The organism is Maridesulfovibrio sp., from assembly GCF_963678865.1.
GTDB lineage: Bacteria > Desulfobacterota > Desulfovibrionia > Desulfovibrionales > Desulfovibrionaceae > Maridesulfovibrio.
On sequence record NZ_OY787459.1, the window covers coordinates 2517031 to 2978403 of the forward strand.

Consider the following 461373-nt stretch of genomic DNA (forward strand, 5'->3'; position numbering starts at 1 on the left):
TGGCTGATCACAGCAGGCGGAGTAACCTTTGCGGCATTTCCCAAGGCATATGCTGTCATGTTCAGCGGGCTTTACACCGCACTCATGCTGCTGCTCATCGCCTTGATTATCCGCGGAGTAGCCTTTGAATTCCGTGGACTCATGGAAAGTGACCGCGGACGCAAGTTCTGGGATGCATGTATGGTTCTGGGCAGTTTTCTGCCGGCCCTGCTGCTTGGTGTTGCATTTGCTAACATTTTCATGGGTATCCCCATTGACGGAGAAGGTGTATTCCAGGGCAACCTGTTCACCCTGCTCAATCCTTACGGACTCGGCGGCGGTATTCTTTTCGTGCTCCTGTTTGCACAGCACGGACTGCTCTGGCTGGCAGCACGCACAGAAGAAGGAGAACTCAACCAGCGAGCCGCTAATCTTGCATCCACCCTTTGGCCGATAATGGCTACAGTTTATATTGCCTTTCTGGCCCTTACCGGGGTATATACCAAGCTACTCAGCAACTATCTGACCTACCCGGCCCTGTTGCTGATCGTACTGGTTCCGGTCTTTGCAATCGTCAAGGTCCGTACCCTCATTGCAGCGGGCAGATGGTGGAAAGCATGGACCTGCTCTGCAGTACTCATAGTTTCCACTACCCTGTTCGGCGTGATCGGACTGTTCCCGGCTCTGCTGCCCTCCAGCATCAACCCGGCATACTCCGTCACCATCCACAATGCTGCCTCTAGCCAGCTGACTCTCAAGATCATGCTGACGGTTGCACTGATCATGGTCCCCATCGTCATCGGGTACCAGTTCTGGATGCATAAGATGTTTGCAACCAAGATAACCGATGAAGATCTGGGATATTAATAAACTGAATCCAATTACGGAGAATATCAACAATGTCTAACAAGGTTATTGAAAAAGCTCTGAATGAACATCTCAATGCTGAAATGTACTCTGCCTACCTTTACCTCGCCATGTCCGCCTACTTCAGCGAAATCGGACTGGACGGCTTTGCCACCTGGATGCGGGTACAGGCTCAGGAAGAACAGTTCCACGCCATGAAGTTCTACGATTACATCAATGAACGTGGAGGTCGTGTACTGCTAACCGCCATCGAAGCTCCCAAAACCGAATGGGATTCACCGCTGGCCTGCATTGAAGCAGTTCTTGAGCACGAGAAGCATGTCACTTCCCTGATCAACAACCTCGTAGACCTCGCAATTCAGGAAAAGGACCACGCCACCAATATCTTCCTGCAGTGGTTTGTCTCCGAGCAGGTCGAAGAAGAAGACAACGTGAATGCAGTTCTGAACAAGCTCCGCCTGCTCAACGGCGAAGGCAACGGCATGTTCATCCTTGATAAGGAACTGAGTACCCGCGTATTCACCGCACCTGCTGAATAATTCCTGTAAGCGTACAGAATTGAGAAGCCCCCTGAAGCATTGCTTCAGGGGGCTTTATATTACAAAGAAATTTTAATCTCAGTATTCAAAACTCATTGTGGACTGCGCTACGCCTGCAAAAAAATCTGCAGCCTGATTCTGATACGCCCGGACTCCGGCAATGTGCTTTGCAGAAAGCCCCTGCTTCTGCCCGTCATTGGCAGACTCTTCAGTTTTTTCGGCCTTAATACCGGTAACTTTTGCGGTCTGCTCACGTTCATCATCTGAAATAAACCCGTCCTTATTTAAATCTTCTTCCTCTTCATCATCCTTTTTATTACTGAAAAAACTCTTTTCAAACTCGGACAGGGCTTCAGAAAAATCGCTGCTCCCTTCCTGCCCCTTTTCCTCTTCAGTCCTTGCGGCATTAATATCAGTTTGGGAAACTTTACCGTCCCCGTCTGAATCAAGCATGTCGAATGTTTCTTTATCCAATCCGCTGTCTTCAAAACTGACCATTTTTTGGGCGGACGGCTGCACACCCTTAGCGGAAAAATCTTCCGCCTGCTGCATCTCCACATCAAGTTTGCCAATTGCACTTTTCTGTTGCTGCAGCCGATCAAGTTGAGCCTGAACTTCCGCAACTGTAATCTTGCCGTTTGCATCAATATCATACTTGGCAAACTCTTTTTTACGCAGGCCGGATTCATCAAGATCAAGGATGCCATCGCCATCCTTATCCTTTGATATCATTAATGAATCTACAAAATCAGATTCCTGTTGTTTTGCCAATATCGTTGATTCGTCAGGAGAAAATTCTGCATGTGCATATGCTTGTGCTTGTGTATTTTCAGATCCGTTAATCCCTGAAACAGCCATCATCATACTCCTGTTTTTGTCGCACTAGAAGAATGGAAAAAATTGCCCGAATTAAATACATCAAGGAATGTAAAGCAATTATCATTCCAATACTTATAAAGATTAACATTACGTAACCGGTCAATTTTCGGGACAAAACAGCAGAACTGCAGGCTTTAGAATTACCGGGAAGAGATACCCATTCCCCTTAATCTGTAGTAGATGAATGTTACCACCCGGATAATATTTTTTGCTAACCTTCTTAAATCAACTATTCAAAAGGAGATAGACAATGGCTAAAAAAATTCTGATGATTGTCGGCGACTTTGTGGAAGACTATGAAGTTATGGTTCCTTTTCAGGCTCTTCAGGCCATGGGATTTGAGGTGGAAGCAATCTGCCCGGACAAAAAAGCAGGAGAGCAGGTAGCCACTGCCGTTCATGATTTTGAATCCCAGCAGACCTATCTGGAACGGCCCGGACACAACTTTACTCTCAATGCCGACTTTGACAGCGTAAAAACAGGGGATTATGCTGCGCTGGTGGTTCCCGGAGGCAGAGCACCAGAATACCTGCGCCTGAACGAAAAAGTGCTTGATATTGTCCGTGAATTTTCCGACCGCCCCATTGCCGCCATCTGCCACGGACCGCAACTCCTTGCAGCTGCAGGAGCTCTTGAAGGTAAAAAAGTTTCTGCCTATCCGGCCTGCGCCCCGGAAGTAAAACTGGCCGGAGGGGAATATGTTGAAATCGAACTTGATGATGCCATTAGCGATGGCAATCTCATAACAGCTCCCGCATGGCCGGCCCATCCCAAATGGTTGCGCCTGCTGGTAGACCGGATCGGCTAATCAGGATTAACCGGACCGTAATGGCAGGCGGGAGACAAGCATGCGAGGAAATCCCATGTGTGAAATTTACGCTTCCACCCCGCCGCCGGAGTACGAGCAGATAACACGTTCCATCAGGATCAGCGGTTCTGTTACCAGCATTCGTCTGGAGCAGCGTTTCTGGAATATCCTTGACGAACTGGCAGCTGAAGAAAAAACAAGCACAGGCAAATTCATTTCCACACTTCACAGCGAGGCTTACAGCTTGAATGGTGAAATCTCGAATTTTGCTTCCCTGCTGCGTGTGGTCTGCACTACCTATCTGGTCAGCAAATCAGCCTGAGACACAATCATAAAAATAAAGCCCGCCTGATTAATTTTCAGGCGGGCTTTATTTTGGCGCTCATTGACACGATTTTTTCTTTCGTATACCCCAAAAGAGTATTGATAAAAACTATATCACCCTCAACTGTTAACGATAAATAAAAACTGAGGTAGCAATGAACAAACTCTTTTCCGCTATACTGTCGCTGCTCATATCCATGTGTATCGCCTTACCTGCATTTGGAGAAAACAGAACCATCACCGATATGGCAGGCCGCAAGGTGGAAATTCCCGAAAAAGTGGAGCGGGTGATCTGTTCCGGTCCGGGCTGCCTCAGATACCTGACCTATCTTCAGGGGCAGAACATGATTGTCGGCGTAGATTCCATCGAGCACCGCAAAACCAGATTCGATGCCCGCCCCTACGCCATCGCCAATCCTCAGTTCAAAGATATGCCGCTCATCGGCGAATTCCGGGGACACGACAACCCGGAACTGATACTCGGGCTTGAGCCGCAGCCGCAGGTAATCTTCAAAACATACAAAGATATGGGCTACGACCCGGACGAACTTCAGGCCAAGACCGGGATTCCGGTAGTCTGCCTTTCCTATGCAAGTCTCGCAGCCAAACGGGATACCATCTACAAATCACTGCAACTCATGGCGGAAGTCATCGGAAAACAGGAACGAGCCAAGGCTTTATGCGACTTCATTGAAGGCCACATTACCGACCTGAAAAATCGAACCGCAACTATTCCCAAAGACAAACGTAAAACCTGCTACGTAGGTGGCATTGCACAAAAAGGTCCCCACGGATTTCAATCAACAGAGCCGGCCTATCCGCCCTTCCGGTTTATAAATGCCATTAACGTAGCCTGTCCGCCGGAAGAAAAAGGCAAACCCCTGCAGCACGCCAATGTATCCAAAGAGCAGATTGTAGCATGGAACCCTGAAATCATCTTTGTGGATATCTCGACCTCTCAGATGGGTGAAAATGCCGGGGCCATTTATGAAATCAAGACCGATCCGGCCTATCAGTCCCTCGACGCAGTTGCCTCCGGAAAGGTGTACACCGTACTGCCCTACAACTGGTATTCCCGAAACTACGGCTCCATAATTGCCGACGCCTATTACGCAGGCAAGGTCCTCTATCCTGAAAAGTTCAAGGATATTGACCCAACAGCAAAAGCTGAGGCCATTTATTCATTCATGGTCGGCACACCTGTACTTGATACCATGACCCAAGCCTTCAGCGTAAAGGGTTTTGAAAAACTGGAGCTGAATTAGGCCATGCATTTTGATGACGGGCAGATACCTGCAGAATATTCGCGCCATATCAGGCAGAAAACAGTCTTCATAGCGGCCGGGCTGCTACTGGCCGGAACCATGCTGATCATCTCCATCGGCATGGGACCGGTATCCATCTCCGCCCCGGAAGCCCTGCTGACCCTGCTCGGAAATACGGTTTCCAAAAGATTCGACCTGATAATCTGGAACATCAGGCTTCCGCAGGCCCTGACCGCCCTTGCTGCAGGAGCAGGACTATCCGTGTCCGGGGCAGTCATGCAGGCAATCCTGCGTAACCCTCTGGGCTCGCCGTTCACGCTGGGCATATCCCATGCCGCCGCTTTCGGTGCTGCGGTCTCGGTCATGCTGCTGGACCTCGGCACCATGTCCAGCTCCAATATCGGCGCCGTAACCATCAACTCCCCTTACCTGACTACCATGGTTGCTTTCGGGTTCAGCCTCATTGCGACCTTTGCCATCATCGCCATTTCCCGGACACGAAGGACCACACCTGAAGTAATGGTCCTGACCGGAGTTGCCCTCGGCGCTCTTTTCACTGCCGGGACCATGTTTCTGCAGTATTTTGCTGATGACGTACAGTTGGCGGCCATGGTCTTCTGGACCTTCGGGGATGTGGCCCGAGCCACATGGACTGAACTGGGAATAATCAGCACGGTAACCGTCATCGCCTACATCTGGTTCACGGCCAACCGATGGAATTTCAATGCAATTGAAGCTGGAGATGAAACAGCCAAAGGACTGGGTGTAAAAGTGGAACAGGTCCGCTTGACCGGGATGCTGATCGCATCGCTGATCACTGCGGTCATTGTTTCTTTTCTGGGCATTATCGGATTCGTGGGACTGGTCTGCCCGCACATGGTTCGGCGTATAATCGGGGACGACTACCGTTTTCTGCTTCCGGCCTCCTGCATCTTAGGCGCTGTTCTGCTGCTGGCAGCGGACACTGCTGCACGACTCATGCTGGCCCCCAACGTGCTCCCGGTATCAGTCCTGACCGCCTTTCTCGGCGCTCCGGCATTCATCTGGCTGATCATCAGGGGAAACAAATGAACATCAAGGTAAACGGCATTAATTTCAGTTACAACGGCACGCCGGTACTTGAAGGCGTCGATTTTCATGTAGAACAGAGCGAGCTGCTGGCTATTCTGGGCCCCAACGGCGCCGGTAAAACAACCCTGCTCAAATGTATGAATGCCATCCACAGGCCCGGAAAAGGATCGGTACTGGTTAAGGAGAAGGACGTTTTCAAGCTGGCATCAGACGACATCGCCCGCCTGATCGGTTATGTCCCGCAACGGGTGGAACCGGCCCGGCTGACTGTGTTTGACGCCGTGCTCATGGGCCGCAAGCCGCATATTAAATGGCGGGTCCGCGACCATGACATCCGCATTGTGGATGCAGCGCTCAAACGACTCTCCCTGAACCATCTTTCCTTGCGTTACATAGATCTGCTCAGCGGCGGAGAACTGCAAAAAGTCAGCATTGCCCGTGCTCTGGTGCAGGAACCGGATGTGCTGCTGCTTGACGAACCTACCAGTTCCCTTGATCTCAAGAACCAGTTGGAAATCCTGCGCACCGTCCGGGCGGTAGTTAAAGGACACAAAGTCTCGGCCATCATGACCATGCATGATTTGAACACGGCCCTGCGCTATGCGGACAAGTTCATTTTCCTAAAAAACGGCACAGTCTGTGGGTACGGGGGCAAAGATTGCGTCAGCCCGGAAATCATCAAACAGGTTTACGGTGTGGAAGTGGAAATCGAAATCCGCAAGGGCTGCCCGGTCATCCATCCGGTGGAAGACCTCGAAGCTCTTGATTACGAACCTGAACACTCTCATAGACATACCCATGAGATGAGGCAGTAAGATTGCCTCCGGAGACATATTATGAATACATACTTTTCAGAAGACCTGATAAAAAATACCATTGGATTTCACGGCCACCAGTGCCCCGGCCTCGCTATTGGAGTCCGGGCGGCAGAGCTCTGTCTGCGCGAACTGGGACATCATGATGAGTCATCCATAGTTGCCATATGCGAAACCGACATGTGCGGAGTGGATGCCATTCAGGCACTGACCGGATGCACGGTGGGTAAAGGCAATCTCATCTTCAAAGACCACGGCAAGATGGCTTTCACCTTCTATCGCAGGAAAGACGGTAAAGGCTTCCGGGCCTTGCTTAATCCTGACTTTATTTCCGAATTGCGTAAGGAAATGAGCAGACTCATGGCTATAGAAGCACCCTCTGCCGAAGAACAGGAAAAATGCACGCAGGTCCGCACGGAATGCGAAAGACAATACTACGAAGCCGACCTTGCAGAAATTTTTATCAAACAAGAGCCACAGATTCGCATGCCCCGCCCGGCAGCAATACTGCAATCGCTGGTCTGCGAAGAATGCGGAGAAGCCCACATGGAGTCACGGTCCCGGCAATTTGCGGGACGCACTTTGTGTTTAACCTGCTTCGAAAGAGTTGAACAAAAAATTTAACTTTGTCCGGACCGGGACGAAGAATGCATATTAATTTGTTACGCGCGGTTATCCATTGATTAACCGGCGTCAATCCATCGATTCTTTTTGCGGAAAACAAACGTCTCTACCAGATGTTCTTGGTGTCCAGCTCCTGATAATCCTTGGGGACATCAGCTTTTTTGCTGATATTGATGACTTCAACCCTGCGGTTTCTGGCGCGGCCCTGTGCGGTTTCATTGGAGGCAATGGGCTGGTCTTCGCCCATGCCCTGCACTTCTATGCGGGCTGGATCAATATTGAAATGAACTGCGAGATAATTTTTAACAGCTTCAGCGCGCTTGAGGCTCAGGGAACGGTTGTATTCGCTCTTCCCTGCGGAATCAGTATGCCCCACCAGCCTGACCTGCATGGTCGATCCGGGACCGGAGGTAAGTGCTGTACCAAGTGAATCCACCACAGGATAAGCTGTTTTACTGATCTTGGAAGAATTGACTTTGAACTCAATCTTCAGAAAGGCCCGGCCTCCCGGATTGGTAATCATGCGTAGAATCTCGTCAGAATTAGCGGCAAAACCGTCCTGGCCGGCATACGCAAAAGGGATACAGGTAAAAATAAATATAATCAGGATAACAATTCTTTTCATGGCAGCCTCCGTTCAATGTTTCGGGGATACTTTTAAATAACTTGTCCCCAGCCTTGGGGCAAGGACTTCCGAAAGGCTGCCAGCTTAATAATCCGGTTTTGAACGCCCTTTCTTAACCTCAGACCTTTTCTTCTTGCTATCAAGCCGCTTACGCTTTGTAGCGTATGGGACTTTTGTTTTCTTCCTTTTACGTACCGGTTTCAAAGCATCGGCGAGCAATTTTGCAAAACGGGAAACAACCTCCTCCTTGTTGCGAAACTGACTGCGATGTTCTTCGCTGGAAAGCTGCAGTTCCCCGTTGGAGTTGATTCGTTTTGCAAGCCTGGTGCTGATCAGTTGCTTCTGGTAATCGCTCAGGCTGGGTGAATCCTGTACACAGAATACAAGAGTCACTCTGGATGAAGTCTTATTCACATGCTGACCGCCGGGGCCGGAACTGCGGCTGGTCAGAAAACTAATTTCATTATCGGGTATGGACAATACGGAAGTGATACTTATCATAGCTATCGGCTGGATATTCTGTCTTTTGTATGCGTAAATGGCGTACGCAGTCTTTAAGTTCGATGCTTTGGGTCTTGCATCGTTCTTACTTTTTTTCAAGGAGAATTTATTATGAAAATTGCACTTCCCTCCAGAGATGGTATGGTTGACGGTCATTTCGGACATTGTGAAGCTTTTACCATCTTTACTCTGGATGAATCCAAAAATATCATCGACGAAGAAAAACTAACCCCTCCCCCCGGATGCGGATGCAAATCCAACATCGTGCCCACTCTCGCTGAAAAGGGTGTGTCCGTATTGCTGGCCGGTAACATGGGTCAGGGAGCAGTCAATCTCTTGCAGAACAGCGGCATTCAGGTTATCCGCGGTTGTGGTGGCGAACTCAAAGAAGCGGTTACCCAGTGGGTGGCAGGAAATCTGACCGACTCCGCAACCGTCTGCGACGACCACGAATCCTGCGGCAACCATTAAGATAGTCCCAAGGCCGCAAATAAATATTTGGAGATAGAAACATGAATGAATGTCCCTGCGGTTCCGGCATTGCTTACGAAAGCTGCTGCGAACCATACATCACAGGAAAAGAGCCTGCACCTACTGCCGAAGCACTCATGCGTTCCCGCTACAGTGCGTTTGTTGTAAAGCAGATCGACTACCTCGGCGACACCCTCGCCCCGGAAAGCAAGCATGATTACGACGAACATCAGGTCAAGAACTGGGCGGAAACATCCACATGGCTCGGCCTTGAAATTGTTTCTACCTCCAAGGGCCTTGAAGATGATGAAACCGGAAAGGTGGAATTCATCGCCAAATTCAGGCAGCAGGGAGCGATCCACACCCATCACGAAGACAGCAGTTTCGAAAAAAGAAACGGACGCTGGCTCTACATTGATGGCGACATCGTACCTCCGCAGCCGATCAAGAAAGACAAGAAAGTAGGACGCAACGAACCCTGCCCCTGCGGCAGCGGCAAGAAATACAAGAAGTGCTGCGGTTAAACGCAGGCTTCGATAAGTCCTGAAAAAACAAAACCCCCGTTCTTAGGAGCGGGGGTTTTTATTATTTTTAAATGCAGCCCGGCACATACGCACCGGGGGCAGCAAGCAAATATTTCAGATAATCTATGAAGTCAGCCCGTGAACCGAATCGCGGACCCAGTAAAGCAGGTTGAACTTTTCGGCAAGACCTTCCTTGATCTTGTTCAGGGTAGCCTTGTCCATGTCATGGATACGGATAAACACATGGCGCATATTTTCCTGCTCCGGCTCGTAGGAAGTCAGGATGGACATGACCCGGCCACCGTTCTCCTTGAGATAGTCAAGTACACCGTTCAGTGATCCCGGCTCATTGGAAAGAGCAAGACCGACCTGAACTCCGCCGTCCATAACACCGGTGATGCTGATCAGGACCTTGAAAACATCAGTATTGGTAATGATGCCTACGCACTTTCCTGCGGCGTCAACAACCGGGATACCCCCGATTTTGTTTTCTTCCATAATAACCGCGGCCTTTTCCACAGTATCTTCAGCAGAAACAGTGAGCACCTTACGGGACATTATGTCCTTAACCTTGATTTCCGAGAGCAGATAGTACAGCTCATGCATATCAAGGGTAGTGGCTTTGGAGGGTGATGCTTCCTTGATGTCTCTGTCCGAAATTATACCAACCAGAATTCCGTCGTCGTCAACAATAGGCAACCTGCTGATATTACTGTCTTTCAACAATTTGGCTGCTTTCATCATGGAACGGTCATGGGTCAGGGTGATTACGTCCTTGGACATCCAGTTTTTAACTAGCATAGGGAACCTCCTTGAGGCCGTCGGCCTATAATGTTTCTATGATATGATCAGCTGAAGAATGCAGTTCAATTCCGCTTGATACTAAACTTATCCATTTTCCTACTTATATGATTATATAAACAAATGTCTGGGGTCAATCATCATAGCCTTAAAAAGCAGGTCCCATACATTTTTGTAGCAGAATTATATTCATACCTATGCCTGTAGAGGCAAAAAATCATAATTTACGAAAAAACAATCCCGGAGCAATGGCAGGATTATCGCAACGTAGAACAGCCTGTGTGCCGGAATGGACCACATCACGAGGTTCGCCATTAGTAGCTTCAAAAGAATAGTCACCGGCTTTAATAAAGGGACGCTCCAATCCGGGAACAAGGACATGCATATCACAATCATTTTCCCAACGGGCTTTCACAGAAAGCAGCCAGCTGCCGTCATCTCGCTGTTCCAGAACACGGGCTACGACAGGCCTGCGTTCTTCCTTGGATGGAGGCATGGCAATGGTGCTGGGACCGCTTTTCTTGAAAAAAGCTGTGGTCAGAGGCCGTGTGGCGGCATTGGTAAGCTCGGCCAAAGCTATGCCGGGAAGCGGACCGCCCTCCTTGGCCTTATCAATTACCGTGCGGTAGACATCAACAACCTGCGCCAGATAAGATGAACTTTTGGTCCGCCCCTCAATCTTCAGGGAAGCAATGCCCAGCTTGGCCAGCATCCGAACATGATGAACCAGACAAAGATCCTCGGCTGCAAAAAATTCTGTATACCCGTCATGCTCCACCGCTTCCCAGACATCCTGACCGGGGCGGGTCTTTTCTTCAACACGCAGACCGGTTGCCTTGTATTCAAAACGGCAGGGGTGGGTACAGCGGCCCATGTTTGCGGAACGGTCATTGAGCCACGCACTGAGAAAACAACGCCCGGAAATAGCCATGCACATTGCTCCATGGACAAACATTTCCAGCTCAATACCCGGACACTTTCCGGCAATATCTGCAACATCTGCTGCGGAAAGCTCACGCGCGAGATTGACCCTTGAAGCACCGAATTTCTGCCAGAACCTGGCCGCCTCGCTGTTTCCGGTATTAGCTTGTGTGCTGATATGGACCGGAATATCCGGTAAAATTTCCGCTGCGAGCATGAGTACGCCGGGATCAGCAATAATCAGCCCATCCGGCGGGCATTCTTTCAATTTCGCGAGATCAGCCCGAACTTTGGAGAGATCTTTTTCCTTGGGATAGGCATTGACGCAAAAATAAGCCTGAACATTATTAGCACGACAAAGTTCAAAGGCTGCAGGGAGATCTTCCCAGTTGAATCCGGCCCCGGCGGAACGCAGGTTCAGGTCACCTGCTCCGAGATAGACCGCATCAGCACCATAGGTGACTGCGGTTTCCAGTTTTTCCATATTCCCGGCTGGGCAAAGCAGCTCCGGCATATCATTGAGAATGGGCCGGGTAATCCCCGGATTATCAGGTGTATCTTCTGTGTAGGTCATCTTGGTAAATTCGAAAAATGGTTATTAAATTTTAAGTCCTCTGGACTGTCTGAAGGACTTAATCCCGTCAAGCACACTATGATGGACAAAAAGGTTTCCGGTCCCCTTTCCAAGTTGGATATCCGGCTTCACATAACCGTGAAAATCAGAACCGCCGCTGGGCAGCAATTCGTATTTACGGGCCAGACGCTTGATGCGATCAGTCATATTATTGGTATGGGAACTGTAATAGACTTCAATCCCATGCAACCCCATTTCTTTTAACCTGGCCACTTCCTGCTCCAGCACATCTTCGTCTGAACTGAGCAGAAACGGATGCGCAAGAATCGGGGTGGCTTCGGTTGAATGCAACAAATCAAAGGCATATTCAGCGGAAATATTATCCTTGGGGCTGTATGCTTTACCCTTCTTGCCCAGATAGCCGTCGAAAGCCTCGTCAAAACTCTTAACATACCCCTTCTGGAGCATGACCCGAGCCATATGCGGCCTGCCGATGGTCCCGGCGGCCTGACCCTGCACTTCTTCCATGGTTATGTCAAAGCCCAGTTTCTGGAGATTAGAGACTACAATTTCATTACGCTCAACCCGTCTGTTACGTACCTGCTCAAAAACACGCTTCAGCCGTTCCGAATAAGGATCCACCCAGAGGCCGACAATATGCAGCACCCCAACCCTGCTCTCTACACTCAACTCACAACCGGGTATGACCTCCACCCCGGCTTTAACCCCGGTCTCAAGGGCTTCAGGCAAACCTTCCATGGTATCATGATCCGTAAGGGCAATGGCTGTAAGTCCGGCCTTCTTGGCGGCCCGGACCAGTTCCGCGGGGGTGAAAGTTCCATCCGAAGCGGTGGAATGAGTATGCAGGTCAATGGCAGACATAACGATCTCCGATAGCAGCACTGAGAAATGCGGGGTTGAGGAATTTGTTTTCTATAGTTATAGGGTAGCGAGCAAACAATATGCAAGGAGTACCTTTATGACTCTTAATAAAGAACTGGTCGACATACTCGTCTGCCCCAAATGCAAGGGCGAACTGAAACTTCTTTCCGGTGAAAAAGGACTTGAATGCGAAAGCTGCAAAGTAGTCTATCCCGTAAAAGATGAAATCCCGATCATGCTTGTTGACGAAGCTGTTCCCGCTGACAAGTGGGAAAACAAATAATCAATAACACAAACAATGCGGGAATCAGCCATGCAGGCTCCCCGCGAACAACAAGGAGATTCCATGTCCCAAGCCAAAGACGGCGACAAAATCCGCGTCCACTATGCCGGTTCCCTTGAAGACGGAACAGAATTCGACTCCTCTTACAAAAGAGGCGAACCTCTTGAGATTGTTCTCGGTCAGGGCATGCTGATCAAGGGTTTTGAAGATGCTGTCAAAGGCCTCGCGGTCGGTGAAAAGGTAAAAGCCACCATCAGCCCTGAAGAAGGCTACGGCCCGTATCACGAAGAACATACCTTCGAAGTGGACCGCAACCAGATTCCGCCTGAAATCAACCCCGAAGTGGGCATGATGCTCCAGGTCAACACCGATCAGGGTGTTACCAATGTAACCATCAAATCCGTATCCGATGAAACCGTTATCCTCGATGGCAACCATCCCCTCGCCGGACAGACCATGGTCTTTGAGATTGAACTGCTCGAAATCATGTCCTAATTTTCAGGGGCTTTGCGCCCTGAACACACAAAAATCCCCCGTACGATTTCCGCACGGGGGATTTTTATTTATATCAGCAGGTTAAGCGTAAAGAAAAACTTTTTATGTAAAATATCAAATTTACAATGTTGACAACTGAAACTGAATGTATATTTGTAATTCAGACGAACAGAACAGGAGGTTATTTATGGTTATCGACTTTGGTTCATTCTATAACTTTCCGTATGAGTTTGATAAAATATTCAATGACGTCTTTAATCCACACCATCACAACAGGAGAAAAGCGTCATATCCTCCACTGAACATCAGTGAGAGCAGCAACAACATATATATTCGTGCGGAAGTACCTGGTGTTTCCATTGAAGATATGGAAATCACCATTACTGCAAAAAATCTTGTACTAAAGGGAGAACGCAAACTTCCAGAAGGCAGATACTTCAGACAGGAAAGACCTTCAGGAGTATTTCAAAGAATCATTTCCATCAACACTACTGTTGATGTAGATAATGTTTCAGCATCAGTAAAAGACGGAATACTGAATATCATTCTTCCGAAAACGGAATCATCCGTACCCAGAAAGGTTGACATTGCTATCGAATAAAGGGGGACTAACATGAATAATGAAAAGAAAATTGAAAAATTCAGCCCCGCAACCGATATTGTAGAGAGCGAGCAGGGCTTTTACATGTACGTGGACCTTCCCGGAGTAAGCAAAGAGGCTCTTGCTATCGACCTCGATGAAAATAATCTGATAATTGCCGGCAAAGCTGCCGCAACTCTCGGCGAAGACGAAAAATTCATTGATCAGGAATTCTGCGAAGGTGAATATACCCGCAGGTTCACCATTGCCGATGTCGTGGACCGGGAAAACATCAAGGCAAACCTGAAAAACGGAGTACTGGAACTCTTCCTGCCCAAAATGCCGGAAGTCCAACCCCGAAAAATACAAATTACTAACGAATAAAAAACACCACTCCTTCACACCCCTCGAAAAAAGGCTCCCTCTACCACAGGGAGCCTTTTGCTGTTTCTTGCGTAAACCATCTGAACAATCTGTAAAATCAGTACACACCTTGTTCATTTAAAAATTTGCCCAAAACCTTGTCCGTCTTTAAAATATGATCTCTCAACCAATCGGCCAGGAATTTAAATACCTTGACCGGCTCAACCTGAGTTTCGTTTTTTACCAGCAGCCCCAGTGTTTCAGCCTTCATAGAAAAAACATGATGCATCTTATTATGCTCCTCAGCAGCGGGGAATCCGTACTTCTCCATCAATTTTTCTTCTGTGGAAAAATGGCTTATGGCATAGTCAAACATATCCTTCACCAGCTCTCTAAGAACCTTATCCTCTTCCATATCTTTCACTGAATCATAAGCCTTGTTAATCATATCAATCAATTGCCGATGCTCTTTGTCGATAATATTAACACCTACAGAATAACGCTCATCCCACTTCAGAATAGACATATCCGCTCCTTTTTTAAAATCTATTATCCTTCATATGTAATCAGTTCAAGCGCATTTCATTTTCCTGCATAGTTAAACATAATTACGATTTCGCAGCGGCTTTGGTTTGCCCGTGAGGGGTGTTTCTGGTAAACCGCAATAAACCCTTCCAAGGAGGAAAACAAAACATGAAACTCTTCAAGATATTACTGGTAAGTGCTCTTTTCTGCGTTGCCCTCATGGCCGGAACCGCAAACGCGGCAGACCACACGGTTTTTGTAAAACTGCAGACCAGCATGGGCAACATAGTGCTCGAACTGAACAAGGACAAAGCTCCGGTCACCGTAGCCAACTTTCTGCGTTACGTTAACGAAGGACACTACAGTGGAACCATTTTTCACCGCGTAATTGACGGCTTCATGATTCAGGGCGGTAACTTCGATAAAAATATGAAACAACGCCCCACTCATGCAGCAATTGAAAACGAAGCCCGCAACGGCCTGTACAACGACAAATACACCGTTGCCATGGCCCGGACCAATGATCCACATTCCGCAACCGACCAGTTCTTTATCAATGTTAATGACAACGCATTCCTCAACTTCAAGTCTGAATCAGGCTCTGGGTGGGGCTATGCCGTATTCGGTAAAGTTATCGGCGGTAAAAAAGTTGTCGATAAAATTGCAAAGACTGTAACCTTCCGCAAAGGCCGTTACGACGACGTTCCTGTTAAGCCCATCACGATTATCAAGGCTGAAGAGCTTAAACAGTAAGGGGTAATTTACATGCACCTGATGAACAAGATAGCCACTTCCCTCATCATAATCATGGCGCTGGGGCTTGCCGGATGTCAGTCCGCTTATTACAAAACAATGGAAAGCTTCGGTTACCATAAACGTGACCTTCTTGTTTCCAATGTGGAAAAAGCCCGTGAATCTCAGGAAGAAGCCAGTGAACAGTTTAAAAGCGCACTCGATAAATTCAGCGCCCTGACCGGATTTCACGGTGGCGACCTTCAGGAGACTTATGAACGGCTCAATGATGAGTACGAAAACAGCGAAGCTGCAGCAGCAGAAGTCCGCAAAAGAATTGATGCCGTGCAGCAGGTCGGTGAAGACCTTTTTGACGAGTGGAATGCTGAACTTGACCAGTATACAAGCAGAAAGCTTCGCAACGAGAGCCGGATTAAACTTTCCAAAACCAAAAGTAATTTCAAACGGTTACTCTCGGCAATGCGCAAGGCGGAGAAAAAAATCGATCCCGTACTCAATGTATTCCGGGATCAGGTTCTGTACCTGAAGCACAACCTGAACGCACAGGCCATTTCTTCCCTCAAATCCGAACTGAACTCGCTTGAAGGTGACATCGGCAGGCTGATCAAGGAAATGCAGCGTTCCATCGATGAAGCCGACGCCTTTATCAAAGAATTGAAGAAGAACTAAAAACTCAATAATTTTAGTCTATTTTAATCCTTATCAGGATGAATTAGTCTGATACGAAAAAATCCCCGGAGTGGAACCACTCCGGGGATTTTTTTCACGCTTGCTAATCGAATGCAGCGGGAAACGGACTAACCGTTAACCACGTGCAGCTGTTTTTTTACAAATTCAAGTTCGTCTTCAGATTTACTTTCAGCCAGTTCTGCCAAAGCCTGTGCGCAGAATGTAAGCATAACGTCCGTGTCCAGTCCCAACAGGATTGAACCGTTGGAGACTATGCATGTCTCACCCTGATCTTCCATCAGATATGCTCTTCTGTCGCGCTCCTGACCGTTTCTGGTTGCAATGGAATAGCCTGTACGCCCCTTCTCGGTACTGAAAATTTTTTCAGATACCAGCTCCCCGCTGTCCTCATTATAATTGAGGGATTCATTTTCAAGCTTTCCGATAAAGGAAATCTGGCCGCCGAAATCATTTTCCAGAGTCACCCGTTTCAGGGCAGCTGACTTTTTCATGATCCTTGTCCACCGCTGTTTGTCAAATGGGCAGTTTCAGTTGTTCAGGGCCGTCCTTGCCGTCCTTTTTCTCCTTTTTAGGAGCCGCCTGCAAACCGTACTCAATGTATTCCAGCAGGGAACTTTCCGGCACACGCCACTGACTACCGACCTTTATGCCCCGAATCTTACCCTCCTGAACAAGCCTGTAGGCCGTCCGTGGATGGATTCTCAAAATGTCGGCAATCTCACGTACCGTGTATAGCGTAGGCGAGGGTGTCAAAGACTTATCCTGATTTTTCAAAATTACACTACGATGTACCCCTTATGACACTATTTGTCAAAAAATGTCAAAGAAATGCACTCTTATCTCTTCTTTTCTGCAACAATACTCCAACAAGCACTAAATACTTTGAAATTACAAAAGAAATAATCAAAACTGACTTTCAGTTGATTATTATCCGCAAACTATTCCCGAAATTTTTTTTCATTTTTCTTTAAAAACATAAAAAAAAGTCCCTCCGGCAGAAGCAGAAGGGACTTGAGAAAACGCTCTGATGCGTTTGATCCTGACCGGTAAATCCGGCTTAATCTAAAATCTCAGACGGGGATCATGCGGCCAGTAGCCGTTATAATCGTAGCAGAGATAGACCGTGAATTTTCGGGAAGGCTTACCCCGGAAAGTAGTCTGAATATGGATAGGTGAGCTGACCCGTTTGAACATCTTCTTCAATTCCTCACTCGGATTGGCTTGAAATTTTTTAATCACGAAGATGCTGTCCCAGCCGATTTTATCTTCCGGTCCGGGCCAGAGATCATACTGATTCATGCGCCTGCTGGTCCACGCGCAATAGGTACGCGGCTGGCCTGGTACATAAAAAGCCAAGGCTGCTGTCATATCATATTCATCACTCATGACAAAAACTTTGGACGGGTCCTTGAACTGGCTCTTTTCCAGCTCTACGACCTGCTGCCCAAGATCAGTCCAGCCTTTTAGCCGGTGGGTGGGATTAAGATGATCCGGCAGGGGAACAAGATTCTGGAAATGAAGAACCGCAAAAATCACTATGCTCAAAGTCAGCCACAGGGAACGTAAACGCCCTCTGCGGCCCCAGAAAGATTCAAAAGCGAACCCGGCAATCATCACCCCGCTGACATAGGAAATCACCGCCCAGTTGCCGAGTACCTGAGCATGAAAACTCCAGAGAAAAAAGAAAAACCAGACCGGGATGAAAAACACTGAAAGCAGAGCACTCTGACGATAGCTGAGCTGCATCAAATTGCGGCCCTTTCTTTTAAGAAGAAAAAACAAGGCTGCGAATCCGCCTATAAACATAAAAGCCAGCCACCACGGGGTCGCCATGCCGATCTGCTCGCCGAGAAACGGGAGAAAGCGGTCAAACCGCAGCAATTGATGCGCCTTAGCTCCGGAAGCCCCGATCAAATACAGAACGTGTTTGTAGCCCACAAAACCATTTTGCATGTTCCATATAAAGGTCGGCAGGAACCCAAGTGCGATACCTCCCGCCAGCGAAAGAATCAGCTTGCGCCAGAATCCGCGCGGCAGCCTTTCCTTACGCATAACCAAAAGCCCGTACATGACCGAAAGTCCGGCAAAGCCGAGCATGGTGTATTTGGCCAGAATACCTACCCCGAAAAAGATACTTATTGCCAGAAAAGGCTTAGTCCGGGATTCATTGGAATCACGCTCCAATCCAGGGGGATGCGGCAGCGAAGCCTTATACAACGAAAATAAAGCACAGCTCCAACAAAGGATGAACGGATTATCCGTAGTCATCAGAATGCCGAGAGCCAGATAAACAGGCATGGAGTTGTATATGATCAGAGTCCATATAGCTGCAACAGGCCGTTTCCACATACGTGCCATGCCCCAAAAGAGCACACTCTGGGTCAGGAACGAACCGACAACCGAGCCAAAACGAACCCCGAACTCAGTATTACCGAATACTGAAGTCCACAACCCGATAATCCATGCAATGAGCGGTCCCTTGGAATAATAGGTAAGCTGCATGTGCCTGGTCCAATCCCAGTATTGGGCTTCATCCTGCACAAGATTAAGCTGGCCGGTTCCGAGAAACCACAGACGGGCAAAACTGCTGATACAAATTATGGCTACAGCCCAGATCACGGGCTTGCTTTTAAACGAATCATTTAACGATGACACTTAATGTGACCTCCTTGCGGGGAAACTCATATCTGAGACGGCATGAGAAAACAACAGCCCGCATTACGGCAGATGCCGCTAAAAACAAAGCCCCCGTTAAAAGGGGGCGGAATAATTCAGGACCTTTTTTATGGATTCCGGCAGGCCTTCGTTACAGGCCCAGCTTCTTGATCCTGTCCTCGGGTTTGATAATCTCGGTAACCCTGAATCCAAAATTTTCATTGATGACAACGAGTTCTCCCCGTGCAACCAACCGCCCTTCCACATACATATCCAGCGGTTCCCCGGCCAACTTATGCAACTCGATAACAGTTCCCTGACCGAACTGGATAATTTCATTGACCAGAAGCTTGGTCCGGCCCATCTCAACCTTGACTTCAAGGGGGATATCCAGAATGCGTTTCAGACTTTGCTCTGCCATTTATATAAACTCCGCTAAAGATCTTGTTTTACTGAGGGCAGGATACAGCAAAAGCCGGCAAACAACCAGTAAAAGACCTGCCTTTAATTTCAAGCCCTTACTTTACCTGTTCCACTGCCGGTCCGTCTCCCTTCTGTGGGCGTAAGGCCAGAATAGCATCTGCACTTTCCGAAAATAAATCCAGAGGATGATGGCTGATAACCAGCACCTGAAAGCCCAGCCGCTCTGCAATGGTCCCGATCAACTCCATAAAACGGGGCACAAGGTCGGGCCGCAGCCAGCAGTCCTGTTCATCCAATACCAGAAAAGGCCTATGAGACTCAGGATTAAGTCTGGACAAAGCAATCAGCCGCAGCCCCACGGACAGAATGTTGCAGACTGAACCGCCCTGCCCGACCATGATATCCTCTTCGCCACCCTGATTCAGGATCTGGAAATCCACCTGTAATTTCTTATCACGGATAGAGGCGACAGCTTTTACTTCACGATCCTGCCCCAGAATTTCACGAATGGCGTGGGTCAGGTTAGTTTCAAGTTCGCTCAGCAGCTCTCCGAACAAAGCCGTGGAAAGTTCTTCCAGACGATCTGCAGCTCCCGGAGCAATCTCCAGAAATTCATCAATCTTACGGCCCTCCTCACGCAAGGACAGCCAGTCGTCCAGACGTGATGAAGCCTTGGCACTCAAACGGTCTGCACGGCGTTCTAGAGATTCAAGTGTAATTTCAGACTGTTCCATATAGGCCTCCGAAGGACAGCCGAAGGCGTTAGTTACTGCCTTCCAGATTATCCAGACCTTCTTTGATGGACATGATATGCTTGCGGTATTCGGTGACCAGCCTTGCGTTTTCAGCTTTTTTTTCTTCAAGCAGCTTAGCCAGTTCCTGCGGATCACTGGTGCCGTACTGGGCCTTGGCTTCCTCTTCGAGGGCTTCGAGCTGACGGGTGGTACTGGCAAGCTCCTGCTCAGTACGTATTTTCTTGTCATGCAACCATTTGTGCTGCTCTTTAAGCAGATTCAGTTCCTGCTCCAAACCGTTCGCAAGCTGTACGCCATTATTCATTCCATTACCCATTGCCATCGGTAACCTCCGTATATAATTCCCAAATGAGCTTACTTTCCGGCTCTTCCGGGTCGATATTATCTGTCAAAAACTGTTTAAGCCCCTCGCCCTCATGGGTTCTCTTCCATGCCAGACGCTCAAGGCCTTGTAAAAATTTAGATTCAGCAACAGCTGCGTCTTCTGCTTCCGGCGGAAATTCCTGATCCGGGAAAACCTCATAAAAATCGCGATGTGGAACTTCCCATTTTTTCAGATCCACGCAATCCGGGGTCCATATTGCAGCCTGCGGTTTTCGTTCAAGGGCCAGACGGGAAAAAACCAACCGGGCAATATTGCCGGGATTGGCCCAGATTGTCATGCCTTTGGTTATGGATTCACGCGGACGGTGGATATGCCCGTTTATAATCCAGTCGATTCCCGGTTTTTCCTTGATGACGTGCTGCTTTTTTTCACATTCAGGAAAAGAAATATTGTGATGGGTAACCCAGATCACTTTCAGATACTTCCCGTCCTCCCGCTCATAACTCTTGGGGATGGGTGTGGAATCAGGTGAAGCACCTACCAGCACAAGACCCTGCTGGGTCTGCAATTCAAAGGCAGGTCCCTGCTCACTGAGCAAACGGATTACACCTGCGGCATTGAGCACGGCCATGGACACATCCGGGGTGAAACGGGCCTGATACTTGTCATGATTCCCCACCAGCACGAAGGGTTTATACTGCCCGAACAGCCCGATCATATCCACAAGCAACGAGTTGCCGTTATCGCGCGGCCAGTGGAAAAGATCACCAAGTATGAGAGGGACCAGACCCAGCATTTCCGCCTGCTTGAAGCAGGCTTCCAGCTTATCAAGTATATCGGCGGCAAAATCACCAAGACGCTGCCCCGGAGGGGTGGACGCGATATGCGGATCCCCGATTAGGAAAAGACCTTCAGCTTCTACTCGCTCAAGAGTCATGGCTTTCCTCCCCGACCAGCCTTTCCGCATCAAGATCACCGCCGCAAAGCGGGCAATGGCCAATCTCTGCCAGACGTTTTTCAATACGTTGCTTAAGCTCCGCCTCATCCTTCTTCAGCTGCAGCAGATTTTTATGTGCTTCAGCCTGCGCTTTCCGAAAAGAAGACAAATTGTTCATAACCTGCATAAGCTGCGCAAAATCATGAAGTTCCGGAGGATCAACCAAAGCACCCAAAACATCTGTACGCCTTGAAATATTATCTCTAAAATCACGGTTACGGTTCAGATTGTGGATGGTTGCGGAAAGTGCCGATACATCTTCGAGTTCCGGCGCATACATAAGCGGTTCCAATGCCTTACGCCGCACCTTTAGCTTCTCTTCTGCAAAAGAAAGCTGATTATAGCGCGCAAGATCAACTTCCAGCCCCTGTACCGGAAACAGATCCGGCGGGGATTGCAAACCTTCAAGAGATTCTGACCTTGCTTTCAGGTGCTGCCCATGGGCACGCAGGGTCTGCATGCCTGTGACCACCCGCTCCAAAGGGCCGGAGGGGAAAAGGTCCGGCACATCCCGTAAAGGGGAAAGTTTCTTTTCCTGTGCGCTCAGTCCGGCCATGTTACTTTCCAGCTCTACCTTACGCTGCAGAAATGTTTCCACTGCCGGAATTTCCTTCTCCAGTGCATCCACCCGCTCTTTAAGGTCGCGGGCTGTTTCCAGCTCCAGATTCACATCCGGCAGGGTCTGCAATTCATCCAGTTCTACCCGGATTTCATCCATCTTCTGCTGCTGGAATTTCTTCTCCCGTTTGGCTGCGCGGACCCTGTTTTTAAGTTCGGTCTGCATGGCCAGCAGATGAGAAGCCTCCGAAGACGAAGCAAAGAACTGGGCCGCAACAGACGAAGGCTGATCCAGCAGAAAAATAGGATTACGCTGGTTACCGATGTGTACATCCAGCGATTTACCGCCTTCCAAGGGGACCTGATTAAGACGCAGAATGTTCAAAATATCTTCCGGGGTATTGCGCCCGAATTTGGCGTAGACTTCCCATTCCTCTTCCCCGGGGCGCAGAACTTCGTACCAAGCGGTAGCCTTTTTACGAATCCATGCAACGCGCACCCCGTCGTCCATCTCCAACTCAACGCGGGCCTTTTTAGCTCCGTGACGAATAAAATGTTTGGGCAGCGGGTTGGTAGCAATGCAGCGCAGAGCCTCAACAACGGATGATTTGCCGCTGTTGTTGGGACCGGTCAGCACGGTCATGCCCGGACCGAGTTCAATCTCGGTTTCTGCATGGGCTAAGAAGTTTTTTAGTAGAATTTTTTTGATCATGGATGCCTTCGGCGATCAGAGGGGGAAAACTTTTGCAAAAAAGTTTTCCCCCTCTGGACTCCCCCTTTCAAAACCTTTTAATAGGCTTCGCTCTGCCAACTAAGAGCAGCCTTTGAAATTTGTTCTGATAATTCCTTACCTGTCGATCTTCTACTTTGCAATAAATGGACAATATTCAATCGCGGTAGACGTCAGGGAATTATCATCCGCAAACAGAATAACAGGGGCTTCCATAATCAGCCCCGGCTTGCCGCCTTTTACCGCCTCGAGCATCACAACTTTGGATGGTGCATCAATGCGCCCGTGAATAAATTTCATACGCTTGGGTTCCAGCTTGTGGCGGGTGAAGGAAGTTACCAGCTCGGTCAGCCGTTCGGCAAGGAAGACGAAGCAGACCCGGCCCCGGTTACGGACCATGCGCGAGGCCGTAGCGACAAATGCATCAAGACCGCAATCAACCTCGAAACGGGCCTTGTTGCGTGATGCATCAGGACAGGCTTTGCCCCTGCCTTCAGTACGGTAGGGCGGATTGGAAACCACCAGATCATAACTCCCGGCAGGAGCGAAATCCGGAATGCATACATTGCCCTGCACAATACCTATCTCCTCGGTAAAGCCCAGACGCTGCACATTCTCTTCTGCGGCAGCAACCATCTCCGGATTAATTTCCAGCCCGGTAATGCTCACCCCTTTATCCGGGTGACGCAGCATTATGCCCAGCGGAATCACCCCGCTCCCGGTGCCGAGGTCGAGGATTCGGGCATTCCTGGACACAGAGGCAAAGCTGCTGATCAGCAAAGAGTCTGTAGAAAATCTGAAACCGGACTCAGGTTGAACTAACCCACAGGGGAAGTGGCTTTTCTGCTCTTCAAACATAGTAATCTCTTTTTTTGCGTCGAAGACCAAAAAAATAATCGGGATTCCAAAAGGACTTGTTCCTTTGGTCCCCCTGAAAGGTCCCTAGGAGAATCGCCGGAGGCCTACCTAGCTCCGCCTGCGACGTAAGGCATTCACTAACATACGGGCATCATCCGACTTCAAAAGGAGCGAACCGAAGCCGTAGACCGCCATCCATACAGGGATAAGTGCGAACCACAAAATATCATAACGAGCGGAAAACCATGCCCCCGCGCCGATCAACGCACTTAGGAAAAGGCTCTTTGCCACACTTGCAAAGGGTAACGGAAACAGCCCTGTCCTGCGGCCCATGATAACAGAAAGCAACAGACAATTCAGCATGGACGAAAGTGATACCGCCAAAGCCAATCCCACATGCGCGATATGCTGCATGAGCAGATACCCTGCCCCCACGTTAATGAACAAACAAAGAATGGCAACCTTGACTGGAGTCCGGGTATCCTCCTGCGCATAAAAAGCAGAAACCAAAGGACGGGACATGGCAATGAACGGCAAACCTATTCCATAAGCCATAAGTGCCTGTGCTGTTGCCGATACGGCCTGCGCATCAAAGGCCCCACGCTCAAAAAGCAGCCCGATAAGCGGCTCGGCAAGAGAAACCAGTCCGGCCATGGCCGGCAGTGAAATAAACAGGATCAGGCCCACACTCTGCTTGAGGGTCTTGGCAAAATCGTCATGCCGCCCTTCAACGTAAAGCTTTGCCAGACTGGGCAGGGCGGCAGTGCCGACGGCAATCCCGAACACACCCAGCGGGAACTGCACCAGACGGTCGGCATAATAAAGATAAGACACAGATCCCACAGGGAGAAATGAAGCCAGCAAGGTACCAAGCACCACGTTGATCTGGTAAACGGCTGCCCCCAGCACCGTGGGCAGCATAAGCTTACCCATACGTCTCACACCGGGGTTATCAAGTTCCGCTTTGCCGCGCCAATGCAGCCCGAGACGCTTTAGATAGGGCTGCTGCAGCAACCATTGCAGCAGTCCGCCGATCAACACTCCCCAAGCCATAAACAAGGCCACACTGTTCCCTGTAAAATAGCCGATCAATGCCGATCCGATTAAAGCAATGTTGAGCATACACGGGGCCAGAGCCGGAGCCAGAAAATGACCCGTACTGTTCAGGATGCCCATGCAAAGCGCAACACCGCAAATAAAAATAACATAAGGGAAACAGATTCTTAGCAGATTAACTGTAAGAGACATCAACTCAGCGTTATCACCAAAGCCCGGAGCAATGAGCAGGACCAGATATTTAGCCCCCACGATTGCCAGCACAGTCAGAACGCCGAGAATGAGCAGCAACCAAAGCATGGCTGAGCGGGCCATCTCAAAGGCCGCGCCTTCGCCCTGCTCCTTATGCACCCTACTGAAAACAGGCACAAAGGCCATTGTCAGGGAGCCTTCCCCGAACAAACGGCGCAACAGATTGGGAATACGAAAGGCCACAAAAAATGCATCCGCAGGCAAGCCTGCGCCAAGTGCGAACGCAACAATAAGGTCCCTGACAAAACCAAGGATCCTGGAAAGCAGAGTCGCCCCGGCGACTACCGAGGCGTTACGGACTATTTTACTGGATTCAGCAGTCATTTATTGGAATGCCTCCGGCGGCTCTCCGAGGGCTTAAACCCTTTTTGTAAAAAGGGTTTAAGAATCCCAAAAACTTTTAATAATCATGATTCAAAATAAATATGCAAAAACAGCGCAAACTAATCCTGCATCTTCTGACAATTCGAACAAAAAGTAGACGAACGCCCTGCGACAGTTCCACCTTCGAAGGTTTTGCCGCAATCGGGGCAGGCTTCACCTTTCTTGCCGTAGACCTTGAAGCTGTTCTGGAATCCCCCGGCATCGCCGCCCGCATCTACGTAATCGCGGATAGAGCTGCCGTTCTCCTGAATGGCCTGCTTAAGCACGGCCTGCAATTCAGTGAACAATCTGACCAGAGATTCGTTAGAGAGGTCGGATGCCTTGGCCTTGGGATGAATGCCTGAACGGAACAGGGATTCATCCGCATAAATGTTGCCTACTCCGGCTACAACAGACTGATTAAGAAGCAAGCCCTTGATCTGAGCCTTACGCCCGCTGACGCGTTCCGCAAGTTCTTCAGCTGAGACCTCAAGCGGTTCGGGACCAAGATTTTTGTAAAAACTCCATTCCTGCAACTCATCATTGTTCAAAGCACGTACTTCACCGAACTTTCGGGTATCGTGAAATTCAATGGAACCGCCATTGGTAAGCCCGAAGACAATACGGGTATGGGGTTGAGGCGTTGTAGGTCCTTCATGAGCCAGAACACGGCCAGTCATCTTAAGATGAAAAGTAACATGCAGGTCCTCGCCCAGATCCATGATAAGCAGCTTTGCCCGACGATGGATACGGGTGATCTTCTTCCCGGCAACGCGGGAAGAAAAAAGATACCACGGCATCTTTACGGAACTGTGGTTAAGAATTTTTACGGACTCAATTATCTCGCCTTCAAGGGATTTGGCAAGACCACGGGATATTACTTCTACTTCCGGCAATTCTGGCATTTTATACTTCCTGAAAAATCTTATTTATCTTTTTTCATGCGGGTCAGCTTACCCATATCAAGATCAAAAAATTCGCCACCACGGTCAATCGTGAAAATCAGCGGCTTACTTTCCTTGTGGGCTTTTGATCCGGCCATATGCATGGCTGCAAGGCTGTGTACGGGAATTCCCTGTGCCCTGACAATAATGTCGCCGGGCCTCAGCCCTTTCTGGTACCCCTTGCGGTCCCGCTTCACAGCGGTGATCACCGCCCGGCCCTGACGCATTTCAATAGTCATGCCCATGCGGCTTTCGTAAGAAGGCGGACAATAGAAAAAAGAATCCGCCGCAGTGGGATAAAACTCCTCGCCTCGCCAAGGCATGATGGTCATGACTTTGGCCTGCGGGTCAAGCACTTTCAACCTGCGTGGAATTCCCCAGCCGTGCTCCACATGCCCGCCACCGGCAAGAATAACCACCGGATGGCCTGAACTTTGGCGCAACTCCACGGCCTTTTCCGCCATTCCGGTATCCCAAAGGGACTGGACCAGAAAAAAACGCTCAACCTGCTTGGGATCGGTAGCGTCACGCCCCTGATGCATGGCAAGGACTTCTTTCAGTCCTTCCTCCTGTTCAGGCGCTGGAGGAATTACTTTTTCCGGCAGCATGGCCCGGTCTTCAGGGGAAAGTCCTTCAAGCCCGTTTTCACGGACCTCTTTGACCAGACTGAAAGGAAAATTCAATCCGGCAACGGTCAGTCTGCGTTTTTCCGCCAGCTCAAAAATAGGCTTGAACATGTTGAAGTCATACCGCCAGCCATTCTCCCAATCCAAATCTTTGGCTAGTTCCGAAACCGGAATCTGTCCGAGATTGAAACGGTTGAGAATATCCTGCTTCTGCGCAGTGACCATTTCAAGACCGATGGCAACCTTAGCATGCCCCCGGGTCAGCCCTTCGATAATCTCGAACTGGGCCTTATGGTCGCAGATACTGGTATGCCCTTCCCCGATAAGCACATAATCGGCCCCTGAAGCCTCATCCATGAGCTTGTCAAACGGCAGGGGATCACCCACCGGGTCAAGGTAATCTCCGGAACAGGGCAGAAAGGACACAGCCATTTCCGTCGGTACACTTTTCTTCACACAACCGCCGAGAATAAAAAAAAGTGCGCAAAGGACCAGAACGGTCCTCGCGCACTTGTCGATGGAACTATGATGCATACCGGGATTAGTCCCAGTTACGCTTATCTTCAATGGGTCTGATCTGCGGGGGCAGTGAGCCGGGAGTCAGAACCTTGAGGATGGGGCGCAGCTTGATCTTCTCACGGAAGGTATGCAGCAGTTCATCCTCACGCTTGAAGTTGGAAACCTCGATATTGAGGATCATCTCATCAATGCCGCCGGGGTTGGTAACTTCGATCTGCCAACGTTTGACTTCTTCAAAGTGGGCCATGACCTGCTCAACCTGATGGGGGTAGACGAACATACCCTTGATGCGTGCGGTGGTATCCACACGGCCGACAATATTGCCGAGACGCGGGGTGGAACGTCCGCAGGCACAGGGAGTGCGGTCAATGTAGCTCAGGTCACCGGTGGCGAGTCTGATCAGCGGGTAAGTTTTGTTGAAGGCGGTAATAACGATTTCACCGACTTCACCGTCCTTGAGCGGAATACCGGTGTCTGGATGACAGATTTCAACAAAAGCACGGTTGGTGATGTGCAGACCGTTTTTATGGTAGCACTCATAACCGATGCAACCCACATCTGCGGTTCCGTAACCCTGACGCATGATCAGGTCGAATTTTTTCTCCAGATCGGAACGCATTTTTTCGGAAAATTTTTCTCCGGTGACAAATGCAACTTCCAGATAAAGATCCTTACGAAGGTTCAGGCCCGCTTCTTCCGCTTTCTGAGCAAGGTGCATGAGGTAGCTGGGGGTACCGACATAACCGGTAACACGCAGCTTCTGCATGATTTCAAGCTGGCTGTTTGTAGATCCTGGGCCGGCAGGAACAACAGCACAGTTCAGGTTACGCAGCGGTTCTTCGAACATGAGTCCGGCGGGAGCCAGATGATAGTTGAAAGTAATCTGGGCCACGTCCCCGGAACGGAAACCGGCCGCGTAGAAACCTTCGGTCCAGCCCCAGTAATCCTCGGCGCGGTCTTCGGGATCAAAGATCGGACCGGGAGAAAGGAAGATGCGACGCAGTTCACCAAGATCCTTGGTCAGCAATCCGCCCAGACGTGGTCCCATGGACTGCAGGAAGATCAGTTCTTTCTTTTTTAAAATAGGTATATGCTTAAGATCGGAAAGCTCTTTAAACTTATCGACCTGAAACTGAGCTCTGTCGAAACGTTTTTTTACGTCTTCTGAATAGCGGTAGGCATAGGTAAGCAGTTCCTTGAGCTGCAGGGCGCAATATTGGCGTCTTTCGCTTTCATCAAGGACTTCACGGCGGCTATATATGCCTTCGGTACGGTCTTTACGAGTCATTTATTGAATTCCTCCATAGTTTATTGCCAAATGAGTGTCGGCACTCCACTTAGCGTAGCTAACATATGAAAACAAAACTCATTTGTCAACTTTTTTAACTTTTATCTAATTATTTCAGTTTTTTAATTACATACAACATCAATATCCCCTGACGCCGAGGTATATTGTGCGGTTAAAATTCTAACTTCAAACAAAGAAAAAATAAACTTTTTCATTTTTTTTGTTGACAGGTTCATGCTGTCTGGATAAAAGCTTCTTCGTTCACACGGAGGGTCGTTAACTCAGTCGGTAGAGTATCTGCCTTTTAAGCAGAGAGTCGCTGGTTCGAACCCAGCACGACCCACCAGCAAAAACTCCGGAACAACATCCCGCATTTATCGGGAGTTCTTTTTCAAAATGGCGGTCTATCTTTCTGCTAGAAATTACTTGACAAGCTTCAAGACAACAGCTAATCATGATAGACAAGCTTCAAAATATATGGGTCGTTAACTCAGTCGGTAGAGTATCTGCCTTTTAAGCAGAGAGTCGCTGGTTCGAGCCCAGCACGACCCACCATTTTCAAAGAAAAAGGCACTTCATTTCATTATGAAGTGCCTTTTTTCGTTCTGCCCCTGTTCTTGACACTAACAGACTTAATATCTATCAAATTACGTTTACTCGTTTTCAGGAATATCAAGAACACTTTAAGGAGCATCTGATGGGCAAAAGCAACCGCGTAACAATTGAAATTGCAGGCAAAAAAATACTGAAACACATCAGGGACATTGCCAAAGACGGTGTAATTAAAAAGATGCTTCCCGCAAAAACACCTTCTAAAATTCTTGAAACAAGCGCGGGCGAAGGAATCCTTGCACTGGAACTTCAGGCCACCGGGCACGACGTAACAATCACGAATTTTGCCCAGACAGGTGTAGACGGCCTGCATGAAATAAAACTTGACCTTAACGCCGCAGATTATGAAATAGAAAACGCCCCTTTTGATGCCATCATCAGCAGGGAAGTAATCGAACACATTGAAAGTGTCCCGCACACCTTAAGAATGTTCCACAAACTCCTTGCTCCGGGCGGAACCTTGATCCTCACTTTTCCAAACCGGCTTTGCCTGCGTTCTCGCTTTTATCACTTCTTGACCGGATTCTACCGGGGCATGCCTTCCCCTATCAATCTGGAACTGCCCATGGGAGAGGAACATATTAATCTGATAGGTTACCCCGAAATGGACTACTTTCTACGCAAGACCGGATTCAACATAGAAGAAGTAACCTCTTCAGAAATCAAGAAAAGCGACAAGGCCTGGCTTATTTTCAAGCCGCTCATCTGGCTTGCAACAACATTCTTCATCCTTCTGCATAAAAAAAATCGCGAAGGTTATGAAAAAGCAACCCAGGCACAGCGCAAAGCAAACGCATTTGTGCGGGATGTACTGCTATCCACCCCCGTACTCTGCGGGAAGGACATCATAATCAAAGCCACAAGAAAATAAAAAAAGGCGCACCCGAAAGGATGCGCCTTTTTATTTAATTACGATTAGTATTAAAACCTGTCGAAACCGTCATCTTCAGGGGAAAAACTTCCTGCAGGCAGCATGCGTGCTGGTCCGCTCCCGCTCAGCTTAAAAAAAGTCATGGCCTGTTGCAAAAGCTGGCCCTGACGGGAAAGTTCTTCGGAAGTGGAAGCCATCTCCTCAGAAGCGGAAGCATTCTGCTGGATGACAGAATCAAGCTGCTGGATAGCTTTGTTAATCTGGATGACCCCGCTGTTCTGCTCATTGCTGGCTGCTGCAATTTCCTGCACCAGCTCAGCGGTCTTGCTGATGCTGGGTACCAGTTCCTTAAGCATATCCCCCGCCTTTTCAGCAACAACAACAGATGAAGAGGAAAGCTCACTGATTTCGGCAGCAGCAATTCCGCTACGTTCGGCAAGCTTGCGGACCTCGGCGGCTACAACTGCGAACCCCTTGCCGTGCTCCCCTGCCCTTGCTGCTTCAATGGCTGCATTAAGTGCCAGAAGATTTGTCTGGCGGGCTATCTCTTCAATTATCATAATTTTCTCAGCAATACTCTTCATGGCCTGCACGGCTTCACCCACGGCATCGGCACTCTGTGAAGCCTGAAGCTGCGATTTTTCTGCCACTCCCTCGGTCTGAACGGCATTTTCGGCATTCTGCTTGATGTTGGCAGCCATCTCTTCCATCGAGGAGGAAACCTCTTCAATGGAGGCCGCCTGCTCGGTAGCTCCCTGAGAAAGACTTTCTGCGGATGCGGAAAGCTCTTCACTGCCGCTGGCAACACTGTCTGAGGCATTATTCACATCACCTACGACGCTACGCAACCGGCGAACCATATTACGCATTCCATCCGCCAGTTTACCGAGTTCGTCCTTACGCTTCAGGTTAACTTCAGCAGAAAGATCGCCTTTGCTGACCTCAGCCACAAACTCGAGACCTTTGTTCAAAGGCCCCAGAATTCCATTGCCGATAATCCAGGCCATAATAATTCCGAGAACCACGGCAACTATACTTACAATTGCTACCACCTGTCTGGTATGTGCTGCCTCTCTAAGCATTTCCTGATCAGTCATGATGTTCGCAGCCACGGTCTGCCGCACTTCTGTCAGAAGACTCTGCACAGTTTTAAGTGCGGGAACAGTCACAGTGGCATAAACATTCGAGGCTTCGGCAAAAAGTTCTACTTCCTTTTCATGCCATTGAATCAGTGCGTCAATCCTGCCCAATGTTTCATTGGCATACCTTTCAACATTTTCTGAAAAATATTTTTGCGCCCCGATGCGATCTTCACGAGCCATATATCCGTTCAAATCCTGAACTGTTTCATGGAGTTTAGCATGCGGACCATAAACCTTATCCAGAAGTGCTCCAAATTCGGGATACCGACGGCCCATTTCCTTAACTTCCGCTGAATACAGCCACTTGCCAAGACCACACTTATGAGGGTCTGCCTGACAACTGAGTTGTCTTATTTCAGGATCCATGAGCTGCTTGAGTACGGCGATCATCCAGTTTAGGTGATCCAGCTTCTTTTCCCGCAAAAAACTGCCCATTCCTGGATCAACTTCCTCGTATTTATCCTCAATTTCAATAGCCGACTGGTGCAACTTATTGTGATACTCCTCTACTTCAGCCAGCAGAGGTTTGATTTCAGGCACAAGTTCTTCCGCTTTTTTTCGCTCATCGCTGTAATACCATTTACCAAATCCACACTTATGGGGATCAACCTGCACGTTGATTTCATGTACATTTTTATCTGTAAGCAGTTTGTTGATTTCATTAGTCCAATTAAGATGATCGACAATCTTCTGGACAAAATCGCCACGGAGTTTGTTACCCGCGATGACTTCTCCCGCATTACCGACTATGTTCCCGATCCCGGAAATAGACCACATTCCCAGCGAAACCAATAATAACAAAATGGACCCAAAACCTATTGCAAATTTATAGGCCAGCCTTAGATCTTTCCAACTCATATCCCTATCTCCTCATTTTCTCCCTCAAAAAATCACGCAGAGTCGACGCATGTCACACTCTATTATCTAGTATATATCATAAGATACGTCTCAAAGGAACCATTTAGACACAGTACCTTATCTTCTTATGGTGAGTACACCCTCCGCTTGACTATTTTTTGCCTCAGGTATACTGGTAGGACCAGTAGACATTAAGATGTCGGACCATAAAGAAAGAATCCCGGCCTAACAATACATAACAGGCTAAAATTATTATATGTGCGCAAAAATGTTTAAACCTATCAAGAAAGTCAGAGTTTCGGAAACAGCTGCCAAGCAATTGGAAGAACTGATCCAGAACAAGACTTTTGCAGAAGGCGAACCTCTTCCTTCCGAGCGCCAGCTCATGAAGGAATTACAGGTGGGCCGCGGGTCCATCCGTGAAGCATTGCGTATTCTGGAGATAAAGGGATTTATTGAGACACAGCCGGGTATCGGTGCTTTTGTAAAAAGTTACGAAGGGGATATTTTCAGCCCCCTTTCCACTTGGCTTACTGACAATTACGAGGCGTTACGCCATTTTTTTGAAGTGCGGTCCCTGTTGGAACCCAGCACGGCACGCATGGCCTCGGAACGGATTTCCAAAGAAGACCTTGAGGAACTTTTAAAGACCCACGAGGAATTCAGGAAAACCGTTGAAGAAGAGGACCTGCCCCGAGCCATTATGGTTGATGCGGAATTCCACCGCCTTATCGGTAAAGCCACGGGCAACAAGGTTCTCGCGTCCATTATGGATGCACTTTACAAATCAATGATCGAAGGCTGGAAAGCTCCCCTGAAGATGCCGGGGCAGCCGAATAAGAGCCTCAAAGAACACGAAGAGATTCTGGCCGCGATCAGAAACAAAGACGGCGAACTAGCCGCACAGCTCATGACCTCCCATTTACGAGAGGCCCTGAAAGCTCTGGGCGATGCCGGTTTGAATAAATAGGCAATGCGCGCTTAGCGGGCATTCTCTGCCGGAAGGTGTTGCAACCATGCATGCGGCAGGGTTGTATATGGCGGGGACACGCATTGCCTCCCTTGCAAAACGAACCTGAGGAACACGATATGATGACCAGCGAACAGGAACATCTCCGGCAGATATTCGCCGAAGCACTGGACCGCGTTGACCCATATAAAATCATCACCAACAGGGTTACCCTGGAAGGCGAAATCCTGACTGTCGCCATGGACGAAGGTGATATTGTTGTTGATCTTCAGGAATTCGAACGCATCGTGGTCATCGGTGCAGGCAAGGCCACTGCCAAAATGGCCCTTGCCGTTGAAAAAATTTTAGGAGCGCGCATCGACTCCGGGCTGATATCCGTAAAATACGGACATACTGAAAATCTCAAATTCATCCGGACCATTGAAGCTGCTCACCCTGTACCGGACGACAACAGCGTGCGTGCGGCCAGAGAGATTGAAGAACTGGCCTGCTCCACCACCGACAAAACTCTGGTTATCAATCTTGTTTCCGGTGGCGGATCAGCCCTGCTCTCCAGCCCCATGCATGCAGAGGTGGACGGGAAAAAAATTGAAGTAACCCTTGAGGACAAACAAAACACCACCAAGGCCCTTCTGGCCTGTGGTGCCGATATCAGCGAGATCAACTGCATCCGCAAACATCTTTCATCCCTCAAAGGCGGACGCCTGCTGCGCTGCCTGCGTCCGGCACGCAGTCTGAACTTCATTCTTTCAGACGTTGTTGGAGACAACCTCGACACCATCGCTTCCGGACTGACCAGCTATGACCGCACTACGTATTGCGATGCCATGTCCATCATTGAAAATTATGGATTGCGCGAAAAAATACCGGCTAATGTTGTGCAGGCTCTTGAGCTGGGCAACACAGGCAAATTGCTGGAAACCTTGTCTAAAGACGAGTTCAGTGAAATCCGTGCCGATAACATTCTCATCGGCACCAACCGCATTGCCCTGCTTGGTGCTCGCGACAAGGCTGCAGAACTGGGGTACAATGTGCGAATGCTGACCTCCCGCCTGCAGGGAGAAGCCGCCGATGCTGCCGACATGCTCTGGGCTGTGGCTCAAGATGAACGGGAATGGGAACTGCTGGAAAAAAAACCGGCCTGCATAATAGTAGGCGGCGAAACAGTTGTTACTTTGAAAGGGAACGGCAAGGGCGGCCGTAATCAGGAAATGGCCCTGCAATTTCTCATGCGTCTGGGACAGGATGAACAAAACGGCAAAGCCATCCACTTTCTGGCCGCATCGACTGACGGCAACGACGGCCCCACAGACGCGGCCGGAGGTTTTGCCGACTCAACGGTTCTGGAAAAATCCCGCGAAATGGGACTCTCCATTGCCGAATATTTAAAAAACAACGACTCCTACCACTTCCTTCAAACGGTAGGAGCCTTGTTTAAAACAGGCCCCACCAACACTAACGTCTGCGACGTCCAATTGCTGATCGTTAAGTAGTTGGCGGGATTCCGCTGAAAAGAAGACCGCTGCCATTCTTCCACTTCCCCAGGTAGTGGTCTTCTTTCCAACAGATAGGAGCAAGCACTTCCTTTAGCTGCCATTTAAGACGAGTGCAACCTATTCTATCTATTATAATCAGCACTCACTTTCATAGCCCACGCAAAAATAGCGCGAAACCATGCGGTTTCGCGCTATTTTGATTGATCACAGACAAAAAAACTACTCTTTCAATCTCCAGACCCCGTCATCTCCACGGCAGGCCTTGGCCAAGATCTGTTCTCCGCCGTCTTCAGTAATGGTAACATCGCGGCAGACCTTGCCCTGATTGACATAAGCCGGAGAAGGTGTAGCACTGTAAGACTTACCGGTATCAGGGTTGGTCCACGCAGAAGTTTGACCAGAATGGTTATCTTCCAAAGTTTTTGAGACCTGCTTTTCATCATTCTTGTCCCATTCATTACCGACCACATAACCCATAAGGGCGCCGATTCCGGCACCGATGGCTGCACCCGAAGCCTTATTCTTAAATGTCAGTGCACCGATGGTCGCCCCGGCAAGAGCACCGATCCCGGCACCGGATTGAGCTTTATTTGCACAACCGGAAGCAACAAAAAGAATACAAAAGACAAGCAGCGGAACCAGTTTTTTCATCTGAATCTCCTTGGCAGATTTATTTTGAATCCCGGAAACATTCCGGTTTCAGGGCTTTCCGTTTTGTGGATGTGACGGCTGAGGGCATATGTTTCCATGCGTGCAGCGGATTCATGGGCCTACGGTTGCGAAAATCAACCCGACACCCGGTAAATGCCCCGAAATAAGGAGGATAAATTATTCCATTGAGCTGCTTGAGCGGGGTTCTGTTCTTCCAGCTCCACATAGGTCCGGGCAGCACCGAACGTGTCATTGCCGGGCTGTATCCGCATGTTTTCTTTACAGCCCTTCGCATTTCCGAGGGAGAGAACCAATGCGCCTGCCGCAGGGTTGAAGAGGAAGCCCAGGGCCACATCCTGCCGTGGGTAAAAAAATAAATCGAATGGCGGTTCAAAAAACCGATCAGAATTCCCCCGGCAGAGACTCTGGCCGCCTCAAGCAGCATCTCCTCAGGTTCGGAACAGAATTCCAGCACAGTCCAGAGTACAGTGAAATCAAACTCATTATCCGCAAAAGGAAGGTGTTCCCCATTACAAAGATACAGGGAGGCGCGGCTGCCAAGCCGTTTGTTGGCCGCCTCCAGCATAACCGGAGAGTGGTCCACTCCACTGATATCAAAACCGCAACGGTAAAAGTGATCGAGAAAAAGCCCGGTTCCGCAGCCGATTTCCAACAACTTTCTTTTGCGCCGCGGCCAGCCGGAAATCAGGTGATCCATAAGCCCGACTTCCTGCTCAAGGGCAAACTGCCCCGCAGGAGTCTTGAACCATGTGTCATATTTTTCCGCGTCAAAACCGTCCCAGACCATACTCTACCTCAATTTTTACCTGAATTATCCATCCAGCATTTAGGATAAACGGCAAGAGTAATCCGGTAAAGCAAAAAACAAATAGGCCCGGAACATGGGGAATTCCGGGCCTGCTGTTATGGTTTGGAGGAGAGGAGGTATAGTGTTTATTCAATGTTAACCAAGGTAGACTGTAATTGGTTAACTTATTCTAAGAGATTACTCGCCATTAAGTTCTTCATAAACCTTCCCGACCAGCTTTTCGCTGGGGGTAAGGGTCTTCTCACCGGGAGTCCACTTTGCAGGGCAGGCTTCTTCCGGATGATCCTTGAGGTATACGTTGGCTTCGATCTTACGGAGCAGTTCATTGGCATTTCGGCCTACGTTGTAGAAATTGATTTCCGAAGAAACCAGTGTGCCTTCAGGGTTGATGACGAATGTTCCCCTCAGGGCCAGACCTGTGTTGTGGTCATATACTCCGAAGAAATCGGAAACTTCCCCGGTGGGGTCTGCCGCCATTTTGAACTTCACATTCTGGAGCAGTCTTTCATCATTCTTCCAAGCCAAATGTGTGAACTTGGTATCAGTTGAGACCGAAACCACCTCACAACCGAGTTTTTCCAGCTCAGCATGTTTGTCTGCGAGGTCGGCAAGCTCAGTAGGGCAGACAAAAGTGAAGTCTGCCGGGTAGAAAAACAGGACCAGCCATTTTCCAGATTTACGGATTTCCTCGAAATTGACTTCGGTAAAACCGCAATCTTCCGGGTCATATGCTTCCATTACAAAATCAGGAACATTTTCACCTATTGATGCAGTGGAAAGGACTTCTTCGTAAACTTCAGTGCAACTCATTTTCTTATCTCCTGTCTGTTAAATTCAGAATCAATATTTTAATAACATTTTTTTCTCATCTGTTGAAAGCAGAGTATTAAATTCTTTTTTCTTAGTCAACAATAATCGTAATTTTTACTATTTATTTCATAAACATCTTAAATCGCGAGAATATATTAGAGAAAACCTATGTTTTATTCATTGTATTTGCAAATAGAATAACTTTTAGGTAATTTTCGGCCATAATCAAACATATGGAGATCTAAATGACCAACGAACATGGCTTCAAAGAAATATCGCGCGAATACCTTAGTGAGCTCAACGGCGAGGCCGTAATCTACGAACATGAAAAAACCGGCGGACGGGTTCTGTCCGTAATTAATAATGATGAAAACAAAACTTTCGGAATCAGTTTTCGTACCCCTCCTGAGAACAGCACAGGTCTGCCTCATATTCTCGAACATTCTGTTCTTTGCGGGTCAAAAAAATATCCCGTCAAGGAACCATTTGTTGAGCTTCTGAAATGCTCACTGCAGACCTTCCTCAATGCCATGACCTACCCGGACAAAACAGTCTACCCGGTAGCAAGCCCGAATGAACAGGACTTCCGAAACCTTGTGGGAGTATACCTTGATGCAGTTTTCTTCCCCAACCTGACCCCCAACACCCTTATGCAGGAAGGCTGGCACTACGTCCCTGAAGAAGACGGTTCCCTGAGCTACAAAGGCGTTGTGTTCAATGAGATGAAAGGGGCTTATTCCTCGCCAGACAGCCTGCTTTACGAAGCCACCCAGCATTCCTTGTTCCCGGATATCACCTACGGATTGGATTCTGGAGGTGACCCGGAGGTTATACCCGAGTTGACCTTTGACGAATTCATGGCATTCCATGCCAAGTACTACCATCCCTCCAACGCCTACGCCTTTTTTTACGGAGATGATGATCCTGAACATCGTCTGGTCATGCTGGACGAATATTTTTCCCAGTTTGAAAAGATCGACCCCAAATCAGAAATCGGAATGCAGGCTCCTTTTGAAAAACCCGTCACAGTGGAAAAAAAATACGCGGCATCCGACGACGGCAACCAGAAAGCCATGTTCACGCTTAACTTCGGCATCAGCCACAGCCGCGAATCTATGGCTGATCTTGAACTGAGCGTGTTGGAGCAGATTCTCATCGGACTGCCCTCCTCTCCCCTGCGCAAAGCCCTTAATGATTCCGGGCTCGGTGAAGACATGGCCGGAGTCGGACTGGAAAATGAACTGCGCCAGCTCTACTTTTCCACCGGACTGAAAGGCATAAATGCCGAAGATGCACCCAAGGTCGAGGAGCTGATCTTTTCGACTCTCAAAGAGCTTGTCGCTGAATCAATTGCCCGTGAGGATATTGACGCAGCCCTGAACACGATTGAATTCTCTCTGCGGGAAAACAACACCGGCTCGTATCCGCGCGGTCTTTCAGTAATGATCACCGCCATGACCTCATGGCTCTATGATGAGCACCCTCTTGAGTACGTTCGTTATGAACAACCTCTGGCAGAACTCAAGGCCCGTATTAAAAAGGGTGAAAGGATTTTCGAACCACTCATTGAAGAAATTTTCCTGAACAACAACTACCGCTCCTCGGTGCTGCTGTTACCGGACAGCAAAGTTGGTCCTGAGCGGGAAGAAAGGGAAAAAGCCAAACTGGCTGCCGCCCGCAAGGAAATGGATGAGGCTGATTACAAAGCTGTTGTTGCCAAAGCCGCAGAACTTCAGAAAGAGCAGGAAGCCCACGATGATCCCGAAGCTCTGGCTACCATCCCACGCCTCAAGGTTTCCGACCTAGATAAAGAAGGCAAGGAAATAGTCTGCGAAGAAAAAGGCGAACGTCTCTTTCACGATCTGGATACCAATGGAATCATCTATCTTGATCTAGCCTTCGACTTTGCAGGTCTGGAAGACAGGCTGATCCCCTATCTGCCTCTGTTCGGCAAGGCTCTGGCCCAGACCGGGACCAAATCAACTGATTTCGTGACCATGAGCAGACGTATGGCCGCCAAAACAGGCGGACTATATGTATCCACCATAGCCAACTCCAAACATGCCCAGGACGAAACATACTCCCGCTTCGTTCTGCGCGGCAAAGCCACAGCCGAGCGCAGCGCAGACCTGCTTTCGATCATGAGCGAAATACTGCGGGAAGCTTCTCTGGACAATAAGGAACGCATCCGCCAACTGGTATTGGAAACCAAAGCCCGCAAGGAGCAGGGTCTGGTTCCTTCCGGTCACATCATGGCAGCCACACGCATGAAAGCACGTTTCAACGAAGCCGGGTACATCAATGAACTCATGAACGGAATCTCCGGCCTTGAATTTCTGCGCGATCTGGCCAAACGAGTAGATGATGACTTTGATTCCGTTGTTGCAGATCTTGAAGAAATCCGCTCTACCATCTTAAATCAGGCCAACCTGCTGACCAACGTGACTCTTGACTCCAAGAACTTTGGAGCTGTTGAAAATTCCATCAGCGATATGATCGGGACACTTCCTGTCGGAAGCAGAAATTTGGTTCAGCGCAAACGCAGTGCTTTTTCCAAGGCCGAAGGGCTGTGCATTCCAGCACAGGTCAATTACGTTGCCAAGGGTGCCGATGTGTACGAACACGGCTATGAATATTCCGGTGCAGCGCACGTCATCAGCCGATATCTGCGTACCGGATATCTTTGGGATAAAGTGCGCGTGCAGGGCGGAGCTTACGGCTCCTTCTCCATGTTTGACCGTGCTGCCGGCAGTTTGAGTTTCGTTTCCTACCGCGACCCCAACCTGACCCGCACACTCGATACTTACGATGGTGTTGCCGAGTATCTGGACTCGCTCAAAGTTAACAGTGATGAGCTGGAAAAAGCCATTCTCGGAGGAATCGGGGAAATTGACAACTACATGCTTCCTGACGCCAAAGGCTACACCTCCATGGTCCGCCACTTGAGTGGAGAAGACGCAGCCTTCAGGCAGTCTATCCGTGAACAGGTACTCGGTTGCAGTGAACAGGATTTCCGCAATTTCGGAGCTGCTGCAAGGTCTGTGGCTGAACACGGCGACATAGTTGTACTGGGCAGCAGGAAAGCCATGGAAGAATCCGGGCTTGATCTGGATCTGGTGGATGTTCTGTAAGAAAGATTAGACCCTTTTATCAGGCTAAGGCCTCACAGAAAGGGAAATCGTACTTGAATTCTAAAAAAAGCGGCGAAACCTAAAGTCTTTCGGTTTCGCCACTTTTCTAATGTAGCGGATAATCAGGAAATAAAAAAATTATATCCGTCCCGGATAAGGAATGCAGCAAAAACAAAAAGAGCCAATCCAAGAAAGCGCATGACTATCAGGTAAGCTCTGCTGGAAAGCAAAGATTTGAACCTTCCAACAAGACAGGCAATTGCAATCTTCGCCCCGATTATGCATCCGTAAAAACCTCCCAGAAACAAAATCGGTCCTGCAATTCCGTATTCACTGGCCCCAATGACCGTCGGAGCACCCACAGTTGCCCAAAAGATGTACACATGTGGGTTCATATAATTGGTCAAGATACCTTTCTTCAATGATCCGGGCTTAACCTCGACTCCCGGCAGGAGTATCGCTCTTGCCTTAAAACAATCTATACCGAAAAGAGTGACAACAAGCGCTCCGGCAAATGAAATCACCCCCATAAACAGAGGATGAGTGTTTATCCACGACATCGCCAGCAGGGAAACACAAAGGATAGGCAGGTCAGTCAACAAAGGAGCAAAAGCAACTTTTACCCCTTCCCTGCTCCCATGAGCCATGGTCTGGCTGAGAACAAGAGTCAGCAATGGTCCGGGAGTCATTCCCGCGCCAAGACCGAGAGCTGCCCCGGCAGCTAAATACCCGAATATATCTGCATTCATTTTGGATGGTTTGTTAAAAGTGACTAAGATAAGATCGTTTTAAACTCAAGATTTTATCAAGTTCAGGGACACTAAATTAATTCATAACTTCCGGCAACTTTGCAGCAAGGCATCCTTGCTGTTTACAAAAAAAGTTCATTTTTACAGACCATTGTAAAAAACACCAATTTATGAATTCAGCACTAAATATCTTGGGAAGATGGACGATAGGATTATTAACCACACACAAAAAACATAAACAGTACAGTTGAAAAAACTCCGGGAGGGGAGATGTCTTTCGACAAGACTGATACAGACAGCATCTTGCTGTCCTGCATATTTTCGCCCGAAAAGCAGGATTCTTCATTCAATGAAGAAAATTCTGCAGATCGGCATGAAAAGATTACCAAACTCCGCGACCAGATCAGGGCCGGGACCTATCGCCCTGCCATCGGCGAAATCGCCATCAACCTGATCCGCTCCCAAGCCAAAATCAGCGGTTTCAGCTGATTCAACCCCATTCCACACCATTTTGCTTTACCTTCATGCCACATGCATTTAAACTGCCGGGTCTGAAACCGGAGGTATGATGCTAGTTGTAATCAATGTGGATGATCTCGGGCTGCATCCGGCTGTTCGTCGGGCTGTTGATCGGCTTGCCGAAGCCGGGGTTGTAACCTCGTCTACCACCCTTGCTAACGGGCCTGATTTATCTGAATCCTTGCTACTGCAGGATAAATATGAAGGCTTGGGGCTTGGAGCGCACCTGAATCTGCTGCGCGGCAAACCCATTTCCAACCCGGACCATATCCCCAGCCTTGTGGATGATGACGGACTGCTTTTCGGCAACTATACATCCTTGCTGTTGCGCTACGTGTCCGGAAAGATCAAGCTTTCCGAGGTAGAAAAAGAATGGTCCGCCCAAGTGGAGTACCTGCTCGACCACAAGGTCCGCCTGACCCATTTTGACAGTGAAAAACATATTCATGCGTGGCCCGGTTTATACAATCTGGCCGGAAGAATAGCCTGCAAATACGGTATCAAATGGATACGCCGTCCATTTGAACACACCCCCTTGAACCGTTTGGACAAGGCCATGCTGCGCACACGTTTTTTACAGCTTTGCCTAGGGGCAAGCTTTCCCGACAAAAAGCCGCGCACGGCTGATTGCGTCTGGGGTATTGGAGACCAGAAAGAAAATCTTGACCCGCATCTTTTTAAAAAATATGTCGAGACTTATCGACCTGAAATAGTAGAAATAGTATGCCACCCCGGTCTTCCTCAAGAGGGAGACGGTCCGCTGCCGTCCGAATTCGGTCCCATGCGGGTTGCATCTCAGTGGAAAGAAGAGTCGGAATCCTTACTGCACAAGGAATGGCTGCAAATATTCAAAGAACTGGGAGCAATCCCGGTAAACTACGGACAGATCGATCCCCGTAGCGGAGAAATTAAATAATGCAAAAAGCCGATGAATGTACAAGAGATATAGAAGTCAGCATTGTTACGCCCATGCACAATGAGGAAGGCTGCGTTCGTGAATTTCATAAACGCATTACCGCAGCCTTGCAGGGAATGAACACCACCTATGAAATTCTGCTGGTCAATGACGGCTCCACCGACAGCACGGAATCCATCATCCGTGAGCTCGCAGCAAATGACCCCAACCTCAAGGGAGTAATGCTGGCCCGCAACCGTGGACAATGTACCGCAATCTACGCAGGAATTCAGGAAAGCAAAGGATGCTACGTTGTTATCATGGATGGAGACCTGCAACACAAGCCGGAAGAAGTTCCTTCTTTGATTGAAGAGATCCGCAAGGGCTACGACCTTGTTTCCGGCTGCCGCACCAACCGCGGTGAATCCATGATCAAACGCAAGCTGCCCAGCAAGATCGCCAACTATCTGATGCGTGCAACAAGCGGCTGTCAGGTAAAGGATATGGGTGGTCTTTCTGTACTTAAAGGCAAACTGGCCCGCTCCATGACCCTGCGTGAAGGCCAGCACAGATTGATCCCCGCTCTTGTTTACGGCATGGGCGGTTCAACTTCAGAGGTACCCATATCAGCGCCCCCGCGCTTTGCAGGGGAAAGCCACTACGGCCTGTCACGGTCCATCGATGTCCTGTTTGACATCGTAATGCTCTGGTTCCAGTCCTCATTCAAGCAACGTCCCATTTATCTGTTCGGGCGTATCAGTCTGGTCATGTTCATGATCGCCTCGTTGATCATGGTCTGGCTGCTCTATCAAAAAGTTTTCTTCGGGGTCCACATGGGAACCCGTCCGCCATTCCTGGGCTGCATCCTGCTCTACCTAAGCTCGCTGGGCTTCATGTCTACGGGTTTCATTCTTGAATCGCTGGCTAATACCTATGACGCGGTTATGGGAACCAAGACGTATCAGATTCGAGAAATTATTGAGAAAAAATAAAGATGTCTCCGGCGGATCTCCGAAGGCTTAAAGCCTTTTGCAAAAGGGTTTAACAATCCCCAATACTTGCAATAATTAACGGGTCAGTTGATTTTTCAACTGACCCGTTTTCTTTAAAACAGACTAATGGCTTACAGCCCCCTCTCTCAGTCAACCGATACTTCTGAAACCGACTATTGATCTTCTCAGAAATGGCCTTTTCACCGGGAACTACTGCTGTTAAAGCCTTTACTTGGGGATTAGCCCCCAAGAACCTACTTCTTTTTAGCCGGGTAAACCAACAGGACCACGCGGCGGTTGCGCTTCTGGTTTTCCGGAATGGCCCTGCCGTTCTCATCCTCGTTCGGATAGGCAGGTGCTGTATCGGCCATGCCCAGCACCTTGATTCTGGACTTGCTGAACCCGGCATCAAGCAAATAGCGGGCGACGGCGCTGGCCCTTGCTGAAGAAAGCTCCCAGTTGGACGGGAACTGCCTTGATTTCATGGGAATGTTGTCCGAGTGCCCTTCAACAACAACGTCATAAGGAGACTTGGCGAGTGTAGGAGCGATCTTGGCCAACACTCTTCGGGCACCGGGGGTCAGGTCGGCCTGACCGCTGGGAAAAAAGAACCCGCCCTTGAGCACAATGGCTACGGAATCGGGCCGCATCTTGATCTTCAGGGCATCTGATTCACGCCCAACCAGACGAGCCATTTCCAATTGCATTTCAAAAATATTGCGCTGCTTCTCACTGATAACCCGGCGGGCAACGGATGCTCCTTCAAATGTATCTGACTCCCCTTTCGGAGGCACGGGAACCCCCATGGCAGAAGCCAGGGAATCTGAAACATCCTCGTACTTTTTCTGGTCTACATCGGCAATGGCCAGCAAAAGCACAAAAAAGCAGAGCAGCAGAGTCATCATATCCGCAAGAGTCAGGGCCCATCCGCCCTCTTCTCCGCCCTGTGCTGGCTTTTTCAGGCTGAAATCATCCGACATAGTTCTATCCGCCTAATGTTGCGCTAACTAAACTCGCCCATATACATTTATAAAATAATTTTCGTCTGTTTTCCCTGAAATATATATTCATATTAAGAGGGACACACTACTTCTTGGCCTTGACTGTGGCCCATTTGCGCGGAGGCAGGTAGCCCTTGAGCTTATCCATGACAATTGCGGACGGGGTTTTATCCTTGATGAACAGAATACCGTCGCGGATAACCCGCATGAGCAAGGTAATCTCGTCAATTCGTTTCTCCACCTTGATCGCGATGGGCATAAACAGCATGTTGGCGAAAAGAGCACCGTAGAGGGTTGTAGTCAATGCTGTTGCCATAGCCGGGCCGATAGCGGCAATATCACTGCCCATCCCCTGCATCATGGCAATGAGACCGATCAGGGTCCCGATAATACCGAAGGCCGGAGATAGTGTGGACATGGTCCGGTAAATCCCGGCAGCACTGTACTCCTGCTCATGATACTGCTGGATGCGGTTATCAAGAATTTCCTTGATCTCTTCCTTGGAATAACCATCCACAAGCATCTGCAACCCTTCGCGCAGAAAATCGTTCTCAATATTTTTCAGACTTCCCTCAAGATGTTCTTCGCCCTTTGCGGATACGTCTTTAGAGAGGTTGACGATAACATTGATGTAGTTCTCAAGAGGCAGTTCATCAGCCCCCATGGCCATCATGAACACACCCAGCACCCGCATTACTTCACGCAATGGATAACAGATGAAGGTGGAAGCAATGGTCCCGCCTCCGACAATGGCTATACCGGGCAGGTTGATGAACACCCCCACCGAATCAGTAGAGGTATAGGTGGCAACCATCAGGATGGCGATACCGCAGAATATACCGATTATGGTGGCTATATTCACTTTTTATCCCCCCCTTTAATCTCCCGGACCATTTCAAAAAGTTCAGTGAGCACATCTTCAGCCTCGGTCTCGTCCACATTATCGCGCACTTCATCCTGAACGATTTTGGCAATCTTCTTGGCGAGGTTTGCCAGAATCTTTTTACGCGCATCATCCTCTGCAATACTCATCAGGACACCGAGCTTGTGGTAGCCCAGACGGTTAAAAACCTCCTTGAGAGTAGCATTATCAACATAGACGATATCTTCGATATCCTCCAGATCATCGATGGACTTCTTCTTTTTCTTGACCTTGCTGAAATAGTCCGGCTCTTTTTCAGAAGCCCAGTCACTGACCTTGTTACGATCGAACAGGAACATGGTTTCTGGAAAATCTTCCTGTGCTATTTTTTTGTAGATAATCTTGGGATCGCTCTCCAGCATTTCGGAAATTTCATAAATATCCACTATCTGCAACTCAGATGTGGGGGTATATGCGTTCTGCTGCAGCTCCTTGTACAGGTTGTTGGCAACCTCAAGGAAGTTATCCGGATCAGAAATCTGTATGAATCGGTCAGGAAAGGCCTTGCCTGTACGCAAATCAATGGCATCAATGATTTTCAGGCTCTTAAGTTTATTGATAACCGCGTCAATATCACTCTGGGAAACGAGAATAATACTGCGGATGGTCTTGCAGAGCTTGGTGTAATCAAGTCCCAGATCATGATTACGTTCCTTACGGGCCTGCTCCCGGTCCATGCTGAGGTGGGTACGGTAGGCAAGGTCGAGGATATTGCAGATACTGGTAAAATTGCTGCGATGCCCTTTGGTGGAAATCATTTCACCGGTCCGGGCCAGACGCTTGACCAGAAGGCGGGTCATGTACTGAATGGTCCGGGGACACTGGTCCAGCAACTTAAGGATAATCTGATCGGTGAGAATAACGAGGTCACAGTACTCGGCTGCTTCGGCATTGGCCGAACGGGTTCCTTTGGAAATGATGCCCATTTCACCAAAAATTTCACCCTCGCCAAGGCGGGCCAGAATAATCTTTTCATTATTCTGGACCTTGTAGATATTTACCGCGCCTTTTTTAATCATATAGGCAACGGAACTCTCCTGTCCTTCCTTGAAAATTTCCTGCCCTTTGTAAAAAGACTTGATGTTAGGACTGCTGGACCCCATTAAATAACTCCCTCGATATTGCCCTTTTCAAGGCGAGATAAGTAAACTCACATGCGGATGCTCCGGTTCGGACGCAAAGAGTATTCAGCAAATCAACTGGTTATGCGGTATTGGAAATCAACTGCTTTCAGTTGTTAACATATATTAGATCACTATAAAGAACAATACACCTGAGATTTATCTTAAACTATAGCACAATCTGGTCCTTACAGGCACCACTTTTGTTGCCTCCGGCCAGCCGAAAGGGTAATTTCCACCAGCTATTAAATAGTTACACAGAAAGGCAATTACTGTTAAGCTCGGATCAACGCGATCAAAACATCACCAGACAAGAATTCACAGGAATTGATATGGAATGGAACCTCTTATTCGGACACCTCGCGGTTGTAGGCGGTTTTTTACTGGCTGCCATACTGGTCATGTCCATCCTGCGCAAACAGCGCACATCATCAGCAGCTTTTGCATGGCTGCTGGCAATATTTTTTGTGCCCTATGTGGGAGTCCCCTTCTATCTCATGTTCGGGGGTCGAAAACTCAAACGTGATGCCCACACCAAAGCGGACATCCACCTTGAAGTACAGGAAACAATCCCTCTAACCGAAGCCGATCCCATTGACACCATGCTCCGCGAATACGATATCCCTGGTGCAACCAGCGGCAACGAAGTCCGTCTCTGCCCCACAGGTATCGATATTTATAATGAGCTGGTTAAGCTCATTGAGAATGCCGAACATCAGATCCTGATCACCACCTTCATTCTTTCGCGGGATGAAGTGGGTAAAGATATTGTGAGAAGGCTGGCCCGAAAGGCTGCTTCCGGAGTAACCGTTCGTCTTCTTCTGGATGACATCGGCTCCATGTTTACGTCTCGGCGATTCCTGAAAGAACTTATCGCTAACGGCGGTAAGGTCGCCTACTTCATGCCCCTGTTCCGCGCCCCTTTTCATGGTAACAGCAATTTACGCAACCACCGCAAGATCGCCATTGCCGACCAGACCTGTGTGCTGGCCGGGGGAACCAACATTGCCAACGAATATATCGGACCCGAGCCATGCCCGGACCGCTGGACGGACCTTTCCTTTGTCTTGAGAGGTCCTGCGGTGCGCCATTACATTGAAGTTTTCCAATCGGACTGGCTTTTTGCCTACGGTGAAAAAGTAAACATAATTCCTCCGTGCACCAAAGGTTCCGACATAAGCGGAAAGGGAGTCATGCAGGTTGTGCCATCCGGTCCTGACGTCCCCCGCGACCCGGTGCATGATGCCCTGCTTACCGCTGCTTTTACGGCTGAAAAAAGACTTTGGATCGTCACCCCCTACTATGTGCCGGACGAAGCCCTGGCACAGGCCCTGCGTCTGGCCGCTCTACGAGGAGTTGACCTACGGGTGGTGGTCCCGGCCAAATCCAACCACGCATTGGCCGACCTTGCGCGGGGAACCCACCTGCGCGAACTGGAGCAGTGCGGCGGACGGGTAGTCAAATACCCGCACATGGTACACGCCAAGGTTATTGTTGTTGATGACCGGCTGGCGGTTGTTGGCTCTGCAAACATGGATATGCGCAGTCTGTTCCTGAATTACGAGATTGTCATGTTCACCTACTCTGAAGCGGATGTTAAGCCGGTCAGCGACTGGGTTCAGGGGCTGATAAACGAAAGCAGCGAGGGAACACCTCAAGTTGGAATGATCCGTGATACAGTGGAAGGAGTGGCAAGGCTGGTGGCTCCCCTGCTTTAAACTTAATGAATTGACCTCACGCAGGGAGAATCTTATCTTATTGATATGGGTAAATTAATACTGGTTTTATTTTTTTCCGCGCTGCTGGTCTTAGGCTTTGCTGCAAGCTGCTTCGCATGGGGACCGGGAGTGCATATGGCTATCGGAAATGCTGTACTTTCAAACACGGTGCTACTTTCCAACAGCGTAGCCAAACTTCTGCTCTCCAACTCAGCCATATTCCTCTACGGTTGTCTAAGTGCGGATATATTCATCGGCAAAGGCAGCAAGGCCAAACGGCTGCACAGCCACAACTGGCAGACCGGCTTCAATCTGCTTGATGAGTCTAATGATGAACACATGGAAGCGTACTCCCTAGGCTATCTATCCCATCTGGCGGCAGACATCATAGCCCACAACTATTATGTACCCAACCTCATGCAGCAGGCCCGCTCCGGGGGCAGGCTGAGCCACGTATACATAGAAATGCTGGCTGATGATCAGGTAGACTGGTCCGCGCAGGAAGCAGCCCGGCTTTTCCGCAAGGCAAATCAGGATGCGGACTTCAGCCTGCGCAAACATATGGATGCCAAGAAATACAGCTTCCTGTTCAAAAAAAAGGTCCTGCATCAAAGCATCGGATTGCTGGAATACAAAGCGGTCAGCAAATCCCTGAATATATCCAAAAAAGTAGTCCCGGCTTTTCGTCAGGCATACCTGCGCTCAATCATCGACTATTCATATCGCCTTGTGGTGGATATGCTCAATTCCCCGCAGAATGCCGTGGCCCTGAACTTCGACCCCATCGGCGCCGACAATATCAGGCTTGCAAAAGAAGAAAACAACTGGAAAACCGCACTTAAACGTAATGTTCCTTTCTCGCCCCGCTTTGAAATTGATACACGGATTACCAGCCTGCCCAAAATTGCCGGAGTAGAAAATCTGTTTAAGAGATAGGCGACGGAAAAACTTTTCTGCGCCCATTATCCGTTGGACCACACTTATTAGACCTGAATTATCCGAATATTATTCTAAACGCAGACGTTTTACATTCCAAAAAATCGCTTGTTTTTTCAAAACCATGAATTTGATTCGCCTAAAACCATCCGAAGTTCTAACACAAGCATCTTTCATGCATGTCTAATGCAATTTTATATTTTTTAATGTTGTACACACCAGTACAACATCAATAACACATAGGCACTGCATTAAAGTATACATCTCTACTTCACGACACACAGTGCAGGACAATAGATTCTCACTTGTCCCGACCCTATCCCTGCCCTTATCTTTTTTTACAAATTTGACATCTTTTACATTTTATAAAAAATTATCTTTTATATACCAACTATATAGAGATTCAATCATTGTCCCAATATTGTAAAAGCGTGTACCCACAAGACATGCTTGGGAAATTTTTCACCTACGTATTGATTTCAAAATCAATGCTGTCTGAATACTGACATTAAAACAATTCATGCACACATCTTTTCATACAAACATATGAAATTAAAAGGAAATAACCCAAAAGATAACTATGAATATTATTTGCCATGTATTTTTTAATTTTACATTGCCAGCTGTTGACTTGCATTGGGCTCGGGCATAGGTGGGAATTGTGAACAACGCAAATTAAACCAATTTTTTTTGGAGGAATATAATATGTACGCAATCGGAACCATCAAGGCTTGGGCAGCCACCCGCACAGCACGTAACGGCGGCGAAGTAAACCACAGCATGCACGCAGTGCTGACCATCGCATCCCTCGGCCTCTGGCTTCCTGTCTGGACCGTGGCTGCAATCCGCGAAACCAACCGTGCAAAGATGAGAAGCTCTCTTGTGGACCTGCGCCACATCGAGCGTCTTGAAATCTCCCCCGAATACCGCAGACAGCTTGCACGCATGTCTCGCTAGGGAGAGTCTTCAAGCTCATTAAAATGATTATGCTTTCAAATAAATATAGGTTTATTTCGAAGACATAATCCCAAGATTTAAAATTTATGCCGCTCTGCTAGAGTTGAGCTGAAACATATTAAACCCCGGTCCCTTGTAGTCCATTGCGAGCGGACCGGGGTTATCCAAATGAGAATCCCTTTCCGGGGTTGCTTTTCATAACGGTTGAAATATACTTAACCGACCTTCCCGCCTTTTCACCTGAAACGGCAGTCCTGTTTCCCGCGCCAAAACAGAACCTTGATTATTGCTGCACGTCACAACTTGTGCCGTGTCTTTCCGCATTTTAACTCAACGAGGTTCAATCATGTTTGAATACGATCTTGCCCACTGGACAACCTTCTTTTTAGCCGCCTTGCTGCTCAACATCGCACCGGGACCGGACATGGCTTACATACTCAGCCATACCATTACCGGAGGTAGAAAGGCCGGATTTGCCGCCATGTTCGGAATCTGGTCCGGAGCTTTCCTCTATGTAATACTGACCGCCCTCGGACTTGCCGCCATTGTGGCTGCATCGGCCACTGCCTTCGGTATTGTGAAATGGGTAGGCGTTGCATATCTTTTCTGGCTGGCCATCGGCGCCTTCAGATCCAAGGGGAGCATCTTGAATATAAACAAAAACTCAAATCAGTTGAATTCAACCTCCATCTTCAAGCAGGGTATGTTCATCCACCTGCTCAACCCTAAGGTCGCAACATTTTTCATCGCCTTCCTGCCTCAATTTGTTGTGCAAGGGGCAGGTCCGGTCTGGGCCCAGCTCATGCTCCACGGCACGCTGATCATTGTAACCGCCGCATTTGTTGAGCCACCGCTCATCTATGCCGGCGACCGCATCACCGGGAGACTTCGTAAAAGTCAGAAACTGCAAAGATGGCTGGACCGCGCACTTGGCTCGGTATTTATTGCGTTCGGGATTAAGCTGGCACTGTATGAGAGGTAGGAGAATGAATACGCAAGCACCCTTTATTTAACCACCCCTATCTGCTACTTTCCACAGACAAGGAGTATCTCATGAAAAAAATATTGCTGACCGTATTCATACTCGTATCAATAGCCCTTTGCGGCTGCCAGCCACGGTTAAATTTATTTCCTGACGGCACCGACCCACTTATTGAAAAAAAACTTCAGGGTGAAGGAAACGATAAGGTTCTGGTTGTTTCCATTGACGGAACCATTTCCGATGAAGGTAAACGGGGATTATTGGGAAGTGCTCCCAGCCTTGTACAGGAAGTATCCTCCCGCCTGAAACTTGCGGCTGAAGACGATGACATTAAAGCTTTGGTGCTTAAAGTGAATTCCCCCGGCGGAGGTGTTACCGCCAGCGATATCCTCTACAACGAAATCCTCCGCTTCAAAGAGAAGACCGGGGCCAAGGTTGTAGTAAATATGATGGATGTAGCTGCTTCCGGAGGCTATTACGTAAGTCTGCCAGCAGACCATATCATGGCCCACCCGACCACCCTTACCGGGTCCATAGGGGTTATTTTCATCCGGCCCAAAATTGACGGGCTCATGGACAAAATCGGCGTCTCCGTGGAAGTTTCCAAGTCGGGCCGCAACAAGGACATGGGCTTTCCTTTCAAACCGGACACCCCGGAACAACAAAAAATCATTGCTGACATCATCAAAAATTACGCAGACCGCTTTCAAGGGCTGGTCAAAAAACACCGTTCAATTTCCGAAGATAAGCTGAAAACAATCTTCACGGCTCAGGTGTTCAGTGCCGAAGGCGCAAAAAAAGCCGGACTGGTGGACAGTCTTGGTTACCTGCCTGATGCAGTAAAAAAAGCATGTGAGCTGGCCGGGATCGCGGAAAATTCTCAGGTGATCACCTACAAACGCAAGAATTATCCCAATGACACAATTTACAACTCCGCCTCATCACAGACATTCAGCCCTGCACTGATCAATATTGATGCCGGAAACCTAATGCCTCCTAAGGCCGGATTTCATTATCTCTGGCTTCCGGCTGCGGAATGATCATAGCATCACTGCTTTTCTTTCCGTAAAAAAAAATGTATGAACTGCCCGTTTGACCTGATGACAGCAACCCCAGACCGGAGGACATATGAAAAAAAACAGCCTGATCCTTACACTCATCCTGCTTTTTTCCCTCGCTGTTATCAGCGCATGCACTCAGGAAACCCAGAACCGCATAGGCCGTTCCATCCAGAACTGGACCGGGGTTAACGGGGTGCTTGAGATTTATTCCGGCGGCAAGCTTATCAAACGTTTTGTTAAAATCGATAAGCTTTCTACTGCTTCCGGCACCAAGGAGCGCGTACAGCGCCCCTACCGATTCGGATACGGTACTCTTGATGCCAACCTGAACGGCAAGGCAGACCCCAATGAAAATAAGGTCTACTTTGAATTCAGCGACTACTCTACCTGTTACGTCTTCTTTGAAGACCCCGAAGCTAAATAATATTTATTCCAGCCGGACCTTGATGGTCCGGCATTTTTTTGCCCATGAACAAATGCATAAGAGCGGCGCGAGCCGTAACAATGACCAGCGGGGAAAATCCGGTTATTGAGGATTTTGCCCTCATTCACGACGGTAATTGTATCCTTGAAACGGGAACATGGTCCGTGCTGAAAAATACTTTTTCCGGAGATGTGCAAGATCTCGGTGAAGTCACAATCGTTCCAGGTCTGATCAATGCCCATGTCCATCTTGAGCTTTCCCACCTGAAAGGCAGGACAGTGCAGAGAAAAGGGTTCACCAACTGGATCAAATCCCTGCTATCCAATCCTCTTTACGATCTGGACTCGGAAGCGGTCAGCGAAGCAGTTCAACAAATGCGTGACAACGGCACTGCTTTCTGCGTGGACATCTCCACACGCAACTGTGCTCAAGTCGCATCCATTATGGATAAGCTGGGTATGGGCTTTTACGCCTGCTGTGAAGCAATCGGTACTCAACAGCCCAAGGAAGGGGCCAAATTCTTTCCGCAAAAAGAATTCACATACGGACGGGCTGCCGGATCAGGGCATTCCCTTTACTCCACCGGCTCGGAACTGCTGCAGGCAGTAAAAATAGCAAACGATGCGGCAGGGCTGCCCTATCCCATCCATCTTGCAGAAAACGCAGAAGAAGATGAAATCGTGGCTCAGGGAACCGGAGAATTTGCCGAAATGCTCAAAGGGGCCGGACTGCTTGCCGACTGCGGCAGAAAGGGACTTCGCCCCGTGGAATACGCTGATCAACTAGGTCTGCTTGATGAATCAACCCTTGCGGTCCATTGTGTCCGGGTAAATGAGGGGGACATCAGCACCCTTGCCGAGCGCAAGGTAAATGTCTGCCTTTGCCCGCGCTCCAATACATATATCGGCGAAGGCCGTGCCCCGTGGGAAATGATTCTGAAATCTGGTATAAACACTTGTCTGGGTACGGACAGCATAGCCTCCAACCATGATTTATCCATGTGGAACGAGCTGGAGTACCTGCTGGAAAACATTAATATTTCCATGTCCCCGGCTGAAGCGCTTGCACTTGTGACCGGCAACAGCGCCAAGGCCCTGAAAATTGATGCTTCATACGGATCTCTGGAAAAGGGAAAAAGGGCTGTTTACGCAACAGTTCCCGCCCATCTTGAAGATCTTTTATTTTAATACGTTTTCGCACCACAACTTAAGAGGTAATCTTATGGAATGGCGACATAAAGATTTGCTGGATGTTACCCAGCTCAGCAAAAAGGAAGTGCAGCATGTTTTCGAAACTGCCACTTACTTTCAGGAAATCAACTCCCGTCCGGTAAAAAAGGTACCTACTCTGAAAGGCCATAGCGTGGTCCTTTTTTTTGCCGAACCAAGCACCCGGACCAAAACTTCCTTTGATATGGCGGGGAAGCGTCTTTCCTGCGATACCTTCTCCCTTGCCAAAAGCTCCAGCAGCCTGACCAAGGGAGAGACCCTTAAAGATACTGCCCTGACCCTGCAGGCCATGAATCCGGACGGCATAGTCCTGCGCCACTGGGCCAGCGGCGCAGCTCAGTTTCTGGCCGAAAGGCTCGATTGCAGCATAATCAATGCCGGGGACGGGCGCCACGCACATCCGACTCAGGCCCTGCTGGACGGCTTCACCCTCTATCAGGAATGGGGGTCCCTTGCAGGTAAAACAGTACTCATCCTCGGGGACATAGCCCACAGCCGTGTAGCCCGCTCCAACCTGATCCTGCTCAACCTTATGGGCGCCAAGGTCCGTTTCTGCGGCCCACGCACCCTGCTGCCGCCTCATATCAGAAAGTGGGACGCTGAAGTCTACACCGATATCAACGAGGCCTGCAAAGGAGTTGATGCTGTAATGTGTTTACGGCTGCAGCTGGAACGGCAGCAGGACGGTCTTTTACCCGACCTGCGTGAGTACTCCAACTACTTCGGCCTCGGTCACAAGCAGATTGAACTTGCCAAACCTGATGTAAAAATCCTGCACCCCGGTCCCATGAACCGCGGGGTGGAGATCAACTCCGAACTTGCCGACTGTGAAGCAAGCCTTGTGCTTGATCAGGTTGCATCCGGCGTAGCAACGCGTATGGCTTTGCTTTATTTATATCTGACACGAAAGAAATAAGATGCCTCCGGCGGCTTAAACCCTTTGGAAAGGGTTTAAGAATCCCAAACTTTTTTAGTAGGGCTTCGCCGCTTTGAATACATAAATTTCTGTTTTTTTAGGAGACTACAAAATGTCCCACCCAGAACTGGTTATCCGCAAGGCTGTCTGGAAAGGCGAAGAAGTTGATCTTCTTGTTGCTGACGGTAAAATTTTGGAAGTAAAACCTTCCTCAGACACCATGTACGAGGGAGCTGAAATAGTAGCTGCAAAGGGTCTGCTGCTCATGCCTTCCATGACCGATGTGCACACCCACCTGCGCGAACCGGGCTTTGAATACAAAGAAGACATTGCATCCGGCCTGAAAGCGGCCGTACATGGCGGATTTTCCAACATCATGTGCATGGCTAATACCGATCCGGTCAACGACAATGCGGTTGTAACTGACGACATGCTGCGTAAGGCCAAGGCTGCCTTTCCTGAAGGCGGGCCGAGACTATTTCCCATCGGCGCCCTGACCAAAGGACTTAAAGGCGAAGAACTGGCCCCCATGCATGAAATGGCTGAAGCCGGCTGTGCCGCATTTTCCAATGACGGTCTTCCGGTCAAGGACAGCGAACTTTTCCGCCGGGCCATGGAATACGGTTCCGATACCGGCAGACCCATCATCGACCATTGTGAAGACCCCTACCTTGCACCTGCAGCCGGGGTAAACGAAGGAGAGGTTTCCTCCGTACTGGGGCTGGCTGCACAGCCGGATGTAGCCGAGGCCGCACAGGTTGCCCGCGACCTGCTCATGGCTGAATATCTGGATATGCACATCCATCTGGCCCATATCTCCTGCCGCAAGTCTGTTGACCTTATCGCATGGGCCAAGAAACGCGGGGTGAAAGTCACCGCTGAGACATGCCCGCACTACCTGCTGCTCACCGAAGAAGCACTAAACGGATACAGCTCGGACACCAAGGTCAACCCGCCCCTGCGTACAGCAGATGACGTGCAGGCCCTGCTGGCAGGCATCAAGGACGGCACCATTGATATGTTCGCCACCGACCATGCGCCCCATGCGGCTCATGAAAAAGAAGTGGAATTCATGTACGCTCCCTGCGGCATCTCCGGCCTTGATTCTGCCCTCTCCCTGACCTGGACGCTGGTAGCTGACGGCAAGATTACCTTTGATGACTTCATCCGCATGTGGACAACAGCTCCCTGCGAGACTTTCAATCTGCCACTGAACAGCTTTAAAGCCGGTGATCCTGCCGACTTCTTCCTCTTTGATCCCAGTGAAGAATGGGTGTTGAATTCCGCCAGCATGCTCTCCAAAGGGAAAAACACTCCTTTTCGCGGACAAACCATGAAAGGACGGGTCATAAGCCATTTCCTTAGTGGCAAAAAAATAGTATGACCTGTTTAACAGGCTGTGCATAAGCCTGTTGCGCAAAGGTAAAAACTAATAATTTTATATAGTTGATCTACATCTGTTGCATTGATGACAGGCTGTTTATTTTTGATAAGGAGATTTTAATGAGCGAACCTTTCAAGGACGCGGTAGGAATTTGTAAAACCATCATGCGTAACGGCTATGATGCTTACATTATTAACGAAAGACTTCAGAAGCTGACCATTGACGATAAAGGCGATGAAGTTGAACTGGATATTTCCACCGAGCTTGATTTTAAAAGGCTGGCCAAGCTGTTCCCCAACGTCCAGCCTGCCGGACAGAATGACGTTACCGCTATATTGAAAGAGGGTGGAAACACATTTTATTTCTATCCTTCCGAGACCAGCAATTCCGCACATCCTGAAGAAAGCGTCTCGCGGATGACCCCCAGACTGCTCAAGGCTCTGGAGAAAAAACACCAGATTCCCATGTCTCTGGCCTGTCCTTACATCCCCAAGGCACAGGACCAGTACGAAGGATTTGCCGAACTTTCCAGCGGAGAAGTCCGCTTGCTGGGTATTCCGGATCAGGCTCTCAAAAGCAACTATCTTATGGGCATCAGGGCTCTGCGTTTCGCAGCCAACTACAACCTGCCCATTGAAACAAATACCAAAATCGCGATTATCCGCTCCTGCAAGCGTATTCTCGATTACGTGCCTGTGCCTGAAATCATGGACGAATGGCGTAAGGTGGAAGCTGAAAACATGTACGTTTTCGTTTCCCTGCTTTTCGAAACCATGCTCCTGCACGGCCTGATTCCCGAACTTGCCGCTCTTTCACGCCTCACTCAGGTAAAAAACAGCAAGACCGGTGAAACCGAAGACGTTTTTACCCACACTCTTGATGTCATGCGTCTCTACCCCGAAGAACTGCCTTACGACTGGTTCGGCGTGGTAGCCTGTATGTTCCATGACGTCGGTAAGCTCTACACTGCAGAAGAAGTGGATGGGAATTGGCAGTTCCTGCAGCACCACCGCGTGGGTGCGAAAGTTACCAGAAAAATCCTGACCCGCCTCAACTTCCCGCAGGAAGATGTGGACCTGATCTGTGATCTGGTACGCAACCATATGCGTTTCCACTTCATGCTCACCGATAAGGGTATCCGCAAATTCAAGGCTCTGGATGAATATCCCCGCCTCATCGAGATGGTTCGCGCAGACATCAAAGCCCGCGATACCACTTACAAGGAATTCAACCACAACATCAAAATGCTTGAGCGTGCCGATATTCCCGAAGAAGCACTTGATCCGTTCCTCAACGGTAACGAGATCATGCAGCATACCGGCCTCAACCCCGGTCCCGGCGTAGGTATAATCCGCGAATCCCTGCTCAAAGCACAGATCGCAGGCGACGTCACCAACATGGACGAAGCCATCGAATATGTTATTGCACAGGCTAAGCACGCTTAATTAAGCTACTTACAAAACAGGAAAATCCCCGGATCAGCAATATTGATCCGGGGATTTTTTTGTCTCGCACCATTTGGTGAAAGACGCGTCTAGCAACATACGGGAAATATCAACTGTCCAAGGCTATACTGACTCCAAGACCGAGCATGCAAACCCCGACCCCTTTTTCAATCCATTGTTTACAGCGATTGAAGACCTGCAATGCACCGGGTGCAGTAAGCACAAAAACAACAAATGAAAACCAGAGCAGGTGGGTCATGGCAATAAAAAGACCGATGCCGACCTGAACGGACATAGAAGTTTCCGGTCTGACAACCTGTGTAAACAGGGCCATGAAGAAACAAACTGTTTTCGGATTCAGAATATTACACATGAAACCGTTTCTAAATGCCGCGCCGGGGGAAACAACTACCCCCCTCTCTCCTTCAGCACACTGCTCTTCCGCTCCCACCGAAGACCTGAAGGAAGAGATTCCCAGCCAGATCAAATACGCCGCCCCGGTATAGCGGATAAATTCCAGCACCCAGCTGAATGTATTTACCACATACCCCAGACCCAGCAGGATGTAGGTGGTATGCACAATTACCCCGCAACCGATACCGGCGGCAGTTGCCAATCCCAGTTTACGACCGTAACGCAACCCGTTGCGGACGATAACCGCAAAATCCGGACCGGGGCTGATTACAGCCAGAACAGTAACCACTGCCACCAACATTAAATTTGAATCGATAAAATTATTCATATGAATTTCCTTCCTTAATCAGTTCAGATATTGTGGTAAAACAATTTCTATGAAATAAATAACGAATATTTTTCAATTCAATTATGAATAAAATTCACAGGAATGAAGATGGATAAGCTTCCACCACTAGGGCCGCTGATCAGTTTTCGTGCTGCAGCGAAGCATATGAGCTTCACCAAAGCAGCAGCCGACCTGCACCTGACCCACGGGGCCGTTAGCAAGGCGGTGAAACAGCTTGAGGATTTCTTCGGGTTGCGATTATTTCACAGACGAAACAGGTCCATCTTTCTGACTTCCAAGGGTAAATTCCTGTATCAGCATGTGGATAAACTGCTTCGCGAGCTTGAAACCGTGAGCGAACAGATGCGTGTTGCGGACAATTCCAAACGTATTTCAGTATCTTGCGAACCTTCGCTGAGTATGCGCTGGCTGATGGTCCGGCTGGAACAATTTCATGAAGAATTTCCTGAGACTGAAATCCATATATCCACCGGAGGAGGGCCTATTGACCTTTCTTCGGAAGGAGTTCATCTGGCTATCCGCCGTTCCGATTTTTCATGGCCCGCAGGCTACCATTCCATGGAACTTGGTATTGAGCACATCGGTCCGGTTTGCAGTCCTTCGTACTGGGAAAAAAACATGAATAAGGAACTAAAGATACTTCATACCCGCACCCGCATAGAAGCATGGGCTGATTGGAAACAATACTCAGGCAGATCAATCAGGACCGGATCGGAACAATTCTACGACCACTTCTATTTCAGCCTGCAGGCCGCCGTAGCCGGACTGGGCATGGCCATGGGACCTGAACCACTGGTTACCGATGATCTCGAACGAGGGCTGCTCGTAGCACCCTACGGTTTTGTGGAAACACCCATTTCATATGTAGCTTTAGCTCTAAATAAGATCGAAGAGGACAAATCACTGCATAATTTTATCCGCTGGGTCAGGGAACATATTCCCCTGCATAAGGCGGGATTGAAATAAACGTCCGCAACAAAAAATAAACCGGGCCGCCGATGAACTCGACAGCCCGGTTTAACTTTAACCGAATTAACACATACCTACATTTCGCAAATACCTTTTTCCATGTCATTGCGCAGATGGCCCTGACCGGTAGATTCGAGGACTGCGCGCCAGTAGTCGGACTTGATATTCAGCTTCTTGCGTTTAATGGTCACCAGATCAAGCGGCAGATGCACGTAGCGGGCTTGCAGACGGCTGACCACCATCCCGGTCTTTCCGGCCATGGCCGCGTGTACCGCATGCTGGCCGAGGAAACCGCAGTATACGCAATCATTGGCATTGGCAGGAACTGAGCGGATAATATAGCTGGGGTCGATGAACTTTAGTGTGATATCCTTACCCACGTCCTTGAAATATTCTTTGATGCGGCGGATGATCAGGGTGCAGACATCGCAGAGTACCGGGTTGCCTGAAGCGTCCTTTTCCCCGGTGTATTCGCATTGTTCCTGCCCGGCACCCTCGGCGCAGACAATCACCGCGTGCTGGCGTTCATCCAGACGCTTTTCAAGGGAACGCAGTAAACCGTACTCCCCGTCAAATTCAAAGGGGTGTTCGGGTACAAGCACGAAATTTACCTCCTTGAGTGCCAAAGTAGCCTGAGCAGCAATGAAGCCTGATTCACGGCCCATGAGCTTGACCAGCCCGATGCCGTTGACCACGCCCACAGACTCAACATGCGCGGACATGATCGCTTCGGTGGCCTTGTCTACTGCAGTATCGAAGCCGAAAGACTTGGTAACGAAGCTGATGTCGTTATCAATGGTTTTCGGAACCCCTATGATAGAAATCCTGATCCTGCGTTTTTCAACTTCTTCCACAATCTTCTGAGCCGCGCGCATGGTACCGTCCCCCCCGATCATGAACAGTACGGAGATATTCATACGCTCAAGGGCATCCACAACCTCTTCCGGGTCCTGCGGTCCGCGTGATGAACCGAGGATGGTTCCGCCGAACTGATGGATATTTGCGACCTTCTCGGCTGTAAGTTCCACAACATCATGCCCATACTTGGGAATAAACCCCTGCAGCCCGAACTTGATGCCCAGCACGGAGGGGACCTTGTAAAGATAGTGAGCCTCCAGAACAATGGAACGGATAACATCGTTCAGGCCGGGGCAAAGCCCGCCGCAGGTGACCACCGCGCATTTGGTTTTTGAAGGATCAAAATATGTAAAAGCCCGTGGTCCGGCCTTTTCAAACTCCTGATAAACATCGTTAGCAGCAGAAGAATCCATTTCTTCTTCAGCAAGATTGACCAGAGTTCTCTCTTTATCCTCAATGAAGACACAGCGTTTAAGCGGAGAAGGAATTTTAGCCTTACCAAGAACCGGAATTTCAGTATTAATCTGCTCTGTTTTATTCGCTTTTTTAACCATCTCAAACCTCCTGCGGACCGACCGGTCCAACCAGTAGTAAATAGCTGTTATCTTACTTCGCCTTCAACCAGCGGCACCCAGAGAGCCGGGCTGTCCGCCAGAACGGATTCACGTATGGGCAATTCCATGGGATGGGGATTCAAGCGGTTCGGAGTTCCTGTCTCCTCCCACCAGAGATAAAACCCCTTATCCTTAATATGCCTGCCGTAAAGACGCATTGTCCCTCTCTGGCAAACAAGATCATAGAGACGAAATAATTTTTTCCCAACCTTGTAAACACCTTTGCGTGCTGAAATAAATTTCCAGTCATCTGCTTCCGATCCGGCAATTTCTTTACCGTCCAATACACTATAGTAACGAGTTTTACGGTCCAGGTCACGAATCCTGAACAACTTTTCAGTGGCAGAATAAGAAACAATAAACATAGGCATGCCCAGATGCTCAGTTATTTTCCAGCGGTCCACGCCTGTGGAGTATACAAGTCCTCCGTTATGTTTGTATATCCATGCCGGTTCCTGCTCAAGGGCTTCGGATTTCTTCACTATGGCCCTTTTACGCAGATCCCAGTAGACCTCGCGGCCATTATCAAGAGTCAGGCAGACCACGTACCCCGCCATTCTGGCATCCACGAAAGGACCTCCGGGAACTTCATCTGAGCCCATGCGGGTATTATTCATCATCCCCTGCTTGATAATCCTGCCAGAAGCCTCGACCGCCACCAGAACCCCCTGCCCCGGTGTGTAACCGAGGTAAAGAGGAGTTCCCTCAAGAATGGAAACTTCCTGAAGGGGACCGGAAACAGGTCCGCAAAGCAGGGAGTTAAAGCTGTCAATAACGCTGAGCCAGTCCCCGGTCCGGGAAAGAGCCATCATCTGAACCGGGCCGTGCTCCACGGGAAGTTCCCCCGGAATCCTTGCACACTGCTCTAAGTTGAAAACATAAATCCGGTCACCTTCACTTCCTGCCGCCGCCAGAGTCGGGCTATCGGGACCATAAGCGGTCTGCACGGCACCGCCACCACCGGGCAGGCTGAGCTTACGGCATTTGTATTTGCTCCAGACCCTGACCGTGCCATCATAAAGAGCGGCGGCGAGACCTTCCTCATTTCCTGAATAAGAGGAGACTCCTCCTGCTATAATCGGCAGGGCCTTTTCTCTTTGCACTGAAACATAAAGTTTGTCCTCAAGGCCGGAAAACGGAGGCTCATATAATTTGCCTGCACTTACATACTTCTTGTCCAACAGGCGCGATACATAACTTTTCAGAGATTTGGTGGTTCCCTTTTCCAGCTGAGAGGGTACATCAATATAAGCCTGCCCGACTATTTCCTTGGAGGCCGCGTTTGCATGGACGGGCAGTGCGGCTGTCACAAACAGTAAAGCCAGAGCTGATGCCCCGGCCTTGATTTTTTTAGAAATCATCCCTTGTTTTCCTTGATTTTCCTGCTCTGCAAGGTGATGCGCTCGACTATGCTTTTGTAATATTCATCTTCTTCGCCTATGGCGATTTCCTTACCGCGCATATTTTTAATACGCTCGAAAAGCAGATTCACCTTCTGCATCTGCGTGTAGCGCTCCTTTTCATCATCCATATATTCAAGCAAATCAAGAGCAGAATGAATATCTTTCCTCAGTTGCACTTCCGGCGGAAGGTAACCGCCGTTCTTCAAGGCTTTGTATGCCATGCGCAGCTCAGGAGGGATCATGCTGTCATCTTCCAGATCAAGGGGTTTACCCTTGCCGGGAAGATTATCAAATTCGCCTTTTCGCTCAGATTCCTTGATTCTGGACTCGGCTATGGCCGTAATAAAATACATCAGCGCCCCGCATCACGAGAGAGTTCACCACCCAACCCGTCTATCCAGGCAATCGTCCGCTTCATCAATCCATCCACAGCCAGCTGTGCGGCATCAGCAATAGATTCACCTTGCAAGGACTTGACCGGGGCCTGCGCTTCGATCATTTTCCGGGCCAGCAATTCCTTTCCGCTGCTGTCCCAGAGGGAATACTGTACCGCGACTTTAAATGCATCCCCTCCCCTGCGCTGAAGTTCAAACGAGGTTATCACTCCTGAAAGAACCATCTCTTTTTCAATGCCGGGACGGTAAGGAGCAACCACCTCATAACTGTTCATACAGTTCAGGGCCGGTGCAGCAATAAGATCCATAATTTCAGCAGGAGTTCCTTCCCAGCTCCAACGGTAATCAGATTTCATGACCGGTCCTTTGGCGATTATCACCATTTCGCGGTCTAGGGCGGGCAGGCAGGTAAATCTTTTCAAAGCGATGCGTGGCATGTCCGGATTCACCTTTTCACATCTGCTTGCGTATTCATTATTTCCCACCCGTAAATAGGAAGACTGCACGGATTTACCGCCGATGCACCCGGCAGACGATAATGCCAGAAGCAAAATTGTTACGGACAAAAATCTATTGATCATTTTCAGCTCCCTGCGGAGGATTCAAAACCTGCCATGGACGTTCGCGCAAAGACCGGGCCAGACGGTTCATTTCGCGGGAAAGACGATTGATATTCACCAGTATTATTTCCAGCTCTTCCTGATCGTATTCCACATTGCGGCGCAGGTCGACGGTCAATCCTTCTATGCCGTCCACCGCCCGGGAGACATCTGACCCTACATCGCCCAATGTAGCACTCATGTCTCCCTGCAATGTTGCGATAGCTGTTTCGACCTTCTGGAGGGTATCAGTCAGCTCAGCAGTGAGAGCGGTTATATTTTTCGAACCGTTGTTCATGGCCCCTGCACCGGAACGCGCCAGATTTTTCCATTCATCACGAAAAGAGACCAGAGTAGCATTGGTTTCCGCAAGCACCTCAGGAGCCATTTTCAAACTTTTTCCGATATTTGACATATTCTCAGTCGAAAAAAGCATCTCAAAGGCATTTACGGCCCTTTCCAGCTGTGGAGTCAATGCGGCTACGGATTTACCCATTTCTGCAGCGACTTCGTTCATACTCATAATCACTGCCGAGGGTATGGAATCACCATCTGATAATTTATTTCCGGCATCGCCACGCAACTCCAAAAGAATATAGTTGTCACCAACCAGACCTTTCTGGGTGACCATGGCCACTGTGCCTCTGTACAGGGGAAAATCGCGGTCCACATTAATGACCACGGAAATACGGCCGGGGTTATCAGTATCCACAGTAATGGAATCCACCTTGCCCACGCTTAAGCCCGCATATTTAACCGGACGTCCGGGAGTCAAATCCTTAACATTGCGAAAAAGGATTTTGTACTGCGAGTAATCTGAAAAAAAATCATGACCGCCAAGAAAGACAATAAACAGCCCGAGCACGGTCAGCCCTGCAAGGGCGGCCACTGCGGCCTTGATAATATCGGCAGCAGAACTGCGCGAATTGAGTACCATCACATATCTCCCGTAATCAGAACCGGCTTCGGAATTTCACTGCCCGTGCCATACCGGGGTCAATCTCCGTTGGCCTGCGCTCCAGAAAGTCGATTATATATTCATCTTCGGACTGCTGCAGCCCCGCAATATCGCCCTGATAAAGGCAACAGCCTTTGTGCAGAACCACAACATGGTCGGCAATATTAAACAGGCTGTCGAGGTCATGGGTAACTACCACTGTAGTAACATTAAAAGTTTCTTTAAGTTTAAGGATCAGCTGGTCAAGATCTGCAGCGGTGATAGGGTCCAGACCGGAGGAGGGCTCATCGCAAAGCAGGGTTGTAGGGTCCATGACCATCGCCCTTGCCAGCCCGGCCCGTTTTCGCATGCCCCCTGAAAGCTGGTTGGGAAAGTAATGCATATAATCACCCAGCCCGACCATGCGCAGCTTCATCAGGACGACTTCCTCAATTATCGAGTCCGGCAACTCGGTGTGCTCCTGCATGGGCAAAGCCACATTTTCACCCAGAGTCAACGAACCGAGCATGGCTCCATCCTGAAAAAGGACTCCCATGCGGGTCCTGATCTGCTTGTATTCATCACCGCTGTCCAGAGCAGTCAGATTGGTGTCTCCCAAAAAAATTTCACCGGAAACAGGAGTATTCAGCCCAAGGATATGACGCAAAAGTGTAGATTTACCGCACCCGGAACCGCCCAGAATGACGCTGATCTTACCTGCAGGAAGCACGGCATTAAGATCCTTCATAAGAACTTTGCCCGGATAACCGAGGCTCAAATTCTTAAGCGTAATGTCCTGTGCAATCCTTGATAATTTCATGATCTTCTACCGGAATAGGAAATTTAGTGCCGTAAAAAACAAGTCCAGCAATATTATCATAAATATAGAAATAACGACAGAATTGGTTGTCTTGCGGCCTACATCGGCAGCTCCTTCACGGGCAAGAAATCCCTGCCAGCAACCGATTATGGTGATCGCCACGGCAAAGCCTCCGGCCTTGACCAGACCGGCAAGTACGTCGTGAAGTTTAAGAAATTCAACGGAATTATTGAAATAGGTGACTTTGTTGATTCCGAGGGCAATGGCGGAAAAGGCCCCACCGGAAAAGATGCCCACAAAATCGGCCCAGACTGTAAGGCAGGGGACCATGATCAACATGGCGATCATCTTGGGAACGACAAGAAACCGAACCGGCTCTATGCCCATAACTTCGAGGGCGTCAATCTCCTCGGAGATCTGCATGGTTGCAATTTCAGCGGTAAAAGCTGCTCCAGAACGCCCGGTAACGATAATGGCGGTGAGTAACGGGCCCAGCTCACGAATAATGGTTACCCCTACCAGATTTGCGACGTAACTGATGGCCCCGACTTTTTCCAGCTGTTGCGCAGACTGCAGAGCAAGGATGATCCCCGTACAAGCGGAGATAACACTGACAATGGGAATGGAGTCCGCACCGACTGCTGCGAGGTCACGCAGGAGTCTTTTGCGGTAAAATGATTTTTTCTTTCCGGGCTTAAAACGGAGGCAGCCAAGAAGTCTGGAAACCATCCATGTGAGAACCTGCAATCCATTCATTCCCGACAACTCCCTTTACAGCCCGTCCCGAAACCAGATTTAGACTAGACCGAACAAAGGCTTGACCTGCGTTAGATTTAATAATCTGTCCACCTGATCCGTGACCGCAATGATCTTCACTGTCCGGTTGTCCTTAACCAGTATCCTGCGCAATTCAATCAATGAAGCAAGACCTGAGCTGTCCAGATAATCCAGCTCGGAAAGATCCACCAGAACTTCGCCGGAAGTCTGCTTTACAAAGTTATGCATTTTATCCCTGAGTTCGGGTGTCCCGGTAAAATCAACTTCACCGCTGATCTTGATCAGGCCCTCGTCTACCAGGGATTCGATTTTCCAGCCTGCACTCATAAAATATCTCCTTAAAAAAACACCTGCACAGCCCGGTCTCAGGCCCTATATATTTCAACCACGGTCGTATCATCATTTGGAGGGGTCTCCCCTCTCCAATCAGCAACAGCCTTAAGCAAAAACTGTCCGGCGTGCGGAACGCCGCCCTTCCTGAGGACCTCTTCCATACGCTCTTCCCCGAAAAACTCACCTTCTACATCTCTTGCTTCATCAACACCATCTGAAATTATGACCAGAGACTGCCCCTTTTCAAGCAGAATCTCACTGGTCCCGAAATCCCCATCCTCAAGGATGCCCAGCGGCAACCCGAAGGTTTTCTCAATTGGGTCGGCCTTCCCTTCTGAGACCAGCAAAGGCGGCGGATGTCCGGCCATAGCATATTCGCATCTGCCGCTCTCAGGGGAATAACGCAGTAGAGCCATGGTAGCAAAAACTTCACCGTTCATGAATTCAAATGCCCCGGCATTAACAGCCTTTAGCATCTCACCGGGAATTCTTTCATTCAAGGCCTCAGACCTGATTCTGGTCCACAAAGCGGACATGATCAGCGCTGCGGGCAAGCCTTTACCGGAAACGTCTGCGACATAAATATACCAACTTCCGTCAGAATTAGGTATAAAATCGTAAAGATCACCGCCAACAAACTGAGCCGGTACTGAACTGCCCCATATCAAATTGCCGCCTTCCAGTTTTGGCTGGCGGGGATTAAACTGCTTCTGGATACGAGAGGCTGCTTCCAGCTGGGTTTCAAACCTCTGCTGGTTAAGACGCTGCAGCATCAGTTCTGAGCGGACCAGTGCAACACCGGCCAGATGACCGAAGCTTTCGAGAAGTTCCTCGTCTTCCCGCCCGAAGCACTCTTTATCTTCCGAGTTAAGAACCTGCACTACGCCCAGCAGTTCATCCTGATGGATAATCGGGGTGCACAGGATGCATCTGGTCTTAAAACCGGTTTTTTTATCCGCTTCTTTAGAAAAGCGGTCATCATTCTGGGCGTCGACGACGTTCAGGGCTTCGCGATGCTCCGCCACCCATCCGGCAATGCCCTTCCCCATGGGCAATTCAAATCCGGTTTTCAAATTTTTCATGGCCTTTTCACCAAGCACGTCATTCATGGCCCATGCAAAATTGAGAACATTCTTTTCTTTGTTGTAAAGCAGAATCGAGGAAGCCTCAGCCCCGGTCACATCCTGCGCCAACCTCAAAAGCTGGGGCAGCAGATCAACCAAGGATTCAATATTAGCCAAAACCTGATTGGCCTGAATCAATTTCTTCAACCTGTTAGCCTGATTATTCAAAATCCCCCCCGATTCAACAGCTGTACAAATATATTCTGACGAGACAGTGTACTCTATTTGAATATATTTAGGAATTATTCAAATATTATTCGCTCCAGACATTCACTTCCGGCTTGGGCCAGTTACGCACCGCTTCGGCAAGTTCTTCAACTGAAGCTGTGGCAGCGCCCACCTGACCGACGACAATCCCGGCTGCGTAGTTTGCAAGAACCGCTGAAGTAAGCGGATCCAGTCCGGCAGCAAGGCCCAGCCCCAGAGCGGCGATAACTGTATCACCTGCTCCGGTTACATCGAAAACCTTGCGCGCAAAAGTAGGCACATGCTTGACCACATCCCTTGATTCAAAAAGAGCCATACCTTCACCACCAAGGGTGATCAACAGATGGGTGGGATCAATGCGATCAAACAACCTGCGTCCTGCTTCAAGAACATCTTCTCTGGTCTTGACCTGCATATTGGCTCCCTCCCCTGCTTCCTTTGCATTCGGAGTGAGCATGGATACCGATTTATAGCGGTCGTAATTAACAGTTTTGGGGTCAACCAGAATATGAGGCTTATGCTTCTTTTTTTCCAGCAATTTCCAGAACCGCTCAAAAAAAGATTGCGATAACAATCCTTTTCCATAGTCGGAGAGAATCACAACATTATAATCGCAGATCTCTCTCTCCAAGAAGGCAAACAATTGATCCATGAGGGAATCAGCAAAATCAACAGTCTTTTCCCTGTCAACGCGAACCATCTGCTGATTATGAGCCATGACCCTTGTTTTCTTGGTAGTCGGACGGTCATCTGATTCATAAAGGGAACAGGGAATCCCCGATTCGATACAAAGTTTTTCAAAAACCTGCCCTTCGCCGTCATGCCCCACAAATCCTGTCAAGTGAGGTTCTCCACCCAGAGCGGAAATATTGCGGGCGACGTTTCCGGCTCCGCCGAGCAGATATTTTTCCTCGGTAACCTGCACAACAGGGACCGGTGCTTCAGGAGAAATTCGTTCAACCAAACCGATCACATAATGATCAAGCATCACATCGCCGATGATCAGCACCTTACGGTCTTTAAGTTTTGGAAGAACATTTAAAATCTTATTATCCATTAAACTTATCCCTTATCATGAGCGTATCCAAGCTGGATAGGTATACAAAGACATACTATAGCCCTGAGTTACAATGATCTGCAATCAATTATGAACGCAGTTCAAGTATCGCCACCAGACGCTCAAGCTCTTCCGGGTTTGCATAGGAGATGGTCAACTTGCCCTTACTCTGGGAACCGCTGAAACTGACCCTGGTTTCCAAAGCTGATTCCAAACGTCCTTTTATGCGCTCAAGATTTTCATCAACTTTTTTAGGTTCTTTTTTCTTTTTTCCGGAGGTTTTGGGTTTGGCAACAACATCCCCTTCCGGCAGTTCGCCATGCTCTTTAAAATATGTAGCTGCGCCTTCACACTGACGCACCGACATGCCGCTGCTCATCAACCTGTCAAACAACTCATCGCGAGCCCCATCATCAGAAACAGCCATAAGAGCGCGTCCATGACCGGCTGAAATCTTACCGTTACCAATGGCGTCCTGCACGGGTTCGGAAAGAGTCAACAAACGCATGGAATTTGATAACGCAGATCTGCTTTTGCCAACCTGACCGGCCAACTGCTCCTGACTGAGTCCGAACTTGGTGATCAATTCCTGATACCCCTTGGCTTCTTCAATGGGGTTCAAATCTTCTCGCTGCAGGTTCTCGATCAAAGCAATGGCCATGCTTTCAAGATCGGTCATTTCCCGGACCAAAGCAGGTATTTCTCCAAGCCCGGCCAGCTTGGATGCACGTAAACGCCGCTCACCTGCAACAAGCTCAAAACGATCTCTACGCCCCGGAACAGGACGTACCAAAATAGGCTGCAGCACACCCTTGGCGCGAATGGACTCGGAAAGGTCTTTTAAAGCCTCGGGAGAAAATTCCTTGCGCGGCTGATTAGGGTTGGCAACAACCATATCAATATCGATTTGACGGGCATCAATTGAAGCCTCAGAAACCGACTTTTCATCTACACCTTTGCCGCCTCCCAGAAGGGCATCAAGTCCCCTTCCTAAACCGCCAGTGACACCTGCCATGGATTTTCTCCTTATTTTTACAGAACCGCAAAAACGGTTCTGACAATATTTCCTTTGACTTGATCGAAACCGTGATTATTGTATCCCGAGTTCATCAATAACAATAACGTCGGAGGCTACATGTCTAAACACGATGATAATCTTACAGAACTTTTCGACAAAAACGGCAACCTGATTGGTGCCCTGCTTACTGCTGACCTTTGGGCAAAAGTAAAACCCATGATCAAGGATTTGCTTCCTAAAGAAGCTCCTCAGGAACGTCCTGAGCCTATTGGAGAGTGGGAAACTCTAAAAGAGTATTGGGACTTCTCCTACCCGGTAGATACTGATGTACATTGCGAGCTTTGCGGAAGCAGGACCGAAGATTGGGAAAAAGATGATCCCCGCAAATTCAGGCTTATGTCCTGCAACCTTGGGGGCCTGGTCTCATTTAAATGTACCCAGTGCAATGCACGCATTGTAAAAAAACATTTCAAAGACAAAATTAAAGTTGAGTGTACTCCCTACATTGAGGAAAAGAATACGAACTTAGAAGCTCGTTATTAATTCCCCTCTCCTGATTTCCACACTGAAAGCCGACATCTCTGTCGGCTTTTTTATTATCCTTCCTGCTCTGCTTTATGCCGCTTGACCACTTCCTGAGCCAGACTCAAATAAGCCAGAGCGCCATTGGATTTAGCATCATAGGAGATCGCAGGCTTACCAAAACTTGGAGCCTCGGAAAGACGTACATTTCGCGGAACAATAGTCTCGAACAGACTGTCCGGAAAAGCCTTACGCACTTCATTTTTTACCTGTCGGGCAAGTCTATTGCGTTTATCGTACATGGTCAGAACTACACCCAAGACCGTAAGCTCAGGATTCAGCCTTTTCTTGACCAGTTCGTAAGTCATCAGCAACTGAGCCACTCCCTCAAGAGCATAGTATTCTGTCTGGAGCGGAACCAGCAGTTCTTTCGCTGCACAAAGAGCGTTTACAGTCAGCAGACCAAGTGACGGAGGACAGTCAAAAATAATATAATCGAACTCATCATCAACTGTTTCCACTAGATCTTTAATATAATATTCCCTTCCCATCTTATCAATAAGCTCAATCTCTGCACCCACCAAATCCTGGCTGGCCGGCATAAGCGAAAGATAGGGAATGTCTGTTTGATATATTGCTTCCCGGGATCTTTCCGGCTCAAACAACACAGAGTAAATATTTTCTCTGGAATCACCGGGATAAAATCCAAGTCCGCTTGAACCGTTTCCCTGCGGGTCGCAGTCAACAAGCAGAACCTTTTTTTCCATTACTGCCAGGGAAGCTGAAAGATTGATGGAGGTAGTTGTTTTCCCTACTCCACCCTTCTGGTTGGCTACTACAATTCTTTTTGCCACTTGAAACCACCTTGTTCATGAGATTTCAATCTTCATGTTTCACGTGAAACATATCAATCGAGTTGACACAAAAACAACAGAGCCAAAGCTAGTCTGAAAAAAGTTTTAAATCAAGAAAAGTGACGCACAAAATGAATAGTTAAAAGCGGAATACAACTGTCAAAACACAATAAAAAAACAAATAAATAAAATATTTCAGTAGACTAAAAAAACAGCAAATTATTAATGAACAAAAAAAAAGACCGCTAAGAAAGCGGTCTTTTAAAAAAGCATTCAGAACTACTAACTATACGTTGTAGTAATTTCTATACCACTCAACAAATTTGGCGATGCCTTCTTCTACTGTGGTTTCGGGCTTGAAATTAACATCCCGGACAAGATCATCCACATTAGCATAGGTTGAAGGAACATCACCCGCCTGCAACGGCATCATGTTCTTCTCGGCCTTCTTACCGATGCAATCTTCAAGAACTTCGATATAGCGCATCAGTTCGGTGGGCTGGTTGTTACCTATGTTATAAATACGGAAAGGAGCGGGGCTTGTTCCCGGATCGGGAGTATCTCCGGACCAATCAGTATTAGGGGCAGCAGTGTTCTTCATAACCCTTACCACACCTTCAACGATGTCATCAATAAAGGTAAAATCACGAAGCATCTTGCCGTGGTTGAAAACATTGATGGGCTTGTCTTCAAAGATGGCTTTAGTGAAAAGGAAAAGAGCCATATCAGGTCTGCCCCAAGGACCGTATACAGTAAAGAAACGCAGCCCGGTGGTGGGAATATTGAACAGATGGCTGTAAGAATGTGCCATAAGTTCATTAGACTTTTTGGTAGCAGCATACATGCTTATAGGATGATCAACGTTATCGTGAACACTGAAAGGCATGTTGGTGTTAAGGCCATATACAGAACTGGAAGAAGCATAAACAAGATGCTCTACTCCGTTATGACGACATCCCTCGAGAATGTTCATGAAACCGACCACATTGGAATCAATGTAGGCCTGAGGATTGATCAAGGAATAACGGACACCGGCCTGAGCAGCGAGGTTGACTACGTGAGTGAACTTTTCTTCAGCAAAAAGCTTTTCCATGGCTTCACGGTCAGCCATATCCATATAAGCAAAAGTGAACTTTTCGTTATCCTCAATCTGCTTGAGGCGATTTTTTTTGACGTTTACGTCGTAGTAATCATTAAGAATATCAAGGCCAACAACTTCGTGACCCTCAGAAAGAAGACGTTTGGAAAGATGGAAACCGATGAACCCGGCAGCTCCAGTAACTAGGACTTTCATTATTATTTGCTCTCTTGGTCTTTTTTATTTATTGCCCCTCCCCTGCCGGAAAACGGAGCCAGCATATTCACTAAATCTAGAGGAAGAGGGATTATGGTAGAAGATTTTCCTTCAGCAGACATCTCGCGCAAAGTCTGCAAGTATCGCAACTGCAAAGCTTCAGGATGAGCGGATATAATTTCAGCAGCTTCTGACAGCTTGTCTGCGGCCTGAAATTCACCCTGAGCATTGATCACTTTAGCCCGACGTTCGCGCTCGGCCTCAGCCTGCTTGGCCATGGCCCGCTGCATTTCCTGCGGCAGGTCAATATATTTAAGCTCGACTGTGCTGACCTTGATCCCCCACGGATCAGTGTGCATATCCAGAATTTCCTGAATTTCGCTATTCACTTTTTCGCGCTGGGCAAGTATCTCATCAAGCTCGACGCCTCCACATACGCTACGGAGGGTGGTTTGTGCAAGCTGAGAAGTGGCAAACATAAAATCCTCAACCTCGAGAATAGCCTTGATCGGATCCGTAACCCGGAAATAAACAACTGCGTTAACCTTGATACTTACGTTATCACGCGTGATAACATCCTGATTGGGAACATCAAGAGTCATGATCCTCAGCGATACACGGGTCATACGGTCAACAATAGGAATCAGTATTATGAGTCCGGGACCTTTAGCTTTTATCACCCGGCCCAACCTGAAAATCACTCCGCGCTCATACTCATTCAGAACTTTCAGGGCAGTGATCAAAAAGAAAACAACGAACAGAATTACAGGAATAAGAAAAGTCATACCAACCTCCCAAAGATTAAAGTGATCATATCTTTTTTAAGACAATCAGGGTTAGACCACGGGAATCGATAACCTTGATCGCAGTTCCGGGTTCATAAAAAATTTTATCATCTGCTTCAGCATTCCAGATTTCTCCGCGCACGCGAACCTTCATACGCTCACCTCTAAGTTCAATCACCTCACCATCAAGACCAACCATGCCCTGCAACCCCACGCCGGACTTGGAAATCTGAGACTTGGCCACAAGATATACTATGATTCCGGCAAATGCTGCGAATGTCAGTACCGTGCCTAAAATTGTACCCAAGGGGAGACCCGGTGAACCTTCACGAAAAAGGACCAATGATCCGATAAACAGACTGATCACCGCCCCAAGACTGAGCAAGCCGTAACTGACGATAAAAATTTCAAGAACAAAAAGCACTGCACCAAGCAGAAGTAAAAGCAAACCGGCAGCATTGGTTGGTAAAACGGACATGGCATACAAACCGGTCACAAGACAAAAAGCACCCAGCACTCCTGGCAAAATCGTTCCGGGATGGGATAATTCAAAAAACAAGCCCAACATCCCACCCAGAATAAAAAAATACGCTATCTGAGGATCAAGTAACCATGAAAGAACAAGGTATCTTAGACCGGGCTCATATTTGACGGTTAAAACTTCATCCTTCAAAAATTTAACTTTATTACCTGCTACAAGAAAGCCTCTAGCGCCAAGTTGCTCCAGAAAATCCTCCACAGACAAGGCCAAAAAATCCACAATATTCAGAGTCACCGCATCTTGAGCGTCCACACTGATTCCATCCTGAACAGATTTGACGTACCACTCTACGTTTCGTCCCCTCTTGCGGGCGATACCTTTGATCAGGCTGACCATATCTCCAGTCACTTTCCGGCTCATGGTTTCGGGAAGATCATCACCAGAAGATGAAACCGGGCTGGCCGCACCGATAGATGTTCCGGGCGCCATAGCCGCAACCTGAGCTGACGCAGTAATAAATGTCCCGGCAGAGGCCGCATGCGCACCCTCGGGACCGACCCATACGCAAACGGGAATATCACTGTTCATGATAAGTTTGACCATCTCACGCATGGAAGTACCAAGACCTCCGGGAGTATCAAGCTTAAGCAGCAAAAGATCATGATCGTCATCACCTGCTTGCTCAAGAGCATCCTCAAGCAGATGAACCTGAGCAGGGCTTATCCCTCCCTCAATTTCAAGCAATAATACACTGACTTCTCCAGCTGAAGCAGGTGCAGCAGAGCTGCTGAGAAAAAGCATTGTAGTGATGATCAAACAATAAATGAGACCTGAACATTTCTTACAATATCGCACAGCACCCTCCTTATAAAAAGGACTTGTGAATAATAATGCCAAATCAGCAGAGATAAATAAACTGAATAAAAAGAAAACCCCGCCTTGAAAAAAGACGGGGTTAAAAAAACATATTTGGAAACATCAGAAAAGCGGCAAGCGCAATAACGAGATACAAAGAAGTTGCTGCTCGTCAGGAGGAAGGGTCTTCAGAAAGTCAGGGTCCTGAAGCATAAGCATCTGCACCCCGTTGATATGAACTGATGCTGAAGACGCTGGAGCATCAGGGGCAATTATAGAGCGGGTCTGATCTCCGAAACTGGCTATGAACTTGACTCCGTAGGACTCTACACCTTTCCAGAAAATTTCGGATTTGTTTTCGAAATCGCTGCCATTCCAAGAGGTGCAGGGCCAAAATGAAATCGCTCCTTTAGGCAGGCCCATATAACTGATCAGGGACTGAAAGAGCTTACGCCGCTCTGCATCTGCCTGACCGGAAAGATCCTGACCCAATTGTGCATAAGTCCAAAAAATCTGAACCCGAGGGCTGATGCGGCCCGCAAGAGTGGACCATGGAGCAGGCCAAGACTCAGGATCAGGGAAATTAACCTTGGGCTGGATCGGTGATTTACGCGTATCAGGGATACGCGACGGCTTTGCCGGAGGGGTACGGTCAAAAGAAGGCCGCTGCTGATTCTGCGGGGGAGCTGATTGGGTTTTCCTGACCACAGCAGAATGTTGTGCAGGAGATGGTTGCTGCGCTGCTTGTTGCGGATTGCGCTGTACCTGCTGCCTGCTTTGCGCTGGAGCACCCATACGCTGCCGAGCCGGTTTTTCGAGTTCCTCGATACCGGGCAGTGCATCTTTGAAAACATACTGCAAGCCGTTCTGATACCACGGCCTGGCACTTTCAAGTACGTTTAATTCTGCAGAAGGAGATCCCATATACGCCACGCTATTTCAGTTTTAGGTAGATCAGGCCATTCCTCAGACCGCCCTGCCCTGTCCAGTACATAAACAGAATTGGTGCAAGACTCAAATCCTGCACCGGGCTTATTGATAGGATTAGCACAAATCAGGTCAAGATTCTTGCGTTCAAGCTTACCCCTGGCTGCTTCCTCAATATTGGAAGTCTCTGCAGCAAACCCGATCAGCTGCTGTCCATCCTTTTTCATGGAACCGATGGTCTTAAGAATGTCCGGGTTGGTTTCAAACTCAACCCGCAGTGCATCACTTCCTGCCTTTTTAAATTTACTTTCACCATGGGGGATCGGCTTGAAGTCAGCAACCGCAGCGGTAAAACACCCGGTGGTACAAGAGGGCCAAACCTCTGTGGCGGCATCAAACATCTGCTGAGCAGATTCAACTTTGATCACATTAATATCAGCAGGAAACCACCACTTAACCGGCCCGGAGACAACAGTGACCTTGGCACCGCGCAGCCAAGCAGCCATGGCAATACAGGCTCCCATCAGACCGGAAGAAGGATTGGACCAGAAGCGGACCGCATCCCATTTTTCACGGGTAGGCCCCAGAGTGATCAACACGTGCTTACCGCTCATGTCATTCGGAGAAACAGCACGTAAACATTGGGCATAAATGGATTCAAGGGTAGCAAGACGTCCCCGACCATGATCACCACAGGCGACATCGCCGCAATCAGGCCCGATGAATTCAACGCCTCTTTCCGCTAGTATGCGGCAATTCTCCCGAGTTGCCGGAGCATCCCACATGGCAGGATTCATGGCCGGGGCCACCAATTTCGGACCTTTGAAAGCCAAGGCCTGACAGGAAAGCATGTCATCAGCAAGTCCGTGAGCCATACGGGCAAGAACCGAAGCCGTTGCCGGGGCAACAAGCAGGGCATCTGCGGCCTGTCCCGGCTCAAGATGACCAAAGGTATCGTCTAATGTAGGAAACATTTTTTCCCAGACCTTGAAAGCACCAAGGGCCTCATAACTGAGGCCCCTGATAAATTCCTGCGCACCGGAAGTAAGTGTAACACTTACTTCAATCCCGGCCTTTCGAAACATACGCAGTAAGTCCAATGACTTGTAAGCCGCGATGGACCCGCTGACACCGAGATGGATGCGTTTCCCTAAAAAACAGTCAAAATTCAGATGTTCGTTCATTATTGTATATTGTTTTCCTGAAGCCCACCGGAACTGGGTACGGCATCAGCTTTAAGTTCTACTGCATAGATCTCAACTTCAGTATTATAAGAACCGTCCATGATCCTTATGGTACAACTTTTGTAAGGTTTTACAAAAGTCAGCTGGGAAAAAGTCGAGGTAAGTGCACTTTCAAGATTCCAGTTGTCTTTAGCCATCTGGTTCTTGAAGAAATCAATGAGGGACTGGTTTTCAACGCGGCCCTTAAGAACAATCTTGCCATATTTAAAATTTTTGCGGTCGGCAACAAAAGACTGATCAGGTTCGCGGCTCAGTTCATTGGGAACGGCAATGTCGTCAAATTCAGTGTAAGGAACAAATTCCTCATAACTTTCGGTGGCGCCAGATGTGGCTACGACCGGTTCTTCAGAAGATTTGTTAGTTACGGCCAGACAACCGGTAAGGCCCACAAAGATCATGGAAACAAGAAACATTTTAAAATAAGTACGCATATCTATTCCTCCGATTTTATGCCGACGCATATTGAAATACAGACCAGCCGGGCTGGACTTGATTTGTCACTCAAATCAGACGCAGGTACAATCAACAACAGCAGCCCCCCCGCATCATCTAGACTTTTTCTACAGCCATGAGGGCAAAAAATCAATTCAACTAAAAGTAAAATCAACCGTTCAGACGTTTAATCTTATCCGTAAAATAATTTTCCATTTCACGACGGTCTTTACGTAAACGAATAAGCTCAGCTTCCATAATCTCAAGCTTATGCTTCAAGTTAGTGTTTTCCTGAGCTAATTCAGTAGTCGCTTCCTCAAGCTCTATGTCTTTCTGCTCCAGGGCATTGGTGCGTTCACCATATTCTTCAGTGATGGATTTGATATCCAGCTGCGGCAAAGCCTTGATTTTTTTTTGACTGCGGGCAAGAAGAACAAAAGCTTTTTTGAGCTTGTAAATATCTTCACGCTGCTCTTCAATGATTGACTTCTGATCGGCAATCACTTCAAGTGACTTGCTCATCTTGTCCATCATATCGGCAAAAGCTCCGCTCAACTCAGCCTGAATATTCATGGCCGGTTGGGCCGGTACGCCGCGCTCAGAGGGGCTGATCTCAATAGTGCGGGGAAATTCGGATCGGAGCTGCTGCTCAATTTCCGTGGTGACCATCCCTTCATTATATAAGGTGACGATACGCTTGAAGATTTCTACAGCGGATTCGGGGTACTTGGTAACCCGGCCCATTTTTTTACTTGAAAGAAAATCCTTGAACAGCGAAGCATAGCGCCTCGCAGTGGGAGCAGGGATCATCGTAATCTTGGATATTTCAGCTACTGACAACCATTTCATAATCAAATCCGGATTTGGTGATCAACGTGACAATCAAACAGGCTTGTTTGACCGGACAATCAAAGAACAAACACAGCATTCATAGACCTTGAAGGTGTCTGCTGTAAAGATTCTTACCAGATTATCATCAATAATGAAAACCGAAAAAATGAACATAAACACAGAAGACTTTTTCCTTAAAAGCTACGACTTTGAACTACCTGAACAGCAGATAGCACAATGCCCCGCAGTAATGCGCCACGGTTCTAAGCTGATGGTCCTTGATCAGAAAAGCGGTGAAACCGAAATAAAAAATTTCACCGACATTGTGGATCTGCTCCCGGAAGGCGCCCTGCTGGTGGCTAACAATTCTAAAGTCGTCCCGGCACGTATATTCGGCAAAAAACCTACCGGTGGACGGGTGGAATTTCTGCTGCTGACCCCCCTACCTTTAATAAAAGCCGAAGAGGTACCCGGTGGTTTCAAAGCCCAGGCCCGCGGACTTCTCCGGGCCTCAAAGGGTCCCAAGCCCGGTGACGAAATTTTCTTTGATGGCGGGCTGAAGCTTAACGTACTGGGCAAAGGTAAATTCGGACTTTCCGAAGTTGAGCTGCAGTGGACGGGTGATCTTAAAAAAATATTTGAGGAATGCGGTAAGATTCCACTGCCCCCCTATATCAGACGTGCTGCAGATGAAACTGACAATGAACGTTACCAGACACTTTATGCCTGCGATGAAAAAGCCGGATCAGTGGCTGCTCCTACTGCCGGACTGCATTTCTCCGAGGAAATCAATGAAAAACTGAAAGCCCAAAATATTAAACGGGCTGAAGTTACTTTATACGTTGGCTACGGAACGTTCAGCCCTGTCCGGGCTGAAGATATACGTGATCATGAAATGCACAGTGAATACATTGAAATCCCTAAAGAAACCGCTGCCGCAGTAATCAAAGCCAAACAGGAAGGACGCCCGGTTATTGCCGTGGGGACCACCTCCGCACGCACTCTTGAAGGTGCTTTTCAGCAAGCCGGAGAAATCTGCGAATTCAAGGGCGAGACCAATATCTTTATCTATCCCGGCTTTGAATTCAAAGTGGTTGATCGCATGATTACCAATTTCCATTTGCCGGAATCGTCTCTTGTCATTATGATTTCCGCTCTCGCCGGTAGGGAAAATGTTTTAAAGGCCTACTCTGAAGCGGTTAAAAATGAGTTCAGGTTCTTTTCCTACGGGGATTCAATGTATATAAAATAAGTTACAAATTACATTTGGACGTAGTTTTGACGGAAAAATTTGCACCTCAACGCAAATAATTATACGTTGTTTTACAGCATACACATCTGAAGGGTGTGTCGTTTTCGAGATAATAAAGACTCTAATGGTCCCAGCCCGTTGATATAACGGGCTTTTCTGTCCACGGTAACAGGAGTTTAGGATGTCACGAGTAGAATTTTTGGATGAACGGTGCAAGGGCTGTCTGCTCTGTACAACCGTCTGTCCAAAGCAAATCATAAGGCAATCCGACCGATTCAACCAGCACGGTTACAAAGTTGCTGAAGTCGCGGCTGAGGATATGGAAAAGTGTACCGGATGTACTTCCTGTGCGCTGATCTGTCCGGATATCGCTATCCGGGTATACAGAACCAAAAAGGCCAAAGGAGAATAGTATGGCTAAGAACGGCGAAAAGCTTTTCATCAAAGGCAACGAGGCTATCTCCCGAGGCGCTATTGCAGCCGGACTCAAGTGCTACTTTGGCTACCCCATCACACCCCAGAACGATATTCCGGAATACATGTCCGCAGAACTGCCCAAAGTCGGCGGTGAATTCGTTCAGGCCGAAAGTGAAGTTGCCGCAGCAAACATGCTCATAGGTGCAGCTGCTACAGGCACCCGCTGCATGACCTCTTCTTCCAGTCCCGGCATTTCCCTAAAACAGGAAGCAATATCCTACCTTGCAGGCAGCCAGCTCCCCGCAGTCATCGTCAACATGAACCGTGGCGGACCGGGACTCGGCGACATCGGTCCCAGTCAGGGCGACTATTTTCAGGCCACAAAAGGCGGCGGACACGGTGACTACCGCACCCTCGTTCTTGCTCCCGGAACCTGTCAGGAATGCTATGATCTTGTCATCGAGGCATTCGACCTCGCGTTCAAGTACCGTAACCCGGTCATGATTCTCGGTGATGCCATCGTCGGACAGATGAAAGAACCGGTCATAACCTGGACCCCGGAATCCAAATCAGCTGAGGAAGGAGCCGAGTGGCGCATTGAAGGAGCCAAAGGCCGTGATCACCGCATCATCAAGTCACTTTTCCTCACCGAAGGTTCCCTCGCAGAACACAACCTGTCTCTGCAGGCCAAATATAACGACATGGCCAAGTTCACCAAGCAGGAACTTTTCGAAACAGAAGATGCAGAACTCATCGTAGTTGCCTACGGTTCCATCGGACGTATCGTAAAAAGCACCGTCCGCAAATTGCGTGCACAGGGTCACAAGGTCGGACTGTTCCGTCCCATCACCCTCTACCCTTTCCCTTCAGAAGAGCTGAATAAGCTTGCCAAGCAGGGTAAGAAATTCCTGACCATTGAACATAACCTCGGTCAGATGGTTGAAGACGTACGTCTTTCCATCCGTACCATTACCGACAGTGATTTCTTCGGCTTCATGCCCGGAAACCTGCCCACCCCCGACGATTTCGAGGAACCCATCCTCAAAAGCCTTGGAGGGAAATAGATATGAGCGAACAAGAAATTCTGGCCTTTGACAAGGCCGACGCTATTGTAGACGTTCCCACCCACTACTGTCCCGGCTGCCAGCACGGTATCGCCCACAGACTTGCTGGTGAACTGCTCTCCGAAATGGGCTTGACCGAAAACACACTTCTGGTCACCTCAATTGGCTGTTCCGTATTCCTCTACAACTACCTGAACGTGGACAGCGTGGAAGCGCCTCACGGCCGCGCCCCGGCAGTTGCCACAGGAGTCAAAAGAGCCCGCGGTGACAAGTTTGTACTCTCCTATCAGGGTGACGGCGACCTTGCATCAATCGGTATGGCTGAAATTATGCACTGCGCAAACCGCGGTGAAAAAGTCTCCATTATCTTCGTAAACAACACTGTTTACGGTATGACAGGCGGACAGATGGCCCCCACCACCATGGAAGGCCAGAAAACTACAACCTCTCCTGCCGGGCGTAATCCGGACAAGGAAGGTATGCCCATCAAGATGGCTGAAATCATTGCCTCTCTTGGTGGTACCGCATATGCCGCACGCGTAGCTCTGAACAATGTGAAGAACATTCGCAACGCCAAGAAAGCAATGAAAAAAGCTTTTGAAGTGCAGCAGCAGGGACTCGGCTTCGGTTTTATCGAGCTGCTTGCAACCTGTCCCACCAACTGGAGAATGACTCCCATTCAGGCGAATGAAAGGATCGAAAATGAAATGATCCCTTACTTCCCTCTGGGTGTATATAAAGATGTAACCGCGGAGGACTAAGATGAGCAAATACCTCGACAGCATCATTGCCGGATTCGGCGGACAGGGCGTTATGCTCATCGGTAACCTGCTGGCATACTCAGGCATGAATGCCGGACTCAATGTAACCTACATTCCGGTATACGGGCCTGAAATGCGCGGCGGTACCGCCAACTGCACCGTAGTTCTCTCCGAGGATGAAATCGGTTCACCAATCATCCGCAGTCCGCACAGCCTGATTATCATGAACCGTCCTTCACTGGATAAATTCCAACCAATGCTCATGGATGATGGTATCCAGATCGTCAACTCATCACTCATTGATGAAGAACTGGTGGACACCAAACGCATCAAATCTTACATGGTGCCCTGCAATGATATTGCCGACAAGCTCGGCAATACCCGCATGGCAAACATGGTTGCACTCGGTGCTTTCATCAAAGCAACCGGGATCATGGACCTGCAGGCAGTCATCGACTCCCTCGAAAACGTGATCTCCGCTCACTACCACCATCTCATCCCCAAAAACGCAGAAGCACTCAAAGAAGGCGCTGCTGCTATTTAAGTAAGCACACTCTAAATGCCCCCTGCAAATATTCGCAGGGGGCATTTATTTTTGATACGCTTCGCACTATTTATTTAAGATATTTTGCCTCCGGCGGCGGGGACGGCGGTACCAAGTAACTTTTTGGAAAAAGTTTATCTGGACTCTTCAAAAACATTTATTAAGGCTACGCCGAGTTGAACGGCAAAATGTGCTTGATTCAATCAAAGCTTATTTATAATTCTAACTATTCAAACACAAAAATCCTGCCTTTAAATATTTCTTAAAATTTTATCATTAATTTTAAGCATTTTATTTCAAAAAAACGACCTATTCTTTACAAAAGACCACAAACGTCTTCAGGAGCGAAATATGGAAGTATTCAAGCCTGAAAAGCTTTTCGGAATAATCGGACACCCACTTGGACATACCATGAGTCCCCTTTTGCACAATTGGGGCTTTGCGGAACACAAAATCCCTGCAGTCTACATGGCTTGGCCCACTGAACCTGAGAAGGTTGAAAGTTTTATGCAGACTTTCAGAAATCTGCCGATTTCAGGGGCAAGTATTACCATTCCTCACAAAATTTCCGTAATGGACTACATTGATCAACTAACCGAACGCGCAAAATCAGTTGGAGCGGTAAACACCCTCTATTGGGAGGGTGATAAAATAGTGGGCGACAACACTGATGCTGCAGGAGTATCCGAACCGCTCCGCCCATATTCTGATCAGGTTCAAAAAGCCCTTTTGATCGGGGCAGGCGGAGCTGCTCGCGCTGCGATCACAGGGTTAAAATCATTGGGCATCAAAGAAATATTTATTACCAACCGCACCAAATCCAAAGCAGATGACCTAGCCGCTGAATTCAAAATATCAGCTATTGATTGGGAAGCTCGCGGTGATCAGCACTTCGATCTTATCGTGAATTCAACTGCGCTGGGCATGTCCGGAAAATTTGAAGAGATCAACCCCATGATCATGGATAATCAGGACGAAAACACCATTGTCTTTGATCTGGTCTACAATCCTATGGAGACTGTTTTCATTAAGGAAGCCAAGGCAAAAGGATGTACCGTAATTCACGGAATAGAAATGTTTGTCCATCAAGGATTGGAGCAGTTCCGTTTGTGGACCGGTGTTAAGCTGGATGAGAAGAAAGCACGAGAATTGCTGCTGCAGAATTTGTAATCTAAAGACAAAATTTCCGTTTACAGTCACTCCCCTAAAAAAAACTTTTGTGGAACTATCTCCTCAACACGCCGGAGCAATTATGCCGAAGGCGAAAAAGGAGACAGTCATGGCAAAGAGAACTAAAAAAAAAATTAAACCGGTAGATAATGAAGCAAACATGCCTAACCCTAACAAAGGGACAAAGGGAACAAACCGCCAGTATTCCCAAGTTCACGGTAACCGTGGCAAACAGATGCAACCAGAGAGAAAACAGAAAAAAGAAAAATAAATTCAGTTTTGGTGACAAGGCCGATTGCGAACCTTGTCACCAAACCACTTCACATAATTAAGCTCGTGATAATTCTGCCACTTTGAATATTGACTTTGAAAAACAGTGACAAGCTCGGCATCATTCTCAAATAAACTAGGCACATCCATTTTTCTAATACTGTCAAAGCAGGTGTGCAAAAAACGTGTGACCCCATAATCAATAAGCAACCTATCGTCTTTACAAAAAAAAGTATCCCTAATCATGATAATTGTCTCCCAAGAAGGGAACGGATCGCCTTTCATCCAAGCAAAAATCTGTCTTTTTTGACTTGAAATATCTTTTTCGCACTGTAATTTCGTTAGGGAAGGTAAGATACTAGATAATTCTCTAATACTGGTAACTTTGAGACAACGCATTATAAATCTGATGTATCGCTTCATGGGCAAATCGACTTTTCCCCCGGAATAATCAGGAAGAAAATTATGGAACCACAAAACTGACCGTCCGCCAAGAAGAGGCATATATATTGGGTAGCCACGAACTCTTGCATTACCGTAACCCCATGCAACATCAAAAGCAGAGAGCAAAAAGAGTGACAAGGATAGGAAAAGGGCAGCAGAATTTGGGTGCAGGAGCAATTTTTTATTTTTAAATATCGGCTTGTTTCCAATTCTTTCCCACGCCGGACGATAGTATTCCCCAAAGAAATCATCAGGAAGATCTGACTCACGCAAACAATTCATCCAGTCTTTTTTGCCACGCTCTCTGGCTTCGGCAGCCTGATAACAAACGTCTTCAACACTGCATATCATTTCGGCAAAATAGTCATAATCGTAAGGATAATTTACCCCATACCCAAGCTTAAATGGGGTGACTACATTTGCCCACGGCCTGTCTTTTATAGACTCAAATAAATCAAGGGCAGTCTCCTTATCCATCTCAAATGCCGACGACAGTTCGCCCATTACCGAGTCAATGCGTGCAGGCCTAGGCATAGTTTTGCCGTTGAACCAGTTTCTCAATGTCCTCTCGGAAACAGAGGTAATCACCTCATACAAGTTTGATGGGGAACAAAAAGGGCCACCGGGTTGAATTATTAACCCTAGAGTATGCGGATCAATCAGCATAAAATGACAATCAGAAGATAAGGTAGAACAGAAAAGTATTATCCAATACAAACAGACTTCACGTTCACAAACTCGCGAATTCCATAAGTGGATAACTCACGCCCGTAACCGGAATTCTTGACCCCCCCGAAGGGAAGCGGCGGGCGGCTGCTGACACGTCCATTTACATAGACCAGACCGGCTTCGATCCGACGGGCAAGACGTAGGCCCTTTTCCTCATCACTGGTCCAGACGGAACCACCTAGGCCGAAACTACTGTCATTTGCCATCTCCATGGCCTGTTCTTCACTCTCTGCCTTGAAAACAAGAGCCACCGGTCCAAAGAATTCCTCACGTCCTGCTTTGCTTTCAAAAAGTACACCGGTGATGATGGTCGGGGGATAAAAAGCGCCCTCGCCTTCTGGAATTACTCCTCCGGTTACAATATGCCCACCTGCTTTTATACAAGCATCTACCTGAGCTTGCAGATCCTCACGGAACGGGAACGAAGCCATGGGTCCCATGACCGTTTCTTCATCCATAGGATCTCCCAAGGGAACTGCTTCCATGCACTCTTGGAGTTTAACGATAAATTCATCGTAAACATCACTGTGGACTATGAATCTTTTGGCAGCAATACAGGCCTGCCCGGCGTTGGAGCAGCGAGACTCAGTACCGATGGCAGCAGCCTTGGCAAGATCAGCATCAGCAAGGACAACGAAAGCATCGCTTCCGCCAAGTTCCATAACACTTTTCTTGAGCCTGGCCCCGGCTGCAGCTGCAACCATACGGCCTGCAGCTTCACTTCCTGTCAGGCAGACGCCCACCACGGAATCATCATCAAGAACATGCTCCACCTGTGCAGCACCGATGAGCAGAGTTCGAAACACGTTGGCAGGAAAAATTGAATCGCGAAATACTTCTTCAAGCGCCAACGCGCACTGAGGTACGTTAGAAGCATGCTTTAACAGTACAGTATTCCCGGCCATAAGAGTGGGCACAGCAATACGCAAAACCTGCCAGACAGGGTAATTCCAAGGCATAACAGCCAGCACGGTACCCATGGGAGCATACTCGACATAACACTGCATACCGTCCACGGTCTTTGGTTCCGGCTCCAGCATGGCTGCGCCATTGTCAGCGTAGAAATCACAAACCGTTGCGGACTTTAGTACCTCAGCCCTGCCGGACTTGAGGGGTTTACCCATTTCTGCGGCCATAAGCCCGGCAAAATGGTCCGCACGCTCACGTAGAAGTGCAGCAAGATTTCTCAAACAATCTGAACGTTGTTCCATGGAACTGAGCTTCCATGTACTGAAAGATTTTTGTACAGCGGAAATTGCAGAGTAAGTCTGCGCGGATATAAACTCATCAAAATTTTTTTCAACCAGCCCGGTCATGGGGTTGGTACTTTGAATAGCCATCTGGGCAATACCTTGTTTTTACGTATAGTTTAGAGAGTGAGAGATGAATTACTCACTGCGTGGAGTGCCTTCTTACCAAGAAAGTCTTTAAATAAAAAGGCGGCTGCCCTCTGACAACCGCCTTTATTTTTATTATAACAAGCGATATCTACTGAACATAGACTTTAATCCGATCTCCAGGACGGAGAATAGATTTTGAATTCAAGCGGTTCCATTCCATAAGAGCAGAAACCTTAACCCCGAAACGGCGGGCAATTTTCCAAAGGTTATCACCCCGGCGTACACAGTATTTGACCATCTGCTGCTTGACGTTCTCAGCCTTGGCAACTGAACGGGCGGAACTGCGGGCATTATTATCGGGGATGAACAATTTCTGGCCTATCCTGAGTCTGGATGAATAAAGACCGTTAGACCTTTTAAGCGTTTTAACGCTTACCTGATAGCGGCTGGCAATGGACCAGAGGGTATCACCCTTACGGACACGGTAGTTGGCACGACTCTGTGCAGTGCGACGGGTCTTGCTGGTACCGGAAGCATAAAGAGACTTGGAAGAGCCCTTACCCGGAATCATAATGTAATGACCGGGCCTGATCAGATTTGACTTGTGGTTGTTGACTGACTTGAGAACAGCAACTGGAACACCGTAACGTCGAGCTATGCGGTACCATGAATCGCCATTGCGGATTTTGTAACGTTTATACCCGGCAAAGGGGCGTGAGTTTGGAGATTCAAGATAATCTGCAGCATCAGCCATAACCCGTTCAGGCAAATAAGCGTTAATTACGGCGTTTGGCGGGCTGACCTGTCTGCGAAAATGAGGATTCAGCTTATGGAATTCACTCCATTTCATGCCGCAGGCTTTAGCAAGTGCCAGCAGGTCTGTTCCACCAGGGACTTTTACCGTCTCAAACTGGATTCCATTCTCCCAGTTGATATTTGTAAATCCAAGCTCATCAAGGTTTTTAAAAATTTTGGAAATGGCAATGAATTTGGGAACGTAGTTCTTAGTTTCAGTGCGTAATCTGGCTCTTCTGCTGAGCTTGTGGTTATTCTTGGTCAGGTCGAAAAAGTCTTTGGAACCTGTCTTTTTCAAAGCACGCCCGATCTTGCCTTCACCGGCGTTATAAGCCGCAAGGGCCAGATACCAGTCACCGAACATTTCATGCAGTACGTTAAGGTACTTAACTGCGGCTTTTGTAGACTTATAGGGATCGCGGCGTTCATCAACCCACCAGTCCACGCGCAGGCCGAACTTGCGGCCTGTAAACGGCATGAACTGCCACATTCCGGCAGCCCCGGCGCGAGAATAGGCCCAGGCATTGTACCCGCTCTCTGCAAAAGGAAGCATGGCAAGGTCCTGCGGCATATTATTCTCTGAAAGCACCTGACGCACATAAGGCAGGAAGGGTTCTGAACGCTTCAGCCAACGGTCAAAGGTTTTACGGGCTTTATGCGTAAAAAAACCGAAGTACTGCTGTACTTCTTTGGTCTCATGCTCATCAAGGTTAAAAAGAATACCGTTGCTGGAGAGCAAAACCTCTTCTTCTTCAGGAGTAAGCTGCTCGGCATCCTGCGGAGCGGCTTCCAGTTCGGGATCAAGAGGTTCAATACCTGATTCAGCGACTTCGCCATCAGCGGCAACTTCACTTTCAAGGACAGCTCCGACTTTCGCGTCAAGCCCGTCTTCATTAACCGGAGCAGTCTTGGCAGTACACCCGGCAAAAAGAGCAAACAAAGCAAGAAGAGCGATTAACCGAAACGATTTCAGCATCTTCGACCCCTTGTCACAGTGGACGTAATAATTATTAATTTTATCCATATTTTATCTAGAAAAACTATAAAAAAAGCTAGGTTAGGCGCCAATCTTAAACCCCAAGAGATTAATAAATAAGGCTTTTTCAGCGCAAAAAATTGAGTAGTGCAAACATATGTAGAGCTATACTAAACTGCGAGTGTTTGCAATAGTAAAACGAAAGGTATAGGTTGCCGGGACCGTTCTGCCGCAAGGGATTGCGCCCTTGACAAAGAGCGGCGGCATCAATCGAGCGACAAGAAAATGAGAACCGGATTCATCGTAACAAAGTATATTAATTGACCAATCACCGGTCTATATGCCTATTCATTTTTAACGTGATTTCGGGAAAGGATATTATCAAAAAATGCTCATGCATTTTTTTGAATTTTAATGATAAGGTAAATTTTCCATGAAAAAAAATGACAAAGACAACGACACCACGGTCATAGCCGGCCGTAAACCGGTTCAGGAGCTGCTTTTAGACTCTCCCGAAAGGATTGACCTGCTATACCTGCAAAAAGGGCGTCAGGACAAGAATTTCGAACGCACCATTCAAAGGTGTAAAAAACACGGCATCAAATACAAAATCGCCGACAAAACCGAACTTGGAAGAATTTTTCCAGGTAATCATCAGGGGATAATCGCCAGGGTAGCCGCGCTATCCTTTGCAGATTATGATGAAATACTGGAAAATCTCTCTGAATCACCCTTGCCGTTGCTGATCGTGCTTGATCAGGTACAGGATCCCGGCAATGTCGGAGTTCTTTCCCGTTCTTTATATGCACTGGGTGGAGCGGGAATCGTAACAGCTAAACACGGTGGTGCCTTTCTCGGTCCTGCAGCGGTAAAGGCCAGTGCCGGAGCGCTGAACAAGCTTGCCGTGGCGAGGGTAAACAATATTTCCCAGGCCCTCGATAAAGCTATTGATATGGGCATCAATATCTATGGCGCCGGATTGGATGTTGATTCTACCTCGGCCTACACTGCTGAAATAAATCTCCCGGCGATCCTTGTGCTGGGCAACGAGGAAAAAGGTATCCGGTTCAACGTGGAAAAACGTTGCCAGAAACTGATTCATATCCCCTTCCGTCGCGAATTCGATTCCCTGAACGTTGCTCAGGCCGGGGCGATGCTGATCAGCGAATTTTCCAGACGGGTAAGCTGAATCAACACCTGAAAAACACAACTTAAAAATTAGCCCCCTGAAGCATTGAATATCTTCAGGGGGCTTTTTTTAAAAAAATTACAGAACTTTTCTATTTTATGTAGTTGGGCAGATTAAGAAAAATATTGCGTGTAAAATCAATCATCTTGTCCATTATCCACGGAAAGGCAAAAAGCAGGGCCAGAAACATGGACACAATCTTAGGCACAAAGGTCAGGGTCATCTCCTGAATCTGGGTAGCGGCCTGAATGACAGACACGAAAATACCCACCACCAGACCAACCGCCAGCATTGGTAGTGCCAGGGTTAAAGCCAGTTCAATAGACTGCTTTGCAAATCCAATAACAAATTCCGGGGTCATTTTTGCCTCCGGCGGCTAAAGGGGAAAACCTTTTTTGAGAGAAATGGTTTTCAGCTTTGGACAAACCTTTTCCCAAAATACTTTTATTCGGCTTTGCCCTGTTAAATTTAAATTCCACTACAAAAGCATGCAACGTATCAAAGCAAGCCCCCGGCAAAATCGCCGGAGGCATAATTCACTGAAACGTGTTGACGATAGAGCCCGTTAATAGCGACCAGCCATCAACCATGATGAACAGTAAAATCTTGAAGGGCAACGAAACCATTGCCGGAGGCAGCATCATCATACCCATGGCCAGCAGAATACTGGCTATAACCATGTCAAGAATCAAAAACGGCACATAGATCAGAAAGCCGATGGTAAAACCGGTCTTAAGTTCACTGATCGTATATGCGGCAATGAGGAGCATAGTATTCACATTCTCTTTGGATTCAGGCCGATTCTCCCCGGTTATGGCATAAAAAATAGAAAGATCTTTCTCGCGGGTGTGCTTGAATAAAAAAGTCCTGATAGGAACCTGCGCCCGGTCGATAGCCTCTGTAAAACCTATTTCTTCGTTAAGATAGGGCTGCAGGGCTGTATCGTTGATAGCTTTGCCGGTAGGCATCATGATGACCACAGTCATGAAAATAGCAAGTGAAGCCAGAATCTGGTTGGGTGGCATTTGCTGCGTACCCATGGCCTGACGCAGGAAATGAAAAACAATGATAATCCGCGTAAAGGAGGTCATGGTCAGCAGAATGGACGGCGCCATGCCCAGGATGGTCAACAGGAAAAGAATTTCCAGCAGCTTGGCTACCTGTTCCGGCTCTTCCTGACCTGCGGCAAGGTTGAGGCTAAGGGTCGGAATCGTCTCCTGTGCAAAGGCCGCTGCCGGAATGACCAGCAGAAGGATTGCGCTAAGAGTCAGAAGTGCCGGAATTTTCTTTATCAAGGTATCCGGCAAAGTCGGAATCAGTCTTTGCATATCCTTCATCCCCTGCGTGAAGCAGTGTAATTTTATCGTGGGTAACCCCGACCACCAATTCTTTATTTCGATACCTGACAACTGTAATATTCTGACGCGGACTGAGCGGAAGGCGTTCCACTATCTCAAGCGTCCCCTTTCTTGCACCGGGGAAAGCCCCGCCGATATTAAGCCGGCGCATGAAATAATAAGCCAGCAAAAGCATGCCCAGAATAAAAAAAAGGGCTGCGGACATTTTGAGAACAGAGCCCACCCCGGATTCCGGGACCATGAGCGCGGTGGCAGTTGCGTTAGGCAAGATGCTTCACCCGTTCAATGGGACTGATGATGTCAGTCAGCCTGATGCCGAATTTTTCGTTGATGACAACAGCTTCGCCACGGGCAACCAGCTTGCCGTTAACGTAAATCTCAAGAGGCTCACCGGCCAGCTTGGTCAGCTCAACCACCGAACCTGTCCCCAACTGCAAAAGCTCATTGATAAGCATTCTGGCCCGCCCCAATTCAGCGGAAACATCCAGCGGAATATCAAGAATAAAATCAAGATCACGTCGAGAGCCGTCATGACGCGGATTCTTGGCTTCATTGGTCATATCCTTGAAATCGGCATCACGGGTCTGAGTACGCAGAAATTCCTGTTCCTTCTCTTTACGGATATCATCCCCGGTATCCTCAGCCAGTGCAGCAGCCCATTCATCGGCCAACGCTTCGTCGCCGCCACCTCCGCCACCACCGAGATCGAGACCGCCGCCTTCATCTCCCTGTTCACCAAGAGCAGCAGCCCACTCATCGGCAAGGGCATCGTCATCAGTAGCGCCTACATCGTCCTGTTCAGCCAGTGCAGCGGCCCATTCATCGGCCAACGCTTCGTCATTGCCGTCACCGGGGTCACCGCCCAAAGGATCACCGCCATCGGAATCGCCGGTAAGGGCATCCGCCCATTCCTGTGCGAGTTTATCCTGATCAAGATCATCTGACATCATTACAGCCTACCTCCGGATTTTAATTGGGCATCCTTAAACAATTTCGGTGACATTAATTCGACACACCCTCAAGTGGTCAAGCAAAAAGCATGCTACTGGATAACCATATCCGTAAAATATACTTGTAAAACCTTTGACCCACCCAGAATCTGATTCAAGCGATCCACAATTTCCTTTTTAAGGAGAATCTTGCTCTCCATTGTGGAAAGATCCTGATATGTCTTGCTGGAAAGCAGCAGGATAAGCGTATCTTTAACCATAGGTTCTTTCTTGGAAAGCTCGGCCACAGTTTCTTCACTGACAACCTCGACGTCTATTCCAAGCTTAAGATACCTGCGCCCTAGAGGATCGGCAAGGTTGACCACAAAAGTGGGCAGGGTAACTGTAAAACCGTCACCGGGCAGAGTACCTGGATCTTCGCCCTCGGCAGCCTGTTCTTCCTTCGGTTCTTCAACGGCGTCATCAGGCTGGGCAGCAAAAAATTTCTGGTAAGCGAAAAATCCGCCACCACCGAGTGCGCCCAGAAGCAGGATAAGAATTATCCACTTTATAGCTCCGCCCTTTTTTTTCGGTTCCTGACCACTGTCTTCGGCCATGACACATCCTTTTTAGCTTAATACCCACCCATAGGTGGAGTAGTCTTAATCAAAATTTCAACCCGCCTGTTCTGAGCGCGCCCTTCCGGTGTTGTATTGCTGAACATGGGAAAAGTAGGCCCGCAGGCGGAAACAGTAAGGCGATTATTCTTTATGCCCTGTTCCACAAAATATGTCAGCACGGACATTGCCCGCTCACCGGACAGCTGAAAATTAGACCGGCTCATGCCGCCCACATCATCAGTATAGCCGGCAATGTTTACATCCGCAGCACCAAGATAATCAAGCACCGGAACGAACTGGTAAAGCAGGATTTTTGCCCTCTCGTCAAGTTCCGACCGACCCATAGGAAACAATAGCTTGTCCGTAAGTACAAGGGCAACCCCCTCCGGTTTGGCCAGAACTTTCAAGTTTTCATCAAGTGTGGCCCGGTCCATATCCGGGGGGAGGACATCGTCCGGGAAAAGCAGGTCCTTGATACGGTTCTGCTTTTCCAACACTTCCCAAGGCCTTTCAAGGAACTCACTGACCAGTTTGACCTTGGCAGTAACCCTTCCGGACCCGCGTTTATCAAGGAATCCCAATTCCGCAGGCATAATGGTTACCCTGGTAATAAAACTCTGGTCCATTGACGCCATACTTAGCAAGAGCACAAAAAAAGTCAAAAGCAGGGTCACCAGATCAGAAAAAGTGACCAGCCAGCCTCCGCCCGGATCCGGCGGCTTTTTTACTTTATCGCGCCCCATAAATAACCATCACTGCCGCTTGGGCGGTTTTTCGGCATCCCCGATAGGGAAAACAAAATCATCATACTTGAATTTATCATTTTCCTTGCGGGGAGGCTGATATTCCTTGATTTCCTTGGAAACAGCAGCGCTGCGGGTATCAAGAACAAGATCCACCCTGCGGTTCATCCTGCGTCCTTCAGGTGTGGAATTAGGATGCCGGGGCCTGAATTTACCGAATGCCTCTAGCTTGAGCATATCGGGATTCATGCCGTTGCTGATCAGGTAACTGTACACAGCAAGCGACCTGTCCAAAGACAGCTTCCAGGAAATATCAGGAGTCAGGTCCCGGTCTTCCACCCGGTAATCCTCACCCAGTTCATCACGCAGGATGGAAGTATGTCCGGCCACCAGAACAGGATGCTTGACCCGTCTAAGCACCGGCAGCACAGTATCGAGAATACGCGCTCCCTTTATGGATATGTTGGTGCTGTCAGGGGTAAAAAGGACATCGGCACCCACGGAAAGAATCTGTACAAATCTGTTGGATTCAAAACGTAAGTCCTCTTCCGCGAATTCCCAGAGCAACGGCTTGATGGGCTCAAGATCATCCTGCAGTTCCATGGGACCGATCTGAACAGTCTTTCCCGATGGACCGTCGGAAAGAACGTCATACCCCTTGGATCCAAAACCGAAAGTACCGATAATGGAACCGAGAACCACCAGCTTGCGACGCTCGTCAACAACCGACATGCTCACCAGCAAAACAAAAAAGGTGAGCATAAGGGTCATCAAATCACTGAATGTAATCAACCATAACGGTTGGCCTTCAGCTTCTGGCGGCTTCTTCTTCCTACCCATTCATCCCCCGTTTTCAACGACCTTTAATCAGTGATCTTACGTATTTTCGGAGGCAAAAAGCTGTTCAGCTTCTCCTCAATAATCTTGGGGTTTTCACCTTTGGAAATGGAAATAATGCCTTCCATGACCATTTCCCGCAGCAGAATTTCTTCCTTGCTGCGGGTTTTCAGTTTTCCCGACATGGGCGTAAAAACGAGGTTCGCAAAAATAGCACCATAGAGGGTGGTCAGCAGGGCAACCGCCATAGCCGGGCCGATGGTACTGGGATCACTCATGGTCTGAAGCATCTGCACCAGTCCGATAACAGTACCGATCATGCCCATAGCCGGGGCAAAGTCGGCAAAAACCTTCAGGATTTCAGCCCCGGTCTCATGCCTGTTCTCAAGGTACTGGATTTCGGTTTCCAGAATTTCCTGAATTACCTGCGGCTCAAGGCCGTCAACAGTCAGTTGTAAGCCTTTACGCAGGAAGTCGTCTTCAATTGATTTCAGGGCCGGCTCAAGGGAAAGGATACCTTCGCGGCGGGCACGGTTGGCGAAATCCATGAACTTATCGATGATCTCCGCCGGGGATTCAAGATTGGAAAAAAAGGTCTTTTTAATAATCCCGACAACACCGAGTACATGGCCCATGGGATAGTTGACCAGCGAAGCCCCGATGGTTCCGCCGATAACGATCAGTACGGACGGAACGGAAATAAAAATCCCAAGCGGACTTCCGACCAGAATAGCCGCAAGAACAAGTCCGAACGAAAGAACTATTCCTATTACTGTACCCAGATCCATTAAATCCGCCTGTGGGGTGTTTAAATTTTAATAACCCGGTCTGGTGCCGAAAATTTTCGTACCAACCCTGATCATGGTCGATCCTTCCTCAATAGCCACCCGGAAATCACCGGTCATACCCATAGAGAGTTCCGGAAGCTTGATCCCGAAAAGCTTTTCCATGCCTTCGGAAAGCATACGCAGCCTTGCGAAGTAAGGTCTTGCGCCTTCCGGATCACCGAAGAACGGCGGCAGGCACATCAGCCCGGTCAACTTGAGATTTTCATATCCCAAAATCTCTTCAACCAGAGCCGGAAGAGCTTCCTCGCTGACCCCGCTCTTCTGCTCCTCACCGGCAGTATTGACCTGAATGAGGATGTTCTGGACTACTTCCAGATCTTCAGCCTTCTTGTTCAGCAACCCGGCCAGCTTGGAAGAATCAACACTGTGGATTGCGCAGAAATTTCCAGCCACCAGCTTAGCTTTTTTCGACTGCAGACCGCCGATAAAATGCCAGTCTATATCCAGCCCGGCCAGCTCTTCCTGTTTAGCCAAAGCTTCCTGAACATAGGATTCACCAAAGCAACGATGGCCTGCCTTGTACAAAATCTCAATATCAGAAGCTGCATGAAGCTTGGAGACCGCCATTACTGCCACTTCCCCAAGCTTACGCCCGGACCGCAGGCAGGCCTGAGCCACTTCTTCCTTAACCTCTGAAATATTTTCAATAAGTTCTTTTTCCCTGTTACTCATCTTCTGACTGCCCTTTCATGCAGCTCCATAAAATAAAATTCGGTTGTTTATATAAATTTCTTTAATAAAAAGAAAATAAAAGAACAAGATTTCACAGAAATAACTATTCGCCGAGTCCAAGAGAACGCAGAAATCCCACATCCTCGGTCCAACCTTCACGGACTTTAACCCAGAGCTCAAGCATTACCTTCATCTCGAGCATTTCTTCCAGCTCACGTCTGGCCTGAGAACCGATTTTTTTCAAATTCTGCCCACCCTTACCGATGATCATGCCTTTATGGTTTTTCTTGGTGGTGTAAATAATGGCCCCGATATTAACAAGATTGCGCTCCGTTTCTTCGGTCCAGAATTCGATCTCCACCGCAGTGGAATAAGGCAATTCCTGCTGCAGGCTCATGAAAAGCTTTTCGCGCACGGTTTCTGCAGCCATAAAACGCATGGGAACGGTGGAAACCTGATCTTCCGGAAACATGGGCGGCCCTTCGGGCAGAGTCTCAATGATCTTTTCCAGCAGTACGTCCGCACCTTCACCCTTTAAAGCAGAAACAGGAATGAATTCAGCTTCAGGCCACATTTCCTGTGCCTTTTCCATAACCGGGAGCAGCTTGGCCTTGTCTTTGACCTTATCCACTTTATTCACTGCCACAAACAGTTTTTTACGGGACTGGTTTACAGGCTTGACCACCGGGGCCAGATCTTTTTCCATCAGGTGAGGCTTGGCCGCATAGAGTGCCGCATCAAAAAGGACCACGATGGCATCGGCGTTACCCAGAGCTTCCCATGCAGAATCAAGCAGGAAACGGTTCATTTTACCGCGCATGCGGTGGATACCCGGAGTATCCAGAAAAACAACCTGCGAATTTTCATCGCTTAATATACCACTGATCCGGTTACGGGTGGTCTGGGGTTTAGGTGAAACAATAGCTACCTTCTGACCAAGATAGTGGTTCATGAGCGTGGATTTACCGGCATTGGGAGGGCCGATCAGCGCCACCCAGCCAAATTTATATTCAGACATTTTTTTACCTCTTTAAAATGTGCCATTCAGGCCTATGGCGGTTTAAACCTTTTAGTAAGCTGTCGCTACGGCTTTCGAACATTCATCCGTCAACCGCCGAGAGCAAAATACACGAAAATCGGTTACTAGGCCAATTCCAAAAAAACAGCTCCCTGAAAAGGGCCTGTTGAACGTTAAAAGACCTTTCCAATTAAACCTTGGAAAGGTCTTTTTGATCTATTACTCAACTAGAAAATGTATAGACTTTTTCTAGTTTCACGTGAAACCGGGCAGTTAGCAGAAAAGTATCAAAAACTACTCTTCTTCACCCTGAACATAACCACAGCCTTTCTCCGGACAGGCGATATGTTCGCCCTTGGCGCGGGTAGTTTTTTTGACCAGTACGGGATGTCCACACTTGGGACATGGTCCCTCGATGGGCGGATACCAGACCGCGTAATCACAATCAGGATACTGGTCGCAGGAATAAAAAAGTTTTCCGCGACGAGAGCTTTTTTCCACCAATTCACCTTTGCAGCCTTCCCGGGGGCATTTGACTCCGGTAGAAAAGGGTTTGGCGTGCTTGCAGTCCGGGTAGTTGGAGCAGGCAATAAAGCGGCTTCCGGTACGGGCATGCTTGATGATCAGGTCACCGTCCTCGCAATCGGGACATTTGCCGACAATTTGCGCAGAAGGTGTATCAACAACCTTGATTTTACCGTCATCATCGCGCTCGAAATTCTTGATGTTGCGACAATCCGGGTAGCCTGTACAACCGAGGAATTCACCGCGACTGGAACGCTTGACAGCCATGGCGCTTCCGCATTTTTCGCAGGTAACCCCGGTCTCTTCCGGAGGCTCTTCCTCAAGAACAACGATCTTGCCTTTATCATCCCGAGTGAAGTTTACAATATTTTTACAGTCGGGGTAGTTGGAACAGCCCAGAAACTCCCCGGTCCGTCCGAACTTGATGACCATGGGCGAACCGCACTTATCACAGGTAATCCCGGTATCCTCACCGCCGCGCTTCATTTCTTTGGCAGCGATTTCAAGAGTGGGATAGAAACCGTCCACAAAATTCTTCATCAGCGAGGTCCACTCGATCTTGCCTTCAGCAACATCATCAAGCTGCTTTTCCATGGCAGCGGTGAAGCCTACATCCATAAGCTCCTTGAAATGCTCTGAAAGTTGATCGCTGACCACAAAACCAAGTTCAGTGGGGACGAATTTCTTTTCTTCAAGATTCACGTATCCGCGATCCTGAATAGTAGAAATAATGGATGCGTAGGTTGAAGGACGCCCAATACCCTTTTCTTCCAACTCGCGCACAAGCGAAGCTTCCGAATAGCGGGCAGGCGGCTGGGTAAATTTCTGTTCGCTGTCGATCTTGTCGACCTTGAGCACTTCACCCTTTTCAAGTTTAGGCAGCTCAATGAGTTTTTCATCGCCTGTCTTTCCGGTTACACGCATAAAACCGGGGAAGAGCAGACGCTCACCCTTGGAACGCCAAATGGTATTCTTGGCCTGAATGGTAACCACGGTATCCCAGAAACGGGCCGGAGCCATTTGAGATGCGATAAAGCGGTTCCAGATCAGCTTATAGACTTTAAACTGGTCAGCAGGAAGGAACTGTTTAACGTCTTCAGGCATAATTGAAGCGTCAACCGGACGGATAGCTTCGTGAGCATCCTGAGCACCGCCCTTGGATTTGTAGACCATAGGTTTGGCCGGGTAGAATTCCTTCCCGTATTTTTCAAGAATGACTTCTTTTGCAGCATCACGGGCTTCATTGGCAATACGCACGGAATCGGTACGCATATAGGTAATCAGTGCCGTAGTCCCTTTGTCACCAAGCTCGACACCTTCATAGAGGCGCTGGGCAAGAGTCATGGTCCGCTTGGCGGAATAACCGAGTCTGCGGTTGGCATCCTGCTGCAAAGTGGAAGTAATGTAAGGCGGCAGCGGATTACGTTTGCGTTCCTTTTCAGTAAGATCTGTAATCTCAAAAGGCACGCCTTTGACATTGTTCTGAAGAGCCTCGGCTTCATCAGCGGAACCGATCTCAGCCTTCTTACCGTCGACTTTCCAAAGATCAGCTACAAAGGGAGGAGGATTCTTTCCTTCAACATAGGCCTTAAAAAGCCAGTACTCTTCGGGGATAAAAGCCCGCCGCGCTTTTTCACGCTCCACTACAAGCTTGAGCGCAACGGATTGTACGCGCCCTGCGGAAATGCCCCTTTTTACTTTTTTCCAAAGTATGGGAGAAATTTTGTAACCCACCAGACGGTCCAGAATACGGCGGGCCTGCTGTGAATCAAAGAGCTGTTCATTAAGGGGCTTGGGGTGTTCGAGGGCTTCTTTAACGGCCCTTGCAGTAATTTCGTTGAACTGGATACGGCTGACGTTATCATTCACTTCTTTGATAATAGCCGCCACATGCCAGCCGATGGCCTCCCCTTCACGGTCGGGGTCAGGTGCCAGGAAGACATGATCGGCTTTTGCCGCAGCCTTCTTCAACTTATTGACCACATCCTCTTTACCGGGAATGACCTGATACTGGGGGGTGAAATCACCATCTTCGTCGACTCCAAGCTTGTTCTTTGGCAAGTCACGCACGTGACCTACGGAAGCGGCCACCTGATAATTCTTACCAAGGAACTTACTGATAGTCTTCACCTTTGCCGGGGACTCAACAACAATCAAATCTTTGCTCATAGTTTGCAGCCTATAACCATCAAGTTGACACTATGCAACTATAAAATCCGCCCATCAGAGAGTATTCAAGTTCTCCGAACGGTATTTCCGTTTATTAAAAATTATTTTTAACCAACCAAAAAATCAGGAAGAAATACACTTCTTCAACGCTGATAATTTATCATATAAAATTTTTATGTCATTACCGTCGCGAGCAGCCAGTTCCAGCTCCTTGGCCTTGTCCGTAACTTCCGGCAACCCGAAAGTCCGGGCCGAGCCCGCTACAGCGTGGGCATTCTTGTAAAGCATCTCCAGATCACTTTGCGAACCGTTGTTCTCATAAGCTGCCAGATAACCTTCCAACTCAGCAACACGCCCACCCAATGCGGCAGCATACCTCTTATTAAGCTCAGCCAGCTTTTCGTCAAGTGTAGCCATGTTTATGCCTCCGACTACCTCGCGGGGCGCCCTGCCGGGGACCTTAAATACTTTGAAAAGGGTTTAAGGATCCCAAACTTTTTTAAAAGGCTTCGCCGCTGTTATTTTAAAAATTTAGGTATAATTTAAAATTTTATTCAAGCTTTAAATTTAAAAAAGCAAAGCAGAACTAAAACGTCTTTTTGGAAAAGGGTTTCTCCCCTTCCCCATCCGCCGGAGGCATCAATAACAAAAGCCCGCATAGTGCGGGCTTTTGTCATTATTTTTTGGAGCTGTTCATCAGCATGGCTCCTGCTGCCTGAAAAATCAGGAAGATAATCAGGAAGTGGATGAACATATCCTTCTGGATCGCGCCCCAGATGATGTAGACCGATCCGCATCCTGCAAGCAATGGACACAGGAAGCGGCTCAAAGGGCCGAGATCGGTAAATGTCTTCATTACCCAGATGTAGATCGAAATATAGATAACATAAAGAAATGCAATAGGAAGTTCGGAAACATCCATAAACTGACCCCACCAGCCGTGGAAGTTACCATACCAGACAACCAGCCAGAAACAGGACATAAAGTAGCCGAGAATAGCGGAATGACTGGTGCTGTTGGTAACCGGATTAACCTTTTTAAAAAGGTCGGCTCTTGGACCCAGGTTACGGGAAGCAATAGAGAACATGCCGCGTGCGGACCCCATGATCAGACCGTTCAGTGTACCGAGGCAGGAAATGATAACAAACACGGTCAGCAGGGTGCCGCCCACGTTGCCGAAAATCATTTCGATTACCCGGACAGGTGCGGCATCGCCTTCAGCAAGAACCTGATCATTGGTCAGAACACCCGAAATACCGAGATAATAGAGCATATAGATGGTCATAACCGCAATGGTACCGACAACCAGTGCTCGAGGCAGGGTTTTCTTGGCATCTCGAAGTTCAGCATTGATAACGGTGGCAATAATCCAGCCTTCGTAAGCAAAAGCGGTGGAAAGGGTTGCCACAGCAAGGCCTCCTCCGCTTCCGGAAATCTCACTTGCAGTCTGCATGAAATTCTGCATGGTCTGACCGCTGGTAAGACCGGCAATACCGCCGACAACAGCAACAAGGCCGAGCGGGATAAGCTTTATTACTGTGGAGGAAACCTGCCATTTACCGGCCAGAACCGGCGAATAATAGTTGAGCAGAAAAAAAACAGTCAGGTAAACAAAGGAAAGCGGCCAGAGCAAATCCTTCATACCCACGAGACCTACAGTGTAGTTGGCGGAAACCCAGGCAAGAACCGCAACAAGAGTCGGATAATAAATGAAAGTCATGAACCAGCCGACCATGTAGCCGGCTTTTTCGCCGTAAGCTTCTTCAAAATAATCCACCAGACCGTTGACCTTTTCGATACGGGTCGCGATTTTTGAAAAAACATACGCGGTAACAACCATAATTGAACCGCCTATCAGCCAGGCAATCAAGGCGGTGGGCAGATCACCTCCGGCAGCCTTGAGCACATCGTCGGCTTTAAAGAAAACCCCTGAGCCGATTACAATCCCGACAACCATCGCGGTTGCAGTCCAGAAACCGTATTTTTTTTGTAAATTATCCATTTTAAACAAACACCCCTTTGTACATCTTCCAAACGGCCTTCCCATTATACAAATAGCAGTCCAGTAACTGGAAAACAGGAAAGCAAACCTTCCGCATTAAATAAGATCATGAAATACAAACTTGCACGCCCCCTGCTGGAGATACATATAACAAGCGCAGTCTATAATCATGATCAGGCACAAACAGATTTATTTGCGCGGATAAGGCTATTCTGTCCAGATTTTTTTACCATTTTTGCAAAAAAATGACGTTTGATATTGTAAAAATTAAAAATACATCCACAAAGCTTCTTTAATTTTAAAAACCTTAAACCTATTACCGAACACATTAAGTTTGTTATTGACAAATTAATTGAAAAGTGAAAAATGACCGGAGTTATAAATTTTTAAAGGAGATTTTATGTTTAGCCATGTGAAAAGGGTGTTCCTGTTCTAGGAGTGCACTTTAAGGACATTTAAAACATAGAAACTATTTCTATTTTAAGCACCACGCTTAATACTACCCGTCTTTTTGTCATTCCACTCCAGCAGGACAGGGGCATCCCGGCACCTAACTGTTATTACCCGGTTTAATTCAACTGTAGCTGATTTTAGCTGTTTTTTTGGTTTGTGTTTACGCACAGCAAGGATATCCCATTACCTTCTGCATAAACAATCAACCAAATAAATACTAAAAAAACAGCTCACTATAGGTAAATACATTTATGTGTTTGCAGGAGTAGAGTCATGTCCAGACGACAAAAAACCGTCCATATCGATTCCAACCCGTTCATCTGCGAAAATTGCGGTCTTACAGTACCGTCACTCGAAAGCGGAACCCATAATAGAAACCATTGTCCGCATTGTTTGTTCAGTAAGCATCTGGACATGAAAATTGGAGACCGCCGCTCAGGATGCCGCGGAGTTATGGAACCCATCGGTTTGTGGATAAAAGAAAACAAAGAGTGTTCGGTTATTCATCGCTGCCGCAAGTGCGGTTTTATCCGTACCAACCGTATAGCCAGTGACGATAATGAAGTAGTGCTCTTCACGCTGGCTGCACGCCTGATTACCCAATTACCATTTCCGGCGAATATAGCTCTGGAAAAAATTGAACGTCAGCAGATGGGCGGTGAAATATGATGAATATAAAAGACTTAGGTTGGAATATTTTTTTTGAAGAACAATTTCAGCCATACAAAATGCAGGGATTTAATATAGGCCGGGTTTCACGGGAAGTACGGGGGCAGTACACCTTACACACACCGCAAGGCACCATTGATGGAGATGTTTCAGGACATTTTCACTACACTGCCCTGAACCGCTCTGATTATCCCACCGTAGGCGACTGGGTCATATTCCGGCAATGCGCTGATTACGCCCAGATTGAGCACGTGCTGGACCGGGCAAGTGTGTTTTCCCGCAAAAGCCCCGGAAGCGAAAATCGGGAGCAGGTAGTTGCCGCAAATATTGATTACCTGTGCATAGTCTGCGGACTGGACGGCGGCAGAAACTTCAACCTCCGTTCCATTGAACGCTACATTGCCATGGCTGTTGAAGGCGGTGCCGAACCGGTACTCGTTCTGAACAAAATTGATCTCTGTGAAGACCGGGAGCTCGCCATGTTACAGGCTGGGAGTGTTGCAGAAAATATTCCCATCCACATGGTCAGCGCCGCCAGCAAAGAAGGGTTGAACGACTTTGCAATGAGCTTTGAAAAAGGTTCAACCATGGCTTTCAGCGGTCAGTCAGGGGTAGGGAAATCATCGCTGATCAATTCCCTGCTGGGAATGGACAAACTAAAAACAGCAGGCCTGCGCGAAAGCGACCTCAGGGGTAGACATACTACCACGCATAAGGAATTGTTTTTCCTGAAAAACGGGGCCATGGTCATCGATACCCCCGGTATGCGAGAACTCCAGTTATGGGGAAGACAAAAAAGTCTGGATGATACCTACAGTGAAATCCATGAAGCTGCGCAACGATGCCGTTTCAGGGATTGCACCCACCAGGACGAACCAGGCTGTGCTGTACGGGAACTCTTGATTGACGGTTCATTGGAGACAGAACGCTACGAAAACTACACTGATATGCGGGCTGAACTTTCCTTTATTGAAAGCAAAATAGACGATAAAAAGCGTTATGCAAAAAAAGCAAAGGAAAAGGCACTCTCCAGAATGATCCGACAACACCAAAATAACTACAAAAGAAAATAGATAAGAACAGGGTGGCCCTAGCAATAGAGCCACCCTGTTCCTGAACTACCCTTTTCTCTTTTCCCGCCATTCCATAAACCCCATCAACAGATCCCACTCAATGGGAATGATGAATAGGGTCAGGAAGGTGGCGGTACAAAGTCCGGTCACAAATGTTGAAGCCATGGCACCCCATACAAGGGAATAGGAAGGAAACCCCACGGCCATAGGCAAAAGCCCGAGGGTGGTAGTCAGGGTGGTCAAAAGGATAGGCCGCAGACGGATGCGTACCCCCTCTCGCATGGCGGTCTTGCGGTCCATGCCTGACTTATAAAGTTTGTTCATAAAATCAAGCAGCACAAGAGAATCGTTAACCACAACTCCTGTTACCCCCACGGTGGCGATAAAACTGTTTACCGTGAAAATTGTCTGGGAAAAAAAAGTCCCTAAAATCACGCCGGTCAGGGAAAATATCACTGCGGAAAGAATAATCACCGGCTGGACATAAGATTGAAACTGCGTTGCCAGAATCATGTAAATGATCAGGATAGCGGTAATGAACGCATAGATAAGCGAAGTGTATGACTTGCGGGTGGATTCATATTCACCGGAAAAATTAACCGTTGCTCCCGGATACTCATCACGAACAGAATCGTAAAATTTCTGGACCATGTTCACTGCAAGCGGCGATGAAAGCCGTGAACCGGGTTTGATGTTGGCTGTGATGGTCACAGCCCGCTGGCTCATAAAACGGTTGAACTGCCCCGGTTCCATATAAATGGACACATCACAGATGTCACCGATACGCACCGGACTTTCATTGTGCTCCAGCACAGGTACAGAAAGGGCGTCCTCCGGCGTATTCAGGTAACGGGGGTCTATCTTCAAGCGCAGATCAACATCCTCATCTGAAAGACGGAATTCACCTACAAAACGGCCATCGAGTACCGAACCGGACAAACTGGCGACCTGCTTCGGGGTCAGCCCGTACTCAGCGACCCTTTCGTTAATGGGCTTAAACCTGAAAATGCGGTTAGGCGTACCGTCATCAGTGGCAAGGTTGACCAAGTGCGGTCCCAGCTTATCATTATCCTTAATGAATTTCATGATCGTCGCAGTCAGCCCCTTTACTGAATTGTGATCAGCACCCAGTACCCTGATGTTCAAGTCCTTGCCCGCAGGGGGACCGTCCTTTTCAGGCCGGACCCGAAAAATCCAGCCCGGTTCGGCAAATTTTTCCAACTCCTTACGCATATGTTCCAAATGTGCGCCCGGATCATTTTCCGGAGCATCAGCAAAAACCTGCTTATCCTTGGACGGAAGCTCCACCACAATATTACCTAGGTTGGAGCCATGGACCATTTCATAATCTTCATTCAGGTAAAATCCGGCAAAGGCGGTTGCAGACTTGGCCATGCCCGGTCCCATCTTTTCAACAAACACGGATATTCGCTTCAGCTTGTCGGAAGTAAGTTCAATGGGAATCGCGACCGGTCCTTCCAGTTCAATATAATACAGGGAGTAATCATCTGGAAAAAATTTTATTTTGATCAAAGGCAGCTTACCGGAAACAGAGACTGCGAGAATAATAATGGCCGAAACAAAAGCACCTAAAACAACTGCCAATGAAATAAACCTGAACCGGACCACAACGGAAAGCAGCCTATCAGTCCAGCGCCGTAAAGGTCGCATGAAAGCAGGTTCGCGGGTATGCTTTTCCCTGTCTTCCATAAGTCCTTTGGCTCCGGGCCAATCCAGAAAATGGGAAGGAAGAATCAGCAGGCACTCTAGAAGTGAAGCGACAAGCGCAAAGGTAATCGCCTTGGGAATCTGGGCAAAGAATTCACCGGTTGAACCGGTCATGATCAACATGGGCAGGAAAGCAGCCACTGTTGTTGCCGTGGCTGAAACAACAGGCATAAAAACTTCTGCAGTCCCGTCTACAACAGCTTCCTCAAGAGGCTTGCCTTCCTGAACATGACGAAAAATATTTTCCACCACCACAATGGCGTCATCCACAATAATCCCGCTGACCAGTACAAAAGAGAAAAGCGTAATCTGATTCAGGGAATTTCCGGTCAGCTTCATGATGACCATAGTCACCAGAAAGGCAAAAGGTACTCCTATGGTGGTCAGCATGGCATTCCTGAACCCCATGACCAGATAGATAACCACAAAAACAAGCACAATCCCCACCAGCAGGTTCATACCCAAAGTGTTGATGGCCTCTTCAATGTGCAGCCTCTGGTCACTGGTCAGTATAATTTCAACACCTTCCTTTTCAAAAGTACCCCTGAATGAATCAGCGATCCTCTCCACCTCTTCAGCAATAGTCACCGCGTTACCGTCCAATGATTTCACAACATTGAGCGTAACAGCGTTTCGTCCATTAATAGAAGTGATCACCTGAGGATCACGGTAGGAAACACGGGCGTCACTCAGCACATCGCCTACGGTTACAAACGATCCGTCGCCGTCCATGCGAACGATGGTTTCAGCTATTTCCTCACGGGTACGAAAGCGCTCATCCACAACGATCACATACTCACCATTCGCTGCTGAAAAATCCCCTGCAGGAATGGAAACATTGGCATCAGCTAAAGCGCGGGCCACATCATCAAAGGTAAGCTTAAAGCGAACCAGTTTACGGGGATCGAGATTTACATGGAATTCACGGGTATACTCACCTTCTACCTCTACTTCATTAACGCCCGTAATCTTGCGCAGCTGGACTTTCATTTCATCCGCCATCATAGATAAAGCGCGGTTGGCACGGTCGCCCGCAAGACAAACCCTGATTACCGGAAGCCATTCATTTACATTAATTTCCGTAAAAGTAGGCGGATCCATTTCCCGAGGCAGGTCGTTCTGGATGGAAAGAACTCGGAATCGAAGTTCGTCATAGCCTTTGGCATAATCGGTATCATCGAGGAATTTGACCATAATGCTGGTCCGCTCACGAAACGACCTTGAACGGATATATTCCACATTTTCAAGGTCATCCAGAGCGTCTTCGATCTTCTTGGTTACCAGTGCTTCCACATCTGACGGTGAAGCGCCGGGCAAAAAACCGGAGATAACAACTTTGCCCATGTGAACATTGGGATAACGCTCAACAGGCAGATCTACCATGCTGAAGACCCCAACAATCATCAACAATATGAAAATGATGTTGATAAAGACAGTCTGCTTAAGAGTAAAACGCAATAATTTTTTCATAGTATGTGATGCCTCCGGCGGCTGGGGAAGGGAAACTTTTGCAAAAGTTTCCCTTCCCCAGACCCCATCCCTTCAAAACCTTTCAGTAGGCTTCGCCGCTTCGCTTTTAGACAATTTTTTTAATAAAAGATGCGAAGCATAATTATAACTTTTTGGGATTCTTAAACCCTTTTGGAAAAAGTGTTTAAAGCCCCCGGCAGGGACACCGGAGGCTTATGGTTTAAGAAGAAATTCTTCACCAGCTTTGACTGCCCTTGAAGAGACTCGTGCTTTTCCATCTTCAGTCTCGCCGAGTACAAGCACTTTCACCCGCACTCCATCGGGACGGACGAGAAAAGTATCGTCATAGGCTTTAAGCAGTGCTGATTTTGGGACTACAACCGCCCCGCCGGGATCTGGCATTTGGATATTCAACTCGGTACGCAGGCCGCCGCGGAATTCGAATTTGCCCTTACTGATTTCAAAATCAACTTCCACCTTGCGGGTTTCAGGATCAAAATCAGGGGATATACGCTCAAGTTTTGCGGGAACTTCTATGCCTAGATCAGGCAATTTTAGAATAATGCTGTCCTTTGCTTTACGAACTTTTTTCAATTCGGGGATGGTTAGCGCATAGGGAATAAGCAAGGATTTAAAATTGCCCAGCTCCGCTACTTTTTCACCCATGTTCACCCATTCCCCCGGCTCTATGTAACGCCTGATGACCCGCCAGCCATCCGGACCGCGCAGGGTATAACGACGCAGGTGCTCACGATCCACATTCAGTTTGAGTTGTGTTGAATGCAGCAGAGCTTCAGCGGATTCAAAATTACGAATATGCAAATCAAGTTCTGATTGAGCCGCTGTATTTCGCTTAACCAGCTTGGTGTAGCGCTTGGCTTCCTTATCATAATAAGTAAGATCGGAACGCAGACGTTTTAAATCAGCCTGCAACTGGGCTATTTCCAGTTTTATAAACGTGGGATCAAGCTCAGCAAAACGCCCACTGTGATCAATAATATCGCCAACATCAGCATAAACATCGGTGCATACTGCAGACTCTTCACTGACGAGGGTCATGGATACCCTTGGACGGGTAAACCCGGTCAGAGAAATTACCCGTGAGGCCTGTTCAGCTATAAAAGTCCCTGTATTTGAAGCTGCTGCTTCCCCAGAACTGAAACAAAATATTTGCATAAGCAGCAGGAGAATACCTGTAAACTTAAACATCCTACTGTATTTTTTCATTTTTCCCCCTAACGATTAAGAGCTGCAGAAACACCGCCGCAGCTTATTACCAGCATAACCAAATACTGACAAATATTCTTCACGCAGGTGTTACGTGAATCTTAAATATAGATAAAAAGAAAGGCCGACCATGCATTTTTTTGCAAATGCACTAAGTCGACCCCAAACAAAATCATTTTAAGTAGCTATAATCTGGAAATAATTAATTTACTCGCTTCGTGTTTTTTTTACCTTAATGATTTCATCAAGATTTTCAAAAAAAACACGTATCAATTCAGGATCAAAATGATTACCACTTCCTTCTTTCATAATTTCGAGCGACTTCTCTATACTGAAAGGTTCCTTGTATGGCCGCTTGCTGGTAAGGGCATCAAAAACATCTGCAATGGCGCAAATCCTACCGGGTAAAGGAATTTCATCACCAGCAAGAGCATTTGGATAACCGGAACCGTCCCACTTTTCGTGGTGGCTGAGAGCTATGGATGCTCCCATATTTATATAATCCGAGCTGCCTGTTGACAAAATATTCCCACCGAGAACAGCATGTTTTTTCATAATACCCCATTCCTCAGCGGTTAATTTCCCAGGTTTAAGCAGAACACTGTCCGGGATGCCGATTTTCCCTATATCATGCATGGGACTGCTGGTATGAATCAATTGAACAGTTTTCGAATCAAGGCCGATCTTCTCGGCCAGAATCCTGCTGTATTCAGCCATCCTGATCAAATGGTCGGCGGTATCCTCATCCTTGTATTCAGCTGCTGCGCATAAATAGTGAATGGTTTCAACATGTGCATCGTCAAGACGGGCCAGCGCTTCGCGCAATTCCATGGTTCTGCTTTCAACCATCTCATTGAGATCGACCTGAAATGACTTGATTTCGTCCTGCTGGCTCTTCTGCTTGAGCATTGATTCAGTTCGAGTCTTAAGCTCCACAATATCAATAGGTTTGGTGATAAAATCGTTTGCACCTACTTCCACAGCCTTCAGGCGGTCATCTTTCTGTGAAAGGGTCGTGACCATAATTACCGGAATGTCATATATTTCTGCATGTTCCCGAATTTTTGCCACAAATTCAAAACCATCCATTACCGGCATCATCACATCGCTTAAGACAAGATCAAAAGTGCGGTCCAGCTTCTCCAGTGCAACCACTGCATTCTCAGCCCCCACTACATCATGTCCCAGCTTAGTCAAAATACCTTCAAGCAGAACTATATTGTGCGGTTCATCATCAACAACTAGTATTTTACTTCTGCTAGCCATTAAAATCATCCATTCTATCAGGTCGTTCCGTGGGAATTGTTATGATTATTTTTGTTTCGTTGAGCTCGTCGGAAGTCTGCATTTCAAGACCATAAAACATGGCATCAGCCATCAGCTTAGCGGAATAGGTCCCCAGACCTGTTCCGCTATCTTTACCGAAGGTCACATATTTTTGAAAAAAACTATCCCTGACCGACTTCGGAACAACGCCTTTGTTACATATTTCAATGCAAACCCCATCTTCCCGTTTGAATTCAATTAAAACATCCTCACCGGAAGAAGAGGCCTCGATTGCGTTCGTTAACACACCGGACAACAAAGAATAAATCAGTCTTTCCTCACCCCATACAAATAATTTTTCCACAAAATCATGCTTTCCATCAACCAAAATATCAACGTTCACCTTACGGGCGGAAAGATTTGACTTGCTGTTGTCCACAACCTGCCTTGCCACATTCATTACATCAACCTGCAGGGGGTAATATTCATACTTACCGGTCTCCATCTTGAACATATCCAGCGACATATCAATCATGTGGAGCATATTCTTACCTGAATTTTCAATGGTCTTAAGCAACTCACGCTGTTGATCGCTTAAATTATCATCCATAAGCAACAAGCCTGGCAGGCCGATAATTCCATTCAACGGAGTTTTAAGATCATGACGCATAATCAGGTCCACGTCTGCCTTGAGACGCTCCAGTTCTTTCTGGTCGCTTATGTCCTCTTTTACGGCTACATAACTGACAATTTCCCCTTTTGAACTGTAAACAGGTGAAATTGAAGCCGATTCCCAATAAAAAGAACCATCTTTCTTTTTATTAATTATCTCTCCGCGCCATGTTTCACCATTGGAGATAGTTCCCCACATATCCTTGTAAAATTCACTATCATGTTCACCGGACTCGAGGATCCGTGGATTCTGTCCGATAGCTTCTTCCTTGGCATACCCGGTTTCCTTACAGAAATACGGATTTACATAAGAAATATCACCATCCATGCCCGTAATGACCACTGAAACCGGAGCGTTTTCAATTGCCCTGGTCAAAATCTTAAGCCTATCCTCACGTTCTTTGCGTTCTGTAATATCAATGGCAACGCCTTCAAAAATATTTTCCTTGAGCTCAAAATCATAAGCCATATAACCGAACACAGACATACAACGCTCTTCACCGTCCGGAGTTGTGAACTCAATTTCATATTCTACACTGTTTGCTTCTCCGGATATAACCAGTTGATTCTTCTCCATGGCATTGGACAAAGACTCCGGTTTAAAATCAAAAAGATCTATCCACCGCTTTCCTATCCCATATTCGGCACTGCCATACCCTAAATACGAAAACCCTTCACTTAAACGCAAAAATTCTCCATTAACAGTGTGGGAAAAAAATATGAATTTTCTACTAAGCTTTTTGGTGACGTGGTCAAAACGGGTCTTGCTTTCCCTAAGTTCCTGTTCCATCAACTTACGCTCAGTTATATCATGAACAGTGCCGTATGAACGGATTGGGTTTCCCTCATCATCATAGGTAAATCTGCCCTGCTCTGATACATAGCGAACCATGCCGTCAGGACGTATTATTCTGTGATCCAGAGCATAAGCACTGCCTGCTTTCATGGATTTCAAATATATATCTCTTATTTCCTTCCTGTCAGAAGGATGTACCAGCTCGAAAAAACCTTCTACCGAAGGCTGGTATTCATCATCATGAATCCCGAAAATCCTGTAGGTTTCATCGGACCACCATATTTTCCCACTGGAAAGATCCATAGACCAGTTACCGAGATGGGCAATCGACTGGGCTTCACTGAGGCTGGATTTAACTATCTCCACCTCATTGCTCTTGGTGATCACTTTATAAATGGAAAATGATATGATCATAACAAGCAGCAACATTACTCCGTGCAATAAAAATGAATCCGGAGGAATGACACCCCAACCGCCCTTTGGAATTGCAGCAATCTGCCATGAACCGGAAGAGAGAATTATCTGCATGGTCACAGCTTTATTATGCTGGTCGAATATATCAGGATTGCCGTAAAAAACAGCACCTCCAGAACCTTTATCGTCAACACCGCGTATGGCAACGTCAAGATCTGAAATTTTATTGATGCCGTCCTTCTCAAAGAGAAGATCAACATCAATAACCCCGGAAACAATACCCCAGAAATATTCGTTGGATCGAACATACACAGGAGCCCGGCCTATCAAAGCATTTCCACCCTGCACAAAATCCAGAGGCCCTGACGCGACCAATTGACCGGAATCATGAACCTTTTTTACCTGCTCCCATTGTGCTGGGGACAGCCTGTAATCAAGCCCCAATACCGACTCGTTTCCTTCAAGCGGATATACATATTCGACTACATAGTCAGGTGCCACCTCAATTTTTTTGATCAGCCTCGACCGAAAGAAGATGCCCTGACAATAGCGATCCAATTCGCTTTTACGCAGTTCGGGTCGATATGAAACATAATCAGCCAAACCTTTAATCAACAAGAGATTGCTGTTCACTTCCTTTTCAAGCTGAGCCCTGATTACCGCAGTCTGGTGGTAGACGGAGAGCATCTGAGCATTTCTGTAGCGTTGATAGAGCTGGTATTGAATGAAAACATCCATAGCCAGAAATATCAGTACAATTAATGATACGTATTTTAGTATTCGGAATTTTGTTTCTTGCATGACTTCATATGAGCAAAAAGGCTACTTTTCACATCCCTGAGCAAGAGGACAGCTTCTCAACACAAGAAATCCAAGAATCCCGGAAACAACAGACGCGGACAAAATACTGAACTTGGCATCAATAATAAACGGCGACGCTGCATCCCAGGCCAGGGTGGTGATAAAGATGGACATGGTAAAACCGATACCGGCCAACAAAGACGCTCCCAAAAAATGTCCGGGCACAAGAGTCCGTGGCATCTCGGCAATACCGCTTTTAACCGCAATCCAGCTTGCAAGGCAGATTCCCGCTACCTTGCCTACGATCAGACCGAAAAAAATACCGAAGCTGACAGGATGAAAAACATCCAGCCCACCGCCTTCTGCACTGAAATTTATACCCGCATTGGCAATTGCAAAAACAGGCATGATACCGAAGGCGACATAGTAATGAAGGTTATGCTCAATCCTCTTCAAAGGAGGGCTGGCCATAAGCACATCACGGTTCATATTACCCAGAGCGGAAAGCATCTGTTTATTGGAAAGGGTTACTTTATTTTTATCACCGCCCATCTCGTACTCCATAAGATGGTTACGCATGGGAACCAGAAAATCTGTGCAGCAGATCCTTGTTGAAGCAGGAATAGTCATAGCCGCAAGAACACCGGCAACAGTGGCATGTACTCCGCTTTTCAGGAACGCCAGCCACATCAGGCAGCCGAAAAACAGATATGGCAGCGGATGACGTACCCCCAGCCTGTTCAGCACGATCATGCACAGAAAGAGCAGAAAGCCCAAACCGAGAATCCAGAGTGAAATTCCCGATGAATAAAAGACAGCAATAACAAGGATGGCACCGATATCATCAACAATGGCCACAGCTGTAAGAAAAACCTTAAGACTTAGGGGAACCCGGTCCCCAAGCATGGAAAGCACCCCCAAAGAAAAAGCAATATCCGTAGCCATGGGAATTCCCCAACCGTCAGCAGAAGGAGTACCGGCATTAAAAAAGGCGTATACAATGGCGGGAATGACCATCCCTCCCACTGCCGCAAAAATGGGTAAAGAGGCCTGCCTGATGGAGTTCAACTCGCCGACAAGAATCTCTCGTTTGATTTCAAGGCCGACCAGAAAAAAGAAAACCGCCATCAATCCGTCATTAATCCAGAGAATGGTCGGTTTTGATAAGACAAAATCACCGGCCCCGACTGTTAAAGGCATATTCTTGAAGGCTTCGTAAAAACGGCCCCACGGTGAGTTTGCCCAGATCAGGGCTATGACGGTCGCTATTATCAGGATCAAACCGCCAGAAGATTCAATCTTCACAAATTCATAAAACGGCTGCAGCATCCTATCAATTCTGGGCTGATTATTATTTGTTACAACTGTTTCCTTGCTCATGAAAACTCCCTCAAATATTATGCGACCGTATCATGTTCATATGGTAGGCGTTGTCTTTATATTATAGAAAATCATAGCAAGAATGTATTATTATGGAAAACGTTTAAAACCGCATTACCAAACTGCATATTATTTTTTAAACAAAAAAAGTCGGAGTTCAGCAGTGCTGACCCCGACTTTAAAATCATAATATTTATTTATTACTGATTTGAATGAGCTTCTTTTATCCTCGCAGCAATATATTCCTTGGATTCGGCATCATCGGCATCAAAGCAATGCCCGTCCTGACCGAGAAGACCACCGGGTACAAAATCACCCAGTTCGTCAGGATCATTGATACAATCCCCGAAAAAGCAGACCGAAAGCCAGCGATTGGAAGGATCATCGTCAATAACATCCACCATAGTAAAAAGGGGCCATTTGTCCTGTCCCTTTTTAACCCCGCGCATTGAATAAGTAACACCGGGACGGGCATGGAACTCAATCTCAGTATTATCGAGTGATTCCAGAAGTTGCTTGAATTCAACAAAAACCTCTTTAACTCCGGCATGGTCATCAGTCCACTCAGAAATAAACTTATCCAGTTCCATCTTGAAAAACTCCTTTGTTGAGTAGTATTAATTCCCGGTGCGGGACTTTTTAGATGTCCTGAAAAGACAAAATTTTACTCAGGACATAATTTTGTAACTTTTTTGCGATACTCATACTCCTATGCATAAATATGGGCAATGATGATTTGACATTGACATTCAATTCAATGTAAGCAAACTGTACTCCTAATAGGTAATCAATAATTTTTGGATACAGTTTAATGAAATCAGCACAGGATATATTTACTGAATATCTGACCCGGCAGAGACTTAAAATGACCCCCCAGCGCAGGACAATTCTGGAAGTGTTCCTTGCTGAGGAAGGACATATCTCTTCTGAAGAACTGTACAACCTTGTCCGCAAGGAAGATTCTTCCATCGGGCAGGCAACTGTATACCGAACCCTCAAGCTTCTTGCTGATTCCGGCATTGCCAAATCCGTCGATTTCAACGACGGTGTAATCCGCTATGAACATAAGTACGGTCATGAGCATCATGACCATCTTGTCTGTGAGCGTTGCGGTAAGACTATCGAAGCTGTAGATAACGAAATTGAACATCTACAGGAAGAACTCGCCAAGAAATACGGTTTCGAACTTACCCATCATGAGATGTACCTTTTCGGCGTATGCAGGGAGTGCCAGGAAAAAAGCGATTAACACGCAGATAATTTCCTCACACATACTTAAAAGCGCCGCCTGACATCAGACGGCGCTTTTTTTTACTTTGTTGGAAGTTTAAATAATTGCAATTGGCCGGATATGACTATCCCTTTTCTTTAATAACTACTTAAGGCTGCCAAGCCCCGCTAAACAGAGGATTGTATGATCAAGCCTGATTTTAACAAGATGGGTGGTATGATACCTGCCATCGCACAGGATGCCGAAACGGGCGAAATCCTGATGATGGCCTACATGAATGAAGAAGCATGGAATAAGACGCTTGAAACCGGTGATGCCCATTACTGGAGCAGAAGCCGCAACACCCTCTGGCATAAAGGCGGGACTTCCGGGCATGTGCAGAAAATCAAATCTATCAAAATAGATTGTGATGATGACACACTTGTTCTGCTCATCGACCAGATAGGCGGAGCAGCCTGCCACAAAGGATACAGAAGCTGTTTTTACCGTGAACTCAAGGATGGCGAAGTTATTGAATGCTCGCCCATGATTTTTGACCCCAAGGAGGTATACAAATAATGTCTAAACAATTGAAAATAGGTCTGCCAAAAGGTTCCCTGCAGGATTCAACAATCAAGCTTTTCGCGAAATCAGGTTGGAAAATCAATCTGCACCACAGAAACTATTTCCCCGACGTTAACGATGATGAATTGAATATCTCCATGTGCCGGGTACAGGAAATCTCCCGTTACATCGAAGACGGCATCCTTGACTGCGGACTGGCCGGAAGAGACTGGGTTCTTGAAAACAAATCGGATGTTTTAGAAATATCAAGCCTCGTTTACTCCAAAGTAAGCAACCGCCCTGCACGCTGGATCCTCGCAGTTGCCGGAAACTCCCCTTATAAAAAACCTGAAGATCTGGCCGGCAAAAAAATTGCCACCGAACTGCTCGGCGCCACAAAAGAATATTTTGAATCCAAAAACATTCCAGTGGACGTATTCTATTCATGGGGTGCTACCGAAGCAAAGGTCGTTGAAGGACTTTGCGACGCTATCGTAGAAGTAACTGAAACAGGGACCACCATCAAGGCCCACGGCCTGCGCGTAATTGACGAAGTCATGTCTACAAACACAGTCTTTATCGTCAACAAGGACGCATGGAATGATCCTTGGAAACGGAAAAAAATCGAAAATATAAACCTGCTCCTTCAAGGTGCTCTGCGGGCTGAAAAAATGGTCGGGCTGAAGATGAACATGCCCAAAGCCGCTCTTGAAAAAGCAATGAAAGTAATGCCCAGCCTGAATTCCCCCACCGTTTCAGATCTCTCTGATCCAGAATGGGTATCTGTTGAAATCATGGTCGAGGAATTGGTTGTACGTGAACTTATCCCCGAGCTCATTGACATGGGTGCGGAAGGAATCATCGAGTATCCGCTGAATAAAGTTATCTAATTTATGCCTCCGGCTACCGGAAAGGCCCCTTTACAAGACAAAGAGGGCCTTTCCGGATTAAATATCCACATAATAAACAGTTATTTTGCTCTAAATATTCAAAAATTCAACTTTATTAATTTCCACTTCCTTCCACTAAACAAGCTGTTTCCACTTTGCTTTTTTCTGAAAGACGATTTAATAAATCTTCCTCATGTTCAAACTTCTTCTCTTTATAGCAATCCTGATCCTGATATTTGGATACCGCAAACGTCAAAAAGCCAAAGGCGGCATCAATATCAATACTATCCTTCTGGCTGCGCTGGTGGTCCTTTTTTTAATATCGCTGCTGACCAGATTTCAAAATTGATTATTTTTAAGAAACTTATCGGTTATATTTCTACAAAAAATATATATATTTGAATACATTAAAACTTATCTATTTATTTTTAATTTCTGATTTAAATTTTAGCATTGATATTCAATCCCATCTGATAGTACAATATTAAAACACAGCAATTGCTACTCCACCAAACAATTACTGTGTAACAGGTTATCTCGTGACCTCTGTTGCTTAGAACGGCTGCTTTTTACCATGATGGCAGCCGTTCTATTTTTTGTGCCTGTTGACCTCGCTGACGATTATAGTTATCGATAACTAAATTACTTTTTTAATAACTAAATATATTGAAATTATATTATGACGATTAATTTAATATGTCTGTCCGCTAATCCGGTTTACAGATAAAAAACAGGATTTCAAAAAATGACTGCCGAATCATTCACCCATCGAGACCTATCATCCATAACCGGAGTATCGGTCACGACTATTAAAAGTTATCGCAAAAAATTTCCTGAATTCTTTTTTATTGTCGGACACGGAAAGCCACTGCGCTTCCGCAAAGGAGCTGACAAACTCAGTCTGCGCATTCGCGATCTTTTCAATAAAAATCTATCGGTAAGGCAGATACGAGACAAGCTTTTAACAGAATTTGAGTCAGTTAAAGATAATAGTCAGTTATCGGAAAGCAAAAATGATTCTCAGGTAAATAGCGAAGAATTTGAAAAGCTGGCTAAAACAACCGCGCAGATGATGAATGGACTTGCAGCACTTGTCACAGCTCAAGCCAAAGCAGAACAGCGGTTGGGGCGTATGGAAAAATCATTAAAAGAACTGGTCGCAGCCCACTCTGAAAGCACGTACGGAACAACTGAACTTCTGCAGGAAATTAAAAATATCCTTGCCAGCTCCGGCGGGTTGCAACAACCGGAAAGGATTACGGCCAAAAAAGTTGTAACCATCAAGAAAGACGATGGTGAAGCAGAGTCATATTCCTTCAATGCGGACAGTTCATCCATTTCACCTGAGTCCGACTTTCTTGATCTTCCTGTTGTTATCCAGTCTGACACCGGGGAATTTCTTGGTATGCCGGGTAAGCCAGGGCATCCCTTCACCCTGCAGGAACTTGTTGATCTGGTCAGCGTCCACAAAGAAAAAAATGCCTCCAAGATATGGCACAAGCTGGGCCGGGACTGGGTTTTGGCCGTTAAATCACCAGAAGGTCCTCTCTACGAACTTTTCTTCAGCAGGACTCACACACCTAAAGGAAATATTGTTTCTTTTTTCAAGAGGTTGGATATTAACACCGAATCCAAGAGCCATGCTGAGATTCTTTCCTTTTTCAGGGAAGTGCGGGACTTAATTGATTCCGATTAGGCTGATGAAAAAATTATGCGGATACCGTTTGCATAAAGAATCCATATTCAGGTATTATCGCCATGATATTCAATAATTCACCACAACATAAACTAATTATACCAAGCATTTGATTTTAAGACCGTTTGTGGACACTGTCCGTGATTTTTGAATGTACACTGTGCCGGTTCTATTAAGGGATAACGTATCCTCTGCCGGACAACTTCTTTATCTAAGGAGGAAACAACTGTGGCTGCGCCAATTTTTAATTGCAAAAATGCTGACGATGTTTTGAAGGCCGTTCGAGATTACAATATCAGTTTTGTTCAATTCTGGTTTGTAGACATTCTCGGAACCCTGAAAAGTTTCCAGATAACCCCCAAAGAACTTGAAGCTTCTTTTGAAGAAGGCATGGGCTTTGACGGATCTTCCATTCTCGGTTTCACCAGAATCGAAGAATCGGACATGATTGCCATTCCCGACCCAACCACTTTCCAGCTTTGCTCATGGCGCCCGACAGAACGCCCTGTAGCCCGCATGTTCTGTGATATCCAAAATCCGGACGGCACACCATATGAAGGTGACAGCCGCTGGGTTCTTAAGAAAACTCTCGATAGAGCAGCCGAACGTGGTTACACCTATTATGTAGGTCCTGAACTTGAATTTTTCCTCTTTCAGGATGAGAAAAGTACCAAGATAATCGACCGTGGAGGTTACTTTGATGCTCCCCCGCTCGATCTCGGCAACGACGTCCGCCGCGACATCATCTTTTCCCTCGAGCAGATGGGTTATGATGTAGAATACAGCCATCACGAAGTGGCCCCTAGCCAGCATGAAATCGACCTGCGCTATGCCGAGGGTATGCGCATGGCCGATACCGCCATGACTTACAGGGTTATTGTCAAGGAAGTAGCCCGCAAGCACGGTATCTACGCCACCTTCATGCCCAAACCCATCTTCGGTGAAAACGGCTCCGGCATGCACGTTCACCAGTCATTGTTTAAAAACGGTCGAAACGTTTTTTTCGATGCCAATGATGAGTACCATCTCAGCTCGGAAGGTAAAAGTTATATCGCCGGAATCCTCAAGCACGCCCCTGAAATGACCTGCGTCACCAACCAGTGGGTCAACTCCTACAAGCGTTTGGTACCCGGTTACGAGGCTCCGGTATACGTATCATGGGCACGGAAAAACCGTTCTACACTTGTCCGTGTTCCCATGTACAAACCGGGCAAGGAAAACGCCACCAGAATGGAGCTGCGCTGCCCGGATCCGGCTGCAAACCCTTATCTCTGCTTTGCGGTTATGCTGCAGGCCGGACTCAAGGGAATTGACGAAGCATACGAACTCCCCGCGCCCATAGAAGAAAACATATTCGCCATGGACGGACCAACCCTTTCCGAACATGGCATCACCGCCCTTCCCGGAAACCTTTACGAAGCTGCTGTGGCCATGAAAAACAGTGAAGTTGTCAAGGAATGTCTTGGCGAGCATATTCACAGCAATCTCTACAGGAACAAAATCAAGGAATGGGATCACTACCGTACTCAGGTAACTGAATACGAAATATCAACCTACCTCCCGGTACTTTAAAATGAAAAAATCCCGGTCTAAAACAGACCGGGATTTTTTTATTCTCAGGGATGATAATATTATTCGCCAAAGATCGACTTCAAATCAAGAGTCTTGAAATAATCGATTGTGCTGATCAAACCTTTCTCAAGCTGAATTTTCGGTTCCCAGCCTAATTCTCTTGCTCTCGTAATATCTGGCTTACGCTGTTTAGGATCATCTCCGGGTAACGGTTTGAAAACTATTTCAGACTTTGAACCAGTCTGCTCAATCACTTTCTCCGCCAACTCACGAATTGAGAACTCAACCGGATTACCAAGGTTAACCGGTCCGGTAACATTATCCGGTGAATTCATAAGACTCAGAAACCCTTCAATCATATCATCCACATAACAAAATGAACGGGTCTGAGAACCGTCTCCATAAATGGTAATGGATTTATCAAGCAGCGCCTGAGTAATAAAATTTGAAACAACACGGCCGTCATTAGGATGCATCTTCGGGCCGTAGGTATTAAAGATGCGGGCCACTTTAATATTCAATTTATGCTGTCGGTGATAGTCGAAAAAAAGAGTTTCGGCACAACGTTTGCCCTCATCATAACATGAACGGGGACCTATAGGATTGACGCTTCCTACGTAACTTTCCGGCTGTGGATGAACTTCGGGATCACCATAAACTTCGGATGTGGAAGCCTGAAAAATTTTAGCCCCGGTACGTTTGGCCAGGCCGAGCATGTTAATAGCCCCGTGTACGGAAGTCTTTGTGGTCTGCACCGGGTCATGCTGGTAATGGATAGGCGATGCCGGGCAGGCCAAATTGTAGATTTCATCAATTTCCAAATAAAGAGGAAATGTTACATCATGCCGGATTATTTCAAAATTCGGATTACACAACAGATGGGTTACGTTTGATTTAGCCCCGGTGAAAAAATTATCTACGCAGATAACATCGCAACCTTCGGCGAGCAGACGTTCACAAAGGTGTGCACCAAGAAAACCTGCCCCCCCTGTAACCAGAACCCTTTTCAGTAAATGCATTTTCAAGCTCCTGAATATTCAACTATCACGTATTCACTATCCCATTCTCTTCGTTATATAAATCAACTATGCACTGAAAGCTACCCAGTATATTGCTGATGATTTTGCCTGCAACTGCGTTTTTTAAAATAGACAATCTTCAAAGCAGGTTATAACTTATCCCGGCAAAGAGAAGTCAGGAAAGATCTCAATATATACGGAAGTAAAAGGGGAAGTGTAATGTCAAAAGTATATTTCTGGAATTTACGTACATCGCGTAAATCTCCGCATGCCTTGAAAATGAAAAAACTGCTCAAGCAGTCCGGTCTGAACGCTATTATTGATTCCGGGAACCTTGTCGCTTTGAAAGTCCATTTCGGAGAAAGCGGAAACACCGGATACCTAAATGCCCTCAACCTGCGACCCATCGTCGATTTCCTCAAAAAAGCCGGTGCAAAACCATTCTTCACTGACACCAGCACCCTCTATGTTGGTGACCGTGGAGAATCTGTTTCACACGGCCTGCTGGCTGCACGGCACGGATATGATCCCAACCTGATTGGCGCTCCGGTTCTGTTTGCGGACGGTCTGCGCGGCGAATATGAAACAACCATCCCCTACAAAGGAAAATATATTTCTGAAGCACATGTAGGCGGTATGTTTATGGAAACAGACATGATGGTGACACTCAACCACGTTAAAGGCCACGGATTGGCCGGATTCGGAGGAGCCATTAAAAATATAGGTATGGGCTGTGCTTCCAAAAAAGGTAAAATGCATATCCACGTTTCTACCGGCCCGCACCTGCACCCTGAAAAATGCACCGGATGCGGGGTCTGCATAACAGAATGTGCAGCAAAGGCACTCGACATTGATGATGACGGTAAAATAATCATGAACGGAGAATGCACCGGATGCGGACGCTGTTTCCTGTCCTGCCGATACGGTGCTATTTCTATAGACTGGAAAAGCGATGTGGATATTTTTACCAAACGACTCATTGAGTACAACAAAGCTATCCTGGATCAACTCAAACGACCGGCCATGCACATCAACTTCCTGATGAATATTACTCCTGATTGTGATTGCCACGGATACAGCGATGCCCCCGTCTGTCCCGATCTCGGAGTCATGATTTCATCCGATCCCGTAGCAGTGGATCAGGCCTCTCTGGATATGATAAACGCGGCTCCGCCTCTCTATCCAAGCAGACTTCCCGACGGTCTCAGTCAGGGTGACGACAAGTTCAAAGCACTCACACCTAACACACCGGACTCTTTCGGTTTAAAGTATGCAGAAGAGATAGGACTGGGATCACGGAACTACAAACTGGTTACTATTTAATACATCCGGTGAACTAAAGTCTTATAGTACTACTTAGACACATTTCGTGTTCATAAGTGTGCAAAAAACAAAGGGCGCAGTATCGTTGAAGATACTGCGCCCTTTAGTTTTGAACAATTTACAACTACAAATTGTTCGTAACTAAGCCTTTATTTTCAAGAAGTTGCATTAATTCTGCACAATCGGCAGCTACAAAATCAGGCTCAGCCAGTTTGAGTCCTTCCAAAGACATCCTGCCTGTAGCTACACCGGCAGTCATAGCCCCGGCTCTTTTTCCTGTTTCAATATCCATGGTATGGTCACCAACCATGAGTGTATTTTCCGGGGCTACTCCAATTACTTCAAGAGCCTTGAACAGATGTTCCGGGTGCGGTTTTACATTCTGAACATCCTCGCGGGATAAAAAACAACCGGAGAGGTTATTGATTTCCGGAACAAGCTCCCTCACAGCCGAAGCAGTATTGCGGGTTATGATTCCTGTTTTTATGCCGGAATCACGCAAAGCGGATAAAATATCAAAAGTAAAAGGAAAGAGTCTGCCGTTTCGTGCTGCTTCAACTTCCATGCTAATAATCAGAAAACGGCAGCGCGTATGGAATTCCTTACCAAGCTCGGGATCATCTTCCGCCAGGCAATCGGCAATAAAATCAACCCATTCAAGAGCAGGAGCATCCTTTTCCGGCAACGGATCCAGAAAAGCACTTCCGAGAGCCTTCAATCTTTTTTTCATCTCATTGAAATCAATGGTTAATTCAGCCAGAGTTCCATCGAAATCAAACACTATTGCTTCAATTTTTTTCATAATCTGCCAAATTTTGTACGGTCTTGCTTGCCCAAGTCTTCTTCAGACGATATAAAATCACAACTTAATCAAGCATATATTCCGGTTGTGAATAATTTTTCAGGAGTTAATGTGTCCGGTAAATTTGATGTTATTATTGCAGGGGGAGGTCCTACCGGTTCTACAGCCGCCACCATCCTTGCCGGTAAAGGTTTTAAGGTAGCACTGATCGACAAAGCCGCATTTCCCAGAAAAAAACTCTGCGGTGGTCTTTTAACCTACAAGGCCACAGAAGTCTTAAATAAAATATTCGGGTGTGATGTCGATTTCCTCAAGGAAAAAGGCATCATCAACTTTGAATCCCCAGAATATTCCATAAATTACAGGGATTACAACATCCGCGATGCAGAATCATCAATCCCCTTCCGCTTTGTGGACCGGATAGATTTTGATTACTTCCTTCTGCAAAAAGCCGCAAATGCCGGGGCACACATTTTCACCGGCGAAGAAATCAAAAAATGCAATTATCAGGAAGCAGAAGTTAAAACCGCTTCAAACAAAATTTTCAAAGGAAAATATCTGCTCGGTGCCGACGGGGTTCACTCCACTATCAGGAGCTTCCTGCCTTATGATAGGAAGAAATGGCGCGATGATATGGCCTCAACCATTGAAATTATTTTCGATAAAAAGGATTACCCGCGCAAGGTTACCAAACCGGAACTATACATAGGCCATCTGCGGGCCGGATACATCTGGGTTTTCCCTGCCAAAGGAAAGGTTGTCACCGGAATCGGAGCACTAAAAAGATGCACCAAAGATTTTAAGAAAACCTACATGGATTTTTTGCGCTCCCAAGGCATTTCAGATCCCGAATCCATGCACATGCAGGGGTATCCCCTGCCCTACGGCAACTTCATGGAGAATCCATGTTTCGGACGCACAATTCTTGCCGGAGATGCCGCCGGACTGGTTGAACCGCTCTTTGGAGAAGGAATTTTTTACGCTATCCAGACCGGCCGCTACGCAGCTGAATCCATTGCCAGAGCAATTACAGAAAACACAACTCCGGATAAATTCTACATTGAACGGCTGGAAAAATATGTCTTCCCGGAACTGCGCTACTCCAACCGCTTACGCTGGACCCTGTTCTATTCCCAGCCGCTCCTAAAACATATGTCTTTCAAAATGATGTTCAAATCAATGCCCAGAATTCTGGCCGACATGGTTCATGGAGTAAGGTCGTATAAATTTTTATTAAAGAAAAAATGGGATTGATAAAGTATGTGGGTGGTGATGTTTATAAACATCACCACCCACATACTTATTAAGACTTAATCTGCGACAGCAGCATTCCGCAAAGCATCAGCCCACAGCCGATCAATCCTTGAGTTGTCAGCAATTCGCCAAGCAGCAACCATCCGGCAAGAGCTGCAAATACAGACTCAAGACTGAGTATGATTGCAGCGTGTGCGGGTTTTGCTTCCTGCTGAGCCACAACCTGCAAAGTATAGGCTACCCCGACAGACATAAGACCGCCGTAAAGAATAGGAATAATCCCGGCCCAGATCCCTGAAAAAGTCACTGTCTCCAGAGCAAATGCCCCCACAAAACTGAAAACAGAACAAGCTACGAACTGCCCGGCTGCAAACTTGACCGGATCTACCTTGCTGGACAGCAATGATATTACAACCACATGCCCGGCAAAGAAAACAGCACAGCAAAGCACAAGCAGGTCACCAATTTCAATATGAAAACTTTCATTAACAGAAAGCAGATACATACCGATTACAGCCAGTACAGATCCGATCCAGGTAGGCAGACCTGTTTTCTGCTTGAAGAACAAGCCCATGATGGGAACAAAAACAACATATAAGCCGGTAATAAATCCAGCATTCCCTGCTGTTGTGTAAACAAGACCCCACTGTTGAAAAGTAGCTCCCAGAAAAAGTGCTCCCCCGGCAACCAGACTTCCTTTAATAAAACTACTTTTATCAACTTGCTGATAAGTTCCGTCTTTCTTCTTTGCGCCGTCTATGCGCTTAATAAGCGGTAATAATGCAGCAGCACCCAGAGCAAAACGGACTGCATTGAAAGTAAGCGGACCCATGTAATCCATGCCCACCCGCTGGGCGACAAATGCAGCACCCCAGATGACGGCAGTAATTAACAGTAAAATATCAGCTTTTAAACTTTTAGTGTTCATATACATGCCTCCGGCGGTGCTTTCAGCAGGACCAGAGAAACTTTTTTCAAAAAGTTTCTCTGGACTCTTCAAAAAACTTTTATCAAGGCTTCGCCGTTATGATAGTTTTAAATTTTGCTAGTAATTAAAACCGCACTATCAGCAAAGATAGTGCGGTTTTAATAAAAAAATATATTGTTCGCGCTAAGTGCGAAGCATACTGAAAAGTTTTGAAGGGATTAGGTCTGGGGAAGGGGAACTTTTTGGAAAAGTTCCCCTTCCCCAGCCGACGGAGGCAAAACTTATTCAGACTCGATTTCTTCGACCGGTTCGGTGAGCAGGAAATCGCCCTTCTGGATCCAGTCCTTAAGCTTATTCGCAATTTCAAGAGAAATGGAATGACTGGTCAGTGGAACGGTGGGGATATCCTTACCGTTCAGGTTGATGGACCCGGACTTGAGTTCTTCAAGGGTCACGTGGGCAAGGATGTTTCCTACACCATTAGGGTAGTCGTAGCCGTAGTCTTTGACCGGCATCTGGATGTCAGCATCAGAAACACCGGTAAACCAGGCCATTTCCTCGTTAAGGATGGGAATGGGTATACCTACGCCCACAGATGCGGTGCAACCGTAACCGGGGTAACTCAGACCACGGAAATAACGGGAATCCATCTTAGTCACATTGCTGGACTTGAGCATGAGTGTTCCGGACGGTGTTAGCGGAATACCGCGTTCGTTACGCTGCGGATTCTTTACATGCTGGGTTCCGGCTCCGATAACGTACCCTGTGGCCCCGGCAAGAAATATCCGTGTACCCAAGCCGATTGTCTTAAGGTATGGATCGTTGAAAAGAGGGGAAAGCTGCCCGGCAGTGGCAAAGTTCACATTACGCTGGTTGGGCTTGAGCGGTCCCATGTAGGTATAAACAGTCCTGCTGGTCATATTTACCGCGGCATTGTAGTTCTGGTAACAGTTGCGCGGGTTGAGGATGGTTACATCCTTGAGATCCTTAAGGGAAACGTCTTTTTCTATTTCCCTTCTGGGATAACAATCTGTGCCGTAAGCTTTGGCTTTGAGACGCACTGTTTTTCCGGCAATAAGGTCTTCAATGACATGTCCGCCACCGTAGGTAAAACGTCCGGGATGAACCTTGTTCAAGGGATCGTCAGCAGCAGGCTCGGTAACACCGATAAAAGAGTCTACAGCGGCCACCCCGGCATAAGCCGGAACATTGTTCAACCAGACCTGTGAAGTCTTGATCAGCGGCGGCACCTGACCGATATTGAAAAACATGCCGGAAGAGCACATGGGAGAAAAAGTCCCGGTGGTGACAACATCTATCTCTTTGGCTGCTTCAACCTTGCCTTTGGAACGGACGATCTCGACCATTTCCTCAGCATTGACGACTACAGCCTTACCTTTCCTGATTCGTTCATTGATTTCACTAATTGTCTTGTTGACTTCAAAGGTAGTGGCCATTGGAAAGACTCCGTTTGAAATTATGTTTGGGCTAGCCTGACTCAACTATTCCGCGATTCAAAAGTAATGCTTTGGGCAGGGACGCCCTGTCTCTTTGTGTATAGAGCCAGACGAGCAAAGATTGTGGCTTAAATAGCCCTTGATTGCAATTTTATTTTTTTCATGAGGTTGATATTATTCTGCGGGATAAAAGCGTTTTAGGGACGAATATGCCTTGGCTTAAGCTATATAATAATGTATAGGAAGAACAGGTCGCGGGGGTTGGAAAAAATCAGTTTTGTTTTGTTTTATTTTACCATTATTTCAAATACTTAAAACACCCCAAAAAAATATATTATTCACGTGAAAGAAGCACTGAGAAATCACCTTTCAAATTCATGCTCAGAATCCGAGCTAACGCGCTGGTTTGACCCGATAAATATCAACATTTCCGAAGAAAACGGAGAAGTTGTAGTTACATTTCCGCACGCTTTTTTCGGACAGTGGTTCAAATCGAGCATTCAGGACCGTTTTGAGGAACAACTGGGCCAGTTTCTGGCAGCGGTTTTTCAGTTTCCTATTCCAACAACGGCTTAAACCAGACAACGGTTCAGGAACAACCGGTAAGCATCAAGAAAATCGACTTTCCATTCGGGCACAACTTTACCTTTGAAAACTTTCTGATCAGCAAGAAAAACTACTTCCCGCTGGCTTCGGCTAAGGAAGTCACACGTGTCGAGAATGTTTCCTTCAACCCATTTGTCATCTGCGGCAAGAGCGGTTCAGGTAAATCTCACCTCTTAAAAGCAATTGCGAATGAAATCTGTAAAAAGGTGGACAGGGAAAAAGTATTTCTCGGCAACGTTGATGACGTGCAGAATATTTATTCTGTCCGGTTTGGCGGTGATGTTATTCGCGCAAGAAATTATTTCTTTGATTTCGAGTATTTTTTTCTTGATGACCTTAAGCAGATCAAAAAATACGAACACCTGCAGCAGGAACTTATCTCCATTTTCAACAACTTTTATGAACATGGAAAACAGATGGTATTCAGCTGCTCGGACAAGCTGGCTTCATACGACTTTTTGAATAAGAACCTGAAATCAAGATTGGAATGGGGGTTGATAGTCACCCTGAAAAGACCGGATCTTGAGATCAGGGCAAAGTATGTGCAGAAGCAGTGCAAACTCAAGAAACTGCCCTTGAGCAAAGACCAGATCCTGACCCTTTCCCAACGCTTTCAGGATTTCAGGTATCTGCAAGGCATCATCATCAAACTTTCAGCATTCCGTGAACTTGTACGCAAGAACATGGATGACCGGGATTTTGAACACATCCTGAGTAACACGGAAGAAAAGGCCGACGAGACTCTGACTCCGGAATACGTGATCGAGTCAGTTGCCTCCCACTTCAACCTCAAACCTTCCGACCTTACAGGGAGTAAAAGGCACAAAATGACCGCCCATGCACGACAGGTGGCCATGTACCTTTGCCGGGAACTTTTAGGCATATCCTATCCCGCCCTTGGCCGGACTTTTGGAGGAAAAGACCACTCCACTGTTCTTTATTCCGTAAAAAAAATTCAAGAATTACAAAGTGATGATAAGGTTTTGAAAAGACTGTTGATAGACTTGAAGAATAAGTGTCTTTTGCGTGTCTCAAACTAGACAAGTTCAAAAACCGTGTCACTTTGTTACTTAAATACGACACTGAATGTCTAAAAATAAACCTTTTATTTTAATGGTTTACCTTAAAAAGAAACATAAGAACCGACCTAATAACAAAAACAAGGAGAATATATATGTATTTAAAGGTAAATAGGGATGAAGTGATCGAAGGGTTACAGAAGTCTGCCAGCATCATTCCCGCCAAAACAGGAGCCGCATATCTGCGCACCATCTGGCTGAAAAGTGAGCAGGGCAACCTGCGCATCATGTCCACAGATTCCAATCTGGAATTCTGCGGCACATACCCTGCCGAAATTCTGGAAGAGGGTCTTGCCGGAGTACAGGGACGTGCTTTCTATGATCTGGTCCGCAAGCTCCCTTCCGGTGAACTGACCATCAAGAACGATGCTGACGGTTCCTCTATTCTGGTGGAGCAGGGTTCCAGAAAATACAAACTCCCGGTGAACGATCCTACCTGGTTTCAGAAATTCTCCGATTTTCCTGCTGAAGGTGCTGTATTCTGGTCCGGTGATTTCCTTCTGGAAATGATTGAAAGGATTGCTTTCTGCATCAGTGATGAAGACAGCATGGAAGCTATTGCCTGCATGAATATGGTTCCGGCTGCTGATGAAAATGGTCAGTTTGTGGAAGTCTGCGGCCTGAACGGACATCAGTTCGCGCGCCTCAAATTTATCAATGATGATATCCACGCCATTCTTCCTGAAGAGGGCATTCTCATTCAGAAGAAATATCTGGCAGAACTGAAAAAATGGCTCACTGAAGATGAGATTGAACTCAGTCTCAGTGAGAAGCGCCTTTTCTTCAAGACCGCGGACGGCAAAGAAACATTCAGCCTGCCGCTGAGCTACTACCAGTATCCTAACTACAAGAATTTTCTGTCCAAGCTCAATGATGACGATGTTTCACGCATGAAAGTGGAAAAATCAGAGCTTTCCATGGCTCTGGACCGTATTTCCATTTTCAACACTGATTCAAACCGCTGTGCTTCCTTCCTCTTCAATCCCGGTGAACTGGTTCTTTTTTCACAGGGGCAGGAAGTTGGTACCGCTACAGAATCCATGGAAATTGAATTTTCCGGCGAAATGGAACGTATTGCCTTCCCTACCAAGAATCTCATTGAGATCCTCGGACACTTCCAGTCCGACAAAATCAATTTCACCCTGACCGGGGCAGAAGCGCCCTGCGGCGTGACCGGTGAAGATGACAACGAATATCTTGTAATCGTCATGCCGATGAAGGTTCAGGAAGAGACTTACTACAGCGAGGAAGACGTTTAATGGCTCCAAATCAAGATTACAGCGCGGAATCAATTACGGTCCTTGAGGGCCTTGCCGCGGTTAGAAAAAGACCCGCCATGTACATCGGCTCCACCGATATCAGGGGTTTACACCATCTTGTCTATGAGGTGGTCGACAACTCCATTGACGAAGCCATGGGTGGGTACTGCACCAAATTCAAAGTAACCCTGCACATGGATAACAGCGTTACCGTATCCGATAACGGACGCGGTATCCCTGTTGATCTCCATCCTAAAAAGAAAAAACCGGCTCTTGAGATCGTTATGACCGTGCTTCATGCTGGTGGTAAGTTTGATAATGATGCTTACAAAGTTTCCGGTGGACTGCATGGGGTTGGTGTTTCCTGCGTAAACGCCCTCTCTGAGCATCTTGAGGCTACAGTTCGACGCGGGGGTAAGCTTTACCGTCAAAGTTACGAGAGGGGGGTTCCTACGGGCCCTCTGGAGTGTATTGGTGATGCAGTGACTACCGGTACCACCATCCGTTTCCGTCCTGATGAGGAAATTTTTGAAACCAACCAGTTTGATTTCAACACCCTCAAGAAGCGTTTCCGCGAACTGGCCTACCTGAATAAAGGCCTTGAAATAGAATTTGTCGATGAACGATCAAATGAGAGTGCCAGCTTCAAGGCTGACGGCGGCATTGTTTCTTTTATCGAAGATTTGAACAAAGGGCAGACCCCTGTCAGTGAAATCATCTATGCCGAGACCGAGACAGACAATGTTATCACTGAACTGGCTGTGCAGTACAACACCTCGTTCAAGGAAAATACCCATACCTTTGCAAACAACATCCGCACAGTTGAAGGCGGAACACATCTGGCAGGGTTCAAGGGTGCACTGACCCGTGCCATAAATACCTACATCCAGAACTCGGATCTGCCCAAAAAGCTTAAGATCAAGCTTTCCGGTGACGATGTCCGTGAAGGACTCACCGCAGTCATCAGCGTCAAGCTTCCTGATCCGCAGTTCGAAGGCCAGACCAAAACCAAGCTGGGTAACTCCGAAATGGTCGGTATTGTGTCCGGCATGGTTTACGACAAGCTTTCTTCCTATTTTCAGGAAAACCCCAAGGATGCCAAATCCATTGTCGAAAAGGTTGTTGATGCGGCCCGCGCCAGGGATGCAGCGCGTAAAGCCCGTGACCTTGTTCGCCGCAAGGGTGCTCTTTCCGACCACTCCCTGCCCGGTAAACTGGCTGACTGCCAGTCCAAGGACCCGGCTGAAAGTGAACTCTTCATTGTTGAGGGTGACTCTGCGGGCGGTTCTGCAAAACAGGGCCGTAACCCCAAGCATCAGGCTATCCTGCCCCTGCGCGGCAAGATTTTGAACGTTGAGAAAACACGTTTTGACAAGATGCTCGGCAACAAGGAAATCCGTGCTCTGATCACTGCCATGGGTATAGGTATCGGTCAGGAAGAGGGAGAGAAGGATTTCGACAAGCTGCGTTACCACAAGGTCGTTATCATGACTGACGCGGATGTTGACGGTTCACATATTCGAACTTTGCTGCTGACCTTTTTCTTCCGCCAGTACGAAGAACTTATTGAACGCGGCCATCTCTACATTGCCCAGCCGCCGTTGTACCGTATTGCCAAAGGCAAGTACGAAAAGTTCATCAAAGATGATTCCGAGTTATACTCTCTGCTCATCGAAAGGGTGGCCAAGGATATCACCATCAAAACAGAATGCGGAAAGGAATACCATCAGGAATCACTGATCGAACTGCTTGATGACATCCGTTTCATCAAAAACAAAATAGGTGAGGCGGCAAACATGGGTATTTCCGATTCCCTGTTCGCAAATCTGGTCAGCCTTGATGAAAAGATGACTCCGGAAATGTTCGCAGATGTTGATCCGCAGTCTTTTATCTCCAAGATGGAAGAGGCCGGTTACAAAGTAATCATCGAGCGTGAAGCAACCGAGACCGAAGGTGAAGACCGTGTTTATGTCGTTTTTGAAAACGAAAACGGCCACCGTAACAGGCTGGCAGTTGAGTTCTTCAATTCCAAACTGTTCCGCAATACATATGACCGTAACCGCAAGATTGTTGATGAATGTGATGGTACTTACTTCAAGATCACTCGCGGTGAAAACGAGATTGAAATCAGCGGTCTTTTCAAGCTGCTCGATGGCGTGCTGGAAGAAGCCTATAAAGGCATCAACCTCCAGCGCTACAAAGGTCTGGGTGAAATGAACCCCGAACAGCTCTGGGAAACCACCATGGATCCCGACAAGAGAACCATGCTGCAGGTAACCATCGAAGACGCCACTGCCGCCAACGATATCTTTGAAGATCTCATGGGGGACAACGTTGAGCCGCGCCGCGAATTTATTGAGAAAAACGCTCTGGCTGTTCAAGAGCTTGATATTTAATTCGGAGAAATAATGTCTCAAATTACGATTGAAGAAGAGCTTAAGAAATCGTACCTGGAGTACTCCTTAAGCGTAATTATAGGCCGTGCGATCCCTGATGTCAGGGACGGGCTGAAGCCTGTACACAGGCGTATTCTTTACGCCATGCATGAGCTTGGGAACACCTACAACAGGGCTTACAAGAAATCTGCCCGTGTTGTCGGTGACGTAATCGGTAAATATCACCCCCACGGTGACTCTGCTGTTTACGATGCTTTGGTCCGTATGGCGCAGGAATTCTCCATGCGCGACCCGCTTGTTGACGGTCAGGGTAACTTCGGTTCCATTGACGGCGACGCTGCGGCGGCTATGCGTTATACCGAAGCAAGGATGTCCAAACTCAGTTCCGAGTTTCTGGCCGACCTTGAGAAAAAGACTGTCGATTTCCGCGACAACTACGATAACTCCCTGCAGGAACCGTCAGTCCTGCCCACAAAGGTGCCCAACCTGCTGCTGAACGGTACTTCCGGTATTGCGGTCGGTATGGCCACCAATATACCGCCCCACAACCTCGGTGAGCTGATCAATGGTACCATGCATCTGCTTGATAATCCCGAGTGTGAAATTGAAGACTTAATGGACTATATCAAAGGTCCTGACTTTCCTACCGGAGCACTTTGTTTCGGAGGTAAGGGTCTTCGTGAGGCTTATCTGACCGGTCGAGGCTCCATCAAAATTCGCGGTGTTGTGAACATTGAGGAGAAAAGTAACGGCCGCCAGTCAATTGTTATCACCGAGATTCCCTACGCACTGAACAAATCCAGCATGGTTGAGAAAATTGCCCAGCTGGTTGGTGAAGGTAAGATCGAAGGTGTTTCCGACCTGCGTGATGAATCCGACCGAAAAGGTATCCGCGTTGTTGTTGACCTGAAGAAGGGCGCTATCGCGGACATCATCATCAACTCACTGTATAAATTCACACAGCTGGAGCAGAGCTTCGGCATTAACATGATGGCCGTTAATGCCAACCGTCCGCAGCTCATGAACCTGAAGCAGATTCTGGTTGCATTTCTGGAGCACCGCCGCGAAGTCATCATCCGCCGTACCCGCTTCGATCTGGATAAATGCGAAAAGCGTGCTCACATTCTCGAAGGTCTGCGTATCGCACTGGATAACATCGATGAAGTTGTCAGGATTATCCGGGCTTCCAAAAACGGTGATGACGCGCGTATAGCTTTGATGGACCGTTTTGAGCTTTCCAAGGTACAGGCTCAGGCAATCCTTGACATGCGCCTGCAGAGACTGACCAACCTTGAGCATGAAAAGCTGCTTGAAGAGTATGCTGAAATTCTCAAGAAGATTGAATACTTCAAGTCCATCCTTGCCAACGAGGAAGTTCTGAAAGGTGTTATCCGTGACGAGCTGGTTGAGATCAAAGACAATTACGCCACTGAGCGTAAAACCGTGCTCATGGATCAAAACCCCGATGATATCGACATCGAAGATCTGATCCCTGATGACGATGCTGTTATCACCCTTTCCAGACGCGGTTACATCAAGCGTACTCCGCTTTCCAATTACCAGAAGCAGAAACGCGGCGGTAAGGGTATTGCAGGTGTTCAGACCAAGGATGGGGATTTTATCCACACCTTCCTGACCACCTCAAACCATCAATACCTGCTGCTCTTCACTTCCAAGGGTAAGATGTTCAAGATCAAGGTTCATCAGGTTCCTGAAGCAAGCCGCATCGCCCGTGGCGCGCATATCGCCAACCTGCTGCCCCTTGAAAAGGACGAAACCATTGCCACCGCAATGACCATGCGCGAATTTGAAGAGGAATGCTTCTTCCTGTTCGTAACCAAGAGCGGTATGGTTAAACGTTCTTCCATCGCCCTCTACCGTAACTGCCGCCAGTCCGGTATCCGTGCTGTGGCCTTGAAAGACGGTGATGAGCTGATCACAGTAAAAGAAGTCAGTGCCGATTCACAGGCCGTACTGGTCACCAGAAACGGTACTTCCATTCGTTTCAGCTGTCAGGATGCAAGATCTATGGGCCGCGTGGCCAGCGGTGTTAAGGGAATCGCCCTGCGTCCCGGAGACGAGGTTGTTTCCGGAGTTGTGACCGGTGAAGAAGAGCGCGTGCAACTGCTGACTGTATCCGAGGGCGGATACGGTAAACGGACTGATATTGAGCAGCACCGTTTACAGACCCGCGGCGGTAAAGGAATCATCAGCATGAGGGTGACCACCAAGACCGGCAAGGTGCTCGGTTCAATCATGGTTTCCCCTGATGATGAAGTTGTGCTGCTTACCTCCGCCAACAAGATTATCCGTATGGGTGTGAAAGACGTTTCCCTCGTGGGACGCGCTACTCAGGGAGTAAGGCTTGTGCGCATGGATGACGGCGACCAGGTTGTAGGTTTTGACCTTGTTCAGGAAGACACTTCCGAATCCGAAGGTGAAGAATCCGCATCATGAAAAGATGTTTGATCATAATTATCGCATCCCTGCTGTTAATGCTGCAGGGGTGCGATAAACCTGACAATAGTAAATCAAAAGTTATAGATAAGGCTCGTGGTAATTTCATCAGCGGGTTTTATGCTGATTCCGAAAAAGGGTTTGAAAGATACCTGCAGGATAATCCGCAAGGTGAATATCGCCTTGAGGCTTGGGATTATCTGGTTAAAATTGCAGCTGAAGTGCGCCATGACAGTGACCGCGGAGCGGCGATTCTGGAAGCCATGTATCTTGAGTTCGGGCATAACCCGGAACTGGCGGCTAAACTTAAGTGCCAACTGGCTGAAATGTATATTCGCAGCGGACAGTATAAGACCGCTGTAGAGGCACTTGAAAAGAGTCTTGAATTTCCCGATCAGCCGCAGAACCAGCTGGATTCAACACGAACCATGTTGGCTGAGACATTCCGCAAACTCAGAAATTATGATCTCGCAATTTACACTTATGCAGATATAAGCAAAACCACTGAGAATAAGGCAACAAGAGCCCGGGCACTATTTGAAATGGCCCACACCCTGACCCTTATCCAAGCTTGGGAACGGGCTGAATCAGAGCTCGAAAAATTGATTAAAATGGACGGCGTTCCTGAAGAAATACAGGCCGAAGCGGTCTTTGTGCTCGCAGATATTTATGAACATCGCCACGATTACAAGCGTGCTGCTGATCTTCTGGAAACAATTGTAGATACTTATCCAAATCCTAACGTGGTTAGGTATAAGCTGGATTATTTGAAGGAAAGATTTTGACCTGTTTTTATCCAGTAAACATTAAGAGCAGTTATTCGGAAATTCCGAATAACTGCTAAATCTCAATTCCAAATCACTCCGCAGTAAATCTCCCAAAACAGAAACCACCACTGAACAATTGCCCGGCTGAAACTGATGTCGAAAAAAACAGATTATGCACTAAAAAAGTAGGTACCCTTCGGAGCCTACTTTTTTTATTCTTCAAAATCATAAACTGTGTAGCTGCTCATCAATTCAAGCATGACGAAAATGCTGGTATTTTCCCGGATACAGGTGGCGGCATCGATGATCATTTTTTGCTTGATAGCGAAGTCATCAAGCGCGGCTTTTTTGCGTGCAGAAATAATACGACCAGCATACTCAGGATTCATCTGAGTAGAACTTATCGATAGCCCTTTTGTGAAAAAGTGTATGTTTGATTGACTGACAAGCTTTTCTATCCCGTGCATTCCAAGATCATCATGAAGCAGCTTGAGTTTGAAAAGAGACATGGCAATGTCTTCTGCCGGGAGTTGATCTTTTATTGCAGGAAGGAGCAGTAGGGGGCCGTTTTCAAGCAGCATGTCCTGCATTTTTTCATCTTGAAAATGCTCCGCAAGCGCGGCGGCAAAATCACGGTTACTAACTCTGGTAATTAATTGCAGAAGGAATGTTTCAATGAGATTTAGGATCAGCCTGTATTCATCCAGAGTAGAAATCCTTATTTCATATGTTTTATCAATAAATTCAGTGTATTTTAAATCATCAATTGAATGGGCAAATATTCTGGCACTGAAATCGTCCTCCAATCTTTCAAGTATTATATTTTCAACTTGAGACCTTTTACCGAAAATGGATTTGATATTTTTAGCAGCCAGATTCCACCATGAGATCAGGTCGTGAATATCATTATGGTAGAAATTGAAGCGGGGAAGGGTGTCGGAAAAGTCACTCAATTCTTGCGCAGTATTTAGGAATGATTCATCAATGATTATTTCAGGAATTTTTATTTTCCCGGCTTCCTTAAGATCCTGAACCCGGTCCATTAGATTTTCGCAGGTCTTTTCGAACCGCGAATAGGAAATTTTTAGTTGGCCGTTTTCAAACTTATCGATAATTAATTTTATTTTATCTGCACGGATTATATTGAAATTTTCAATTACTTTTGACCTAACTTCATCCGAAAGAAGAATAATAATTTTTGACGCTGTAGCATTACTGACTTCATGATTGAAAATTTCCTGCAGGCAGAAATCAGGAAGCAGGCCAAGGGAATCCAGTTTGTACTGTTCACTGAGTGATGAAATGTCAGACACGGATTACTCCTGCGGATAGAGCGTAAAGAGTATTGTTAGTTCTATGTGGCCCGGAGAGAGAATGACTTCCCCCTCCGGGTATTTAATATCTTACTTTTTATAGATAGCACCGGTTGATGCTGAAGTTACATTCTGGCTGTAACGCTTGAGGAATGCGGAAGGCATTTCCTTTTCAATGGGTTTGAATTCAGCACGGCGTTTTTCGAGTTCAGCTTCATCGAGTTTCACATTAATGGAACGTCCGGGGATATCAATTTCAATTATATCTCCGGTCTGGACAAGCCCGATGGCACCGCCGGAAGCAGCTTCAGGTGAAACATGACCTATTGCAGCGCCGCGGGTACCGCCGGAGAATCTTCCGTCGGTGATCAGAGCTACATCAGCGCCCAATCCCATCCCAGCAATGGCGGAGGTGGGGGTCAGCATTTCGCGCATACCGGGTCCGCCCTTAGGTCCTTCATAAAGAATTACAACGGCATCACCTTTGACGATTTTGTTGCCGAGGATAGCTTCAACAGCTTCTTCCTCGGAATTGAAAACCTTGGCGTTGCAGGTGCGTTTCATCATTTCAGGTGCTACAGCGGACTGCTTAACTACGCAGCCGTCTTCAGCAATATTACCGAACAGAACAGCGATGCCGCCTTCTTTGGAATAGGGATCATCAATCGGGCGAACAATGTTGTGGTCAGTGATTCCGGCATTAAGTTCTTTGAGGTTTTCACCAACTGTTTTGCCGGTAACGGTCATGGGATCAAGGTCAATGCGACCTGATTTGGAAAGTTCAGCCATTACGCCCTGAATGCCGCCAGCCGCGTTCAAATCTTCAATATGGTTTGGACCGGCAGGTGAAAGTTTGCACAGGTTAGGGGTATTGCGGCTGATTTCATCGAAAACAGTCAGGTCCAGCTTGAGTCCTGCTTCATTGAAGATGGCTGGCAGGTGCAGCACTGTGTTGGTGGAGCAGCCGAGAGCCATGTCCATGGTTACCGCGTTCTTGAGGCTTTTCTCAGTAACGATGTCGCGCGGTTTGATATCCTTTTCAAGCAGGGTCATGATCTGGGCTCCTGCTGCCTTGGCAAGACGGGTACGTTCAGCCATGACAGCGGGGATTGTGCCGTTTCCGGGCAGAGCCAGACCGATAGTTTCGGACAGGCAGTTCATGGAGTTTGCGGTGAACATGCCGGAACAGGAACCGCAGGTTGGGCAGGCACTCTGTTCAAGAACGGAAAGTTCGTCTTCGGTCATACTGCCGGTCTTAACCTGTCCAACACCTTCGAATACGGTGATCAGGTCGACCTTTTTGCCGTCTTTGCGGCCTGCGAGCATGGGCCCGCCGCTGATAACGATGGTCGGGATGTTCAATCTCAGGGCAGCCATGAGCATGCCGGGAACAATCTTGTCACAGTTGGGAATGAGTACCAATGCGTCAAAGGGATGCGCTGTAGCCATAATCTCAATGGAGTCGGCAATGATTTCACGGCTGGGCAGGGAATAACGCATACCGGCATGGTTCATGGCCAGACCGTCGCAGACGCCGATGGCCGGAAATTCCATTGGTACACCGCCGGCAAGACGCACGCCGTCTTTAACCGCACGGGTGATAGTGTTCAGGTGCACATGGCCGGGAATGATCTCGTTGGCAGCATTACAGATACCGATCAGCGGACGGTTGACTTCGTCCTTGGACATGCCCAGTGCGTAAAGCAGGGAACGATGCGGGGCTTTTTCCAGCCCTCCTGTCATTTTTTTACTTCTCATAGTGGTGTTTCCTCTATTTGGTATGCCTCCGGCGGCCCTGCCGGGAGCCTTAAACCCTTTTGGGAAGGGTTTAATAATCCCAAAACTTTTTAGTTATGGTTCGGGGTTGAAGGTTTTAAATTTGTGCTTTTGGAAATTTTAAGCAAACAACGATTTTTTTGAAAAAAATTTAGTAAAGTAAACAATTAAGGATTCCAAAGGGGATTATCCCCTTTGGCCGCCGGAGGCGAAATACGATCATATAAAAGCGCGAAAGCGCAACAGATCTAATTTTTAACAGCCACAAAGCTGCTCAGCATTCCGATTATGGTGACGGTTCCTGCCAGTATAAGGCATTGTTCGGGAGGCAGAAAGGTCAGTTTCATGAATAGCGGCGGAAAGTTCAGGGCATCTGTGAAAAATTGTTGGGCAGCGTATAGGATACCAATAGCAGTAGAACTTCCGAGCAATCCGAGCAGTGCCCCTCCGGTCAGGAGCGGAAGGCGGATAAACCATTGCTTGGCACCCACGAGATAGAGGATTTCTATTTCGTCTTTTCGGGTCATAAGCGAGAGGCGCATGGTGTTTCCGACAACCAGAGCGACTATCAGGCCAAGAAAGCCGATTATGGGCCAGACTATGGATTCGGTCAGGCTTATCCAGCCCCTTGCAAGGTCAATCTGCAGGGGATTGTAATGCACCTTGTCCACAAAGGGAAGGGCTTTAAGGTTGTGCAACAGATCTGCAGCCCAGCGTTCATTTTCAATCCCCTGTTCAACAGAAAAGGAAAGCAAGGCAGTTGGGGGCAGCGGATTGCTGGATTCACCGAGCCATGCAAAATCACCTGTATCGCTGAGGGATTCTGAGAGTTGTTTAAGGGCATTCTCCGGAGTGAATGTCCGGATATCCTTAAGCCCGGCAATCTTTTTCAAGTCGTTCCACTGTTTTTTGTAATCTTCAGCCGGAGTATTTGAATTCCAGAAAACCTGGATTTCAACCTGTCCTTTACTTTTGAGCAGTTCCTGATTGACGTTGTGCATGGTCAGCATGAACAGTCCGGCCATAATTGAAACCATGGTGACTGCCACAAAAGTAAATATGTTGGCCCATGGATGCAGTCCCATGTCACGGATACCGCGCCCGATGAGCCTGAAAAAAAGTGCTAACATGGGCAAAGCTCCGAGGTCAGGTATTCCGGAGGTTCGCTTAGTTGCCCGTCTTCAAGGTGGATGATTCTGGCATCAGGCACGCAGCGCAGGATTTCACGGCTGTGGGTAGCCATGACAACTGTGGTGCCGTGGGTATGGAATTGTTTGAAGACATCCATCAAATGCAGGGACAGTTCAAAGTCGAGGTTTCCGGTTGGTTCGTCGGCTATGATTAATTTGGGATTGACCACCATGGCCCGGGCAATGGCTACACGCTGCTGTTCGCCTCCGGAAAGGCTGCCGCATTTGGAATAACTTTTTTTTTCAAGGCCAAGGGCACGGATGATGGCCCGGACCCGTTTGTCCACAACAGCCTTAGGCATGCTGCGTACAGTCAAAGCCAAGGATACGTTTTCATAAACGGATCTTTCGTGAAGGATTTTGAAGTCTTGAAAAACAACACCAAGTTCACGGCGCAGCATGGGAATCTGTTTGCGCTTGATGTTGTTCAGTTCGTATCCTGCAACACTTGCCTGTCCGCGGTTAAGGGGCAGAGCACCATACAGAAGACGCATGAGAGTCGTCTTCCCGGCACCGGAATGTCCGGTCAGGAAGATGAATTCCCCTTTTTGAATATGCAGGGAAATATCCTTCAGTGCCCAGTTGGAGCCGAAATTGTATGAAAGCCGGTTCAGCCGGATCATTTAATACACCACAAAAGTGCTAAAATTTAACCTTCAATTTCTGCCCGTCGGAAGTGGTACAGGTACCTGTTCCTCCACCTTCAAATTCCTGAGCAGGATTCTTCAGTTTAAAATCGCAGTTCATGCTGAGTCCGTCATGGCTGAACAGGGTGACAGATTTTTCATTGAATTTCATTTCACCGCTGAAAACTGTTTCGTCAGGAAGCTGGGCTTTAACAGTATATGTTTTCAGTCCGCGCTGCTTGAAGGCTGACATTTCCACCGGACCGAGATTATCCCCGTTATCTGAAGTAACTTCGCCGTTCATTATTACAGGTGCGCAGGCAGCAAGACTGAGCATCAGAATTGTCAAGACAAGAAATCTGTAGACCATATTATTAATCTCCTCGATTGGATTTGTAGCAGGGGTGGGTCGGTTTTGCAAAAAACATTATTATGCGACGAGTTTTAGGATTGATTTGGGTAAATGGTTTTCTAACTGACTCGCAAAGTGGGATATAATACACAGAGAGATTTACGTTTTTGATGTTTTCAATTAAGTTCCCGAGTAGAGCATGGGCCTTAGCAACAATCCTGACTATTGTGCGCTTTTCTGGCGCATCTTTAAAGCCGGTAGCGTAAGCAAAAACGGTAATTGTTTACGGTGCATGTTTAATTATCGTCAATGGCCGTGAATAAACATATAACTCAAGCAGCAGGAAAGAGATATGAAAATTTCTGAAAGACTTATGAGGGCAAAGCCATCGGCAACTTTGGCAGTTAATGCTAAGGCACAGGAACTGCGCGCACAAGGTAAAGAGATCGTAAGCCTCGCAGTCGGCGAACCTGATTCTCCCACACCGAAACACGTCTGTGAAGCCATGAAAAAAGCTGTTGATGACGGATTTCACCGCTATACCGCTGTTCCGGGTCTCCCGGAATTGCGTACGGCTGTTGCCAATTATTACGGAAAATTTTATGGCGCAAAGGCTGAAGCTGAAAACACCATTATCAGCAACGGTGGTAAGCATTCCCTTTATAACCTGTTCATGGCCCTGATTGATCCGGGCGATGAAGTGCTTATTCCTGCTCCTTACTGGGTCAGCTACCCGGCAATGGTTGAGCTGGCTGAAGGTAAGCCGGTAATCGTACCTACAACTGCCGAATCCGGTTTTCTGGCTGAAATCAAGGATCTTGAGGCAGCCTGTACTGATAAAACCAGATTACTTATCCTGAATACCCCTTCCAACCCCACCGGCGGACATTATCCGCAGGCACAGTTGGACGAGATTGCCAATTGGGCCAAGTCCAAGGGTATTTTTATCGTCTCCGATGAGGTTTACGACCGTCTGGTCTACAAGCCTGCAGAGTACTCAACTCTCTCTAACTTCTGGGAAAAGAACCCCGAAGACGTAGCCATTGTCGGCGCACTCTCCAAGAGCTTCGCCATGACCGGCTGGCGTGTGGGTACTACTCTTGCCCATGCTGATCTGGTCAAAGCCATGATCAAGATTCAGGGACAGTCCACATCAAACGTCAACACCATGGCCCAGAAGGCTGCACTTGCCGCTTTCGAAGGTCCGTGGGATTTTATTGATGAAATGACAGTCAAATTCAAACGCCGCCGTGACCTTGCTTATGACATCATCACTTCATGGCCCGGAGTTATCTGCACCAAACCGGACGGTGCATTCTACCTTTTCCCGGTTCTGGATACTTTTTTCACTGAAGAAACCCCGGACTCAGCTTCCATGTGTACCAAGATTCTGGAAGAAGCAGGAGTTGCGCTTGTGCCCGGTTCCGCTTTCGGTGATGACCGTTGTATCCGTTTCTCTTACGCGGTGGATGATGAAGTTCTTAAAAATTCACTGGAAAAAGTCGGCAAAGTGTTGATGGGAAAATAAAAAGCAAGTAAACATAGTCATATTTGATTTATGATAAAATCAGCCTCTTCCGGAAATTTTCGCCGGAAGAGGCTGCAACCCATACCAGGAGATCGAATATGGCTGCCAACATTCTTGATTGGACCGACAGCTGGTACGAACGGCTTGACTCTGAATCACATTGTGATTCAGCAGCAAGTATCGCCGCAAGATTCAGCGGAGAAGTGGCTGAAGGTAAATTGCCTTTTTGCTCCATGCCTTTCATGGCTTCTCTGCTTCATGATCTGGACGGTCTTGAAGATTACGTAAGAAGTTTTGATCATATGCTTTTGCTCGGCATAGGAGGCTCCGCCCTCGGTGCAAGAGCATTGCAGAAAGCATTTTTTCCTCAGCAGGACCAGCCCGGGCATGAAGGCCCATGGCTCTGGATTGCTGATAATGTCTGCTCCAAGACACTCGACGCCTACCTGAAAAAACTTCCTCTTGAAAAAACATTGGTTGCTGTTGTTTCCAAATCCGGAGGAACAATTGAAACCATCAGCCAGTATTTTCTTGTCCGCGACAAGCTTAAGCAGGATCTTGGTGATAACTGGAACCGTAATCTCCTTTTTGTAACTGATAAAGAAAAGGGCTTCCTGCGTGAGCAGGCCGATGAATTTTCGGTGCGAACCCTTGAAGTTCCGGATTTTCTGGGCGGAAGGTATTCCGTGCTTTCTGCAGTAGGTTTGCTGCCGGCCATGTTTATGGGTATTGATTACCGGTCCTTGGTCGAAGGAGCATCTGCAGTCCTTTCATCTCTTGCTTCACCGGATCTTGACGGCGGCAGTTTGGGTAATCATCCGGCATTTAAACTGGCCTGCTGGGCTTCCGGCCTGATGTCCGAAGGTTACAACGAGCTGATTTTCTTTTCCTACATCCCGCAATGGGCCTGCTTCGGGCAATGGTTTGCCCAGTTATGGGCCGAAAGCCTTGGTAAGGACGGCAAGGGCAGTCAACCGCTTCCGGCAGTCGGGGCTACGGATCAACATTCCGTGAACCAGATGTTTCTGGACGGACCGCGAAACAAGGGCTGCCTGTTCCTGACCTGTCCTTCCCTTCCGGATGGGATGGCCTTTCCAGATGATATCCCGGATAACTTTGCCTACCTCAAGGGCAAGCATTTTGGCGAACTGATTCATGCTGAAGGTCTTGGAACCAAAATGGCCCTTGCAGCTAACAAAGTCCCGCTGGTTGAAATGCAGATGGGTGATGATTCCGAGGAAGCTGCCGGACGGCTCATGGGGCTGCTCATGGCTGCGACTATTTTTACCGGTTGGCTTATTGAGATTAATCCCATTGACCAGCCTGCTGTAGAGATGGGTAAGCTATTAGCTAAAGCACGCCTCGGTGCCGACGGCCTGCAAAAAGAAAAAGACAGCCTTGATTCATTTCTGAGTACCAAGCGTCTGGAACAGGACTTTTAGGGATTTGATACGCTATCGCGCTTTTTGTAGATCGCATTTCGTCTCTGGTGGCAGGATGGCTAAGCTGCTCCGCTCTATGTCTCTGTAGGACTTGGAGAAAGCTTTTCGCCTAACGGATATTGGTCTCTGCGCTCTCTAATTGAATAACTTGGGGCAATTTAGAATATATTCTAAGTTGCCCTTTCTCTTTACTCACGGCTATCTTTGAGGCACGAATAGGCAAGCTATGCCTCAACTTTACCTACTAAAAGGTTTTGGGATTCTTAAACCCTTTTTACGCAAATCCGCAGGACAGCGGATCAAAAGGGTTTGAGCCTCCGGAGGCAAAAAAGCCGGAGGCATTCTTTTGGATTCACAACATCAGGATTTACAAGTTAAATCATTCCAGCTGGTCAAGCTTCTTTCATGGACTTTGCTGATTGTCATTATTGCCAGCAGTCTGGGGCTTTCCGTTTTTCTTGCCAAGCATGCGGACGAGACTCTTCTTGAAAAGCAGAAGGAATTTGCCCTGTTGCAGGCTGAGAACCTTAACCATCAGATTTACCGCCGTTTTATTCTGCCCACCATCATCGGTTATGGCCGTATCGGGCTTAAAAACAAGGAACAAATGGACCGCCTCGATCAGGTGATACGTTCCACGGTACATAGTTTCAAGGTAAATGAAGTGCGCATCTACGATCCTGAACTCACGGTTTCATATTCAACTGAAAGTGAAATGATCGGGTCAGAGGATCTGGCCGGTGAATTTATCAAGCAGGTTCTGGATAGCGGTAAGCCGCACTATGAGTTTATCAGCAAAAAATCCACGCTGGCGTTGATATTTGATTTTCATATGCGTCCCGGAACAATGCAGCTCAAGATTGTTTACCCGTTGCGTTCGGAAAAGAGCCTGAATATTGATGAAAACGTGATTATGGGCGTGATGGAGATTACTCAGGATATTACTGAAGACTACCAGTCAGTAATTAATTTTGAGCGGCTGATTCTGTTTACTTCCAGTTTTTCGGCTCTGATTCTTTTTGCCACCATCATGGCCATCATCCGCCGTGCCGATATTATTAATGAACAGCGTATGAAGGAGCGGCAGGAATTTGAAAAGGAATTGAACCAGAGTGAGAAGCTGGCCAGCATCGGGCGCATGGTTTCCGGTGTGGCGCATGAAATCCGTAATCCGCTGGGGATTATCCGTTCCAGCTCTGAATTGCTGCTTAAGAGGATGAAGGAAAGCGACCCGGTAAATGTGAAGATTCTGGGGGCAATACACGAAGAAACCAAACGCCTTAGCCGCACGGTCAGTGATTTTCTTGATTATGCAAGACCGCGTAAGATTGCCCTGAACGAGCTTGATCCGGCAGATCTGCTGGATAAAATCTATATGTTTCTGGAATCCAAGTGCCGGGAAAGCAACATCGAGCTGCGACGCGATTATATGCACGGTTACAAAGTTTGCGCTGACGATGATCTGCTTTACCGGGCTTTTTACAATCTTATCGGTAACGCCATGCAGGCAGTGGAGGAGGACGGGCATATCGCTGTCTCCATTGTCGAAGCAGAAGGCGGAATCAATGTGGTAGTTTCTGACTCGGGCTGCGGTTTCCCGCCTGAAATAATAGAAAAGGTCAAGGATCCTTTCTTCACCACCAAGGACAACGGAACCGGCTTGGGGCTTGCCATTGTGACTAATATTGTGGAAAGCCATAACGGAAAGCTTCGTATCGGGAATAATCCCGAAGGCGGGGCTCGGCTGGAAATATTTTTACCTGAAAAGAAAAACTGCTAAAAACGAAAATGCCTGCAAATATACTCATACTGGACGACGAACAGAACTACCTGCTCATTCTGGAAGCCCTGCTTTCGGATGAAGGGTATACAATTACCGCCCTTTCCGACCCGGAAACAGGTTTGGCCTACCTTGATGAATCAGAGGTTGATCTGGTCATTACCGACATGAAGATGCCAAAGCTTACCGGGCAGGATGTGCTTGAACATGTGAAAAAGAATTTTCCGCACATCCCGGTGATTATCATGACCGCTTTCGGGTCGATTGAATCCGCTGTGGAAGCCATGAAAATAGGTGCCTTTGATTACATAACCAAACCATTTGCCAACGAAGAGCTGCTTCTTTCGGTGACCAAGGCTGCTCAGTTCGCCAAGGCGCAGCAGGAAAACAGACAGCTTCGTGAGCAGATCAAAGACCGCTATTCACCAAGCAATATTATCGGTCGTTCCAAGCCCATGATGCAGGTCTTTGATATGATCAGCAAAGCAGCTCCGGGCAGTTCCACAGTGCTTGTCACCGGGGAATCAGGGACAGGTAAGGAACTGGTGGCGCAGGCTATCCATCAGGCTTCACCGCGTTGTGACAAACCTTTTGTCTCGGTCAACTGCATGGCTTTTAACACCGGTGTACTGGAAAGTGAGCTGTTTGGGCACGAGAAAGGTTCATTTACCGGAGCAGTAGCCCGCAAAAGGGGACGTTTTGAAGCTGCGGATAAAGGAACACTTTTTCTCGATGAGATCGGTGAAATTTCCCATGACATGCAGGTCAAGCTGTTACGCGTGTTACAGGAAAAGACCATTGAACGTGTAGGTGGTGGGGAATCCATCAAGGTGGACATCCGTATCGTCGCAGCCACAAACAAGAATCTCAAGGAAGCTGTGGAAAAAGGCGAATTTCGGGAAGACCTCTATTACCGCCTTAATGTAGTCAGTATTGAAATGCCTCCCCTGCGGGAGCGGCGTGAGGACATTCCATTTCTGGTGGATCACTTCCTTGCCACCTACTCAGCCGACAACAACAAGGAGTTCGACGGCTTTGCTCCGGCGGCAATGGATTATATGACCGCCTATGAATGGCCAGGAAACGTCCGTCAGTTACAGAATGTTGTGGAACGTTGTGTTGTGCTTTCGTCCGGTACTGTCATCGAGACTGAAGATCTGCCAGCCGAGATCAAGGACGAGGAAGCACAGTTCAAAAGTGCTGTTGACCTGCTGCCCTCAAAGCTTAATCTTGCCGATACCCTGGACAAGATTGAAGCCACGCTGGTGCGCCGGGCGTTGGTAGCCAGCAATTTCATCAAAGTAGATGCCGCTGAAATGTTGGGTATCTCCAAGAGCCTTTTGCAGTATAAATTGAAGAAGTATAAGATTAGCGGGAAGTAATAAGATTACCAAAAATTAAAGCGCACTATATGCAAAGATGGTGCGCTTTTTGTTTTTGAAAGTCGGTTTATAGAGCTGAATGCGAAGCTTATTAAATGTTTTTAGGATTCTTAAACCATTTTTTAAGAGGGCTTAAGCCGCCGGGGGCATTAAAAATTATAATACATAGTCGTCATTGCCGAGTACTTGGAGTGATCCGAAAGATCGTTATCCCGCGCGTGTTCCTGCAGCACATCGTCACGGTACTCAAAGACATTGACCAGAAATCCGGCCTTGTCCTTGGTGATGAATAAGCCTTCGCGTTTGCCGTTCCTGTAGTTCATTTCATCCTTGACTTTGCCGTTGCGGTAGAAGGTGAAGGACTTGCCGTCCAGCTGGGCCTGCGCGTTGTAATGGCGCATTTCACGCAGGTTACCATCATCAAAGTATTCGTAATTGTATCCGGCCCGGTCACGGTTGACGAAGAACTTCTGCTTGATTTTGCCGTTGGGCCAAAAAATGGAATGGTATCCGTAATACTCGCCGTTGCGGTTAGTGCCCTTTTCGCGCAGCTTGCCGTCCGGGTAGTAGTGGTAGAACCTTCCGTCCATAATCCCGTTCTTGATAATAATCCGGCTCTTGGGGAAGCGCTGCTCAAAGTCGTAATATTCGGTGTAAATTCCGCTGAAAGGCTTATTGGTATCGATAAGTACAATCTTATCCTGCTCAAAGCTTAGTTCGTAGAAAGTTGCCTCCTGCTGACCGCATGCGGAAAGCAGGAATAAAAACAGGGCCATAAAACAAAGCTGCAACTTTCTTTGCATTTGCACCTCCAATCTACCAGTCTACTGGAAGTCTAACTTTTTTCTTATCTTTATTAGTAAATAGCACGTATCCGTGTTCTTTGCCAAACAGGTAGACATCACGGGTAACAGCCACATCCTGTTTGCAGTATTCGGTGATCAGGTCCAGACGTCCTTCTTTCCACCATGCAAGAGCCTGCAATCCGTCCGCGCTCTTGGCAGCGTCCAGTGTGGCCTGGGCTATGTTGTCCAGCTTCAGGCGGTAACCCAACCGTTCGTATACTTTGAGCAGCAGGTCCAGTGTAGGCAGTCCTTTGTAGTTGAAGGCGTGGATGCCGGAGAGGACTTTGTAGTCAAAGCGTTCGATGTTGAAGCCGATAATCAGGTCCAGCTTCTGGACCCGTTCCATCATTTCGGGGATTTGGTCTTCCTCGTATTCAAAAAATTTGTCTTCAGTGGAATCGTAAAGCACGGCAATAGAAATGCCCATGCGCTCGGCTTTGTTCCAGCCGCCCACATCCTGAGCCGAGCGGCGGGTTTCAACATCAAGTACACCGAAGCTTTTAGGGGCTTTGGAGCTTTCTTCTTTTTTAACTTCTTCGCCGAAAGGGACCAGTACCATTGCTAAATCCTCTATTTTTTCAGGTGGTTGTCCGTTGACTATATTTTCCAGAACATAGATGGCCGCCGCTTTATCGATGGGGCGGTTACCGGAACCGCATTTCGGGGAATGCACGCAGGTGGGGCAGCCCAGTTCACATTCACAGTCTACAATGACCTGCAAGGTCCGTTCAAGGAGTTCTTCGGCCTGTTCAAAGGCCTGCATGGTCAATCCTGCTCCGCCGGGGATGCCGTCGTAAATGAATACCGCCGGGCCGTCGACCTGTTCATGCATGGGGGTTGAAATGCCGCCCAGATCGTTGCGGTCGGTGAGTACCAGAAGGGGGGTAATTCCGATAGCGGCATGCTCCACAGCGTGGATGCCGCCCATGAAATGGATGAAATCATCTTCAGCCCTGCGTTTGATTTCCGGGGATATTTCCATCCATAGCCCTTGAGTTTCAAAAACAACCGGAGGCATATCCAGAGGGACGATACCGAGCAGTTTTCCGCCCTTTACCGCCCGTTTTTCATATCCGGTAACCTGTTCGGTAACCCGAAGCCTGCCGAAGCGCATGACAATGCCGAAAACTTTTTTCTGCTTGTAGACCTCGAGAATTTCAGTGGATTTATTTTTGCGGGCTTTGGTGTAGTAGCCGACCCTTTCCTTGGATGCTTTGATCTTTTTGGATCCGAGGTCCAGCTCCTTGATGGCGTAAGTGGAACCCCGATGGATGTATACCGCTCCCTCATGAGCTTCGGAGTAGGCGCGTACTTCATCTATGGTGCCGATGGTTGCTCCATTGCCGGAGTCTTCAATGTGCATGGTCGCCCCGGCCCCGCGCAGGGAAACATCACGATGCGGACGTTTACGGGTGGAATAGATTTCGTCACCACGTTTATTGCGTAGCAGCACGCCTTCCTTCTCCAGTTCGGTTACCCTTTTCCTGATTTCATCATCATGGAGCAGGTAGTCATTATCGCGCAAAGTCAGTTCCGCTGCGGCGCAGACCAGATGGCGTTGCATGATTACCGGATTGTAAGGATTGAGGACGGCGTTTTCAGCCGGACGGGAAAAGAAGTCCTCCGGGTGGCGCATGAAATACTGGTCAAGGGCGTCTTCCTGCCCGATGAGGATAACCGCAGATTCGCGTTGGCTGCGTCCTACACGCCCGCCGCGCTGCAAAGTGGCCATGACAGATCCGGGATAGCCTACAAGGATGCACAGATCTAGTCCGCCTATGTCGATACCCAGTTCAAGGGCACTGGTTGATATAACCGCCAGCAGTTCACCGGAAGACATTCTCTGTTCGATATCGCGTCGTTCCTCGGGCAGGAATCCGGCTCTATAGGCACTGATGCGGTCCTTGTATTCTCCTGCTTTCTCATTGACCCACATGGCGATAAGTTCGGTCATCTTGCGGGACTGGGTGTAAACAATGGTCCGTAATCCCCTTGCCAGTCCGGCCTTGAGCAGCTGGATGGCTGCACTGTAGGGCGAAACCACCGGATTGAAGAAAATATAATTGCGCTTACCGGAGGCCGCACCGGTTTCGGTTATGGGATGAACTTCAAGTCCGGTCAGATCACGACAGAGTTCAGCAGGGTTGCCCACTGTTGCTGATGAAAAGATAAAAGAAGGATTGGCTCCGTAATATTTGCAGATTCTGAGCAGGCGGCGGAAAACCATAGCCATATGTGAGCCCATCACTCCCCGGTAGGTGTGGACCTCATCGACCACGATGTGGGTCAGCCCGGCCAGAAAAGGCGCCCATTTTTCATGGTAGGGCAGCATGGAAAGATGCAGCATTTCCGGGTTGGTCAGAATTACTGACGGTGGGGTGTCTCGTATTTTTTTGCGTCTGTATGGTGAAGTGTCTCCATCATAAATTGCTGCTTCTGGGCGGGCATGTTCAGGTAGCAGGGCAGCCATCTCATTAAAAGTTTTGAGCTGGTCCTGCGCCAGTGCCTTGAGCGGGAAAAGGTAGAGGGCGTGTGAATCAGGATCGCGCAGACATTGTTCCAGTACGGGCAGGTTGTAGGTCAGGGTCTTTCCGCTGGCAGTGGGAGTGGCAACCACAACATTGCGCCCGGCACGGGCATAGTCGGTTGCTTCGGCCTGATGGGAATAGAGTCGTTCAATATCCCGGAAGCCGAGCACGGAATTAACCGACGTTGAGAAAGGGCGGCGCGGTTCAGCGAAGGAAGGATCGGTCCCGTCCATAATCCGGTGGTGGACCACCTGATCACCCATAGTCGGCGAGGCTAGTAACGCGTGTATGTATTCCTGTATTCTGTCTTGATCGTGCAATTGATGTCTCCGACGGCCTTGCCTGGGGCTATGACTTGATGCGCTATAGCGCTTTTTGATGAAAAGATTTCGCCTCCGGCGGCCTAAGGAGCTAAGCCCCTTTGGAATCCCTATTAGTTAAAATAGGTTTATTTTTGGTTCAGGTGAATAGAGTCATCATGGAATCAAAATTCGTCAATAAAAAAAAGGACCGTGCGTAAAGCACACGGTCCTTTTGATATGCAAGCTGGCGAAGCCCAAATAAAAGTTTTTGGGATTCTTAACCCCTTTTGCAAAAAGGGTTAAGCCGCCGGAGGCATTGTCTTATGCTTTTACAGTTTCACCTGCAACTTCTTCACGCTTGGCTGCGATATCGGCGGCAGCGGTGAAGATTACGTCGGTGGAGCTGTTGAGTGCGGTCTCAGCGGAGTCCTGAATTACACCAACGATGAAACCTGCAGCAACAACCTGCATGGAGATTTCGTTGGGAACACCGAACAAGGAACATGCGAGAGGGATCAGCAGCAGGGAACCGCCGGCAACACCTGAAGCACCGCATGCGGATACGGAAGCGATGATGCTGAGCAGCAGTGCAGTTGCCACATCAACCTGAATACCGAGGGTATGTACTGCAGCAAGGGTCATAACGGTGATGGTGATTGCTGCGCCGCCCATGTTTACGGTCGCTCCGAGAGGGATGGATACGGAGTAGGTATCTTCGTGCAGGTCGAGTTTTTTGCACAGCTCCATGTTTACAGGGATGTTTGCTGCTGAACTGCGGGTAAAGAATGCGGTGATGCCGCTTTCACGCAGGCAGGTCAGAACCAGCGGATAGGGGTTGCGCTTGGTCTTCATGAAGACAATGGCCGGGTTTATGATCAGGGCAATGGTACCCATGGAAATGAGCAGAACCATGATCAGATGGCTGTAGCCTGCCAGCGCGGAAAAACCGGTGGTGGCGATGGTGTTGGATACCAGACCGAAAATACCGAGGGGAGCAAAGCGGATAACCAGCTTAACAACTCCTGATACACCTTCGGAAATATCGTTCAGAACCTGTTTGGTAGCATCGCTTGCATGCTGGAAAAAGAAGCCGAGAGCAAGAGCCCAGGCAAGGATACCGATGAAGTTACCGGTGTAGAGGGCGTTGACCGGGTTATCAACTATCTTGAAAAGCAGGGTATTCAGAACTTCAGCAATGCCTCCGGGAGGTGTTGCACTGGTGTCAGTAGCAACAAGGGTAAGTGTGGTGGGCATGAGGAAGCTCATGGTTACCGCAACGAGTGCGGCCATGAAGGTGCCAATAAGATAAAGAAAAATAATGGAACGCATGTTGGTGTGCGTGCCTTTTTTCTGGCTGGCAATGGACGCCGCAACAATCACGAAAACAAGAATGGGAGCAACAGCTTTCAGACCTTTAACAAAAAGGCTTCCCAGAATGCTTATGGATTTTGCTGCTTCAGGAGCAAAAGTTGCTAAAGCAATACCTGCAGCAATACCGATCATGATCTGTACCACCAGACTACCGGATGCAATGCGTTTAAAGATGTTGGAAGTTTGAGTCATATTCATCCCCCGTGTTTTAAAAAAAATTTATGCTAGACGGATTTCGTCATAGGTAGATGTTGTGAATATTGTCAACAAATTTGTTTAAAACAGGTAATCGATTAATTTATGTGTGTGTTTTTTTCGTGTTCAGCAAAAAAACAATAAGCAAAACACAAGCATAGATAGTTGCATAACATTGGGTTAATATTGTATGTTAAAAGATTTCTATTGTAAGATTGAATGAATAATCAAACAGTGCATTAGATTAACATAGAATGATATCGTAAAATATTTTAGTTATTTTTCGTAATTATTAAAATTTAGCGTAAATTTTAACTAAAACGTAAAATTTATGATTGACTTGAATGGTTGACTATCAAGCTTAAAAAGTATGGAATATGAAGGATAAAACAGGGAAAAAACATGTCTGAATCACCACAGAAGTACATTTACTACTCAATTGCGGCTTCAGTTATAACTATGATCCTTAAAACATGGGCATGGTACTTAACTGATTCAGTCGGGTTGCTTTCTGATGCATTAGAAACGCTGGTCAACCTTTCTGCTGCTCTCTTTGCCCTGGCAACCCTTACTAAGGCCCTCAAACCTGCTGATGACAACCACGCTTACGGACACGGCAAGGCGGAGTATTTTTCCAGCGGGGCGGAGGGCATGCTTATTCTTATTGCGGCAGTGGGTATTGTTTATGCCTCAGTGGAAAGATTCATGAGTCCGGAAGTTCCTCAGAACCTTGGTGCCGGCCTTGGAATAGCCCTGCTTTCCTCGGTTGTTAATTTTGCAACTGCCAAGATTATGCTAAAAGGCGCTGCGGTTCATGATTCAATTACCCTTGAGGCAGACGCAAAACATCTCCTGACTGATGTATGGACTTCCATAGGATTGGTTGCCGGGCTGGGAGTAATGCTTTTTACCCCTCCGTCTTGGGCTTTTATTGACCCCGCAATTGCCATGATTATGGGCGGAAATATTGTATTTACCGGATTTTCTTTGATCAAAAAGTCATTTTCAGGACTTATGGATAATGCTCTGCCCCATGAAGAGTTGCTGGTTATTGACACCGCCATCCGCACTTGTGGAGGGGAGGATATTCTTTACCACGGCTTGCGGACCCGCAAGGCCGGATCGCATCGTTTTATTGATTTTCATCTGCTCTTGCCGGGTGATTCTACTATTACCGATTCCCATCATTTATGTACGGAGATTGAAAACTGTATTAAGTCTGATTTGAAGAATTGCCACGTGACCATCCATGTGGAGCCCAAAGAAGATGTCGCTTCTTATGATTGTGAGGAGACGGGCGGGCTTTGCGGTTCCATGGTCAGGCTCAAAGCAAGTTTCGGGGACAAAGATTAACAGCTGATGATGAAGTGCCGTAAAATCAATCATTTCCATATGGGGATTGAACTTGGAAGTATCCTGCTGCTACCGGAAGGCGTAGGTTTGTTTCCGGCTGTTTTGCTTTTCCATGAATATACAGGGCTGAATGATGTTACTGTAAACCATGCAAAGCGTATTGCCGCAAAGGGCTATGCCGTTCTCGCCGCCGATTTTTACGGAGTACGTAACCGCCCATCATCTGTAGATGAAGCGCGCGTCATCCATCGTATCTATCGCAATGATCGCCTGCTCATGCGTGAACGGTCTAAAGCCTGTCTTACAGCTCTGCTTGATCAGCCTGAAGTTGATCCGTCCAGCATTTATGCCCTTGGGTTTTCATTCGGCGGAGGAGCGGCATTAGAACTGGCCCGTACCGGATTCGGGCTAAAAGGTGCTGCGTCGGTTTACGGTTATCTGGATACGAGTCATCCGGTTGTTCCTGGTGAGATTAAATGCCCACTACTTGCAATTCATGTAAATAGTGACCCAGTGGTTCCTGAAGAGCATCTGCAGATGTTCGAATGTGAAATGCATTCAGCTGACGTTGATTATGATCTGATCCGGCTGGATAATGCCCACCATGGCTTTGCAAATCCTGAAGATGATGTGTTTGATGAAAATCTTGCTGAAGAGATGTGGGATACTGTGCTGGGCTGGATGGAGTGAAAAAATCAGTTGAGTGTTGATTTCTATAATTAACAAAAACCCCGGTACGCCGGCACCGGGGTTTTCAGAGAAAAAAAAACTGGTTCTACCAGCTGTTGCGGTGAACTCTTTCTTCTTTATAACGGTCTTTTTTCTTTGATTCCTGTTTTGGATGGCCGATGACTATGAAGCCTAGCGGAATGACCTGCTCGGGCAGATTGAACAGTTTTTTGAAGCCCGCAACTCTTTCCTCGATGGGATGGATTCCGGTCCAGACCGCTCCCAGTCCTTTAGCATGGGTTGCCAACAACAGATTCTGGATAGCAGCTGAACAATCCTGAACCCAGTATCCGGCATATTTTTCAAGACTTAGATCGCCGCAGACCAGAATGCCCAGCGGAGCGGTTTTAGCCATGGCAGCGTACTCGTTGATATTCGGGACTGCATCAAGTTTTTCACGATCCTCTACAACAATGAACTGCCAAGGCTGGGCATTTCCTGCACTGGGAGCCATCATGGCCGCACCGAGGAGTTCTTTGATCTCTTGTTCGGAAACGGGTTTATCTTCAAATTTTCTAATGCTTCTGCGGGAATAGATCGCTTCGAATACATCCATTTCAGTTATCTCCGTTAAAAATTAGATTTCATGAATGACTTCCTATAACACGTTGTTCCAAAAATCAGATCATATTTTTGTCTGAATAAAAGGGTGTCATTTTGACTGGTTCAGCAGCAACGGTGATAGGCCATGCATCAATTTTTATTTGAAGTGATAAGATAAATTATAAATAGTACTTGATTTAATATTATATTGTTATATTCTATCCATAATCACACCCCTGATTTGGTCTGAAATACTTTTGGTTATTTTGCAGTCCAACCCCTTGGCGGTGCCGTTCTCCTCCCTCGCTAACCGTTCGGTACCGCCATCCTTTTCCTAAAAAAAGGGTACGATCCTTAAAGATCGTACCCTTTTTTTGATTTCATATTATTCGTAAACCGCTATTTATTTTTAAATGCGATACGAAAACAGGCGATTGCTCCACCCCAGGTAATAAAGAGGCCGAAGAGCATCATGATAATTGCGCTTGTAGTCATGGTTTATCCCCTTTTAAGGAAGCTTTTATTTGTGGAAGAGACTCCTGCAAATGCCCGTTCCTGACTGGACAAGGCAAAGCCGATAACAAGGCAGAGGGCGATAATTGCCCAGCCGAATGCGATAATGGCAGTGTTGGAGTATCCACCGTAGTTTTTGGAGATATCACCGATGAAGTTGGTAACGATCATGAAACCGAGCATGGCCGGAACCACGAAACGCAGGCTGTTCATCCACAGGGAGCCGACAGTGATTTCAGAGGTTTTGTTAACATGAACACGCATTTCATCGAGGTTGCAGAACCAGGCGATAAATACGATTTCAATGAAACCGCCGATGAGGATACCGAAGTTGTTGACAAAGTGGTCAACGATATCGAGCAGCAGCAGACCGCCGCCGGTGGTGAATACGATGCTGACCAGAAAGCCGAGGGTGCAGCAGATTGCTACAGCTTTTTTGCGGGTGACACCGAATTTATCAATGACAGCGGAAGTAATAACTTCGTTGATAGAGATCATGGATGAGAGACCGGCAACAACCAATGCCAAGAAGAAGAGTACACCGAAGAAAACAGGTGCGGGCATAAGGTTGATAGCGGTGGGCAGGGTAATGAAGGCAAGGCCAACACCTGCGCCTGCAACTTCGCTGATGGGTACGCCCTGCTGCTGGGCCATGTAGCCGAGTACGCTGAAGATCATGATACCGGATATGATACTGAATCCGCAGTTAATGAATACGGTCATGCAGGCGTTGTTGTTGATGTCGGATTCTTTGGGCAGGTAGCTGGAGTAGGAGAGCATAATTCCGAACCCGATGGAAAGGCTGAAGAAAATCTGGCCGAATGCGTCGGCCCAGACTTTGCCGTTCATGATAGCGGAGAAGTCGGGCTTGAAGAGCCAGTTAACTCCGTCCATGGCGCCGGGAAGCATCAGTCCCCTGCCGATGAAAATAAACACGAGCAGGAAAAGAAGGGGCATGAAGATTTTGTTGACCCTTTCGATACCGGCTTTAACTCCGGTGAATAGGGCAATGAAGGTAAATGCCCAGGCTGCAGCTGTTGCCAGAAAGATGGATCCCTGTACGTTACCCATGTTCATGGGGGAGTCGGTCAGGCCGAGAAAGCTTCCGAAGAAGAAGTCCTTGGGTGCTGCCCCCCAACCTTGAGTAAAGGCCAGGCCCACGTAGTTCATCGCCCATGCGATAACTACTACATAATAAGAGGCAATGATGAATGATACCACTACCTGCCACCAGCCGAGCCATTCCCATTTTTTGGAAATGGATGAGAAAATTTTTGGCGCTGAACCCTTGAATCTCTGGCCGAGGCCGAATTCAAGAATCATGAAGGGGATACCCGCAGCAAGCATTGCTACAAAGTAGGGGATGAGAAATGCACCACCGCCGTTTTCATAAACCATGTAAGGAAAACGCCAGATGTTTCCCAACCCGATTGCAGATCCTACCGCGGCAAGAATAAAGCCGGAACGGGAACCCCAAGTTTCTCTTTTTTGCATGTTGTTTGAACTCCTTAAGAAAAAACCAGCCGAAACCGCAACCATTTTGCGGAATCAGCAAAAAGTATATGTAAAATGCGCTAAACGCATAATTGAGCATACCGCATAGAATACATTTTGATTATTGTCCATCAAATTCGGAAACTTGATTTCAGAGCCGATAGTAAATCTTGTGTGGTCGCAGTGTTATTTTGCATATCTGTGATGTATATGTATGCAAAATGAAATTTTACATACATATTTTACGTGTTCCGAAAATTAAATGTACATTGAGATAAATTTCAGAAAAATTGATTTTGCTGGAAACTGGAGATGAAATACGTTGAGTCAATATGAGAGCAAAAGATGACCTGAAACAGAGTGCTCGACTAAAGGCCATGTTGATATTATGCTTTCCAGATAATTTTAAGGAGTTATTATGGCACATATTCTTGTTCTTGATGATGTTGTGGACGCAGGCATACTCCTCAAGCGCATTCTGGAACGCAAGGGGCATGAAGTAAGTGTTTTTTCCGAGGAGGAGGAAGCCCTTGCATTTTTGGACGGCAGCGGTGTTGAGTTGGCCATTTTGGACATCAAGCTTAAAAAAATGACCGGGGTGGAAGTTCTGGAAGAGATGAAAAAAATCCTGCCTGAACTGAAGGCCATCATGCTGACCGGCTACCCTACCCTTGAAACCGCCCGTGAATCCTTAAAGCACGGAGCCAATGAATACTGCGTCAAGCCTATAGATAAAGAAGAGTTGGAGTCCAAGGTCTCCAACGTATTGGAAGCTTAGGTCTCCTTCTGCTTTGCTTTTTTGCTTTGCTTTGTTCCTTCCCCGCTTTTGAAATATAAATACTTATATGTATTTAAAAAATGAGCTTGAATAACACTGGCAAATCTGTTTTTAAAAGACAGTTTTCTAGCGTAAAAGTGTATTCATATGTGTTCATTATATATAGCCGGAGGCCCGGCACTAATTTAAGGAGAATTTAATATGTCTGATTTATCTATACTTTTCCCCGGTCAGGGGTCACAGGAACCCGGCATGGGACGTGATCTTGCCGAAAAATGGTCCGCCGCCATGGATATGTGGAAGTTTGCCGAGGCTGAATCCGGCCTGCCCCTGCGTGAAATCTATTGGGAAGGCGACGCCGCAGATATGGCCAAGACCGATGCCCTGCAGCCCGGCCTTACTGTTGTCAACCTGTCGATCTGGTCCTACCTTAAGGAAAGTCTGAAGCCGGCAGCAACAGCTGGGCATAGTCTCGGAGAATTCGCATCTCTTGGTGCTTCCGGAATTCTTTCTGTAGAAGACACCATCAAAGCGGTCTCCCTGCGCGGAAAGCTTATGTCTCAGGTTGCAAATGAAGATCACGGTATGGCCGCGGTGCTCAAGCTTGATCAGTCCGCAGTTGAAGAAGCTGTTGAATTCGGAGCTTCCGAGACCGGGAAGGAACTGCGTGTCGCCAACTACAATTCCCCGGCCCAGTATGTGATCAGCGGTGAAAAGGCTGCAATCGAGGCTGCCGGAACCGTGATCAAGGAAAAGAAAGGCCGGTCCATTCCTCTTCCTGTAAGCGGTGCATTTCACAGCCCGCTCATTCAGGAAGCTGCTGATGAATTTGCAGCCTACCTTGGCAAACTGGATTGGAATACACCCGCATTCCCGGTCTACTTCAACGTGACTGCCGGTACTGAATCCAACCCAGAAGAGATCAAGAAGATTATGAGTTCCCAGATGACTTCATCCGTGCGTTGGATTGAGATTGTTTCCAACCAGTATGCTGCAGGAGCGCGCAAGTTTCTCGAACTCGGGCCCAAGGGAGTGCTGACCAAGCTGCTCGTTGCCAACCTCAAGGGTAAGGAATACGAAGGAAAAGGCATCGGTAATTTGGAGCAGGCTGACGCTTTGAAATAGCTGAAACTGTAGGTGAATTTGAAATAAAAAAGGACCGGCCTTTACAGGCTGGTCCTTTTTTTTATGCGTTTTAAATTGAGCAGCTTCCGCTTTCCATGCAGTAATTGTTGATTACATTCATCATCTGGTTGTTGAAATAAACACAATTATGTTCGTCAAGACAGCTGCTTACGTATGAAGAGTCCATGTGAGTAGACAGGGAGTCGGACCCGTTTTCAATGGTGATGGTCCATGCATCCATGTCCTCATTGAATTCGGTGGACATGTCGATGTTAAATCTTTCTATTTCCGGATAAAGGTCCATGACCATTTGCCGGATTTGGGAGTCTGTAAGTCTCATAGTTCCCCCTAGGCTTTGCAGTGGCATGAGCTTTTAGTTGTTTCTATGGTATATATTTAAATAATAAATAGTGAACTTCTTCTGTCAATCCGTAATGGTGGATTTGTTGAAAATAGTTTTCATTTAAACCAGATGATTTGGTTGAAGGTATTTTTTTTTAAAAAGTTACGTTGTAGCATTTGTGGCTTAAAGTGATAGGTGGTTTTTTTATTTATATTTAATTGTAATTGATTGTTTCTATGCTAAAATTTTAATTGTTGTCAAAGTAGATGAATAAAAAGATGTGCTTTGTTTAAATAAATCATAGTGTTTGGGGTAAATATGAAAATATTGACTGCTTCACGCATGGAGCGTTGTATAGGTTGCCATTCCTGCTCATTTGCCTGTGCTCGGTTGGTGCATAAGTTGCTTTCATGGAATACCGCAGGGATAAGGATAGCTTCTTCCGGCGGACTTTCTACCGGCTTTGTCGCCAAGGTTTGTCTGGGCTGCTCTCCGGCACCATGTGCCGAGGTCTGCCCTACAGGAGCCATGAAAGGTCGCAAGAATGGTGGCGGGGTTATTCATAAAAAGGATGTATGTATCCGTTGCGGTAAATGTGCCGAAGCCTGCCCGGTGGATGCCATTTATCTGGATTTGAAGGACCGCCCGTACGTATGCATCCATTGCGGCAGGTGTGTTGAATTCTGTCCGCACGAATGCCTTGAGCTGGTTGATTCGGATAGAGGGAGGGACTCATAATGATACGCGATTATTTCAGGGTCCTGATTGTTGATCTGAGTAGCGGCAAAGGCAATGTAACCAAAGTTGAAGGGCGCAATGAATTTGTCGGGGGCAGCGGACTTGGTGCTTTACTCTTTGAAAAATATGGGTATGCGGACCGCCCGTGGGATGATCCGGACCAGCCGCTGATATTTTCCATTGGTCCTCTGACCGGCCTTTTCCCGTTGATGAGCAAGACGGTCTGCTCTTTCAAGTCTCCTTACCATAACCAGTTTGCCGAGAGTCATGCCGGTGGGCGTTCGGCTTTGGCGATTCGTTTTGCAGATTATGACGCTCTGGTGATCAGTGGCCGGGCTGAGCGTTTATCCTGTCTTTCTCTCGGAATGAAGCATCTGGAAGTCAAGGATGTACAGTTTCTGGCCGGGAAGGATGTTTTCAGCACTGGTAAGATATTGCGCAATATGTTTTCAGGTTCCGGGCACAGGTCTATCCTGCGCATAGGCCCTGCCGGTGAGAATTTTTCAGCCATGGCCTGCATCAATGCGGATACCTATCGCCATTTCGGGCGGCTGGGGGCCGGTGCGGTTATGGGAGCCAAAAATCTTAAGGGAATCGTAATTCAGGGTGACGGTTCATTCGCTTTGCCGGAAGGCAGGGAGTACGCGAAAATTTATCAGCAGGTTTATGAAAAGGTGACCGCCACCGACATGATGAGCAAATATCATAACCTTGGTACTGCTGCCAATCTTGACGCTCTTAACGAACTGGAGTCCCTGCCTTGGCGTAATCTGCAGGCCACCAAAGATAAAGAGATTATCGGAATTACCGGGAAGAAATTTGCCGACGATACCCTGCTGCGTAATGCCGCTTGTGCCGGGTGTCCGGTTGGTTGCATCCATATCGGCTTTGTGCGCGAGAAATTTATGGAGGATAACCAGTACCTTTACCGTCAGGTAGCCTATGATTACGAGCCTATTTTTGCCACCGGTTCCATGCTCGGGGTAACTGATGCTTTTCAGGTGCTTGGTATTATGGATGAAGTGGAGAAAGGCGGACTCGACGTTATGTCCGGCGGAGTGGCTCTTGCGTGGGCAACAGAGGCTCTTGAAAAAGGTTTGGTCAGTAAGGATGAGACAATCGTACCTCTCGCTTTCGGTGATGCCGGCAACTACAAAAAGGCTGTGCAATATTTAAGCAGCGCTGAAAATGAATTCTATGCCGCGCTGGGTAAAGGTTCACTTGTGGCTGCTGCAAAGTATGGAGGCGCTGATTTTGCCTGTGTGCTCGGTCAAGAGATGGCCGGATATGCCACCGGGGAAACTTTTTATGTGGCTGAAGGTCTTGGATTCAGGCATTCACATCTGGATTCGGGAGGCTATTCATGGGACCAGAAAAATGACAGCAAAGATGCCGGCGAAGTCTGTGATTTCCTGATCAGCGACGAAACAGGACGGGCTTTCCTGACTTCCATGGTTTCCTGCCTTTTCGGACGCGGAGTCTACAAGGATGAAGTTCTTGCCGAATGCCTGAAGTCTGTCGGTTACGAAGAAATAGCTGAAAATATGAATCTTATTGCTGAAAGAGTCCGGGCCATGCGTTGGAAAATACGTTTTGATACCGGATACAACCCGGATAAGATCGACATACCCAAACGGTATAGTGAAATTACAACGTGGAAGGGCAAAACCGACCCGGAATATCTGGAAAAACTTAAAAAAGAGTATGGGCGTAGAATCTGTGAACTGGTTTCGGATACGGCTCTTGAAAAGCTGGGTTTGAAAAAAAATGCGTAAAATTTAAAAAAGTACTTGCCAAGTGATTCCTGTTTGGTTAGTAATCTCTCCTCAGCGGCGCCGAGGTAGCTCAGTCGGTAGAGCAGGGGACTGAAAATCCCCGTGTCGGCAGTTCAATTCTGTCCCTCGGCACCACTAAGTGCCTAGAATAGCCCTCATGATAAATCATGAGGGCTTTTTCGTGTTTTGCGTATTTCTTACATTTTAAATTATCTGCAACTTTGCATAATTCTTACTCAGCTCCAGCCGGAAATGCTCCTGAAAGGCTGTTTCAGTGATACTTGGTTGTTTTGCCTTGAATTGTACGCAGGCGATGGTGTTCTGCAATTTCGTTCTATCAGGGCGGATGGCAATAATATCCCCGGTGGCAATCTCCCTGTTCATCAGGTGGCTGACGGTAATCCCCGCTCCCAACCCGGACTTGATGGCTGAAACAATGGCTTCGGAGCTGTCGGCAATGAAGCTAAGGTTAAGTTGCTGCGGTTCGCGGTTGAAGTGCAGTTTGAACCAGCTGCGGAAGAGAGCGATGTCGTCTTTGTAACCGATAAAGTCCAGTTGTGTCAGGCTGCCGTAATTTATTTCATTTACCCGAGCCCGGTAATATTCATTTGAACAGGCTAATACGAATTCTTCACGAACAACGGGTTTAATGGAATAAGTTGATGTTCCTCCCGGTGTATCCATGAAGAATGGCAGGATGTCGATATAAGCGAAATCCAATTCTCCATTTGCTACTTTGGAGAAAAGTATCTTGGGTTCGTCAAGCTCCAATTTCATTGTCACCGCCGGATACTTACGCCGGAATGAACCGAATATCGGTGGCAGGTATATTTTCCCGAATTCAGTAGGCGCCCCAATGCGCAGCAGCCCTGATGGAGTAGTCAGGCCATCGTTTATATGCTGCACTCCCTGCTCCAGTTCATTCATGAATTCCTGCACAATTCCATAAAGTTTCTTTCCGGCTGCTGTTGGTACGAGTCTGCGATTTACTCTTGTAAATAGTTGCGTCTGCAACTCTTCTTCCAGTTTTTTTAAGTGCTGGCTGACCCCGGACTGGGTTATGTGCAGCTTTAAGGCTGCTGCGGTGCTACTCTGCTCGTTGAATATATGGAAAAAAACTTTCAGTCTGTTCAGATCGGGAAGCATTTTTTTGAGCCTATTAGTTAGTAAAATTAATTAAAAAAGGTAGAACTATTAATTTTACTAATTACATAGGTCGCGTTTATCTTTCAAGCATTAAAGGGCAGTTGGGTCTGCCTAAACAGATAAGAGGAAAATGTTTTGAAGATAGGGATAATAGCGGCAATGGAAGAAGAGCTTGTATTGCTGGTCAATAAACTGGACGGGGCGAGCACCGAAAGTTTCGGGCAGTTTACCTACCACACCGGAAAAATAAACGGTGTAGAAGTGGCTCTTTTTTTGTGCGGAATCGGCAAGGTTAATGCCGCAGTCGGCACCACCCTGCTGCTGGATAAATTCAAGCCTGACTACCTGATCAATACCGGGGTGGCTGGAGCCTTTCCAGGCAATATAAATATCGGAGATATTGTGGTGTCATCGGAAGTTCGCCATTACGATGCCGATGCCACAGCCTTTGATTACGAAATGGGACAGATTCCACAAATGCCTGCAGCTTATAAGGCGGACAAATTATTGCTCGGTCTGGCGCAGAAAGCATGGATCAACGAGGGTGGCATCAGTGTGCATCAGGGACCTGTGCTTTCCGGCGACTCTTTCATTCATACTCCGCAACAAATTTCACAGATTGAGAATAAATTTCCAGATGTTATGGCAGTTGAAATGGAAGGGGCTGCCATCGCTCAGACCGGTTTTCTGTTCAACGTGCCTTTCATCCTGATCCGCTCCATCTCAGATAAAGTGCACGAGGAAGGCAGCAGTGCAGTATATGAGCAGAGCATGGAGCAGGCCGCTGCTAACTCTGTACGTATGGTTTTGTCGATGTTGGAAGAGTTATGATGTGCTCTCGCTGTGATGAAAATGCGGCTTAAACCCTTTTTGTAAAGAAGGCTTTATGAATCCTAATAACTTTTTAATAGGCTTAATTGCTTTGTTTTGAGAGATTGGACATGAATAAAATTGAGAGTTTTAAAATAGATCATACTAGGCTTAAGCGTGGGATTTATGTTTCCCGCCGTGATAAAATTGGTTCCGAAAATATTACCACCTTCGACCTGCGAGTCAAAGAGCCCAACAATGAGCCTGCTCTTGACCCGGCCGCAGCGCATACTCTGGAACATATCGGGGCAACCTTCCTGCGTAATCATGCTGAGTATGGAGACAACATTATTTACTTCGGCCCCATGGGCTGTCTGACCGGATTTTATCTGTTGCTCAACGGCAGGTACGATTCAAAAGATGCGCTTGGCTTAATTAAGGAATTGTTCAAGTTTGCAGCTGAGTTTGAGGGTGAAGTTCCCGGTGCATCCGCAGTGGAATGCGGTAATTATGCCCTGATGGATTTGCCATTGGCAAAAGAAGAGGCTGCGAAATATTATGCAGAAGTGCTTGATGGGATCGCTGAAGATAATTTGAACTATCCTGAATAATCAGATTGTACGGTGTAGCCCCGTAGATAGGGCTTTTAAATGAGCGGAAAAAGAAAAAGCCGTTACAACTGGTTGTAACGGCTATTCTAGGCAGGTGGTGCCGAGGGACAGAATTGAACTGCCGACACGGGGATTTTCAGTCCCCTGCTCTACCGACTGAGCTACCTCGGCGCCGGAGAAATCGTTTTTACGCAGATCGTAAAACGAAGTCAACAATTATTTAATAATTAAAATGAATATTTGATTAACTCTGGTCCGATATGGCGTTTATGACAGCTATCTGGGTTTCTTCCCTGAATTCGCCCATAATTATATCTTCAATTATTTCTCGTAGTAATTCTTTGCTGATTTTATTTTCAGCAATCCATACCACAAAGTTTTCCATTTCCTGAATAAACAAGGAAATACAATGGTCATAGCCGTTTAATGATATAAAGAACGCGCTTAAAGCGATAGATGTTCTTTTGTTTCCATCATTGAAGGCATGGTTTTTGTTGATAGAGAAGCAAAGATGGGTAATTTTATCTAAGAATTCAGGATAATATAAGTCGTTTTTGATGTGTTCAAGTACGCTTTCCAAGATTCCAGAATTGAGTACTCCATGAGTCCCGCCGGATTCGGAAATTATATAATCATGGATTTCAATAGCATGCGTTATGTCAAGGTATAGAACTTTCATGTCTATTTGTCCTTGAGCCTTTTGAATACAGCAATATTTTCGTTAATACGTTCTTTGAGGTCTTTGCTTTTTTCGCCAAGGAAACGTTCGAAGTCACTTTCAGGAACGCTTTGAATGTAAGCTTCGAGCTTAGAGTGTAAAGCGTCTCTAAAGCAGAGATCTCTGCTGGCCATCTTTGTTCTTGCTTTAATAATTAATGGTTTGAATAGAGGTTGTTCTGCAAAACGGATGAATGTGGTGTTGGCCTCTTGTGCTGTGAGGGGGCGGCCAAGTTCGCCTGCCTTTGTTTCAAGTTCCGCAGCAAGTCCCGCCTCAAAGCTTGCTATAAGATCAAGTACTTCTGCATACAAGGTGTCCCGAACTTTTTCTTTGGCGGCCAAGTTTAATATCTTTTTGTATTCTTTAGCGTTTTCTTTAAAAATGCTTTCGTAAACCAAATTCGTATACTTCCCGTATTTCCATTTCGGAGCATGGATGTATTTGTCCACTGCGTCGGTAAATTGCTTTCGGTAGTTTTCTTCCTGAAATGCTGCGGGAAGATAGTCTTCATCTCTTTGGTTGATATATTTCGTTCGTCCACCTGATTTGTGAGCTATTGTGTCAATGACAATGCTTAATATTCTGCTTCTGATTATTTTTGCTTTTTCGCTTTCGGTCAGCAGCATTGCCAGGTTGAGCACTGATTTAAAGTTAAATATTCCAAGTGATTGAGCTGACTGACCGACATTTATGTCGGCCAGCTTTGATAAGTGTTTGAAATCTTTTAAACTTTTGCCTTTTAAGAGTGTATATCCATTCTTTTCGAGTTCTTCTCCATGGGTAGAAAGATACCTTTCGATAGTGCGAACATCCACTTCCAGAAAATCAGCCACCTGCTGTTTAAGAAATACAGGGCATCCTTTCCATTGAAAGCCGACTAGTCCTATAGTTTCCTGTAATTTTTCAATGGCGAACGGATTATTAAGGATGTTCTGTCTGTCTATGCTGGATTGGGTGAGTGATGTTATTTCAGCCATTGTTTTCTCGAATTGTTGAGCGTGAATAAGTTGTTCAAAATATAGATACTATTTTATTGTAAGTCCATAAAAGTAGAAATGGCTCCTGAACCTGTCTGTTCAGAAGCCATTTTTACTGGTTATTAGATTTATTTGGTTACTTCCCGTTCATCTTTTCCAGGACTTTATACAAGGCTTGAGTTCCTAGTTCTTCATACCCCAGAGCCATAGCTGAGATGTAGAACTGGTTGACCAGCGCCAGACCGGGCAGGGATAGATTCATCCTTTTGGCCTCATCAAGGGCGATGCCCATGTCTTTGACAAAATGCTTGATAAAGAATCCGGGATTGAAATCATCATCCGCAATGCGCCGTCCAAGGTTGTTGATGGACCATGACCCGGCAGCACCCGAACCGATTACGTCGATGACTTCATTGAGATCCATGCCGGCTTTGTAGGCATAGAGAAGGGATTCCACTACTCCGATCATGGTGCCGGCAATGAGGATCTGGTTGCACATTTTTGTGTGTTGACCTGCACCGGCTTTACCCATGAGCTGGATATTACTGCCTATTATTTCAAAGAGCGGGCTGACTTCGTCAAAAGTTTTCTGCTCACCGCCGACCATGATGGCGAGTGTAGCGTTACGTGCGCCGAGATCTCCGCCGGAAACAGGTGCATCAAGCGCGCCCACCCCTTTGGCTGCGGCTTCTTCGGCAATGCGTTCCGCCAAAGCTGGCTCGGAAGTAGTCATGTCGACAATTATTTTACCTGCGTCCACATTTGCCAGTACTCCGTTTTCGCCGAGAATGGTCTGTTCCACATCAACGGGATAACCGACAATGGTAAAGATTATATCCGCTTGTTTGGCAACTTCCGCCGGGGATTCGCACCATGTCGCGCCTTCGGCTACCAGTTCATCTGCCTTGGATTTGGTGCGGTTGTATACAAATGCTTCATTGCCGGCCGTGAGCAGGTGCATGCACATGGAACTGCCCATTACGCCTGTTCCGATCCATCCGATTTTTTTTGTCATGTTGTTTGTCCTCATAATTAAGCAGCTTAAACGATTAGGTATTCCAAAGAGACTTAGCTCTCCAATATTCTATTTATATAGTGCGTAAGCCGTAGCTCCGACCATGAGTACCACCATGGAAATGTTTACCGTATGGCGGACTATCGGTGAGCGCAGCATTTTTATAAACGATTCGCCTGCAAAGCACCACAGGGAGTGGAACAGGGCAGCGCCGCAGGTAAAGGTGCCCACAAAGATTATGATTTCCGTGATCCTGTTTGCGCCGGGATCTACAAATTGAGCGAAAGCCGATACAGTCATGGCATAGTGCTTAGGATTAAGCGGGTGCAGGGCCAGCCCTTCAACGAATTTAAACGCTTTCGGTTTTGCAGAAGACTCTGCCTGCATATTCAAAACTTTCCATGCAAGGTAGAGGATATATACCAATCCCCCGATTTTGAGCACAGATGATACCTGCGGGTAGGCTAAAAATAGTTTCGCCAGCCCCATTGCAGACAGAAAATCCATAATCATTCCGCCGATAATTACCCCGGAAAGAAATGGAATGGAGCGTTTGAAGCCTACAGTCTGGCCAAGAGCCATGGATGCGATGTTGCCCGGACCGGGGGTTCCGGTCATGACAATTACAAATATAAGGAAAGCCCAGAAATTTTCTTGCATTATTTTTTCTCCGTTAGCTTAAGCCCTTTTCCTTGCATCCCTTCCTAAGCCTTACCTCTTTGGGGTAATACTTTTAGTATCGGTAAAAAAGGGTTTAAGAATCCCTAAACCTTTTACAACGCTTCGCGTTTTTGTCTGGTTGGCTGGGGTTTATTTAATGAGTTTTGGACGTTGTCCGGACAACGTTCTACAAAGAATAGTGGATGTATTTGGTAAAGCAGTGGGATGATTGTGTGCTTTTCGTTGCGTAATTGTATTCATATGCTTGACATTGTGTGCAGTCAAAGGAATTATTGTCTGCATGACAAAATGGATACCGGAATTGGAAGAAACCACACGGCCCAAGTTCAAGCTGTTGGCCGATGCTATTGAGCGTGATGTTTATGCCGGGAAACTTAATCCCGGAGACAAGCTGCCCACCCACCGTGATCTGGCTGATGATCTGAAGATGAACGTGAGCACAGTGACCAGAGGTTACGCCGAGGCTGAAAAGCGTGGGCTCGTCTGCGGTACCGTGGGGCGGGGGACCTTCATTGCTTCCGATGCGATCACCTCGCCATCAATGGTTTCTTTTGAACCTTACGCACCGGGAATGATCGAACTGGGCATGGTCAACACCTTTTATGATCTGGACCCGGACATTCAGGAAGGTATGAAACGGCTGACCCGCCGCCGCAATTTGAATGCATTTTTGCGCTATACTGACCCACAGGGACTGCCGGAGCACCGTGAGGTAGGTGCAGAATGGGCAAAGCGCTATCGTCTGAATACATCTGCGGGTAACGTTCTTGTCTGTTCCGGGGCGCAGCATGCTTTGACCTGTTGCCTGAGCAGCCTGTTCAGGTCCGGTGACCGTATTGCCACTGATGCTCTGATTTATCCGGGCATGAAAACCCTTTCCAATATGCTCGGTATCAGGTTGGTTCCTGTTCCTATGGATGATCAGGGCATGATTCCGGAACAGCTGGACAGAATTTGTCGTCGTGAAAGGATCGCTGGGGTTTCATTAATGCCCGGCGTGCAGAACCCCACTTCCATCTGCATGCCTTTTGAGCGGCGGGAACAGATCGCCATGATCGCCTGTAACCATGACCTGACCATTATTGAAGACGATGCCTATGCTCTTACAGTGGAAAGTGATCTCCCCCCTGTTGCATCGCTTGCTCCGGAACGAAGTGTATTTATTGCCGGGGTTTCTAAATCAATTGCTGTTGGTTTGCGGGTTGCTTTCATGGTTGCGCAGGGTGAGAGGTTCAAGCATTTGGCTCATGCCATTCTTAATTCCGTGTGGATGACGCCGCCCCTTAACGCAGAACTGCTTTGCCAGTGGATAACGGACGGAACAGCGGATATAACCGTAAAGCTCAAACGACAGGCCGCATTTCATCGTTTTGAAGCGGTTAAGGATCTTTTGGGTGATATGGGACTGGGAGTTAATCCAAGCGGTTTTTTCCTTTGGCTTACCCTGCCTGAACCATGGAAAGGCTATATGGTCGAATCCCGCGCGCGCGAGGCAGGTCTGAATATTTTCGGAGCTGAAAAATTCGCCGTGGGCGGTGGTGTCGTTCCGTCCAACATCAGGCTTTCTCTGAGCGGCCCGAAGGATATTGCGGAATTGAGGAAGGGGTTGAAGATATTGAAAGAGGTTTTGGGGTAGGGTAAAGGGAGCCCGGTCTCCCCTTGCTATATATTATTTTTTTATTGTTTCTACGACAGCAGTTGCTTTACGTCTTTTTGCCACTTTAACAGGAATAAATTTTCCTGTTTTGGCACATCTTCCAATTTTTACAGTCTTTTTTGACATGGAAGCTCCTGGCTAGCCGATATTCCTATTGCACAACTTCCCCGCCACATGGTAGCTCTGACTTAGTTTACAGGCAGGCTTTCCGGGATGCTTTTGGGAAGCTTTTGTGCCAGCGACCCCGACTAGTTTATAGGTCGCTTTAGAAAGGCTCCCTCATTGCCGTGAAGGAGCCTTTTTAAGGTCTTAAGAATAGAATAGTTTTCTTACGTTTTTATGGCCTACATGTTTGGCAAGAAGTCGATAGTTGTTTTTCTCATATCTTATGCGTCCAGCGACAATTGCAGGGTTAATATCTGCTTCTCTTGATAATTTTATGACATCTTCTATTTTTGATGTTTGCTTTGCTTTAGATTTAATCCAAAGCTCATTCGGTATTAGTGCTTCTTGAGCAAGTGTGTCTGCTTCTATTTCTTTTTCGTTAAGAGCAGAATTGACATCTAAATCATCAATTATGCAATCATCTTGAGTTAACAAGTGATTAAGGCATAAATGAGATAATTCATGCATAAGTGTAAACCAGAAGTTATCTGTTCTATCGTATCTTATGCTCATCCCAATTACAGGGGTATCTTGGTTATCGAATAAAACGACAGCATCAACATACGTTTTTTTTAGATGTGGTACAGTGACGAGTTTGATTCCTTTGCTTAGCAAATATTCTTGTACAACTATTGGTCCCTTTGATGTTACGCTTAAATGTGCAATTTTTCTCAAAAAAGAGATGTCTAGTTCTTTTTGGTTATACTTTCCGTTGAGTTTTTTTTGCTTTGATTCAGCTAAAACTTTTAAAACCCATGCCTGAATTGCAAATGGATCGTCTTTAGCATTTCTACGAGATCCTTGACGAAAGCAACTTTGCGTAGTGAACAGGCTTTCTTTGCCTGCCTGAGTTGCAAGCTCGCGTATAATTTCTTCTTGCTGGGTTTTGGGATCAAAGCCAAGGATCCATTCCCGGGATACAATTTCGTTCACTGGAAATTGATTCCAGTTTATATCTTGACCATCTTCAGGGAATGTTCCGTCTTCTTGAATCAATATCTCTGCAGGAATTGATAAACCAATGTGCAGAGCTCTAATCATAGAAAGTGTTAAGTTGCGTTTTCCGTTTAATACTTCGGAGACTTTTGATTTGCTCCCAATATATGGGATTAAGTCTGCCTGTTTGAGGCCTCGTTCATCCATTACAAATTTAATAGCTTCAATGGGTGAAGGAGGCGGTACTGGATGGTTTCTTTCTTCATAAACAGTGACTAGAGTCAGTAGGACATCTAGTTCATTTCCTTCGGGGGTGCCGGGCGCAGCTCCCCAAAGAGTCTCTATACGCTCGAGGGCGAATTCATAATCGCCTTCTGTATTAACAGGGCGGATACTCATGTTTCACCTCCAAAGGGTTAATTTTATCATATTCTTTGTGTCTGCCGAACCATTTTACGTAGGCTTGCTGTCGTGTGAAGTCGACATTGACAATTAATCTGAAATTATTGCCTTTAATATTAAAAACAATAATACCATCTGCAATTAGGTCTGCTGATCGAAAGACATCCTTTAATTCCATAAAATGGTTGAAGGTATGCTTCCTCATGATACCTACCCATGTGCGAAGAGCTTGATCTGCTTCTGGGTAGCACTCTCGATAAGCGTTAATTGTTTTTGTTGCTATGACGTTCACAAATACAAACTAAGTTCCCTTTTTGGGAATGTCAAGAGAGTTCCCAAAAAAGGATAATCCTCACGATGAAGATTTTAATCTCTTGCCATTATCCACAGTCCCTGTGTAACTTCTTTACTTATGGGACACATAATAGGAAAAGATATCTATCGTCAGTTGGGTGACAAAGTAGACGGTACCACCGTGCGCATGCCGTGGTCTGATTCCATGCGTGAAATGCTCACGGCACTGTATTCCCCTGCGGAAGCGGAGTTGATTGTTCGTATGCCTTACCGCCCCTCTTCTCTTGAACGTATTTCAAAGTTAACCGGTATTGACGAACACACATTGCGTAACATGCTTGAATCCATGTGCCATAAAGGGTTGGTTTGCGACCTTTGGGAGCAGGACCGCTATCTTTATATGATCAGTCCCTTTGTCATCGGTTTTTTCGAATTCACAATGATGCGCACCAAGGGCGAGCTTGATTCTGCAAAATGGGCCGAGCTGTTCCATAATTATATGTTCGGGGATAAGAGTTTCTTAGATGCCAATTTCGGAAACGGTGAACAGGTCTCAGTTATGCGCGCCCTGCCACACGAAGGGACCATCCGCAATGTGGATCATGTGGAGGTGCTTGATTATGAAAAGGCTTCCGCACTGATCGCTCAGCAGGACCGTTTTGCAGTCGGTCTTTGTTCCTGCCGCCATGAGAAAATGCATCTCGGGGAACAGAAATGCGGCATCGACCTCGAAACCTGTACTTCCATGGGTGATGCCGCCGATTTCCTTATCCGCAACAATTTTGCGCGTGAGATATGCCGTTCGGAAATGGATGATATCATGGCCCGTTCTCGGGAACTGGGCTTTACTCTGACCAGCGATAATGTCCGTGAGAATGTCGGGTTCCTGTGTCATTGCTGTGGCTGCTGCTGCAACCTGATGAACGGCATCAAATATTCCGGCTATCCGGGAGTCGTTGTTTCCTCCACCTTCATTGCTGAAATTGAGCTTGCGGACTGCAACGGCTGCGGAAAATGCGCCCGGGCCTGTCCCATTGAAGCCATCTCTATCAAAAAAGAAAATATTCCCGGATCGGATAAGCCGCGCCGTTATGCTGAGATCAACAAGGAAATTTGTCTCGGCTGCGGGGTTTGTGCCCTTAAATGCCCTACAGGGGCTATGCAGATGGATAAACGCGAACAACGGGTTATTCATCCTGAAGACAGTTTTGAGCGGGTTATTTTACAATCCCTTGAGCGCGGAACCCTACAGAATTTGATTTTCGACAACCCCAACAGCCGTAGTGAAGATTTCATGCGTTCCCTGCTGGGGGGATTCCTGAAACTTTCCCCGGTAAAGAAAAGTTTGATGGGTGACAAGTTGCGGTCTCGTTTTCTTGGAGTTTTGCGTAAGGCTACTTCCTCATAAATATTTTCCCGTTTTTCTTTTTCCTGTACCCCGTTCGTAACTTTATGGCTTGCTGTAAGGTGATATTCTGATATTATTGTCCCTGTATCTTTTCCGGGTATGCGTTTCCATTTCACAAACGAAATTTTCTGTTTTCCATTTAGCCGTTCTACCCGAATATTTTTTTATTGAATAAATTTTCTATTCGTCCTTGATGTAGAATCATTTATTTGTAATGCTTTTCAATAGTTTTTTTCTTATTTATTTTGTGAATAATTGGCGGGTGCTTGCTCGCAACAAATACGAAAAAAATTTTCATAAACGAAAATCATTTAGCAACAAAAAACATAAAAATGTAAGAAAGTGGTCATTTTTTACATGCAATATGTTTTCAAATCTGTTAGAAAGCAATTAACCAAGAACTTGATACGCAGGTCCGCGCTTTAAGCGGTCCTTTCGGTTAAACATAAACAAGGCAGGTATGAGAAATGGGTGTAACCAGACTCTACAAAGCAATTTTTGAAATTACCAGAGCTGTCAACTCCAGCCTGGAGCCGGAAAAAGTTCTTCACAGCATTGCCGAGAAAGTGGCAACTGAAATGGAACTGAAAGGTTGTTTTATCAGACTTCTTGATCGCAAGGGCGAAACTCTGCTCGCAGACGCATCTTACGGTCTGAGTGAGCGCTACGAAAAAAAAGGTCCTGTTGAGGTTTCCAAAAGCCGTTTGGATCAGGAAGTTCTCAAAGGTAAAATCGTATCCATCGCAGATGTAAGAAAAGACGACCGCTTCCAGTATCCTGAAGAAGCAGCTCAGGAAGGTCTCTGCTCCCTCGTAGTTCTTCCTCTTACTGCCCGCGGTCAAAAAGTAATCGGTGTTCTGCGTGTATACTCCGCCGAACTCCGTGAATTTTCCGAAGAAGAACTGGACTTCCTCAAGTGCGTTGCCGACCTTTCCGGTCTCGCTCTTGAAAATGCCCGTATGTACAGCGCACTGAAGCGTGCAAGCGAATTGGCAAACGATTACATTTACCGCGTCGACGATCTGTAGGGCGCGTGAGCATAAAGGAATTTTAATATGAGCAAAGTAAGAGTAGGTATTAACGGTTTCGGCCGTATCGGCCGTCAGGTTGTGAAGACTATCTGGGAAAGACATCGTGACACTGTTGAGGTTGTTGCAGTCAACGACCTCTTCGACATCAACACCAACGCTGCCCTTTTCGCACGCGACACCAACTACGGTAAATTCCCTGCAGAAGTAAAAGTGGAAGGCTCCACCATGTATGTCGGTTCCGACTTCGTGATCAAGAACTTCGCAGAGCGTGATCCCCGCCAGATTCCCTGGGGTGAGTGCGGTGTGGATATCGTTATCGAGTGTACCGGTATTTTCAGAACCGGACCCACCGCTGCCCAGCATCTTGAAGGCGGCGCTAAAAAAGTTGTTATTTCCGCTCCTGCCAAGGAAGAGGACATCACCGTTGTAATGGGTGTTAACCATAAGGATTACGATCCCGCAAAACACACCATTATCTCCAATGCTTCCTGCACCACCAACTGCCTCGCGCCAATCGTTAAGACCATGCACGAGAAGTTCGGTATTGAGAAAGGTGTGATGACCACCGTTCACGCATACACCAACGACCAGCGTATTCTCGACCAGCCTCATAAGGACCTGCGTCGTGCCCGCGCTGCAGCATGCAACATGATCCCCACCTCCACCGGTGCGGCTAAAGCTGTTGCTCTCGTAATCCCCGAAATGGCAGGCCGTTTCGAAGGTTACTCCGTGCGTGTTCCCACACCCACTGTATCCCTTGTCGACTTCGTTGCAGTGCTCAAAACCGACACTACCACCGAAGAACTCAAGGCTACTCTGAAAGCCGCAGCAGAAGGCGAACTCAAGGGCATCATGGGCTACTCCGAAGCTCCCCTTGTTTCCTCCGACTTCCTCGCCGATCCCCATTCCGGTATCGTCGAAGCGGACTTCACCGTTGTACAGGGCGGCAACCTTGCTAAGGTTTACGCATGGTACGACAACGAATGGGGATACTCCTGCCGTCTGGCAGACCTCATCGACTACATGGCTAAATGCGGTATCTAATACTGCCTTGAGCTGATTACGCATTAAATTACCGGCAGCGGTTCGGGAAGTTTCCGCTGTCGGTTTTAAACCCTTTCTCCTGAAAAGGGTTTGAACTTCCCGAAGTTCGTCCGGGTTGTGGATGAACCCGGATTGAATACTGAGATTCTTAAGATTGCCAAAAACGGGCGGCCTGTTAACCACAGACAGGTCGCCCGTTTTTTGTTTTTTATGCCACTATATGTACGTAAATTTTTGCACGCTTAACACACTACTTATAGCATTAAACAAAACAGGCCGTTCCGTACCCCACGGGACGGCTTCTCATTATATTCCCCAGCCGGATATTTACCGCTGTAATACACGTATTGCTTGTATGGCCGCTGACCTTGGGCTGGATGGATAAATACAAATAATCCGGTCTTGAGTCATCCTCCCTGTTGGGATACAATGTATCCCAACAGGGAGGGTAATATGGCTACAAAACAAATATCAATCCGTACAAGCCCGGATTTAATAGTAAAATTAGACGCGCTGGCGAATGCCACAAAAAGAACAAGATCTCATCTGGTAAATCAGGCCATGGAAGAATTTGTTGCCCGCGAAGCATGGCAGATAACTGAAATTGAAAAAGCTTTAAAGGAAGCTGATGCAGGTGATTTTGCTACTGAATCAGAGCTTGCCGTCATGGATGACAAGTGGATGAGAAATGCGCGTTAAATGGCTAAGAGGTGCAATACGGGATCTTGACGCGGAGGCATCATATTTGGCGAATGAAGATATGGATTTGGCCGTTAAGACATATTCCCACATACGTGAAAAAGGAGATTTACTTGGTAATTTTCCACAAAAAGGACGTCCCGGTAGAGTTACCGGAACTAGGGAACTGGTGCTTGACAGGTATCCATACATCGTACCTTACCGTGTAAAAGACGATGTGGTGGAAATCCTGCGTGTTTTTCATACAAGTCGAAAATTGCCCAAGAAATGGGATACCGTTTGATCATTCGGTCTTGATAGCTCCCCTAATACCGCTACCAAATACATAGAACGCACATAAGCCCTGCAGGGCAACCGGCGACAATAATTTTTCAAGGGCGGACCTGAATCACCTGATTCAGGTCCGCCCTTGTTGTTATTTTCGACTCCTGTGTTTGTAGATTTGTTTATTAAATCAATATTTAACAGGAGACTTTAAGGGTGAAGGTAGTAAATTCGAAAGTTGGCAATTTCTTAAAGGGGCAAAGTGATGAAGGCTTGCTCGGGTCTGAAAAAGAGCCGGGCATGAGCCCTGAACTGAAGAAACTGGCTGCCCGGGAAGGTGTTGATCCGGTACTGGTTCAGCGTGCACGGGACAGGGAAGAGGAAGAGCGTGATTTAAGGGTGCTGGATGCCTACAACAGTTTTGAGAGCGGGCTGCAGGAGATACTGCTCGACCCCGAGTCCGGATTGATGTTGCTGCGTGCGGGGGAAGCACAGTCAGCGGTTTTTAAAGTTAATGATTATTTTACGGAAGAGGGCGGCAGATTGCGTGATGAATTGCCGGATGATGAATGCCGGACCAGGTTCATGGATATCCTTGAGTCGAGGCGCAGGACTGCGGTGGATGCGGTGGCCCGGCATCAGAGTCAGGAATACCAGAACTGGAAAGAGAGCACTGCTGCGAAAACCATCGACTCTGTGCTCAAGGGAGTGAATATCTGCCCGAATGCAGCTTCTCTTTCGTATGGTGAGCGGTTGCTGGAAGGGGCAGTTCTGCGGCTTTACCGGGGCAGTAATCCCGAACTTCTTCAGCTAAGGTTAATCACTGCCAAGCAGTCCATGTATGCCGGGGCGCTGGAATCCATCGGCGAAAAAGATCCCGTCAGTGCTTTGATTATGACCGAGAGCTGGAAAGAGCAGTTGGGAGCAGAGCATTATGAATTCCTTCATGAAATGTTTGAACCTCAGGCCCGAAACCAGCATATGAAGCAGGAATTTCATTTATTGCGAAACATGGAAGATGAACAGCTTGAAGCTGAGCTGCATGATTTGAAGGATGATGATATGCGCCGTGAACTTGCGGAAATGATCCGGGCTGATCGTGAGTTGCGCAGAAAGGTGGAGGAGCAGGCCGAAGAAGAGCGCATGAATCTGATCTGCCGGGAATTGTTCAAAAGGTTTGTAGATGGTGTGCTCAGTGTGGAAGATATCCTTGATTCCGGTCTAAAGGCCGAGTTGCGCTCCATGTGGCTGGGAATTTTCAGCCGCAAGGGAGTGAAAGGCAGTGATGAAGCACTGATCAAGGTAGTTGCAGGGGTAATCGATGATGAAATCAGCGAGGAGTACCAGATATACGGAGCCGTTCTTGATGGGCTGGGCGAGGTGGATGCCGCACTGTTGGCTGCCCTGTTTATGTTTAAGGATAATCCCGAATCCCGGCTTGTGGTAAACGGTTTGCGGGAGATAGGTGCGCGTAGTGAAGCTGTTTCTGCTGATCAGCGTGATCAGGCTGCGGCAATCCGCGATTTCATTCACCGGGTGGCAGCACTGATCGGTAAGGGCGAACCTTTCAGCGTGATCAAGGTGTGTAATGAGATAATAGCAGACCATTTCGCCAATGGGCTGGCTGTAAAAGAGATTGAAACCGGGCAGCGGAAAGTTTCTGAACACGAATCTTCAGCAGTAATGGAATCCGGGCAAACAGCGGATGAGCTGAATAAACCAGAGTCAGTGGATGAAGCTGGAGATGTTGCGGTTGAAAATGAACCGGCAGCGGAAAATGGCAGGGATCAGCCTTGCAAAAACAATGATGAAGAGTATCATGACGTGGAATCTTAAAATACTGGAGCCCCCATGCGTCGCCTGATTCTATCTTTTGTGTTCTTCGTTTTCTTTGCCGGATGTGTACAGAGCAATATCCCTGATTCAGTACATTATCTTACCCCGCTACCGAAATCCGTGGTGCAGGTGGATGATGTGCAGCTTGCTTACCGTACCTTCGGCGAAGGTTCGCCCCTGCTCATGGTCATGGGCTTTGCCGGGACAATGGACATCTGGGATGCCGGGCTGGTCCGCGAGCTTTCAAAAGAGCATACGGTAATTATTTTTGATAACCGGGGCATGGGCGGTTCCTCCAATGGAACCGAGGAAATATCCGTTACCCGCATGGCGGCGGACAGTGCCGGACTGCTGCGCGTACTGGGCTATCCGCAGGCTGATATATTAGGGTGGTCCATGGGCGGGCTTGTCGCACAGGAACTGGCCCTGCATTATCCTGAAAAGGTTGATAAGCTGGTTCTGCTGGGAACATCATGTGCCGCAGAGCCTGTGGCGGAAATTACCCGCAGGTTGCTAAAGATGGATGTAAAGGAATTGCTGACCCATTTCTTTCCGCATGGTTGGACTGAGAAATACCCGCAGGCTTATGAGAAGCTTCCGCGTCCAGCAAGTGCGCCCGATCCGGCAATTGTGCAGGCTCAGGCCGATGCCATGATAGTCTGGCCGGGGTGTTGCTCAAGGCTTTCTTCCTTGGATAAACCTGTGCTGGTTATTTCCGGGCTGGATGATGATATTCTGCCGGAAAGGTTAGGCGTTGAAATAACGGAGCAGGTGAAAGGAAGCTGGCTGGTACGCTATAAAAATGCAACCCACTGGCTTATGTATCAGGACCCGGTAGGACTTGGGAGAACTGTGAATAATTTTCTTGGGGCTAATCAGGATTTGATGCCTCAATAAAATTTCCGACACTCAAATTAGAAATTAATATCCCGGAATATTTTAAAATATTCCGGGATTGTTTTTGTCTATGACGTCCTAACGAGCTATATGCGAAGCTTGTTAAAAAAGTTTGGGATTCTTAAACCCTTTTCAAAGGGTTTAAGGCCCCCGGCAGGGCCCCCGGAGGCATTTACCAAATATTTTTAGTCTCTATTTTGCTGCCAGAAAAAAGTCTGGTGAAATCATCGAAAGCGGTCAGAGCTGCGGCTGCGCCCTGCCCGGTAGCGGTGATGATCTGGCGTACGCCTCCGGTCACGTCTCCGGCAGCGTAGACCCTTTCCACGCTGGTGCGCTGGGTGGGGTCGACCTTGATGAATCCGTCTTCGCGCAGTTCACAGCCCAGCTTTTCAGCCAGTTCGGTATTGGCGGTATGGCCGATGGCCACAAACACCACGTCGGTGTCCTTGATGAGCTCAGTGCCGTCCTTTTTGAGAATACGAGCTGACTCCACCTGATCTTCGCCGATGACTTCGGTAAGCTGAGAATCCCATATGACTTCAATGCCTTCGCGCTCTACGGAATCCTGAAGGACTTTTTCGGCTCTGAACTGGTCTCGCCGATGGACAATGGTTGTCTCAATTCCCAAGTGATTCAGATGCAGGGCATCGGTAAGCGCTGTATTGCCCCCGCCGACCACAATGGCCTTGCCGCCCTTGTAAAAGTTTCCGTCACAGGTCGCGCAATAACTTACTCCGTGACCGTAGAATTTGTCTTCACCCGGAACACCGAGCATGCGTACATTAACACCCGTGGCTAGGAGGATGCCCTTGGCCCGGTATTTTTTTTCGTCAGTGGTGATTTCGATGCGCGGACCGTATTTGACCTCCTTGACCTCGGAGAATTGCTGAATATCAGTGTACTCTCGGGCATGGGAGCCGAGTATTTCCACCAGCTCAAAGCCTTGAATATTGGTGAAACCGGGGTAGTTTTCAACCTTGGGAGTCAGGGCAACCTGTCCGCCTATCCCCTGCTTTTCAAGAATGATACAGCTCAGCCCGCTGCGTTTGGCGTAAATTCCGGCACTCATTCCGGCTGGTCCGCCACCTACGATTACAAGGTCGATATCTTCATATGGTAACTCACTGTCCTTTTGGGATTTTGCAGCGCGCTGTTCTTTTATCACTTCATCAATGGGCTTGAGGAAAAGCAGTTGGAGCATGAATTTTTCTTCCGGTTCCAGTCCGGTGAAGGTGGCTTCCTCGTTGATGTTTGTGTGCGGCACAGAGCCGACATTATATTCACGGGCCATATTTTCATTGTCGAGGGTGGAAATATTCCAAGCTGAAATCTTGTCCGGTCTGGCAACAGCGGCCTTGAATGCGTTGATGGCCTGCCCGGGGCAATAAGGACAGGTAGGGCTTGCAAAAATTTTTATCTGCCGTTCTTCGTTCAGCGGCTCAAGTGTTTTTTTTGTGGAATCTGAAATTGCGTCAATACCCATGGAGGCCAGATTGAGTGCTTCAACCAATGCCCGTCCTTCTTCGCCTGCCGGAGCACCCAGGAAACGGATATCGTATTCGTCAGGAGAAATGAGCACGGTGGGGGTGGCTATGATCTTACGCTTTTCTGCCATCTCACTGTCTGCAGCATATTCGCGTAACTCAATTTTATCACTCAGCACATTGAAAGCACGGCAGATGTTCAGGGTGAATTCATTGTATTCTCTGTGTTCACCTTCAGCAGTATATACTTCTATGGTCACTGTCCGTTTAAATCCGGCAAAAAGTTTTTCAAGGTATTCGAGGCTTTCTTGGGGTATGAAGTTACGGTATTTTTCTTCAGCGCTAAGTGTGCTCATGGTCTCTCTCCTTATCAGCAATGATAGTAATGCTTATTTCAATATGACTTATTTTAAGGGTTCGGAAAAGGTTTTTCCAAAATATAAAGCTGAGAATTATCAGTAATAATTACTGAAAGCAATAATTTCAAATTATTTATAATGAAGCTGAAAGGTGTTGCCGGGTTTAAAGGAAGTATTGTCAGGAGTAATACCAAGATCAGCGTAAAGTGGTTTAAGGCATGATTTATGGCCCCAGAGCTCACCGGAATATTTTTGCGGAACAATAAATTGTATGGCCTTGTCAGCCAAGGCAAGGCGGGAGCGCAAATGTAAATACATGGCTTTTGATCGAACCATTTGCCCAAGTGCCGGATGCATCGGTCCGGCTGTAATATTCTTTTCAAATCCGTCCTCATGCGCCACACCGATACGGATGACATGAATTATATTCCGCCAGAGACGCAGCAGGGCTGGAGCCAGTTCTTCTACAGTACGGGTAAGGGACCATGGGGTATACTTTCCGGCCCGGTACAGTTTTTCCAGTCCGGTTCCTTTTACTGTCAGGCAGGGGTAGATGCGTACGGCTTCTGGCTTGAATTCAATGGTCCGGCTGACATCATTCTGAAAATTACCAGGTTCATCCCCCGGCAGGCCGGGCAGCAGTTGAATACCCAGCGAAATGCCGCTTTCACGTACTATATTGCAGGCTTCAATCCCGGTTTGCGGGGAGTAATTGCGGCCTGAACGGCGTAGGACTTCAGCTGAAAAGCTCTGAATACCCAGCTCAATCATGTCCAGACCGGATGCATGAAGCTGCATGATTTGTTTTTGGTCAATACAGTCCGGACGGGTAGAACAACGAACTTTGGTCAGGAAGCCCCTTTCTTTAAATTCAGCAGCCAGTTTGATGAAACGTTCCTGCCATTCAAAAGGGAGGGCCGTAAAAGTTCCGCCGAAGAACGCCAGTTCAAGCGGGGAACGATCTTTTGTATTGAAGAATGCAGGAATCTCTTGTTTAATTCCTTGATATATTTCGTTTAATGTCTTAGCTCCTGTTCCTGTCTGCCTGTCCTGCGCACAATAGATGCATTTTGATGGACAGCCCAAAAAAGGCATAAACACCGGCCAGATGCGTGTTTTTGGATGTCCCGGTTCAGGGTGTTTGAAGATTGCTGTTTTCATATCTGGAAGTCGCGGAGTTGAAAAAAATAGGCAAATGATGCCTTTGTTTAATAAATTAGCTTGATTAAAAAAACGTGGTCGGTTATTTATCTAAATATAACTGTCTCTTGAAGCTTTCAGGATCGGTTTAAGATTATTTGTTCCAACATGCAACTCAAGAACAACAGTATTTATTATGAATAATCAGGATTGTATTTTTTGTAAGATCGTTGCCGGGGAGATTCCCTGCTTCAAGATTTATGAAACAGACAAGGTGCTCAGCTTTCTGGACATCGGGCCTGTTAATAAAGGCCATGCTCTTGTCATTCCCAAGCAGCATTGCGAAAATATCTGGGATCTGCCTGCCGAACTGGGGCAGGAGATTATCACTGCCTCCCAATTGGCCGGTGATGCTATTGTAAAAGCTACCGGGGCTGACGGGCTGAATCTGATTATGAACAATAATGAAGCAGCCGGACAGCTTGTTTTTCATGCCCATTTTCATCTTATTCCCCGATTCAAGGAGGACGGTTTTGTCCACTGGGGTCAGAGTGAATATGATAGCATGGATGAGGCTGCAGCCCTTGCCCAAAAGATAGAAAAGATGATAACAGGATAAATTACAGTAATTTATTCTTGCACGATAACGCCTTTTACCTGAATCGTCGTACGCAGGATTTCAACCTGCTGCGGATAACACTAAAACCGCCGCCCCTGACCGCAGGGCCGGGGACAACGGAGGAAAGGAAATGGCTAGCGGAAACACCCTTACTAAAGCCAGCGTTGTTGACTACATCTACGAAAAGACAGACCGGAACAGAGCTGAAATCAAGGAATTGGTTGAATCCATCCTCGACATCATGAAGCAGGCTGTGAAAAGAGATCATGCCATGTTGATCAGCGGATTCGGAAAATTCGAAGCTTACGACAAAAATGCCCGTAAGGGACGTAATCCCCAGACCAATGAATCAATAACCCTGCCCGCACGCAAGGTTGTTGTGTTCAGGCTTTCCCGCAAGTTCAGATCTGAACTGAACGGGTAGGTCGTTGCCGCATATGTTGCGGCCCGGATTCCTCCCGGTTTGATATTTTGCAATGAAACAGGGGAGCTGGATTATTCCGGCTCCTGTTTTATACTATTGCTCAATTTATCGGTTTTCGAATTCTTTTCAAATTTGATGTGTACAAAAAATCCGTCCTATCGAAACAGATAGGACGGATTTTTTTATCCAGTGACAGTTTGCCAGTGGAACAAGCCCCTTTCAAAGAGGTAAGCCGCCGGAGGCAAAAGATGACTATTAAATAGCGCGGAGCAGCGCATCCAAATTATTCAGTAACCAAAATCACGTTGCCGTAATCGTTCTCGAGGGAAGCCATGGCATCTTCAGCTGCGGGGATGTTATAGAAATAACCGGCCTGTACGCGCATGAATTTCTGACCGTTCACTTCCACTTCCACTAAACGGGACTCTTTGTAGCCGCTGTTGCGCAGAGTTTCCAATATAGACTGTGCGCGGTTCCGGTCAGTGAATGCGCCCACCTGAATGTAGTAGTGCGCTTGGGCAGTGGCTTCTTCGGTGATGATGATTTTTTCAACTTCAGGTGCGGCCTGAACAGTTTCTTCCATCACGGCCTCTTCTGCCGGGGCAGCGGTTTCCGCAACTATTTCTGTTGATTCCACAGGTTCCACATTCACATCGTCAATGGTCCGCAGTTCTACAGGAGTCAGCCCTTTATTGACGATGCCCAGCTTGGATGCTGCGGCATATGAAAGGTCAATGATCCGCAGGTCAGGATCGGCAAAGGGGCCCCGGTCATTTACCCGGACAATCACTTTGCGTCCGCTGGCGCGGTCGGTAACTTCAAGCATTGTACCCATGGGCAGGGTGCGGTGGGCGGCGGTCATGGAGTACATATTATATGTTTCGCCATTGGCGGTAGTTTTGCCATGGAAGTCGTCACCGTACCAGGAAGCCAGTCCTTGAGCCTTATAACCTTTGGCACTGAGGTGTGGAACATAGGTCCGCCCGTGCACTGTGTAAGGGTCGGTTTTTAAAACCGGTTTAACTACGTCCGGGGAATCCTGCTTTCTTATTTTATGTTGTGAAACCGGCCGGGTGGAATAAATTCTTTTTTTTGCACAGCCTGCGGGAATAATCAGCAGCACAGCTGCAAGCAGAAGTACATATCTGGACATTTGAGCCTCCGTCATCTGGGGAATATTATTTACCGAAGCACTGCGGACGCAATCGGTAATTCATCCATAGTGGGTGGAGGAATTAAAGTCCAGTAGTCTTGTTAAACATGCCTTCTGCCTTAAAGGACCGGAATCAGGGAGTCTGTTACTGGCGTAACAAGAAAAGCGGTCCCGACGACCGGGACCGCTCATTTATTCTGACAGCTTTATATCGGAGGAAACCGACTTTATTTACATGATACGCAGCTTGGGACGCATGGGTGAAACTACCACCCTGTTACGCCCCTGCATCTTGGCATCGTAAAGAGCTTCATCTGCCTTGCGCACTATTTCAGTATTCTTTTCAAGGCTGCCGGGGCAGACGGAAGATACACCTATGCTGGCGGTCACTTGAAAACTCTTATCCTGATAAGTCATGGTGGAGGATTCAATCTTGGTCCTTACCCGCTCGGCCAGCATCCGGGCCTGTTGTTCATTGGTATGCGGGAGCAGAATGACAAATTCCTCACCGCCGTAGCGGGCAATGAAGTCCGTAGACCGGAAAGTGTTTTCAAACATGCGGGCAACTTTTTCCAGCACCATGTCCCCGGCCATATGGCCATAGGTATCGTTGACGGCTTTGAAATAATCCAGATCGACCATGAGCAGGGAAAGATCTGTATTTAACCGTTGGTGGCGTTTGAATTCTTCAATCAGCCTTTCATCAAAGCTGCGGCGGTTGTAGACTCTGGTCAGGCCGTCACGATTGGCTCGGGTTTTAATCTTGTTGAACATAATGGCGTTGCTCAGGGCGAGAGAAAGGTGGTTCACCGCTGCGTTGAGGGTGTTAACCTGATCCTTGGCCAGCCTGATGCTGTGTTCGCAAAGCATGACCAGACAACCGAATTTTTCACCTCGGGCAACCAGGGGCAGGGCCAGAATTCTTCCGGCTTCGGGACTGTAGACCATGCTGTTGTCCACAGCGGGGATGGTCTCGGCCATGTTGTAGCTTGAAACTTCCATACCGCTGAGCGTGACGATGTTTTCGATCATCAGCGCAATCCATTCGTCCTGAACATTTTCAACTTGTCCGGGATTGATGAAAATATCGGCGTCAATATGCTTTCCGGTAGGCAGCACATCCCAGAAGGCACCCTGTACGGAGTAAATCGGGAGCAGCATTTTCAGGTCTTCAGCTGCCTGCCCCAGAATATCCGCAACTTCCAGCCTCTCTGTGGCATTGGAAAGTACGGTATTCAGGAACTGCAGTTGCTCGGTCTTACGTGAAAGCAGTTCGCGTTCAAGGATGATTTCTTCGGTCATGCGGTAAAGATCACCGTAAAGACCGGCTATTTCCTTGGCCCTGAACAAGGCATCCTGCACCTTGGAGCTGGTGAGGGGAGAACTTACTACAGCAAGAAAACCGTCTTCCAGAACCTGTTCCAGATCGGCATTGTTCTGATCATCCTGAATCAGGATGCGTTGCGTGGATTCGATATTTCGGTAAGCAGAGCGTTTTTCCTCCGGCAATTCTTCCCAGACTCTTTGCGGGATCCAGGTTGCGGCCGGCTTTTCATTCTTGCTCAGCTCTTTTTCTCCGGGCAGAGAACGCTCAGAAAAATTTCTTAAAAAGAATCCGGGACCGAGTGAATCCTCGATTTTACCGGCTTCGGTGCTGTTTAGACCGAACCCCCAAAGCAGTTCAGGCCTGTGTCCTCTTTTCATGTCTGGTCTCCTTGATTGCCATGATTAAGCTGTCGGAAACAGTTTTCCAATCATGATTTTGCAAAATAGGGACCATTCAACATAAAGAGGATATAACATCTGGTTCATCAAACCATGCACAGAACATATATGAATAAAGAAATTGCTTTATTACAAGTGGTTAATCTCTAATATGGATTCGAGTTATAAATTTTCAATACGTCGGATGCAGAACCGGAAATACAATCTGGCGGATAAAATAAGGAAAAGACTGCCGGAAATCCGACGCCTCCCTGCAGCCTCGGTGGGAAAATAAAACCTTTGACAAGAGTGGGCCAAATGTGGCTTGAAATAACATATGAAAACTCAAAGAATATGGGGAACTCTGGACCCATTCCATGAAAGCGGGGCTATTCTGGGCCGCAAGGTTGCCAATGCGGGATTCCTGAACGGGCTGCTCAGTCGTGACCATTTTGACGAGTATCACTTTTTTCTTTCCGGGGCAGGTACCAAAAAAGGGCTGTGCTCCTTTTTTCGTGAGAGTTACCCAGCTATGTTTGAACAGGGTAGGGTGAAAATCATGGACCGTCGGGATCTGCCTGCAGAACTGGCAAGCCGGGAATATTTTTGTTTTCACCAGTCCGACTGCATCAACTTTCCGCCCCATCTGGCCCGGGTCCGGAACCGTTATGCCAAAAACATTTTTCCAATCACCGGCACTACCCATTCCTTGAGTTACAGCAACTACGGCTCCTTTTTCCTCAATTATTTATGGCCGGGAACCACCGGCAGGGACTGTATCGTAACTACATCTACAGCCGGGAAACAGGTTGTTGAAAAATATTTCAAGCATCTGCGTGAGGGACTATGTTTGAGCGAAGAAACTCACCCTTCACCGCAGGTGAGACGAATTCCGTTGGGGATCACTCCCGGTCATATCCGGCCTGCAGATGAAAATATCAAAGCAGAGGCCAAACTAAATCTCGGTATGGATAGTGGCGATGAGCGGGTCAATATTCTTGTTTTCGGACGTATTGCCCATTATTCGAAGATGGACATCCTGCCGCTTTTCCGGGCCATGCAAAAACTTTTTATTGCCGGATTGAGCCGTGACAGGGTGCGGGTTATTCTGGCTGGCTGGCTGGATGAAGGAGACGATTTTTCCAACACCCTTGCCCAACTGGGACACAACATGGGGCTGGAACTTTCCATTATCGCCAGTCCTTCAGAAGAACGCAAAACCGACCTTTACCGGGCAGCAGATATTTTTGTTTCCATCTCCGACAACCCGCAGGAAACTTTCGGCCTGACCGTGCTGGAAGCCGGTGCAGCCGGACTTCCGGTCGTTGCCTCCGACTACGATGGTTATAAAGATCTGGTGGTTGAAGGGAAAACCGGGTTGCTTATTGAAACCATCGGCCCGGAAGCCACCCCGGAACTGGATCTCATGGCCCCGCTATGTTTTGATAACCACTACCATCTGCTAATGGCCCAGCAGACTGCTGTGAACACTCCCAAACTGGCCGCAGCACTTGCAAAGCTGATACACGACCCGCAATTGCGTAAAGACATGGGAATGGCTGGGGCCGAGCGGGTCCGTGATAATTTCAGTTGGTCCAAAGTCATTGAAGAGCACATCAGACTCTGGGAAGAACTTAATACTGTTCCGGTGGAGGCTGATAAGCTGCGTAACCAGCTCCATCCCGTACAGCTTCGTTTGGGTGAAACATTTTCCCACTACCCGACTGAAACACTCAGCCCGCAGACAAAGCTGGTCACCGGTGATACCGGTCAGGCAATTTATCAGGGCCGTGAATTCCCGCTCATCTATAATGGAGTTGATAGATTCCTGAATGAGGATGTTGTTCGTAAAATGGCATTCTTCGCCCGCAAACCGTTGAGTGCAGCCAGTCTGGTCGAGAAAATGACGTCCATGGCCGGTGATATGGATCAACGGGAGGCCGAATTTCACATCCTCTGGTGCCTTAAGCACGATATTCTGGAAAAGGTATGCTGAGCAGGAGCGTAGTGCATCATACCGCTCTGGGGAAAAGCGGCGGAGCTTCAAAAGTAGCCCAGTTGCTTCATACGGGGCTTCTGGAGGCAGGCTGTAAGTCAGTTCATTCTTTCGAAGCTTCGGAAAATCCCGGTGATGAGCTTGTCTCCCCGGAGGATGCCGCCCGCAGGATTTCTGCGAAAAGCATTGTCCACCTGCATTCCTCGGCTGATCCGGCACGCTTTCTGCGCGCTCTTCCCCCCGGTACATCCACAATCATCACTCTGCATGATACCCAGATGATTACCGGAGGCTGTGCCTCGCCCATGGGCTGTCCTGAATTCGATTCCGGTTGCTCTAACTGCCCACGAAAATTTCCCGAATCCGGTAAAACCCGCCGGGAGCGTCTGGAGGCTATTGTTGATTCAAAAGCCGTACTTGTTTCCCCTTCCGGATGGCTGGGAAGACTGGTCCGCCAAACTTTTCCCGGCTTAAAGCCCAAAATTATCCCAAACGGAATACCATGGCCGGATAAACCAGCCAGTAAAAATCAGATCAGGAAGGAACTAGGTATCCATAAGGCTTCAAAAGTAATGCTTTTTGTAGCTCACGGAGGGGAGGAGGCTGCTTATAAGTCAGGACCGCAGTGGAGAAATTACTGGGCGGAAATTAAAGAATCCGTACCGGCTGCTCTTTGTTTTGCTATCGGAGGAAAGGAAAATTCACGGGATGGGGATTTTATCAGCATCCCTTACGTGGATAGCCTCATGCTGAATAAATTTATGGCTGCTGCAGATGTGCTTGCCTACCCCACACTTGGAGACAACCATCCATTGATAATTCTTGAGGCCATGGCCCAGAGTCTGCCCGCAGTCAGTTTTGCCGTAGGCGGTGTCATTGAACAGATATCCGACAGGGAGGACGGAATTCTGGTTCCCCCTTATGAGAAAGGGATTTTTACCGAAAAGGTAGCTATGTTGTTAAAAAACAGCAGACTTGCCCACGAGATGGGCAGCAGGGGATTTCAGAAAGGTAAAAAAAGATATTCCTGCGAAAGAATGCTGGATGACTACATGAAAATTTATTTCACACTGGTGTAATTAGGGTTTATCGTGTTATTATTTTATATATTTCAGAAAATTTCACCTTATCCGGGTTGACTTTTTTTCGTGTTTAAACTGGAACTACTTTTATAAACAAGAATATGAAGATGAGAAAAATCTTTCATTAACAAGCATTTCAGGCTAACATTATAATGAGCAAAGGCTGCTCAGTTATATGATGCTTGCTCGATACATTCTTTTTTCCGGGGAGGATGACCATGTCCCAAACTAATATTCTACTTGAATCAGGCACTAACGAACTTGAAATAGTTGAATTTTACATTGACGAGATTGACAATGTACATGAAGGCTCAACCCGTCGCAGCTATTACGGCATCAACGTTGCCAAGGTCGTTGAGATTATTCGTCTGCCTGAGTTGACCGATATGCCTGACGCGGCAAATGATGCCGTCCTGGGAGCATTCGACCTTAGGTCGGAAATCATTCCCCTGATCGATCTCAGCCGCAGGGTTGGTAAAAACAGAATTGAAGATGAAGCCCCCAAAGTCATCGTCACAGAATTCAATAAAATTTCCACAGCATTCCTTGTTTCGGGCGTAACCAGAATTCACCGCATCAGTTGGGAGCAGGTTGAAGCTCCGAGCAAGCAGGTTTCTTCACTGACCGCGAACTCCATCACCGGGGTGGTCAAACTTGAAGGGCGCATTGTCTTCCTGCTGGACCTTGAAAAAATCGTTGCCGACCTCAACCCGGACATGGATATTACCGACATGCCTGAGCCCTCTCTGGTCGATAAAATTGAAAAACGCCAGCTCAAGGCTCTTATTGCCGATGACTCAACCATGATCCGGCGTATGATCGGGCAGATGCTTGAAGATGCCGGATTCCGGGTAACCAGAACCCACAACGGTAAAGCAGCCTGGGATAAAATTACCCAGTGGAAAGCCAAAGCAGAATACGAAGGTAAAACTATCAACGACTATATCGACATTATGGTCACAGATATTGAAATGCCGGTCATGGATGGTCATAACCTGACCAAGCGCATCAAGGATGACCCGGAGTTGCGTCATATTCCGGTACTGCTTTGCTCATCCATCATCACCGACACCCTCTTTCATAAAGGCGAATCCGTAGGTGCCGACGATCAGATTTCCAAAGCTGAAATCAACCAACTGGCCGAAAGAGTTTTCAAACTCATCGAAAAAGCAGAAAAAGGATAATTTCAGCAGAATATAAAATAAACAAGCCCCCGCAAAGTATGGCTTTACGGGGGCTTTCGATTTTTAATTAACAAATCTACCTGATCCAGATCAGTGAACACTGACGCCCGGTGGTCTTTTCCCTGCGATAGGAGAAGAAACTCCGGGCCATGGAAAAAGTACAAAGATCAAGGGAATGAATGTTGCGCCGGGTAAGCCCGGCCTCCACTAATTGGTCAATAGTCAGCTTCCAGAGATCAACCGTGCAGGACTCTTTATCAAAATATGACTCGAAGCCCGGTCCGAAATCAGATTCAAAATTCACGAACTGGGCAACTGCCGGACTAAGGCTGGGACCGCGTACGGCCAGAAGGTCTTTGGGGTCACAGCTGTAGTGTTCGCAGATATCGGCAACACCTTTGCCGGGAAAATTGATAGCATTGCCCCGCCATCCGTTATGCAGTCCGGCGACAAAATCACCATTCTTGTGGGCTATCATGATCGGCTGGCAATCAGCGGTTTTGACTACCAGAGCATGCCCTGCGGCAGTTGTGGCAAGACCGTCCCCTTCAATAATTGGAGTATCAGCCGGGGAACCTTCTTCAAGGTCGTAATGCACCACATCTCCATGTACCTGAATACACTCATGCCAATGCGATATACCCAGAGTTGCGGCCAACTCGGTGCGGTTGGCCCGCACATCATAGGGATCGTCACCTACATCGTAAGAAATATTGCCACCGTCAAATGGTGCCTTGCAGCAGCCTCCGTTTCTGGTGCTGAAAGCGATTGAAACTTTATCCAGACCCGGAAAAACAAACGGTATAAAATTTATTTTTGCCATATCAATTCCTTATCAGTGCAGACCAGCTGCACGTTTTTATCCCATGGTTCTATAGGGAATCCTTCCACCAGCTGAAAATCATAGCAGACACCCACAGAAAGAAATCCGTCCTTCTGCGGACGGGCCAGAAAACGGTCATAGTATCCGCCACCAAACCCGATTCGGAATCCCTTGCGGTCAAATCCAACACCGGGAACTATTACCAGATCAGGAGAAACCGCGTCCGGAAAATCGCAGCGGGTGCGGCATGGTTCCTTGATGCCGAATGAACCGGCGGTAAGGTCGGCCTCCGCACGGACGACTCCGAAATCCATCTGTCCGGGTTCGTTCCTGCGGCAACAGGGCATGAAAAGTTTCTTTCCGCTGTCCCATGCGTCCATCAACAGGGGGCGCACATCCACCTCGTTCCTGATAGGCCAGTAAAGCAAAACCTCTTCGGCCCGGCTCCACTGCTCCAGAGACATGATTGTTTCCACAATGCTGCGGCTCATGGAATCTACATCCGGACCGCGCATGACGGAACGCTTATCCAGTAATTGTCGTCTGAGTATTTCTTTATCCATGGCAGCCACCTGTTTCGAACTTTTACTTATGGGATGGGAAAATTAAGCACAACCCTGTGACAAAAATCAATCTCCAAGTGCTACAATAACGAAAATATCTTCCTTTTATGCCCTATGGAGGGCGTTTGGTTTTTCAGGGCAATAATGATATTCAAAAATCTGTTGAAAACAGGATAATTCAATGCCAACTCTAATATACCTGCGGAGACAGTATGACTGAATCCTCAAAAATATGGGTCGCTTTCGGCGATATACACCAGAGCGTTAAATTCGTGAACCTCATCCCTGAATTGGAAAATGCTTCCGGGGTGATTGTAACCGGAGACCTGACCAATCATTCCCCGGCCGGGGCTATTGAGAAGGTCTGGGATGCAATTTCCAGCAGAAACAGTACCATACTTGCGCAGCAGGGCAACATGGACCGGGCCAATGTTACGGCATTCCTCAAAGAAAGAAATGCCAACCTGCATTGTGAGTTTCGCGATCTGGCTGAAGGAATAAAAGTCATGGGCGTGGGGTGCTCCATCCCTACTCCATTCGGCACTCCCGGTGAAATTACAGAAGAAAAAATGGAACAGTTGCTCGAAGAAACCCATGACCGTCTAGGTGAATATGAGCAGCTACTGCTGGTGGTTCACGATTCACCCTTTAATACCAAGCTTGATGTCATTTCCAACGGAATCCATGTAGGCAGCAAGTCAGTGCGGGCTTTTATTGAGAAATATCAACCCGCTATTGTCCTTTGCGGCCATATCCATGAATCAAGCGGTGAAGACGTTATCGGTAAATCCCGTGTTATCAATCCCGGTATGGCTTCCGGCGGCGGGTATGTGCTTGTCTCCGTTGAAAACGGCAAGCTGGACGCAACCCTTAAACAAATTTAAAACATGAGTAAAATTCGATTCGTCTGGGTCGGCAAAATCAAAGAGCCGTTCTTCCGTGATGCCTGTGCCCATTACACCAAAAAACTGGGACGCTTCCATAAGCTTGATGAGACTATCCTCAAGGATGCTCCGGGCAAGTTGCCGGCTCAGGACAAGGTGCAGCATGAAGGCAAGGCCATCATGGCCAAAATTCAGCCTTCGGACATGCTCATCTGTCTTGATGAAAAAGGTAAGGAGATGACTTCGGTAGAGCTTTCCAAACAGTTGCAGCGTTGGACCGAGGACCCGAATCTGACTCCCTGTTTTGTCATCGGCGGACCTTTCGGTCTTGCTGATGAAGTGAAAAACGCGGCCCGTGTGAAGCTTTCGCTGAGCAAGATGACCCTGCCCCATGAACTGGCCCGGACGATGCTTCTTGAACAGCTCTACCGTGCAGCTTCCATATTGCGCGGTTCGCCCTATCATCATGTTTAAAGACAAAAGACAGGTTTGATGCGCTGCGTGCTTTTTATATAAAGATTTCCGCCTCCGGCGGCTTAAACCCTTTTTGTAAAAAGGCTTTAAGCATCCCAAAAACTTTTATTTGGGCTTCGCCGACTTGGATTATCATTTTCTGCAAGAGGAGAATATAATGCTTAAAATGGATTACCTTGAAAGACTGGAAGAATACATGACTTCCGGTGATATGAAATTTGAATTCGATAACGGAACTGAAGAGAAAAGATTCGAAATTCTCGAATTCCTTGAAAAACTCATGGACGTCGCGGAAATCGCCGACGAGCACGCCACCAAACTGATATTCAAGGGCGGACTGCTGGAAGCACTTTCAGGGGCGGGGCAGGAAGAGGAATAGATAGTCTTACTAGTTTTAAAAGAGCCCCGGCAGTGGTGTGCCTGGGGCTTATTTATTGACCGAGTGTTAATTCCTGCACCCTTATCCTGCACTCCTGAGCTTCATCATCCATTCCTTTTTCATCATAAGCGAGTGCCAGATTGTTGTAAGCCAAGGCATGGGCAGGATGAAGTGCTAAAACCATTTTGTAGTCGGCGATAGCTCCGTCAAAATCACCTTTTTCATATTTAACAGTGCCGCGATTGAGAAAAGCCTTGGCGTATTCGGGGTTGATTTCAATAACCTTGCTGTAATCGGCAATGGCCCCGTCAAGGTCGCCCTGTTTTTTGCGGATAACAGCCCGGTTGCCATAAGCTTCAGCATCATATGGATTAATTTCAATGGCTTTGCTGTAATCAGCCACAGCTCCGGTCAAATCCCCGTTCAGTTTGCGGGCCAGACCTCGGTTAACATAAGCCATAGCAAATTCAGGATCAATGGAGATGGCTTTGTTGTAATCAGTAATAGCTCCAGTAGTTTCGCCTTTTCTGTAGGAAACAAAGCCCCGGTTATTATAGGCCATGGCATAATCAGGATTAATCTGCAAAGCACGGTTATAGTCAGCTATGGCCTTTGTGAATTCTTCCATGTCGGCATGGACCAAGCCCCGGTTGTTGTAGGCGATTGCAAAATCTTTATCTATGGCGATAGCCCGGTTGAAATCATTTACTGCCGTTTCAAAGTCCTTTTTTTTATAATAGGTCAGTCCCCGGTTTCCATAGGCCTTGGCATAATCTGGATTCATGGCAATCACTTTATTATAGTCGGCAATGGCTCCGTCTAAATTTCCAAGCTCTTCGCGCACATTACCACGGTTGTAATAAGCATATATGTAATCGGGGCTGATTTTCAGGGCCTGCTCATAATCAGCAACCGCACCACTGAGATCTCCCAGTGCCTTGCGGGCCAGACCTCGATTATTGTATGCAATGGCTCGATTGGCGACAGAAAGATCCTCCTGCAGACAGCGGGTGTACAGTTCGACCTGCTCTTCAGAATCCTTATTTTGGTATGCGGAGATGCAAACCTGCGGAAAACCGCAATAACCAGGGGCTGTCCCGCTGACCATGACCATTACACCTGCGAGCACACCAGCCATAAAAAGACCGCAATACTTTATTCCCTTGCCCATCTGACCCACTCCTTGCTCCAGATTTATAATTACAGTGATAATGCCTGTTGCAGGGACCCATGACAAGGGGAGAACGGAAATTCACTTTAAGATGAACAACAAAACCGCAATATCTTACGACATTGCGGTTTCAGATTTTGAAGTCATACTAAATTTTTGATGAATCAAGCCGGAAAGGTGATGAGCAATTCCCGATTCAGGTCATTTTACTGTTTCGACATACTACACAGTCCGCAAGGACCATAAATAATGAATTTTATCACCGGCTTGATACTCCATGGAATTTTCCAGTGCATGTCCCAGAATTTTTAATTCATCTTCTGACGGTGCAGGATCATTGGACAGGATCACAACTCTGCCTTGCGGGGCCAGCATGGGTTTTACAAACTCTAAAAGATCTTTCCACGGCATGAAGGCCTTGCTGAGGATCAGGTCTGCGGGAAGGTTCGTTTGCGGAATTTTTTCCGCCCGTCCCTGAAATACATTGGTACGCGGCAGTTTCATTACCCGCAGGGCTGTACGCATAAATATGGAACGTTTCTGGCGGGCCTCCACCAGATGGTAATTCCCGGCCTGCCAAAGGGTGCGCAAGGGGATTCCGGGCAATCCGGCTCCGGCTCCGAGGTCAAGGGAAACAGGATTGGGCGGGAGGCTCAAAGAGTCCAGAAAATCAGCCAGATGCAGGCTGTCGATAATCAATGAATGGAAAACTTCTTCCCAGCCCTGAGGGCCGACCAGATTCATCGATTTGTTCCATTTAACCAGCATGGTCAGGTAATAGGCCAGAACCCTTGCCTGATCTGTAGCCGCTTTGAACCCTTCTTCCTGAGCCGGATTATCCTTGAGCCTGCGCCCGGCCTTACTTGCCGCACCCAGAATATCCGCTGCACTGATTTTTATGTCTTCCATTAGCCCTCCTTGCTGTTCCCGGCAGATTGCACACAAAGACCATTCTTGGCAACACGCTGTTTTTTCAGCAGGGAACGGATGGAGATGAGTACTGCAATCCCGCAAAGAGCAGCAAGGCTTGCAAGCGAAAAGCGCATTACGTTGAGATATTCGGCTGCTGATTCCGGTGAAACCGGAGCACTGCCCATAATCGTTGAAATGAATATGGCGATGATGACCATGCTGAATACCATGCCGAGAGTTCTCAATCCTCCGGATATTGCAGAGGCAAAACCGTAGCGGGAAGGCGGAACGCTACTCATGAGGATAATCATATTCGGTGATGAGAACAGGGCAAAGCCGACCCCCAGTACCACGAACATGGCATACAGATAATGAAGACTGGTCTGGTCTGTAACCATGGCTCCCATGATTGTACCCACAGTACAGGCCAGCATACCCAGCAGGGCGAGCAAGCGTGGGGAAAATTTATCAGCCAGCCTGCCGCAGAGAGGTGAAAGTACAGCCTGAACAACAGGTTGGATTACGAGCACCAGCCCGGCATCATGCGGGGTAAAACCTTTTACACACTGCATATACAGGCTGAACAAAAAGACAATACCGAATGTCCCGGCATAGTTGATAAACTGCACCAAAGCGGCATCAGAAAAATCACGACGTTCTTTGAACAGGGTCAATTCCACCAGCGGGAATTCCGCCTTATCCTGCATGTAGATGAACAGGGCAACCCCAAGCAGTCCTGTAATAAGGGCCACCGGGCCGAACCATCCGGCACTGAGGCTGGTGCCCCCGAAAACAATGGCTGCCACAGAAAGGGCAATGACTGCGCTTCCGGGGTAATCAAATTTTTCATCCGATGCGCGGAACTTACCGTTCAGATTCCGGCGGGCCACATAATATGAAATTCCCAAAGGAATCATGCCCAGAAAGTACAGACTGCGCCATCCCAGATGAGAGGTGACCAGACCTCCGACGTAAGGTCCGGCTGAGAGTCCCAGGTATACTGCTGCCACGGCCCAGCCCATGGCTTTCCCCCTTTCATGAGCAGGTACGGAATTGGTCAGCAGGGCCATGTTTGTGGCTATACCCATGCCGCCCACCATTCCTTGCACCATCCGCAGGCCGATTACGGTTTCAATATTATGCGCAAATCCGATCAGCATGGTAAAAATAGAAAACAATAATATGCCTAACCTGAACATGGGTTGCCGGCCGTGCATATCCGCCAGCCTGCCAAGAGGCAGCAACAGTGCAGCAACACTGCCGATGTAGACTGATTCCACAAGGCTTAGATCAAGACCGCTGGCCCCGAATTCACGGCCCATGACCGGAAGGGTGATACCCACAGCCGAAAACATGAACGGCATTGTGAATTGTGTTACGGCTACCGTGAATATTACGGCTTTTTTCTTTGCATCATCCATTTATATCTCCAAAAATCTTTATTTCGCTTTTACAACATATCCCAGACATTGGGCATTTCCAGTTTCTCGCGGCTTGTATCAATAACCTGCGCCATTAATCTCATCAGCGTATCTGCTTCGTCTTTGCTCAGCCCGGAGAGCATAATTTCGTTAGCGCTTCGCAGTTCAAAATGTAGTTCCTCGTCGATTGCTTTAGCCTTTTCTGTGGGGTAGACAAGTTTCTGCCTTCTGTTTTCCGGGTTTTCCTCGCGGTACAGAAAACCTTCTTCGATTAGCTTGGCAACGGCTCTTGCTGTCGCTGCTTTGTCAACGCTCAAAACAAGAGAAATTTCATCCTGAGACTTTCCGGGATGGCGCAGGGCCTGCATCATGAATCCTACTTGGGCGTAGGTAATGCCCATGGTTTTCAGCTTTTCAGCCAGAATAACTCTATGCAGCCTGCCCATCTGTCCATTCATAAAACCAAAAGAAACGTGTTTTTTTACCACTTGCAAATCTCTATTCTTTGTTGATTAGTCAACCGTTGATGTGTCAACTAAACGTAAATTCAATAATAGTCAATTAAAAGCACAAAAGTAGTTGCTTAGCGGTAAAACGTATGCTCATATTTTGCTAACCACACTGACTATGGGTCTTCTGCTGCACATAAACAAACCGGAATGCTGATGGCAAATGTCTTAATTATCGATGACGATCCTTTTATCGGAGAGATGCTGATCGCTATTGCCGAAGCCCTCAATTACAACGGAGAAAAGGCCTTGACCCTCAAAGAGGGGCTTGATCTTGCCCGTGAGGAACGCTTTGATGTTGTTTTTCTTGATGTAATCCTGCCTGATGGAAACGGGCTCGATGCTCTGCCGGAACTTCAGCAGCTCAACAATATGCCCGAGGTAATTATCATTACCGGAAAGGGTGATTCCAAAGGGGCTGAGCTGGCGATAAACTCCGGAGCATGGGATTATATTGCCAAACCAGCCAGTCAGGAAGAATATATGCTGCACATGAAAAGGGTCTTCCAGTACCGCAGCGAAAAACAATCTTCCAGCCCAAAGCTCGGCCATCATAATATCGTAGGACGTTCCGACTCAATTGTCCGTTGCCTTGGGCAAGCTGCCAAAGCTGCGGAAAGTCATGTCGGTGTACTCCTGCTGGGAGAAACAGGGACCGGCAAGGAGCTTTTTGCACGGGCGGTTCATGACAACAGCATGCGGCGAAACGGTCCTTTCATAATAGTCGATTGTGCTTCGATCCCTGAAACTCTCGTGGAATCAATACTTTTTGGACATGAACGGGGGGCATTTACCAGTGCGGATACAAGTCATGAAGGGCTTATAGCCAAGGCTGACGGCGGAACCCTTTTCCTTGATGAAGTAGGAGAGCTTCCGGTTTCCATGCAGAAATCCTTTCTTCGAGTCTTGCAGGAAAGGACCTATCGTCCTGTAGGCGGGCACGAAGAGCGCCGAAGTGATTTCAGGTTGGTTGCGGCCACAAACAGGGACCTTGAGGCATTGGTTCAAAGCGGACGTTTCAGGCAGGATCTGCTTTACAGGCTTCAAGCATTCACCATTGAGCTGCCTCCTTTGAGACAGCGCGGAGAAGACATTCACAGGCTTTCCCGGTACTACCTGAATAAACTTGCTGCAGATTTCAATGCTCCGCCTATAGCCATTGCCGATGAGTTTCTCGATGCACTTAAGTCCTACTCATGGCCGGGCAATGTCCGTGAATTGTTTAATGTGCTGGAGCAGGTTTTTACTGCCAATCCAGAAGCAGGTGAGTTCCTGCCTATTCATCTGCCGGTCAGACTTCGTGTCTCGGCTGCTCAGGCATCTGTGCTTCCGCGGCAGGATTCGCGAAATACTCTGACCCTGATTAAAGGTAATAAGTCACGCAAAATACAAGACGATGCTGCTGTTGGAACAACAATTCCGGAAATCAGCATACCGGATTCGTACAAGCTTCCGTCTTTTAAAGAATACAGGGAAGAAGCTGTAATCAGTGCTGAAAAAATTTATCTTGAAAGGCTCATTCTGATTAGCAAAGCCAATATGACAGAGGCTGCAAAGATATCAGGTATTTCAGTTTCGAGGCTATATGCCCTGCTTAAAAAGCACGACATCAAGAAGCAATACTCTATAGATTAGGCAAAAAAAATCCTCTGCGACGGACCTTCGCAGAGGATTTTTTCGGCAGCAATTTAATAAGCTAGTCCATAGAACTGATATTAAATGCTACAGAATAAAAGTGGTGTGTGAAGTCAACGTACTCAACCGGAACGGTTTTGGGTACGTCAATCCTTGCCTGTGCAAAGTTTACAATACCTTTGATTCCGCCATCTACCAGATAATTGGCCGCACGTTGCGCCCTTTCCGGCGGGGTAGTGATAATTCCGATTTCAAGTCCAAGCTCTTCCACCCGAGCCTTGAACTGGCGGGTACAGACAACCTCAAGACCGGAAACGACTTCTCCAATCTTATAGGGATCGCAATCAAATGCGGCGCGAATGGAAAATCCGCGTAGAGCAAATTCCTTATGGCGCAACAAAGCTCGTCCGAGGTTACCGACCCCTACAAGTGCGCAACCCCAGACCCGGTCAACGCCGAGGGATTGCTTGATTGAAGAGATCAGTTCATGCACGTAGTAGCCGACGCCGCGCACGCCGAATTCACCGAAATATGCCAGATCCTTACGAATCTGAGAAGGATTAACCGAACAGGCGCGGGCCAGTTTTTCAGAGGAAATAACCTCTACACCGTCCCGTTTGAGTCCTGTCAAAACCTGTATGTATACAGCAAGCCTTTTAATGGTCGCTTTGGGGATATTCTGGGTTTTCACTTTTATTTCCTATTTTCCATGACAAATGCACTTGCACGAAAAGAATCAGCTGGTAGTTTAAGGTTTAGAGTTCCGGAGCCCACTACCTTCCCTCATTAGTTCGCTCACTCCCTACTTAAGAGCCGAGTCGAACGCAACCTTTTCCGCCACCGTCAATTATTTATATACACTAAAACCCTTGCTCTCGGCTACCCCGTCAGACGCATAATATTAATTTATGCAGGGTATTATAGCCATAATGTCGGTAAAACCCCGATACCGGCATCAAACATGTGAAAAAATTAACAATAATTTGTGGAAAAAAAAGGAGGCCCGAAGACCTCCTTTAAATATTTCCAAATCCTTAAAACTAACCGATGAGGGGGTTAGCGAAGAGCAGGATCAGGTTAACAACGAGAGCGTAAATGGCGAGGGATTCTACGAATGCCAGACCAAGAATCAGAGTAACGGTGATTTTACCACCAGCTTCGGGGTTACGTGCAGTACCTTCACAAGCAGCTTTCAGACCGAGGCCCTGACCGATACCACAACCAGCAGCAGCGATAGCCATACCGATAGCGGTAGCAGTAGCAGTAGCGGAAGCAACTTCGGGAGCTACGCCGGAAGCGAATGCTGCGCCAGCAGCGAGAACCAGAGCCATGGTGTTCAGAACGATAAGCAGAGCTTTACGCATTGTAAAATCCTCCAAAATATAAGTTTATTTAACAGGTCGTTAGACCATTTCCCCAAAATTAAGTTTACTTGATCCTAGTGAGCTTCTTCCAGAGAACCTTTCAGGTAAATCATGGTCAGCATGAAGAAAATGAAAGCCTGGATAACCTTTGCCAGCATGAACAGGAAGTACATGGGCAGGGTTGAAACAACAGGAGCAAGCAAGAAGAGAAGAACGAGAACGATTTCCTCACCGCGGATGTTACCGAACAGACGCAGAGTAAGCGAAAGCGGACGCGAGATGTGGGAAACCACTTCAATGATAAACATCAAGGGAGACAGAGCCGGAATGGGGCCCATGAAATGCTTGATGTAGTGGGCACCATGAAGTTTGATGCCGATGTAGTTGTAGTAAAGAAAAGTACATACAGCCATTGCTGCGTTAGTATTGACGTTCGCAGTAGGAGCGTCAAATCCGGGAACAAGACCCATAAGGTTCAGTACGAGGATGTATACAAAAAGAGTACACATGAAAGGAAATACCTGACGTCCGCCCTCACCGACGTTTGAGACGACAAAATCTTCCAATCCCCCGATAATAATCTCGGCAAGGTTCTGCACCCCGCCGGGAACCAGACTAAGCCTTCTGGATACAATAAAACCCAGTACGAAAAGAACACCCATTCCGAACCATGTGTACCACACGTGGTTGGGGATGTGAGTTCCCAGAGCGTTGTTAAGCTCTGTCATGATCAATAATGGATGTGGTAAACCTCCAGCCATGATCCTTATGCCTCCTTCACTTTTTGCCGTAACCCGGCTACGCCCCAAAATATCGCATTCACAACTACCGTACTAAGACCTGCAAGAAGAGCGTAAATTGAACACTGTCCCCAGACTATTAGCCCGTAGATGATCAGCCCGGATAAAATGAGCCGACCGTAGAAGCGAATTAACAAGGACACAACCGCGCCCTTGCGCATGTAAGCCAGATGCTGACCGAACTTGGCCAGCGACCAGAAGTTGAACGTTACCAGAACCGTCCCTGCGGCCAGACCCAGTGCCCAGTGGACAAACCCGATGGATACTACGGCTGCTATAAGACATGTTCCAACAGCTAGATACAATTGATTTCGCACCAAGCTGCGTACGTCCGGATGAGTGAAGCCCCGCCTGTGGAGGAATGATTCAATCTTCTGATTCATTTTCATTGGTTCCAGGACCTTTCCCCTGATCCTTTTTCTGAATGCGCTGAACTTCATCGAATACGTTCTTGAAGCCGGCAGCGATTCCGAAACACAAGAAAACAATTAGAAGCCAAGGCTTCGTTCCCAACCATTTATCGAGATACCACCCGATACCCAACCCGACAAAGGTGGAGACAACCAGATGAGTTCCGATCGTTGCGGCATTGCCGAGCAGATCGAAGGTCTCTTTATTCCCTCTTAAAAAGAACATGTTGCTTCCGGTCCTTTATTTTATCCGGGGTGGAATTTGGTGCGCAAAGCGGACTTTGCGCAAACCTTCACAAGTGAGTCCCGTCTAGCACAATCATCAAATAAGAGTCAACGGATTCTTTATCCAGAACCTCTATTTAACTGAAATTTTATTCCAAAGATCAGTAGAGGAACCCACCTCGCAACAAAAAACACATAAATTCATATCCCTGAATAGCAGAGGGCGCAACAGCAAAATGAAATTTGAACATTCATTCAGCTTTTTTTTTAAAAAAAATTACAATTAATAAACTAAAATAGCTGTATATTTTTATTTGTAAAAAATTTCACAATCAGCCACTCCGGTTGAAAATGTTCACTCCTCCTGCGGAGTGACTTTTTTTCCATATACAAGTAAGTCTTACAGCTCAGACCGGATACCGAATTTATTACAGGAAGATCGCAAAAATATGACCATTTATGAATTGTCTTTGGACAGGCTCAGCTCCAGACAGGAGCCTTCTGATATAAATTATGAATCCAGTGCGGAAATACCGGAATCAAAATACGATTACGATCAATTCCAGCCCCGCGCTTTGCAGGCTTTCCGAATGGCCCTTGCCATCAAGGGGACCTGCCATAATTTATACCTGTCAGGGGATCCCAATCTGGGCAGAAGCTATTTTGCCCGTGAATATTTTGAGCTTCGGGCCGCCAAACAGGAGACACCGCCGGACCAGCTGTACCTGCATAATTTTTCTCGGCAGGACCATCCCATTTCGGTCAGCCTGCCTGCAGGACGGGGCAAAGAATTCAAAAATTCCATGTCCGAAACAATTTCACAGATCAGGGAACAGTTGCCTGCCTGGTTTGAGCGGGAACCGCATGTAAAGGCCCTTGAACAGATTTCGAGATCATTTCAGGATGAGCGGGAAGACCTTTTCACCAATATGGAAGGCATTGCCAAAGATCGCGGATTCAGCCTTGAAATTGATGATCACGGGGGTTTGACTCTGATCCCGCTCGTTGAAGGGCGCATCCTTAATGACGATGAATTTGAACGTCTCGACCCCGATGTGCGCAAAACCCTGCGCAATGCCGCAGACGACCTGTTGGCAGAAGTGACCACCATCCTGCGCCGGATCAGTAAAACTGAAGAAGGCTTTCGTAAGGATGAACGCCAACTGCATCAGGATTCAGCCAAGGAACTTCTCAAAGATCTGCTCAGCCCGTTGCATGAAAATTTTGATGAGTTTGAGCAGATAAATGGCTACCTCATTGAAGTGGAGGAAGAATTACTCGATAACATTGACCTGTTCATGCCCAAGGAGGCACAGGCCCCGTCTCTTATTCCGGGTTTGCAGCTCCCGGAAGCATCTCCGGTAGAAGAGCTTTTCACACGTTTTGAAGTCAACCTGCTGGTAGATAACAGCAGGACCAAAGGCGCTCCGGTGGTCATGGCCGATCACCCGACCATGTTCAACCTGCTCGGTTCGATTGAACGGGAATCTGAAATGGGAGCGCTGTACACGGATTATACGCTCATACGCGCCGGAGCCATACATAAGGCAAACCATGGCTATCTCATTGTTTATGCAGATGATATTTTGAGTACCCCGTCGTCTTGGGAAGGATTGCTGCGCGCCCTGCGGACCGGTCAGGCCAAGATTGAAGATCCCGGTGATGGGGAACAGGTCCGCACTAAAACCATTGAACCCGAACCAATCCCGCTGGATCTGACTGTAATTCTGATCGGCTCTGAGGAAACTTACGAAATACTGCTTTATAACGACGAAAGGTTCGGTAAATATTTTAAACTCAAAGCCCACATGCAGCTTACCGCTGAACGCAATGATGACAATGTCGAACGTTTCATCCGGGTGCTGGGCAAAATTATTGCTGATTCAAAACTGCTTCATTTTGACCGTTCATCTCTGGCCAGAATTGTGGATTATTCCAGTCGGCTGGCTGAAGACCAGAAAAAATTGTCTCTGCGCATCCCCCTTTTAAAGGAAATCATGGTTGAAGCATCGGCACTGGCAAGGCTGGACAACAAAGATATGGTGGACCTGCCCGCGCTGGCAGAGGCCATTACCATGAAAGATTTCCGCTCCAATCTTTATGAAGATGAATATATGAATGAATATGACCGAGAAGTCATCAAGGTGGAAACCTCGGGTGAGGGTGTCGGACGGGCCAACGGTCTTTCAGTCACTCTGTTCGGTAATTATGAATTCGGTCTGCCGCACCAGATTTCGTGCACCATAGGAGTGGGACACGGCGGAATTCTGGACCTTGAGCGGGAAGCGCGTATGGGTGGCCCTATCCATACTAAAGGTATGATGATCATTAAAAGCTACCTTGTGGGGCTTTTTGCTCAGGACAAGCCTATCGTGCTTACCGGCAGCCTCTGCTTTGAGCAGAGTTATGCCGGAATTGAGGGTGATTCAGCTTCCGGGGCCGAGCTGGCCGCCCTGCTTTCAGGCATCTCCGGGGTACCCATCAAATTTGATTACGCTTTTACCGGGGCTGTCAGCCAGTCCGGGACCATCATGGCTGTTGGCGGAGTCAGCCGTAAGATCGAAGGCTTCTTTGAAGTCTGTCGCCGCCGGGGTTTCAACGGAAAACAGGGTGTTCTCATTCCGGCAGATAATGTGCTAAACCTTATGTTGAGAGACGAGGTTGTTCAGGCTGTGGAAAAAGGTGAATTCCATATTTATCCGGTCAAAACCATTGAAGAGGCTATCTACATCCTTACCGGAATTGAAGCCGGGGTTCGTGGTGAAGACGGAAAATTCCCCGAAGGAACCCTTTACCGCAAAGCTGATGAAAGACTGGCTGAACTGGCAAAGCTGGCCAGCCTTGCCGAGTGTAAAAAATAAACCAGACAGGATATTTATATGTCCAAATCATGGATAAAGAGCAAACTTCCTGAATTTGTACGGGATACTTTCAGGGATTTCTGCCTGGCAGGAAATGCGCTGGAAGAGCAGTTCGAAACTTTTGACCGTGAGCGCAGCGTCAGTTTTGAAGCTCTTGACGACCTCATCGGCACCAAGATGAATAAGGGGCTGCTTTGGCGCTTAAAGGATACGGCCCATCTGCTTTTCCGGAACGAAGAAAGCGACCCTCTTTCAGGACGTTTTCTGGATTGGGGTATGGGATATATTTTTCACGAGGCTTTCAAACTGCGTGAGGATGCTTACCAGAACCTCAACTACGCTCCGCTATTTTCTTCTTTGCGCGGCAAGGATACCGCTTTGCCCGAATCAGTAATCGGGCAGGGCTTTGTGCAGGTGGTGGAGCAGACCGAAGAAAGTATGGAAAGGGAAATAAGCCGTATCAGATTTATCATTTCCAGATGTCGAAAACTTTTCCCAATTTATCTGAAAAAACATAAGGGTAACCCACTTCTGGGACGCTTGCTGTTTTCCCAGAGCCATCTGATTCACGAGGTTTTTCGTGAGGAATATGAGATGCTTATTGATGTAGTATACGAGGATGAGCCCGAAATGCTTTATGTGTTGGCTTCGCGGAGTTTACGTCTGGGCGGGTGGATGGAAAAAGCTGTGGAAGCCACCGGACTGGCATTTAAATTAAACCCGAACAACCTCAAGGTGTTGCAAGAAAAAGAAATTGTTGATAATTGGACAAAAACAGTTAAAGTATGATGACTAAGCAAGCGAACAATTCTAAATAATCGCAGGAGGCCTTGAAAAATGAAGAAACTGATCTGGCTCGCAATTGCATTCAGCCTGATGTTTACATGGGGATGTGCCAAAAAGCAGGTTCCGCAGGAAGATGTTGTAGTTGTCGAGGAAACTGAGGTTGTAGTTGTTGAGGAAGAACCCGCTGCTGAAGTTGTTCCTCCCACCCCTATGGAAATCTACGAAAGTGAGTACAAGACTCTTCCCACTTCCCACGTAGTAACAAAAGGCGAATGCCTCTGGTGGATCGCTGAGTACAAGCAGATTTATAATGATCCGTTCATGTGGCCCCTTATTTACAAGGCTAACAGGGACCAGATCAAGAATCCTGACCTGATTTATCCCGGTCAGTCTCTTGAAGTTCCCCGCGCAGGCTTCACCCTTGACGAAGTTAAGGATGTCCGCAAACAGGCCGGTGCTTCCTGGAAAGCTCTCGAGCCCGCTGAGAACGCAATGGTTCCCGGCGAAATGAAAGCCGCGCTCGGTTACCTGTAGAAATACAAGCATACCCGGTTTTTAAAACCCCGGTTCCCGCAGCAGTGGAGACCGGGGTTTCTTTTGCTTGAACCGCAGCATGATTACGGGGTATAGAAAAGTAATTTATTTTTCTAACTATAAAATTTTGGGATTCTTAAATCCTTTCATATCAAAAGGGATTTAAGGCCCCCGACAGGCCCCCGGAAGCAGATGCATGAATTTTATCAACTGGCTTAAATCTGGATTCGGCAAACTCGTTATTGCCACAGCCCTGCTTCTGCTTTTCAGCACGCTCGGTTTTTACTGGATAGAATTGGGCGACGGTGAAGAAGCACGGATGTCCCAAGCTTTTTGGTGGGCCATCGTTACACTGACCACTGTGGGATATGGAGATATGGTCCCCATCACAGTGCCGGGCAGAATTTTAGGCGGGCTGGTTATGATTTCCGGCATCGGGTTGGTAACTTCACTCACCGGTAACATGGCTTCCATGCTGGTGGAACAAAAAGCCAAAAAACGTAAGGGGCTGTTATCAGTGAAAGTCAGCGACCATGTAATCATATTGGGCTGGAACGACTATGCCTTTGGCCTGATTGAATCTCTCAATGAACAGACTGCCCCCAGAAAACTGCATCTGGTTATAGTCAGCAACCTTGAAAGCGAGGTCCGCGATGAAATCGCCTTCAGGTTGAACATGGGGGATCAGCTTAATTTCGTACACGGCAGCATCAGTCAGGCAAACGTTATTTCAAGGGCCAATCCTGATGTAGCCCGCAATGTCTACGTGCTCTGCCAGAGCGGGCTGGACAGTAAAGAATCCGACCAGCAGGCCATTTATGCTGTGCTGGCACTGCGCACACTGGCCCCAAAGGTTCCGGTTTATGCGGAAATTGCTCTTCACGAAAACAAGGAACATCTGCTTCGGGCCGGGGCCAATGAAATTCTTGTGCGCGGGGAAATATCAGGACGCATGATGGGCATGATGGGTGCCAGTCCGTCCATGTGGTCTTTTTTTAGGAACCTGCTTGGACTGGGTGATTCCGGGCGGCTGATTTTCCGGCCCTTTACTGCAGAAGACCGCCAGATGAACTGGGGAGAACTGAGCTCCAGAATAAGAAACTGCAGCGGCGATCTTCCGGTGGCGGCCTGTAAACTGGGTAAAAATTTGACCCTGCAGGATGTGCTGGACGAAGGGTCCGCACTTGACCAGTTCATCATGGAACTGTTCAAAACCTCCGGACAGGATTCTTCTCTGGGTATGCAGGGGCCGAAGGTTCAGATGAATCCACCGGACAGTGAACCCATGGATGAATACGATGCCCTGCTGGTCATCAGCTCTCCCGGAGGTCAGGAAAATGGCTGATTTCTGGAGTTCCATTCCACTTTTCCAGAATCTTGATGAGCAAGAGTTGCAACAGGTCAGACCCATCTTTGCAAGCATAGCGGTACGTTCTGGTACGGATATTATTTCCGAAGGCGAAGAAGGGGACGAAATGTTCATTCTTGTGAACGGAAAGGTGCGCATTACCAAGGCTATGCTCATGAAAGGAATGTCCCTGCCGCTCAGCGAAATCAAAAATACCAGCAAGGTACTGGCCAATCTGGATGACAGCAGCTATCCCATGTTCGGTGAAATTGCGCTTATTGACCGTGACCACCGCTCGGCCACGGTAACTGTGGTGGAAGACTCCGAGTTTTTGGTTACTGACCGTATGAAGTTTTTTGAATTTGTGGGAACACACCCGGCCATCGGCGGGAAATTACTCATGACCATCGGCAAAAGACTGGCTGCCACAGTACGCCGTAACAACAACGAATTGGTCAAGTTGACCACCGCTCTTGCCTTGGCTCTGTCCAAAAGCAGTAGATAATCCATATCAGGACTTAAAGAAAAGTTTATCAGGTTTAAAAAAGATTTACCGCAGCGAAATTCTCAGATCTGACGGCCAATGACGCAATTTTATTGCCCATGGACTTTATCGTATTAAGGGTTCATGGTGCTCCGCGTATTTTCATTGAATAAGTTTTTTAACTCACCTGATTTCATCAACCAAATAACAAATCCCAAGGTCGTGAAGGTCCGTATTTATTATGTTGCGACCTTGGAAAATGTAGTGTTTACTTACGGTACTTCCGTGCAGGAGATAGATTATGAACGAATTGTTATGGCTGGGCTTTGCGGTCATGGACCTGAGTCTTGTCCTTATTATCTATAGATTTTTTGGCAAAACAGGTCTTTTCGGGCTGATTGTTTTCAATTTGATTCTCTGTAATATTCAGGTGTTGAAGACCATTGAATTGTTCGGGATGACCACCACTCTAGGTAATATACTTTATGCCAGTGTTTTTCTTTCCACAGATATGCTCAGCGAATTTTACGGTAAAGAGGAAGCCAAGAAAGCAGTTTATCTAGGATTTGTGGTTTTGCTCATGGCTGTGGTTTATATGCAGTTGGCCCTTAAATTTGTTCCGGCTGCTGACGACTTTGCCCAGCCCCATCTTGAAGCTATTTTCGGGTTTCTGCCCCGTATTGCCTTGGGAAGCATGGCCGCGTATATTATTTCCCAGTTGAATGATGTTTATGTTTTTCATCTGCTCAAAGATAAGATGGGCCAGCGTCATCTCTGGTTACGAAATAACGCATCCACCATGCTTAGCCAGCTTCTTGACTCATCCGTATTTTGTTTTGTGGCCTTGTGGGGGCTTTTCCCCTTTGAGGTCTGGGTTGAAATTCTTTTTACCACATACCTGTTCAAGGTTATAGTGGCTGTTATGGATACACCTTTTCTGTATATGGCCCGCCGGCTGCATTCCCGTGTTGCCGAGTCCTAAGCCATTAATTTTTAGACCATTATATTAATGAGGCTGCCAATGAGTAAAATGTTCGGTAAATCAGTTCCTTTTTATAAAATGCAGGGTTGCGGCAATGATTTTGTAATTATCGATAACCGTGAACTCGGGGTTCCGGTGGAAAAGATGCCTCTCTGGGCTGAAAAGCTTTGTCGGCGCGCTTTCGGCGTCTACGCTGACGGCATTTTCTTTATTGAGAACGCTCCGGAAGGTTCCAATCTTGATTTTGTATGGCAGTTCTATAATTCCGACGGATCAAGGGCGGAAATGTGCGGTAATGCTTCCCGTTGCGCCGGTCGTCTGGCTCATGCACTGGGCATCGGCGGCGAGCAGCACACATTCGGTTCCGATGCCGGACCTATCAAGGTGCAGGTTTTTCCTGAGCTGGAAGAAGTAAAGGTCCAGCTTACTCCGCCTGAAGGGGTGGTTGTAAATCAGACTCTTGAAATCGACGGCGAGGAGTATGAATACCATTTCGCCAATACCGGAGTCCCCCATGCTGTTGTGCAGGTTGCAGATGTCGAGGATGTGGATATCAAAAAACTCGGGGCGGCGTTCCGTTATCACGAGGCTTTCGCTCCCGCTGGTACCAATGTCAACTTCGTTCAGATCGATGATAATGACAGTCTTATCGTCCGTACTTATGAGCGTGGTGTGGAAGATGAAACCTATGCCTGCGGAACCGGGGTCAGTGCAGTCCAGGTTACCCTTCATGCACAAGGGCTTACTGATGCCGCGGTGCGTATCCGTACTTCCGGCGGTGAAATTTTAAAAGTCATAATTGAAGATGGAAATGTCTTTCTGCAGGGTGGGGCTGAGCTCACTTTTTCCGGGGAAGTGTTTCTTGAATCTCTGGGAATTGAGTAAATTTCAGTTATTATTCCGGTTAAGGATGCTGCCTGAGGGCGGCATCCTTTTTTTGTGTCTTGAAAAAACCTCCCTTGAATGTATAAAATTCGATATAGATAAAATCAATGCTTGCAAGGCTGGAGTATTCCTTGTATAGCCTTCTTTCCGCGCCTGTTGTGATTTATCAGATAACGGATATTCCTGTATTTCAGTAAAAATTATTGCTCGACAAGAAAGCAGTTCGATTGCAAATCTGATTGTTTATGCTAAGCTACTTAAAATAAAGAGCTAAATGTATGTCTGTTATTACATAATAAACTGGCACGAAAATGGCTTATAATTAACATTGATTATAATCATAAAACAATAAACCAAGGGAGAGATAAAAATGGCAAATAACGAACTGACTAAACTCTTGCAGGACGTTGTTCTTAAAAACGATAAGCCTGCCCGTGATGTGGCAAACGAAATCAGCAAGCCTTACCCCACCCTCCTTCGTGAAATCAATCCCGAAGACAAAGGTGCCAAGGTCGGCGTTGAAGAACTGATTCCCATCATGAAGGCTACCGGCAGCATCCGTCCTTTGACCAGACTGGCCAATATCATGGGCTATGTCTTGGTTCCGATGGATATCAACCCCGAAGATCCCGATGAAGCCAACTACATGGCCCTTGATCTCATGGACGGTTTCGGCAGATACTCCAAGGCTCTCAAAAGCGCCTTGCAGGCCGATCCTTCCGAAGAGCTGGTTGATTCCGTAGAGCAGGAAGGTTTTGAAGCAATCACCGCTATCCTTACTATGGTTCACTACCTGCGTAAGAGAGCAGAAGAAGAGAAAGCTAAGAATGCACCTCGCCTGGCACAGGTCAGCTAGCAGAAGTTCCATAAAGCTCTATCCAATAAAAAATCCCCGGCAGTTTAAACTGCCGGGGATTTTTTATTCAGCGCTCCTCAGCTGGCGGCCTGAAAATAAGGCTCAGCAATCATGGACATCTTTGTTAATATAAAAACAGAGGTCAAAGAGGTTGTTGACCATCTGGTCTACAAGATGATCCTGTTCCGGGCTGGGAGGCTGCGTATTAACTGTTTTATTAATTATTTTCGCGAATAATACCGAAACAAGTTCGTCGTCCTTATTGGTCCAGTATTTTGTTGCAGACGCAGCTTTATTATCAAATCCGTGATAATACATACACTCCTCCGTGAGTGGGCATTGGCCGAGCATAAATTTGTCCGCCGGTTCATACTTAAGCTATCGGACGGGATAGCAAATCTCTTTACATAAAATAAATATTTTTTTGAACTGGTTCAAACTACCTGCAGTCATTGATTTAATCATATAAAATAAATACAAGAGAAGGGGTGGGTGTCAGAATCCCTCTTCCCTGATAAGATGGTATCAATTTAATCTGTAATAAAGGGTGGATCTGCCTGTGAAGGTGGATGTGCCGGGATGTATCCGATGCGTTTTTCCCTCAGAAGAAAGATAATTGCCATTGCCTGCGGAGCCGCAATTATTCCCATTGTGGTCATGTTCATCATTACTAATATACTTGAAGACCATTTGCATGACTGCATGAAAGGTGAGGTTCGTACTCTTATTGAATCCCATGTTTCCCAGATGACGGCTGATCTTTATGAGGAGTGCCGTACAGCTGATCAACTGCTTGTCGCTGAAACAGGCAGGGCAGCTATGGCTTTGCAATCCCTGATGGATGATGAAGGTAAAGTAAAAGTTCTGAAAAGCGTTTCGGATTGGCAGGTAGACAACCTTCGTTCAGCGGATAAAGGCGAAATCACGGTCCCTGTGATGACCATAGGAGGCAAAAGCCTGACATATGCCGACCGCAAAGGCAACCCGTTGCCCATGCTGGTGGAGGCAACCCGTATATCCGGTGCCTATTGCACTATTTTTCAGCGCCTCAATCCCGAAGGTGATATGCTGGTGGTGGATACTACTGAAGGGGAAGGAGAAGACAACTGGGAATTGGGGGATATTTTTTATTCTCTGGGGGAAGACGGTCAGGTGGAATCGGCCATCGATGATGTGCTCGGCGGACAGACTGTGGAAAAATATGAAAGTCAGGACGACGGAACTCGTTATACTATCTATTTGCCCCTGCGAGATCAGGACGGCTATGTGGCCGGGATGATAGCTGTGTATATGGATGGTAAAATTATTGAAGTCCTCAGGAAATCCATGCTCAAAACCTCAATCGGCAAGACCGGGTACATCTGGGTAATCGGCAGCAAAGAGGAAGACAGGGGGCGCTACATTGTATCCAATTCAGTCAAAAATGACGGAGCCTCTGTGGATGCAGTGGGGGGGCAAAAGGGTTTTGTGGAGGATGTGATTTCGCAGGCTATTGAAGCAGGGGAAGGAAAACTCAGCAGCAAAACCTATGTCTGGAAGGTGGGTCAAGAAGATGAGGGCCGGGATAAACTTTCTGTATACACCTATTTCAAACCTTGGGGTTGGGTTATCGGGGCCGGAGTTTATCTGGATGAATATCAGGGAATTTCGAATCGTTTGACCGGGGTGCTGGATTACCTAGTGGAGTGGCTGCTGATAACCGGTCTGGTGCTGCTGGCAATTACTCTCGCTGTTTCCCTTTATGCCAGCGGCCTCATTGCCAATCCGGTCAGTCATATGGTTGAGCTGGTCAAGGTGATTGCCTCCGGTGACCTCCATAGAGCCAGAGAAACCATAGCCGTAGTGGATGAAAGCTGTCCCAGTGCCCGCAATGCCATCAAGCATGTCGGTAATCCGGAAAATCTCGATGAAACCGGTCAGCTCTACCTTGCAATCAAAGGCATGGTTGATACCCTTTATTCCCTGATCGGGCAGGTGCAGCGTTCCGGGATTCAGGTGACCACTTCTTCTACGGAAATTGCTGCTTCGGCCCGCCAGTTGGAGGTGACCGTTAACCAGCAGGCTGCGGCAACCACGCAGATAAGTGCCACCAGTGCCGAGATTTCCGCCAACTCAGGCGAACTTGCCGGGGCCATGCACCACGTGAATGATGCTGCATCCAAAATGGACAACCTTGCCTCTGAGGGGCAGGACGGCCTGAAGACCATGATCAGGATAATGGATGACCTGAGCTCCGCTACGGCCACCATTACCGGCAAGCTGGATGAAATCAATGACCGGGCCAATGCCATTGAGGGCATCGTCAATACCATCACCAAGGTTGCGGACCGCACCAATCTGCTTTCCCTTAACGCGGCCATTGAAGCTGAGAAGGCCGGAAAGTTCGGACAGGGCTTTTCGGTTGTCGCTGCCGAAATCAGACGGCTTGCTGACCAGACTTCCGTAGCTGCCCTTGAAATTGAGGACATGATCAGCAACATGCGCAGCTCCGTTGATTCCGGTGTGGATGAAATGGAGAGATTTGCCTCGGATGTCCGCTTCGGAGTGGACAAGGCAGGCAAGCTGGGCAAGAAACTGGACGGTATTATGACCGGGGTCCGGGAGCTTAATCCAAGGATTGAACAGGTCAACGACGGTATGACCGCACAGGCCGAAGGTGCCGGGCAGATCAGTGAAGCTATGGCTCAGCTTTCCGAGACTGCATCGGATACATCTGATGCCCTTTCCGAATTCAACCGGGCAACATCCCAGCTGAACGAGGCTGTGCAGGGATTACGCAGCGAAGTCTCCCGCTTCAAGGTGAGTGAATAACCATGCTGGTACTCACATTCAGAATAGGCGAATATGTTTACGGGCTGGAGGCCCGTTCCGTAGCCGAAGTGGTCCCTCCCGCGGTCTGCAAGGAGTTGCCCCGTTCTCCGGATTACGTAACAGGACTTTTCAATTACCGTGGTAAAGTGACCCCGGTAGTGGATTTATCCATGCTGGCTATGGATATTCCTTGTGCTTCGCGTATGTCCACCCGCATTGTCATTCTGGATATAGCAGACCTTGATGGCAGAGAGGACCGGGAGGAGCATTTTTTAGGTTTGCTGGCCGAGAATATTACCGCAACCTTGAAGGTAGCTGATTCTGATTTTGAGGATCCCGGATTGGAAATACCGGACGCTCCGTGGCTGGGGCGGGTGGCTCGGGTTAACGGATGTATGCTGCAGTTGCTCAAACCGCAGAAGCTGTTGACCGATGAGTTGCGGAGGGTTCTTTTCCCCAAGGAAGGAAAAGGTCTGCCGGATGCATTTCAGGAGTAAATGATGAATCTTGAACCGTTTCATAAGATTCTCAATCGGGCCATGGGGCTTGCACCGGAGTCGCTGGCCAGTTCCGGTATCAAGCTGGCCCTGAAAGCGCGTATGCGTGAGACCGGGTGTGACGAGTCGCATTATCTTGCCCTGCTGCGTTCAAATGATCTGGAGCTGGCCGAGCTGGTTGAGGAAATTGTAGTCCCGGAAACATGGTTTTTTAGGGATAGCAAGCCCTTTGATCTGCTTTTTGAAACAGCTCTGGGAAAAAAGGACAGGGAATTCAGTGTGCTCAGCGCTCCATGTTCCACCGGGGAAGAATCTTATTCCATTGCCATGACCCTTATGGGGGCAGGGCTTAAGGGATTCAAGGTGGACGGTGTGGATATAAGTGAACGTGCTCTGCACAAGGCCCGGGGCGGGGTTTATTCTGATAATTCTTTTCGAACCGATATTCCTTTCTATGCCGAGAGGTGGTTCCGTAAATGCGCGCAGGGGCGTCAATTGGCGGAGCCGGTCCGGGAGGCGGTCAGCTTTTATTCCGGTAATATTCTCGAAGGGTGTCTGCCTCCGGGAAGATACGATGTTATTTTTTGCCGTAATCTATTGATTTATCTGGATGACGATTCAAGAAAATGTCTGGTGTCGTTGTTGAATGATAAATTGAAGGATAACGGATTGCTTTTTGTGGGACATGCAGAAATTCTGCCCATTTTCAATGACTGGTTCACCCCGGTCAGGAAGCAGGGAACATTCGCCCTGCGCAAGGGCAAGCGCAAGGTAGCCACATTGCTCAAGCCTCCGGTCTGCCCCAGACAGGATTGCTCACAAAAATTTTCCGCTGTTCCAAAACCTCAGTCAGCGGCATACAGGCCTCTTAAAGCCGCATCTCCGCTCAAGCCCATGGTCATGCCCCGTAAAGAGCAGAGGAGTTCGGTTGCAAAGAACGGAAAGCAGACCCAGCCTACCGGACAACCGGAGCAGTCTGTTGCGTCTGTTGATGAAATAAAGAAACTGGCTGATCGGGGCATGACAGATGAAGCTTTAAGCATGTGCGACGGGCTGTTGCGTGAGGGCGGTCCGGACCCGGAGCTTTTTCATCTCTGCGGGCTGCTGCATGAGTCCGGGGGAAATATTTCTAAGGCTGAGGAATACTATGGCAAGGCCCTATATCTTGAGCCGGACTATATGGAATCGTTGGTGCATCTTGCCCTGTTGCTGGAAAACAGGGGGGATGTGCGCAAAGCAGAAATCATGCGCAACAGGGCCCGCCGGGCTGAAAAACGAAATGAGGCCGGATAATGCTTAAATCCTGCTGGAATACAATCGGTTACGCCGGGGACAGGTCCTGTGCCGAACTCGAGAACTGGAGCCACTGCTACTATTGCCCGCATTTTACCAGTGCCGGGTTGTCCCTGCTGGATCGCAAGCCTCCCGAAGGTTATCTGGATGAAAATACCAAGTCCGTGTCCATTGCCAAAGAAGAGGAAAAGGCAGAGACTTCCGGGGCGGTTGTGTTCAGGATTTCAAGGGAATGGTTGGCTCTTTCCTCCCATGTTTTTGTTTCGGTTCTGGAGAAGCGTACCGTGCGGCCTGTTCCGCATCGCAACAGCAGGATGTTTCGTGGCCTGACCAGTCTGCAGGGTCAGATCATTCCGGTTGTTTCCGTGCGCGATCTTCTGGGGCTTGAGGCTGAATACCTGACCGAGGAGGAAAAGGGGTTCCGGGTTTACAGCAGGTTCATCTGTGTTGATCGCGGTTTCGGACGCTGGATTTTTGCGGTGGATGAAGTCTTCGGTGTACATCATTATCATCCTGATGCGCTCATGGATGCCCCGGCCACGGTAGCCAAGGCCCCGGCGGCATATACCCGAGGCATGTTTGAAATAGATGGTAAAAGAATTTCATTGCTGGAAGATGAGCTTCTTTTTGAGGCCTTCAACCGTATCATCAAGTAAGGCGGATATTATGAGCAACAGCTGGACAGGGAGAAAGTAAGGTGACGCGAGATATGGCGGATCTTTCCATGCTGGAACTTTTTCGCATGGAGGCGGGCAACCATACCCGGGTGCTGGAAGAAGGTCTCCCCGGACTTGGTGAAGACGTCTCTTTGGAAAAGGTGCAGCCTCTTATCCATGCTACTCACGCCCTGAAAGGTGCGGGCAAGATTGTGGGGCTGGTTGAGGCGGTGAGTCTTTCCGAGTCGATAGAAGCTGTGCTGGACAATTGTTCCGGTTCAGGGCTTCTGCTCGACCAGCAGGGTATTGATGCCTTGTTGGACGGTGTTCGTTTTCTGCATTCCCTCGGGGAAGTGGAAGTTGAGGGAATGGATGGCTGGCTGGAAGAACGGACTGAAGAACTGAAATCTCTGCTGGGGCGTTTAGGGGCAATACTTTCAGGAGATGTGTTTGCGGATAAGGAGCCTGAGTCTGTTAAGACGCCGGAGGTAGAATCTCTTGTAGAAACACAGGGCGTTTCCGAACAGCCCGAAAACGATATTTCAGCGCCGGAACCTGCTCCGGCAGCTCCGCCTAAAGAGGATATCCCTCTTGCCGATCTTTCCATGCTTGATCTTTTCCGCATGGAGGCCGAGAGCCATTCACTGGCCTTGAATGCCGGACTGCTGGAGCTGGAGAGGGATCAGTCCCCGGATAAGGTGGAGCCGCTTATGCGTGCGGCCCATTCTATGAAAGGAGCAGCCCGAATTGTAGGCCTGACTGATGCCGTGGCTCTGGCACATGCTATGGAAGACCTTTTGGTTTCCTGCCAGAAAGGAGAGACTGTTCTTGATGGAGCGCAGATCGATATGCTCCTTGCGGCGACAGATATCTATAGTGACGTTTCCCGGCTTGAAACGGATGCCATTCAGGGCTTCCTGAGCGAGCGCAAACCGCTTATGGACCAGATGGAAAAGGCCTTGCGTGGAGACGCGGCTGCTGTGGTCGCCGTCTGTGCAGATGTCTGCCCCGGAGGAGTTCCGGCTTCAGCTATTGAAGCCGCAATGGAGCCTATTGAGAATCCTGATTCGGGGGTTGATTCTGAAGAGCAGCCTGATTCTGTGCAGGATGATTCAGTTCAAAGTGTCATAGCTGGAAAGGTTACGGCAGCGGAAGAGAGTTCTGCAATCCGTGCCCCCAAGGATTCAGTCGTCCGTGTTTCCGCCGGAAATTTGAACAGACTCATGGCTCTTGCCGGTGAAAGCCTTGTTGAATCCGGCAGACTGGGTGAGTTCGCTTCTTCCTTGCTGCGGATCAAGGCCGGACAGCGTGATTTGATGAAGATTCTGGAGGAATCATGCGAACGGGTCAACCAGGGCGAAACAGCCGAAGATGTGGTTGATGAAATAAAGGATGCCCTGAATGATTGTCAGGTGCATCTTGTCAAGCATATCAATGAGTTCGACCTCTTTCGCAGGCGTAATGATAATGTTTCGGGCAGGCTTTACCATGAGGTTATAGCCAGCCGGATGCGTCCCTTCTCTGACGGTGGGCGCGGTTTTCCCCGTCTGGTTCGTGATCTGGCTCGTTCTTTGGGTAAGGAAGTGGATTTTGTTATCGAAGGTGAAACGACTTCTGTAGACCGCGATATTCTGGAAAAACTGGAGGCTCCGCTAAACCACCTGATCAGGAACTCAGTTGATCACGGTATTGAAATGCCTGATGATCGAGTTGCCGCCGGAAAAAATTCTACCGGGACAGTCAAGCTTATTGCCGGGCATAGGGCCGGTATGCTTTTTATTGAAGTACGGGATGACGGTCAGGGGTTGGACCCGGAAAGAATCAGGGCCAAGGTTGTGGAACGAAAGCTGGCCCCGGCGCGTATGGCTGAGGAAATGAGCCGTACGGAGTTGATGGAATTCCTTTTTCTGCCCGGTTTTTCCACTGCCGGAAAAGTTACGGAAATTTCCGGTCGCGGGGTCGGACTGGATGTGGTCCATGCCATGGTGCAGGAAGTAGGCGGAACTGTGCGCGCAGAATCTGAGCCCGGTCAGGGCATGTCTTTTTCCATGCAGCTGCCGTTGACCCTTTCAGTTATCCGTACTTTGCTGGTGAAGATTGCGGGTCAGCCTTATGCCATTCCCTTGAGCAGGATCAGCCGCATTGCCTGTGTGCTTCCCGAGCAGCTGCTGCTGGCCGAAGACCGCCAGTATGTGTCTCTTGACGGGGCCAACGTGGGGCTTGTTCCCGCAGCCCAGATTCTGGGGATGACTTTTCCGTCCAAGGAGCAGGACGGGGTGAAAGTGGTGGTCATAAGTGACCGCATGAACCGCTACGGGCTGGTGGTGGATGATTTTCTCGGCGAGCAGGATCTTGTAGTCCGCCCGCTTGACCATCGGCTTGGCAACGTTCCCGATGTTAATTCAGTGGCCATGATGCCCGACGGTTCTCCGGTGCTTATCCTTGATGCCGAGGATCTGGTGCGTTCCATCGACAACCTTCTTTCCGGGGGCAGACTGAGCAAGGTCGGGCTTGAGTCAGCAGAAATCGTTCCGGTGCAGAAGATTCTGGTGGTGGATGATTCCCTCACTGTGCGTGAGGTGGAGCGCAAGCTGCTGGCCAACAACGGCTATGATGTTGATACGGCTGTGGATGGTCAGGATGGCTTTAATGCAGTTATTTCAGGTAATTATGACCTTGTAGTCACTGATGTGGACATGCCGCGCATGAACGGTCTGGAACTTACTCGTAAAATCAAGGATGACCCGGATCTGAAATCCATCCCGGTGATGATGGTTTCCTACAAGGACCGCAAGGAGGATAAGCTCCGCGGCCTTGAAGCCGGTGCTGATTATTATCTGACCAAGAGCAGTTTTCATGACGAGACCCTGCTTTCGGCGGTTGAAGACCTTATAGGCGGGGCCGGAAAATGAGAATAGGTATTGTAAATGATCAGGCTGCATCAGTAGATGTGTTGAAGAAAGTAGTCACTGCAGCCGGGCACAAGGTACTCTGGATAGCCCATAACGGTGAAAGGGCAGTCGAAAAATGTTGTGCCCAGAAGCCTGATCTTGTGCTTATGGATCTGGTTATGCCCGTTTTGGACGGGGCCGGAGCCACGCAGATGATAATGAAGAAATGTCCCTGCCCGGTCCTGATTGTAACTGCCAGTATTGAGGCTAATTCAACCAAGATTTTCGAGGCCATGGGAGCAGGGGCGCTGGATGTGGTCACCACCCCGAGTACCTCTCCAAGTGGGGAAATCAATGGTGAGCGTGAGCTGCTTTCAAAAATATCCGTAATCGGTAAGCTGCAGGGGCACGGCATGGCCCGTGAACCCCTTAAGTCTGCTCCTAAAGCACGGCTGGTCCCGCCTTTACTCGCTATCGGTAGTTCCACCGGAGGACCGTCAGCACTGGCTGAATTGCTTGGAGCGTTGCCTGTTGATTTTCCGGCGGCCATCGCCATTGCTCAACATGTGGACGGTAATTTTTCAGAAAATCTGGCCCAGTGGCTGGACAGTCAGGTTAAGATAAAGGTGAACCTTGCACGCAGCGGTGATCTTATGCAGCCCGGCGTAGCGGTGATTTCCCCCGGAGACCGGCATATGCGTTTGGCTCAGGGCGGTATGGTGGAGTTGACCCTCGGCCCCGGGGATAATCTTTATGTTCCCTCGGTGGATGTGCTTTTCGACAGCCTGTGTTGTGCGGGTTTCCCTTCCAATTCGGCAGCGGTATTGTTGACCGGAATGGGCGCGGACGGAGCAAGGGGCATGCTTGGTCTCAGGAATGCAGGCTGGTTTACCGTGGCTCAGGATAAGGAATCCAGTGTGGTTTGGGGGATGCCCGGCGCGGCAGTGAAAATGGGAGCTGCCCGAGAGGTCTGCGCTATTGGAAATATGGCCGGGTTGCTGGTAAGGCATTTTAAGAAACGTTTCAGGAGTTAGGATGATGACTGAAGTCAAAGAGCAATTGCTCACCGAACATAAGATTAATGTTCTGCTGATAGATGATCAGCCTATGGTGGGCGAGGCCGTGCGGCGTATGCTGGAAGGCGAGGGCGATATAGATTTCCATTTTGTGAGCGATCCGACCAAAGCCATCCCCACTGCTGAGGAGTTGCAGCCCACAGTTATCCTGCAGGATCTCGTCATGCCGGATATCGACGGCATGACCATGGTCAAGTTTATGAGGGTCAATTCCAAGCTTAAGGATATCCCCCTGATTGTGCTTTCTACCAAGGAAGAAGCCACCACCAAGGCCGAAGCATTTGCCCTCGGGGCCAATGATTATCTGGTCAAGCTGCCGGACCGTATCGAACTGCTGGCCCGTATCCGTTATCATTCCAAGGGTTACATCAACCTTTTGCAGAGGAACGAGGCCTACGAACAATTGCGGAAAAGCAGGGATGAAATGCGCAAGGAACTGGCGGTTGCCGCAGATTACGTTACCTCCCTGCTGCCCGATCCGCTCAAGGAAGGGGATATTCAGGCTGACTGGCGGTTCATCCCTTCCACTTCCCTCGGAGGTGACTCCTTCGGTTACCATTGGCTGGATGATGATCATTTTGCCATGTATCTTCTGGACGTGTGTGATCATGGGGTAGGTTCGGCTTTGCTTTCGGTTTCAGCAATGAATGTGCTCCGTTCACAGACTCTGCCGGATACTGATTTCCTCAAGCCGGATATGGTTCTTGAAGCCCTGAATGATTCTTTCCAGATGGACCAGCAGAACAACCTTTATTTTACCATGTGGTACGGGGTTTACCGCAAGTCTGACCGGACACTGACATTTTCCAGCGGCGGACATCCCCCGGCCTTGCTGATATCCGGCGGTGAAGCGCAGCTGTTGCGTACTCCGGGAATGATTGTGGGCGGCATGCCGGATATGACCTACACCAGCGATTGCGTTACCGTTGATCCGGGCGCCCGTTTTTTTCTCTACAGTGATGGGGTTTATGAGCTGAAAAAGGTGTCTGACGGCAAGATGTGGGAGTTTGACGAGTTTTCCAAATTCATGAAAGGGGCCGGTGGCGAACTGGGTAAGCCCATTGACATGCTTATTGATTATACCCGTGAATTGCAGGGTGCTGAGCTTTATGAGGATGATTTTTCCATGGTGGAATTTGTTTTTGCGTAGAGGCGCGTTGCGATTAATCGGGAATAAAGAGGACTGAGAATGAGTATCCGCAAACAGTTCATAACCGGGTGTGTTGTTTTTTGCATTGCCCTGACCGTGGCCATAATGTGGCTGGTTTCAGACTATGCCCGTGAGACCCTGATGGCCCAGTACCGTTCCAAGGCTGAAATAATGCTTCACACCATGAAGGCGGTGCGTAAGCATACCGGGGCGGTGATCCGTCCAAAAGCCACGGAGGTGCTGCCGGAGAATATGTTTGTCCCCGAGTTGCAGTCCACATCCTTTACGGCCAACGGCGTGTTCAGTCGTATTCCCGACCAGTACAGGCATGAGCTGACTTTTAAAACCGCTTCCAGTAAACCGCGCAATTCCAAAAATCTTGCCACCAGCGATGAAGCCAGCATAATTGAGGAATTGGATGCTATGGCTCAGGCCGGGAAAAAGCCTTTTATCGGTGAAATCCGAAATATCAACGGTATTGAGTCCTATATCGTCGCTGAAGGTGAATTCAACAAGCCCCCCTGTATGGTCTGCCATGGCGACCCCAAGGATGCTCCTCCATCCATGAAGAGCAGATATCCGGTCAAGGACGATATGGGCTATTACCGCAAGCCGGGACGTATTGAGTGTGCCATGATCACGGCTGTTCCGCTTGCTGCGATGGACGCAGCAGCCAATCAGGCTATGGGCGCGGTTGTTTTTATGGGTTTTATTTTTATTGCGGTTACTCTCGGCTTTCTGCTTTTCGGGCTTAACCTTATTTTCAGACCGGTTTCCCAGATAACGAATATCGCCAAGCATGTTGCCGCCGGGGACCTGAACAGCGGGACCGTTGCCATCCGCAAGATGAAGAATCAGGCTGAAGGAAAATTCTTTGCAAGCCGGATAGTTCGTCCCGGTAATGAAATCGGTAATCTGGTAACATCTTTTGAGACCATGATTTCCGGTCTTTCTGCACTCATAGGAGAGGTCCGCACTTCCGGCGATAATGTTTCCGTGGCTGGAAACAAGATCCGGTCCACTGCTGAGCACATTGATGCCGCAGTAACCAGGCAGGCCGCTTCCACCAACGAAGTCACTGCCACCAGCAGGCTGATCAGCAAGACCTCCAAAAATCTGGTGGAGGTTATGGAAGACGTTGCCGAGTCCGCGAGTGAGTCGGCACAGATGGCTGAGGCTCTGCAGGATAACATTGAACGTCGTGAACAATCCCTTATAAGGCTGGTAAATTCCACGGACAATGTTTCATCCCGTCTGGGAGCTATCAACGAGAAAGCCAGCAGGATCAACCACATTGTTACCACCATTGCCAGAATTGCCGACCAGACCAACCTGCTTTCACTCAATGCGGCTATTGAGGCGGAAAAGGCCGGGCAGTTCGGGCAGGGTTTTTCCGTGGTAGCCCGCGAAATGCGCAGGCTGGCCGACCAGACGGTGATTGCCGCAGAGGACATTGAACTTATGGTCCGGGACATGCAATCCGCGGTCAGCTCCGGTGTCATGGAGATGGAAGCCTTTAATCAGGAAGTGCGTTCCAGTGTTGATGAAGTGGAGCAGATGAGTTCTGATCTGGGGTTGATTATTGATCAGGTCCGGGTGCTCAAGCCAAGATTTATAGATGTTTCCCGTTCCATGGGAGACCAGTCCGACAGTGCGGAGCAGATCAGTGACGCCATGGGCGACCTGAGTGAATCCGCAGCCGGAACTACTGAGTATCTGGAAGAATTCAACAGGACAGTGGCAAGTTTGAATTATACTGTACAGACTTTGACCGGGGCAGTGGACGGCTTTCAGGCAGTGGAAGATGATTTCTTAATTTCCAAGGCTGAAAAAGACCCGGAATCCGACAATTAACATAGTTGTAACAACGCTGTCTTAATTAGTTCTAATGTTACAGGTAATGTCCCGAGCAAAAGGAGAATATTGTGTCAGTTGATAAAATACTGGTCGTAGAAGACCATAACGATACCATTGAGCTGTTGAAGTATAATCTTACCTCTTCCGGTTACGATGTCGTGACCGCAATGGACGGTCATAAGGCCCTTGATCAGGCCAGAAATGAACATCCAGACCTGATTCTGCTGGACCTTATGCTGCCCGGCATAGACGGCCTGGAAGTCTGTCGCAGGCTGAAGCAGGAAGTTGCCACACAGCATATCCCTGTAGTCATGCTTACCGCTAAAGGTGAGGAAGTGGACCGGGTTGTTGGGCTTGAGCTTGGCGTTGACGACTACATTGTCAAACCGTTCAGCCCGCGTGAACTTGTGCTGCGGGTTAAAGCTGTATTGCGCCGCAGTACTGAAGTTCCCGAACCGCGCCGCCCCGGAAAATGGAGCCGGGAAGGGCTCTCCGTGGACTTCGAAGCCCATTCTGTTGAATGTGACGGTGAGCTTGTGGCTCTGACCGCTACCGAGTTCAAGTTATTTTCAGAGTTGCTGCAGCACGAAGGCAAGGTCCGTACCCGCGACCATCTTCTTGATACGGTCTGGGATACCCATTTTGAGGGTTATTCCAGAACAGTCGATACCCATATCCGCAGGCTGCGCCAGAAGCTTGGTCCTTATGCGGATTACATCGAAACCGTGCGCGGCGTCGGCTATCGTTTCAAGAATTCATAATTCCGTCTAAATTCTCGCTTAATCAGGGATTTTATCTTGTCGGTTTTTCCGGGGGCTTTGTTGCGCCCTTTAAAGTAATCCTAACCTGATTGTCACCTTGGGTGGCTGATCTTGTGTTAAGCTCTTAGCGTATGTTTGTAATTCACCGAGCAGAATAATTATTATGAATAATGAATTGAAATTTTCTATCAAAAGCAAACTTTTTGCCGCAGTATGCCTGACTGCTGCAATCTGCGTAAGTCTGCCGCTGGGTTTTGCCTATCATCTACTAAGGGCCGACCTGGCAGCGGATACGCGCAATGTGGTGCATGAAAAAATTGAACTTGCGGGGCGTATTTACAGAAAGAGTGATCATGCAGGAGTGCAGGACAGGGTTAATTCGATTTCCAACCTGATGGGTACTGAAGTTGCTTTCATCTCCATGGATGGGAAGAGTTCTGTACAGCCTTCGTGGGCTGTTGGAGGGGGTATTTCCCTGCATGATGTCGAGATAAGGAATGCCAGGGACGGAAATCCCGGTTTCCTTGTTGTAAATGATCCTCTGGATGGAAAAGAATCCATGCTGGCGGCCGTTGAGGTCCCTGCCGGTGTAAATTCTCCGTCCGGTTATCTTGTCATTAAAGAATCCCTGTACGGTCCTGAAGAAAGAATGGGTATGATTTTCGAGGTGTTCTTTTGGGCTTTACCCATTGTTGCGCTGGTCTGCTACGGGGTGATCCGTTTTGTGACCATGCAGCTCACAGCTTCGGTGGAATCCATGGTCAGAACTGCCGAGGCCGTTGGTCAGGGTAATTACAAACGCAGGATCAGGACTTTTCCAGACAAGGAGTTCATCCCCCTTGCCGAATCCATTAACTGGATGGCTGAGCGCATAGATGAGCATGTCAGCATTATTACCGGACAGAAGAATAAAATTCAGGCCGTGTTCAACGGCATGTGGGACGGGGTAATGGTGCTGGACGGCAATTGCCGTATTCAGAGTGTGAATAGGGCTTTGGTTGATATTTTTCCTGATATTCAGGAAGGGGTAAACCGTAGTCCCCTTGAAATAATCCCCAGCCCGGACCTTTATGATGCATGCAAAGAGGTTGTAGCACCGGAAGGACCTGAATCCGGAGCTGTGCAGGTTGTTTTGCACAGTGGACGGGTTTACGATGTGAATATTGTCCGTTCCCCGCATACCTCCGAGCCGGGACAGGGACCGGGGGCTATTGCTGTTTTTCACGACATCAGCGAGATAAAACGTCTGGAGACTGTGCGTCAGGATTTTGTGGCGAACGTATCCCACGAATTACGTACCCCGCTTACATCCATTAAGGGTTATGCTGAAACCCTGCTCTCCGATCCTCCTCCGCCGGAATCCTTACAGAGGAATTTTCTGGGTACCATTGAGAAGAATGCCAATCACATGTGTAAGATCGTGGACGATCTGCTTAACCTGTCAAGGCTGGAAAGCGGTCATGAAAAGGTTAAGTTGACCCCGGTTGATCCTGCCGATGTCCTGCGGGAAGCATGGGAGGCCTGTTCCGGACTTGCCAATAGACGAAAAGTAGATCTGGTCCGCAGTTTTGAGCGTGGGTCTTTCACCGTCAAGGCTGATTCCGGACAGCTCATGCAACTGTTCAGGAACTTGTTGGAAAATGCCATCAAATATGGTCCGGAAGAAAAGTCTGTCAGTGTTGAACACCGGGTTGATAGCGGCAGGCTGGAGCTTTCAGTCATTGATGAAGGGCCGGGTATTCCCACCGCTGATCAGTCCCGTATTTTTGAGCGTTTCTACTCTGTGGAAAAGTTCCGCCGTAATGAATTCGGCTCCACCGGACTCGGGCTTGCCATCTCCCGGCATATTGTTTCCAACCATGGCGGAAAAATATCCGTACAATGCCCTCCTGAAGGACGCAGGCAGGGGACTGCCTTTGTTTTCACCCTGCCCCTTGTGCAGGCAGGCGCGGTTTAAAAGACAGTGGAGTTGATGCGTTTTTTTACGCCATTATGTTGATGACAAAATGAAAACAAAAAGGATAAATTTCGTGCAAACTTAGCGGAGGTTCTGTTTGAACGAAAAATCCAAGGCTATACTTCTTATGGCCGCAACAGCCCTGATATGGAGTTCCGGGGGGCTGGCCATAAAGCTGGTGGACTGGAACCCCATGGCCATTACCGGGGTTCGCAGTGGCTTGGCCGCTTTGACTCTGGGTATTCTATTCAGAGGCCGTTTGAAGTTCGGATTCTCCCTTGTTCAGTTGGGCGCTGCTGTTGGCTATGCCGGGTTACTGATCACCAACGTTGCCGCTACTAAGCTGACCACCTCAGCCAACGCAATTTTGCTGGCTTACACTGCCCCGGTCTATGTGGCTTTGCTTGCTCCGTGGTTCCTAAAAGAGAAAACCAGCCGCAGCGACTGGTTTTTTATAGCCATTACCGTAGGTGGCATGGTCCTGTTTTTTCTCGATAAACTTTCACCCAGCGGACTATGGGGCAACATTATCGCTGTTGTCACCGGGATTTCGTATGCCGTTTTCACTCTGTGTATGCGAGCCCAGAAATCTTCTTCCCCGGTAGAATCCGTGATCATGGGGCATATTTTGACCGCCACCTGCGGACTGCCTTTCATGTTCAGCAGTATTCCTTCAGCCGAAAGCTGGGTAGGCCTAATCTATCTGGGTATTTTTCAGCAGGGTATATCTCTGGCCCTGTACACATGGGCTATAAAGCGTCTCGGGGCACTGGAAGCCATCCTGATCATGACCCTTGAGCCTATTTTCAATCCGATTCTGGTCGCCGTCGGCTACGGCGAAATTCCCGGCAGATGGGCGATTATTGGAGGGCTGGTAGTGATTGGTTCGGTTACGGTGCGCGGGGTGTTGCCGTTTTTACGTCCCAGACTTTATCGCCCAAGATGATTACCGGCTCCCGCTGTGTCACCGGGAAAAAGTGACAGACTGAGGATGATCTGAACAGTTTGTAAAGAGAACCCCCGGAAGTTAAAACTTCCGGGGGTATTTTTTAGATAGCTTGCTTGCTCTTCAAGAGAGGTTTTTTGATGCCGTACTTGGTGAGCACTTTTTTAATTGCATCGGTGGAATCAGGTGTTCCGGTATGGCGAACAAAGACCCGATACCATGTGCGGGTTCCGCTTTTCCCTGCTTCAACGTAAGAGTTAAGGCCGTTGGCAACGAGTTTGTCGGCAAAGCTTTGCGCTCTCGCGTTATCACCGAAGGATGCTGCCTGATAAATGTAGTTGTACTTGGGCATATCAACTTCGGCGGGGTTGTCGATTTCCACCGGCGGTTCCGAGCCGGGCTGTTGAGTTTCAACAGTTTTTTCGGCAACCTTTACCTCGATTTTTTCCTGTTTTGCAGGTTCGGGCTTTTCTGCCGGTGCAGCTTTTTGTTCATCCCTGGAAGCGATTTCTTTTGCCGGTTCTTCGGGTTTTACTGCTGGCTCGGGCTTTTTCTTGAGCTGGTCAATGTAGTCCAGTTCTTCTGGCTTGAGCACTCCGCCTTTTACTTCCCCGGAAGCATTGACTGACTGGCTGGGCAGCATCATGGCTATTTCGGGCACATCCTTTTCAGGCTGGTAACCCCTGCCCAGCAGAATCCCCAGTACAAAGAAGGCGCACAGGGCGGCAACAGCACCGGCACACAGCCCGAGTACCTCAGGCATGGTGAAGGTAAAGGTGAATTTCTTTTCCTGACCGGGGACGGTTGTCTTCTTTTTTCTGGGTGCAGCCATGGTGGAAACTCCGTTAGGTTTATTACATGCGTTCGGGGGCGGAAACTCCAAGCAGATTCAGGCCGTTGGCAAGGGTGCGGGCAACTGATTGCAGCAGCACAAGCCTTGCGGCGATCACATTTTCCTCTGCGGAAAGGATGTGGTGCATGCTATAGAACCTGTGCAGTGCGCTGGCGAGATCACGCAGGTAGTAGCTGATTACGTGCGGGCTCATGTTTTTACCTGCGTTTTCAGCTACGTCCGCAAACTGGTCCATAAGTTTCATGAGATCCAGTTCTTCTGCATTAGTCAGTGCGGAAAGGGGAGCTGCGTCAACTGCGGGAATCGCGATTCCCTGATCAGCGGCCTTGCGCAATACAGAGCAGATGCGCGCATGGGCGTACTGTACGTAATAGACCGGGTTATCCATGGTTTTCTGCTTGACCAGTTCAAGGTCGAAGTCAAGATGGCTGTCGCTTTTTCTTGAAAGGAACATGAAGCGGGATGCGTCGCGGCCCACTTCGTTAACCACGTCTTCGAGGGTTTCAAATTTACCGGCACGGGTGGACATGGCAATCTGTTCACCACCGCGCAGCAGGTTAACCAGCTGTACGAGGATTACATCAAGCTGTCCTTTTTTGCCGAGAGCTTCCACTGCGGCCTGCATGCGGGGGATGTAACCGTGGTGGTCTGCGCCCCAGATATCGACAACAATGTCGAAGCCGCGTTTGTACTTGTCATCGTGGTAGGCTATGTCGGAAGCGAAATAGGTCAGGTCTCCGTTGGACTTGCGCAGTACGCGGTCCTTGTCGTCACCAAGTTCGGTGGACTTGAACCAGAGTGCGCCGTCCTGTTCGTAAGCCATGCCGCGTTCTTTGAGGTCGGCGAAAGTCTCTTCAACCTTGTTGGCGGTTACGAGGCTCTTTTCTGAGAACCATACATCATGGCGGACATCAAAGGCGGCGAGGTCTTTTTTGATGCCTTCAAGGATTTCATCCTTGCCGTATTCGCGGCAGATGGCGATGGCTTCGTCCTCACTCATATCGAGGATACCGGGATTGCGCTCCAGCACTTCAGCAGCGAGATCCTTGATGTAATCGCCTTTGTAGAAATCTTCGGGGTCGGCAATGTCGCGGCCCTGAGACTGCTGGAGGCGGACCCATATGGAGTTGCCGAGGATGAGCATCTGGCGGCCGGCATCGTTGACGTAGTATTCTGCTTCCACATCATATCCGGTGAATTCGAGGATGCGCACAAGGCAATCGCCGAGGGCGGCACCGCGTCCGTGACCGATATGCAGCGGACCGGTAGGGTTGGCGGAAACGTACTCAACCTGAATTCTGGTCCCTTTGCCGATTTCGCTGCGGCCATAGTCTGCGCCTTTGCTCAGCACACCGGGGATGAGATCCTGCCAGAATGAGTTGGAAAAAGTGAAGTTGAGGAAACCTGGACCGGCAATATCAACTTTTTCAATATATTGGTCTCCGGCCAGCTCTTCCTGAATAGTTTCAGCAATGGCGCGGGGATTCATTTTGGCCTGCTTGGATAGCATCATGGCGATATTTGCAGACATGTCTCCGAATTTTTTATCTTTGGGAGGCTCGATAACGGCCTTCTCCGGCCATTCCCAGCCCTTGGCTTCGAGAATGGAACCGAGTACCTTTTCAAGGTGTTGTTTAGCTTTCATGGTGGATGAAATCTCCTTATGGAATTACAGCTTGCGGGAAGGATATAAGGTCGTCCCGGCTGTTTAATGCGTGATAGGCATGCATCGCTTACCATCTTTCTTTACAGCTTCCAAGTGTTCAATAAGGGCTTAATAAGCTGTAGATGGATGTACAAGCGATTTAAAAATGTAAGTCTTTGTTGCCAAATCTTTTAATACAGCAAAAAATAGCTCTGTACAAAGGGGAAATACAGGCAGGCTTTTCGTTATCAGCAACCACATTTCCGGCAGGATGGATTAATGAGCAGAACCATTGCACTTTTAACTGATTTTGGACTTAATGATCCCTATGTGGGCCAGATGAAAGGGGTTCTGGCAACGCATGCTCCTGAGTCACCTATAATTGATGTCAGCCATGGAGTGGAGCCTTTCTGTGTTTCGCAGGGTGCTTTTTTCCTTGCAGCGGCTATGGCTCATTTCCCCGGAGATACGGTTTTTATCACTGTTATTGATCCCGGAGTGGGAAGTGGGCGGAGGATTATCGCTGCCGAGTTCGGAAAGCAGGTGGTCCTCGCTCCTGATAACGGGGTTCTTGAACTCGCTGAAGACCGTTTTTCCGGTACTATGATTGTCACCGACCTGAGCGAGGCTGCAGCAAAAATTCATAGCTCGGCTACTTTTCATGGCCGGGATATTTTTGCTCCCATTGCCGCATCCTTGGCTGGTGGAACATCTCTTGAATCTCTCGGCCCAAAACTTCCTTTGCGTGAAATCATACGCAGCGGGATCAATAAGCCTGTCTGGCTTGAGGATGGAGTGGAAGCCACCATCCTGCACAAGGACCGTTTCGGCAACCTCGTGCTGAATATTCTCGATACCCAGACCCTGCCCGAGCGTATGACCATCCCCGAAGAGCATCTTCTTTCCGGTAACGACGATGCTTGTGTAAAACGGGTCAGCTGCTATGCCGAGTTGCAGGCCGGAGCAACAGGACTTCTAGCCGGAAGTCAGGGGTATTATGAATTGGCCCTGAATCGTGGGGCAGCATCAGAAATGCTGGGACTTGAACCGGGTGATGTTTTGACTTTGAAGTTTTGATAGTTTGGAAGATAGAATAAGCCCCCGGACCGGAGTCCGGGAGCTTCGGATTTTGGGAAGTAATGCTCAGTACGGTAACGGATTACTCTTTATGCTGGGTGAATATATTGAATTCTGTAAAATTAACCGGATCATCGTCGCAATATCCATATACATCCACATTTCCGCCTTCTAAACCATTAGGATCAGGCTGGATAAAACGTCCGGTTGACGGGTCGTATTCACGATGGCCGAAATGAATCAGGCCGGTATCGTGATCTTGGAGACCGGCGGCAAAGCCAAGCGGGATGGAAATACGATCATTGGTATCGACAATGGTGTTTCCGAATGAGTCACAGATAATCCGCTTAACCTCGTCTCCGTTATCATCAACAACCAGATAGATGGTCCCCGCCTGATCAGAAGCGAAATAGTAGTCTTCGTCATTAAAACGCATGGTGATAGGGGCGCCGGCATTATTGTAAGCGAACTCTTTGCGATTCCGGCCCTCGCCGTCAACTACAGCAGCCAGCCTGTTGAAATCATACCAGCCGTAGCTTTCCACGGTACTGCCGTTAACCTGTCTTGCGATGCGCTTTCCGCTCGGATCAATAATGTAGGAAATCCTGCGCCCATCGGGGAGAACAACCTGTTGCAACTGGCCGGACTGGTGATACTCATATTTGGTTACATCCAAGTTATCCTGCTTCATAATCAGACGCCCCTGATCATCATAGGAATATTTTACATCTCCTGCCTTAAGCGGACGTAGGCCCGGACCATAGCTGAAACGGCGTTGCCCGGTCTGGGGAGTTGCACCGAAGTAGCGTTCACCTGCTTTCCCGTATAGATATTCTTCGATCAGTTGTTTTCCTTTCCAAACCTTGTGCAGTCTGCCGCCTGCGTCGTATTCATATTTCAGGTGGTGGTTGAGAGGCGTAAGTGTGAGCTGTTTTTCAATAATCCGCCCATCTTCATTTTTTGAAGTAGCCAATACGGAAAAAGCTTTACTTGAACCGTGTATGACAAAAGGAGTTGTGCGGATGGCATTTTCAGGACCAGAATTCAATCTGTCCTGTTCAAATTCAAATTCCTCGTGCAGGTCTGTGTCTGTTCCGGTCTGGGGCTGATTATGCCGGGGATGGATCTGTGGCAGTTGCGGTCTGCTCGCTCCAAACTCGGAAATAAGTTCTTTACCGTAATCTGTTTTTGCCAAACTCCGGCTTAGCCTGTGTTCGGGATTTTCAAGCATGAACCGGGCATGGGCAGCACGTTTGATCCATTTGTATCGTTCCATATCCTCTTTCCATTTCAGCTCCATGTTATCCCATCTGGCCTGCGCTTCAGGTTTACGCATGGAGGGATACATAATGTCCCCATCCTCAAACCCAGAAAGATCGCGGTTAGGCTTCACAAGTTTTGCGCCAGTGTAACGGTCCACAACTTCCCACATGTTTTCGAGTTGTGTTTCAGGAGGTTCGTTCGCTCCGTACAAACACAGCCCGACGCTTAAATCCTTGCTGCTCTTTTTCCTCAATTCAAAATTTACCGCTGTATGCATTGTGACATCTCCTTAAATAATGTTATGTGGAAAAAGTTAATAACAACCTGTTTATTATGAACTTTTTCCCTTTTACATAATCAAGGATAGTCATCTGCCCGGACCTGAGTTACCCGACTCAGGTCCGCCTTGTGAAAAAAAAGAAAATTATTGATACTGTTGTAATGTAATTGATTGCCGGAGGCATACTTGAATATAATTCGTGATATTTTAATTACACTCGGCTTTATGACCCGTATCGGTCCGGTCATGGAGATAGAGGCTGAAGACATCGGCCGAACTGTGAAGTGGATGCCTTTAAGTGGGCTGGTAATGGGACTGGTTATAGTGCTGCCATTCTGGTTGGGACTGTTTGCCGGAAAATTCTGGATTCAGAGCTGGCTGACTGTAGCAGCCTCTGTGTATTTGACCCGCGGGCTGCACTTTGACGGCTTTGCAGATATTGCCGACGGAGCAGGCCCTTATCCTGACCCGGAACGGTTCTGGAAGATTATCAAGGACAGTTGCAGCGGCGTGTTCGGAGTGCTGGCTCTGGTTTTGGCCGGACTGGGGCAGGCGGTCTGTTTTTATTATCTTTATGAAGCCGGGGTCTATGGGGCTGTGGTCTGGATATTTGTGCTCGGCAGGCTGGGTAATGCACTCATGGCTATGGTCGGCAGGCCGCTGGCAAGACCGGGACAGGGCAGCCTGTCCATGGTCGGCGCGGATGGTTTTTCAATCGGTGTGGCTTTCGTGACTACTTTGCTGGTGGGAGTTTTTGGAGTCAGCCCGGCTGTGCAGGGATTGGGGTTGCTGTTGACCGCAGGAGGGGTTTTGTTTTTGTTTCGGCTGGCCAAGAGGGTCGGCGGGGCGAATGGTGATTTTTTGGGCGCGGCGGTGGTGTTGGCTGAGTTGGCCGGACTACTGGCGTTTTGTGCATTGAATTGATATAAAAAATAAACTTTAAAGTTGGGTGCCCCTGCTTCGGGCGTAATTTTCAAATAAGCACAGGAAGCTAGATGGATAATCTGCCAACATTGAAAAAATTCGGCGAACAGCTAGATCTGCTTAAGCAGCTTATTAAAGATGGCCGTGCAGAGGATGCTGATTCTATTGCCCAGAGTATGTATGAAAATTATGCCTATGCCCGTGAAGGCTATCTTTCACAGGAAGATGAGCTGCTGGACAGGCGCGGTGATATTGAAGAGAAAGACGAGCGTATTTTTTTGTTGGAGGGTAAGCTCAGGGAAGCCTGTAGTATTTATAATTCGGATTTGCAGCTTTTCGGTAAGTTTTGCAAAGCGCTACACCACGTCAACAACTTTAAATCCATGGCTGATCTGCCGGAAATGCTGCAGGGAATTGCGGATGATCTGGAGCTGGGGCGGATTGCCGTGGTGCTGGACCGAGAGCTGTGCGAAGGCATAGCGTGCCCGGATGTGCCGACTTTTTACCTGAAAGGCTGCATGCGTTACATTGATGCAACTTTGAATGATGCTCCCAATCGCGTATTTCTAGGGCCGATTTCGCGGATGATGCGGCCGGATATTTTTTTCGGTGACCCGGAAGTTGGCCCGGAGTTGGGCGGTTCCTGTTTTTCTTTCGGTTTGACTGATAAATATAACTCCGGTCAGCTTATGGGGCTTTTTTCCATCCATGACCCGTCAGATGAGCGCTTTCATCCTGATATGGGTACGGATTTTCTTGAATATTTCTGTAATTCTTTGGGGTCCACACTCATTGACGTGCTCAACCATCAGCGTGGAGAACTGCTGCGTGCGGATGTGGAGCGCATTACCCGTCACGATTTGAAAACCCCGCTCAATGCTGTAATCAACCTGCCACATCTGCTGCTGGCAGATGAGGATGATCCGGAAAAGATAGAGCTGATCAAGAATATTCAGGATGCCGGATACCGCATGCTGGGACTGGTTAACAGGTCCTACGATATTTATCGTATGGAGAGCGGAACCTATGAGCTTCAACCCGGGGATGTAGATGTCCTCCCTTTGCTAAAGCGTATTGAACTGGATCTGTTGGATATGGTTGAGGCCCGCAGTAGCGAATTGCAGGTTTTTATCGACGGAAATAGGGCGGGAAACGGTGATTCATTTCTGGTGCGGGGTGAGGAACTGCTGCTTTTTTCCATGCTCTCCAATCTGGTTAAGAACAGTCTTGAGGCCTGCCCTGCAGGAACTCCTGTGACAGTGCGGCTTTTTTCCGGGGACTTTCCGGTCTTGGCGGTTCATAATTTAGGCGTGGTCCCTGATTCCGTACGGAACAATTTTTTTGATAAATATTCCACGGCAGGTAAAACCGGGGGAACAGGGCTGGGGACCTATTCCGCCAGTCTTATAGCCAGAGCCCATGGCGGCTCCATTCGTATGGAATCGAGCGAAGACGAGGGAACCACTGTTACTGTTGATTTTGATCCTGAATCAGCGCGGGGATGCGACGGGAAGTTTAAAGATGAATTTTGAACCGCTACCCGGAGCTGATTCTATACTGATACTGCCGTGGTGGTTTTCAGTAATAATGAAGTAGGAAACCGAAAGTCCCAGCCCGGTACCAACCCCTTTGGGTTTGGTGGTGAAGAATGGTTCAAAGACCCTTTTACGCACGTTTTCTTCCATGCCCGGACCGTTGTCAGTAACGGACACAACAACGTAATCCTCGTCCCGCAGGATTTTTATTTCAATTTTCGGATTTTCAGTATTGCCATCGCGCATGGCGTGAGCTGCGTTGCCCAGCAGGTTGAGCAGGACCTGTTCTATTTCCGTGGGGGCGCAGACTATATAGGGCAGATCTTTTTCATAATCCCTTATAATTTCAATTTGTCTGAAATCAAATTTTTTATTGAGATCATAATCCTGTGCAGCGAGGGCAACAGCACTGTCCGTCAGTTCGTCGAGTTTGCACGATGTGCGGTGAACATCGGTTTTACGGCTGAAATTGAGCATGTTGGTTATTATTCCAGCTGCCCTGGATGCTGATTCACGGACACCGGATATGATTTTAAGTATTCCGCGTTTTTCAATATATTTGTTGATACTTTCCAGAGAGATACCCAGCTCCCGGGCCGTCTGTTCGTTCTTGGCCAGTCCGGGGAGCAGTCTGCGTTCCATATTCTGGGCTCCCTGTAATATGCCGCCGAGGGGGTTGTTTATTTCGTGGGCCATGCCCGCAGCCAGTCCGCCTACCGACATCATTTTTTCCGTCTGAACCATCATTTCCTCAATCCGGACATTGTCGGTTACATCGTCCAGCCGGATGACCGCTCCATCGAACCCGTCGCTGAAAAGCGGGTAGATGGTGATGTTTTCGTATCTGGTTTCTCCATTTACGACCCGTGGAATACGTACTTTTTGTTCAGTTTTACCGTTGATTATCTGCTGTTTTACCCTGGTGATATCTTTATCCAGCTGGGGAAATACTGAAGAAAGCTGTTTGCCTTGTACGGAGTCGAATTCCAATCCGCTTAGAGCTGCGGCACCCTTGTTCCAAAGGGTGATTGCTCCGCCATTGTCCACCCCCACAAGAGCGGAGGGCATGGAATCGATAATGTTCTTCTGGTGGTTGCGTAGCCTGATCAGTTCCTGTTCCACCCGCGCATGTTCCTTGATTTGTATTTCCAGTTGGTAATTGCTGGCTGATAGCTGCTTATTACCTTCTTCAAGGGCTTCCATCAGCTCTTCCTTTTCATGGATTGCAGATTTGATGGAAGCAAGCATCTGACTGATAACTGTTCCTAATTCCTTGATTTCAGTCGGTCCTTCCTGGGGAATCTCCGAAGCTGTAATGCCTCCTTCACGTATGGCTCTTGCTGCAGCGGTCAGTTTTATCAGTGGCTGAGCCACTTTGCCGGAAAGGATGGTGGCTAATACAAGCGCCAATGCCAGTATCCCTATGGAAAGCATGATAATCCTTTTTCTGAGAATCAGTCCCGGTTCTTCCAGATCATCCATGTAGGCGGAGGAGCAGATATACCAGTCCAAAGGTTCAAAGTACTTGATGTAAGCTCTTTTGCGGAAGGTGAAATCTCCTTTGTGGCGCGGGGGCTTATCCCAAAGGTACTCCCGTACTCCTTTGTTATGGACTGTTTCCATGAGTTCTTCGAAAATGGATTTTCCAGTTTCCGGGTTCATGATTTCAGCTACGGGCAGATTTTCATATATCGGGTGAATTACCATTTCAGGTCTGCCTGAAAAAATAAATATATAGCCGTGTTTGCCTACCTTGATTTTTTCAAAATTATTTCTGAGCTCTTTGAGCACAGCCTGAAGCCGTACATTTACCTCTTTTTCAATGTCATCAATGTATACGCCCGAACCAACAATCCATCCCCATTCCTTGAATAGCTTTACGTAAGACAATTTTGGCTGTTCCTTGCTCAGCCCCTGTCTTATGGGTTTGGGCCACATGTATTCGACAAAGCCGGAACCGGAGCGCATGCAGACATCACGGAAGGCGGCAAAAATGTTTTCGCCACTGTTGCGTACTCCTTTGAAACGGGGATCATCAAGTATTGTCCCGTCCAGCTCCGGTATGGTCGGATGCATGATCATGCGGGGTATGGGGATGGTGTCGTCATTTATCCAGATATACCCGGTCCCGTCATCGTAACGCATGCTCTTCAACTGTGTAATGCTCAGTCTTTTGGCTTCGGCTTCTGACAGGGTGCCTTGCCTGTATCTGTCGTAATTCAAACGGATCAGGTTGATGGATATGTCTACAAGGTTCCGCAGTTGTTTTTTGCGGGCGGAGATGGCGGATTGTTCCGAAAAGAGAATGCTGTGGTATTCGTTGTTTACGGTTTGATATACAGCATCCACAATGGCTTGTGCATGGGAGAATTCAGATTCCATGACCGATTCTGTTACTGTCCGTTGGGCAAAGTAAGCCAGCCCGGAGGTGGTCGCTATGACAAGACCGGCAGCAAAGAAAAGCAAAATCGCTTTCATGGATTTGAGCATTTATCCTCCCGACCGGATTATTGAGAATCTGATTCCCATTTATAAAAGGATATCACACTAATCGGGCGGGGTAAATCAGGTTGCCGAGCTTACCGGGCGGTCCGGCAGCTTCGGCAACCTGCAGGTATGCTTTATTCGAAAAGAATTTTTTGACCTTCGATCAGATCATTGATCACCGAAGCATCGGAAAGGGTTGCGGTGTCACCTAGGTCGTCTTCTCCGGCGGCGATACGGCGCAGGATACGGCGTACAATTTTTCCGGAGCGGGTTTTGGGCAGTCCTTCGGAGAACTGAATTGTTTCGGGTATGGCAATGGGGCCAATCTTTTTGCCGACCCAATCCCGCAGGGCCATGCGCATTTCTTCATCCTGGTCCAGTCCTGAGCGCAGGGTTACATAGGCGTAGACTGTCTGCCCCTTGATTTCATGCGGAATACCCACCACAGCCGCTTCAGTCACATCAGGATGGGCTATGAGTGCGGACTCAATTTCTGTTGTACCAAGTCTGTGTCCTGAAACATTGATGACATCGTCAAGGCGGCCCATTATCCAATGGAATCCTTCTTCATCGATTCTTGCGCCGTCTCCGGTTTCATAGCTTCCGGGGAAACGCTCGAAATAAGTCCGGTTGTATCGTGCCCGGTCTTTATGGATAGAGGAAAGCATGCCCGGCCATGGTTCAGTAATCAGCAGGTGTCCGCCTTCATTTGTGGAGGCGTTGCTGCCGTCGTTATTAACGATTTTTGTTTTGATTCCCGGAAGCGGTTTGCCGGTTGAACCGGGTTTCAGTTTACCCACATAGGGCAGAGGAGAAATAAGGATGCCCCCGGTTTCGGTCTGCCACCATGTATCCAGCACGGGGAGTTTGCCTTTGCCGACATGTTCGTAGAACCAGACCCAGACTTCGGGATTTATGGGTTCACCCACGGACCCCAGGATGCGCAGGGTGGAAAGATCGTATTTTTCAGTCCATTGCGATCCTTCGCGCATAAGCGCACGGATAGCTGTGGGGGTAGTGTAAAAAATATTCACCCCGTAGCGGTTGATGATTTCCCAGTACCGGTCAGGACGGGGGTAGGTGGGTACGCCTTCGAATAGCAGGGTTGTGGCTCCCAGTGCCAACGGTCCGTAAACGCTGTAGCTGTGTCCGGTGATCCAGCCGATGTCGGCGGTACACCAGTGAACGTCGTCATCCTTGAGGTCAAATACCCACTTGGCCGTATGGGCGACAATGGTCATATATCCGCCGGTTGTATGTTCTATGCCTTTGGCTTTTCCGGTACTGCCTGAGGTGTGCAGGATGAACAGCGGATCGTCGGAACGCATGGATTCCGGTTTGCAGAAATCTTCAATGTCCGAAGCGGATAGCTCCTCATGCCACCATGTGTCACGTCCTTCAATGAAGTCGATTTCATCTCCGGTACGTTTGACCATGATGACCTGTTCCACTGACGGACATTCAAAAAGAGCTTCATCCACATTGCGTTTCAGAAGTATTTTCTTGCCTCCGCGCAGCACTCCGTCAGCGGCGATTAAAATCTTCGCGTCACAGTCAATGATTCGGTTTTGTAGGCTGACGGCGGAAAAACCGGCAAAAATTACTGAGTGGACTGCTCCGATGCGGGCACAGGCCAGCATGGATATGGCCAGTTCCGGTACCATGGGCAGGTAGATGGCTACCCGGTCTCCTTTGGATACACCCATTTTTTTCAACACATTGGCGAATCTGCAAACCTTGCGATGCAGCATATGATAGGTGAAGACTCGGACATCTTCTTCCGGCTCTCCCTGCCAGATCAGAGCCGCTTTATTACGCCTTCCGTTTTTCAGATGGCGGTCAAGACAGTTTTCAGAAGCGTTCAGCCTGCCGCCGCCAAACCATTTATATTCATGTTTTTCAGAATCAGATTCAAGGGTTGTGCTGAAATCGCGTTTCCAGTCCAGTAATTTTCTTGCCCGCTCAGCCCAGAAACCTTCCGGGTCCAGCTCTGCATCCCGACAGGCCTGCTCGTATTTTTCAGCTGTCAGGTTGGCCTGTTCCAGCATTTCCTGCGGGGGATCATATTCCCGCGCTTCATTCATCAGGTTTTCAATTGTGTTGTCACTCATATTTCCGGCTCCGGCTCATGAAATTTTTATGCTGGTTTGTGTACACTTCAATCAATCATATACGCTGTTTCAGCCTGGTTGAACAGCATAACAGGGACCTGCCGGTGATAGAAACAGTAAATTTCATTTGCTGCGTTCAGCTTTATGCTTGATATGCAGGCAGATCAACGGGTATGTAAAAGGCTGTGCACGGATAAGCAGCGGAACCTTAACAAGAGGCTTTCATGAGCGTTATTAATCTGGAATATCTTTTTCAGCCCGGATCTGTGGCCGTTATCGGCGCAACCAATGACCCCGCCAATGCGGGGAATATTGTCATGCGTAACCTGATGGGTGGAGGGTTTCTCGGTCCGGTTATGCCGGTCTGCACTGATGCAGAGGCTATTGCCGGAGTTTTGACTTACAAGAATGTGGAAAATCTGCCCAAGGTGCCTGATCTTGCGGTAATCTGTCTTCCGCTTCAGGAGTGTCCGCCTCTGCTGGAAAAACTCAGGAAAAAAGGGGTTAAGGCCTGTGCCCTGATCGGTCCTGGGTTCAGCGCTATCCCGGAGAAAGAGAGACTCCGGTTGCGGATGGAGTTGCTTTTGGCGGCGAATTCTCCGCAAATGCGTATACTTGGTCCTAAAAGTCTCGGTTTCATGGTTCCTGCGCTTAATCTCAATGCCAGCCTTGCTCCGCTTCCTGCCAAGGCAGGGAAAATAGCTTTTGTATCCCAGTCGGATAGTTTTATTCCCACAGTTCTGGACTGGGCGGCAACTAATGATATCGGTTTTTCACACGTTGTTTCATTGGGCAGCCGTATCGATCTTACTTTCGGTGATGTTCTTGATTATCTGGGATCGGACGCACAGACCCGGTCTATCCTTCTTTACATAGAGTCCATTCACGATGCCCGTGACTTTATGTCTGCGGCCCGTGCGGCTTCTCGCAACAAACCTGTTCTGGCAATACGTCCGGGGCAGGCCCTGCAGCACGTGACTCAGGAGCTGGCCCGTCTGGACAATGCCATGATCGCCCGTGCGGATGAGGTCTATGATGTGGCTTTCCGTCGGGCAGGGATGCTGCGGGTGCAGACTATTGACGGCATGTTTGACGCGGCGCAGACTTTGGCCAGCCTGCGTCAGCCGGTGCGTGGCAACAGGCTGGCTATCATTGTCAACGGTACCAGCGCCGGGCTGGCAGCTGCGGACGGTTTGATCCGCAGGGGCGGGCAACTGGCTGAGCTATCCGATGAAACCGTGAAAAAACTGGATGCGGTTTTTGAAGGGCAGTGGAGCGGGAGTAACCCGGTGACTATCAAGTTCGACACTCCCGGCCAGAGTTATCTTGACGCCCTCAAGGTGCTGATCAAGGATAAAGGAGTGGATGCCGTGTTGGTCGTCCATGTTCCATTTGCCGGGATTTCCAGTGCCGAAGTTGCTGAAATTCTTGCCAAGGGTTTGAAACGAGTCCGGAGGATGGTGCTTACTGCATGGCTGGGTTCAGGTATGTCCCGAAAGTCGCGGAAAATTTTTTCCCTCCATGGGATTCCGACCTATGAAAGCGCGGATCAGGCTGTGCGTGCATTCATGTATATGGCCGAATACCAGCGCAACCAGGAATTGCTCACCGAAACGCCGGATTCTCTTCCCACGGACTTTTTTCCAGACACAACCACTGCCCGTGAGATAGTGCATAAGGCCTTTTCCGAAGGCCGACAGGAATTGAATGAACCCGAAGCGCGCAAGGTGCTTGCTGCTTATGGTCTTCCGGTTGTTGAAACAAAGGTGGCCATTTCCGCCCGTGAAGCGGTCATTGCCGCAGATGAAATAGGTTGCCCGGTTGCCCTTAAAATACGTTCCCCGCAGATAAACCAGCCCTACGATGTGGGCGGGGTTGTCCTTGACCTTGAAAGTACGGAAAAAGTATGGGAAGCCGCGGCTACCATGCTGACCAGGGTCAACCGCCAGCGCCCAGACGCATATATAGAAGGATTCACTGTGCAGAAAATGGGACGCAGGCTGGGGGCGCACGAGCTTTTTATTTCGGCATCCGCTGATTCCACTTTCGGTCCGATCATCCATTTCGGACACGGGGGAATGACCCGTGAGGTAGTCCGTGATCAGGCCGTAGCCATGGTTCCCCTGAATATGAGTCTTGCCCGGGAGTTGATCAGCAGGACCCGTATTTCACGTCTGCTTTCCGGGACCCCCACCCAGCCCCCTGCGGACATTGACGATCTTTGCTTAACCTTGATACAGGTCTCGCAGCTGTTTATCGATATTCCCCAGATAGTGCATCTGGATATCAACCCTCTTTACGGTGACGAAACCGGGGTGCTGGCCCTGGGCGCCAAAATTATGGTGGCCGAGTGCAGGGATGATTGTCCGCAACTGGCTATCCGGCCCTATCCTCGTGAGCTGGAGGAATGCGTGGTTCTCCGGGACAGCAGGCAGGTTACCCTGCGTCCCATCCGTCCGGAAGATGAACCCGCTCATTATGAATTTCTGGACCGTGTTTCCGATGAAGACATGCGTATGCGTTTTTTCGGAGTGGTGCGCAGGGATTTCGACCATAAAGATATGTCCCGTTTCACCCAGATCAACTATGACCGTGAAATGGCTTTTATTGCCACGGCTCTGGGCGAGGGAGGAAAACCGGAAACCCTCGGCGTGGTGCGCACCTCCACCAAACCGGATAACTCCGAGGCGGAGTTCGCCATCGTAGTCCGTTCCGACCTTAAAGGAACCGGATTGGGGTCAATGCTGTTTCATAAGATTATCCGTTATACAAGGGAGCGGGGAACCCACTGGCTGGTGGGACAGACTCTTTTTGAAAACAAGGCCATGCAGGGCCTTTCTCGTAAATTCGGATTTGAGATCAGTGAAAATTACGATGAAGATCTCGTTGAAATGCGGCTGGACTGCACAAAGCCGGAAAATAAGTCGGAGTAAAATTGAATTTTCCTGAGACAAAGACAAGCCGGAATCGTGCTCTGATCTTTAACATCTTAAAAGTCCTCTTTGCCGGAGGGCTTCTTTTCTGGCTCGTTAAATCCGGGGGAATTCGTCCGGAATATTTAATGGTCGAAGCGGCTGAAATACCGACCCTGATTGCTGCCTGTTTGTTAATAATTGTGGGAATGCTTCTTTTCGCTCCCCGCTATGTTATGCTTTTAAAAGGGGCGGGCCTTACTATTTCCATGTGGGATTCGGTTAAGATTTCAGCGATTTTAAACTTTTTCACCCAATGTGTGCTTGGTTCGGCCAGCGGGGATGTTGCCCGTTATTTTTATACTACCCGGATTACAGGGCAAGGAACGAAAGTCGGTGCGGCCATCATTTTGGACCGCATTATCGGTGTTATGGGATTGTTTCTGCTCGGCGGCCTGGGTATGGCTCTAAACTGGCCGTTGGTGGAACACTCACCTGAATTGCAGCACCTTGCCAAGCCTCTTCTGGCAGTATTCGCATTGCTTTGGCTGGGGGTTGTCCTTGGGTTCCTGACTTTAATCCGGGGGCGTAGGTTCGGATTTATGGCCGGGCTCCCCGTAGTTATTTTGACAGGGATGTTTTGGGCCGTGGGCAGCGGTTTTTTTTCTGGTGAAGTCTGTCCCGTGCTCTTTGGGGCCTCCTTATTATCTCTTTGCGCTCCGCTTCTTGCCCCTGAATTTATGGAAGACGGATTTATATTCAAAAAGTTTTTTAAAGGCTCAAAGCTGGGTGTAAAGATAGGGGAAGTGTTCTCCGCCATGCTGATTTACCGCAATTCAGCATCTTCGGTATTAAAGGTTGTTGTTTTAACCATGATCCAGCATCTGACTATGGTCTTTTCCCTTTACCTGTTTTCTCAGATTCAGAATATCCCGCAATTGCCTGACTTTAATGAAATCTTTTTTTCAGCCCCGCTTGCTTTTCTTGCCGGGATAATTCCTGCTCCTGCTGCCGGACTGGGGGTCAATGAGGTGGCTTTTGAAAGTATTCTTTTCATGGCTTCCAGTAAGATAGTTACAGCCGGGGCTTCAATTTTTCTGATGTTCCGTATCTGGCTGACCCTGTTCAGCTTGAGCGGGCTGTTTTTTATTTACGGTTCCAAAAAATAAAAACCATGTCGGGCCTTTCTGCAGGATAAGTCTTTCCTGCGAAGGACTTATCATGGAAAATGACCGGACATGGTTTGAAGGAACTTTTCCCGATTGCGGGTTGCTCCTGACACCCTCCCGATTGATGTCTTGCATATCTGATCGGTTCGCGGTGGAATAACTTTATATGGCCCATGAAGTAATTTACCAGCCTACCCTTGCATAAATATGGTTACCCTATGTATGGTCCGTCTATAGAAACTAACCAACTGTAAACGGCGGAGCTTTCATTGAAGAACCTGTTCATATTTATTACTGTCGCATTTCTACTGAATTCAACGTTAGCTGTTTGTGAGGCGTATAATGGGACCTCCGGTACCGGATCGGCAAAGAGTATGGACGCCGATCAGGCTCTGGGCCTGCTCATGGAAGGAAATCTTCGTTTTGTGAAAGGCAGCAGCGTATATCCAAACCAGACCTCTCATCAACGCAAAGTATTGGCCCTGCAGGGGCAGAATCCGTTTGTCACGTTAGTCACAGCTTCTGATTCGCGGGTGGATCCAGTATTGATTTTCGACCGCGGCCTCGGTGATCTTTTTACGATCCGTCTTGCCGGGAATGTTGCCGGGTCGGATACACTGGCTTCAGTGGAGTATTCCATGCTGGCTCTTGAAACTCCTCTGCTGGTGGTTATGGGGCATACCCGCTCTACCCTGATCAAGGCAGCTATCGACAAGGTGGAGTTAAAGGGGCACATGCTGCAACTTCTGGGTAAGCTTGAGCCAGCCATCAAGATGACCCGGGTGCTTTATCCTTCACTCAAAGGAGGGGAGCTGGTTGACAAGGTTGCGGAAACAAATGTGCGGCAGGTAATGCGGGATATTTTAAGCCAGTGCCCTCCTGTCCTTGAAAAAGTCCGCTCCGGAAAGGCCCGGCTGATGGGAGCCGTATATGATACTGATTCCGGGGCGGTGCATTGGCTCGGCCCATAGTTCCGAACATGAAAGTCTGCTAATTCAAGATAATACCGTTTTTTGGTGGCGCGGCCATGTCACGGTCAATGAAAAAGGCTAAAATCAGTCTACCTGAATTTCATATGTTTTGAGCTTGCGGTACAGTGAACTGCGTTCCAGCCCGACAGCTTCGGCCAGTTTTGAGACGTTCCCTTTATATTCACGTAGTTTTGTTTCAAGGAATTGGGCTTCGAAATCAGCGCGCGCTTTTTTGAAATCTATTTCTCCTTCAGGCAGGGGTAACTGCTCCTGTCCTGCATTTTCATTGCGCGGACCGTTGGCTATTTCAGGGGGCAGATTCTCCGGTCCTACTTCTTTGCCGCCGAACATAATCAGCATTCTTTCCACGAAATTTTTTAGCTCCCGGACATTTCCGGGCCAGGAGTATCCGGTCAGGATATTCAAGGCCTGATCAGTAAAAGTCAGTGCTTTGAATCCGTGCTGACGGGTCAGCCGGGTGATGAATTCTCCGATGAGCATGGGAATGTCCCCTGCTCGGTCACGCAGAGGCGGTACTTCCAGCGGAAAGACTTTCAGCCTGTAGTAAAGGTCTTCCCGAAAATTTCCGTTTTTAATTTCCTGAAAAAGGTCTTTATTGGTGGCGGCGATAACGCGGACGTCGACGTTGATGGTCTTCCTGCCGCCGACTCTTTCAAATCGCTGCTCCTGCAATATCCGCAGGATTTTGGCCTGTGTCTTCAAGCTCATGTCCCCGATTTCATCAAGAAAGAGGGTGCCGTTATCAGCCAGTTCGAATTTGCCTTCCTGAGCTTTTTCAGCTCCGGTGAATGCTCCTTTTTCATGCCCGAACAGTTCCGATTCGATAAGTTCTTCGGGAATGGCCGCACAGTTGACTGCTACAAGGGGCTTATCCGAGCGCTGGCTTTGTGAATGAATGGAGCGGGCCACTATTTCCTTGCCGGTCCCGTTTTCCCCGGTGATAAGTACCCATGCATCTGTAGGAGCAACTTGTCCGATGACTTCGCGCATGGACTCGATGGATTGGGAACTTCCGGTCAACTTGGCAGGCTGTTCAGCAGCAATGCGAGTCCGCAGGGCTTTGTTTTCCGATTGCAGCCGGGAGAATTCCACAGCTTTTTCAGCTGTGATGACCACTTTTTCAAGGGAAAGGGGTTTTTCAATAAAGTCAAAAGCACCTTTTTTAATGGCTGAGACAGCGGTTTCAATGTTGCCGTGGCCTGAAATCATGACTACCGGAAGCCAGTCCCATTCCTTTTTGACCTGTTCAAGGACTGCAAGGCCGTCCATGCCCGGAAGCCAGATGTCCAGAAAGACAAGATCCGGCTGTTCGTCGGCAAGGTGGCGTAGGGCCGCCTCTCCGCTTTCAGCCTCGCTGACGTCAAAGCCTTCGTCTTCAAGAATTCCGCGCAGGGAATACCTGATTCCGTCCTCGTCATCCACAATCAGTATGCTTTTACTCATTTATTGTTCCGTTTATTTATCAAAAGAAAAATTATCTTCTTCAATCAGATGTGTGCATGCATCCACCACATCCGGATCATATGATGTTCCTCTCCCGCGCGCAATTTCAGCCATCGCTCTGGGCAGGCCGAGGGCCGCACGGTAGGGGCGGTGGGAACTCATGGCTTCCACTACGTCGGCCACGGCAATGATCCGGGCTTCCTGCAGAATGCTCTCCCCGCCCAGTCTGTTGGGGTATCCTGTGCCGTCCATTCGTTCATGGTGCTGCAGGACAATCTGGGCTACGGGCCATGGAAAGGAGATACCTTTCAGGATTTCATAGCCGGCCTCACTGTGTGTCTTCATCAGGTTCATTTCAAGGTCGGTCAGCCGGGTAGGCTTGGAGAGGATTTCTGCCGGAATGGATATTTTCCCCACATCATGCAGAATACCTGCGATCCTGATGCTGTTGATTTCCTTGGTGGACAGTTTCATTTTTACGGCAATCCGGCAGGCCAGTTCCGCCACCCTCTGCTGGTGGCCCGAGGTGTATGGATCCCTTTTTTCAGACATGACAGTCAGAGAGGCCACTGTTTCATCAAAAATCCGGTTCATATGCCTGAGACTTTCTTTGAGCGCACTTTCCGTGTGATGTTTGTAAAGAGCCATTTCAATGGTCAGGCTCAGCTCCCGGTCTTCAAAAGGCTTGATGATGTAGCCGAAGGGTTCGGTTATCTTGGCCCGGCTCAAGGTGTCGTTGTCGGCGTAAGCGGTCAGATAGATAATGGGGATGTCTTGTGTCTTTTTTATCATCGAGGCCGTATCTATACCGTCCATTTCTCCTTCGAGCATTATATCCATAAGGATCAGGTCGGGGAGCTTTTCATTTGACAATTGTATGGCCTGATCTCCTGAGGAGGCCACTCCGGCGACTTGATAGCCTAGAGCTTTGAGCCGGCCCTGTATATCCAGCGATACAATGGCTTCGTCCTCCACAACCATGATTTGGGGTGGGAATTTACTACCTGCTTTTTTTTTAGAATAGGAAATCATTTTGAGTCCGTTTGTTGCTGGTCAGAAAAAAATAAAATTGCTGATGCGGCTATAGTTATTATACTAAGCGATATTATAAGAATCAGGCAAGCATAACGACTAATATATCAGGTAGGCAGTTCCAGTACAAATATTGTCCCGTGCGGTTCGGCCGGTTTTACCCGGATAAAGCCCCTGTGGTCGGTGACAATGGACTTTACAATGGTCAATCCCAATCCGGTACCGCTTTTTTTGCTGGAAAAATACGGTTCGAACATGCGGGAGCGTTCATCTGCGGAAAGTCCGGGACCGTTGTCCTGAACTTCAATGCGCAACCAGCCCAGCGTTGCATCATGCATGGCGGTGATGGTTACCGCCGGGTTTTCGCAGCCGTCAAGGGCTTCCGCAGCGTTGGTCAGTAGATTGATCAGGGTCCGGCGCATGGCTTCGCGGTCCAGTTCAAGCGGCGGCAGTTCTTCTTTAAAGGCCAGAGACCAGTCAATATTGCTGTGGCTGTTGCGGTAAAGGCTGACCACTTCTTCCAGCAGAGGAGTTATATTGTCCGGCACAAGGCGCACTTCAGGCAGCTTGGCGTAGGCGGAGAACTCCTGCACCATCTGTTGCAGGTGTTCCACCTGTGAAATAATCAGGTCCGTGGATTCCCGGAATACATTGTTTTCGATTTCCGGACCGAATTTGCGCTGCAACCGCTGGGCAGAGAGTTTGATGGGTGTGAGCGGGTTTTTTATCTCGTGGGCGATACGCCGGGCAACTTCACGCCATGCTGCGATACGCTGCATTTTTTCAAGCTCGGTAATATCCTCGAACACAGCCACGATACCGGTGCTGGATTCTCCTGACTTCAGGGCAACCACGTTGACCAGAAATTTTCTGTGCCGGCCATCCACAGTAAGGGAAAGCTGTCTCTGCCATTGGGAGAAAGGGCTGGTGGCCATGTGAGAACGTGCTTCGGCAATGAGTGAGGCCAGATCTCCTTCAGGCAGCAGGGCCAGCGGATCTTTGCCGTGAACAAAGCGGGCTTCAATACCCAGCATTTCCTCAATGGCCGAGTTGACAGTGCTGATCTTGCCTTCTTCATTGAGGGAAATGACACCGGCAGTAATGTTGTTGAGTACCGCTTCCATGTAGCGGCCCCTGCGTTCAAGTTCCTGATTCTGCTGGGCCAGTCGTTCGTTGGCTGTTTTCAGGCTTTTCTGGCTGTCCTCAAGGTCTTCGGCCATGCGGTTGAAGGATTGGACCATGAAGCCCAGTTCATCGTCAGAACGGTCCTCAAGGCGGACGCTGAGATCGCCGCGGGCAATGCGTTGCGAACCCGCAGCCAAGGCCTGAATGGGAGCTGAAAGCTCCTTGGAAAGACGGAATCCGAACCAGATTGAGCCCAGAATGATCAACAGGGTGGTAACCCCCAGAGTCAGGTAAAGGCTCATTTTTAGCGGATATTTTAGGGTCTTGAGCTGTTTGTATTCATCAAGACCCCGTACAACCCGGTCCAGCTTGTAGAGCAGTCCCTGTCCTATATTCTCCCCGATGATCAGGAATCCGGTTTTGCCTTCGTCAACAGGCAGGATACCGATGACCATATCATTGCCGGGCATGGGGTGGATGGTGGACCAGAAACGGGGATTTTTTATCATGTCATCCCAGTCAACTTTGGCATTGATTTCCGACCATGCCTTATCCCACGACCCCTGTGAATACCAGTTGATTTTAGCGCGGTCCGGGCGGACAACCCCCAGCAGGCCGAGATCGTATTCCCCCAGTTTTTTGCCGAGAAATTTTTTCATGGATTTACCGCCCCATGCGTAGCGGCTTTCCTTGATGGTGCCGAGGATATTATTGCCACGCCGTTCAAGCCCTTCCTGAGCCGAGGCATAGAAAGCCCTTCCCAGCTCAAGAGATTGGACCATGGATTCTTCCACCTGATTTTTAAACCAGTAGTCCACTGAAATCTGTACAAACTGCATGGCCATGAAGAACATGAGCAGGGTCGGCACAAGGGAAAGGGACATGAAGGAAAGAACCATGCGCGTTCGCAGTTTGGAGCCGAGTACCCTCCGTCTCCGTTCTAGGAGCAGCTTTACGCCGTTGCGGACCACAATAAAGAGGACAATGAGCAGCAGGATAAAGTTCAGGTTAAACAAGCCCACGAAAAGGTATGAATTGAGCCCGATATATTTGAGCTGAACAAACCCAAGGCCCACAAAGACCAGCAGGCAGAAGAAGGCAAGGTAGTATTCACGCTGCCTGCGTTTGCGTTCTTTCGTGTCCGGTACGCTGATTTTGATGTTTTGCTCGTTCATGGCGGCTCTGAAATCAGTAGGTAAAATCCAGTTGGTATGTTGCGGCGGGAATTATATCCCAAGACCAGAAAAACAGGGTGTTTTTGAGCCATGCCGGAACTTCGGTGCGGTCGAGGCGGACCTTGAGCTGCAGCTTATAACGTTCTTTCCGCTGCAGGGTGGACCATGGTCCCAGATCCAGGACGATGTTTTGCCATTCCTCCCGCAGCAGTATGCTTAGGCTTTTGTTTCTGTATATTTTTTTACTGCCCGGTTTTTCCAGTACAAACTGGTTGGATAAGGAGTCGAAGTAAAGTTTGTTGGTGTATGTCTTTCCGGCCACTTCGGAATCCAGCCAGATATCTTTGTGCTCGTAGAGTAATGCTTTGCAGACAAGTTTAAGTTTCATGCCGTCGTGCAGGGCATCTTCCACCTGCGTGTCGGCAGTGAGTTCTATGCCGAATCGGGCCATGATGGAACCGGCCTGATTGTCCAGCACCATATTTTTGAGATGCAAGGTGCTGGCCTGCACCGTGGCGGGAAGGGAAATAACAAAAAAGCACAGCCACAGAAGCAGTATCCGCACCACAGAAAAGCATGGATGATTCTGCTCAGCCCTTTTGGTAATTGATGTTTCCGCTTTCATTCGTAATATTTCCCTCCCTTTCCGGGCTTAACGTATCAGCCGTCAATCATTTGTTCAACATCATGATTGCTGTTGCAATTGATATGGAACTGTCTTTTCAGTGGATTATAATGTATTAGTTGGGAATACCGATTATAAGCGGAGGTATGATAAATCCCATGCTCAAGAAAATATGTGAACAGTGGAATGGACTGAACCGTCCGGGCAAGGCCGGGGTTGTCATTGCCGGGCTACTGATATTCTATACTCTCGTTGGTTTTTTGCTTATCCCATTTACTCTTAGGAAAGTTGCGCTGGCCAAGCTTCCGGATGTGCTGCACAGGCCGGTACAGTTAGAGCGGGTGGCTTTTAATCCCTACACCCTGAACCTTTCCTTAGAAGGATTTAAAATAGGTAAAAAGGAAGGCGAGGGGAATCTTTTCGCCTTTAAGCTGTTTGATCTCAATCTAGATTCTTTTTCCATTTTCAGGCTTTCCCTGATTCTTGACCAGATAAAAATAGTTGATCCTCAGGTTGATCTCTCCGTTTTCCGGGGCGGGAGCAGTATTTCCGATCTTATTCCCGACGGGAATGTTGAAGAGCAGCCGGAAGAGAAGACCGAAGAGGAAAAAAAGATGTTTCCCTTCATTGTCCGCGATCTGGTTGTCAGCAACGGAACCTGTAAGGTCTATGATAAGGTACGTGATGTACGCCACGTGGTTTCCAGCATCGACCTGTTCGTACCTTTTACTTCATCTCTGTTCCGTGACAATGAGAAACAGGTCCAGCCCAGCCTTGATATGATTATAAACGGTACCCCCTTTTCCATGAAGGGACATACCCTGCCTTTTAACCAGAGTCTGAAAACAGAATTTGATTTTTCCCTTAAAAATGCTCAATTGGCTGAATACTGGCCTTACCTGCCCATTTATGAAACTACCGAGCTCAAGAGCGGAAGCCTGAGTACCGACCTGATTCTTTCTTTTGAGCGCGGAGAATCCCTGCTGCCAAGAGTGCTTATAAGCGGCAAAGCCAGTATTTCAAAATTCGACCTTGCAGCCAGAAAAGGCCCGTCGCTTCTCAAATTCAGCGATTTAATCGTTGATGTGGATGAGGTGAGTCTCCTGCAACGAATACTACAGATTTCTTCCGTCAGGCTGAATGACCCTTATTTAAAAATCGGCCTTAAGGAGGATGGTAGTCCGGATCTTCTGGATTATCTCGCTCCGTCCATAGAAGCAGGTGAAAAGTCTCGAAAAGCCGAGAATGGAACCGAGGCAGAAAGCGGACCTGCTCTTGCCGCATTGGTTAAGGACTTCAAGCTTGAAGGCGGTCTGGTGGATTTCACAGACAACGCTTTTGGAAAAGGTTTCAACAAGAAAGTCGGACCGATTATGGTCCATGCCGGAAATGTAAGCACCGCCGAGAATGCGGCAGGGACATGGGATTTCAGGATTGGTTCCAATGCAACCGAGATAGTCAGCGGACAGGGCGGTATGACCGTTGTTCCCTTGTCCGTTAACGGCTCTGCAGTCGTAGAAGATCTTGATGTACCCGACTATCATGTTTATCTGGATGATACTCTGCCCCTTGATGTTGCCAAAGGCAAGGTCGGGCTGGGCAGTTCTTTCAGTTTCGGTGCCCGGAACGGAACCGTGCGGCTGGAAAAAATCAGGGTCAATGTGGATGGACTTGAGCTGCAGCCCAAGGGGGGCGGCAAAACATTGATCGGCCTTGGCGGATTCGCCATAAGTAACGGCACGGTGGATGTTAACAAGAAGTCCGTTGTCATAGATTCCATTGATCTAAACAAACTTCTGATCCGGATCATGCGTGATAAAAATGGCATCGACCTGCTTAAGCAGATTGAAATGCACCAGCGGAAGACCAGTTCTGAAGGTCTAGGTGTTCCGGCCAAGCAGCCTGCCGAACCATCCGACTCTGCCGAATCCGTTGATTCGGAAGAGAAGCCGTGGCAGGTGGCACTGAATAAATTCAACCTTAATAATTCAAGTTTTGAGTTCATTGATCTGGCAGCCACTCAAAAGACGGTTACCAGTATCAGTGATATTGAAATCGGGGTGAACGGGTTGACCTACCCGGAAAAAAATCCGCTCAGTCTGGATATTTCAGCACTGATCAACAAGCGTGGGTCCATCAAAATAAACGGGCAGGCCGGGCCGGAATCACTCAAAGGAAAGGGCAGCGTGCAGGTTCATAAATTGCGTTTACGCGATTTTAACGGTTACCTGCCTCCGCAGATGCAAATGAATATTGCCCGCGGACATATAGACGTGCGCGGTAAATGGAATTTTTCGGCGGCAGAAGAGCCTGTTGCCGGGTACACAGGTAAAGTTCAGCTCAAGGATGTGCTTATCCGGGATAATAAGGGTAACAAGCAGTTTTTCCATCTTGAAGATCTTGCCGTACGTGAAATTGATTTTTTGTCCGCACCTCTTAAAGTCAATGTCGGTTCCATTGCTGTGCTGGCTCCAAAAGTTAATGTAGAACGAGAGCAGGACGGAACTTTCAACATTTCCCGTATGTTGACCGGAAAAAGGGCTGAACCTGTGGATGATGCTGCTGTTGATGCACAGGCCGAGCAGGTCGCTGAGAAAGCGGAAACAGCGCAGGCGGGAGGCACTGCCCCGGCTGACGGAGTTTCCGAGCTCAAGGGACCGACTGCCGATGAAAAGAAGGCTAATTTTGTTACCGTAAATAAGATTTTCATGAGCAACGGCACAGTGACCTTTAAGGATTACGCCGTCTCCCCGGCATTTGAGCTGGACATCAGTAAGATGCGTTCTGCGGTACGCGGCCTTGAGCTTCCTAATGGAGAGCGCACAGATCTTTCATTCAACGCTACTCTTGATCAGCAATCTCCATTGGTGGCTGAAGGTTTTCTGCAACCTACTCCCGAAGGAGCTGATACGGATATCAAAATTTCACTTGCCAATCTGGATATGACCCAGCTTTCGCCTTATACCGAGAAATTCATAGCTTACCCGGTCAGCACCGGGATGCTCAGTTCCGATGTGGGGATAAAGCTGCGCGGAAAGTTTATTGCCGTAGACAATGTATTTGATATTTACAAGTTTGATGTGGGCAATAAAATTAACAATCCCGATGCGCCTAATATTCCCATCGGCCTCGGGCTGGCTCTGCTCAGGGACAGCAGCGGCAATATCCGGCTTGATATCCCGGTAGAGGGCGATCTTTCCGATCCTCAGTTCAGACTGGGCAAGGTTATTGGTCGGGCAATTGTCAACCTGCTGGTCAAGGCTGTTACGTCTCCTTTTGCTTTGATCGGAGCACTTGTCGGCGGCGGTGAGGATATGGATGTGATGGCTTTTGAACCCGGCAAGGATGGATTCAAGGAAGGCGAGTTGTCCAAGGTCGAATCTGTAGCCAAGGCCATGATTGACCGTCCGGGACTCAAGCTGGAGGTCAGCGGATTTACAGCACCAGAGGATATCCCGGCCATGGAAAAGGCTACGTTCCGCAGGCAGGTTGCCATGCCTAAGTTTCTTGAGCTTGAAGGTGATGAAAATGCGCCTAAGTCTGTTGACGAAGTAGTAGTGAGCGAAGAAGAATATCCAGAATATCTGGAAGCTGCCTATAAGGCAGCAACCTTTGAAAGGCCGAAAAACTTCCTCGGCATTGTGGTGGCACAGCCAGTTCCGGATATGGAAAAAGCCTTGCGCGATCATATCAAGATTACAGATACGCAATTGGCTGAACTGGCCCGGCGCAGAGCTGAGAGAGTGCGGACCCTCTTGGTTCAGCAGTCCGGAATTGCACCGGAGCGGGTTTTCCTTAAAGGAGTATCAGCCACCGGAAAAGGGACCGGACCGCGTGTTGAGTTGGGACTTCAATAGTTGTGCTATGTAGGCCTCCGGCGGCTCTGTGAGGCTGGTTTAGATTTTGATAAACGGATTTCGCCTTCGGCGGTCAAAGGGGATAATTCCCTTTGCGATCCTTATTAAATTTAGTGAGGTTCTTATGAATTGGTTTAAAAAGTTGGCTTATATTTTGTGTCTGGTTGCTCTTCTAGGAGCCGTTTCCGCTTGCAGTGAAGAAGGTCCTGCTGAAAAAGCCGGAAAGCAGATTGATGAGGCAATGGATCAGGCTAAGGATCAAATGGATCAGATGGGTGATGATGCCAAGAGCACATTTGATGATCTGAAAAAGAAAGCGAATGAGGCGATGGATAATTAGCTTTAATTGCAAATAAGTATTTTGAAGTTAACCCCGCCGGGGCGTTTGGTCTGGCGGGGTTATTTGGATTTACTCTTGGGGCTGAAATTTAGTCAGTTCTTCAACCTTTTTTTTCAGGCCCGTATTCATCAATATCTGCAATGGATCGACGTTGCTTTTTAAGATTAATTCTCTTTGGTTATCTTGGAGTTGTTCAAGCAGTGCGAGTATCTTTTTCACGTCTGACTGTTGAGTAGTCTTTGTCTGATTGGCACGATCTGTTTCACCATTCGTTAAGTTTATCCCTATTTCACCTGCTCTTATGTGAGTCAGTTCAGCTGCATAGTCGGTGTACCCTAAGTTGGCAAGTTGCTCTGTAACCATGATTAGTGTCAAGGCCTCGTCAATAGTTTTCGGGCGTGTTTCTTTTGTCCAAGGCATAGTTTTAATTTTAGGTTTTACGATCCAGTGTTCTATTCTTGCTTTTGCACCTATGACAGTTCCAGACAGGTAGAATATCGAAAAAAATATCAGGGACAGTCCTATCAGTTGTTTAGTTTTTTTCTGTCCGGATTGTACTCCCTCCATAAATGATTTTATCCATTCATGGTCATTGATTTTTTCTTTAGGAATGTTGGAGAGTTGTTTAGCTGGTTGGAAAAGAGCCAGTCCCGTAGCTGCCAACCCAAAAAGTAAAGGCAGTACAATGCTCACAACCGGTGAGCCTGATGCCCCGGTTAAATATCCGACCGTTAGTCCGGCAACTGATAACCCGAAAATGAGAATGATATTTTCCAGCATAGATCTTTCCTTGGAGAATGTCTTTATTTTTATAATAAGAAAAATGAATGCGTACTGCAATGCATGTTTTGAAAAAGAGTAACGTTTGCAAATTGACACGGGTGTTAATTCAGTGCTTCATTAAGTCTCTTGAATAACCGTACCATTTGGAGGAAATAAAATGGCTGAATATACATATGAAAGTCTGGAAGAACTACTCAAGGAAAAGCTCGGTGACGCCATGCCTGAACGGGCCATGGAAGATATTCACGATGCGTTGAAAATTACCGAGAAGATGGAAGAAGAGGGCTGGGTATTTAAGCTGGAAGACCTAAGCCGGGGCAGTATGACCGAAACCGACTGGCGCGCTACTCTTAAGAAAGACGGCAAGGATTTTTCCGGTCAAAGCGACCACGCTGCTCTGGCGGTTTGTGTTGCTGTGGCGGATGCTTTGGTGGGGTAGTTAGTCCCTATAATTTTGGGATCAAAAAAGCCCGCCGGACTAAGTCCGGCGGGCTTTTTAACTTTATATTTGAATCAGTATTAGAACTGCTTCTTCATCAGCTCTGCGAAGTTAGCGGCGGTGAAGCCGTATTTCTCTGCGAGCTGTGCAGCAGGTGCGGATGCGCCGAAGTGGTCTATACCGAGTACTGCGCCGTCAATACCGACGTATTTGTACCAGCCTTCGGGACGGCCTGCTTCTGCTGCGATGCGGGTGCGTACGTTGGGATCGAGTACGGAATCCTTGTATTCCTGATCCTGCTCTTCGAAGATTTCCACGGAGGGCATGGAGACCACGCGGATCTTTTTGCCTTCAATCATGGAAGCTGCTTCAATAGCCATGGATACTTCGGAACCGGCGGCAATGGCGATCATGTCCGGGGTGCCTTCGCAGTCTTTTACAATGTAACCGCCGCGTTTAACGCCTTCTTCTACCTGCGGGAACTCATCCTTACCGAGGACGGGAAGTCCCTGACGGGTGAGCATGAGGGCGGAAGGACGTTTGTCCTGTGCCATGGCGATTTCGAGGCAGGCTGCGGTTTCGCGTGCATCTGCGGGACGAAGCACCAGCATGTTCGGAATGAGGCGCAGGGACGCTACGTGCTCAATGGGCTGGTGGGTGGGGCCGTCTTCACCTACGTAAAAAGAATCGTGGGTGTAGATGTAGATAACCGGCAGGTGCTGCAGCGCGGACATGCGCATACCGTTTCTGCAGTAGTCGGAGAAAGTCAGGAAGGTTGCACCGAAGGGGATTACGCCGCCGTGCAGAGCCATACCGTTAAGGATAACGGACATGGGGAACTCACGGACACCGAAAGCGAGGTTACGTGCAGTCTTGCCGTCAATGGCGAAGTCTCCGACCTTTTTGCGGAAGTTCGCAGTCTGGTTGGAGGGATCGAGGTCAGCGGAACCACCCACGAGAGTGGGCAGAGCGTCGGTGATGGCATCGAGGCATGCGCCCCATACCTTACGGGTTGCAATGGACTGTCCTGCTTCGAATTCAGGCAGTTCAAGCTTGATCTCGCTGCGGGGAGTGTTGGCCTGAGCCCAGAAAGCGGAGATTTTTTCATCGGTAGCGAGTGCTGCGTCGGATTTTTCTTTCCACTGGGCTGCCAGAGCCTTGAGATCGGGGAAACGGGCCTGAAAATGTTCAACAACATCTTCGGGTACGTAGAAAGTTTCTTTTTCAGGAAGGCCGAAGCATTTCTTGGTAGCTTCGATTTCTTCATGGGAAAGTGGGGAACCGTGGGTGGAGTGGCTGCCTTCACAGGTAGCGGCTCCTTTTGCCATAACGGTTTTACCGATGATGATGGTCGGCTTGGAAGTCTCAGCCTGACCTGCTTTCACTGCTTCGCGGATGGCCTCGTGATCGTGACCGTCGATTTCCACAACGTGCCAGCACATGGCTTCGAAAACTTTTTTGAAGTCGGTGCAGTCACACTTGCTGGTGGGACCTGCGAGCTGAATGTCGTTGGAATCGTAGTAAACGATGAGTTTACCCAGTCCCCAGAGTCCGGCGAGGGTTGCAGCACCAAGTGCTACGGGCTCCTGAAAGTCACCGTCGGAGGAGAGAACGTAGGTGTGGTGGTCTACAACATCGTCGTTAGTGTTGGCATTGAGGAAAGCCTCGGCGGTAGCCATACCTACACCGACACAGAAACCCTGCCCCAGAGGGCCGGAAGTAGCTTCAACGCCGGGGGTCATGTCGTGTTCGGGATGGCCGGGGGTGATGGAATCCAGCTGGCGGAACTGCTTGAGGTCTTCGATGGTCAGGAATCCGCAGAGATGCAGGATGGAGTAGAGCAGCGGGGATTCGTGACCTGCAGCCATGACGAAACGGTCACGGTCGGCCCACTCGGGATTGCTGGGATCGAATTTAAGGAAGTCCTTGTAAAGGACGTAGGCAAAGTCTGCGGAAGACATGGAGCCGCCGGGATGGCCGGAATTGGCCTTGCGGATGGAGTCCATGATCAAGCCTTTGACAACGTTGACCGCTTTCTGGTCCAACTGGTTGTTACTCATTTTTGAGTCCCCTATTAAAAAATGATATTTTGTGCAGCATTCAAGTATGACGGATAAGCGCCCCACTTCCCTGGAGAATACTGACTGATGTTAGAAATTGAAAATTAAAGAATCCCGCCTGCAATTATGCTGACGGGATTTCTACTATTTATCGAAAAGATTAATTCTGCGCAGGTGCCGATCACCTTCAAATTCTGAAGTCATGAAGGCGCGGATTATTTCTTCGGCCAGACCGGGGCCGATGACCCTTTCACCTAAGCAGAGAATATTTGCGTTGTTGTGTGCACGGGCCATCTTAGCCATGTACTCGTTGGTACACATTGCGGCGCGGATACCTTTGATTTTGTTAGCGGCCATGGACATACCCAGTCCGGTTCCGCAAATCAGGATTCCGGGAATTTCTTCCCCGGTAACTATCTCGGCAACTTTTTCGGCGTAAACAGGATAGTCACAGCTGACAGCTTCTTCAGGTCCGGCATCAATTACATCGTAGCCCATGTCACTGAGCAGTTTAATGGCAAATGCTTTGAGGGTGAAGCCCCCGTGGTCCGAACCGATTACAACTTTACCGGCCATCTCCAGATCTCCCGCGCAGGATGTGCAAAAAGCAGCCGTAGGCACAACAAAAAAACAGTTCTGTCGAGAACTTTCCCGCAGAACTATGTTTATCAGGCCGTGCTCAACTCTGTTTGTAACACCCTGTACTTTTTTGTTTTATGGATTAACCTTGCGGTTTAATGTGGTGGTGGGGGGAGGATTCGAACCTCCGAAGGCGTTGCCGACAGATTTACAGTCTGTTCCCTTTGGCCACTCGGGAACCCCACCACTCTATATGAAACCGTTAACGGTTAGATATCCATTTTGCGTTCATTATCGCGATATTTTACATCGCGCTTGGCAGCCTGCTCTTTGCGGAGCCTGCTGATTTCATCTTTGAAAAATTCGATCTGCTTTTTACACAGTTCCGCGTTTCCGTCAACATCACCGATGGTGAGTTTTCCAAGAAGTGCGTATTCTTTTTCAAGACGCTTTTCCAACTGGCAGACTTCGAAGTTTCCCAGAAGTCTGGAAAGGATTCCTTTCATCTCCGCCAGCCAGACATCGAGACCTAGTTTAAAGTTATCAAGAAGTCCACTCTTTTCTTCATTAGAATTAAAATCCTGCCCGCTCATACTTCCCTCCATATGAAAAGCTAAAATATTTTAATCAATTTTCACGTACCCGTTGCGGTCAAGACGGATTTCCTCGGAGCCTTCGGGCAGCTTGAGTTCAAGCGCTTCCGCCTGCCATGGCTTTGCAGTGAAGGTCCTGGATTTTATACGCAGCAGGGCCTTATCTCCCTGTTCTGTGTACACGGCGATTTTATCCGGCAGCGGTTTGCCTGATGAAATGTCTTTTTCATAGGAAGACATTTCCATACGCCATGGAATTTCGCCCCGTCCCGATATTTCCACCGGGAGGCCCTGACCGGTCAGAGTAATTGCACTGACCGGACCTTTATCAAAGGTAAAACGCAGATTCCCGTTTTCAGGAACTGCGGTATCGTATGATTCTGGTATCAGGTTTGGATAACAGCCCGAGATGAGTCCTGCAAGGTCTTTCAGCGAGAAGGGAAAGGGCAGCCCCAGAATCTGGACCGCACGGACCGGAGAAGAATGAGTATAGGCTGTTTTCTGGTCTGGATAGAAAGCAGTCAGCCCGCTTTCATCCTCATGAATATGGGCTATGTAGGCCCCGATTCCGGCCCGTACATCCAGCCGCAGGGGAGATGCATATTCACCCCAGAGAGTCATGGTGGTACGGTGGCCGTTGCCTTGTGCGGTATAGTAAAGGCTGGCCTTGGCCCGGATTCCGGTTGCGTTGCAGTTTCCGTATATACTTCGGAATGCTGAATAGGTCTTTTCCGGCGCATACACCTCACCCGTTCGGGCCGCGCATCCGCTGAAAGTGAGAAGTAACACCAGCAGTAATGCAGTGTGACGGAACCTGAAAATCATAATTTTTTCAGCTTACTGCTGATCTCTTCAGCATTTTTGGGCTTCAGCTTCAGGGCTTTGCGGTATGCTTTGGCTGCTGATTTTTTTTTGCCCATAGCGGCAGCTATGTCTCCGTAGTGATCCCAAAGCTCGGGCTGTTTGCTTCTAAGAGAAACTGCTCGCCTTATAAGTTTCCATGCTTCCTCGAAATTGCCGAGCCGGTAATTGACCCAGGCCAGAGAGTCGAGAATGTAGCCGTTGTCCGGTTCCAGCCTGTTGGCCCTGCTGATCAAAACCATGGCCCGGTCAAGCTGTTCGTTGCGGTCGGCGAGGATGTAGCCGACAAAGTTCAGCGCGTCCGCATGGTCCGGGAATCTGGAGATGATCTGTTCCATATATTTCAGGGTCTGGTCCAGATTGCCCTCCTGTTCTTCCATTGCGCCGAGCTGGAAAAGTATCTGCGGGTGGTTGGGAACATTGCTGTTGCCGCGCAGCAGCGCGTTCTTGGCAGAGACAGTGTCTCCTTCTTGAGCGTGCAGCCCGGATTCGAGCAGATAAAAATTAACTTCTTCCGGAAATTTTTCCTGCCCGGTGTGGATGACCTCAAGGGCTTCCCTGTCCCGCTTCAGATCCATCAACAGGTGGGCGCGGAACTGCAGGCTGCGGTCATAATGTTCACTTTGCGGGGTAATTTTCTGGAGATACCCCAAGGCCTTCCGGGGATCATCTTCCCCTTCGTAAGCTATAGATGCCTTAAAGAAATAATATGAATCCGGAATGGTCTTCTGCTGAGCGAAAAGGTCCAGCAGTATTGAGGCCTGTCCGTAGAACTTGCCGCTGATGAAAAGCTGGGCCGCTTCCAGCAGAAAGGCCTTTGATTGCCGGCCCTCAATAGCCAGTTTCAGGGCCCGTTCCGGGTTGTTGAGCTTGAGGCAGAGTTCCATGAGCCTCAGCCGGATGTGATTGGAGACATCCGGGAATTCGAGCATCCTGGTGTAGATCTTTTCCGCAGAGTCGTAATCTTTTTCTATTTCATACATGTAGGCGAGTTCGCCCCATGCCTCAAGAAAATCAGGCTTATCTTTTACAGCCCTGTTCAGGCTTTTGATGGCCTGCCGGGTCAATCCCAACCCTGCACTGGCTTTGGCGTGCAGGTAATGGATCTGCGCGGTGCGTATATCAAGGGGGATTACCTTGAGGATATCCAGTGCCTGGGCAAATTTCTTCTGCTCAAGGTAGATGCGGGCCAGATGCCCTGTCGCTACGATGTCGTCAGGATTTTTGTGCAGATATTCTTTAAGCACGCCCTCGGCGGCATCATTACGGTTTTCTACCAGATATGTGTTGGCAAGACTTATGTTCAGGTCCCGGTTGTTCGGATACTTCTCAAGTGCTTCCTTGAGGGTTGCCCGTGCTTCGTCAACCTGTTGCGTAGTCCAGTAGAGGGCAAATTTATCGAGATAAAATTTTTCCTGCGGCTCGGCTGCGATTATCCGGTTCAGCACAGTCAGGGCGTCTTTTTGCAGACGGGCGACTTCATTTATTTTCTGGGGAGTTCTAACCCCGCTCAGAACCTGTCCCAGTCTGGAGCGGTAATCCATGTAAACCAGATAATCGTAGGTCAGCTGTGCTTCCTGACTGAGCGGCAACTGTATGGGGGGTGCTGTTTTTTTGCCTGCACAGCCCTGCAGTATCAGCAGGGCAAGCAGGGTCGTTACAGTAAAAACTTTGAACGTGCAGCGTGAGGAGCCGGTAAGTTGTGTCATACAAGCCTTTCGGGTTCTTCCTGCGGGAGGTATTTGGGATCTTTTGAAAATTCAACCAGCTTTTCGTAGATTGCCGAACCGATATTGATGCCCTGAGCGATCATTTCCGGGCCGTACTCTTTACCGGTATTGGTCCTGAAGGTGGATTCGATGGATTTGATAACTTCAAGACCTTTGGGGAATTTTTCGATAATTTCCTCAACGGTCCAGTCTTCGTAATCGCAAATCTCCCAGAGGGTGGTGGAAAAGTTGTCCGGTCCCCAGCGGAATTTGTCCGCATCGTAAAGTGCACCGCTGAGCAGTTTCAGCTCCGGATCATTTTCAATGGGCTGTTCCGGTTTGAATGCTTCGTGCCGGGCGATGGATTCGGCGATAAGTTCTTTGCTTCGTTCGGAAAGCGGGTAGTTGCTCAGAATTACCTTGGAGGTTTCTGAGCCGCGCAGGGCATGGTTTTCGTCCAGACGGCAGCAATCGTGAAGAAGACCGCAGAACTGGGCCAGCAGAACCAGCTCGCGGACCCGGTCGCCGTCCATATCTTCGCCTTCCTTGAGGATGATTGCCCCGGCCTCTATGGCTACCTTTTTAGAATGGTAGATGCCGTGGGCATATTCGTCGTAAAGAAAAGGAAGAACATCTTCCTGCAACCTGATAATCAACGGGTGGTCGAAAAACATGTCCCGTGCAAATTCTATCTGTGTTTCAAGGTCCCGGTAAAAGATCGGGACTGGCAGGGCCGAGGCCATTGCCTTTGCTTCTCTTTTTAGGTCGGTAAGCAGCTTATTCATTTTCAGGTATCCAGTCCTGTGAAAAGTCTTTAACTGATTCAGCCAGATGTTCCCTCAATTTTTTCAGCAGTCTTGCTTCAATCTGGCGAACTCTTTCCCTTGTTACCCCGAACTCTTCACCGATTTCTCTGAGTGTTCTGGGAGAATCGGACAAAAGGCGGTCGTTCAGGATTACCTGTTCCTTATCATTGAGATTTGGAACAATTGCCCTGAGCTGGTCAAGAAGTAATGTGGAAATCTCCTTGTTGGCAAGGGTTTCTTCAACTCCGGGGCCGAGATCAGGCAGAAAATCCATGCGTGTGGCCTCGGAATCTTCACCGAACTTAAGGTTCAGGGAAAGATCGTTTTTGGCCAGACGCTGGTCCATTTCCGTAATTTCCTCTTCGCTGACGTTCAGATTTTTCGAAAGCTCAGAAGTCGTCGGATCAAAGCCAAGGGCTTGTAATCTCTGCCTTTCTTTGTTGAGGTTGTAAAAAAGTTTGCGCTGGGTCTGGGTGGTTCCTATTTTGACCATGCGCCAGTTGTCCATGATGTATTTCAGGATGTAGGCTTTGATCCAGAAGGCAGCATAGTAAGAAAATTTGATGCCTTTGTCGGGATCAAATTTATTCACGGCCTTCATCAGACCCACGTTGCCCTCCTGAATGAGATCGAGCACATTCTGCATCCAGCGGCGCTGGAAATCCATAGCGATCTTGACCACCAGCCTCAAATGCGAGGATACAAGCCTGAATGCAGCCTGCTGGTCCCCGTTTTCCTGAACCCGTTTGGCAAGCTGAAATTCTTCGTCCGGTTCCAGCAGCGGAAAGCGGCTGATTTCCTGCAGATATAAATGAAGGGGATCCTTGGTTGCGACTTCTCCTTTTGCCCTTGGTGTAGGCAGGAAGTCATCCTTAGGGGGAAGTTTTACCTCTTCATTTTCAACAGGTTCAAGTTCTAACGTCTCTTTTTTTGATGACATTGGCCAGTTTATATTATCCTGTTCGACTGAATTTATTTGAATAATTTATTGTAAACAAAAGGTCTAACCTGTAACTTACAAGGGTATAGTTTTTATTTGTCCTTTTCAATGTTTTTAAGTAGAAGCGTTTTCTACGCCAGACAGCTGATAAAGCACCATCTGCAGCCCATCATGCCGGACATCTTGTCCGCTGCTATTCCACAGGATAAGATTTCATCAAAAAGTAAAATTAATGATCAGCCTTTTGGTTGAATTAAAAATTAAATAAAAAGTGGAGCGTTAGACATGCCTGATTTTCGCAAAGCCCTCAGTGACGGGAAAATATATTTTTTCGACGGTGGATACGGAACCTTTTTGCAAAGCAGAGGGCTGCCTGCTGGTATGTCTCCGGAACTTTTCGGTTTGCAGAGTCCCGATGTAATTAAATCCGTTCATAAAGATTACGTGGATGCCGGGGCCAATGTGCTGACCACCAACACCTTCGGCGGCAGCAGGCCCAAGCTGGGTGCAGACGTAGACGTCACCGGCCTGAACCGTGAGATGGCTCTTCTGGCCCGCTCAGTTGCCGGGGACAATGTTTTTGTTGCCGGTAGTGTAGGCCCCACAGGACATTTTGTACAGCCTCTCGGTGAAATGACCTTCAAGGAAATGGTCGAAATTTACAAAGAGCAGATCAGCGGCCTTGTGGAAGGCGGAGTTGATCTGATTCTAGGCGAAACTCACTTTGACCTCGCCGAAGCAAGGGCTGTGGTCATTGCAGCCCGTGAGGTCTGTTCTTTGCCCGTGGCTTTGTCCATGACTTTTGAATCCCCGAACGCCTGCCTGACCGGAACCAGTCCGGCCACATTTATTGATACCATGCAGAATATGGGCGTTGAACTGATGGGTACCAACTGTTCAGCCGGGCCGGAACAGATTCTGGAAGTGCTGAAAAATATGCAGCCCCGACTTTCCTCTCCCCTGCTGGTGGAGGCCAATGCAGGACTTCCCGAACTGGATGAGAACCGCAACACCGTCTTCCGTCTGCAGCCCGAACTTTTTGCCGAGCAGTCGGTAAAATTTGTAGATGTAGGTGCAAAATTTATTGGTGGTTGCTGCGGAACCGGACCGGACCATATCCGCGCCCTGCGACAGGCCGTGGGCGATGCTTCGTGGAAACGTCCTGTACCGCAGGATGATTGCCAGATGGTGCTGACTTCCCGCGCACAGACCGTAAAGATCGGTTTTGAGCAGCGCGGCGTGATCATCGGCGAGCGCATCAACCCCACCGGAAAAAAGGTACTTATTGAAGAATTGCAGAAAGGGCAGTTTACTCAGGCCATGAAGTTTGCTGAAGAGCAGTTGTCAGTAGGCGCGCCTGTTCTGGATGTGAACGTGGGGGCTCCCATGGTTGATGAGGTTGAAATTCTGCCCGCGCTGGTCAAGGAAATTTTCTCCCAGCACTCAGCACCGCTGTCCATTGATTCCACCAATGCGGATGCTGTTGAAGCAGCCCTCTGGGAATACCCCGGTTCTCCGCTGGTTAATTCCATCAGTGGCGAACCCGGACGCATGGAACGTCTGGGACCTTTGTGCAGGAAATTCGGTGCGCCTTTTATCCTGTTGCCTATTGTCGGCAGCAAGCTGCCCATCACCTGCGCTGAAAAGGTGGAGGTTGTCTCCGAACTGCTTAAGCAGGCTGATGATCTTGGCATTCCGCGCAGACTTATTATGGTTGACGCGCTGGCGCTAACCGTTTCCTCCAAGCCCATGGCCGCACGCCATTGCCTTGATTTTATCAAGCATTGCCGCGAGGAATGGAACCTGCCCACCGTGCTGGGGCTCTCCAATATTTCTTTCGGTCTCCCGGCCCGCGAACTGCTTAACTCCAGCTTCCTGACCCTTTGTCAGGGACAGGGCATGTGTGCGTTTATTTCCAACCCCAACTCGGTGCGTCTGCGTGAAGCGCTTTATGCCAACGAAGTCATGCTTGCCCGTGATCCTCAAGCCGAGCAGTACATTGAGCGTTACGCTGATTGGACTCCCTCCGGTGACGGCGGTCAATTCGGGGCTGCAGGAGGCGCTAAGAAAGCCGATAAGTCCGGGGCTGAAAATCTTTTTGATGCAGTAGTCAAGGGTGACCGGGGATCAATTGTAGCCCTTGTTGAACGTGACCTTGAAGGCGGACGTGAGCCTTTTGAGCTGGTTAATCAGGAACTCATCCCGGCGATTATGGAAGTTGGTGAGAAGTACGAACGCAAAGAATATTTCCTGCCCCAGCTTCTGCAGTCCGCTGAAACTCTGCAGAAAGGGTTTGAAAAACTCAAGCCCCTGCTCGAAGCTTCCGGTGATGCCGAGGAAAAAGTAACCATAGTCATGGCGACTGTGGAAGGCGATATTCATGACATCGGCAAAAACATTGTCTGCCTGATGCTCAAGAACCACGGATACAATGTCGTTGACCTCGGGAAAGACGTTCCCGCAACAACCATTGTTGATGCTGCTGAAGAGCATGGAGCAAAAATCGTCGGTCTTTCCGCACTGATGACCACCACCATGGTCAAGATGGAAGAGACCATCAACTTGATTAAAGAACGCAATCTGAACATCAAGGTCATGATCGGCGGTGCAGTTATCACCGGGGGATTCTGCGAATCCATCGGTGCGGACGGTTGGTCCACGGATGCCGTTGCTGCGGTAAAAGTCGCCAAAAACCTGCTGCAATAAGGATGAATGCGGGTTTTTGAGTTATTTTATGGAATCTGCTAATGCGTGTTTATTGCGCATTTGAAGATAAGCCCCCTGTTGGAGGGAAAATGAAAGTATATATGAAAACGAGTATCCTGCTAGTGCTGCTGCTTGTTCTTTCGGTCGGCTGCAAGAAGGCTGAGACCGCTGAAGGTGTTGATACCATCAATGCTCAAGGGATTCAGGATATTATCGCCAAAAATAAAGGGAAAGTCATACTGGTCAATTTCTGGGCAACATGGTGTCCTCCCTGTCGGGCGGAAATTCCGGAGTTGATCGAACTGCGTAAGAATTTCTCTGATGATGAGCTGGTGATGATCGGTGTTTCCGTTGATGAAAGCAGCGATCTGGTGAATGATTTCATGCATAGTGACATTGAATTCAACTATCCTGTCTATTTTGCTGCCGACGATGTGGGGGGCGCTTTCAGGATACAGTCCATCCCTAGAACCATGCTTTACGATACAGCTGGGAAGCGGGTCTTCGATAAAGAGGGCAGCTATCCCGGAGCTATGTTTGAAAGATATATAAAGAAGATGTTAAAGGATCGGTAAGCGCGGATGGTGAAAATTAGAAAAGCGTTGATGGCTGATGCAAAGATAATCCATGCCATCATTAAAGATCGGACAAAGGACGCCATGGTTTTGCCGCGCCCTTTAAATTCCATTTACAGTCATCTGCGCGATTTTTTTGTTGCCGAGAGCGATGACGGAGACATTATCGGCTGCTGTGCACTTGCCATAAGCTGGGATTGTCTGGCAGAAGTCCGGTCTTTGGTTGTTGTGCCTGAAGCTCGCGGTTCCAATCTGGGAGCACAGATGGTGGAAGCCTGCATTCAGGAAGCGCGTGAACTTGGTGTTTGCGACGTGTTTGTTTTGACAAATATTGAGAAGTTCTTTGCAAAACTTGGTTTTGTGGAAACAGATAAGCATGTGTTGCCCCAGAAGATCTGGGCTGACTGCATCAACTGTCCCCAGTTCCCGGATTGTGATGAAATTCCAATGACTATAAAACTGAAATAAAAGGAAAACTATCATGGGCCATAGCCTTAAAGAAGTTTTTTCTAGAGAAATAATTGCTGATAGGATCAAAGTTTTAGGCAAGGAAATTTCCGAAACCTACGGTCAGGAACCGTTGGTCTGCGTATGTGTATTGAAGGGGGCCTACCTTTTCTTTGCTGATATTACCCGCGCGCTCTCATCTGACCCTGAAATTGATTTCGTCCGTCTTTCCAGCTACGGAGCCGGAACCAGCCGCACAGGAAACATGAATTTTTCTAAAGATTTGGAAGTTTCTATTGCCGATAAGCACGTGCTGATCATCGAAGATATTGTCGATACCGGCCATTCGGTGGAGTTTCTTAAGCATGTTTTTGAAAAACGTAACCCGCTGAGCGTGAAAACCTGTGCTCTGATTGATAAAAGGGAACGTCGTGAAATTGATCTGGAAGTTGAATTTCCCGGTTTTATTCTCGATCATGGTTTTCTTGTGGGATACGGAATGGACTATGCTGAAAAATACAGGTATTTAAGTGCAGTGTATGAACTGGAAAGAGCCTGATTTTAAGGCGTTTTGTTCATAGAATTGTTATAAAAGTTAGTCGGTTAAACCAATTTAATGGCAGGTAGATCGGTCCATGATAATTACGTGTTCAAACTGCGGAACCAAGTTCAATTTACCGGAAAGTAAGATTCCGGCAGGCGGGGCAAAGGTTAAATGCTCCAAATGCGGGAATATTTTTAAGGTAACCCCTCCAGCTCCTGAGCCGGAGGATGAAGTTGAGTCCATGCTTGAAGAGGAGCAGCCAAAACCTGCACCTAAGCCGGAGCCCAAGCCTGCGCCTAAACCGGAACCTAAACCGGAACCGGAACCGGAGCCTGAACCCGAGTCGGATCCTGACTTTGATGACGACCTTTTCGATGAGGCTGCGGATGAGTTAGGCGGTGAACTTGGTGAAGATCCGTTCGGTGATATTGGTGTTGATGATGCCGGTGAAGCTGCCGCGGCTGATTCTGACGATCTTGAAGATGATCTGTTCGGTTCTGACGACAATTCTGCAGATGCTGAAATCGGTGCTGATCTCTTTGACGATGACGATGACCTGTTTGCAGAGCCTGCTGCTGATGAAACGCCTGCCGAAGCCGAAGAAGACGATTTTGATATAGATGATGAGCTATTCGGTGCTGATGATGAGCTGGAAGCAGCTGCACCCGTTTCCGAAGAAGTCAGTGAAGACCTCTTTGATGATGACGATCTTTTCGGAGACGAAGATGATGGCGCGGATTTTTCTGAGGACAATCTTTTTGATGATGACGAAGAGATTGTAGAAGATGACGGTGCCTTTGAAGATGAAAATTTTGCCGAAGAAGATTTTGAAGAGGACGAAAATTTCGAAGAAGAGGATTTCGATGAAGACGACGGACTCTCTCTTGATGATGGCGAAATAGCCGGATTCGATCTTGATGACAACGAAGTTTCCGGATTCGATCTTGATGATGACCTCGGCGCGTCTCCTTCTAAAAAAAGTAAGAAAAAGGGTAAGAAAGGGTTGATCATCACCTTGGTCGTATTGATCCTTTTTGCTGGCGGAGCCGGGGCAGCCTGGTATCTCAAGGTCTGGGAAAGCCTGCCTTTCAGTCTTCCTTTCGTCACTTCCGACGATGCCGGAACAACTGATTCGAACGAGCCGCCTTCCAAGCGTTTCAGCAAGTTCTCCTTCAAAGATCTGCGTCAGTTCTATGTCAATAATGACAAGGCCGGGCAGCTTTTTATCATTGAAGGCAAGGTAGTCAACAATTTCAGCCAGCCCAAGGAGCTGATAGAGGTTGAAGCACAGCTGTTTGATGACAAGGGACAGGTACTTGATTCCAAGCGTCTGCTTTGCGGAAATACACTTTCCCTGTTCCAGCTGGAAGTGCAGTCCAAAGAGGAAATTGAGGCCGGACTTGGCTCCAAGGTCGGCATACTCTCCAACAACACACTGCTCAAGCCGGGTATGGATACGCCCTTCATGGTCGTGTTTTTCAAGCCCTCGCCAGCAGTTAAAGAGTATGTCATAAACGTTGTCGACGCCAAGAATCCGCCTAAGAAATAAAGGCATGCCTCCGGCGGCCCTACCGGGAGTCCCTCCGGGGGCTTAAACCCTTTTTGTAAAAAGGGTTTAAGAATCCCAAAAACTTTTAATAGTTTTTATTTGGGCATAGCTTGTGAGATTGTGCTGCTTAGAATGTAATTTGTGGCGGGAGATATGGCTTTAAGCTGAATCTCCCGCCTTTTTATATGTGTATTTAATTTAGGGCGGTCTGCCGGAAAAGCACTTCGTTTATCGATAGATGCTTTTATGGAAACAGGGCAAAGCCCGATAAAAAGTTTGGAAGGGGGAGTCCAGAGGTGGAAACTTTTCCCAAAAGTTTCCCCCTCTGGCCGCCGGAGGCCCACCCATGAAAACTAAAGACGTTTTTGTTTGTACAAACTGCGGTGCTCAGGCCCTGAAATGGCAGGGTCAGTGCCCTCGCTGCGGCGAATGGAATACTTTGCAGGAGAAGGTTGTGGTCCGTCGTAAAGGCGGGGTGAGCCATGCTCCGGCCAATACCTTGGCTGTTCCGCTTTCAGATATACCTGTTGAGCATACCGAGGCCCGTTCCACCGGTTTCAAACCGTTGGATACCGTGCTGGGCAAAGGCTTTGTTCCGGGCGGAGCTGTGCTTGTGGGCGGCGAGCCGGGAATCGGCAAATCCACACTGCTGCTGCAGCTTGCGGCGGAACAGTGCCGCATGGGCAATAAGGCGGTGTATTTTTCCGGCGAAGAATCTCTGGCCCAGATCAGGGGGCGTGCTGATCGTCTGGGTGTGTTGCAATCGGGATTGCTGGCTGTGGCTTCCACCAATGCGGAAGAGGCTCTTTCCATTCTGGAAGCACCGGAAAAGCCGGACCTGATAATCATCGACTCCGTTCAGACTCTGACTTCACCCCGGGCAGAAGGTATTCCGGGTAGCGTAAGTCAGGTGCGGGCGGTCTCATCAGAACTGGTGGAAGCGGCTAAAAAGACCAGCACCACGCTGGTCATAGTCGGCCACGTTACCAAAGACGGGCAGATTGCAGGTCCGAAGCTGCTGGAACATATGGTGGATACGGTTCTCTATCTTGAGGGGGATCGCAAACACATGATGCGCATCATGCGGGTGCTTAAAAACAGGTTCGGCCCTAGTGACGAACTTGTGGTTTTTTCCATGCGTGAAGGAGGCATGGAGATTGTTGAAGACCCTTCAACTCTTTTCCTAGGTGACCGGGATGACTCCTGCTCCGGGGCGGCAGTAGTTATGGCTATGGATGGTCATAAGCCATTTGCCGTGGAAGTGCAGGCCCTTGCCAGCCGGACAGTGCTCTCTATTCCACGCCGCACCGCTTTGGGTTTTGATACCAACCGGTTGAATCTCATTCTGGCCGTGCTGGAAAAACGGCTAAATTTAAACTTGGGTCAGCTCGATATTTATGCCAAGATCGGCGGCGGCTTGGCCATGCGTGATCCCGGCCTTGATCTGGGTGTGGTGGCCTCTGTGCTGTCCTCGTTCTATGACTGTCCCCTTCAGTCCGGTGCAGTGTTCTGGGGCGAGGTTGATTTGAATGGTCGCATCCGGCCGGCTTCAGGCGGTGAAACCAGACTCAAACAGGCTAAAAGGTTGGGTTACGGGCCGATTTATCAGTCAGGAACCTGTAGAACTTTGGATGAACTGCAGGCCAAACTTTTTGGCCCTGAGTAAGTTTGATTGCGCTACGCGCTGTTATGAATGAATTTATTTCGTCTCCGGCGGCCCTTCGGGGACCAGAGAACTCTTTTGGAAAAGGTTTCTCTGGACTCTCCTAAAACGTTTAGTAGTTTTGGAACGAGTTCGCTTTGGGGAATTATACTTGTTTTTATTGAATAAAAATTACGTCTTCGTTCAACAGAGCGAAGCTTATTAAAAGTTTTTGAACGGATGGGGTCTGTGGAAGGATAACTTTTGTAAAAATTTTCTTCCCCAGCCGCCGGAGGCATCTTCCATGAAAAAAGTATTTCTTGTAGCAGGGGCACGGCCCAATCTGATGAAAGTTGCGCCTATATTTCGGGCTTCCCGTGATGTTGAGGGCGCTGATTGCCAGATGGTTTATACCGGACAGCATTATGACCGCCAGATGTCTCAGGTGTTTTTTGAAGATCTGGACATTCCCAAGCCCAAATTCAATATGGGCAAATCCACCGGAACCCATGCGGAACAGACCGGGGCGATCATGGTCGCTTTTGAGAAAATGTGCATGGAAGAGAATCCCGACCTTGTTGTGGTTGTCGGTGATGTGAATTCCACTCTGGCCTGTTCGGTTACTGCGCGTAAGCTGCATATCCCGGTTGCCCATGTTGAGGCCGGATTGCGCAGCGGTGATATGGATATGCCGGAGGAAATCAACCGTATGGTTACGGATTCCATCAGCAATCTGTTTTTCACTACTGAAGAACATGGCCGCGAGAACCTGCTTAGGGAAGGCAAGAACTCGGATGATATTTTTCATGTCGGTAATGTTATGATCGACAATCTTTTCCATAATGTTGGCCGTCTCGGACCTGAAGTGGTTGAAGGCTACCAGAGCCGTGAGCTTAAGGAGAAGATCGGGCGCTACGGATTCATGACTATGCATCGCCCTTCCAATGTGGACAAGCGTGAGGTTCTGGAAGGGATCGTTGAGGCATTGAATAAGATTGCGGAAGACCTGCCTTTGCTCTTTCCCATTCATCCCCGCACTGAAAAGATGATGGCACAATTCGGTATTTCATTTTCTGAGAATGTACATACCTTCCCACCGCTGTCTTTTCGGGAGTCTTTGTATCTGTGGAAAGATGCGCAGGTGGTGATTACCGATAGCGGTGGGTTGCAGGAAGAGACAACTGCGCTGGGTGTACCCTGCGTAACTGTGCGTAAAAATACTGAGCGTCCGGTGACCATAGAAAAAGGTACCAACGTGCTGGCTGGAATTTCCGGTGAAAATATCCTGCGTGAGACAGAAAAAGCCCTAGGAAAAACAGGCAACCCTGCTCCTAAAATTGACGGCTGGGATGGTCATGCCTCGGAACGCATCTGGGAAATTCTGGTGGAGTATTTAAATTAGGGGAATCTCTTTGCTGCCGGAGGGTGCTTTTTTTGTTGCCATTGTCCGGACATGTGGCTAGAAGGTTTTTCCTTTGTAAATTTCTGATCCGGTACTATACTGATCTTTTATAATTCTATTTACAGAGTTACGGACCTGCTGTTTCCGTTTCAGTTGATTCAGCCGGTCCCTTGTGTCTGTTTCCTAATCAAGGAAACGGGACTGTTACGGGCATTGTTTTAATGGCCCGGTGTTGGTTTTTGGCGCGGCTTTTTTGTCGCTGTGCCGAAATTTACAGGGAAAGCAGGCGGAACTGATTCGTTTTTCCCTGTCGGCTGCGGGATGTTGTTGTCCCGCGCAGTCTTTTTTGCATGGGGGCTGTCATGGAACAGCAGAAGACTCTCGTAGAGTTGCGCGGGGTAAGCAAGTCCTTTGACGGGGACATTGCCCTCGACAACGTGGATATTTCCATCAGGGACAAGGAGTTCCTGACCATTCTTGGTCCTTCCGGTTGCGGAAAGACTACCATCCTGAGACTTATCGGCGGTTTTGAGACGCCTGATTCCGGTAGCGTGAAGATCGGTGGAGAGGTTGTGAATGACCTGCCTCCCGAGAAGCGCGCTGTAAATACAGTATTCCAGAGTTACGCTCTGTTTCCGCACATGACCGTTTTCGACAATGTTGCCTTCGGCCTGAAAATGCAGAAGGTTCCGGCCGGAGAGATTCGCAGCAGGGTCGAAGACGCACTCAAACTTGTGGAGATGGAGCGCTTCGGGGGCCGCAAGCCACAGGAACTTTCCGGCGGTCAGCAGCAGCGGGTTGCAATTGCTCGCGCACTGGTCAACAAGCCGTTGGTCCTCCTGCTGGACGAATCCTTTTCAGCGCTTGATCGTCGCCTGCGTAAGCAGATGCAGATGGATATCAAGCACTTACAAAGAGAGCTGGGTATTACCTTCGTTCTGGTCACCCATGATCAGGAGGAAGCCTTTACCATGGCAGACAGAATTGTCGTCATGAATCATGGCCGGGTAGAACAGATCGGGAATCCCCGTCAGGTGTATGAGGAGCCGGAGAACCTTTTTGTAGCCCGTTTTGTGGGCGAGACCAATTTTTTTGATGCCGTAGTGCGTAAATGCATCCCTAACGGGGACGGGTTCCGTATTGAGGCCGATCTGGGGGGTATGAATTGCTTCCTGAGCGCAGGCCGAGAGTTCGCCTCCGGGGATAAAGTCCGTGTTCTGCTCCGTCCTGAGGACCTGCAACTGAGCGACTGTCTTCAGTACGAATATGAGCAGGGGTGTCCGGTATTCAAAGGCAGTGTGCTGGAAACTGTTTATAAGGGCACAACTTATGATGTTGTGGTTGAACTTGAAAACGGCAACACCGTGCTGGCTACCGAGTTTTTCAATGAAGATGCGGAATCCGTTTCTTATCGTCCCGGAGACGAGCTGGCTGTAAGCTGGATTGAAGGATGGGAGGTGGTGCTGCCTTATGAAGAACAAAAAGGACTCTAGGCTCTTTGCTTCCGGCACCATATGGATCTGGCTGATTCTGCTGGTGCTGTTGCCCAACCTTCTCGTACTGGGTGTTTCGTTCCTGACTGTTGATACGGACAGGTTCGTTTCCCTTCCTTTTACGTTTTCAAATTATCTTGAACTGCTGGACCCGGCAGTGCTCAAGATTTTTCAGCGTTCCTTCAAGCTTGCGGCAATGACCACCCTTATCTGCCTATTTGCCGGTTATCCGTTTGCATGGTTTCTGGCCCGGGTTTCCAAAAAACTGCGTCCCTTGCTGCTAGTGCTGGTCATTGTTCCCTTCTGGACCAACTCTCTGGTACGGACTTATGCGCTGGTTGCAATTATCAATGCCAACGGGCTCATCAATAAGCTGCTTAAAACCTTGGGTATTATAGATATGCCGCTGCAGATGCTCTATACGCCAGGAGCAGTGCTGCTGGGGCTGAGTTATACACTGCTGCCGTTCATGGTCCTGCCGCTCTACTCTTCAATCATCAAGATTGACACTCGGCTTATGGAAGCTGGTCGTGATCTGGGTGGAAGTCCTATGAGCTGCTTTTTCAGGATCGCCCTGCCCCTGACTATGCCGGGTATTGTTTCCGGATGCATGCTCGTGTTTCTTCCTGCATTAGGTATGTTTTATATCCCTGATATTATGGGTGGATCAAAACAGGCGCTTATCGGAAACTTTATCCGGGATCAGTTTCTGGTCAGCCGGGAGTGGCCGGTAGGAGCCGCTGCCAGTGTGCTCATGATCCTGCTCATGGCAGTCATGTTCGGGCTGCAGAGATTCAGCCGCCGTAAGGTGAGCAGGAGGAAATCATGAAATTTTTGAACCGCATTTATGCCGGGATGATTTTTCTTTTCCTCTATCTGCCGCTGGCGGTAATGGTGGCGTATTCTTTCAATTCTTCCAAGTATTCCATGAACTGGAAGGGTTTTACTTTTGACTGGTATTTTAAGTTGGCCGGGAACGACCGGCTGATTGAAACCGCAGTAAATTCCCTGCTTCTGGCTTCAGTATCTGCAACAGTGGCAACATTGCTGGGAACCGTGGCAGCCGTCCTGATTACCAAATACAGGTTTCATGGACGTAAAGTTATGCAGGGCTCCCTGTATGTAGTGATGATGGCCCCGGATATTGTCATGGGTATATCGTTGCTGATTTTGTTTGTGGCGGTCTCGATTCCTCTGGGATTCTGGACCCTGCTTCTGGCTCATGTGACTTTTTCGGTTCCCTTTGTAGTAATTACGGTTTCCGCCCGCTTGAAGGGATTGGATCCGCATTTGCTGGAGGTAGCCAAGGATCTCGGGGCCGGGGATTATGAAACCTTCCGACACATAATCGTGCCCTTGGCCTGGCCGTCGGTTCTGTCAGGCTGGCTTTTAAGTTTCACCTTGTCCATGGATGACGTGATCGTAAGCTTTTTTACCACCGGGCCGACCTTCGAAATCCTGCCCCTGCGTATCTATTCCATGGTGCGGCTGGGCGTTAAACCGGAGGTCAACGCTTTATGCGCAGTCATGATTGCGGTTACCCTTGTGTTGGTAACTCTTTCGCAGCTGCTGATTAAGGAGAAAAAATGAAAAAGTTGATTTTTGCATTACTGATGCTTGCAATTTCTTCCACTGCTACCGCCGGGGACCTGATTCTTTATAACTGGTCAGAGTATATGCCCCGTGAAGTTCTGGAACAGTTTACCAAAGAGACCGGGATCAAAGTCAAGGAAGTTACCTATGACAGCAACGAGGCCATGTATACAAAGATCAAGATGGTCAAGGATCATGATTATGATATCGTTGTTCCTTCCACTGATTTTGTTGTCCGCATGAGTGCCGAAGGTCTGTTGCTGCCCATAGATAAATCAAAGATTCCCAATTTCAAAAATCTGGATAAGCGTTTTGTGAACTTGGATTTTGATAAGGGCAACAAGTACAGTGTGCCCTATTTCTGGGGATCTTCGGGGATTGCTGTAAATACTGATTTTGTTCCCTTGGAGAATGTCAAATCCATTAAGGATCTGCTTAGGCCGGAACTTAAAGGACGCATCCTGCTGCTGAATGACCTGCGCGGCGTTTTTGCCATTGCTCTCAAGGTTAATGGCTATTCGGTCAATGATCAGGATCCGGAACATATAAAGAAGGCCTATGAATTCCTGAAGAAATTGTTACCCTCGGTAAAGCTTTTTGATTCCGATTCCCCAAAGCAGGCTTTGCTTAGCAATGAGGCCATGGTCGGGCAGCTCTGGAACGGCGAAGCCTTTGTAGCCAGTCAGGAGAATCCTGCTATCAAGTATGTTTACCCGCAGGAAGGTTACAGTCTGTGGATGGATCACCTCGCCATTCCGCGCGGGGCCAATAACATTGAAGAGGCATACAAGTTCATCAACTTTGTACTTCGTCCTGATATTTCCGCCAGGATTGCGGAGGAAATGGGATATTCCTCACCAAATGCCGAGGCCGTAAAGCTTCTGCCCGAGGCAGTACGTAATAATCCTATATCATACCCCCCGGACGAGATTCTTGCCCGTGGGGAATTTGAAGTCGGGCTGGGCAAGGCCACACCGGTATATGAAAAATATTGGCTGAAATTGAAAACAGCCGATTAGACTTGAAAGCTTGATTCTGCCGCCCCTGAATTTTCAGGGGCGGTTTTTTTCGTGGTTTAAAACAATGGAAAACCTATACTTAATCATGTTAGGGTGTGCCAGAAATTGAGAAAGGGGATATTTATGAAATTCAGCCTGCGTTGCTTATTTTCCATTTTGATACTTTTGGTCCTGCTGGGGCAGCCTGTTTTTGCTTCAAATATTTTTCCTCTGGAACCGCCGGATACCTCCAGTCCCCGGGCGACTTTTTCCAGTTTTATTCATTATACCGATGAACTTTATGCGGCGGCGACTGCTGCAGAGGAAGACCTTTATTTGGCCCGAGAGTTTATGGAGCGTGCGGAACGTTGTTTTGATTTCAGTCAGGTTCCTCCCACCCTGCTCAAGGATGTTAGCATCGAATCCGTATTGCGTCTGCGTGAAATTATGGATCGTATTGAGTTGCCGGAGCTTACTGATATCCCGGACAAGCATGAGGCAAAAGCGAATAACATCCTGCTCTGGAGAATTCCCCATACTGAAATAACTATTGGTCGCTGCCCTGATGGCCCGCGCATGGGCTCATACCTGTTTACCCCTGAAACCGTGCGGCGATTGGCTGAATATTATGATGAGGTGAATCATTTGCCTTATCGCAGTGATAAAGGTCCTGATTATACAGGTTTTTACGAGCAGTATATATATTCTTCAGGCTGGATGATTCCAGACGGGTTTTTAAAAAAACTTCCAGACTGGATGAAGCTCGGCTACATGGGACAGGCTGTATGGCAATGGATGGCACTGTTTTTATTTTTTCTATTGGGAAGCTCTAGCCTGTGGCTTTTCTGGCTTTGGCATCGAACTTTAAAAGCAAAAGTTCATGGATGGCACTGGGGACTGGAAAGGTTGCTTTTCCCTATTTACGCGATGCTGGTATGCGTTTTTCTGGAGTATTTGGTCGATAATCAGATCAATATCACCGGGGATGTGCTTTCCTTTGTAACCATGATGCTGGAGTTTATTTTTGCCGTTTACGGAGGCATAGCGATCCTTATTGGTGGAGATGTTGTCATGCGCGGCATATTGGTGACATCAAAAATCAAGGAGGAAGCCCTTGATGCGGATGTTATCAAGCTTATCTGCAGACTTGTTTCTTTCGGGCTTGTGTTTGTATTGTTCTACAATGTAGGCAGTTATTTCGGAATTCCGGTCACAGCTATTTTTGCTTCAGCAGGTATTGCGGGTGTGGCTGTTGCTTTGGCTGCCCGTGAAACGCTGGCCAACTTTTTCGGCGGGGTATCCATCTTCATGGACCGTCCGTTCAGGGCCGGGGATTACATAGTGCTTGATAACGGAGACCGCGGCGAGGTTAAGGCTGTGGGGATGCGCAGTACCAGAATCCAAACCCGTGACGACATCATGATAACAATTCCTAACTCGGTGATTACCAATGGTAAAGTGGTCAATCAGAGCAGGCCGTATCCGTCTTTCAGGGTGCGCATCAAGATCGGGGTTGCTTATGGCTCAGATGTTGATCAGGTGGAAGAGGTGCTTATGGAACTGGCCCAGAACAATTCCCTTGCCATCGCTGAGCCGGCTCCACGGGTCAGATTCCGAGAATTCGGTGATTTTGCACTTGAGTTTGAATTGCTTTGCTGGGCTGCACGGCCTCATGACCGTGGCAGGCTGATCCATGAACTCAGCCGTGATATTTACAAGCGTTTTAATGCTGAAGGCATAGTCATACCTTTCCCGCAGCAGGAAGTTTACCTGCATAAATCTGGGGATTGATAATTATGTGCAGCCGAAAGAATATCCAGATGTTTCGTGGAGAAGTTTCGCGCGGGGACAGGGAAAGCCTTAATGCCCACAGGGCAGCCGTTTTCTGGTTCACAGGATTGTCCGGATCAGGAAAGTCCACCATTGCCCATGGAGTGGAGAAAAGGTTGTTTGACCGTTCCATGAGAGCTTATGTTTTTGACGGAGATAATGTCCGTCATGGTTTATGCGGTGATTTGAGCTTCTCTCCGGCTGCCCGCACAGAGAACATCAGGCGTATTGCGGAGGTCTGCAGATTGTTCATCGAGAATGGGACAGTCTGCATGTGTGCGTTTATCTCTCCGCTGGAGAAATACCGGCAGATGGCCCGCGAGATTGTAGGTGAAGCTGATTTTTATGAAGTATTCGTGTCCTGCTCTCTTGAAGTTTGTGAGGAGAGGGATGAGAAAGGGTATTACAAACTGGCACGAGAGGGGAAAATAAAGAATTATACCGGTATTTCAGCCCCATATGAAATTCCAGAAAACCCGGACCTGATTGTGGAAACAGATAAGGAGTCCCTTGAGGAATCTGTGGCAAGGGTGGAGGAGTTTATTTTGGCAAAAGTAACATCTTAACTGGCTCTGCTTAATATTATAAAAAGTAAAAACCTCCCCGAAAAATCATTTTCCGGGGAGGTTTTTGTTTAATATTTCAGGACTGTTCCAGACCAGCTTAATCCGATACCGAAACCGAAGAGCATGATTCTATCTCCGCGATTAAGCATACCTTTTTGTTCAGCCCTTTTGAGAGCGATAGGGATGGAGGATGAAGTTGTGTTACCCACCTCGTAGAGGTCGAGGATCATTTTTTCATCCGGGATGTTAAGTTTGGAGGCAAGGGATTCAAGAACCTTGTTGCTGGCCTGATGGAACACAAAAAGGTCAATATCGTCCATACCCGTTCCGGCCTTCTCTGCAAGTTTTCTGATTTCAGCAGGGATAGTCTTTAGGGTGAACTGGTAAACATTGAATCCGTCCATTTGAAGGTCCGGCTTTGCTATGGGAGCATCCTTCTCTGCACCGGTAACAACGCTGATCCCGGAGTTCAGGCAGCGTATAGCTTGGCAGCGACTGCCGTCGGTACCGAATAGAAATGATGGGGCCACCTTCGGCTTATCAAGAATAGTGGCGGCAGATCCGTCGGAAAAGATTAGAAATGACGTTTTATTTTCCGGATCAATAGTTTTTGAGTAGTTGTCCACCGTAACAAACAAGACCCTTTCTGAAATCCCGGCAGCCATATATCCGTATGCGATTGATAAACCATAACAATAACCGCTGCAGCCGAGGCTGACATCAAAACATTTGGTAGATGGCGGAAGGCCCAACTCATGCTGGAGGCAGGCGGAAACATGAGGAAGCAGAAAATCCGGAGTCTGCGTGCAGACAATCAGGGTGTCGGGCAGTTCTTTTTCAGAGAGTCCTGCCAGGGCTTTTGACGCGGCCTTATAGGCCATTTGCAGAGTTGTTTCGTCTTGAGCTGAATGATGCAGGTAGCGAACCCCGGTTTTGGGGAGTGAATTGCGGACGTGCCAGTGAGGTTTGGTTTTGTCCAATTCGTGACAGTCAATGGTATGTTCTGGAAGGTAGTATTCTATATTATTGATAAAGTTATTCATTGTTCTTGCAATGTATTGCTTATTCCACCTTCTGGAGAAGGCCGTTAATATGCATGGAAAATTGGAAGTGTGATAACCCGAGGATGGTTCTAATAGCTGTTATTCTGGAGGCAGGCAAGCAAATAAAAGCAAAGAATATACCTTCTTTGGTGTATATAAAATGTCCGGCGTAACCGAAGCACACCGGACGGAGGGCAAGACGGTAGTTATACAGTCGTTAATTGTAGTCGTTTATTGTTTTAACGGCTTGGGGAAGGAATATACTGAAAATATCATGCAGGCCGGCCATTAGTTTACCTGCGTTGTCCCCGGTGTTGGTCATTTCTTTTTTTTGTTTGGAAGTATAGTTCTGGGCGAAAAGGAGTTTATTGTTTTTTGTGACCATGCCGTCAATCCTGACTTTGTACTCCATTTCCAATTGGCCGGGGCGGTTGATGTATACCTTGTTGGCGATTCCGGTAATAATGAACTTGTCACCAGCAGCATCCATTGTATCGAAATATTCTACATCAAATCCATTAGCTCGAAGCTGGGCGTAGACAGCTTTTCCCATCCATGTTCCGATATCCATCGACGGGAGGTAATTGAAAAGCTTGCTTTGGCCTAATTTTTTGATGGGTTTGCTTTCAGTGAATTTTACCACCGCAATTCTGACCGGGCAGGTGGGGAGATCAATGTCAATGGGGGTATAACTAAGCTGCAGGGTTGTATCTTTCATTTTGTCTGCTGAAAGACCGGTACGTGGACTGCTTAAAATCATTAAACTCAGGGCAAGTAAGCAGACGGTCAGTTTTTTCATGAGTACTCCCGCTTTTTAGTGGTGATTGTGATTCTATACTTCTTTTCAAATTAATTGATCTGTGCGCTTTTTGTCAAAGTTGTTTTAGTTAAAAGTTGATTTTAGCCGTGTTAGGACAGAGTTGCATCTGGAATTATTCGAGCTTGACCGTGCTTGGCTGCTGGTTTACTTGCGGACGATTATTGTTATGTATGAAGCGTTATTCCCGTTTTACTTCATCTGGACTTTGCCTGACGGTTGTGCTTAATTCCGTCCTTCCCGACAATCGTTTGTGTTTAAAACAAGACTTGTGAGTCTGCTAAAGTGAAAGATATTTCATCCATAGATCCGAAAAAGATTCTAGTATGCCAGTTGCGTCAGATTGGAGATGTAGTGCTCGTTACTCCTTCTGTTTCCCTGCTGCATAAAAAATTCCCTGATGCTGAGATTCATGTCCTTACTGAGGAAAAATGCACACAGGTTTTTGATAATAATCCTGCGGTTAGCCGCGTATGGGCGATAAATAAAAAGGGATTGCGCAATCCGTTCAAGGCCCTGGCTTTTTACTGGAAAATTGGACGGTCCGGGTATGACCTTGTTGTCGATTTTCAGCAACTGCCACGGTGTCGCTGGGTGGTACTTTTCAGTGATGCTCCGGTTAAGCTTGCGGATAGGCCGCCATGGTATAACCGTTGGCTCTATACCAACTGGCCTGAGTATATTCCGGGTGGCTATGCCGCAATGTATAAAGCCGGAGTGCTCAAGCCCCTAGGCATAGATTGGAATCAGGAAAGACCGAAAATATATGTATCCGATCAGGAACGGGCTGAGGCCGAGGCCTGCTTAAAATCATTGGGAGTAGGCGCTGACGAGCCGTTGATTACTATTGATGCTTCACATAGAAGACACACCCGTAAATGGCCGGAAGAGTATTACGGTAAACTGATTCGTCTTATTTCTGAGAAACGTCCGCAGTATAAATTTTTTCTTCTTTACGGACCCGGAGAAAAGGATGTTGCCTCTAAGGTAATGAAAGAGTCGGGAGTTGCCGATAAGTGTGTGATGGTTGATCAGCCGGGGTCATTGCGGGTTATGGCTGCATTGATTGAGCGGGCGGATCTGCATATCGGCAATTGCTCCGCTCCCAGACATTTTGCCGTAGCGGTGGGAACACAGAGTATTGTCATGCCGGGGTCCTCTGGAGGTTGGGGGTTTCCTTCTCCCGAACACGAGGACGTTGTTGCCGGGATAGATTGTGAGCCTTGCGGCAATGAAAGCTGTGAACGTGGCGATCTGGCATGTCTGACCAAAGTTATGCCGGAAGATGTGCTTTTAAGGGTTTTAGACAGAGTGTAAACCTGCTACAAGAGGGAGGCTCTTGAGCGGGGTATTAGGTTTTGTCCTTTTCAAGTGCTTGAATAATATAATAATTAGGTAGAAATAGAAGCATATGGTTTATGATTTTATCGTAAACCGAATCTTGAAAGGGATTTGGTGTCAGTTCAAATGGGGGGCAATCAGCCTGACTGATCCCATTTTTTATTTGTTTTTTTCTTTCGGTTTTGTCGGGCTTTATGTGCCGGAACCTGACCTTAAGCTTTCGTTGGGTGTTCTTTTTCTCAAAGCGTTGTTTGAGGAGTTCTTTTTTAGGTTTCTCCTGCAGGAGGGGATTGACCGTCTTTTTAAATACCAGTGGAAATTAGGGCCACTCAGTCTGGCTAATTTTTTGGCTTCTTTGACATTTGCCTGCGTGCATTTGGTCCATCAGCCAGCCCACTGGGCGTTACTTACTTTCGTCCCTTCGCTTGCTTTCGGATATATCTGGCAAAGATACCGCAGTCTGGTTTCAGTGACCCTTATCCACTTTGCCTACAACGCATTTTTGTTTTATCAGTTTATGTAAACAAACCCTGATTGCGGAAAGCTTGACTGGGGTTCACAAGTATAGGATGTTTGCAGGGATGCAACTCAATGAGTGTATAATTTAAGATTGTCGACGGGATTGTCGACGACTCCATGCAGATAAAAAAGATTTGCCGGGAATTCCGGTGGAGATTATGGCGCGTAATATGCTTAATAATTTTTGTAGATTGGTTGTAAGTCTGGTTCTGGTTATGGCCATGACTGTTACTGTGGCCGTGGCTCAGCCAGAAGGCGGGGATGGTGTCCACGCTAATCTTGAGAGTATTCTGCTTTCCGAGTTTGTGAAATTTGTCGGCCGCTACACCGGACGCAATATTGTCTTCAATAAAGAATCCCTTCCCGGAACATATGTAAGTATTTATGCAGGGCAATCCCTCACTGAACCGGAACTCATGGCAGTATTTCAACAAGTGCTCAACGGTTCCGGTTTTAATGCTGTAACAAAAGATAATGTTACATATATCCTTCCTATCAGGGAGGCCCAAACACTTTCTCCGGTAGTCAAGGCTGCCCCGTCGAAAGGGAACGGAGAGGAGATGATTACTTCTGTGTTCCAGCTTGAGGGGAAGATGGATCCTGCAAAAGTTCAGGCTGTCCTGACCCAGATAAAGTCTCGTATAGGGAAAGTTACTCCTGTTCCTATGGCTGATGCGGTAATGGTCATGGATTTGCAGGACAACGTTAATAAAATGAAAACGTTGTTGGGAATCCTCAAGCGGGCAGGCGACAAGCAGGAGTCCACACTTATTGAATTGGAAAAGACGAGTTCCAAAGTTGTCGCGAATAAACTGACATCATTTTATAAAAAATTATCTTCATCCGGAAAATCAGGAACTCCTCCGGTAATCGAATCCCTTGACTGGGCCAACAGCTTGTTGGTTTCTGGAAGTGCCGGTCAGATTCAAACGATCAAAAGTCTTATTTCAAAGCTAGACCGTTCCAGTGATTCATATTCCAAAATGAAAATTTACAAATTGCACAATATTGAAGCGGTTGTTGCCGGTGATGTATTGAAAAGTCTTGTGACCGGTGGAGGAATACCTTCTTCCAGTAGTTCCGCCGAAGGAGGAAGCGGAACAAAATCAGGTGCTTCAAGTTCTACTGCATCTTCCAGTGCTGCAAAATCTATTACGTCAGGAACTTCCGGTTCTTCCGATGTCCAGGTTTCAGCTGATGAAACTACGAATACTTTGATTGTAATGGCCAGTGCCGATCAGATGCCCCAGATTGACAAGTTTGTGGACCAACTGGATCAGGCTCAGGATCAGGTTTATATCGAAGCCCTTGTCCTCGAGACCACCCTTACTAATGCCAAGTCTTTTGGTATTGAATGGCAGGGCGGAATTGATATGGGTGGCAGCGTAGCGACTCTGGGCTACAAGAAAACAACAGGCAGTACGCTTACTTCCTACGCATCAAACCCCGCAACCAATTCTCCAGGAGGTTACTCCATGGGGGTGCTAGGGGACACTATTTCTTACGCAGGTAAGTCTTTCCCGACAATCGGGGCATTAGTGGATTTTACCAAATCAGCCACTGATTTTAACCTGATTTCCGCTCCTCAGATCATGACCCTTGACAATGCTGAAGCGGAAATATTTGTGGGTGAGAACAGACCCTACAAAACAGGTGAAAGCTCAACCTCCGGCGATTCTGTTGTTTCTACCTATTCTTACAAGGATGTCGGTATCAAACTGAAGATCACCCCACGCATCAACCGTGAAGACGGCTTGATCAAGCTTAATGTTTACCAGACTTATAATACAATTTCTTCTTCCAGCACTGTTACGGAACTGCCCATCACCAATGACCGTGTGACAGATACAACTGTTCTGCTCGCTGATGGTTCCACCATGGTTATCGGCGGTTTGATAAAATCGGACCAGACCCGGACCGATTCCGGCGTGCCGTATCTTTCCGATTTGCCGTTATTGGGTTGGCTCTTCAAGACTACCGGAAACAGTGGGAATAAGCAGACCCTGATGGTTTTTCTTTCTGCCCGCATAATCAGGACAACTGAACAGCTTGAGGCTATCAGCAAGGCTAAAATGGATAAGTACCGCAAGCAGCGTAAACGGTTTGAGACTTTTATTGATAAAGAATTCAATACATATAAAAACGATTCAGACCAATCAGATATAGACAATGTCAGCAAATCTTCTGATGGTTAGCAGGGCTGTAAATTGAGTACTTCTTATGATTTGAATATGGTCCCGCGTGAGATTGTAGACCTGTTTCTGACCTTTCCACAGCGGAATGAATTTATTCCTGTTGAGGTGCGGGATAAGGAGATTAAGTTTCTTTTGCAAAATGAATCTTCTTTACCTATGGCGGATTTTTTGGCTTGGAAAATGGGTAAAAATGTTGTTTCTGAAATTGTTGCAGAAGAAGAGTTCTTTCCTTTGCTTGAGCAGGCACTTACCATTTGGGAAGAAGAAAGTGCCATTGAATCTGATTCTGGTGACGGAGAAGGAGAAGATGGTCAGGATCTGCTGGGCTGGTCGCATGATGATGCCCCCATTGTCCGGCTCGTCAATAAAACTTTGCATCAGGCTATTTCCACCGGAGCCAGTGATATTCACTTCGAAGGTCAAGGTAACGGTTTTGTGGTTCGTTACCGACAGGATGGGGTGCTGAAAGCGGTCAAGCGTCTGGACAAAGGACTCCAGTCTACAGTTATTGCCCGTATTAAAGTTATGGGTGAAATGGACGTTGCCGAGAGCCGTAAGCCGCAGGATGGTCGAATTTTCCTTAAACTAGGGCAAAAAGAAGTTGATGTCCGTGTTTCCACTATTCCCACCATGAGCGGCGAGAAAGCAGTTCTGCGTGTTCTGGACCGCTCCAAGAATATTCTTAATCTTGAAGATCTGGGCCTGAAAGGTCCGGACCTTGAACTCTTCAGGAAGGTCCTTGCACAGCCCCACGGTATCGTGCTTGTCACCGGCCCGACAGGATCCGGTAAGACCACCAGTCTTTATGCCGGTCTGAGCGAACTTCCCCGCGACGATAAAAATATCGTTACCGTTGAAGATCCGGTGGAATACCAGTTATCCGGGATAAACCAGGTGCAGGTCAACAAGGCTGCGGGGATGACTTTTGCCACTACCATTCGTTCATTTCTCAGGCAGGACCCGGATATTATCCTTGTCGGTGAGATTCGAGATCAGGAAACAGCCAGTACCGCTGTTCAGGCTTCGCTTACCGGTCACCTTGTTCTATCCACTTTGCATACCAATGATGCCGCTACCGCAGTGACTAGAATGCTTGATATGGGCATTGAACCGTTTTTGCTGGCCTCATCACTTTCTTTAGTGCTCGGCCAACGGCTGGTGCGCGTTAACTGTAAGCACTGCTCCAGAACTGTGGATGTGTCAGAGAATACTCACAAACTCTTTGAAGAAACAGCAGGTCTGCCTGCAACTCAGATTGCCGGAGCCGGTTGCGAGCATTGCAACTTCACCGGATTCAGCGGACGTAGGGGTGTTTATGAGCTTATTCCGGTCACCGAAGATATGCGTGGCCTGATTATGGAAATGGCTTCTTCTGACCAGATTAAGTCTTACGCAAAAAAAATGGGCCGTGAAACAATGATTGATCACGGTGTGCGGCTGGTCAAAGAAGGGGTTACCACCCTTGAAGAAGTTGTCCGCGTTACCAAACTTTAGCTTCTGCAATTCCTCAATAAATACTCATAGGTGTATCGATATGAATACTCGTGATGAATCCCATAATTCCAAATGGTTTTCCGACTGGAAGATTTTAGTTTTATTTGCGCTTCTTTGCTTCGCGTTTGCATTTGGATTGCGGGCGATGGAGTTACCGAAATGGGATAATCCGGCATTTATGGTTGACGGTGAGTATATTTTGGGAACTCATGATGCATACGCATGGTTGGCTGGAGCTAAAGGTGTAGGGCGTGCGGTAGATAATCCCATGGCCGGATTGGTCAGGGTTCTGGGAAGTGTCACCGGGGCACCTTACGGTAATATCGCTTTTTGGTTGCCTGTTGTTTTTGCTGGATTTACCGCTGTTGCCGCATTTGCATGGGGGATGCTTCTTGGTGGCCCCTGGCTTGGATTTTGTGCCGGAGTATTTGCCACCTCTATCCCAATGTTTTATTACAGGACTAGATTAAGCTATTACGATACTGATGTTGTTACCCTTCTTTTCCCTCTGATCATTTCTTTCTTAATGATTTTCTGGCTGAATCGGGGGATCAGAAATAGATGGCTACCTGATGATGTAAAGATTCAATCCTTTCAACCCACGATGTTCGAATATTTTCTCCCTGTTATAGGTGGTTTTTTTGTCAGCTTTGGAAAGTTGTGGCACACAGATGTTTTTTCATTCGGCTTATATACTATTTTTGCTGCTACATTCCTTGTTTTTATTTGTGGTAGCAAAGAGAATCGTCCTATTTTATTGCGAGGAATCACTTTATTTGTCCTGCCCGCTTTGTTCGGTTGGATTGGCGGGGCCCTTTCAATTCTGTTTATTGCCGCACTGATCAAAATTGATATTCAAAAATATCACGTTTTTAAGAATGTGTATTTTTATCTCTTTATTGTTTTGGTTGCGTTGGTTTTGAGCGATGCAGGGGTATTGCTGATTAATTTATTTTCTAAAATGCAGTCATACTTGAAGCCTATTTCAGATGCTGCACAGGAAAGTGTGGCCCAGCTTCATTATCCCAGTATCGGACAGAGTGTTATCGAAGCTCAGAATATTCAATTTGCTGCTTTATTGAATGACCTGACCGGCAATATGTATCTCTCCTGTTTCGGGTTGTTCGGCTTTCTGTTCTTGTTGGCTCGCCGTCCTCAAGTCCTGCTTTTATTGCCTTTTGCGGTTATGACTATTGCAGCGGTCAAGCTTGGCGGCAGATTTGCCATGTTCGGCGGTATAGCTGTCGGTCTTGGAGGTTGTTACTTTTTGTACTGGCTGATTTTTAAATTTGTCACGCTTGGTAAGCAGAAAGTTTTTTGTTCAGCAGGTGCATCAGCTGTTTTGATTATTTATTTGATGGTCAGCATTCTCCCTGGATATAGTCAGGCAATGCCTACTCCAATAATTTACCAGGAACATGCTAAGGCTTTGAAGGCAATGTCCGGTATTACACCTCAAAACAGTACCTTCTGGACATGGTGGGACTGGGGTTATGCAACCATGTATTTTACTGGTCAAAATTCTTTTGCTGACGGCAGCAACCATGGCGGTACGACCCTTTTTCCTCTTGCTTTTGCTTATACGACTCCTTCTTTTATGCAGGCTAATCAGTTTATTAAGTATGCGGCTTCAAAAAAAGGTGGGCCATCAACTACATGGAGCAAAATGCCAGCTGAGGACGTTGTCGGACTAGTCCGCAGTTTTGGTTTTAAGGATTACGGATTCAAGGATACTCCCAAGCAATACATAGTCACCACTTGGTCGGATGTGCGTCTCGCATATTGGATATTGTATTACGGGTCCTGCGATTTGCTGACCGGACAGGGGGTTCATCCGAATATTAGTACTGTCAACACAGCATTCAGCCTTGATAAAGATGCAGGACGTCTTGTCTTTGGTGACGGTGCGTCTCTCCCGATTTCTGGGTTCGATGTAGCATATTTGGGAATGGGCGAAAGTAGAGTTTATCCTGAATCTGAAGCTCCATTTTTGGTCTATAATAAATATGTCGGGCAAGGCTATTTAGTTAATGATATGGCTAGGAACAGTCTTCTGTTCAGGCTGTTGCTGATGAACCCGTCCAGTCCTGAAATTAAAGGGAAGTTCAAGTTGGTTTATGAAGGTTTTCCCTTGGTCAGGATTTATGAAGTAATTTAATGAAAGATTTTGGCTTGTTTTTCTTGATAATATCTTGTATTGAGGATTCATAAAGTTGTGCTGCGTACCGTAGGCATGGGGTTTTCGGTGTGCTCACAAGCAAAACATGGAGATTTTTTCACTATGAAAAAACTTATCGGTATTTTTACAGTACTGCTCGTACTCTGCGCTTCCAGTGCTTTCGCGCTGACCGCTGAGTTCCCTGCGTACTACAACGGTTCCATGGGCAATGCTGTCTATGGTAACAACTTCAATGGTACCCAGATGTTCTATACGGGTTTCGGCGTTAACGCTACAGGCCTGCGTACAGCCGCTTCTGCTAAATCTTGGGGCAGAATGGTTATGTTCAAATCTGAAACCAGCCCTACCTACTACAAAAAAGACCTCTTTCATGTTAACGCATCCTGGGATGTTCCTAGCAGAAAGGCTTTTTTTAACGGTACAGTAGTTTTCGCCAACGGTTCCACGACTTTTACAGGCTCCCTCGGTAACGCTACCATTGCTACCAACGCTAAAGGACCTTTCCTGACTTTTGATGTTACCGCTGGTGCTACAGCAGGTCAGAAGATTGGCGGCCTTGCCACCCTCGCTCCTGTTAACTCCACCTTGAACGCAACCACATACTTTGTGCCTGTGTCCGGTTACCAGATGATGGTTGGTATCACTAACGCAACCAACAACATGACCGCGCATAGTGCTACTGCCCTCCAGAACGCATCTACCACTGGTTCCGGTCTCTCCATGAGCATGGTTTACCAGAACGGTACTTTCCTGAATACTTCCGGTGACCTCGCTATCGCTGATGGTGCTACCTGGGATTACTATGCATATGGTGTTGCTCAGAACGATCCTGTAGTTATCTTTGGTCAGGTTAAGATCAACTCCGACTACAGCACCACTTCTACTACCGGTAACGCTCAGGCTAGATACTACATCCTGAACTCCACTGATAATGTTGATGAGTCCACTTGGGCATACTTCAACGCTACTACTTATAAAAATGCTGCTGGCGGTAACCTCCAGATAGCAAGAAAAGCTGGTAAAACCGCTGCATCCAAGACTGCTAGCACTTTCTACCTCTTCCAGAACGCTACCATCAACGCAGACCAGAACATGGTTTCCGGTTTTGTTACTGCTGCCAACCAGAAGTGCTTCGCTGTCATGATCAAGAGCGGAAGCAACCTTTCCAATGACTACCTCAGGAACAAAGGTTTCACCACTGTGTTCACCGGTTCCGGTAAAGCTAATCAGGAAGCTGGTAACGCTACTGCTGGTCTGATGCAGTTCAGAGTTGATAATAACATGGAACTCACCGGTGCTTCTCATAACTGGTTTGTTAAAGCTCCTGCAGCTGCCGGTGCAAACTTCCAGAACATTGATAGTTGTAAAGCAAACATTGACGGTTACACCATCAATGTAGCTTCTACTTCTCAGTTTAAAATCGCTCAGACCAACGCTACCTTCTATGACACCGCTGGTGATAAAGTTGGTTACTTCTACGGTAAAAGATCTGCTGATGATACCTTTGCTGTAGGTATCTTCGAAAGCCACATGACCGGTACTACCGTTGCTAATGCTCAGACTCGTCAGAGCACTGTTGCTTACCGCACTCTTGCTTTCCTGATCCCCACTTCCGCTACTACCTCTGTAATCACCAATGCTGGTTCCGCTTACCAGATCAACGCATCCCTGGCTGACTTCACTGGCGCTGTAGGTACTCTCCGCACCAACTCCACCGGTTACACCAAGGCTGCTCTTCGTGCTGAATGGACCGGTATTCCTTCTGACTTCGTACCTTTGACTGACGTTAAAGGTTACCAGCTTACCTCTCAGGGTAAGATGGGTCCCGGTCAGGAATTCTACTACACTGCTTCTTTCCAGATGACTGGTGTTGCTGGTAGAGTTTCCGGACTTAATCTTTACAAGCTCATGACTGATGGTGCTACTTCTCACCGTCTTGCCTACTCTGAAACTCCTTCAACTACCACTGATGGTATCTGGTGGATTTCCTCTGCTGACGGTAACACCAACTTGGGTTCTAATTCCGAACTCTCTGCAGATCAGACCTACTATGTAAACTGGGTTGTAAAGAACAACGGTTCTTACGACACCAACAATACTGAAAACAAGGGTAGCACTGTTCCGGTTCAGATTTCTGACCCGGTTATCCTCGGACTTGGCGGCACATCCAGCTCCAGCTCCTCCGGTTGTGTATTCAACCCCGCAGCTGGCTTCGGTCTGGAATGGCTGCTCCTGATGCTTGCTCCCATGGTTGCTATCGTACGTAGCCGCTTCAAGTAAGCACCAGCCTACTGGATTAAATCCACGTAGATAAATATAGAGGGCCGGCCTTAGGGTCGGCTCTCTTTTTTAGTATAATATTGATTCAGTTTTTGTCTGTGAGTTAAGAAAGTTTGATATGAGTGTTATTCCATACCGTAAAGATATCGACGGTTTGCGCGCTGTTGCAGTGTTGCTTGTTGTTTTATCTCATGCGCAATTCGCTTTGTTTAAAGGTGGATTTATCGGTGTAGATGTCTTTTTTGTTATTTCGGGGTACTTGATTACTTCGATAATGGTTAACGAAATTGACCGTGGGATATTCAGTTTTAGAAAATTTTATCTGCGCAGGATCAAGCGCTTGCTTCCGGCTTTGCTTATTGTGCTTTCTAGCACTTCGTATTTCGCACATAAGATGCTTATGCCATACGAGTTGATAAATTATGCTAAAGCTCAGTTTGCAACACTCTCATATTGTTCTAATTTTTTTTTATGGCGATATTTCGGTGGATATTGGAGAGGGTACTCAAAGGAATTTCCATTAACCCATACTTGGTCGTTGTCTGTTGAAGAACAATTTTATGCTATTTGGCCTACATTACTTCTTTTAGCCTACACTTTTATTCCCAAACGATTCCACACCAAAATTCTGTTCTCAGTCTTTGTTTTTCTCCTTATTCTTTCGCAATATTTGGTTAAATACCCTGAATTTGCTTTTTACATGATCCCGGCTCGATTTTATGAAATGTTTATGGGGGCGATGGCTGCACTTCTTTTCCGTAAACCTATTGCACTGGATAAAATACTAGAAAAACATTTTGTTAATATTTGTCATGTTATAGGCATATCTTTACTTTTATATGCAGCGTTCGCTTATAAAGGTGGGCTTGCCTATCCGGGCTTGAATGCATTGGTTCCCTGTCTTGGAACTTTGTTGCTGATACTTCCCTTTCGGAGAGATCGCTCTCTAGTTTCGGGGATTTTATCTTCGCGCGTCTTTGTCGGAATAGGTAAAATTTCTTATTCGCTGTATCTTTGGCATTGGCCTATTTTTTCATTGCTGGCTTTTTCGGGACATTCTGTTGATAAATATCGTTACCCCGCGTTATTACTGAGTTTTGTCCTATCCATCATTTCATATTATTGTGTGGAAAAACCATTCAGAAAAGCAAAGATATCATTTAGAAAGGCACTTCTAGGTTTCGTGATTCTGCCTATTGGTTTAAGTTTTTTATATATGGAAGCCTCTTTGGAGGACGGTTTTCTCAACAGGTACGCCGGAACAACCCGAAAAGCTGTTCAGTCCTATTCAATGATTGAAAATTCATATCTGGAAGCGCAACTTGGTAAGAGCTCGCCAACTGATGAGCATAAAGAAAATAAGAATACAATTTGGGGGTATGATCGTCCTGAGGCTATCAGCGCACTACTTGTAGGCGATTCTCATTCCACAGCAATACGTCCATTTGTTGAGTTGTTATGCCAGCCATTTGGAATCAAAGGATTGCAAATTTCAAGAGATAGTACTCCATTTTTACTTAATGTAGATTATTATGTTCCTGATGTTTATGGTAATCAAGTTCTGCGCAAAGATAAACGTGAAATGAACAATTATTGGCGCCAATTAATCATTGATAAAAAAATTAAATATGTCTTTATTGCTGCATTTTATTCATCTAGAATCTATTCAAACACTGATCATCCTGAACATATGGTGCATGATAAAGTTGTGCAGGGTTTGGACATATTGGATGATAATAAGAAAAGTTTTTATCTCGGCTTATATGATACAGTTAAATTTCTTGTTGATAATGGCGTAGTACCTATCATATTTAAAGATGTTCCCTATCTTAAGACAAACCTGTCTAAAAATTATATGAAAAATTTATTATTTAATTCTCATCTTAAGACAACCTATCCTTGGGTAAACATAATTAACCGTCATAAATATGAAGATTCCGCGATTGACAGGATAAAGTCGGAGTTTCCGCCTGTGATTGTTATCGATCCCAAAGATATACTGCAGAATTATGTTAAAGATGGGCAATTCTCTCCGGTTATTGCAGGTATTCCATTATATGCTGATAGTAATCATCTAAATTCGCTTGGTGCAAAGCTTTTGGGAGAAAAATGGGTAGACAGTTTTGGGAATCCTTTGCAAAGAGCTATAAAAACAAATAGCAAGTAGTGTTTTGGATATGTCTTTTAGACAAAAAGGCTATTGTTGCCTTTACAGCTTAAGTTTATTAGAAGCTTGGGCATATAAGATACTAAAATTTGTTATGCGAGACAGATTAGTTAAGGCACTTTAAAGATAATTTTGTTATATAAATAAGGAATATAAAATGAAAACAGCAGTAATTGGTACCGGTGCTATGGGCCAGCACCACGTTAGGCTTTATTCTGACATAGTGAATTCTGAGCTGGTCGGTGTTGTTGACCAGAATGAAGCTCAGACTGAACGGCTTTGCGGACTCTATGGTGGTCGCGGTTATTCTGACTACCGGGAAATGATTGATAAAGAAAAACCTGATGCAGTGACAATCGCACTGCCGACTTCCCTTCATCACCAGGCTACCATGGATTGCCTTGATGCGGGAATACATGTCATGGTTGAAAAGCCCATTGCCAAGACTGTAGAACAGGCAAGGGAAATGATTGTCAAGGCAAAGGAAGTAGGGCGTGTCCTCAAAGTCGGTCATATCGAGCGTTTTAACCCTGCCGTGACTCAGCTGAAAGAAAGACTTGCCGATGGTCAGCTGGGACGCATTTTTACCATTCACTCCAGACGCCAGTCTCCCTATCCCGGACGTATTACTGATGTCGGGGTAGCAAGCGACCTCGCCACTCATGAACTTGATATGATGCGTTACATTGCCCAGTCTGAAGTTCATTCAATGACAGCTGAAATTTCAAAAGTAATGAATACTGACAATGAGGATATTGTTTTCGGTTTGTTGCGTTTTGAAAATGAAATTCTCGGCATTCTGGATGTTAACTGGATAACACCAACCAAAATTCGTGAAATTTCTGTCACCGGTGAGAATGGCATGTTCACTGTAGATTATCTCAATCAGAACTTGACCTTTAACTCAAACTACGCAGCTGAGCAGAATGAAAATCAGAGTGACTGGTTTAAAGCCAAGTTTGGTGTTGCAGAAGGTGATTTTACCCGGTTCAGGGTTGAAAAGAGAGAGCCTCTTCGTGTTGAAATAGAATCTTTTCTCAATTGTTGTGAGAATGATTTGACTCCGCTCGTCACAGGCGAAGATGGACTTGAAGCTCTAAATCTGGCTCTTCGGATTGTTGATAGCAAGTACAATTGTGGATGCAAAAAAATAGACCACAGATAACCTATCCCAATTTGATCTTATGACCGTCTTTTAGGTAAGCGGTTTCGCTTGAAAAAGAACTGTCAAATCAAGAGAAGATGCTAATGCCTGTCCTCTTGATTTGACAGTTTAGTTTTGAGCAACTAAAAAATGAGTTTCTTCAGGCAAGCAAACTCAATGATCACTAGTAATGTAAACAAATGGATTTCAAAATGATGAGATGGGTTCCATTTCACGGTCCTGTGAAGAATAGGTATGCTGCTTATTTTTTGCGTAAAATTATCCATGCTACTTGTCCGGAACAATATTTTGTCCGGTTTATGAGCCAACAGGTAAATCCTTGCGCTAATGCAACATATGCACTGACCTTTGATTTTGATTTTGAAAAGGATATTGAGGCTTTTCCATATCTGTTGGATATGCTGAAAGAAAATGACATCAAGGCCGGGTTTGCTGTAATAGGTAAATTCGTTGAGAAATATCCAGATATTCATAAGCGGGCAGTGGATGAAGGGCATGAGATAATAAATCATACATATACGCACCCCGACAACCCGCACTGGGCTCCTGATCGTTATTTTAATAAGTTATCGTATGCAGAACAAAAATCTGAAATAGAAAAGGCCCATGAGGTTTTCCAAAAAATACTTGGGATAGATTGTATTGGTTTCAGGACTCCTCATTATGGAAATCTCCACACTGAAAGTGTCTACCCGATCCTGTCCGAGCTGGGGTACAAATACAGCAGTTCAACAGCAGCTTGCGCTTACAAGGGCTTTGGTGCGCCCTCAGTGCATTCTCACGGAATAATTGAGATCCCCACTGGCTGCAGCCTGCACTTTCCACTTGCGATTTTTGATTCATGGAATATGCTCCGCAAAAATAATCCATTTCTTGGCGATGATAACCTTTTTGTTGAAGAGTTTGATGCAACCATTGAGGTTGTCAAAGAGCATAATCTTTTTCTTACTCACTATTTTGATCCCTATGACATCGTGGTGAATAACAAACTTGAAAGGGTGTTAGATAGTATTAATCAACATAACATTAAGACTTTGCTCTATAGAGATTTGATATTTTAGTGTTTTTGTCAGTAATTTATTTATCGATGCATTTTTGTTGTGAATATAAGACAAATATTTAAATAATAACTATATTGAATACGTGTAAGGAATAATGATGAGTATAAAAATTGAATGTACAAATGAAGCCCCCTTTGATTGGGATTCTTGGAATAGAAGCACCGTTGCTCACTCATCATATTATCAATCTTCTTCTTGGGCCAAAATGCTGAAGGAAACTGAAGAGGCTAAGCCATATTACGTTCGTATTTATAAAAATGGTTTTTTGCATGCTCAAGGTTTGATAATGAAAAGGTATTACTACAACCTATTTACAGGTAAGAAAAAAGTAGTTTTGCCGTACATAGAGTGCCTGTTCGGGCCGATTTGCAAAGTGGAAGCTGATTCATCTGTTTATACAGCTTTTTTGAAGTTGATTAAAAAAATAGCATATCGGAACATAGCGACAAATATACAGTATATTCCTTGTTACATGCATAAACTGCCCCGCTTCGATAAGACTGAAGTCCTGATGGACAATGGTTTTGTAACGAAGAAGTGGGGAACTTTTCTTGTGGATTTAGCTCCTGATGAGGAATTGATTTTTAAGAAAATATCATCAAGAGCGCGTAATAGGGTACGCAAAGCAGGAAAAATGGGCGTCAGTGTGCGGCGAATGGAAACATATGAAGAATTTGCCAATATTTTTATTCCCACCCTGCAAGCAGCAAAAAAAGAACAAGGTTTTGTTGCTTATCCTGCACATGAGGCCTTATGGAGCGACTCTAAAGAAGGATATCACTATTATGTGGCATACGCTGATGACACTCCTCTGGGATGCATAGGTCTGATCGTGCATAATGGAGTCTCAAGAGAAATTTCATCCGGTATTTTGGGTTTTTCCGTGCAAAAGAAATATCCGGCTCAAGATATCCTTCACTGGACACTCATAACCGAATCCAAAAGACTGGGTGCCAAATATTATGATCTTGCCGGGGTCAATCCCTCTCCGGAAGAAAAGTCAAAAGATGCCAGTATACTGTTTTTTAAAAAGAAATGGGGAGGATCATATTTGGAATACCCCATGGCGAAATTTGATTTGATACCCAAAAAAGATAAATTGGCTAAAATTGCAGCTAAATTGCTCTCTTAGATAGGGGCGGTCTTTTTCTGTGTTGTTTAGTTGTTGTCTTAATTCATATGAATCACATATCCCGTTAAATGTATGCAGGGATATGGTTTGACAGTTTGTTCAGAATAACCTAACAAACTCACATCATGCTCAAAGAACTATTTACATCTAAAACCCGAATCAAGCTGCTGCTCAAGCTGTTTCTAAACCCTGATGTTTCTTCGTATCTCAGGGAATTAGCAGCTGAATTTGATGTCTCACCCAATGCCATGAAAGAAGAACTAGATGGTTTGAGCGAGGCTGGATATCTAAACAAGAAAAAAGAGGGGCGTTACATCTATTACAACGCCAACTCTTCTCACCCATTCTTTCCTGAAATCAGTTCTATCGTCCGCAAATATATTGGAATTGACCAGATTCTTGAATACATCCTTTCTACTATCGGAGATGTAGAGTCGGTTTATATTCTCGACGACTATGCCAAAGGAATCGACTCTGGAATCATTGACGTGCTAATTATTGGTGATGATACCAATTTCGACCGTATCGGCGATCTTTGCTCAAAAGCAGAAGAAGCAATCAAACGCAAAATACGAATCATGGTTCTTAATACTCAAGAATTTGATGACACAAGTGATATTTATTTAAGGCGACCCAATTGGAAGGTTGTCTAAAAACATATAACTACGTTTTAGATGGAGATTTAATCCATGAATATTCCTTTTATTGACTTAAAAAAACAGTTTTCCCGCGTTGAAAAGCAAATTCGTGACAACATGGATACCGTTCTGGATCATGGTGCTTACATCATGGGCCCGGAAATTCCGGCCATTGAAGAAAAATTGGCTGAATATTGCGGAACCAAACATGCCCTCGGCTGTGCTTCCGGTACTGATGCCCTGACTCTGGCGCTCATGTCCCTGGATGTAAAACCCGGTGATGCTGTTTTTACCACCCCGTTTACCTTCTTTGCCACAGCAGAAACAATCGCCCTTACCGGGGCAACCCCTGTCTTCGTGGATATTGACCCGGTGACCTTCAACATTGATCCGGAAAAACTAGACAAAACCATTGAAGCACTCAAAGGCTCTGATAACGGCTGTCCTCTGCCTAAAGTTGACGGGTTGACCCCTCGAGGCATCATCTCCGTTGATCTTTTCGGACAGCCTGCTGACTATGAATCGATCAAGGCTGTGGCAGATAAGCATGACCTGTTTCTTATCGAAGATGCAGCCCAGAGTTTCGGCGGCGAATACAAAGGTAAACGTGCATGTTCACTTGGTGACATCACCTGCACCTCATTTTTTCCGGCAAAACCCCTTGGCTGTTACGGTGACGGCGGCATGTGCTTTACTGACGATGATAATCTGATTGAACGCTTGCGCTCCCACCGTATCCACGGCATGGGACCGGACAGATATGACAATGTTCGTCTTGGCATAACCGGACGTATGGATTCCCTGCAGGCCGCAATTCTGCTGGCAAAATTCGAAATCTTCCCTGAAGAAGTTGACCTACGCGACAAAGTTGCAGCCACCTATGCCGAACTTCTTGCTGACGTTGAAGGGCTTACTGCCCCCTTTGTTCCCGAAGGATACCGCTCCGTATGGGCTCAGTACTGCCCACTGGCAAAAGACGGCGACCACAGAGCTCGTATTCAGGCCGCGCTTCAGGAAAAGGGCATACCTTCACCCATATATTACCCCATTCCCCTGCATCTGCAGACTGCCTTCAAGGATCTCGGATACAAAATGGGAGATTGTCCGGTAAGTGAAGATGCTGCCAGCCGTATTTTTGCCATCCCCATGCATCCCTATCTTGAAAAAGAACAGCAGGAATTCATAGCTGACATCATTAGGAATGCATAGCTAAATGGGAAAAACTCTCCTTGTCATCATAACAGACCGCCTTTCCCATATTATTGGGAAAGGCGAGCTGATTGACCGCTATTATAATCCCGGCGGGGTCTTCAGTGACGTCCATATCCTGATGACCAATGATGACAGCCCGGATCATCAGTTTTTGCAACGAACCGTGGGTGACGCGAAATTGACCCTGCATAACCTGCCCTCCGGCATGGGGCTGCTGGCCAAAACACTCTGGCGTCCGTTTCTCCTGCGGAGCTGGGCAAATCAGGCAATTGCTCTGGCCGAAGAGATCAAGCCCGAGATGGTCCGCTGTTACGGCAATTTTATTAACGGCTATGTAGGAGCAAGAATTAAAGAAGAGCTGGGAATACCGCTTTTTGTGTCCCTGCACACTCAGCCCGATCAGACCCGTGCTACTCCGGAAGTGGATTTCAAAACAAAGATTTTTTACGCCTTTTCCAAGAGTATTGAAAAATACACCTTGAAAAGAGCGGACAAAGTGAGCTGTGTATATGGTTCTATTCTGGATTATGCGCAACGCAACGGGGCAAGTGAACCTTTTGTTGCCTACAACGTGATTAATCCGGGCAATCTTGTGCGAAAAGAAGAGTATTGTTCTTCCGGTCCACTGAAAATTCTCTACGTTGGACGGGTCATACCGGCCAAAAACCCTGAGAACATTATTCGTGCCCTGCAGGATTTAGATGCGGAGTTAACAGTGGTCGGAAGCGGCTCCAAGGAACAGGAGCTTGCAGAACTTGCAAGCGAGCTTAAAGTTGCCGGGCAGGTTCACTTTATTCCGGCCATGCCTAACGATGAACTCTGCCGGACCATGCATGAATATGACATGTTTGCCGGGCATTCCCAGTATAGCGAAATACCGAAGACCGTACTGGAGGCTTCTTTGTGCGGTTTGCCCATTCTTTTCAATTCACGTACGGGGAGTCCTGTCCCTGAATTTGAAAATAACATTGCCAAGATGGTGGAGGATTCCCCGGCAGGGTACCGTTCAGGGATTGAGTTTTTTATGGACTTGGAAAATCGGGCTGAGTACGGCACAAGGGCATTTAAATATGCTCAGAAACATTGGGAACCGTCTTACGCAGAACAGGTTTACGCTGATATTCACAAGGAGCTGACGGGAATATGAAAAAATCGATCCTCTTCATAACATACGATTTCCCGCCGATCCTTTCACCTGAATCAATTCAGGTGCAACGCCGTGCGCTTACTTTGGCCCGTAACGGACACCGGGTCCATGTTTTGACCTGTTGTGAGAATCCTGATTTTGAATTTCTGGACCGGCAGCTTAGCCGTGATCATGAGAATCTGACTATTCACCGCGTAAACAGGCTACCCGGTGAAAAATGGCTGCATTATCTTTGTGGCGGACTGGAAATTACCGACCGCAAATTCTGGTGGAAATTCCCGGCAGCTGATGCGGCAGTTAAATTGATTAAGGAATTCCAGATTGATGCCCTTTACAGTCATTCCACCCCGCTGGTGAACCATCTTGCAGGATTGGCCGTAAAGGAAACTGACCGTAATCTGCATTGGACAGCGCATTTTTCCGATCCCTGGACTCTGAACCCGTACCTTTCGTACCGTACAGGTTTTCAACGCAAGATCAACAAGTTATATGAAAAAGCTGTAATTTCAAGGGCAGATACCATCACAGTGACCTCGGAAAAAACCAAGGACCTGTTTGTGAAAGGACTTGCAGCTGACAGCGCTAAAATAAAAGTCCTGCCACATGTCTTTGATCCTGACCTATACACCCGCAGGAAAAACGAACCGCAGAAAAAAATTATTGCCCACACTGGCAACATATACGGTCTGCGTTCGGCTGCACCGCTCATTGAAGCGGTTCACAAAGTACAGCCGCAAAATCTTGAATTTCATTTTTACGGACGCATGAAAGAGGAAGAAAGGCAGCTTGCTGAATCCAAATGCCCTGAGCTGATCAGGTTTTTTGACCCGGTTCCTTATCTGGATTCAATCAAAGTTCTTTCTGATGCAGATATTCTGCTGGTCATAGACGCTCCGTTGAAAGATTCACCATTTTTTCCTTCCAAGCTCGCCGACTACATCGGGGCGGGCAAGCCTGTGGTGGCTCTTAGCCCGTTGTCTTCCACGACCACCCAGATTGTGCGTGATATCCAGAAAGAATTGCTGATTGCCGACAGTGCTGATGTTCCATCCATTGCCGCCCTTGTTCGCAGACTGGATTCAACTAATCCCGCCGAACTGCGTGAAGAAGGTAAAGACTTTTACAATATGAATAACAGCTACGAAAATATACGTGAGGCCCTTTTTGATGAATAATGCCAAAGTGCTTGTTACCGGCGGCGCAGGAGCCATCGGACTGAACTTGATTGAAAGAATGCTTGCGGCCGGAGTCGGCGCGGTGATGGTGCTTGATGACCTTTCTTCCGGGTATAAAAATTACCTGCCGGAGGACGGGCGGGTTTCATTTGTAAAGGCTGACATCGGACAGATTGAGACCTATCGCGAGAAAATGGAAGCATTTAAGCCTGATTATGTTTTCCATCTGGCGGCCCATTTCGCCAATCAGAACTCAGTGGACCATCCCTTTAAGGATGTGCAGGCCAATATCATAGGCACCATGAACCTGCTGGAGATCTGCAAGGAAAACAAGCGACTGAAGAAATTTGTCTACACCTCATCTTCATGTGTCTACGGCAATGCCGCTATCATGAATGAGGCAGACTATATCTATCCACATGAAACCCCTTATGCCATCAACAAGTACACAGCTGAGTTGTACGTAAAATACTATGCCTCCATGTTTCAGATTCCGGCTGTATCCATCAGGGTTTTCAACACCTACGGACCATATGAGCCGCATGGGGCATACCGTAACGTTATCCCCAATTTCATTGTCCGGGCCATCAAGGGCGAACCCCTCTTCATTACCGGGGACGGCACTGAAACCCGTGATTTCACTTTCGTAGGCAACACCGCCCAACTGCTGACCCTTGCCGCTCTTTCCGATGTTACGGATGGTGATATTTTCAACGGCGGCACAGGAAAGCCGACCCAGATCATCGATCTTGCCAAAATGATTATCGAATACACCGGATCTTCATCCGAAATAGTCTTCAAGGAAAGACGCAATTGGGATGCGGTAAAAGACCGCCTTTCCGACATTTCCAAATCATGGAAAGTGCTGGGCTATGAGCCTGAGGTGCCGCTTGAAGAAGGTCTGAAAAAGACCGTGGATTGGTATATGAATGACTACGAGATCGAGGATTAAGAGGACGACGTGGTTATTATGATCAAAAAGATCAAAGGGCTGCTGAACCCGGTCCAGAAAAAAAGTATGATCGCGTTGGTCGTTTTGTCCATCGTTATTTCAGGAATTGAGACAGTGGGCATTTCGGCCATACTGCCGTTTATTTCTGTCGCCAGTGATTTTTCGCTTGCAACAGACAATAAGTATTATCATTTTGTATACACCCTTTTGGGTTTTACTGACACGCAGTCTTTTGTCATTACCTTCGGTTTTGTGCTGGTCGGGTTTTATATTTCCAGAGGTTTTATAAATCTTTGTTACATGTATTTTATCCAGAGGTATTCACAAGGGATATTCCTTTCGTTAGCTATTAAAATATTTTCCAATTATGTTCATATCAAGTATCAGGATATGACTACTAGGAATAGCTCTGACCTTGCAAAAAAGCTGATTACTGAAACAGATAATGCGGCTCTTTTCTTTTATTCCCTATTGCTGTTGATTTCTGAACTGTTTGTCTCATCTTTTATTTATGCCGCACTGCTGGTTGTTAACTGGAAGGTTACATTGGCGCTTACCGGTTTTCTTGGCTCTATGGTTTTTCTGTTAGTTAAGGTTGTTTCCGGGTTGATCAGGAAGGAAGGGCCCAAGCGCAATCATTTTCAGGAAATCTATTACCGGACAATTAATGAAACTTTGAGCAACCTGAAATTTATCAAACTGCTTGCCGGGGAAGAAACCGCCATCAAAGCATTGAATAAATCCGGTCAGGGCTATGTTAATGCCATGGTGATGAACAAAACTTACAATACTATTCCCCGCTTATCGCTTGAAAGCATCGGATTTTCATTGCTTATATCAGCTTTGATCTTCGCATTAATGCATGGGGAAAGTATTGCCAGCATTATTCCTGTTGTTTCGCTGTTCGCCTTAGCCATGTATCGTTTGCTGCCGTCTGTAAACCGTATTTTGAGCAGCTACAATAACATGCTCTACTACACCAAGAGTATTGAGTTACTCCATGAAGATCTGAATATTGCAACTCATAATCTGGGTAATGAGCCTCTTGAATTTACAAGGCAGATCAATATTGAAAAAATGAGTTTTGGCTATACTGAAGATCCCGTACTTGAGAATATTTCGTTGAATATCAAAAAAGGCGAAAAGATAGCGCTGATAGGAGAAAGCGGAGCAGGCAAGAGTACGCTTGCGGACATAATAATCGGGATGTACACTTCTTTTTCCGGGCATATTCATGTGGATGATGAGCTTTTGAGCGAAAAAAATATGCTCTCATGGCGGGAAAAAATAGGATACATTCCGCAGTCCATCTATCTTTTTGATTCAACTGTTGCAGAAAATGTTGTCTTCGGACGACAATATAATGAGCAACAGGTGAAGGAAGCGCTTCATAAAGCTGAATTGACATCTTTTCTGGAACAGAATGAAGGAATTCATACTCTGGTAGGTGAAGACGGTTCCCAGCTCTCCGGAGGGCAGAAACAGCGAATAGCTATTGCGAGAGCAATATATGGTGACCCTGACCTGTTAGTTCTGGATGAGGCTACATCAGCTCTCGACAGCCGTACAGAGCAGAAGATCATGGATAATATTTTTAAGGTAAGTGAAGGCAAAACACTTATTATTATCGCACACCGCCTATCAACCATTGAGCAGTGTGACAAAGTTTATAAAATTGAAGATAGAGGCATCTGCCTTGTTGAAGATAAAACCGTTCAATCTGATTGTTAGGTCAATCAAATAAACAAAAAAGATACAAGGGGAATCAATAATGAAAAACATTCTCGTTACCGGCGGAGCCGGATATGTCGGATCCATTCTGCTGCGTCGCCTGCTGGATGATGGATATGGCGTAGTTTGTGTGGATACTTTGAAATTCGGTGGTGAATCCATAATTGATATTTATGAGCACCCCAATTTTACCTTTCACAAAGTGGATGTAGCCGATGCTGCCGCCATGGATAAAATCATGGAAGAAAGCGACCTGCACGGTGTAATCCACCTTGCTGCGATCGTTGGCGACCCTGCTTGTAAACTGTATTCTGATGAAGCAAAGCGCACCAACTGGGGAGCTTCCGTATATCTGGTGGACAAATGCAAAGAACTCGGTATTGAGCGTTTTATCTTTGCTTCCACCTGCTCCAACTACGGTAAAATGCCTGATCCCGAAGGTTTTGTTGTGGAAACAACCCCTCTGGCTCCGGTTTCCCTGTACGCAGAGTTGAAAGTTAAATTTGAAAAATACTTCCTCGAGGAAATGGAAAAGACCGATGCTCTTTGTCCCACTTCCCTGCGTTTTTCCACTGTTTACGGTATGTCCCATCGCATGCGTTTCGACCTGACCGTAAACGAATTCACCAAAGACCTTGCCCTTGAAAAAGAGCTGGTTATTTTCGGAGAACAGTTCTGGCGTCCTTACTGCCACGTTGCAGACTTTACCAATGCTATGATGACCGTACTCGAAGCACCCAAAGAAAAGGTTGCTTACGATGTATTCAACGTTGGCGACACTGCTGAGAATTACACCAAGAAGATGCTCGCTGACGAACTGACCAAGCTCTTTCCCAATGCGGACATCAAATACGTTAAAAAAGACGAAGATCCCCGCGATTACCGTGCAGATCACACCAAAATTAAAGAACAGCTCGGTTTCAAAATTACCAAGACCGTTCCTGAAGGCATGCGTGAAATCAAGGAGATTGTTGAACTCGGTATCATTAGTGATCCCGAAAGCCAGCAGTACTACAACATCCCTCACAAGAGAGATTAAATGAACCTCGCAGATAATATTCTTGAAGCGATGAAAACCGTGCTCCCGCAGGGCGGAGGATTCCTCCCCCTGCATGAGCCGGTATTTCCCGGAAACGAACTGGCTTACACCAAAGAGTGTATCGACACCACTTTTGTCTCTTCTGTAGGGAAATTCGTGGACCGGTTCGAGGAAATGCTTGCTGATTACACCGGAGCGAAACGCGCTATTGCAGTGACTAACGGAACCGCTGCCCTGCACATGGCTCTTATGCTGGCCGGAGTTAAGGCTGGTGATGAAGTTATTATTCCCGGTCTGACTTTTGTAGCCACTGCCAACGCTGTAGCTTACATTGGCGCGGTGCCTCATATCGCTGATTCGGAAGAAAAAACTCTCGGTCTTGATGCGCAAAAACTGGATGCCCACTTGAGTGAAGTTGCCGAAGTCCGTAATGGCGAGTGCTTCAACAAGGAGACCGGGCGCAGAATTTCCGCTCTGGTTCCTATGCATGTTTTCGGCATTCCTCTTGATGTGGACGGATTGCTTGCTGTCTGCGAAAAATTTTCCATTCCCATGGTCGAAGATGCTGCGGAAGCAATCGGCTCCTTTTACAAGGGCAAGCATTGCGGCAGGTTTGGTAAGATCGCTTCGCTCAGCTTTAATGGCAACAAGACCATAACCACCGGGGGCGGTGGAGCCATCCTTACTGATGATGCTGAAATGGCTGATCTTTGCAAGCATCTGACCACAACAGCCAAAAGCCCGCACAAATGGGAATATTTCCACGATATGGTCGGTTATAACTACCGTATGCCCAACATCAATGCTGCGCTCGGTTGTGCTCAGATGGAAAAGCTTGACGAGATTCTGGCCAGCAAACGAAAACTTGCTGAAAAATACGCTACGGCATTCAAAGATGTCGAAGGTGTTCGTTTCCTGACTGAACCGCAAGAATGCAGCAGTAACTATTGGTTCTGCACTCTCGTTCTTGAAAAAGGTTTCGAGGGTGACCGTGATTCCATTCTGGAAGCTACCAACGGTGCTGCCTACATGACCCGTCCCCTGTGGACTGCCATGCATCGTTTACCCATGTTTGAAAATTGTCCGCGTACCGACATGAGTGTTGCCGAATCTCTTGAAAAGAGAGTGATCAACATTCCTAGTGGAGCGGGGATAGTAGGGGTTTAGTTGATGGACAAAGCTATAGCGGTAATTCCTGCTCGCGGTGGCTCCAAACGTCTTCCCAAAAAGAATATTAAGCCGCTGCTGGGTGTGCCTATGATCGGGTATACTATTCAGGCTGCTCTTGAGTGCGGTTTGTTTGAGCGTGTGGTTGTCTCAACTGATTGTCCTGAGATCGCGGAGGTCTCTCAAAAGTTGGGTGCGGAAGTTCCTTTCATACGGGAAGCAGGCATTGCTGATGACATTACCCCGGTCTCAGCAGCAACACTGGATGCATTAAACAGGGTTGACCCTGAGGGTAGCCGCTATGGTTATGTCTGCCAGTTGATGGCCAACTGTCCTATGCGCGATGCAGGTGACATTTCCGCCAGCTATGAGCATTTTACACAGCACGGAGCCGGGGCCCAGATAAGCGTTACCCGGTATGGCTGGCTTAATCCATGGTGGGCTATGGAAATGGATGAAGGGCAACCGCTCAGGCCGGTTTTCAAGGAAAAGCTCACTGCGCGCAGTCAGGATCTTGCTGACCTCTTTTGTCCTACGGGAGCTATCTGGTGGGCCAAAAGTGAAGTTCTTCGGGCTGAAGGAACTTTTCACACTGATGAAAAAATAGGTTGTGAAATTAATTGGGTTAATGCCGTGGACATTGATGACGAGAATGACTGGGCCATGGCCGAGTTTTTAATGTCCAGAAGACTTGCAGGAGAGTCTTCTTGAGCAACACAGCCCTGTACACGACTATTTATCCGGGCGAAGAGTTATACCTGAAGCCGTGGTTCGATTCCGTTGCAGCTCAGACCGATAATGATTTTGATATTGTTATCGGCCTTGATGCTTTTACCCCGGAGCAGGTCTTCGAACATGTGGGGCAGGAATTTGAAGCCCGGTTTGTGTCTGCTGATGCTGGGGCAACTCCGGTGGAAGTGCGTACTAAACCTATTGAATTGATCATCAACGAATATGATCAGGTGGTTTTTACTGACAGCGATGATGTTCTTTTCCCGCAGCGGGTTGAAAGGGCTAAGAAGCAGTTACAGCATTGCGACCTGACGGCATGTGCATTGGAGATCATCAATGAGGACGGAAGTGCTGCAGGGCAGCTTTTTCCTCTTAAAGAGAATGCTACACTTGAAGAGTTGTTACCGTTTGCGAATGTTTTTGGGCTTTCCAATACAGCTTACCGCTGTGAGCTTCTGCGCAGAGTACTGCCCGTGCCATGCGAATGTGTGATGATGGATTGGTTCATGGCGACTAAGGCGTGGTTTCTCGGTGCTGAAATTTACAGGGATTCTGCTCCCATGATGAGCTATAGACAGCATGGAAGCAATACTGCGCGTGTTCTGGCTCCTTTTACGGAAAAACAGATAATAAATGGATTCAGGTTGCTGAAATTGCATTATTCATTATTGTCTGATCATGTGCTCGCTGATTATCCGGATAAAATGGAATTATTCAGGGGAGCTGACACAAGACTGGACATTTTTATTGATTCCATGAAAGACGAAGCTAAGTTGAATACTTATTTGATTTCACTGAACAAACTTGAAGAAGAACATATCTGGTGGTCATGGCTGGCCCATCCCCAATTGGAGGAAATATGGAAAAATTAAATATAAACGGTAGATTGGTAGGTCCCGGTGAACCTCCTTACTTTATCGCAGAAATCGGTTCCAATCATAATGGTGACATGGAACTGTGTAAAAAAATGATTGATTCTGCAATAGAGTGCGGTGCAGATGCGGTTAAATTCCAGTCTTGGAGCAAGAAAACCCTTATTTCCAAGGCCGAATATGAACGCAATACAACTTATTCCGATACCCACCGCCATTTCGGCACTCTAAAGGAAATGGTGGAAAAATATGAGTTCACTCATGAACAGCACCTTGAGATTCTTGCCTACTGCAAAGAAAAAGGCGTGGATTTCATGTCTTCCGCTTTTTCTCCCGAAGAAGTGGATATGCTTTTGGATATGGGCATAGATTACATCAAGCTTGCTTCCATGGATGTGACACATTTGCCGCTGCTTAAATATATCGGCAGCAAGGGATGTCAGGTACTGCTTTCCACCGGCATGGCAAGTATGGGCGAAATTGAGACCGCGGTGCGGACATTGAGAGAGGCCGGTTCCGGGCCTATCCTGCTTTTTCATTGTATTTCAATTTATCCTCCGGAATATGAAGATATCCATTTGAATAACATTAAAACCCTGCAACAGGCTTTTGATCTTCCCGTCGGGTTCAGCGACCATACCATCGGATCTTCCATTCCTCTTGCTTCCGTGGCTATTGGGGCTTGCATGGTTGAAAAGCATTTCACCACAGACAAGGATATGGAAGGCTGGGATCACTGGATTTCCGCTGATCCTGCCGAACTGGAAGTTATCTGCAGGCAGGGCATGAATGTCTGGAAAGCTCTCGGCTCAACAGTACGCACTGTAAGTGAAGCTGAGATGGAAAAGCGTAAGAAATTCCGCCGTCGCCTGGTGACCACCCGTGCTGTGAAAAAAGGTGAAACCTTCAAGGTTGAAGATTTTGATTTCCTCCGTCCCGGCACAGGAATTGGCCCTGAGGAGTTGGATTACGCTGTGGGCCGCGTTGCTTCCCGTGATCTTGCAGATGGTGATGAACTCGAGTGGACTGATTTTGAGTGATTATTCTGCTAGGTTCTGCTCCGCATACGGGTAGTTATTTTTATCAAATTCATCCAGCCAAATAATCAGTTGGCCGTCCACCTGTTTGAGGTAATTATTAAATTTTTCTATCTCATCAGTATTAACGGTACATACGTAGATTGATGGCGGGTTTTGTTTTTTGCTAATAAAAACGCCAGTTTTAAAACCCTGCTCAGTCAGTCTGTAATTAAGAGAATTAGCGAGGTAATAGCCCCATTCTTTTTTTGTGTAATCGGAACTGTAGTTGTTTTCATCAATAAAGGTAACCTGCTCGTCTACTGCCAATTCTATGCTTCCGCAATCAGACAGCTCTATGCCTTGCATCGGTGTAAATTTTCGTGGAGGTTGCTTAATATCAAATTTCATTTTAGTCACCCTCTGCAGGTTGTAGTTCTGTTTGTATGGGATGGATCACCAGTAAATCGTGAATAGGTTTATCCCTAAATGATTTTGTTGACAATTCGTTCAGTTTTTCTTAACAAACAAAGAGATTAAATATAGGCATAAACTAAAATCCTTACGAAATATAATTTTTATAAGGATCCCAGGAGTTAAAAGTGAACACAAGAGTCATAGCAAGACTGGATGCCAAGCCTCCTTATATAGCAAAACCTGTCTATTTTGAAGGGCTGCGTAAAGTTGGCATGCCCGAAGACCTGGCATTGAAATATAGTTCCGCCGGTGCAGATGAGCTTTGTTATATTGATATATATTCAAGCCTTTGCCACCGAGAAATCAAGTTTGATCCGATAATGAAGATAGCTTCCTGCATCCTGATTCCGTTTGCTGTTGGCGGAGGGATCAGGTCTATTGATGATATGAAAGCTCTCTTTGACAGCGGAGCCGACAAGATCGTCATTAACACCTACGCACTGATGGAAACCCCCTCCATAATCGATAAGGCTGCTTCGTTATTTGGTAGTCAAGCTGTCACTGTACAGATTGATGCTAAGTGGCGTAACTCATGGTGGGAGTGTTATGCCGATTGCGGGAGAACCCCTTCAGGTAAGAATGTTATCGACTGGGCTTGTGAAGTTGAGAAAAGGGGAGCAGGAGAGATTCTGCTTAGTTCTGTGGACCATGATGGTGCTAAAAAAGGGTTTGATGTTTCATTGATAAAAAAAGTGAATGAAGCGACCTCAATCCCAATTATAGCGGGAAGCGGTGCTGGTTCAATAGACCATATTACGAAAATGGCCGTGGAAGCGACTCCTTCAGCTGTAGCGCTTGCGTCCGTGCTTCATGATGACATCGTGACTGTCGGTGAAGTTAAAGATGTTTTGAAGCAGGTAAGAGGGTAATCAGATGAAGCAGACAATTGGTGTCGTAAATATCGGGTCCTGTTGCAATATCTTTAATATACTTAAAGCATTAAATTTTATCACGGCCAGTTTTTTGGTTGTTGAAACTCCGGAAGACTTGAAAAAGGTGGATAAAATCATTCTCCCGGGGGTTGGTAATTTTAATAATGCTATTTTGGATTTAAAAGAGCGTGAGCTTCTTGAACCGCTTGCAGTGGAAGTTAAGAATAAGCATACACTAGGTATTTGCCTTGGCATGCAGATATTGGCCGATTTTGGATATGAAGACGGCAAGTCCAAGGGACTTGGGGTTATTCCCGGCGAAGTAAAAAAAATGAACTGTAACCAGGAATTGCCTCATCTTGGTTGGCGAAACCTGAATTTCATCGGACAGGCTAATCCCTTGTTTGAGGGTATTGGCCCTAACCATGAATTTTACTTCATGCATACTTATGAATTTAGGAATGATAACGCAGCCATCGCTACATCCACTTACGGTGGACAGAAGTTTATTTCTGCAATTGCTCAGGATAATATTTATGGCCTTCAATTTCATCCTGAAAAAAGCCGTTCACAAGGTATACGCCTTCTGGTCAACTTTTATAATCTCTAGAGGATACGGACATGCAAAACCGTGAAACTAAGAAAAGATTTAATCTTCCTGACGAAATAAAATTTTGTAAGCGTTGCACAATGTCCAACCAGCGTCCTCGCATCACTTTCGATGATGAAGGGATATGTTCAGCCTGCCGCTTCGCTGAGTATAAAAATTTTGTGGTGGATTGGGATGAACGCGACAAAGAGTTGCGTGCGCTTTGCGATAAACATCGTTCCAAAGATGGCAGTTATGATGTTGTGGTTCCGTCAAGCGGCGGCAAAGACAGCGGCTTTGTAGCCCACAAATTGAAAGAAGAGTATGGTATGCATCCGTTGACTGTCACGTGGGCTCCGGCTCTTTGGACTGATGACGGCATGCGCAACTATGAAAATCACATTGTTGATGGTGGGCTTGATAATGTCATGGCTAAGCCTAGCGGAATTACGCATAAGCTTTTAACAAAGCTATCCTTCGAACTCCAAGGCGATCCCTTTATGCCATTTAACTACGGTCAATACAACATGCCGCTAAGGACTGCTGTTGAGCGGAAAATACCATTAATCATGTACGGGGAGAACTCTGAAGTTGAGTACGGCGGTTCAATGAAGCATGCCTATCATCCTGATGTCCCTATTAAAGATATCGAGTTGATGAACTGGCACGGATTCACAATTGATGTCCTTAAGAAATATGGATTAAAAGAGTCCGACTTACAGATTTATCGCCGTCCTACTCAAAAGGATATTGATAAGGTTGGAGTGCAAATCCATTACATGGGGTATTTTACTAAATGGATTCCGCAGGTTAATTACTATTACTGCGCTGAAAATACCGGATTTATTCCTTATTACAAACGTAGTGAAGGAACTTACTCCAAGTATGCTTCCATTGACGACAGGCTGGACGGTTTTCATTACTATTTGATGTACATAAAATTCGGTATCGGTCGCGCAACATCTGATTCTGCGCACGAAGTACGTGATGGACATATCACCCGTGAAGAGGCAGCCGGTCTCGTTAAGCGTTTTGATGGTGAGTTTCCATGGGATAACTATCAAACCTTTTTGAACTACTGTGATATCAATGATGAGTTTTTTTGGAAAGTAGTTGATAGTTGGCGTTCTCCGCATATATGGGATAAGAAAGATGGAAAATGGGCGCTGAAGAAAGCTGTTTGGCACGAAGAAGCTCTTAAAGAGGCGGCTGAACCGGCTCCTAAAATTAAAGCGTGTAAGATAACTAAATAATGATTTTGCAGCTCTGCTTTAGCAGGGCTGCTAATTTTTGGGCGGGAAAGCATGCTTTTTAAACTTATACTCACAAAAGATACTTCATTTGAGGATGCTCTAAAGGCTGTCGATGTCTATGGTTACGGCTTTGCTCCTGTTGTTGATGTCGAGGATCGTTTAGTTGGAATTATTACTGATGGTGATATCAGACGCGCTGTTCTTGATGGCAAAAGGGACCTTGAGTCAATAATTAACCGCAAACCATATTCTCTTCCGGAAGGCATTTCTCAAAAAAAAGCTTTTCAGACTTTGCGGAGCATTAAGCGGCGTCAAGCCCCTGTTGTGGATAAAAATAACAGGCTGGTTGATGTAATTACTCTTGACGATATCGATTTTAACGCTAAGCCAAATGCAGCTGTTATTATGGCTGGAGGATTGGGAACGAGGCTGGGGGATCTGACGAAGACAACTCCAAAGCCTATGTTGCCAATAGGTAAAAAACCGGTTCTGGAGTATATAGTTGAGGCTCTTTTCAGAAACGGGTTTACCAACTTGATGATCAGCGTTAATTATAAGTCTGAAATAATTAAAGATTATTTTAAAGATGGTTCTGATTTTGGCGTTGAAATTGAGTATTTGGAAGAAACCAAACGTCTTGGTACTGCCGGGTCACTTGGGTTGATTACCAGAGAAATGGACGCACCTTTTCTGGTAATGAACGGAGATATTCTAACGAGCCTTAATTTTGGTGATCTTTTGAGGCATCATGTTGCCACGAATGCTGCCCTTACTGTGTGTTCAAGAGAATTCAACTATCAATTGCAATACGGAATCATTGAACAGCAGGAAGGCAGGGTGGTTGATTTTAAAGAAAAACCATCACTTGATTTTCAGATTAGTGCTGGAATTTATGCTCTTTCCCCTGAAATTATTTCTTTAATTCCTGAGGATACTTTTTATGATATGACTACGGCCATATCGGACGCATGCAAAAATAACCTGCATGTTACTACTTTTCCTCTTGACGGTTATTGGATCGATATCGGTCAAAAACAAGATTACGACAACGCGATTAATGATTATGCCACAGAATAAAAAAGATGCTGTTTTACTTATAGGAAGGGGTCCTCTTTTTGCTGCCTATATCCAAGGACTTATTAATGGTTTTAGCGAAAAGTATGAGGTTCTGGTTGTCGATGCTAATAGTCCGGCGTATTCAGGAAAGCACATAAGACTTGAGTCAGATTATTATGATTTAGTTGATAGTGTGGATGGCAGCGAAGTTCTTAAAGTAGAAGATGAGTTGAATTTAAATTCCATATACTCTTATTCGAATTATCTGTATTACGGACGGTTAGCTCAAGAGGCAAACCTTCGGTACGATATTTATTGGATTTCTCGTGATGAAATCAATCGAAGATTTTATTCTTCTTATCTGTATTTTAAAAAGATATTCGAAAAATATAATATTGTATTTGCCTTCCATGACACGATTGACCACATATACTCATTTGTTTTGGAGGCTTTTTCAAAAAAAATGGGATTTGGTTTTTACCATACTTTTACTATACCGGGCATATTTAATAACAGACTGTTAAATGGTACAACGCAGCGTTTGACCAATCCTCATTTCTTGTATGAACTGACCCATCGTTCTCAGCCAAACGAAGAAGAAAAAGAGTTTATTGATGAGTTGCTCAATAGTTTTGCTAAAGAAAAGCCTACAATGGACTATATGAAAGTTAGGCCGACTTCGTACTTCAATAGGTATGAAGTGGTTAGTTTCATCAAAAATCTTAAATATCTGCCATATGCTTATCAGAGAATTAAAAATCGTGCGTATTTAATTAAGAAGACAAAGAATTTTGATTTAAGTGCTCAAGGTAAATACATACTCTTCTTCTTTTCGCATCAGCCTGAATCTGTAACGACTTCTGCCGCTCAGGAATATGTAGACCAATGGAAGATTGTTGAAGAATTGGCCGTCCATGCTCCTTCGGACATGAATATAGTGATTAAGGACCATCCTTTCGGTTTTGGTTGGAGGGGTAAAGATTACTATGAAAGATTGTTGCGTTTGCCTAATGTTCATATGTCTCCGATCAACTATCCTGGTAAGGATCTGATCAAGAACGCTATGGCCGTATTGACTATCAATGGTTCTGTAGGTCTAGAGGCAATGATGTATGGCGTGAAGTCTTTTTCTCTTGGGCATGCGTGGTATTCACATCCTGATTTTATTCCGAATATTGACAGTCCTGCTGAGGTTTACTCGCGCCTTGAAGAACCGGATTTGTCCATCGATCAAATACGTCAGATAATACTAGCCGCTTTAAGATGCAGTGTTGATTTTAAAGTTGAGTATACTCCGGCAGTAACACGTGATAAAATTGAATCAGGTGAAAGGCTTGCTAAACATATGATGAAACATGAAAGATTTTATTTTCATAGATATGAAGACATAAAAGATAGCGTTTTGGGTTCCTGATATTGGTAGAAACTTATATGTCATTTTAAATGTCGTGGCGATTTCACAGTACTATGTATAACTGACAGCATAAAATTGTACTTTACAGGACTATTTAATGAAAAAAATATATATACATATTGGAATGCCAAAAACTGGTACTTCTTCAATCCAGAATGCACTAACGAAGAACAATCAATTGTTCTTAAAAAATGGTTTATTTTACCCTTTAATAGGTACAAATTACAGCACCGGTTACGTTAACGGTTTATATTTTAAAAACGACTATAAAAAAAATTTTGTATACAATAATCTGTTGTTACTTAAGAGAACATCTATATTAAGAAAAGCCTTAGACCAATTTGCTAAAAATGATTGTCATACTTTACTCTTTTCTGAAGAGAATTTATTCGAGCATTACAATGATTTTTGCACTGCTTTTAAGAAATTTAGATTTTTTAAAAAATTCGACGTCAAAATCATTATTTATTATCGCCGCTCAGTAGAATATATAGCTGAAATTTGGGCTCAAACGGTGAAATCAAACAGGCAGGTTTATTATCAAAAAGACGGAAGCATGGTGTTAGTGGACTTGGACAGCCATAAGCAAAAAAATATTAGCGAAGTCAGTCTCGTTGATTTCTTAGCAAACTATGCTCATAAAGATAATTTTAATACATTTCAGCGTCTTTCCGAAACTTTTGGTAAAGAGAATATAATTCTAAGGCCATTTGAAAAAGAACAATGGAAAAACAACGACTTGTTGGATGATTTTTTCTCTATCTTCGGAATAGAATTAAACGATGAATTTAACTTACAAAATGTAAACATTACTCCAAATAGAATTCAAATTGAAAAAATAAATTATATGAACAGCTTTCTTCCAGCTAGAAGTTTTGATGGATTTATAAAGACCAAAGAACTTATGCTTGATAGTAAAGAAAATCAGTCAATCGTTGAATCGTTACCCGATTCGATTATTAAAAAAAGTAGTGAAGATTATCATAAAGAAGAATGTCGCATCGCAAAAGAGTTCTTAGAGCGGGATGAGATGTTTAATAGTAAATATCTCTCTTTTTATGGCAAAAAAAGAAACACTTATGCGGAATTAATTTTTGATAATGAAGAAAAAGAAGAACTCCAGAAGACTGTACAATTAATAAAGAATAAATATTGTAATCAGTAGCCATGTCTACAAAAATGCTCTTAGCCTGAGTCTTTTAAAGAATATAAGAACTATTTGTGTGAAGATCAGTTTCCGTAGTATTTATTTTGAAGCACTAAATACTTATTATATGCAGTCGCATTACCAGGGTTCTTTCTTAATTCTAAAACCAGTCGTGCATGCTCTGCCAATGGGCTGTCCGGGGCATATGAAAGTAGAAAATCCAATTGTTTTTGGTTGTTTTTAGCCAGTGCAAAGGTGAAAACTGATTGCTTAAAGTCCTGCCTGCCGGACTCATATTTGTTTATATAATTTATGTCTGCACCGCTTTTTAACAGCAAAGATAACATCTCAGTGCCTTTTGTCGATTTGAGGGCAACAATTAACGGAGTTGTGCCGGCAATCTGATTATTAACATCTGCACCGAGCAGGATGGCATTTTTTACTCCGTCGGTAATACCGGACATAATGGCATAATGCAGATTTACATTGTTTGCCTGCTTGTTTTTATTGAAGTTCCTTCCAGAAGAAAGAATCATTTTTAACAAAGATGGTTTATCAAGGAAAAAACTTTTCCCAACCATAGCTTCCACCGCAATCCCCTTGTCATAGAGGTATAAGACTAAATCATCACGCCCTAACTTATGTATTTCGTCTATGAACCCAGTATCGACTAACTGCGGGTGCTTTGTAATATAAGTAAAAAAATCATCCTTTTTCATTTCTTTGAAATTGGGGTGGGTCGTAGGGGTGGCTCGCGTATATTTGATTTTGTCTTGAGTCCAGTACCTTTTGTTGAAAAGTTTTTTCAGACCTGTTGACGTAAGATGTGTTGGATCTGAAAACAGGTTCTTATGACCGGTAAAATCAGTATTCCCGTAAAGATCATAGTAGCTGGAACATGATGAAATGGCTGAATTTAGTATTGCGTTCAGTTTTGCCTGTTGCCCGGTATTAAGATTTTGGCACCAAGGTACAGTAAAATACGTGATCTTAACTCTATTCTTTATGCAAAATGAATTAATCTCAGCAAGTTTATCCAAATAATACTGAGATACAAAATGACTGTTAAAGACCACAACGTTATCTTTATACGATTCGTCTTTTTTGTGTAAGACACCGAACTCATCGATAAAGTTCGGGTGTTCTGACTCAGGTCCGACATTATTTTTCACGCATTTCCAGGCATCTTCAATCTTATCGGGGCCTATATTGCGGAAGCTTTCCATGAAAAGAGCTGCTTTGCTGGCCAGCTCAGGCGCGGAGCTTTCGTAGTGAAAACTGTTTATATCAATCAGGTAGTATATCTGTTTGATATTTTTGATCTGCTTCTCGTCCAAAGTTTTCAACAAGGCCAGAATGTCGCCGGGGTTGACATAAATTGAGGTGCTGAAATTGAGCACAGGTTCGCCCAGAATTTCTTCTGAAACCAGCATGGTCCTGCTGCTTCCGAAGACAAGGGTATACTGCCCGTCGTATAGTTTTGATGCGACTTTGAGCGCGCTGCTTTTTAAATTTTTAAACTTAAGCTTATTGTAATTCCCTTCAATCAGCCGGAATTCGCCGTATGGATCAATAATGATGTTGACCGTCAAGATAAGAGCGATGATCAGCGCCGCAAGGGTAGAAATTGTCAATATGGTCCATCTACGTATTGTCATAATTAGAAATCAAAATAAAGAAAGGTTTGATTGGTGTAGAGAAGCACGAATGCAACCATAAACATGCTGATGGCCATAGCAGATTCTTTAAAAGTGAATTTCATGTTTTCTGCTGTGGTTACGGAGTTTTTAAATCGGGCAGTAAAAGCAATCAGCGCGATGCATACTCCCAGCAGCATGAATTCGTCCTGAAAGGTGAGGGCGGTGGAGAATCCGATGTTAACCATACCCAGCATGCCCTTATAGATTTTTATGGCATCAAATGTTGTTTCAGCTCTGAATAATACCCAGCAGGCGTTTACGTAGAGAAAAGTCAGCAGCCATCCTGCATAGGCCGGAAGTTTGTTGCCGGTGTTCTGCCAGATACGGTGGATGATCATGGCTGTGCCGTGCAGACCTCCCCAGATTATGAAATTCCAGCCTGCGCCATGCCAAAAACCGATGAGCAGGAAGGAAATCAGCAGGTTTTCAAGGGTGCGGTAGGCTCCTTTGCGACTTCCGCCAAGTGGAAAATAGATATAATCGCGTACAAAGCGTCCGAGAGTGATGTGCCAGCGCCGCCAGAAGTCCTGAATATTAAGCGATTGGTACGGGGAATTGAAGTTGTTGGGCAATTTGACGTTGAATAGAAGGCCCAGCCCCAGCGCCATATCCGTGTAACCGCTGAAATCAAAATACAGCTGGCAGGTGTAGGCAAGGCTGACCGCCCATGAGTCCCAGAAAGGCAGGGCCAGGGCCTTGTCAAACCCGCTATTAACATAGGGTGCAAGTGAGTCGGCAATGACGATTTTTTTGAACAACCCCATGCTGAACAGGAAGAATCCCTGCCCGATGTTTTGAAAATTAATCCTCCCTGCATCTTCGGCATTGAATTGCGGGGTGATTTCCTGTTGGTAGCTGATCGGACCGGCCACAAGTTGCGGAAAGAACGAGACGAAAAGACTGTAATCCAGCAGGTTGCAACGGGCGGCTTTGCCCCGGTAAGTGTCGACCAGAAATGAAATCTGCTGAAAAGTATAGAAGCTGACTCCGAGAGGGATAATGATTTTTTCGGTGATGGTCGGCATCCCTGTCAATTCGGCAATGTTGTTGAAGAAAAAGTTCTTGTATTTGAAATAGCCGAGCACTGCGAGGTTGGCAGCTACGGCTATGGTCAGGATCTGTTTGCTTTTCTTGCGGTAAAGAGCCTCGGACATGCAGAAATTGAACAGGATGGTTCCACTGAGCAGATAGAGATATTCGGTCTTCCACCAGCCATAAAAGGTAAAAGAAGCGAGCACCAGAAATAGCTTACCTGCTTCATGCTGTTTGAATTTCCTGAGTAGAAAGTAGACAGTGAAGACAAGCGGCAGAAAGAAAAGAATAAAAATATGTGAATTGAAAAGCATGTTTTTTTACCTGTTACCCTTCCTCATCAAACTCAGGTATAACCTCATGCAGCATGTTCCTGACTCCATCAGCATGGAATTTATCCGCAGCAGCCTTCATATCCTGTAACTGGCTATTGAATTTGGCACAGTATGCTTCATGATCATTTTCAAAACCTTTGAGAACCATAATTTTGTCATGCTCTGTACGGACAATGCCTTCACCTTCGGTGATTAATTCTTCGTAAAGTTTTTCTCCTTCTCGAAGTCCGGTGTAGACGATTTCAATATCTTTGCCCGGTTCTTTACCGGAGAGTCTAATCAGGTCATGGGCCATGTCGGCTATTTTGACAGGTTCACCCATTTCAAGGATGAAAATTTCACCCCCTTCAGCCATAACTCCGGCCTGAAGGATCAGCTGAGCTGCTTCGGAGATGGACATGAAGTAACGGGTCACGTCTTTGTGGGTAACTGTAACCGGGCCGCCTTTCTCAATTTGCCTGCGAAACAGCGGAACGACAGATCCTGATGATCCGACGACATTACCGAAACGAACGGCCATGAAAGTTGTTTTGGAGTCATGAAACAAGCGCATAAGCAGCTCTGTTACCCGTTTGGAAGCACCCATGATGTTGGTGGGGCGTACTGCTTTGTCTGTGGAAACGATGACAAAACGGGCTACTCCGTGTTTGTCCGCTACGGTCATCACATTTCTGGTGCCGCAGATGTTGTTGTGAATCGCCTGCCACGGGTTGCGTTCCATCATAGGAACATGTTTGTAGGCAGCGGCATGGAATACGGTATGCGGTGTATATTTACCGAAAGTTTCATCCATGAGCTGTTCATCCTGAACAGACCCGAGTACTGTTACATAATTATGAAATTTAAGTTCATGATGCAGTTCCATCTGGATGCCGTAAAGGTTGGCTTCACTGGAATCCACAAGGATGATTTTTTCCGGGTTGAAACGGATTACCTGACGTACTAATTCCGAGCCTATGGACCCCCCACAGCCTGTTACAAGTACAATCTTGCCGGAAAGATATTCGCTGATGGAAGTTGTATCCAACTGCACCGGAGCGCGGCCCAGCAAATCCTGATAGCTGACATCCCGCAGGGCTTTGATGCCGACTTTGCCGTTTATGATTTCATCCATGCCGGGAAGGATTTTGTAGGGTAGACCGGTTTCTTTGCAGGCGTTGATTATTTCGCGCATCTGTTCACCGGAGGCTTCCGCAACGGCAATGAGGATTTCATTGACGCATTTGTTTTCCACCAGTTCCTGCAGATCGGACAGAGGGCCGAGAACGGGGACTCCGTGGATGGTCCTGCCTCGTTTGTTCTTGTCGTTATCCAGCAAACCTATGGGACGGTATTTTAGCTGCCCGCTGCTCATAATTTCGCGGATAACCTTTTCCCCTGCCCGTCCGGCGCCGATGATTAGCACATTGTTGCCGTCAACAGGGCAGGCGTCCGGTGAAAACTGGATGGAATTACCGTCCTTGTATGCATAAAATGAACGGATAATAACCCTCATTCCGCCGCACATGAATACGGTCAGCATCCAGTCGATAATGAAAACTCCGCGAGAAAATCCGCCGAAGCCGAATTTATAAAGGACAACGGTAACCAGAATCAGTGACTGCAGAAAGGTGGCCTCAAGTATGTGCCAGAGGTCGCGCAGGCTGGTGTAGCGCCACATACCCCGGTATAAGCCCAGCCCTAAAAACACTGAGAATTTGATAATCACAGTGTATTTGAGCAGCTCCAGACATTGTGTCTGCGCATATCCGGGCAGGCTGAAGTCAAAACGGAATAGGTAGGCTGCGTAAAAAGCGGCTACAAAAATAATCAGGTCCAGCAGGACCATCAGGTAAAAATTTAAATTTCGCAGGTTATGGATCATAATTTATCTTCCGCAGCTTTTAATCAGGTCAACAATTCTTTTCATATCGTCTGCTTTCATAGCTGTGCCGGAGGGCAGGCAGAGACCGCGTTTAAAAAGGTCTTCGCTGACTTTACCGCCGAAAACAGTATTTTTTTCGAAAACAGGTTGCTTGTGCATGGGCTTCCAAACCGGGCGTGATTCAATATTTTCTTTTTCAAGTTCAATCCTGATTTCATCAGGAGAAGCGCCGAACTCCTCTTCATCAACCAGCATTACCGAAAGCCAGCGGTTGCACCTGCCGTATTCAGCTTCAGGCATGAATGAAATGCCGGGGCAGTTGCCCAGCTCTTGCCTGTAGTAATCAAAAATTTCTCTTTTGCGTTCTACCCGGTCGGAAATGACTTCCACCTGTCCGCGTCCCACTGCGGCTACCAGATTGGACATGCGGTAGTTGTAACCGATTTCTTTATGCTCGTAGTATGGTTCAGGTTCTTTGGCCTGCTGGGAAAGCCAACGCGCCCGGCTGATAAGTTCTTCGTCATCCGAAGCCAGAAGTCCGCCCCCTGACGTGGTGATGATTTTATTGCCGTTAAAGGAGTAGGCGGCCATAAGTGCACCTTTTCCCGCGTGCCTGCCTTTGTATGTGGCTCCCACAGACTCGGCGGCATCCACAATCAGCGGAATACCGTGCGGTTCAATGATTTCAAGTATGCGGTCATAATCGGAGCACTGACCGTAAAGGTCGGTGGGAATAACCGCCTTGGGTTTGCGTCCTTTGGAAATATAGTAATCCACCGCTTCGGCCAGCAGATCCGGGTTCATGTTCCATGATTTGTAGTCGCTGTCGATAAAAACAGGTTCAGCCCCCAGAAAAGTAACCGGGCTTACACTACCGATAAAGGTCAGCGAAGAGGCTATAACCACGTCTCCAGGTTGAACGCCCACAAGACGCATGGCAAGGTGTAAAGCCGCTGTACCGCTGGAAAGGGCCGCACAATGAGCTAATCCGGTCAGTTTAGAAAAATCCTGTTCAAATCCGTTGACCATGGGGCCGAGCGGGGCAATGAAATTGCTTTCAAAAGCCTGCCGGACATATTCCTGCTCAGAGCCTCCCATATGGGGAGGAGAAAGATAAATGCGTTCGTTTTTGCTTGCGGACACTTGTGTTGTTTCCTTTTGAGGTAAAAAATAAGCAACCATGGGTCTGATATTATATTTTCAAGCTTTAGTACAGTTGGGGCGTAACTAATTAAAATTGATTGTAATAATTGCTTAAATATTAATGAAAACTGTCATGCTTTTGCCCGGGCGGGAATTCCTACCGCGGTAATCCCGTCCGCTATGTCTTTGGTCGCCGTGGAACCGCCTCCAAGAATGGCCCCTTTGCCAATGCTGGTTCGTGGCAATACTGTGGCTCCGATACCGACCATGGCTTCCTCGGCAACCAGAACTTCGCCTCCGAGAACAGATCCGGGAGCCACATGGGCGTGCGGGCCGATCTTGTTGTGATGTTCAATCGTGGAATTGGTGTTGATGATGGTGTTGTCTTTGATTTCGGCTCCGGTATTGATAACCGCTCCGGCCAGAATCATACATCCGGCACCTATTTTTACAGTGGGGGCAATCACCGCCGAGGGATGAATAACTGAAAACAGATTTTCCCCGGCCTTGGTCAATTCATTGAAAATTCTTTTGCGCAGGTTGTTGTTGCCGATGGCCACGACAACTCCATCATGTTCAAGATCATTAAGCGAAGCGTTGCCTCCGGGAACAGGAAGACCCATGATTTCTGTGCCTATGAGGACAGGGTTTTCATCCAGAAAAGCGACCGGTGTTGCGTTTGTCATCTGCAGTATGGCATCGGCCACAACCTGGCCGTGTCCGCCTGCACCTATAATAATAATTTTTTGCATTTGTTAATCCCGTCTCGTTCGTAAACAAATAATGATGAAACCCGCGATTAAATCTCGGGATTATGAATCCTTTCTTTTAAGGGTAAGGGATTCCGGCAGGGGTTTAGTCTTTTTCGCTGCCCATGAATTCCTGCGCAGTGGCCTGCCCCGGTTGGGCGATTCCTTCCCGTTTAAACACACGGGCCACGGTCAGGTATAAAATTTTAATATCCAGCAGCAGGTTATGGTTGTCCACGTACCAGACATCTAGTTTGAATTTATCTTCCCAAGAAATGGCGTTACGTCCATTGACCTGTGCCCATCCGGTGATGCCGGGCAGAACCTCGTGACGGCGTCCCTGTTCCGGGGAGTAGCGTTCAAGGTATTGCATGAGCAAAGGTCGCGGGCCGACCAAAGACATATCCCCGAAAATAACGTTGATCAGTTCCGGAAGTTCGTCCAGCGAGGTGGAGCGCAGGATCTTACCAAATCTGCTGAGCCGCTCGGAATCAGGGAGCAGGTTGCCGTATTCGTCCTTGGCATCGGACATGGTTTTGAATTTGATGATATTGAAAGGCTTGCCGTGGAGTCCCGGTCTGCGTTGGATAAAAAAGATGCCGCCGCCCATGTTTTTATGGATGGCAAAAGCGACAGCCAGCAGTACCGGAAAGAAAAGGATCAGCGCGCTGATGGAAAGAACAAGGTCAAAGCATCTTTTAACAGTCATCAATTATAATCCCATGGCTTTTAGTATGGTCGCATTGACCTTGTTAACATCGAATTTTTCAGCAGCATATGCCAGAGAGGCATCACCCATGGGCTGCAAGAGCTCCGGCTGGATAATGAATTTTTCCATGGCTTGTTCCAGTGCTGATGTATCTTTTACCGGAACCATGAAACCGTTCTGTCCTTCAATGACAGTTTCGCGGCAACCTGTGGTGTCTGTCGTTACTATCGGTCTTCCGGTAGCCATGGCCTCCAGCACGGAGCGGGGGGTTCCTTCGCGGTATGAGGGCAGGACGTATACCGTGCAATTCTGCAATTCGCCGCGCACATCGTCAACCGGACCGATACATTCAACTCCGTTATTCTGCCAAGTTTTGGTCAGATCGTCACGGATTGAATCAGGGCCGTTGTCGTGGGGGCCGACCAGTCTGAATTCTGCCTGCGGGTATTTTCTTTTGAGTTGCATAGAGGCTTCAGCGAACTCACGTACACCTTTTTCTTTAAGCAGTCTGGATATACACAGGAAAACAGGATTGGTCTGCGGGACAGGTGAAGAGGCGTAATGACTAAGATCTACGCCTGAACCGTTGGTGATCACTGTGGACTTGTTCTTGGGGATGATACCCAGTTCTTTGAACAGATCACAGTCATCCGGGTTTTGGAATAGGACTGTTTTATTGCAGGTCAGCCCTGCTCGGTACATATTTTTAACCAGCTTGAAGAGAAGGCCGCGTTTGCCGGTAGTCTGCCCGAAGGCATAGCCCAGCCCGGTAATCATGGAATAAATACCCTTCACTCCAGCCAGTTTTGCTGCAATGGAGCCGTAGATAACTGGTTTTATAGTATATGAAAGAACTGCGTCAGGTTGAACCTGTTTTAAGATTTTTACCAGTGCGAAAAGGGCAGCCAAATCTTTTGCCGGGTTCATTCCTTTGCGCTGGATGGGGGCTTCAATAAATTTGATGCCCCAGTGTGCCAGCTTTTGCGGTACGTCGGAAGAGTCTAAAGGAGCGATTCCGTAGATGTCATGTCCCGCATCTTTCATGGCGCGCAGCATGGGGCCGCGAAAGTTAATCAGTGACGGGCCGTATCCGCCTATAATTGCTATTTTCATTTTTCCTCCAGCAGAGGAGGACATTACTTGTGGTTTTGGAAGGGTGTCAATCCTAACCGGAGGCGTCACGGCTTCTTTTAGGTCCAGCGCTAGACAAAAAAAATGTAAGTGTATATTTCGTACAGGTTATTTCAGGGCTGCTTTGTAATTAGCAGATATAGATAAATCGCCCATAATTAATGAGTTTCCCAATGAATAGAAAGAATATACCGTTAATTTTTTCAGCATGTTTTTTAGTTGTCTCGACTGCTGTAATTCTCGTCTCTTTCGGCAATTATTTTGACATCTCTGATGAAGGGCTGGCTGCTTACTTGTCACTGTTCGGTGAACAAGCCATCTGGCCTCAGCAGTTTCATTATATTACTCATGCCTGGGGAGAGCTTTTTGGGCATTCTTTGCTGGTTTATCGATTGCTTTATTTTGTAATGGTCTTTTTGGAGTGCTTTGTATTTACTTTTACAGTTTATGTTTACTACAACATTTCATCACACAAAGATAAGCTGTCATTCTTTTTGAATTTGTTTTTTTGCAGCGCAGCTGTTCAGTTCATTTTTGCAGTATTTACTACTCCGTCATATGACTCATATGCAGCCTTTGGGGCTTTTTTATGGGCCAGTATGTTTTTGTTGGTTCTTACAGACTGCGGTAACATAATTAAAAACCTTGCTATCTCGCTTCTTTCTTCTGCTTCTATACTTATTGCTCTCATGGCAAAACCAGCTACAGGCCTTGCATTCGTTCTGGGAATACTTTTTTTATTGCCATGTTTCAGGTATTTTTTGAGCATGAAAATTTTCAATGATTCTGTGTGGTCAGCATACTTAGGACTTGTGATCGGAGCTGGGCTTTTCATTTTAGTTTTGGGTGACGATGCTGCTCGTGTTGCAGAAATTTATGGCTCATTGGGGGGAGGGGATGTTTACTCTTTACCAAAATTATTAGCGAGACATATACGTGATATATTTCTTTTTACTCTTTATGCTGGCTGCTATTTGGTGTTGTGGTTCTTTTTGTTTAGATTGTTAAAGCGGGGAACTGTTTTTGGGAAATTGTTTTTTTCTCTTCTTTTTGCAGCATTGCTGGTATTTACTTTCGGTCATATAAGACCTTTACCCACTGCTTTTTACCACTTTGATGTTTTAGGCCTTCCTATAAGTAAACTTCTGCCTTCTACAATTGATACTCCGAAGGCAAAGATGATAACTTATATGGTTTCTTTGGGGTTGGCTGTTTTGCTTTTTGGGAGTGGTATCACCAAGAGACTAACTTATAATCAAAGAAAAGATGTTCTTTTTTTTCTTGTGATCTTTTTTGCTGCTCTTGCCGCCTATGCGGGAACAGCAGCTAACCTTAATTGGCATATGCATAGCGTAGCAGGGCTTGTCGCTGCACTTCCTGTCGTGTTTTATCTTTTACGGTTATCCCATAGTGAGTGTGAAATTAAAGTCTTTGCGTTCCCCTTGCTGGCTTTTGTTGTACTAGGACTTTCCCATCAATATAATAATGTCCTTGCCCACTATTATAGATGCCCCCCTCTGGGGGCACAGAATTCGGTCTCTAAATCGAGTCAATTTTTAAAAAATGTTAATATTGATTCAGATCGAGCTGAAATGATAGACCGTATCTCTAATGCTTTGGACAAAGTTGAATTTAACAGATCCCAAGACAGTCTTTATGTTTATCCTGCAGCTCCCGGACTTCTTGCTGCTGTGAATGCTAAGGCTTTTGGATCGTTATGGTCCACTACAAAGCTGATTGATTTTGATTGTTATTCATTTTCTTCTGAAAAGAAACGTCCAGATGAAAACGTGTATATATTAAGGGGAGGCGATGTGCCTCCCAAAACTAAAACATGCTTTCTTGAGCGATTGAAACCAGCCAATAATTATAAACTTGTCCCTTTGGGAGATTACTTTAATTTTCGGCAGGGTGAGGTGTTGCGTTATTATCTTGAAGGCCCTTATATTTTCTTTTGATTGCTTGCGCTTTACATCCGTTTTGTGATGTTCGCAGAGATTTATTTAATAGCAGGGCTCGTCTCATTTCTAGGGTATATACCTCAAGCTGGGTATGCCTGAACATATTTTTGAAGTTAAGTTCTTTCTATCCAGAAAGACAGGTTTATATAACAACAAATAACATCTTAATGATCTTTTTTATTGTTTCTATTGCTGCGTTCCTGCGGATGTCTTTTATGGAATGAGTTTAGTCCTTTACGCCCTTAAATCTGATTAATCCGCCGTTGTCTTTTATGAATGGAATTTTACTAGCTACAAAATCAGTTGCTTTCAATAGTTGTAGAGCTTTTTTGTGTCCCATCATATTGATTAAATGTGGAGGGAAGTAAAAATATGTATACGATTTTACACTTAGGCTGTTTTTAGTAAGCCATTTTTTGATGTTGGATTTTGATATGAGTGCTTCCGGTCCAGCTTCTTCTTTCCAAAGCGGAAAGAGGAGCATCATCAAGTCAAAAACAAACCTGAAGATTGTTTTATTGTTCTCACTGCCGAGAAATACGCCGCCTTTTTTAAGCGCTCTTGAAATTTCTGAACATACATCTTCAGGGCTCGGAACATGATGTAGAACTCCATAGCATAAAGCTAGGTCAAAGCTTTCAGTTTGGACAGGAATGGCAAGAGCGTTGGCAGCCATAAAAGAAACTTCAGCCTTAACTTTTCCTTCAAGTTTAAGCTGTTGATACGTAGCGTTTGCTGTTTGCAGAAGTTTTGTTGAAAGATCAAAACCGATTATTTTTGATGGCTGTGAATAGAAGTACTTTGTGAAGCGTCCCTGAGCACAGCCAATTTCTAATATATTTGTATTATCGGAAATTTCATCTTTCCATTCTTCCAGCACAATTTCATCTGCGCATGTCCAAGTTGTTTGTTCGGAAAATTCGGTATAGGTCTGCTCTTCGTTGTCTGCGAACCAGTCTGAGTGTCGTTGTTGCTCAAGTTCAAGCTCATTTCCTGTATTATTTGATTCTGACTGTTTTCTTTGCTGAAGATTAACAGATTTAAGCCTGTCTTTATGTTTTTCCCAAAAGGAGTCCAATTTGCTTTGGTAAGCCAGCGGCCCTGTAAGCAGGTCTGCAACTCCATGCTCGATTGGGTACCATTCATTACATGCCTTGCAGTATAGAACTCCATCGTGGATTTCTTTTGCAGAAGATGAGGACTCAAAATTTATGTGCTCAAGTTTGTTTTTGCATTCAGGGCAACATAGTAATTTAATGTGTTCAATGTACATATTGAATCCTTTGCTTTGTGTTTTTGAATTAAAACAGTGGTGTTATTTGAAGAATATTTCAATGCGTTTACATGAAATAGTGCATATTAATCTTGGTTAAAAGCTACCTTAGTGTATCGAAAGCTTTTATCTTTTTTTATATATAGTTGCAGGATTTCCAAAAGCAATACAGTTAGGTGCGATGTCTTTTGTTACTACTGATCCTGCTCCAATTACACTTCCTTCTCCTATCTCCACGCCAGGAAGAATTATCGAATTTGCTCCGATCCAGCAATTGTCGTGAACAACAATACGGTAGCCTATATCCGGCTTTTGGGATGAAGTGTAGTCATGCCCCGTAGAATAAAAGCAAACATTAGGGCTGACGAGAACATTATTTTTAATAATAATTTCTGAATTCTCGGCGATTAATCCTGGAAAAAAATTACATCCCCTATTCAGCTCAACATCTGAGCCGACATGGACTTTGTGGGGGTAGCGTATGTATACCTGATAATCTATAAGCGTTCTTTTTCCTTTGTTTTTCAATAAAATTTTGTATGCAGCGTTTCGTATAAATGGTGGCATTATTTCAAGTAAAAGATAAACGAGGTGGTACGCCCATGAATAGTATTGAAACAGGCTGATTTTAGTTTTGTGGTCCAAGTGGAGTACTCCCGAAATAAAAATTACTTCTTATGTTTTCGCCTTACACAAAACTGTGGCGTTTTATTCTGGCTCAGAAAAATTCTTCCTACGTATTCTCCAACCAAACCCAGCATGATCAACTGTGCACCAGAGAAAAAGGCTATAAGTATCACTGTTGTGGGCCAGCCTGCCGGGATGTTGGAGTTGAAAAATTTATTTATGGTAATGAAAATGGTGTACAGCAGTGCGAATCCGCTGATTCCAAACCCAAGCATAGTGGCAAAGCGTAACGGCAGCAAAGAGAAGTTGACGAACATGTTCATCCAGAGACGAAGCAGTTTTGCTAAAGTGTAGCCTGACTCACCTTCTTGCCGGGCACTGTGTTCAACCTCAACTACACCATATCTATCTGTCACCCTGAAAATCAGCCCGTCAATATATGGGTAGGGGCCGTCATATTTTGTGATTTCGTTTATTAAAAAGCGGTTCAGGCATTTAAAGCTGCACAGGTATAGGTCCTTGGGTTTATTCAGCAGCACGGTCGCCATGAGACCGTTAAGTGCACTCCCCATGTTTCTGAACCAGTTATGTTTTTTTTCAGGGTATGAGGCGTAGACAACATCGCAATCATTTTTTTGCGCGTAATCCAGAAGACTCAACACTTCTTCCGGCGGGTTTTGAAAGTCGTCGTCCATGATAACGGCATAATCGCCGGTAGAATGACTTAAGGCGGCCATAACGGCGTTGTGCTCCCCGTAGTTTTTTGACAGCTCAAGATATGTTACAATATCGGGGTGTTGCTTTTGTATGTCACAGCAGACGCAGTCGCTTGAATCTTTACTCCCGTCATTAGCGAGTACTATTTCCAGCGGTTGGGGGAGTACCTTTATCAGAGTCTCAACAAGTTGCTTAATTGTGTTTTCTGAGTTATAAACAGGTATAATAATACTTATTTTCATTCTTGTTTTGGGCCTCCTGCCCTCTTGAAAAATTTAAGTGCTATATAGGTTATTTTCAGGTCAAGGTCTAGCTTCAAAGTTAAAGAGCAAATTATGACAGATATTTTTTGTGCAGATGATAGTGTCTATGGAAGTCCTTTTTCAATAGGAAATAAATCTTATATACAACACCATTCAACAATCGGTGATAACGTTACTATAGGTGATAATTGTCTTATTCAGTCTAATGTTGTCATTGATGACAACGTCCATATTAAAAACTCTGTAACAATCAAATCAAACGTATGTATCTGTAAAGATACTATTATTGAAAGTGGAACCTGTGTCGAATCTGGAACGGTATTTATTTCGGACCGTTTAGCCTCAAGCCGGGAAGCAGGGTGTGCCAAGGTGGGGCGTGACGTTATAGTTGGTGCTAACTCTACTATTTATCCGGTTAAAATAGATGCTAATTCAATAATTAAGCCCGGATCAGTTGTTACACGGGATGTTCCGCATAATTCTATCGTTGCTGGTAATCCAGCAAAAATAATTGATTATGTTGATACTGATGTAGCCAACGATCAAAAACCCCTCTCTGTTTACGGGGACAAAAAGCCATATATATCTAAAACCGGCGCTATCGTTTATTCAATACCGACCTTTTCAGATATGCGTGGCGATCTTTCTGTTTTAGAGTTTGAACAATTCTTACCCTTTTCTGTTCAACGGGTGTTTTATACATATAATATTGATACTGAGATGGTTAGAGGCGAGCATGCACATATTGAGTGTAAGCAGTTTCTAATTGCAATTGCCGGCTCATTGAATGTTGTCTGTGATAATGGATTCGTACGTGAAGAATTTGTGTTGAATACTTCGCAAAAAGGGTTGTATATTCCGCCTAAATGCTGGGGAATACAATATAAGCACAGTAAAGATAGCGTATTGCTTGTTTGTGCATCAATGGCATATGATTCAGATGATTATATTCGTGAATATGATGAGTTTATAAAATATATCAATAGTTAATATATTTAAATCTTTTACTATTTTCTGGTGCAGGTTGGTTATGTCAATTTATGTATGGGGTTATCTCAAAGAATATGAGATTGAAAAGGATGAAATTTTTGCGGCCATAACCAATGTCCTTGAGTCCGGCAAACTAATCCTCGGGCCGAATGTTTCCGAATTTGAAGAAAAATTTGCAGCATATTGCGGCACAGAGTTTGGGATAGGCGTTGATAACGGCACCAACTCTCTGGTCCTGGCTTTACGGGCGCTCGGCATAGGTGAAGGTGATGAAGTCATTACTGTCTCCAACACAGCTGTGCCCACTGTCTCTGCCATTGTCTCTGCCGGAGCAATTCCTCGTTTTGTGGACATTGATCCTCAGACTTATCTTATGGATACTGATCAGTTGGAAGCTGCTGTCAGCAATAAAACCAAGTGCATTCTTCCTGTGCATCTCTATGGGCAATGTGTCGATATGGACGCTGTCAATGAGGTTGCAGACAAGTATGGCCTCAAGGTACTTGAGGACTGTGCGCAGGCTCATGGGGCAGAGTTCAAAGGACGGAAGGCCGGCTCTATGTCCGATGCATCCTCTTTTTCATTCTATCCTACTAAGATCCTCGGTACCTACGGAGACGGGGGGATGGTATTAACTTCCAGTGAGTCTGTTCGTGATAAAATGAAAAAACTTCGCTTTTACGGCATGGAATCCACCTATTACGCAAAGGAGCATGGTTACAATTCACGGCTGGATGAAATTCATGCTGCGATTCTACTTGGTAAGCTTGCCCATCTGGATGATTACGTGAGCAGGAGAAAAGAGATTGCTTCCAAATACGACAGCCTGCTTGCCGATTCCGGACTGACATTGCCGGTTGCTGCCGAGAATAATTCCCACGCGTATTACTTGTATGTCGTCCGTCATCCTAAGCGCGACCAGATTATGGAAAAACTGAAAGAGAACGATATTTTTGTAAATATCAGCTACCCATGGCCTATCCATACCATGGATGGATATGCCCGGTTCGGAGGTAAAGAGGGCGACCTTCCGCATACGGAACTGGCTGCAAAAGAAATATTCTCCCTGCCTATGTTCCCAACTCTTGCTGATGAAGATCAGGAAAGGGTTTGTGAAGTGCTTAAAGGAATTCTTAGTAGTTTTGACTAAGCAAGTCTAAACTATCTCAAATCTCCCACCTTTCACACCATCCCTGAAACATCAACACATTCCAGATTTTGTACTGGTTATCTTTAATACCGGTCAGGTGCTCGTTCCAAGCGAGGCGCACTTGGCCGGTATTGAAATATCCTTCGCGGTCCAGACGGTCCGAGGCGAGGAGTTCTTCGGCCCATTCGCGTAGTGGACCGCGCAGCCAGCTGTCGATGGGGACGCCGAAGCCCATTTTGGGACGTTCTATCATTTCCTGAGGTACGTATTTGTACAGAATTTCCCGTAAAATCTTTTTGCCCTTACCGTTAGCCATGCGCAGGTGCATAGGCAACCGTTGGGAAAATTCCACAATTTCATGATCCAGAAACGGGGCGCGGGTCTCAAGGCTGATTCCCATGGCTGCCCGGTCAACTTTGGCCAGAATATCGTCCGGCATATAGTTGGCCGCGTCCATGAACTGCATCCACATGGTCAGGTTGTCCTGCGGCGGCTGGCGGTTGGCGTGCTGGAACGGTCCCCTGAATTCATTGGCTCCGCGAACCACTGCCTCGGGATTGAGCCAGATCGAAGTCAGGTCCCGATAATAGTCTGCTGCAGACTCTGCACCCATCACATCTGCCAGCTTATGCAGCTTCTGGCCCGGTAAACGCATCTGCAGACTGGGGGGCAGTAAAGGCCCATACATTTTGAAGACTTTGTCCCAGCTTTGCGGAGAAATGTTGGCAATCATTCTCGCAGCTGTTTTACGCAGGGGTACGGGAATGTTTTCCAGCCTGCGCCACAGGGAGCAGCCTTTTACATGCCGGTTGTAGCCTGCGAAAAGCTCATCCCCGCCGTCACCGGATAAAGCCACGGTGACATGCTCACGGGTCATGCGCGAGACAAGGTGTGTGGGGATCTGAGATGAATCGGAAAAAGGTTGGTCCCATATCTGCGGGATTTGCGGAATGACATTGAGAGCATCCTTAGGAGTCACGTATAATTCCGTATGCTCGGTGCCGATATGTTTGGCTACAGCTTTGGCATCTTCGGCTTCGTTATAAGCTTCATCCTCAAATCCGATGGTGAATGTCTTGACCGGAGCCAGCGCGCATTGCTGCATCAGGGCAACGATGAGTGAAGAATCCACTCCCCCGGAAAGGAAAGCTCCCAGTGGAACGTCAGAGATCATTTCCCGTTCAATCACTTTGAGCAGCAGGTCTTCCAGCGTTTCTATAATTGCTTCATCCGGGGCGGTAAAAATCCTGTTCTCGGCTTCACGGGCGCAGTCCAGCAGGGACCAGTAAGGACGGGGTTCCATAAGTTGTCCATCTGGACGCAGACAGGTCCATGTGCCGGGCATAAGGCAGAAGGTTTTTTTGAAGATGGTGCGTGGGGCGGGCACGTAGCAGTAACGCAAGTAGGCTGCCAGTGAGTCGCGATCCACCTCACGTTTGAAATATTTTTTGTAGCTCATGAGCGCTTTCAGCTCCGAGCCGAATAGGAAGTTATCGCCCTGACGTGAGTAGTAGAGAGGCTTTTCACCCATGCGGTCACGAGCGAGAAGCAGGCAATGCTCTTTGCGGTCCCAGATGGCTATGGCGAACATGCCGCTGAATCGTTTAAGGGCGTCTTCAAAGCCCCACTGCTCAACAGCTTCCAGCATGACTTCAGTATCGGAGTGCCCACGCCAGCCGGGAAATCCTTCAGCCAGTTCGAGTTCCGCACGCAGCTCGCGGTAATTGTAGATTTCGCCGTTGTAGACGGTCACATAGCGGCCTGATTTGGAATGCATGGGCTGCACTCCTTCTTCGGTCAGGTCGATGATGGCTAAGCGGCGATGGTCAAGGCCCACGCCCCATTCAGGATCAGCCCATTGTCCGGAACCGTCAGGACCGCGCATGTTCTGGGCTTCGCCCATCTTACGGGCTATGCGTTCAAGACGGTTGGCATCAGATGAACGGGTAAGGTCAATAAAACCAGCGATTCCACACATTATTGCCTCCGGCGGCTTAAACCCTTTTGCAAAAGGGTTAAGAATCCCAAAACCTTCTGTTAGGCTTTGCCGCGTGAATATAAAAACTGTTAGCTGCGTGCGTTATCCGCAAACTTAAGCCGCCCTTTGCCTAGCAAGTCGTGCAGATGAATCATACCGGTGATGGTTCCGTTTTCATCCACAACGGGCAGTACGGTGATCTCTTTGGATTCCATGATATCGAGGGCCTGCGCCGCGGACATGTCCGGGGTGATGCGCAAAGGATTTTCGACCATGACTGAACTGGAGACGATAGTTGTATCAAATCGGCCGGAGCAGACCAATCTGCGCACGTCTCCATCGGTGATTACGCCGGAAAGTTTGCTGCCCTGCGTGAGGGCGACGAGCCCTAATCCGCCTTTGTCTAGCTCGGTCAGGGCTTCGGATAGCGGTGCGTTCTGGGCTGCGGTTGGGATGTTGTCCGTATGCATGAGTTCGCTGATGCAAAGGGTCAGTCTGCGTCCCAGTGATCCGCCGGGATGAAATTTTTTGAAATCATGACTGTCAAAGGCCTTGTGATCCATGAGGCAGACCGCCAGAGCATCGCCCATGGCAAGTGCTGCGGTGGTGGATGATGTGGGAGCCAGTCCGTGGGAGCAGGCTTCGCAAGGAACTTTGGTCTTGATAACGATGTCCGAGAGACGGCCCATAGTTGAATCAATTTCCGAGGTGATTGAAATAATTTTGGTACCGAAGGAACGGATCGCAGGGAGCAGGGCATTGAGTTCGTCGGTTTCACCGCTGTTGGAAATGGAGATAACCACATCTTCCGCCCGGACCATTCCCAGGTCTCCGTGGGCTCCTTCAACGGGATGCAGGAAAAATGAAGGGGTCCCGGTGGAGGACATGGTGGCGGCGATCTTGCGGCCTACCAGTCCTGATTTACCGAGTCCGGTGATGATCACACGGCCTTTACAACCGGCCAGCATTTCGACGCCTTTTGCAAAATTAAGGTCAAGGGAATTGCGGATGGAGGCAAGTCCCTGTTCTTCAATCTGAAGAACTTCCTTGCCCCGTTTTATAAAGTCTGAAAGTTGTTTTTCGGTCATTTGTTACCTATTTTACGAGCGAGGTCAGGTCGAAAATCGGACCCATGATAGCGACGACAATGAAGGCGATGAGCATACCGATGAACAGCAACAGCATAGGTTCGGCCAAGGCCACCACGCGCTTCATGAAGTTGTCCACATCTCTTTCGAATATTGTGCCCATGCGTTGCAGGAATTTGCCCAGTTCACCGGATTTTTGCCCGGCCGTGAGGGTCAGAATGTAGATGTCGGGGTAGATTTTCTGTTCCGCAAGCACTGCGCTTAAAGAACGCCCGGTGGCTACTTCTTCGCGGGCTTCTGCCATTTTTTTTCTGAAAAATGTGGATTTAACTGCGTTGGCGGAGCTCTCCATGCCCTGAACAAGGGGAATACCGGCATCGATCTGGAATCCGAGAATACCTGAAAAACGGGCCAGGGTAGATTTCTGGACCAAAGGCATTTTCCAGAGCATTGCATCCACTTTTTCCCGGAATTTAGGCACAGATTTATATGCGCTGATCAGAGCAAATATTATGCACAGCGGGATGATCAAGGCCATGGGACCGAGCCCTTCAAGAGTGTTGCCCAGTGCCACTACGATTTTGGTGGAGGTGGGCAGTTCTCCTTTTGCCGCTTTGAATATGCCGGTGATCTTGGGCAGAACTTCGGAAAGAAGGAAGTAGACAGCACCCATGCCAATGAGCAGAATGACCACCGGATAAACCATGGCAGTCATGAGGCGTCCGCTTACTTCAGCGCGCTCCTCTTCGTATTTGGCTATGTTTTCCAGTACGTCACCTAGTTTACCAACGGATTCGGCAACCTGAACCATCCCGACATAAACTTGCGGAAAAATCTTGGGGTATTTGGCAAGACAGGAGGAGAAGCTTTCACCGGACTGTACTGCATCACGGATTTCCATCCATGTATGGCTGGCTTGACCTCCGGTCATGCGGGCCATCATATCAAGAGACTGGGCCAGTGCAGTTCCGCTCTGCAGCAGGATGCCGAGATAGTAGAACGATTCGCCCAGCCTGATTTTGCCGCCCATGGACATGGATGCAGCCAGAGACTGAGTTGAACTTTTTTCTTTCTGGCCTGATTTAACCTGTTCAAGACGCAGGGGCATCAAGCCTTTGCTTTGCAAAGTGGCAAAAGCCCGGGATTGGGAGGAAGCTTCGACAAAGCCTTTTTTCTTTTTCCCTTCGCCTGTTACAGCTCTGTATTGATAGGTGGGCATTAACGGTCCTATTTAAGTTCGACAATGAGCGATAGCATCTGTCCTTTGCGCTCCACATCCATGGCTATGGCAGTGGCGCTGCCAAGTGATCCGTAAATCTGCAGGAGTTTAGTCGGCCCGGTAATCATTTCACCGTTTATGCGCATGAGCACATCTCCGTTTTCCAGACCAAGTTTTTTGAGCATGGAATTGGATTTGATGTTGGTGACCCTGAACCCTTGGGTTTTGCCGCCCTTGCTGTTGGGCTTGAACAGGGCCTGCTTAAGAAAAGCGTTGGGGTCGTCCAGAATTTCTTTTGCTTCTGCTTTGTTGACAGTGATCTTATTGGTTTTTCCGCGTACCAGCTTCAGGCTTTTAACCTGATCCCACATGGCTATTTTCTTTTGTTCACGGCCATATTTCCAGATGACATACTGGGGTTTTATTTCTGCAAGAGTCCAGCCTTCGTATTCCTCACCTTCGCGCAGGATAACGGTGTCATTTTTGATCCGGAAAACAGCCATATCCGATTCTCCGGTCAGGATGCCCACAAGCATCCATGTGGCGGGGGTGACGGTGGCTTTTTTTTGTATTTCAGCAGGATTGTCCAAGCCAAGAATGTTCTTTTCAATAACCAGCTTGGAATCTTTTTCAATTTTACTTGCCGTATCAGAGGAAAAAGATTTGCCTAGAATAGGCGCAGTTGATTTGGGTAAGGGAATAAACGACGACACAAGATAAGCCGTTGCCAGCCCGAAAGCGAGCGGCCACAGCCATGCCGGAAATTTGGTGGCTTTAAGCTCCATTAAAAATATCCTATTTATCTTCCTGTTCAGCGTAAGAATGGTAGTTGTTTTTAATCCACTTGTCCATACCCTTGGTGTCGTGGTAAATGTCTAATCTTAATAGCCTTTTTCTGGTTGTCTTAGCCGCGCTGTAATAAAAAAGCCTCACTTTTCTGGAAAGCCGGGCACTGAAGACGTTCTGGGTTCCCTTCACCTTGTGGATGTTCATGCCTGGTGTCCCGGCATCCTGAACGTCAAAACGGATCAGGGTTTCGATGACTTTTTTGAACAGCTTGAACTGAGTGGAATACACTTTTTCGAGGTCGGCGATAAAGCTGGGCATGGCCTCACTTTTGGTCAGCAGGGATTCCAGAATTTCTGTTACTCTTTCAAATCCTTTACCGGCCCCAGCTGTTTTTTCGGTTCTGCTTTGTTCTTCAAGGCGGCGCTGCTCATCCTGAAGCTGCTCCACCTCTTCTTCCAGCAATTGATGATACCCTTTGACCTCTTTCATTTCAGCCATGAGGGTATTGACCTGTTCAGCGGTTTTTTTGCTTTTGCCGAGATAGAAACGGAGCATGCGCAGCAGGTGGTCTTCGGTCACCGGCTTGGGGATGAAGTAGGTGAAGACGTCGGACTGGGCTTCATCTGTGGCTTCGGCATCCATTCCGGTCAGCAGGATTACCGGAATGTACGGGTATTCCTCACGGATATAAGGTAGTATATCGACCCCGCTTAAACCTGATCCTTCGAAATGAACATCCAGCAGGATAACATCAGGTTCTTCCTCTGATTCCTTGAGAAAAGCCAGAAAGGAGACCGGATCGTAAAAAGACTCATGTTTTTCTAGAATTCCCGCGTCGCTGAGGATTGAAACAGTGTATTCGTGCAAACGAGGATCATCGTCTGCCAATACAAAAAATAAGGGGTCCTGTTCCGGGGTCATTGCTTCTCTCCTACTGCTGGAATAGCCCCTGCGGGACCGAAGGTCCCAAGGGGAATAAGTATGGTTACTTCAAGCCCTTTACTGCCCAAAGTTTCTGTGTTTCTGGCTGAAATGTCAAAACTCATATTGTCGCCGAAAAATTTAACAAAGATAGTGCCCTGTCCCATTGCGTGACCTTTTCGTTTGGCGGACGGAACGGCCCTTTTAAAAAGGTCGGGCAGGCTGTCTTCGGAAACACCGCCGCCAGTATCTGTAACCCTGAGGCGTGCGTAATTGCCCTGAACATCAGCGTTAACTGATAATCTCGGTTTGAAGGCCCTGAATTCTTCACTGCCTTTTCTTAATAGATCTATCTGGCGCAGTTCCATGGCAGTCTGACTGTTTCTGATCAGGTTAAGCAGGATCTCCCATGTTTTGTAGCGGTCAATAAGGATTTCCTCTTCCCGGTGCTTCCAGTTTCCAAAGTCGAATTGCAGGTCCAGTTGCTTCCGGGAGTGTTTCCGGTCATTTTCAAGCCTATCTGTAAGATTGGCCGCCAATTCGTCAAGCCCCACCAGTTGCGGTTTGAAAGATAGTCTTTTTTCAAGGTCGCGCAGGTGCTCGACAATGCTCTCTTCAAAAGGGGTGACTATCTGGTTATACAGTTCCCGTTCCTTGACCTTGGGCAGGTCATTTACGATGGTATGAATCTGGGATTTCCAGGAATTTTGCAGGACCATCAGTTCATCCTTAACCATGTTGGCCTGGGTGATCATGTCATCTGTGAGCTTTTCCGTGGCAACCATAAGTTCCAGCTGCCTGCGTTTCTGGCGTTCTTCGCGGATTGATTTTTCACGGTCCACTTTTTCCCGGTCCGCAGGAGATTTGCGTTTGGTCATGATGAACATGAAGACAATGGCCACCACGTAAAGGGTCATGAAAGAGCGGCTCAGGAATAATTTTGAGGAAAAGTTTCCGGTCATATACAACAGCCGCGAAAAGATGAAGGCAAAGAAGATGTTGAAAAAACCGACATAAGTCATAGTTTCCCTGCCGCCTAGACGCCATGAAAAGTATAGACTGGAAACGACCAGAAAAATACAAAAAATATAATGCCGGGCAATACTATCTGTCATTAGGTCAAAAAGCACATAGGCCAGAACATAAAAGGCGGCCAGTACCGGTAGCCTCCAGCTGACGCTCTTCAGGTGGTGGTTTCTTTTGTGTTCTGTATTGCCTGACAGATAGTTGGTGATTTTTTTTAATGCTGTTTTCATTTGCTCAAACGGAAGAATGTATTGTTTTGCTATCGGCTTCTTGTGCCGTATTACCGGGGTATGGGCAAGAAGTGTTTCTGGTTCGTGCTTGACTTTTGCGTGCTCTGCCTTAACAAAACCTGTTGTAAAGTGCGATTGCATTGCCCGTGGCGGTGTCTTATGGTGTTTGCAAAATTTCTTTCCTGAAAATGAAGGAACTATGAATACAAAGTCAACTATTCTGGCCTTGGCTGCTCTTGTTTTTTTGCTTTTCGGCTGTGCTAAACAGCCTTCTCCGCAAACAGACGAACCCGGTTTTGTCACTGATGAAAGTCTTGACGTTTCCAGATTGGTTGGTCAAGCTCCGCTCAGCCTTGCCGGGTTTGTGGAATATTGTGCTTCCCAGCAGTACTCCCCGCTGGACAGCATATACAACCGTCCTCCTGATGACATGGCCGGTAATTACTTCGTGCGGCTGAGCAAAAACAAAGAAGTAGTTAATCTGGCTGAAAAGGTGACTACTTTTGTGCAGGAAGGAAATGTCCTCGCCGCCGGATTTAATAGCGGGGTTGTTCGCCTGTTCGGCGGGCATGGTTGTGCTGCGGTTCAGGCTGTTTCAAAACCTGTAAACTCGGTTTCATGGTTTCCGGGATCAAATTTTCTTGCTGCGTCTTCCGGTGAGAATAAGGTTGTTGAAGTATTCAATATAAATGAATGCTCCAGAGTGCGGATTCACGATGTGAACAGTACCGTGGACTTGTTTGCCCTCTCGCCTAGGGGAAGCTGGCTTGCGCTGGTCGATAAGGCCCGCAGGCTCTGGGTCGGTCCTGCTGCCGGGAAACTTCACAAGATTGACCGTTTTACCTATCAGCCGCTTTCCCTGACTTTTTCTGATGAAGAGGGGATTCTTATGGGTGTGGATACCACTGGTAAAATGGTCATGTGGAGCCCGCTCAAACTTACCCGTATTTACGACCAGAAAATCAAGGGCGGACCCTTCAAGTCCGTGCAGGCCCACGGCCCCCGGCTCAATATTGTTACTGAAAAGGGGGAACGTTTTCAGTGGGATGTCAGTCAGCGGGTCAGGTCTCCCTTTTATGAACAGGAGGACGGTTTTTTCCTGAGGAACGGAGTCCTGTTATATCGCTCTCCAAGAAAGGTTTTTTCCAAGAAAGTTTCTTTTACCCCCGCTTCTTTTGCTGTCGACCATTCTCCTTCAGGCAGGGTTTACCGTATCAGGGATGTTGACGGGACTTTCAGGTATTATTCTTCGCTTAGCGGTGAACAGCTAAAGGAAACGGCTGATTTTGCCGACTGGAAGAAGGTGCGGCTTGGCCGGGATTATACTTTTTCCGAGCGTGGCCGGGAGTTCTTTCTTGCCGTTCCCATTGCTCAAAGGGAATTTCAGAGGTTGTATTGCAGATATATACCAAGTAAAGGGTATTACCTCTGGTGGAAAAAAGTGTCCCGACCGGATGATTATTTCAAGTCCCGCGGTATGCTTCCCCGCCGTGAAGGGATTGCAGCGGATTCTCCAATTGAGTGGGAATCTCTGGAGAGAGGAAAGACCGATATCAGGGATTAGTGCCCTGACATTTTAATAAGCAGAGGATATTATGCAGAAAAGAAGAATTCGTATGGCTGACTTTAAAAAAGATCAGCGTGGTTTCAGTCTTATTGAGTTGATGATTGTTATTGTTATTCTGGGGCTGCTGGCGTCCATGCTGGTGCCCAAAATTATGGACCGGCCTAACGAGGCTAGAGTCACCAAAGCCAAGATGGACATGAAGGCTCTTGATTCCGCCCTGAAACTTTACAAGCTGGATACCGGCCGTTACCCCACCACTGAGCAGGGACTTAAGGCTCTGATTACCAAGCCGGAAACCCGCCCTGTTCCTCGTAACTACCGTAAAGGCGGCTATCTTGATTCCGTGTCAGCTCCTGTTGATCCTTGGGGTTATGAGTATATCTACAGAAGTCCGGGTGAGGAAGGGCGTCCTTATGAACTGATTTCCCTCGGCGCAGACGGTATGGAAGGCGGGGAAGATTACGACGCCGACATTAAAAGCTGGGAATAGCGGGAATCAATAAAATATTATGGATATGCATGCTGCCCGCCGTTTCTCCGGCGGACTGACTTTCATAGAACTTTTGATTGTTCTGTTCATTGTGGGCATGGGCTGGTTTACGCTCATGCCCAATCTTGATCTTGCCGGTGATAGCACGGACGACAGTCTCAGTTCAGTCAACGCTCTCGTTTATGCGGCAAAGACAGAAGCCGTGGTGAGTGATTCCCGCCAGTATGTGTACATTAACTTCGAGAATGGACTTGTCAGATGGGATAAAGAGGAGGCTTCCTTTTCTTCGGCTGTATCCAGCGGTCATTTCAATGAATCTCCCATTGATGGAGACGAGGTTGAGTTTGTTATTTATCCTGAAGGTTTTTGCGATGAAGTGCGGCTGGTCTTTTCAGATGGTTTGACCGTTGTTCTGGACCCGCTGGCGGTTCGGTTCGGGGAGATGTAGCTGTGGCGCAGAAGAACGGATTTTCGCTTATAGAAATCATTGTGGCCCTGACCATTGCCGCAACGCTGTCCATAAGTTTTCTGGGTGTGCAGCGTCAGAGTGCTCTTATGGCGCAGTCTTCTACTGATTCGTGGAATGTCCTCAATCTTTCTCAGGATATTCTGGCTCATAAATATCCAGATAAAATGACTGTTCTTTCCTCCAGCTGGGTTCCCTGGCCCGGTCCTCCTGAAGGAAGTTTCAAGGTCGGATTGGAAACGGTTTCTTCCACCGGTAAAGCTTTCTACACTCTGGAAACCCGTAGCGAAAATTATACCCTGAATTGGAAAATCTACCGGGTTTCACACAAAAAGAAGCTGTTTAAATGATTTTTTTTCAACGCAACCATATCCCCAGTGATTCTCAAAAGGGTTTTTCACTTATTGAAGTGCTTATCGGGCTGGTCCTTTCCGGGCTGCTGATGAGTATGGTTGCCATGGTGCTTGGGCAGTCGATCACAAATAATGAGGTCGTCCGCTCCAGCTCAGGGCTTTCATCCCGCATGTTCACTTTACGTCGTATCCTTTATCGGGATTTGCAGAATATCAAGCCCGGATCTTCTGTCGGGGAACTTGAAAACGGGTTCTCTCTGGCTACAAGTCATTGTATTTTAAGAGATGGGGTCGGCTCTGTTGTGGTAACATGGGATCTTTCTTCGAATATGATCAGGCGTATTGAAACTTCGGATGATCTTGAGTTCGAGAATTCATATCTCTTAATGCGCGGTCTTGAATCATGGGGCATGGAATTTCTTGATGCGGAGAAGAATATCTGGCTGACCAGTTCGCAGCAGGTAGCCAGAGCAATGAGCGGTAATGCTGTGACCAAGGCGATTAGACTGAAACTGAGATTTGAAGACGGCAAAGATGTGATGCTTGTCGAGAGGATTCCTTATGCTACGGAATAATCGCGATAAAAATTCACGCGGAGTTGTTCTGGTTATCGTGCTGGTTTTGTTCATGGCCCTGTCCGGACTGACTCTGATGACTATTGAGGTCAGTTCCCGTGGTGCAGTTGAAGCCAGCCGGGTCCGCAATGAATATGAGGCCGGGTTCAAGGCTGAAGAAGCGTTGTACATGGTTTATGATATACTCAAGGATGATAATACTCCCTTTTCTGATACACCGCGTGAAGAGTGGGCCAGGAAGTGGGAGGACGATGGACTTGTGATTCAAATTACTCCCTGCGACAGCAAGATAAATATCAATAAACTGATCGAGTCCTCTGACAGCAAAAGGGCTTTGTCTATTTTGAGCAACCTGCTTCCACGCGGGGCTGACGTAAAAACCATGGCCGGTAGCCTTGCAGTCTGGACGGGTAAAAGTGTTAACTCCAAGCTGAAGAAGATTGATTCTTTTTTTTACGCATCGCAATTCCCGTCTTATGCTCCTCGGGGCGGTAAACTGAAAGTCCCTGAAGAACTTCTTTTGGTCCGCGGATGGGAGGATTTGGGCCGGGAATGGGTTGATGATAATGTTACCGTCTGGGGCTCAGGTAAAATAAATATCAATTTTGTGTCACGGAGCCTTTTAAATGCTTTGTTCCCGGATCTGGGTAAAGGTGTGGAGAGAATTATACATTGGCGCAGAACTAGAGGTTTCACTGATATCAGTCAGGTTCTTTCTGTTGTCGGGTTGGATTCAGGATCCACACTTTATATGAATATGATGGCAGAGTTGGGAGTGAAATCAGAAATTTTCGAGGCAAGGGTTTCGGCCACTGTGGGGGACTGCACGTTGGTCAAGAGGTATGTAGTTTCGCGTAGCAATGCTCTTGAAATCGGGGAAACTTCGCTTCTATACCAAAATAATATTTCGGTGACTTTTGTGGAAGATCAGTAAATGGACAAACACCCTGCTAACAGGTATAGGACAAAGCCATAGATGGCCTTTAAAAAAATTGTATATATACTTTCATTCAAGGGAAATGGACACCGGTGGATGATGTTTGACGGCAAGACCCTTTCGGAATCGGAAGGACCTGCTGAAAAGAACAGGCATCCGGTGGTTGCCTTGTTGCCTGATCCCCTTTTCTTTTTCTTTAAGCCCCGCGGGGCCATCAAGGCCCGCCATGCCAAGTCTGCGACTATTATGCAGATGAATTATTCATTTCCTGCGAAGGGAGATAAATTCAAGGTTTTGCGTCCTTCCGGCGGGGCCGTGCTTGGTTACAGTGAACATGACCTGCTGAACCGTTTTCTTGACCTGCATCGTGATGTTCTGGCCAAAGCAACGGTATTGACTTCTGAATTTACAGTTTGCTGGAGAGCTGCGGTTGCTGAAGGTCTTTCCGTGTGGAACTGGAAAGGACAGGGCATGCGCCTTCTTGCCTGTGAGGATGAGCTGACTTATTTCCGTGGCGGTGAGGGAGAGTTCGCAAGCAGGCTTGAACGGCTAGGACTTGAAAGTGATCCCGAACAGATGGATCTGGAAAAAGCATGCGCAGTTCTGCATAAAAAGAAGATCCGTTGGTCCAGACTTAACTTGGTCAGCGGAGTCCGTTCAGGAACCGACAAATCAATAGTTATCGACTATAAGCCCTACGCAGTGGCTGCAATACTGGTTTCATTGATCGGAGTTCTTTTTATCGCCGGACAATATCACCGCTGGCAACAGAGCAGCGTGCAGGCAAAAGAGTGGCGTGGCAAACTCAAGGAAGTTTATGTCAGTGCTCTTGGGCCAAACCCCGGATCTGACCCTTACGGAAAGATCTTATACAAGCTGGACCAGCTTAAAAGCGGCGGTGAGAGCGGCGGTGTTGATGTGCTCGGTCTGCTGGCTGTGCTTAGCGAAAGCGCGCCTGTCGGCATTGAGATAGAAGGATTTTCTCTTGGTGCTGATTCCGGTAATATCCGCGGTAAGGTTAGCAGCTATGAAGAATTGGATGCCATGATGGAAAAGCTGGCTGCTGACAGCCGGTTCAATTTTGTGCTGGAACAGGCCAATAATATTGAAGGCGGCATCAGCATAAGTCTGCGTGCTGAGTATAACCGCTAACCTCAGGTAGTGTAATGGATCTGGAGAGATTTTATATCTGGCAGGACTGGCCTGCGGAAAAGCAGAAGCTTTTTTTTGCAGCTTTGGTTGCGGGATGGGCGTTGATTCTTTTTATGATCTGGTCCGGGCTGGCCGAGTCGCAATCCAAAGCTGAGCGGACTATACTTTCCAGTAAGCAGAAGTACGCCAAGGTGGTTCCTCTGGTGGAGCAGCTTAAGGCTGGAGAATCTTCCCGCGGAGCACTGGTGGACCGGGAACCCATGACCGCGGCTCAGCAGGTTGTCCGTGATCTTGGGCTTGACGGCAGGCTGGCTTCCTTGCGTCCCTTGCAGGCCGGAGCGAATTCTGGACAGGGGGTGCAGGTTCTGCTTGAATCTCTGAATCTACCGGAGCTGGTGGCTCTGCTGCGTGATTTTAATGTGCGCGGAGCCTTGAAGGTTACAAATTTCAATATCAACCACAGGCTGGACTCCCCTGAGTTGGCTGATGTGCAGATCATTCTTGTCAGGTAGGTCAGCCGGATGAAATTTATCCCCAATATTTCTTTAAAATTTTCTTTTAAAAAAACGCTCAAGGCTTTTTTTCTGTTTCTGGCAGGTCTGATTCTGGGGGCTTTTCTGTTTATGCCCTGGGAAGTGGCATGGTCACAGGCCTTTAAACTGGCTGATTCCAAAATATCCAAGGCCACTATTCAGTGGGGCGATTTCATAAGTGCCGGACCTTTTTCCTTCGAAGTAACAAATGTTTACGTGACCACGAATAAAGGGCTGACCATCACAGTGCCCCAGCTTGGCGTTTCGCTCGGTTTTTCTCCGCTTATTGAGGTGCGGGTCAATACCGGACCGACCTTGACCGCAAGGTTGTTTCAGGCCAAATCCCTGACCCTTGGCGGCGGGGTTGATCTGGCAAAATTGATCCAGATGGACGGGCTGGGCGGTAAAGTCCGTATTACTTCTGATGTGGGTTTTCCTGAATGGGGAGCTCCGCCGCGCACAGGTAGTCTTGTGGTTCGCTCAGATGCTGTTGAAATTCCCGGCGGGATGATTGCTGAAGACGTCAATGTGAACGCCGTACTGTCAGGCAAGCAGTTCCAGCTCAACTCCTTCAGTTGCGGACAGCCGATCCCGGTAACAGCCAAGGGCAGTGCTACTCTGGATTGGAAGAGATTGCCGAATTCGTCTTATACCATCAGCGGTACGACTACTTTCGGCACCACCGAGCGACAGTTTTCCAAATCCGGTAAGCTTAACAAGTATCTCAGGTTTTAGTTTGAATGCCTTCGGCGACTCTGCCGGGGCCTTAAACCCTTTTGCAAAAGGGTTTAAGAATCCCAAAACCTTTTAGTGGGGATTCGCTGTCATATGATTTCTAATAATATTCTTTCTTTTGCCAAATCAGTTATTTGTGAAGTGGTGGAACCCGGCTGTATTGGCGTTGATGCGACTGTGGGCAACGGCTATGATACTGTATTTCTTTCAGAGATGGCCGGGTCCGAGGGGCGTGTTTTCGGTTTTGATGTTCAGGAACAGGCCGTGAAGCAGACTGAAGAACGACTCAATGAAGAGTGTCTGCCGCAAAACTGGACCATTTTTCATTCCGGGCATGAAAACATGCTTGAATTGATTCCTGCGGAATTTCATGGGCTGGTTAACGTCGTAATGTTCAACCTCGGGTTTCTTCCGGGCAGTGACAAGACGGTTATAACCAAATCCGAGACTACGCTCGCAGCGATCAAAGCCTCTTTGGAAATTCTTGCCAAGGGAGGTATGCTTTGTATTGCCATTTATGCCGGGCATCCCGGAGGTGACGAAGAGGATTTGGCCGTGCGTGAATACTGCACAGGACTGGATTACCACGCCTACCGGGTCATTCAGAGCGAAATGGTCAATAAGCCGGGATATCCCATTCGAATATTATTTGTAACCAAGCTTTAAAATAATTCCGCTTCCATGCTGCTGTAAAAATCCTCGCCATCGGGTGGGGATTTTTTTATTGTTCCACTAAAGGTCATTAGTTCATGTTCGCCAGTTATTATTCTTGAAGGAGAAAGTGGATGCTCAACAATAAATCCATCCTGATTACAGGTGGAACCGGCTCGTTCGGACAGAAGTTTGTGAAGACCGTTTTAAGCCTTTACAATCCGAAGCGGCTTGTTGTTTTCAGCAGAGATGAGTTTAAGCAGTATGAAATGCAATGCCGGTTTTCTCCTGTTGATTATCCCTGTCTACGTTATTTTTTAGGGGACATTCGTGATCCTGACCGTTTGCACCGGGCCTTTGCAAATATAGATGTAATTATCCATGCCGCCACATTGCATGATGTTCCTGCCTGCGAATACAATCCGTATGAAGCAGTAAAGACAAATATAATCGGCTCCCAGAATATTGTTGAAGCTGCCATTGATAGAAATGTGCCCAAAGTAATCGCCATTTCCACGGAAGAGGCGGCTAATCCGGTAAGCTTATTCGGAGCCACGAAACTGTGTTCAGACCGGTTGTTTGTCAGCGGCAATAGTTATGCCGGAAGCGGTGGAACTCGTTTTTCTGTTGCCCGATTCGGGAATTTTATAGGTTGCCAAGGAGATCTGCCGGGCCGCTTTTTGAAGGCATCCCTGAGTGGTAAAGTCCGCATTGCCGATCCAGAAATGACCCGTTTTTTTATGCCTGTACAGAAGGCTGTGGAATTTACCGTGAGCAGTCTTGAGGTAATGAACGGAGGGGAAATTTTTATTCCCAAAAGCCCAAGCATGAGTGTCGGTGGTATGCTGGATGCTCTTTGTCCTGATGCTGAGGTCGAGGTGAAAGGGCTGTCGCTTGGAGAGGAAAAGCATTGCGTGATGATTCCCGGAAGCGAGGCTGCAAATACATATGAGTATGATGACCGGTACGTCATACAGCCTGTCTACCGTTATTTTGAACGTGCAGAAGTAGGGGGAAGCGGGCAAAAGGTCGCTCAGGGTTTCGAATACGTATCAAATAAAAATGGGTACCGGATTTCAAAAGAGGAATTATGCCGATTGGCGGAAGTGCGGGGGAAATGTTGATGGGGGAAAAGATAATCCCTTACGGACGGCAGTTTATTGATGCAGAGGATGTTCAGGCAGTAGTTTCCTGTCTTGAATCTGGATGGCTTACCACCGGGCCTGCAGTAGAGCGGTTTGAAAGGAAAGTTGCGGACCGGGTGCGGGCCGGATACGGTGTGGCCTTCAGCAGCGGCAGCACCGCGTTGATGGGAGCCGTCGCTGCTCTCGGGCTTGGTCCGGGCGATGAAGTTATAACTACTCCCATTACTTTTGCCGCTACAGCCAATTGTATTCTGAATTGTGGGGCAAAACCTGTCTTTGCTGATGTCCTGCCGGATTCGCTGCTTATTGACCCGCAATCGGTTGAATCATTGGTCACTCCGGCAACAAAGGCCATATTCGCCGTGGATTACGCCGGACAGCCCTGCGACTATCCCGTTTTGCGGGCCATTGCCGATAAGAATGGCCTTACTTTGCTGTCCGATTGCTGTCACGGACTGGGGAGCGAACAGGGAGGCTTAACCCCGGCCCAGCAGGCAGATATAACTATTTACAGTTTCCATCCGGTAAAGGCTATTACCACTGGAGAAGGCGGGATGCTGGTCAGCGATGATGCCGAAATCGCAGCCGCAGCAGCAAGTTTCCGTAATCATGGCATAACCAGCGACTTCAAAAAACGCGAGCATTCAGCCTCTTATGTTTACGACATTGAAAGGCCGGGGGGAAATTACCGCCTGAGTGATATCCATTGTGCGTTGGGTTGCAGCCAGTTGGACAAGTTGGATTTTTTTTTAAGGGAGCGGGAAAGAATAGCCGGCATCTATGATGAAGTTTTCAGCAATTTCAGTGCTGTTGCGCCGTTACGCAGGGAGCCGGGGCATGCCAATCATCTCTATGTAGTCCGTGTTGATAACGCTGTGCGTGATGATTTGTTCCGTTTGATGCGTTCCGGGGGGATTATGGTTAATGTGCATTATCTTCCGGTGCATTTGATGACCCTGTACAGATGTGAGCTGGGTACGGGAGAGGGACTGTGTCCTGTTGCGGAGAAGGCGGCCAAGGAGATTCTTTCCCTGCCGATATTTCCGGGGCTGACAGCAGAGGAGCAAAACAGAGTTGTTGATGTGCTAAAAATTGGTTTGATCCAACTCGAGAGCGGAAAATGAGCTTTAAGAATAAGAGAATCCTGATCACAGGTGGGACTGGATCGTTCGGCCGGAAATGTGCGGAAATATTACTGCGTGAATATGATGTGGGGACAGTGATTATTTTCAGCCGTGATGAACGTAAGCAGCGGAATATGGCGGAAGAGTTCGGAGCACAGAGAGGCAGAATCCGTTTCTTCATGGGTGATGTCCGGGATAAGAAAAGACTGCACCGGGCCTTGAACGGAGTGGATATTGTTATCCATGCCGCAGCATTGAAACAGGTCCCGGCAGCGGAATTCAATCCTATTGAAGCGATCAAGACGAATATTGACGGGGCTTCAAATCTCATTGATGCCTGCATCGACATGAATGTGAGCAAGGTTATCGCGTTATCCACAGATAAGGCGGTAAATCCGCTTAATCTGTACGGGGCGACAAAGCTTTGCTCCGATAAACTCTTTGTGGCCGCGAATTCATATGCGGCTGAAGAAAATACAATTTTTTCCGTAGTTCGTTATGGCAATGTGCTGGGCAGCAGGGGCAGTGTTGTTCCTTTGTTCAGGAAAATGAAATCAACCGGCAGGCTTCCTGTTACGGACGAGAGAATGACCCGGTTCTGGATTACGCTGGAGCAGGGAGCGCGTTTTGTTCTTGAGCGGTTCGCTGATATGCAGGGGGGAGAAATTTTTATCCCCAAGATTCCCAGTACAAGAATAATTGATTTGGCCAAGGCCATCTGCCCGGAATGTGTAATAGATTTAGTAGGGATCAGGCCGGGAGAAAAACTGCATGAGTTAATGCTTCCTGAAGATGAAGCCCGCAACAGTTATGAATTTTCAGAGTATTATGTAATTGCCCCGGCATTTGATGGATGCGAATCCAGAAGCGGCGCATGTGCAGGCAAACCGGTCCCGGAAAATTTTTCATATGGATCAGATAGCAATCCGTGGTTTCTGGATGTGGATGAAATTTCAGAATTATTGAAAGATATGTAGGCTGTGTTTAAGCTGGAACAGATATAAAAACGGACCCGAAATTTCGGGTCCGTTTTTATTTTTAATTAAAAAAATCTTTTACAACGTTTACAACCCTACGGGCATCTTCCTCAGTCATATGCGGTCCCATGGGCAGGGAGAGCACTTCGTTGTGGATAGCCTCGCTGATGGGCAGGGAAAGGTTTTCCATCTCCTTATACGCCCCCTGTTTGTGCGGAGGGATTGGGTAATGGATGGAAGCCTCGATTTTGTTTTCGGCAAGATGGCTGATCAGGGCGTCGCGGTCTTTGCAGCGAACGACGAAAATGTGCCAGACGGATTGGATTCCTTCACCGATTACCGGAAGAATCAGTGGGGTCTCTTTGAGCCCTTCCAGATAAATTCCGGCAATGGTTTTGCGGGTCCAGTTCCAGTTGTCCAGCTTGTCTAGTTTCACACGCAGGAATGCGGCCTGCATTTCGTCAAGTCTGCTGTTAAATCCCTTGTATTCGTGAACATACTTTTCAGTAGAACCGTAGTTGGCAAGTTTGCGAACCTGCTCGGCTATGTTGTCATCCATAGTGGTTACAGCTCCGCCGTCTCCGAAGGCACCGAGGTTCTTGCCGGGGTAGAAGCTGAAGGCTGCAGCATGGCCCAATGTGCCGGACATACGTCCTTTGTAGACCGCGCCGTGGGCCTGTGCGGCATCCGTGACAACGAACAGGGAGTGCTTTTCCGCAAATTCCATGATCGGGTCCATATCTGCGGGTTGGCCATAGAGATGAACCGGGATTATGGCCTTGGTATTCGGGGTCAATGCGGCTTCAAGTTTGGCCGGATCCATGTTGTAGGTGGCTTCCACAGGCTCAACCGGAATAATGTTGGCTCCGGTTCTGGTTACCGCCAGCCATGTGGCGATAAAGGTGTTTGAAGGGACCAGCACGTCATCACCGGGACCGACACCGGCAGCGCGCAGGGTCAACTCAATTGCTTCCAGTCCGTTACCGCAGCCGATGCAGTTTTTAGCTCCGGTGTAGAGTGCGAATTCTTTTTCAAAGGCTTTTACTTCGTCACCGTGAATGAACCAGCCTGATTCAAGAACACGTTTTGCGGCTGCGTCTATTTTCGGGGCAAGAGCCTGGTATGTCCAGCCTACGTCGAGAAATTTAATCTGCTTCATTTTTTTTTACCGCCTTTATGAATTCATCATAGCTGTAGTAATAGTCACTCGGATCATAATATTCCGAGGCCAGCACCAGACAAACGGAACCGGAAGAGAAGTTTTCAAGCTCACGCCATGTCATGGTCGGGATGTACAGCCCGTAGTACGACCTGTTCAGTGAGAACTTGGTTTTGGTCTTACCGTCATCAAGCACTACGTCAAAGCTGCCGGAAGCAGCGATGATGTATTGCCTGAGCTTCTTATGGGCATGTCCTCCACGGGTCTCTCCGCCGGGAACGTCATATAGATAGTACACTCTTTTGATATCAAAAGGAATATGGCGACTGTTTTCAATAAAAGTCAGGTTTCCCCTGTTGTCATTGATTTTGGGCAGTTCGATAATTTGCGGTTTATCTTCTTTGATCATTTTCTGTCCTTCATTTCCAATTCAACCAGCCGGATGTATTTTTGAAAGGTGTAGAAAAAACCGTGGATGGCAATGATAAGGCCCGCCTTACCGTCACGAAATCCCTGCTGAATAATGTATTGTTTTATGAATTTGCCGATAGCGCGCCGCAGCGCAGAAAATACAGAACTTGTTTTGCCCATTGAATACAAGTCATTTGCAGCATCGCGTGTGTAAATGTTTATTTTGTGGAGGTGGTGAAAAAAATCGCCATAGGGGTAGTGGATGATATCCCCTGAAAGTTCACCGGCTTTGTTTTTAGGGCGCAATTCTTCATGCGGGCGGATTCCACCAATTGTGATTCCGTCCAGTTTGTATACACGGAAAAGCTTATCCGGATACCAGCCGCTGTGCATTATGAATCTATCCAGATACCATGATTTTCTTGAGCAGAAATATCCATCGCAGTTGTCTGGTTTGTGGAGCATATTTATGATGCTATCGCGTAATTCATGGGAAATCTGTTCGTCTTGATCTATGGTTACGACCCATTTTGTATTAATTAATGTCTGAGCAAATTTGTGTTGTTCAATGGCTCCGTTCCAGTCATTATGTACTATGCGGGCGTTATGTTTATTAGCAATTTCGAGGGTTGAGTCAGTAGAGCCTGAGTCAATAACGAGAATCTCCGAGCAAAAGGAGAGGCTGCTCAAAGCTTTATCAAGTAATCTTTCTCCATTGTATGTCAGAATCAGTCCTGTGATTTTTGTCATGCTGAGTTTGTTTGTCCGATAGTTTTAAAATTGGAATAAAAAAAACAAATTATAATAGGCAGGCACAAGGCGTGAGTCAAGAGAGTTAAGGGTAGGTATTTTTTAAAGGATCCAAGCTGAAAAAAGCATACGAAAAAAATTTCAATGCAGCTTAAGCTGTCGCCTGCTACGTCATTTTCGGTTCAATTGCCTGAGCAATCTGGAAGGCTCGGTTTGCTTTAACCCGTCCGGGAGAGCCTAGATATTTGAGGACCCCGCCGACTTCACATTCAAGCATATCTTCTTCGTCCGTATCGAGAAGCAGCAGATCGCCTTCTTCAAGATTGAGAAGCTGGCGGCCGGTTATTTTGGTCTTCCCAAGTCGAACCAGCAGTTCCACCGGAGTTTCCAGCAGTCTTTCCTTGAAACGGCTGACCCAGACGTGGTCGATTTCAAGGCGTTCTGACTGGAAGGAAGCGTGCAGCTTGGAACGGATGGGTTCCAGAGTAGAGTAGGGCAGGCAGACGATGAGTGAGCCGATGGCGTTTTCCAGTTCAACCTCAAAGGTGATGACTACAACAACATCTGAGGGCGGTACAATCGCTGCAAACTGCGGGTTGACCTCTGAACGGACCAGCTCAAGGTGGACTTCATGCACCGGGCGCCATGAATCTTCGAGGTTGGAAAGGGCTATTTTTACAACCCGGTCTACAATGGCCTGTTCGATGGGGGTAAAGTCGCGGCCCTCTACCTTGGGCTGGGAGCCGGAGCCTCCGAAAAAACTTTCCACCAGAGCGAAGACCAGACGGGAGTCAACAACGAGAATGGCATTGCCGCGCAGGGGGTCCATTTTGAAAATGGAAAGAGATGTAGGTACAGGCAGGGAACGCATGAAGTCCCCGAATTTGGACATATCAATGGAGATGGGGTTGATGTCCACCCGCTTGCGCATGGTGTTGGCAAGGTTGTTGGTGGCAAGACGCGCGAAACGGTCGTTGACGATTTCAAGAACAGGCATACGACCACGGATAATGCGGTCCTGGTTGGCAAGGTCAAAAGAGACAACACCGGAGTCGTCATCCGGTATGTCCTGCTCCGCTTCAACCTCTCCACCGGAAAGGCCCCTTAATAGAGCATCAACCTCATCCTGCTGCAGAATTTTACTCATGCTGATTAAACCCGTCTCAGTTATCGTTCATGTGGCCCATCAATAAACTACAATTATCCATTTTTGAGCACAAAGTAAACGCGTAAGCCAATGTGTATCAACTGTATCGTCTTAAAAAACAAAAACTTTAGCAGCAGCCGGTTAAGCTCCGACAGTGCAAAGCACGATAAAAGTTTTTGGAGAGGCCGTAGAAACTTACCCAAAAAGCGCGAAGCGCATCAATCAGACTTTAATATGCCAAGGTTCAAAACGGACACCGAGCAGGTTGTTCTCCGGGTAGCGCAGTTGCAGGTAGCCGTGTTCGCGCAACTTGATGCAGGTTCCGGTTTCGGCAAAGCGGGCGCTGAAGTTTGCGGCTCCAAGTCCTTTTTCACCGACATCGAAATCCCCGACCCCGTGGTAAGAATATCCCGGAGGAGCCAGCGAACGGGAGGCCAGTGACAGATTGCCGTTGTTGGCTTCCGCTTTGGCAAGAAATAGGATGAATTGTTTGATAACTCCGCGTACCCCGGATGTGAGGTATACTTTTTTGCCCAGTTCCTTGCGGATTTCCATGTATTTTTTCTGCGGTTCTCCCCGGTAGAGAAAATTGCCTGTGCGCGGAATCTTGACCAGTTTTTTGCGGGGGATGGAAGCGGTCAACTTGTCCACTGGTTTTTCTCCAAGAAAACCATAATCATGGGCATCGAAGTGGAAAAGCATGTCGAGAAAATTTTTTTCCTGCTCGGTAAACCTGCCGACAGCGGAATAATTGCGCCCGAATTTTAAGACATCATCAAAGCTCAGCACGCAGAAATTGCCGAATCCTACTGTCTGCTGTACCCGGCGCAATCTGCTCAGTGATGATTTAAGCAGGACCAGTTCTTTTTTTTCAAGAATGATATCTCCCGGTTGGGGGGTGTCAAAATTGGCCATGCGATGCAGGTAATCCTTGAGGTCCTTCTCTTCCACTGCGCGGGTCGCTTCCTGAGCACAGGCAAAGCCGGGGATACCGCACAGGGCTGCCCCGAAGGATATTGAAAATATAGTTTTCAGGAATGTTCTTCTGTTCATAAGGGGGTTCTACCCGGATCAGGTTGATAGCAGCATGTTCAGCTGTTTCTATAAAACAGAAAAGGAATTGTGAAAAGATAGGCAGAAGGTGTTCATGATAAATTAATAAAGCGCGGTAAACCAATTGGTTTACCGCGCTTTTCAATTTACGGAAATGTTGCGGGAAGCTCTATTTACCGCGTTTGGTCCAGAGCTTCATTTCCTTCATCTTTTTGCGGCGTTCACGCTGCAGGGATTTGCAGACCAGAGGGGTCTTTTTCTTGAGGTTGTATTTTTCGCGGTACTCATCTGGAGTAAGACCGTGGGAAGCGAGATGCTTCTTGGTAATGATCTTAAAGGATTTTCCGCATTCACAGCAAACAATGGATTTTTCCTTAATGGATTTTTTGGGCTCACATGCAGGAGCTTCTTCCTGTGCGGGGAGGGCATTTTCAGCAATGGCCTGAATGCCGGCAGACAGCTTGCGGACCATGGAAGTCATTTCTTCTTCACTCATGGTTCTTACGCTTGCCTGTGCTTTGACAATTTCCAAAGCTTCTTTCAGATAATCTTCCACTTGGAATCTCCTTTTGGGATTATTATTGCACTAATTCGGTGTTGGAAGAATAATGGATAAAGTAGATTGTAGTAACTGTCAAATACATTAGATATAATTTTGCAGATATTCTGATTAAATTATAAATTATGCATGGCTTCTAGTGTATTGTTTGTACACTAATTTATCTATTACAGTGGAAAAGTGCGTTTAAAACATATAAATTTCGAAAAAAGAAAAAAATACCGAAACATATTTACCGAAACATTTTTGGGTTAATGTTTTTAATAGTGTTGCGCAGAAATATAAATGAGTATTCACCTGCATGGCCGCTCAAGAGTGTTTGCGGTATCAGCGTTTGCGGTGTACTCCATGAATCAATCTTTATAAAAATTTGTGTTCAACTGAATAAACAATTTTTGGTTTCCGGTGCCTTCTCGCCGGGGGAGTCATTGATAGCTTTGTCCAAATTATGGTCTATAGCCCTGTGTTTTCTGGTTTTTGTCCTGCCCTGTTCCGGCTGCATCTGGGGAACTGTTGCTGTGGTCGGGGTGGCTGTGGTCGGGGCCAATGTGAATGAAATACAGGAGTCGTATACTCCACGTAATGCTACCAAAGATCTTGATGAGCACCTTGAACACCAAAAAGAAGTTGATGAAGCCATTTCCGCCAGTGACAAATATCCACCGGAACCAATTGATGCAGACGAGATTGTCGATACTTACACAACTCAGGGCGTGGATGAATAGGACCATGTAGTAGAGTCATCTGCTGTTTTATTATAATACATCAGCAATGATTTGACTTGCCTTTATCTTTCTCAGAAGTATATCTTACCTGTATTCGTCTATTCAAATGAATAAGAACCATAAGGGGGGACATCATGTCCGGACTGACAGCTAAGAATACAATTCTTGTGGTGGAAACCAGTAATACTCAGGCTAGAATTATTACTGAACATATAGAATCCATAACTCCTTTTGATACCATGGTGGTCAACTCCATGGAGGAGCTTGAAAACAGGCTTGCCGATAATGGCGAGGATGTTTTCATCGCCGTCCTGAACTTGAATATCAAGGGAGCACCGGACGGTGAAGCCGTTGATTATGTTCTTTCCCGGAAGATTCCCTGCATTGTCCTCACTTCTACGTTTGATGAGGACATCCGCAACCGTTTTATCGAGAAGAGTGTGCTGGATTACTTTAACAAGTCCAGGCGTGAAGATCTTGAGGAGATGGTGGATCTTATCAGGCGCATTCATTCCAACCACGAAATAAAGGTTGTTGTTGCCGAGGACAACTCCACTGCCCGCAAGATTATGCAAAGATTGCTGGAGCGTCTTAATTTCACTGTTCTTTCCGGTAAAGACGGGGCAGAGGCCCTTGAGTTGATCAAGGCTAACCCGGATGTAAAGTTGCTGCTGACTGATTATGAAATGCCCAATTTGGACGGATTTGAGCTGGTCAGTGAGGTTCGCAAGACCCACAGCCGTGACCAGTTGGCAATCCTTGGTGTCTCCGCCCATGATTCCGGGGCTATTACAGCAAAATTTCTCAAACGCGGGGCCAACGACTTTCTGAAAAAACCTTTTGAGGTGGAAGAATTTTCATGGCGGGTGACCAATAATCTTAATGAACTTGAGCGGGTCCGTTCCATCAAAGATGCATACAGCCGTGATCCTTTGACCGGTTTTTACAATCTCAACTTTTTTCTTGATAAGGGACGTGATCTTTTTGAAAAAGCCCAAAAACAGGGCCGCTCTCCTGTTGTCGCAGCCTTCAATATCGACAACATGCTGGAAATCAATGGGCGGTACGGCTGGGATGGAGGTTTTGCGGCACTGAAGAAGGCCTCTTCATTGTTGGATCAGAATTCCCTCGGCTGGATAATGACCGCACGCAGCGATTGCGGATTTTTTATTCTGGCCGATGACCTCGAAGCCTTGAAGCGTGATCTCGGTGTAGTCAAGGCCGCTCTTGCCAGTTCAGAGATTGTTTCCGGCTCTGGACGATTTATTGCCAGCGCTTCTTTTACTATCAGCAATGCTTCGGATGGAGGGCTTGATGCTACCCTGACCAGGGCAGCTCTGGTTTTGAAAGATATTCAGGCCAAGGGAGTGAACGGATTCAGTTTTGCTTAGCGTTAATTTGCAGAAAAAAGCCCGTAATCTTTTCATGAGATTACGGGCTTTTTTTTGGTGATTTATTTAAGTTAGTTATTGGTCTTCGTTCCCGAATAGGTGAATGCTTTCTTGTCCATGGTCCAGTATGTTCCCCGGTCAATTCCGAATGCTTTACCGCAGGGGCAGTAGACCTTGCCGTCTCGCTCTTCGGCATTCCATATTTTCTTGATTCGGTCCTTATGGCAACGATGAACTTCACCCTGGCCGATCTTGTAATATTTCCATAGCTTGCGTCTGCACGCAGAGCATTTTAAAACTAGCATAAATATAATAAATGAAGCTGCGAAGCTTTAATGGAGGTTTATCCGAACTCCGGCTGCGATTTTTTTTAGGTACCACCAATCAATTTCTTAAGGTAGTCAACAACCGTACCGGATGGGTAAAAACGCCTAAAGCGCAGGATATATCAGTAGCGACGAGGTCGGCAGCGCGTGCCGCTTTCATGGACATGCATTCGGCTCCCGAGATGATAATACTCAGTGACGCTTCTTTAAGCATGAGCGTATCGTTGCGGCCATTGCCGATACAGGCACATTTGGCAGGTCCGAGTGAGTTCACGTAATCTAGTTTGGCCTTGTCTTCGGGACTTCCGTTGATGATGTGGATGGTTACCGGCAGGCCGGAAAGTTCTTCTTCACACTGCCCTAATGTGTCGGCGGAAAGCACATGGATCTGCACATCTTCGGACAGTTCCTTGAGTAGCTTGCCCACGCCGGGCAACAGGTTGCCGTCCAAAGCTAGGGTGCCGTTGTAGTCCAGCACAAGGTGTTCGATCTCAAGTTTACCGAATCCGGGAATATCAAGGTTGATCATGAGTTTTTCCTTCTTAAAGGCTGGCGTACCTTTCAATCTGCTTTTTGTATTCCAATACACCTTTTACGATGCCGTCGGCAATATAAGAAAGATAGCTATCAGTCTTTAGCCGCTTAGCTTCGGTTCGGTTGGTCAGGTAACCCAGTTCAATAAGAACCGAAGGCATCTTGGCACCCATGAGTACGTAAAATGGTGCTTCGCGCACACCCTGATCTTTTACGTTCCATTTGCGTCGGATGTTTTTCAGGGAACCTGTATGGATGTTTTGTGCCAGATCCTTGCTTTCTTTCATTTTTGAATTGAGCATCAGATCAGTAAGGATGACCTGTAAATCACTGATTCTCTTTGCTGAAACTGCGTTTTCACGAGCCGCAACCCTGACAGCGTTGCGGTTGCGGGCAAGGTTCAATGTGTAGGTTTCAATTCCGTTGATCTTGGTACTGCGGTGCGCGTTGCAATGGATGGAGATGAACATGTCCGCTTTTTTGATATTGGCCATGGCAGTTCGTTCCTCAAGAGGAATGAATGTGTCGTTGGATCTGGTGTACATGACTGAGAATCCTGCCTTTTTAAGCTTGGCGGCAAGGATTCTTGTAAAGCGCAGGTTGATGTCTTTCTCTTTCAGTCCATTGGCTGAAGCGCCGGGGTCTTTCCCGCCGTGGCCGGGGTCAAGCATTATGGTTTTGAAAGTTAAACCAAGCTGTTCAAGAAGTTCTCCGGCCATTTTTTTACTGTTTGCCGGTGGAATGTATTTTTGGGTCTTGGATTTCCGGGAAGTGGAATGATGGACCGGGCTCTTATTCTCAACTACTTTTCCTTCTTCGGGGGCCTGAACGTCTATAACCAGTCTGAAGGGGTTTTCCAGCGGAAAAATTTTATAGTCCTGCATGGAATTGAAATCCAGCACTACACGGGTAGTGCGGGGGTCGCGCTGTGCGGAGCGGATGTCTTTGAGGATGCCGTCGGCAACATGGGTGGCCTTGTGTACCCCGTTGCCGAGTACAGTATTTTCAAGGTCGAGGTACAGCCTGTGCGGACGGTTTACACTCTGGTTCGGGTTCAGGAGCTGGTAGCGGTAACGCACCTCGTCATCCAGGTCGAGGACCACGCGGGTGTATGTCTCACTGCTTGTGTAGCGCACAGATAAAAGCTTGGCCCGGCTGGATGAGTCCTTACTGTTTTTAGGGGAAGCTTTTTTTGCCGGGATGATGGTGCCCGAGGGTTTCTTATGCTTTGTCTCGTCCCCTGAAATCCCTTTACGGTCCATGGAATCCAGCCGTTTACGGGCATTGGAATACATGTCCGATTTGGAATAACGGTGGACAATGGTCAGATAATCGGAATAGGCGAGATCTTTTTCGTTAAGTTTGCGCAGTCGTATTTCAGCCCGGCGGTATATGCTGTCGTCTGTCCATTGATGGGATGGAAAATTGGAGATCATGCGGCCATAGTAGTCGACAGCAGTGCGGAAATCTTTTTTTATGCCGCTTCGATTGCCCAGCTCTTCATAAGTCCTGCCCAGATAATAAAGAGATTTAGGGGCGTATGTCCCACGGCTGGACCGCTTGAATACATTGCGAAATTTTTTACCTACTTTTTCCCATTCAGAACGGTATTGGGATTTTTTTTTGTCCTTGGAAAGGGCGTGGAATTGTTTCCACGCAATGGTGAAATCATCCTTTATGCTGGCCCCGAAGGCGCTGGCAGGGATGACAGAAACGAGCAACCCAGCAAGAAAGAGGGCCATGATCAGGTTTGGAATAAAAAATTTGCGCATTTTTCCCGGTCGGCTGTTTTATAAATGTTTTGCCCAGTCTGATAACAGTAAAATTACAGGCAATCGTTCTAAAAAAAGTTTAGATGTTTTCACTAATAAGCTTGCACGCCCGAAAAATCAACTTCTATCTTATATGATCAGGCTTATGGTTCTGTTTTGGTGTACCTGAGCTCGAGAACGGTGTATGAAAGCTGGACTGACGGTTCTTTTTGTGTAATGGGCATATGCATTGTTGCTCGGAACTTAAATAAAATTTACTTCACTCATTTGGAGATAGATAATGGAAGCTCCCCAGAGAAATTTGGCTCTTGACCTTGTTAGGGTAACCGAGGCTGCAGCACTGGCTTCCGCCAGATGGCTGGGCCGTGGTGACAAAAACGCTGGCGATCAGGCTGCTGTTGATGCCATGCGTCTCAGCTTCAACAGCCTTGAAATTAGCGGCACAGTTGTTATCGGTGAGGGCGAGAAAGACCACGCTCCCATGCTCTACAACGGCGAGAAGCTGGGTGTTGGCGAAGGTCCGGGCATGGATGTTGCCGTGGACCCCGTTGAAGGTACGAATCTGCTGGCATACGGTCGTCCTAACGCAATTTCTGTTGTGGGTGTTGCTCCCACCGGAATGATGCTTGATCCGGGTCCCAGTTACTACATGCAGAAGCTGGTTGTGCCTACTGCAGCAAGGAATATGGTTGATATCAACGCTCCGGTAAAGGACAACCTGAACAAGATAGCCAAGGCTCTGAACAAAGATGTGGACGACCTCGTTGTATTTGTTCTGGAAAAACCCAGACATCACGGCCTGATTCAGGAAATTCGTGACGCCGGGGCACGCATCCAGCTGCATACCGACGGTGACGTTGCCGGTGCGCTTATGGTTGTTGATCCCCGCAGTCCGGTCGATGTTATGATCGGAACCGGCGGTACCCCTGAGGGAGTACTTGCAGCCTGTGCCATCCGCATTATGGGCGGTGAAATGTTCGCAAAATTCGACCCCCAGTCCGAGGCCGAGAAAGCTGCTCTTGAAGACCAGAATTATGATTTGCGCAACATCATGACCGTTAATGATCTGGTCAAAAGCGATGATATATTCTTCTCTGCCACCGGAATTTCCGGCGGTACTTTCCTGCGCGGTGTCCGTTACCTCGGCTACGGTGCGGAAACCACATCTCTGGTCATGCGCGGCAAGACCGGAACTGTGCGCCATATTGAAGCAGTTCACACCTGGGACAAGCTGATGAAAATCAGTGCTGTTAAGTACGATTAAGCACCTATATTTTAAGAATTAAATAAATGGGCGGTTCCGACTTGATTGTCGAAACCGCCCATTTTGTCTTGTAAATACGGGATTTGTTTTAATACTCAGGAGCTTCCAGCTTTTCCGAAATAATTTTGGCGTCTTCCGGGCGGGCTGCGGTGCCGAGTTCTTTGGCTTCCCCGTGGCAGGTGATTCCGGTGGGGCGTAATTGCACATATCCCGCGGAAAGTACGTTGGTGTAGGGAATCTGTTCCCTGAATTCGAGGTAGCCGATGCGGTTGGGGATGATTATGGGCAGCGGGTCGCCGGAGAAATCCTCAAACATGATATATTTCATTTTCGGTCCTTTCTGGTGCGGCCTGCCGTACTTGGCGTGAGGCCGGAAGTTGTTTCTGTTCGCGAACGATGTTGCCCGCATCCTCATTACAGATTATAGGCATACATATTCAAGATCAAGAAGTGTAGACCAGAAAATCCGGAGTTGGCAAATGGCTGGACCTGACAATGAAAAGCTGGACAATAATGAGCTTGCCAGAATGAGAACCCTGCTGGCTAATGAGCGGACTTTTCTGGCTTGGTGCCGGACAGCATTGGGTTTGTTCGGTTTTGGGTTCGTGATTGAAAAAGCCAGACTTTATATGGAAAAAATGATGCCCGGAACACCGGCGATAATGCTTAAGGAAATGAATTTTCTCGGCGTGTTCATTATTGTTTCGGGGATGGTTATCCTGACCAGTGCGGCGTTTCGGTTTTACCGTTTTGAAAAGAGCGTCGGGTCGCGTGTTCGTTGGACTACTCCTTATCCGGAAATGCTGGTTACTGTGGCTGTGGGGGTAATCCTGATTGTCAGTTCCATAGCCGGGAAGATGTTTTTTTAATTTTGCACAATGAAATCTTAATGAATAATAATTATAAAAAAATAGCCCTTTGGCAGACCGCTTTCCTTGGTGACGCGGTACTGACCCTGCCCCTGATCAAGGCACTTGCCTTGCGTTTTCCTGAAGCTGAAATCCATCTAATCGTGCGTAAAGGAGTGGAAGCTCTTTTTGAGGGCCAGCCGGAACTTGCGGGGGTGCATGGGTTCGACAAACGAGGGGCTCAGAAAGGCATGAGCGCTGCCCGTTCTTATGGTGCTGAACTGGGCAGGCAGGGATTTGATCTCTGGATTTCCGCTCACACCAGCATGCGTTCGGCAGTGGTTGCCATGTCTACCGGGATTAAAGACCGCATCGGTTATGCTGCTCCGTGGTATAACCGTTTTATCTATTCGCAGACTGTGGAGCGGCGGTTTGATGAACTGGAAGAGGTGGAAAGGCTGCTGGCACTTGGTGAGCCGTTGGGCATTTCCGGTATAGCCCCTGATGTGACGCTGGAGCTTCCGGCAGAAGTGCTTGGCGAAGCGGAGGATTTTTTCAGGGGTCTTGGCAACCGTCCGGTGATAGGGGTACATCCCGGTTCTACGTGGGAAACCAAGAAATGGCCGGAACAGAATTTCGCTCAGGTCATCGACAGGTGTGTTGCTGAAGGGTTTAAGGTGATTTTTTTCGGCGGTCCTGCCGAAACCGGACTTTGCCGATCTGTTCTTGATCAGGCAAAGCGGGCCGATGCGGTGATTAATCTTGCCGGAAAACTTGGCCTGCAGCAGTTGGCCGCGCATATCCGGCAGTTGGATGTGTATGTGACCAATGATTCAGGACCCATGCATATTGCATGGATGCAGAAGGTGCCTGTGCTGGCCATGTTCGGGCCGACCGTGCGCAGGTTCGGCTTTTTTCCGCGTGGCGCAGGTTCCACAGTGCTGGAAAGTCCTGCAGATTTGCAATGCAGGCCGTGTGGGTTGCACGGCGGTAAAACCTGTCCCGAGAAACATCATAAATGCATGACGGACATCACAGTTGATATGGTTTGGAATGAAATTTTGCGTAAAGCCGGGGAAGGCAGGGAGAATGAAAATGATTAGTCTGAAAAAAAATTTTGTTCCCTTTGTTCTCTTTTCATGTCTGGTTCTGATTTCCGGCTGCAAGGTCAATGGAATCGGGAAAACAGTTGAACCTGTCCCTGCTCCCGATCCGGTGAAAGTCTCATCCGCCCCGTACACGGAGGAAAAGAAAAATGTGATTGTCTGCACTGCTGATTTTATGCGTGCGGCCCGTTATTTTTCCTACCTGCACCGTGAATTCGAGGGAGTTAAATCGGTTATTCTGAAAGTCCCGGCTTTTAACGGTACTGCCGAGTCTGCGGAAAATGTCTTTTCCGGGGTGCGTGAGCAGGTGGACCGTCTGAACAAAGACGGCGGACTCATGTCCGTGCTTATTCTCGGTAACCGGGATGTTGTTCCCTCTGCCCGATTCAGCGCGGCAAACGGAACCGGAGTCCATTTTTCAGATTACGCTTATGGCGGTTCTGCATCGGCACCGGAAAATATGCTCCCGGTGGGCAGGATTCCGGCACGGGATTGTACTGAGGCTGAAGACGTGGCCGCCAAGTATGAGCGCTGGTACGGGGACCGGGAATTCCGTCCGGCATGGCCGGTATCCTTCATTGGCGGCGAGGGGTTCTCCGGTCAGACTATTTCCGACTCAGAGCTTCTTTTTTTCAACCTGCAGCAGGAGGGTATCGCCGGCCCTGAGGCTATCCGTTATCTAGGCGCAGCCGGCGGGGTTACACCGCAGCGCCTGCAGCAATCATTTGCTGAGGATGATGTCTCTGTCCAATGGCTGGCTCTTGAAGCTGTCTCTGGCGGTTTTAGGGCCGGGAATGGAGTTGTGCCGGTTTCGGCGATATTGAATCTTGAGTACAAGCCCGGCCTGCCGATGGTGCTTAATCCTTCTTGCGAGATTTCTACTGTCAACGCTTCCATGCCTACCCCTGCGGAGGCTATAGTCCTTTCTCCCGGCGGAGGGCTGGCTGTTATGACCGGATGCAAGGGCAAGGGAGAAATCCGCGCTGAGCTGGATGATGGACGGGTTTTCCGGGTCGATTCAAGCGGAACGCCCCGGCTGCTCATGGAATTTCACAAAGCTTATTTCAGCGGCAAACACCGTATCGGAGATGCCTTGATTGAATCACGGGCACAATTTGCCCAGAATCGGCTCAATGGCGAGAGTATTGAACCTCTCTACGGTCTGGTCTTTTATGGTGATCCGGTCATGTCACTGCCCTTGCCGGTGCGTACTGAGTCTCCTTCCTACAAAGGGCTGAATGTGGTCTCCAAGGACAGGAAGCAGTCGGGAGTTGCTGTTTTCGCCGTCAATTCCACGATCTCTTTTGCCATGGAAGAAGGCGGGGTTTATCCGGCTGTCCGTCTGCAGGTTGTTGACCGCAGCAATGGCCGGGTTGTTTCCTCCATGAAGGTGGCGGAGGACGACATTTTTAATTTCATGTCCGATGGTGAAGGGCAGTATCTTGTATATTCCCGTCCTCTGGACGGTCCGCTGGCATGGCAGTTTTTTGATGTTCGTGAAAAACGGAATATGGATAAGTTTTCCTCAGCGGAGGCCCGGAAACGCACTAAACCTTCCCCGAGGATCAGTGCCGGGCTTAAGCCGGTTAGCTACGCGGTGCAGGTCAGCTCCAACCGCAGGGAGAATTCTGCGGTCAAAGTGCGCCAGCGTCTGACCGGTCAGGGTTATGCGGCTTATGTTGTCGAGGTCCCTTCGGCCAATAACCGCAAATGGTATTGCGTACGTTTCGGGAACTACGATTCTTGGGCAGATGCTGTTGAAGCATCCGCAGAATATGAACGTAAGGAACAGGCTGACGCGAAGATTGTTCGTTGCCGTGGCGGGAGTTAGTGTAATAAATTTATAATACGATCTTTATTGAAGATGGTTGTTGTTTTGGGTATAAGCCTGTCTTTGGAATGTTAATATACATTAAGCAAGGACAGGTGTTGAGAAGTGATGCCCGCATTCAAGAAGCCTCTTTTTCTGGTTCTCGGCCTGCTTGTTTTTGCTGCACTTGGAACCGGAGTTGTCTTTGTTTCCGGTTTAAAATCCAGACCGAAACCTGTTCTGTCTTCCGGTTATCAATTTTCCAAAGGAATATCCCCTGCAAAACTTGAATTCAGTAACGGCGAAATAGTAACTTTGAACCGGGTTTTCTGGGAAAAACGGGATATTTTGAAAAAAACGGTCCTGACCGTAGTAGGGCAGGAATCCGAGCGTGGTCCAAAGAAGATGACCGCACAGTCCGGACTGAAATTTTCCATTGAGCTTAAAAGCAAAAACGGAATGTCCTATTCTCCCGAGAATGTTCAGTGCAAACGCGGCAGGCTTGTCAGCGAGATCAGCCGCTATATGGATGAGGGAGCCAAAGTGCTTGCTGCTTATGCAAAAGATCCGGCCCTGCTGAACAGGGAAGTTGAAATAGTCGATATGTAAAAAAATCCCAGACTGGTGTGACCAAAAGTCTGGGATTTTTTTTTATTTTACCAGAGTCACCAGATCATAATCGGTGACATTGTCTATTTCAGCTTCGACCATCATGCCCGGCTTGAGTTCCATGCCATCCTCAGGCGCGCTGACGTAGGTAATGCCGTCAACTTCCGAGGCTTGAAACCAGACCCGGCCATTAAATAATCCCGGCCATTCTTCGTTCGGTTCTTCCACCAGCACCTGAATTGTTTCGCCGACATTTTCTTCAAGGATTTCCCTGCTGATTTCCGATTGGACTTCCATAAGCTGCTGTCTGCGCTCTTCCCGCAGCTCTTCAGGCAACTGCTCCATTTCCCCGGCGGGGGTTCCGTCTTCCGGCTGGTAGGCGAAAACTCCGAGGTTCTGGAATCGTGTTTCTTTAACAAAATCAACCAGTGTATTGAAATGTTCTTCGGTTTCACCGGGATAGCCCACAATGATGCTGGTGCGCAGCACCGCTTCGGGAATATGTTTGCGAACCCGGTCAATAACCTTGCGCGGGTCACGGGCAAAGGGGCGTCCCATGGATAAGAGTACTTCCGGATGAGCGTGTTGGATGGGAATATCAAAGTACGGCAGCAGCGGTTTTCCGGCCTGTGCGAGAAAGGAAAGCATGCTGTCGGTCAGCCCTGCGGGGTAGAGATACATCAGCCGCAGCCATTCCAATCCCTTGAGAGGAAGCAGTTTTTCAATCAGGGAACGCAGGTTTGTTTCCTTATCGTCAAGGTCGGAACCGTATGCTGTGGTATCCTGTCCCACAACGACCAGTTCCGGTACGCCCTGCTCAAGGATGTAGCGCGCTTCGTCCACAAGACCGTCCAGCTCCCGGCTTACATGAGGACCGCGGATGGAGGGAATAGTGCAGAACCTGCATGAATGTGAGCAGCCTTCACTTATTTTCAGGTAAGCGTATGCCGGACCTGTGCTGATGGCCCTTTGCTGAACCACAGGCAGTTCCCTTGCAAGGGCTTTGGCGGCCAGTCCCGGCCATTGGGCCAGTTCGCGGGTGGAGAGCCAGAGGTCCACTTCCGGCATCTGTTCGGTCAGCTTCCCGTAGCGGCTGACCAGACATCCGGCCACAGCCAGTACCGGGCGCGGGTTGAGATCCTTGATGGCATCGGCTGCTTCGAGGATTGTGTCCACTGATTCTTCGGTAGCTGGACCGATAAAACCGCAGGTATTGATCAAGATGAGGTCGGCTTCTTCCGCGCTGGGGGCGGCAATCATGTCGGAGCCGAAGGCGCCGAGCATTACTTCGGTATCGACCCGGTTTTTCGGGCAGCCGAGGCTTATGGTATAAATTCTTGTTTTGTTCATATGGATATAATTCCGTTGGCAGTATATTTTACGGATGTTTGTTAAAGCTCAAGATTTCTTGTGCGGCAATCGTTAACCTATTCGCCAGCAAGTGCAAAGAGCAAAATTGTGCTATTCCTTATTACCTATTTTATGGAAAATAGTTTATCCTGAAGGCGTGTTAAAAACAAAGGGAACGGGCGGAGCAGTAATGCTTGAAGATTTTATAGATATAAAAAAAGACTGCATCGGAGTTGTAGGACGATCCTTTGCGCTTTCAGTCCTTTCCCTGCTGTTGCACGAAAGCAGTCGCGAGGCTGCCGGCATAGTGCTTGAGGCCGGTGTTCTTATCGATGAATCCGGTAATCCCCTGCAGGACGGTTATGATTTTCCCCTGTACGCGGATGTGGGTTCCATGCTTGCCGCCCATCCGTCTATAAAAATGGTTTTTGAACTTTCAGGTGAAGCGGATCTTGTCAGGAAGTTGCGTATTGCCCTGCCGCTTGAAGTTGCTCTTGTGGAGCTTCCGGCAGCGCGTTTTTTTCTCCGGTTGCATGCCACAGACCGTTTGTGGATTGCCTGCAAGGCCAACCTCATGCAGACTCAGGCTCTGTTCAAGTCCGTGGTGGACCAGTTCCCCGAAGATATAATTATCATCGGTTCGAACGGGCTGATTCTGGATTGCAACAACCATTTTGTCCAACGGTCCGGGCGGGATTTCGCAGCCCTGCAAGGCGAAAATCCCCTGAATTATTATGATGCACTTACCTCGCTGTGTCCGGTGGAAGACGGATTTATCAACGTCCCGGATATGTCCCGTGAAAACGGGGAATTAATGTTTTCCGAGACTGACGATCTGGGCAAAATTCATTTTTTCCGCCTTTACGTCTATCCCATCACAGAAGAGGGAAAGGACAAGGTTGTTCAACTGGTGGTCATCTGCCGGAACATTACCGAGCGGACACTCATCGAACAGCGTTTGCAGCAGTCTGAGCGAATGGCAACAGTGGGAGAGCTTTCCGCTTACATTGCCCATGAAATCCGTAATCCGCTGATGGCAATGGGCGGGTTTGCCAAGGTGTTGATCAAGGATGAAGGTATTGATCCTGCCGGACGTGAAAAGATCAAGATCATTCTTGAAGAGGCTCAGCGGCTGGACTGTTTACTTAAGAGTATCCTCAGTTTTGTGCGCTCAAGGGATGTGCAGAAGAACAATATCGATATCAATAAGATCGCGGCCGATGCCATGCAGTTGCTTTCATTGGGCTGCCAGCTGCAGGGAATTGAGGTGGAAATGGACCTTGATCCCAGTAATCCTTTAGGGATAGGCGGGGCGGAGCAGATTCGTCAATGCTTGATCAATCTGGTCAAAAACTCCATGGAAGCCATGCCCGAAGGCGGAAAGCTTAATATTTCAAGCGGGGTAAGCGAAAGGCATGTCTGGCTGGAGGTTCGTGACAGCGGACCCGGAATTTCTGATGATCAGCGCACTCATATATTTGATCCTTTTTATTCCAGCAAGGTTAACGGTAACGGCCTCGGACTACCCATGGTCAAGAAAATTATGGAAGAGTTCGGCGGTGAAGTTGAACTAGCCAGTCGGCCGGGGCTGGGTACCAGCGTGGTCTTGTTGCTGCGTAAAGCTCCGGTTGCCTAAACAGCTTCTACAGCGTATTACACTTGCAATCTATATTTCATAAGCCATGACAGGGATGCCTCAGGCGGCTCAACGAGTTTTTGCGTTGATGCATTGCACGTTTTCTAATGAAACGATTTCGTCCCGGCGGGCAAAGTGGATAATTCTCTTTGCAGTCCTTGGTTGTTTTTGTCAGCTAAATTTCACAATTGCGATATTATTTACGGGAGAATGTTTTGAAGACAGTTGTTCTTGCCACCACCAACAAAGGCAAAATTGCTGAGTTTGATGAGCTTTTTAAAGATCTGGGGCTGGAAGTCAAAGGTCTGGACCAATTTCCTGAGATTGGGGAAATTCCCGAACCGGGTGAAACCTTTCTCGAAAATGCCATCATCAAGGCCCAGACCGTAGCTAATCTGACCGGTCTGGTGGCTGTGGCAGATGATTCCGGGCTTGAAGTTGACGCCCTGAAAGGAGCTCCCGGAGTTTTTTCTGCCCGCTACAGCGGTGAGGATGCCACTCCCGAAAAGAACAATGCCAAGCTTCTTGAAGAGCTGGACGGCGTTGCAGAGAAAGAGCGTACTGCCCGCTTCGTATGCGTCATGGTTGCTGCAACACCGGACAATATCCGTATCCAGAGCCGTGGTGAATGGGAAGGGCGCATCGCCTTTGAACTGACAGGAAAGCAGGGCTTCGGCTACGATCCTTTATTTTTTGATCCTGAACTGAATTGTGTTGCCGCGGAAATGACCCGCGAAACCAAGAATGCCCGTTCTCACCGTGGCAAGGCCTTGCGCGCGCTCATGGAACAATGGGCAGATTTTCAAGAGAAAATCAGTAAATAAATTCCGTTTAAATTAAAGATGCTTCTGCGAATCAAAACGGCGAAGCCTAATGAAAGGTTTTAAGCCGCCGGAGGCAAATTCTTTTTATCAAATAGCGCAAAGCGCATTCCATTAATGGAGATTTATATATGTGTGGAATTATCGGATACGCCGGGCATCGTCCTGCAGTTCCCCTTATTGTAGAAGGTTTGAGACGCCTTGAATACCGAGGTTATGATTCTGCCGGTGTTGCAACTGTGCAGAACAAGGAGATCGAACTGGTCCGTGCCGAAGGCAAGCTGGCCTCCCTTGATGAGAAGCTGGCCCGGAAAAATGTGACCAATTCTACCTTCGGCGTAGGTCATACCCGCTGGGCCACTCACGGTATACCAGTTGAGCGCAACGCTCATCCCCATCTGGACTATGAAAAGAAAATGGCCATGATCCATAACGGGATCATTGAAAATTATCAGGAAATCAAGACCGAACTCCTCGCCAAGGGCTATGAATTCCGTTCCGATACTGACTCCGAAGTGCTCTGCAACCTCATTGCCGAGGGTCGTAAACATAATCCGACCATGCTTGAGGCTGTTTCATGGGCATTGAAACAGGTTGAGGGTGCATACGCCATTGCCGTGGTTTGTATTGATGAACCGGGCACGGTTTACGCCGCCCGTGTTGCCAGTCCGCTGGTTATGGGTGTCGGTGTTGGTGAGAATTTTGTTGCTTCCGATATTCCCGCTTTCCTGCCTTATACCCGCGAGGTGGTCTTCATTGAGGACGGAGAACTGGTCAAGATCACTTCTTCTTCCTGGGATGTTTTCAATGCCGAAACCCTTGAGCCGGTGGCAAAGGAAATCAAGACCATTAACTGGGATGTGCAGGCCGCTCAGAAGGGTGGCTTTAAACATTTCATGATCAAGGAAATTTTTGAGCAGCCCAAGGTTATTTCCGACTGCATGGCCGGGCGTGTTGATCAGGACAAGAATGAAATTGTCCTGCCGGAAGTAGAAGGTATGGAACCGCCGGAAAGGTTGCATATCATCGCTTGCGGAACCTCGTATCACGCCGGGCTGTGGGGCAAATATCTTATCGAGCAGTGGGCCAAGATTCCAGTGGAGGTAGAGATTGCCTCTGAGTTCCGTTATCGCGACCCTCTGCTGCCAGAAGGCGGCGTGGCTCTGGCTATCAGCCAGTCCGGTGAAACAGCGGATACCCTTGCCGGAATCAAACTGGCCAAGGAAAAAGGGTTGTCCATCATCGGCCTGTGTAACGTGGTCGGTTCCAGCGTGGCACGTGAGTCAGATCATGTTATGTACACTCAGGCCGGACCAGAAATCAGCGTGGCATCCACCAAGGCCATGTGCAGCCAGCTTACCGCGCTGTTGCTGCTGGCTCTTTACTGGGGCAGGAAAAAAGGCGTGATTGACTTAGCCACATACAACCGTGCGGTCATGGATATACGCAGTATTCCTTCTGTTCTGGAAGCGGAACTGCCAACCATGCGCAGCAGGGCACAGGAGCTCAGCCGCGAGTACTCCGAAGCCAACAGCTTTTTCTTTCTCGGTCGCGGGATTTATTTTCCGCTGGCTCTTGAAGGTGCGCTCAAGCTGAAGGAAATCTCCTACATCCATGCCGAGGGCTATGCCTCCGGTGAGATGAAGCACGGACCTATAGCACTCATTGATCCCAAGTTTCCGACTTTTGCCATAGCTCTTAATGACGATTTATTTCCCAAGGTAAAATCAAACCTTGTGGAAGTTCAGGCCCGTGGCGGTGAAATCATAGCCCTGACCAATCCCGGCGTAGACCTTGATGTGGAGCATCGCTGGTCCCTGCCAGAAGTATGGGGTCCGCTGAACACCTTCATCGCCCTCCCGGCCTTGCAGCTTTTTGCCTATGAGACAGCCGATTACCTTGGTAAGGACGTAGATCAGCCTCGTAATCTTGCAAAGTCGGTCACGGTCGAATAGATTAAATATTTGATTTTATTGACTTTTTTTGTCTAAAAATAAAGTTTGTCCAAATTTAATAAAGTCTGTCCATTTTGCGAATTAGTTTGTCTCAATTGCCTCTTTGGGGACTCGATCTTGCACACGGCACGGCTTTTGAGGTATACAAAAGCTCAATTCCATTTCCACAAGGAGACTACCATGGCAGATAAAACCGAACAAAAAAAAGCATGGGTCAGAATCGTGAGTAAGGCGTGGGCGGATGAAGTCTACAAGCAACGACTTTTGAACAACCCGGCAGCGGTGTTGGCAGAAGAAGGATTTAAAGTGCCGGAAGGCGTAAATGTTGAAGTTTTCGAGCAAGGCAAAGCCGATGCGTACTTCCTGTTGCCCGAGCCACTTGAGGCTTCTGATCTTGCCGAGTTGGAGGAACGATTGGCGGCTGGAGCGTGCGAGAGTTTTCTTTTCTGTGATGCTTGGTGGGATCCGACTTGAGGCGGACGAAAATGCATTCAACCCGTGTCTTGGAAGAGCACACGTGACGGTGTTTTAACCTACCAGAAAAAATTTAGTTATCAAAAGAATGCTCGACGTCTGGGAATCATAATTTATGACCGACAACCACATCTCAGTGACTCTGCCGTCCGATGAGCGATGGTTGCATTTTGTTCATGATACCGTTCGCCGCTACGGTGGGATGGTTGGATTTTCATCCAAACTTGAAGAGATGTTTTCCTGTTCAGTCATGGAAGCATGCGAAGAACTGTTCCGGTTGTCGGCCGAAGCCTCCATCACGGACTCCGTGGACCTGCACATGGACTTCAAAGGCGGGGCCGTTGTGGTGGATATCAGTTACAACAGAAATATCCCCCTCAACCCCCATGAAGCTGAGGATTTCGAAGTGCCTGATCAGGGCACCGAGCTGGATGATCTGGATGCCAGCACACTGTGGCTCCATCTCATCAAGCGGCGCATGGACCGGGTCCGGTTTATGGTTAGGGGACGGCACCATGTTCTGCGCCTGGTCAAATACAGACGTGAAGAAGGCAAGGAGATGCAGGCCTGGATCATGTCCATCACTCCCAAACTCCGCAAGCGACTTATTCTTCACTTGAACGACCCTGATACCGAGTTTCCCACCGGCGTCCTGCAGGACAAGGGGCAAGGAGCGCTTAAGCTCGGTGTAAGCGAGATGTTTATTGTTCGGAACATGGACGGCGTAACCTCATTTCACGACCTATACATGGCACATGCGGACAAAGTCGGCTTGATGTCGCCAGCGCAATTGGTCATGCTTTATGAAAAGCTGGAGCGCCTGGACATGCTGGCCAGTCCCGACGATGCCGCACAAAACTCAAAAGTCAAACGCCTTGTACGACGCATAATCAACCCGAATTTCACCATCCCCAATGCGGACAGGGTGGTGTCGGCGGTCCATACCGCGACTCGTCCCTTATTCTCGTTCGCCGGCTTGATTCTGCTGCTGGGCATAGGACTGTCGGGGGTGTACCCCTGGTGGGGTAAATGGGATCATTTTCGTGAGATCATCACCGGACTGGAAGCAGCCCTCATCAGTCGGCCGATGTACCTCATCCCCATTTACTTTATGACCCTCGGGCAAGTGGCCTTTCACGAGTTTGGGCACGGAGCAGTCTGCAAGCATTACGGCGGCAAGGTTCCGAGGATGGGCATCATGTTTTATCTGGCCATGTTCATCTTCTATTGCGACACAACCGCGGCGTGGACGTTTCCGGACAAACGGCAGCGAATTCTGGTTTCCATGGGAGGTCCTCTGGTTTCATTTGCCCTGCTGGGGGCAGGATTGTGGGGCGCGGCGTACTATGCCGACACAGGTTCTGGCTGGAAATATGTGTTTGTTGCCTTCAGTCTGTTCACTTTTTTCGGATTGGTCATGAATTTCAACCCGTTCATCAAGATGGACGCCTACTATATGCTTGTAGATTACACCGGCATTTCCAATCTGCGAACCAAATCATTCAAATTTTTGGAACACAAAATTTTCGATAGACTTGGTTTCGATAGCGAAGCTAAAGGGGCAAGTCCACCGCACACCAAACGTGAACGCAGGATATTCTGGTGGTACGGCATCCTTGGATCTTTTGTGACTGTTTTCTTTCTTGTCACCCCTCTTGTGCGCATCAAATACCTGCTGACTGCTGAGTCTGTTTCACAAGGCCGCCTGTTTGTGGCCTTGCTCATTGGTGCGCTTCTACTTGCTCGCCTTGCCCGGGCGGCCTTTGGCAAATTCAGGGCCATGCGGTATCGTGAGTACAAAATTCAGTGACAGGTGACTAAGTAAGAACTACAGCCGAACAACAAGTACGGTCACCTTGAAATAAATAAAGACATATATTAAAGCCGCTTCTGTTTTAGACTTGAAATACAGTTTAAAACAGAAGCGGCTTTTTTGTGGCAAACAGAAGTGGTGGTTTAATAGAGCCAAATATCAAGAAGTGGATCAAAGCAGGGGTGGGAACGCTTAATTCCCTTGTGGCTCCACGTCTAAAATACGAATCAGTTTTTCGAAGCAAGTTTCAATGTAGTGTTTGCAACAATGGAAATCATGGGCAGGATGCTATCCAGTTCCATGTATTCATCTTCACGATGAGAATTTTCCCCTACGGGCCCCATGCCGTCGATGGTTGGAATACCCATGGCTGCAGTCCAGTTGCCGTCGGAGCAGCCCCCTGTGGAAATGTATGCGGAATCAATTCCAATTTTAGCGGCTTCTCCGTGCAGGATTTCCCACATTTCCATAGTTTTGTCAGTAGGTTCCATGGGTGGACGGTCTACTCCACCTGAGATTGAAATAGATGCACCTTCTACATAATTGGTTTCAGGAAGCTTTGCGAAGAATTTTTCAGCAAAGGCAGCTTCCTCAATTGTCCCAACCCGTACGTCTACTACCAGTTCAGCATTGTCAGGGATGATGTTGTGTTTTTCACCACTTCTAATGATGTTGCTCTGGGCGGTGATGGCATTATCCATATCATTGAGGGCGTGGATTGCAGATATGTGTCCAGCCAGTTCCACCAGCGCGTTGGCACCGCGTTCGGGGTTGGCTCCGGAGTGGGCGGAAATTCCGCTTGCAGTGATGTGCACAACTCCGCCGCCCTTGCGGTGCATGACGTGGCGGTAATCTGGACGGCATGGTTCAAAAACAAAAACGTGGTCGCAATTGGCAGCGTTTTTCTCGATCCATGCACGGGAGTTCTCGGAGCCGATTTCTTCATCTCCGTTAAAAGCCACGCAGATGGCAACCTTATCCAGATTTCCTTCATTCTTGAGCTTTTCAATGGCGTAGAGGGCTACCAGCAGGCCACCTTTCATGTCATTGGTACCCGGTCCCAAGGCCCGGCCATCTTCAATCTTAAAAGGACGTTTGGCAGCTTCCCCGGTGGGGAAAACAGTGTCCATGTGCCCGATGAACATGAAATCGTAGCGTCCGTTTTTGCTGGCGGTGCAGGCTTTCAAACAGGGAACGCCGCGTTCGCCTTCACGGGTGATCTCAGCTTCGAGGCCAAGTGTATCGAATTTAGCTTTCAGGAATTCGGCAACTTCAGCAACACCGTCCAGATTTTCACTGGCACTGTCTGTGTTGATGATTTTTTCAAAATCCTTCAGAAAATTGTCGTAAGTTTGTTGTTCTGTCATTTGTCTACTCCACTAGGATTGCACAGTTTCGTATATCAACTCGATAATGGGAGTTCGGTACGCGAAGCAGATTAAAAGTTTTAGGAAAGTCCAGAGACCTTTTTTTAAAAGGGCTCCTCTTACCGCTTTATTAAGCGAAAGCCTTGAATAAAAGAGCGATAGCGCATCAAGTTTATCTTGCCAGTTTCGGGTTCATCTCATCTCTAAGCCAGTCGGCGAAGAGGTTGATGCCGACAACCAGCAGGATCAGCGCAGATGCGGGGAAGAGAGTCATCCACCACATTCCGGCATAGATGTAGTTTTTGCCGATGGCGATCATCATGCCGAGGGAAGGCTCGGTCAGCGGCACACCTACGCCGAGGAAGCTCAGTGTTGCTTCAAGCATGATGACAACCGCGAGGTCAACAGCCATGACAACGAATATCGGCGGCAGGGCGTTGGGCAGGATATGCTGGAAGAGGATGCGGAAATCCTTGGCCCCGGAGGCCTTGGCGGCCATGACGTAGGGGTTGTTCTTTATTTCCAGCACACTGCCGCGGATGGTACGGGCATACTTGACCCAGTCGGCAATACAGATTGCGAAAATTACGGTTCCTATGCCTCTGGTCTCGAAAACTCCCAGCAGCAGCACGGCCAGCAGGGTGGTGGAGAAGGAGAACACGGTATCGGCACAGCGCATGACAAAAGAGTCGATGAGGCCGCCATAGTATGCGCCGATCATACCCATGACAACGCCGAAGCTTCCGGCAATGGCAACTACGGACCCGCCAACGATGAGCGAGGTGCGCATACCGTAAAGGATGGTGGAAAGGATTCCGCGTCCCTGATCATCGGTACCCAGAGGAAAGGAAAGTGAACCCCCGTCCATCCAGATGGGCATTTTAAGCATGTTGCCGAGGTCCAGTGAACTCAGGTCGTACGGGTTCATGGGGGCCAGCAGGGGGGCGAATATCCCGGCAATGATGAAGGTCAGCAGGATGGTCGCCCCGATAATGGCGGGCTTGTCTTTTTTGAAGCTGTTAATGCGTTTTTTTAAAAGTGGTCTGTTCATTATATTTCCTAATCGTAGCGAATTTTGGGGTTGAGCACTGCGTAGAGCATGTCGACCATGATGTTGATGAACAGGATTATGAATGAGGCCAGCATGATGTAGGTAACAATGATGGGCTGGTCAGTCTCAAAAATGGAAGTGAGCAGCAGGTTGCCCATACCCGGCCACTGGAAGATGGTCTCGGTTACGATGGAAAATGCGATAAGCTCACCAAAAGAGAGTCCGGCAATGGTCACAACCGGAATCATGACGTTGCGAAGGGCATGCTTCATGATGACCTTGAAGGGGGAAAGTCCCTTGGCCCATGCGGTCTTGATATATTCTTCGCCCATGACTTCGCGCATGCCGGCACGGGTAAGGCGCAGCATGACCGCCAGCTGGTAGCCGGAAAGGGTCAGCGCGGGCAGGATAATGTGTTTGATTCCGTCCCATGTGAGCAACCCGGTACGCCAGTCTCCGACCATGACCGTTTCCCCGCGCCCGAAGGGGGGCAGGATATCCAGATATACTGAAAAGACCATGACCAGCAGGATGCCGATCAGAAATGTGGGTATGGAGATCCCCATTAGTGATCCGGACATAATCATTCGGGCTGTAAATCCACTGGGCCATATGGAAACCACAATTCCTAAGCCGACCCCGACAGTGAATGATATGATGATGGCCGCAAGGGCCAGTTCAAAGGTGGCGGGAAAACGTTCAAGGATGGCGTCCAGCGCGTCAACCTGACTTACGTAGGACTTACCGAAGTCGCCTTTTAGAGCTCCGCCGAGAAATTTTACATATTGAATGTGGGTGGGCTGATCCAGACCGTAGTCTTTACGGACCTGCTCCTGTTCAGCCTGAGTGGCGTATTTGCCTGCCAGCATGAGTACCGGGTCGCCGGTGTAGCGGAAGAGGCAGAAGCACACGAAGGAGACGGCGAGCAGTACCAGCCCTCCCTGTAATAATCTTCGAAAAATATATGATGCCATGATGTCTTTAACGGGGCCGCCGGAGCGGCCCCTGATTTTTAGTTGTTACTGAATTTCCTTAACAGTGATCCAGCGGTCGGGGCGCGGGGTGAACTTGATGCCCTTGCCCTTGATCACGGCGTACATGTCCTGCTGGTAATGCAGGGGAATGGTGGATACCTCTTCGAGAGATATGCGGTTGATCTCCTGCAGAGCTTTTTCACGCTCGGCACGGTCCACGATATCTGCGGATGCGATGAGTTTCTTGTCCAGCTCGGGGTTGGAGTAGGAAGCACCGTTGTATCCGCCCATACCTTTATCCTTGTCCACGGTGTGGAGCAGTTTTTCTGCGGAGCGGCCGAAGTCGTAGGAGCCGTCGAACCAGCCGATCAGGTAGAAGGGATACTTCTGGCTGGTGAGTTCGCTGAAGAAGATGGACTTGGGCTTAACATCGAGGTTGACCTTCAGGCCGACCTTGGCGAGGTATTTGGCAACAGCTTCACAGATTTTTTCATCGTTGATGTAACGGTCATTGGGACCGGCGATGGTGATTTCAAAGCCGTCTTTGTAGCCGGCTTCAGCCAGAAGCTGTTTGGCTTTTTCAGGATTATACTCAAGACGTTTAATGGATGCGTCGTAACCCACGGTGGCTGCATCGGGAATCTGATGAGCTTTGGTTGCCTGTCCGTGCATTACTTTTTCAATGATTTCATCTTCATTGATTGCAAGGGCAATGGCCTGACGTACGCGTATGTCAGCGTAGGGAGTGCCGGGTTTGTTGCCGATGGAGAGGAAGATGCAGCGGCGAGCGGGACGCTGGATCATTTCAACGGTAGGCATTTTGGCAATGCGGTCTGCCAGAGTCAGGGGTACACCGTTGACCAGATCTACCTGCTTGCCTGCCAGAGCGGCGAAACGGGTTGCTTCTTCAACGATGGGACGCATTTCAATGGTTTTGTATTTAGGTGCGCCTTCCCAGTAGTCGGGGTTGGCATGCATGCGCAGGTATGAACCTTTAACCCACTCATCAAAGATGTAGGCACCTGTTCCGATAGGCTTGGTGTTGTAGTCGCCATCATCACGTTTGAGGGAAGATTCTTTGTCTACGATGAAGTTCTGGTGCATGGTTTCTGCGAACCAGGGTACAGGCTTTACGGTTTTGAAAATTACTGTGTACTTGTCCGGGGTTTCCATGGATGCGATGGCGTTACCGAAGTTAAGCAGCTTGGAGTACTTGGAGTTCTTCATGCGTTCGAAGGTGAAGACAACGTCATCTGCGTTAAAATCATTGCCGTTGTGGAATTTTACACCCTTGCGCAGTTTGAATTCCCATGTGTTGGCGTCGATACGCTTCCATTCTGTTGCCAGAGCGGGAACGAGTTTGCCGTTCTTGCGCTGGAGCAGGCCATCGAAGAAGTTGGACATGTAAGAGAAGTTGGCGTCGGAAGAGTGCGCCTGCGGGTTCATGGATAGGGGCGGAGCGTCCGTTGCAATGGTCAGGTCAGCCTTGGCCATGGCAAGGGAGGGCAGTGTGAGCATTGCGACGAGAGCCGCAACAACAGCCAAACGTTTCATGGGGTCTACCTCCAGAATAAGTTTATCTTTTTTCATGCCGCTTAGTACAAGTGGCATGAAGCCTGATGCCCCTCACCGAAGTTCGTGGCAACGGGTGTTTCCTGTGAACATATATCCATCGCTTTCGGGCAGCGGGTATGGAACCTGCAGCCGGAAGGGGGATTGATAGGGCTGGGAACATCCCCGGTCAGGATTTGCCTGTTTTTGGTCCGGCGCGGGTCCGGGACCGGAACGGCAGATAGCAGTGCCTGCGTGTAGGGATGCTTGGGGTTGCTGTAGATGTCGGTGTAGGAACCGGTCTCCACAACTTTACCCAGATACATGACCACAATGCGGTCACAGATGTATTCCACAACTGCGAGGTCGTGGGAAATAATGAGCAGGGAAAGGTCGAACTGCTTTTTCAGGTCCATGAGCAGGTTGATGATCTGGGCCTGAATGGATACATCAAGGGCGGAAACAGGTTCGTCACCGATGATCACCGATGGGTTCAGGGCCAGTGCGCGGGCAATGCCCAGACGCTGTCTTTGCCCGCCGGAGAATTCGTGCGGGTAGCGCATACCCTGATCCGGGTTCATGCCTACTGTTTTAAGCAGGAAGGCAAGCCTGTCAGCGCGTTCGCTGCCCTTGTACATGCCGTGCACGTCCATGGGGTTTGAGAGAATCTGGTTCACGTTCATGCGCGGGTTGAGCGAAGAGTATGGGTCCTGAAAGATGAGCTGCATTTCCCGGCGCAAGGCTCGCATCTCCTTGGCAGACATCTCGCCCATGTCGCGTCCCTGCCAGCGCACGGTACCAAAAGTGGGTTCGATGAGGCGCATCATGGCCAGTCCGGCAGTGGACTTACCGCAGCCGGATTCACCGACGATGCCCAGAGTTTCCCCTTTACGCAGTTCTATATCAATGCCGTCCACCGCGTAGACATAGCCTTGAACGCGGGAGAGGATTCCTTTTCTGATGGGGAAGTGGACCTTGAGGTCCTCTGCTTGCAATAAAAATTCAGACATAGGCTAGTGGGGGATATGCAGCCAGCAGCGAACCGCGTGGCTAGCGTTGATTTCAGTTAGTTCCGGTTCTTTCTGACTGCAGATAGGCATGGCCTCCGGGCAGCGTTCACAGAACTTGCAGCCCTTTGGAAGGTTGTAGAGGCTGGGGACCATCCCTTTGATTTCATTAAGCCGTTCAAATTTGCCTGCGGTGCGGCGGCCCAGAACCGGAGTGGAGTTGAGCAGCCCTCTTGTGTATGGATGCAGGGTGTTTTCAAAAAGTTCTATGGTATCGGCCTGTTCTACCACCTTGCCCGCATACATAACCACGATGGAATCAGCTGTTTCGGCAATAACGCCGAGGTCGTGGGTGATCATTTCCACTGCGGTGCCGAAGTCGTCTTTTAATTTAATGATCAAGTCCAGAATCTGGGCCTGAACGGTCACGTCCAGTGCTGTGGTCGGTTCGTCGGCAATGAGTACTTCCGGATCGCAGGACAGGGCCATGGCAATCATGACCCGCTGGCGCATACCGCCGGAAAGCTGGTGCGGGTATTCACCTATCCTTGCTTCCGGGGCTGGAATCTGGACTTTGGCCAGCATTTCAGTAGATGCGTCCCGTGCTTCTTTTTTGTTCATATTCCTATGCAGGATGAACATTTCTGAAAGCTGGTCGCCGATGGTGAATACCGGGTTGAGGGAGGTCATGGGCTCCTGGAAGATCATGGAAATCCTGTTGCCCCTGATATGGCGCATTTCAGCCATGCTCAGTTTGGTCAGGTCCTGTCCGTCAAACATGATTTCGCCACCGACGATTTTACCGGGAGGGCTGGGTACCAGTCTCATAACCGATTGTGCGGTGACGCTTTTCCCGCAACCGGATTCACCAACAACCCCAAGGACCTTTCCTTTTCTGAGGGAGAATGTGGCGCCGTCTACTGCTTTGGCTGTGCCGTCGGAAGAGAAAAAGTAGGTTTGAAGATTGCGTATCTTCAAAATTTCATTTTTGGCAATTTGTTCCATTTGAGGTGGTCTCGTAATTCTTTTGAAGTGACTGAAATGTCAAATTAGTAAAAAAGTTGCGCTTTAGTCAAACAAAAAGACGTCATATGGTTTAAAAAAAAATTAAACCACATCCGGCAAGTCTATTATTACAGCATTTTAAGCGACATTTACACTTTTTAGAAAAGCTTGAAATCCGGTGTAGACATCAGTTCATCCATGGCTTCTTCGAAGATGTGCCCTACTTTCCAGCGGGAGAACTTCTCGGAAACGTAATTGCTGAATGCTTCCGGGCGGGCAGGGGAGTTTTCCGGGGTAACTGCTTTTTTACACATTTCGACTTCTGTGTTGAATAGTTTTAGCAGAGCCGGAGCACTGGTGGAGAATCCTTCAAGGTTATGCTGGTCGTAGGGGTTGTTGAATGTATGGCGGGTGTTTCCGGTGAAGTTCAGGGCCGGCTTTTTGCCGTAGGCATCCTGAATAAGAAACTCAAATATAGAGCAGCGGTCAGTTATGAGCAGGGAGTGCTGTTCCGGGAATTTAATGGCACAGGAGGCCGCATTTGCCATGTACTGGGCGTAGTACTGCAGTTTGCCCATGTCGTTGTCGGCTATGCTTTGGGTGATGATTTTGTCCAAGGCCTCATTCAAGCATTCCCGGCACATATAGGTGGTTATGGTCTGCCCGTTTCTGCAATTCTCTTCAAACAGGCGCAGTCGTTCGCGCACAACATTCCCGGTCAGTTCGTAAAGGAATCTTTCGGCCTCGCCGTCCAATTCAAGCTGGAATTCTTTGAGCATGTACAAACGGTAAGGCTGGTAAATACCGCTGGGGCGGTCTTTGACAACTATCTTTGCGCCGCCCATCTGCTCCAGAACTACGAGCATCAACTCGAAATAGAGCCTGTCGTAGTGGGGCATGAGCGGGCCTTCGATTTTGCGTTTGCGGTTATTGTTCAAAATGGCCGGGATGTCGTGTTTGTTTAGGGGCTGGTAGTCGTATTCGGCTAGAACGGCATTTATATCCGTGATGCGTTGGTTCAGGGCCAGCAGGATAGAGGCGATTTTATCCTTGCCCGGATGGTTGATCATATTCTTGCTTAGTTTGGTCAGATATGTATTGGATACGCCGGATAAATTGCTGATATTATTCAGGTTCATGCCGCTATCAGCAATAATGTCAGTGAGGGTGTCAGGATATTTTCTCATCATGTGTGTGGGTTGCGGGTTGATTGCTCTTCAAGTTGGATGTATTGGTGTTAACAAAAAAAGTAATAAAGGTTAAATTTTTTTTGCACTGAAGTTTTGCGCGATTATAATTTTGTAAAAAAGGGTAATTTTTTCTCATGGTTTCCACTGAAAATGTTATCGGAGTGATCGGCGGACTCGGCAACGAGGCTATGGTTGATCTGGCAAAGAAAATCCAGTTTGTTCCAGGATATGCTCAAAATTCTTATGTTTTTTACGGTAATTCAAGGCTGGCATACAAGCCGCATGAGGTTGGACAGCCGTGGAAACCGGAGGATGAGCCGGAGCTACGCAAAAAAGCCACAGCCGAGCATTCAGCACGAATTATGCATTTTCTTGGCTGCGGCACGGTGGGACTGGCCTGCAACAGCGCCCATGAACTTTTCCGTGAGGTCATGCCCGCTCTACCGTTGACGTTTGTTGATATGATCTACGAGACCGCGCAGTCTTTGAGCGGGATCGGAACAAAGGTGCTGGTGCTCGGAGTGGACAGTTTAGTTAATTCCGGTCTTTATCACCGCGCTCTTGATCAGTACGGTGTGCAGGCGGTCAGTCCTTCGGCACAGAACATGGTTAAAGTAATGTCTTCTATTTATGATACCGGATTCGGTATTAAAACAGCCAAGATCACCCCGGAAGCTGAAAAAATGCTTTGTGAAGTTATTACGGACGAGTGTGAGCGGCAGGGCTGCAGGGCGGTGGTACTGGGCTGCACCGAACTCCCTTTGGCATTGACCGCTGAAAGCTGTGCCTGTTTTAAGAGGGATAGCTTAATTCCCCATGATGTGAAGATTGTGGATGCCTCGGCTGTTTTGGCTGGTTCTCTCGTGGAATCCGCATGTGCGGGGCATCTTCCAGAGTCGGATTTAGATTTTTCCCCAACTGTAAATACCGATTGGTTTTCTCCTGCGGTATTTATTCTCGATACGCTTGAAGAGCTGGTGGAAGTTCAATCTGAAATTATCAGGCTGACTGTCAAGCATCTGGATGAAAAGGGAACAAGGCTGAAAGGTAGTTATATGCATCTGCCGACTCTTTTCGCAGTAGGGAATCCTCCCGAATTTTTTTCTCGTGCAAAGGCTTTGTCAGGGTCTGTTAGTGGAATGCATGAAAATTGGAAATGTTCTTTAGCTGATATTTTGGAAGAGAATTTTAGTTCCATGTCCGGTTGTTTTTAGTCTGTAACCGTATTAATCGGAAAATTCGAATCTTCCATGGTGAATTTAGTCCTCTCTCCGGAAAAGCCGGGGGGAGGACTATTTATTTCTACAGGAAGCCACCTCTGTGTCGGCAAAAGATTACCTGCATTATGCCTCCCCATGTCTCAGGAATTTTTTAAGTCAGATTTTAGAATTTCTTTCACCACTCTCAATGCGGTTCTTTTTGTCCGATTGTTATGCAAGGTCATTCCTTTTGGCAGGCGATACATACTTTTTTGTAACATATTTTTTTATGATAGTTATCTTGAAATGCCTTGTTGTCTCGTGTAAACCAAAAAGTGTTGTAAATTTAAGGTGTAGTTTGTGATCAATTGACAGGAGAAACGTATGAACGGTTGGGTATTATATGTTGGGGAGCCTGTTACAGAGCTTCTTAGATTGCAGGAAACAGCCAAGGCTGCTGGATTTGATATTTCTATAGTAGATCCGTGGAAAGTTGAGATAATGGTATCAGATAAGCAGACCGCTTATGTGGACGGCACCGAAATTGCGTTGCCGGACTTTGCTCTTGCCGGGTTTGTCAGCAATGCCAGCTATCATAATGTCTCTCTTCTCAGGCAGTTGGAAAGCAAAGGTGTCCTTTGCGTAAACAAAGCTTCTACTCTCACAAAGACCAAGGACAAGCTTTTAACCTTGCAACTCCTGTCCGCCCACGGAATTCCCGTTCCCAAGACATTGCTGCTTTCCTATCCCTGCAACACCGACATGATTGAAAAAGAATTCGGATATCCACTTGTCGTCAAGGTTATCGGTGGGTCCAAGGGTAACGGTGTTGCGTTGGTTGATTCAGCCAAGCAATTGAATAACATGGTTCAGATGTTTGAAGCCGGCGGGATTCAGGAAGACGTCCTGATTCAGGAATTTATCGAAACAAGCCGCGGACGCGATGTGCGTATCCTGATTGTTGATCATAAACCGGTTTCCGCAATGATTAGAAGCAATTCCCGCAAGGACGGGTTTAAGTCCAATTATTCCGCAGGCGGGCAGGTGAATTCTTTCGACCTGACTCCGGAAATGGAAGAGCTGGCTGTCCGGGTCAGCAATGTGCTTGAACTTAATATCGGCGGTATCGATTTGTTATTTACCGAAGACGGTTTTAAAGTTTGTGAGGCTAATTCAATTCCCGGTTTTGAGGGGATGGAGAAGGCTTGCGACATCAATGTCCCGGCTGAAATTTTAAAAAGTATCGCCCGGCAGTTGAAGGAACGGAAACAGGGGTAATGGAGGCAGCTTATGCTGGTAGAAGATATATACGCGCTGGGTGACAGAGAACTTTTTCCGAAATATCTTTCATTGTGTGAGAATCCGCAGGCCGTTCAGGAACAGCTTCTGCGTGATATTCTGGAAGAAAACAAGGACACCGCTCTGGGTAAAAAATATGGTTTCTCCAAAATTGAATCTGTTGAAGACTTTCAGAAAAGTCTTCCTGTTTCCGGCTGGGACGATATTAAGAGCCTGAGCCGGAAAATGGAATTGGGGGAAAAGGACCAGCTTTTCGCCGGACAGCCCAAATATTTTATTGTCACCAGCGGTACTACTGGAAAATGCAAATACCTGCCGGAAAGTTTTCTTGGCCAGAAAGCGAAGTCCATAACCAGTAAATTACGGCGCATGGTCATTATTTCCGGGACTCCGGCAGCTCTGGCCGGTAAAATTTTTACCATTTCGAACAGCGCGGGTATTGGGAAGGTGGATTGCGGAATTCCCTTTGGATACGCATCCGGTGTGACTTTGATGGAAACACCTGCAGCCCTGCGCAGCAAGGTTGCCTATCCTTTGGATATCTTGAATATTCAGGATCAGGATACACTTGATTATTCCCTGATGCGTTTTGCCATTGAACAGAATGTTACTGCAATTATCGGCAACAATGCAGGCCGGATGGAAAAACTTATCCTCATGGCGCAGAAAAAAGCCGAGGAAATTATCAATGATATTGAGCAAGGAACATTAAGTGTTTCCGTAAATCTTGATTCCGGGTTGCTGGATTCCCTTTCCATGGAACCCAATCCTCAACGGGCTGAAGAGCTGCGCGCAATGCTTGCAGCAGGACGGCCGTTTCTGCCGGTATCATACTGGCCTGATCTGGCTGTGTTTACCTGCTGGCTTGGCGGCTCTGTCGGACGGTATGTGCAGGGGGTAAAGCCTCTCCTCGGCGAACAGGTGCAGTACAAGGATTGCGGTTATGGCGCCAGTGAGGGCAAGTTCAACATTCCCATGAAGATGGACGAACCTGCGGGCACTCTTGCTTTGCTGGCCGCATTCTATGAATTTGAGTCCCTTGATGATGACGGCAGAATATATCAGGCCCACGAACTTGAAGACGGCAGGCAGTACAAAATCATCATTACTACTTTTTCCGGTCTTTACCGTTATGATTTGAAGGATATAATTGAAGTTCGAGGGTTTACCGGGAAGACCCCCAACATCTTCTTTGTCAACAAAACAAAGGATGTGGGCAATATCTGCGGCGAAAAACTTTCTGCTCAAAGCGTGATTGAAGCTGTGGAAGGTTTGGCCCCGAAGCACGGTGTGGCAGTCAAGCATTTCTGTGCCGTGGCTGATGTGGAGAACAGCAGATACGACATCTGCATGGAGCTTGACGGCGACACCGCTCCTTCAGAAGCATTTGCTGCCGAGCTTGATGCAATTTTCAGCGAAGGAATTGTCTACATTGCCAAACGCAGGCAGGAGCTACTTTTCGCTCCCCGGATTCTGGTTATGGAAAAAGGGTGGCAGGAGGCTTTGTATGCGGAAAAAACAGGTGGCAGCATTTCCATTGCCCAGATTAAGCTTCCAGTCATTTATGATAAGATACCGCAGCCTGATTTTGTTGCGTCCATAATTGAATAAGGGAAGCTGTGATGTCGTTTAACGCAGATCTTCGTGACCTGCTTGAAGCAGGTATAAACGAAATTATCAAGCAGCCTTCCTTGGACAGTGTTTCTCAGGAGATAGGACTGGATAAAAAGTTTTGCCTGCTGACGAACAAGGCTCTGGAAACCACATTCAATCTTCAGATGGATCAGCTCCGGCTTTCGGGGCTGCATTCCATGTTTATTTGCCGGGATCCTGAATTTGACTGGAATACAAAGCAATTCAAGGCCGGTATCGGTATCCGGCAGCTTTTGATATGCGTGGACAATTTTTCGCTGCAATCCGTTTACAGAATCATGTCCAAGAGCATGAAACCGTTTCGTGACGGACCGCTGTCCCTTGAAATCAAAAATATTCAGCTGGAATTGTCCGGTAAGCTGGATGTCGATTTCGTACAGAGCAGGGTTGCCGTAACCGATGCAGAAGCTGTTTTTGATTTTAATAGTATCTGCTGGCTCAATAAGATCAACCCGCTGGTAAAGATTGTTACGCCTGTTCTTGCTCCGGTGATTAAGAAAGTTCTTTCAAAGCAGATCTGCAGCAGACTTATTCCAGAACTTAATTCCAGACTTCAGGCAGGGCTTTCAGACCAGCAGGAGTTAATCGGTCAGTTTGCAAGGGCTTATCATATCAAGCTTGAACAGGGGGGATGGAACCAATGTCCTTTGGCGTTGCAGGGTTTCGGCGGCATAGGGCAATATCCGCTTCCGACATTGTGGAATATTCCCGAGGTTGATGCGTCGCTGCCCCGTCTTGCATTGCAGGATGTAATGGAAGATGCCCGAACTGGCGATCTGGTGCTGTTTTCAGGCTCTATCCCCTCAAGCATGCGGATTAAACGCATGACACAGAGCCCGTATTCCCATGTTGTTTTGCTGGTTAAAGAGCCGGAATTGGCGGAAGGGCGCTGTCTGGCATGGCAGGCCACAGCCAGTGAGCATTGTTGTGTGCTGCGTAACATGGAAACCGCAACCGGGGTTCAGCTCAATTATCTGGAAGATGTTGTAGCTGATTATCTTGATGAAGCTCCCGGCTCTGTAGTCGTCTACCGCAAGCTGATGCAAAATGGGAGGCGCGTTGCCCTGAACGGTAATATCAGGCAGAATATTTTGGATTTTATTAAGGCGATGGATGGCAAGCCCTATACTGACGATATGGAGTTGCTTTACATCATGGGATTGTTTGAGGTGGAGAACCCCGGTCACGAAAATTATTATTGTGCCGGACTGGTGGCGGAATCCCTTATGGAAATGGGCGTGCTGGATAGATCATTCCTGCAGCATCAGTACACTCCTAGAGATTTTTGTACTCTCCAGAAGTGTCTTCCTCACATCAATGAATTTTCATATAATGACTCTGACATAATTGTCGATATTTAGGGTGTTCCAATGAAGATCAGAAAAGAAATGATTCTGGTGCGTAAAGCGATACCTACTATTATCGCTTTGCTACTGGTTTACTTGTTGACATATCTGCTGTTTCTTGACCACCCAGACTATGTTGATGAGATTGTGCAGGATATTTTGTTTTCCATTTCTGCATTGGTCCTGCTTGCCATTACTATACGGTTTTTCTCTCTCATTATGGGAATAACAAGAATCAGGCGTGAATTCGGCCGGTATGTGGTGGACAAGTTTACCCACACTATCAACCAGTGCAAACCCCTGCACCAGTCTTTCGGCAAAAAGAAAAAGCACGCTGTAATCCTGCTCCACGGTTTTATTTCATCTCCCATAGTTTTTGATGGACTTCTTCAGGAGTTGAATGACAATCAGATTGATTACCATGCCCCGCTTATCCACGGATTCGGTGTAAAGCGTGTTCAGCTTCTTTTTTCCCTCACAGAAGATGAATGGGTGCGGCAGGTGACTGAGACATATGACATTCTTGCCAGCCAGTATGAGCATGTTTCGGTGATCGGACATTCTCTGGGCGGTACTCTGGCTCTTTATCTTTCACAGATCCGGCCTGTTAAGCACTTAATTTTGCTGGCCCCGGCAATTTTCCCCTGCAGTACGCAGAGAGTTCATAATTTACTGGCTGAAAACAAGTTTCTGTATGCATTGGTTCCATGGGTATTTCCCCTCTTGCCGATTTTTGACAAGATGCGCGATGATTTCGATAAAAAGACCGCCGAGAAGTATAACCTTTATTCTGTGGCCCCAACCCGCGGGGCCTTCAATGTTTTGCGGTTGCAGGCCAAAATTGACGTAAAAAAAGCGCAGTACGAAACGTTGGATTTGTTCTACGGAGCAAACGATATGGCGGTAGATGGAGAAAAAGTCTGGGATTATTTCAAACAGAACAATGCCCTGCACCGCGTTCACAGGTTCGACCATACCGGGCATAATCCGCTTATCGACGGAGAAGGGGATTTTGCCGGCTGGATTGTAGGTCATATCCTTCGTGAAGAGCTGGCATGGCCCCCGTGTAAATGCAACGGAGCTGCTTAGGAAAGTTATGAAAGACACATTGAAGATCTCTTTTGCCGGTCTAGTCCTACTGCTGTTTATGATCACCTCCATCTGCAGGCTGGCGACCAGCATATACCTTCCCGCGCTCCCGATCATCGGGGACAGTCTCCATCTGGAAGAATCAGTTCTCGGTTTGACCCTGACGGTCTACTTTTTCGGGTTTTCTTTTTTCACACTTGTAGCCGGACCGCTGAGTGATGCCTGGGGGAGACGGCGGGTTCTTTTGATCGGCGCTGCTGTGTTCATGTTCGGCAGCCTTGTCTGTGCTACAGCTCAGGGCGGTACAGCGCTTTTGGCCGGGCGTCTGCTGCAGGCTATCGGTGCCTGTTCCATTCCCGTGACAAGTCGCGCGCTGGTGCGTGACGCCTTTGAGGATCAGCAGGTTATAACCGTCATTGGCTGGATGGGGGTGCTCGGAGCTATAGTCCCCTCCATTGCCCCCATACTGGGCGGCGCGATCACTGAATATATAGGATGGCGGTATACTTTCGGTTTTCTGGCTTTTACCAGTTTTTTTATTTTGCTTACGGCATCATGGAAACTGCCGGAAACCCTGCCGGAGGAAAAACGGCACCCGCTTACCCTGCCCCATATTTTCAAAAGTTTTTTTACCATGCTGACCCATAGGGGATTCCTGTTCGCCATTATCCCGGTAATTTTCTGTTTTGCCATACAGGGGCTTTATTTCACCTGTGCCCCGTTTGTCTTTATCAAGCAGATGCAGCTTACCCCCACCCAGTTCGGCCTGACCAACCTTGTGCTGGTCGGTTCCCTTATGGCCGGGCGTATACTCTGTCCAATACTCACCAAGCGTTTAAGCAGTCAGAGGGCTTACGCGTTTTGCGGTGGGATTGCCCTGATTGCCGGTGTGGGATTTTTTACCCTGTTTTCCATCAGGACTCTTCATCTCTGGCAGATCTTCATACCTGCGGGCATGTTCGGGTTGTCGTTCGGAACTATGGTTCCCATCGGGGTGAAAGATGCCTTGACCTATTTTAAGCACCAGTCCGGTGCTGCTTCCGCTCTGTACGGCAGCCTGACCCGTGGAGCGAGCGGGGTTTTCAGTGCAATTGCCGGGGTGGGGATGAGCATGGACATAGAGCCCGTCCACGTTCTGGCCGGAATTGCATCTTTTTGCTGCCTGATGATTACCCTGACAACCATGGCCGCTTTCATGAAGAAAAACAAACTTGTTCCTGAATCAAGTGCCGGTGAAAATTAATACAAATTAAAAACCAAGTAGCAGCCAAGGGGGCTTCATGGGATCTTTTTATAAGAACATAACAATTCAACTCTGCTGTCTTCTGTGTTGTCTGGCTATTTACAGCACTCCCGTTTCGGCTGCTAAAAAGAAAGCTCCTAAAGCTCCGCCTTCGGTGGTGGTGCATACTATTACTGAACAGGAAATTAATCCGTATCAGGAGTTTGTCGGTCGTATTGAAGCGATGCAGGCTGTAGCCATTCAGGCCCGGGTTCAGGGTTATCTGGAAGAAGTCGCTTTCAGAGAGGGCAGCATGGTTGATGCCGGGCAGTTGCTTTATAAAATTGAACCTGATGTATATAGGGCCAAAGTTAACGTCAACAGGGCCAAAAGGTCCAAGTGCGAAGCGGCACTGACAAAAGCTCAGCAGTATTACAAGAGGATTAAGACCGTTAAGCGGGGCGGGGTTTCCGCAGCAGACAGGGATACGGCGGAAAGTGACCTGTTGCAGGCCAAGGCCAATCTGCAGGAGGCGCAAGCCAACCTGAATCAGTCTAATCTGGACCTGAGTTATACAACCATCACCTCTCCGATCAGGGGCCGCATCGGTAAAACCAGCTACACAAAGGGCAACCTTGTTTCTTCCAGCTCCGGGACACTGGCCCGTATCGTTCAGATTGATCCTATCCGGGCGACTTTCTCCATAAGCGAAAATATGCTTGCGGCCGCCCAGCAGTTTCGGCACGAACCCAGAAACAGCAAGGTTATTAAACTTAGAATGTCCGGGGACAGGGTCTACCCGCTGACCGGGGTCCTTGAGTTTCTGGATAACGAGGTGGACAGGACTACAGGAACAGTGGCAGTGAGGGCTGTTTTCCCCAACCCTGACGGTCTGCTGGTTCCCGGACAGTATGTTACTGTGCTGGTAGGGGTGAGCAAACCCCAGAAAAAAGCTGTCGTCCCTCAGGCTGCTGTGCTGGAAGACAAGGACGGCAAATATGTTTTCGTAGTTGACGGCAATAAGATCGTTCAGCAGAAGCGAATCAAGATCGGTATAGCCAAGGATACCCAGTGGGCTGTTGAAAGCGGCCTTCTCCCCGGCGAAAGTGTCATCGTGTCCGGCATCCAGAAGGTTCGGCCCGGAATGGAAGTCAATCCGTCATCCGCAAAGCAATAAGGAGACGCAGGAGTGATTTCCAAAATATTTATTGAACGTCCGCGTCTGGCTATGGTGGTTTCGCTGGTCATTACCCTGGCCGGACTGCTCGCCATGTTTTTCATTCCCGTGTCCGAGTATCCGGCAAATATTGTCCCGCCTGAAATCAGGGTTTCCGCCAGTTATCCCGGTGCTGATGCCCAAGGGGTGGCGGCGTCGGTTGCAGCTCCGCTTGAGGCGCAGATCAACGGTGTGGACAACATGCTGTACATGTCCTCAAGCTGTTCGAACAATGGCGGTTACAGCCTGACGGTTACTTTTGATGTCGGAACAGATCCGGATATGGCGCAGGTCAATGTCATGAACCGGGTGCAGGAGGCCAAGAGCAAGCTCCCCAGTGAAGTTTCCGCTCAGGGCGTTTCCGTGCGCCAGCGTAGTTCCGACATGCTCGGCGTAATTTCCTTTTACAATGAAAATCCGGATGAGAGCACGCTTCCCTTGGCCAACTGGGTCAATATCAACGTCCGCGATGCGTTGCTCCGTGTGGACGGAGTCAGTGAGGCGAATACCTTCGGGGTTAATGACTACAGTATCCGCATCTGGCTCGATCCGGTCCGCATGACCTCGCTCAAGATGACCGCCGATGATGTCATTTCCGCCATCAAAGAACAGAACGTCCGTGCCGCGGTCGGTTCTATCGGAACCACGCCGGCTCCTGCGGACCAGCAGGTGCAGTATACCCTGCGCGCCAAGGGCCGACTGAACACAGTTGAGGAATTCAGCAAGATCATTGTGCGGGCCAATGACCATGGCGGTCTCGTCTATTTGAGCGATGTGGCCAAAATAGAACTGGGCAGCAAATCCTATGCTTCGGGGTCTTCCCTGAACGGCAGCCCGTCTGTTGCTATGGGGGTTTATCAGTCACCGGGGTCCAACGCTCTGGATACCATGGCGCTGGTTCGGGCAAAGCTGAAGGAGCTGGCTCCGCGCCTTCCTAAAGGCTCCAAGTATGAAGTGATCTATGATGCAACTAAATTTGTGGAAACCACAATTGAGGAAATTGTTTCCACACTGATACTTACATTCGTACTGGTTGTTGTTGTCACATTTATTTTTCTGCAGGACTGGCGGGCCACACTTATTCCGACCCTGACCATTCCGGTTTCGCTGGTCGGTTCCTTTGCCCTGCTTATGGCCCTTGGCTATTCAGCCAATACAATTACACTTTTCGCGCTTATTCTGGCCATCGGTCTTGTGGTTGATGATGCTATTGTCGTGGTTGAAAACGTCCAGCGGCTGATGGCAGAGGAAGGCCTTCCGGCCAAGCAGGCCTCGCTTAAGTCCATGGAGCAGGTCACCGGACCGGTTATCGCCACCACGCTTGTTCTGCTGGCTGTGTTCGTGCCTGTCGGGTTCCTGCCCGGCATTACCGGACAATTGTACCGCCAGTTCGCTGTTACCATCTGTGTGGCAGTGCTGCTTTCTTCGGTCAACGCGCTTTCGCTTAGTCCTGCGCTCTGTTCCCTTCTTTTGCGTGCTCCTAAAACCATACAGCGCGGGCCGCTGGCATGGTTTAATACCGCTCTGAACGGTTCCAGAAATATTTATCTGAGAGTAGCGGGCTGGCTGACCAGAAAATTCCTCGTGGCTTTGCTGATACTCGGCATTCTTTCAATTGCCTCGTGGAAATTGTTTGATGTGCTGCCGACCAGCTTCCTGCCCAAGGAAGACAAAGGGTTTATCATTGTGGACGTTCAGCTTCCTGATGCCGCCGCATTTTCACGCACCAGCAAGATTATCGATAAATTATCCGCCCAGATTCAGGAACTTGAGGGTGTGGATTTTGTGATTGGAATCCGTGGCTTCAGTATGGTCAGCGGTAACGGAGAGAACGTAGGTGTGGCTTTTGTGGGGCTTAAGCCTTGGGACGAAAGAACCACCCCTGAAACTCAGATAAACAAGGTGCTCAAAAAAATCAGGGGTATTGCCTTAACCACGCCGGGGGCAAATATCAACGCCTTTACCCCTCCTGCGATCATGGGCTTGGGAACATCCGGTGGATTTGACCTGCGTTTGCAGACCTTGCAGGGTCAGAAACCGCAGGATCTTGCCGCAGTGGCAAAGGGTTTGATGATGGCCCTGAATCAGGATAATTCCATTGCCTATGCATTCAGCACGTACTCGGCCAATGTGCCGCAACTGTTTGTCAATCTTGACCGCACCAAGGCCAAGACCCTTGATGTACCCGTCAATCAGGTTTTCTCCACTCTGCAGGCCCAGCTCGGTTCCAAGTATGTGAATGACATCAACATGTATGACCGTATTTTTCAGGTCCGGGTTCAGGCGGAAAGCTCCTTCCGTAATACAATTGACGACATCGGGCGGCTTTATGTCAGGAGCAATTCCGGAAAAATGGTGCCGATGACCAGTCTGGTCTCGATTTCAACCGTGCTTGGTCCGCAATCGGTGACCCGCTTCAACCAGTTTTCATCGGCCAACTTCATGGGCGGTGCCTTTCCTTGGGTCAGTTCCGGTGAAGCTTTGAAGACAGTTGAAGATGTGGCGGCAAAGACTCTGCCTGAAGGGTACGCCTATGAATGGGCCGGGATGAGTTATCAGGAAAAAAACGGCGGCGGGGGAACCATGAGTATCCTGCTGCTTGCCGCTTTGTTCGGTTATCTCTTTTTAGTAGGCCTTTATGAAAGCTGGACTGTTCCGCTTTCGGTAATCCTTTCCATCGCCGTGGCTATATGTGGTGCTTTGGGTGGATTGATGAGCATGAGAATGCCGCTTTCCATTTATGCCCAGATCGGCCTTGTGCTGCTGGTCGGGCTGGCGGCCAAGAATGCCATTCTCATTGTTGAATTTGCGCGTGAACAGCATGAGTCCGGGGCCAGCATCTACGATGCGGCAATGATGGCTGCAAAATTGAGATTCCGGGCGGTTCTCATGACAGCATTCTCTTTTGTTCTCGGAGTTTTGCCGCTCCTGATCGCCACCGGAGCCGGAGCCGGAAGCCGTAAATCCATCGGGGTTACTGTTTTCTCTGGTATGACAGCCGCTACAATTGTCGGTATCCTGCTCATACCGGGGCTTTATGCCGTATTCCAGAATATGCGTGAGGGAACAGGAAGGATTGTTTCAAAATTAAGGAATAAAAATGTTTAGAAATTTTCCCATACTTTTTTTGCTTCTCGCAATCTGCGGGTGTACCACTGTCGGTCCTGACTACAAGGCTCCGGATCCTGTAGCGCCGGACAAATGGAATTCTCAAATGGAAGACGGCCTGCGCAAGGATACTTTGAAAGTGGACGACCTTGCCCTCTGGTGGGAAAAGCTGAATGACCCGATTTTGAATAATTTGATGCAGAAGGCCCTGGAGGGCAACCTTGATTTGGCCCTTGCCAAGGAGCGTATTCAGGAATCGCGGGCAAAATACGGTATGACCGAAGCCGGGCTGTTCCCTACTCTTGATGCCTCAGGTTCGTACACCAAACGCCAGACCAGTGAGAATTTGAGCCGGGTCAAAAAAAGTTACACCGACAACATGTACAAAGCCGGATTTGATGCCAGTTGGGAGCTTGATATTTTTGGAGGAACCCGCCGGGCGGTCGAAGCCGCAAAGGCGGAGGTTCAGGCTCAGGAAGCAGGTCTTCTCAATACTCTGGTCTCGTTGAGTGCGGAGGTTGCCAATACTTATGTCAGCCTGCGGACATATCAGGCCCGACTTGCCGTAGCAAAATCAAATATCAAAACGCAGGAAAACAGTTACGAACTGACCAAGTCCCGGTACGATGTCGGTCTGACTGATGAACTAGCGGTCCAGCAGGCAACGTATAACCTTGCTTCAACCCGTTCCAGCCTTTCGACTCTGTATTCAGGCATTGAGTCAACCAAGAATAAACTTGCCATTCTTCTTGGCAGGTCACCGGGGGCTGTGGATGAAATGGTCAGCACTCCGAAAGGCATTCCTGAAACCCCGCTTACCGTCGCTGTCGGAATCCCGGCAGAAGCACTGCGCCAACGTCCGGACATCCAGAAAGCCGAACGTGAGCTGGCAGCGCAGACTGCCCGGATAGGCGGAGCCACTGCCGACCTTTACCCGAAGTTTAAGCTGACCGGCTCCATTGGTCTGGAATCGTTTGATGCCGGGGACTTTTTTACTCCCGAAAGTAACTTGTGGTCCTTCGGTCCTTCTATTTCATGGAGGATATTTGATGCCGGGGCGATAAAGCGCAATATCGATGTACAGACAGCATTGCAGAAACAATATCTGATTAAATATCAGAATACAGTCCTCAAAGCTCTGGGGGAAGTTGAAAATGCCCTGACAAATTATGCGCAGGAGCAAATTAAACGTCAGGAATTAAAGAGGGCGGTGGATGCCGCAGAAGTGGCTGCTGATCTTGCCATGGAAAAGTATCTGGCAGGTTTGATCACTTTTACAGACGTACTTGATGCCCAGCGTTACCAGCTTTCATTTCAGGATCAGCTTGCCAGTAGTGAGGGTACTGTGATCACCAATTTTATCAGCATATACAAAACACTTGGCGGAGGGTGGCAGTCCTACAGCATTTCCCCGGTAGAGGAAAATGGAGTGCAGAACGTTTCTGCCGAAACAACAGCTTCTACAGATAGTAAGTAGCTGGTGTTTTTCCATTGACTGTCGACATAGGTCTCATCGAAAAAAGAAGTCACCCTTTCAATGGCGCCGTTAGTTTAACAGTTTATCAGGAGCTCCAATGGCTGATTATAGGTCATATTTGAATAATCTTGTTGAAGGCAGGCCGGTAGATAATCCCTTTTTGGATTTTATGGGAATCAAGGTTGAGGAAATCCGGGAAGGTTATGCCAGTCTGAGCATGGAGATACGTCCTGAATTTTTGCAGGGTGCGGCTAATATACAGGGCGGTTTGTCGGTTGCTTTATCAAGCGAGACTGCGGCCCATGCGGTGATGACCACCCTCAATCCCGGCGAGGATATGGTTACCGTTGAGCTGAAAAACAATTTTCTTTCCCCGGCTTCGAAGGGGCGGCTTATTGCTGAATCAACCGTATTCAAGCGCGGACGTACTCTGGTCATTGTGGATTCTATTGTGCGGGATGATCAGGGGAAGGATATTTCCCGGAGTAGTGCAACTTTGATGGTGCTTGGTGGTGCGGGCAAACAATAGGCTGTATCTTTTTCCCCGGTTGCCAAGCATGACCTACCTTGTGTAATAAGTCCCCATGACACCTGCAATAAATATCGCCAAAAAAAAGAAGATTAAGTTCAAGGTCCACGAATACGAACACGATCCGTCTGCCGAGGCCTATGGCAAGGAAGCTGCGGAAAAGCTGGGTGTTGACCCGGAGCGTGTTTTTAAAACCTTGGTGGCCGGAAGCGGACGCGACCTTTTTGTTGCTGTGGTTCCGGTAATGAAGATGCTGGATCTTAAATTGCTGGCTAAGGTAGTGAAGGTAAAAAAAATAGCCATGGCCGACGTTCAGCTGGTGGAACGGACCACCGGATACGTAGTCGGCGGGGTTAGCCCGCTGGGACAGAAGAAACTGTTACCCACGGTGATCGATGCTTCTGCTGAGGATTTTGAAACAATTTATGTGAGCGGCGGTAAACGCGGTCTTGATATTGAGTTGGCGCCTCAGGATCTGGCGGGACTGCTGCGGGCCTCTTTTGCCGCAATTTCACGTTAATTTTCAGAACGTTCTTATATTCCAGTTTATTAAATAGGATGACCGGCCCGCTTGATGGATTTCAGGCGGGTTTTTTATTGTTTCCAATTTTAATTCGCCCAACAAAAAGTTTGACATTCAAATTAAGTTGGCGCTAGATAGTTTGAATTATGTTTAATTTGATTATCAAATTATATGGAGTCCAAAATGGAATTCGATTCAATTTTTCTAATAGCCATGCAGTCCAGTCTCTTTCTGGGTCTCATTCACGGGATCAATCCCTGCGGTCATTCATGGCTGGTGCTGGCGCCTTTTGTTTACGGCGAGAAGAACGGTAAGCGGGTGTTTTCCCTGACTGCGGGGTTTGTCATGGGTACCGCACTGGCCTGCCTGATCATCGGGCTTACCCTGGGGTCCATTTCCCTGACCATCCCGGAATCCCTGACCTACATCGTGGATATTATAACTGTGGCTATTCTTGTTCTTCTGGGGACTGTTCTGATTCTGAAACCTGAACTGCTGCACAGCCATGACCACGACCATACCCATAATCACGGCGATCATGACCATGATGGGCACGCGCATCACGATCACGATCACGCTCATGACCATCATGGCTGCGGATGTTCATGCAGCCATGGAAAATCGACCTTGCGCAGCGTTACTTTCTGGGGGCTGTTTTCCATCGGTTTTGTGAATATGGTCGTACCGTGTCCCACTGTGGCGATTATGTATAAATATGCCCTTGATTCCGGCAGCGTGCTCAAAGGGAGTGCTGTTTTCGCCAGCTATGCCTTAGGCACAGGCGCAGCCCTTGCTGCGGTGATCTACGCTATCTACCGGGCCGCGTCATTTGTGCGTACCCTTGAGCAGGATTGGGTGGAGCCGCTGGTTATGCGTACTGCCGGGGTAATGACCATAGCTTTTGCGGTCTACAGTTATACAAATATTTAAAGATACGAGGTTGATATGCTCCATAAACTCAACCATGCGGTGATAGAATTTTATGAAAAGCTTTCCTCATGGGAGCATGATGTGGTCCGGGAAAAAGGGTTGACCCTGCCTCAGATGCATACTCTTGAAGTATTGGGTATCCACAAATCCATGCGTATGAAGGAACTGGCCCAGCGCATGGGCATTACCACCGGAACTCTGACCGTATTGGTGGATCGGCTTGAAGATAAGGAGTTTGTCTGCCGCAAACCTCACCAGACTGACCGTCGTTCCATCATCGTGGAGCTAACCGAAACCGGTCAGGAAATGTTCGAGGAGCATGATCGCCTTCACCTGCGTCTTATTGAAGAACTTACTTCGGAATTTTCCGAAGAGGAAAAGGTGATTTTGCTTGGTTGTATTGAGAAAATGAATGGAGCTTTTTAGCACGGAATCTTTTTGCGGATTATGAACATTTTAAGAACAATTGTGGAAAACTTTTGTTTAAAATAACGGCCTTGAAAGTAATTATTTCAGGGCCTGTTTTTTTATCAAAAATCAATGCCTTAAGCGATTTTGAACACACTATGAACAATTGTGGAAAACTTGTGTTCCACATCTCTTAGCCCAGTCCTCCCAAGGGCTGGCGGGCTATTGCTTAAGAAAAAGTCTAGAGAGTCTTGACCGGATTTCTGAGTCTGGTAGACTGTTTTCTGTCGTCAGCACTTCAGGAGTCCGTTTCTGCTTTCTGAGCTTTTTAAAAACGGACCGGACGGGAACCCGGTTAGAATCCGGGGCGGTTCTGCCGCTGTCAGGGAAGCATTTTGTGCTTAACCCGAGCCAGCATCCCGACCTGAAGCAGACCTGCCAGATGTTGGTCCAGCAAATGTTATGAAAGGACGTACAACACGGCGGGTCGGTTCAAATCGACCGGAAGTTTTGTTTCTGGCAATTTTTCCGGTTTCAAAAGTCCTGCGGGATGCGCCTACCGGGCCTCCTGCGCCAAATAGCCACACCACCATAAGACACGGTTCAGCCGTGGGCTTGCAATCTGGGGAGGTTGCTTCCTTTTCTGCGTTCTTTTTACGGCGCAGGTGGTGATGTGTGCGGACAAATTTTAACAGGTAGTTTAATGCCCAAACAAATTCTCAAACGTGACGGATGTCTTGAATCATGGTCCACAGACCGGATCTCAGAAGCGATTTTTAAAGCCCTCAAAGCCAGCGGTATCAAGGATCCCCTGCTGAGTAAGCGTCTTGGCCGCAAGGTTGAGCAGAAGCTTGCAGAAGTGGATGTTCCCGAGCAGGAAATGGTTCAGGATATGGTACAGCTCGTGCTCATGGAGAACCGTCTCTACTCGGTGGCCGAACGCTACATCATTTACCGTGAAAAGCGCCGCGAACTCCGCCGTCAGGATGAAACATACCTCGATATCGCCGGCACTATTGAAAGTTATCTTGACCGTACTGACTGGCGGGTAAATGAAAACTCCAACATGGGCCATTCCTTTCAGGGTCTGATGCTGCACATGTCCGGAGCTGTTCAGGCCCGTTACTGCCTCGAAAAATATCCCGAGGAAATCAGGCTTGCCCACGAGCACGGTTATTTTCATATCCATGACCTTTCTTTCGGCCTTGCCGGATATTGCGCAGGCTGGTCCCTGCGTGATCTGCTGCTGGATGGTTTCGGCCTCAGGGGACGTTGCTCTTCCGGTCCTGCACGCCACTTTGATTCCGTAACCGGACAGATGGTCAACTTCCTCGGCACACTTCAGAATGAATGGGCCGGTGCGCAGGCTTTCAACAACGTTGATACCTACCTCGCACCTTTCATCCGTTATGACGGTCTGGATTATGACCGCGTAAAACAGATTGTGCAGAAGTTGATTTTCAACCTGAACACCACCTCCCGTTGGGGCGGTCAGAGTCCGTTTACCAACTTTACTTTTGATATGGTTCCGCCCAAGCATATTGCTAACGAACCGGTTATCATCGGCGGTGAATTTCAGGATACTACATACGGTGAATATGAAGCAGAAATGGAGATGTTCAACCGTGCCTTCGTTGAAATTATGCTTGAAGGTGACTCCGATGGCCGTATCTTCTCTTTCCCTATCCCCACATACAACGTAACTCCGGATTTTCCGTGGGAAAGCGAAGTGGGTGAACTGCTTCTGCAGATGACTGCCAAGTACGGTGCTCCCTACTTTCAGAACTTCATCAACTCCGACCTCAATCCCGAGGACGTGCGTTCCATGTGCTGCCGTCTGCAGATGGACCTGCGCGAAATCCGCAAGAAAACCGGTGGCCTCTTCGGTGCTGGAGACCTGACCGGTTCAATCGGTGTTGTGACTCTGAACCTGCCCAAGCTGGCTTATCTCGCTCAGGGTGAGGAAGATTTCCTTGACCTGATTTCCGAGTACGCCTCTTTGGCCAAGGATTCCCTTGAGTACAAACGCAAGCTGGTTTCCGCCAACTTTGAGAACGGCATGTTCCCTTTCTCCCAGCGTTACCTGAAGAACGGTTTCAAGGGTCATTTCTCCACCATCGGATTGATCGGTGGTAACGAAGCCTGCCACAACCTGCTGGGTAAAGGTATTGATACTCCTTCCGGTTCCCGCCTCATGCAGAGGGTGCTGCATCACCTGCGTGACCTGACCGTGGCATTTCAGGAAGAAACAGGAAACCTTTTCAACCTTGAGGCGACTCCGGGTGAAGGTACCTGCTACCGTCTGGCCAAGATTGACAAGAATCTTTATGCCGACATCTACACCTCCGGTAGCGGAACTCCGTACTACACCAACTCCACTCTGCTGCCTGTCGGTTCCACCGAAGATGTTGTCTACGCTCTGGAACACCAGAACGAGCTGCAGACCCTGTACAACGGCGGGACCGTGTTCCATACCTTTCTCGGTGAAGCCGTGCCTGATACCACAGCGCTTAAGAACTTCATCATCAAAGCCATGACCAATACCAAGATTCCTTATATCTCGGTAACTCCGACCTTTTCGGTCTGCGAAGATCACGGCTATATTTACGGTGAACACTTCGAATGCCCCGATTGCGGCAAGGATGCCGAGGTATACACCCGCATCGTCGGTTACTACCGTCCGGTTAATCGCTGGAACAAGGGTAAACAGGAAGAGTACCGCGAAAGGACTGAGTACAGCCAGACTTCATGCGCATGCTAAGACTGGTAGGGTAAAGTACATAAACTGATATCAAGGCTCGGAGAAGGTTTTCTCCGGGCCTTTTGCTACGTATTGGTTATATTGTTTTGTAAGTGCTTGCGTAAGCCCTTTTCAGGATGTAATTTGTGTACTGACCGGAACCATTAACAGCTTATGAGTATGATATTATCAGCCAGCCAGTTACGCGCTTTGCGCCAGAGAAATGACGAAGAGCTTCGTAAGGGAAGCTATGCCAAGCACGGCTATCCAGCGAATACCATCCAGGACCTGTTGCATACTGTTGAGGCCCTGAAGAGTGAAAAGAAGAAGTGGAAGAAAGTTGCTCAGGAACGGGGAGAGTTGCTGAACAAAATGAACGGCCTGCTCGAGGATTACAATAAATCAAAATAAGTTAGCCTTATCGAAATAGACTGCCCGCTCTGCAATTTTGCAGGGCGGGTTTTTTATTTTTAATAAAAGAGAGCTATTATTTGTTTAAGTTTCATTATTAAAAATAATATAAATTAATAAAAATACGAGTAGAGTCCCCCGGTTATATACCAGTTGCCTGAATTTAAACATTAATTAAAGGGGGATAGCCGTGAGGTTTAAGAGTATAAATACCGGACTTGCAATATTGATAACTGCAGTAGTCGCTATTTCAGTTGCGGGTTTTGTGATTGTCGTCAGCTCCATGACAAATTCTGCTGTTCTGCATATTCAGAAGCAGAACATGAAAGTATTGAACAATAAAATTGTCAACGAAGTTGATCAGTTTCTCGAGCTCTCCGCGAGTGATCTTGCTGATTATGCAAGTAATGCCGGTCTGCAGAATGCATTTAGGGATGAATCTGCCCGGGATATGATTATGGCCAGTTTTCGGGAGAGGCTAAGTAATAATAGCCGGCTGACTGCCTTAGGCGTTTTCGGCACGGACGGTAAAGTTATTCTTGGCCTTAGCTCAAATGGACAGTCAGCGGCAGGAGCGGATATACATTCCAGAAAGTATGTGCAGGAAATATTGAATGGAAGTTCATTTGCGGTCTCAGAAGTTGTGAAGTCTGTGCTGGATGGACGTTTTATTGTCGTCATGGCAGTTCCGGTCCGGGATGAGCAGGGCAGACTTATTGGAGGTTTTATCTCTTCATTGGACTGGCAGAAATATGCCCAAGGTATAATTGGCGACATTTCCATCGGAGAAGACGGTTACGCCTATATTCTGGATAAGCAAGGCCGCATCATTGCCCATAAAATGAATCAGGATCTTATTTTAAAAGATATTTCCAGCAACCAGTTTGTTAAAGACAGTCTTGCTGCCCCTAAGGGGCATACGGAATATGAGTGGGAGGGTCGGGCCAAATTACAGTTTTTCCAGGTAGTGCCTTCCACTGGATGGGTGGTCTGCATGTCTGCGTATGTATCGGACTTGACCCGGGCTGCAATTGAACAGCGCACAGTGCTTATCGGCATGGGGATTGTGATGGTGCTGGGTCTAGTGGGAGTCATTGTTTTTACCATCCGTAAACAGGTCACCGGACCTATGGCTATAATCCGTGATTTCACCAGCGAGATTGCACAGGGCAATTTCAAGGCGGAGCTTGACGGTAAGTTTGTATGTGAGCTCAAGGATCTTTCTGAAAATATTGATTTCATGGTTGCGGAGCTGAAAAACAAACTCGGTTTTTCCGAGGGCGTGCTCAAGGGGCTGGTCCTGCCTTGTTCAATTATTGGTCCCAATGATGAGGTTCTTTGGGCCAACTCCCATATCTGTGAACTTATTGAAACAAATGTCAGCCCTGAACAGGCCGTAGGTATGGATCCCGGAGAGTTTTTATACAATGAAAAAGGGCGTAAGACGATCTCCCAGCAGGCTATTGAGGGTGAGCGCCAGATTCAGCAGGAAGTTGAATATACTACTGTGAAGGGGCACCATAAGGATATTATGATTTCTGCTACCCCTTTTTATGACATGGATAAGAATCTGCTCGGTTCGGTGGCTATATGGGTGGATATGACTGAAATTCGTGAGCAGCAGCACAAGATTGAAGAACATAATATCATGATTTCCGAAGCTGCAGCCAGCGCCACCCAGGTCTCCAATGAGGTTGCCGGTTTTTCTGAAGCTCTGGCCGCACAGGTGGAGCAGTCCAGTCGAGGTGCCGAGGAGCAGTCCGCTATGGCCAGTGAGGCAGCTACTGCCATGGAAGAGATGAACTCCACCGTATTTGATGTGGCGCGTAATGCTTCCACTGCAGCGGAGCTTGCTGATGCTTCGCAGCAGAAAGCCGGTGAAGGTGAGCGGATGGTAATTCAAGCAGTCGAAACCATCTCCCTGATCCGTGCGCAATCGGACCAGATGCAGAAAGACATGGCTGATCTCGGTCAGCAGGCCGAAGGCATAGGCAACATAATGGGCGTGATCAGTGATATTGCGGATCAGACCAACCTGCTGGCACTTAACGCCGCTATTGAAGCGGCCCGTGCCGGTGATGCCGGGCGCGGATTCGCCGTGGTTGCCGATGAGGTCCGCAAGTTGGCAGAATCCACTATGAATGCTACCAGTGAAGTCGGAGAATATATCGGCCGCATTCAGGACAGTGCCAAGACCAACATCACCAATACCGAAAAGTCGACCATAGCCATCGGTGAAGTTACGGAGCTGGTCAACCAGTCCGGTTCTATTTTGAAAGAAATCGTTGAGAAGGTCTCCGAAACTGCTGATCAGGTTCGTTCCATTGCCACGGCATCTGAGGAGCAGTCTGCAGCAAGTGAGCAGATCAGTCGCTCGACTACGCAGATTAACACCATTGCCAGTGAGACAGCGCATGCAATGAATGAATCAGCAGAGGCCGTCAGCCGTATGTCGGAACTGGCAAAGGATCTGGACGGAATTATCAGCCGTATGCAGGGATAGGATGTATGTATGCTCTTGTTTTTTCGGTTGACTGAAGTCGAGTTTTGCATTTAATTCCAGTCAGTCGTTAAAGAAAGTATTAAAATTTCAAGTTGATGCTTGCCTCTTATTGTAAAAAACGGAGAATTACATATGAAAATCAGTATCTTGCTGCGAAAAATATATAAATTAACTCTGCCTTATTGCCCAGGGTACCATAATCTTTGTGTTGCAATGCGTAGTTTGTTTGCAGATAAATATGATTGGATTAGCAGATTGCCTGTAAAGCCAGGAATTATAGCTTCTGTGAAGTTGCCTGTAGCAGAATTCAGTATGTGTTGCCCTGAACGTTGCAGCATTGCAAAAAAGTTCTTTTGGACAAATGGAAGGCGTGAGCCGGCTGAAGACAGGATTGCTTTGGAGTTATTCTTAAAGTTCGTTGGTGAATCAGAAGTTGTGTTTGATATCGGGTCGAACTCGGGCTTGTTTGCTTTGGCTGCTGCTAAACATAATTCTAAAGCTGAGAATGTTGCGTTTGATATTTTAGTTGAAGCACATAATATTTTTCTTGAAAATATAAAGCTAAATGGATTGGAAGGAAAAATTGATGCAAGATTAAACGGTATTGGCGCGAAAGGAGTTTTTAACTCTCCTGTTAAAAAGATATCCAGTGAAATGCCAACTTCCCTGTCTGTAGAAGATTCTGTGGCTAATGGCGATAGTACCAGCGTTCCTATCCTTACCCTTGATGAAATTTGTGTCCCAAAATATTTAGGTAAGAAGGCATGCTTTAAAATTGATGTTGAAGGAACTGAGGTTGATATATTTGAAAATGGGAAAGAAACTCTTGAAAAAATACGGCCTGTAATGGTTTGTGAAGTTTTGATGAGAGCAAGAGATTATGAGAGATATGATAAGATTCTTGATGATTTCTCTTACCGAAAGTTTTTAATTACAGCCGAAGGTTTAGAAGAGTATGAGCATATCGTACCGAACCCAAAATATAAAGATTGGTTCTTTATTGTGGACAAGTCTTTTGATCCTAATACAATTAAATTAGATAAGATTTTTAGCTAGCTTTATAGTTGTTCGGAATTTGTAGGACCCTGTAAAGCCAAACTGAATTAATGATAATGGTGTTGATCTTCTTGTTTCAACACCATTATTTTTTTGTATTTTACTACCCGTTAAAACGGGCCAGCTCTATGAACGTTTGATTGCATATATTTTTGGGGAACTATATTTGACGAGCGTGTATTTGTATCGAAAACAGAGGTTTAGGAACGGATCGGTTGAGTAATAGAGGGAGACCTTACGGTCTCCCTCTATTTGTGTTTAAGAGCCTTTTCCTACAGGAAAAACCATACAGAAGCTAATCCGGTAAGAGACATGGTGATGGTGTATGGGAAGGCCAGCTTGACCATTTCGCCGTAGGAGAGCCTGATAAGAGGCGAGATGGCGGAGGTCAGCAGGAACAGGAATGCAGCCTGACCGTTAGGAGTTGCAACACTGGGGATGTTGGTTCCGGTGTTGATGGCAACTGCGAGCAGATCAAACTGCTGACGGTCGATGATACCTTCCTGAAATGCTTTCATGGTTTCGGAAATGTATACTGTCGCAACGAATACGTTATCTGAAATCATTGAAAGCACGCCGTTAGCCATATAGTAGGCGGCCAACTGTACTTTACCTTCGAGAGCAAGCACGTAGTGGATGATCGGAGCAAAGAGATGCTGGTCATGAATGACAGCAACAATGGCGAAGAAGACAACCAGCAGGGCGGTAAAGGGCAGAGCTTCTTCAAACGCGTGGCCGATCTGGTGTTCTTCGGTAACGCCGTTAAGAGCGGTCAGAGCAACGATGATAGCCAGACCTATCAGACCTACTTCTGCGATATGCAGGGCCAGTGCGAGGACCAGAAAGATTGCGGCACAGGCCTGAGTGAACAGTGCTGCTTTTTTCTTAAGGCTCATTTCTTCATCGTTTTTGCGTGCTTCTTCTTCAAGAATTTCACGCACGTTCTGGGGCAACTGGAAGCCGTATCCGAAGATACCGGTAACTTCCAGCATGACGCAGGTAGTCAGGCCTACAGCGAGAACAGGCATGGAAACAGGCGCAACCTGCATGAAGAATTCCATGAAGTGCCATTCCATGACGTGTCCGATGAGCAGGTTCTGGGGTTCACCAACGATGGTACATACCCCACCGAGAGCTGTACCTACCGCACCATGCATGAGCAGGTTGCGCAGGAATCCGCGGAATTCTGAAAGGTGACTGACACATTCTCCTTTGAGCATGGAGTCATCTGAAATGGTGCACTTACCGGTGGATGCAAAGCGGTGGTAGATTCCGTAGAACCCGTAGGCCACAGCTATGATGACCGCAGTAACTGTCAGCGCATCAAGGAACGCGGACAGGAAGGCGCCTGCAAAACAGAACAGCAGGGAGATGATAACTTTGGATTTGATTTTGGTCAGTATCTTGGTGAAAACATACTGCAGCATGTCTTTCATAAAGTAGATACCTGCAACCATGAACATCAGCAGCAGGATGACCGGGAAGTTGTGCAGAGTTTCTCTGTATACGGTATCCGGAGAGGTCATACCGAGGGCTACCGCCTCAATGGCGAGCAGGCCGCCTGCGGGCAGGGGGTAGCATTTAAGGGCCATGGCAAGGGCGAAGATGAATTCACCGATAAGCACCCATCCGGTGATAAACGGTCCGGCTACTGCCAGCAGGATGGGGTTAAGCACCAGAAAACCGATGATGGTAAGCTTGTACCAGTCGGGAGAATTACCCAGAAGGTTCTTCTGTAGCGCTTGTGACATTGTTTTGGGCACGGTTTACTCCTTTTGCCTTTTGTGTGGAACCAAATGATCAGTGTGTTAGTTTGGTGCGCTATATAATTCCTCCCAAATAAATATGGAATTATTCGGGAGGTAAGTAGCGCTAAAGATCACTGGGGACCAGCGGGTCGATTGTCAGTTCCGGATAAAGTCCCTGCAATTCTCCTTCGGGATAGGGCTGAAGGATATTGAAGGATATGTCCTGAGTCTGCTGGGAATGGCCCGCGGTTTCTTCGGTACCGTCCCAGAAGGCGCCGTTCGCTTCGAGAATGTGTTCGATACGGTGCCTGAATCCATCAACAAATTTGGCTCCGATACCTTCAAAGGTCATGTTTCCGAGACGGAACTGGCCTTTGAGTGCAGCGAAGTCGGAAAGAGGAATCGAGTGCATTTCGAGATCTTCCTGCTTGCTGATATAGCCCCAAACAAGAGAATTGTCAGGTATTATCACAGGCTCGGCAGTGTCTATAATAGTGTGAGGCATGATAATAGATCCAGCTCCGATTTCGATCTCAGCATTTTCCTTACCATTGAGGAAAGAGTTGAAGCCGACGAAGACCTGCTGGCCGAGGCGGCAGTGGATGACCTTGCCGCCGTGGGCGGTTACATCATTGCCTTCGTATACGGAGTTGATAATATAACAGTTTTCCTGCGCGTTGGCACCGGGGCCGAGTATGGAGTTCTCGATGTATGACCTTTGGGCCACGAGAACATTTTTTTCTACCTTGCAGTTGCCTTTGATAACAGCATAAGGGCTGACTGAGGCTCCTTCCGGAATTTCCAGCATATTTTCAGGTTTCACTGAGGAATAGATGGGTACAAAGTCTTCTTTGCGTTCGTCAAAGAAGTCCATAAGAATCCCTTTAGGCCTGTGATTTTCCATTCGGATATACTTGGCGAGGATTTCTTCCGGATACTGGTAGTTGAATTCAAAAGCTCCGTCAGCTTTAACCCAGACGCGCCCTGCCTTTATGCGTTTATGGGAGAGCTCTCCGGCCTGCACGTATGAATATGCGCCCACAGCGCAGTCATGGAAGATGGAAAGATCGGCTGATGAAAAGGGTTCAAGAAAGCAGCCTTCCACGGAAGTTCCGTGAATGTTTGCGTAATGAAGGGATACGGTGTTTGAAATCTTGAAACATTCAAGGTTTTCAGGGTCGTGGGAGTTGTTGTGAACAAGGGTCTTCATCAAAAAACTGTCACGTATCTTAATGACTTCATCATCCCGGAGTTTGAGCTTCTGACCGTTGATTTCAACTATGCTGCCCTTTCTTTTCAGCTCGTCGCCACGGATATCACTTTTATAAAGGATGGAGTGGTTTACTTTGCACTTTCCTAGAAAGTAGGTGCCACCAATGCTGGAATGGCGGAAGTTGAACATGAGCGGATGGTTGTTGGTCAGGGAATAGAAAGCATAGTATAGGGCAAAGCCGTCTCTGGGGATGAGGTCTTTAATGTATGGACCGACATCAACTAGTGGTTCACGCAGGTTTACGTTAACGCGCTTGGCAATATGCTCGATTAGCTTGTTAAGCTGTCTCATAAAAATCCTTCTCGCTTTTTGGTAAGTGCCGGAAGTCGTAGGCGGAAACCGGCAGCAGGGTTTGTATTAGTCGGAGGGTTCCGGCATACCGTGCCGGAACCCTCCTGCCTATGTTTAATATTCCTCTATACATCTATAATGCTAACCCGGCAACATTACCGGCATACCCATGAGGGGCCATATTATTTTGACGAAGATGGCGACAACAACCAGCAGCATGATACTTGCGGGGATACCGTACATGAAGAATTCCCCGGTGGTGAACTGCTTGGAATCGTAAGCAATGGCGTTGGGGGCGGCACCGACCAGCAGAAGGAAGGGCATACCGGCAACAACCAGTGCTGCGAAGAGAATAACTTCCGGGGCTACGCCGAGGTAAGGCGCGATGACAAGTGCCACCGGGAGCGAGATTGCGATCGCCGCCACGTTCATGATGAAGTTGGTCATCATAAGTACGAAGAAGGCGATGGACATGATGAATACAAATCCGCTTGAATCCTGAAAGAGAACCAGCCAGTTGACCGCCATCCATTTGGCCGCTCCGGTATCCCAGAGGCAGAAACCGATGGACATGGCACCGGCAAAGAGCAGGATGATGTTCCAGGGAATATCTTCAAGGTCATTGATATCCAAGATGTTGAAAAGGAAGAAAGAAACGGATGAGACCAGAATAATGGAGGTCTTGTCGATTGCTTTCAGCTCAGGAATGAAAGACCTGAGGCTCATGATCAGGATTACTGCACCGACGAGAACAGCGGCCAGCTTTTCATCGCGGGAGAGAGGGCCCATCTGCTTATTGAGTTCACGGGCCTTTTCGCGCAGGCCGGGAATAACGTCCTTTTCAGGCTTCAGGAAGACCATGAAGAAGCCCCAGAGAAGGAATACCATGGCCCAGCCGATAGGTGCCATGTAGTAGGTCAGTTCGAAGAAGGTGATGTCCTTGCCCAGGATCTGGTTGTAGAAACCAATGGCGACCGCACCGCGCGCAGCACCGAGCAGGGTTACGATGGAACCTGCACCGGCAATAAAAGCCATACCGATGAACAGACCCTTACCGAACTTGGTGGGCTTGTCGCCTTCTCCATACAGGGAGTAGATAGCCAGCAGCAGCGGATAGACTGTCGCAGCAACAGCGGTGTGAGCCATGATATGGGTCAGCAGCGCGGTTACAACGAATACTCCGAGATAGATACGGCTGGTTTTTTCACCGACAATCATGAGCATCTTGTAAGCCAGACGCTTGGTCAGTCCTGTCTTGGTGAAGACGAGGCCGATCATGATGGACGCAAAGATAAACAGGACAGAGGGGTCCATGAAATCCTTGAACGCCACTTTAGGCGGCCTGATGAAGAACATGGCCTGCAGTATGCCGATGGCCAGAGAGGTTACACCGATGGGTACAACTTCAAATACCCACCATGTGCCGGCCAGCAGGAATACTCCGATGGCGCCCTTGGCTTCTTTGCTAAGTACGAAATGCTGTCCGCCTGGATCCACCGCATCCGGCCATGCCGGGCAGTAATAGACAACGGCGAAAATGGATATTCCCAGCAGCATGAAGAACAGCCTTTTGAAATTAAATCCGGGCTTAGTTGCAGCTTCAGCAGTCATTTTTTATAACTCCTTAGAAATTAGCTGTTTTAAATCTCACAGCGGAGAATTGCTTTTCTTACATTTTCAAAGATATCACCGAGGCGAAGCACCCCGACCACCTTTTTGTCCTTATGGACGAGGATAGGCTGGTGAAGGCCGAGGACAAATGAGTGCAGAGCTTTGTCTATGCTGTCCTCTTCGTTGATGAATTCACTTTTTCTCGGAGTGTGCATCAGCTCTTCCACCTTTAAAGCGGCGCATTTCTGGCAAAGGGTGTTGAGCGGTTCGGACCAGAGATTGAAGTCAGTATATACCTTCTGGACATATTCTTTACTCAGTACGCTGGGATGATCCTTGTAATCCATCTTGAAATAGTTTGGCTCCATGGACTTGAAGATATCAAGCATGGTTACCTTTCCGATGATGTTGCCTTCATCATCTTCAACCAGCAGGTCGCGGTGTGGATGAATGCGTCCTTTCTCTTCGCCCTGTATGACCAGTTGAGTCATTGCTTCGTGAAGAGTTGCGTCTTTTTTTACCCGACAATATTCTTCAGCCGGGATCATCAAATCTTTGACTTTTAAATTTTTCACGTTTTCCCCCTGTGTAGGTTGTCCGAAGGAAATCTTCCTGCTTTAATCTGCTCTAGGGCAGAATCTGCGCAGAGTCTTAATTAGAGCGGCAATGTCCACCGGAACTGAAATTTCAGCACATGCCCCCAGATTCATAGCTTCTATGGAAAGCGGAATCTTATTGTGCCTATTGATTAAAACAACTTTTAAATCAGGAACCACTGTTGAAATGTCCTCCATGAACTGCAAAGAGCTGCGTCCGAATCCGGACAGGCCTAGGATTATGGCATCAAGTTCATTCTCGTGGATAAATTTTTCGGCCTCATCCAGATTACCTGATTCAGCGACATCCAGTCCTTCGCTCCGGAGCCGCAGCGCTAGGTGTTCACGGAATTCCGAGTCCTTTTCAACAATCATTGTTTTCATGTTTTAAAACGCTGTATTCGCTGTTGGCCGGGAATTCGGCCTTTGCAGCACCCGTTTTATAAAAGCACTCGGTATGCCAGATAAAATAATTCCATTTATACCAAAGTATTATGTTTGTAGGGAAGTTTTTTGTTTCTTTTTGTTGAAACAAAATGAATCATTGTGAAAGATTTCGCAAGAAACATAATGAAACAAATAGAAACAAAGAATGAGACGGAGCCAAATGATAATTGATATACAGGTGGTTAGGGGAGCTTAGGAAGTGTAAAAATTATCTCCACAGGCCAATCCGTTCTCCTTGTAGGCCTGTAAGACTTTGTTTATAGGGCCGATGACATCATCGAAGACTTCGATGCCTTTCCATTTGAGATACTGGTAATGCTCGTCATCAATGCCGCCGCAGATCACTGCGTGGGTGTTGTCGGAAGTAGCCAGTGCACAGAGATCGTCTGCTGAAGCCTGCGGCAGGACAATGATGCGGTCATTGATTTTGCCGTCGTTTGTAAATTTTGCCAGCAGAACGTCTGTTGCAAGGTCAAACCGCGGGGCAACTTCATTGTTATGTAGTGGGATCAAGATCTTGTGCGACATAAATTATCCGCTGATGGAGTGTTTTTTCATTTTCCGCCAGAAGGTTGAGCGGGACCAGCCGAGCAGGCTTGAGGCTTCTCCTTTACGTCCTCCGCATTTTACCAACGCATCCATTATCATGTGTTTCTCGGCGTCATCCCAGTTCCGGGCCGAGGAATATTCAAGCGGAACCTCCCGCTCCTGTGATGCGTGAGTGGATTCGGCGACCGGACGCAGGATGTCCTGCTCTGTTAGGTAGGCGGGCAGGTGGTTGGAGCCGATAATATCCCGGTCGCAGAAGTTTACGGCGTATTCCACAATATTGCTCAGTTCACGCACATTGCCGGGGTAGCGGTAAGCGGATAAAATTTTAGCTGATTTCTTTGTGAACCCTTTGATCTTTTTATTGAATTTATTGCAATATTCCATGAGAAAATGATTTTTGAGCAGCAGGATATCGTCACCGCGCTCCCGCAGGGGGGGCAGGTGCAGGTGAACAACGTTCAGCCTGAAGAGCAGGTCGGCGCGGAAGGTCTTGTCCTGAACCATTTTCTTCAAATCCCTGTGGGTGGCGACAATAACCCGCACATCGGCATTGAACCCCCGGGAGCTACCCAGAGGATGGATGACTTTATCATCCAGAAAAGAAAGCAGTTTTACCTGTAACGGCAGGGGCAGGTCTCCGATTTCGGTCAAAAAGAATGAACCGTTATGGGCCAGCTTGATGCGGCCGGGGCGATCCTCATTGGCGCCGGTAAAGGCCCCTTTTACATGGCCGAAAAGTTCCGATTCAAGCAGTGTTTCGGGCAGAGCGCCGCAGTTGACTTTAATAAAAGGCGCTCCCGCACGGTCGGATGCATTATGAATTGCCTCGGCGAGCACGTCTTTACCGGTTCCGGTTTCCCCGGTGATCAGCACTGATGAATCTGTGGCCGCAATGGATGGAACCATGCTGAATATTTTGACCATTTCCGGGCTGGTGCCGATTAGTCCGCCAAGCGAATAAGCCTTGCTGGCCGAACTGCTAAGTTCTGCAACCTGACGGATATCCTGAATGGTTTCCACATATCCCGAGATGATATTATCACTGTTTACAAAGGGGGAAAGTGTCAGCCGGATGGGAACCTTGGTCCTTGTGCGGTCAATAATGTCCGCATCAACTGACACCGCCTGAAAGTCCGCTTTATCGGCCATGACCGGGCAGCCTTTGAAGCAGTAATCGCAACGCAGGCCGAGGTAGCATTTCAGGCCCTGCATGCCGACCGGGTCAGCTCCGGTGATGGTCTGCCATGCACGGTTGACCAGCTTTACCCGGCCCTCGATGTCAAGCACAGCAATACCGATAGGAACCTCGTTCAAAAGGTCCGGCAATAAAAAATTATGGTCCATCAGGCCGCTGATTATGTACTGTGCTTCGTTTGTCACGTGAGTTTGATAACATGAATGAATCTGATGCGCTATCGCGCTTTTGCATGGAAAGATTCTGTCTCCGGCGGGGTTCTCCGCGGCAGCAGTGAATCTCCTTTTATCAGGGCTTCGCTGCTTCGTTGAGGGGAGTGCTTTGCAATCCTTTGAATCAGTTGTATGTTTCTCCTAGGGAAACAAAATTATGAAAACATATATATTTATACCTCCTGTACGTAAGGCCACCGGGGGGATTACCGTTTTTTGCCAGATAGCTTCAATCCTTGCCCGGCACGGTCAGGATGTTCAGCTTGTCATGCGTGAGAAAGGGAGCTGGATGCCGCAGCTTTCCGAAGGTTACCCTGACCCGGTTCATTGGAATGATGTGCAGCTGACCCCGGATGATCTCTGGCTGGTGCCGGAAGGCTGGGTGAACAGTCTCGCACCGGGCCTTAATGCCGGGGCGCGTTGTGTTGTCTACTGTCAGAACTGGGCCTATCTGTTTTCATCTTTACCCGAAGGTGTTTCGTGGGCGGATCTTCCGGTTTCTTTTCTGGCTGTTTCACATCCGGTCGAATGGTTCATGCAGCAGACCTTGGGCAAAGTTTCGCCTGTTTTGAGGCCGGGCATTGATACGGGGTTATTTTTTCCGTCGGAAAATAAACCCGGAGGAAATATCAGGATTGCCTACATGCCACGTAAGAATAAAGCTTTGGTCAGGCAGATTAAGTCTATTTTTGAATCCCGTAACCCCGGTGCCGGGGTTCGTTGGGTAGAGATTGCCGGGATGGATGCGCAAGGTGTGGCTGATACTTTGCGTTCCTGCCATATTTTTCTTGTTTCCGGTTTTCCCGAAGGATGTCCTTTGCCGCCTCTTGAGTCCCTTGCTTCCGGTTGTATTCCGGTGGGTTTTTCAGGATTCGGCGGTTGGGATTACATGCGTCAGATCGAAGGGGCGACTTTCAAACCTTGGTGGCCGCTGCGTGATGTGCCGTGGGATGGAAACGGATTCTGGTCTGCAGATTCAGACGTGCTGGACGCGGCTTTCAACCTTGAAAAAGCCATTAACCTCTGGCGTAATGGCGGTCCTGTTCTTGACACTGCCTTAGAAGCAGGGCAACAGACCATCCGTTCATATACCATGGAAGAGCAGGAAAAAACTGTTCTGGAGATTTGGGATAATTTTTAGAAGTTTCCCCAAATCCCAATTAAAAGTTTTTGGGGTTCTTAGACTTTTTTTCAAAAAGGGCTAAGCCGCCGGAAGCAAAATCTTTTCATTAATAGCGCGATAGCGCATCATATCTATTCTCATGTCTAAGAAAAAAAAGAAAAACAGGGCCTTGCCCCAGAGCGTGGGCATTAATATTCCGGGCGTGGAAACCCATGCCCATTTGGATCTGGAAGAATTCCGTGAAGATTTTCAGGAAGTGCTGGCGAGGGCCAAAGAGAGCGGTGTTGGCAAAATAGGTAATGTTTTTCTGGGACCGCAGGCCTACCATGAAAACAAGGGCCTATTTGCAGATTACCCGGAGGTCTTCTTTCTGTTGGGGGTGCATCCCAATGACTCCGGTAAATTTGTGGATGAAGACCTTGAGGCCATGAGGGACGCCTTTAAAGCTGACCCGCGCTTGAAAGCGGTGGGTGAAATCGGGCTTGATTTCTATTGGGACCGTGTACCTTACGATGTGCAGGAGGATGTGTTCCGTAAGCAGCTCCAATTGGCAGAAGATCTGGATCTTCCTGTTGTAATCCATAGCCGGGATGCTCATGAGCGCACCTTTGATGTTCTGGAAGATTTCGGTTGGTCCGGCAAGCCGCTGCTTTGGCACTGTTTTGGTGGCGATGCGGAGACAGCGCAGCGCATAATTGAACACGGCTGGTATATTTCCATTCCCGGACCGGTTACGTATAAGAAAAATGAAATTGCTCAGGAAGCTGTGAAATCCATTCCTCTGGACCGTCTGGTGCTGGAAACGGACTGCCCTTTCCTGACCCCGGAGCCGTGGCGCGGCAAGCGCAATGAACCTGCGTTTGTGGTTTTTACTGCCGCCAAAGTGGCAGAGCTGAAAGGCATGGATGTGAATGAACTCTGGAAGGCCTGCTCAGACAACGCACATCGTTTTTTCAGTTTATAAACCTTTGGCGAGCAATGCCTTGTTTGTGAAATATCCACCAAGGCCCATGATCTTGTTTCCCGAAAATTCTGGGAATACAACCTCGTTGCCATGCGCAATGAGTACCTGCCTGCTGCCGAGACATGGGTGATTGAGGAACTTAAGGATGAATACACGGGACATGCTGAGCGGGTAATGAGCTGGGAGTCCTGACCGGGATTTTTTTATTTACAGATTACCAGATTGCGCCCGGACTGCTTGGCGCAGTACAGCCTTTGGTCCGCGATTTTGAGCAATTCATCTGCTGATGGGGGATCGCATTCTTCTATGGAGGAAATACCGCAGCTGAGGGTTATTTTTATTTTGCCTTCCGGGGCGTGGATTTCTTTTTCTTCGCATGCGCTTCTGATTCTTTCAGCCACTATTTCCGCTTCTTTTTTTTCGGAACCGGGCATAAGCACCACGAATTCCTCCCCTCCGTAGCGGCAGGGTAGATCCACACCCTGACGGCTGTTATCGTGCAGCACTTGTCCCAATGTACGTAAAACCACATCTCCGGTGGCATGTCCGTAATTGTCGTTGACGGATTTGAAGTTGTCCACATCCAGCATGATTGCAGAGAGGGGGCCTCCCCGGCGTTTGAAGCGTTGCACTTCCTCTCGCAACCTGATGAAAAGGTAACGGCGCATGTACAGCCCGGTCAGGCTGTCTTCAATGGTTTGCCGGAACAGTCTGGAGTTTTCAATGGAAATTGCAGCTACAGTGGAAATTATACCCAGTTGGAAAAGTTCGGAAATATCCCATTGCTGCTCTTTAGGACGATATAGAGTGACAAATCCCCTGACGCGGTCCCTTGAACCAACCAGCGGAATGCACAGGCAGGTTTTGTCCGTTTCGCAGCATTTAGAGGGCAGGGGGTAGATTGAATCATCACAGACCGGGCGTACCACCGGTTTCAGGGATTGGGCGGCTTCATGCATGGCCTTGGTCAGCGGAATCTGCTCATCAATAATGACTCGACGGTGTTTGAGTGATGCAGCCACTCCTTTTAGCTGACGGTATTCGTCATACATCATCAAGGTAGCGTCCTGACAGTTGCCGAGATCACAGAAAGCTTCAAGAACCCGGTCGGTAAGAATGTCCGGATCAACTTCCATGGCCAGCAGGCGGGTTGCAAAATTTACAGTCAGCAGGGTCGCGTCAAAATCGAATTTATCAATATGCATTATTTGTATGGTTTATGGTGTTAGTGGTTAATCCTCTATATACAATGGCTTCCGGCAAAAATACAGCATAAGATTTTTGTGAGATTTTGGCCGGATTATAATTGTTGAATAGGATGATTGACAAATTTTTTATCATGAGTACAAAAAATTCTGGAGATGATAAAAAATTATTACGAGGAGCAAGTTTTGCCATCCACAGCCAGCTCAAAATCCAAATCAAGAAAAATAGATAATTATGTCCCTTTTGTTGAGTTTCTGGGGACTTTTCTGGGAGAGAATTGTGAGGTTGTTCTGCATGATACAACCAGCAAGGAAAAATCCGTGCTTGCCATTGCCAATGAACACATTTCCGGTCGCGGAGTAGGTGCTCCGCTGACTGATCTGGCATTGAAATTTCTGGTCAATGAGGTCTACCGCGAGAAAGATTGGATGATGGGCTACACCACAGAGGGGCGTAACGGCCATATCCTTCATTCCGCAACATATTTCATCAAGGATTCTGACGGGGAATTACTGGGGATGCTCTGTCTGAACATGGACACTTCTGACATGCTTGCCGCCCGTGATCTGATCAACAAGGTCATTCGCAGTGCCGGTTTTGAGCGTGCATCAAATAAGGAAGATTTCGGCGGTGCTCCTGCTGAAGAAGAGCACAGCGAAACTTTCCCAAAATCCATGGAAGACCTGACCGAATCCCTGATTGTGCGCGTTATTTCAGATACTAATATTCTCCCTGAACGCATGACTCCCGAAGAGAAAATGGATGTGGTTTCAACTCTCAACGAACGCGGGGTTTTCATGCTTAAAGGGGCTATCAAGGATGTAGCCAAGCATCTGGTTGTCTCCGAAGCCACAGTTTACCGTTATTTGCAGAAGATTAACGATAAATAATTTTTAGTAGATTGAATTTTCTTAGCCGGATCAAACTCTTTGAGAGTTTGATCCGGTTTTTTTATTTTTTAAGGTAAGTGGGTAAGTACTGCTTTTTTCGAAAAATAGTGAAGTTTTTTTTCTAAATCATATTTCTTTTGGTGAAAGTAATAAAAAGTTCTCGCTAAAATAAAAAATTATTGACGTGTGATTTTCTTATCGCTATACGTGAATTCGTCACAACGTGAAGGTTGTTTTTTTTGCACTTAAATAAAAAATCCATACAGGAGAGAACAATGAAAAAAGTAGTTGTAAGCGATAAGGCCCCGGCAGCAGTCGGTTGTTATTCACATGCTATTGAAACCGGAAATATGGTTTTTACCTCCGGCCAGCTGCCCATTGATGCCGAAACCGGGAAGATGCCCGAAGGCCCCGGCGCACAGGCCAAGCAGGCTCTCGATAATCTCAAGTACGTTCTTGAAGCAGCCGGAACTGCCATGGACAACGTGGTCAAGACTACCGTGCTGATCCAGAACATCGAAGATTTCGCTGCCATCAACGAAGTTTATGCAACTTATTTTTCAGAGCCTTTCCCTGCACGCAGTTGTTTCGAAGTGGCTAACCTTCCCCTTGGCGCTCTGGTTGAGATCGAGGCTGTAGCGAATAAATAGTAAAATCCGGTCCGCGGTGCTGCCGGGTGAATTTTCAGGGCCGCTTGCGTGCCCATACAAAGGAGTGGAAAATGTCTAGTGAATCAAAATTCAAGGAATTCGGACTGATTATTAAGTTGCTTGTCGGTATTGCTGCCGGTGTCGTAATCGGCCTTTTTGCCAACCATGCAGTAATTGAAGTTGTGGTTACAGCCAAATACGTAATGGGACAGTTCATTTTCTATACTGTTCCCCTAGTTATTCTGGCTTTTATCGCTCCGGCGATCACTAGACTGGGCCAGAATGCATCCAAGATGCTGGGCGTAGGTGTCGGCCTCGCTTATCTGTCCGCCGCGGGTGCCGCTACAATGGCTGCTGTTGCCGGATACGTTCTCATTCCGCATCTGTCCATCGCCACTCAGATTGAAGGTCTTCGCGAGCTTCCTGAAGTAGTCTTTCAGCTTTCCATTCCGCCGATCATGTCTGTTATGACCGCTCTGGTTACCGCTGTTGTGCTCGGTCTCGCTACTATCTGGGTCAAGGCCAAGACCTTTGAAAATATGCTCGGTGAATTCGAGAATATCATGATGCAGGTCGTCAACCGGATTATCATCCCCGTCCTGCCCTTTTTCATTGCAACCACCTTTGCGGGTCTTGCATACGAAGGCAGCCTGACCAAGCAGCTTCCCGTGTTCCTTGAAGTTATTGCAATTGTTCTTGTCGGACATTTCATCTGGCTGGCTTTCCTCTACACCCTCGCAGGCATTATTTCCAAACGTAACCCCATTGAAGTTTTCAGGCACTATCCTCCCGCATACCTCACTGCGGTAGGTACCATGTCCAGCGCCGCGACCCTGCCTGTTTCACTCGAATGTGCAGGCAAGTCCAAAGCCCTGTGCAAGGATACTGTTGAATTCATGGTTCCCCTCGGCGCAACTATCCACCTTTGCGGTTCCGTGCTTACCGAGACATTTTTTGCCATGACCATCTCCATGATGCTCTACGGCACCCTGCCTTCCGTAGGCACTATGACTCTGTTTATCCTGCTCTTCGGCATCTTTGCCATCGGCGCACCCGGTGTTCCCGGTGGAACCGTAATGGCTTCGCTGGGTATTGTCGTCGGCGTACTCGGCTTCGATCCTGCCGGTGTGGCTCTGCTGCTGGCAGTATTCGCCCTGCAGGACAGCTTCGGTACTGCCTGCAACGTAACCGGTGACGGCGCCCTTGCTCTCATGATGGAAGGCATCTTCAACCGTAACGGTGAGCTTGATAAAGCCCGCGCATCTTAAGCCCGGTCTTCCATATATCCTGCGGGATCTCATGGTCCCGCAGGAGTCTTGATGCGCTTCGCGCTTTTTAATGAAAAGTTTTGCCTCCGGCGGCTAAAACCCTTTTGTAAAAAGAGTTTTAGAATCCCAAAACTTTTCAGTTGGCTTTCGCCGCTGGAGACAATGGCTGTAATAAATTTAAAAATTTGTTTTTCCACGCAAGGTCGAACTGACTCCTAGCAGTTTCGGTCATACAACGCGGCGAAGCCTTAATAAAAGGTTTTGGGAGAGTCCAGAGAACCCTTTTGCAAAAGGGTTCTCTGGACCCCGAAGGGCCGCCGGAGGCATCCATAATGATCAATAAAAAATGGTCTGAATTCGCAGAAATTCTGAAACGTGAAGTTGTCCCCGCACTGGGCTGCACAGAGCCTGTTGCAATAGCCCTCGCTGCAGCCAAAGCTGCTGAAACTCTTGGAACCGAGCCTGAAAAGGTAGTGGTCAAGGTCAGCGGCAACCTGCTGAAAAACGGCATGGGTGTAGGTGTTCCCGGTACCGGTATGACCGGGCTGGATATTGCCGCAGCCGTGGGTGTTACCGGGGGTAAATCCGATCTCGCACTCGAAGTTCTGCGTGACCTTGATGCCGAGCAACTGGCAGCAGGCAAGAAGTTGATCTCCGAGGGGCGTCTGCAGGTGCAACTGGCTGATACTGAAGAGTTGCTTTACGTTGAAGCGGTGGTTGAGAACGGAGAAGATTCCGCCCGTTGCGTGATAGCCCGTGCGCATGCTGCAATCGTGCTGGTGGAAAAAAATGGTGAAGAAATTTTCTCTGCCCCGTGGCTGAGCGAAGACAACGAGAAGTCCGGCTGCACCATGAGCATGAAAGAAATTTTTGAATACGCAACCGAAGCTCCGCTCGAAGACCTGCGATTTATTCTTGAGGCTGTGGAACTCAATGAAAAGGTCGCCGCTGAAGGACTTGCTTCTGATTGGGGCTTGAAGGTCGGTAAATCCATTGCCAAGGATATTGAAGACGGAATCCGTTCCGACGATATTGTTTCTTACGCGATTAAACTGACCGCAGCAGCTTCTGATGCACGCATGGAAGGTATCCAGATGCCGGTCATGAGCAATTCAGGCAGCGGTAATCAGGGTTTAACAGCTACCTTGCCTGTGGTTGCCTTTGCCAGACGCCGTAACGCCGAAGAAGAACAGCTCATCCGGGCACTGATTCTAAGCCATCTTTCCGCTGTTCATATGAAGAACCATCTCGGTAAGCTCTCTGCGCTTTGCGGAGCCAGCCTTGCTGCTACCGCGTCCGGTTGCGGCATTGTACTTATTCTGGGTGGCGGGCTGAAAGAAGTTGAAAGTACCATCAAGAACACCCTCGGTGATATTGCCGGAATGATCTGCGACGGGGCTAAAACATCCTGTGCGCTGAAGGTTTCCTCTGCTGTGGAAGCGGCGATCAATTCTGCATTGCTGGCTATGAAAGGTATCTGCATTCCCGGAAAAGACGGTATTCTGGATGATGATATTGAAGTCTGCATCCGCAACGTGGGCCAGCTAGGCTCCGTGGGAATGGCCCAGACTGACAAGGTTATACTCGAGATTATGACCGGAAAGCATACCACTGCCCCGGCAGCATAATTTCTACAGAACTACACCTCCCCCCTTTCGTCCTCCATTGGATTGACGAAAAAGAAGCCCCCGATTCTGCATGATCGGGGGCTTTGCTTTTTGCTTGAACAGAGGGGTAATACTAATCAAGCCCTATTCTGCTTATGATTTCACTCTGCATATCCTTACAGGGTTCAGCAAAGAGACGGAGGATAACTAAACTCCCAGCTTCTCAGCAATAGTCTTAGCCGCACGGCGACCTGCGCCCATGGCCGAGATTACTGTTGCGGACCCGCCGGCGATGTCCCCGCCTGCGTAGACATTGGGAATGGAAGTTTCTCCAGTTTCGCCATTGGTTACGATGTAGCCCCGCTTGCTGAGCTCAAGTCCGGGAGTGGCTTCGAGCAGAACCGGGTTGGCTCCGGTTCCCACTGCGAGGATAACCATGTCTACTTCCAGTTCCTTTGTTTTTCCTTCCACTGCAACGGGACGGCGGCGACCGGAGTCGTCCGGTTCTCCGAGTTCCATTACCTGCAGGGTCATGGATTTTACGCGGGAATTTTCGTCGCCGTTAATGGCGATGGGGGAGGTGAGCAGCTCAAGCTGTACGCCTTCCTCAATTGCATGATGCAGTTCTTCTCGGCGGGCCGGCATTTCTTCCTGAGTACGGCGGTATGTGATATAGACATTTTCCGCGCCGAGACGCAGGGCGGTGCGGGCGGCATCCATAGCTACGTTTCCGCCGCCGATGACGGCCACATTGCGGGCCTTGGGTGCGGGGGTGTCGTAGTTTGGGAAATCATAGGCCCGGCCCAGGTTGATGCGGGTCAGGTATTCGTTGGCGGAAAAAACGCCCACAAGGTTTTCGCCGGGAATGTTCATGAACCACGGCAACCCGGCACCGACACCGATGAATACGGCATCGAATCCGTCTTCGAAAAGATCTTCCACGGTAATTGTTTTACCGCCAACGTAGTTGGGCAGGAAGGTTACACCCTTGGACCAGAGCGCACCCACTTCGCGGGCGACGATTGACTTGGGCAGGCGGAATTCAGGGATACCGTAAATCAATACTCCGCCTACTTCGTGCAGGGCTTCGTATACGGTGACCGGAACGCCGCGTGCGGCAAGGTATCCGGCTACGGTCAGGCTGGAGGGTCCGGAACCGATGCAGGCAACTTTGAACTGGTCGTTGGGCAGGGAACAGGCTGTGTGTCCGGTGATCATTTCACAGGCGGAATCACTGTCAAAGGAATCGGCGACAAAGCGTTCAAGGCGTCCGATAGCAACAGGCTCGTATTTTTTGCCGAGAATACAGGAACCCTCACACTGGGATTCCTGCGGACATACGCGTCCGCAGACAGCGGGCAGGGCGTTGGTTTCCTTGATAACCCGGTACGCGGAAGGAATGTCTCCGTCGGCAAGATGCTTGACGAAACTTTTGATGTCGATTTCAACCGGACAGCCTTTCTGGCAGAGCGGTTTTTTACACTGCAGACAGCGGGCGGCTTCTGCCATGGCTTCTTCTTTGGAATAACCGAGGGCAACTTCGCTGAAGTTCTTGTTACGGACATCAGCCGGTTGTTCCGGCATCGGGGTACGGGTGGGGGTAAAATTCTGTTTATTCACCATGGCAATTACAACTCCTGAACATTTGCATTGAGAGGTCTTCCTGTTCCCTGTACTGGGAGAGGCGCATTCTCAGTTCATTGAAATCAACCTCATGTCCGTCGAATTCAGGGCCGTCCACGCAGGCGAATTTTGTTTCTCCGCCTACACTGCAACGGCAGGCACCGCACATGCCCACTCCGTCAACCATGATGGAGTTCAGGCTGACTGTGGTTTTAACGCCGAAAGGCTCGGTTACCTTGGCGACTGCTTCCATCATCGGCACGGGACCGATGGCTACGACTTCGGAAACATCTTTGTCCTGTTCAAGGCGTTCACGCAGGAGATCGGTGACAAATCCTTTGTGGCCGGAACTGCCGTCATCGGTGGCAATGAGCAGTTCGGGGCAGAAGTAGCCCAGTTCGGTACAGAAAAGGAGCATGTTTTCACTGCGTGCGCCGACAATGGCAACGACATGGTTTCCGGCCAGATGGTGACCTTTGGCAATGTGGTGCATGGCTGCGATTCCGGTTCCGCCCCCTACACAGATGACAGTACCTGATTTTTCAATATGGGTGGGTTTGCCCAAGGGACCGCAGACATCGAGAATTGTATCCCCTTCATTTAATGTCTCAAGCAGGGCGGAACTTTTACCAACAACGAGGTAGACGATAGTGATGGTACCTGCTTCTTTGTCGGTGTCGGCAATGGTCAGGGGGATGCGTTCACCTTTTTCATGGATGCGTAGAATTACGAAATTTCCCGGTTTAGCCTTTTTGGCAATTTGAGGACAGTCAATGACCAGCATGGATGTCTGGCCGGGGATAAGTGCTTTTTTTGTCAGAATTTTGTTGCTCATAATCTCCTACACTGCTTAAGTTTCAGGGGAAGTTATGTTTTTCCCCACCGGATTGCAAGTTTCAGACTGATTATAAGGCTCCGGCTTTCCCTTTTATGTGAAAAAACTGAAATTCGCGCTTCCCTCGCTGTGTTGAATTCTCAGTCTTTAAATTTATTGCCTGTGGGTGTCTGGCAAAGCCTTGCCGTCAGTTTGATTACACTGCTCGCCCTCTTGCCAAATCTGCCTGTACATATTATATATTAATACAAATCAGCAGAAGTATATTTTCATCAGCTTCCACGGACGGAAGCCGTAAATACCGCGTACCCTTCATGGATGATTGCGAAAGTCTCGCAGATACGGCGGATTGCCAGTGATGGCAGTCGGCCTTTTTTTGTGTACGCGGAACGGTTTTTTCTGATGGAGTAAGTAGTGAGAATAGAAGCGCAGGGTATCAGCCAATATGCTGATAATGCGAAGAGGTGGTCCGGTGAGACTGCTGCTGAAGCGGAAAAAGTAAAGGCGCGCGTGGTAACGCGTAAATTCGGCTTCAGTATTGGCAAGCTCGGTGTAAACTTCACTGCAAAGGACCTCGAATTTGAACCGGACGAAGCCCGCAAGGCTTCGCGCGAATTCCGATCAAAAACCTATCCCCGTGCCCAGAGTGAAGAGCAGCATGTGCAGAATGTTTATCAGCAGCTCTCTCTTACTCAAACGGCTGTTTCCGAGGATTCCGCCATATTCAATCCCGGGAGCACCGGTTATATGAGGACCAGGGCAATCAATGCTTACACCCGACAGTCCGGCGCTCTTGAGTATACGCTTCCGGGCAGCGCTCTCGGTAAAGTCTGATTTCAGTAATAGCCTTCGAATTGAGGTCTGATTCCGTCCTTTTTTTGCCCGCCCGCGTGGTCCTTTTTCCCTCTATCCCTTAAGGATCATTGGAGCTTGAACACAAGATAGAATGCCTCAGCAGTATTAATTTACATAGACCTGATTTTCTCTTTAATATAAATTGATGGGTCAATCAATTGCTTTTGTTATAAATCTGCAACATTTCTTTTGGTATTAAATATATTCCGGTTACGCTAGTCTTCCGGCCTGCCGTTCCAGTTTAAGCTTGCCGGGACCGTAATTACATATTAGACAGCGGCTCACAAATACCGTAATAAGAAGTCCCTTTACTCTGCTCCATGCGGGAGCGGGGAATAACAAAGCAGATAACTATAAGCCGACGGTCCATGACGGCCGCCGACATTACACTATATGGCTAAATTAGATAAAATAAGAAATTTCAGTATTATCGCACATATCGATCACGGCAAGTCCACCCTTGCGGACCGTATCCTTGAAATCACCGGAATGGTATCCGAGCGTGAAAAAAAGGACCAGTACCTTGATAAAATGGAACTGGAACAGGAGCGGGGCATCACCATCAAGGCCCAGACTGTACGTATCCCTTACAAGGCCAAAGATGGTAAGGAATATATTCTTAACCTGATTGATACCCCCGGTCACGTGGACTTCAGCTATGAGGTTTCCCGAAGCCTTGCGGCGTCCGAAGGTGCTCTGCTGGTGGTTGATTCCACGCAGGGTGTGGAGGCGCAGACTCTCGCCAACGTATTTCTGGCACTGGACCACGACCTTGAAATTGTGCCTGTGCTCAACAAGGTAGACCTGCCCAGTTCAGATTGCGAACGCGTGGCGCAGGAAATCGAGGAAGTCATCGGGTTGGACTGCTCCGATCCGCTCATGATCAGTGCCAAAACCGGGCTGAATGTAGAGGATGTGCTGGAAGCGATTGTTACTGATCTGCCTCCGCCGGAAGGAGATCCTGATGCTCCGCTCAAGGCCCTGATCTTTGATTCCTGGTACGATTCCTATCAGGGAGTCGTTGTTTTGTTCAGGATTCTGGACGGAACTATCAAGAAGGGTGACAGGATTCAGATTCATTCCACCGGGCGAACCTTTGATGTGACCACACTGGGTGTTTATACCCCCGAGCCGCAGAATACCAAGGTTCTGGCCGCGGGTGAGGTAGGTTTTCTCTGTGCCAGCATGAAGGAACTCAATGATGCGCCTGTGGGCGATACCATTACCTTGGCGGCAGATCCGGTGAAAGATCCTTTTCCCGGTTTTCAGGAAGTAAAGCCTATGGTTTTTTGTGGACTCTATCCGGTGGAACCTGCCGAGTATGAACCGCTTAAGGCCGCTTTGGAAAAATTGCAGCTCAACGACACCGCGTTTTCTTTTGAGCCGGAAACATCAACCGCCCTTGGTTTCGGTTTCCGTTGCGGTTTTCTCGGCCTGCTGCATATGGAAATCATTCAGGAACGTCTGGAACGTGAGTTTCAGGCTAAGCTCATAGCCACCGCACCTTCGGTTGTTTATCAGGCAAGACTGAACAACGGTGATGTTCTTGAAATCGATAACCCCAGCAAGATGCCCGACGGCGGTGAGCTTGAATCGCTGGCTGAACCCTTCTGCCGTCTTGAAATTCACGTGCCCAACGATTATGTTGGCGCTGTGCTCAAGCTTTGTGAGGAAAAACGCGGAATCCAGAAGGACATGCGTTATCTGACATCTTCAAGGGTTATCATTACTTATGAAGTTCCCTTTGCGGAAATCATGTACGACTTCTTTGACAAGCTCAAATCGCACACCAAGGGCTATGCTTCCCTTGATTACGAGATTATTGATTACCGTGAATCGAATCTGGTAAAGCTCGACATCCTGATTAACACTGACCCGGTGGATGCCTTCTCAGCCATTGTCCATAAGGATTCTGCTTATCCTTTCGGACGTTCACTTGCCCTCAAGCTGAAACGGGCTATTCCGCGCCAGATGTTTGAGATTGTTATTCAGGCCGCGATCGGTCGCAAGATCATCGCCAAGGAACGGGTGGCCCCGTTCAGGAAAAACGTTACCGCCAAATGTTATGGCGGGGATATTACCCGTAAGCGCAAACTTCTGGAAAAACAGAAGGAAGGTAAAAAGCGCATGAAGAAGATGGGTAATGTTGAAATTCCGCAGGAAGCGTTCATGGCTGTCCTTAAGGCCGGCGAAGAATAACGGACGCTCTGAGGTAAAAACGACTCGCCCTGCGTTAATCGCAGGAAACTATAAGGATATTATTATGAATCCCAGATGGCAGAGCACTGTGAAGGAATATATTGAAGCTCTTTTTATCGCACTCATACTGGCTCTTTTCATCCGAACCTTTATTGTGCAGGCCTTCAAGATTCCGTCCGGTTCCATGCTGCAGACCCTCCAGATCGGAGACCACCTGCTGGTAAATAAATTTTCCTACGGCGTGAAAGTTCCCTTTACCGGGAAGGTGATCGTGCCGGTGGGTGACCCTGAATATCAGGACATTATTGTCTTCAGATATCCCGGAGATCCCAGCAAGGATTATATTAAAAGGGTTATCGGCGTACCCGGTGATACTGTGGAGATCAAAAACAAGAAGGTTTTTGTGAACGGTAAGGAACTTGTTGAACCTTACGTGCAGTATACCGATACCACCCACGTTTCAACTCTGCGCGACAATATGCCGCCTCGGGTAATCCCCGAAAACGAGTATTTCGTCATGGGCGACAACCGTGATGGCTCCAACGATTCCAGATTCTGGGGCAATGTCCCCAGAGAGAACATCTTAGGAAAGGCGTGGATTATCTATTGGTCTTGGGGTGGTCCCAAGACAGTTCGCTGGGAGAGGATTGGAGACATCCTGCACTAGCCGACAGCAAGTTGAAAGCTGGATATATGAAAGCCCCGGTACGTTATGTGCCGGGGCTTTAGTTTTATGTGCTGAAAGGTAATTAACAATGTTGATGTTGAAATGACCTGTTGATAGATGTTAGAACTAAGCGAGGAGGGTATATGCTTTCAGCCTTGCGTTTTATTCTTGCAGCTATTTGTGGGGCAATTGTTTTGTGCCTGCTTTCCGCTGTTCAGAAAATTTATATGGGCTGGCCCTTGGCCTTGCAATCTTTTGTTGTTCCATTTGTTTTTGGTGCAATGACAGGTGCTGTTTTCAATTCATATACTTTATTTGAGAATAGGCAGAGGAAAACAGAAAGACTTTTGGAAGCAAAGGAAGTTCAACTGGGAACAATTCTCTCTGCAGCTCCCATCGGTATAGGGATGGTGGTTGAGCGCGTTTTTCAAGAGGTGAATGATTTTTTTTGCGAAATGACAGGGTATTCGAGAGATGAATTGATAGGTTTCCCTTCGCGTAAGGTATATCCGACTGACGATGATTATAATTACGTAACAAAATATAAATATTCCCAGATTCAAGAAAAAGGGGTCGGCTCCGTTGAAACAAGGATTAAACGTAAAGATGGAAGCATTATACATATCATTTTGAGTTCAAAGCCACTGGACTATAAAGACTGGTCAAAAGGAATCTGCTTTACGGCCCTTGATATTACCAAGAGGAAAGAAATTGAAGGAAAATTGATTGCCGCAAAGCAGGATGCTGAAGCTGCCAATACCGCAAAATCGGAGTTTCTGGCTAATATGTCTCATGAGGTGCGCACTCCGCTTAACGGTATTATGGGAATGCTGCAGTTGATGCATATGGATGGACTCAAGCAGCAGCAGGTTGAACGTGTTGATTTTGCCATGGAGTCCTGCAGGCGGTTGACCCGGTTACTAAGCGATGTGCTTGATATCTCAATGATTGAATCGGGAAATTTGCAGATAGTTAATGCGGAGTTTGTTCTGGGTGATGTCTTAAGCTCGGTCTATTCACTGTTCAAGCCCGTAGCTGTTCAGAAAAATGTGGATCTGCGTTTTGATATAGATGGAAATCTGCCGGAAAGATTGTCCGGAGACAGCAACAGGCTGCACCAGATATTTAATAACCTGATTGGTAATGCCCTGAAGTTTACTGATAACGGCAGTATTTCAGTAAAAGCGTATTCCCTGAGTAGCAGACATCCCGGTATGCATAGAATTCTATTCTCTGTATCTGATTCGGGAATAGGAATTGAAGACAGTAAGCTGGAATCAATATTTACTTGTTTTACACAGGCTGATGCCAGCAGGACCCGCAGTTATGAAGGGGCCGGTCTGGGGTTGTCCATTGTGAAGAAGCTTCTGGACTTGATGGGCGGTAATCTTTCCATTGTCAGTGAAGTCAATGTCGGGACTTCTGTTTATTTCTGTCTGGAGTTTGAGCATGCTGACCGGGGGCTGGAGAACGTTGAAAGCCCCTTGAATGAAAACAGCATGGGGATTCAGGATTTTAATGTACTCATTGCTGAAGACGAAGAAATAAATCTGCTCACGCTCAAGGGTCTTCTTGAGAGACTGGGGTGCACGGTGTCAATTGCCGGAGACGGTTGTGAAGTTATTAAGCTGCTTAATGAAAATGACGGGGAGTTCGATTTGATCTTCATGGATATTCAAATGCCGAATATGGGGGGACTTGAGGCCACTTCCCTTATCCGGGCCGGGGCGGCGGGAGAGTCGAATAAGGAAATACCCATCATCGCATGTACTGCTTATGCCATGACCGGTGATAAGGAAGAATTCCTTGCAGCAGGAATGAGTGATTATTTGTCAAAACCTACCCAGACTGGCGAAGTTAAAAATATTTTGATTAAGTATTCCCGCTGAATCTGAGCAGCAGTGTTTTTAGTGAGAGCAGGTTCTTCCTGCAATAAAAAACTTTGAAAGCTTGGCGAGTTGGCGTACTCTGCCTGCTATGTCACATGCCGATTCAATTACTCTGCTTAATCTGGAATTCAATTCTTCCTGTAACCTGCGTTGCAAATGGTGCTCCTTGGATCATGGAAAGGAGCGTAAGGTCATGCCCCGTGAAGTGCTGGAAAAGGTGATGGAGGAGGTTGGTTCCGGGGTATTCAAAAATCTGCGTCGTATCGACCTGCATAATGGCGGGGAGACTCTGCTGCATCCCGATTTGCCGGGAATGCTTTCAGTCATCCGCCGTCATCGTCCATCCATCCCTTCCTCTGTAACTATAGGGCTTCTTACCAACGGTATGTTGTTGACCCCTAAAGTTTCCGAACAGATTTGTCGCAGCAGGGCGGTTACGCAGGTCCGTTTCAGTATTGACGGCGGATCGCCAGCAGCATTTGAATCTATTCGCAAAGGCGCCAAGTGGGATGTGGTCAGGCGTAACGTGCAGTCTTTTATGGAAATCAATCACCGGTCCAAAGTGCCTGTGCAGACAGAGATAATCTGCATGATTCCTGCGGAGGGGGTGCCGGACAACAAGCTGGATCCGGACTTTGCCGCTCTTTTACAGCTTGCCGATAAGGTCAGTGTGCGCAATCCGCACAATTGGGACGGCAGTGTGGATTTAGGCGTTGATGACAGCGGTTACCGGGTGATCGCCGAGCAGCGGCTGGGCGAAGTCTGTTTTCTGCTGCAAAAAAATCTGGTTGTACTGCCCGACGGCAAGGTTACTGTCTGCTGCAACGATCTTAATGAGCGTGGAGTATTCGGCTCTGTTCTGGAAAATACTCTTGGAGAACTTGCCGCCCATCCTGTCCGGCAGGCGATGATCCGGGCCTTCAAGGAAGGGCGTAAGGATGAGATTGAGCTGTGTCGCGGATGTACAGGATTTTATGCTCCGAATCCGGGGGGGAAGTAGTGCTGCCCGAATTTGTTTACATAACGCGTTTTGCAGTTAAAGCAGGCGGACACGGTGGCAACAGGCGCACAAGGCAGATGGCCGAGCTTTTTGCAGAGCTGGGGGTTCGGCTTGCGAATATATCTCCTTATGCCGGGGGCGGGGAGTTCAACAGTGACTCAGTTCTGTTTTCCCCGGACCGGGATTTTGATTCTCTATATGGTTTCAACGGTCATATTGCTTCACAGTTGAGTACGGACAGGTCGCTTGCTGAGGCCGTGGCGTCGTCCGCCATCAAAGGTGCGGTTGTCGATGATCCTGTCTTTTTTCCCCATACAATGAGGGTCTTTGCGGAAAAAGGTATTCCGGTAGTTTCGGTGATTCATAATATTGAGGCGTTTCTTCCGCGAAGTATGGAGATTAAACCTCAGTGGGATGTTCTTCAGGAGGAAGTTCGTACTGCTATGAGTTCCGGGCTGTGCGTGACCATTGCCCGTGAGGATGCGTGGCTGCTCAGGAATATGGGGGTGGAGTGCTATAACTTTCCGTATTTCCCTTCAGCGGACGTCGAAGCCCAGTTGGCCGGAATTCGTATCTCCCGGCGAAAATCAGAAAAAAAATTTTGTCTCTGCATGGGGACAGCATTTAACCCGCCGACCTTATTCGGAATGAAAAGGCTGGTTGAGAACTGGCCAGGTCTTACCGGAGGACAGTTGCCCCTTGTTCTTGCCGGGTATGGTGTCGAGCGTTTTTTTATACAGGAAAACATGCCTGCATCAGTAATAGTTGCAGGTGGGGTGGATGACGAAAAGCTGGGTTCCCTTTTAAGTGAATGTATAGCCTGCGTGTTGCATCAGGATGTCGGCGCTGGAGCGTTGACCAAAATTCCTGAACTGCTGCGGGCCGGCATTCCTGTTGTCGCCAGCCAGCATGCCGCCAGAAGTTATGGCGGATGTGCCGGGGTATATGAATATCAGGATCTGGTTGAACTTCCACAGGTGCTGGCGCAGGTCATGCAAAAACAGAGCGCTCCTACTCCCCTTGTGAGAGCGGATAAAAAACAATTGTTATGCAATGTTGCCGAGGTGCTGGGGATTAAATCCAGACATCATTCTCGGCAGTAAAGTCACCGCCGTCGGCATCTCCGGTGTTTACTACTCCGCGCGGTTCAATGAGCATGACCCTGCATTCTTCTGCCGCAACCGGTTTATGCTCTATTCCTTTGGGGATTACATACATTTCACCTGCATTCAGGGTTACTTTCCCGTCCCTGAAAAGGATGTCCAATTCTCCTTCAATAACCATGAATGTCTCATCAGTGTCCTTGTGGTCATGCCAGACGAATTCACCTTTCAGTTTGGCAAGTTTGAACTGGTAATCGTTCATTTCCGCAACTACGCGCGGTGACCAATGTTCGTTGAATTTCGAAAGTTTATCCTTGAAATTGATGGCCTGATACTTCATTGTGTGTCCCCTGATTTTGGTCAGTATTTTGTTTTTTTGAGGGTATAAGGTCTTTGTTTGCTTCGCCAGCGTGAAGTTCAAACTCCTGTTTGAACCCGGCTTCATTTCCAGTTATACCTTGAATATAAATTTCCTTCATCACACGGAGAAAGCGTATGAAGTCTTTTAACGAGCAGTCCTTAAAAGAGCAACTTGCTGAAGTAGAGGCGGAGAAAAGGAAATATTCCCATGGCGGCAACCTGCGCCAACTGGCGGAGCGGGCCGGGTGTCCTTCTTCCAAGATTGTGGATTTTTCGGCTAATATAAATCCGCTTGGCCCTCCTTCGTGGTTGCAGCAGGAGGTGGTCCGGGCGTTGAATGAGGTTGACCGTTATCCTGATCCGGAATGTTCGGAGCTTACTTTAGCAGCCTGCGAAAAATATTCGGTCTGGCCCACGGAATGTCTGGCCGGTAACGGAGCCTCTGAACTGATAGCGGCCATTGCCCGAGTGGGCGGATTCAAAAGAGCCGTGATTCCGGTTCCCTGTTACGTTGATTATGCGCGTTCCTGCAAATTGGCGGGATTGAAGACTGAGCATATTCCCCTTGACCCGCAACGTGCTTTTGCCCCGGATTTCGAAACGCTTTCTTCCTTTCTTGCTGTATCTCCTGCTTTGGTTTTTCTGGCCCAGCCCAACAATCCTACCGGAACAGCTTTTGATCCTGATGAATTGAAGGCATTGGCCCGCAAACATCCTGATTCCCGCTTTGTGATTGATGAGTCCTTTGCCGATTTTGTTCCGGGACTGGAACGTCTGGCAGGCCGACGTCCGCCCAATGTCATCACTATTGTTTCCATGACCAAATTTTACGCTATTCCCGGCTTGCGTCTGGGGCTGGCTTTTGCCGCACCGGATATCATCATGGAGATAAAAAATGTTCTGCCTTGCTGGTCTGTGAATATTCTGGCCCAGAAGGTGGGCTTGCGTTGTCTGCGTGATGAGGAATACGAGCGCAAATCCATTGAGGCTGCCACCGATTTGCGAGAGGCTTTGGTGAAGGGGCTTCGGGAAATTCCCGGCATCCGGGCTTTGCCTTCGCAGGCAAATTTCATGCTTTGTCAGGTGCAGCGGGTGGGAATGGATGCCTCCGCTCTGATTGAGCATCTGATTAAAAACCGGGTGGCTGTGCGCCATTGTGACAATTTTGACGGACTGGATTCAACTTACTTCCGCATTGCCGTGCGTACTGAAAAGGAAAACAGGGTCTTGCTTGACGGGTTGCGTTCTTTCTCCGGCATGGACATTTCTACACCGAAGCCTAAGAAAACCCCGGCCTTGATGATACAGGGGACTTGTTCCAATGCTGGTAAATCCATTCTTGCCGCTGCCTTTTGCCGTATTTTTTTGCAGGACGGATTCAAGGTTGCCCCGTTCAAGGCACAGAATATGTCGCTTAATTCTTTTGTGACTGACGACGGTCTGGAAATGGGCCGGGCGCAGGTTACTCAGGCTGCAGCATGTAAGCTGTCCCCGGATGTGCGTATGAATCCGGTCCTGCTTAAACCCGGCAGTGATATCGGATCGCAGGTTATTGTCATGGGTAAGCCTGTGGGCAATATGAAGGTCCAAAAATATATGGAATATAAGCCCACAGCCTTTGAAGCAGTGAAAGAAGCTTACGATTCCCTGAGTGCCGATGCTGATGTGATGGTTCTTGAAGGAGCGGGAAGTCCGGCTGAAATAAATCTCAAGCAGCACGATATCGTGAATATGGCCATGGCTGAATATGCCCAAGCCAAGGTGCTTATTGCCGGGGACATTGACCGGGGCGGGGTATTTGCCTCCCTTGCCGGAACTATGGATCTGCTTGAATTTAAGGAGCGTGAGCTTGTCTGCGGATTTCTGCTGAACAAATTTAGAGGGGATGCATCTCTTTTGACCCCTGCCCTTGATTTTACCTTCAACCATACCGGGAAACCGGTGCTAGGCACAATTCCGTTTATCGCTAATCTGGGACTGCCGGATGAGGATTCTGTTTCATTCAAAGAAGATTTGCGGAAATCCGGTTCGAAAGGCAAGCATAAAGATTGTGTGGATGTCGTCTGCATTGACCTGCCGCGTATTTCAAATTTTACGGACCTTGATTCTTTGAAAGGCGAACCGGATGTAAATTTGCGGATTGTGGATAAAGTTGAAGACCTTGGCAAGCCGGACGCGGTTATCCTTCCGGGCAGCAAATCAACTTTGGCTGATCTGGCCCATCTGCAGGAGAGCGGACTTGCCGAAGCTGTTGCCGCGTTGCGCGATCAGACGGTAATTGTCGGAATCTGCGGCGGTTTCCAGATGCTGGGACAGTTTATCAGCGACCCCGATGAAATCGAGTCCGGGGGATCGGCGCAAGGCTTGGGATTACTCCCTTTGCAGACCACCCTTGCCCCGGAGAAGACCCTTACCCGAACCACTGGAATGCATTCCCAGAGCAAGCTGGAGGTGGTCGGCTATGAAATTCATCATGGAAAGACCGAACCGTTGTTGCCCACGGTGCGGGCGGCTATTGTCCCGCAGGGTATTACCGGTGGGGTGCCGGTTTCCAAGGCTCTTGGCTTCGGCTCCAAGTCCGGTCTGATCTGGGGGACTTATCTGCATGGTGTTTTTGATGCGGATGAATTTCGGCGTTGGTTTGTGGACTTCCTGCGTACTCGCAAGGGGTTGCCCAAGCTGGGCAAAGTGCAATCTATTTTCAATATGGAGGAAGGGCTGGACCGCCTTGCCTCAGTTGTCCGCGAGAACGTTGACATGGGGGCTGTTTATGCTGCTCTTGGGCTGAAAAGGTAGTCTTGTTGCAACGGTTTTCTTAAATGGTGTATAATTAAATTCCAATTGGATTGTATTCAGCATGTGGGGGACCTGATGGGCAGGATAGAGTGGCATAATGGGTTGAATCTGGGAATCAAGGAAATAGACGATCAACATAAGGAGTTGATCTCTATAATTAATAATGTATTTGAAGCCTTTGACCGCAATGAAACAGACTCTGCAATAGATGAAGTTTTGCAACGGCTGCATGAATATACTGTTTACCATTTCAATGCTGAGGAAAAATACATGGAAAAGGTCGGATACCCTCATCTTTCAGAGCACCGCCAGCAGCATGCAGTCCTCAAAAACAAAGTGAAGTCATTTCGTGCTGCCCGTTTTCATAAAGAGGATGTTTTTACCCATGAAATAAAGGAGCTGCTGACTAGGTGGCTGCTGGATCATATCCTGCGCGTAGATTATAAGATTGTTGATTTTGTGAAGAAAGGTGGAGCCAAGAATTGGTCTGAGAATATTAAAGAGTAATTTTGGATTCGTTACTGCGCTCTTGCTTTGGTTAAGCAAACCAGATATCTAAAGGTCGATTATAAATTTAAATACCAATTTTTGAGTGCTGGAAGTCCAATGATAGCGAAAGTTTCCTGTGGGGCCCTCATGGGCATTGATGCGTTTAAAGTTGATCTCGAAGTCGATCTGACCCGGCAGGGGATGCCTGCCTTTACAATGGTCGGTCTGGCCGAGGGGGCGGTTAAAGAAAGTAAGGAACGTGTATTTTCAGCCCTCAAGAACAGCGGTTACCGCATTCCGCCTTCACGCATCACTGTTAACTTAGCTCCGGCTGATATCCGTAAAGCCGGGTCCGCATATGACCTCCCTCTGGCTGTATCTTTGTTGGGGGCGGCGGGAGTCATAGACCAGTCAGCCCTTGAAGGTTGGTTTTTGGCGGGTGAACTTTCTTTAAGCGGTATGGTCAAGCCTGTGCACGGCATACTTCCTCTGGCTATTGAAGCCCGGCGTAAGGGTGCAAAAGGTTTGATTGTGAGCCTTGAAAATGTCAATGAGGCTGCAGTTGTAGAGGGTCTTTCTGTCTACGGGGTGGGGACCCTTGCACAATTGGTGAATTTTTTGATCGGCGAGGAAAACATTGAGCAGGCGACTGTAGATACGGATCTGCTTTGGTCTGGACGGCAGTCGTTCGGTATGGATTTCTCGGAAGTGAAAGGTCAGGAGCACGCAAAGCGGGCCATTGAGATCGGGGCGGCAGGTAATCATAATCTGCTGTTTATCGGTCCTCCCGGCAGCGGCAAGACCATGCTGGCCCGGCGCATTCCCACGGTTCTCCCTCCGCTGGTTTTTGAGGAAGCACTGGAAGTTACCAAGATTTACAGCGTCTCCGGCCAGTTGGATAGGGAGAAATCCTTGATGGTCACCCGTCCTTTTCGTGCACCGCATCACACCATTTCCGATGCCGGACTGATCGGCGGAGGTGCTTATCCCAAGCCGGGTGAAGTCTCTCTCGCACATCGCGGAGTTTTGTTTCTGGACGAGTTGCCGGAGTTCAAGAAGAATGTACTGGAAGTGCTGCGCCAGCCCCTTGAAGGAGGGGAAGTCACTATTTCTCGCGCAGCCATGTCCCTTTCATATCCCGCTGATTTTATGCTGGTGGCGGCAATGAATCCCTGCCCCTGCGGTTATTATACTGATGAGCATCACGCCTGTACCTGTTCCGCTCAAGCGGTCAACCGTTACCGCTCCAAGCTTTCCGGTCCGTTGCTGGACCGCATCGACCTGCAAATTGAGGTCCCGGCTGTGGAGTATAAGGATTTGCGGGATTCTTCCGGATTGGATTCAGCCTCCATGCGTACTAACATTGAGCGGGTGCGGGGTGTTCAGGCCGAACGTTATAAGGATCTGGCTATTTTTACCAACAGTGATCTTTCCGGTTCTTCTCTTGAGAAATTCTGCAAACTGGGTGAAGCAGAACACGGTTTTCTCGAGCAGGCAGTACGCAGTCTGGGGCTTTCCGCTCGAGCTTATACCCGTATTTTAAGGATTTCACGGACCATTGCCGACCTCGCTGCAGAGGAAATGATTCAGGTCTCTCACTTGGCCGAGGCTATCAACTATCGGAGTATGGACAGGCAGGGTTAGCCTGCCGTTAGGCATGAAAGTTTTTTGACAAAAAATAATCTTATTAGATCCTTAATCGCATCGCCTCCGCTGTTGCCAAGTCTGCTTTGCTGTAATATTACCTACCGTACTGGTTATTTCAGGAGGGGTAATGAAGCCGGTATTGAATGCTATTACTGCTCAGCAGGAGCTTTGGGATCATGTTTTTTCAGAGTCCGATAGTTATTTCGGACAACAGCCCAGCGTGCTTGCTAAAAAATCACTTGAACTGTTTCGGGAAAATAATGTGCGCTCTATTCTGGAGACCGGATGCGGTCAGGGGAGAGATACATTTCTTTTTGCTGAAGACGGCATTTCTGTTACTGCCCTTGATTATTCCCGTCATGCCATCAATGAAATTTCCGCCAGAGTCTCATCTTCTTCCCTCACTTCCTATGTTGATCCCCACTGTTTAGATATTCGTAAGCCCCTTCCCTTTGAGTCCGGTTCCTTCGATGCCTGCTACTCCCATATGCTGTTGTGTATGGAGCTGACCATGGCTGAAATTTCCTGCGCTCTGAGTGAAATGCACCGGGTACTTAAAAATGATGGTCTGGTAATATATTCCGTCCGTTCAATCTTTGACCGCCATTATCGGGCCGGGGAACATCTCGGAGAAAATCTGTACGAGATAGGGAAGTTTGCAGTTCATTTTTTCAGTGAAGATAAGCTTAAAGGTCTGGCCAGCGGTTTTAAGATCAAGTCCATTGAGCGGATCGAAGAAGGAGCTCTCCCCCGCGATCTGTTCTGTATTGTGATGGAGAAAAGCTCCACCCGCTATGCCCCGACATTTGAGTCATGCGCCGTGGCCGGGAGGGGCGGAGATAACGTCCCGTTTTCGCGCAGCAGGGCTCATCCCCATTGCACCGGCGATACGTGATAGACTCTTCTCGCTTCAGTTGAAGTGACAAAAAAAGAATTTTCGCAAAAAAAAAGTCCGGCCACATGGCCGGACTTTTTTTAGTTTACTTAGTGTATTCCTAGAGCAGTTCTTTCAGGTTCGGTACAATTGAGGGAACCCGTTTTTTGTACTCCATATATTCTTTGCCGAAGACTTCTTCCAGCATAATTTCTTCTTCCGGTATGTGGTGGAGGAATTTGTAATATGCTATGCCGCTCATTCCAAAAAGCAGCCATGCCTGTGTTGCTATGGCACTGCCGGTGAAGATAAAGGCTATCCATGCAAAATAGAGCGGGTTACGCACAATGGCGAATGTTCCGGTGGTCTCCAGTCTTTGCTCGGTGACAGCTTTTTTGACTGTAACTCCGCTGATGAAAAGGAAAGCTATCCCTATGCCCAGCAATATGCCTCCCATAATGTTGAAGGCCGCACTTGGCAGGAAAGTCATCAGAAATATCCTCGGGAAGATCAGGGTTATGATCAAGGAGGCAAGGCCATAGATAATCGTTGGCTTAAAAATTTTCAGACCGACTCCGAAAATGGTCATTTTGCGTTCTTCCATACTCTGCTCCACTTGTTTCCGGTTCAGTCAGCATTGTTACAGCTGGAGTGAATTTCTCATAGTTCCCAAGAGAGTGTATATCATTGAATAGTTCTTGTAAAAGTGTCAACAAAAACCGTCTGTTGATAAATTGCCGGTAGCGGATGGAAGATGGGGCGTAATATGGCTAGCGACGGATATTTTTATTTATGAATCGGCAGAGACTGCAGCCGTTTTATTTACCCCCGGCCTCAATACCGGTTCTGTCCATTAGTTCTTTCCAGAGAAAGGAATAAGCCCGTGCTGCATCTGATTTTGATGCAAATACATGCAGCGGCGCCCGTTGCATCCCCATTTTTTCAATATCAGCCCGTGCGGGGATGTAATTTTCGCAAAATATATGCGGAAAAGTTTTTCGGTTGTCCCACATGATTTTTCGGTGTCCGCTTTTGCGGCGGTCGACCATATTGAAGAAGGGGATCAGTTCCGCTGTGGCATCATCCATGGAATCCAGATATTCTTTTACTGTGATGAAGCTTTGTTGCGGCATAATTGCCGGAACCACTGGCATGAGGATGAATTCAACTGTGCTGAAGATTGTATCGGAAAGATTTGAAATACTTGGCGGACAGTCGAAGAGAAAGACATCGTAGTCATCTTCAAATGAAGTTACTATTTTTTTAAGTTTTTTGCGTGATTTTTTACTGTCGTCCATGACCAGATCCATATTGCGGTATTCGAATCCGGCGGGGATGACGGAAAGGTTTTCGTATGAAGTGGGCTCGATCAGGGTTTTGATCAGTTTTTTATCTTTGACCAGTTTTTTCAGTTTAGCTGCCTGCAGTGGGTCCATTCCGAGATGAAATGTTGCTGCGCCTTGGGGGTCAAGATCCCAGATTATGGTTCGCAGGCCGTTTTGTGCACTGAGATAGGCAAAGTTCACCGCAGAACTTGTTTTTCCGACGCCACCTTTCATATTATAGCAAGCAATAGATTTCATATGCAGACTGCTCAATGTATTTGATTAAAGTAATTTTATATAGTTATCCCTTGTTACGTTCGTGTTGCGGCTGAGTTGTTTTTCTGTTGCTGTGTTCTGATATGGGAGATGGCTAAGTATTAACTGTGTATTTTGAATTAATATCGCATGGAATGTAACCGGAAACAGAAAAGCCCGGTACGTATACGCACCGGGCTGAGAAAGTGTTAATAAAATAATTGCTTATGCCTGATCAGAAGGGTTGGGCAAAAATTTAATGTCGATTTCCTGTTTTAATCCATTCATGAATTGGCGGAATTCTCGTTCCTGATGCGGACTGTAACGCAGCAGGAGAATTCCCTTGAACCTGTCGGCTATGGTAAACAGGGCGAGATTGTCCACGGCCTCCATGAGAAAGCGGAAGATTGCTATGTCAGAAGGCGCAATCTGGATATACATGCGGCTGGAATTTTCCGGCGGCGGTGGCAGGGGACGCGGACGCGGTTTTCTTTTTCTACGGGCCATATCTTCGATGTTTTTTATAAGATTTTATATCCGTCTTCAGTAATAAGCACCATGTATTCCCAGCGGATACCGCCCCAGTCTGAGTAGTAAAGGCCTGGCTCAACCGTGATTATCATGCCGGGCTTCAGTTCGCCGGTGGCAATGGGGCTGACACTGGGAGGCTCATGTGTCTCAAGGCCGATACCGTGTCCCAGAGAATGGGTAAAGTACTTTTCGACCCCGTATTTTTCAAAAACAGTTTTGGCGGTGTGGTAGGCATGCTGGATTGGCAGGCCGGGACGCAGGACCTTGATGGCTTCCATCTGCGCTTCCTGAACCTGATCACGCACAGTGATAAACCGGTCAGACGGTTTGTCGCCGACCCAGAAGGTCCGGGTCTGGTCGGAGCAGTAATCGTTGACCCGTCCACCCATATCAATGAGTACCAGTGATCCGTCATCAAGCTTATCGTTGCCGGGAATGGCATGGGGCAGGGCAGCGTTGGGGCCGATGCCTACAATAGTAGGAAAGGAAAGTTCTGAGGCTCCGTTGTTGCGGAAGAGCTGTTCCACATCCCAAGCGATTTCAGCTTCGGTCCGTCCGGGCTGAAGTTTGGGTTCAAGCAGTTCGTAAACTTTATGGTTCAGGGCGCAGGATTCTTCCATGAGCTTGATTTCGGTTTCGTCTTTGATCAAGCGCAGGTCTTCTATCAATCCGGAGACAGGTTTCAGCTCACAGAAGTCATTCAGCTTTTCATGTTCAAAAATATTGATGGACTTGGGATCGTAGGAAATCTTTTTAAGTCCGTTAGATTTGAAGAACTCACGCAGAGCATCAAATTTACGTCCCGAATAGATAAAAATATCATCTTCGTTCCAGACCTTGCGGGCCGCATCATGGTAACGGGGGTCTGTGAGCAGGAAGTCGCGTCCTTTAGGATCAATGATCAGCCAGCCGGCTGTTTCATTGCACTGGGGATCGTGAAGTTCAAAGCCGCTCAGGTAGTAACGGTTGGCTGCGAAACTGACCAGAAGAGGAGGATGCCCGCGGTCTTTTAGCTGTCTGCGGACATTCTCCCGCCGAAGTTCGTAAGTGGCGGAGGAAATTGTCATGTACTTAACTGATCCTGTATGTGGTTTCCGGCTGTCCGTTAATCATCCGTTCAGCCCATTCTACGCCCTGCATTACAGAATGATCCATGTTGGATACTTCGTACTTCCAGCCGCCGAAACGGCCCCGTGAGAAGATCCCTTTGGATTCAAGAGCAGGCTGTAGGACTTTTAACGCTTCATCGCGTTGCAGGCAAGGGACCGGATAGCCGTAATCCACATTAATTGACCAGCGGGAAATTATTTCATCGCGTTCTTCATCTTTAAGCATGGTGGTATTGACCAATCCGTCTTCCACCTGCTGCATGATGTTTTGTTTATTGATGACTTTGTCCGAAGAGTAGGAAGTTTCACACATCAAGGCCCGTCCTGTTCCCGGACTAGGAGTATTGTTGGGTGAATAGTTATGAAAATTGGTAACCCTGTAAAAGGGACTGTCATTCTCCGGAAAATACATCCAGCAGCGGGAATCAGGGCGGGGAGTGGATAAGCCGATCCCGGAAACGATCACACTGTTGTGCTTTAGGGCCGCTGCTGCATTTACCAATTTTTGCGCCGGGGAAGCCAGCCAGCGGGAAGAGAATATATCTATGGGAGCAGTACTGAGCAGGAATTCATATTCGAAAGTATTGCCCTGCGCATCTGTGACTGATTTGTTCTCGGGATCAACTCCGGTCACCTGAGTATCATATATAATATGCCCGGCTACGGTTGCAGCCAATTTTTTAAAGATAGTACCGGTTCCCCCCTTAAGAGGAAATTTGAATTTATTGTTTGGGCCCCATGAAAGATGGTCTTTTTCGAGCAGGATATTCTTCAGCACCGAACGAAGGTCTACAACGCTGACCCGTTCACCTATCCATGAGAATGCCATATTCTCGGGTCGGGTTGCCCAGACCTTGTAGTTGTACGGTTCCATGAAATGTTTTGCGATCCCCTTGCCGAATACAGAGTGAATCCATTCCATAAAATTACCGGGAGTCTCTTCAGAACGTTCTCCGGGCAGCAGGCCGCGCACACATTCCCATTTTTCCTGATTGGGCAGGTAACGGATGTTGTTCTGAAAAGGATAAGGCACCCAGCTGTTAAGGACGCGAACCCATGATTCGCGCAGATGCTCGGTGTATTCGCCTTTTAAAAGCTCTTCCACCAGATTGTCATAATAGTCGTAGTGGGAGAACAGGACATGTCCGCCTATATCCCAGGTAAATCCTTTTTTATCCTTAAAGCTGGAAGCCAGTCCGCCGGGCCAGGAATTTTTTTCCAGTACTATAAAAGATTTTTCCCCAAGTTCGGAAAGCCTTCGGGCCGCACCGAGTCCGGTTGGACCCGCGCCAATTATGACATATCTGCATTTCATGGGTTCTGCTCCGCATTGATAAATTTGACCGTACAGAAAACGAAGCAAGGCCTGTGCCATCTACATAATCTCTAGAAAGCAAAAGAAAATTGCACTGTAACGGATCTTTCTTTTGGACGTAACAGGTTTGTAACCAAGTTCAGATAGACAATTGCTCAACGATAGAAAACGGACACGGTAACAATGAACTGAGTCTGAAATCAAAAATCCATTTTTGGAGGAAAAAGATGAAAAAAATTATTGCTCTCGTCGCTGTTATGGTAATGGCATTTACAGGTTCCGCATTCGCAGGTTCCATTCAGGTTAAAGGCTCCACAACTGTTCTGCCCCTGATGCAGAAAGCTGCTGAAGCTTTTATGAAAGCTAACCCCAACGTTTCCATCTCCATCTCCGGTGGCGGTTCTTCCAACGGTGCTAAAGCACTGATCGACGGCACCACTGATATCGCCATGATGTCCCGCGACATGAAAGGCGGCGAAATCCAGACTGCAACTGATAACGGCCGCAAGCCCACCCAGTTCATCGTTGCTCTTGACTGCATCGTTCCTGTTGTTAACCCCGCTAACCCCGTTGCCAAACTCTCCAAAGATCAGCTCTGGGGTATCTACACCGGTAAAATCACCAACTGGAATGAGCTTGGCGGCGAAGATGCAAAGATCGTTGTTATCTCCCGTGACACTTCTTCCGGTACCTACGACTGCTGGAAAAGCAAAATCATGAAGAAAGACGGTAAGAAACATCGTGTATTCCCCGGTGCTCTTCTGCAGGCTTCCAACGGTGCTGTTGCTCAGGCTGTTGCCAAGAATAAAAAAGCAATCGGTTACGTTGGCCTCGCTTACCTGAACAAAGAACTCAAAGGTGTTGTCGTAAATGGTGTTGCTCCTTCTGTTGCTACTGCAAAAGACGGTTCCTACCCCATCGCTCGTGGCCTGAACCTCTACACCCCCGGCGCACCTACCGGTGAAACCAAAGCTCTTATCGACTTCATGATGAGCCCCGCAGGTCAGAAGCTTGCTGCTGACACCGGTTTCATCCCCGTAAAATAGTACAGGCTTTCCGGAAAACCGGGTCCGAATAAATAATAAGTTCCGGGGGGACCTCAAAGTCCCCCCGGAATTTCAAGTCTCCACCTAAGGCTAACAGTTAAACAAATTTTTATATCAGGGGAAAAGTCGTGATTACGTCCCGCAACATCTGTTTACTGCTTCTTATCCTTGCAGTTGTATCCGGAATTTATGCCTACAAGCTGGGCGTAAGAACCGAAGCTGAACAGATATTTATTTCCTCAGCCGAAAAGGTTGCCCAAAGGGGTGACTATTCCAAAAGTGCTGTCGGCGCTTTGAAGAAAGTCATGATGCTTTCCAACCATGAGATTGCTGAAACCACTGCAGAGTCCTCTCTGAGTCAGGCCGAAAAGGAACTCAGGGTCAAAGAACTCGGTGCTGAATTAAACAGGGTCTACACCCATGTGCGCACCGATCCGGATGTGATGGTCAAGGGTAAAAAAGAAGGTGAGATCCTGCCTATGATCAAAGCCAGTGCCCAAAGCATGGTTTCTTCCAGAAGTACGGGTTGGTATGTGCTGAGCGGAATACTCGGTTTTGTGGGACTCGCGATTTTGGGTATTTCCTCCCTTTCCCTTGGCAGGCGCACCACCGAACGAATCATTCATTCAATTTTTTTGATCACTGCATTTACTTCCATTCTGGTACTTTTCCTGATCATGATGTTCCTCTTTATTGAAGGGATGCCGATTTTTAAGCACGTATCTGTCACTGATTTTCTTTTCGGACACGAATGGTATCCTACTGACGAAGACCCCGCTTTCGGTATCTGGCCTCTTATTGTCGGCTCCGGTGCGGTTACGATGCTGTCTTCGGTTATCGCTATTCCTCTTGGGGTCATGACTGCAATTTATCTTGCCGAAATTGCTCCGCTTAAGGTCCGCAATATTGTTAAACCTGCAGTGGAGATGCTCGCAGCCCTGCCTTCAGTCGTTATCGGATTTTTCGGTATGGTTGTTGTCGCTCCGTTTTTACAGGATACTTTCGACATCGCAGTCGGGCTGAACCTGTTCAACGCATCAGTAATGCTGGCTTTCATGGCTGTTCCGACCATCACCAGCCTTTCAGAGGACGCGCTGTATTCCGTCCCGCCGGAACTCAAAGAGGCTTCCCTCGCTCTTGGGGCCACTCACTGGCAGTCCATATATAAGGTAATTGTTCCAGCTTCACTTTCCGGTATTTCCACCGGGGTTATACTCGGTATGGCCCGTTCCATAGGTGAAACCATGGTTGTGCTCATGGTTGCCGGCGGTGCCGGTTTGCTGCCCGGATCAATTTTCGATCCGGTCCGCCCCATGCCCGCATCCATTGCTGCGGAAATGGGCGAAGCCCCTTTTCACAGTGACCACTACTACGCACTTTTTGCCATCGGTATGGTGCTTTTCCTCTTCACCATGGCTTTCAACCTCATTGCGGATTATGTGGCCCATAAATACAAGCAGGTCGGTTCCGCTACTTTATAACTGAAACGCACGGGAAAATCGGTGAAAGAAATGAACAATGCAGAAACTATAGAACAAGTGGATTCCATGATGGAAAGTAATATAGAAGTGGCCGAGACCATGATGGAGCCCGGCAAAGATAATTATTCGATGAGGGAGAAGATCCAGAAAGTTGTCTTCCTGCTGTTTAAAGGCGCAGCGGCAATTAACGGGCTTGCGCTGCTGGTTATTGTAGGCTTTGTCTTATATTACGGCCTTCCGGCCATGAGCTGGGAATTCCTCACTGAAAATCCCCGCGAATCCATGACTGCCGGAGGTATCCTGCCCTGTATCGTAGGAACCATCGTTCTCAGTTATGGAGCGCTGATGATTGCCCTGCCATGGGGGATTGCCACTGCAATCTATCTTAATGAATATGCTACCTCTCCCAGACTTGTGCGTATCATCCGTCTTGGTATTAATAACCTTGCCGGTGTACCCTCCGTTGTTTTCGGACTATTCGGGCTTTCCCTTTTTGTTACCGTTATGGGGATGGGCGTAAGTATCATGGCCGGGGTCTGTACCCTCGGAGCGCTGGCCCTGCCGCTGGTTATCGGTGCCTCTGAAGAAGCCTTGCGTTCTGTTCCGCAGACCTATCGCGAAGCATCTCTCGGTCTCGGAGCAACCAAATGGCAGACTATCTACAAGGTTGTGCTGCCCGCTGCGCTGCCCGGCATGCTTACCGGGGCAATCCTGACTCTTTCCAGAGCGGCAGGAGAAACCGCTGCCATCATGTTTACGGCAGCAGTGTTTTTTACACCTGAAATGCCGCAATCTCTTTTCGATGACGTGATGGCGCTTCCTTACCACATTTATGTTCTGGCAACTGCCGGGACTGAGATCGAGAAAACAAGGCATATCCAGTATGGTACTTCCCTTGTGTTGATTACCCTTGTGCTGAGCATGAACCTGCTGGCCATTTTCATCAGGGCCAAGATGCAGAAAAAAGGGAATAAGTAATTTTATCCTCACCCTCTTGACCGTGCTTGAAACGGCCTGAGCGCTCATGCGTACGGGCCGTTTCTATTTGTTGAACCAATGATAATCAGTGAAAAGATTGTCTGCTGAGGGCTGGTTACTCTTCAACGTGAACGCAGTTACGACCGGATTGTTTACATAAATAAACCTGCTTGTCGGCCCGCCTGATGGCTGAACAAATTGTTTCGTCCGGTCTGACCATTGTCCCCCCAATTGATGCGGTAACTGAGATCTGCTCGTTTTTGATGTCAATCCATGATGCTTCGATCAATCTCCGGAGACGCTCGGCGAGCTTCGAAAGCTCTTTTAAATTGACACCAGGAACAAAAATTACAAATTCTTCCCCTCCCCAGCGGCTGGCAATGTCAGTCGGACGTAAGGCTGAAGACATTGTATTTGCCACCATAGTCAGAACCTTATCGCCTGTTTCGTGACCAAATTTATCGTTAACTGTTTTAAAATGATCAATATCTAGAAATAGAATCCCAAGACTTAGGTCAGTCTGTTTTATAGACGTTTCAAAGTGAGCCGCTGCCAGATCCATGCAGCGTCTATTCGCTATACCGGTAAGCGGGTCTGTCATAGCTTCCTGACGCAACAATTCCAGCTCTTTCGTCAGATCAGTCGGTCCTTCGATTTTGGAAAAAACCTCTGCTGCACCTGTAATTCGTCCAAGTTCATCTCTTATCGGAAATGATTTTACATTGATCAAAACTCGATGGCCAAGTTTGTGGTGCATGTATACATTGGCTTCACGGATTTTCCCGTCATGCATTGTTGCTTCAAGCGGGCACCCATTTTCGCATAGGTTTATTCCATTCTCATCAACGTGGCGGAGCATATTGTTCTCGCACCTGACACCTTCAACTTCAGCAGAGGAATATCCGGCCAGTCTTTCTGCTCCTTTGTTCCAAAAAGTTATGGCTTTATCCCTATTAAGGAAGTAAATCCCATCAGTTATCGCATTTAAAAAATCTTTGCTGAATATATCTGTCATAATGGCCCGAGCTTATATCTAATTGTTGTGTTCCCAGTACTAACAATAAGCATTATTGTTAGTATTGGTCAACTTTTGCCTTTATATCTATATCGTGATTCCGGTGTAAGTCTATGATTTGTGTTCAGGACCATACCAGAGCGGCGGTCTGTCCGGGGCATCTTTTCTCGCGCAGCCCTGCCAAATCCCCTTAGCTTTCATGGTCTGCTCTATTTCATTGAGCACCTTGCGTTTCTGACGCACCCATTCCGGAGCAATAAGTTCTCCGGGTACGGCATCTGCTTTGAGACGATGAATTACAATGTCCGGCCTCAGAATTGAGATGGCTTCTACCAGCACGTTTATGTAGACGTCTTTTTCAATGGGGGTATATTTGCCGGCATCATAAAGTTTTTTGAGAGGAGTACCTTTGCAGACGAAAAGGTTATGGAATTTGATCCCGGCAATAGGCAGGCCGTTAAGAAAACGGACTGATTCAAGAAAATCTTCAGTGGTTTCTCCGGGCAGACCGGCAATGAGATGGGCGCAAACATCAACCCCGTGCCTGTTGGCCATTTTCACGGCTTCGGCAAATTGTTCGGCGCTGTGTCCGCGGTTAATGCGCTTCAGTGTCGTGTTGTTGGAGCTTTGCAGGCCGAGGTCGAGCCATGTTTCCTTAAGTCCGAGGCTTTTGATCAGGGCCAGTTTGTCGTCATCAAGGCAGTCGGGGCGCGTACCGATGCAGATTCCTGAAAGTCCGGGTAATCCTTCAAGCTGGTCGAGGGCACATTTCAACTCTTCACGGCTGCAATATGTGTTGGAGTAGGATTGCAGATAAGCGAGGTAAAGTCTGGCTGTGTATAGCTTGGATAATTTTTCCTGCCAGTGGTACCACTGTTCGGGGATGGACATGGAAAGGCCGTGCAGGCCGGAGCCCGATCCCTGAGGACTGCAGAAAATACATCCCTTGCGGGAAATTGAACCGTCACGGTTTGGACAGGTAAAACCGAAATCGAGCGGGATTTTTTGAACCCGTTCCCCGAAGCTTTGCCGCAGACGGGCGGCCAGACCGTAAAAACGGTGCATGGGTACTCCTTTTTACGGGCAGGGGTTGCCCGAATTAATTCCAAGATTGAAAATATATACGTTTGTACGGATCATTGTCCCTAAAATTCAGCTACTGTCCGAAGTGTTCTAATGTGTTGCCTGCCACACTTTCTTCTGCTAGTTAACTCCTAGGATTTTCTTTTGATAGACTTAAAGTCCGCCTCTCACGAGGTGTTTTAGAATCACATTTTTTTCGGAGTTTCCAGTTTAATATGGCATCGATTTTCGACAAGATACTCGGTTCGTTTTCCAGTGACCTTGCAATCGACCTCGGTACAGCTAACACACTGGTTTATGTAAAAGGTAAAGGCGTAATGCTCAGCGAACCTTCTGTGGTCGCTGTTAAGAGAGACGTTAACGGCGGTAGCAAGGTTCTCGCCGTTGGGTTGGAAGCCAAGAGGATGCTTGGTCGAACTCCCGGCAACATTGTTGCTATCAGACCTATGAAAGACGGCGTAATCGCTGACTTTGAGGTCACCGAAGCCATGTTGCGCCATTTCATTTCAAAAGTCCATAACAGCCGCAGGCTGGTCCGCCCCCGGATTATGATCTGCGTGCCTACCGGGATTACCCAGGTTGAAAAAAGGGCGGTCAAGGAAAGTGCCCAGAGCGCAGGCGCCCGTGAGGTTTACCTCATTGAGGAGCCTATGGCGGCGGCCATCGGTGCAAACCTGCCTATTACCGAGCCTACTTCCAACATGGTCGTAGATATCGGTGGCGGTACTTCTGAAATCGCGGTTATCTCCCTTTCCGGTATTGTCTACGCCCGTTCCGTACGTGTCGGCGGCGACAAGATGGATGAAGCCATCATGCAGCATGTTAAGCGCAAATATTCCATGCTCATCGGTGAATCCACTGCCGAAACCATCAAAATCAAGATCGGTTCCGCTTACCCGCTGGAAGAAGAAATTGAGATGGAAGTTAAGGGACGTGACCTTGTGACCGGTATTCCCCAGAATATCCTGATTACCTCTGAAGAGATCAGGAAAGCAATTTCCGAACAGGTGGATTCCATTGTTCAGGGTGTTCGCGTTGCCCTTGAACAGACTCCGCCTGAACTTGCAGCCGACATCGTTGACCGGGGCATAGTGCTTACCGGTGGCGGGGCCTTGCTTAAAGGTCTGGATCAGCTCTTGAGCCAGGAAACCCATCTGCCCATCACTGTGGTCGATACTCCTCTTGATGCAGTTGTTGTCGGTTCCGGTAGAGCTTTAGATGAAATAAACATCTATAAAGACGTAACTATTGATTAGATCCGCTTCTTTTGCCGCGGAGGAATCGAGTGCATCGGTTACGGCTGAGGGCATAGTTTTTTACAGATCCGATCTGTAAAAAACTATGTCCTCAGAAAAGCATTGCACTCGGATTTGAGATTGATTTCAACTTTCTCTGTCCGGACTCTCGTCTTTCTGGTTATAGCTTTTTTAATTTTCTGATTTTGTATTCAATCTCTGCTTTTCTTTTACAGAGGATTAAGTGTGAAGCTTAAGCGCGCCGCTATAGCCGTCATTATTGGCCTGTTTGTTTACCTCAGTCTCTATTCTTGGAACCTGAGGTCGGGGCAACTGGATCGCCTGGCCGGGTTTACCGGACTTGAAATCGTTAAATGGGTTTTGTGGCCCTGCGAGTGGGTTCATGACCAATCTGTTGAATTTCTTGATAAGTATGTCTATCTGGTGGGGCTGAAACAGTTAAACGACCAACTGAGTTCCCAGAATGACCTTATGCGGCTTGAGATCATGAAGTTGCGGGAAAAAGCCGCTGAAGCCGAACGCTTTCAGCAGCTTCTGGAAATCAAACCTGTTCAGGGCTGGAAGACAAACGGCGCCCGTATAATCGCCCACCGCATGGGGCCGACAGCAGCCCTTGATTCTATCATCCTCAATAAAGGTGTCACCTCCGGAGTTGGTTCTGATACACCGGTCCTTAGTCCATTGGGCGTTTTAGGGAGGGTGACAGAGCCGGGACTGAGTGCCTCCAAAGCTTTGCTTCTTACTGATTTGAACAGCAGGATTTCTGTGCGCGGGCAACTTCACCGCTCCACAGGGTTGCTGGTTGGTAATGGGGAAGGAGAACCGCTCAGTGTAAAATACATGAAGCTCAACGCTCCGGTTACAGATGGTGAAATTCTGGTTACATCCGGCCTTGCCGGTATTTTTCCCCCGGGCTTGCCAGTGGCAAGAATTGTTTCTGTTGAGCGTTCAGATATTTCTCTTTTTCTTGATGTTGAGGCGGAGCCGCTGGTGGATATGGATAACGTTGAAGAGGTCCTTCTGCTGCGCCGGGTGTTACCTGAAACCAATTCCACACAAGGCATCGTGAATTCTACAGCGCTGGTCAATAACTCCACTGTCACTGAAGGGGGGTAACCCATGTCTTCCGCATTTTGGTGGTTCTGCTTCAGTTTTGCGGCAATATGGGCACAGAAAATTGTTCCCGGAGTTGATTTTTTTGCACCCGGTCTACTGCTCTGTATTCAACTTGAAAAGAAATACCATACTCTTTGGCTGATCCTGATCTGGTCTCTGGTTCAGGATGGAATCGGCGGATTGCCTTTCGGTTATTCAATTGTCTGGTACTCATCTCTTTTCTTTCTATACCGTTGCGGAGCCATGTTTTTTGATGTGCAGTCCATGATGTTCGCTTTGCTTTGCGGGGCGGTTCTGGGGGCGTTGCATCCTGCTCTGACCGCTATGATGTCCATGCTCGCCGATATGGTCTGGATGCCTGACCGCTATATTTTTGAGGGTGTTCTGCAGGCCGTTATTTTCCCTGCCGAATGGCTCCTGCTGAAATATCTCTATCCGAAAAGGTTTACACATGAGCCTGTATGAATCCAAGACTCAGCAGCCACCGAAAAACGGTCTGCTGCTCTTGCAGGGGCTTATTCTGCTCCTGTTTTGTATTTTTGCCTTGCGTTTCTGGTACCTGCAGATTCATAAGGGCGAATATTTTTCCGAACAGGCCCGTAATAACCAGTTGCGTCAGGATAATCTCTATGCTCCGCGCGGGTTGATCAGAGACCGCAACGGTAATCTGCTGGCAGTCAATGAACCGGCCTACGCTCTAGGTATTGTCCGCGAGGACTGCAAGAATCTTGATGCCACCCTTGAGATGGTGTCCAAGTGGTCCGGGATAGAGCTTGCTGAAATTAAAAAAGTTTTTGCAAAGATGCGGCGCAGGGTAAAACCCTTCGAGCCTCTTATCCTTGTTCCCAACCTTACTTTTGAGCAGGTGGCGGTGATTGAGGCCAACTCCATGCATTGGCCCGGTCTGGAAGTGGTGGTCCGGCCCCGCCGCAAATATTTACAGGGTCCGCTTCTTTCGCATGTACTCGGCTATGTTGCTGAAGTGGATGTGGCGGAGTTGGAAGGTGATTCCGATCTTGCTGTAGGCGATTACGTGGGTAAGCAAGGGCTGGAGTCTGTACTGGAGAAGAGGTTCCGGGGCATTAAAGGCCGCAGGCAGAGCGAGGTCGACGCCACCGGGCGCAGGCTCAAGGAACGTATTCTGACTCCGCCAGTTGCGGGTGAAGATATTGACCTTTCCATAGATCTAGACCTGCAGGAGCTGGGCGGTAAGTTGCTTGAGGGCAAAGCCGGTGCAGTGGTGGTCATGAATCCAGATAACGGCCAGATTCTGGCCTTTGTCAGTGCTCCTTCCTACGATAACAATGCTTTTACCGCCGGCCTTTCCCAGAAACAGTGGCTGGCTTTGCGGGATGATCAGCGTACTCCGCTGCAGAACAGGGTGATTCAGTCCGTATACCCGCCGGGCTCGGTTTTTAAAATGACCGTGGCCGGGGCCGGCCTGCATTACGGAGTTATTACTCCCGAAGATACTATTTATTGTCCAGGTTTTACCAAGCTGGGTAAATATGTATTTCGTTGCTGGAAAAGAGGCGGACATGGAGAGACAGACCTTGAGAAGTCGCTGGTGGAGTCCTGCGATGTCTACTATTACAAGCTTGGCATGAAGTTGGGCGTAGACAAGCTGAGTGAATATGCCGTGGCTGCCGGGTTTGGAAAACCCACCGGAATATCTTTGCCCCACGAAAAAGGCGGACTGATCCCCACCCGTAAATGGAAGCGGAAGAGGTTCGGAGAAATATGGCATCCCGGCGAAAACCTCAACTTTGCCATCGGGCAGGGGTATACCCTTGTTACTCCCTTGCAGGTGGCACGTTCCATATCTTCCCTTATTAATGGCGGCAGGTTGCTCAGACCGCAGCTTCTGGCCGGCGAGCCTGCAGAAGAACAGGGCCGTATTCCGCTTACCGATGCACAACGTGAAATAATTCGCAAGGCTATGATCTCCACAGTAGACAAACCTCATGGAACCGCACGCAGGTTACGTATGAAGGGAGTAGTTATCGGTGGTAAAACCGGAACCGCACAGGTGGTTAAGCTGACCGAAGAACTCAAAAAAATGAAGGATAAGGATATCCCTTACAAATACCGGGATCATGCATGGATGGCTAGTTTTGCGGAGAAAGGCACCAAGCGATACGTAGTGGTCTGCATGGTTGAGCACGGCTTGCACGGCGCCTCCGGTGCCGGTCCGGTCGTTAAGGCCATCTACGATCATATTTTCAAAGAAAAGAAGGAAAAAAAGTAATGTCTCCCATTGACCGCAGATTACTTATCCATATGAACTGGTTCCTGCTTGGGCTGGCGGCAATGCTTTTCTTTGTGGGGGTTCTCAACCTTTATTCCGCGAGCGGGTTCAGGCTGGAAGAGGGCATGAGCGTAAGCTCTTTCTATCAGAAGCAGCTCATCTGGGGACTGATGGGTTTCGCCGGGATGATTACCTTCATGCTGTTTGATTATCGTCATCTTCGGACCATTGCCTGGCCCTTGTTCTGGCTTACTGTGATTCTGCTGGCTTGTGTTCCGGTTATCGGGAAGACTATTTACGGCGCCCGTCGCTGGCTGGATCTGGGTTTTTTCAATTTTCAGCCCAGTGAAATGGCTAAAATTACCATCCTGATCATCGGAGCCAAGATCCTCTCCCGCAGCAGCGACCCGCTGGATATCAAAAAACTGGCTTACGTGGTCGGCGTGGGGCTGATCCCGGCTGGTATGGTCATCATCCAGCCGGACCTCGGTTCGGGGTTGAATATACTGCTGATACTCGGCGGGATGATTCTTTATCGCGGACTTACGCCCAGACTTTTCAAGACTCTGGCTATCATCGGGCCGTGTCTTATTCCCATCGGCTGGTTTTTCCTGCACGACTACCAGAAAAGGCGCATTGTCTCATTTATGAACCCGGCAAGTGATCCACTTGGAGCGGGGTATCATATCATCCAGTCCGAGATTGCTATCGGCTCCGGACGGGTCTGGGGTAAAGGTTTTCTGGGCGGAACGCAGTCTCAGCTGCGTTTTCTTCCGGAAAAGCATACGGACTTTGCAATCGCTGTTTTCGGGGAAGAGTGGGGCTTTGCCGGGGCTATGGCGCTTCTGACTCTTTTTTGTGTTTTTCTGTACCAGATGGTGGTTACTGCCAGAGAGGCAAAAGACCTGTTCGGAAGCTACCTTGCGGCAGGCGTGTTCTTCTATTTCTTCTGGCAAATACTAATCAATATGGGTATGGTCCTCGGACTAATGCCGGTAGTAGGCATACCTTTACCATTCATCAGCTACGGTGGAAGCGGCACCGTGGTCAACCTTTGCCTCGTGGGACTCGTGCTGAACGTTTCCATGAGGCGTTACGTGTTTAAACAGGGGTAAGCCGCATGTTTTTGTTTTCCAAAACCGGCTCAGGGGAAAAGGAGATTAAAATGGCAAGAGATGAAATAAATGCATTTTTAGGAAGCGGAACCGATTATCAGGGGAAGCTTAATTTTCAGGGAGCCGTGCGTATCGACGGCAACTTCAACGGTGAAGTCGAGTCCGAGGGGACTCTGGTTGTGGGCAAGGAAGCAAGGGTTGAAGGTGTTCTGCGCGTGGGCCAGCTTGTCTTAAGCGGACGGCTCAACGGTGAGGTTTACGCCAGTGAAAAAGCTGTCCTGCACAAGACCGCAAATCTGCAGGGTAATCTCGTTACTCCCTCGCTTGTAGTGGAAGAGGGAGCCGTTCTTGAAGGGCGCGTAACGATGAGTTCCAGCCCCTCTTCCGAAGTTGAAACAGAAACAGAAGAAATTAGTTAAAAAAATAACAAGCCAGTGTCCACGGGGCTTAATCGGCTAAAAGTAACCGATTCATTTTCAAAAACCCTTTGACACAAGCTCTAAATTTAGCTACACCGCAACTGACTTTGGACAAAAATTCACAACCTTTTCGGGAGCAGGCATGATTGATTTAGATATTAGCTTTTTTATCCAGTTAGCGAACTTCATCATCACCCTTCTTGTTCTCAACCTTCTTATGTTTCGTCCTATTCGTGGAATCATCAGAAAGCGTGCGGAGCTCATGAGCGACCAGCTTTCCAAGGTGGAAAATTTCAACGGACAGGCTGCGACAAAGGTTAAGGATTACGAAGCTGCTCTGGACTCTGCCCGCAAAGAGGGAATGGAAATCCGGAACGACTTCAAAGATCAGGGCGCCGCTCAGGAACACACATTGCTCGCCGAGGCCGGAAAAGTTGCAGCAGCAACTATGAAGGAAGCTCGCGCGGAGGTTGCAGCTGATAAAGGTGCAGCAATGAAGGTTCTTGGTGGCGAAGTTGAAGCTTTTGCTCAGAAGGTTACAGCCAAGGTTCTTGGCTAGGCCTAATCAATATCGAAGGGGGGTTTAGCCTTGAAGCGGAAAAACATGATCATGGCAACAGCCGCTCTTTCCGTACTGCTGGCAGCAGGCGCAGCCTACGCAAGCGGTCATGGGGGAGAGGCGCACGAGATTCCCTGGGCAAACTTCGGTTGGCGTGTACTTAACTTGATCCTCGTCCTCGGGGTCCTTTACAAGTTTGCAGGTGATAAAATCGCCGCACTCTTTAAGGGTCGTCAGGCGGGTATCAAACAGGAGCTTAACGATTTGCAGTCCCGCAAGGAAGCTGCAGAGAAAAAGCTCCGCGACGTCGAATCAAGTATTGCTAATCTGGAACAGGAAAAGGAATCCATCCTTTCCGAAGCCAGAACTCAGGGCGAGGCCATGAAGGCGGCGATCATCCAGAAAGCCGAGCAGACTGCCGAGCAGATCAAAGCTCAGGCCACAGTCTCCGCAGAGCAGGAAGTAAACATAGCGCTTGACGAAATGCGTGCTGAAATGGCTGACAAGGTCATCGAAGCTGCTGAGAAAATCGTTAAGAGCAAGCTTACCAAAGCTCAGCATGAGACTCTGGTGGATGAATACTTAACAAAGGTGGTGCTCTAATGACCGGGAACATAGTCTCACGCAGATACGCCAAGGCGCTGTTCTCCGTTGGCCAGAAGCAGGGAGAAACAGACCTTGCGGCGTATGGTAAGGCACTGTCCGAGTTGTCCCAGATCCTGGAAGATTCCCCGGAGGCCCTGAGGCTCTTCCAGAATCCTGTTTTCAGTGCGGATGAAAAGAAAGCCGTGCTTGAAAAACTGCTTGAGAAGACCTCGGCAGGACCTGTGGTTAAAAACTTTTGCAGCCTTCTGGCCGACAAAGGACGTCTGTCCGTAATTCCTGAAATCGCAAGCGACTTTGCAGGAATGCTGGATAACGTTCAGGGTGTCGTCCGTGGCAAACTGGTGACTGCAATCAAGCTGACCGTTAAGCGTCAGAAAGAAATTCAGACTCGTCTTGAAGAACAGCTCAAAAGCAAACTCGAACTCGACTTTGCTATGGATAAAGACATCCTCGGAGGTGTTGTTCTTCAGGTAGGCGATAAAGTTCTTGATGCAAGCATTCGCGCACAGCTGCAAATGATGAAAGAACAGATTAAAAGGGGTGTGTAGGGCCATGCAGATTAAAGCGGAAGAAATCAGCAAAATCATTGAAGATCAGATTCAGAATTATGAGTCTAAGGTCGAAATGAGCGAAACCGGTACCGTACTGTACGTTGGTGACGGTATTGCTCGTGTTCATGGTGTTGAGAACGCAATGGCTATGGAACTCCTCGAGTTTCCCGGCGGCCTGATGGGCATGGTTCTCAACCTCGAAGAAGATAACGTCGGTGTCGCTCTCCTCGGTGACGACACAGGCATTAAAGAAGGTGACCCGGTAAAACGTACCGGCAAGCTCTTCTCCGTACCTGTTGGTGACGCTGTTATGGGTCGCGTTGTGAACCCTCTCGGACAGCCCATCGATGGTCTCGGACCCATTGAAGCAAAAGAAACCCGTCCTGTTGAGCTTAAAGCTCCCGGTATCATCGCACGTAAGTCCGTACATGAGCCCATGTACACCGGTCTGAAAGCAATTGATGCGATGACTCCTATCGGACGTGGCCAGCGTGAGCTGATTATTGGTGACCGTCAGGTCGGTAAAACAGCTATCTGCGTTGACGCTATCCTCGCTCAGAAAGATTCCGGTATCCACTGCTTCTACGTTGCTATCGGTCAGAAAAAAGCATCAGTTGCTCTTGTTGCTGACATTCTGCGTAAGCACGGTGCAATGGAATACACCACAATCGTTTCTGCAACAGCATCTGAGCCTGCACCTCTGCAGTTTATTTCTGCATACACAGGTGCAACCATGGCTGAGTACTACCGTGACGGTGGTAAGCACGCCCTCATCGCTTACGATGACCTTTCCAAACAGGCTGTTGCATACAGACAGATGTCTCTCCTGCTTCGTCGCCCTCCGGGACGTGAAGCATACCCCGGTGACGTTTTCTACCTGCACTCAAGGCTTCTTGAGCGTTCCTGTAAAGTAAATGATAGCCTCGGCGCCGGTTCTCTGACCGCACTGCCCATCATTGAAACTCAGGCAGGTGACGTATCCGCATACATCCCGACCAACGTTATCTCCATTACCGACGGTCAGGTTTACCTCGAGCCCAACCTCTTCAACTCCGGTATCCGTCCTGCTGTTAACGTAGGTCTGTCCGTATCCCGAGTTGGTGGTGCTGCTCAGATTAAAGCTATGAAGCAGGTTGCAGGTACTCTGCGTCTTGACCTCGCTCAGTATCGTGAACTCGCAGCTTTCGCAGCTTTCGGTTCCGACCTTGATAAGGCCACCCAGCAGAAGCTGAACCGCGGTGCTCGCATGGTTGAGCTTCTTAAGCAGCCTCAGTACAAGCCCATGAACGTCATGGAGCAGGTTGTTTCTCTGTACGCCGGTACCCGCGGCTACATGGACGAAGTACCTGTTACCGCAGTACGTAAATACGAAGATGAACTCCAGGAATTCATCGCTAATGCGAAACCTGAAATTCTGGAAGGCATCAAGACTAAAGGCGCTATTGACGACGATATCGAAGGCAAGCTGAAGGCCGCTCTGGAAGAGTTCAATAAAGGTTTCACAGCTTAATCCTGGGAGGTACTTATGGCTTCTCTTAAGGATGTCCAAAACCAAATCGTCAGTATTAAAAAGACAAAGCAGATTACCAAAGCCATGAACATGGTTGCGTCAGCTAAACTGCGCGGTGCTCAGGACAGAATTGAGCGCTTCCGCCCCTACGCTGACAAATTCTATGAAATGCTCGGTGATCTGGCAGCAGGCGCGGATTCCTCCGTACACCCGCTGCTCGAAGTTCACGAAGAGATCAAGACTGTAGGTATCGTACTTACCACCTCTGATCGCGGACTTTGCGGTAGTTTTAATGCTAATATGATAAATGCAGCCCTTAAACTGGCTGCTGCAAAGATGGCTGAAGGTAAAGCTGTCAAGTTTTACTGCGTAGGTAAAAAAGGCGCTGCCGCCGTTAAGAAGACTGAATACGAAATCATTGAAGCATACACTGACGATATGAGTTCCTTCGACTTCAATCTGGCTGCATCCATCGGTAACAAAGTTATCGACGCCTACCTTGCTGAAGAGCTTGATGAGGTTTTCCTCGTCTTCGGTAAATTCGTAAACGTCGCAAGCCAGCCCCCGGAAACTCTCCAGATCCTGCCCTTGTCTTCTGACGCAGCAGGTGAAGAAGTTGAATCCGGAGCTTCCAGCGAATACATTTACGAACCTTCCGTTGAAGGCCTTCTCGCGGAGCTGCTGCCCCGTTTTGTTAAAGTTCAGGTTTACCGCGGTCTGCTCGACACATCCTGCAGCGAACATGCTGCACGTATGGCTGCCATGGATAACGCATCCAGAGCATGCGACGATATGACCGAAACTCTGACTCTGCTTTACAACAAAACCAGGCAGGCTGCTATTACCGCGGATCTTATGGACATTGTCGGCGGCGCAGAAGCGCTGAAAGGATAATATAGGGGGTTACTCTGATGAGTAAAGTTACAGGTAAAATTGTTCAGGTTATCGGCGCGGTTGTCGACGTCGAATTTCCTGAAGGGCAATTGCCCAACATTCTGACTGCGGTCGAGATTGATAACCCGAACAACACCGATGCACCTGATCTGGTGTGTGAGGTTGCGCAGCACCTCGGTGACAACGTTGTTCGTACCATTGCTATGGACGCTACCGAAGGTCTCGTTCGCGGCATGGAAGTAGTTGCAACCGGTAAATCCATCTCCGTACCTGTCGGTGACGGCGTTCTCGGTCGTATCCTCAACGTAGTTGGTCGCCCTGTTGATGAACTGGGCCCCATCGACGCTAAAGAAACTATGTCCATTCACCGTGCTGCTCCGGAATTCACCGAGCTGTCCACCAACGTTGAACTGCTGGAAACCGGTATCAAGGTTGTTGACCTTCTTGTTCCCTTCCCCAAGGGTGGTAAGATGGGCCTCTTCGGCGGCGCAGGTGTTGGTAAAACCGTTATTCTGATGGAAATGATCAACAACATTGCGAAACAGCACGGTGGTAAATCTTGCTTCGCAGGTGTTGGTGAGCGTACCCGTGAAGGTAACGACCTCTACCATGAAATGAAAGACGCAGGCGTTCTTGAGAAGTCTGCTCTCGTATACGGCCAGATGAACGAACCTCCGGGAGCACGTGCTCGTGTTGCACTGACCGCCCTGACCATCGCTGAGTACTTCCGTGATGTAGAAGGTGAAGACGTTCTTCTCTTTATTGATAACATCTTCCGTTTCACCCAGGCAGGTTCTGAGGTATCCGCACTTCTCGGTCGTATGCCTTCCGCAGTTGGTTACCAGCCTACTCTCGGTACTGACCTTGGTGGACTCCAGGAACGTATTACCTCCACCAACAAAGGTTCCATTACCTCTGTTCAGGCTGTTTACGTCCCTGCGGATGACTTGACTGACCCCGCTCCGGCAACCACCTTCTCTCACCTTGACGGTACTCTCGTTCTTTCCCGTCAGATTGCAGAGCTTGGTATTTACCCTGCTGTTGACCCCCTTGACTCCACTTCCCGTATTCTCGACCCCAACATCCTTGGTGCCGATCACTACAATACTGCTCGTGAAGTTCAGATGGTTCTGCAGAAATACAAAGACCTTCAGGACATCATCGCCATTCTCGGTATGGACGAACTGTCCGACGAAGATAAGCAGACTGTTGCACGTGCACGCCGCATCCAGCGTTTTCTCTCCCAGCCCTTCCACGTTGCTGAAGTATTCACCGGTACCCCCGGCGTATACGTAAAGCTGGAAGATACTGTTAAGGCTTTCAGAGGAATCCTCGACGGCGAATACGATGACATGGCTGAAAACTCTTTCTACATGGTTGGCGCAATCGAAGAAGCCATTGAAAAAGAGAAAAACAAATAGCATAGGACGCGATTATGGCTAGTAAGCTCCTTTTGGAAATCGTTACTCCTGATCGCAAGGTCCTTTCCCAGGAAGTCGACTATGTCGGCGCTCCGGGAATTGAGGGTGAGTTTGGTATTATGGCCAATCACATACCCTTTCTTTCGGCTCTCGGCGTAGGTAACCTCTACTTTAAAGAGGGTAACCGTACTCACTATATCTTTGTTTCCGGCGGCTTTGCCGAAGTAGGAAACAATAAAGTGACCATTCTCGCCGAAGTTGCTGAAAAGGCCGTTGAGATCGACATCGCTCGGGCTCAGAAAGCTCAGGAAAAAGCGAAGGCTCGTTTGGCTAAAGCACAGGATCGCATCGAATCCGCCCGCGCGCAGGCAGCTCTTCAGAGAGCGCTCGCACGCTTAAGCTGCAAAGATGCGGCCCAGAAGGCCGGGACTACCACTCACTAGAGCTTAGTTTCAGCCTCTAAAGCCCGTATGGCTATCAGGGAGCAGACTGTTTGACAGTCTGCTCCTTTTTTTTATCCATTGATAAATCATCTCTTCCATCACAGCGTGTTAGCTTGAGGTATGTTTTATAATTTAATCCGTTTATGCAATGCTGCTAGGTCATAACAAAAAGTTTTGCGTAGCTTAATTCCTTTTTGCAAAAGGGTTTAAGCTTCTTGTTATATTTTCATTAAGTCTGGCCGAGGCAATTCCTGTTTACGCAGCATCGGCAACCTGCTAACAAGTTGCGAGCAATTAATATCGGAGAGTAATTGATTATGAATAATTCATTTGCCTGCGCCCTCGTTCTAGCCGGAGGAAAGGGTACCCGCATGCATTCGGAAAGCCCTAAGGTTCTTAAAACCTTGCTCGGCGAGTCCATGCTCTACTATGTATATAATGCGTTGAAGCCATCTCTGGGTGAGAATGTTTTTACCATTGTCGGTTTTGAAGCCGAACGGGTAGAAAAAGCATTTCCGGATATGAAAGACCGATTTGTGCTTCAGGCTGAACAGCTTGGAACTGGACATGCCCTGCAGATGGGGTGGGAGTGCATCAAGCAGACTGAATCTGAATATTGCCTGGTAATCAACGGAGATACTCCGCTTATTCAGGAACATATTGTGGCTGATTTTCTTACGGCTGTTCAAAGGGATGGATCAGATATTTCTTTTGTAAGTATCACCCCTGATGATTCCGGTGAATTCGGCCGAGTCACCCGCGATGAAAACGGGCAGGTTGCCGCTATTGTGGAAGCCAAAGATTACGATGAATCAGTGCACGGTCCGGCCAGCGGTGAAGTCAATGCCGGGATTTATTGCCTGAAAATTTCCGCTGTGGAAAGCCTTCTTAGCAAGCTGACCAACAATAATAAGAGCGGAGAGTATTATATCACTGATCTTGTTGACCTTGCTGTGGAATCTGGCATGAACGTCACCGCAGTTAATGCCGGAGATTCCATTGATCTCATGGGGATCAACAGTCCGTTTGAGCTTGCACAGGCAGAGAGCGTTTTGCGTTTAAGAGCTGCAGAAAAGTTGCTTAACAGCGGTGTTACACTGCACAATTGGGAATCTGTTGTAGTCGGCCCCTGTGTTAAGATTGAGCCGGGTGTCGAGATAACCGGTCCCTGCGAGATTTACGGACTGTCCGTGATTGCGCGCGGATCTGTAGTTGAATCTCATTGCAGAATTGTGGATAGTGAGATTGCTGAAGGTGCACTGATCAAGGCATACAGTCATCTTGAAGATGCACAGGTCGGCCGGGACTGCATGGTCGGACCCTACGGTAGATTGCGCCCCGGTGCAGTTATGGAAGAAGGCTCCAAGGTGGGCAACTTTGTTGAAATTAAGAAGGCCGTGCTCGGCAAGGGCGCGAAGGCCAGCCACCTGACTTATCTGGGTGACAGCGAGATCGGTGCCGGAACAAATATCGGCGCAGGAACAATTACTTGCAATTATGATGGGGTGAACAAGCATAAAACTGTCATTGGCGAAGGCGCTTTTATTGGCAGTAATACAGCTCTGGTCGCTCCTGTAACTATTGGTAAAGGCGCCTTAATCGGGGCCGGATCAACAATTACCAAAAATGTGAATGATGGAGACCTCGGCGTGGCTAGAGGTAAGCAGGTCAACATTTCCCGGACTTTTAAGAAGTCTTGATTTTGTAATGATAAGGTATTAGGTTAGAAATATGGAAATAATCGCTCAATTGGAAGAACGTTTCGATAAAATGCTGCAAAAGATCAAGCAACTCGAAGAAGAAAATGCATTTCTTCTTGAGGAACTTGAACAGGAGAAACAGCGCAAGGACGAAGTCCGTGGTCGCATTGAGGTTCTCCTGAATAAAGTTGAAGGTACCCTCGAATAAGGTTTTTAGCTCCGCTCCCCTTGAAAATAGGGGGGCGGGTTTATATAAAATTATAGAGGACTATAGTCACCGGATTAATATGCCCCGTTATACAATACCCGTTCTCGGGCTTGAAATATCATTCAAGACCGATGCGGATAAAGAAAGAATTGAAGCCGCTAAAGACGTGCTCGAAGAGAGATTCAGCGAGCTTACCAGGGGCGGAAAAGATGTCAGCAGGGAGAAATTACTCACCTGTCTGGCGCTGAGTCTTGCCGATGACTACCTTGAACACAGCCGCAAGCTGGAAACTATGGAAGAGAAAATTAACGCGCTGTTAGAGAAGTGATAAGTTGTGCATTGCACAACTTTTTAAGATATAAGAAATTTCCCTGGGGAGTGCGTGATTGCCCTATGGCTTTTGAACCAATATAAAAAGTAAGGGAGCAAGCATCACCGGAGTGGTGTGCAGGCCCGGTTTAACCGGGAAGCCTTAAATTCCGGGTGCAGCGCCCACCTGTTAGACTAGGTTCTAACGTATACGGCAACACGGCATCTCCGGGGTCCCCTAGCGGGATTCTCGGCATTGGTATGAATTAAGGGATTAATTTGTCTAATTATTCTGCCTGCCTGCTTAAAGATTTTCTCACCCAGCCTGCTTTTATTTTTTCCTTACCTTCCATTGCAGATTGTTATAATCTTTTCCGATTTAACAAATCGGTGGTGACAAATCAGGTCCGTTGAGGCCTGTCAACATAAAAGGAGAAAGGCATGTTTGGGGATTTTTTTCTAATACTATTTGGAATCGCCCTTGGTGCCGCAGGCGGATACGCCTTGCACAGGTACGTGAATTCCAAGCGTCTGGCCGATTCACAGGGATTGGCAGACCGGATTGTACAGGAGGCCCGTAAAGAAGCTGAAGCCATGAAAAAGGAAATTAAGCTTCAGGGGCAGGATGAAGTATATGCTCTGAAAAAAGAGCAGGAAAACGAGTATAAAGAAATGGAGCGCGGCCTGAAACGTCAGGAAGAACGTCTCCAGGAAAAAGAAGAGCGTCTTGAGAACAAGCTTGAGAAGGTCGCCAGTAAAGAGTCGGAAGTTGTGGCTCTTGAAAAACGCATGATCAAGCAGGAAAAGAAGCTTGAAACTCTGCGTGAAGATCTTGAAAAGCGTAAAGATGAGCATGAACGCAAACTGCAGGAAGTCTCCGGGCTGACTGTAGAAGAAGCGCGTGAAAAGCTCATGACTGAAATTGAAAGCCGGACCCGTCACGAGGCCGCTAAAATGGTTCGCGCCATTGAAATGGAAGCCAAGGAAGAAGGCACCCGCAAGGCCCGCAAGATTCTGGCTCTGGCTATCCAGCGTTACTCCGGTGACTACGTCAACGAACAGACTGTTACCGCTGTAACTCTGCCTTCCGAAGATATGAAGGGTCGTATTATCGGACGTGAAGGTCGTAACATCCGTGCGCTGGAGGCTGCTACCGGTGTAGACCTGATCATTGATGATACCCCGGAAACAGTTGTTCTTTCAGCTTACAGCCCGCTGCGCCGCGAAGTGGCCAAGCAGGCTCTTGAGCGTTTGATCCACGATGGACGTATCCATCCCGCTCGCATTGAAGACATCGTCAACAAAGTTGAGCAGGAAATGGACGTCAAGCTGCGTGAAATCGGTGAACAGGCAACCTTTGATGTGGGCGTACACGGTATCCATCCCGAAATCGTCAAGCTTATCGGTCAGCTGCAGTACCGCACCAGTTTTTCCCAGAATGTTCTCCAGCATTCACTTGAAGTGGCTTTCCTCTGTGGGATCATGGCCGCTGAGCTGGGTATGGATGAGAAAATCGCCAAACGTGCAGGTTTGCTGCATGATATTGGTAAGGCTGTGGACCACGAAATTGAAGGCCCGCATGCCGTTATTGGTGCCGACCTTGCCAAAAAGCATGGCGAATCCAAAGAGATCATCCATGCCATTCAGGCTCACCACGAAGATATTCCGCCTAAATCCGTACTTGCAACCCTCGTACAGGCTGCGGACTCCTTGTCCGGTGCCCGTCCCGGTGCTCGTAAGGAACTGTTGGAAAACTACGTCAAGCGTCTTGAAGAGCTTGAGAACGTTGCTACCGGTTTTGACGGTGTTGCTAAAGCATACGCCATTCAGGCCGGTCGTGAGATCAGGGTTATGGTCGATGCTGAGAAAGTCTCTGACGATAACACCCATATGCTCTGTAAGGACATCGCCACCAAGATTGAAAACAACATGACCTATCCGGGGCAGATTCGCGTGACCGTTATTCGCGAACGGCGTTCGGTGGGCTATGCAAAGTAAATAACTTCCTGAAGGGCCCGGTTTACCGGGCCTTTTCTTTATCGTCGATGCGCTTTGCGTTTTTTTAGAATGAAAGATGCCTCCGGCGGCTCTCCGAGGTCGCTTTCCAGCGGGACCAAAGGAACAAGTCCCTTTGGAATCCCGATTGGGTTTAAGCTGTCTGTTGTTTTTAGTTTGTACCTTGATCCGGTTAAGTCTTTTATAAATTATGATTAATCCCATGCGTATTCTTTTTCTCGGTGACATATTCGGGCGTCCCGGCCGTAAGGGGATTGCCGCCAAAATTAAGACTCTACGTGAAGAGTTGAACCTTGATCTGATCATTGCCAATGGAGAAAATGCATCACAGGGAATCGGGCTTTCCATAAAAAATGCGCAGCAGCTTCTGGATTGCGGTATTGATCTGCTCACGTCCGGGAACCATATCTGGAAGTTCAGCAATATTTATTCTTTTTTAAAGACCAGCGATAAGCTTATTCGTCCGGCTAACCTGCCGGAAGGTACACGCGGAAGGGGCTGGACATCTTTTAAAGTCCATGATGAAGTGCCCGTTGCGGTAATCAATATGCAGGGTCGTGTTTTCATGGATCCGGCAGAATGTCCGTTTCATACCGCAGATAAAATTTTAGAGGAACTCGATCCGGAGATTAAAATTATCCTGGTGGATTTTCATGCCGAGGCCACTTCAGAGAAGCAGAGCCTTGGCCGTTACCTTGACGGGCGGGTCAGCGCAGTATTGGGGACTCATACCCATGTACAAACGAATGATGCCCGTGTTTTTGAAAAAGGAACCGGATATATAACCGATGCCGGCATGTGCGGTCCCATTGAATCCTGTCTGGGCTTAAGCCCCAATCCGGTAATCAAAAGGTTTGTGACCGGATTGCCCCAGAAATGGAAAGTTGCAGGCGGCCCCATCGAATTGCAGGGCGTGCTGCTCGAAATTGACGAAGAAACAGGCCGGACTGTCTCAATTGAGACATACAACTCAGGCCGTATGAGCGTATAAGAAAAATTTCATAAAATTATTGCCTATCGTTGACCTTACCCAGCGAAGCTTAATAAAAGTTTTTGGGATTCTTAAACCCTTTTTTCAAAAAGGGTTTACGGCCCCCGGCAGGGTTGCCGAAGGCATGCCTAATGCAGGCAAATAAATACATTCTAAAGAGGTTTAACCAAATGAACATTTATGACGAACTAAAGTGGCGAGGGCTGATCAATCAGGTATCTGACGAAGAGAAGGTACGCGAGTATCTGGATACTCCCGGTCAGTGCATGTATTGTGGCTTCGACCCCACTGCCGACAGCCTGCATATCGGTAACCTTGTTCCTCTGCTGTGTCTTGTGCGTATGAAACGTGCCGGCCACAATCCCTTGTTTCTGCTTGGAGGCGCAACCGGACGTGTCGGTGATCCCAGCGGAAAGGATAAGGAAAGAGAGTTTTCCTCCATTGAAAAAATTGAATCTCAGGCTGCGAATATTCAGGCCCAGATTGAGGCTTTCTGCGAGCGTAACACCGGTGAGAAAGCAGAAGTTGTAAACAACTACGACTGGACCAAAGATATTTCATATCTTGAAATGCTGCGTGATGTCGGCAAGCATTTCACTATTAACTGGATGATGGCCAAAGAATCCGTGAAGGGTCGTTTCGGCCGTGATGATGTAGGCATTTCCTACACCGAATTCAGTTACATGATTCTGCAGGGCTACGACTTTTATCACCTGTTCAAGGAAAAAGGTTGTCAGCTCCAGATTGGTGGAGGGGACCAGTGGGGTAACATCACCGCAGGTTGTGAATTGATCCGCCGTAAGGCTCAGGGTGAAGGTTATGCTGTGACTTTCCCGCTGATCACCACCGCATCCGGTCAGAAGTTCGGTAAGAGTGAAGGCAATGCCGTTTACCTGAACCCTGAAATGACTTCTCCGTACACATTTTATCAGTTTTGGGTCAACACCGATGACCGTGATGTGATCAATTTCCTCAAGTATTTCACTTTCCTTTCCAAGGAAGAGATTGATGAAATTGCCAAAGAGCACGAGGAAGCACCACATATGCGTTCCGCCCATAAACGCCTTGCCGAAGAAACCACCATTATGATCCACGGCAGGGAAGAGCTTGAAAAAGTTCAGGCTGCAACAGCAGCGCTGTTCGGCAAGGGCGACATTAAGTCTGTAGATGCCGCAACCCTGCGCGGGGCCATGGAAGCAGCTCCCGGTGTTGAATACGTCAAGGACGAGCTGCCCGACCTGCCTCAGATTCTGCTTGATCTGGGCATGGTTAAATCCAAAGGTCAGGCCCGCAAGGACATCAAGGGCGGCGGCCTGTATATCAACAATGAGCGCGTTGCCGAGTTCGATTACGTTCCCGGTGATGATGACTTCATTGGCGGTGAATGTATGCTCATCCGTAAAGGCAAAAAGAACTACGGCCTTGTTACTTTGAAATAATGATGCCTCCGGCGGCTCTTCGGGGACCAAAGAAACTTTTGGTTGGCCTTTGCCGCTGGCGTGGCGAGATTAGCGAGGCACATAACACCGCACTATTTGTCCAAAATAGTGCGGTGTTCTTTATTGCGGTTTTCCGCTAACGTAGCGAAGCTCACTAAAAGGTTTTGAAATGGGGAGTCCAGAGGGCAAAATTTTGTAAAAAGTATTGCCCCCATGGACAACGGAGGCAAACTGAAATGCGTTTATTCTTTATATTTATGTCCTTCATATTTGGTGCGCTTGCGCCTACGCAGGCCGGGGTGAACCTCAGGCTGAAGGGCTTCGTGGGCGATCCTGTTCTGGCGGCCATAGTCTCTTTTTCCGTCGGGACGCTGAGTCTGCTTGCTTATGCGTATTTTGCCAGAGTTCCGCTCCCGGAAGGTTCTGCCGTGCTCAAAGGGCCTTGGTGGATGTGGACCGGCGGGCTGATGGGCGCGTTCTTTGTGGCTGCGGCGATTATTGTGGCTCCGGTGCTGGGCGCGGGAACCATGATGTGCTGGATGGTGGCCGGGCAGATGCTTGCCTCCGTTCTGCTGGACCACTATGGCCTCATAGGGTATGCCGTGCGGGAGGCTACGCCTGCGCGTATGGTCGGGGCATTCTTGATTGTTATCGGCGCAGTGCTGGTTGAGAAGTTTTAGCGATTTCTTATCTGGACAAAAGAAGAAGTGTTCAGCTGAAATTAATGTTTGCCGGAAAGAACGAGCAAAAGATTAAGGAGTAGGGTGTGAAAGATATTCTTTTAAAATATTTGAATAAATTGCTGGATAATACGGCTCTGGTTTGTCGAATGGTCAAAATTGAGCATTCCATTTTTGCCTTGCCCTTCGCTTATATGGGATTTTTTCTAGCCACTGGCGAATGGGCCGGATTCAAGCCTTTTGCCTTGCTGACCGTGGCCATGGTGGCTGTACGTTCTTTTGCCATGGCGGTGAACAGACTTTTCGATATTAATATTGATAGCGAAAACCCGCGTACACGGACCCGTCCGCTGGTGACCGGGGAACTTACTCCGTTTTTTACTTTTTGCTTTATCGTGGTCTGTGCTGTTGTTTTCGTTTTCGCTTGTAAGGGCATGAATGAACTTTGTTACAAGCTTTCATATTTTGCGCTGGGTTGGTCAGCTTTTTATTCTTTGACCAAGCGTTTTACCATGCTTTGCCACTTTGTGCTCGGTTCCGTGCTGGGACTGGCCCCGGTCGCCGGCTGGCTGTGCGTTGATCCAGCTTTTTCCCTGCCTGCGATACTGTTCTTTTTCGGGGTGATGTTCTGGGTGGCCGGTTTTGATATTCTTTACGCCACACAGGACCGCAAGTTTGACCGCAAGCGAGGACTGAATTCTGTTCCTGCCAACCTAGGAATTCAAAAGGCCCTGACCATTTCTACTTTCAGCCATATCAACACGGTGATATTTTTCGCGCTGGCCGGTCTGTCAGCAGGACTGGGCTGGGTTTATTTCACTACCCTTGCTGTTGTTGGCGGAGTTCTTATTTTCGAGCATCAGGTTATTTCCGCTGAGGACATGAGCCGGGTGAATATGGCCTTTTTTACTTTGAACGGGGTTATATCAGTGGTGCTTTTCTTCGGGGCGTTTGCTGATATAATGCTATAAATAAAATGTTTAAAAAAATAATAAAGTTTGTTCTTTGTTAAGAATATGTTACGGGTTCAGTGTTATGCGCTGAGCCCGTTTGTCTTTTTATGCTAATCCAAAACGTCTAGACAAGCCCTTATAAACTGTTTAGAAGCGAATTTGCGAGGTTTTAAGGTTCGGTTTTGGACGGCTTGAAATATCTTTTGTTTTGTCGGCATCATGTTGCGCCGGAAGCTGTATTGCAATCCAATTGTTACAGTCTGGGGTGTCTTATCCGGATGACAATATCAGTGTGAAAGTCGGCAGGAATGGATGGGCGGATGATTTCATAAGTTATTCGTTTTTTAGCTGGGAGAACTGACATGGAGAATGGAAATGGAAAATTCCTGCGTGTGGTTGCGGGGATTTATTTGGGAGTGCTTTTCGCCGCGGGAGTACTCTGTGGCATAATTCTAACCGTTTACAGTAAAGAATCATGGGCTGTGACCGGGCTGGCTGCCGGGTTTATAGCGTTGCTGGTTCTACTGGGAATTGGAATTTTTACTGTCCTTAAAAAACAGGTTGTCCGACCTGTGGAATGTCTTACAAATTTTGCTGGCCTTGTGATTGAAGGCAGGTATTCGGATGCTGATAAATGCAGTACGCCCGGTCTGGATGGGTTGCGCGCTGCAATAAGCAACCTGAGTGATGCTTATAAGGAACGTCTCGGTTTCAGCAGGAGTATTCTTGAAGGATTGCCTTTAGGGTGCTGTATTGTTGATACTAATGAGCATGTCACTTTCTTGAATAATGAGATTTTGGAGATGATCGGTTCCAAAGAGCGTCCTGAATCATATCAAGGGCGCATGCTTTCTCAGGTTTTCTACCATGATGACCGTAAGTCCCTTATCGGCCATTGTATGGAAAAGAATGAGCGGGCAATGAACAGGGATGTAA

At 47.9% G+C, this 461373-nt stretch carries 423 protein-coding genes, 5 tRNA genes, 1 other RNA gene, 1 pseudogene and 1 riboswitch (2 of these 431 cut by a window edge); of the genes and pseudogenes, 246 read left to right on the top strand and 184 right to left on the bottom strand.

Translation table 11 applies throughout. The features are described 5' to 3' along the window. Together cydB and ACKU41_RS11530 are read left to right on the top strand one after the other, a co-directional pair. Positions 1-846, top strand: the 3' portion of a protein-coding gene (cydB, locus tag ACKU41_RS11525) for a cytochrome d ubiquinol oxidase subunit II (protein ID WP_319777518.1). 171 nt of this gene lie to the left of the window's left edge; 846 of the gene's 1017 nt are visible here — the last part of the coding sequence; its start codon lies beyond the left edge, outside the window; its stop codon occupies positions 844-846. Positions 847-878: 32 nt separating this feature from the next. Next, positions 879-1385 carry a ferritin gene (locus ACKU41_RS11530; RefSeq protein WP_319777519.1) on the top strand — a complete coding sequence of 169 codons (507 nt, stop codon included), beginning with the start codon at positions 879-881 and terminating at the stop codon, positions 1383-1385. 78 nt (positions 1386-1463) lie between these two features. Here the strand turns inward: ACKU41_RS11530 and ACKU41_RS11535 are convergent, their stop codons facing one another. Continuing rightward, complete coding sequence (locus ACKU41_RS11535) at positions 1464-2243, bottom strand: hypothetical protein (RefSeq protein ID WP_321400893.1); 780 nt, start codon at positions 2241-2243, stop codon at positions 1464-1466. A 271-nt stretch (positions 2244-2514) separates the two neighbouring features. On the opposite strand from ACKU41_RS11535, the gene ACKU41_RS11540 reads away from it, so the two are divergent. From ACKU41_RS11540 to ACKU41_RS11565, 6 genes are all read left to right on the top strand, one after another. After that, positions 2515-3072: a DJ-1/PfpI family protein gene (locus tag ACKU41_RS11540; protein ID WP_319777521.1), complete on the top strand. Its 558-nt coding sequence runs from the start codon at positions 2515-2517 to the stop codon at positions 3070-3072. Between the two features lie 55 nt (positions 3073-3127). After that, a complete protein-coding gene (locus ACKU41_RS11545; protein WP_321400895.1) occupies positions 3128-3394 on the top strand; it encodes a ribbon-helix-helix domain-containing protein in 267 nt (88 codons plus the stop codon). Between the two features lie 157 nt (positions 3395-3551). Further along, complete coding sequence (locus ACKU41_RS11550; RefSeq protein WP_321400898.1) at positions 3552-4661, top strand: iron ABC transporter substrate-binding protein; 1110 nt, start codon at positions 3552-3554, stop codon at positions 4659-4661. A 3-nt stretch (positions 4662-4664) separates the two neighbouring features. Then, complete coding sequence (locus ACKU41_RS11555) at positions 4665-5732, top strand: iron ABC transporter permease (protein ID WP_321400900.1); 1068 nt, start codon at positions 4665-4667, stop codon at positions 5730-5732. Next, positions 5729-6547 carry an ABC transporter ATP-binding protein gene (locus tag ACKU41_RS11560; RefSeq protein WP_319777525.1) on the top strand — a complete coding sequence of 273 codons (819 nt, stop codon included), beginning with the start codon at positions 5729-5731 and terminating at the stop codon, positions 6545-6547. The genes ACKU41_RS11555 and ACKU41_RS11560 overlap by 4 nt, the downstream gene beginning before the upstream one ends. A 21-nt stretch (positions 6548-6568) precedes the next feature. Next, positions 6569-7171, top strand: a complete 603-nt coding sequence (locus ACKU41_RS11565; protein WP_319777526.1) for an FmdE family protein — start codon at positions 6569-6571, stop codon at positions 7169-7171. A 106-nt stretch (positions 7172-7277) separates the two neighbouring features. Here the strand turns inward: ACKU41_RS11565 and ACKU41_RS11570 are convergent, their stop codons facing one another. Then, a complete protein-coding gene (locus ACKU41_RS11570; RefSeq protein WP_321400903.1) occupies positions 7278-7796 on the bottom strand; it encodes an OmpA family protein in 519 nt (172 codons plus the stop codon). An 84-nt stretch (positions 7797-7880) separates the two neighbouring features. After that, positions 7881-8297 carry an alternative ribosome rescue aminoacyl-tRNA hydrolase ArfB gene (gene arfB / locus ACKU41_RS11575; protein ID WP_321400905.1) on the bottom strand — a complete coding sequence of 139 codons (417 nt, stop codon included), beginning with the start codon at positions 8295-8297 and terminating at the stop codon, positions 7881-7883. Between the two features lie 111 nt (positions 8298-8408). Here arfB and ACKU41_RS11580 point away from each other — a divergent pair, with 111 nt between their 5' ends. Further along, positions 8409-8768, top strand: a complete 360-nt coding sequence (locus ACKU41_RS11580; protein ID WP_319777529.1) for a NifB/NifX family molybdenum-iron cluster-binding protein — start codon at positions 8409-8411, stop codon at positions 8766-8768. Between the two features lie 41 nt (positions 8769-8809). Next, the gene (locus tag ACKU41_RS11585) at positions 8810-9292 is read left to right on the top strand and encodes a YchJ family protein (protein ID WP_321400907.1); all 483 of its coding nucleotides are present in this window, start codon (positions 8810-8812) and stop codon (positions 9290-9292) included. Positions 9293-9415: 123 nt separating this feature from the next. Here the strand turns inward: ACKU41_RS11585 and ACKU41_RS11590 are convergent, their stop codons facing one another. The 3 genes from ACKU41_RS11590 to ACKU41_RS11600 all read right to left on the bottom strand — a co-directional run bounded on the left by ACKU41_RS11590 (position 9416) and on the right by ACKU41_RS11600 (position 12470). Further along, the gene (locus tag ACKU41_RS11590; protein ID WP_321400909.1) at positions 9416-10093 is read right to left on the bottom strand and encodes a CBS and ACT domain-containing protein; all 678 of its coding nucleotides are present in this window, start codon (positions 10091-10093) and stop codon (positions 9416-9418) included. A gap of 217 nt (positions 10094-10310) precedes the next feature. Continuing rightward, complete coding sequence (locus ACKU41_RS11595; RefSeq protein ID WP_321400911.1) at positions 10311-11588, bottom strand: peptidase U32 family protein; 1278 nt, start codon at positions 11586-11588, stop codon at positions 10311-10313. Positions 11589-11612: 24 nt separating this feature from the next. Next, positions 11613-12470 (bottom strand): PHP domain-containing protein, encoded by an 858-nt coding sequence (locus ACKU41_RS11600; protein WP_319777533.1) that lies wholly within the window; start codon positions 12468-12470, stop codon positions 11613-11615. 97 nt (positions 12471-12567) lie between these two features. Between ACKU41_RS11600 and ACKU41_RS11605 the strand changes: the two genes are divergently transcribed. The 4 genes from ACKU41_RS11605 (at position 12568) to ACKU41_RS11620 (ending at position 14212) form a co-directional block, all read left to right on the top strand. Further along, a complete protein-coding gene (locus ACKU41_RS11605; protein WP_319777534.1) occupies positions 12568-12753 on the top strand; it encodes a Trm112 family protein in 186 nt (61 codons plus the stop codon). Between the two features lie 63 nt (positions 12754-12816). Beyond that, entirely contained in the window at positions 12817-13248 is a 432-nt protein-coding gene (locus tag ACKU41_RS11610) for a peptidylprolyl isomerase (protein WP_321400914.1), read from the top strand. Between the two features lie 187 nt (positions 13249-13435). Then, a complete protein-coding gene (locus tag ACKU41_RS11615) occupies positions 13436-13849 on the top strand; it encodes an Hsp20/alpha crystallin family protein (RefSeq protein ID WP_321400916.1) in 414 nt (137 codons plus the stop codon). Positions 13850-13861: 12 nt separating this feature from the next. Beyond that, complete coding sequence (locus ACKU41_RS11620; protein ID WP_321400919.1) at positions 13862-14212, top strand: Hsp20/alpha crystallin family protein; 351 nt, start codon at positions 13862-13864, stop codon at positions 14210-14212. 97 nt (positions 14213-14309) lie between these two features. Here the strand turns inward: ACKU41_RS11620 and ACKU41_RS11625 are convergent, their stop codons facing one another. Beyond that, on the bottom strand, positions 14310-14717 hold the full coding sequence (locus ACKU41_RS11625) for a bacteriohemerythrin (protein ID WP_319777538.1): 408 nt from the start codon (positions 14715-14717) through the stop codon (positions 14310-14312). 167 nt (positions 14718-14884) lie between these two features. On the opposite strand from ACKU41_RS11625, the gene ACKU41_RS11630 reads away from it, so the two are divergent. Further along, positions 14885-15469: a peptidylprolyl isomerase gene (locus ACKU41_RS11630; RefSeq protein ID WP_319777539.1), complete on the top strand. Its 585-nt coding sequence runs from the start codon at positions 14885-14887 to the stop codon at positions 15467-15469. Between the two features lie 12 nt (positions 15470-15481). Further along, positions 15482-16138 carry a DUF2959 domain-containing protein gene (locus ACKU41_RS11635; RefSeq protein ID WP_319777540.1) on the top strand — a complete coding sequence of 219 codons (657 nt, stop codon included), beginning with the start codon at positions 15482-15484 and terminating at the stop codon, positions 16136-16138. 128 nt (positions 16139-16266) lie between these two features. Here the strand turns inward: ACKU41_RS11635 and ACKU41_RS11640 are convergent, their stop codons facing one another. The 13 genes and pseudogenes from ACKU41_RS11640 to ACKU41_RS11700 form a co-directional block, all read right to left on the bottom strand. After that, positions 16267-16650, bottom strand: a complete 384-nt coding sequence (locus ACKU41_RS11640; protein ID WP_319777541.1) for a hypothetical protein — start codon at positions 16648-16650, stop codon at positions 16267-16269. Positions 16651-16672: 22 nt separating this feature from the next. Beyond that, positions 16673-16912 carry a helix-turn-helix domain-containing protein gene (locus ACKU41_RS11645; protein ID WP_321400923.1) on the bottom strand — a complete coding sequence of 80 codons (240 nt, stop codon included), beginning with the start codon at positions 16910-16912 and terminating at the stop codon, positions 16673-16675. A 309-nt stretch (positions 16913-17221) separates the two neighbouring features. Next, positions 17222-18814 carry a glycosyltransferase family 39 protein gene (locus ACKU41_RS11650; RefSeq protein WP_319777543.1) on the bottom strand — a complete coding sequence of 531 codons (1593 nt, stop codon included), beginning with the start codon at positions 18812-18814 and terminating at the stop codon, positions 17222-17224. A 151-nt stretch (positions 18815-18965) separates the two neighbouring features. After that, positions 18966-19220: pseudogene (gene fliN, locus ACKU41_RS11655) on the bottom strand (flagellar motor switch protein FliN); the annotation flags it as partial. A 112-nt stretch (positions 19221-19332) separates the two neighbouring features. Further along, positions 19333-19971, bottom strand: a complete 639-nt coding sequence (locus ACKU41_RS11660) for a hypothetical protein (protein WP_319777544.1) — start codon at positions 19969-19971, stop codon at positions 19333-19335. A 28-nt stretch (positions 19972-19999) separates the two neighbouring features. After that, on the bottom strand, positions 20000-20314 hold the full coding sequence (locus ACKU41_RS11665) for a hypothetical protein (protein WP_321400927.1): 315 nt from the start codon (positions 20312-20314) through the stop codon (positions 20000-20002). Beyond that, the gene (locus ACKU41_RS11670) at positions 20301-21254 is read right to left on the bottom strand and encodes a metallophosphoesterase (protein ID WP_321400929.1); all 954 of its coding nucleotides are present in this window, start codon (positions 21252-21254) and stop codon (positions 20301-20303) included. The genes ACKU41_RS11665 and ACKU41_RS11670 overlap by 14 nt, the downstream gene beginning before the upstream one ends. Further along, the gene (locus tag ACKU41_RS11675) at positions 21244-22584 is read right to left on the bottom strand and encodes an AAA family ATPase (RefSeq protein WP_321400931.1); all 1341 of its coding nucleotides are present in this window, start codon (positions 22582-22584) and stop codon (positions 21244-21246) included. Before ACKU41_RS11675 ends, ACKU41_RS11670 begins: the two co-directional genes overlap by 11 nt. Before the next feature lie 150 nt (positions 22585-22734). After that, positions 22735-23460 carry a methyltransferase gene (locus ACKU41_RS11680; RefSeq protein WP_321400933.1) on the bottom strand — a complete coding sequence of 242 codons (726 nt, stop codon included), beginning with the start codon at positions 23458-23460 and terminating at the stop codon, positions 22735-22737. Positions 23461-23568: 108 nt separating this feature from the next. Beyond that, a complete protein-coding gene (gene murJ / locus ACKU41_RS11685) occupies positions 23569-25092 on the bottom strand; it encodes a murein biosynthesis integral membrane protein MurJ (protein WP_321400935.1) in 1524 nt (507 codons plus the stop codon). Positions 25093-25211: 119 nt separating this feature from the next. Then, positions 25212-26036 (bottom strand): bifunctional DNA-formamidopyrimidine glycosylase/DNA-(apurinic or apyrimidinic site) lyase, encoded by an 825-nt coding sequence (mutM, locus tag ACKU41_RS11690; RefSeq protein WP_321400937.1) that lies wholly within the window; start codon positions 26034-26036, stop codon positions 25212-25214. A gap of 20 nt (positions 26037-26056) precedes the next feature. After that, positions 26057-27235, bottom strand: coding sequence for a ChaN family lipoprotein (locus ACKU41_RS11695; RefSeq protein ID WP_321400939.1), 1179 nt, complete (start codon positions 27233-27235; stop codon positions 26057-26059). Between the two features lie 7 nt (positions 27236-27242). Next, entirely contained in the window at positions 27243-28508 is a 1266-nt protein-coding gene (locus ACKU41_RS11700) for an AMP-binding protein (protein WP_319777552.1), read from the bottom strand. 270 nt (positions 28509-28778) lie between these two features. On the opposite strand from ACKU41_RS11700, the gene ACKU41_RS11705 reads away from it, so the two are divergent. From ACKU41_RS11705 to ACKU41_RS11715, 3 genes are all read left to right on the top strand, one after another. Then, positions 28779-28854: transfer RNA gene (locus tag ACKU41_RS11705), tRNA-Lys, on the top strand. Between the two features lie 133 nt (positions 28855-28987). Continuing rightward, positions 28988-29063 (top strand) — tRNA-Lys (locus ACKU41_RS11710). Positions 29064-29205: 142 nt separating this feature from the next. After that, entirely contained in the window at positions 29206-29991 is a 786-nt protein-coding gene (locus ACKU41_RS11715) for a class I SAM-dependent methyltransferase (RefSeq protein WP_321400941.1), read from the top strand. Positions 29992-30041: 50 nt separating this feature from the next. On the opposite strand, the gene ACKU41_RS11720 is transcribed toward ACKU41_RS11715, so the two are convergent. Then, complete coding sequence (locus ACKU41_RS11720; protein WP_321400943.1) at positions 30042-31991, bottom strand: methyl-accepting chemotaxis protein; 1950 nt, start codon at positions 31989-31991, stop codon at positions 30042-30044. A gap of 268 nt (positions 31992-32259) precedes the next feature. Here ACKU41_RS11720 and ACKU41_RS11725 point away from each other — a divergent pair, with 268 nt between their 5' ends. Then, positions 32260-32961 carry a FadR/GntR family transcriptional regulator gene (locus tag ACKU41_RS11725; protein ID WP_321400945.1) on the top strand — a complete coding sequence of 234 codons (702 nt, stop codon included), beginning with the start codon at positions 32260-32262 and terminating at the stop codon, positions 32959-32961. A 119-nt stretch (positions 32962-33080) separates the two neighbouring features. Continuing rightward, the gene (locus tag ACKU41_RS11730; RefSeq protein WP_321400948.1) at positions 33081-34454 is read left to right on the top strand and encodes a glycerate kinase; all 1374 of its coding nucleotides are present in this window, start codon (positions 33081-33083) and stop codon (positions 34452-34454) included. A 222-nt stretch (positions 34455-34676) separates the two neighbouring features. Here the strand turns inward: ACKU41_RS11730 and ACKU41_RS11735 are convergent, their stop codons facing one another. From ACKU41_RS11735 to ACKU41_RS11745, 3 genes are all read right to left on the bottom strand, one after another. After that, positions 34677-35108, bottom strand: coding sequence for a glycine zipper domain-containing protein (locus ACKU41_RS11735; RefSeq protein ID WP_321400951.1), 432 nt, complete (start codon positions 35106-35108; stop codon positions 34677-34679). A 19-nt stretch (positions 35109-35127) separates the two neighbouring features. After that, complete coding sequence (locus ACKU41_RS11740; protein ID WP_319777558.1) at positions 35128-35916, bottom strand: class I SAM-dependent methyltransferase; 789 nt, start codon at positions 35914-35916, stop codon at positions 35128-35130. 198 nt (positions 35917-36114) lie between these two features. Continuing rightward, positions 36115-36747 carry a peroxiredoxin gene (locus ACKU41_RS11745; RefSeq protein ID WP_321400956.1) on the bottom strand — a complete coding sequence of 211 codons (633 nt, stop codon included), beginning with the start codon at positions 36745-36747 and terminating at the stop codon, positions 36115-36117. 245 nt (positions 36748-36992) lie between these two features. Between ACKU41_RS11745 and ACKU41_RS11750 the strand changes: the two genes are divergently transcribed. Beyond that, a complete protein-coding gene (locus ACKU41_RS11750; protein ID WP_321400959.1) occupies positions 36993-39878 on the top strand; it encodes an insulinase family protein in 2886 nt (961 codons plus the stop codon). Positions 39879-40000: 122 nt separating this feature from the next. On the opposite strand, the gene ACKU41_RS11755 is transcribed toward ACKU41_RS11750, so the two are convergent. Next, positions 40001-40627 (bottom strand): LysE family transporter, encoded by a 627-nt coding sequence (locus tag ACKU41_RS11755; protein WP_319777561.1) that lies wholly within the window; start codon positions 40625-40627, stop codon positions 40001-40003. A gap of 270 nt (positions 40628-40897) precedes the next feature. Here ACKU41_RS11755 and ACKU41_RS11760 point away from each other — a divergent pair, with 270 nt between their 5' ends. The 3 genes from ACKU41_RS11760 (at position 40898) to ACKU41_RS11770 (ending at position 43033) form a co-directional block, all read left to right on the top strand. After that, the gene (locus tag ACKU41_RS11760) at positions 40898-41116 is read left to right on the top strand and encodes a flagellar biosynthesis anti-sigma factor FlgM (RefSeq protein ID WP_319777562.1); all 219 of its coding nucleotides are present in this window, start codon (positions 40898-40900) and stop codon (positions 41114-41116) included. A 76-nt stretch (positions 41117-41192) separates the two neighbouring features. Continuing rightward, on the top strand, positions 41193-42062 hold the full coding sequence (locus tag ACKU41_RS11765) for a ChbG/HpnK family deacetylase (RefSeq protein WP_321400967.1): 870 nt from the start codon (positions 41193-41195) through the stop codon (positions 42060-42062). Further along, positions 42062-43033 carry a glycosyltransferase family 2 protein gene (locus tag ACKU41_RS11770; protein ID WP_319777564.1) on the top strand — a complete coding sequence of 324 codons (972 nt, stop codon included), beginning with the start codon at positions 42062-42064 and terminating at the stop codon, positions 43031-43033. The genes ACKU41_RS11765 and ACKU41_RS11770 overlap by 1 nt, the downstream gene beginning before the upstream one ends. Positions 43034-43287: 254 nt before the next feature. On the opposite strand, the gene ACKU41_RS11775 is transcribed toward ACKU41_RS11770, so the two are convergent. From ACKU41_RS11775 to ACKU41_RS11785, 3 genes are all read right to left on the bottom strand, one after another. Further along, a complete protein-coding gene (locus ACKU41_RS11775; protein ID WP_319777565.1) occupies positions 43288-44013 on the bottom strand; it encodes an OmpA family protein in 726 nt (241 codons plus the stop codon). Positions 44014-44119: 106 nt separating this feature from the next. Beyond that, positions 44120-44896 carry a MotA/TolQ/ExbB proton channel family protein gene (locus tag ACKU41_RS11780; protein ID WP_319777566.1) on the bottom strand — a complete coding sequence of 259 codons (777 nt, stop codon included), beginning with the start codon at positions 44894-44896 and terminating at the stop codon, positions 44120-44122. Next, positions 44893-46059, bottom strand: a complete 1167-nt coding sequence (locus tag ACKU41_RS11785) for a cyclic nucleotide-binding domain-containing protein (protein ID WP_319777567.1) — start codon at positions 46057-46059, stop codon at positions 44893-44895. The genes ACKU41_RS11780 and ACKU41_RS11785 overlap by 4 nt, the downstream gene beginning before the upstream one ends. Before the next feature lie 350 nt (positions 46060-46409). Between ACKU41_RS11785 and ACKU41_RS11790 the strand changes: the two genes are divergently transcribed. The 10 genes from ACKU41_RS11790 to ACKU41_RS11835 all read left to right on the top strand — a co-directional run bounded on the left by ACKU41_RS11790 (position 46410) and on the right by ACKU41_RS11835 (position 57129). Beyond that, positions 46410-47795 (top strand): phospholipase D-like domain-containing protein, encoded by a 1386-nt coding sequence (locus tag ACKU41_RS11790; protein WP_321400970.1) that lies wholly within the window; start codon positions 46410-46412, stop codon positions 47793-47795. A gap of 135 nt (positions 47796-47930) precedes the next feature. Continuing rightward, positions 47931-48731, top strand: a complete 801-nt coding sequence (locus ACKU41_RS11795) for a zinc dependent phospholipase C family protein (protein ID WP_321400972.1) — start codon at positions 47931-47933, stop codon at positions 48729-48731. A gap of 705 nt (positions 48732-49436) precedes the next feature. Next, positions 49437-49688, top strand: coding sequence for a hypothetical protein (locus ACKU41_RS11800; RefSeq protein WP_319777570.1), 252 nt, complete (start codon positions 49437-49439; stop codon positions 49686-49688). Between the two features lie 346 nt (positions 49689-50034). After that, the gene (locus ACKU41_RS11805; protein WP_321400975.1) at positions 50035-50670 is read left to right on the top strand and encodes a LysE family translocator; all 636 of its coding nucleotides are present in this window, start codon (positions 50035-50037) and stop codon (positions 50668-50670) included. 71 nt (positions 50671-50741) lie between these two features. Next, positions 50742-51710 carry a signal peptide peptidase SppA gene (sppA, locus tag ACKU41_RS11810; protein WP_321400977.1) on the top strand — a complete coding sequence of 323 codons (969 nt, stop codon included), beginning with the start codon at positions 50742-50744 and terminating at the stop codon, positions 51708-51710. Positions 51711-51798: 88 nt separating this feature from the next. After that, the gene (locus ACKU41_RS11815; protein WP_321400979.1) at positions 51799-52155 is read left to right on the top strand and encodes a hypothetical protein; all 357 of its coding nucleotides are present in this window, start codon (positions 51799-51801) and stop codon (positions 52153-52155) included. A gap of 80 nt (positions 52156-52235) precedes the next feature. Continuing rightward, positions 52236-53342 carry an amidohydrolase family protein gene (locus ACKU41_RS11820; protein ID WP_321400981.1) on the top strand — a complete coding sequence of 369 codons (1107 nt, stop codon included), beginning with the start codon at positions 52236-52238 and terminating at the stop codon, positions 53340-53342. A gap of 34 nt (positions 53343-53376) precedes the next feature. Continuing rightward, complete coding sequence (locus tag ACKU41_RS11825; protein ID WP_321400983.1) at positions 53377-54300, top strand: aspartate carbamoyltransferase catalytic subunit; 924 nt, start codon at positions 53377-53379, stop codon at positions 54298-54300. A gap of 112 nt (positions 54301-54412) precedes the next feature. Then, the gene (locus ACKU41_RS11830; protein ID WP_321400985.1) at positions 54413-55684 is read left to right on the top strand and encodes a dihydroorotase; all 1272 of its coding nucleotides are present in this window, start codon (positions 54413-54415) and stop codon (positions 55682-55684) included. Between the two features lie 119 nt (positions 55685-55803). Further along, positions 55804-57129 (top strand): HD domain-containing protein, encoded by a 1326-nt coding sequence (locus tag ACKU41_RS11835; protein ID WP_321400987.1) that lies wholly within the window; start codon positions 55804-55806, stop codon positions 57127-57129. 109 nt (positions 57130-57238) lie between these two features. On the opposite strand, the gene ACKU41_RS11840 is transcribed toward ACKU41_RS11835, so the two are convergent. Beyond that, on the bottom strand, positions 57239-57871 hold the full coding sequence (locus ACKU41_RS11840) for a LysE family translocator (protein WP_321400989.1): 633 nt from the start codon (positions 57869-57871) through the stop codon (positions 57239-57241). Between the two features lie 108 nt (positions 57872-57979). Between ACKU41_RS11840 and ACKU41_RS11845 the strand changes: the two genes are divergently transcribed. Next, positions 57980-58858, top strand: a complete 879-nt coding sequence (locus ACKU41_RS11845; RefSeq protein ID WP_321400990.1) for a LysR substrate-binding domain-containing protein — start codon at positions 57980-57982, stop codon at positions 58856-58858. Positions 58859-58935: 77 nt separating this feature from the next. Here the strand turns inward: ACKU41_RS11845 and ACKU41_RS11850 are convergent, their stop codons facing one another. The 11 genes from ACKU41_RS11850 to ACKU41_RS11900 all read right to left on the bottom strand — a co-directional run bounded on the left by ACKU41_RS11850 (position 58936) and on the right by ACKU41_RS11900 (position 69000). Next, positions 58936-60273: an ATP-dependent 6-phosphofructokinase gene (locus ACKU41_RS11850; RefSeq protein ID WP_319777583.1), complete on the bottom strand. Its 1338-nt coding sequence runs from the start codon at positions 60271-60273 to the stop codon at positions 58936-58938. Between the two features lie 47 nt (positions 60274-60320). Continuing rightward, positions 60321-61694, bottom strand: a complete 1374-nt coding sequence (locus ACKU41_RS11855; protein WP_321400993.1) for a WD40 repeat domain-containing protein — start codon at positions 61692-61694, stop codon at positions 60321-60323. After that, complete coding sequence (locus tag ACKU41_RS11860; RefSeq protein ID WP_319777585.1) at positions 61691-62089, bottom strand: DnaJ family domain-containing protein; 399 nt, start codon at positions 62087-62089, stop codon at positions 61691-61693. The genes ACKU41_RS11855 and ACKU41_RS11860 overlap by 4 nt, the downstream gene beginning before the upstream one ends. Then, complete coding sequence (locus tag ACKU41_RS11865) at positions 62089-62712, bottom strand: hypothetical protein (RefSeq protein ID WP_321400995.1); 624 nt, start codon at positions 62710-62712, stop codon at positions 62089-62091. The genes ACKU41_RS11860 and ACKU41_RS11865 overlap by 1 nt, the downstream gene beginning before the upstream one ends. Next, positions 62702-63667 carry an MlaD family protein gene (locus ACKU41_RS11870; RefSeq protein ID WP_321400997.1) on the bottom strand — a complete coding sequence of 322 codons (966 nt, stop codon included), beginning with the start codon at positions 63665-63667 and terminating at the stop codon, positions 62702-62704. Before ACKU41_RS11870 ends, ACKU41_RS11865 begins: the two co-directional genes overlap by 11 nt. A 16-nt stretch (positions 63668-63683) precedes the next feature. Continuing rightward, positions 63684-64487, bottom strand: coding sequence for an ATP-binding cassette domain-containing protein (locus ACKU41_RS11875; RefSeq protein WP_319777588.1), 804 nt, complete (start codon positions 64485-64487; stop codon positions 63684-63686). A gap of 6 nt (positions 64488-64493) precedes the next feature. After that, complete coding sequence (locus ACKU41_RS11880) at positions 64494-65243, bottom strand: ABC transporter permease (protein ID WP_319777589.1); 750 nt, start codon at positions 65241-65243, stop codon at positions 64494-64496. A 39-nt stretch (positions 65244-65282) separates the two neighbouring features. Then, the gene (locus tag ACKU41_RS11885; RefSeq protein ID WP_319777590.1) at positions 65283-65591 is read right to left on the bottom strand and encodes an STAS domain-containing protein; all 309 of its coding nucleotides are present in this window, start codon (positions 65589-65591) and stop codon (positions 65283-65285) included. Positions 65592-65629: 38 nt separating this feature from the next. After that, positions 65630-66889, bottom strand: coding sequence for a GAF domain-containing SpoIIE family protein phosphatase (locus ACKU41_RS11890; RefSeq protein ID WP_321401001.1), 1260 nt, complete (start codon positions 66887-66889; stop codon positions 65630-65632). An 85-nt stretch (positions 66890-66974) separates the two neighbouring features. Next, positions 66975-67985, bottom strand: coding sequence for a D-glycero-beta-D-manno-heptose-7-phosphate kinase (rfaE1, locus tag ACKU41_RS11895; RefSeq protein ID WP_319777592.1), 1011 nt, complete (start codon positions 67983-67985; stop codon positions 66975-66977). 88 nt (positions 67986-68073) lie between these two features. Then, entirely contained in the window at positions 68074-69000 is a 927-nt protein-coding gene (locus ACKU41_RS11900) for a ParB/RepB/Spo0J family partition protein (protein ID WP_319777593.1), read from the bottom strand. 120 nt (positions 69001-69120) lie between these two features. Between ACKU41_RS11900 and ACKU41_RS11905 the strand changes: the two genes are divergently transcribed. Further along, positions 69121-69546, top strand: a complete 426-nt coding sequence (locus ACKU41_RS11905; protein WP_319777594.1) for a hypothetical protein — start codon at positions 69121-69123, stop codon at positions 69544-69546. 53 nt (positions 69547-69599) lie between these two features. On the opposite strand, the gene ACKU41_RS11910 is transcribed toward ACKU41_RS11905, so the two are convergent. The 8 genes from ACKU41_RS11910 to ACKU41_RS11945 form a co-directional block, all read right to left on the bottom strand. Further along, complete coding sequence (locus tag ACKU41_RS11910; protein ID WP_321401004.1) at positions 69600-70379, bottom strand: AAA family ATPase; 780 nt, start codon at positions 70377-70379, stop codon at positions 69600-69602. 286 nt (positions 70380-70665) lie between these two features. Further along, complete coding sequence (locus ACKU41_RS11915; RefSeq protein ID WP_319777596.1) at positions 70666-71673, bottom strand: NAD-dependent epimerase; 1008 nt, start codon at positions 71671-71673, stop codon at positions 70666-70668. A 2-nt stretch (positions 71674-71675) separates the two neighbouring features. Continuing rightward, on the bottom strand, positions 71676-72458 hold the full coding sequence (locus ACKU41_RS11920) for a slipin family protein (protein WP_321401009.1): 783 nt from the start codon (positions 72456-72458) through the stop codon (positions 71676-71678). A gap of 25 nt (positions 72459-72483) precedes the next feature. Next, positions 72484-73794, bottom strand: coding sequence for a nodulation protein NfeD (locus ACKU41_RS11925; protein ID WP_321401012.1), 1311 nt, complete (start codon positions 73792-73794; stop codon positions 72484-72486). Positions 73795-73917: 123 nt separating this feature from the next. Then, positions 73918-74718 (bottom strand): hypothetical protein, encoded by an 801-nt coding sequence (locus ACKU41_RS11930; protein ID WP_321401014.1) that lies wholly within the window; start codon positions 74716-74718, stop codon positions 73918-73920. Beyond that, on the bottom strand, positions 74694-75905 hold the full coding sequence (gene coaBC, locus ACKU41_RS11935) for a bifunctional phosphopantothenoylcysteine decarboxylase/phosphopantothenate--cysteine ligase CoaBC (protein WP_321401016.1): 1212 nt from the start codon (positions 75903-75905) through the stop codon (positions 74694-74696). The genes ACKU41_RS11930 and coaBC overlap by 25 nt, the downstream gene beginning before the upstream one ends. Then, positions 75905-76396, bottom strand: coding sequence for a hypothetical protein (locus ACKU41_RS11940; protein ID WP_319777601.1), 492 nt, complete (start codon positions 76394-76396; stop codon positions 75905-75907). The genes coaBC and ACKU41_RS11940 overlap by 1 nt, the downstream gene beginning before the upstream one ends. 172 nt (positions 76397-76568) lie before the next feature. Continuing rightward, positions 76569-77246 carry a hypothetical protein gene (locus ACKU41_RS11945; protein WP_319777602.1) on the bottom strand — a complete coding sequence of 226 codons (678 nt, stop codon included), beginning with the start codon at positions 77244-77246 and terminating at the stop codon, positions 76569-76571. A 148-nt stretch (positions 77247-77394) separates the two neighbouring features. Between ACKU41_RS11945 and queA the strand changes: the two genes are divergently transcribed. From queA to ACKU41_RS11980, 7 genes are all read left to right on the top strand, one after another. Further along, positions 77395-78480: a tRNA preQ1(34) S-adenosylmethionine ribosyltransferase-isomerase QueA gene (queA, locus tag ACKU41_RS11950; protein ID WP_321401030.1), complete on the top strand. Its 1086-nt coding sequence runs from the start codon at positions 77395-77397 to the stop codon at positions 78478-78480. A 181-nt stretch (positions 78481-78661) separates the two neighbouring features. Further along, positions 78662-78892, top strand: a complete 231-nt coding sequence (locus tag ACKU41_RS11955; RefSeq protein ID WP_319777604.1) for a 4Fe-4S binding protein — start codon at positions 78662-78664, stop codon at positions 78890-78892. A gap of 1 nt (position 78893) precedes the next feature. Next, a complete protein-coding gene (locus tag ACKU41_RS11960) occupies positions 78894-79961 on the top strand; it encodes a 3-methyl-2-oxobutanoate dehydrogenase subunit VorB (protein ID WP_319777605.1) in 1068 nt (355 codons plus the stop codon). Between the two features lie 2 nt (positions 79962-79963). Continuing rightward, on the top strand, positions 79964-80722 hold the full coding sequence (locus tag ACKU41_RS11965) for a thiamine pyrophosphate-dependent enzyme (protein ID WP_319777606.1): 759 nt from the start codon (positions 79964-79966) through the stop codon (positions 80720-80722). A gap of 1 nt (position 80723) precedes the next feature. Beyond that, complete coding sequence (locus tag ACKU41_RS11970) at positions 80724-81266, top strand: 2-oxoacid:acceptor oxidoreductase family protein (RefSeq protein WP_319777607.1); 543 nt, start codon at positions 80724-80726, stop codon at positions 81264-81266. A gap of 351 nt (positions 81267-81617) precedes the next feature. Next, entirely contained in the window at positions 81618-82436 is an 819-nt protein-coding gene (aroE, locus tag ACKU41_RS11975) for a shikimate dehydrogenase (RefSeq protein WP_321401054.1), read from the top strand. 109 nt (positions 82437-82545) lie between these two features. Then, positions 82546-82707 carry a hypothetical protein gene (locus ACKU41_RS11980; RefSeq protein ID WP_321401061.1) on the top strand — a complete coding sequence of 54 codons (162 nt, stop codon included), beginning with the start codon at positions 82546-82548 and terminating at the stop codon, positions 82705-82707. Positions 82708-82709: 2 nt separating this feature from the next. Here the strand turns inward: ACKU41_RS11980 and ACKU41_RS11985 are convergent, their stop codons facing one another. The 3 genes from ACKU41_RS11985 to ACKU41_RS11995 form a co-directional block, all read right to left on the bottom strand. Next, positions 82710-83711: a hypothetical protein gene (locus ACKU41_RS11985; RefSeq protein WP_321401065.1), complete on the bottom strand. Its 1002-nt coding sequence runs from the start codon at positions 83709-83711 to the stop codon at positions 82710-82712. Between the two features lie 143 nt (positions 83712-83854). Beyond that, positions 83855-85219: an NAD-dependent succinate-semialdehyde dehydrogenase gene (locus ACKU41_RS11990; RefSeq protein WP_321401073.1), complete on the bottom strand. Its 1365-nt coding sequence runs from the start codon at positions 85217-85219 to the stop codon at positions 83855-83857. Positions 85220-85367: 148 nt separating this feature from the next. Further along, positions 85368-86990: a LysM peptidoglycan-binding domain-containing protein gene (locus ACKU41_RS11995; protein WP_321401078.1), complete on the bottom strand. Its 1623-nt coding sequence runs from the start codon at positions 86988-86990 to the stop codon at positions 85368-85370. Between the two features lie 433 nt (positions 86991-87423). On the opposite strand from ACKU41_RS11995, the gene rlmB reads away from it, so the two are divergent. After that, positions 87424-88179 (top strand): 23S rRNA (guanosine(2251)-2'-O)-methyltransferase RlmB, encoded by a 756-nt coding sequence (gene rlmB, locus ACKU41_RS12000; protein WP_321401084.1) that lies wholly within the window; start codon positions 87424-87426, stop codon positions 88177-88179. A 91-nt stretch (positions 88180-88270) separates the two neighbouring features. Here rlmB and fliQ read toward each other — a convergent pair whose 3' ends face one another. From fliQ to ACKU41_RS12065, 13 genes are all read right to left on the bottom strand, one after another. Then, the gene (fliQ, locus tag ACKU41_RS12005; RefSeq protein ID WP_319777612.1) at positions 88271-88540 is read right to left on the bottom strand and encodes a flagellar biosynthesis protein FliQ; all 270 of its coding nucleotides are present in this window, start codon (positions 88538-88540) and stop codon (positions 88271-88273) included. Between the two features lie 175 nt (positions 88541-88715). After that, a complete protein-coding gene (fliP, locus tag ACKU41_RS12010) occupies positions 88716-89507 on the bottom strand; it encodes a flagellar type III secretion system pore protein FliP (protein WP_319777613.1) in 792 nt (263 codons plus the stop codon). Further along, complete coding sequence (fliO, locus tag ACKU41_RS12015) at positions 89440-89805, bottom strand: flagellar biosynthetic protein FliO (RefSeq protein ID WP_321401087.1); 366 nt, start codon at positions 89803-89805, stop codon at positions 89440-89442. Before fliO ends, fliP begins: the two co-directional genes overlap by 68 nt. Further along, positions 89798-90487: a flagellar motor switch protein FliN gene (gene fliN / locus ACKU41_RS12020; protein WP_319777615.1), complete on the bottom strand. Its 690-nt coding sequence runs from the start codon at positions 90485-90487 to the stop codon at positions 89798-89800. Before fliN (ACKU41_RS12020) ends, fliO begins: the two co-directional genes overlap by 8 nt. A gap of 92 nt (positions 90488-90579) precedes the next feature. Beyond that, entirely contained in the window at positions 90580-91083 is a 504-nt protein-coding gene (gene fliL, locus ACKU41_RS12025) for a flagellar basal body-associated FliL family protein (RefSeq protein WP_319777616.1), read from the bottom strand. 17 nt (positions 91084-91100) lie between these two features. Beyond that, a complete protein-coding gene (locus tag ACKU41_RS12030) occupies positions 91101-91829 on the bottom strand; it encodes an OmpA family protein (protein WP_321401090.1) in 729 nt (242 codons plus the stop codon). Between the two features lie 9 nt (positions 91830-91838). Then, positions 91839-92669: a flagellar motor protein MotB gene (locus tag ACKU41_RS12035; RefSeq protein ID WP_321401092.1), complete on the bottom strand. Its 831-nt coding sequence runs from the start codon at positions 92667-92669 to the stop codon at positions 91839-91841. Positions 92670-92692: 23 nt separating this feature from the next. Further along, positions 92693-93454 carry a MotA/TolQ/ExbB proton channel family protein gene (locus ACKU41_RS12040; protein WP_319777619.1) on the bottom strand — a complete coding sequence of 254 codons (762 nt, stop codon included), beginning with the start codon at positions 93452-93454 and terminating at the stop codon, positions 92693-92695. A 27-nt stretch (positions 93455-93481) separates the two neighbouring features. Then, the gene (locus ACKU41_RS12045) at positions 93482-94186 is read right to left on the bottom strand and encodes a YggS family pyridoxal phosphate-dependent enzyme (RefSeq protein ID WP_321401094.1); all 705 of its coding nucleotides are present in this window, start codon (positions 94184-94186) and stop codon (positions 93482-93484) included. Between the two features lie 103 nt (positions 94187-94289). Next, on the bottom strand, positions 94290-95204 hold the full coding sequence (era, locus tag ACKU41_RS12050; RefSeq protein WP_319777621.1) for a GTPase Era: 915 nt from the start codon (positions 95202-95204) through the stop codon (positions 94290-94292). Between the two features lie 294 nt (positions 95205-95498). Beyond that, on the bottom strand, positions 95499-97898 hold the full coding sequence (topA, locus tag ACKU41_RS12055) for a type I DNA topoisomerase (protein WP_321401097.1): 2400 nt from the start codon (positions 97896-97898) through the stop codon (positions 95499-95501). Positions 97899-98021: 123 nt separating this feature from the next. Continuing rightward, entirely contained in the window at positions 98022-98315 is a 294-nt protein-coding gene (locus ACKU41_RS12060; protein ID WP_321401099.1) for an Hpt domain-containing protein, read from the bottom strand. Between the two features lie 259 nt (positions 98316-98574). Then, positions 98575-99900, bottom strand: coding sequence for an amino acid permease (locus tag ACKU41_RS12065; RefSeq protein ID WP_319777624.1), 1326 nt, complete (start codon positions 99898-99900; stop codon positions 98575-98577). A gap of 726 nt (positions 99901-100626) precedes the next feature. Between ACKU41_RS12065 and ACKU41_RS12070 the strand changes: the two genes are divergently transcribed. Then, complete coding sequence (locus ACKU41_RS12070) at positions 100627-101022, top strand: RNHCP domain-containing protein (RefSeq protein WP_319777625.1); 396 nt, start codon at positions 100627-100629, stop codon at positions 101020-101022. Continuing rightward, positions 101019-102095 carry a ribosome small subunit-dependent GTPase A gene (gene rsgA / locus ACKU41_RS12075; protein ID WP_321401102.1) on the top strand — a complete coding sequence of 359 codons (1077 nt, stop codon included), beginning with the start codon at positions 101019-101021 and terminating at the stop codon, positions 102093-102095. Before ACKU41_RS12070 ends, rsgA begins: the two co-directional genes overlap by 4 nt. 45 nt (positions 102096-102140) lie before the next feature. Here the strand turns inward: rsgA and ACKU41_RS12080 are convergent, their stop codons facing one another. The 6 genes from ACKU41_RS12080 to ACKU41_RS12105 form a co-directional block, all read right to left on the bottom strand. Beyond that, the gene (locus tag ACKU41_RS12080) at positions 102141-105293 is read right to left on the bottom strand and encodes an efflux RND transporter permease subunit (protein WP_321401104.1); all 3153 of its coding nucleotides are present in this window, start codon (positions 105291-105293) and stop codon (positions 102141-102143) included. A 213-nt stretch (positions 105294-105506) separates the two neighbouring features. Then, the gene (locus ACKU41_RS12085; RefSeq protein WP_321401106.1) at positions 105507-106520 is read right to left on the bottom strand and encodes an efflux RND transporter periplasmic adaptor subunit; all 1014 of its coding nucleotides are present in this window, start codon (positions 106518-106520) and stop codon (positions 105507-105509) included. A 207-nt stretch (positions 106521-106727) separates the two neighbouring features. Continuing rightward, positions 106728-107786: an HD domain-containing phosphohydrolase gene (locus ACKU41_RS12090; RefSeq protein ID WP_321401108.1), complete on the bottom strand. Its 1059-nt coding sequence runs from the start codon at positions 107784-107786 to the stop codon at positions 106728-106730. Next, positions 107779-110406: a PAS domain S-box protein gene (locus ACKU41_RS12095; RefSeq protein ID WP_321401110.1), complete on the bottom strand. Its 2628-nt coding sequence runs from the start codon at positions 110404-110406 to the stop codon at positions 107779-107781. Before ACKU41_RS12095 ends, ACKU41_RS12090 begins: the two co-directional genes overlap by 8 nt. A gap of 84 nt (positions 110407-110490) precedes the next feature. Beyond that, complete coding sequence (nhaA, locus tag ACKU41_RS12100; RefSeq protein ID WP_319777631.1) at positions 110491-111849, bottom strand: Na+/H+ antiporter NhaA; 1359 nt, start codon at positions 111847-111849, stop codon at positions 110491-110493. A 200-nt stretch (positions 111850-112049) separates the two neighbouring features. Continuing rightward, positions 112050-112439 (bottom strand): hypothetical protein, encoded by a 390-nt coding sequence (locus tag ACKU41_RS12105; RefSeq protein WP_321401113.1) that lies wholly within the window; start codon positions 112437-112439, stop codon positions 112050-112052. Positions 112440-112660: 221 nt separating this feature from the next. Between ACKU41_RS12105 and ACKU41_RS12110 the strand changes: the two genes are divergently transcribed. The 6 genes from ACKU41_RS12110 (at position 112661) to ACKU41_RS12135 (ending at position 117781) form a co-directional block, all read left to right on the top strand. Next, complete coding sequence (locus ACKU41_RS12110; protein ID WP_319777633.1) at positions 112661-113098, top strand: Fur family transcriptional regulator; 438 nt, start codon at positions 112661-112663, stop codon at positions 113096-113098. A 165-nt stretch (positions 113099-113263) separates the two neighbouring features. After that, the gene (gene hisI / locus ACKU41_RS12115) at positions 113264-113638 is read left to right on the top strand and encodes a phosphoribosyl-AMP cyclohydrolase (RefSeq protein WP_319777634.1); all 375 of its coding nucleotides are present in this window, start codon (positions 113264-113266) and stop codon (positions 113636-113638) included. Beyond that, on the top strand, positions 113638-114513 hold the full coding sequence (hisG, locus tag ACKU41_RS12120) for an ATP phosphoribosyltransferase (RefSeq protein WP_319777635.1): 876 nt from the start codon (positions 113638-113640) through the stop codon (positions 114511-114513). The genes hisI and hisG overlap by 1 nt, the downstream gene beginning before the upstream one ends. Positions 114514-114516: 3 nt before the next feature. Further along, a complete protein-coding gene (locus tag ACKU41_RS12125; RefSeq protein ID WP_321401116.1) occupies positions 114517-114915 on the top strand; it encodes a hypothetical protein in 399 nt (132 codons plus the stop codon). A 343-nt stretch (positions 114916-115258) separates the two neighbouring features. Continuing rightward, a complete protein-coding gene (locus ACKU41_RS12130; RefSeq protein WP_321401118.1) occupies positions 115259-116209 on the top strand; it encodes a hypothetical protein in 951 nt (316 codons plus the stop codon). A gap of 228 nt (positions 116210-116437) precedes the next feature. Then, positions 116438-117781, top strand: a complete 1344-nt coding sequence (locus ACKU41_RS12135; RefSeq protein WP_319777638.1) for a glutamine synthetase family protein — start codon at positions 116438-116440, stop codon at positions 117779-117781. Positions 117782-117840: 59 nt separating this feature from the next. Here ACKU41_RS12135 and ACKU41_RS12140 read toward each other — a convergent pair whose 3' ends face one another. Beyond that, positions 117841-118800, bottom strand: a complete 960-nt coding sequence (locus tag ACKU41_RS12140; protein WP_321401120.1) for a UDP-glucuronic acid decarboxylase family protein — start codon at positions 118798-118800, stop codon at positions 117841-117843. Positions 118801-119019: 219 nt separating this feature from the next. Here ACKU41_RS12140 and ACKU41_RS12145 point away from each other — a divergent pair, with 219 nt between their 5' ends. Continuing rightward, on the top strand, positions 119020-120123 hold the full coding sequence (locus ACKU41_RS12145) for a DUF362 domain-containing protein (RefSeq protein WP_319777640.1): 1104 nt from the start codon (positions 119020-119022) through the stop codon (positions 120121-120123). A 124-nt stretch (positions 120124-120247) separates the two neighbouring features. Here the strand turns inward: ACKU41_RS12145 and ACKU41_RS12150 are convergent, their stop codons facing one another. Next, positions 120248-120925: an HAD family hydrolase gene (locus ACKU41_RS12150; protein ID WP_321401123.1), complete on the bottom strand. Its 678-nt coding sequence runs from the start codon at positions 120923-120925 to the stop codon at positions 120248-120250. A 111-nt stretch (positions 120926-121036) separates the two neighbouring features. On the opposite strand from ACKU41_RS12150, the gene ACKU41_RS12155 reads away from it, so the two are divergent. Continuing rightward, positions 121037-122179 (top strand): NAD(P)/FAD-dependent oxidoreductase, encoded by a 1143-nt coding sequence (locus ACKU41_RS12155; RefSeq protein WP_321401125.1) that lies wholly within the window; start codon positions 121037-121039, stop codon positions 122177-122179. A gap of 49 nt (positions 122180-122228) precedes the next feature. Here the strand turns inward: ACKU41_RS12155 and ACKU41_RS12160 are convergent, their stop codons facing one another. Both ACKU41_RS12160 and ACKU41_RS12165 read right to left on the bottom strand, forming a co-directional pair. Beyond that, a complete protein-coding gene (locus ACKU41_RS12160; protein ID WP_321401127.1) occupies positions 122229-123107 on the bottom strand; it encodes a DMT family transporter in 879 nt (292 codons plus the stop codon). 281 nt (positions 123108-123388) lie between these two features. Next, positions 123389-124564 (bottom strand): homocysteine biosynthesis protein, encoded by a 1176-nt coding sequence (locus tag ACKU41_RS12165; protein WP_319777644.1) that lies wholly within the window; start codon positions 124562-124564, stop codon positions 123389-123391. Positions 124565-124906: 342 nt separating this feature from the next. Between ACKU41_RS12165 and ACKU41_RS12170 the strand changes: the two genes are divergently transcribed. From ACKU41_RS12170 to ACKU41_RS12195, 6 genes are all read left to right on the top strand, one after another. Then, positions 124907-125140 carry a DnaA N-terminal domain-containing protein gene (locus ACKU41_RS12170; protein ID WP_324293006.1) on the top strand — a complete coding sequence of 78 codons (234 nt, stop codon included), beginning with the start codon at positions 124907-124909 and terminating at the stop codon, positions 125138-125140. 110 nt (positions 125141-125250) lie between these two features. Continuing rightward, positions 125251-126210 carry a DnaA ATPase domain-containing protein gene (locus tag ACKU41_RS12175; RefSeq protein WP_321405259.1) on the top strand — a complete coding sequence of 320 codons (960 nt, stop codon included), beginning with the start codon at positions 125251-125253 and terminating at the stop codon, positions 126208-126210. 134 nt (positions 126211-126344) lie between these two features. Further along, positions 126345-127508: a DNA polymerase III subunit beta gene (gene dnaN, locus ACKU41_RS12180; RefSeq protein WP_321401129.1), complete on the top strand. Its 1164-nt coding sequence runs from the start codon at positions 126345-126347 to the stop codon at positions 127506-127508. Beyond that, positions 127508-129904 carry a DNA topoisomerase (ATP-hydrolyzing) subunit B gene (gyrB, locus tag ACKU41_RS12185; protein WP_319777647.1) on the top strand — a complete coding sequence of 799 codons (2397 nt, stop codon included), beginning with the start codon at positions 127508-127510 and terminating at the stop codon, positions 129902-129904. The genes dnaN and gyrB overlap by 1 nt, the downstream gene beginning before the upstream one ends. 12 nt (positions 129905-129916) lie before the next feature. Next, on the top strand, positions 129917-132361 hold the full coding sequence (gene gyrA, locus ACKU41_RS12190) for a DNA gyrase subunit A (RefSeq protein ID WP_321401131.1): 2445 nt from the start codon (positions 129917-129919) through the stop codon (positions 132359-132361). Further along, positions 132358-133146 (top strand): tetratricopeptide repeat protein, encoded by a 789-nt coding sequence (locus ACKU41_RS12195; protein ID WP_321401133.1) that lies wholly within the window; start codon positions 132358-132360, stop codon positions 133144-133146. The genes gyrA and ACKU41_RS12195 overlap by 4 nt, the downstream gene beginning before the upstream one ends. Positions 133147-133340: 194 nt before the next feature. On the opposite strand, the gene ACKU41_RS12200 is transcribed toward ACKU41_RS12195, so the two are convergent. From ACKU41_RS12200 to ACKU41_RS12220, 5 genes are all read right to left on the bottom strand, one after another. Continuing rightward, the gene (locus tag ACKU41_RS12200; protein WP_321401135.1) at positions 133341-134441 is read right to left on the bottom strand and encodes a hypothetical protein; all 1101 of its coding nucleotides are present in this window, start codon (positions 134439-134441) and stop codon (positions 133341-133343) included. Between the two features lie 90 nt (positions 134442-134531). Continuing rightward, positions 134532-136199: a dihydroxy-acid dehydratase gene (ilvD, locus tag ACKU41_RS12205; RefSeq protein WP_321401136.1), complete on the bottom strand. Its 1668-nt coding sequence runs from the start codon at positions 136197-136199 to the stop codon at positions 134532-134534. A gap of 266 nt (positions 136200-136465) precedes the next feature. Beyond that, positions 136466-137347 carry a permease-like cell division protein FtsX gene (locus ACKU41_RS12210; RefSeq protein WP_319777653.1) on the bottom strand — a complete coding sequence of 294 codons (882 nt, stop codon included), beginning with the start codon at positions 137345-137347 and terminating at the stop codon, positions 136466-136468. Further along, complete coding sequence (gene ftsE, locus ACKU41_RS12215; RefSeq protein WP_319777654.1) at positions 137341-138030, bottom strand: cell division ATP-binding protein FtsE; 690 nt, start codon at positions 138028-138030, stop codon at positions 137341-137343. Before ftsE ends, ACKU41_RS12210 begins: the two co-directional genes overlap by 7 nt. Positions 138031-138049: 19 nt before the next feature. Further along, on the bottom strand, positions 138050-138403 hold the full coding sequence (locus tag ACKU41_RS12220) for a hypothetical protein (protein WP_319777655.1): 354 nt from the start codon (positions 138401-138403) through the stop codon (positions 138050-138052). Between the two features lie 334 nt (positions 138404-138737). Here ACKU41_RS12220 and ACKU41_RS12225 point away from each other — a divergent pair, with 334 nt between their 5' ends. From ACKU41_RS12225 to ACKU41_RS12240, 4 genes are all read left to right on the top strand, one after another. Further along, complete coding sequence (locus tag ACKU41_RS12225; protein ID WP_321401139.1) at positions 138738-139913, top strand: pyridoxal phosphate-dependent aminotransferase; 1176 nt, start codon at positions 138738-138740, stop codon at positions 139911-139913. A gap of 98 nt (positions 139914-140011) precedes the next feature. Further along, positions 140012-141355: a glucose-6-phosphate isomerase gene (locus tag ACKU41_RS12230; protein WP_321401141.1), complete on the top strand. Its 1344-nt coding sequence runs from the start codon at positions 140012-140014 to the stop codon at positions 141353-141355. Positions 141356-141701: 346 nt separating this feature from the next. Then, positions 141702-143135, top strand: a complete 1434-nt coding sequence (locus tag ACKU41_RS12235; protein WP_321401143.1) for an ATP-binding protein — start codon at positions 141702-141704, stop codon at positions 143133-143135. Between the two features lie 8 nt (positions 143136-143143). After that, positions 143144-144517 carry a sigma-54 dependent transcriptional regulator gene (locus tag ACKU41_RS12240; RefSeq protein ID WP_319777659.1) on the top strand — a complete coding sequence of 458 codons (1374 nt, stop codon included), beginning with the start codon at positions 143144-143146 and terminating at the stop codon, positions 144515-144517. A 149-nt stretch (positions 144518-144666) separates the two neighbouring features. Here the strand turns inward: ACKU41_RS12240 and ACKU41_RS12245 are convergent, their stop codons facing one another. From ACKU41_RS12245 to sstT, 3 genes are all read right to left on the bottom strand, one after another. Further along, entirely contained in the window at positions 144667-145320 is a 654-nt protein-coding gene (locus ACKU41_RS12245) for a toxin-antitoxin system YwqK family antitoxin (RefSeq protein WP_321401146.1), read from the bottom strand. A 13-nt stretch (positions 145321-145333) separates the two neighbouring features. After that, positions 145334-148153: a DEAD/DEAH box helicase gene (locus ACKU41_RS12250; RefSeq protein WP_321405260.1), complete on the bottom strand. Its 2820-nt coding sequence runs from the start codon at positions 148151-148153 to the stop codon at positions 145334-145336. 360 nt (positions 148154-148513) lie between these two features. After that, positions 148514-149755 carry a serine/threonine transporter SstT gene (gene sstT, locus ACKU41_RS12255; protein WP_321401148.1) on the bottom strand — a complete coding sequence of 414 codons (1242 nt, stop codon included), beginning with the start codon at positions 149753-149755 and terminating at the stop codon, positions 148514-148516. 405 nt (positions 149756-150160) lie between these two features. On the opposite strand from sstT, the gene ACKU41_RS12260 reads away from it, so the two are divergent. Then, a complete protein-coding gene (locus ACKU41_RS12260) occupies positions 150161-151111 on the top strand; it encodes a cation diffusion facilitator family transporter (protein ID WP_321401151.1) in 951 nt (316 codons plus the stop codon). Between the two features lie 6 nt (positions 151112-151117). Beyond that, positions 151118-151801, top strand: a complete 684-nt coding sequence (locus ACKU41_RS12265) for a dienelactone hydrolase family protein (protein ID WP_321401153.1) — start codon at positions 151118-151120, stop codon at positions 151799-151801. Positions 151802-151886: 85 nt separating this feature from the next. Here ACKU41_RS12265 and ACKU41_RS12270 read toward each other — a convergent pair whose 3' ends face one another. The 3 genes from ACKU41_RS12270 to ACKU41_RS12280 form a co-directional block, all read right to left on the bottom strand. Then, entirely contained in the window at positions 151887-152396 is a 510-nt protein-coding gene (locus ACKU41_RS12270; RefSeq protein ID WP_319777664.1) for a nitroreductase family protein, read from the bottom strand. 386 nt (positions 152397-152782) lie between these two features. Beyond that, positions 152783-152878, bottom strand: coding sequence for a MetS family NSS transporter small subunit (locus tag ACKU41_RS12275; protein ID WP_319777665.1), 96 nt, complete (start codon positions 152876-152878; stop codon positions 152783-152785). A gap of 3 nt (positions 152879-152881) precedes the next feature. Next, positions 152882-154390: a sodium-dependent transporter gene (locus tag ACKU41_RS12280; protein WP_319777666.1), complete on the bottom strand. Its 1509-nt coding sequence runs from the start codon at positions 154388-154390 to the stop codon at positions 152882-152884. Positions 154391-154808: 418 nt separating this feature from the next. On the opposite strand from ACKU41_RS12280, the gene ACKU41_RS12285 reads away from it, so the two are divergent. Next, on the top strand, positions 154809-155168 hold the full coding sequence (locus tag ACKU41_RS12285; RefSeq protein ID WP_319777667.1) for a response regulator: 360 nt from the start codon (positions 154809-154811) through the stop codon (positions 155166-155168). A 201-nt stretch (positions 155169-155369) separates the two neighbouring features. Beyond that, positions 155370-156293 (top strand): ACP S-malonyltransferase, encoded by a 924-nt coding sequence (locus tag ACKU41_RS12290; protein WP_321401158.1) that lies wholly within the window; start codon positions 155370-155372, stop codon positions 156291-156293. Between the two features lie 70 nt (positions 156294-156363). Here the strand turns inward: ACKU41_RS12290 and ACKU41_RS12295 are convergent, their stop codons facing one another. Continuing rightward, on the bottom strand, positions 156364-156633 hold the full coding sequence (locus tag ACKU41_RS12295; RefSeq protein ID WP_319777669.1) for a hypothetical protein: 270 nt from the start codon (positions 156631-156633) through the stop codon (positions 156364-156366). Positions 156634-156954: 321 nt separating this feature from the next. On the opposite strand from ACKU41_RS12295, the gene ACKU41_RS12300 reads away from it, so the two are divergent. The 3 genes from ACKU41_RS12300 (at position 156955) to ACKU41_RS12310 (ending at position 159284) form a co-directional block, all read left to right on the top strand. After that, the gene (locus ACKU41_RS12300) at positions 156955-157374 is read left to right on the top strand and encodes a 4Fe-4S binding protein (RefSeq protein ID WP_319777670.1); all 420 of its coding nucleotides are present in this window, start codon (positions 156955-156957) and stop codon (positions 157372-157374) included. Continuing rightward, positions 157374-159149, top strand: coding sequence for an aldehyde ferredoxin oxidoreductase N-terminal domain-containing protein (locus ACKU41_RS12305; protein WP_321401161.1), 1776 nt, complete (start codon positions 157374-157376; stop codon positions 159147-159149). Before ACKU41_RS12300 ends, ACKU41_RS12305 begins: the two co-directional genes overlap by 1 nt. Before the next feature lie 59 nt (positions 159150-159208). Further along, positions 159209-159284 (top strand) — tRNA-Phe (locus ACKU41_RS12310). A gap of 69 nt (positions 159285-159353) precedes the next feature. Here ACKU41_RS12310 and ACKU41_RS12315 read toward each other — a convergent pair. Continuing rightward, complete coding sequence (locus ACKU41_RS12315; protein WP_321401163.1) at positions 159354-160295, bottom strand: LysR family transcriptional regulator; 942 nt, start codon at positions 160293-160295, stop codon at positions 159354-159356. 135 nt (positions 160296-160430) lie between these two features. Here ACKU41_RS12315 and mtnN point away from each other — a divergent pair, with 135 nt between their 5' ends. Next, the gene (gene mtnN, locus ACKU41_RS12320; RefSeq protein WP_321401165.1) at positions 160431-161126 is read left to right on the top strand and encodes a 5'-methylthioadenosine/S-adenosylhomocysteine nucleosidase; all 696 of its coding nucleotides are present in this window, start codon (positions 160431-160433) and stop codon (positions 161124-161126) included. A gap of 110 nt (positions 161127-161236) precedes the next feature. Then, complete coding sequence (locus ACKU41_RS12325) at positions 161237-161716, top strand: S-ribosylhomocysteine lyase (protein WP_321401167.1); 480 nt, start codon at positions 161237-161239, stop codon at positions 161714-161716. A gap of 95 nt (positions 161717-161811) precedes the next feature. Here the strand turns inward: ACKU41_RS12325 and ACKU41_RS12330 are convergent. The 5 genes from ACKU41_RS12330 to ACKU41_RS12350 all read right to left on the bottom strand — a co-directional run bounded on the left by ACKU41_RS12330 (position 161812) and on the right by ACKU41_RS12350 (position 165086). Beyond that, positions 161812-161887 (bottom strand) — tRNA-Phe (locus tag ACKU41_RS12330). A gap of 73 nt (positions 161888-161960) precedes the next feature. After that, positions 161961-162395 (bottom strand): type II toxin-antitoxin system death-on-curing family toxin, encoded by a 435-nt coding sequence (locus ACKU41_RS12335; protein ID WP_321401169.1) that lies wholly within the window; start codon positions 162393-162395, stop codon positions 161961-161963. A gap of 2 nt (positions 162396-162397) precedes the next feature. Next, a complete protein-coding gene (locus tag ACKU41_RS12340) occupies positions 162398-163411 on the bottom strand; it encodes a DNA-binding protein (protein ID WP_321401171.1) in 1014 nt (337 codons plus the stop codon). Between the two features lie 136 nt (positions 163412-163547). Then, the gene (locus ACKU41_RS12345) at positions 163548-164426 is read right to left on the bottom strand and encodes an NAD(P)-dependent oxidoreductase (protein ID WP_321401173.1); all 879 of its coding nucleotides are present in this window, start codon (positions 164424-164426) and stop codon (positions 163548-163550) included. Between the two features lie 69 nt (positions 164427-164495). Beyond that, complete coding sequence (locus ACKU41_RS12350; RefSeq protein ID WP_321401175.1) at positions 164496-165086, bottom strand: LysE family translocator; 591 nt, start codon at positions 165084-165086, stop codon at positions 164496-164498. A 301-nt stretch (positions 165087-165387) separates the two neighbouring features. Between ACKU41_RS12350 and ACKU41_RS12355 the strand changes: the two genes are divergently transcribed. Continuing rightward, positions 165388-166743, top strand: a complete 1356-nt coding sequence (locus tag ACKU41_RS12355; RefSeq protein ID WP_321401177.1) for a PLP-dependent aminotransferase family protein — start codon at positions 165388-165390, stop codon at positions 166741-166743. 330 nt (positions 166744-167073) lie between these two features. Here the strand turns inward: ACKU41_RS12355 and ACKU41_RS12360 are convergent, their stop codons facing one another. Both ACKU41_RS12360 and ACKU41_RS12365 read right to left on the bottom strand, forming a co-directional pair. Continuing rightward, complete coding sequence (locus ACKU41_RS12360; protein WP_321401179.1) at positions 167074-168264, bottom strand: ImmA/IrrE family metallo-endopeptidase; 1191 nt, start codon at positions 168262-168264, stop codon at positions 167074-167076. Then, entirely contained in the window at positions 168245-168472 is a 228-nt protein-coding gene (locus ACKU41_RS12365; protein ID WP_407944431.1) for a type II toxin-antitoxin system HigB family toxin, read from the bottom strand. The genes ACKU41_RS12360 and ACKU41_RS12365 overlap by 20 nt, the downstream gene beginning before the upstream one ends. Positions 168473-168679: 207 nt before the next feature. Between ACKU41_RS12365 and ACKU41_RS12370 the strand changes: the two genes are divergently transcribed. The 7 genes from ACKU41_RS12370 (at position 168680) to ACKU41_RS12400 (ending at position 175740) form a co-directional block, all read left to right on the top strand. Then, positions 168680-169969, top strand: coding sequence for a 4Fe-4S dicluster domain-containing protein (locus ACKU41_RS12370; protein WP_321401181.1), 1290 nt, complete (start codon positions 168680-168682; stop codon positions 169967-169969). A gap of 467 nt (positions 169970-170436) precedes the next feature. Further along, positions 170437-170997: a GAF domain-containing protein gene (locus ACKU41_RS12375; RefSeq protein WP_319777684.1), complete on the top strand. Its 561-nt coding sequence runs from the start codon at positions 170437-170439 to the stop codon at positions 170995-170997. Between the two features lie 27 nt (positions 170998-171024). Continuing rightward, positions 171025-172044 carry a type I glyceraldehyde-3-phosphate dehydrogenase gene (gene gap / locus ACKU41_RS12380; RefSeq protein ID WP_319777685.1) on the top strand — a complete coding sequence of 340 codons (1020 nt, stop codon included), beginning with the start codon at positions 171025-171027 and terminating at the stop codon, positions 172042-172044. A gap of 453 nt (positions 172045-172497) precedes the next feature. Next, positions 172498-172743 carry a CopG family transcriptional regulator gene (locus ACKU41_RS12385; protein ID WP_319777686.1) on the top strand — a complete coding sequence of 82 codons (246 nt, stop codon included), beginning with the start codon at positions 172498-172500 and terminating at the stop codon, positions 172741-172743. 46 nt (positions 172744-172789) lie between these two features. Continuing rightward, on the top strand, positions 172790-173026 hold the full coding sequence (locus ACKU41_RS12390) for a type II toxin-antitoxin system RelE/ParE family toxin (protein WP_319777687.1): 237 nt from the start codon (positions 172790-172792) through the stop codon (positions 173024-173026). 197 nt (positions 173027-173223) lie between these two features. Further along, the gene (locus ACKU41_RS12395; RefSeq protein WP_321401185.1) at positions 173224-174843 is read left to right on the top strand and encodes a hypothetical protein; all 1620 of its coding nucleotides are present in this window, start codon (positions 173224-173226) and stop codon (positions 174841-174843) included. 15 nt (positions 174844-174858) lie between these two features. Beyond that, entirely contained in the window at positions 174859-175740 is an 882-nt protein-coding gene (locus tag ACKU41_RS12400; RefSeq protein ID WP_321401187.1) for an alpha/beta hydrolase, read from the top strand. A gap of 172 nt (positions 175741-175912) precedes the next feature. Here the strand turns inward: ACKU41_RS12400 and ACKU41_RS12405 are convergent, their stop codons facing one another. Both ACKU41_RS12405 and ACKU41_RS12410 read right to left on the bottom strand, forming a co-directional pair. Then, positions 175913-177580, bottom strand: coding sequence for an FAD-dependent oxidoreductase (locus ACKU41_RS12405; protein WP_321401189.1), 1668 nt, complete (start codon positions 177578-177580; stop codon positions 175913-175915). A 132-nt stretch (positions 177581-177712) separates the two neighbouring features. Further along, positions 177713-178744 (bottom strand): radical SAM protein, encoded by a 1032-nt coding sequence (locus ACKU41_RS12410; protein WP_321401191.1) that lies wholly within the window; start codon positions 178742-178744, stop codon positions 177713-177715. Positions 178745-178919: 175 nt separating this feature from the next. Here ACKU41_RS12410 and ACKU41_RS12415 point away from each other — a divergent pair, with 175 nt between their 5' ends. Both ACKU41_RS12415 and ACKU41_RS12420 read left to right on the top strand, forming a co-directional pair. Continuing rightward, on the top strand, positions 178920-179342 hold the full coding sequence (locus ACKU41_RS12415) for an HIT family protein (RefSeq protein WP_319777692.1): 423 nt from the start codon (positions 178920-178922) through the stop codon (positions 179340-179342). Between the two features lie 130 nt (positions 179343-179472). Further along, positions 179473-179766, top strand: a complete 294-nt coding sequence (locus ACKU41_RS12420; protein ID WP_319777693.1) for an integration host factor subunit alpha — start codon at positions 179473-179475, stop codon at positions 179764-179766. Between the two features lie 283 nt (positions 179767-180049). Here the strand turns inward: ACKU41_RS12420 and ACKU41_RS12425 are convergent, their stop codons facing one another. Both ACKU41_RS12425 and ACKU41_RS12430 read right to left on the bottom strand, forming a co-directional pair. Then, positions 180050-180919 (bottom strand): septal ring lytic transglycosylase RlpA family protein, encoded by an 870-nt coding sequence (locus ACKU41_RS12425; protein WP_321401195.1) that lies wholly within the window; start codon positions 180917-180919, stop codon positions 180050-180052. Between the two features lie 231 nt (positions 180920-181150). Further along, complete coding sequence (locus tag ACKU41_RS12430; RefSeq protein WP_321401197.1) at positions 181151-182623, bottom strand: GGDEF domain-containing protein; 1473 nt, start codon at positions 182621-182623, stop codon at positions 181151-181153. A gap of 337 nt (positions 182624-182960) precedes the next feature. Between ACKU41_RS12430 and ACKU41_RS12435 the strand changes: the two genes are divergently transcribed. The 3 genes from ACKU41_RS12435 to ACKU41_RS12445 all read left to right on the top strand — a co-directional run bounded on the left by ACKU41_RS12435 (position 182961) and on the right by ACKU41_RS12445 (position 186885). Further along, a complete protein-coding gene (locus tag ACKU41_RS12435; RefSeq protein WP_321401199.1) occupies positions 182961-184619 on the top strand; it encodes a glycosyltransferase family 4 protein in 1659 nt (552 codons plus the stop codon). Continuing rightward, entirely contained in the window at positions 184613-185698 is a 1086-nt protein-coding gene (locus tag ACKU41_RS12440; RefSeq protein WP_319777697.1) for a glycosyltransferase, read from the top strand. Before ACKU41_RS12435 ends, ACKU41_RS12440 begins: the two co-directional genes overlap by 7 nt. Before the next feature lie 221 nt (positions 185699-185919). Further along, positions 185920-186885 carry a chemotaxis protein gene (locus ACKU41_RS12445; RefSeq protein WP_321401201.1) on the top strand — a complete coding sequence of 322 codons (966 nt, stop codon included), beginning with the start codon at positions 185920-185922 and terminating at the stop codon, positions 186883-186885. A 76-nt stretch (positions 186886-186961) separates the two neighbouring features. Here the strand turns inward: ACKU41_RS12445 and ACKU41_RS12450 are convergent, their stop codons facing one another. Both ACKU41_RS12450 and ACKU41_RS12455 read right to left on the bottom strand, forming a co-directional pair. Continuing rightward, on the bottom strand, positions 186962-187708 hold the full coding sequence (locus ACKU41_RS12450) for a polyphenol oxidase family protein (RefSeq protein ID WP_321401204.1): 747 nt from the start codon (positions 187706-187708) through the stop codon (positions 186962-186964). Beyond that, positions 187696-188271 (bottom strand): 5-formyltetrahydrofolate cyclo-ligase, encoded by a 576-nt coding sequence (locus ACKU41_RS12455; RefSeq protein WP_319777700.1) that lies wholly within the window; start codon positions 188269-188271, stop codon positions 187696-187698. The genes ACKU41_RS12450 and ACKU41_RS12455 overlap by 13 nt, the downstream gene beginning before the upstream one ends. Positions 188272-188483: 212 nt before the next feature. Between ACKU41_RS12455 and ACKU41_RS12460 the strand changes: the two genes are divergently transcribed. From ACKU41_RS12460 to ACKU41_RS12470, 3 genes are all read left to right on the top strand, one after another. Further along, positions 188484-189155, top strand: a complete 672-nt coding sequence (locus ACKU41_RS12460; protein ID WP_319777701.1) for a metallophosphoesterase — start codon at positions 188484-188486, stop codon at positions 189153-189155. Positions 189156-189158: 3 nt separating this feature from the next. Next, entirely contained in the window at positions 189159-189629 is a 471-nt protein-coding gene (locus ACKU41_RS12465) for a 23S rRNA (pseudouridine(1915)-N(3))-methyltransferase RlmH (RefSeq protein WP_319777702.1), read from the top strand. 157 nt (positions 189630-189786) lie between these two features. Next, positions 189787-190008 (top strand): hypothetical protein, encoded by a 222-nt coding sequence (locus ACKU41_RS12470; protein ID WP_319777703.1) that lies wholly within the window; start codon positions 189787-189789, stop codon positions 190006-190008. Positions 190009-190060: 52 nt separating this feature from the next. On the opposite strand, the gene ACKU41_RS12475 is transcribed toward ACKU41_RS12470, so the two are convergent. The 4 genes from ACKU41_RS12475 to ACKU41_RS12490 form a co-directional block, all read right to left on the bottom strand. Continuing rightward, positions 190061-191179: a tetratricopeptide repeat protein gene (locus ACKU41_RS12475; RefSeq protein WP_321401208.1), complete on the bottom strand. Its 1119-nt coding sequence runs from the start codon at positions 191177-191179 to the stop codon at positions 190061-190063. Positions 191180-191401: 222 nt separating this feature from the next. Further along, entirely contained in the window at positions 191402-192088 is a 687-nt protein-coding gene (gene rsmG, locus ACKU41_RS12480; protein ID WP_321401210.1) for a 16S rRNA (guanine(527)-N(7))-methyltransferase RsmG, read from the bottom strand. After that, positions 192088-193512, bottom strand: coding sequence for an MFS transporter (locus tag ACKU41_RS12485; protein ID WP_321401212.1), 1425 nt, complete (start codon positions 193510-193512; stop codon positions 192088-192090). The genes rsmG and ACKU41_RS12485 overlap by 1 nt, the downstream gene beginning before the upstream one ends. Before the next feature lie 29 nt (positions 193513-193541). Further along, on the bottom strand, positions 193542-194000 hold the full coding sequence (locus tag ACKU41_RS12490) for a MarR family transcriptional regulator (protein ID WP_321401214.1): 459 nt from the start codon (positions 193998-194000) through the stop codon (positions 193542-193544). 177 nt (positions 194001-194177) lie between these two features. Here ACKU41_RS12490 and ACKU41_RS12495 point away from each other — a divergent pair, with 177 nt between their 5' ends. Further along, positions 194178-195656: a sigma-54 dependent transcriptional regulator gene (locus tag ACKU41_RS12495; protein WP_321401216.1), complete on the top strand. Its 1479-nt coding sequence runs from the start codon at positions 194178-194180 to the stop codon at positions 195654-195656. A 61-nt stretch (positions 195657-195717) separates the two neighbouring features. Here the strand turns inward: ACKU41_RS12495 and ACKU41_RS12500 are convergent, their stop codons facing one another. The 5 genes from ACKU41_RS12500 to ACKU41_RS12520 all read right to left on the bottom strand — a co-directional run bounded on the left by ACKU41_RS12500 (position 195718) and on the right by ACKU41_RS12520 (position 198456). Continuing rightward, a complete protein-coding gene (locus ACKU41_RS12500; RefSeq protein ID WP_319777711.1) occupies positions 195718-196347 on the bottom strand; it encodes a redox-sensing transcriptional repressor Rex in 630 nt (209 codons plus the stop codon). Between the two features lie 349 nt (positions 196348-196696). After that, the gene (gene atpE / locus ACKU41_RS12505; RefSeq protein WP_027720687.1) at positions 196697-197020 is read right to left on the bottom strand and encodes an ATP synthase F0 subunit C; all 324 of its coding nucleotides are present in this window, start codon (positions 197018-197020) and stop codon (positions 196697-196699) included. A 74-nt stretch (positions 197021-197094) separates the two neighbouring features. Then, entirely contained in the window at positions 197095-197781 is a 687-nt protein-coding gene (gene atpB / locus ACKU41_RS12510) for a F0F1 ATP synthase subunit A (protein WP_319777712.1), read from the bottom strand. Between the two features lie 5 nt (positions 197782-197786). Continuing rightward, a complete protein-coding gene (locus tag ACKU41_RS12515) occupies positions 197787-198137 on the bottom strand; it encodes an ATP synthase subunit I (RefSeq protein ID WP_321401221.1) in 351 nt (116 codons plus the stop codon). 49 nt (positions 198138-198186) lie between these two features. Beyond that, positions 198187-198456 carry an AtpZ/AtpI family protein gene (locus tag ACKU41_RS12520; protein ID WP_319777714.1) on the bottom strand — a complete coding sequence of 90 codons (270 nt, stop codon included), beginning with the start codon at positions 198454-198456 and terminating at the stop codon, positions 198187-198189. 448 nt (positions 198457-198904) lie between these two features. Here ACKU41_RS12520 and ACKU41_RS12525 point away from each other — a divergent pair, with 448 nt between their 5' ends. The 8 genes from ACKU41_RS12525 (at position 198905) to ACKU41_RS12560 (ending at position 207191) form a co-directional block, all read left to right on the top strand. Further along, a complete protein-coding gene (locus ACKU41_RS12525; RefSeq protein ID WP_321401224.1) occupies positions 198905-201316 on the top strand; it encodes an ATP-binding protein in 2412 nt (803 codons plus the stop codon). Positions 201317-201334: 18 nt separating this feature from the next. Continuing rightward, positions 201335-202105 carry a hypothetical protein gene (locus ACKU41_RS12530; protein WP_321401226.1) on the top strand — a complete coding sequence of 257 codons (771 nt, stop codon included), beginning with the start codon at positions 201335-201337 and terminating at the stop codon, positions 202103-202105. 48 nt (positions 202106-202153) lie between these two features. Next, on the top strand, positions 202154-202636 hold the full coding sequence (locus ACKU41_RS12535; protein ID WP_319777717.1) for a LysM peptidoglycan-binding domain-containing protein: 483 nt from the start codon (positions 202154-202156) through the stop codon (positions 202634-202636). A gap of 196 nt (positions 202637-202832) precedes the next feature. After that, positions 202833-203981: an ion channel gene (locus ACKU41_RS12540; RefSeq protein WP_321401229.1), complete on the top strand. Its 1149-nt coding sequence runs from the start codon at positions 202833-202835 to the stop codon at positions 203979-203981. Continuing rightward, positions 203974-204489 carry a cyclic nucleotide-binding domain-containing protein gene (locus ACKU41_RS12545; RefSeq protein WP_319777719.1) on the top strand — a complete coding sequence of 172 codons (516 nt, stop codon included), beginning with the start codon at positions 203974-203976 and terminating at the stop codon, positions 204487-204489. The genes ACKU41_RS12540 and ACKU41_RS12545 overlap by 8 nt, the downstream gene beginning before the upstream one ends. 280 nt (positions 204490-204769) lie before the next feature. Further along, positions 204770-205450: a queuosine precursor transporter gene (locus tag ACKU41_RS12550; protein WP_319777720.1), complete on the top strand. Its 681-nt coding sequence runs from the start codon at positions 204770-204772 to the stop codon at positions 205448-205450. A 39-nt stretch (positions 205451-205489) separates the two neighbouring features. Next, positions 205490-206335, top strand: coding sequence for a diaminopimelate epimerase (gene dapF / locus ACKU41_RS12555; RefSeq protein ID WP_319777721.1), 846 nt, complete (start codon positions 205490-205492; stop codon positions 206333-206335). Between the two features lie 370 nt (positions 206336-206705). Beyond that, positions 206706-207191 (top strand): phage regulatory CII family protein, encoded by a 486-nt coding sequence (locus tag ACKU41_RS12560; RefSeq protein ID WP_319777722.1) that lies wholly within the window; start codon positions 206706-206708, stop codon positions 207189-207191. Positions 207192-207293: 102 nt separating this feature from the next. Here the strand turns inward: ACKU41_RS12560 and ACKU41_RS12565 are convergent, their stop codons facing one another. Beyond that, complete coding sequence (locus ACKU41_RS12565) at positions 207294-207509, bottom strand: hypothetical protein (protein ID WP_319777723.1); 216 nt, start codon at positions 207507-207509, stop codon at positions 207294-207296. Positions 207510-207779: 270 nt separating this feature from the next. On the opposite strand from ACKU41_RS12565, the gene ACKU41_RS12570 reads away from it, so the two are divergent. The 11 genes from ACKU41_RS12570 (at position 207780) to ACKU41_RS12620 (ending at position 223086) form a co-directional block, all read left to right on the top strand. After that, on the top strand, positions 207780-210002 hold the full coding sequence (locus ACKU41_RS12570) for a methyl-accepting chemotaxis protein (RefSeq protein WP_321401233.1): 2223 nt from the start codon (positions 207780-207782) through the stop codon (positions 210000-210002). Between the two features lie 2 nt (positions 210003-210004). Beyond that, positions 210005-210499: a chemotaxis protein CheW gene (locus ACKU41_RS12575; protein ID WP_319777725.1), complete on the top strand. Its 495-nt coding sequence runs from the start codon at positions 210005-210007 to the stop codon at positions 210497-210499. Next, complete coding sequence (locus ACKU41_RS12580) at positions 210500-211792, top strand: CheR family methyltransferase (protein ID WP_321401234.1); 1293 nt, start codon at positions 210500-210502, stop codon at positions 211790-211792. After that, on the top strand, positions 211792-212448 hold the full coding sequence (locus ACKU41_RS12585) for a chemotaxis protein CheW (protein ID WP_319777727.1): 657 nt from the start codon (positions 211792-211794) through the stop codon (positions 212446-212448). The genes ACKU41_RS12580 and ACKU41_RS12585 overlap by 1 nt, the downstream gene beginning before the upstream one ends. A 53-nt stretch (positions 212449-212501) precedes the next feature. Continuing rightward, positions 212502-215360, top strand: coding sequence for a response regulator (locus ACKU41_RS12590; protein WP_321401237.1), 2859 nt, complete (start codon positions 212502-212504; stop codon positions 215358-215360). Further along, positions 215357-216373 carry a chemotaxis response regulator protein-glutamate methylesterase gene (locus tag ACKU41_RS12595; protein ID WP_321401239.1) on the top strand — a complete coding sequence of 339 codons (1017 nt, stop codon included), beginning with the start codon at positions 215357-215359 and terminating at the stop codon, positions 216371-216373. The genes ACKU41_RS12590 and ACKU41_RS12595 overlap by 4 nt, the downstream gene beginning before the upstream one ends. Before the next feature lies 1 nt (position 216374). Beyond that, a complete protein-coding gene (locus ACKU41_RS12600) occupies positions 216375-217565 on the top strand; it encodes a SpoIIE family protein phosphatase (RefSeq protein WP_321401241.1) in 1191 nt (396 codons plus the stop codon). 39 nt (positions 217566-217604) lie between these two features. Next, complete coding sequence (locus ACKU41_RS12605; protein WP_319777731.1) at positions 217605-219419, top strand: methyl-accepting chemotaxis protein; 1815 nt, start codon at positions 217605-217607, stop codon at positions 219417-219419. 71 nt (positions 219420-219490) lie between these two features. After that, positions 219491-220183 carry a response regulator gene (locus ACKU41_RS12610; RefSeq protein WP_319777732.1) on the top strand — a complete coding sequence of 231 codons (693 nt, stop codon included), beginning with the start codon at positions 219491-219493 and terminating at the stop codon, positions 220181-220183. Positions 220184-220346: 163 nt separating this feature from the next. Beyond that, positions 220347-222140 (top strand): ATP-binding protein, encoded by a 1794-nt coding sequence (locus tag ACKU41_RS12615; RefSeq protein ID WP_321401244.1) that lies wholly within the window; start codon positions 220347-220349, stop codon positions 222138-222140. 97 nt (positions 222141-222237) lie between these two features. Next, positions 222238-223086, top strand: a complete 849-nt coding sequence (locus ACKU41_RS12620; protein WP_321401246.1) for a DMT family transporter — start codon at positions 222238-222240, stop codon at positions 223084-223086. 103 nt (positions 223087-223189) lie between these two features. On the opposite strand, the gene ACKU41_RS12625 is transcribed toward ACKU41_RS12620, so the two are convergent. Together ACKU41_RS12625 and argS are read right to left on the bottom strand one after the other, a co-directional pair. Continuing rightward, positions 223190-223918: an SPOR domain-containing protein gene (locus ACKU41_RS12625; protein ID WP_321401248.1), complete on the bottom strand. Its 729-nt coding sequence runs from the start codon at positions 223916-223918 to the stop codon at positions 223190-223192. Positions 223919-223940: 22 nt separating this feature from the next. After that, on the bottom strand, positions 223941-225584 hold the full coding sequence (gene argS, locus ACKU41_RS12630; protein WP_321401250.1) for an arginine--tRNA ligase: 1644 nt from the start codon (positions 225582-225584) through the stop codon (positions 223941-223943). A gap of 279 nt (positions 225585-225863) precedes the next feature. Here argS and ACKU41_RS12635 point away from each other — a divergent pair, with 279 nt between their 5' ends. Then, on the top strand, positions 225864-226661 hold the full coding sequence (locus ACKU41_RS12635; RefSeq protein ID WP_321401251.1) for an SAM-dependent chlorinase/fluorinase: 798 nt from the start codon (positions 225864-225866) through the stop codon (positions 226659-226661). Between the two features lie 82 nt (positions 226662-226743). Here the strand turns inward: ACKU41_RS12635 and ACKU41_RS12640 are convergent, their stop codons facing one another. Next, entirely contained in the window at positions 226744-228201 is a 1458-nt protein-coding gene (locus ACKU41_RS12640) for an RHS repeat-associated core domain-containing protein (protein ID WP_321401252.1), read from the bottom strand. Between the two features lie 189 nt (positions 228202-228390). On the opposite strand from ACKU41_RS12640, the gene ACKU41_RS12645 reads away from it, so the two are divergent. Together ACKU41_RS12645 and ACKU41_RS12650 are read left to right on the top strand one after the other, a co-directional pair. Then, positions 228391-229128, top strand: a complete 738-nt coding sequence (locus tag ACKU41_RS12645) for an adenosylcobinamide-GDP ribazoletransferase (protein ID WP_321401254.1) — start codon at positions 228391-228393, stop codon at positions 229126-229128. Positions 229129-229199: 71 nt separating this feature from the next. Continuing rightward, a complete protein-coding gene (locus ACKU41_RS12650) occupies positions 229200-230660 on the top strand; it encodes a HAMP domain-containing sensor histidine kinase (protein WP_319777740.1) in 1461 nt (486 codons plus the stop codon). On the opposite strand, the gene ACKU41_RS12655 is transcribed toward ACKU41_RS12650, so the two are convergent. Together ACKU41_RS12655 and acs are read right to left on the bottom strand one after the other, a co-directional pair. After that, entirely contained in the window at positions 230619-233153 is a 2535-nt protein-coding gene (locus tag ACKU41_RS12655; protein WP_321401257.1) for a cache domain-containing protein, read from the bottom strand. The two genes, ACKU41_RS12650 and ACKU41_RS12655, sit on opposite strands and share 42 nt — an antisense overlap. Positions 233154-233284: 131 nt before the next feature. Further along, positions 233285-235261, bottom strand: a complete 1977-nt coding sequence (gene acs, locus ACKU41_RS12660) for an acetate--CoA ligase (protein WP_321401259.1) — start codon at positions 235259-235261, stop codon at positions 233285-233287. Between the two features lie 224 nt (positions 235262-235485). On the opposite strand from acs, the gene ACKU41_RS12665 reads away from it, so the two are divergent. From ACKU41_RS12665 to ACKU41_RS12675, 3 genes are all read left to right on the top strand, one after another. After that, positions 235486-238194, top strand: coding sequence for a bifunctional acetate--CoA ligase family protein/GNAT family N-acetyltransferase (locus ACKU41_RS12665; protein ID WP_321401262.1), 2709 nt, complete (start codon positions 235486-235488; stop codon positions 238192-238194). Positions 238195-238196: 2 nt separating this feature from the next. Continuing rightward, on the top strand, positions 238197-239342 hold the full coding sequence (locus ACKU41_RS12670) for a lysylphosphatidylglycerol synthase domain-containing protein (RefSeq protein WP_319777744.1): 1146 nt from the start codon (positions 238197-238199) through the stop codon (positions 239340-239342). 374 nt (positions 239343-239716) lie between these two features. Then, on the top strand, positions 239717-240313 hold the full coding sequence (locus tag ACKU41_RS12675; RefSeq protein WP_319777745.1) for a carbonic anhydrase: 597 nt from the start codon (positions 239717-239719) through the stop codon (positions 240311-240313). An 84-nt stretch (positions 240314-240397) separates the two neighbouring features. Here ACKU41_RS12675 and ACKU41_RS12680 read toward each other — a convergent pair whose 3' ends face one another. The 4 genes from ACKU41_RS12680 to ACKU41_RS12695 form a co-directional block, all read right to left on the bottom strand. Then, positions 240398-241777: a sigma-54 dependent transcriptional regulator gene (locus tag ACKU41_RS12680; RefSeq protein ID WP_319777746.1), complete on the bottom strand. Its 1380-nt coding sequence runs from the start codon at positions 241775-241777 to the stop codon at positions 240398-240400. 12 nt (positions 241778-241789) lie between these two features. After that, positions 241790-242809 (bottom strand): HD domain-containing phosphohydrolase, encoded by a 1020-nt coding sequence (locus tag ACKU41_RS12685; protein WP_319777747.1) that lies wholly within the window; start codon positions 242807-242809, stop codon positions 241790-241792. Positions 242810-242916: 107 nt separating this feature from the next. Beyond that, complete coding sequence (locus ACKU41_RS12690; RefSeq protein ID WP_319777748.1) at positions 242917-245109, bottom strand: ATP-binding protein; 2193 nt, start codon at positions 245107-245109, stop codon at positions 242917-242919. 13 nt (positions 245110-245122) lie between these two features. After that, the gene (locus tag ACKU41_RS12695) at positions 245123-245734 is read right to left on the bottom strand and encodes a DUF4390 domain-containing protein (protein ID WP_319777749.1); all 612 of its coding nucleotides are present in this window, start codon (positions 245732-245734) and stop codon (positions 245123-245125) included. A 158-nt stretch (positions 245735-245892) separates the two neighbouring features. Between ACKU41_RS12695 and ACKU41_RS12700 the strand changes: the two genes are divergently transcribed. Beyond that, on the top strand, positions 245893-249591 hold the full coding sequence (locus ACKU41_RS12700) for a DUF748 domain-containing protein (RefSeq protein WP_321401266.1): 3699 nt from the start codon (positions 245893-245895) through the stop codon (positions 249589-249591). Positions 249592-249715: 124 nt separating this feature from the next. Beyond that, the gene (locus ACKU41_RS12705) at positions 249716-249931 is read left to right on the top strand and encodes a YtxH domain-containing protein (protein ID WP_321401268.1); all 216 of its coding nucleotides are present in this window, start codon (positions 249716-249718) and stop codon (positions 249929-249931) included. A gap of 69 nt (positions 249932-250000) precedes the next feature. Here the strand turns inward: ACKU41_RS12705 and ACKU41_RS12710 are convergent, their stop codons facing one another. Next, entirely contained in the window at positions 250001-250711 is a 711-nt protein-coding gene (locus ACKU41_RS12710) for a hypothetical protein (protein WP_321401270.1), read from the bottom strand. Between the two features lie 160 nt (positions 250712-250871). Here ACKU41_RS12710 and ACKU41_RS12715 point away from each other — a divergent pair, with 160 nt between their 5' ends. Further along, positions 250872-251153, top strand: a complete 282-nt coding sequence (locus ACKU41_RS12715; RefSeq protein WP_319777752.1) for a BC1872 family protein — start codon at positions 250872-250874, stop codon at positions 251151-251153. 80 nt (positions 251154-251233) lie between these two features. Here ACKU41_RS12715 and tkt read toward each other — a convergent pair whose 3' ends face one another. The 8 genes from tkt to ACKU41_RS12755 form a co-directional block, all read right to left on the bottom strand. Further along, on the bottom strand, positions 251234-253213 hold the full coding sequence (gene tkt, locus ACKU41_RS12720; protein WP_321401273.1) for a transketolase: 1980 nt from the start codon (positions 253211-253213) through the stop codon (positions 251234-251236). Positions 253214-253357: 144 nt separating this feature from the next. Beyond that, entirely contained in the window at positions 253358-253789 is a 432-nt protein-coding gene (rpiB, locus tag ACKU41_RS12725; RefSeq protein WP_319777754.1) for a ribose 5-phosphate isomerase B, read from the bottom strand. 164 nt (positions 253790-253953) lie between these two features. Further along, a tRNA-Tyr gene (locus ACKU41_RS12730) sits at positions 253954-254038 on the bottom strand. Between the two features lie 23 nt (positions 254039-254061). Beyond that, positions 254062-254385 (bottom strand): hypothetical protein, encoded by a 324-nt coding sequence (locus tag ACKU41_RS12735; protein WP_319777755.1) that lies wholly within the window; start codon positions 254383-254385, stop codon positions 254062-254064. 30 nt (positions 254386-254415) lie between these two features. Next, positions 254416-255210 (bottom strand): hypothetical protein, encoded by a 795-nt coding sequence (locus tag ACKU41_RS12740; protein ID WP_321401275.1) that lies wholly within the window; start codon positions 255208-255210, stop codon positions 254416-254418. Further along, entirely contained in the window at positions 255207-256955 is a 1749-nt protein-coding gene (locus tag ACKU41_RS12745; RefSeq protein WP_321401277.1) for a tetratricopeptide repeat protein, read from the bottom strand. Before ACKU41_RS12745 ends, ACKU41_RS12740 begins: the two co-directional genes overlap by 4 nt. Continuing rightward, complete coding sequence (locus tag ACKU41_RS12750) at positions 256952-257740, bottom strand: HD domain-containing protein (protein ID WP_319777758.1); 789 nt, start codon at positions 257738-257740, stop codon at positions 256952-256954. The genes ACKU41_RS12745 and ACKU41_RS12750 overlap by 4 nt, the downstream gene beginning before the upstream one ends. Continuing rightward, the gene (locus ACKU41_RS12755; RefSeq protein WP_319777759.1) at positions 257733-258701 is read right to left on the bottom strand and encodes an RNA polymerase factor sigma-32; all 969 of its coding nucleotides are present in this window, start codon (positions 258699-258701) and stop codon (positions 257733-257735) included. Before ACKU41_RS12755 ends, ACKU41_RS12750 begins: the two co-directional genes overlap by 8 nt. Before the next feature lie 285 nt (positions 258702-258986). Between ACKU41_RS12755 and ACKU41_RS12760 the strand changes: the two genes are divergently transcribed. The 13 genes from ACKU41_RS12760 to cysC all read left to right on the top strand — a co-directional run bounded on the left by ACKU41_RS12760 (position 258987) and on the right by cysC (position 274046). Continuing rightward, positions 258987-261407: a homocysteine S-methyltransferase family protein gene (locus ACKU41_RS12760; protein WP_321401281.1), complete on the top strand. Its 2421-nt coding sequence runs from the start codon at positions 258987-258989 to the stop codon at positions 261405-261407. An 89-nt stretch (positions 261408-261496) separates the two neighbouring features. Beyond that, entirely contained in the window at positions 261497-261982 is a 486-nt protein-coding gene (locus tag ACKU41_RS12765; RefSeq protein ID WP_319777761.1) for a TlpA disulfide reductase family protein, read from the top strand. A 6-nt stretch (positions 261983-261988) separates the two neighbouring features. After that, positions 261989-262450, top strand: a complete 462-nt coding sequence (locus tag ACKU41_RS12770) for an N-acetyltransferase (protein WP_319777762.1) — start codon at positions 261989-261991, stop codon at positions 262448-262450. Positions 262451-262463: 13 nt separating this feature from the next. Then, positions 262464-262988: a hypoxanthine phosphoribosyltransferase gene (hpt, locus tag ACKU41_RS12775; protein ID WP_321401284.1), complete on the top strand. Its 525-nt coding sequence runs from the start codon at positions 262464-262466 to the stop codon at positions 262986-262988. 76 nt (positions 262989-263064) lie between these two features. Continuing rightward, positions 263065-264522, top strand: coding sequence for a DUF3426 domain-containing protein (locus ACKU41_RS12780; protein WP_321401285.1), 1458 nt, complete (start codon positions 263065-263067; stop codon positions 264520-264522). 346 nt (positions 264523-264868) lie between these two features. Beyond that, positions 264869-266188, top strand: coding sequence for a DNA repair protein RadA (gene radA, locus ACKU41_RS12785; protein ID WP_321401287.1), 1320 nt, complete (start codon positions 264869-264871; stop codon positions 266186-266188). Positions 266189-266468: 280 nt separating this feature from the next. Next, positions 266469-267566 carry a non-hydrolyzing UDP-N-acetylglucosamine 2-epimerase gene (gene wecB, locus ACKU41_RS12790; protein WP_321401289.1) on the top strand — a complete coding sequence of 366 codons (1098 nt, stop codon included), beginning with the start codon at positions 266469-266471 and terminating at the stop codon, positions 267564-267566. Between the two features lie 362 nt (positions 267567-267928). Continuing rightward, on the top strand, positions 267929-269059 hold the full coding sequence (gene potA, locus ACKU41_RS12795) for a spermidine/putrescine ABC transporter ATP-binding protein PotA (RefSeq protein WP_319777767.1): 1131 nt from the start codon (positions 267929-267931) through the stop codon (positions 269057-269059). Next, positions 269037-269888: a spermidine/putrescine ABC transporter permease PotB gene (potB, locus tag ACKU41_RS12800; RefSeq protein WP_321401292.1), complete on the top strand. Its 852-nt coding sequence runs from the start codon at positions 269037-269039 to the stop codon at positions 269886-269888. The genes potA and potB overlap by 23 nt, the downstream gene beginning before the upstream one ends. Then, the gene (potC, locus tag ACKU41_RS12805) at positions 269885-270649 is read left to right on the top strand and encodes a spermidine/putrescine ABC transporter permease PotC (protein ID WP_319777769.1); all 765 of its coding nucleotides are present in this window, start codon (positions 269885-269887) and stop codon (positions 270647-270649) included. The genes potB and potC overlap by 4 nt, the downstream gene beginning before the upstream one ends. Then, positions 270646-271671: an extracellular solute-binding protein gene (locus ACKU41_RS12810; RefSeq protein WP_321401295.1), complete on the top strand. Its 1026-nt coding sequence runs from the start codon at positions 270646-270648 to the stop codon at positions 271669-271671. Before potC ends, ACKU41_RS12810 begins: the two co-directional genes overlap by 4 nt. Before the next feature lie 123 nt (positions 271672-271794). Then, positions 271795-273441, top strand: a complete 1647-nt coding sequence (locus ACKU41_RS12815; protein WP_321401297.1) for a mechanosensitive ion channel family protein — start codon at positions 271795-271797, stop codon at positions 273439-273441. A gap of 5 nt (positions 273442-273446) precedes the next feature. Then, positions 273447-274046: an adenylyl-sulfate kinase gene (gene cysC, locus ACKU41_RS12820; RefSeq protein WP_321401298.1), complete on the top strand. Its 600-nt coding sequence runs from the start codon at positions 273447-273449 to the stop codon at positions 274044-274046. A gap of 68 nt (positions 274047-274114) precedes the next feature. Here cysC and ACKU41_RS12825 read toward each other — a convergent pair whose 3' ends face one another. Both ACKU41_RS12825 and ACKU41_RS12830 read right to left on the bottom strand, forming a co-directional pair. Next, positions 274115-275089: a ketoacyl-ACP synthase III gene (locus tag ACKU41_RS12825; RefSeq protein WP_321401300.1), complete on the bottom strand. Its 975-nt coding sequence runs from the start codon at positions 275087-275089 to the stop codon at positions 274115-274117. Between the two features lie 217 nt (positions 275090-275306). Further along, entirely contained in the window at positions 275307-275888 is a 582-nt protein-coding gene (locus ACKU41_RS12830) for a hypothetical protein (RefSeq protein ID WP_321401301.1), read from the bottom strand. A gap of 303 nt (positions 275889-276191) precedes the next feature. Between ACKU41_RS12830 and ACKU41_RS12835 the strand changes: the two genes are divergently transcribed. The 21 genes from ACKU41_RS12835 (at position 276192) to ACKU41_RS12935 (ending at position 303144) form a co-directional block, all read left to right on the top strand. Next, positions 276192-277223, top strand: coding sequence for a glycosyltransferase family 9 protein (locus ACKU41_RS12835; RefSeq protein WP_321401303.1), 1032 nt, complete (start codon positions 276192-276194; stop codon positions 277221-277223). Between the two features lie 94 nt (positions 277224-277317). Further along, positions 277318-277770, top strand: coding sequence for a JDVT-CTERM system glutamic-type intramembrane protease MrtJ (gene mrtJ / locus ACKU41_RS12840; RefSeq protein ID WP_319777777.1), 453 nt, complete (start codon positions 277318-277320; stop codon positions 277768-277770). A gap of 154 nt (positions 277771-277924) precedes the next feature. Next, positions 277925-279961, top strand: a complete 2037-nt coding sequence (gspD, locus tag ACKU41_RS12845) for a type II secretion system secretin GspD (protein WP_319777778.1) — start codon at positions 277925-277927, stop codon at positions 279959-279961. A gap of 12 nt (positions 279962-279973) precedes the next feature. Then, positions 279974-281455 carry a GspE/PulE family protein gene (locus ACKU41_RS12850; protein WP_319777779.1) on the top strand — a complete coding sequence of 494 codons (1482 nt, stop codon included), beginning with the start codon at positions 279974-279976 and terminating at the stop codon, positions 281453-281455. A gap of 40 nt (positions 281456-281495) precedes the next feature. Next, complete coding sequence (locus tag ACKU41_RS12855; RefSeq protein WP_321401307.1) at positions 281496-283613, top strand: STT3 domain-containing protein; 2118 nt, start codon at positions 281496-281498, stop codon at positions 283611-283613. Positions 283614-283736: 123 nt separating this feature from the next. Beyond that, the gene (locus ACKU41_RS12860; protein ID WP_321401309.1) at positions 283737-285914 is read left to right on the top strand and encodes a hypothetical protein; all 2178 of its coding nucleotides are present in this window, start codon (positions 283737-283739) and stop codon (positions 285912-285914) included. Between the two features lie 118 nt (positions 285915-286032). Next, positions 286033-288081, top strand: coding sequence for an acyltransferase family protein (locus tag ACKU41_RS12865; RefSeq protein WP_321401311.1), 2049 nt, complete (start codon positions 286033-286035; stop codon positions 288079-288081). Positions 288082-288238: 157 nt separating this feature from the next. Then, on the top strand, positions 288239-289246 hold the full coding sequence (locus ACKU41_RS12870) for a Gfo/Idh/MocA family oxidoreductase (RefSeq protein ID WP_321401313.1): 1008 nt from the start codon (positions 288239-288241) through the stop codon (positions 289244-289246). Between the two features lie 191 nt (positions 289247-289437). Next, positions 289438-290307, top strand: coding sequence for a polysaccharide deacetylase family protein (locus tag ACKU41_RS12875; RefSeq protein ID WP_321401315.1), 870 nt, complete (start codon positions 289438-289440; stop codon positions 290305-290307). Positions 290308-290404: 97 nt separating this feature from the next. Next, positions 290405-291439 carry a GNAT family N-acetyltransferase gene (locus ACKU41_RS12880; RefSeq protein WP_321401317.1) on the top strand — a complete coding sequence of 345 codons (1035 nt, stop codon included), beginning with the start codon at positions 290405-290407 and terminating at the stop codon, positions 291437-291439. 125 nt (positions 291440-291564) lie between these two features. After that, the gene (locus tag ACKU41_RS12885; RefSeq protein WP_321401319.1) at positions 291565-292092 is read left to right on the top strand and encodes a winged helix-turn-helix domain-containing protein; all 528 of its coding nucleotides are present in this window, start codon (positions 291565-291567) and stop codon (positions 292090-292092) included. A gap of 36 nt (positions 292093-292128) precedes the next feature. Next, a complete protein-coding gene (locus ACKU41_RS12890) occupies positions 292129-293286 on the top strand; it encodes a DegT/DnrJ/EryC1/StrS family aminotransferase (RefSeq protein ID WP_321401321.1) in 1158 nt (385 codons plus the stop codon). A gap of 4 nt (positions 293287-293290) precedes the next feature. Beyond that, positions 293291-294436: a glycosyltransferase gene (locus tag ACKU41_RS12895; RefSeq protein ID WP_321401323.1), complete on the top strand. Its 1146-nt coding sequence runs from the start codon at positions 293291-293293 to the stop codon at positions 294434-294436. Continuing rightward, positions 294433-295611: a glycosyltransferase family 4 protein gene (locus ACKU41_RS12900; RefSeq protein ID WP_321401325.1), complete on the top strand. Its 1179-nt coding sequence runs from the start codon at positions 294433-294435 to the stop codon at positions 295609-295611. The genes ACKU41_RS12895 and ACKU41_RS12900 overlap by 4 nt, the downstream gene beginning before the upstream one ends. Beyond that, a complete protein-coding gene (locus tag ACKU41_RS12905; protein WP_319777791.1) occupies positions 295604-296563 on the top strand; it encodes an NAD-dependent epimerase/dehydratase family protein in 960 nt (319 codons plus the stop codon). The genes ACKU41_RS12900 and ACKU41_RS12905 overlap by 8 nt, the downstream gene beginning before the upstream one ends. Before the next feature lie 18 nt (positions 296564-296581). After that, entirely contained in the window at positions 296582-298294 is a 1713-nt protein-coding gene (locus tag ACKU41_RS12910; RefSeq protein WP_321401328.1) for an ABC transporter ATP-binding protein, read from the top strand. Positions 298295-298334: 40 nt separating this feature from the next. After that, positions 298335-299333: an NAD(P)-dependent oxidoreductase gene (locus ACKU41_RS12915; protein ID WP_319777792.1), complete on the top strand. Its 999-nt coding sequence runs from the start codon at positions 298335-298337 to the stop codon at positions 299331-299333. After that, a complete protein-coding gene (locus ACKU41_RS12920) occupies positions 299334-300500 on the top strand; it encodes a LegC family aminotransferase (protein ID WP_319777793.1) in 1167 nt (388 codons plus the stop codon). Positions 300501-300503: 3 nt separating this feature from the next. Next, the gene (locus ACKU41_RS12925) at positions 300504-301211 is read left to right on the top strand and encodes an acylneuraminate cytidylyltransferase family protein (RefSeq protein WP_319777794.1); all 708 of its coding nucleotides are present in this window, start codon (positions 300504-300506) and stop codon (positions 301209-301211) included. Continuing rightward, the gene (locus ACKU41_RS12930) at positions 301208-302104 is read left to right on the top strand and encodes a hypothetical protein (RefSeq protein ID WP_321401331.1); all 897 of its coding nucleotides are present in this window, start codon (positions 301208-301210) and stop codon (positions 302102-302104) included. Before ACKU41_RS12925 ends, ACKU41_RS12930 begins: the two co-directional genes overlap by 4 nt. Further along, positions 302092-303144 carry an N-acetylneuraminate synthase family protein gene (locus tag ACKU41_RS12935; protein ID WP_319777796.1) on the top strand — a complete coding sequence of 351 codons (1053 nt, stop codon included), beginning with the start codon at positions 302092-302094 and terminating at the stop codon, positions 303142-303144. Before ACKU41_RS12930 ends, ACKU41_RS12935 begins: the two co-directional genes overlap by 13 nt. Here the strand turns inward: ACKU41_RS12935 and ACKU41_RS12940 are convergent, their stop codons facing one another. Then, the gene (locus ACKU41_RS12940) at positions 303145-303531 is read right to left on the bottom strand and encodes a hypothetical protein (protein WP_321401334.1); all 387 of its coding nucleotides are present in this window, start codon (positions 303529-303531) and stop codon (positions 303145-303147) included. Positions 303532-303722: 191 nt separating this feature from the next. Here ACKU41_RS12940 and ACKU41_RS12945 point away from each other — a divergent pair, with 191 nt between their 5' ends. The 6 genes from ACKU41_RS12945 to ACKU41_RS12970 all read left to right on the top strand — a co-directional run bounded on the left by ACKU41_RS12945 (position 303723) and on the right by ACKU41_RS12970 (position 309946). Continuing rightward, positions 303723-304466 carry an imidazole glycerol phosphate synthase cyclase subunit gene (locus ACKU41_RS12945; RefSeq protein ID WP_319777798.1) on the top strand — a complete coding sequence of 248 codons (744 nt, stop codon included), beginning with the start codon at positions 303723-303725 and terminating at the stop codon, positions 304464-304466. A 4-nt stretch (positions 304467-304470) separates the two neighbouring features. After that, complete coding sequence (gene hisH / locus ACKU41_RS12950) at positions 304471-305079, top strand: imidazole glycerol phosphate synthase subunit HisH (protein WP_319777799.1); 609 nt, start codon at positions 304471-304473, stop codon at positions 305077-305079. An 11-nt stretch (positions 305080-305090) separates the two neighbouring features. Beyond that, a complete protein-coding gene (locus tag ACKU41_RS12955) occupies positions 305091-306311 on the top strand; it encodes an N-acetyl sugar amidotransferase (RefSeq protein ID WP_319777800.1) in 1221 nt (406 codons plus the stop codon). A gap of 51 nt (positions 306312-306362) precedes the next feature. Beyond that, the gene (locus tag ACKU41_RS12960) at positions 306363-307388 is read left to right on the top strand and encodes a nucleotidyltransferase family protein (protein ID WP_321401338.1); all 1026 of its coding nucleotides are present in this window, start codon (positions 306363-306365) and stop codon (positions 307386-307388) included. Then, positions 307375-308781, top strand: coding sequence for a hypothetical protein (locus tag ACKU41_RS12965; RefSeq protein ID WP_319777802.1), 1407 nt, complete (start codon positions 307375-307377; stop codon positions 308779-308781). The genes ACKU41_RS12960 and ACKU41_RS12965 overlap by 14 nt, the downstream gene beginning before the upstream one ends. A gap of 97 nt (positions 308782-308878) precedes the next feature. Beyond that, on the top strand, positions 308879-309946 hold the full coding sequence (locus ACKU41_RS12970; RefSeq protein ID WP_321401342.1) for a hypothetical protein: 1068 nt from the start codon (positions 308879-308881) through the stop codon (positions 309944-309946). 65 nt (positions 309947-310011) lie between these two features. On the opposite strand, the gene ACKU41_RS12975 is transcribed toward ACKU41_RS12970, so the two are convergent. The 7 genes from ACKU41_RS12975 to ACKU41_RS13005 form a co-directional block, all read right to left on the bottom strand. Beyond that, positions 310012-311562 carry an ankyrin repeat domain-containing protein gene (locus ACKU41_RS12975; RefSeq protein WP_321401344.1) on the bottom strand — a complete coding sequence of 517 codons (1551 nt, stop codon included), beginning with the start codon at positions 311560-311562 and terminating at the stop codon, positions 310012-310014. 26 nt (positions 311563-311588) lie between these two features. Next, the gene (locus ACKU41_RS12980) at positions 311589-312974 is read right to left on the bottom strand and encodes an MBOAT family O-acyltransferase (protein ID WP_321401346.1); all 1386 of its coding nucleotides are present in this window, start codon (positions 312972-312974) and stop codon (positions 311589-311591) included. A gap of 13 nt (positions 312975-312987) precedes the next feature. Further along, positions 312988-314859, bottom strand: coding sequence for a nucleoside-diphosphate sugar epimerase/dehydratase (locus ACKU41_RS12985; RefSeq protein ID WP_321401349.1), 1872 nt, complete (start codon positions 314857-314859; stop codon positions 312988-312990). 3 nt (positions 314860-314862) lie between these two features. Then, positions 314863-316002, bottom strand: a complete 1140-nt coding sequence (locus ACKU41_RS12990) for a DegT/DnrJ/EryC1/StrS family aminotransferase (RefSeq protein ID WP_319777807.1) — start codon at positions 316000-316002, stop codon at positions 314863-314865. A 131-nt stretch (positions 316003-316133) separates the two neighbouring features. Further along, positions 316134-316754: an acetyltransferase gene (locus ACKU41_RS12995; RefSeq protein ID WP_321401352.1), complete on the bottom strand. Its 621-nt coding sequence runs from the start codon at positions 316752-316754 to the stop codon at positions 316134-316136. Between the two features lie 103 nt (positions 316755-316857). Beyond that, positions 316858-317460 (bottom strand): sugar transferase, encoded by a 603-nt coding sequence (locus ACKU41_RS13000; protein ID WP_321401354.1) that lies wholly within the window; start codon positions 317458-317460, stop codon positions 316858-316860. Between the two features lie 3 nt (positions 317461-317463). Then, complete coding sequence (locus tag ACKU41_RS13005) at positions 317464-318573, bottom strand: glycosyltransferase family 4 protein (protein WP_321401356.1); 1110 nt, start codon at positions 318571-318573, stop codon at positions 317464-317466. Positions 318574-318764: 191 nt separating this feature from the next. Between ACKU41_RS13005 and ACKU41_RS13010 the strand changes: the two genes are divergently transcribed. Further along, on the top strand, positions 318765-320549 hold the full coding sequence (locus tag ACKU41_RS13010) for a hypothetical protein (RefSeq protein ID WP_321401358.1): 1785 nt from the start codon (positions 318765-318767) through the stop codon (positions 320547-320549). A gap of 229 nt (positions 320550-320778) precedes the next feature. Here the strand turns inward: ACKU41_RS13010 and ACKU41_RS13015 are convergent, their stop codons facing one another. From ACKU41_RS13015 to ACKU41_RS13025, 3 genes are all read right to left on the bottom strand, one after another. After that, positions 320779-321825 (bottom strand): methyltransferase domain-containing protein, encoded by a 1047-nt coding sequence (locus tag ACKU41_RS13015; protein WP_321401361.1) that lies wholly within the window; start codon positions 321823-321825, stop codon positions 320779-320781. 126 nt (positions 321826-321951) lie between these two features. Beyond that, positions 321952-322470 (bottom strand): DapH/DapD/GlmU-related protein, encoded by a 519-nt coding sequence (locus ACKU41_RS13020; protein ID WP_321401362.1) that lies wholly within the window; start codon positions 322468-322470, stop codon positions 321952-321954. A gap of 23 nt (positions 322471-322493) precedes the next feature. Then, a complete protein-coding gene (locus ACKU41_RS13025; RefSeq protein WP_319777814.1) occupies positions 322494-323411 on the bottom strand; it encodes a glycosyltransferase family 2 protein in 918 nt (305 codons plus the stop codon). A gap of 93 nt (positions 323412-323504) precedes the next feature. Between ACKU41_RS13025 and ACKU41_RS13030 the strand changes: the two genes are divergently transcribed. Further along, entirely contained in the window at positions 323505-324422 is a 918-nt protein-coding gene (locus tag ACKU41_RS13030; RefSeq protein ID WP_319777815.1) for a WxcM-like domain-containing protein, read from the top strand. 40 nt (positions 324423-324462) lie between these two features. Beyond that, positions 324463-325572, top strand: coding sequence for a DegT/DnrJ/EryC1/StrS family aminotransferase (locus ACKU41_RS13035; protein WP_321401364.1), 1110 nt, complete (start codon positions 324463-324465; stop codon positions 325570-325572). 16 nt (positions 325573-325588) lie between these two features. Here ACKU41_RS13035 and asnB read toward each other — a convergent pair whose 3' ends face one another. From asnB to ACKU41_RS13065, 6 genes are all read right to left on the bottom strand, one after another. Beyond that, positions 325589-327550: an asparagine synthase (glutamine-hydrolyzing) gene (gene asnB, locus ACKU41_RS13040; RefSeq protein WP_321401366.1), complete on the bottom strand. Its 1962-nt coding sequence runs from the start codon at positions 327548-327550 to the stop codon at positions 325589-325591. Positions 327551-327639: 89 nt separating this feature from the next. Further along, the gene (locus ACKU41_RS13045; protein WP_321401368.1) at positions 327640-328638 is read right to left on the bottom strand and encodes a KpsF/GutQ family sugar-phosphate isomerase; all 999 of its coding nucleotides are present in this window, start codon (positions 328636-328638) and stop codon (positions 327640-327642) included. A 7-nt stretch (positions 328639-328645) separates the two neighbouring features. Then, a complete protein-coding gene (locus ACKU41_RS13050) occupies positions 328646-329857 on the bottom strand; it encodes a type II secretion system F family protein (RefSeq protein WP_319777819.1) in 1212 nt (403 codons plus the stop codon). 8 nt (positions 329858-329865) lie between these two features. Beyond that, a complete protein-coding gene (locus ACKU41_RS13055) occupies positions 329866-330642 on the bottom strand; it encodes a type II secretory pathway component PulC-like protein (protein WP_321401372.1) in 777 nt (258 codons plus the stop codon). A 10-nt stretch (positions 330643-330652) separates the two neighbouring features. Next, positions 330653-331567: a response regulator gene (locus tag ACKU41_RS13060; RefSeq protein WP_321401374.1), complete on the bottom strand. Its 915-nt coding sequence runs from the start codon at positions 331565-331567 to the stop codon at positions 330653-330655. After that, entirely contained in the window at positions 331564-332823 is a 1260-nt protein-coding gene (locus ACKU41_RS13065; protein ID WP_321401377.1) for an ATP-binding protein, read from the bottom strand. The genes ACKU41_RS13060 and ACKU41_RS13065 overlap by 4 nt, the downstream gene beginning before the upstream one ends. Positions 332824-333022: 199 nt before the next feature. On the opposite strand from ACKU41_RS13065, the gene ACKU41_RS13070 reads away from it, so the two are divergent. From ACKU41_RS13070 to pseB, 13 genes are all read left to right on the top strand, one after another. Beyond that, complete coding sequence (locus tag ACKU41_RS13070; protein WP_321401379.1) at positions 333023-334387, top strand: WD40 repeat domain-containing protein; 1365 nt, start codon at positions 333023-333025, stop codon at positions 334385-334387. A 31-nt stretch (positions 334388-334418) separates the two neighbouring features. After that, positions 334419-334880: a type II secretion system major pseudopilin GspG gene (gspG, locus tag ACKU41_RS13075; protein ID WP_319777824.1), complete on the top strand. Its 462-nt coding sequence runs from the start codon at positions 334419-334421 to the stop codon at positions 334878-334880. Positions 334881-334899: 19 nt separating this feature from the next. Next, on the top strand, positions 334900-335328 hold the full coding sequence (locus ACKU41_RS13080; RefSeq protein ID WP_321401381.1) for a prepilin-type cleavage/methylation domain-containing protein: 429 nt from the start codon (positions 334900-334902) through the stop codon (positions 335326-335328). 2 nt (positions 335329-335330) lie between these two features. Next, positions 335331-335696, top strand: coding sequence for a type II secretion system protein (locus ACKU41_RS13085; protein ID WP_321401384.1), 366 nt, complete (start codon positions 335331-335333; stop codon positions 335694-335696). Beyond that, complete coding sequence (locus ACKU41_RS13090) at positions 335693-336274, top strand: prepilin-type N-terminal cleavage/methylation domain-containing protein (RefSeq protein WP_321401386.1); 582 nt, start codon at positions 335693-335695, stop codon at positions 336272-336274. The genes ACKU41_RS13085 and ACKU41_RS13090 overlap by 4 nt, the downstream gene beginning before the upstream one ends. Next, a complete protein-coding gene (locus tag ACKU41_RS13095; protein WP_321401389.1) occupies positions 336261-337208 on the top strand; it encodes a type II secretion system protein GspK in 948 nt (315 codons plus the stop codon). Before ACKU41_RS13090 ends, ACKU41_RS13095 begins: the two co-directional genes overlap by 14 nt. A gap of 42 nt (positions 337209-337250) precedes the next feature. Further along, complete coding sequence (locus ACKU41_RS13100) at positions 337251-338363, top strand: hypothetical protein (RefSeq protein WP_319777829.1); 1113 nt, start codon at positions 337251-337253, stop codon at positions 338361-338363. A gap of 14 nt (positions 338364-338377) precedes the next feature. Then, positions 338378-338875 (top strand): type II secretion system protein GspM, encoded by a 498-nt coding sequence (gene gspM, locus ACKU41_RS13105; RefSeq protein ID WP_321401392.1) that lies wholly within the window; start codon positions 338378-338380, stop codon positions 338873-338875. A gap of 9 nt (positions 338876-338884) precedes the next feature. Next, positions 338885-339631 (top strand): hypothetical protein, encoded by a 747-nt coding sequence (locus tag ACKU41_RS13110; protein ID WP_321401394.1) that lies wholly within the window; start codon positions 338885-338887, stop codon positions 339629-339631. A 93-nt stretch (positions 339632-339724) separates the two neighbouring features. Continuing rightward, the gene (locus tag ACKU41_RS13115) at positions 339725-340297 is read left to right on the top strand and encodes a class I SAM-dependent methyltransferase (protein WP_321401396.1); all 573 of its coding nucleotides are present in this window, start codon (positions 339725-339727) and stop codon (positions 340295-340297) included. A 119-nt stretch (positions 340298-340416) separates the two neighbouring features. Then, complete coding sequence (locus ACKU41_RS13120) at positions 340417-341406, top strand: polysaccharide biosynthesis protein (RefSeq protein WP_321401398.1); 990 nt, start codon at positions 340417-340419, stop codon at positions 341404-341406. Continuing rightward, the gene (locus ACKU41_RS13125; RefSeq protein WP_321401400.1) at positions 341406-342551 is read left to right on the top strand and encodes an aminotransferase class I/II-fold pyridoxal phosphate-dependent enzyme; all 1146 of its coding nucleotides are present in this window, start codon (positions 341406-341408) and stop codon (positions 342549-342551) included. Before ACKU41_RS13120 ends, ACKU41_RS13125 begins: the two co-directional genes overlap by 1 nt. Then, positions 342548-343528 carry a UDP-N-acetylglucosamine 4,6-dehydratase (inverting) gene (gene pseB, locus ACKU41_RS13130; protein ID WP_321401402.1) on the top strand — a complete coding sequence of 327 codons (981 nt, stop codon included), beginning with the start codon at positions 342548-342550 and terminating at the stop codon, positions 343526-343528. Before ACKU41_RS13125 ends, pseB begins: the two co-directional genes overlap by 4 nt. 61 nt (positions 343529-343589) lie before the next feature. Here the strand turns inward: pseB and ACKU41_RS13135 are convergent, their stop codons facing one another. The 6 genes from ACKU41_RS13135 to ACKU41_RS13160 all read right to left on the bottom strand — a co-directional run bounded on the left by ACKU41_RS13135 (position 343590) and on the right by ACKU41_RS13160 (position 348604). Then, positions 343590-344687, bottom strand: a complete 1098-nt coding sequence (locus ACKU41_RS13135) for a DegT/DnrJ/EryC1/StrS family aminotransferase (RefSeq protein ID WP_321401404.1) — start codon at positions 344685-344687, stop codon at positions 343590-343592. Next, positions 344674-345096: an FdtA/QdtA family cupin domain-containing protein gene (locus ACKU41_RS13140; RefSeq protein WP_319777837.1), complete on the bottom strand. Its 423-nt coding sequence runs from the start codon at positions 345094-345096 to the stop codon at positions 344674-344676. Before ACKU41_RS13140 ends, ACKU41_RS13135 begins: the two co-directional genes overlap by 14 nt. Continuing rightward, on the bottom strand, positions 345093-345848 hold the full coding sequence (locus ACKU41_RS13145; RefSeq protein WP_319777838.1) for a glycosyltransferase family 2 protein: 756 nt from the start codon (positions 345846-345848) through the stop codon (positions 345093-345095). Before ACKU41_RS13145 ends, ACKU41_RS13140 begins: the two co-directional genes overlap by 4 nt. A 166-nt stretch (positions 345849-346014) precedes the next feature. Then, positions 346015-346995 carry a flagellar motor switch protein FliM gene (fliM, locus tag ACKU41_RS13150; RefSeq protein ID WP_319777839.1) on the bottom strand — a complete coding sequence of 327 codons (981 nt, stop codon included), beginning with the start codon at positions 346993-346995 and terminating at the stop codon, positions 346015-346017. A gap of 222 nt (positions 346996-347217) precedes the next feature. Then, positions 347218-348048, bottom strand: coding sequence for a M15 family metallopeptidase (locus ACKU41_RS13155; protein WP_321401411.1), 831 nt, complete (start codon positions 348046-348048; stop codon positions 347218-347220). Between the two features lie 169 nt (positions 348049-348217). Next, the gene (locus tag ACKU41_RS13160) at positions 348218-348604 is read right to left on the bottom strand and encodes a MucR family transcriptional regulator (protein WP_319777841.1); all 387 of its coding nucleotides are present in this window, start codon (positions 348602-348604) and stop codon (positions 348218-348220) included. 440 nt (positions 348605-349044) lie between these two features. On the opposite strand from ACKU41_RS13160, the gene ACKU41_RS13165 reads away from it, so the two are divergent. Beyond that, entirely contained in the window at positions 349045-349332 is a 288-nt protein-coding gene (locus tag ACKU41_RS13165; protein WP_319777842.1) for a hypothetical protein, read from the top strand. A 134-nt stretch (positions 349333-349466) separates the two neighbouring features. Further along, complete coding sequence (locus tag ACKU41_RS13170) at positions 349467-350723, top strand: response regulator (protein WP_321401413.1); 1257 nt, start codon at positions 349467-349469, stop codon at positions 350721-350723. A gap of 71 nt (positions 350724-350794) precedes the next feature. Here ACKU41_RS13170 and ACKU41_RS13175 read toward each other — a convergent pair whose 3' ends face one another. The 3 genes from ACKU41_RS13175 to ACKU41_RS13185 all read right to left on the bottom strand — a co-directional run bounded on the left by ACKU41_RS13175 (position 350795) and on the right by ACKU41_RS13185 (position 353355). Further along, complete coding sequence (locus ACKU41_RS13175; RefSeq protein WP_321401415.1) at positions 350795-351028, bottom strand: hypothetical protein; 234 nt, start codon at positions 351026-351028, stop codon at positions 350795-350797. Positions 351029-351107: 79 nt separating this feature from the next. Continuing rightward, positions 351108-351578 carry an ATPase P gene (locus ACKU41_RS13180; protein ID WP_319777845.1) on the bottom strand — a complete coding sequence of 157 codons (471 nt, stop codon included), beginning with the start codon at positions 351576-351578 and terminating at the stop codon, positions 351108-351110. A gap of 13 nt (positions 351579-351591) precedes the next feature. Next, positions 351592-353355 carry an N-acetylmuramoyl-L-alanine amidase gene (locus ACKU41_RS13185; protein ID WP_321401418.1) on the bottom strand — a complete coding sequence of 588 codons (1764 nt, stop codon included), beginning with the start codon at positions 353353-353355 and terminating at the stop codon, positions 351592-351594. 280 nt (positions 353356-353635) lie between these two features. Here ACKU41_RS13185 and glpX point away from each other — a divergent pair, with 280 nt between their 5' ends. Continuing rightward, complete coding sequence (gene glpX, locus ACKU41_RS13190) at positions 353636-354619, top strand: class II fructose-bisphosphatase (protein WP_319777847.1); 984 nt, start codon at positions 353636-353638, stop codon at positions 354617-354619. Between the two features lie 88 nt (positions 354620-354707). Here glpX and ACKU41_RS13195 read toward each other — a convergent pair whose 3' ends face one another. After that, positions 354708-354947: a hypothetical protein gene (locus ACKU41_RS13195; protein WP_319777848.1), complete on the bottom strand. Its 240-nt coding sequence runs from the start codon at positions 354945-354947 to the stop codon at positions 354708-354710. Between the two features lie 151 nt (positions 354948-355098). Between ACKU41_RS13195 and ACKU41_RS13200 the strand changes: the two genes are divergently transcribed. The 4 genes from ACKU41_RS13200 (at position 355099) to ACKU41_RS13215 (ending at position 358992) form a co-directional block, all read left to right on the top strand. Further along, on the top strand, positions 355099-355488 hold the full coding sequence (locus ACKU41_RS13200; RefSeq protein WP_319777849.1) for a DUF202 domain-containing protein: 390 nt from the start codon (positions 355099-355101) through the stop codon (positions 355486-355488). A 20-nt stretch (positions 355489-355508) separates the two neighbouring features. Next, positions 355509-356570: a glycosyltransferase family 9 protein gene (locus ACKU41_RS13205; protein ID WP_321401421.1), complete on the top strand. Its 1062-nt coding sequence runs from the start codon at positions 355509-355511 to the stop codon at positions 356568-356570. After that, positions 356563-358404: a C25 family cysteine peptidase gene (locus ACKU41_RS13210; protein WP_321401423.1), complete on the top strand. Its 1842-nt coding sequence runs from the start codon at positions 356563-356565 to the stop codon at positions 358402-358404. Before ACKU41_RS13205 ends, ACKU41_RS13210 begins: the two co-directional genes overlap by 8 nt. 108 nt (positions 358405-358512) lie before the next feature. Next, positions 358513-358992 (top strand): hypothetical protein, encoded by a 480-nt coding sequence (locus ACKU41_RS13215; protein ID WP_321401425.1) that lies wholly within the window; start codon positions 358513-358515, stop codon positions 358990-358992. A 42-nt stretch (positions 358993-359034) separates the two neighbouring features. On the opposite strand, the gene rimO is transcribed toward ACKU41_RS13215, so the two are convergent. Beyond that, a complete protein-coding gene (gene rimO, locus ACKU41_RS13220) occupies positions 359035-360342 on the bottom strand; it encodes a 30S ribosomal protein S12 methylthiotransferase RimO (protein ID WP_321401427.1) in 1308 nt (435 codons plus the stop codon). A gap of 190 nt (positions 360343-360532) precedes the next feature. Here rimO and ACKU41_RS13225 point away from each other — a divergent pair, with 190 nt between their 5' ends. The 5 genes from ACKU41_RS13225 (at position 360533) to ACKU41_RS13245 (ending at position 367038) form a co-directional block, all read left to right on the top strand. Further along, on the top strand, positions 360533-361978 hold the full coding sequence (locus ACKU41_RS13225) for an ATP-binding protein (protein WP_321401430.1): 1446 nt from the start codon (positions 360533-360535) through the stop codon (positions 361976-361978). A gap of 215 nt (positions 361979-362193) precedes the next feature. Then, positions 362194-362802, top strand: a complete 609-nt coding sequence (locus ACKU41_RS13230; RefSeq protein WP_319777855.1) for an XTP/dITP diphosphatase — start codon at positions 362194-362196, stop codon at positions 362800-362802. 128 nt (positions 362803-362930) lie between these two features. Beyond that, the gene (gene glmS / locus ACKU41_RS13235) at positions 362931-364754 is read left to right on the top strand and encodes a glutamine--fructose-6-phosphate transaminase (isomerizing) (RefSeq protein WP_319777856.1); all 1824 of its coding nucleotides are present in this window, start codon (positions 362931-362933) and stop codon (positions 364752-364754) included. Between the two features lie 180 nt (positions 364755-364934). Next, on the top strand, positions 364935-365228 hold the full coding sequence (locus tag ACKU41_RS13240) for an NHLP leader peptide family RiPP precursor (protein WP_319777857.1): 294 nt from the start codon (positions 364935-364937) through the stop codon (positions 365226-365228). A 115-nt stretch (positions 365229-365343) separates the two neighbouring features. After that, a complete protein-coding gene (locus ACKU41_RS13245; protein WP_321401433.1) occupies positions 365344-367038 on the top strand; it encodes a M50 family metallopeptidase in 1695 nt (564 codons plus the stop codon). A gap of 230 nt (positions 367039-367268) precedes the next feature. Here ACKU41_RS13245 and ACKU41_RS13250 read toward each other — a convergent pair whose 3' ends face one another. The 7 genes from ACKU41_RS13250 to ACKU41_RS13280 all read right to left on the bottom strand — a co-directional run bounded on the left by ACKU41_RS13250 (position 367269) and on the right by ACKU41_RS13280 (position 375186). After that, positions 367269-368408 (bottom strand): M20 family metallopeptidase, encoded by a 1140-nt coding sequence (locus ACKU41_RS13250; protein WP_321401435.1) that lies wholly within the window; start codon positions 368406-368408, stop codon positions 367269-367271. A gap of 172 nt (positions 368409-368580) precedes the next feature. Next, complete coding sequence (locus tag ACKU41_RS13255; RefSeq protein WP_321401436.1) at positions 368581-369459, bottom strand: ABC transporter permease; 879 nt, start codon at positions 369457-369459, stop codon at positions 368581-368583. A gap of 8 nt (positions 369460-369467) precedes the next feature. Then, the gene (locus ACKU41_RS13260) at positions 369468-370433 is read right to left on the bottom strand and encodes an ABC transporter permease (RefSeq protein WP_319777861.1); all 966 of its coding nucleotides are present in this window, start codon (positions 370431-370433) and stop codon (positions 369468-369470) included. Positions 370434-370478: 45 nt separating this feature from the next. Then, the gene (locus ACKU41_RS13265) at positions 370479-372044 is read right to left on the bottom strand and encodes an ABC transporter substrate-binding protein (protein ID WP_319777862.1); all 1566 of its coding nucleotides are present in this window, start codon (positions 372042-372044) and stop codon (positions 370479-370481) included. Further along, complete coding sequence (locus tag ACKU41_RS13270) at positions 372029-372994, bottom strand: dipeptide ABC transporter ATP-binding protein (RefSeq protein WP_319777863.1); 966 nt, start codon at positions 372992-372994, stop codon at positions 372029-372031. The genes ACKU41_RS13265 and ACKU41_RS13270 overlap by 16 nt, the downstream gene beginning before the upstream one ends. Positions 372995-372997: 3 nt before the next feature. Then, positions 372998-373996 (bottom strand): ABC transporter ATP-binding protein, encoded by a 999-nt coding sequence (locus ACKU41_RS13275; protein ID WP_321401443.1) that lies wholly within the window; start codon positions 373994-373996, stop codon positions 372998-373000. A gap of 158 nt (positions 373997-374154) precedes the next feature. After that, positions 374155-375186, bottom strand: a complete 1032-nt coding sequence (locus ACKU41_RS13280; RefSeq protein ID WP_321401445.1) for a hypothetical protein — start codon at positions 375184-375186, stop codon at positions 374155-374157. Between the two features lie 134 nt (positions 375187-375320). Between ACKU41_RS13280 and ACKU41_RS13285 the strand changes: the two genes are divergently transcribed. From ACKU41_RS13285 to ACKU41_RS13365, 17 genes are all read left to right on the top strand, one after another. Beyond that, complete coding sequence (locus ACKU41_RS13285; protein WP_321401447.1) at positions 375321-376400, top strand: aspartate/glutamate racemase family protein; 1080 nt, start codon at positions 375321-375323, stop codon at positions 376398-376400. Positions 376401-376769: 369 nt separating this feature from the next. Further along, complete coding sequence (locus ACKU41_RS13290) at positions 376770-377663, top strand: RimK family alpha-L-glutamate ligase (RefSeq protein ID WP_319777867.1); 894 nt, start codon at positions 376770-376772, stop codon at positions 377661-377663. 12 nt (positions 377664-377675) lie between these two features. Continuing rightward, the gene (locus ACKU41_RS13295) at positions 377676-379295 is read left to right on the top strand and encodes a GH3 auxin-responsive promoter family protein (RefSeq protein WP_321401449.1); all 1620 of its coding nucleotides are present in this window, start codon (positions 377676-377678) and stop codon (positions 379293-379295) included. An 11-nt stretch (positions 379296-379306) separates the two neighbouring features. Next, on the top strand, positions 379307-380698 hold the full coding sequence (locus tag ACKU41_RS13300; protein WP_321401452.1) for a hypothetical protein: 1392 nt from the start codon (positions 379307-379309) through the stop codon (positions 380696-380698). Between the two features lie 9 nt (positions 380699-380707). Next, positions 380708-381772, top strand: coding sequence for an alpha/beta fold hydrolase (locus ACKU41_RS13305; RefSeq protein ID WP_321401454.1), 1065 nt, complete (start codon positions 380708-380710; stop codon positions 381770-381772). 7 nt (positions 381773-381779) lie between these two features. Then, the gene (locus tag ACKU41_RS13310; RefSeq protein ID WP_319777871.1) at positions 381780-383015 is read left to right on the top strand and encodes a multidrug effflux MFS transporter; all 1236 of its coding nucleotides are present in this window, start codon (positions 381780-381782) and stop codon (positions 383013-383015) included. A gap of 37 nt (positions 383016-383052) precedes the next feature. Then, on the top strand, positions 383053-384171 hold the full coding sequence (locus ACKU41_RS13315; protein ID WP_319777872.1) for an efflux RND transporter periplasmic adaptor subunit: 1119 nt from the start codon (positions 383053-383055) through the stop codon (positions 384169-384171). 12 nt (positions 384172-384183) lie between these two features. Next, positions 384184-387318 carry a multidrug efflux RND transporter permease subunit gene (locus ACKU41_RS13320; protein WP_321401458.1) on the top strand — a complete coding sequence of 1045 codons (3135 nt, stop codon included), beginning with the start codon at positions 384184-384186 and terminating at the stop codon, positions 387316-387318. Beyond that, positions 387311-388795, top strand: coding sequence for an efflux transporter outer membrane subunit (locus ACKU41_RS13325; RefSeq protein WP_321401460.1), 1485 nt, complete (start codon positions 387311-387313; stop codon positions 388793-388795). The genes ACKU41_RS13320 and ACKU41_RS13325 overlap by 8 nt, the downstream gene beginning before the upstream one ends. A 97-nt stretch (positions 388796-388892) precedes the next feature. After that, the gene (locus ACKU41_RS13330; RefSeq protein ID WP_321401462.1) at positions 388893-389324 is read left to right on the top strand and encodes a PaaI family thioesterase; all 432 of its coding nucleotides are present in this window, start codon (positions 388893-388895) and stop codon (positions 389322-389324) included. Positions 389325-389379: 55 nt separating this feature from the next. Further along, the gene (gene ybaK / locus ACKU41_RS13335) at positions 389380-389844 is read left to right on the top strand and encodes a Cys-tRNA(Pro) deacylase (protein WP_319777876.1); all 465 of its coding nucleotides are present in this window, start codon (positions 389380-389382) and stop codon (positions 389842-389844) included. A gap of 186 nt (positions 389845-390030) precedes the next feature. Beyond that, positions 390031-390777 carry a sulfite exporter TauE/SafE family protein gene (locus ACKU41_RS13340; RefSeq protein WP_321401464.1) on the top strand — a complete coding sequence of 249 codons (747 nt, stop codon included), beginning with the start codon at positions 390031-390033 and terminating at the stop codon, positions 390775-390777. A 15-nt stretch (positions 390778-390792) separates the two neighbouring features. Continuing rightward, complete coding sequence (locus tag ACKU41_RS13345) at positions 390793-391203, top strand: MarR family transcriptional regulator (protein ID WP_319777878.1); 411 nt, start codon at positions 390793-390795, stop codon at positions 391201-391203. A 265-nt stretch (positions 391204-391468) separates the two neighbouring features. After that, positions 391469-391628: riboswitch (cobalamin riboswitch) on the top strand. 260 nt (positions 391629-391888) lie between these two features. Next, the gene (locus ACKU41_RS13350) at positions 391889-393946 is read left to right on the top strand and encodes a ribonucleoside triphosphate reductase (RefSeq protein WP_321401466.1); all 2058 of its coding nucleotides are present in this window, start codon (positions 391889-391891) and stop codon (positions 393944-393946) included. A gap of 159 nt (positions 393947-394105) precedes the next feature. Then, positions 394106-394336, top strand: coding sequence for a hypothetical protein (locus ACKU41_RS13355; protein ID WP_163351445.1), 231 nt, complete (start codon positions 394106-394108; stop codon positions 394334-394336). A 190-nt stretch (positions 394337-394526) separates the two neighbouring features. After that, on the top strand, positions 394527-396839 hold the full coding sequence (locus ACKU41_RS13360) for a methyl-accepting chemotaxis protein (RefSeq protein WP_321401468.1): 2313 nt from the start codon (positions 394527-394529) through the stop codon (positions 396837-396839). 132 nt (positions 396840-396971) lie between these two features. Then, the gene (locus ACKU41_RS13365; protein WP_321401471.1) at positions 396972-397895 is read left to right on the top strand and encodes an FkbM family methyltransferase; all 924 of its coding nucleotides are present in this window, start codon (positions 396972-396974) and stop codon (positions 397893-397895) included. A gap of 272 nt (positions 397896-398167) precedes the next feature. On the opposite strand, the gene nhaB is transcribed toward ACKU41_RS13365, so the two are convergent. From nhaB to ACKU41_RS13400, 7 genes are all read right to left on the bottom strand, one after another. Next, a complete protein-coding gene (gene nhaB, locus ACKU41_RS13370) occupies positions 398168-399658 on the bottom strand; it encodes a sodium/proton antiporter NhaB (RefSeq protein ID WP_321401473.1) in 1491 nt (496 codons plus the stop codon). A gap of 109 nt (positions 399659-399767) precedes the next feature. Then, positions 399768-401207 carry a transferase gene (locus ACKU41_RS13375; RefSeq protein ID WP_319777883.1) on the bottom strand — a complete coding sequence of 480 codons (1440 nt, stop codon included), beginning with the start codon at positions 401205-401207 and terminating at the stop codon, positions 399768-399770. Positions 401208-401348: 141 nt separating this feature from the next. Further along, entirely contained in the window at positions 401349-402818 is a 1470-nt protein-coding gene (locus ACKU41_RS13380) for an SLC13 family permease (RefSeq protein ID WP_319777884.1), read from the bottom strand. A 29-nt stretch (positions 402819-402847) separates the two neighbouring features. Next, complete coding sequence (locus ACKU41_RS13385; RefSeq protein WP_319777885.1) at positions 402848-403393, bottom strand: CBS domain-containing protein; 546 nt, start codon at positions 403391-403393, stop codon at positions 402848-402850. 42 nt (positions 403394-403435) lie between these two features. Further along, complete coding sequence (locus ACKU41_RS13390; RefSeq protein ID WP_319777886.1) at positions 403436-403798, bottom strand: response regulator; 363 nt, start codon at positions 403796-403798, stop codon at positions 403436-403438. Between the two features lie 255 nt (positions 403799-404053). After that, the gene (locus tag ACKU41_RS13395; protein WP_319777887.1) at positions 404054-404389 is read right to left on the bottom strand and encodes a dinitrogenase iron-molybdenum cofactor biosynthesis protein; all 336 of its coding nucleotides are present in this window, start codon (positions 404387-404389) and stop codon (positions 404054-404056) included. Positions 404390-404392: 3 nt separating this feature from the next. Continuing rightward, the gene (locus tag ACKU41_RS13400) at positions 404393-405757 is read right to left on the bottom strand and encodes a sigma-54 interaction domain-containing protein (protein ID WP_394700668.1); all 1365 of its coding nucleotides are present in this window, start codon (positions 405755-405757) and stop codon (positions 404393-404395) included. Between the two features lie 220 nt (positions 405758-405977). On the opposite strand from ACKU41_RS13400, the gene ACKU41_RS13405 reads away from it, so the two are divergent. Further along, on the top strand, positions 405978-406961 hold the full coding sequence (locus tag ACKU41_RS13405; RefSeq protein ID WP_321401481.1) for a glycosyltransferase family 1 protein: 984 nt from the start codon (positions 405978-405980) through the stop codon (positions 406959-406961). A 121-nt stretch (positions 406962-407082) separates the two neighbouring features. After that, positions 407083-407907, top strand: a complete 825-nt coding sequence (locus ACKU41_RS13410) for a TatD family hydrolase (RefSeq protein ID WP_321401484.1) — start codon at positions 407083-407085, stop codon at positions 407905-407907. A gap of 203 nt (positions 407908-408110) precedes the next feature. On the opposite strand, the gene ACKU41_RS13415 is transcribed toward ACKU41_RS13410, so the two are convergent. After that, a complete protein-coding gene (locus ACKU41_RS13415) occupies positions 408111-409112 on the bottom strand; it encodes a sensor domain-containing diguanylate cyclase (protein WP_321401487.1) in 1002 nt (333 codons plus the stop codon). A 186-nt stretch (positions 409113-409298) separates the two neighbouring features. Here ACKU41_RS13415 and ACKU41_RS13420 point away from each other — a divergent pair, with 186 nt between their 5' ends. The 3 genes from ACKU41_RS13420 to ACKU41_RS13430 all read left to right on the top strand — a co-directional run bounded on the left by ACKU41_RS13420 (position 409299) and on the right by ACKU41_RS13430 (position 411921). Further along, entirely contained in the window at positions 409299-410003 is a 705-nt protein-coding gene (locus tag ACKU41_RS13420; protein ID WP_319777893.1) for a PAS domain-containing protein, read from the top strand. Positions 410004-410278: 275 nt separating this feature from the next. Further along, positions 410279-410653, top strand: a complete 375-nt coding sequence (locus tag ACKU41_RS13425; protein ID WP_319777894.1) for a RidA family protein — start codon at positions 410279-410281, stop codon at positions 410651-410653. Between the two features lie 71 nt (positions 410654-410724). Further along, positions 410725-411921 (top strand): dicarboxylate/amino acid:cation symporter, encoded by a 1197-nt coding sequence (locus ACKU41_RS13430; protein WP_321401489.1) that lies wholly within the window; start codon positions 410725-410727, stop codon positions 411919-411921. Positions 411922-411950: 29 nt separating this feature from the next. Here ACKU41_RS13430 and ACKU41_RS13435 read toward each other — a convergent pair whose 3' ends face one another. Further along, positions 411951-412118, bottom strand: coding sequence for a hypothetical protein (locus tag ACKU41_RS13435; protein ID WP_321401490.1), 168 nt, complete (start codon positions 412116-412118; stop codon positions 411951-411953). A gap of 135 nt (positions 412119-412253) precedes the next feature. On the opposite strand from ACKU41_RS13435, the gene ACKU41_RS13440 reads away from it, so the two are divergent. Further along, positions 412254-413549 (top strand): L-serine ammonia-lyase, iron-sulfur-dependent, subunit alpha, encoded by a 1296-nt coding sequence (locus tag ACKU41_RS13440; protein WP_321401492.1) that lies wholly within the window; start codon positions 412254-412256, stop codon positions 413547-413549. Between the two features lie 186 nt (positions 413550-413735). Here ACKU41_RS13440 and gltA read toward each other — a convergent pair whose 3' ends face one another. Both gltA and ACKU41_RS13450 read right to left on the bottom strand, forming a co-directional pair. Continuing rightward, a complete protein-coding gene (gene gltA, locus ACKU41_RS13445; protein WP_321401494.1) occupies positions 413736-415151 on the bottom strand; it encodes an NADPH-dependent glutamate synthase in 1416 nt (471 codons plus the stop codon). After that, on the bottom strand, positions 415141-415986 hold the full coding sequence (locus ACKU41_RS13450) for a sulfide/dihydroorotate dehydrogenase-like FAD/NAD-binding protein (protein ID WP_321401496.1): 846 nt from the start codon (positions 415984-415986) through the stop codon (positions 415141-415143). Before ACKU41_RS13450 ends, gltA begins: the two co-directional genes overlap by 11 nt. Positions 415987-416400: 414 nt before the next feature. Between ACKU41_RS13450 and ACKU41_RS13455 the strand changes: the two genes are divergently transcribed. The 6 genes from ACKU41_RS13455 (at position 416401) to ACKU41_RS13480 (ending at position 423699) form a co-directional block, all read left to right on the top strand. Next, the gene (locus tag ACKU41_RS13455; protein ID WP_319777899.1) at positions 416401-416820 is read left to right on the top strand and encodes a hypothetical protein; all 420 of its coding nucleotides are present in this window, start codon (positions 416401-416403) and stop codon (positions 416818-416820) included. 414 nt (positions 416821-417234) lie between these two features. Next, positions 417235-419040 (top strand): translation elongation factor 4, encoded by a 1806-nt coding sequence (lepA, locus tag ACKU41_RS13460; protein WP_321401498.1) that lies wholly within the window; start codon positions 417235-417237, stop codon positions 419038-419040. Between the two features lie 64 nt (positions 419041-419104). Then, positions 419105-419707: a signal peptidase I gene (gene lepB, locus ACKU41_RS13465; RefSeq protein ID WP_319777901.1), complete on the top strand. Its 603-nt coding sequence runs from the start codon at positions 419105-419107 to the stop codon at positions 419705-419707. A gap of 143 nt (positions 419708-419850) precedes the next feature. Next, positions 419851-421596 (top strand): ATP-binding protein, encoded by a 1746-nt coding sequence (locus ACKU41_RS13470; RefSeq protein ID WP_321401500.1) that lies wholly within the window; start codon positions 419851-419853, stop codon positions 421594-421596. Positions 421597-421684: 88 nt separating this feature from the next. After that, positions 421685-422596, top strand: a complete 912-nt coding sequence (locus ACKU41_RS13475; protein WP_321401502.1) for a radical SAM protein — start codon at positions 421685-421687, stop codon at positions 422594-422596. Beyond that, positions 422596-423699, top strand: a complete 1104-nt coding sequence (locus tag ACKU41_RS13480; RefSeq protein ID WP_321401505.1) for a hypothetical protein — start codon at positions 422596-422598, stop codon at positions 423697-423699. Before ACKU41_RS13475 ends, ACKU41_RS13480 begins: the two co-directional genes overlap by 1 nt. Here ACKU41_RS13480 and ACKU41_RS13485 read toward each other — a convergent pair. Continuing rightward, a complete protein-coding gene (locus ACKU41_RS13485; RefSeq protein ID WP_321401506.1) occupies positions 423671-424039 on the bottom strand; it encodes a cupin domain-containing protein in 369 nt (122 codons plus the stop codon). The genes ACKU41_RS13480 and ACKU41_RS13485 overlap by 29 nt on opposite strands. A 155-nt stretch (positions 424040-424194) precedes the next feature. On the opposite strand from ACKU41_RS13485, the gene ACKU41_RS13490 reads away from it, so the two are divergent. From ACKU41_RS13490 to ACKU41_RS13505, 4 genes are all read left to right on the top strand, one after another. Further along, a complete protein-coding gene (locus tag ACKU41_RS13490) occupies positions 424195-426855 on the top strand; it encodes a cobyric acid synthase (RefSeq protein ID WP_321401507.1) in 2661 nt (886 codons plus the stop codon). A 75-nt stretch (positions 426856-426930) separates the two neighbouring features. Continuing rightward, positions 426931-427362, top strand: coding sequence for a bacteriohemerythrin (locus tag ACKU41_RS13495; protein WP_321401508.1), 432 nt, complete (start codon positions 426931-426933; stop codon positions 427360-427362). 99 nt (positions 427363-427461) lie between these two features. Beyond that, positions 427462-428988 (top strand): YifB family Mg chelatase-like AAA ATPase, encoded by a 1527-nt coding sequence (locus tag ACKU41_RS13500; protein WP_321401509.1) that lies wholly within the window; start codon positions 427462-427464, stop codon positions 428986-428988. 130 nt (positions 428989-429118) lie between these two features. Beyond that, positions 429119-429886: a class I SAM-dependent methyltransferase gene (locus tag ACKU41_RS13505; protein WP_321401511.1), complete on the top strand. Its 768-nt coding sequence runs from the start codon at positions 429119-429121 to the stop codon at positions 429884-429886. Positions 429887-429986: 100 nt separating this feature from the next. Here the strand turns inward: ACKU41_RS13505 and ACKU41_RS13510 are convergent, their stop codons facing one another. From ACKU41_RS13510 to ACKU41_RS13530, 5 genes are all read right to left on the bottom strand, one after another. Further along, positions 429987-430469 carry an isoprenylcysteine carboxylmethyltransferase family protein gene (locus ACKU41_RS13510; protein ID WP_319777911.1) on the bottom strand — a complete coding sequence of 161 codons (483 nt, stop codon included), beginning with the start codon at positions 430467-430469 and terminating at the stop codon, positions 429987-429989. A gap of 214 nt (positions 430470-430683) precedes the next feature. Then, positions 430684-431448 (bottom strand): ParA family protein, encoded by a 765-nt coding sequence (locus ACKU41_RS13515; protein WP_319777912.1) that lies wholly within the window; start codon positions 431446-431448, stop codon positions 430684-430686. A 222-nt stretch (positions 431449-431670) separates the two neighbouring features. Further along, positions 431671-431952 carry a DUF4911 domain-containing protein gene (locus ACKU41_RS13520; protein WP_321401514.1) on the bottom strand — a complete coding sequence of 94 codons (282 nt, stop codon included), beginning with the start codon at positions 431950-431952 and terminating at the stop codon, positions 431671-431673. 14 nt (positions 431953-431966) lie between these two features. Further along, a complete protein-coding gene (locus ACKU41_RS13525; RefSeq protein ID WP_319777914.1) occupies positions 431967-433043 on the bottom strand; it encodes an aminopeptidase P family protein in 1077 nt (358 codons plus the stop codon). Positions 433044-433047: 4 nt separating this feature from the next. Beyond that, a complete protein-coding gene (locus tag ACKU41_RS13530) occupies positions 433048-434400 on the bottom strand; it encodes an FAD-dependent oxidoreductase (protein WP_321401516.1) in 1353 nt (450 codons plus the stop codon). 227 nt (positions 434401-434627) lie between these two features. Between ACKU41_RS13530 and ACKU41_RS13535 the strand changes: the two genes are divergently transcribed. The 3 genes from ACKU41_RS13535 (at position 434628) to pstA (ending at position 437905) form a co-directional block, all read left to right on the top strand. Further along, positions 434628-435446 carry a PstS family phosphate ABC transporter substrate-binding protein gene (locus ACKU41_RS13535; RefSeq protein WP_321401518.1) on the top strand — a complete coding sequence of 273 codons (819 nt, stop codon included), beginning with the start codon at positions 434628-434630 and terminating at the stop codon, positions 435444-435446. 617 nt (positions 435447-436063) lie between these two features. Then, the gene (gene pstC / locus ACKU41_RS13540) at positions 436064-436927 is read left to right on the top strand and encodes a phosphate ABC transporter permease subunit PstC (RefSeq protein WP_319779562.1); all 864 of its coding nucleotides are present in this window, start codon (positions 436064-436066) and stop codon (positions 436925-436927) included. Between the two features lie 129 nt (positions 436928-437056). Next, positions 437057-437905, top strand: coding sequence for a phosphate ABC transporter permease PstA (gene pstA / locus ACKU41_RS13545; protein ID WP_394700670.1), 849 nt, complete (start codon positions 437057-437059; stop codon positions 437903-437905). Positions 437906-438020: 115 nt separating this feature from the next. Here the strand turns inward: pstA and ACKU41_RS13550 are convergent, their stop codons facing one another. Both ACKU41_RS13550 and ACKU41_RS13555 read right to left on the bottom strand, forming a co-directional pair. Next, positions 438021-438920 carry a sensor domain-containing diguanylate cyclase gene (locus tag ACKU41_RS13550; RefSeq protein WP_321401520.1) on the bottom strand — a complete coding sequence of 300 codons (900 nt, stop codon included), beginning with the start codon at positions 438918-438920 and terminating at the stop codon, positions 438021-438023. A gap of 111 nt (positions 438921-439031) precedes the next feature. Continuing rightward, positions 439032-439985, bottom strand: coding sequence for a TIGR01212 family radical SAM protein (locus ACKU41_RS13555; protein ID WP_321401522.1), 954 nt, complete (start codon positions 439983-439985; stop codon positions 439032-439034). Between the two features lie 233 nt (positions 439986-440218). Here ACKU41_RS13555 and ACKU41_RS13560 point away from each other — a divergent pair, with 233 nt between their 5' ends. The 23 genes from ACKU41_RS13560 to ACKU41_RS13670 all read left to right on the top strand — a co-directional run. Then, on the top strand, positions 440219-441259 hold the full coding sequence (locus tag ACKU41_RS13560) for a rod shape-determining protein (protein ID WP_319777920.1): 1041 nt from the start codon (positions 440219-440221) through the stop codon (positions 441257-441259). Positions 441260-441484: 225 nt separating this feature from the next. Continuing rightward, a complete protein-coding gene (gene mreC / locus ACKU41_RS13565) occupies positions 441485-442375 on the top strand; it encodes a rod shape-determining protein MreC (protein WP_321401526.1) in 891 nt (296 codons plus the stop codon). Positions 442376-442378: 3 nt separating this feature from the next. Continuing rightward, entirely contained in the window at positions 442379-442840 is a 462-nt protein-coding gene (locus ACKU41_RS13570) for a hypothetical protein (RefSeq protein WP_319777924.1), read from the top strand. Next, positions 442827-444623, top strand: coding sequence for a penicillin-binding protein 2 (mrdA, locus tag ACKU41_RS13575; protein ID WP_321401528.1), 1797 nt, complete (start codon positions 442827-442829; stop codon positions 444621-444623). Before ACKU41_RS13570 ends, mrdA begins: the two co-directional genes overlap by 14 nt. Continuing rightward, on the top strand, positions 444623-445738 hold the full coding sequence (gene rodA / locus ACKU41_RS13580) for a rod shape-determining protein RodA (RefSeq protein WP_321401531.1): 1116 nt from the start codon (positions 444623-444625) through the stop codon (positions 445736-445738). The genes mrdA and rodA overlap by 1 nt, the downstream gene beginning before the upstream one ends. Positions 445739-445788: 50 nt before the next feature. Then, complete coding sequence (locus ACKU41_RS13585; protein WP_319777928.1) at positions 445789-446157, top strand: polymer-forming cytoskeletal protein; 369 nt, start codon at positions 445789-445791, stop codon at positions 446155-446157. A gap of 142 nt (positions 446158-446299) precedes the next feature. After that, the gene (locus tag ACKU41_RS13590; RefSeq protein ID WP_319777929.1) at positions 446300-446716 is read left to right on the top strand and encodes an ATP synthase F0 subunit B; all 417 of its coding nucleotides are present in this window, start codon (positions 446300-446302) and stop codon (positions 446714-446716) included. A gap of 45 nt (positions 446717-446761) precedes the next feature. Next, positions 446762-447319 (top strand): F0F1 ATP synthase subunit B, encoded by a 558-nt coding sequence (gene atpF, locus ACKU41_RS13595; RefSeq protein ID WP_319779565.1) that lies wholly within the window; start codon positions 446762-446764, stop codon positions 447317-447319. Then, entirely contained in the window at positions 447319-447870 is a 552-nt protein-coding gene (locus ACKU41_RS13600) for a F0F1 ATP synthase subunit delta (RefSeq protein WP_319777930.1), read from the top strand. Before atpF ends, ACKU41_RS13600 begins: the two co-directional genes overlap by 1 nt. A 4-nt stretch (positions 447871-447874) precedes the next feature. Continuing rightward, complete coding sequence (atpA, locus tag ACKU41_RS13605; protein ID WP_319777931.1) at positions 447875-449383, top strand: F0F1 ATP synthase subunit alpha; 1509 nt, start codon at positions 447875-447877, stop codon at positions 449381-449383. A 15-nt stretch (positions 449384-449398) separates the two neighbouring features. Next, positions 449399-450277 (top strand): F0F1 ATP synthase subunit gamma, encoded by an 879-nt coding sequence (locus ACKU41_RS13610; protein WP_319777932.1) that lies wholly within the window; start codon positions 449399-449401, stop codon positions 450275-450277. 17 nt (positions 450278-450294) lie between these two features. After that, positions 450295-451698, top strand: coding sequence for a F0F1 ATP synthase subunit beta (gene atpD / locus ACKU41_RS13615; protein WP_321401534.1), 1404 nt, complete (start codon positions 450295-450297; stop codon positions 451696-451698). 14 nt (positions 451699-451712) lie between these two features. Next, positions 451713-452141: a F0F1 ATP synthase subunit epsilon gene (locus ACKU41_RS13620; RefSeq protein ID WP_319777935.1), complete on the top strand. Its 429-nt coding sequence runs from the start codon at positions 451713-451715 to the stop codon at positions 452139-452141. A gap of 317 nt (positions 452142-452458) precedes the next feature. Next, on the top strand, positions 452459-453841 hold the full coding sequence (gene glmU, locus ACKU41_RS13625; protein ID WP_321401536.1) for a bifunctional UDP-N-acetylglucosamine diphosphorylase/glucosamine-1-phosphate N-acetyltransferase GlmU: 1383 nt from the start codon (positions 452459-452461) through the stop codon (positions 453839-453841). Between the two features lie 31 nt (positions 453842-453872). Continuing rightward, on the top strand, positions 453873-454049 hold the full coding sequence (locus tag ACKU41_RS13630; RefSeq protein ID WP_319777937.1) for a hypothetical protein: 177 nt from the start codon (positions 453873-453875) through the stop codon (positions 454047-454049). Between the two features lie 79 nt (positions 454050-454128). Next, positions 454129-454377, top strand: coding sequence for a cell division protein ZapA (locus ACKU41_RS13635; RefSeq protein ID WP_015853314.1), 249 nt, complete (start codon positions 454129-454131; stop codon positions 454375-454377). 37 nt (positions 454378-454414) lie between these two features. Next, a non-coding RNA gene (gene ssrS, locus ACKU41_RS13640) (6S RNA) lies at positions 454415-454597 on the top strand. A gap of 202 nt (positions 454598-454799) precedes the next feature. Beyond that, positions 454800-456356: a ribonuclease Y gene (gene rny, locus ACKU41_RS13645; RefSeq protein ID WP_319777938.1), complete on the top strand. Its 1557-nt coding sequence runs from the start codon at positions 454800-454802 to the stop codon at positions 456354-456356. Positions 456357-456576: 220 nt separating this feature from the next. Continuing rightward, positions 456577-457365, top strand: coding sequence for a TIGR00282 family metallophosphoesterase (locus ACKU41_RS13650; RefSeq protein WP_321401540.1), 789 nt, complete (start codon positions 456577-456579; stop codon positions 457363-457365). Between the two features lie 170 nt (positions 457366-457535). Continuing rightward, complete coding sequence (tyrS, locus tag ACKU41_RS13655; protein ID WP_321401542.1) at positions 457536-458804, top strand: tyrosine--tRNA ligase; 1269 nt, start codon at positions 457536-457538, stop codon at positions 458802-458804. Between the two features lie 236 nt (positions 458805-459040). Beyond that, a complete protein-coding gene (locus ACKU41_RS13660) occupies positions 459041-459484 on the top strand; it encodes a DMT family transporter (protein WP_319777941.1) in 444 nt (147 codons plus the stop codon). Between the two features lie 86 nt (positions 459485-459570). Then, positions 459571-460455, top strand: coding sequence for a 4-hydroxybenzoate octaprenyltransferase (locus tag ACKU41_RS13665; protein ID WP_319777942.1), 885 nt, complete (start codon positions 459571-459573; stop codon positions 460453-460455). A 344-nt stretch (positions 460456-460799) separates the two neighbouring features. Then, positions 460800-461373, top strand: partial view of a methyl-accepting chemotaxis protein gene (locus tag ACKU41_RS13670; RefSeq protein WP_319777943.1) — the beginning only. It continues 1010 nt past the right edge of the window; only the first 574 of its 1584 coding nucleotides appear in the window; it begins with the start codon at positions 460800-460802; the stop codon falls past the right edge of the window.

What these genes read in the sequence shown, in the direction of transcription:
- ACKU41_RS12065 (WP_319777624.1), bottom strand. Translation starts at nt 99,900, where the DNA reads ATGGATAATTTACAAAAAAAATACGGTTTCTGGACTGCAACCGCGATG.
- ACKU41_RS13630 (WP_319777937.1), top strand. Translation starts at nt 453,873, where the DNA reads ATGGAAATAATCGCTCAATTGGAAGAACGTTTCGATAAAATGCTGCAA.
- gspD (WP_319777778.1), top strand. Translation starts at nt 277,925, where the DNA reads ATGGCGCGTAATATGCTTAATAATTTTTGTAGATTGGTTGTAAGTCTG.
- atpF (WP_319779565.1), top strand. Translation starts at nt 446,762, where the DNA reads ATGATCATGGCAACAGCCGCTCTTTCCGTACTGCTGGCAGCAGGCGCA.
- ACKU41_RS12595 (WP_321401239.1), top strand. Translation starts at nt 215,357, where the DNA reads ATGAGAATAGGTATTGTAAATGATCAGGCTGCATCAGTAGATGTGTTG.
- topA (WP_321401097.1), bottom strand. Translation starts at nt 97,898, where the DNA reads ATGAGCAAAGATTTGATTGTTGTTGAGTCCCCGGCAAAGGTGAAGACT.
- ACKU41_RS12370 (WP_321401181.1), top strand. Translation starts at nt 168,680, where the DNA reads ATGGGACACATAATAGGAAAAGATATCTATCGTCAGTTGGGTGACAAA.
- ACKU41_RS12340 (WP_321401171.1), bottom strand. Translation starts at nt 163,411, where the DNA reads ATGGCTGAAATAACATCACTCACCCAATCCAGCATAGACAGACAGAAC.
- ACKU41_RS11965 (WP_319777606.1), top strand. Translation starts at nt 79,964, where the DNA reads ATGAGCGAACAAGAAATTCTGGCCTTTGACAAGGCCGACGCTATTGTA.
- wecB (WP_321401289.1), top strand. Translation starts at nt 266,469, where the DNA reads ATGAAAAAAGTATTTCTTGTAGCAGGGGCACGGCCCAATCTGATGAAA.
- ACKU41_RS11790 (WP_321400970.1), top strand. Translation starts at nt 46,410, where the DNA reads ATGGAATGGAACCTCTTATTCGGACACCTCGCGGTTGTAGGCGGTTTT.
- ACKU41_RS13355 (WP_163351445.1), top strand. Translation starts at nt 394,106, where the DNA reads ATGATATTATCAGCCAGCCAGTTACGCGCTTTGCGCCAGAGAAATGAC.
- pseB (WP_321401402.1), top strand. Translation starts at nt 342,548, where the DNA reads ATGAGCTTTAAGAATAAGAGAATCCTGATCACAGGTGGGACTGGATCG.
- gltA (WP_321401494.1), bottom strand. Translation starts at nt 415,151, where the DNA reads ATGGTGAATAAACAGAATTTTACCCCCACCCGTACCCCGATGCCGGAA.
- ACKU41_RS13265 (WP_319777862.1), bottom strand. Translation starts at nt 372,044, where the DNA reads ATGCCACTTGTACTAAGCGGCATGAAAAAAGATAAACTTATTCTGGAG.
- ACKU41_RS13410 (WP_321401484.1), top strand. Translation starts at nt 407,083, where the DNA reads ATGTCTAAGAAAAAAAAGAAAAACAGGGCCTTGCCCCAGAGCGTGGGC.
- ACKU41_RS12265 (WP_321401153.1), top strand. Translation starts at nt 151,118, where the DNA reads ATGATGAAGTGCCGTAAAATCAATCATTTCCATATGGGGATTGAACTT.
- ACKU41_RS12495 (WP_321401216.1), top strand. Translation starts at nt 194,178, where the DNA reads ATGGCAAATGTCTTAATTATCGATGACGATCCTTTTATCGGAGAGATG.
- ACKU41_RS11715 (WP_321400941.1), top strand. Translation starts at nt 29,206, where the DNA reads ATGGGCAAAAGCAACCGCGTAACAATTGAAATTGCAGGCAAAAAAATA.
- ACKU41_RS13475 (WP_321401502.1), top strand. Translation starts at nt 421,685, where the DNA reads ATGTCACATGCCGATTCAATTACTCTGCTTAATCTGGAATTCAATTCT.
- hpt (WP_321401284.1), top strand. Translation starts at nt 262,464, where the DNA reads ATGGGCCATAGCCTTAAAGAAGTTTTTTCTAGAGAAATAATTGCTGAT.
- ACKU41_RS12350 (WP_321401175.1), bottom strand. Translation starts at nt 165,086, where the DNA reads ATGCAAGAAAATTTCTGGGCTTTCCTTATATTTGTAATTGTCATGACC.
- ACKU41_RS12635 (WP_321401251.1), top strand. Translation starts at nt 225,864, where the DNA reads ATGAGCAGAACCATTGCACTTTTAACTGATTTTGGACTTAATGATCCC.
- ACKU41_RS12360 (WP_321401179.1), bottom strand. Translation starts at nt 168,264, where the DNA reads ATGAGTATCCGCCCTGTTAATACAGAAGGCGATTATGAATTCGCCCTC.
- ACKU41_RS11940 (WP_319777601.1), bottom strand. Translation starts at nt 76,396, where the DNA reads ATGCGTACTTATTTTAAAATGTTTCTTGTTTCCATGATCTTTGTGGGC.
- ACKU41_RS13035 (WP_321401364.1), top strand. Translation starts at nt 324,463, where the DNA reads ATGTCAATTTATGTATGGGGTTATCTCAAAGAATATGAGATTGAAAAG.
- ACKU41_RS12305 (WP_321401161.1), top strand. Translation starts at nt 157,374, where the DNA reads ATGATACGCGATTATTTCAGGGTCCTGATTGTTGATCTGAGTAGCGGC.
- ACKU41_RS12540 (WP_321401229.1), top strand. Translation starts at nt 202,833, where the DNA reads ATGAATTTTATCAACTGGCTTAAATCTGGATTCGGCAAACTCGTTATT.
- ACKU41_RS11535 (WP_321400893.1), bottom strand. Translation starts at nt 2,243, where the DNA reads ATGGCTGTTTCAGGGATTAACGGATCTGAAAATACACAAGCACAAGCA.
- ACKU41_RS12935 (WP_319777796.1), top strand. Translation starts at nt 302,092, where the DNA reads ATGGAAAAATTAAATATAAACGGTAGATTGGTAGGTCCCGGTGAACCT.
- ACKU41_RS13405 (WP_321401481.1), top strand. Translation starts at nt 405,978, where the DNA reads ATGAAAACATATATATTTATACCTCCTGTACGTAAGGCCACCGGGGGG.
- ACKU41_RS11775 (WP_319777565.1), bottom strand. Translation starts at nt 44,013, where the DNA reads ATGTCGGATGATTTCAGCCTGAAAAAGCCAGCACAGGGCGGAGAAGAG.
- pstA (WP_394700670.1), top strand. Translation starts at nt 437,057, where the DNA reads ATGAGGGAGAAGATCCAGAAAGTTGTCTTCCTGCTGTTTAAAGGCGCA.
- ACKU41_RS11840 (WP_321400989.1), bottom strand. Translation starts at nt 57,871, where the DNA reads ATGAATAATTTTATCGATTCAAATTTAATGTTGGTGGCAGTGGTTACT.
- ftsE (WP_319777654.1), bottom strand. Translation starts at nt 138,030, where the DNA reads ATGATCCGGCTGAACCGGCTTTCATACAATTTCGGCTCCAACTGGGCA.
- ACKU41_RS12290 (WP_321401158.1), top strand. Translation starts at nt 155,370, where the DNA reads ATGTCTGATTTATCTATACTTTTCCCCGGTCAGGGGTCACAGGAACCC.
- ACKU41_RS12600 (WP_321401241.1), top strand. Translation starts at nt 216,375, where the DNA reads ATGATGACTGAAGTCAAAGAGCAATTGCTCACCGAACATAAGATTAAT.
- ACKU41_RS11665 (WP_321400927.1), bottom strand. Translation starts at nt 20,314, where the DNA reads ATGGCAATGGGTAATGGAATGAATAATGGCGTACAGCTTGCGAACGGT.
- ACKU41_RS13375 (WP_319777883.1), bottom strand. Translation starts at nt 401,207, where the DNA reads ATGAGACAGCTTAACAAGCTAATCGAGCATATTGCCAAGCGCGTTAAC.
- ACKU41_RS13610 (WP_319777932.1), top strand. Translation starts at nt 449,399, where the DNA reads ATGGCTTCTCTTAAGGATGTCCAAAACCAAATCGTCAGTATTAAAAAG.
- ACKU41_RS11845 (WP_321400990.1), top strand. Translation starts at nt 57,980, where the DNA reads ATGGATAAGCTTCCACCACTAGGGCCGCTGATCAGTTTTCGTGCTGCA.
- ACKU41_RS12590 (WP_321401237.1), top strand. Translation starts at nt 212,502, where the DNA reads ATGGCGGATCTTTCCATGCTGGAACTTTTTCGCATGGAGGCGGGCAAC.
- ACKU41_RS13350 (WP_321401466.1), top strand. Translation starts at nt 391,889, where the DNA reads ATGCCCAAACAAATTCTCAAACGTGACGGATGTCTTGAATCATGGTCC.
- ACKU41_RS12160 (WP_321401127.1), bottom strand. Translation starts at nt 123,107, where the DNA reads ATGAACACTAAAAGTTTAAAAGCTGATATTTTACTGTTAATTACTGCC.
- ACKU41_RS12210 (WP_319777653.1), bottom strand. Translation starts at nt 137,347, where the DNA reads ATGTTAGCACTTTTTTTCAGGCTCATCGGGCGCGGTATCCGTGACATG.
- ACKU41_RS12470 (WP_319777703.1), top strand. Translation starts at nt 189,787, where the DNA reads ATGCTTAAAATGGATTACCTTGAAAGACTGGAAGAATACATGACTTCC.
- atpB (WP_319777712.1), bottom strand. Translation starts at nt 197,781, where the DNA reads ATGGCTGGAGGTTTACCACATCCATTATTGATCATGACAGAGCTTAAC.
- ACKU41_RS13140 (WP_319777837.1), bottom strand. Translation starts at nt 345,096, where the DNA reads ATGATCAAAGAAGATAAACCGCAAATTATCGAACTGCCCAAAATCAAT.
- ACKU41_RS13115 (WP_321401396.1), top strand. Translation starts at nt 339,725, where the DNA reads ATGATTTCTAATAATATTCTTTCTTTTGCCAAATCAGTTATTTGTGAA.
- fliP (WP_319777613.1), bottom strand. Translation starts at nt 89,507, where the DNA reads ATGCAAAGACTGATTCCGACTTTGCCGGATACCTTGATAAAGAAAATT.
- ACKU41_RS12895 (WP_321401323.1), top strand. Translation starts at nt 293,291, where the DNA reads ATGGGAAAAACTCTCCTTGTCATCATAACAGACCGCCTTTCCCATATT.
- ACKU41_RS13010 (WP_321401358.1), top strand. Translation starts at nt 318,765, where the DNA reads ATGAATAGAAAGAATATACCGTTAATTTTTTCAGCATGTTTTTTAGTT.
- tyrS (WP_321401542.1), top strand. Translation starts at nt 457,536, where the DNA reads ATGAACATTTATGACGAACTAAAGTGGCGAGGGCTGATCAATCAGGTA.
- atpD (WP_321401534.1), top strand. Translation starts at nt 450,295, where the DNA reads ATGAGTAAAGTTACAGGTAAAATTGTTCAGGTTATCGGCGCGGTTGTC.
- ACKU41_RS13330 (WP_321401462.1), top strand. Translation starts at nt 388,893, where the DNA reads ATGGCTGATTATAGGTCATATTTGAATAATCTTGTTGAAGGCAGGCCG.
- ACKU41_RS12570 (WP_321401233.1), top strand. Translation starts at nt 207,780, where the DNA reads ATGCGTTTTTCCCTCAGAAGAAAGATAATTGCCATTGCCTGCGGAGCC.
- ACKU41_RS12550 (WP_319777720.1), top strand. Translation starts at nt 204,770, where the DNA reads ATGAACGAATTGTTATGGCTGGGCTTTGCGGTCATGGACCTGAGTCTT.
- ACKU41_RS12435 (WP_321401199.1), top strand. Translation starts at nt 182,961, where the DNA reads ATGAAAACTCAAAGAATATGGGGAACTCTGGACCCATTCCATGAAAGC.
- rodA (WP_321401531.1), top strand. Translation starts at nt 444,623, where the DNA reads ATGTCTCCCATTGACCGCAGATTACTTATCCATATGAACTGGTTCCTG.
- ACKU41_RS12650 (WP_319777740.1), top strand. Translation starts at nt 229,200, where the DNA reads ATGGATAATCTGCCAACATTGAAAAAATTCGGCGAACAGCTAGATCTG.
- ACKU41_RS12030 (WP_321401090.1), bottom strand. Translation starts at nt 91,829, where the DNA reads ATGGGGCGCGATAAAGTAAAAAAGCCGCCGGATCCGGGCGGAGGCTGG.
- ACKU41_RS12300 (WP_319777670.1), top strand. Translation starts at nt 156,955, where the DNA reads ATGAAAATATTGACTGCTTCACGCATGGAGCGTTGTATAGGTTGCCAT.
- ACKU41_RS12575 (WP_319777725.1), top strand. Translation starts at nt 210,005, where the DNA reads ATGCTGGTACTCACATTCAGAATAGGCGAATATGTTTACGGGCTGGAG.
- ACKU41_RS12060 (WP_321401099.1), bottom strand. Translation starts at nt 98,315, where the DNA reads ATGGCTACACTTGACGAAAAGCTGGCTGAGCTTAATAAGAGGTATGCT.
- ACKU41_RS11870 (WP_321400997.1), bottom strand. Translation starts at nt 63,667, where the DNA reads ATGGTACTCAATTCGCGCAGTTCTGCTGCCGATATTATCAAGGCCGCA.
- ACKU41_RS11630 (WP_319777539.1), top strand. Translation starts at nt 14,885, where the DNA reads ATGAAACTCTTCAAGATATTACTGGTAAGTGCTCTTTTCTGCGTTGCC.
- ACKU41_RS12460 (WP_319777701.1), top strand. Translation starts at nt 188,484, where the DNA reads ATGACTGAATCCTCAAAAATATGGGTCGCTTTCGGCGATATACACCAG.
- ACKU41_RS12230 (WP_321401141.1), top strand. Translation starts at nt 140,012, where the DNA reads ATGGCTGCCAACATTCTTGATTGGACCGACAGCTGGTACGAACGGCTT.
- ACKU41_RS12530 (WP_321401226.1), top strand. Translation starts at nt 201,335, where the DNA reads ATGTCCAAATCATGGATAAAGAGCAAACTTCCTGAATTTGTACGGGAT.
- ACKU41_RS12140 (WP_321401120.1), bottom strand. Translation starts at nt 118,800, where the DNA reads ATGCATTTACTGAAAAGGGTTCTGGTTACAGGGGGGGCAGGTTTTCTT.
- ACKU41_RS11885 (WP_319777590.1), bottom strand. Translation starts at nt 65,591, where the DNA reads ATGAGTGCAGGCTGGAAAATCGAATCCCTGGTAGACGAGGGCCTGATC.
- ACKU41_RS11955 (WP_319777604.1), top strand. Translation starts at nt 78,662, where the DNA reads ATGTCACGAGTAGAATTTTTGGATGAACGGTGCAAGGGCTGTCTGCTC.
- ACKU41_RS12765 (WP_319777761.1), top strand. Translation starts at nt 261,497, where the DNA reads ATGAAAGTATATATGAAAACGAGTATCCTGCTAGTGCTGCTGCTTGTT.
- ACKU41_RS13550 (WP_321401520.1), bottom strand. Translation starts at nt 438,920, where the DNA reads ATGACAGATATATTCAGCAAAGATTTTTTAAATGCGATAACTGATGGG.
- ACKU41_RS13180 (WP_319777845.1), bottom strand. Translation starts at nt 351,578, where the DNA reads ATGATCAACCTTGATATTCCCGGATTCGGTAAACTTGAGATCGAACAC.
- queA (WP_321401030.1), top strand. Translation starts at nt 77,395, where the DNA reads ATGAACATAAACACAGAAGACTTTTTCCTTAAAAGCTACGACTTTGAA.
- ACKU41_RS12245 (WP_321401146.1), bottom strand. Translation starts at nt 145,320, where the DNA reads ATGCAAAGAAAGTTGCAGCTTTGTTTTATGGCCCTGTTTTTATTCCTG.
- ACKU41_RS11555 (WP_321400900.1), top strand. Translation starts at nt 4,665, where the DNA reads ATGCATTTTGATGACGGGCAGATACCTGCAGAATATTCGCGCCATATC.
- hisH (WP_319777799.1), top strand. Translation starts at nt 304,471, where the DNA reads ATGAAGCAGACAATTGGTGTCGTAAATATCGGGTCCTGTTGCAATATC.
- ACKU41_RS13170 (WP_321401413.1), top strand. Translation starts at nt 349,467, where the DNA reads ATGTCCGGACTGACAGCTAAGAATACAATTCTTGTGGTGGAAACCAGT.
- ACKU41_RS12165 (WP_319777644.1), bottom strand. Translation starts at nt 124,564, where the DNA reads ATGGCCACTACCTTTGAAGTCAACAAGACAATTAGTGAAATCAATGAA.
- ACKU41_RS13515 (WP_319777912.1), bottom strand. Translation starts at nt 431,448, where the DNA reads ATGAAATCTATTGCTTGCTATAATATGAAAGGTGGCGTCGGAAAAACA.
- ACKU41_RS13535 (WP_321401518.1), top strand. Translation starts at nt 434,628, where the DNA reads ATGAAAAAAATTATTGCTCTCGTCGCTGTTATGGTAATGGCATTTACA.
- ACKU41_RS11850 (WP_319777583.1), bottom strand. Translation starts at nt 60,273, where the DNA reads ATGGTTAAAAAAGCGAATAAAACAGAGCAGATTAATACTGAAATTCCG.
- ACKU41_RS13135 (WP_321401404.1), bottom strand. Translation starts at nt 344,687, where the DNA reads ATGAAGCAGATTAAATTTCTCGACGTAGGCTGGACATACCAGGCTCTT.
- ACKU41_RS12750 (WP_319777758.1), bottom strand. Translation starts at nt 257,740, where the DNA reads ATGAATAAGCTGCTTACCGACCTAAAAAGAGAAGCAAAGGCAATGGCC.
- ACKU41_RS13070 (WP_321401379.1), top strand. Translation starts at nt 333,023, where the DNA reads ATGAATACAAAGTCAACTATTCTGGCCTTGGCTGCTCTTGTTTTTTTG.
- ACKU41_RS13110 (WP_321401394.1), top strand. Translation starts at nt 338,885, where the DNA reads ATGAAATTTATCCCCAATATTTCTTTAAAATTTTCTTTTAAAAAAACG.
- ACKU41_RS11550 (WP_321400898.1), top strand. Translation starts at nt 3,552, where the DNA reads ATGAACAAACTCTTTTCCGCTATACTGTCGCTGCTCATATCCATGTGT.
- ACKU41_RS12375 (WP_319777684.1), top strand. Translation starts at nt 170,437, where the DNA reads ATGGGTGTAACCAGACTCTACAAAGCAATTTTTGAAATTACCAGAGCT.
- ACKU41_RS11620 (WP_321400919.1), top strand. Translation starts at nt 13,862, where the DNA reads ATGAATAATGAAAAGAAAATTGAAAAATTCAGCCCCGCAACCGATATT.
- ACKU41_RS12585 (WP_319777727.1), top strand. Translation starts at nt 211,792, where the DNA reads ATGCTTAAATCCTGCTGGAATACAATCGGTTACGCCGGGGACAGGTCC.
- atpE (WP_027720687.1), bottom strand. Translation starts at nt 197,020, where the DNA reads ATGCGTAAAGCTCTGCTTATCGTTCTGAACACCATGGCTCTGGTTCTC.
- fliM (WP_319777839.1), bottom strand. Translation starts at nt 346,995, where the DNA reads ATGAGTAAAATTCTGCAGCAGGATGAGGTTGATGCTCTATTAAGGGGC.
- ACKU41_RS12925 (WP_319777794.1), top strand. Translation starts at nt 300,504, where the DNA reads ATGGACAAAGCTATAGCGGTAATTCCTGCTCGCGGTGGCTCCAAACGT.
- ACKU41_RS11560 (WP_319777525.1), top strand. Translation starts at nt 5,729, where the DNA reads ATGAACATCAAGGTAAACGGCATTAATTTCAGTTACAACGGCACGCCG.
- ACKU41_RS11670 (WP_321400929.1), bottom strand. Translation starts at nt 21,254, where the DNA reads ATGACTCTTGAGCGAGTAGAAGCTGAAGGTCTTTTCCTAATCGGGGAT.
- ACKU41_RS11820 (WP_321400981.1), top strand. Translation starts at nt 52,236, where the DNA reads ATGACCAGCGGGGAAAATCCGGTTATTGAGGATTTTGCCCTCATTCAC.
- ACKU41_RS11800 (WP_319777570.1), top strand. Translation starts at nt 49,437, where the DNA reads ATGTACGCAATCGGAACCATCAAGGCTTGGGCAGCCACCCGCACAGCA.
- ACKU41_RS12220 (WP_319777655.1), bottom strand. Translation starts at nt 138,403, where the DNA reads ATGGTCTACAGATTTCTTGTCTTGACAATTCTGATGCTCAGTCTTGCT.
- potB (WP_321401292.1), top strand. Translation starts at nt 269,037, where the DNA reads ATGAAGAACAAAAAGGACTCTAGGCTCTTTGCTTCCGGCACCATATGG.
- ACKU41_RS11735 (WP_321400951.1), bottom strand. Translation starts at nt 35,108, where the DNA reads ATGAAAAAACTGGTTCCGCTGCTTGTCTTTTGTATTCTTTTTGTTGCT.
- ACKU41_RS12905 (WP_319777791.1), top strand. Translation starts at nt 295,604, where the DNA reads ATGAATAATGCCAAAGTGCTTGTTACCGGCGGCGCAGGAGCCATCGGA.
- ACKU41_RS11720 (WP_321400943.1), bottom strand. Translation starts at nt 31,991, where the DNA reads ATGAGTTGGAAAGATCTAAGGCTGGCCTATAAATTTGCAATAGGTTTT.
- ACKU41_RS11595 (WP_321400911.1), bottom strand. Translation starts at nt 11,588, where the DNA reads ATGACCTACACAGAAGATACACCTGATAATCCGGGGATTACCCGGCCC.
- ACKU41_RS13620 (WP_319777935.1), top strand. Translation starts at nt 451,713, where the DNA reads ATGGCTAGTAAGCTCCTTTTGGAAATCGTTACTCCTGATCGCAAGGTC.
- ACKU41_RS12700 (WP_321401266.1), top strand. Translation starts at nt 245,893, where the DNA reads ATGCTCAAGAAAATATGTGAACAGTGGAATGGACTGAACCGTCCGGGC.
- ACKU41_RS13470 (WP_321401500.1), top strand. Translation starts at nt 419,851, where the DNA reads ATGCTTTCAGCCTTGCGTTTTATTCTTGCAGCTATTTGTGGGGCAATT.
- ACKU41_RS13050 (WP_319777819.1), bottom strand. Translation starts at nt 329,857, where the DNA reads ATGCCCACCTATCAATACAGAGCTGTAACAGGCGAAGGGAAAAAGAAA.
- ACKU41_RS11970 (WP_319777607.1), top strand. Translation starts at nt 80,724, where the DNA reads ATGAGCAAATACCTCGACAGCATCATTGCCGGATTCGGCGGACAGGGC.
- ACKU41_RS12815 (WP_321401297.1), top strand. Translation starts at nt 271,795, where the DNA reads ATGAAATTCAGCCTGCGTTGCTTATTTTCCATTTTGATACTTTTGGTC.
- ACKU41_RS12860 (WP_321401309.1), top strand. Translation starts at nt 283,737, where the DNA reads ATGAAAAAACTTATCGGTATTTTTACAGTACTGCTCGTACTCTGCGCT.
- ACKU41_RS13225 (WP_321401430.1), top strand. Translation starts at nt 360,533, where the DNA reads ATGCTTGAAGATTTTATAGATATAAAAAAAGACTGCATCGGAGTTGTA.
- ACKU41_RS12295 (WP_319777669.1), bottom strand. Translation starts at nt 156,633, where the DNA reads ATGAGACTTACAGACTCCCAAATCCGGCAAATGGTCATGGACCTTTAT.
- ACKU41_RS11815 (WP_321400979.1), top strand. Translation starts at nt 51,799, where the DNA reads ATGAAAAAAAACAGCCTGATCCTTACACTCATCCTGCTTTTTTCCCTC.
- ACKU41_RS11745 (WP_321400956.1), bottom strand. Translation starts at nt 36,747, where the DNA reads ATGAGTTGCACTGAAGTTTACGAAGAAGTCCTTTCCACTGCATCAATA.
- ACKU41_RS12415 (WP_319777692.1), top strand. Translation starts at nt 178,920, where the DNA reads ATGAATAATCAGGATTGTATTTTTTGTAAGATCGTTGCCGGGGAGATT.
- ACKU41_RS12715 (WP_319777752.1), top strand. Translation starts at nt 250,872, where the DNA reads ATGGCTGAATATACATATGAAAGTCTGGAAGAACTACTCAAGGAAAAG.
- ACKU41_RS13045 (WP_321401368.1), bottom strand. Translation starts at nt 328,638, where the DNA reads ATGACCGAAAAACAACTTTCAGACTTTATAAAACGGGGCAAGGAAGTT.
- rsmG (WP_321401210.1), bottom strand. Translation starts at nt 192,088, where the DNA reads ATGGAAGACATAAAAATCAGTGCAGCGGATATTCTGGGTGCGGCAAGT.
- nhaA (WP_319777631.1), bottom strand. Translation starts at nt 111,849, where the DNA reads ATGAGCAAGGAAACAGTTGTAACAAATAATAATCAGCCCAGAATTGAT.
- gyrA (WP_321401131.1), top strand. Translation starts at nt 129,917, where the DNA reads ATGTCTCAAATTACGATTGAAGAAGAGCTTAAGAAATCGTACCTGGAG.
- ACKU41_RS13295 (WP_321401449.1), top strand. Translation starts at nt 377,676, where the DNA reads ATGCTGGTAGAAGATATATACGCGCTGGGTGACAGAGAACTTTTTCCG.
- ACKU41_RS12830 (WP_321401301.1), bottom strand. Translation starts at nt 275,888, where the DNA reads ATGAAAAAACTGACCGTCTGCTTACTTGCCCTGAGTTTAATGATTTTA.
- ACKU41_RS13310 (WP_319777871.1), top strand. Translation starts at nt 381,780, where the DNA reads ATGAAAGACACATTGAAGATCTCTTTTGCCGGTCTAGTCCTACTGCTG.
- ACKU41_RS13005 (WP_321401356.1), bottom strand. Translation starts at nt 318,573, where the DNA reads ATGAAAATAGCAATTATAGGCGGATACGGCCCGTCACTGATTAACTTT.
- ACKU41_RS12240 (WP_319777659.1), top strand. Translation starts at nt 143,144, where the DNA reads ATGCCTGCAAATATACTCATACTGGACGACGAACAGAACTACCTGCTC.
- ACKU41_RS12315 (WP_321401163.1), bottom strand. Translation starts at nt 160,295, where the DNA reads ATGCTTCCCGATCTGAACAGACTGAAAGTTTTTTTCCATATATTCAAC.
- gap (WP_319777685.1), top strand. Translation starts at nt 171,025, where the DNA reads ATGAGCAAAGTAAGAGTAGGTATTAACGGTTTCGGCCGTATCGGCCGT.
- ACKU41_RS12475 (WP_321401208.1), bottom strand. Translation starts at nt 191,179, where the DNA reads ATGGGCAAGGGAATAAAGTATTGCGGTCTTTTTATGGCTGGTGTGCTC.
- ACKU41_RS12445 (WP_321401201.1), top strand. Translation starts at nt 185,920, where the DNA reads ATGTCCCAAACTAATATTCTACTTGAATCAGGCACTAACGAACTTGAA.
- ACKU41_RS12870 (WP_321401313.1), top strand. Translation starts at nt 288,239, where the DNA reads ATGAAAACAGCAGTAATTGGTACCGGTGCTATGGGCCAGCACCACGTT.
- ACKU41_RS13500 (WP_321401509.1), top strand. Translation starts at nt 427,462, where the DNA reads ATGATAGCGAAAGTTTCCTGTGGGGCCCTCATGGGCATTGATGCGTTT.
- ACKU41_RS11610 (WP_321400914.1), top strand. Translation starts at nt 12,817, where the DNA reads ATGTCCCAAGCCAAAGACGGCGACAAAATCCGCGTCCACTATGCCGGT.
- ACKU41_RS13275 (WP_321401443.1), bottom strand. Translation starts at nt 373,996, where the DNA reads ATGGAACAAATTGCCAAAAATGAAATTTTGAAGATACGCAATCTTCAA.
- potC (WP_319777769.1), top strand. Translation starts at nt 269,885, where the DNA reads ATGAAATTTTTGAACCGCATTTATGCCGGGATGATTTTTCTTTTCCTC.
- ACKU41_RS12710 (WP_321401270.1), bottom strand. Translation starts at nt 250,711, where the DNA reads ATGCTGGAAAATATCATTCTCATTTTCGGGTTATCAGTTGCCGGACTA.
- tkt (WP_321401273.1), bottom strand. Translation starts at nt 253,213, where the DNA reads ATGAGTAACAACCAGTTGGACCAGAAAGCGGTCAACGTTGTCAAAGGC.
- ACKU41_RS12605 (WP_319777731.1), top strand. Translation starts at nt 217,605, where the DNA reads ATGAGTATCCGCAAACAGTTCATAACCGGGTGTGTTGTTTTTTGCATT.
- rimO (WP_321401427.1), bottom strand. Translation starts at nt 360,342, where the DNA reads ATGAACAAAACAAGAATTTATACCATAAGCCTCGGCTGCCCGAAAAAC.
- aroE (WP_321401054.1), top strand. Translation starts at nt 81,618, where the DNA reads ATGGAAGTATTCAAGCCTGAAAAGCTTTTCGGAATAATCGGACACCCA.
- hisG (WP_319777635.1), top strand. Translation starts at nt 113,638, where the DNA reads ATGTCTAAACAATTGAAAATAGGTCTGCCAAAAGGTTCCCTGCAGGAT.
- ACKU41_RS12855 (WP_321401307.1), top strand. Translation starts at nt 281,496, where the DNA reads ATGAATACTCGTGATGAATCCCATAATTCCAAATGGTTTTCCGACTGG.
- ybaK (WP_319777876.1), top strand. Translation starts at nt 389,380, where the DNA reads ATGACACCTGCAATAAATATCGCCAAAAAAAAGAAGATTAAGTTCAAG.
- ACKU41_RS12970 (WP_321401342.1), top strand. Translation starts at nt 308,879, where the DNA reads ATGAAAAAAATATATATACATATTGGAATGCCAAAAACTGGTACTTCT.
- ACKU41_RS13090 (WP_321401386.1), top strand. Translation starts at nt 335,693, where the DNA reads ATGATTTTTTTTCAACGCAACCATATCCCCAGTGATTCTCAAAAGGGT.
- ACKU41_RS11530 (WP_319777519.1), top strand. Translation starts at nt 879, where the DNA reads ATGTCTAACAAGGTTATTGAAAAAGCTCTGAATGAACATCTCAATGCT.
- ACKU41_RS12430 (WP_321401197.1), bottom strand. Translation starts at nt 182,623, where the DNA reads ATGAAAAGAGGACACAGGCCTGAACTGCTTTGGGGGTTCGGTCTAAAC.
- ACKU41_RS13300 (WP_321401452.1), top strand. Translation starts at nt 379,307, where the DNA reads ATGTCGTTTAACGCAGATCTTCGTGACCTGCTTGAAGCAGGTATAAAC.
- ACKU41_RS11915 (WP_319777596.1), bottom strand. Translation starts at nt 71,673, where the DNA reads ATGAAAGTCCTAGTTACTGGAGCTGCCGGGTTCATCGGTTTCCATCTT.
- ACKU41_RS11770 (WP_319777564.1), top strand. Translation starts at nt 42,062, where the DNA reads ATGCAAAAAGCCGATGAATGTACAAGAGATATAGAAGTCAGCATTGTT.
- fliL (WP_319777616.1), bottom strand. Translation starts at nt 91,083, where the DNA reads ATGGCCGAAGACAGTGGTCAGGAACCGAAAAAAAAGGGCGGAGCTATA.
- ACKU41_RS12455 (WP_319777700.1), bottom strand. Translation starts at nt 188,271, where the DNA reads ATGGATAAAGAAATACTCAGACGACAATTACTGGATAAGCGTTCCGTC.
- ACKU41_RS12560 (WP_319777722.1), top strand. Translation starts at nt 206,706, where the DNA reads ATGGCAAATAACGAACTGACTAAACTCTTGCAGGACGTTGTTCTTAAA.
- ACKU41_RS13195 (WP_319777848.1), bottom strand. Translation starts at nt 354,947, where the DNA reads ATGAAATATATCATGTTTGAGGATTTCTCCGGCGACCCGCTGCCCATA.
- ACKU41_RS13390 (WP_319777886.1), bottom strand. Translation starts at nt 403,798, where the DNA reads ATGAAAACAATGATTGTTGAAAAGGACTCGGAATTCCGTGAACACCTA.
- ACKU41_RS11675 (WP_321400931.1), bottom strand. Translation starts at nt 22,584, where the DNA reads ATGATCAAAAAAATTCTACTAAAAAACTTCTTAGCCCATGCAGAAACC.
- gyrB (WP_319777647.1), top strand. Translation starts at nt 127,508, where the DNA reads ATGGCTCCAAATCAAGATTACAGCGCGGAATCAATTACGGTCCTTGAG.
- glmS (WP_319777856.1), top strand. Translation starts at nt 362,931, where the DNA reads ATGTGTGGAATTATCGGATACGCCGGGCATCGTCCTGCAGTTCCCCTT.
- ACKU41_RS12690 (WP_319777748.1), bottom strand. Translation starts at nt 245,109, where the DNA reads ATGAACGAGCAAAACATCAAAATCAGCGTACCGGACACGAAAGAACGC.
- ACKU41_RS13380 (WP_319777884.1), bottom strand. Translation starts at nt 402,818, where the DNA reads ATGACTGCTGAAGCTGCAACTAAGCCCGGATTTAATTTCAAAAGGCTG.
- ACKU41_RS13495 (WP_321401508.1), top strand. Translation starts at nt 426,931, where the DNA reads ATGGGCAGGATAGAGTGGCATAATGGGTTGAATCTGGGAATCAAGGAA.
- ACKU41_RS11760 (WP_319777562.1), top strand. Translation starts at nt 40,898, where the DNA reads ATGTCTTTCGACAAGACTGATACAGACAGCATCTTGCTGTCCTGCATA.
- ACKU41_RS12980 (WP_321401346.1), bottom strand. Translation starts at nt 312,974, where the DNA reads ATGCTTTTCAATTCACATATTTTTATTCTTTTCTTTCTGCCGCTTGTC.
- ACKU41_RS12095 (WP_321401110.1), bottom strand. Translation starts at nt 110,406, where the DNA reads ATGGATGTTTTCATTCAATACCAGCTCTATCAACGCTACAGAAATGCT.
- ACKU41_RS12365 (WP_407944431.1), bottom strand. Translation starts at nt 168,472, where the DNA reads ATGAGGAAGCATACCTTCAACCATTTTATGGAATTAAAGGATGTCTTT.
- ACKU41_RS11695 (WP_321400939.1), bottom strand. Translation starts at nt 27,235, where the DNA reads ATGCATCATAGTTCCATCGACAAGTGCGCGAGGACCGTTCTGGTCCTT.
- ACKU41_RS11585 (WP_321400907.1), top strand. Translation starts at nt 8,810, where the DNA reads ATGAATGAATGTCCCTGCGGTTCCGGCATTGCTTACGAAAGCTGCTGC.
- sppA (WP_321400977.1), top strand. Translation starts at nt 50,742, where the DNA reads ATGAAAAAAATATTGCTGACCGTATTCATACTCGTATCAATAGCCCTT.
- ACKU41_RS12770 (WP_319777762.1), top strand. Translation starts at nt 261,989, where the DNA reads ATGGTGAAAATTAGAAAAGCGTTGATGGCTGATGCAAAGATAATCCAT.
- ACKU41_RS12965 (WP_319777802.1), top strand. Translation starts at nt 307,375, where the DNA reads ATGCCACAGAATAAAAAAGATGCTGTTTTACTTATAGGAAGGGGTCCT.
- dapF (WP_319777721.1), top strand. Translation starts at nt 205,490, where the DNA reads ATGAGTAAAATGTTCGGTAAATCAGTTCCTTTTTATAAAATGCAGGGT.
- ACKU41_RS12825 (WP_321401300.1), bottom strand. Translation starts at nt 275,089, where the DNA reads ATGAATAACTTTATCAATAATATAGAATACTACCTTCCAGAACATACC.
- ACKU41_RS12865 (WP_321401311.1), top strand. Translation starts at nt 286,033, where the DNA reads ATGAGTGTTATTCCATACCGTAAAGATATCGACGGTTTGCGCGCTGTT.
- ACKU41_RS12450 (WP_321401204.1), bottom strand. Translation starts at nt 187,708, where the DNA reads ATGGCAAAAATAAATTTTATACCGTTTGTTTTTCCGGGTCTGGATAAA.
- ACKU41_RS12615 (WP_321401244.1), top strand. Translation starts at nt 220,347, where the DNA reads ATGAATAATGAATTGAAATTTTCTATCAAAAGCAAACTTTTTGCCGCA.
- ACKU41_RS12640 (WP_321401252.1), bottom strand. Translation starts at nt 228,201, where the DNA reads ATGCATACAGCGGTAAATTTTGAATTGAGGAAAAAGAGCAGCAAGGAT.
- ACKU41_RS12090 (WP_321401108.1), bottom strand. Translation starts at nt 107,786, where the DNA reads ATGGCTAGCAGAAGTAAAATACTAGTTGTTGATGATGAACCGCACAAT.
- ACKU41_RS12130 (WP_321401118.1), top strand. Translation starts at nt 115,259, where the DNA reads ATGACTGCCGAATCATTCACCCATCGAGACCTATCATCCATAACCGGA.
- ACKU41_RS13260 (WP_319777861.1), bottom strand. Translation starts at nt 370,433, where the DNA reads ATGGCATCATATATTTTTCGAAGATTATTACAGGGAGGGCTGGTACTG.
- ACKU41_RS12960 (WP_321401338.1), top strand. Translation starts at nt 306,363, where the DNA reads ATGCTTTTTAAACTTATACTCACAAAAGATACTTCATTTGAGGATGCT.
- ACKU41_RS13510 (WP_319777911.1), bottom strand. Translation starts at nt 430,469, where the DNA reads ATGGAAGAACGCAAAATGACCATTTTCGGAGTCGGTCTGAAAATTTTT.
- ACKU41_RS12355 (WP_321401177.1), top strand. Translation starts at nt 165,388, where the DNA reads ATGACAAAATGGATACCGGAATTGGAAGAAACCACACGGCCCAAGTTC.
- ACKU41_RS13210 (WP_321401423.1), top strand. Translation starts at nt 356,563, where the DNA reads ATGATTAGTCTGAAAAAAAATTTTGTTCCCTTTGTTCTCTTTTCATGT.
- ACKU41_RS13440 (WP_321401492.1), top strand. Translation starts at nt 412,254, where the DNA reads ATGATCAATAAAAAATGGTCTGAATTCGCAGAAATTCTGAAACGTGAA.
- ACKU41_RS11740 (WP_319777558.1), bottom strand. Translation starts at nt 35,916, where the DNA reads ATGGTCTGGGACGGTTTTGACGCGGAAAAATATGACACATGGTTCAAG.
- ACKU41_RS12915 (WP_319777792.1), top strand. Translation starts at nt 298,335, where the DNA reads ATGAAAAACATTCTCGTTACCGGCGGAGCCGGATATGTCGGATCCATT.
- ACKU41_RS12875 (WP_321401315.1), top strand. Translation starts at nt 289,438, where the DNA reads ATGATGAGATGGGTTCCATTTCACGGTCCTGTGAAGAATAGGTATGCT.
- ACKU41_RS11920 (WP_321401009.1), bottom strand. Translation starts at nt 72,458, where the DNA reads ATGACTTTTCTTATTCCTGTAATTCTGTTCGTTGTTTTCTTTTTGATC.
- ACKU41_RS12335 (WP_321401169.1), bottom strand. Translation starts at nt 162,395, where the DNA reads ATGAAAGTTCTATACCTTGACATAACGCATGCTATTGAAATCCATGAT.
- argS (WP_321401250.1), bottom strand. Translation starts at nt 225,584, where the DNA reads ATGAAAGCTAAACAACACCTTGAAAAGGTACTCGGTTCCATTCTCGAA.
- ACKU41_RS11565 (WP_319777526.1), top strand. Translation starts at nt 6,569, where the DNA reads ATGAATACATACTTTTCAGAAGACCTGATAAAAAATACCATTGGATTT.
- ACKU41_RS11930 (WP_321401014.1), bottom strand. Translation starts at nt 74,718, where the DNA reads ATGGGATCTCCTTCTGCAGAATTAAACGTACTTGAAAGTGCCAGGCCG.
- ACKU41_RS12105 (WP_321401113.1), bottom strand. Translation starts at nt 112,439, where the DNA reads ATGGAACTGGATAAGTTTATTTCTGAGTGGACTGATGACCATGCCGGA.
- ACKU41_RS12275 (WP_319777665.1), bottom strand. Translation starts at nt 152,878, where the DNA reads ATGACTACAAGCGCAATTATCATGATGCTCTTCGGCCTCTTTATTACC.
- ACKU41_RS11905 (WP_319777594.1), top strand. Translation starts at nt 69,121, where the DNA reads ATGTCTAAACACGATGATAATCTTACAGAACTTTTCGACAAAAACGGC.
- ACKU41_RS11700 (WP_319777552.1), bottom strand. Translation starts at nt 28,508, where the DNA reads ATGACTCGTAAAGACCGTACCGAAGGCATATATAGCCGCCGTGAAGTC.
- gspG (WP_319777824.1), top strand. Translation starts at nt 334,419, where the DNA reads ATGCAGAAAAGAAGAATTCGTATGGCTGACTTTAAAAAAGATCAGCGT.
- ACKU41_RS13450 (WP_321401496.1), bottom strand. Translation starts at nt 415,986, where the DNA reads ATGAGCAACAAAATTCTGACAAAAAAAGCACTTATCCCCGGCCAGACA.
- ACKU41_RS11785 (WP_319777567.1), bottom strand. Translation starts at nt 46,059, where the DNA reads ATGGGGTCCAGCAGTCCTAACATCAAGTCTTTTTACAAAGGGCAGGAA.
- coaBC (WP_321401016.1), bottom strand. Translation starts at nt 75,905, where the DNA reads ATGAACGAACATCTGAATTTTGACTGTTTTTTAGGGAAACGCATCCAT.
- ACKU41_RS13525 (WP_319777914.1), bottom strand. Translation starts at nt 433,043, where the DNA reads ATGACAATTTCCTCCGCCACTTACGAACTTCGGCGGGAGAATGTCCGC.
- ACKU41_RS13520 (WP_321401514.1), bottom strand. Translation starts at nt 431,952, where the DNA reads ATGGCCCGTAGAAAAAGAAAACCGCGTCCGCGTCCCCTGCCACCGCCG.
- ACKU41_RS13270 (WP_319777863.1), bottom strand. Translation starts at nt 372,994, where the DNA reads ATGTCTGAATTTTTATTGCAAGCAGAGGACCTCAAGGTCCACTTCCCC.
- ACKU41_RS11805 (WP_321400975.1), top strand. Translation starts at nt 50,035, where the DNA reads ATGTTTGAATACGATCTTGCCCACTGGACAACCTTCTTTTTAGCCGCC.
- acs (WP_321401259.1), bottom strand. Translation starts at nt 235,261, where the DNA reads ATGAGTGACAACACAATTGAAAACCTGATGAATGAAGCGCGGGAATAT.
- rfaE1 (WP_319777592.1), bottom strand. Translation starts at nt 67,985, where the DNA reads ATGGATAATAAGATTTTAAATGTTCTTCCAAAACTTAAAGACCGTAAG.
- ACKU41_RS11755 (WP_319777561.1), bottom strand. Translation starts at nt 40,627, where the DNA reads ATGAATGCAGATATATTCGGGTATTTAGCTGCCGGGGCAGCTCTCGGT.
- ACKU41_RS11855 (WP_321400993.1), bottom strand. Translation starts at nt 61,694, where the DNA reads ATGATTTCTAAAAAAATCAAGGCCGGGGCATCAGCTCTGGCTTTACTG.
- atpA (WP_319777931.1), top strand. Translation starts at nt 447,875, where the DNA reads ATGCAGATTAAAGCGGAAGAAATCAGCAAAATCATTGAAGATCAGATT.
- ACKU41_RS12940 (WP_321401334.1), bottom strand. Translation starts at nt 303,531, where the DNA reads ATGAAATTTGATATTAAGCAACCTCCACGAAAATTTACACCGATGCAA.
- ACKU41_RS12525 (WP_321401224.1), top strand. Translation starts at nt 198,905, where the DNA reads ATGACCATTTATGAATTGTCTTTGGACAGGCTCAGCTCCAGACAGGAG.
- ACKU41_RS13400 (WP_394700668.1), bottom strand. Translation starts at nt 405,757, where the DNA reads ATGGACCATAATTTTTTATTGCCGGACCTTTTGAACGAGGTTCCTATC.
- sstT (WP_321401148.1), bottom strand. Translation starts at nt 149,755, where the DNA reads ATGACTCAAACTTCCAACATCTTTAAACGCATTGCATCCGGTAGTCTG.
- rsgA (WP_321401102.1), top strand. Translation starts at nt 101,019, where the DNA reads ATGATGAATATAAAAGACTTAGGTTGGAATATTTTTTTTGAAGAACAA.
- ACKU41_RS11730 (WP_321400948.1), top strand. Translation starts at nt 33,081, where the DNA reads ATGATGACCAGCGAACAGGAACATCTCCGGCAGATATTCGCCGAAGCA.
- ACKU41_RS12150 (WP_321401123.1), bottom strand. Translation starts at nt 120,925, where the DNA reads ATGAAAAAAATTGAAGCAATAGTGTTTGATTTCGATGGAACTCTGGCT.
- ACKU41_RS12580 (WP_321401234.1), top strand. Translation starts at nt 210,500, where the DNA reads ATGATGAATCTTGAACCGTTTCATAAGATTCTCAATCGGGCCATGGGG.
- ACKU41_RS13185 (WP_321401418.1), bottom strand. Translation starts at nt 353,355, where the DNA reads ATGCGCAAATTTTTTATTCCAAACCTGATCATGGCCCTCTTTCTTGCT.
- ACKU41_RS13205 (WP_321401421.1), top strand. Translation starts at nt 355,509, where the DNA reads ATGAATAATAATTATAAAAAAATAGCCCTTTGGCAGACCGCTTTCCTT.
- ACKU41_RS12740 (WP_321401275.1), bottom strand. Translation starts at nt 255,210, where the DNA reads ATGATTTTCAGGTTCCGTCACACTGCATTACTGCTGGTGTTACTTCTC.
- ACKU41_RS13025 (WP_319777814.1), bottom strand. Translation starts at nt 323,411, where the DNA reads ATGAAAATAAGTATTATTATACCTGTTTATAACTCAGAAAACACAATT.
- ACKU41_RS12405 (WP_321401189.1), bottom strand. Translation starts at nt 177,580, where the DNA reads ATGAGCACACTTAGCGCTGAAGAAAAATACCGTAACTTCATACCCCAA.
- ACKU41_RS11605 (WP_319777534.1), top strand. Translation starts at nt 12,568, where the DNA reads ATGACTCTTAATAAAGAACTGGTCGACATACTCGTCTGCCCCAAATGC.
- ACKU41_RS12400 (WP_321401187.1), top strand. Translation starts at nt 174,859, where the DNA reads ATGCGTCGCCTGATTCTATCTTTTGTGTTCTTCGTTTTCTTTGCCGGA.
- ACKU41_RS13650 (WP_321401540.1), top strand. Translation starts at nt 456,577, where the DNA reads ATGCGTATTCTTTTTCTCGGTGACATATTCGGGCGTCCCGGCCGTAAG.
- ACKU41_RS12270 (WP_319777664.1), bottom strand. Translation starts at nt 152,396, where the DNA reads ATGGATGTATTCGAAGCGATCTATTCCCGCAGAAGCATTAGAAAATTT.
- ACKU41_RS13635 (WP_015853314.1), top strand. Translation starts at nt 454,129, where the DNA reads ATGCCCCGTTATACAATACCCGTTCTCGGGCTTGAAATATCATTCAAG.
- ACKU41_RS13415 (WP_321401487.1), bottom strand. Translation starts at nt 409,112, where the DNA reads ATGCATATTGATAAATTCGATTTTGACGCGACCCTGCTGACTGTAAAT.
- potA (WP_319777767.1), top strand. Translation starts at nt 267,929, where the DNA reads ATGGAACAGCAGAAGACTCTCGTAGAGTTGCGCGGGGTAAGCAAGTCC.
- ACKU41_RS12410 (WP_321401191.1), bottom strand. Translation starts at nt 178,744, where the DNA reads ATGAAAACAGCAATCTTCAAACACCCTGAACCGGGACATCCAAAAACA.
- ACKU41_RS13255 (WP_321401436.1), bottom strand. Translation starts at nt 369,459, where the DNA reads ATGAACAGACCACTTTTAAAAAAACGCATTAACAGCTTCAAAAAAGAC.
- ACKU41_RS13145 (WP_319777838.1), bottom strand. Translation starts at nt 345,848, where the DNA reads ATGACAAAAATCACAGGACTGATTCTGACATACAATGGAGAAAGATTA.
- ACKU41_RS13065 (WP_321401377.1), bottom strand. Translation starts at nt 332,823, where the DNA reads ATGAAAACAGCATTAAAAAAAATCACCAACTATCTGTCAGGCAATACA.
- ACKU41_RS13175 (WP_321401415.1), bottom strand. Translation starts at nt 351,028, where the DNA reads ATGCTAGTTTTAAAATGCTCTGCGTGCAGACGCAAGCTATGGAAATAT.
- ACKU41_RS12070 (WP_319777625.1), top strand. Translation starts at nt 100,627, where the DNA reads ATGTCCAGACGACAAAAAACCGTCCATATCGATTCCAACCCGTTCATC.
- dnaN (WP_321401129.1), top strand. Translation starts at nt 126,345, where the DNA reads ATGTATTTAAAGGTAAATAGGGATGAAGTGATCGAAGGGTTACAGAAG.
- ACKU41_RS13080 (WP_321401381.1), top strand. Translation starts at nt 334,900, where the DNA reads ATGGATATGCATGCTGCCCGCCGTTTCTCCGGCGGACTGACTTTCATA.
- ACKU41_RS12780 (WP_321401285.1), top strand. Translation starts at nt 263,065, where the DNA reads ATGATAATTACGTGTTCAAACTGCGGAACCAAGTTCAATTTACCGGAA.
- ACKU41_RS12195 (WP_321401133.1), top strand. Translation starts at nt 132,358, where the DNA reads ATGAAAAGATGTTTGATCATAATTATCGCATCCCTGCTGTTAATGCTG.
- ACKU41_RS12995 (WP_321401352.1), bottom strand. Translation starts at nt 316,754, where the DNA reads ATGCAAAAAATTATTATTATAGGTGCAGGCGGACACGGCCAGGTTGTG.
- ACKU41_RS12625 (WP_321401248.1), bottom strand. Translation starts at nt 223,918, where the DNA reads ATGGCTGCACCCAGAAAAAAGAAGACAACCGTCCCCGGTCAGGAAAAG.
- ACKU41_RS12145 (WP_319777640.1), top strand. Translation starts at nt 119,020, where the DNA reads ATGTCAAAAGTATATTTCTGGAATTTACGTACATCGCGTAAATCTCCG.
- ACKU41_RS12955 (WP_319777800.1), top strand. Translation starts at nt 305,091, where the DNA reads ATGCAAAACCGTGAAACTAAGAAAAGATTTAATCTTCCTGACGAAATA.
- ACKU41_RS11880 (WP_319777589.1), bottom strand. Translation starts at nt 65,243, where the DNA reads ATGAATGGATTGCAGGTTCTCACATGGATGGTTTCCAGACTTCTTGGC.
- ACKU41_RS11765 (WP_321400967.1), top strand. Translation starts at nt 41,193, where the DNA reads ATGATGCTAGTTGTAATCAATGTGGATGATCTCGGGCTGCATCCGGCT.
- ACKU41_RS12440 (WP_319777697.1), top strand. Translation starts at nt 184,613, where the DNA reads ATGCTGAGCAGGAGCGTAGTGCATCATACCGCTCTGGGGAAAAGCGGC.
- ACKU41_RS13240 (WP_319777857.1), top strand. Translation starts at nt 364,935, where the DNA reads ATGGCAGATAAAACCGAACAAAAAAAAGCATGGGTCAGAATCGTGAGT.
- ACKU41_RS11635 (WP_319777540.1), top strand. Translation starts at nt 15,482, where the DNA reads ATGCACCTGATGAACAAGATAGCCACTTCCCTCATCATAATCATGGCG.
- ACKU41_RS12080 (WP_321401104.1), bottom strand. Translation starts at nt 105,293, where the DNA reads ATGAAAAAATTATTGCGTTTTACTCTTAAGCAGACTGTCTTTATCAAC.
- ACKU41_RS12385 (WP_319777686.1), top strand. Translation starts at nt 172,498, where the DNA reads ATGGCTACAAAACAAATATCAATCCGTACAAGCCCGGATTTAATAGTA.
- ACKU41_RS13000 (WP_321401354.1), bottom strand. Translation starts at nt 317,460, where the DNA reads ATGACTGTTAAAAGATGCTTTGACCTTGTTCTTTCCATCAGCGCGCTG.
- ACKU41_RS11945 (WP_319777602.1), bottom strand. Translation starts at nt 77,246, where the DNA reads ATGAAATGGTTGTCAGTAGCTGAAATATCCAAGATTACGATGATCCCT.
- ACKU41_RS12520 (WP_319777714.1), bottom strand. Translation starts at nt 198,456, where the DNA reads ATGTTCTTTTTAAGAGGGAATAAAGAGACCTTCGATCTGCTCGGCAAT.
- ACKU41_RS12695 (WP_319777749.1), bottom strand. Translation starts at nt 245,734, where the DNA reads ATGAAAGCGGAAACATCAATTACCAAAAGGGCTGAGCAGAATCATCCA.
- ACKU41_RS11660 (WP_319777544.1), bottom strand. Translation starts at nt 19,971, where the DNA reads ATGGAACAGTCTGAAATTACACTTGAATCTCTAGAACGCCGTGCAGAC.
- era (WP_319777621.1), bottom strand. Translation starts at nt 95,204, where the DNA reads ATGTCTGAATATAAATTTGGCTGGGTGGCGCTGATCGGCCCTCCCAAT.
- ACKU41_RS13100 (WP_319777829.1), top strand. Translation starts at nt 337,251, where the DNA reads ATGGCCTTTAAAAAAATTGTATATATACTTTCATTCAAGGGAAATGGA.
- ACKU41_RS13215 (WP_321401425.1), top strand. Translation starts at nt 358,513, where the DNA reads ATGCCCGCATTCAAGAAGCCTCTTTTTCTGGTTCTCGGCCTGCTTGTT.
- ACKU41_RS11875 (WP_319777588.1), bottom strand. Translation starts at nt 64,487, where the DNA reads ATGAAATTATCAAGGATTGCACAGGACATTACGCTTAAGAATTTGAGC.
- ACKU41_RS11540 (WP_319777521.1), top strand. Translation starts at nt 2,515, where the DNA reads ATGGCTAAAAAAATTCTGATGATTGTCGGCGACTTTGTGGAAGACTAT.
- rpiB (WP_319777754.1), bottom strand. Translation starts at nt 253,789, where the DNA reads ATGGCCGGTAAAGTTGTAATCGGTTCGGACCACGGGGGCTTCACCCTC.
- ACKU41_RS11900 (WP_319777593.1), bottom strand. Translation starts at nt 69,000, where the DNA reads ATGGCAGGTGTCACTGGCGGTTTAGGAAGGGGACTTGATGCCCTTCTG.
- mrdA (WP_321401528.1), top strand. Translation starts at nt 442,827, where the DNA reads ATGAGCCTGTATGAATCCAAGACTCAGCAGCCACCGAAAAACGGTCTG.
- ACKU41_RS13590 (WP_319777929.1), top strand. Translation starts at nt 446,300, where the DNA reads ATGATTGATTTAGATATTAGCTTTTTTATCCAGTTAGCGAACTTCATC.
- ACKU41_RS12125 (WP_321401116.1), top strand. Translation starts at nt 114,517, where the DNA reads ATGCCTCCGGCTACCGGAAAGGCCCCTTTACAAGACAAAGAGGGCCTT.
- ACKU41_RS13560 (WP_319777920.1), top strand. Translation starts at nt 440,219, where the DNA reads ATGGCATCGATTTTCGACAAGATACTCGGTTCGTTTTCCAGTGACCTT.
- ACKU41_RS13015 (WP_321401361.1), bottom strand. Translation starts at nt 321,825, where the DNA reads ATGTACATTGAACACATTAAATTACTATGTTGCCCTGAATGCAAAAAC.
- cysC (WP_321401298.1), top strand. Translation starts at nt 273,447, where the DNA reads ATGTGCAGCCGAAAGAATATCCAGATGTTTCGTGGAGAAGTTTCGCGC.
- ACKU41_RS11865 (WP_321400995.1), bottom strand. Translation starts at nt 62,712, where the DNA reads ATGATCAATAGATTTTTGTCCGTAACAATTTTGCTTCTGGCATTATCG.
- ACKU41_RS11750 (WP_321400959.1), top strand. Translation starts at nt 36,993, where the DNA reads ATGACCAACGAACATGGCTTCAAAGAAATATCGCGCGAATACCTTAGT.
- ACKU41_RS12810 (WP_321401295.1), top strand. Translation starts at nt 270,646, where the DNA reads ATGAAAAAGTTGATTTTTGCATTACTGATGCTTGCAATTTCTTCCACT.
- ACKU41_RS13600 (WP_319777930.1), top strand. Translation starts at nt 447,319, where the DNA reads ATGACCGGGAACATAGTCTCACGCAGATACGCCAAGGCGCTGTTCTCC.
- ACKU41_RS13325 (WP_321401460.1), top strand. Translation starts at nt 387,311, where the DNA reads ATGTTTAGAAATTTTCCCATACTTTTTTTGCTTCTCGCAATCTGCGGG.
- ACKU41_RS12665 (WP_321401262.1), top strand. Translation starts at nt 235,486, where the DNA reads ATGAGCGTTATTAATCTGGAATATCTTTTTCAGCCCGGATCTGTGGCC.
- ACKU41_RS12485 (WP_321401212.1), bottom strand. Translation starts at nt 193,512, where the DNA reads ATGGATGATGCAAAGAAAAAAGCCGTAATATTCACGGTAGCCGTAACA.
- ACKU41_RS12565 (WP_319777723.1), bottom strand. Translation starts at nt 207,509, where the DNA reads ATGTATTATCACGGATTTGATAATAAAGCTGCGTCTGCAACAAAATAC.
- rny (WP_319777938.1), top strand. Translation starts at nt 454,800, where the DNA reads ATGTTTGGGGATTTTTTTCTAATACTATTTGGAATCGCCCTTGGTGCC.
- ACKU41_RS11860 (WP_319777585.1), bottom strand. Translation starts at nt 62,089, where the DNA reads ATGTATTTTATTACGGCCATAGCCGAGTCCAGAATCAAGGAATCTGAG.
- ACKU41_RS11600 (WP_319777533.1), bottom strand. Translation starts at nt 12,470, where the DNA reads ATGTCTGCCATTGACCTGCATACTCATTCCACCGCTTCGGATGGAACT.
- ACKU41_RS12325 (WP_321401167.1), top strand. Translation starts at nt 161,237, where the DNA reads ATGAATAAAATTGAGAGTTTTAAAATAGATCATACTAGGCTTAAGCGT.
- ACKU41_RS11580 (WP_319777529.1), top strand. Translation starts at nt 8,409, where the DNA reads ATGAAAATTGCACTTCCCTCCAGAGATGGTATGGTTGACGGTCATTTC.
- ACKU41_RS12040 (WP_319777619.1), bottom strand. Translation starts at nt 93,454, where the DNA reads ATGGATCTGGGTACAGTAATAGGAATAGTTCTTTCGTTCGGACTTGTT.
- ACKU41_RS13505 (WP_321401511.1), top strand. Translation starts at nt 429,119, where the DNA reads ATGAAGCCGGTATTGAATGCTATTACTGCTCAGCAGGAGCTTTGGGAT.
- ACKU41_RS11825 (WP_321400983.1), top strand. Translation starts at nt 53,377, where the DNA reads ATGGAATGGCGACATAAAGATTTGCTGGATGTTACCCAGCTCAGCAAA.
- ACKU41_RS11835 (WP_321400987.1), top strand. Translation starts at nt 55,804, where the DNA reads ATGAGCGAACCTTTCAAGGACGCGGTAGGAATTTGTAAAACCATCATG.
- ACKU41_RS12345 (WP_321401173.1), bottom strand. Translation starts at nt 164,426, where the DNA reads ATGACAAAAAAAATCGGATGGATCGGAACAGGCGTAATGGGCAGTTCC.
- ACKU41_RS13060 (WP_321401374.1), bottom strand. Translation starts at nt 331,567, where the DNA reads ATGACCCCGGAACAGGACCCCTTATTTTTTGTATTGGCAGACGATGAT.
- ACKU41_RS11725 (WP_321400945.1), top strand. Translation starts at nt 32,260, where the DNA reads ATGTTTAAACCTATCAAGAAAGTCAGAGTTTCGGAAACAGCTGCCAAG.
- ACKU41_RS13430 (WP_321401489.1), top strand. Translation starts at nt 410,725, where the DNA reads ATGTCTAGTGAATCAAAATTCAAGGAATTCGGACTGATTATTAAGTTG.
- ACKU41_RS11830 (WP_321400985.1), top strand. Translation starts at nt 54,413, where the DNA reads ATGTCCCACCCAGAACTGGTTATCCGCAAGGCTGTCTGGAAAGGCGAA.
- ACKU41_RS12985 (WP_321401349.1), bottom strand. Translation starts at nt 314,859, where the DNA reads ATGATCCATAACCTGCGAAATTTAAATTTTTACCTGATGGTCCTGCTG.
- ACKU41_RS12285 (WP_319777667.1), top strand. Translation starts at nt 154,809, where the DNA reads ATGGCACATATTCTTGTTCTTGATGATGTTGTGGACGCAGGCATACTC.
- ACKU41_RS12760 (WP_321401281.1), top strand. Translation starts at nt 258,987, where the DNA reads ATGCCTGATTTTCGCAAAGCCCTCAGTGACGGGAAAATATATTTTTTC.
- fliN (WP_319777615.1), bottom strand. Translation starts at nt 90,487, where the DNA reads ATGATGTCAGATGATCTTGATCAGGATAAACTCGCACAGGAATGGGCG.
- ACKU41_RS12890 (WP_321401321.1), top strand. Translation starts at nt 292,129, where the DNA reads ATGAATATTCCTTTTATTGACTTAAAAAAACAGTTTTCCCGCGTTGAA.
- ACKU41_RS12735 (WP_319777755.1), bottom strand. Translation starts at nt 254,385, where the DNA reads ATGAGCGGGCAGGATTTTAATTCTAATGAAGAAAAGAGTGGACTTCTT.
- ACKU41_RS13280 (WP_321401445.1), bottom strand. Translation starts at nt 375,186, where the DNA reads ATGATGAGAAAATATCCTGACACCCTCACTGACATTATTGCTGATAGC.
- ACKU41_RS12110 (WP_319777633.1), top strand. Translation starts at nt 112,661, where the DNA reads ATGAAATCAGCACAGGATATATTTACTGAATATCTGACCCGGCAGAGA.
- rlmB (WP_321401084.1), top strand. Translation starts at nt 87,424, where the DNA reads ATGAAAAAAAATGACAAAGACAACGACACCACGGTCATAGCCGGCCGT.
- ACKU41_RS12420 (WP_319777693.1), top strand. Translation starts at nt 179,473, where the DNA reads ATGGCTAGCGGAAACACCCTTACTAAAGCCAGCGTTGTTGACTACATC.
- ACKU41_RS13365 (WP_321401471.1), top strand. Translation starts at nt 396,972, where the DNA reads ATGAAAATCAGTATCTTGCTGCGAAAAATATATAAATTAACTCTGCCT.
- ACKU41_RS13245 (WP_321401433.1), top strand. Translation starts at nt 365,344, where the DNA reads ATGACCGACAACCACATCTCAGTGACTCTGCCGTCCGATGAGCGATGG.
- ACKU41_RS12685 (WP_319777747.1), bottom strand. Translation starts at nt 242,809, where the DNA reads ATGATTTCCTATTCTAAAAAAAAAGCAGGTAGTAAATTCCCACCCCAA.
- ilvD (WP_321401136.1), bottom strand. Translation starts at nt 136,199, where the DNA reads ATGAGAAGTAAAAAAATGACAGGAGGGCTGGAAAAAGCCCCGCATCGT.
- glpX (WP_319777847.1), top strand. Translation starts at nt 353,636, where the DNA reads ATGGAAGCTCCCCAGAGAAATTTGGCTCTTGACCTTGTTAGGGTAACC.
- ACKU41_RS13530 (WP_321401516.1), bottom strand. Translation starts at nt 434,400, where the DNA reads ATGAAATGCAGATATGTCATAATTGGCGCGGGTCCAACCGGACTCGGT.
- ACKU41_RS13285 (WP_321401447.1), top strand. Translation starts at nt 375,321, where the DNA reads ATGGTTTCCACTGAAAATGTTATCGGAGTGATCGGCGGACTCGGCAAC.
- ACKU41_RS11795 (WP_321400972.1), top strand. Translation starts at nt 47,931, where the DNA reads ATGGCTATCGGAAATGCTGTACTTTCAAACACGGTGCTACTTTCCAAC.
- ACKU41_RS12705 (WP_321401268.1), top strand. Translation starts at nt 249,716, where the DNA reads ATGAATTGGTTTAAAAAGTTGGCTTATATTTTGTGTCTGGTTGCTCTT.
- ACKU41_RS11990 (WP_321401073.1), bottom strand. Translation starts at nt 85,219, where the DNA reads ATGGCTATTCAAAGTACCAACCCCATGACCGGGCTGGTTGAAAAAAAT.
- lepB (WP_319777901.1), top strand. Translation starts at nt 419,105, where the DNA reads ATGAATCCCAGATGGCAGAGCACTGTGAAGGAATATATTGAAGCTCTT.
- ACKU41_RS12260 (WP_321401151.1), top strand. Translation starts at nt 150,161, where the DNA reads ATGTCTGAATCACCACAGAAGTACATTTACTACTCAATTGCGGCTTCA.
- lepA (WP_321401498.1), top strand. Translation starts at nt 417,235, where the DNA reads ATGGCTAAATTAGATAAAATAAGAAATTTCAGTATTATCGCACATATC.
- murJ (WP_321400935.1), bottom strand. Translation starts at nt 25,092, where the DNA reads ATGACTGCTGAATCCAGTAAAATAGTCCGTAACGCCTCGGTAGTCGCC.
- ACKU41_RS13485 (WP_321401506.1), bottom strand. Translation starts at nt 424,039, where the DNA reads ATGAAGTATCAGGCCATCAATTTCAAGGATAAACTTTCGAAATTCAAC.
- hisI (WP_319777634.1), top strand. Translation starts at nt 113,264, where the DNA reads ATGATCAAGCCTGATTTTAACAAGATGGGTGGTATGATACCTGCCATC.
- ACKU41_RS13555 (WP_321401522.1), bottom strand. Translation starts at nt 439,985, where the DNA reads ATGCACCGTTTTTACGGTCTGGCCGCCCGTCTGCGGCAAAGCTTCGGG.
- ACKU41_RS13200 (WP_319777849.1), top strand. Translation starts at nt 355,099, where the DNA reads ATGGCTGGACCTGACAATGAAAAGCTGGACAATAATGAGCTTGCCAGA.
- ACKU41_RS13490 (WP_321401507.1), top strand. Translation starts at nt 424,195, where the DNA reads ATGAAGTCTTTTAACGAGCAGTCCTTAAAAGAGCAACTTGCTGAAGTA.
- ACKU41_RS11570 (WP_321400903.1), bottom strand. Translation starts at nt 7,796, where the DNA reads ATGAAAAGAATTGTTATCCTGATTATATTTATTTTTACCTGTATCCCT.
- ACKU41_RS12680 (WP_319777746.1), bottom strand. Translation starts at nt 241,777, where the DNA reads ATGAGTAAAAGCATACTGATTGTGGATGACGAGGACGGAATCAGGTAT.
- ACKU41_RS12755 (WP_319777759.1), bottom strand. Translation starts at nt 258,701, where the DNA reads ATGTCATCAAAAAAAGAGACGTTAGAACTTGAACCTGTTGAAAATGAA.
- radA (WP_321401287.1), top strand. Translation starts at nt 264,869, where the DNA reads ATGAAAACTAAAGACGTTTTTGTTTGTACAAACTGCGGTGCTCAGGCC.
- ACKU41_RS12225 (WP_321401139.1), top strand. Translation starts at nt 138,738, where the DNA reads ATGAAAATTTCTGAAAGACTTATGAGGGCAAAGCCATCGGCAACTTTG.
- ACKU41_RS13340 (WP_321401464.1), top strand. Translation starts at nt 390,031, where the DNA reads ATGGAATTCGATTCAATTTTTCTAATAGCCATGCAGTCCAGTCTCTTT.
- ACKU41_RS11545 (WP_321400895.1), top strand. Translation starts at nt 3,128, where the DNA reads ATGTGTGAAATTTACGCTTCCACCCCGCCGCCGGAGTACGAGCAGATA.
- ACKU41_RS13290 (WP_319777867.1), top strand. Translation starts at nt 376,770, where the DNA reads ATGAACGGTTGGGTATTATATGTTGGGGAGCCTGTTACAGAGCTTCTT.
- ACKU41_RS13125 (WP_321401400.1), top strand. Translation starts at nt 341,406, where the DNA reads ATGGGGGAAAAGATAATCCCTTACGGACGGCAGTTTATTGATGCAGAG.
- ACKU41_RS11980 (WP_321401061.1), top strand. Translation starts at nt 82,546, where the DNA reads ATGGCAAAGAGAACTAAAAAAAAAATTAAACCGGTAGATAATGAAGCA.
- ACKU41_RS13660 (WP_319777941.1), top strand. Translation starts at nt 459,041, where the DNA reads ATGCGTTTATTCTTTATATTTATGTCCTTCATATTTGGTGCGCTTGCG.
- ACKU41_RS12880 (WP_321401317.1), top strand. Translation starts at nt 290,405, where the DNA reads ATGAGTATAAAAATTGAATGTACAAATGAAGCCCCCTTTGATTGGGAT.
- ACKU41_RS12885 (WP_321401319.1), top strand. Translation starts at nt 291,565, where the DNA reads ATGCTCAAAGAACTATTTACATCTAAAACCCGAATCAAGCTGCTGCTC.
- ACKU41_RS12545 (WP_319777719.1), top strand. Translation starts at nt 203,974, where the DNA reads ATGGCTGATTTCTGGAGTTCCATTCCACTTTTCCAGAATCTTGATGAG.
- ACKU41_RS13345 (WP_319777878.1), top strand. Translation starts at nt 390,793, where the DNA reads ATGCTCCATAAACTCAACCATGCGGTGATAGAATTTTATGAAAAGCTT.
- ACKU41_RS12425 (WP_321401195.1), bottom strand. Translation starts at nt 180,919, where the DNA reads ATGTCCAGATATGTACTTCTGCTTGCAGCTGTGCTGCTGATTATTCCC.
- ACKU41_RS12900 (WP_321401325.1), top strand. Translation starts at nt 294,433, where the DNA reads ATGAAAAAATCGATCCTCTTCATAACATACGATTTCCCGCCGATCCTT.
- ACKU41_RS12745 (WP_321401277.1), bottom strand. Translation starts at nt 256,955, where the DNA reads ATGACACAACTTACCGGCTCCTCACGCTGCACGTTCAAAGTTTTTACT.
- ACKU41_RS13585 (WP_319777928.1), top strand. Translation starts at nt 445,789, where the DNA reads ATGGCAAGAGATGAAATAAATGCATTTTTAGGAAGCGGAACCGATTAT.
- asnB (WP_321401366.1), bottom strand. Translation starts at nt 327,550, where the DNA reads ATGTGTGGAATCGCTGGTTTTATTGACCTTACCCGTTCATCTGATGCC.
- ACKU41_RS13425 (WP_319777894.1), top strand. Translation starts at nt 410,279, where the DNA reads ATGAAAAAAGTAGTTGTAAGCGATAAGGCCCCGGCAGCAGTCGGTTGT.
- ACKU41_RS13095 (WP_321401389.1), top strand. Translation starts at nt 336,261, where the DNA reads ATGCTACGGAATAATCGCGATAAAAATTCACGCGGAGTTGTTCTGGTT.
- ACKU41_RS12465 (WP_319777702.1), top strand. Translation starts at nt 189,159, where the DNA reads ATGAGTAAAATTCGATTCGTCTGGGTCGGCAAAATCAAAGAGCCGTTC.
- ACKU41_RS11960 (WP_319777605.1), top strand. Translation starts at nt 78,894, where the DNA reads ATGGCTAAGAACGGCGAAAAGCTTTTCATCAAAGGCAACGAGGCTATC.
- ACKU41_RS12035 (WP_321401092.1), bottom strand. Translation starts at nt 92,669, where the DNA reads ATGGGTAGGAAGAAGAAGCCGCCAGAAGCTGAAGGCCAACCGTTATGG.
- ACKU41_RS11590 (WP_321400909.1), bottom strand. Translation starts at nt 10,093, where the DNA reads ATGCTAGTTAAAAACTGGATGTCCAAGGACGTAATCACCCTGACCCAT.
- glmU (WP_321401536.1), top strand. Translation starts at nt 452,459, where the DNA reads ATGAATAATTCATTTGCCTGCGCCCTCGTTCTAGCCGGAGGAAAGGGT.
- ACKU41_RS13120 (WP_321401398.1), top strand. Translation starts at nt 340,417, where the DNA reads ATGCTCAACAATAAATCCATCCTGATTACAGGTGGAACCGGCTCGTTC.
- ACKU41_RS11615 (WP_321400916.1), top strand. Translation starts at nt 13,436, where the DNA reads ATGGTTATCGACTTTGGTTCATTCTATAACTTTCCGTATGAGTTTGAT.
- mrtJ (WP_319777777.1), top strand. Translation starts at nt 277,318, where the DNA reads ATGGTTTATGATTTTATCGTAAACCGAATCTTGAAAGGGATTTGGTGT.
- ACKU41_RS12920 (WP_319777793.1), top strand. Translation starts at nt 299,334, where the DNA reads ATGAACCTCGCAGATAATATTCTTGAAGCGATGAAAACCGTGCTCCCG.
- ACKU41_RS13030 (WP_319777815.1), top strand. Translation starts at nt 323,505, where the DNA reads ATGACAGATATTTTTTGTGCAGATGATAGTGTCTATGGAAGTCCTTTT.
- ACKU41_RS12910 (WP_321401328.1), top strand. Translation starts at nt 296,582, where the DNA reads ATGATCAAAAAGATCAAAGGGCTGCTGAACCCGGTCCAGAAAAAAAGT.
- ACKU41_RS11625 (WP_319777538.1), bottom strand. Translation starts at nt 14,717, where the DNA reads ATGTCTATTCTGAAGTGGGATGAGCGTTATTCTGTAGGTGTTAATATT.
- fliQ (WP_319777612.1), bottom strand. Translation starts at nt 88,540, where the DNA reads ATGACCCCGGAATTTGTTATTGGATTTGCAAAGCAGTCTATTGAACTG.
- ACKU41_RS13155 (WP_321401411.1), bottom strand. Translation starts at nt 348,048, where the DNA reads ATGAACAGAAGAACATTCCTGAAAACTATATTTTCAATATCCTTCGGG.
- ACKU41_RS13055 (WP_321401372.1), bottom strand. Translation starts at nt 330,642, where the DNA reads ATGGAGCTTAAAGCCACCAAATTTCCGGCATGGCTGTGGCCGCTCGCT.
- ACKU41_RS11995 (WP_321401078.1), bottom strand. Translation starts at nt 86,990, where the DNA reads ATGCTGAAATCGTTTCGGTTAATCGCTCTTCTTGCTTTGTTTGCTCTT.
- ACKU41_RS13305 (WP_321401454.1), top strand. Translation starts at nt 380,708, where the DNA reads ATGAAGATCAGAAAAGAAATGATTCTGGTGCGTAAAGCGATACCTACT.
- mutM (WP_321400937.1), bottom strand. Translation starts at nt 26,036, where the DNA reads ATGCCAGAATTGCCGGAAGTAGAAGTAATATCCCGTGGTCTTGCCAAA.
- ACKU41_RS11680 (WP_321400933.1), bottom strand. Translation starts at nt 23,460, where the DNA reads ATGTTTGAAGAGCAGAAAAGCCACTTCCCCTGTGGGTTAGTTCAACCT.
- ACKU41_RS12045 (WP_321401094.1), bottom strand. Translation starts at nt 94,186, where the DNA reads ATGAGTAACAGGGAAAAAGAACTTATTGAAAATATTTCAGAGGTTAAG.
- ACKU41_RS12655 (WP_321401257.1), bottom strand. Translation starts at nt 233,153, where the DNA reads ATGCTCAAATCCATGAAAGCGATTTTGCTTTTCTTTGCTGCCGGTCTT.
- ACKU41_RS12675 (WP_319777745.1), top strand. Translation starts at nt 239,717, where the DNA reads ATGGACGCCGATCAGGCTCTGGGCCTGCTCATGGAAGGAAATCTTCGT.
- ACKU41_RS13570 (WP_319777924.1), top strand. Translation starts at nt 442,379, where the DNA reads ATGTCTTCCGCATTTTGGTGGTTCTGCTTCAGTTTTGCGGCAATATGG.
- ACKU41_RS12280 (WP_319777666.1), bottom strand. Translation starts at nt 154,390, where the DNA reads ATGCAAAAAAGAGAAACTTGGGGTTCCCGTTCCGGCTTTATTCTTGCC.
- ACKU41_RS12085 (WP_321401106.1), bottom strand. Translation starts at nt 106,520, where the DNA reads ATGAAAAAATACAGTAGGATGTTTAAGTTTACAGGTATTCTCCTGCTG.
- ACKU41_RS13395 (WP_319777887.1), bottom strand. Translation starts at nt 404,389, where the DNA reads ATGTCGCACAAGATCTTGATCCCACTACATAACAATGAAGTTGCCCCG.
- ACKU41_RS12535 (WP_319777717.1), top strand. Translation starts at nt 202,154, where the DNA reads ATGAAGAAACTGATCTGGCTCGCAATTGCATTCAGCCTGATGTTTACA.
- gspM (WP_321401392.1), top strand. Translation starts at nt 338,378, where the DNA reads ATGGATCTGGAGAGATTTTATATCTGGCAGGACTGGCCTGCGGAAAAG.
- arfB (WP_321400905.1), bottom strand. Translation starts at nt 8,297, where the DNA reads ATGATAAGTATCACTTCCGTATTGTCCATACCCGATAATGAAATTAGT.
- ACKU41_RS13250 (WP_321401435.1), bottom strand. Translation starts at nt 368,408, where the DNA reads ATGACAGAACAACAAACTTACGACAATTTTCTGAAGGATTTTGAAAAA.
- ACKU41_RS12250 (WP_321405260.1), bottom strand. Translation starts at nt 148,153, where the DNA reads ATGGGTGATCAGGTGGTCCACCACCGGATTATGGACGGGACCGATCCT.
- ACKU41_RS11640 (WP_319777541.1), bottom strand. Translation starts at nt 16,650, where the DNA reads ATGAAAAAGTCAGCTGCCCTGAAACGGGTGACTCTGGAAAATGATTTC.
- ACKU41_RS13315 (WP_319777872.1), top strand. Translation starts at nt 383,053, where the DNA reads ATGGGATCTTTTTATAAGAACATAACAATTCAACTCTGCTGTCTTCTG.